The following is a 461,373-nucleotide window of genomic DNA, read 5'->3' as shown; positions in this document are numbered from 1 at the left end:
TGTCCGAGCAGTTCGGCGTCGGACGCTCCACGATGAGGGAAGCGCTGAGCGCCTTGAAGGCGATGGGCTATATCGAGATTCGCCAGGGCGGCGGCTGCCGCGTCATCAGCAGCGCGCCGTCTCCGGTGGAGCTGCAGACGCTGCGGATGAACCGCGCGACGCTGCTCGAGCTGCTGGAAGCGAGAGACGCGCTCGAGGTGTCGAACGCCTCCCGCGCCGCGGAGAAAGCGACCGAGGCCGACATCGCGGTCCTTCGGAACCTGGTTCGGGAGATGGAAGCGGGCATCGGCGACGATCGGGAAGGCGAGCGCACGGACGTGCTGTTCCATCTGACGCTGGCGAGAGCGACCCACAACACCGTCATGCTGCGGCTGTTCGAATCCATCGTCGGCCAGCTGGAGACGGCGATCCGCGACATCCGGCGGGTCGAGATCTACGCGAACCGCTCCGTGGCCGAGCGGCTCTACCGCGAGCATTTGGGGATCTTCGAGGCCGTTTCCGCCCGCGACGCGGCGCTTTCGGGCGAGCGGATGAAGGAGCATTTGGCGCATGTGGTCAGCAATCTGATGCGGGTGCTGTAAGCGACGATCCCGGCGTTTATTGCCGGACTCGCTTTTATTTTTATGCCGCTAAGTTTGCAATTGAATATCGTCCTGAAGCACAGGCTGTTCGTCCGGATCGTCATCGGGCGGGCAGCCTTGTTTTTGGGCAATAAACGCCTCCATTTTCCTCGGGTACCCCAAATGGGGTATACTGGAGCAAGCGCCAAGCGTGCGTGCTGACCAAACCAAGGAGCAATTATCATCATGACGGATTTCTTCCTATCGAATTTCATAACCATTATTACCATCATCAATGTTCCGCTGGCAATCGTCGTCATGTTCATGGAGCGCCGCAACGTCGGTGTGACTTGGGCGTGGCTGATGGTGCTGCTGTTCCTGCCTGCCGTCGGCTTCGTGGTGTACCTGATATTCGGGCAGAACCTGAGCAAGAAAAAGCTGTACAAGCTGAATAAGCGCACGAAAGAAACGCTGGCCGCGATGGTCGAACAGCAGCGCAGGGAGTTTCACGATCACCGGATCGTGTTTAATGATGATGCGGCAGAGCAGCATTCGGACCTGATCTGCATGAACCTGACCAGCGGTTTCGCGCTGTATACGCAGAACAACCACGTCGATATTTACACGAACGGCCCCGACAAATTCGAGGCGCTGTTCGCGGACATCGAGCGGGCGACGCATCATATTCATCTGATGTATTACATCGTTCACAACGACGGACTGGGTAACCGGCTCGTCGACGCGCTGACCGCGAAAGCGAAGCAGGGCGTCAAGGTGCGCTTCCTCGTGGACGACATCGGCAGCTCGATGCTGAAGCGGGAATTTTTTCACCGGCTGGTCGCCGCGGGCGGGGAAGTGGCGTACTTCTTCCCGTCCAAGATCCCGTACCTGAACATCCGGGTCAACTATCGCAATCACCGGAAGCTCGTCATCATCGACGGCCAGATCGGCTACATCGGAGGCTTCAACGTCGGGGACGAGTACATGGGCTTGAACAAGCGGTTCGGCTTCTGGCGCGATACGCATCTGCGGATCACCGGCTACGCCGTGCTGCAGATGCAGGCCCACTACATGTTCGACTGGAACCTGGCCAGCCACACCTCGTTCAGCCGCGAAGTGCTGGGATTGTTCCCGCCGGCGGCGAGCACGGGCACCACGGGCATTCAGATCGTCTCCAGCGGACCCGACCAGACGCTCGAGCAAATCAAGAACGCGTATATCAAAATGATCCATTCCGCCAAGAAATCGATTTATATGCAGACGCCGTATTTCATCCCGGACGAGAGCTTGCTGAACGCCTTGAAGATGGCCGTGCTGTCGGGCATCGACGTCCGCATCATGCTGCCGAGCAAGCCGGATCACAAGATGGTCTACTGGGCGACCTTCTCGTATCTCGGCGAATTGCTCGAGGAAGGCATGAAATGCTACCTGTACGAGAAAGGCTTCCTGCATGCGAAGGCGCTCGTCGTCGACGGCAGCATTGCTACCGTGGGAACGGCCAACGTGGACATCCGAAGCTTTAAATTGAATTTCGAGGTGAATGCGATCCTGTACGACACGGGAACGGCCATGCGCCTGAAACAAATATTCGAAGAAGACATGCTGGATTGCACGGAGCTGACGTACGAGCAGTACAAGCGCCGTTCCAAGCTGGAGCGGTTCAGGGAATCGTGCGTGCGGCTGCTGTCTCCGATCCTTTGACGATACCGAATTTGAAACTAGCAGCAGGGGTGAGAGCCAATGATGGACAAGCAAATGGTCATGGAATGGGCGAAAATGCTCATGAGCTATAAATTCGCGCTGGACGAAGTCAGCACGAAGCTGACGATCCTGAACGAAGAACTGCAATTCATTCAAAACTACAACCCGATCGAGCACGTCAAGACGCGCATCAAGTCGCCGGAAGGCATCGTGGAGAAGCTGCAGCGGAAAGGGCTTGAAGTATCGAAGGAAAACGCCGCCGAGCATATCCGCGACATTGCCGGCGTCCGGGTGATTTGTTCCTTCACGACGGACGTGTACCGCGTGTACGACATGATCCGCAGCCAGGGCGACGTCGAAGTGATCGAGGTGAAGGACTACATCAAGGATCCCAAGCCGAACGGCTACCAAAGCCTGCACCTGATCATCCGGATCCCGATCTTCCTCTCGGAACGGACGGAGCATGTGAAGGTCGAAATCCAGATCCGCACGATCGCGATGGATTTCTGGGCCAGCCTGGAGCATAAAATCTATTACCAGTTCCACGACGACATGCCGGCGTCCATCCGCGAGCAGCTCAAGGCGACGGCCGACATGATCGGCATGCTGGACCGACGGATGCTGGTGTTGAAGGACGAGGTGCAGAAGTTCAGCGACAGCGCCGAGACCGTCAAGCTGCAGCAGTTCCCGATGCTGCCCGCCTCCAAATAAAACAGATAAGAAAAATATGGAAGTTAATTGAAATATCACTAATATTGACATGAAAAAGGGAGAAATTATGCCCTAGTTTTTAAATGGTCATTTGTTTACAATGAACAATGACCATTTTTAATTTTGCTATTTTTGAAAACGCTTTCAAATAAATAAGGGAGGCATCCTGCTTGATCCACATCATGATCCGCGGCATCAACGATCTGAAGCTTCGCACGAAGCTGGTGCTTTCCTTTATTTTCGTCGCCTTCGTGCCCGTCCTCATCGTCGGCGCGTTCCTCACGGGCGAGCTGAAGAACATGGCGCTCAAGAACGCGCTCGAGCAGACGGCCAACAACGTCGAGCGGGTCAAGAAACGAACCGGCGAGGTCATCAACGTGTCGTACGACATCTCCTACCGGATGTCCAACGACAGCAGGCTGGAGACATTGGCGAACCGTCATTACGAGTCGGTGTACGAGGTCGTCAAGGCGTACAAGGAATACCCCGACATCAAGGACTACATCCGCCTGTACAAGGATATCTCCAACATCCGGCTGTACGTGAACAACCAGACCCTGCTGAACAACTGGGAGTTTCTGCAGCCGACGAAGAGCATCATTCAGTCCGATTGGTACCAATCGGCGCTGAACAGCAGCGGCCTTGCCGCCTGGTACTACATGCCGGACGAGCGGGACCAGCGATATTACCTCAGCCTCGTGCGCAAAATCGATTTCCTGACGCAGCATACGAGCGGCGTGCTCGTCATCAACGTCAGCTCCGACAAGCTGAGCGCGATTCTGAGCCAGGAAACGTTCGAGACGATGATCGTGGACGGGAACAACCGCATCGTAGCGGCCAACCGGCCGGGCCGGGTCGGCAGCACGCTGGCCAGCCTCAGCTACGATCCGAAGGTGATCGCGGCGAAGAACGGCAGCTTCCAGGCGAGCGTCAACGGCAAATCCTCGCAAATCCAAATCGAACCGCTCGTGCCCGAATCGAGCATGAACGCGCTCCGGATTATCTCGGTCTTCTCCATCGACGGCATTATGAAGGAACCGAACCGCATCATCAAGCTCGCCTTGACGGTCATCGTGATCAGCTTGGCGGTTGCCATCATGCTCATCTACGGTTTCTCCGCGGTGTTGTCCAAACGCATGATGCGCTTAAGCAAATATATCGCCAAGGTCGGAACGGGCAATCTGGACGTCGCGCTCGAGATCGACGGCAAGGACGAGATCGGACAGCTGTCCAGGCAGTTCAACGGCATGGTGAGCAGCATCAACGGGCTGATCGTCGAGCTGCAGGATTCCAACCGGCAGAAGGTCGAGCTGCAATCGCGGCAGAACGAGATCAAGTTCAAAATGATGGCGAGCCAGATCAACCCGCATTTCCTGTTCAACGCGCTGGAGTCGGTCCGCATGAAAGCCCATCTCAATGGCGAACGGGAAATCTCGAACGTCGTCAAGCTCATCGGCAAAATGATGCGCAAAAATCTCGAAGCCGGCAGCCGAACCGTCCTGCTTTGCCATGAAATCGATATGGTGCGGTGTTATTTGGACATTCAGAAATTCCGCTACGAGGACCGGCTGCAGTACGAGCTGCAGATCGATCCGGATGCCGAGCAGGTGCAGATTCTGCCGCTCATCATCCAGCCGATCGCCGAGAACGCGGTTATCCACGGCTTGGAGAACCGGGAGGCCGGCGGCCGCGTGCGCATCGCGGCGTTCGTGCGCAACGGGAAGGTTCATATCGAGGTCGCCGACAACGGCGAAGGCATGCCGAGGGCCAAGCTGACGGAGCTGTACCGGTCGATGGACGAGACCGAGGAACGCGAAGGCAACCGGATCGGGCTGCGCAACGTGCATATGCGCCTGAAGCTCATGTACGGGCCGGGCTGCGGCTTGCAGATCTGGAGCGAGCCGGGCGTCGGAACGACGGTCCAATTTACGATACCGATGGGGGAGATAAGCCATGTATAACGTGCTGATTACCGATGATGAACCGACGATCCGCGAAGGGCTGCGGACGCTGATCGATTGGGAAGCGCTGGGCTACGCGGTGGTCGATACGGCCGCGAACGGCAAGGACGCACTGGGCAAAATCGCCGTTTACCGCCCGGACCTGCTGATCGTGGACATTCGAATGCCGGGCATGACGGGACTTGAGCTCGTCGAGGCGGTCAGGCGGACGGGCGATGACGTGCACGTGCTTATCCTGAGCGGCTACGCGGACTTCGACTACGCCAAGAAGGCGATCGGCTTGGCTATCGACGGCTATCTGTTGAAGCCGGTCGACGAGGACGAGCTCGTCGACCATCTGGATAAGGTGAGAAACGTGCTGGACCGCGAGCGGAAGGAACAGGCGGACAGCGGATCGAGGAAAGCATGGAGCCGGCAGAAGCTGCTCCACGACCTGTTGTCCCCGGATGCCGCGGAGCGGACATTGCCGAAATCGAACGAGCTGAGGGCAATGGACCTTGACTGGGAGAGCTACGGCATCGTGCTGATTAAGCTGGAGGGCTCGGAGCGGGGGATGGAACCCGGACGGTTTGCCGCCGTTCGCGACCGTTTCGCGCAGGCGTACGACGTGAAGGACAGGGGCGTCGTCGTTGCGCTGGATGCGGAGCTTGTCCTGCTGCTGCCGGACGAGCTGTCCGCGGAACCGGTCAAACGCCGCGTCTACGCCGATCTGGCGGCGCTGATCGCGGAGCCGAGCGCGCGCATCGCGGCAGCGTGCGGCCCGCCCGTGTCGCGCATCGGCGACGTCCGGATGTCGTATTTGGCGGCGGCGGCGCTGCTGGACCGGCGGTTCTTCCACGCGGGCGGGCAATTGATCGACTCGGCCTCGCCGGCGCTTCATGCGGCTCCGGGCGGCATGGCGGAAGCGAATTGCGCCGTCGACGTTCCGGCGCTCGCGGAGAGGCTGTATTTCGCCATCGACGTCGGCAATGCCGCGGTTTTGTCGCAGTTGATCGCGGAGACGGGCCGCGAGCTGATTCGGTGCGGGAAATCGGAAGCGGACATCAAATCCGCGTTCGCCGGCATCGTGACGGCCTTGGCGGGCAAGCTGTCCCGGAGCGGCGACGAACGGAAGCTGGACAACGAGCGCTTGTCCGCGTGCATGTCGGCGATCTACGGCCATGTCCGCTACGACGAGCTGGAGCAAGAGCTGATCGCCGTCCTTCCGACGCTGCTGATAGGGAGCGGATCCTGCGGCGGCGACAAGCAGATCAAGAAGATGATCGACCTGATCCGGCGCAATTACGTCGAGAACCTGAAGCTGGAGACGCTGGCCGAGGTGTTCAATTACAACAGCGCCTATCTCGGCAAGCTGTTCAAGAGCGAGACGGGCGAATATTTCAACACGTACCTCGACAAGGTGCGGATCGAGAAGGCCAAGGAGCTGCTGGATCAAGGGCTGAAAGTATATCAGGTCGCGGAGAAGGTCGGCTACGCCAACGTGGACTATTTCCACGGCAAATTCCGCAAATACGTAGGCGTGTCCCCGACTTCTTACCGGAAGAAGTAGCAGGCTGGGTCTTAGGGCCAATGCAATTTTCACATGATTTTACCCGTAATTGTAGTGGTATTGGAAGCGCTTTATTTCCGATATCATGAAGGCATACAGCAAGGAGGTAACGCCAAATGAAAGCCGTTGCACCATTGAAGCCGCAAGCTGCCGCAAGGCGGAAATCCCGTTTCTGGCACACCTTCTTCCAGCAGAAATACTTGTACCTGATGTCGATTCCGTTCGTCTTGTGGGTGTTCGTATTCAGCTACTTGCCGCTCTGGGGCTGGACGATGGCGTTCCAGAAATTCAAACCGAAGAAATCGTTCCTGGACCAGGATTGGGCCGGCCTGCAATACTTCCGGGAGCTGTTCCACGACGACCAGTTCTTCCAGGCGCTGCGAAACACGCTGGCGATGAGCGTCATGGGGCTGGTCGCCGGGTTCATCATTCCGATCGTGTTCGCCATCCTGCTGAACGAGGTTCGGATCGGCTTCCTGAAACGGTTCGTGCAGACGATCTCCTATCTGCCGCATTTCGTGTCCTGGGTCGTCGCGGCGGGCATCGTCACGAAGATGCTGTCCACGGACAACGGCGCCGTCAACGACCTGCTCGTCGGGCTGCACCTGATCAGCGAGCCGATCCAGTTCTCGGGAAAAGGCAACCTGTTCTGGACCATCGTGACCGCTTCCGACGTGTGGAAGGAGACCGGCTGGAACACGATCATCTATTTGGCGGCCATTGCCGGCATCGGCCCGGAATTGTACGAGGCTGCCCGAGTGGACGGCGCGAGCCGCCTGCAGCAGGCATGGAACATCACGCTGCCGGGCATCCGCTCCACGATCATCGTCCTGGTCATCATCTCCATCGGACATCTCATCAGCATCGGATTCGAGAAGCAATTCCTGCTCGGCAACAATCTGGTGCGCGACTACTCGCAGACGCTCGACTTGTATGCGCTTAATTACGGGCTCGGCATGGGGCGGTATTCCTTCGGGACGGCGATCAACATCTTCAACTCCGTCGTCAGCGTCATCCTCTTGTTCACGGCCAACGGCATTTTCAAGAAAATCACCAAGGAAAGCATCATTTAAGGGGAGGGTGCCAGATGAAAGCAGGTTTGTTCTCCAGCGGCACGCCCTGGTCCGACCGCGTATTCGATTTCGTCGTCTATTTCGTCATCGCGCTCGTCACGATCATTACGCTGTATCCGTTCTTGAACGTGCTGGCGATCTCGCTGAACGATTCCACGGACAGCGTCCGGGGCGGCATCACGATCTTCCCACGGCAGCTTACGCTGAAGAATTACGAGACGATCTTCGCGTTCTCCGGCTTGATCACGGGACTGAAAATCTCGCTGCTGCGCACCGTCATCGGCACGGTGCTCGGCCTGATCAGCGCCTCGATGCTGGCGTTCACGCTCAGCCGGGTCGACTTCCAGGGCCGGCGGTTCGTCTCCACGTTCCTGGCGCTGACGATGTACGTGTCCGGCGGGCTGATTCCGACCTACATCCTGATCAAAGACCTGCACATGATCGGCACCTTCGCGGTCTACGTGCTGCCGGGACTGGTCAGCGCTTTCAACGTGTTCGTCATCCGTTCCTTCATCGACGGCATCCCGTACGCCCTGCAGGAATCCGCCAAACTGGACGGCGCGAACGACTTCACGATCTACTGGCGGGTCATCCTGCCGCTCACGAAGCCGGCGCTGGCGACGATCGCGCTCTTCCTGGCGGTCGGCCAATGGAATTCCTGGTTCGATACGTACCTGTACAACGGCTCGAAGGATCATCTGACGACGCTGCAGTACGAGCTGATGAAGGTCATCCAGAGCACGACGACGAACGCCGACAGCTTCCGCGGCCGCAACATGACGGAGGTCATGGCGCAAATCTCGCCGGAGTCGGTGAAGATGGCGATCACGATCATCGTGACGGTGCCGATATTGATCGTGTATCCGTTTTTGCAGCGGTATTTCGTGAAGGGCATGACGCTGGGGGCCGTTAAGAGCTGAGCCCGGTGGGTAAAAAGCGCCCTGCGGACGGTATGGGTCTCCAATCGCTGTTGTAGTTCGGAAATCCTCATTGTAGAAAGATTAGCGGTGGATTTCCGATTACAAAGGCGAACGCTATCGCTTATACGATCCATACCGCCTCTCCGGGCGCTTTTTACCGGGCTCTACAAGCAGAAAAACCTGGCCTAGGGGAAATATCCTAGGCAGCTAAAATTCTAATAGCCCTGCGCTCAACTGCAAAAGCAGAAAAGCAGAAAAGCAGAAAAGCAGATGCTTGAACTGCAAGACATCTAAGCAAACAACAATATCTGCAAACGCAGATCGCCAGTTCACAACGGTATCTACAGGTCCCCTGTTTATACGATATACAAAAACAGCATTCAAAATTGGGAGGGTTTGCAACATGCAACGACGGATTTCGAAGAAGGCATCGACGATTCTTTCCATTGTCCTGCTCTCCGGCGTGCTTGCCGCTTGCGGCGGGAACGACGGCAACAACGCGGGGAACAACGGCGCGGCCGCCGCGACGAACGAGACCAAAAACGCGGATGCGAACGAGGGCAAGGACGCGGCGGAGGATCTGTCTCCGATCACGTTCAGCTATTTCAGCGAAGACCCGAACCCGAATTGGAACAACATGCAGGACGACGTGTCCAAGGAAATCACGAAGAAAACCGGCGTGACGCTGGATGCCGAATTCGCGGTCGGCGATCCGACGCAGAAGGTGGCGCTCATCGCGACAAGCGGCGAATACCCGGATCTGATCGCGGCGAAGGGCGATATCGGCAAGCTGGTGGATGCCGACGCGGTCCTCGATCTCACGGACCTCATCGACAAATACGCGCCTAACATCAAGAAAGTGCTCGGCGATTACATGGTGCGCGCCAAGTATACGAACGCGGACCAAGCGATCTACGCCATCCCGACTTGGGCGGCGGCGGACGAGCAGCGCTTCGTGGCGGGCGGCGGCTTCGAGCTGCAGCACCGCGTCGTGAAGGAAGCCGGCTATCCGGAGATCCGCACGGTGCAGGATTACGAGAAGGTCATCCAAGACTACCTGCAGAAGCACCCTACCGACGAGAACGGCAACAAAAACATCGGCCTTTCCCTGAACGCCGACGACTGGCATATGTACATCTCGGTGACGAACCCCGCGTTCTTGACGACCGGCGGCTCGGATGACGGCGAGTACTACGTCGACCAAGAGACGAACGAGGTGACCTACCACTTCCGCCGTCCGGAAGAGAAGGAATATTTCCGCTGGCTGAACCACATGAACGACATCGGCCTGCTGGACAAAGAAAGCTTCGTGCAAAAATACGACCAATACAAAGCGAAAGTCGCGACGGGCCGCGTCCTCGGCTTGATCGACCAGGACTGGGATTATAACGACGCGCAGCAATCGCTGAAGACGGCCGGCAAGTTCGAGCAAACGTACGGGCATTATCCGGTCACGTTGTCCAAGGATTTCAAGGACACCTCCTTCTGGCCGACGGGCTTCATGGGCGGCTACGGCATCGCGATCTCCAGCACGTGCAAGGATCCGGTGCGCGCCATCAAGTTCCTGGATTACCTGGCCTCCGACGAAGGCCAAATCCTCAATAACTGGGGCATCGAGGGCAAGCACTACGTGATGGAGAACGGCAAGCGCGTCGTGCCGCAGGAAGTGCAGGATCGGATCAATAACGACAACACCGCGTTCACGAAAGAATCCGGTATCGGCTTCTACTGGAACATCATGGCTCACTATGGCGACGGCGCCAAGGATCCGTCCGGCAACTACTACACGAAGAACTTCCCCGAGCAGCTCGTGAACGGCTACAGCGACGTCGAGAAAGAGACGCTGGCCGCCTATAAAGCCACGACCTGGAAGGATCTGTTCCCGAAAGAAGACGAGTTCAAGGTCAAATCGTACGGCGCGGCTTGGAACATCTCCATCCCGGGCGAGGACGAAGTGTCCATTCTCGGCACGAAGATGAAAGATATCACGTGGAAGCGGGTTCCGGAAGCGATCCTCGCGAAACCGGCCGATTTCGACAAAGTCTGGGACGCCTACATGGCGGAACTCAAAAAAGCCGGCGTCGAGAAGATGGAAGACGGCTACGAGAAGTACGTGAAAGACCGCGTGGAATTGTGGAGCGCGCAATAAGCACGATCAGCCCGGACAGCCGTCCGGGCTTTTTTCGTTTAACGGAAGGCCATGCCAGGCAACCGCTCCGCAAATTCGGCGATCGTTGCGCGTTTGGGACATATGTCCTTCTCAACGCCGCTGCTTCTGTATTTAAATGAGGAGGAAGCATCGACGGGGGAGTGGAAATAATGAAGGGACTACTATTCGCGTGTTTGGGCGGTGCGTTCATCACGCTGCAGGGAGCGGCGAACGCGCGGATCAGCCAGGATATCGGAACCTGGCAGACGGCCGCGCTGACCCAGTTGACCGGCTTCGTCGCGGCGCTGTTGATCCTGAGTCTCGTAAGGGACGGGCAATGGCGGAAGCTTCCGCAAGCGAAGCCGCTTTATTTGACCGGGGGCGCTTTCGGCGCGGTCATTATTTTCGGGAACGTGACGGCCATCGGGCAGATCGGGGCGACGCTTACGATCTCCGCGCTCTTGATCGCCCAGCTCCTGCTGACCTTTCTCATCGACGGCAACGGCTGGTTCGGCATGTCGCGGCTGAGGATGAAGCCCTCGCAGTTCGCCGGCATCGGGATAATGATCATCGGCGTGGTGATACTAGAGCTCAAATAGAGTAGAGTATGGTGTGAACCGAGTAGAATGCGAGAGACTGGGGGAGACCGGGTCGTGATGGAATCGAAGGACCGCGGGCTGCTGGAAGGGTACCTGCGCAAATATTGCTTGTCGGACGTATTCAACGAACCGCTGCTGCCGCATTTAACGCTTTGCGTGTTTCAACGGGGCGAGCTCATCTGTTCCCAAGGGGAACCGTCGGAGACGCTGTATTTCCTCGTGAAAGGGAAGCTCAAGATCTATACCAATTCGGCGGAAGGCCGGACGCTGATCCTTTCCTTCCGCAAGCCGCCCGACACGATCGGGGATATCGAATACGTGCAAGACGCGGACATTCTCAATACGGTCGAGGCCGTCACGACCGTCCATATGATCGGCGTGCAGTACCGCTGGCTGCGCAAATACGCCGGCGATCACGCGCCCTTGCTGCGCTTTTTGCTGAACGTCATCGCCGCGAAGTTTTACGCCAAATCGATTTCGCTCAGCTTCAACCTGATGCATCCGGTGGAGGTGCGGCTCGCGAGCTACTTGTTGTCGGTCTCGTTCGACGAATCGGACGCGCAGCTCCAAGGGCAGCTGAGCACCGCCGGCCTCCGGGACGCGGCGAATCTGATCGGAACGAGCTACCGGCACCTGAACCGGGTGATTGGGCAATTTTGCGCGGAGGGCTTGCTCGAGCGCGGCAAAGGCGTCATTCGGGTCAAGGACAGAGCGGGACTGAGCGTGCGGGCGAAGCACAATATTTATGAATAAGCGGTAGAACGGGAGGGCGGGAAGCATGATTCAAGGCATCGTACTGGCAATGCTCGCGGGCGGTCTCGTCAGCCTGCAAAATATTTTCAACAGCAAGGTGAACGAGCGCGCGGGATCCTGGGCGACCACCGCGTTCGTGCTCGGGATGGGCTTCGCGGCTTCGCTCGCGCTTGGCCTGCTCATCGAAGGAAAGCGGATGTTCGCGCTCGGCGGCATGCAGACCTGGTATTGCTTCAGCGGCTTGATCGGCGTCGGAGTTGTCTCTTGCCTGGTGCAGGGAATCAAACGGCTCGGGCCGACGTACGCCATCTCCATCGCGCTGACCTCGCAGCTTGGGCTGGCCCTGCTGATGGATTCGCAGGGCTGGTTTGGTCTGACCAAGGTGCCGTTCACGCCGAAGCAGCTGATCGGCGTGCTCGTCATCGTCGCCGGCATCGCCGTGTTCAAGTTCGGAGGCGGACGCGCATTCGGCAAAGCCGCCGATCGAGAAGCGCCGGGAAAGACGCGCTTAACGGAATGATCGCTTTGTGATACAATCGTTCAAATTAGCCATGAACGGAGAGATTGCGATGGAAATCAAGCTTGATGACCTAACCGGACCCGAGATCGCGGACCTGCTCGAAGAGCATCTCCGGAGCATGGAGGAGCATTCGCCGCCCGAAAGCAGGCATGCCTTGGATCTCGAGGGACTGAAACGCCCGGAAATCACGTTCTGGAGCGCGTGGGAGCACGGCGAGCTGGTCGGCTGCGGCGCGCTCAAAGCGCTCGACGGCGAGCACGGCGAGCTGAAGTCCATGCGGACGGCGCGCGCGCACTTGAGAAAAGGCGTGGCGAGACGCATCCTCGCGCATGTCATCGAGGAAGCCGAGCGGCGCAGCTACCGCCGGCTTAGCCTGGAGACGGGCTCCATGGCCGCGTTCGAGCCGGCCAGACGGCTGTACGCGGGCTTCGGCTTTGAAGTCTGCGGACCGTTCGCGGCCTATGTCGAGGATCCGAACAGCGTGTTCATGACCAAGGAACTATGAATCGCGACAAAATTTCAAAAATCGTATTTACCTCGCATTCCGAATTTGATATCATTAACGTCAACCAAATGCGACGACGAGAAGAGTAAATAATGAATTCTTTCGCAGAGAGCTCCGTAAGCTGGGAAGGAGTAAAGAATTCGTTATTGAAAAAAGCCTCCGAGCAGCACGTCGGAACCTGAAGCAAGGGGATGGCATGACAGGAGCTCCTGTTATAGAGCTAAAGTATACGCGTTTCCGTTGAGACGCCGTACTTGAAGAGGCGAATGGGGCGACCTATTGGCGAATCTGGGGTGGTACCGCGAGCATGCAAATCTCGTCCCTAAGACTGAAGCGCAGTCTTGGGGGTGGGATTTTTTTGATTTTGCGGCGATTAGTCGGTTTGCTCCCGCGCGCCGCACACCGATTCGCCGGTTTTGAATAGTTAGATAGGGAAGCTTCACGCAAACGGGAAAAGGCACGGCCAGAATACGAATACGAAAGGATTGGAATACGCGATGACGGATAAATTGAAGGTTGGCATTGTTGGCGGAACGGGCATGGTGGGTCAACGCTTCGTTCAACTGCTGGAGGATCATCCTTGGTTTCGAGTGACGGCGATCGCGGCCAGCGCGGGCTCGGCCGGCAAGACCTACGAGGAAGCCGTGAAGGGCAGATGGAAGCTGTCCGGCACGATTCCGGATGCCGTGAAGAACATCGTCGTGCAGGACGGCTCGAACGTGGAAGAGGTTGCGGCGGGCGTCGATTTTATTTTTTGCGCCGTCGACATGAAGAAATCGGACATTCTGGCGTTGGAGGAAGCCTACGCCAAGACCGGCACGCCCGTGGTATCCAATAACTCGGCGCACCGCTGGACGCCGGACGTGCCGATGGTCATCCCGGAAATCAATCCGGGGCATCTGGAAGTCATCGCGGCGCAGCGCGAACGGCTCGGAACCTCGACCGGGTTCATTGCCGTCAAGCCCAATTGCTCCATTCAAAGCTATGTGCCGGCGCTTCATGCCTTGCTGGATTTCAAGCCGACGACCGTCGTGGCCTCGACGTATCAGGCGATCTCCGGAGCCGGCAAGAACTTTGCCGACTGGCCCGACATGCTGGACAACGTCATCCCCTTCATCGGGGGGGAGGAAGAGAAGAGCGAACAGGAGCCGCTGCGCATCTGGGGCAGCGTCGTCGACGGCGAGATCGTCAAAGCGGCCGCGCCGCTGATCACCACGCAATGCATCCGGGTACCGGTCACGGACGGCCATCTGGCCACGGTGTTCGTCTCGTTCGAGAACAAACCGTCGCGGGAAGAGATGCTCGCACGCTGGCAGCAATACCAGGGACGCCCGCAGGAGCTCGGCTTGCCGAGCGCGCCGAAGCAATTCATCACGTACTTCGAGGAGGAGAACCGGCCGCAGACGAAGCTGGACCGCGATATCGAAGGCGGCATGGGCGTCTCGGTCGGCAGGCTGCGGGAAGATTCCGTCTACGATTACAAATTCGTGGGCCTCTCGCATAACACGCTGCGCGGAGCGGCGGGCGGAGCCGTCCTCATCGCCGAGCTGCTGAAGGCGGAAGGTTATATTCAGGCGAAATAGCCGCCCTGCGCGAGGGCGTATGGCGGAGGCGACTGCGATCCAGCGTTTCGGCCGGGCACGCAGCGAGCGGCCGTGACACTGGCGACCGGCCACGGGACGAAATGAAGCGATGAGCGCAATAACATACGACGCGAAGGCCGCCGGCAGTGGGATGCAAGCGGCCTTCACGTTTACGATGGGCGCGGCGTGCGCGACCGGAATTCCCGCGGCGAGCAGCCGGTATGCTTGCGGAAGACGCGGTTGAAGAAGCTGATGTCGCCGAAGCCGGTCTCGTGCGCGATGTCCAGCACTTTTTTGTCGGTGGACCTCAGGAGGGTAGACGCGTGCCGAATCTGCACGGTATGCTTGTAATCGAGCAGGCTCATGCCGGCCGCTTCCTTGAACTTGGCCGTGAACGAGGAGACGCTCATGCCGCTTAGCCGGCTGAGCTGGCGCAGCGTCAGCGCCTGGTAGTAGTGCTGGTCGACGAAGTGGATGATGGATTCCATCCAGGCGCGGTCGCTGACGCTCGGCCGCTGCTCGGATTCGCGGTTATCCTGATGGAACCGGCTCAGCCAGACCAGGCATTCGATGAGGCGGGTCTTGATGACCAGCTGATAGCCGTCCCGCCGCTGCGCGAATTCCTCGTGGATCGTTTGCAAATGGGCTTGAACGTGGATCTTCTGCGCCGGCTGCAGGGGATGGTAGGGCACGAAGGAATGGCTTTTGCGCAGAAACGGCACGAGGTAGAAGAAGTTGATGAAGGACGGCATCTGCTGCAGCACGTTCATCTCCCGCTCGAGGAAAGCGGCGTCGAACAGCACGTTGTAGACGATCGTCTCCCTGTCCGGAGCGCAGGTGTAGCTGTGATAGACGTTCGGTTCCACCACGAACACGTCTCCCGCGGCAAGCCGGTAGGCATGTCCGGACATTTCGTGAACCGCGCTGCCTTCCACGACGAACACGAGCTCGATGAAGTCGTGGGTATGCGAAGGGATGTACTCGCTCTTCCGAATCGTGCACCGATCGATGAAGAACGGAAAATCATCCAGCTTGAAGTACGTATCGCCTTTGTAGATCGTCATGATCGGCATCCTTCCCCTCAGACCTCGAGATAGGATGATTATGTCACGGCATGACGGGCTTGTCCATGCGCCCCCGTAGGCGCGTCAGGAATTAGACGGAGAGGAGCGGCCGCGATGTCTTGGAGTGAAATCAAACCGGAAGTCGGCGCGTACTTGGAACGGATCGGATACGAAGGGCCGCTTGACGGCAGCGCCAAAGCGCTCGCCGGACTGCAGCATGCCCATCTGCTGGCGGTACCCTATGAGAATTTGGATATTTTGGCGGGCGTTCCGTTGTCGCTGGACACGGCGGCGCTATGGGATAAAATCGTCCGCAGGCGCCGCGGCGGGTACTGCTTCGAATTAAATGCGATGTTCGGCTGGCTGCTGCGGGAGCTCGGCTATCCGGTCACGGATCTCGTGGCGCGTTTCTGGCGCGACGAGACCGTACTGCCGCCTATGCGGCGGCATCACGTGCTGCGGGTGGAGGCGGAAGGCGCCGTCTACCTGTGCGACGTCGGCGTCGGCGGCGCCGTGCCGCGCGAACCGCTTGCCATCGCGGCCGGACTAGAGCAGCCGCAAGGGGCGGAATGCTACCGGCTCGACCCGGACGCGCAGTTCGGTTGGTTTCTCAGCGAACGGAAGAGGGGCGAATGGAACCGGGTCTACTCCTTCACGGAGGAGCCGCAGCTGCCGGACGATTACGTCTTCGCCAGTTATTGGTGCCAATACGCGCCGGAATCGCCGTTCCGTACGGAGGCGAAGCTGGCGATCTGTACCCCGGAAGGCCGAAATACCGGCGCCGGCGGCGAAATTCGCTTGTTCAGGAGCGGCGAAGTGCGCGTGCTCGCGCCTGCGACGAAGGCGGAATACGACGAGGCGCTGCAGGCGTACTTCGGCATTTCGATTCCGGAGCCGGATACCGGCCGCGCGTAATCGGTCGCAGCCTTCGGGCTTTGACACGGCACAAAGACCGCTTGCTTATCGCGAGCGGTCTTGTTTGATAGGGGCGCCTCATGATGGCCGTGGCCTCGGTCATCCGAAAGCGCGGGAGCCGCGGCAAGTCGTCCGAATTACGTCTTGACCTTGCGCGCCGCGATGATCATGCGGAAACAAAGCGCGAATAGCGCGAGCAGGCAGGCGATGAACAGAAGCGTGCGGAAATTGTGGTGGACGTAGGTTTTGACCGATTCCCAGCGCTCGCCGAGCAGGTAACCGATATAGACGAACAAGGTGCTCCAGACAAGCGCCCCCGCGTAGGCATACAGCAGGAAGGTCCGCAGCTTGAACCGGGACATGCCGGCCATGTACGCCGTCACGTGACGGAAGCCGGGAATGAAGAAGCCCGCGAACAGCAGCAGCTTGCCGAACCGGTTCATCCAATCCTGGGCGCGCTCGATTCGGGCGGAAGAGAGATGAATGCGCGGGCCGAATCGCAGCAGGAACGGCAGGCCGAAACGGATGCCGATGGCGTAGCTGGCGGTGATGCCGATCGCCGACCCGAGGAAGGCGCTCAGGACGACCAGCGGCCCGAGCAAGGTGCCGTTGCCGACGAGATAGCCCGAATACGTAAGCAGCGCTTCGTCGGGAACGGGAACGCCGACGATGCCGAGGGCCAACGCCAGCGTGAGTCCGATATAACCATAGCGCGATATAAGCAGCTCTAAGAGGTGTTCCACGGCGGAGACCTACTTTCTGCGGTAGCGATGATAGGAATGTACACGATTGAATGACGGAAGACAAGCGCGCGACACGAATGTTATATGAAAATGTTGTTGTTTTATATTTCTTCCCATATCGGAATCGACTATACTAGGGACGAATTCATTTTATCGACAAAGGTGGCTATCACATTGACACGAAAATTGCGATGGGGCGTCATCGGCAGTGCCAACATTGCCGTTCATTCCGTCATTCCGGGCATTAAGGCGTCCGAAACGGGAGAAATGACAGCGATTGCAAGCCGCGGAATCGCCAAGGCCGAAGAGACGGCCGCCAAGCTCGGGATTCCGAAAGCCTACGGAAGCTACGAAGAAATCCTGGCCGATCCGGACATCGATGCCATCTATGTGCCGCTGCCGAACCATCTGCACATGGAATGGTCGATCCGCGCGATGGAGGCGGGCAAGCATGTGCTCTGCGAGAAGCCGATCGCGATGAACGCCGAGGAAGCGCAGCGGATGGCGGACGCGGCGGCGAAGAACGGCGTGCATTTGGCCGAGGCGTTCATGTACCGGCACCACCCGCGGTACGGCGAGATCGCGGCGATCGTCGCGTCCGGCGAGATCGGCGACGTTCGCGGCATTCACAGCACGTTCACGTTCAATAACGCCGGCGACGCCAAGAACGTGCGTTACCGGAGAGAATGGGGCGGCGGCTCGCTGTACGACGTCGGCTGCTACCCGATCAGCGTAGCCCGCTTGATTCTCGGCGCCGAGCCCGAAGCGGCGACGGTGCACGCCTTGATCTCGCCGGAGCACGACAACGTCGACATGATGGCGTCCGGCATCCTGGAATTCCCGAGCGGCGTAGCGTTGACGTTCGACTGCGGCATGTGGACCGCGTTCCGCAACACGCTCGAGATCGTCGGCACGGACGGACGCATCGAGGTGCCTTCCGCGTTCGTCGGCGACGGGACCTACTACGTCTTCACGAAGGACGGCAAGCGCGAAGTGAAGCAGCCGGAACTGAACCAATACGCGCTGCAGGCGGACGCTTTCGCCCGGAACGTTTGGGGCGAGCGGGACGTGCGTTTCGCGCCTGCCGATGCGGTAGCCAACATGAAAGTCATCGATGCCTGCCTGGAATCCGCGTATTCCCGCAAGCGCGTACTCGTATAAAGGAGGAACAAGCCATGAAATCGATCCAACTTCCCGGTTTAAAGCAAGGCGTCTCGCAACTGATCATGGGGTCCGATTATTTCGCGCCGGAGGTGTACGAGCTGGTCAGCGCGAATCTCGATGCCTTCGTCGCCATCGGCGGCAACACGATCGATACGGCATACATCTATTACGGCGGCAAGAGCGAGCAGGCGATCGGCATGTGGATGGAGGAGCGGGGCAACCGCGAATCGATCAACGTCTGGACGAAGGGCGGTCATCCGCACAACGGCGTGCCGCAAGTGAACAAGAAAGCGATCCACGACGAGCTGATGGTCAGCCTGGAGCGGCTCCGCACGGATTATATCGATGTCTACGCGCTGCACCGCGACGACCCGAACGTTCCCGTCGGCGAGATCGTGGAAATCTTGAATTCTCATATCGAAGCCGGCCGCATCCGCGCGTTCGGCGGCTCCAACTGGACGTCCGCCAGACTGCAGGAAGCGAACGAATACGCGGCGGCCCATGGCCTGCGCGGCTTTGATTTCAGCAGCCCGAACCTCAGCCTCGCCAAAGCGCAGGAGCCGTATTGGGCGGACTGCATCAGCGTGGATGCCGAGACGCTGGCCTGGCACGAGCAGAGCGGATTGCCGATCTTCTCGTGGTCGTCGCAAGCGCGCGGCTTCTTCACCGGACGCTTCACGCCGGAGGACCGTTCGGACGCCGATCTCGTCCGCGTCTTCTACAACGACGACAATTGGGAGCGCTACCGCCGCGCCGAGGAGCTCGGCAAGCAGAAGGGCTATTCCACGATTCAAATCGCGCTCGCGTACGTGCTGAATCAGGCGTTTCCGACGGCGGCCATCATCGGCGCCCGCAATGAAGCGGAGATGAAATCCTGCCAGGAAGCAACGACCATCACGCTGACGCCGGAGGAGATCAGATGGCTGGATTTGAGAACGCGTTAATCGAGCTTTGGCCGGAAGGCGCGCCGAACGCGGCGGGCAAGACGGATGAGGACCGCCCCGCCCTGACGACCTACCTCGTCGAAGGCAGCAAAGGCGCCGTCATCGTATGCCCCGGCGGCGGCTACGGCGTGCGAGCCGAGCACGAGGGACGCCCCATCGCGGAGTGGCTGAACGGCATCGGCATCTCGGCCTTCGTCCTGCGGTACCGGGTCGCGCCGTATCGGCACCCGAATCCGCTGCTCGACGCGCAGCGGGCGATCCGTTACGTGCGGCTGCATGCGGCGGAATGGGGCCTCGACGAGCGGCGAATCGGCATTCTCGGCTTCTCCGCCGGCGGCCATCTGGCTTCGACGGCCGGCACGCAATACGACGCAGGGAACCCGAACGCGGCCGACCCGGTCGAACGGATGTCGAGCCGCCCGGATGCGATCATCCTCTGCTATGCGGTCATTTCGATGTCGACGCCGTTCGGACACGGCGGTTCGCGGGATAATTTGCTCGGCAAGGAAGCCGGCGAGGCGCTGGTCGCGCAGATGAGCAGCGAGCTTCGGGTAACGCCGGACACGCCGCCGGCCTTCCTGTGGCACACGGCCGACGATGCCGCCGTGCCGGTCGAGAACGCGCTGTTATTCGCTTCCGCGCTGCGCGGGGCAGGGGTGCCTTTCGATCTGCACGTGTACGAGCAGGGCCGGCACGGCCTGGGGCTTGCCGAAGGCGATCCGCATGTCGCGACCTGGACGACGGTATGCGGTCATTGGCTGAAGCGGCACGATTTCTAGAAGGCCGGCGCGTTCAAAGCGCGCCGCCTTGCGCCAAATCCTCTTCCGCCGCGGGCGGGAGAGGATTTTCCGCGATTTCGAAGGACGCGGATGTTCCTGCGCGCAGGCGAATAATGGTATTATAGTGTCGCGCCGTCATCCCGGTCACGGGCGGCCGACGGCCTAATGCCGTCCTGCGGCGTAGCCGCGATACCTTTTTCTTAACGTTCATGAATGCCAAAGGAGAGTCGACTACCCAATGAGCAGCAATCAAGCGTATAAAGACACGTACCAAGGCGAGCCGGCCGTATGGCTGAAGTTCGGCCGCTACGAAGCCGTCCTGCTTCCCGAAGTCGGCGGCAACCTGATCGCGTTCCGCGACGCGGAGAACGGCTATGCGTTCCTGCATGAGCCGACGGCGGACGAGATGCCGTCCTTCAAGGCCAGGCCGTTCATTCACGGCATCCCGGTGCTGTTCCCGCCGAACCGTTTCGAGGACGGCAAATTTCCGTGGAACGGCCGCACGTTGGCGTTTCCGGTCAACGAGCCGGAGACGGGCAACCATCTGCACGGCTTCGTCCACAGCGAGACTTTCGAGGTGGAGGACTTCGGCACGTCCGCGACCGAGAGCTATGTCGTCGCTGCCCTGAAAGTGGACGAGCGGAGCGACGTGTACAACTATTTGCCGTTCCGCTTCACGCTACGGTTGCGCTACGCGATCAGCGCCAACGGTCTCGAGCAGCAGTTCACGGTCATCAACGACGGCGAGGAAACGATGCCTTGCCTCTATGCGTTCCATACGTCGGTGAACGCGCCGTTCGTGCCCGGCAATTCCGCGAAGGACTATCGCCTCAAGCTGACGATCGGCGATCGCTGGGAAATGAGCGAGCGCATGCTGCCGACGGGAAGCTTCCAGCCGCTGACGGCTAACGAGGAAGCGATGAAGGGCGTGGGCGTTTATCCGTTCTTCGAATCGCTCGACAATCACTACACCGCCGTGCCGCAGAGCGGCCGCAACCGCATGGAGCTAACCGACACGACGGCGGGCTTGACGCTCGTCTACGATGCGGGCACGTCCTACAAGCAGTGGATGATCTGGAACAACGGCGCCACGGAAGGCTTCTTCTGTCCGGAGCCGCAGATCAGCCTCGTCAACGCGCCGAACGCGGATCTGCCGCCGGACGACATCGGCTTGTTCAGCCTCGCGCCGGGCGAGATCTGGCAGGAACGCGCGAGGATTTACGTGAAATAAGATCGGCGCTCATCGGCGCCGCCGCGTCTCTTACGCATGCCGCAGTACGCGATCTGCGCATGTTGAAGCGCGGAATCCTCGCCGCCAAAATATGCGATCCGCGCTCGCGCGATTCGCGCATGACAAAGCCCGCAGCCGCTCGCCCCGCCCCGTTACGGAGCCGGCGAAAGGCTGCGGGCTTTGTCGCGATACCCGCTAGCTCGAGAACGGCGCGCGGAGCCAGGCCGCCGCCGCTTCAAGGATCGCTTTGTCCCGCTGCAGCATGAAGGTCGTCGAATAATCGGTGCATGCCGCGAGCACGTCGCCGACGGCTTCGATCGCCTCGTCCAGCGTCATCCAATGCACGGACATGCCGAGCTTCTTCTCGTGCTCCGTCAGCTTGGCCTCGTGCTCCTGGACGGCCCGGGCGATATAGCAATAGGATACCTGCAGGAAAGCGTTGGCCTTCTTATGCTCCTCGATATAACCGAGGCCGTGCAGGATTTCGGCGTCGTAGCCGGTCTCTTCCCGGATCTCGCGCAGGAAAGCCTGCTCGGGCGTCTCCTTGGCCTCGATTCCTCCGCCGGGAAGCTTATAGAGCGCGGAACGGGCAACGTACATCATCGCCACGTCCGCCCTGTGGTCGAACAACACGCCTCTCGATGCATAACGGGACACATACGGCAGCAATTCCGGGTCGCCGCCGCGTACTTCACGATCCGTGATCCGACTCATCAGCTGCACGGGAAACTCCCCCTCTAACCTGGTTATCGTTGCGATCGGCTGCCGAGGACGGCGGCAACCGCTGGCCTTTCCGAATCGCGGAAGGCGCTTTGCTGCGCACTTTCTTGAACACGCGGCCAAAGTACGTCATGTTGGAGAAGCCGACGAGGCTCGCGATCTCGGTCACGGGATAATCGGTGTCGAGCAGCAGCCGCTCCGCCTCTTGGACGCGAAGCATGTGCATGTATTCGATCAGCGTTTTGCCGGTGACGCTTTTGAAAATTTTGCAGAAATGGCTCGGGCTCAGACTGACCAGCCGCGCCGCTTCGCCGACGCTGATCGTCTCCTGGTATCGTTCCCGCAGCGTTTGGAGCAGGCTGGAGAAGTCGTACGGCTTCTGCGCGCGGGACGGCGATTGGTTCGTGCCCTGCTCGGCGTAACGGAAGTATAAGCCGAAGATCCGCAGCAGCTCGGCCTTCACGAGCAGCTCGTAGCCGGACTGCTTGCCCGTGAACTCGGCGAGCAGGCGGGAGAAGGAAGCGTTCATCTCCTCAATGTACGGGTCGGCGTTCCGCATCCAGCTGGGCCATTTCGCCTGCCGGTTCAAATACGGGACGAAATAGTGATGCTCGGTAATGTCAAGGCCGCTCCCGCGCACGAGCGCTTCGTTGAAGACGATGCAGATCAGCTCCGTATCGGGCTCCAGCCTGACCGCGCTATGCAGCTGCTTGGCGTTGACGAAGGCGAGCTCGCCCTTGTCCAGCTGCTCGAACGAACCGTCGACCTGGATGCGGGCCTGTCCCTCCTTGACGTAGATCCACTCGATATGATCGTGCCAATGCGTGCCGATTTCGCCGGAAACCAGGAAGACGTTGATGGGAAACGTACGGTCGGGAATGAACGTATTTTCTTTCAGCGGGCTGACGGTCATGGCGTTCCTCCTCCGGCAAACGTACGATTTTACGACATTGGCTTTCATTTGGACGGATGGTACCGTTTTAATCGCGATAGAAACGTAAGATTGTACGAATATAACACAATTTCGATGCTAGTCTCAACGGGAATCTTTCAGTACGATTAGTTCAGTTCCCAATCGCGCTGAAAGGTGATGACAAGCACGCATGAAATCCATTCGCATCGGTACGCTCGTCGGCGGAGGCACCGCCGACAAAATCATTCCCCAAATCATTCCGCACGGCTTCGAGTCGTTTGCGCTCACCTTCTGGCAGTCGACCGGCAAGACGGATCTTTACGAGCTCGCCAAGCGGGTCAGGGCGCAGGTCGAAGAGCATGACATCGTCATTTCGGCGATCGGCGTCTTCGGCAATCCCTTGACGGGCGCAGGCGACAACGCCGATACGCTGGCCAGCTGGGAGCGGCTGATCGACGCGGCCGAGGCGTTCGGCACGAAGCTCGTGAACGGCTTCACGGGCCGGATGCCGGGCAGCATCGACCAGTCGATGACGCGGTTCGGCGAGGTGTTCGGCGAGCTCGCTCGGCGCGCGGAAGCGCGCGGCGTGCGCCTGGCGTTCGAGAACTGCGACATGGGCGGCACGTGGGGCGGCGGAGACTGGAACATCGCGCATAATCCAACGGCGTGGGAGATGATGTTCAACGCGGTGCCGAGCGAGAATATCGGCCTGCAGTGGGAGCCCTGCCACCAGATGGTCAGCCTGATCGATCCCATCCCGCAGCTGCGCAAGTGGGCCGCCACGGGGAAGATATTCAACGTGCACGGGAAGGACGCGACGATCGCCTGGGACGTCGTGAAGGAGTTCGGCATCCACGGGCCGCGCGAGTTCGTCTGGCACCGCACGCCGGGCTTCGGCGATTCCAATTGGACCGACATCATCACGATCTTGCGTCAGAACGGCTACACGGGCAGCATCGACATCGAAGGCTGGCACGATCCGGTGTACAAGAACGAGCTTGAGATGACGGGCCAAGTGCACGGCCTGAACTATCTGAAGCGCTGCCGCGGCGGCGATTACGTTCCGAATCCCGTGGAATAGCTCGCAGGCCCGCGCAATAGATTCATCGGAATCCTATGACCATTTTTAACCATAAAGGAGCTTATAATGATCATGACGCATAAAATCGTCGTCGCCGGCTGCGGCGGCATGTCCAACACTTGGCTGGATTACGCGGCCAAGCGGGAAAACGCCGAAATCGTCGGCCTGGTCGACATCTACGAGGAAAGCGCGAAAGCGATGGCGGCGAAGAAGGGACTGAACGTGCCGACCTTCACGAATCTGAGCGCGGCCCTCGCGGCAACGGACGCCAATCTCGTATTCGACGTCACGATCCCGGCGAGCCACAAGGAAATCGCCATCACGGCCATGCAGGCGGGCTGCAACGTGTTCGGCGAGAAGCCGATGGCCGAATCCTATCAGGACGCGAAGGATATCGTAGCCGTCAGCAACGCGACGGGCAAACGCTACTCCGTCATGCAGAACCGCCGCTACATGAGGCAGATCCGTTCTTTCCGCGATCTGGTCGGCTCCGGCGCGATCGGAACGCCCGGTTCCATTCACGCCGATTTCTTCCTCGGCGCGCATTTCGGCGGCTTCCGCGATGCGATGGACAACCCGCTCATCATCGATATGGCGATTCATACGTTTGATCAAGCGCGCTTCATTACGGGCACGGATCCCGTCTCCGTATACTGCCATGAATTCAACCCGCCGGGATCCTGGTACGCGGGCAATGCGTCCGCGATCTGCATCTTCGAGATGAGCGACGGTTCCGTCTTCTCTTACCGCGGCTCTTGGTGCGCGGACGGATTGAATACGTCGTGGGAGTCGGATTGGCGGGTGACCGGAAGCAAGGGCGGCGCCCGTTGGGACGGCTCGGCGATGCCGTACGGCGAAGCCGTGAACCCGGAGAAGCCGGAAGGCTTCATCCGCGAGATGCTGCGAGTCGAAGGCGAGCAGACGTGGGATGGGCAGGAAGGCCACTGGGGCTGCCTGGACGAGATGTTCGCGGCGCTCGAAGCGGGACGTCCGGCCGAAACCGACTGCCTGGACAACATCAAGAGCGTGGCGATGGTGTTCGGCGCCGTCGAGAGCGCGCGGACGGGGCAGAAGGTCATGCTGTAAAGTATTGCGTGCGTTCCTAAGCGAATGTCGCGCACAGGCATTGCGTGATGCAACCTGACAGAACCCGAGCAATTTTCCATCTTGAACGCAGGAGCTCGTCCCGACGGACGGGCTCCTTTTTGGCATGCCGCTTTACCGGGAACCGGAACAGGACGGACCGCGCATCTTAGACATCATTCAGGCCCTCTTCAGGAAACCTTCAGAATTTCGCAGAGGGGGCGTTAAGATTCGCGGGCTAAGATGAGAACAGTTCAGGAGACGCGCAAGGATAGCCCGGGAATAGCCCGCGAGACGACGAGGCAAAACGGCGGGCGGGCCGAATCCTTGGCGCATGAACAATTCATCGACAAAGGCGGAATCCCAATGAAACCGATCGCATTGCCCTCCGGCAGGACGCCAAAACGCAAGATCAGCGGCTGGCTGCCCGTGTTGTGGATGCTCCTGATCCCGTTCCTGAATATTTTCTACGTGCTTCTCAACCGTCCCGGCGCGCAGGTGCATCACCTCGCGACCGCATTCGACAAGGCGCTTCCCGTCGTGCCGGCGTTCGCGCTGCCCTACGTGCTGTGGTATCCGTTCATCGCCGCGACGCTGATCGGCATGTTATGGAAGAACGCCCGGCTGTATTACAGAACCTTGGGGGCGCTTTGTCTCGGACTGGTCGCCTGCTATCTGGTTTATTACGGCTTCCAGACGACCGTCGGGCGGCCGGAGGTTCACGGTACCGGGCTGTTCCCCTCGCTGATGAGATGGGTATACGCGAACGACGAGCCGTTCAACTGTTTTCCGAGCATTCACGTGCTGACGAGCTATCTCATGTTCCGCGGCGCGGTCGCGTTCCGCCGTCCGCTTCGAATCGGGATTCGCGTGATGGCCGTTCTCATTATGATGTCCACGTTATTCATGAAACAACATGTCATCGCGGATGTCGGCGCCGGAATCCTGACCGCGGAACTGATGTATCAGCTCGTCGGACGGCTCCAACTTCGCATGGGAATAAAACGCGGGAATCGGTCAACGCCAGCCGTTTCCGCGCCGGCACCGGCGCGCGGCAAGCGCAAGCGTCAGGCAGGATAATTTTGTTGTATACTAACTACCAGGGCATTGCGACGGCATCAGAGATCGGGAGTGGGACAGATGAATCAACGAACCGTATTGGTCGTCGACGACGATCCGGATATTCGCAAGATCATGCATATATATTTGCGCAACGAAGGTTACCGCGTACTCGAAGCGGAGGATGGCGTGACGGCCTTGGAGATTTTGAAAGCGGAGCGGGATACGGTGCATCTGATCGTGCTCGATTTGATGATGCCTCGCATGGACGGCATTACGGCCTGCATGAAAATTCGCGAGCACCACGATATCCCGATCATCATGCTGACGGCCAAAGGCGAGGATATGGATAAAATCACCGGGCTCACGACGGGAGCCGACGATTACGTCACGAAGCCGTTCAATCCGCTCGAGCTGCTCGCCAGGGTCAAGGCGCAATTGCGGCGGATGAACGTGCTCTCGGCCAAGCAGAACGCGCAGTCCGTCATTTCGATCGAGGACCTCACCGTCGAGATCGACCGGCACCGGGTGACGGTGGACGGCAGGGAGGTCGCGCTCACGCCGCTCGAATTCGCCATTCTCGGGCTTCTGGCAGGCAACCGGGGGCAGGTATTCAGCGCCGACCGCATTTACCAGACCGTCTGGAAAGAACAAACCGGCTATTCCGACAACACGGTGATGGTGCATATCCGCAACCTGCGGGAGAAGCTGGAGACCAATCCCCGGGAGCCGGCTTATATCAAGACGGTATGGGGAGTGGGGTACAAAATTGATTAAGTTCAAATTCAACATCCGCACGCAGCTGATCGCGACGATCATCGCGAGTCTGCTGGCCAGCATCGTCGTCATCGGCCTGCTCAACGTCGTGACGCGATCGGCGTACAGAGTCACCTTCACCAGCTATCAACCGAGCAAGGATCTGATCGAGGACCGTCTTGACTTCCTTAAGACCGAGCTTCCCGGACGCATCAATGCTTATTCGCTGCAGGCGGCCGTGGACGAGGCGAGCGACGGCAAGGTGGACGTCTACGTCGCGGACGAATCGGGCAAGGTGCTCTTCCGTTCCGCCGGAGCGGCCAAGCAGCAGCTCAGCATCATAGGGTATTATGCCGCCCATTCGGACGATACCGATGACTACGAAGGAAAGCCGTACGCGTTGATCCATGCAGGAGAATGGCAGGAGAAGACCGTGTTTCTCGTGGCGGAGGGCCGCCTGAAGGGGGAGCCGGGCTATTACATCAAGGAGCAGCCGCTTAAGAACGTCATGCTGTTTCTGCTCGTGTTCGTCGTCTGCTTCTATTGGTTCACCTCCCGCAAGACGCGGAAGATTCAGCAGATCAACCGGCAGCTCGGCGAGATCGCGAGCGGAGACCTGAACGTGCGGTTAAGAACGCAGGACAGGGACGAGCTCGGCATCGTGTCCAAGAACATCAACGCGATGGCGGAGAACCTGCAGCGCCAATTGACGAAGGAACGCAAGCTGGAGCAGTCCAAGATGGAGCTCATCACCGGCGTATCGCATGATTTGCGCACGCCGCTCACCAGCATCGTCGGCTACTTGGAACTGCTGCGGAGCAAGGCTTACATGGACGAAGCCGAGCATGACCAGTTCGTCAAGAACACGTACAGCAAGACGATGCAGCTCAAGAAGCTGATCGACGACCTGTTCGAATATACGCGATTGAGCTCCGGCGATATCGAGCTGAAACGCCAACCAATCGATATGACGGAACTGCTCCGCCAGCTCGCGTCCGAATACGAACCGATTGCGCTCGACCGCGGCATCGGCATCAAGAAAGAGCTGCCGGAAGCCGCCCTGCCCGTGCAGGTCGACAGCGAGAAGATCGTGCGGGCGCTCGACAACCTGCTCATGAACGCGATTAAATTTTCGGCCGTGCCGGGAGACATCGTCGTGCGCGCGGCGCGCGTCCGGCATGGCGAACGAATCGCCGTCGAGGTGGAAAATCAAGGACAGCCGATCACGCCGGAGCAGGAGGAGCAGCTGTTCGACCGGTTCTACAAGACCGACGCGGCGCGCGGCGCCGGCTCGCGTAACGACGGGTCCGGCCTCGGGCTGTCGATCGCGAAGCAGATCGCCGAGCTTCACGGCGGCACGATCAGCCTTCGTCACGATCGGGGACGGTATACGTTTCGCTTGGAGCTCCCGGGCGCGCAAGGGGTGGAGGGTTGAAGCGTCAAGCTGCCGTCCGCCCGATCGAGCGGCAGGTCATGCAAATCAAACCAATCAAGCAAGCAAGCAAGCAGGCGTCCTTCCACCGGAAGGGCGCTTTTCGTTCGATCGGCATAGCGGAACAAACAAATGGAAAAACGCAGCAATGTTCGCCGGACGAGGCCGGGCGATATACTTGATTTTGAGTGGAGCTCCTGCACAGAGAGAGAGAAGGCGGGCTGTTTTGGCATGCGCGAAAGGAGGGCGGTACGGAGCAGGCACGACAGGGAACCGAATGCATGCAGCCATTTTAGGAGGAAGAAAGGGAGTGCACGTAATGACCAACGCAATCCATGCCGGCTTCGGCAGAAGATCGGGAGTGGCGATGCTCGCGCTAGTCATGCTGCTCGCGGCGATCGTCATTCCGCAGCGGGCTTTCGCGGCGGATTATACGACGCAGAATTGGCAAACGGTCGAGATCTCGCTGACCAGCTCCAAAACGTACGCCGATCCGTTCGCGAACGTCGACGTCACCGCCACGTTCACGGGACCGGGCGGAACGGTGATCACGCGTCCCGCGTTCTGGAGCGGCGGCTCCGTCTGGAGGATCCGCTTCGCGCCGACCAAGACCGGCGCCTGGACGATGACGACGGCGGCGAACGATCCGACCGACACGGGCTTGAACGGGATCACCAAATCGATTCAAGTCAACGCGTACACGGGCAGTCTCGCGATTTATCAGAAGGGCTTCCTGAAGGTCAGCGGCAACGGCCGGTACTTGACGTACAACGACGGCACGCCGTTCTTCTATCTCGGCGACACGCACTGGATTCTGCCGCATGAACGGTTCGCGACCTCCAATGCGGCGGGCGTCGCCTCGCAGTTCAAGTACGTCGTGGATAAGCGCGTCGGTCAAGGCTTCACCGTGTACCAGTCGGAGCCGATCTGGCAGCCGCACGGCGGCGGCACGCATGCGGGCGCGGACGAGGAGGCGGTGGCCAACCTGAGCGACGGCTTCTCGAGCGCCGACCTGGCGGGCTTCGACAACCTCGACCGCAAATTCAAGTATATCGCCGACCAGGGTCTCGTCCATGCCAACGCGCAGGTGACTTGGGCGCTCGATCCGGCCAACTATGCCGTCTACACCGACGCCTACATGGCGCGCGTGGCGAAATATTGGGTCGCCCGCTTCGGCTCGTATCCGCTCATCTACACGATCGCGCAGGAGATCGACCGCAACATGTACAACGCGTACAATACGACGACACTGAGCAAATGGTACGCGGTCGGCCAAAGCATCAGCGACAACGACGCGTACAACCAGCCGATCATGCCGCATATGGAGAATACGGGCACGTCGGTGGCGTCCAATTCGCTCTGGGCGAGCAAGTCCTTCGACGACGGCTGGGCCGTGCAGTGGCAGGGCGACATGACCGGCATGAGCACGGCCAAGGATTTCTACGATTTCGGCACGGCGAAGCCTTCCGTCCTGTACGAGAGCGCCTACGACGGGTTCTGGACGGATTCCCGCGGCGCGCTTGGCGCGGGGTACAAGGCGTTTCAATACGGCATCTACGGTTACGGCTACGGCGCTTCCGGGGTTTGGAACGACGTCTATTCCAAGAGCGGCGATCCCGACGATTTCGGAACCGGCTACGAGCTGCCCGCGCGGTATACGTGGTGGTACGACGGAGCGAATTACGCGACCGGGAACCAATTGACGTATTTCAAAGCCTTCTACACCTCCCTGGAGTGGTGGAAGCTCGTGCCCCGCTTCGACGATACGGCTTGGAGCGCGTTCAGCGACGCGTCCAGGTCGCTGCTGTCCTCGGACGGCAACAGCACGTACGTGACGTTCTTCTTCAACGGGACGACGAGCACGGGCACGATCAAAGGCATGGATAACGGGTTCTATTACAACGCCCGCTGGTTCAATCCGCGGACCGGCGCTTACACGGGCATCGGCAGCGGCGTGCAGTCGACGTCGGGCCAATGGAATGTCCCGAACAAGCCGGACGGCAACGACTGGGTGCTGCTCCTGCAGAAGACGTCCGTGCCGGCGCCGGACGCGGCGAACTTGGCGCTCGGCAAAACGTATGCCAGCTCCTCTTCGTGGGATAGCGCGCAAACGGCGGACAAAGCGTTCGACGGCCTGCCGTCCACGAACTGGCAGGCATGCAACACCTGCTGGAACGGCCAAACGCTGGAGGTGAATTTCGGCGCCAACACGACGTTCAACCGCGTCGTGCTGTCGGAGTACGACGGCCGCACGACGGGCTACCGCATCGAATACTGGAACGGCTCGGCCTGGCAGACGGCCTACACCGGCACGAGCATCGGTCCGAGCGGAACGTCGAAGACGATCACGTTCCCGGCGGTGACGGGCAGCATGGCCCGGATTTATTTCACGTCCGGGACGGCGAACGCGCCGATCATCTACGAATTCGCCGTCTATCACGACGTCGTGAACCTGGCGCTCGGCAAGACCTATGCCGGCTCGTCGTCGTGGGACGGAAGCCAGACGGCGGACAAAGCGTTCGACGGCACCACCGCCACGAACTGGCAGGCTTGCAGCGGTTGCTGGAACGGCCAGACGCTGGAAGTGAATTTCGGCGCGAACACGACCTTCAACAAAGTCGTCCTGACGGAATACGACGGCCGCACGACGGGCTACCGGATCGAATACTGGAACGGCTCGAGCTGGCAGACGGCGTATACGGGCACGAGCATCGGCGCTTCGTACGTGCCGAAGACGATCGCCTTCGGCGCGGTGACGGGCAGCAAAGCGCGTATCTACTTTACGTCCGGCACGAGTTTCGCCCCGATCATTTACGAGTTCGAGGTTTATAATCAGTAGCGAGAATGATGCAGAATCCATCAGCCGGAACGAAAAACGCACCGCCTTGGCTCGCAAGCCAAGGCGGTGCGTTTTCGTTGAGTCGGGCGCGCGGCCGGCACGAAAGCCGATGTCGCTCAAGACGGATAATGAATCACCGTATAGTAGACGATTTTCTCGCTGCCCGAGTTTTCGTACGAATGCGGCTGATCGGCGTTGAAATGAAGCGCGTCGCCGGCCTCGAGCACGTAAACATCGTCCTGGACGGTCAGCTTCAGCGCCCCCCGTACCATCAGAATGTACTCCTCGACGCCCTCGTAGTGGGCTTCCGAGGCATGCATGATGCCCGGCTCCAATTCAACGGTGTAGATCTCGAATTTTTTGCCCTGCTCGAATGGAACGAGAGGGTACGAGCGGTAGCTGCCGTCTTCTTCCACGAAGGGCTCCAAATCCTCGAACCGGACGTGCGTGACGCTCGCTTTCGTATCTTCGATCAAGGACGTAAAGGAGATATGCAGGCCGTTGACGATTTTCCAGATGATCGAAATCGTCGGGTTGGAATCCCCGCGCTCGATCTGGCCGAGCATGGCCTTGCTGACGCCGGTCAATTCGGCGACCTGGTCCAGGCTGAGGGCTCTTGATTTGCGGATGGCCTGAAGGTTTTTGCCGATTTTCTTATGAATTTGTTCGTGTTCCATGGGGCCTCCTCGTGATCTGTTCCTGCCCTCATTATAACGAAAATCGCCATGCAGGACAGCCCGTTAGAAAAAAATGGTGTACAACATCGCATACGCATGTATAATATAGCATATACAGCATAACGCACAAAAGGATTATATCTTATACGGGTGGGATGAAGCATGGCGGCGACGATGATGGGATTGGTGAAGGAAGTGAGGGCGTCCGGAGCGGCATTGCGCGAGGTGCCGGTTCCCCGCTGCGGTCCGGACGAGGTGCTTGTCCGGATCAAGGCGTCTTCGATTTGCGGGACGGACGTTCATATCTATAAATGGGACGCATGGGCGGAAAGCGCCGTCGTGACGCCGAACGTGTTCGGCCACGAATTTGCCGGGATCGTCGAGGAGACGGGCAGCGAGGTCAAGGATGTCCGGATCGGCGATCATGTCTCGGCGGAAGGGCATGTCGTCTGCGGACGCTGCAAGGCCTGCCGGACCGGCAACGCCCATGTATGCCCCAATACGGTCAGCTTCGGCATATCGGCTCCCGGCTGCTTCGCGGACTATGCCATCGTCAAAGCGTCCAATGTCATCCCGAACCGCCCCGACATGCCGTTCGAGCTCGCCTGCTTGCAGGATCCGCTCGGCAATGCGGTGCAGACCGTATTATCGGGCGACATCGTGGGCAAATCCGTCGCCGTCATCGGGATGGGGCCGATCGGGCTCATGGCCGTCGCCGTTGCGAAAGCGAGCGGGGCCGGACCCGTCATCGCGCTCGACATCAACCCGTACCGGCTGGAGCTGGCCAAGCGGATGGGCGCGGACCACGCCGTCAACAACGGGGAGGTCCCCCTGGCGGACGCCGTCATGGAGCTTACCGGAGGCGAAGGCGCCGAAGTGGTGCTCGAGATGTCCGGCCACCCCGATGCGATACGAGGGGGATTCGAGGCGGCGGCTCCTGCGGGGCGCGTGTCCATGCTCGGGATTCCGACCCGGGAAGTGTCGCTCGATTTGTCCCGCCACGTGATCTTCAAAGGGCTCCGCATCGAAGGCATCACCGGGCGCCGGATGTACCAGTCCTGGTACCAGCTGAAAGGGTTTCTCGAGCACAAGCGGATCGACTTGAGCCCGCTGATCACGCATCGCTTTCGCTTGCACGACTACGAAGAAGCGTTCGAGCTGATGTCCTCGGGCCAATGCGGCAAGATCGTGTTCTCGCACGAAGCGAGTCCATCCCTGCAATCATCCATTCTAGCGATATAAGGAGCGTGCCGACCGTGGCGAAGTGGGAAACAACATTAGGCGAAGAACTGCAGCAATTGAAGCGGGAGGGGCGTTACCGCCCGCTTACCGTGTGGGCAAGCGGATCCAGCACGCGGATGGAGCTGGACGGCCGTTCCGTCCTGCAGATGTCCTCGAACAATTACCTGGGGCTCACGGATCATCCGGAGCTGATACAAGCGGCCATCGAGGCCACGCGGCAATACGGCGTCGGCAGCGGATCGGTGCGCACCATTACCGGAACGTTGGCGATCCACGAGCAACTGGAGCTGGAGCTGGCCCGGTTCAAGGGCACGGAAGCGGTGCTCGTCTTTCAATCCGGATTCACGACGAATCAAGGCGTGTTGGCCTCCATATTGGGACCCGACGATGTCGTCATCAGCGACGAATTGAACCATGCGAGCATCATCGACGGCATTCGGCTGACGAAGGCGCACCGCAAGATCTACGCGCATAAAGACATGAGCCAGCTTGAAACGGCATTGAAGGAGAGCGCCGCTTTCGGCAAACGGATCGTGGTGACGGACGGCGTGTTCAGCATGGACGGGGACATCGCGCCGCTGCCGGACATCGTGGAGCTCGCGGAACGCTACGATGCGTTCGTATACGTGGACGATGCCCACGCGAGCGGCGTGCTGGGCAAGAACGGCAAAGGCACGACGGATCATTTCGGCCTGCACGGCCGCGTTCATATTCAGGTGGGCACGTTATCGAAGGCCGTGGGCGTCGTCGGCGGCTACGTGGCCTGCGATCGGATCCTGAAGGATTATCTGATCCACAAAGCGCGGCCGTTTCTGTTCAGCACCTCGCAGACGCCGGCCGTCGCGGCTTCGTGCCTGGCGGCGATTCGCGTACTGGAGCAAAGCGGGGAGCTGATCGGGAAGCTGTGGGAGAACGCGGCTTACTTCCGCTCGCAGGTGCAAGCGCTCGGCTTCGACACGGGCGCGAGCGAGACGCCGATCGTGCCGGTCATCGTGGGCAATCCGGCCGAGACGATGCGGTTCTCCGATCTGCTGCTGCAGGAAGGGGTGTTCGCGCAAGGAATCGTGTATCCGACCGTCGCCATGGACAAGGGGCGCGTCCGGTTCATCGTCACCGCCCGCCATACGCGCGAGGAGCTCGATTACGCGGTGCAGGCGCTGGGCAAGTGCCGCGCGGCATTAAGCCAACAATAAGCTGCATAATGCCCATACGAAAGGCCGGATACCCTCGATGAGAGGGCATCCGGCCTTTTCGGTCTTAGTAGGCGTTCGGCACGTCCACCATCGGGTCGACGTCCGCTTCGTAATCCACGCCTTCGGTCTCGAAGCCGAACAGCTGGAAAAATTCTTTCCGATAGCCGGCGAGATCCGTCAGTTGCTCGATATTGTCGGTCGTCACGGCTGCCCACAGCTGCGCAACCTCGCGCTGCACGTCCTCGCGCAGCTCCCAGTCGTCGATCCGAATCCGTCCTTCTGCATCGACGGGCACTTCGCCGCCGGTATACAGGCGTTCCGAGAACAGGCGGTAGGTTTGCTCGATGCAGCCTTCGTGGATGCCTTTCTCCTTCATGACCTTATAGAGCGCGGAGATGTACAGCGGCACGACGGGAATGGCGGAGCTTGACTGCGTAACCAGCCCTTTGCTGACCGTCACGAATGCGCGCCCGCCGATTGCGCCGAGTTGGCTGCTCAGCTGCTTGGCCGTTGCTTCCAGATGATCCTTGGCTTGTCCGATCGTGCCCTCGCGGTAGATCGGCTGGGTGATCTTCGAGCCGATGTACGAGTAGGAGATGGTCGTTGCGCCGTCTGCCAGCGCGCCGCCCGCGCGAAGCGCGTCGATCCACAGCTGCCAGTCTTCGCCGCCCATGACGGCGACCGTTTCCTTCGTTTCCTGCTCGCTGCCGGGTTCGATGGAGATTTCGGTTACCTCGCCGGTATGGAAGTTAACGGTTTTGTTCGTATACGTGCCGCCAAGCGGCTTAAGCACGGAGTTGAAGGTTTCGCCCGTCGCCGGATCCGTTCTGCGCGCGGAAGCGACGCTGTAGACGACCAGGTCGACTTGACCGAGCTCTCTGCGGATCAGCTCGACGGCTTTTTCTTTCGTCTCGGGCATGAAGGCGTCGCCGGTGACGCTGAACGATTTCAGGCCGGCCTGCGCGGCCGCCTTCTCGAAGGCGGCGGAGTTGTACCAGCCCGCGGATGACGTGCGGCCTGGTTTGCTCTCGCTTGCGCGGTAGACGCCGACCGTGTTCGCGCCGGCGCCGAATGCCGCCACGATGCGCGCCGCCAGCCCGTAACCTGCGGAAGCGCCGATCACGAGCACGTTGCGCGGACCTTGGATGGCCGGGCGTTCCTTCACGTAATCGACTTGCTCCTGCACCTGCAGGGCGCAGCCCGCCGGGTGGGCGGTCGTGCAAATAAAACCGCGTGTTCTTGGTTTAATGATCATGGTTGTTCATTCAGTTCCTCTCGTACGGTTGTTAGGGGGCTTGCCCATGGTTCAATGTTACGATAGTACCCCGAATGCGGGCAAACCGCAACCTGGACGAGCAAAAAGCCCGCGAATGCGCGGGCTTAAGACCGTTGTGCCTATTATCGTATGAGTTCGGTCTGCGGTTCAGGGCCGTTCCAACTGAAAGACCTCGCCGAGCTTGGCGTAATTCATCCCCGCCAGCCGGCTGACCGGCTTGAGCGCGGCGGCGACGATATGGCCGTTGTCGTACACGTCTTCGCCGAAGTGATAGCGAACGATCCGTCCGATGAGGAGGTCGCAGGCCGGAGATCCGTCGGTTCCGCCCAGCGGGACGATGCGCTCGACCTTGCACTCCATACGGACGGCCGCCTCGGCGATGCCGGGTACGCGCACGACTTCGCTTGCGACGGGCGTCAGGCCGACCGCCTCGAGCTCGCTTTCTTCGGGACCGAGGTTGGCGGCGGTCCGGTTCATCCGCTCGACGTTGCGCTCGTCGGCGATATGGACGACGAACTCGCCGAGGCCGGCCGCGTTGCGCGCCGTGTCCTTCATCGCGCCATTCTTGCGCTGCACGGATACGGATAATATCGGCGGGTTCGACGTGACAATGTTGAAGTAACTGAACGGCGCGGCATTGACGGTTCCCGAAGCGGTCATCGTTGTGACCCAGGCAATAGGCCTCGGGATGATGCTGCCGATCATCAGCTTGTAATTGTCCCGCTCGCTGATGGAAGCCGGATCAAGGGTGATCATGATCTAAGCCTCCCGCTGCTCAAGCCTGATATTCGCTGCGAAACCACAAGGCGGCCTGCTGCACCTCGGAAGCCGTCAGCCGGTGGCCGTTGTTCTCCCAATGCACGGTCACCGCGGCGCCGGCGCCTTCCAGCAGACCCTTCAGCTCTTCGGTTTCCGTTGCGGAGCAGATGGGATCGTTCGTTCCGGCCGAGATGAAGACCGGCACGTTCGCGAGGGCAGGCAATGCCTGGTTGCGCAGCGGAACCATGGGATGATGAAGGATCGCGCCTTTTAACGCATCCGCATAATGGAAGAGCAGGCTTCCGGCGATATTGGCGCCGTTGGAATAACCGACGGCCACGACGTTATCGCGTCGGAATCCGTATTTCTCCGCAGCCTCGCCCAGGAATGCAGCGAGCTCCTTCGTTCTGAACCGGAGGTCTTCCTCGTCGAAGATGCCTTCGGCAAGGCGCCGGAAGAAACGGGGCATCCCATTCTCCAGCACGTTGCCTCTCACGCTGAGCACGGAAGAGGCGGGAGAGAGCTGCTGCGCGAGCGGCAGCAGATCTTGCTCCGTGCCTCCCGTTCCATGCAGCAGCAGCAGCGTCGGGGCATCGGGGTTCGTGCCGTTCTGGAAGAGATGCCTCATTGGTTGTTCCCCTCCAACGCCCGCACTTCGATCGGGAACAGGTTTTGCTCGATCAGATCGCGTTTCGGCTCGTACCACGAAGGCAGCATCAGTTTGCCGCCAAGGGTATCGAACGGTTCGTCGCGTTGGAATCCTGGCGCGTCGGTCGCAATTTCGAACAGAATCCCGCCGGCTTCGCGGAAGTAGATCGCGTTGAAGTATTGGCGATCGATGATATCGGTCGCGTGGAAGCCGTGCTCGATGACGTGATTGCGCCAATTGGCATGATCCTCGTAGGTGGCCGCGCGCCAAGCGATGTGATGCACCGTGCCGGCGCCGCCTTCGCCCCAAGGCATCGATTTCGCGTTGATGTCGATCACGTTGCCGATGTCGCCGGCAGCGCGGTAACGGACCAGTCCGTTTTCTTCCCCGACTTTCGAGAGGCCCATGACGCTCGCTAGCGTGTCTTGGGTTTTGGCGGAATTGATGCTGTACAGGATCGCGCCGCCGAAGCCCTTGATCGCTTTATCCGTCGACACGCCGCCGAACGACCATTGGCTGAGCGCGCCTTCCTCGCGTTCGACGATCTCGAGCTGCAAGCCGTCGCGGTCTTTGAACTGCAGGTACGTTTCGCCGAAACGCTCCGTGCGTTCGAAGGCGACGCCGAATTGCGCCAGTCGCGCTTCCCAGAAGGACAACGCTCCCGTCGGCACGGCGAACGTGGTGTAGCCGACTTGGCCGCCGCCTACTTTGCCGAGCCGGGCGCCGACCGACGGAAAGAACGTCATGATGGTGCCGGGGCCGCCGATCTCGTTGCCGAAGTACAGGTGATACACCTCGGGCGCATCGAAATTGATCGTTTTCTTGACCAAGCGCAAACCGAGTATGCCCGCGTAGAAATCGACATTATCCTGCGGGTGGCGTACGAAGGAAGTGATATGGTGGATACCGGCTGTTTGATAGGTCATTAGAATTCCCTCCTAGTGTGAGTATGGCCAAGTCAGGCCGTGGTTATTGATCAATGTTAGGCGCTTGCTTGCCGCGCCGTTGTCAGGCGGCGCGGCCGCAGATGAATCTTACCGCGCCGGTTTTGCTTGGCGCAACCGTTAATTTGGCGAAAGTTTCCTACGCAGTCTTCTTAACCCAACGAATAAGCACCGGCTCCGACCAAGGCTACGCCGCCGACGACGACGAGGACCACGAGCGGGTATTCGTATCCGTTGGCCGTCGACCAGACGCCGTTTTTGCCGTGGACCTTCACGATCGCGCCCAGCATGGTGAGGCCGATCAGCACCGCGCCGACGGTCGTGAGCAGGCCGGCTCCGAACAACAGGCCGCCGACCAATTCCATCAAGCCGGACAGGACGGCCATGGCGACGCCTGGCTTAATGCCGATGGAATCCATCCAACCGCCGGTTCCCTTCGGACCATAGCCGCCGAACCAACCGAATAATTTCTGAGCGCCGTGCCCCACGAACAACAACCCGATTACCACGCGAATCAATAACAAGCCCAAATCCATCATTTTCATCATCCTCCGATATTCATTTGAATTTAATAATCTTTAATTTAAGATAATTGACGAGCGACATGAACGACAACGACTTGCAGCGACAGTGAATGATTTCAGTCCCGCTCTGTGACAAGCTCAACGATCAGGCAGTTCTACATGCCGCTGCACCTCCATGCGAAATTCGTTCTCAGTGACCATCTCGAAATTAATAATCTTAAATTTAAGATAACTATAAGCCACGTTTCGATCTTTGTCAATACTCGCCGCGCATGAATTTTCTGAAATGCAAAAACGGCCGCCCGGCGAGTGGCGACCGCAATCATATGCGCATTTAAACGCGTGCCGGACGAAGGTTATTCCTTCTGGGCGACCGGCATCATCATGCCGTTGTCCATGCCCATCATGCTGACGCTGCCGTCCGTGTCGGCGCCTTCGTACAAATAGACTTCCGTGCCGAACGCCGGCTCCGCATAAGGATGATGCGTGCGGCCGCGGGCGAGGATTTGCCGGTAGTTGCCGGAATCGCCCTCGAAGCCGTCATGATCCCAAGGCACCCAGGAACGGGCATTGCAATAATGGCACACGTACGACCGGCGGAATCTGTCCGCGGTTTTGTTCGGGAACGAACGGTGGAAGAGATGGGAATGGAAGAACAGCACGTCGCCCGGCTGGAGCGGCACCGGGATCGGCGCCGGATATTTGGCGACCATGCGGGAGAGCGTGTTCACTTCGTCGTCCAGATGGCTAACGTTCTGCACGCCGTTCAGATCCGCGAACGCGTCGAGGGCGTGAACGTTGCCGCCGCCGATCTCCTTGGGCGGGTACACGGGCTCGTGGTTCGATCCCGGCACCACCCAGAGACAGCCGTTCTCCTCGTCGGCTTGCTCGAGCGCGATCCACGCCCCGACAAGCGTGTCGGGATGCGTCTTGATATAGCAGGAGTCCTGATGCCAGCCTTGGCCGCCGCGGCCGGGCGGATTCAGGAACATCATCGACTGCACGGCGTACACGTCCGGCCCGATGAGCGCTTCCGTGACGTCCAGCACGCGGGGATGCAGCATGCCGCGTTCGGCTGCCGCATCGAGGCGGGAGAGCATATGGATGCGCGTTGCCGCTTTGAATTCTTCCTTTAAGGGATCGTTGCTTCCCGGCTCGTACGATCTCGCTTTCTCGCTGCTCAGCCGCGTGCGCTCCGCCAGCTCGTACAGCTCGGCGATGTCTTCTTTTGACAGTAAACCTTTGACGATCAGGAATCCGTTTCGCTGGTAATGCACGTAATCTTCGACGCTGACCAAGTAGCGGTCTTCTCTTGGGCGGGACTTAGGCGTATAAAAGGTTGCCATCGTTTTCATGCCTCCAATGAAGTAGGGTTATACTTTTATTTTGCGTCATCGGAGGCAGCGGTTTCAATGGATGGAAAACGATAAACGATGTCTTTATTTGATTTCGGCGTTCACGAGGATGTGCCGGTTGGCGAAGGTTCGTCCGGGATCGACCTCAATGGCCGCATGGCGGAAGATCGGCTCCTTGCAGCGCTCCAGGTATTCGGTGGCCGTGATGCCGCGAATGCGCTTGTATATTTTTGAGAAATGATGTTCGTCCCCGAATCCGCATTGGTACGCGATCTGTTTCACGTTGCCGCTGCCCAGCATCATCAGTTCCTCCGCCAGGTTGATGCGCCGCTCCAGCAGCATCCGCTTGGGAGATATGCCGACGGCGGCGACGAACATCCGGGTGAAATGCTCGTGCGACCAGCCGGACTGCCTCGCGATCTGCTCGATCGTCACGGGCTCGGTCAGATGCGCTTCTATATAAGCGATCGCCTTCGAGATCTGAACGGGATAACCGGCGGAGGCGAATTCCGGCGTATTGTCGGCGAACGCGGCGATCTCCTCGAGCGCCGCCGCCACGAGCGCGGACAAGCGCCTTTTCCAATGATGCGACTGGTAACCGGCCACGACGATGATCTGCTGCATGATGCCGGCGACCAAGCTGCCGTGCTTTGCGGGCACGATATGGAAACTCTGCTGCAGCAGCGATGCGAACCGTTCGTCGCGTCCGCGCAGCGCGCCGTAATCGAAATGCACGAACAAGTGGCGGGTCGTCCGTTCCCTGTCGAAGAGATAACGGTGGGGCTCGCCCGGACGCGTAAAGACGAAGCAAGGAACGTTAAGCTCATGGGGCACGCCGCCATGCTCGTAGACGGTGCCCGTTCCCTCGGGGAAATAAACCAGCTCGTAATCGTCGATTGCGCGGACGCCGAGGATGGAGCCTCGGCTGACGATGATGTCGCCGACGTTATGGACGTACGGCCAACCGCCTGGATCTTGACTCATGGCGCATAACACGACCTTCCCGTTTCGCAGCCTTCGCAGTCCCGGCAGGCTGCGAGCGTTGGCTTTTGCGTTTATTATGCCGAAGGCCGGAGCAGGGTGCAATAGGAATGGGCCGCGCCGCGAAATCTTTCATAGGAAGCGCGATTTTTATATTGAAAATGCCGCGAGCGCGAGCTATAGTTAAACCGTGGAAGGTTTACTATATAGAAATCGGTTTTGCATAAAAAACCGAGGAGCGAGGCGATGGAGTGTCGGAGGAGCGCAAATACTGGGTCCCCGCATTGGAGAAGGCCGATAAAGTGGTTGCCGTGCTGGCGGCCGAACCGGCCAGGCACAAGCTGATCGACTTGTCCAGGCGGCTGGACATCAACAAGAGCTCAATGTTTTCCCTGTTGAACACGATGGAAGCGCTGCAGTGGGTGGCGCGGGGAGAGGGCGATACGTATTCGCTCGGCCGCGCGTTTGCCGCCTACGGTTCCTCGTACGCGCAGAACTATGACTTGAACCGGTCGTTCCAGCAGGAAGCCTCCGCCGCGCGGGACAGGCTCAAGGAGACGATTCAACTGGCCCGGCTGGAAGGCAACCAGGTGCTCTACCTGGGCAAGCTGGAAGCGCTCTCGCCGGTCCGGCTGCAGTCGGAACCCGGCATGCGGCTGCCCGCGCACGCGACCGCGCTCGGCAAAGCGATGCTCTCGCAGCTGGACGAAGTCGAATTCGAGCGGCTGTACCCGGAATCGGCGCTGCCGGCGTTGACGCCGCATACGATCCGGGACCGCGAAGCGCTGCTCCGGCAGCTGCGGGCCATACGGGAGCAAGGGTTCGCGGAAGACGACCAGGAGTCCGTCATGGGGTTCCGCTGCGTCGCGGCGGTCATCCGAAGCGGAAGCGGCCAGGCGCCCGCCGCGGTCAGCTGCTCCATGCTGCTGCATCAGTGGGAAACGAAGAACGGCGAAGCAAGGACGGAGATGCTGGCGCTCGCCGGCAGGCTGTCCGTGCCGCATTCACGATGAAGAGGAGATGATGACATGCGTTTGAAGGACAAAGTCATTTTGATTACGGGCTCGGGATCAGGCATCGGCAAGAGCACGGCGCTGTTGTTCGCGAGCGAAGGCGCGAAGCTGATCATCAACGATCTGTCCGAACCGAACGGGACCGCGACGGTAAATGAAATCGAGGCGGCCGGCGGCGAAGCGATCTTCATCCGCGCCGATGTGACGAACCCGGATGAAGTGTCCGCGATGGTCGATCGGATCATCGCCAAGTACGGCGTGATCGACGTGCTGTTCAACAATGCCGGCATCAGCGGCGTCGGCGTGCTGCACGAGATCGAGCCCGAAGCATGGGACCGCGTCATCAACGTCAACATCCGCGGCGTCTTTCTGCCGAGCAAGTACGTCATCCCGCACATGATGGAGCGCCGCCGCGGTTCTATCATTAATATGTCGTCCTGCATCGCGGAGGTGGGCCTTGCCCGCCGCGCTTCGTACGCCGCGACCAAAGGCGCCGTGCTGGCATTGACGAAGTCGATGCAGGTCGATTACGCGCCGTACCATATCCGCGTCAACGCGCTGCTGCCGGGAACCATCATGACGCCGTTCGTCGAAAATTACCTCAAGAACTCGTACGACAATCAAGAAGAAGCCATCGCGGGCTTGAAGAAACGCCAGCTGAGCGAAGAGCTCGGCCTGCCGGAGGACGTGGCGAAAGCCGCGCTGTTCCTGGCTTCCGACGAGTCGACGTTCGTTATGGGCTCGCCGCTATATGTCGACGGCGGCGTCGTGTTCGGCAAGAACGCATAACCGGTCTTATTCCGATATACCTACATTTATGATTCAGGAAGGGTGTAAACGAAGATGAAATTGATCAGCATCTCGAAACAAGGCCGCAACGCGCTTGGCATTGCGACCGAGAACGGCATTATCGACGTCGAGCTGGCATTGGCGGCAGAAGCGTCCCGCGCGGGCGCGGAGGTTCCTTCGGATATCATGGCGGTCATCGGCGGAGGCGAACAAGCATTGGCGTCGCTACGCGGTTTCATCGATTCGCTGCCCGCATCGGGCAACGAGGCTTACTTGCGCGCCGAGGACGAGATCGAATGGGGTCCGTGCGTCACGGCGCCGAACAAGATTATTTGCGTCGGGCTCAACTACCGCAAGCACGCGGAAGAAACGAATGCGCCGATTCCGCAATTTCCGATTCTGTTCAACAAATTCAATAACACGCTGACGGGTCATCTCAAGGAGATCGCCATTCCGAAAGTGACGCAGAAGCTCGATTACGAAGCGGAGCTCGTCATCGTCATCGGCAAGCAAGCCAAATACGTCTCCAAGGAAGACGCTCTCGGCCTTGTGTTCGGCTATTGCGCGGTCAACGATTTGTCGGCCCGCGATCTGCAGCTGCGCACGCATCAATGGCTGCTCGGCAAATCCTGCGACGATTTCAGCCCGCTCGGCCCGTATCTCGTGACGGCGGACGAAGTCGGCAACCCGAACGACCTGGCGATCAAAGCGACCGTCAACGGCGAGGTTCGCCAGAACTCCAATACGTCGGACATGATCTTCCATTGCGACGAGATCGTAAGCTATATCTCGCAGCATATGACGCTCGTGCCGGGAGACGTCATCCTGACCGGCACGCCGGAAGGCGTCGTGCTCGGCCTTCCGGAAGCGCAGCAGGTGTATCTGCGTCCCGGCGATGTAGTGTCGATCGAGATCGAAAAGCTCGGCAAGCTGACGAACCGCTTCGTCGCGGATCCGGCTTAAGCCATAACGCGAGGTGTTCGGAATGAATCGTACAATCGATGCGCATCAGCATTATTGGGAGCTTGAACGCGGCGACTACGGCTGGCTGACGCCGGAGGCCGGTCCGATCCTGTATCGGGACTACGTCCCCGCGGACTTGGAGCCTGAGCTGGCGCGCGCGGGCATTCGTCAGTCGATCGTGGTGCAGGCGGCGCAGACGCATGCGGAGACCGCTTATATGCTGGAACTGGCGGAACGTTCGGATTCCATTGCGGGCGTCGTCGGCTGGCTGAATTTTCAGGACCCGAATTGGGGCGACGTGCTGAAGATCTTCCGCGCGCATCCGAAATTCCTCGGCGTGCGCGTCATGCTGCAGGAGATGCGGGACGCCTCTGAAGTGCTCGAGCCGAACAGCCTGGAAGCGCTCCGGCATTTGGCCGAGATCGGCCTGCCCGTCGATCTGCTCATGCAGTCGAGCCAGCTTCCGGAGACGATCGCGCTGCTGAAGCAGGTGCCGAATCTGCACGCCGTAATCGATCATATCGGCAAGCCGCAGATCGGGGAAGGCCGATTCGAGCCGTGGGCAAGCCAGATGCAGGAAATCGCCGCGAACCATCCCGGCGTATACTGCAAATTGTCGGGCATGCTGACGGAAGCGGATCATGCTGCATGGAAGCCGGAACAGTTTACGGCCTACGTGCGCCATGTCGTCGCCTGCTTCGGCATCGGACGCGTCATGTTCGGCAGCGATTGGCCGGTGTGCCTGCTGGCGGGCACCTATGCGGACGTGCGCGAGGTGCTGAGCGCGGCGTTGCCGGAGGGATTGACGGAAGCGCAGCTTGCGGCCGTGTATGGCGACAATGCGGCGGCCTTTTATAAGCTGCCGGCGGAATAACGATCGAAAAAAGAAGCAGCAAACCGATTACGCGAAGACATCCAGAGAGGGCTTCCGCCGAAAGTGGCGGAAGCCTTTTCGGCGCGCACCGGCGTTTTGATGGATAACGCATGCATCCGACGAATACTTTCCGGGTTACGACCTAAGACCGTTGACATGGATCATTCTATTTCGTATAGTCGACATGGACTATACGATGACAATAACGTTTTCGAAGGAGTCGAGATTTTGATGGCCAATCGTAAGGTTTCCAACATGCTGGCTCTTGCCGTCTTATCGCTGCTCAATGAGAAACCGATGCATCCGTATGAGATGTCCGCCACGATGAAGCAGCGCGGCATTCCCGACGTCATCAAGCTGAATAACGGCTCGCTCTATTCCGTCGTGGAGGCGCTGCTGAAGCACGGTTGGGTCGTTCCGCTGGAGACGACGCGGGAAGGAAAACACCCGGAACGGACGATCTATGCGCCGACCGATGCGGGGACGGCGGAATTCCACGACTGGCTTCGGGAGCTGATCTACGAGCCGGTGAAAGAATTCCCCCATTTTCCGGCCGCATTGGCGTTCATCGGGCATATTTCGCCGCAGGAGACGGCCAGTCTGCTTGATCAGCGCATCGGCTTCATTCGGAAGAACGTCGCCGAACGGCGGGCGGGCATGGATCTCGCGGCATCCCAAGGCCTTGCCCGCATCTTCATGATGGAGGCGGAGTACATCGTGCACCAGCTGGAAGCCGAACTGGTCTGGCTGCTTGCATTTAAGGAAGACATCAGGAACGGCAGCCTCACCGAGCAGGTCGACGGGAAGACGGCATGGCATATGACCGTGCCGCCGGACGAAGAACTGCTGTTGTAGTAAAAAAGAAACGTGGAGGGAACAACAAACAATGAGCGCACAACGCAAAAACGTTGGCATCGTGGTCGCCGGTTTGCTGCTGGGCATTCTCATGGCGTCCATGGACAATACGATCGTCGCCACGGCGATGGGTACGATCGTAGGCGAGCTGGGCGGATTGGACAAATTCGTCTGGGTCACGTCCGCTTATATGGTCGCCGAGATGGCGGGCATGCCGATCTTCGGCAAGCTGTCCGATATGTACGGACGGAAGAAGTTTTTTATTTTCGGGATCTTAATGTTCATGCTGGGATCGATTCTTTGCGGAACGGCAGACTCCATCGTGCAGCTGAGCATCTATCGCGCGGTTCAAGGGATCGGGGGAGGCGCGCTCGTGCCGATCGCCTTCACGATCATGTTCGATGCCGTGCCGGCGGAGAGCCGCGGCAAGCTGGGCGGATTGTTCGGCGCCGTGTTCGGCTTGTCGAGCATCTTCGGACCGCTGCTCGGCGCGTACATCACGGACTACATCAAATGGGAATGGATTTTTTACATTAACCTGCCGCTTGGACTGATCGCTTTCGTCATGATCGCTTTCTTCTATAAAGAATCCGTCCAGCACAGCAAGCAGCGGATCGACTGGGGCGGAGCGGTTGCGCTTGTCGGCGCGGTCGTCTGCCTGATGTTCGCGCTTGAGCTCGGCGGCAAGAACTACGCGTGGGATTCCGGCGTGATTCTAAGCTTGTTCGGCGGGTTCGCGGTCCTCGTGATTGCCTTTATCCTCATAGAACGCGTCGTCAAGGAACCGATTATCAAGTTCAGCATGTTCCGCGATCGGCTGTATTCGACGAGCAACGCGATCGCGATGTTCAGCGGCGCCGCCTTCGTGACGGCTTCGGTTTACATTCCGATCTACATCCAAGGCGTGTTCGGCGGCAAATCCACGGACTCCGGTCTCGTGCTGCTTCCGATGATGGTCGGTTCCGTCGTGACGGCAACCATGGGCGGCGCGCTGATGATGAAGACATCGTTCCGTTCGCTCATGATTCCGACGCTGGCGCTGTTGACGGTCGGCAACATTATGCTTACGACGCTCGGCATCGAGTCGCCTCGGTACATGGTCGTGATCTTCATGGTGCTGATCGGACTCGGCATCGGCGCTTCGTTCTCGGTGCTCAGCAATGCCGCGATCTTCTCGTTCCCGCCGCAGGAGCGGGGAACGGCAAGCGCGACGCTGAACTTCCTTCGTTCGCTCGGCATGACGATCGGCATTACGGTATTCGGGATTATTCAAAGCCATTCCATGATGAACAAATTCGCGACGTCGTTTACGTCGGACGAGAAAGGCCAACTTCCGCAGGGCGTGAACCTGAGCGATCCTCGCGCGATTTTGGCACCCGAGCTGAGAAAAGCGATTCCGCAGCCGATTCTCGACAAAATCACAATGGGCCTTTCCTCCTCGATTACCCAAACGTTTGCTTGGGCTATCATCCCGTCCGCGCTCGCTTTGTTCTTCGCCTTCTTCATGGGCAAGCGCAAACTGAGCGAAATGGAGCATGCCGATTATACGCCTTCGTCCCATTAGCAACCAGGATATTTACGCTCGCATAAGTCCGGTGACCCAAGTCGAAACTTGGGCACCGGGCTTTTTTTGTCGTCTTTCGTCTGCCGAAACGCAGCTAATTGTCTGATTTTAAACGTGAAATAGGGGCTGACATTTAAAATCTAGCTTTTGGTTGATATTAACATTTTCTATACAATACATTAACGGCCACTTAACAATACCTGGCAACCGATTAATGACCGCTTAACAATGGATGCCTATAATCGGACTTGTACATATAAGACGAAGGAAAAACAAAACAATTTCAGAAGGGTGATCACAGTCAATGTCCATGAAAAAAACGATTTTGATTTCTGCGCTGGCAGCTGCGCTTAGCACGTCTGCAATCGGTGTTGCTTCGGCAGCCACCACATCGCAAGTAACGGCACCGGCTTCGTTTAACCTGATGGTAAACGACGCGTCCCTGCAAGTTCGTTCGGTGCAAGTGAACGGCTCGACGTTGGTATCGGTGCGCGACCTTGGTTCCGCGGCGGGCGCATTGTTCGTCGTGAACGTGAAGAACGGCGTAACGGGATACATCGATGGCCATTCCATCGAACTGCACGCAGGTTCGAAAGCGGCCTTGGTTGACGGCGCGCAAGTTGACCTGCAGCAGGCAATCGAGAACGTGGACGGATCTTACTATATTGCGGTTAACGACTTCGTCAGCATCTTCGACGTCGAAGCTACGACGGACGATGCCGGTCAAGTATGGATCGACACGGTAGCGAAAATCCATGCCGACAGCATCAGCTGGATCAACGCAAATCAATTGCTCGCTTCGTCGCTGACGGAAGAAGGACGTACGGACTACATCATCGATGCTAAAACGGGCGCAGCTACGAAAGTGCTCAGCTCCGAAACGGCTTCCGAGCTTTCCGTATCGCCGGACGGCTCTAAAGCGGCTTACACGGACGAAGACGGCGTAGTCAGCGTCATCGACCTGACAAGCCCGACGTTCGGAAGCAAACAAGTTTCTACCGACAACACGATCAAACCGGAACTGGTATGGTCGGCTGACGGCAGCGCGATTTACTTCCTCCAAGGCGACAAAGGTTCGGTTATCCAAAAACTGAACGTGGCTGACGGCACGCTGACGAAAGTGCTGGAAGACAAAGTCGACTACAAAGCCAACCTGAGCGTTTCCGCGGACGGCACGAAATTCTACTATACGGTTACGAAGCCAGGCGCGGTAACGGCTCCTGACGGCAAACCGGTCGATGCCGATGATGTCGCGATCGACAACACGGGCACTGAACCGCAAGTATACTTCTTCGATTCTTCCGTCAAGGACTCGGTTCCGGTGAAACTGTCGACGACAACGGACGATAAAATCTTCGTCGGCGCGGCAGCGGACGGCAGCAAAGCTTTCTACGTAAGCGTAGAAGACGGCAAGCCTTCTTCCCTGGTCGCAATCGCGAAAGACAAAACCGTTACGAAGCTGATCGGCGACAAAGACGTGCTGCAAGCAACGATCGCAGGCGACAAAATCTACGCGCTGACGGACGCAGGCGAGCAAACGGGTCTGTACGAAGTCGACACGGCAGCCGGCACGTCCAAGCTGGTTCGCAACCTCGATGGCAACGTAAGCGAAGTCGTAGCAGCCGCTAATGCTCCGGTTGCCGTTATCGTCGATGATCAAACGTTCGTCATCCAAGGCGATACGCTTAGCAAAATCACGAAATAATCGACTCATCCATAATACCCGTTAAAAACGAGAGGAGAACTACAAACAATGAAAACGAAATGGTTCAGAAATATCGGTCTTGCCGTAATGGCGCTTTCCCTTACGTTCGGCAGCGTATCCGCTGTCAGCGCAGCAAGCAAACTGAGCGGTCGCATCGTCATCAACGGATCTTCGGCACTTCTTCCGTTGACGCTGCAAGCAGCTAACGAATTCAAGAAGCTGAATCCGAAAGTGAAAATCTCCGCTTCCGCGGCAGGCTCCGTAACGGGCCCGCAATCCGTACGCAAAGGCATCGCCGATATCGGCGCTTGCGACTGGGATGCTTCCACTGACGTACCGGGCTTCAGCAAATTCACGGGTCAAGTCGCAAACAAAGTAGCCGTCATTCCTTTCGCGGCCGTAACGAACAGCAGCGCTGGCGTAACCAGCCTGACGAACGCCCAACTGTCCGGTATCTTCTCCGGTAAAATCACGAACTGGAAAGAAGTCGGCGGTAAAGACGCAGATATCGTAGTCGTTAACCGTGCATTCGGTTCCGGCACGCGCGTCAACTTCCAAATCAAAGCGCTGAACGGCACGGACTTCATGACGAAGGGTTCGAACTACAAAGAAGTTAAATCGAGCGGCGACATGAAAACGGCCATCGAAACGACGCCTAACTCGATCGGTTACATTGATCTTGTCTACGTTTCCGGCAGCAAAATGAAAGCCGTCAGCATCAACAACGTAGCTCCAACGGAAGCAAACGTCATCAACGGCACGTACAAAGTATGGTCGTACGGCTACTACATGACGAAAGGCCAACCTACCGGCGCCGTTAAAGCATTCATCGACTACGTTCAAAGCACGAAGTTCCAAAACGGTTCCCTGAAAAAGCTGAAATTCATTCCGCTTGCGGCAATGAAAAAATAAGCACCAAAGAACCTCATCCTCACCAATTAAATATGAAGAACGAGCGAAGCCAGCTTCTGCACCTTACACGAGAAGCTGGCTTCTCTTTATGACATGAGAGGAGCAGAGATGGTTATGAGTATGATGGAAGTGCCGAATTCCGGCACCGTTTACTCAAGCGAAGAACTCGGCCGGAGCTTGGAGAGTTCATCCGGCAAGAGATTTAGCCGCAGGGCGCGGCTCGCATTCTACAACCGCAGTTTCAAGATCGCATGTATCGCAAGCGCGGTGTTCGTTTGTTTGATTCTGTTTTCCATTTTGTTCTTGATGGGCCGGACCGGTATTCTGACCTTTGAAACCGTGTCCCTGAAAACCTTCTTTTTCTCCACGGACTGGGTACCGGAAAACGACCAGTTCGGCGCATTCGTGTTTATTTTCGGTACAATCGCGCTTACGCTTCTGACGATGGTGATCTCGGTGCCGTTGTCGCTCCTTATTGCAATCTTCCTATCGGAAATGACGCCTTCTTGGCTGAAAAACGCGTTGCGTCCCGTACTTGACCTGCTCGTCGGCATCCCTTCCGTCGTCTATGGCTTCCTTGGCTTGACGATTCTGATTCCGATGCTGCGTTCGCTGACGGGAACCAGCCTGGGCGATGGTATATTGGCCGCCGGGATCGTACTCACGATCATGGTCCTGCCGACGATCAGCCGCATTACGGACGACTCCATCGTCGCCGTGCCGAAGAAATTCCGCGACGCTTCCTACGCGCTAGGCTCGACCCGCTTCCAGACGATTGTTCGCGTCGTCATTCCGGCAGCCAAAAGCGGCATCATGTATGCAGTCATTCTCGGCATGGCCCGGGCGATCGGCGAAACGATGGCCGTCGTCATGGTTATCGGGAACACGCCGCAGTTGGCGGATGCGTTGTTTAAGCCGACCTCCGTACTGACGAGCAACATCGTGATGCAAATTCCGAACGTGCCGTTCGATTCCGCGTGGAACTACGCGCTCTACATGATGGGCTTCATCCTGCTCCTCATCTCGCTGATCATGATCATTGCGGTCAGGCTCATTCAAGGCAGAGGAGTGAAACAATGAGCACTGGCAAAACTACGGCGACTCATCCTTTTGCGGCGCGCAAAAGCATGAATCAATTCAACAACAAATTGTTTACGGGCCTCGTTTGGGTCGTCGGCATCTGCACGGTCATCTTCATTATCGCGCTGTTGTTCCTCATTCTCGAGAAGGGGCTTCCGAAGCTGGACTGGGGCTTCCTCTATGGGGAGCCGAGCGAGATCGAAGAAGGCGGCGGCATTGGCCCGCTGTTGTTCAACTCCTTCTACGTACTCATCATTTCGCTACTGATTTCCGTTCCGCTCGGCATGGCTTCGGGAATCTATCTGGCGGAGTTCGCGCCGGCCAATAAATTCATCGGCTTTATCCGCATTTGCGTCGAAGGACTGGCATCCGTGCCGTCCATCATCTTCGGCCTTTTCGGGATCGTCTTGTTCGTCGAGTCGCTCGATCTGGGCTTGACGATCCTCGGCGCCGCGGTCAGCTTGGCGTTCTTGAACCTGCCTGTACTGACTCGCGTAACCGAGGAAGCGATTCGCGCCGTGCCGCAGGAAATGAAGAGCGCTTCTTTCGCGCTCGGCAGCACGCATCTGCAGACGATCAGGAGAGTTCTGATTCCGGTCGCATTGAACGGGATCATTACGGGAATCTGTCTGGTCGCGGGCCGTGCGTTCGGCGAGAGCGCCGTCATCATTCTGACCGGCGGCGTAACGTCCTCGGGCGAAATGTGGGATTTCAATCCGCTTTCCCCTGGCGCAACGCTTGCCGTGCATCTCTGGTACGTGCAGTCCGAAGCGATCGTGCCCGACGCGCGGTTGATCGCCGAGAAATCCGCGGCCGTGCTCGTATTTATCGTGCTGCTCATTAACATCGTGTTCCGCGTGCCGCTCTGGATCAACGCGCGCAAAATGCGGTAGAAACGTGTCGATATCGTACGAAATACCCGGAATTTTAACACTCTTCTAACAATTTCAGGCACATCCGATAATGCTTAAGTCCTATAGTGAAGCTAGAAAAGATAGCTTGCGAGAGGGAGTGCTTGAGCATGAGCGTAGCTGTTGCGGATTCGAAGAAGATCGGGAATATTCCAGGAGGTGCGGCGGAACCGTCCAAGCGTGCGGCGGAGCACGACCTGATGATGCCTTTCGTTCGCCAAACGCCGATCGTCGCCACATCGCATACCTGCGAAGAAGTCATCGGACAATTCGCGGCAGCGCCGGATCATGAATGCATCGTCGTGTGCACGGCGGATAATCAGCCGCTTGGACTCGTGATGAAGAACCGGTTGACGATCATTCAGACCCATCGCTTCGGCAGGGAAATCTATTACGGACGTTCCATCGCCAGGCTGATGGATAAACAGCCGCTCGTCGTCGATCACAACGTTTCGCCGCAGGAATTGCTGGATCTATCGCTCGGCCGGGAAGAGAAGACGCTCTACGATTGCGTCATCGTAACGGAAGAAGGACGGTTCATCGGGGTGATCACGATGTCCGATCTGCTTAAGATGTCCCGATTGCTGCAGCAGCAAACCGTTCAGGCGCAAGTTGCGATGATTCAAGGCGCGCAGGGCATGATCCGCGACATCGACCGCTCGGTGCACGAAGTGCATGAAGCGTCCGTGAAGGGTGAAACGATGTCGCAGACGATGCTGGATCTGACGCTCAAGGGCAAGAACGAATTGGACAAAGTGTCCGCGGCCATCCACGGCATGTCGCAGCGCGCGAACATCCAAGAGCATCAGATCGGGGAACTGCAGGAGCGTGCCGGCTCGATCGGAAGCGTGTCGAAACTGATTCGCGAGCTCGCCGACCAATGCAATCTGCTCGCCGTCAACGCGACGATCGAGGCGGCGCGCGCGGGCGATCACGGCAGAGGCTTCGCGGTCGTCGCCAACGAAGTCAGGATGCTGGCCACGCAGACCAAATCGTCCGCGGACGACATCAACCGGCTGATCGGTTCCATCTTGGACGCCGTGAAGGAAACGGTGCATCAGGTCGGGCTTGGCCGCACCGAAGCCGATGCAAGCCAAACCTATGTCCAGGAAGCCGCCGACGTGTTCCAGTCGCTGTTCCATGCGGCCGCGAACAACAGCAGCAGTGCGGCGGATATCGGCCGGCTGTCGAACCAAGCCTACGATCAAGCGCAGCAGGTAACGGACAGCATTCAAGCGCTGATGGACGACATGCAGGGCAAAGCTTAAATTTTAATGCGGCGTTTACAAAACGAACATATGAGGTTTACATTTCGGGGCTACGATTAGGGTTGTAGCTCAGAAGAAATGCGGACGTCCGCCGTCTTGCCGGCGGCTTGGCGCTTTCTTCCCTCAAACGGACGTACGAACGTCCACCACCGATACGGAGGAGAACGGTATGCAAACCATCGCTTCGCAAACACTCATCGACATTCATAAATTGAATTTGTATTACGGTACTTTTCACGCGCTTAAGAACGTCACGATGGACATTCCGCAGAAAGCGATCACGGCGTTCATCGGCCCGTCCGGCTGCGGCAAGTCGACATTGCTGCGCACGCTCAACCGCATGAACGACATGATTCCGAACACGCGCATCGAAGGCAAGATCACGATCGGCGGAGCGGATATCTACTCCAAGGAAGTCGACGTGGAGACGCTGCGGAAGAAAGTCGGCATGGTGTTCCAACAGCCGAACCCGTTCCCGAAATCCATCTACGACAACGTCGCGTACGGTCCGCGCCTGCACGGCATCCGCAGCAAGCAGAAATTGGACGAAATCGTCGAGACGAGCCTTCGTTCCGCCGTTCTGTGGGATGAAGTGAAAGATTATCTGAAACGTTCCGCGCTCAGCCTCTCCGGCGGCCAGCAGCAGCGTTTGTGCATCGCCCGTGCGATTGCCGTGAACCCGGACGTGCTGCTGATGGACGAAGCAACGTCCGCGCTCGATCCGATCTCGACCTTGAAGATCGAAGAACTGGCGCAAGAGCTCAAAGACAAGTACACGATCGTCATGGTTACCCATAACATGCACCAAGCGGCGCGCGTATCCAACCAAACCGTTTTCTTCCTGAACGGCGAGGTAGTCGAATTCTCCGACACGGAAAAGCTGTTTTCGAACCCGCGCGACCAGCGCACGGAAGATTACATCAGCGGCCGTTTCGGCTAATATCGGTTATCCTTAATGAGAAGGGAAGAACAACAGAAGCCATGATGACGAAACGGAAAGAATTCGATCACGGTCTCGAAGAATTGAACGAGCTGATCGTGGAGATGGGAAGCCGCGTCGAGGCGGCTATCTCACAGGCGATGATCGCGCTTGAGACGATCGATGCGACGGAAGCGAGACGCATCGTGCAAGAAGACAAGGAGCTTAACAAGATCGAGGAGAGGATCTCCGAGATCGGCTCGACGCTGATCGCGACGCAGCAGCCGGTAGCGAAGGATTTGCGCCGCATCCTCGTCGCCTTCAAAATCGCCAGCGACCTGGAACGGATGGGCGATCTGGCCGTTGACGTCGCCAAGGTCGTCATTCGCTTGGAAGGACAGACGCTGATCAAGCCGCTGATCGACCTCCCGCGCATGTCGCAAATCGTGCAGATGATGACGCGCGAATCGATCCAATCGTTCGTCGAAGAGAACGTGAACATGGCTTACAAAATGGCCAAGGACGACGATCTCGTCGACGCGCTGTTTTCGCAAATCACCCGCGAGCTGTTCTCGCTGATGATGGAGAATCCGAAAACGATCTCCCAAGCGAATCTGCTCAGCTTCGTCGGCCGTTATATCGAGCGTTTCGCCGATCACGCGACCAACATCGGCGAATCCGTCGTGTATCTCGTCACCGGGGTAAGACCCGATCTGAATTCGTAACATAAAGAGCCGTTTACCGAAGCCGCGCAGCGCTTCCGTAAACGGCTCTTGTCGTTTTCTTGTCGTCTTTTAGTAAAAGCAGCTGCCCCAAGCAGCTGTAAAAACCAACTTCGGCGGCATAAAACAAGCCGCCTCTCAACAAGCCAGCCGTAGGTGCCGGCTTGTAAAAAAAGGCGGCAAATACGCGCCGCCCCCAAGCAAGCCAGCCAAAGGCGCCGGCTTGCGACTGGTCTCCAAAGGTAAAGCGTGTCCCGCCAGGTACGAAAGCGAGGACAAGCACGCACGGACACCAAGCGCGTCTCTGAAGCGGACCACGTTCCCATGGTCCCGCCAGGGACACCCGGCAGCACGCGAGCGCAGACGTAGAGTGTGTCCCGCCAGGGACGAAAACGAAGCCCAGCACAGTCGTAACTCGGGTGCGCTTCTCTGTAACGCCGACGTTATGCCATCCGGGTGTCCAGAGGGCCGGGGCCCTCGGGGTCCCCCTGGCGAGGGGGATTTAGGGGGTCGCCACCCGACTCAACAGTGAAACGACGCGCTCCATGAGCGATTGGTTCCAATAATCGCTCCGCCAAGCGGCGGTCAGCTTGACGGAGACCGGATAGCCGGGCATCGGAACATAGTGCACCCGCTCGCTCGCGCGGGCGGCGGCGGCGGCGGGAAGCACCGCAAGCATACCGTTTGCCGCTGCGGCGTCGAGAGCCATATCGACCCGATCGGTAGACCAATCGGAGGCGAGCGTTACTTTCTCGTGCTGCTCCCATCCGCGAAGCGCTTCCTGAAGCGCTTTGTCGGCCAGCTCGACAAAGCGGTGATTGGCGAGCTTGTAAGGCGGCAATACCGCGTTACCCGCGAGCGGATGCTTTTCGCCCATGAAGAGCAGCAACGGTTCTTCGACCAGCTCTTTGTACTGAAAGTGGGGGACGACGGCTCCTTTGGCAGCGAAGCTTCCGCTGATCAGCAGATCGATGGCACCGGCATGAAGCTGCTCCAGCAGCCCGTCATGGTGACCGGTGATCAGCTGGATGCGCATTTTGGCAGCATCCGCCGTCTCCGCATGCCAATCCTGTCCGAACAGCAGGGAGGAAGCGGCATCGGTGCTGCCGATGAAGAATCCGTTCTTGCCATGTTCGCGATACGATTGGAACCGCGTTTCCGCTTCTTTATAGAGCTTATTGATTTCGGCGGCGTAGCGAAGGAGCATGCGGCCGGGTTCCGTCAACAGCACCTTGCCGGTTTTGATTTCGAAGAGCGGGACGCCCCATTCTTCTTCAAGCTTCTTCATGTGGAAGCTGATCGTGGGCTGCTTGACCCCGATTTCCTCGGCGACGGCGGTCACTTTTTTCAGCTCGTCCAGCAGCACGAGGATTTGCAATCTTAATATACTCATGATTTATTAACTCCTCAACGGATGGTATATACAATAAGTTTATTATAACCGCATATTTTATTCAATTTTTCTATGAAGATTTAGCATTCCGTTAACACTAAGAAAATCTCAAATTAATAAGAGAACCGTACAATATGACTTGTAAACAAATAAACCGCGGAAATAGCGGAAGGAGAAAAAGGATTAAAATGAAAAAAGCATTATTCATTGTTGTGGCATTGATGTTGACGATCGGTCTTGCTGCTTGCGGCTCTAACAATGGGGGGAACGGCAACACTACAAATAACGGCACGGCAAACACGGGCAACGCCACGAACGCTGACGGCACGAACGCAGGCGGAAATAACGCTGGCGGCGACGCGGCACTGAGCGGTTCGATCCTGGCTTCCGGCTCCACGGCACTTCAACCGTTGGTTGACCAAGTTTCCAAGAAATTCATGGAAGATTCCAAATACAGCGGCATTACGGTTCAAGTGCAAGGCGGCGGCAGCGGCACCGGCTTGACGCAAGTCGAAGCTGGGCAAGCTAACATCGGCAACTCCGATATCTTCGCGGAAGAAAAATTCGTCGATGCAGACGCTGACAAAGCAAAAGAATTGGTTGACCATCAAGTCGCGGTCGTAGCTATGGCTGCAGTCGTTAACAAAAGCGTAACGGTCGACAACCTGACGAAAGCGCAATTGGTTGACATCTTCACGGGCAAAGTCACGAACTGGAAAGAAGTAGGCGGCCAAGACGAAAAGATTACGATCATCAACCGTCCAAGCAGCTCCGGTACGCGCAAAACGTTTGAAAAATACGCACTTGGCACGGCTTCGCAAGATATCGCAGGCTCCATTCAAGAAGATGCTTCCGGTACGGTTAAAAAATACGTAACGGATACGCCTGGAGCAATCGGTTACCTGGCCCTTTCTTACCTGGACGACACGGTTAAAACAGTGAAATACGAAGGCGTCGAGCCGAAAGAAGAAAACATCGTTGCCGGCACGTATCCGATCTGGGCTTACGAGCACATGTACACGAAAGGCGAGCCTGATGCCGTAACGAAAGCATTCCTGGACTACATGGTAAGCGACGAAGTACAAAACGCGGACGTTGTCGAACTGGGCTACATTCCAGTCGGCAAAATGCAAGTAAAACGCGATGCTGCGGGCAACATCACGAAGTAATCGCTAATCATAGACCCTAAGTCTAAAACGAAATATCGAGTCAGTCATAAGAGGTGGAGCTCTCCGCCTCTTATTGGCTGTCAACGAACATGTTGGAACGAGGAGAGATGAGACGAATGGAGCAGCCCGCTGTGAACGATCAGTCCCGCGTAAAACCGAAATCAGAACGAACCATGGCTAAACCTCATGTAATGGAAGAATGGGTCGGCAAGATATTCACGACATTATGCATCGTCGTGCTTGTCGTCACGATCGCTGCGATCGTCTACTTCGTAGCTTCCCGAGGTTTGGCTACGTTTATTACGAACGGCGTCAGCCTCAGCGGGCTGCTCAGCGGACTCAAATGGGATCCGGACGGCGAAATTCCGCTTTATGGCGCGCTGCCGTTTATTTTCGGCTCATTCAGCACATCGTTGCTTGCAGCCGTTATTGCCGCTCCGCTCGGCTGCTGCGCCGCGGTATTCATGACGCAAATCATGCCTGGACTCGGCAAACGCGTGCTTCAGCCGGTCATCGAGCTGTTGGCCGGGATTCCGTCCGTCGTATTCGGTTTCGTTGGCCTCAGCATCGTCGTACCGTTCCTGCGTTCCGTTTTCCCCGGCCAGGGGATCGGGCTCGCGGCCGGCGCGATCGTGCTGTCCTTTATGATTTTGCCGACGATCACGACGATCGCCACCGATGCGCTTTCCAATCTGCCGCGGGGATTGAAGGAAGGCTCGTTCGCGCTCGGCGCGACCCGGTGGCAAACCATTTACCGCCTCGTCATTCCGACGACGCTGCCGGCGCTGCTAACGGGCGTCGTGCTCGGCATGTCCCGCGCGTTCGGGGAAGCGCTGGCCGTCCAGATGGTCATCGGCAACGCGCCGCATATTCCGCACTCCCTGTTCGAATCGGCTTCGACGCTGACAAGCGTGATCACGCTCGACATGGGCAATACGGTCATGGGCTCCGCGCATAACAACGCGCTCTGGTCGCTTGCTTTGATCCTGCTTGCCATGACGTTCGTCTTCGTCTTCGTCGTCAGGTTTCTGGAAAGGAGAAATAACCGATGAGCGCCAAAACCGCAGATCGTATCGCAACAGCCGTCATCATTGCCGTATCCGGCATTATCGTCCTACTGCTCGCGGGGCTGCTCGGTTATATTCTCTTCCGGGGCTTGCCGCATATCAGCTTTCATTTTTTGACTTCGGGTCCGCAAACGATCAAAGCGGGCGGCGGCATCGGGCCGCAATTGTTCAATTCCTTGTTCTTGCTGGTATTGACCTTGATCATCACGATTCCGCTCGGCCTCGGCGCCGGGATTTACATGAGCGAATACGCGAAGCCGGGCAAGCTGACGGACTCGATTCGTCTCATCGTCGAAGTCTTGTCGTCGTTTCCATCCATCGTCGTCGGTTTGTTCGGCTTGCTCGTGATCGTAAACGTGTTCGGACTCGGCTTCTCGCTGTTCTCCGGCGCGCTGGCTTTGACGGTCTTCAATTTGCCGCTTATGGTACGGATTACGGAACAAGCAATGAAGGGCGTGCCGCGGGAACAGAAGGAAGCGAGTCTGGCGCTCGGCCTCTCGCGCTGGAAAACGATCACGTCCGTCATGCTTCCGATCGCCATGCCGGCGATCGTGACAGGTACGATTCTTGCCGCGGGCCGCGTTTTCGGCGAAGCGGCGGCGCTGCTCTTCACGGCGGGCATGAGCTCGCCAAGACTCGATTTCACCAACTGGAATCCGCTCAGCCCGTTCTCGCCGCTTAACCCGTTCCGACCGGCCGAGACGCTGGCGGTTCATATTTGGAAGATCAACAGCGAAGGCTTGGCGCCCGACGCCACGCAGATCGCCGCAGGAGCTTCGGCCGTTCTCATCATCATGGTGCTGATCTTCAACTTCGGCGCGAGATGGTTCGGCAGATACTTACACCGCAAATTTACGGCGACCAAATAAGGGGAGAGTGAGCAAGCATGCAAGCAACGGGAATGTCAGCCAACAACCTCAGCGTCTTTTACGGGGAGAAGGAAGCCATCAAGAGCGTATCGCTTGAATTCGCGCCCCGCGAGGTCACCGCGCTTATCGGGCCATCGGGTTGCGGCAAGTCGACGTTCCTGCGCAGCCTGAACCGGATGAACGATACAATTGGCGGCGTGCGAACGAAAGGAGAAATATGGATCGACGGCGAAAACATTAATGACCCCGGTGTCGATGTCGTTTTGCTTCGGCAGAAAATCGGCATGGTGTGGCAACGTCCGAATCCGTTCCATAAATCGATCTACGAAAATATCGCTTTCGGTCCGCGTTATCACGGCATCCGCAAGAAAAAGCAGCTGGATGTCATTGTCGAGGAATGCCTGCGCAAATCCGCCCTCTGGGAAGAAACGAAAGATCGCCTGCATTCGTCGGCCCTGGCTTTGTCCGGCGGCCAACAGCAGCGGCTATGCATTGCCCGCTCGATCGCGGTTCAACCGAAAGTGATACTTATGGACGAACCGGCTTCAGCGCTCGACCCCGTATCGACGGCGAAGGTCGAGGAGCTGATCGCGGATCTGAAGAAGGATTTCAGCATCATCATCGTGACCCATAACATGCATCAGGCAGCGCGCGTATCGGACAAAACCGCATTTTTCTATATGGGGAAAGTCGTCGAGTATGATAAAACCGATAAGATTTTTACGAATCCTTCCGAGAAGGCAACGGACGATTACATCTCCGGCCGCTTCGGTTAAGGCACACTAATTGGGGGCGCTGCGCGTGATTAGACGGAAAGAGCTTGACGATGGCCTGGAGCAATTGAAAGGCATGCTGATCGAAATGGGGACGCGGGTGGAGAAGGTGCTGGGCGACGCCATGCGCGCGCTCGAGAAATTGGATACGCTCGCGGCAAGACGGATCATCGCCGATGATATCAAGCTGAATCAGATCGAAGAAAACGTCGATCTGCTCGGCGCGCGGATGATCGCCACGCAGCAGCCGGTCGCGAAGGATCTGCGGCGCATCCTCGTCGCGTTCAAGATGGCCAGCGATCTCGAGCGCATGGGCGATCTGGCCGTCGACATCGCCAAGGTTGTCGTGCGCCTGGACGGTCAAACGCTCGTGAAGCCGTTGGTCGATCTGCCCCAGATGGCCGAAATTTCGCAGCAGATGATTCGGGAATCGATCCAATCCTACGTGCAGGAGAACGTCAATTTGGCCTGCAAGATGGCAAAGGACGACGACCAGGTCGATGCCTTGTTCAGTCAGGTGGTCCGCGATCTCTACAGCCTCATGATGGATAATCCGAGGACGATCACGCAGGCCGGTCTCATCAGCTTCGTCGGCAGGTATATCGAACGGATTGCCGACCATGCGACGAACATCGGCGAAAGCGTCGTCTATCTCGTAACCGGCAAGCGCCCCGATTTAAACGCGTAGTTCTCGAAGATCCAGACGGCTGGAAAGCGCTGGATCTTTTTTTTGCGTGCAGAATGATAAGTTTTTATTTACTTTATTTGTCTGTTTACGCGCGTGCCAAACGCCGTTTCCATGATTTATGAAATTTTTTACATATAATTAACAAAAGAACAATGCTCTCTTCACAAAATTCCCCTACAATAGCCCTATAAGATAGTCAATACGACTTATGCCTAAGAGGGATGATCCCCGTGGATGAAATCGGTTATGGACTTTTAGACCGTACGATGATACATCGGCTGACGGAGCAATGGCATTACGGAGGGGTCGGCGTCATCGTCGTGCATTTGCACGGCAATGCGTCCGCTTCCGTGCACGAGACGCTGACGGGTTGGATGAACGACCAGCGGCGACTCATCTGGCGGTACAGGATGGAGAACGATTTCTTCTATTTTCTTCAGCGCGGAAAGTCGGAGGAACAATTGGACAGGCTGATCCACCGGGCCGTTGACGGGCTGCAAGACCGGCTGAAACGCGCCTATGCCCGAGAGGTTAAGCCGGAAACCGGCGGCAAGGAAGCGAAGGTTGCCGATTTTGCGATCGGTCATGCTTTAGCGTATCCGTCGAGCATCGGCCGGTCCGCGGAGGCGACGATTTATTATGCCGTCAAGGAGGCGCTGTCCGCCGTCATGCGCTTGCGGATCCTGCAGGAAGATGCGGCGGCTGTGTTCGAGCAGTCCGCGGCGGATGAGGCGGATTACTTCAGCGGCCCGTCGTTCAAGGACATGCAGGAGCCGCGGGCGCAAGGGATGCCGGACAGGCGTTTAAGCCAGCCGTCTCCCCGCGTGCAGCACGGCGTGCCGACCTTTCCGATCGGCGAGCTTGCGAAGTCGATCCCGACGTTCCATCCGAACTCGCTCGTCTCCGACCTTGCGCGGATGTTCGAATCGAACCAGCAGGTGCAGGGAGCCGTCATCGCCAGCGAAGGACGCCCGCTCGGTCTCGTCATGAAGGAAAACATGAACCAGCTGCTCGCCGGACAATTCGGTCTTCCGCTCTACTGGAACCGCTCCATCGCCAAAATCATGGACGAAGAGGCGCTGGTGGTGGATGCGAACTGGCCGGTGGAGCAAGTGGCCCAAATGGCGATGGCCCGCGATATTTCGCGCCTGTATCACGTCGTCATCATTACGCGGGACGACCAGCTGATCGGCGCGGCTTCGGTCCGTTCCATATTGGAATGCATGACCCAGCTGCGGACGGAAGAAGCCCTTACCGCCAACCCGTTGACCGGATTGCCGGGCAACGCGGCTATCCAGCGGGAGCTGCAGCGCAGGATCGACGCCAATCGGCCGTTCGCCATCGTTTACGCGGATCTGGATTATTTTAAATGGTTCAACGATTGCTACGGATTCAGCCAAGGCGACGAACTCATCCGGTTTTTGGCGGCGGTTCTGCAGCATGTGACGGGATTGGCCGGCGGCAAGGACGATTTTATCGGACACATCGGCGGAGACGATTTCATTCTCTTATCGGAAGCGGCGGATGCGGAGAAGCTTTGCCGGCTGATGATCGCGCGGTTCAACGCCGGGGCCGAGGCGTACTACGGCGGCTCCGAAGTTCCCGTCGTGACGGACCGCGGCGGCAATCCGGTCGCGCAGCAAGGCGTCACCTTGTCCTTGTCGCTGCTGTTGTGGGACGGCGTGGAGCAGGTCACCACCGCCGTCATCTCGCAGGCGGCGGCGCGTTTGAAGAAGCAAGCCAAATCGATCAGCGGCAGCGCCTACGTGTCGGGCAGCGTATATGAGAAGCATCTAGGAGAGGGAAAACGTGAACGTTAGAAAAGACAGCGGCGGGATGGGCATCATCTACTTTGCCTGGCATGGCAAAGCGCAGGAGAGAGCGGAAATCAAAGGCCTGCTGAAAGCGAATTGGCGACGTTTCGCGGAGAAGGTATTGGACGAGAGCATAGCGGTCGGTTTAAACAGGGTATCCCGCATGTGGATGCGGGACGATCTGTTCGTTTGTTTCGCGCTCCCGCAAGAACGCAAAGACATGCAGGAGGAGCGGTTGCTCGAGATCGGCAACGACCTCCAGCTGGATTGGGAGCCCCGGTTCATGGACGCCGCATTCGGCGGGCGCGTCCCGGAGCTTAGCCTGCATGCAGGCGTGTCGTTCCTCGACGGGGCCATCGCCTCCGAGGAGGAACGGCTCTATGACGGCATCAAGCGGGCGATCGTTCACGGCCAATCGACCGGCGCGGCGGAACGGAGTCTGAAACGAAGGGCGCTCGAGCAAATATTGGAGGAGCGCCTCATCAAGCCGGTGTACCAGCCGATCCTGGCGCTGCAGCAAGACGGAGACACGCTTTACGGATATGAAGCGTTATCCCGGTTGCCCGGCAGCCGCTGGTTCGACGGGCCGCTCGGGATGTTTCAATTCGCGGATCAAGAAGGATTGACCTACGCGCTCGACCGGCTGGCGCGCGAGAAAGCGATCGAGGGCTGCACGGGACTATCGCACGGACGCAAGCTGTTCATCAACATCACGGCCAAAATCATGAACGACCCGTCGTTCTCGCCCGGCCAGACGCTGCTGCTGCTGCAGCGGTACGGCTTGTCGCCGCATCATGTGGTGTTCGAGATCACGGAACGGACTTCGATCGAGGATTTCGACGCGGCGAAGCGGATTCTGCAGCATTACCGCAACCAGGGTTATCAGATCGCCATCGACGACGCCGGCGCGGGTTATTCCTCGCTGCAGTCGATCGTCGAACTGAAGCCCGACTTCATCAAGATCGATCGTTCCCTAATCAGCGGCGTTCATCTGGACAAGATGAAGGCGCATCTCGTGCAAACGTTCTCGGACTTGGCGGCGAAGATGGATGTCAAGCTCATCGCCGAAGGCATCGAGGAGCACGAGGAGCTGCGCTATATCCGGGACTTGGGCGTTCAATATGCGCAGGGTTTTCTGCTGGGCCGGCCGGAGCCGTTCGGCGAGTAGCATTTCGGAGGGAGGGCGGACACTCCGCCTTCCCGGCACGATGAGGCTTTCCTAATATTCGCGGAGGCGGATATGTTGGGAAAGCTTGTTTGCTTTGTGCTATGATTAGTGTTAGGGAAAATAAAGGTGAGGTGTGCCTCTCGGATGGATAAATGGGTATTGATTGACGGAAACAGCATCATATACAGGGCATTCTTCGCATTGCCGCCGCTCACGAATTCGGCCGGGCTTCATACGAATGCGGTCTTCGGCTTCACGACGATGCTGCTGAGGCTGCTCGAGGAAGAAAAGCCGACGCATATGCTCGTCGCGTTCGATGCCGGCAAAGTGACGTTTCGCCACGAGGGTTACGAAGATTACAAGGGCGGCCGGGAGAAAACGCCGCCGGAGCTGTCGGAGCAGTTCCCCGTCTTGAAAGAGCTGCTTCGTTCCTTCGGCATCGCGCAATACGAGCTAGCCGGCTACGAGGCGGACGACATCATCGGCACGCTCAGCCGCCTCGCGGACGAGCGGGGCGTGGAGGCGCTCGTCGTGTCCGGCGACAAGGATATGCTTCAGCTCGCGTCCGATCATGTCACGATCGCGCTCACGCGCAAGGGCATCAGCGAAGTAGAGCGCTACGATCCCGCCGAGATCAACGAGAAATACGGCTTGAAGCCGTTGCAGATCATTGATCTGAAGGGGCTCATGGGCGATACCTCGGATAACATTCCCGGCATTCCGGGCGTCGGCGAGAAGACGGCGCTGAAGCTGCTGCATGAATACGGCTCCGTCGAGGCGGTGTTGGAGAACGCGGCCGAGCTTAAGGGCAAGATGCGCGAGAAAGTCGAGACGCACCAGGACAGCGCGATCATGAGCAAGAAGCTCGCGACGATCTTCCGCGAGGTACCGCTCGAGAAGCAGCCGGACGAGCTGACTTACGGCGGCTACGATGCGCAGACGCTGGCGGACATGTTCCGCAAGCTCGAGTTCAAGTCGCTCATCGAGCGGCTGGAGCTGCCGGGTGCGGCAGGCGTGGACGCCGCCGCGGTCGCTGCCGCCGCGACCTACGAGGTCGTCACGGCTGGATCGCTCGGCGCGTCAGAGCTAGCGGCGATGCTGGCGGCGTCGGACAGCGTCTACATCGAGGCCATCGGGGACAACCCGCACCAGGCAAGGCTGATCGGCCTGGCTGCCGCGAGCGGCGAACGCATCGTCGTGGCGACGTATGACGATCTCATGGACGAGAAGTTGTCCGGCCCTCTGCGCAGCTGGCTGGAGGACGAGAACGCGCCAAAACGCGGCTACGATCTGCACAAGGCGGAGCTTGCGCTCGGCTGGATCGGCATCGCGCTGCGCGGGATCGCGTTCGATGCGCTGCTCGCGGCCTATCTGCTCGATCCGACCGAATCGAGCCAGACGTTGGCGGCGCTCATTCAGCGTCACGGCCTCTCCGCCATTCAGACGGACGAAGCCGTTTACGGCAAAGGCGCCAGACTGGTCGTGCCGCAGGGCGACGTGCTCGCCAATCATCTGGCGGCCAAAGCCGACGCGGTACGCCGGCTCGTGCCGCTGTTAGCCGAGCAGCTGGAGCAGGGCCATATGACCAAGCTGAACGACGAACTGGAGCTGCCGCTCGCCGTCGTACTGGCCGGCATGGAGAAGCAGGGCATCCAAGTCAATCCGACCGTGCTGGAAGAGCTTGGCGCGGAGCTTGAGCGAGGCATCTCGCAATACATGAGCGATATCTATGCCCATGCCGGGATGGAGTTCAACATCAATTCGCCGAAGCAATTGGGCGAGGTGCTGTTCGAGAAGCTTGGCCTGCCGGTCATCAAGAAAACGAAGACGGGCCACTCCACGGATGCCGAGGTGCTGGAGAAGCTGGAGCCGTATTCCGAGATCGTGAAGCTCATCCTGCAATACCGGCAGCTCGCGAAGCTGCAATCCACGTACGTGGAGGGACTGCTCAAGGAGATACGCCGCGATACGGGCAAGGTGCATACGTACTACCGGCAGACGATCGCGGCCACGGGACGCTTGTCGAGTCAGTTCCCGAACCTGCAGAACATTCCGATCCGGCTGGAGGAAGGCCGCCGCATTCGCAAGGCGTTCGTGCCTTCAGAGCCCGGCTGGTCGATTCTGGCGGCGGACTATTCGCAGATCGAGCTTCGCGTCCTCGCGCATATCTCCGGCGACGAGAGGATGAAGGAAGCGTTCATCGCGGACACCGACATTCATACGAAGACGGCGATGGACGTCTTCGGCGTCTCGGCCGAAGAAGTGGACGCGAACATGCGGCGCCAAGCGAAAGCCGTCAACTTCGGCATCGTGTACGGCATCAGCGATTTCGGACTGTCGAATAACCTGGGCATCTCGCGAAAGGACGCGGCCCGCTTCATCGAGCAGTATTTTGCCGTATTCGAAGGCGTTCGGGCTTATATGGACAATATCGTGGCGCAGGCGCGCCGCGACGGCTACGTAACCACGCTGCTGGAGCGCCGCCGCTACCTGCCGGAGATCAAGGCGTCGAACTTCAACCTGCGTTCCTTCGCGGAACGGACGGCGATGAATACGCCGATTCAAGGCACGGCAGCGGATATCATCAAGCTCGCCATGGTCAAGATGGACGGCGTGCTCCGCGAACGCAAGCTGCGCAGCCGCATGCTGCTGCAGGTGCATGATGAGCTCGTCTTCGAGGTGCCGGCCGACGAGCTGGAGCTGATGAAGACGCTGCTGCCGGAAGTCATGGAAAGCGCGCTGAAGCTGGACGTTCCGCTGCGGGCGGATGTCAGCTTCGGCGATAATTGGTACGAAGCGAAATAGGACATTCGTCCGATCCTGTCGTATAATGGAGGTTGAACCATTGGCAGGGGAGGAATTGTAATGCCGGAATTACCTGAGGTCGAGACCGTTCGGCGAACGCTGAACGAGCTGGTAGGGGGAAAGCGGATCGAGCGGGTTACCGTCACGCTTCCGAGAATCATTCAGCGGCCGGCGGAGCCCGAGGCTTTCGCCGCGGCGCTTGCCGGACATACGATTCAGACGGTGGAGCGCAGAGGCAAATTCCTGCGCATTCTGCTTGACGGGCTCGTGCTCGTCTCGCATCTGCGCATGGAAGGACGCTACGGCGTATATAATCAGGATGAACCGGTGGAACTGCATACGCACGTGCGGTTTCACTTCGACGACGGCATGGAGCTTCGCTATAAGGATGTCCGTCAATTCGGGACGATGCATCTGTTCGCGCCGGGCGAGGATTTGACGCATGCGCCGCTGAACAAGCTGGGCATCGAGCCGCTGGCCGAGGCGTTTACGCTGCAGGCGTTCAAGCGCGAGGTCGCGCACCGCACGACGAAGATCAAGCCGCTGCTGCTGAACCAGGCGTACGTCGTCGGCTTAGGCAATATTTACGTCGACGAAGCGTTGTTTACGGCCGGCATTCATCCCGAGCGCACGGCAGATACGCTGAAAGCTCCGGAGTGGGTCCGATTATACGACGCGATTCGCGCAACGCTTGGCCGCGCGGTCGAGGCCGGCGGATCTTCGATCAAGTCTTACGTGAACGGGCAAGGCGAGATGGGGATGTTCCAGCATCAGCTGCTCGTATATGGGCGAGACGACGATGCCTGCACGCGGTGCGGCGCCACGATCGTCAAGACCGTGGTCGGCGGCCGGGGCACGCACACGTGTCCTGCCTGCCAGCCGCTTCCGGGAAAGATCGGCAGGCTGAAGGCCGGCCTGCGCGCCAAATAAGAAAGGCACGAGTGACGCTAACCCGCATATGATGTACCATTCATGTTTCTAGGCGAATGCACAGATTCGTCTTCATGGGAGGGACATCAGGGTGCTCATTCATGCTTTTTCCTTGGTTTTGCTTGCGTTTGCCGTCAGTTTGGATGGATTCGGCGTCGGCGTAACGTACGGATTAAGGCGTATCCGCATACCGTTGTTGTCGATCTTCATCATCGCTTTCTGCTCCGGCTTGGTCGTGTGGCTGTCCATGCAGCTCGGCGCATTGCTGACGGGGTACATGTCGCCGATGACGGCAAAATGGATCGGGGCCATCCTGTTGATGCTGATCGGCGGTTACGCCCTCGTCCAGTGGTGGCAGCGCAGGCGCGAAAATGCCGATGCGGCGGAAGACGAACGAATTCCCGACGCGGAGGCCAGCGTGAACGCGGCTTCGACGGAGGCCGCGACCGCCTCGACGATCGTGAATTTGGAGCTGAAGCGTCTTGGCATCGTCATTCAGATCCTGCGCACGCCGCAGATTGCCGACGTAGACCGTTCGGGCGTCATCTCGTCCTCGGAAGCGATCTTGCTTGGATTCGCGCTCTCGCTCGACAGCTTCGGAGCCGGACTCGGCGCCGCGATGGTCGGCTTTAATCCGCTGCTCACCGCGCTCGTGATCAGTACCGCAAGCGGTTTGTTCCTGCTGGCGGGCATGCGGCTCGGATTTCGGTTCGCGGCATGGCGCGGCATGCGCGCGATGTCGGTATTGCCGGGCATTATGCTGATCGTCATGGGCTTGATTCGACTGATGTAGATCGTTACCGGGCAGTGTGCCGCTGCAGCATACAGACGTCCGGAGCCGCGCCTGAAAATAAAGATATGTGTACTTACTTACGAGGTGAATGCGTTGAAACTGGGATTAACCGGCGGGATCGCCTGCGGCAAAAGCACCGTATCCGCGATGCTTGTTGCCCGTGGCGCGAAGCTTGTCGATGCCGACCAGGCAGCCCGGGAAGTCGTCCTTCCCGGCGAGCCTGCGCTGGCGGCGATCGCCGCCGAGTTCGGACAAGCCGTCCTGAACGAAGACGGCACGATGAACCGTGCGGAGGTCGGCAAGCTTGTTTTCAATGACCGCGATCGGCTGAACGTATTGGAGTCGATCCTGCATCCCGCGATTCGAAACCGGATGTGGGCGCAAATTCGCGCTTACGAGGCGGAGGATCCCGCACAGCTGATTATCGCGGATATTCCGCTGCTGTACGAGACGGGACAAGCCGATCTCTATGATGCCGTCATGGTCGTATATGCGCCGAAGCCCGTTCAAGCGGATCGCTTGATGGCCCGGAACGGGTTGACGCGCGAGCAGGCGGAACAGCGGATCGCCCTGCAAATGGACATCGAACAAAAACGAAGCCTGGCGGACTTCGTCATCGACAATAGCGGCACTCTGGACGATACGAAGCAGCAGGTGGAGCGGTTTTGGCAGGAGCAGGGATTGCCATGAAGAAACGCCGATTGCGCAAGCGCGTATTTCTCATCTTGATTTTGGCTATGCTTGCGCTGTTGTTCGTTCGCTCGGAATGGATGAGCCGATGGTTGTATCCCTTGCATTACCGCGAGGAAATCGCCGCAAGCGCGGATAGTTACAAGCTGGACGCGCATTTGGTCGCAGCCATCATACGCGTGGAGACGAATTTTAAACCGGAGGCCGTGTCCAAGAAAGGCGCGATCGGCATTATGCAGCTCATGCCCGATACCGCGAACTGGGCGATCCAGAAGGGCGGTTTTACGGATATCACGGCGGAGAAGGTATCGCAAGAACCTAGTGCCGGCATCGAGGTCGGATCCTGGTACCTCAATGAATTGAGCGCACAATTCAAGGGGAATATGTATAAGGTGATCGCGGCGTATAACGCCGGACCCGGGACCGTCAACCGCTGGCTGACCGACGGTACGTGGGACGGCGAGCCCGAGACGGTGGAGCAGGTCCCGTACGGGGAAACAAGACACTATATACAGCGGGTTATTTATTATTATAATAAGTACAAGAAGCTTTATCCCGATATGCTTGCCGAATAAAGCATGTCCGCGGGAAATGTCAAAAAACTTTGGCCGGCTGCCTTTATCGGCAGCCAGCCAAAGCTTGTTGTTTCGTTCATCTATTAGCCGCGACCTGCAAGAGATTGCTCTGCGATCTGAACCAATTTACGAGTGATGCTGCCCCCGATGGAACCGGCATCTTTCGTGGTGATGTTGCCATAGTATCCATCTTGAGGAAGAGAGATACCAAGCTCTTGGGCCACCTCGTATTTCATTTGGTCCAGTGCAGCGCCAGCTTGTGGAACTACGAGTTGATTGCTTCCGCTGTTGTTAGCCATTCGTTCGTTCACCTCCTTGCGGTTGGTAACTGTATTATGTGCGGTATTCCTTATTTCATTACAGGTAACGATTGGGAAATGAAAAGAACCATCTGTTCGGCGTAGAGCCGGAAAGAATTCGCATCGCGAGTAGACGGAGGATTAGACGATGAAATGCCCGTATTGCGACAATGCTGGAACGAAAGTGCTCGATTCCAGACCCGCTAACGAAAATAAATCGATACGCCGCCGCCGTGAATGCGAAAAGTGCACGCGGCGGTTTACCACCTTCGAGATGATCGAGGAAACCCCGTTGATCGTCATCAAGAAGGACGGGAGCCGGGAAGAGTTCAGCCGCGATAAAATATTGCGCGGATTGATCCGAGCTTGCGAGAAGCGCCCCGTATCCGTCGATCAGCTCGAAATCATCGTGTCCGAGGCGGAGAAAGAATTGCGCACCACCGCGCAGGCGGAAGTCGAGAGCCGCGAGATCGGCGAACTCGTCATGTCGCAGTTGTATCCCGTCGACGAAGTGGCCTACGTCCGATTTGCTTCGGTGTACCGCCAATTCAAGGATATCGACATGTTCATGAAGGAGCTCAACAGCTTGCTGTCGAAGGATCCGATGGCTTAGTTCGGAATATGAGCGGTTAGCTGTAGCGCGATGGTTGGTTTTGGTTGTTGATGGGGGAGCGCAGGTCCCAGGCTCCTCCGGTTTCAACCAAAGCAGCAAAATTAATGAAGAAAAAGCTTGTACAAACCATTACTGGCATGCTATAATATTTCTTGTCGCCACTTTAATACGGGGCCTTAGCTCAGCTGGGAGAGCGCATCGCTGGCAGCGATGAGGTCAGGGGTTCGATCCCCCTAGGCTCCATACGAGCATTAAAGCAAAAAACCTTGAGAAATCAAGGTTTTTTTGTTTTTTTATAAGATGATCTGCAACAATGTCACGACAAATTGTTAGCCTTGGGGACGGATTGGGGACGAAAAAAACGATGCATGATCATGCGTCGTTTGCAGAAGGGGATTTTCTTTTTTTGGGGACAAAAGAGCGTTAAACGTATTTGCTGCCAAATGATCAGCACTTAGCAATGAATGACCGTAGATATTCATCGTCGTTCGAATATCTGCATGTCCAAGCCTTCCGGCAATTGTCTTTGCATGGACACCTTGTTAATAAGCAAAGTTGCTGATGTATGTCTAAGGTCATGGAAACGAATCGGCTTCAGTTTTTTCGTTTTAGGAAGCGACGAAGCCATGTTCCAGGGACAGTATGGTAATAAGGTTTTCCATGCCTATGATGAGAAAACGAAGGAGCGTTCGCCGCCTTCCCAAAGATCATCAATTTGTTGTCTTTCATGGAGGGCTTTTGCATGGAATTGCATCAAATCTTGGATTGGTGCTTCTGGGATTGATACTTTCCTTATTGAGCTTTTGTTTTCGGAGTTTTAATAATGTGGTTTCCCTTGACGTAAGTCAAGGACTGTTTTACATCAATAACACCGTCTTGCAAATTAAGGTGTTTCCATTCAAGAGCCAATAATTCCCCCCCGTCTGAGTCCAGTTGTAAGTGCCAGTGTAATCATAAGCCTCCATTGAATAAGTTCATTTATAAAAGCTTGTAACAATGTCGATACTTCAGATTCGTTGTTACATCGATATTCGTTCTTGAGATTTTTGGTCTTTTAATTGCTTCAACAGGGTTCACCTTGATAATTCTCCATTCAACTGCACGGTCGAAGATATCCTTCACAATACGATGAATGAACCGGATCATGGTAGAAGATAGCCCTCCCGATTTACCGTCTTTCCGAGTTCCTTCCTGCTCCAATTTTCTTAGTAAACTCACAATATGCAATGGTTTGATTTCATCAAGTCTCTTATTACCGAATGAGGGAAGAATATTTTTTAGCATATGTGAGTAACCTTCTAACGTTTTGAGTTCTAAATGCTTGTTACCAGTATGAACAAGTAGTGGAAAGTAGGAACAGCCGGTCGCCAGGAGATTGAGATTCGGGCATACGGAAATATAGGCGAGAGCGTGGGCGGTTTAGCCATAGAAGAAAACATTAAAGGTCTATTCGATGTTAATGAAGGATGGCCCAATGAAAATTATGACTTAGCAAATCTTAATTTCAAAGACAATCTGCAAAGGTTTCTGGTCATTTTAATAAACAGTTCGTTAAAGGGCAACTTCCCTGATGAACTGTTTATGCTCAAAGATAACTCTTATTTACTTTACCAATCAGAATTACGCTAACGGGCGACGATAGTAATCGTTTTTGGCGGTGAGAATGCTGAATAACGGACAATACGAAGCAATTGACGGATATAATCACAGTAAAGCCATCGAGGAATTGCATTGGAAAGAAGTTAAAAGGGTTGTAAATGCTACGTTGTCACTTGCCTTTCATAATGATGATTGGAGACAGGTGCAGGATATTTGTATTCATCACAGTTCCGAGGAAAATACAAACGTCAGAGGGATAGCTATCCTTTGTTTTTGGACACCTTGCTAGAATTCATGGCAAATTAGAACTGGAAAAAGTTCTTTCCACCATTGATAAGGCATTAATTGATCCAAGTGAGTTTGTTAGGTCCCATGAAGCAAGTGCGTTGGACGACATTCAATTTTTCATGGTTACGATAAGTAATTAAGCTAACGGGTACGATAGTTGAATAGTCAAAAGTGAATGAAGCTGCCGGCCAAAAGCAATTGTAATACAAAGCACTCCAATACAAAATATTTTTTTGGGAGGGATTGACATCATAAAGGTCATCGGATATATTTATTACATACCAACCGAATGTATGTAAGGAGGAGACGAATGGCAAGGAATAAATATCCTGAAGAAACAATTAACCAAATCCTAAGCGTGGCGCTGAATCTGTTTATCCAAAAAGGATACGAGCAGACCTCCATTCAGGATATCATCAACGCGCTGGGGGGGCTAACGAAAGGGGCGATCTATCATCACTTCAAGTCGAAGGAGGAGATCATGCAGGCCGTTATCAATCATCTGTTCAAAGACGTTGACGAGATGCTGTCCGGCGTCCGGGACGACAAGGAACTGAACGGTCTGGAGAAGCTTCGTAAGATTTCCCGCGTCTCGCTAAGCAATCCCGCCCAAAACGAAATGGCGGCTGCGGCACCGAACCTGTTGCGCAATCCGAAGCTGCTTGCAGCACAGATCGAGCACATGCTCGAAAAAGCCATCCCCGTCTATATTCAACCCATCATCGAACAAGGCATGCGAGACGGCTCGATCCGAACCGACTATCCTCAGGAACTAAGCGAAGTGTTGTTGATTCTCACCAATCTGTGGTTAAACCCGGCGGTTATCCCGGCTTCGCCCGAGAAGATGTTGAACAAGGTAAAGATTTTCGATGAAATATTGAAAGGCCTGGGGCTTGACCTGTTCGACGAACAAATGTTTCAACGATATGAGGAACTGTTTCGCATGTCGGCTAGAGAAGTCAGCTTAGAGAAGTAAACTGTCGAAAGGCAGCTTATTTTTCACTTAATCATACCGCACGCTGGTATGATTAAGTGCTTCGGGCTCAAAACGCGTATTAAATACTTATTATGAGGAGACGTGAATGATTTGAATCCAAAAACGACAGTGACCTCCCGCTCGCAGGAACGGAATGCAGTGACCAACTTTAACGCAAGCAACCTGGCCAAAAGCGATTTTGCAGGCGTTACGGCTTATAAAGGACAGTTTAAAGCCAGCGCGCTCTCCGGTGCCGACTTTTCGGATGCGAATCTGACCGGTAGCACGTTCAAGGGCAGCGATGTACGCAAAGCCAATTTTGATGGCGCGAATCTGACGGACTGCAGACTAACCGCGCTTGACCTGACCAATGCAAGCTTCAATAAGACGATCCTTGTACGAACCGATTTCAGCAAGTCCGGGATCGAAGGAGTCAAATTCACGGGCATAAGATTGACCGACGTCACGTTTACGCTGACCGATCTTAGAAAAACGATGTTTGAACATTGTTTATTCGACGGCGTCGATTTCAAGGGCTCCGATTTAAGCGGGAAGCGTTTTGACGGACAGACGTTTATCGGCGTCAAGTTCGAGAAAGCTGCACTAACCGACGTTTCGTTCAAGGGCGCTGTGTTTAAGAATGTTTCTTTCCATCCGGGATTTACGTTGACTAAAAAGTACTATCGGATGATTAAAACCATCTGCTTCGAGGGCGCAACGATGGATAAACTGACATTTGCTGCTCTCAAAGGCATGGATGCCAATTTGTCAAAAGTCACAGTCATTTAAGGAAGGGGATCTGATGCAAACCAAGAGCATTCAAGTAAAAGGACACTGCAAAAATCCAACAAGCAGCTCGAAATGCTGAAAAGTGACGTTTCGGAGCCTTCTATAGTGAAAGAACACAAGCGGTATTCTTTGATAAAGGAAAACGCCAAGCCGGGAGAGAGTTTATAGTTTAAACCCATATGACTGATAACAAATTAAAGTGAGGGAAACTAAATGGAAAAGATAACAACAGAAGATATTAGTTCGACAGAAAACATGAAGGAAAAAAGATTCGCTGCCGGGCAGGATCGCCCGGAGCTGCAGAAGGCCATCCAGGAGATAGTCGATTCCGGTTTCCTCGGGGTGCAGCTGCGCGTGCACGATGAGCAGGGCGAGTGGGTCGGCAGCGCCGGGGTGAGCAGGCTGGGCGAGGCGGCGAAGCCGCCTACAAATGGGCACTTCCGGATAGGCAGCAACACCAAGACCTTCACCGCGACCGTGGTGCTGCAATTGGTTGCTGAAGGCAGGATCGGGCTGGACGACCCGGTGGTAGACTACCTGCCCGAGTTCGGGCTAGACCGGCGGATCACGGTGCGGATGCTGCTGCAACACACCAGCGGGGTGTTCAACTTCACCGGCGAGTACTACGAAGACGGGACGGTCGTGTCGGGGATCCCCTGGCAGGGCCAGGAGTGGGTAGACAACCGGTTCAAGACCTACCGGCCGGAGGAGCTAGTACGGCTGGCATTGTCCAAACCGGTGCGATTCGAGCCGGGAACGGACTGGAGCTATTCTAACACCAATTACGTGCTGACCAGGCTGCTGATCGAGAAGGTCACCGGCAGCTCGCTCGCCGAGGAGATGCAGCGACTGATTCTGGGGCCGCTTGGGCTGTCGGGTACCGTGGTACCAGACACCCAGCCGGAGATTCCCGGACCGCACGCCCACGCCTACTACCGGTACGAGGACGCCGGCGAGCAGAAGACGGTCGACGTCACCCGCCAGAACCCCTCCTGGATCTCCACCGGCGGTGACATGATCTCGACCACCCAGGATCTCCACACGTTCATCTCTGCGCTGATGGGCGGCAAGCTCCTCCCGGCCCCGCTGCTGGCCGAGATGTGCAAGCCACATCCCAAAATCGGCTATGGTTTGGGGGTGTTCGTGCAGGACGCCGGCCCGAACGGCGACGGTACCATCATCACCCATAACGGCGGCATTTCGGGTTACGCGGCACTGATGTACAGCACGTCAGACGGTAGCAAGACCCTGACCGCCTCCGTGAACTATGTGGACGACGTCGCAATATCCCTGGCAGTGGCGTTCCAGAAGGCGTTGCAGAGGCTCGTCGAGGAGGTCTTCGGCGGCGGGCAGGCCGGGTCGGCTGACGCGGCCGAGCCGGCCAGTAAACAGGGCTGAGCACCGTGTCCCCGTACGCTTTGAGGCTGGACTCCTTCCGGTTGTGCATGGGGTAGAGCGGTTGCCGGGCTGACCAAGTTGAGTAAAAAACCGCTAATCCAGTGAATGACTCGGATAGGCGGTACGGAGACTCTACAATTTTACTTTTCTTAGCAATATTTTTGATGTAGGAAAGGCTGTAATCGTCGGGGTATTTGTAATATAAAAATCATCGACGATGTTACGCTAACGGGTACGATGCTCAATAAACAACTATGACGAAGCTGCCGGCAAGATCGGCGGCTTCATTACGTTAACGGCAGGATAATTTAATAACTGGACAGAATCTCTTATCTTGATAGGCATACACTTCTACGATTTGATGTACTGGGGAGTCGGATTAAACAGCTCTTAAGAGGAAGGGGGAGGTTAATGAAATGTATAAGCAGCTCGTAGATAAATTAGAAACCTACATCGAAGGTCAAGTAGGTGTAGATGGATTCAGCGGAACAGTACTTGTAGAGAAATCAGGCAAATGCTTACTCAGTAAAGGATGGGGACTCGCAAATCGTGAACATTTAGCCCCGAATCTTTCTGAGACTAAATTTCGAATCGGATCAATTAGTAAGCAATTTACTGCCGCAGCGATCATATTACTTCAACAAAACGGCAAATTAACTGTCAATGATAAGCTAAATAGCTTTATTACTGACTATCCAAACGGTGACAAAATTACGATACATCATCTGCTTACACACACTTCGGGTATTCCGAATTTCACCAACTTTCCGGAATACAAATCAATGTTACGTAGGTATTCTCCACCTGAATTAACACTATTTCATTTTAAAGAATTACCTCTCGATTTTGAACCAGGGGACAGATTTTATTACAGTAATTCTGGATACATATTACTTGCACGAATTGTAGAACTCATAAGTGGAGAAGACTTTAGTACCTTTCTTGAAAAATCCTTTTTTCGGCCTTTAGAAATGTATAATACGGGAAGTGACAGTTACGATTCTGTGATTCCTCATCGTGCCTCCGGCTATAAAATATGGGGAGATTTCGTACATGCTGACTTTATCGATATGTCCATTATGACTGGGGCAGGGGGGCTTTATTCTACGGTTGAGGATCTATTTCTGTGGGATACTGCCTTTTATTCAGGTGCAATTCTGTCTGAATTATCGCGAACTTCCATGATGACATCACATGTACGTGTTAACGATACTACCAGCTATGGATATGGATTGAATATCACAAATAAAGTCCTATTAAAAAATTCACTCCAGACACATAAGTTAATCGGACTTAGCGGCGGAATTGATGGGTTTATGAGTGAATATCAGAGATTTGCGGATGAAGATTTTATGATCGTTGTAATGAGCAATGTCCATCCATCACAACCGGCAACTATCTTGTATGATCTAGCACGTATTGTACTAGGTGAGGATGTTCCTACGGCTCAGAAACAAAAATTCATTGCAGTGGATGATACGTTTTATTCTTTTTATTCGGGTAGATACTCAACGAGCAATAGAAAATTCGAACCTGTAATTACCGCAGAGAGTGGAAATTTATACATATCGTATGAACCTTGGTACAAATATGAACTTAAACCTATAAAACAATTGGAGAATGACGGGACTAGCTTATTCCGAACAGTAGGGGCAGCTGGGGAACTGTTGTTTTTCCATGACGAGGTTGGCAGAGTGATTAGAGGAGAATTTCATTTGTTTGGTAAAGTAGTAGCTTTAATGCCAATTGAATAGATAATCTCATTCGATCATGAATTAAGCTAACGAGTACGATAGCACAATGCTGAAGCGCTGCCACGTGGCAGCTGAGCTAACTGAAATGGAGGGATCATATGGACATTTTTATTTATTGTGTAGGTGTGGTTCTCGTTTTAGGTGTACTCAGAATCGATGGCACGCCTAGGGGAGAATTCCTGGATCCTGTTGAGGGCGATAAAGTGTTCCGCACTCCGGGCATGCGCTTAGATATCATCCGCCGTTGGACTCGGCCCGCCAAAATCTAAGAAAACGAGCGCATTTAAGAGAAAAGCGTTTCTATAGAGGGAGGTTAACGTGAAGCTTGAAAGTATAAGGACAAAGCTAAGACGTAATCGCGATGGGTCACATCTTTAAGGAAAACAGGCATCTGATGAAACTCAAAGGGACTATGACAGAACAGTCATATCGAAAAGAGTTAACAGCGTCAAATCTCATTTGTTCAATGATATATCCATGCGTAGGCTTTTAAACATTATTGGAGAGACATATCCCGCGATGAAGACAGCGCATGTTTATCCTGGACACCTGATCAAGGTGAGGATATCATTAGCTTTCTAGTGGATACTCACTCAGTTATTAAGATTGAACTGGACCGTTATGATAAAACAATTGCTTCGATAGTCGATGTGTATCTAATTGAGGATTGAATGAAGGGACAAAGTAAAACATTTCAGATTAAAATAGCAGTAGCTTTTGACTTATGAAGTGCGTAATCAATCAAATTCCTATGATTGAAGCTAGGTTGTAAGACTGGAAAGCTAACCGACCGCCTAGAACAACTTCATATACACAGAACAGAAAGCGGCACAGTTCGGTTCCGCTTTCTTATATTGCTAGTTATGGAATGCGGAGAAAGGAATGACGAACTCCGGCAAGCCCAAGCTAGATTCCTTAAAATACGCATCCAAACCGTTGTGCTTACGTATAGGATATTATTGGAATCCGGGTTTTCGAGGGCCGCAAAAACGAAAGGGAAATACTAAATGGCTGTAATTTCAATGAATACGCGTGGCAATAAGGTGTTGGTCTAGGTAATTTGGTAAAGTGAAAAACTCATAATTGGCGGTGAACTTATCTTGGCCTCATTGAAAAGACTATTGATTGGGCGACCTCTAAAATCCGCTGAATTAGGCGATCAAAAATTAAACAAGACGAAAGCCCTTGCGATTCTATCTTCTGATGCTTTATCCTCTGTGGCTTATGGCCCGGAGCAGATTTTGTTGGTTCTGATGACAGTTAGCGCTGCCGCGTTCTGGTACACGATCCCAATTGGGATTGGCGTGTTAATTTTATTGCTGGCCCTCATTTTATCTTATCGGCAAATCATATTTGCTTACCCCCACGGCGGGGGAGCGTATGTCGTGTCTAAGGAAAATTTGGGTTTGTACCCTGGTTTAATAGCCGGCGGATCTTTATTAGTCGATTATATTTTGACAGTGGCTGTAAGTGTCTCGGCGGGCACAGACGCAATCACTTCTGCTTTTCCGAGTTTACATGAATATACGGTCATCATTGCGGTAGCTTTTGTCATCTTGATTACGTTGCTTAATTTAAGGGGCGTAACGGAGTCAGCCTCCATTTTAGCTTATCCTGTGTATTTATTTGTTTTAGCGTTATTCATCCTTATCGGAGTTGGCATTTACGATATCATTACCGGTAAGGTTCCCCCGGATCTACATACTCCCATCGGTACGCCGATTGCCGGAATAAGTTTGTTTTTGCTGCTAAGGGCGTTCTCCTCGGGAAGTTCTGCTTTAACCGGGGTCGAAGCTATTTCGAATGCGATACCGAACTTCAAGGATCCAGCTCCTAAAAATGCAGCTAAAACTTTGTTGGCCATGGGTGCTTTATTGGCCCTATTATTTTCGGGAATTGTGTACCTAGCGTACGAATATGGAATTGCTCCCAGGGCTGACGTTACGGTACTCTCACAGATCGCGGAGTCCGCCTTTGGCCGGAACGTTTTGTATTTCTTCATCCAAGGAACCACGGCATTGATCTTAATCCTTGCCGCGAATACGGGATACTCTGCGTTTCCGCTGCTTGCCGTTAACCTTGCTAAGGATAAGTTTATCCCGCGAATGTTCACGATTAGAGGGGACCGATTGGGTTACTCGAATGGCATCCTTTTTCTTGGCTTCTTTTCCATCGTTTTGATTATTGCCTTTAAGGGGAAAACGGAGCATCTTATTCCGTTATATGCCGTCGGCGTATTCATCCCCTTCACCCTTTCCCAGACGGGGATGATCGTGCGTTGGGTTCGTGAGAAACCAAAAGGTTGGATACCCAAGCTCCTTATTAACGCAACAGGAGCCTTGATTAGCTTAATCGTCTCGTGCATATTCTTTTTAACGAAGTTCCCGCAGGTTTGGCCGGTGCTTGTTTTCTTGCCGCTGATCATTTATTTGTTTCATCGGATTCGAAAACACTATGATGCTGTCGGGGAACAACTGAAACTGTCGAGCAGTGAACAAACTGTAGCGATTGAAGGTAATGTATTCATTCTGCCCGTGTCCGGCATGACGCATGTCGTTGAAAATTCCATAAACTATGCGCGATCCCTGCATGCCGAACAAATTATCGCCGTTTACGTGCCTTTCGAAAGAGAAGAAGAAAGCCTGTTTGAAGAAAAATGGAAGGAGTGGCAACCTGACTTAAGATTGGTCACGCTGCATTCTCCGTACCGAAGCATTATTCAACCATTATCCAAATTTATTGATTCCGTGCAACACAAAGCGCGCCAATCCAATTACAAGGTAACCGTACTCATTCCGCAGTTCATTCCTAAGAAAGGCTGGCATAACTTCCTTCATAATCAAACAAGTTTATTGATGCGTGCGCATTTGCTGTATCGGAAGGATGTAATCGTGACGACGGTTCCTTATCATTTGAAGAAATAGGATCAAACAGCTTTTAATGTGAGGAGATTGAAGAAGTTTCGGTGCGGTATTGATCAAGTGCCTCGAGCCAGTACATCGCGTACTGGTTCTTTTTTTGATCTTGGATGCTCGGGAGAAAGAAGTCGTGGGCGGCCGGTTCGGCCTCATGACTTCGAGGACTGGTCACCGTGCCAGATTTCGAGCGCGCAATGCGCCTCAGCGATGAGTTGATGAAGACGGAGAAGGGGAGTTGGATCTTGTTTAGTAAAAAGAAAAATACAGAGATTGAGTACGACTCTCTCTATTCTTCTTGCACATTCCTGGAGGAACTGGATGACGTTAAGCGTTATATTCATCATCCCCGTTAAAATCCCTTATACGGTTTATACACAAGAAAACTAAGCAGCCTCAGTCCTAAATAATTCCGGACAAAGGCCGCTTAATTGCGTTTAATTATTTGTACTGGCTACTTGACGGGGGGCTGTTCAAATCGCCACAGCCTTTTCTTCTCCAAGTTCCGCGTAAAATGATAATTATCGACAATCCGTCAGTTGACAGGGGATTCTTCCGATTTGGAAACAACTGACGAACGAATTTTTAATTCCGTTGGGAGCATGCAGCTGACTTCAGGAGTTCCTTTCTTGATCATTGAAAACAGCTTAGTGGCAGACACAATCCCCAAATCATAAACGGGGACTTTCACCGACGTTAGGGGAGGCGTAAGCATTTTTGAGAATGTATAGTCATTGTAGCCGATGACGGAAAGCTGGTCGGGAATGTTGATCGAAAGCTGTTTAGCGGCTTGATATACGCCAAGCGCTTTAATATCGTCGGTAGCGAAGATCGCCGTCACGTCTTGCCTGACGCATAATAGCCGAAGAGCAGCATCGTAGGCGGATTCTACGGTATGCCCGCCGTCAACGAATAAATCCTCGTCGATCTTGATATCATACTCTTGAAGCGCGGTGGATATCCCCTCAATACGGTCCAGCGAGACATAGTGATTTTTAGGCGCATGAATGCAGCCGATTTTACTGTGCCCCATACGAATCAGATACCTGCAGGCATCCAGTGAATCCTTGAAGTTATCTGTATCCACGCTGAAGATATTGTCGTAATGACTTTGCTCTACATATTTGCCGACGACGGCTACGGGGATATCGGTGTTACCTAGTGCCTTGATCAAGATATCGTCCACGCGCGAACTCAGCAAAATTACGCCTTTGATCAGCTTGTCCGCAATCATGGAAAGCGTCTTGGCTACTTCTTGTTCTTGATTGGAGCAGGACTGAAGGATGAGGTCGTACCCATGCTCTTCGGCGACTTCGCCAATGGAATTCACGATGATATTGAAATAGGGATTGTCCACCGCGAACTTGGACGAGCGGGCATAACTGATTAATATCGCATCAAATCCGTCGGAAGACAGGCTTCTGGCCAATTTGTTGGGGCGATAATTCAGTGCTTCAATCACTTCCAATACCTGTTCGCGAGCCTTTTTGGAAACGGCAGGATGGTCATTGAGCACTCTGGAAACGGTTGATACGGAAACCTTCGCAAGTGCGGCGACATCCTGGATAGTAGGCTTTGGCATGACAAAATCCTTTCATGGGAATCAAATGTTTATGGTGTCATTTTAATACGAATGACAGATAAAGTCCACTTCAGTAACAGGAAATTCCCAGTAGTCACGGGAATTTTCGAGTTAGTGTTGCAAAAGCGAGCAGGTTTGATATAATCGTGGTACCGTTTCCACGAAAGCGTTTTGAAGTGACGACAAAACTCGAGCGAAATGAGCTTCGAATGGAGGATTTCGAATCTTATTTCATAATAATTCCTCCATTATTTAAAAATCGGGTTGAAATTCGTCAATTTTCGACAACGTTTTCCGAAAGGGTTTCATTTATTTTGGTATCGGTACCAAATTAATTAGACGAAGAGGTGTGTCGACAAATGAAAAAGGTGGCAGCAGTAACGTTAGGCGCAGCGCTAATTGTTGGCGGATTGACTGGTTGCGGGAGCAACAGCAGCAATAATAATCAGTCGGATGGAAACCAAGGTACGGCAGAAAACGTGAAAATTCAATTCATGCATTCCATGGTTGAGCAGGATCGCGTGGAAATTATTCAAAAAATGATCGACGAGTTCCATACGGCTAACCCTAACATTACGGTAGAGCAAGTACCGGTTGACGAAGATTCGTACCAAACGAAGATTACGGCGCTCGGTGGAAGCGGCAAACTTCCGGAGACGATGGAGTTAACGCAAGACATGGCGAAGCTGCTCGCCAAGAATGAGTTCTTGGACCTTGATACGACCAAAACCATTATCGACGGCATTGGCGAAGATAATATTTACAAAGGTGCGCTGGACGCATTGAAGACCGAAGACGGTGCCAGCTACACGGCGGTTCCTATGGCTGGATGGGTGCAAGGGATCTTTTACAACAAGAAATTGTTCGAAGCGAAAGGATTGAAGGCGCCATCATCGTGGGCTGATATTCTCGCGGCCGCGAAAGCGTTCAATGATCCGGCCAACAAGAAATACGGCATTGCGCTGCCTACCGCGAACACCGAGTTCACGGAACAAGCCTTCTCTCAGTTTGCGCTTTCCAATGGGGCGAACGTATTTGACGAGAACGGCAAAGCGAACTTCGATACGCCGGAAATGAAAGCCGCGTTGGACTATTACAAAGAGCTGTCGCAGTATACGATGCCCGGATCTAACGATGTTCCGGAAGTGAAAGATGCCTACATGAGCGGCGCGGCGCCAATGGCAATCTATTCGACATGGATTTTGGGTTCCGTATATGACGCAGGCAAGGCGGCCGATCTGGGCTTCGTCGTTCCTTCGAACAAGGAACAAGCTGCTTTCGGCAACATTACGGGCATCGGCGTAGCAGCCGATATTGACGATGCGAAGAAAGACGCGGCAATCAAGTTCACGACATTCATGCTGAATGAAGCGAACAATGTTAAGTGGCTGCACATGTCCCCAGGCGGCATGCAGCCGATCCTGAAGAGCGTCGCAAGCAACCAGGAATATTTGAATAACGACATTCTTAAGGCCTATGCTCCAATCTCTGAAGACATCAGCGGCGCGTTCGCGAATCTGAAGCTGTTCGGAACCGTGAACGGCAAGAACTTCGCGAACATGGGCGATGTTACAAGCAAGAAGATCGTCAGCAACGCGGTATACAACAGCATTATTCAGAAGACGGACGTTGCATCCGAGCTGAAGAAAGCACAAGCGGAAATCGAAGCAATCGACTAACAAGACGCTCATTCAAAAAATCAGTAAAAAGGGGCCATCGTTTACCGGTGGCACCTTTTATGCTCATACCTTATGAGGAATAAGGAGATCATGATGGGAAAAAACAAAAAAGATGCGTTGCTTGGCTATCTCTTCTTGCTGCCAAGCATTCTGCTGATCTTGTTGCTAATCGGCTATCCCATGATTAGAAACTTGATCATCAGCTTTCAGAAGGTGCCGCTCAATCCGAAGAAAGCCGGAGAATTTATCGGTTTCGACAACTACTCGAGTATTTTGACGGATTGGGAGTTCTATAAGTCGTTCCTGCTGACGGTTGGCTTTACGGCGTTGGTCGTAATTCTTAGCACGGCCTTAGGTCTGGCGGTAGCGATTTTTTTCAATCGCAAATTTGTCTTCAAACGGGTTGTCCTGGCGCTTGTGCTCTTGCCGTATATCGTACCGTCGATTTCGGTCATTTTCGCTTGGAAATACATGTTCAACAATGTGTATGGAATTATCAACTACATTTTGGTTGACATGCTGCACATTTTCAAAGTAGCGCCGCTTTGGTTCGACGATCCCAAGTATGCCTTCGTCATCGTCGTCCTGTTCAGCGTATGGAAGTTCTTCCCGTATGCTTACTTAACGTTCTATGCCATTCTTCAGACGGTAGATAAATCTTACTACGAGTCGGCGAGCTTGGACGGAGCCGGGTTCTGGAAGAAGTTCACGCACATTACGATACCGGAAATCATGCCCGTGTTGATTACGGTCGTCACGCTTCGTACTATCTGGGTATTCTACATGTTTACCGAGGTGTACTTGTTGACCAAGCGCGTGCCTATTCTCGGCGTTTACCTGTATGACTCAGCATTCGCCGTCAATGATTTTGGCAAAGCGGCAGCCATCTCGATCTCGCTGTTCGTCGTGATATTCGCCTTTATCATGTTGCTTAGGAAGAGTGCTTTTGCCAAACAGGCTTAGGAAAGGATCCTGACATGAAAAATAAGAAAAAGATTAACAGCATCGTGTTCTATACCGTGTTGATCTTGTTTATGGCGGCAATCCTGTTTCCGTTCTTCATTATGCTGATGGTTACCCTTAAACCGTCGGCCGAAGCGATCCAGTATCCGCCGACGATATTCCCGAAACACATCACGACCGATCACATACGGGATATTTTCAATCCGAAGATCTTCCCGTTCAGAAGCTACTTTAGCAACAGCATCATCATTGCGCTGATTTCCGCGGCCGTATCCGTGCTGGCCGGCATTTTCGGCGGCTACAGCTTATCCAAGCTGCGGTTCATGGGCAGGACGACGATCAATCAAAGTTTCTATTTCGTGTATATGTTCTCCGGCATTTTGCTTGTCGTGCCGTTGTTCAAAATCATCTCTTCGCTCGGCCTGACGAATACGAGAACGGCGCTGATCATTACGATGGTCGTTCAGACGCTGCCGACATGCGTGTTTATGTTGAAGAGCTACTTCGATACGATTCCGCCTGAAATCGAAGAGGCCGGAACGGTCGATGGGCTCAACAAGGTGCAGATCGTGTATAAAATTATCGTTCCGCTATCGATAACCGGAATCGTATCGGTATTCGTATATGCGTTCATGATCGCGTGGAACGACTATTTGTTCGCATCTACCTTATTAAGTTCTTCCGAATTGTTCACGTTGCCGATCGGTTTAAATACGTTGTTCAGCACGCCTGACTACGTATGGGGCAGAATGATGGCCGCATCGCTGTTCACTTCGTTGCCGATCATCGTCTTGTATGCACTGAGCGAACGTTTCATCCAGAGCGGAGCTACAGAAGGCGGAGTAAAAGGGTAAAAAATTTATCGATCAGGTGGGAAAAACATGAAAAAGTTAGTCGCGACAGCACCTAGAACGGCAGCGTTAGTGGAATATACCGATCCCGTCGTCAAAGAGAACGAGATCAAGGCCGAGGTTATTTTCGCCTCGCCTAAGCACGGTACCGAAATCGTCGACTTTCGAGGACTCAGTCCTTTTGCGGAGGAAGAGTACAACGCAGAATGGCAAGTATTCATGCCAAGAGAAGCAGGCGCCAAGAGCGGACTCGAGTTCGGAGATATGAATCTCGGCAATATGTGGGTCGGTAAAGTATCCGAATGCGGCAGCGCGGTCACGGAATTCGCGATCGGCGATATCGTCTGCAGCTACGGCTCGATTCGGCAAACCCAAATCATCAATGCGGTTGATAACTATAAGCTGCGCAAAGTTACGCCAGGCGCTTCGTACAAAAACGCGGTCTGTTACGATCCGGCTCAATTTGCGCTGGGCGGTGTCAGGGATGCCAACGTGCGCGCAGGCGATTATGTCGCGATTATCGGTCTTGGCGCCATCGGACAAATTGCCGTTCAACTCGCGAAGCGAGCAGGCGCATCGATCGTCATCGCCATCGATCCGATTCAGGATCGCTGCGACATAGCCAAGAAACATGGGGCAGACATTACGCTGGATCCTACGAAGTGCGATGTCGGCCTTGAGCTTAAGAAACTGACGGGCAAAAAAGGCGTGGACAGCGTCATCGAAACGAGCGGACATGTCAGCTCGCTCCAAGCTTCCCTGAAGGGGCTGGCTTATGGCGGCACGATCTCTTATATCGCGTTCGGCAAGCCGTTCCCGGAAGGACTCAATTTCGGCAGAGAGGCGCACTTCAACAACGCAAAGCTGATCTTCTCCAGGGCGTCGAGCGAACCGAATCCGGATTACCCGCGTTGGGACCGCAAGCGGATCGAAGAAACATGCTGGGAATTGTTGATGAACGGATACTTGAATTGCGAAGATATCATCTATCCGGTCGTGCCATTTGAGGAATCGGCAGCGGCTTTTGAAAAATACGTAGACAGAAACCCCGAGCTGGGCATCAAAATGGGCGTACAGTTTTAGGAGGTTATGGAGATGAGATTCGGAACGCAAGATAAAGATTTCTTTCCCGTCGCCTTCGTTGAGAAATTCAAGAAAATCAAAGAACTAGGGTTCGATGCATTCGAGATCGATGGCAAGGCGCTCGTTGAGAATCTCGATCAAGTGAAAGAAGCGATCGCGCAGACGGGCGTTCAAGTCGTCACGGCATGCGGCGGTTACAGAGGCTGGATCGGCGACTTCATCGAAGAGAAGCGTCTTAACGGCGTAGAGGATCTAAAGGCGATCATCCGCGCGCTGAAGGAAGTCGGCGGCACAGGCGTCGTCGTGCCTGCGGCATGGGGGATGTTCACATTCCGGCTCCCGCCGATGGTGTCCCCTAGAAGCAGAGAAGGGGATACGAAGGCGATCCTTCAATCCCTTGCGGCGCTCGATCCGGTAGCTGCCGAGAACGGCATTCAAATTTATCTAGAACCGCTCAATCGTTACCAGGACCATATGATAAATACGATTCAGGATGCGCGCGACATCATCGAGGCGGGCCGATTCGCGAACGTGAAGATCATCGGCGACTTTTATCACATGAATATTGAAGAAGACGATATTTCGGCATCGTTCCGGAAGCACCGGGACTTGATTCGGCATGTCCATATTGCGGATAACCATCGCTTCCAGCCGGGTTCGGGCTCCATTGATTTCAAGCATCATTTCGAAACGTTGAAAAGCCTCGATTATGATGGCGATATCGTGTATGAGTGCCGGGTGCGCGGCGACAATCATTTGGAGGAGTACGCGAGGTCGATCGCCCGGATGAAGCAGCTGTACCTGTAGCCGCGTGATGGGATAGGAGAGTAATAGGATGAAGACGATTGCCATTGTCGGGACAGGCAATATTTTCGAAACGGTTCATTATCCGCAGTTCAGCAAGTACAGCGAGTTTGAGATTACGGCTATTGTCACGACAAACGAAGAAACCGGAAGAAACAAAGCGAAGCAGTATTCCATTCCTTATGCCTATACTTCGATGGAAACGATGTTGACGGAACGCAAACCCGATATTGTGGTGGTTTGCGTTCCGAACAAGTTTCACTACGAGATGGTGATGCAGGCGCTTAGGCACGGCAGTCACGTGCTGTGCGAGAAGCCGCCGGCAATCAACAGCGAGCAAGCCCGCGAGATGATGGAATTGGCCGAGGCGAACAACTTGGTGCTGGCGTATAACCTGCATCACAGGCATTCGGTCAATGCGGATTTCTTGAAAAGACAAATCGACCAAGGCAAACTTGGTCGTATTTATAACGTCAAAGTGAGCGCGTTGCGCAGACGCGGAGTGCCTGGTTGGGGAAGCTTCACCAACAAGGACATGACAGGCGGCGGACCGCTCATTGACATTGGCGTTCATATGTTGGATACGGCGCTGTATTTGATGGGCTACCCCAAAGTGACTTCGATTATGGCAAGCTCGTATCGCGAAATCGCGACGAAGAAAAACAAGGGAACCCTCGGAAGCTGGAATCCCGATACGTTCGAAGTGGAAGATGCGGTATTCGCGTTCCTGAAATTCGAGAACGGCGTTTCGCTGACCTTGGAAACTTCGTTCGCTCTGAATATGCAAGAGAAGAACGTCATGAATGTGTGGCTAAGGGGCAGCGAGGCAGGGGCTTCGGTGTTTCCGCTCGCAATATTTGGGGATGCCGAAGGGGAACTGACGGATACCGAATTCCCGTTTCTCGAAGAACGCGACAATCACGAGAGCAGCATCAAGCGTTTCTTGGCACGCATCGAGGGCAAGAGTGCGATGGTCGCGACGGCCCGTGAAGGCTACGATTTACAACGCATATTGGACGGCATCTACCAATCGGCCGAGCGGGGAGAAGTTGTGACCTATGATTAGAAACGTACCTCATGTAGACCGATTGACGGAAACCGGCTTCGACCTCGGCCATATTGGCAGAGCCGAAACATTGATGACTCAGGGTAACGGTTACCTGGGGATTAGAGGCGCTTATGAAGAGGACTATACCGGCAGCATCCGGGGATGCTACGTAGCAGGAACTTATAACAAGGACAGCGCGTTCGAAGTCGCGGAGCTGCCGAATCTCGCGGATCTGCTTCACTTTGAAATTCAGCTGGACGGAGCGGTTTTCCGGATGGACCAAGGAAAACTGCTGGCATACAACCGGTCCCTTATTTTCGATACAGGCGAGCTAATCAGAGAGATCAGATGGGAGTCTGCCGGCGGCCGCGTCTATCGTATCCTGTTCCGACGGTTCGTATCGCAGCATGAGCTGCATGCCATCGTCAGCCAAGTGGAGATTACACCGGAGTCGGCAGATTGCAAGCTGCTCGTCCAAACCGGCATTAACGGCAGAATGACGAATTCGGGCACGCAAAACATGCACGAGACGGAGAAACGCGTATTCGAGAACCGCTACATGCAGGTCACGCAGCAAACGACGCAGTCCGGAATCGACGTGATCTACGCCAGCATGCTGGAAAGCAATACGGAAGGCGGCGAAAGCAAGTTTATATCCGAGCGCAGGAAGCTGACGGAAGCCTACAAGGCGGACATCGGGCGGAGTCGTACGATCGTCATCACCAAGAAGTCGGTCGTGACGACTTCCCTGGATCGGATCTACATCGATGCATACGTTGCGGCAGAGGCAAGAACGCATAATTTGGCTATGCTCCATCGTATGGCGGAGAAGAGCTATGCGGAGCTGCTGAAAGAGAGCACGGATGCTCGCCGACTGGGATCGGGCATTACGATCGATAGCGCGCATAATTTTGATCAACTGGCGATTAACTTCGCGGCCTACCACTTGAGTATCATGGCGCCGGCGCACGACAACCGATTCTCGATCGGAGCGAAGGGCTTGACCGGGGAAGGCTACAAAGCGCATGTATTCTGGGATACGGAAATTTTCATGCTGCCGTACTTCCTCTACAACCATCCGCAAACCGCCAAGAAGCTGCTTGAATATCGGTACGGCGTATTGGAGAAGGCGAAGGAAAAAGCGCTGCGCAATGGTTATGAAGGCACGTTGTACCCGTGGGAAAGCGCGCTGACGGGCGAAGAGGAAACGCCCGAGTTCGCAGCGATGAACATTAAGACGGGTACGAGAGAACGCGTGCATTCCGCTGACAAGGAGCATCACATTGTCGCGGATATCGCTTATAGCGTACTGGAATACGAGAAAGCGACAGAGGATCGGGCATTCATGCAGGCAATGGGCGTCGAGATGCTCATGGAAGCCTCGCGTTTCTGGGTGAGCAGGGCCGATAAAAGCAAGCGACCCTATTCGATTACGAATATTATCGGGCCCGACGAGTATACCGAGCATATCGACAACAATGCATATACCAACTATTTGGTACGCGAAGTGGTCTCGAAGACGCTCGAGAAGATGGCGGAATACGGAACGGACAAACGCGATGAAGCATCCTTTCGCGATTTCGTCGAACATCTGTATGTGCCGCAGCCGACGGAAGCCGGCGTTATCCCGCAAGATGACAGCTTCCTGTCGAAACCGATCATCGATTTGGAGAAGTACCGGGCGGCACCGGGCAAACAGCTCATTTTGCAAGATTATACGCGTGCCGAAGTGGTTGACATGCAAATTCTGAAGCAAGCCGATGCGGTGATGCTGCTCTACATCCTGCCGGAATTGTTCGACACGCAGGTAGCCGAAGCGACTTGGAATTATTATGAACCGAAGACGATTCATGATTCCTCGCTGAGCATGTGCATGCACAGCATCGTGGCGCTGCAGTTCGGCGAAGCGGACAAGTCGTATGCGTGTTTCGAGAAAGGCGCGCGCATCGATTTGGGGGAACATGCCCATTGTACGGACGGCATTCATGCCGCATCGCTTGGCGCCGTCTACTTATCCGTCGTTGCGGGATTCGGCGGCGTGTCGGTAACGGAGAACGGGCTGCGGATTCGCCCGCAGTTGCCGGCAGCGTGGAGCGGGCTTCGTTTCCCGTTCGTCTATCGGAATGAACGGATGTGGTTCGCAATCGACAAGAACCGTATTCATGTAGAGAGAAGCGGCGACTCCGAAACGCCTCTGTCCATCACGTGCAACGGGCGGACGTACGTATCGCGAGGCGCGGAGCATTCGCTGGAAATCGAATATAGTTAGGAGCACGGAGGGAAAACCATGCAGAACAAGATTAAACAGATCTATGGAGACAAAGCTCCTGAAGTCATGCAAGGCATCGAGCGGTTGCTCGCGAAGTACAAGGGCGGGAAGCCGAAGAAGTCATGGGTTACGGAAGACGAGGTCATGCTGATCACGTATGGCGACAGCGTGAGCAGCCCCGGCGAAATGCCGCTCCGGACGTTGGACGATTTTCTGACGAACGACGTGAATAGCGGCGTGACCGCCGTGCACATTTTACCTTGTTTTCCGTATACGTCCGACGACGGTTTCTCGGTCATCGACTATCGCGTTATCGATCCGAGCTTAGGCGACTGGGGCGATATCGAGAAACTCGGATCTCGCTTTGACCTGATGCTGGATGCCGTTGTCAACCATGCATCGGCAAGCAGCCCATGGTTCAAGGGCTTCCTGCAGGACGATGAGCGATATAAAGAATATTTCATCGTGGCGGACCCGGCGCTCGATTATTCGTCCGTGACCAGACCGAGAGCGCTGCCGCTGCTGACGGAAGTGGAGACGCCGTCAGGCAAGAAGCATGTTTGGACGACGTTCAGCGCGGATCAGATCGATTTGAACTTCGAATCGCCTCAGGTATTGCTCGAGATTCTTGATATCTTGGCGATGTACGCGCATAACGGTTCCAGATTCATTCGACTGGATGCGATCGGCTTCATGTATAAGAAGCTAGGCACGACGTGCATGCATCTGGACGAGACGCATATGCTCGTTCAAGTCATGCGGGAGTTCCTGGACATTGCGGCTCCGGGGACGATCCTCATTACCGAGACGAACGTTCCGCATAAGGATAACATCAGTTACTTTGGGGACGGCAACGAAGCGCATATGGTTTATCAATTCCCGCTGCCTCCGCTTACGTTGTTCTCGTTCTACAAACAGAATGCCCGCAAGTTGATGGACTGGGCGAACTCCTTGGAGCCGACGTCCGGACATACATCATTCTTTAATTTCTTGGCATCTCATGACGGCATTGGCATGAGACCAACGGAAGGGATTCTGACGTTGGAAGAGCGCGACATGATGGTTCAGAACGTGCTTGGACGCGGCGGATTCGTGAATTTCAGAGACAATGGGGACGGTACGAAGAGCCCTTACGAGCTCAACATTAACTACATGGATGCACTTACGGAACCTGGGGCTTCCGATGCGGAAAGAGCAAAGCGGTCGCTCGCTGCCCATGCGATTCTGCTCTCCCTCGCCGGCGTGCCTGCCGTTTATATCCATAGCTTGTTAGGGTCACGGAACGATCGCCAAGCCGCGCTCGATTCGGGTATCAACCGCCGGATTAACCGGGCGAAGCTGGACAAGCAAACCGTATGCGAAGAGCTCCAAGCGGATACGCTGCGCAAATCGGTATTCGAGCAAATGAGCGCATTGATCCGCACTCGCCGCGCCCAATCCGCATTCGCTCCGCAAGCCGCGCAGCAAGTCGTTTACTTGGATGATCGAATCTTCTCCATTCGCAGAACCAATGAAGAGACCGGACAACAAATTCTGGTGCTGGTCAACGTATCGGATGAAGAAGTGTCCGTAGATACGGGCATTAAAGGTACGGATCTCATTACGGGTCAAGCGGTTGACGGTGTCCTCGTCATGAAACCATGCGGCTACCACTGGGTGGGAGTTGCCTCCAAGTGAACGCGTTAAGAGTGCAAGCGCACCGGATTATCGAGGGTTCGATCAAGGCCGTTTTGCCGGAAGCCGCAGTCATCAAGGCGCTTCGCGACAGACCGATTACGAAGCAAGCCGTCGTGGTGGCGATCGGCAAAGCGGCGTGGAATATGGCGCATGCGGCAGAGCAAGTATTAGGCGACGGCATCCGGCAAGGAATCGTCATCACCAAATACGAGCATTCGAAGGGACCGATCGAACGCTTCGAAATTATCGAAGCGGGACATCCGATTCCGGACGAGAATTCGATACTCGGCACGACAAAGGTGCTGCAGCTCGTTGACGGCTTATCCCCCGAGGAGGAAGTTATTTTTCTGATCTCTGGCGGCGGCTCGGCTTTGTTCGAGAAACCGCTCGGGAACCTTACGTTGCAGGATATGATGGAGGTTACGGAGCGCTTGCTATTCTCGGGTGCCGATATCGCCCTGGTCAATGTCGTTCGCAAGCATTTATCGGCGGTGAAAGGAGGACGGTTCGCGAAATTATGCGAGCCGGCTTCTATCTTCGCCATCGTCTTGTCCGACGTGGTAGGCGACCGTCTGGACGCGATTGCTTCCGGACCGGCTTGCGCCGACCCCTCCACTTCGGAGGAAGCGCTCGAAATCGTCAAAACCTATAAGCTTGAATTCGGCCCGACTGTCCTTGAAGCATTGAAGCAAGAAACGCCCAAGCAGATCGATAATTGCAAGACGGTCGTTACGGGAAGCGTGAAGTATTTGTGCGAAGCGGCGGCTGCCGAGGCTGAACGGTCCGGCTACCGACCGTACATTCTTGCTTCAACCTTAACAGGCGAAGCCAGGGAGATCGGGAAGATGATGGCTGCGATCGGGAGAGAAATCGCGGGCGGTTCGGCATATGGATTCCAGAAGCCCTGCGCGATTATTGCCGGCGGCGAAACCGTTGTAAAAGTAACGGGCAGCGGCAAGGGCGGGCGCAACCAAGAGGTGGCTCTCGCGGCGGCTTTGGAGCTTGACGGGGTGGATGACATGGTGCTCTTTTCCCTTGGGTCGGACGGCACCGATGGCCCGACGGATGCTGCCGGAGGCATCATTGATGGCGGGACGATCGCAAGGATGAAAGCGAGCGGGGTCGATCCGCTTCGGCATCTGACGAACAATGACGCTTACCATGCGCTGCAAGCGAGCGGCGATTTAATTCGAATCGGTGCCACGGGCACGAACGTGAACGATGTCATCGTGCTACTTTGCAAATGAGAGGGTGTTTCGGATGAATGTCCAAGGCGTTATATTTGATCTGGATGGCGTAATCGTAAGCACGGATCATTTTCATTATAGGGGTTGGAAGAAAATCGCGGATGAAGAAGGCATTCCATTCAACGAAACGATCAATAACCGTCTTCGCGGCGTCAGCCGCATGGAAAGCTTGGCGATCATCTTGGAGCGAGCCGACAAGAGCTACTCCGAAGAGGAGAAAGTCGCATTAGCGAGCAAAAAGAATGGGTACTACGTAGAATATCTGTCCGATTTGAATGCCTCCTATATTATTGACGGCGTTCAAGAGGTGTTATCCGGCTTAAAGGATCGAAATATTAAGATCGCAATCGGCTCCTCAAGCAGAAACGCCAAGCTGATCCTGGAGAAAATCGGGCTGCTCCACGCGTTCGACGCGATTGCCGACGGCAGCGATATTAAGAATAGCAAGCCGGATCCGGAAGTCTTTTTGCTGGCTGCTAGGAAGCTTGGGCTGGAGCCTGCACAATGTGCGGTCGTAGAAGACGCGATTTCCGGCATTGATGCTGCCCATGCAGCCAACATGATCAGTATCGGGGTCAGTGATGCCAAGGAGTATGATAAAGCAGATTATCGGTTAGACGATGTAGGGGAACTCCTTTCTCTACTAAGTTAAGCCTCAAAACATGTCGTAAGTTTTACTTGCATGCAATTAATCCTGCTTGGCTATTCTCGGCCAGCAGGTTTTTTTGCTATACGGCTGTTTGATTACAAAAGACCCGGCTGGGACTACCGTATCGTACCGGAGGCGCTAGACAAACGGGTATGGGCGGTTTAATGGAAGAGCAGTCAACAGAAAGAACAGCCAGAGGAAAGAAAGCGTACAGCAAAAAACCAAACGGACGGCAGCGGCAATAAGAATACTGAAAGACGAGCGCCCCGGATATCGCATCCCGATATCCGGGGCGCTGGAGGAAAGATGGAGAGGTTATTTGTGTCTAGCGGAAGATTTAACGATTTTGGAAGCGAATCCTTGGTTGATCGACCTGCTTGCATACAACCTTAAAGGAATACTCGGTTGTCAATTTGAGTCGATTCTGACGCATTCCAGCGCCGTGTTTCTCCATATATATTTTCAAACGATTATGAAGCTTCAGGGAAAAGTCGAAAACTTGTGAAATCCGCCATTTGCGCGGATTTTTTATGTTATGAAAGACAATGCATCGCCTTATTGTACGGCGAGGTTTTCGAAATCATCGGACTCGAATTGAACGTGCTAAGAGAGGTCTATCTTCAATCTGGACAGCGTTTTTGCTAACGCATAAAAATACATTGATATCAGGGCTTAAATTGAATATGCACTTTATTCCGCCGGGTATAATACCCGTGGGGGTGACTTACAATGAAATGCGTTTACTGTGAAAACATCCAACAAATCAAAGGGATGAATCATAAATGCTACATCTGCTCGATAATCAAACGCAAGCAGTAAAGAGGTGCATTATTTAAATGTTAACGAAATTTACTACCAAAAAGCTTTCTAGTGTTCGATTCTCCCCACTCGCAACGTTATCAGTTAGACCATGTCGCAATGTATGAAGAAATGAGGCTATGGTAGCATGGTTAAACGATTCTGATGCTAATTCTAACTCGCCTAGCTGGAATCTGTAAGGCATACGAGTGAAAAAAGTCATTGAGCTAACGGGAAACGATAGTCCAACGAAAAAAGGAGGAGCAGATGCCGCGGCAGCTTGCTCCTCCTTGTCATTGAAGTAACGGGCAAGAAGCACAATATACGGGAAGTAGCTTAATAAATAGCGTAGTTTTAGTTTACAGAGTCGATATAAAAGAAAAGCTTTCAGGTAAAGTTATTAAACCCGATGCCAAGATAATTGTTTCAAAACTTAACCCTAACGAAAAGCTCACTTTTGCTGATTTGTCTCTTCCAATCAATACTCCGATACAAGTAGCTATAACATGGACCGAGGTAAATACCGTTTCTAACGAAGATGGTACTTTTCAGATATCATTGATTCCTGATGAAATAGCATCTTAATAAATAGATGTAGCGTAGCTGATACTCAACTAATGGATTACGATAGCTTAATTAACAACTATGACGAAGCTGCCGGCAAAATCGGCGGCTTCATTACGTTAACAGGGCAGGATAGTTCAAAGACTACGCGAATACCTTAAGTCAGAGTGAATTTATGAAGTACGCAAAGTATCACATGCCGCCAAAGATAATAAAGGAGATAAATCAATGAGAAGTTTTTATTTTTATCTTTTGGTAGTGTTCCTCATCTTTTTAACAGGCTGTTCATCGAAAGCGGATACTCAATTTAATGATAATGATATTAAGATTAGTTTGTTGAATCAGGAAACAAATGATCAATTTAGAGCTTATTCAATTGAAGTAAAGAATACAGGTGAATTGGAGATTAAATATTTGGATTTTTATTTGTACTATCCTGTAATCACGATGAACGGTTCTAAAGGGAATCCATTTAAAATTGAAGGTAAGACTGACGGTGGCAAACAAATAAATCTTAAATCAGGAGAGGAAATTACTTACGAAATATTTGCACCGATAAAAGAGGTGTTTGGAAATTCAAAGTTATTAGACTTTAATAGTCCACAAGTTCAACTAAAGGGGATGGTGCAACAAGGGAAAGCGGAGATACCTTTTTCAATGAGCGGGGGATATCTAGATATGAAGTAATTTTGTTTAATTATACAAAGAGGAGCCTCTAATGGAGCGATATTGGTGAGAGGAGAGGTTGTTCGTGAAAATTTCAATCCTTGGATTATTTGCCTCTATCAGCTGTATATTTTTATGTGCAATATTTTTGTACTGGAATCCCTATTCCGATACCCCGCCGAACGATAGAACGATAAAAATCTTTTATTCAATGTTGATACTTCCTGCATTTATAGGTATTATTGCTGCTTTCTTTAAAAGTCGAATCTTGATGTATATCGTGCTCATCTGGTCGCTTCCTTGTAGTCTTTACCTAGCAATAGCGAGCATTCCGAGTTTATGGAACTTCTTTGGAGTAGTTCTTATTTTATATCTCATTTCAGCAATCTTGATGAAGAAAACAGTTAGTATTTAAACCATTTTGTTAAGCTAACGGGTACGATAGCTATTGCAATACGCGAAGGCAGTCCGTCGGAAACGATCGGCTGCCTTCGCTTAGTGCTGAATAATATATCGATATCATCTAATAGGAGGGCGAAAACTCTATATAGAGGGCATTGAAATACTGCATTTTGGTGGATGAGCATGGAATAGTGCGTGAAATCGGAGGGCAATTGTCATATAAGACAGGAGAGAAATGGATAAAGCAATGGTCTGAACTATAATGAGCGAAGGCTAACCAATTAATTCGGTATGCGCGTCGTTAGAAAAGGAGGAGGTTACTTTAATGGAATTTTTTCTTTTTAGCGCAGTATACCTGGTGCCGTTATTTAGTTTTCTATTTGTAGTTACTTTACTGAAGGCCATTGAAAAAATAGTAAATAAAATACGTTACGGCACAGAGATGTTTTGGAGTGGCGTCTTTTTTTCCTTGGCAATGTGGTCAATTAGCGTATCATCATCGTTGAACTAACGGGTACGAGATAGCTCAATCAATGACACGACGGTAGCCGGCTTAAGAACAATCGGCTGCCTCGTTGCGCTAACGGGCAGTTCAGCGAAACTATCCAAGTATTGGAAGCGTAAAATGCGTAGTATGGTATTTCTGCGAAAGAGGGGGATTGAAGGTACCGCCCTTCGGGGGAGATCGTTAAGGGAGGCCGCGATGAACGAGACCGCATTTGACGAACCATTATTTGCAAGCGTGAAGCCGGGCTTAACCTCGTTCTGTTACCGAATGCTAGGCTCCATGGACGATGCGGACGATGCCGTTCAGGAGACGAGTATTCGGGTCTGGCAGAGCTGGAGCACGTTCAGACAGGATTCCTCGTTCAAAACATGGGTCTATCGGATTGCCTCCAACCTGTGCTTGGACAAGCTGAGACAATCCAAAGGCCGTGCGCTTCCCGTTGACCTGTTCGACCCGGCCGTCGCCATCGTCGAGCCGCGCGATACGCTGCCGGACTCTGCCTGGATCTGGCCGTCTCCCGACTTTGGGGGCAATCCGGAGGATCGGCTCGTCCGCAGAGATACCCTTCAACTGTGCTTCATCGCTCTCCTGCAGACCTTGCCTCCGCGGCAGCGCGCGGTATTCATTTTGAAGGATGTATTTGAATGGTCCTCCAAGCAGATCGCGGAAACGTTGGCGATGTCGCCGGTAGCGGTGAACAGCGCCTTGCAAAGAGCCAGAGAGACGATGGACCGGGCGCAGCTTCGCTCGGATGAGCTCAGCAGCATGGACGTTCAACCGGAGCAGCAGCTGCTGTCCCGGTATGTGGAGGCCTTCGAGAAATTCGATATTGCTGCGCTCGTCGCGTTGTTCCACGAGGAAGGCTGCATGTCGATGCCGCCCTTCGAGATGTGGATCCGCGGCAAGGAAGATTTGTCCGCCTTCTATTCGCTTACTCGCTGGCATTGCGAAGGTTCGCGATTTGTGCCCATTACGGTGAATGGCGGTTATCCGGCGTTGGCCCAGTATATGCCGGGCAAAGAGGGCTCTAGCCTGGTACCTTGGGGCATCCATGTCATCGAAATCAAAGAAAATCAAATCCTGCACGTTCAAAACTTCATTCATACGCCATTATTTTCGCGATTTGGGCTGCCTGAGCGAATTAACCAATGAATTTCGTCATTGGCTTACGTCTATATCATTGAGAATAACCAAACGATGAATATCAGAGAGGTGTCTATTTAAAATGGAAACGAGTCAACCGACGAATGTAACCGTGCAAGCCGTCATTCAAGCCCCTGTCGAGAAGGTATGGCGCTTTTGGACCGAGCCGGATCACATCATGAAGTGGAATCAAGCGTCCGAGGACTGGCATGCGCCGAAAGCCGAAAACGATCTGCGGGTCGGGGGCAAGTTTCTGACACGGATGGAAGCGAAGGATGGCAGCATGGGCTTTGATTTTGGCGGCGTCTACGATGTCGTGAATCGGCATGAGGCGATCGGCTACACCATGGAAGACGGAAGAAGAGTGGATATTGCTTTCGTCGATCAAGGGAATGAGACGAAGATCATTGAAACGTTCGACGCGGAAATCTCCAATCCCGTCGAGTTTCAGCAAGCAGGCTGGCAAGCGATCATGGACAATTTCAAAGCCTATACCGAACAAAACTAATCATCGCGAAGAAGACGCCGGGGAAGATGCCCGGCGTCTTTCTTTTTGAATCCAAGTACGAGCGTGCTCTCCGTTAGCCTTAATCTTGTGCCGCATCCATGTTCATGTAGTTAATGGCCCACAGATGGCCGTCCAAGTCCACGAAGCCCCAATGATACATGAACCCATGATATTCAGGTTCAGCGTGCAATTTCCCGCCCAAGGAGACCGCGGTATTCACGATTTCATCGACCTTTTCCCGGCTCTCGAAGGCCAATGCGATCGTCATCTGCGCATACTTGCTCGTATCGACGGATTCCTTCTCCGTGAGCGTATTAAAGAATGCTTGATTGATCAGCATGACCTGCAGGTTGTCGCCGATCACGATGGCTACCGAATTCTCGTTCTCGGGGAATTGCGGGTTGAGCTCGAATCCGAGTCCGGTGAAGAACGCTTTCGATTGTTCTACGTTTTTTACAGGCAGGTTGAAGCTCGTGAATGCGGACGTTAATGCCATTTTCAAAACACCTCTTCGTCAAATTAGTTTGTGTTCATTTATGCCTTCGTTTATATAGACGACAGTCGATCCCGGAATTCATCGGTCTCATGGATTCGGAAGCCTAAAATTTGAAAAATAACTTGGTATTGAGTTCGGAACCTGCCATTCCCGTAAGGTTGCACAAGCATGATCACGAAGGGCGTATCCATCCTGCCCATTCGCGGCAATATTTACGATTCGGCGGGAGAACAGATCGCATATTCGATCTCAACTCAGGCTTTAAGCAAGGCGGAGGCGCTGGCTGCAAAATTCGTGCAGCGACATGGTGTTGATTGATATTATAAGTAGGGAAAGATTTGAACAACTAATCGACCATTTGATCAAACACGATAATTTCCAATCAGTCTTTAATCGATACCCTGATGTAGATGCAGCAGACGACGAGAACTATCCTGTTGGATTTTTATATCCGAAGGAACGTTGAACTAACGGGTACGATAGTTGAATGGATAACGCAATAAATTTGTTGCATTTTCGTTAAATATCGGCGGGATATAATTGAACCGACCTCGAATGATAAGGAGTGAAAAATTTGGTTTATGCCTTTCTTGTTCTGTACCTGTTTGCTAATGTTCTTGTGATTTATAGGATGATAAGATATCGCTTTCTAAAGTTTAACAGAGAATCCATAGGTCTCGTTGGGATATTTGGCATATTTGCATTCGAAATTTCAGATTCACTCACATTAAATACAACATTAACGGTTTTTTCGGTCCTTTTATTGCTCGTATACGTTGCATTCATGATCACAACGAATTACAAAAAAAGTCACAGTAGCTAGATAAGAATGAAGCAATATCATTACGCTAACGGGTGAGCAATCATGGGGCATCGTCCATGCCAATGTCCAGCTTGGCAATGTGTTGTCGCGGACGGACGGCCATGCCTAATCGATTTTGGATTGAGTGGTTACAGCTATGCTGATCGGTCTGATGGTCGACGGCATCGTCTTTACGGCTCGTTTCGTGCCGGTCATGCGCCAGGTCATCTCGGTTCCCGCGGGAATCGCGCGCATGCCGTTCTGACGATGCCTCATTAAGCTGATATGAACGAGGCGGTCAATACCTCTTTTCAAAAATCATTTGTAAGGGGAATTGCTTTAAAATCTTGGCACGAAGGCAAAGCGTTGACGGTGGTTAACAGTCTGATATGCGCGGGCTGGGTACTTCATTTCAATCCTTCCGTCGCGGAGCTGCCTCGGACTAACGGCGCACGTTCGGCTGCCTTTTTGTTATCATCGGGCTAGCGGAATGGTAAAACAAAACGTTGTTAGAACATCGGGGATACTGTCAACTTGTATGCTGCCGCCTTGGTTTTCGACGATCTTTTTACAAATGGCGAGACCCAGTCCGGCGCCGCCATAATGTCGTGAGCGGGATTTTTCAGAACGGTAAAACTGTTCAAAGACGTGCGGCAAATCCGTTTGCGAGATGCCTGAACCATTGTCTGTGACGGAAATTTTTAAGTCATCGCCATCCACCTTTGCCTCAATGTTTATCGTCCCGTTTTGAGCTACATACCTTTTGGCATTGCTGATCAAGTTATCCAACACCTGTGCAATACCACTCTCATCGGCAATAAGGGGCGAAGAAGGATAAGGCTTTATTACCTTCAGCTCGATCGACTGATCGGCAAATTCGACTTCAATTGGCGTGATTACAGCTTCAAGGAGCTCTTTGGAGTCGCGTACGCTGAACCCGGCATCTTGGTCATTGATGTCCAGTTGGGTGTATTGAAAAAGGCGTTCGATCAAATGATCAAGGCTTTCTGTTTTCTTCTTGATGACCGTGATGTACCGGTTAAATTTCGCCTTGTCATGGATGATGCCATCCTGTAAACCTTCCACGTAACCTTTTATGGACGTCATGGGCGTACGGAGGTCATGTGAAATACTGGCGATTAGCTCTTTGCGGGAAGCTTCAAGAACGGCCTGTTTTTCCAATGACGTTTTTAATTGTTTTCTCATCAGATCAAAGGCAGTACATAGATCGCCCATTTCATTGTTTTTATGATATTGAAGACCAAACTCGAAATTTCCATCCATGATGTTTTTTGTTGCCGCATTTAATTCCTGCAGCGGTTTTAAAATGTGCGAAGCGATAATCCAGCCTAATATAAGCGCGCACATGCAAAATGGTATTAACAGTGCCAACAGGATTGGGACGACAGTCACAACGGTAGGCGTGTTTTGCGTATTAAATCCAGTAACCAACACTGCAAATATCGGGAGAAGGAGCAAGGAGAAGAAGGAGATGTTCAGCTTATTCCCAATTCCGATTCTCATTTTCCGCTGCCTCCAAACTTATAGCCAACCCCCCAAACGGTTTTAATGAATTGAGGGGAAGAGCTATCATCCTCTATTTTTTCCCTGATTTTCTTAATATGGATGGTGACCGTGTTTAAGTCCCCGTACTCATTGACGCCCCAAACATTTTCATAGATTTGCTGCCGGGTTAACACTTGGTTGGCATGTAAAGCTAAGAACCGCAAGACTTCAAATTCTTTGGTTGTAAAATCTACCTCGTTATCGTTCATTTCTACCGTGTAGGCTTTCAAGTTGATTTTTAAATGTTGAAATGACAGTACATCGCTCTTGTCGGCAGGTACGGAGAGTTGATGATATCTTCGTAATTGAGCTTTTACCCGTGCTACAACCTCACCTGGACTGAACGGCTTTACCACATAATCATCGGCACCCAACCCCAACCCCAAAATCTTGTCGACCTCTGCCTTCTTCGCACTTAGCAGGATAATAGGGATGGATGATTCAGCGCGTATGGTTCTGCATACTTCCATGCCGTCCAGCCCCGGAAGCATAATATCCAAAATCATCAGCTGGGGCTGGTATTCTCTAAAAAGCTTCATGCATTCTTGTCCATCGGTGCTAATAAGTACAGCATATTGTTCCTCTTCCAAGTAATCTTTTATTAATTCGGCGATTTCCAGCTCATCATCCACGACCATAATCTTAGAGTGCTGCATCCCACGATCTCCTTGGCTTAATAGATTACAGCAGCACATCCTTTCGTTTCATAAGAACTGCGCTGCCAATGAAAAACAATGTAATATATACGAAGATGATTCCGGTCTTAGCAGAGATTTGAGCCAACGTAGCGCGATGGATCGTCATTTCATGAAAGGTATTCATTAAAGAGATGATGGAATATTCGCCTATCGTTCCATACCGCTCAAGTAGAGGCGAGAACAAAAATAATGACATCGCGGCCCCAATGGTGATCCCTGCATGTTCGGTTAGCAGCGCAATAAATAGGATCACCATACCGAATCCGGCGCTTGGCAGCATGGAAGCCATTGCCGATGTTAAAGTGATCGTAATGCCATTCCCGGTTATCGGAACACCATGAAACAAAAGCCGATCACCCCAGTCCAATGTAATCGCCCCAACGATATACGAGGTGATAACCGTAAAGCCAACAATTCCAACGATGGATGCCATTAGGGCTGCAGCTTTCGCGCCGATGAACTGAATCCGATTGACCGGACGCAACAGCACCAATTTGAATGTACCATTTCGATATTCATCCGCAATCATGTCCGCCGCAAGTACAGCAATAAACAAAACCATGAATATCGAATGGCTGGCGATCATCTCTAGCGTAAAGGATTGGCCATTAAGCGAAAAGGCCGTTTTCCCTTCTGGCATGAATTTATAGTGGAAAATTTCGTACGCTTGAAATGCTAAACTAACGCCCATGAAGAGGCAGCCTTTTTTGAGCCGTACTGCTTTATAGATTTCATTCTTTATCAAGTTTAACATTTATCCGCCTCCCTAGGCTTTGCTTGTGCGATTAATACATGATTTCTTTTGTCTTAAATGTATAGAATGAGAACACGGCGCATCCGATCAGGTAGATTGCGATCATTCCGATGCTTTGAAGCGCAAGCTTCCAATCCCCCGTACGGATGAAATTTTCATGGAAATACACCATGTGATAAGCAAGGGAATAAGGTGCGATTTCATCAAAGGCGTTTAAACTAAGCCCGATCGTCATCACTACGAGAGAGCTGACCACGGTTAAACTCATGCTCCTGAACAATAGTGCAATTGCAGTCACGAACAGACCAAATGCCATAAAGGGGAAGATTAGCAACGCATAGGCTCCTAATGTAAGCCCTACGCCCTCGAACGGCATGTATAATTGTCCGCCATATTCCGTTGCATTGCCCCATCCCAAGTAATAGATTCCCACTGCATAAGAGGCGATGATGAAGAAAAGCACCATAATCGCAATAAAAATAAGCAACGAAGCGATCTTTGCGCCGAGAAGTTGATTTCGAGTGATAGGCCGCAGCAAAGATAGCTTTAATGCCCCTCGCCTGTACTCATTCGTTACGCTGTCACCGATGAAAATCGGAATGAAAATAACCATGAATTGAGAGAGTATATTAGTCATGATCAGCGGTGCAGATTGCCCATACGTAAATGTCCAGACGGTGTATTCTGAGCCGGGCTTGTAGCCATGCAGATTCAAAATAAGCACAACAAAAACGGTTGCCGCAAAAACATACAGCTTTTTCGTTCTAAAGAGCTTATAGAGTTCAATTCTTAACAGCTTCTTCATCATACACGCTCACTCTCCGGTAGCTTCAAAATAGAGCTTTTCCAAAGCATTTTCTGTGGAATTGCCGGCCCATTCATGTACATTGCCTTCAACAAGAAGCTTCCCGTCATGGATGATGCCTACACGATTGCAAAGCTGCTGCATTTCATGGAGCAAATGACTGGATATGAAGAAGGCGATGTTCTTTTCAGATGAAAGCCGTACAATCATTTCTTTAATCTCCTTCATCCCTTGCGGATCAAGTCCGTTGGTTGGTTCATCAAGGATGATCAGCTCGGGATCATTCAACAGCGCATTGGCAATCCCCAAACGCTGTTTCATGCCCAGAGAATACGTTTTGACCTTATCTTTCGCACGGCTTCGTAATCTGACGAGTTCCAGCACTTCATCAATTCGGCTTCTGTTAAGACCGGGTACAAGGTTCGCCATCAATGAGAGGTTCTCATATCCCGACAGATAATCATAAAAAGTCGGGGATTCTACGATCGCGCCAATTTGCGAGATAGCAGACTTGAAGTCCGTTTTCAAATTGTACCCATTAATCATCACGTCTCCAGAATCAGGGAAAATCAGACCGGTCATCAAACGTATGGCGGTAGTCTTTCCCTGTCCATTTCGCCCAAGAAAGCCGTATACATCGCCTTTCATTACTTTAAGATTCAGGTTGTCAACGATCTTTCTGCCGCGAAACGATTTGGTGAGATTGCGTGTTTCCAATAACGGAGTTGAATTCATCAGGCATTTTCCTTTCTTTTACGGAGAATCAGTTTGTTTTCTTCTTAATTGTCCTTCCGAAAAATAAAATAGCGCATTTGAGAAAATAAACTCGTGATCGGAATTTTATTAAAATCTGATAAACAAAAGTTCTGATAAAGACAACGCCAAAAACGCGGCTGCTTTAGGCTAGCCGCGTTTTATTTGTCGCAGAATCGGAGTAATTAACGATGTAATAAATTAGAAACAAGCATGGGGAGCTTTTGAATACTAGAGAGATGAACAGCTGCGAAAAGTCAAAAGAAGACAGCCAGATCTTCAGATTTGTTAGTATTCGAAAGGCGTACTATACGCTAATCTAAGGGGATAGATTGAATTCCTATCAATTTAAGGAGGTTGCACGGTTGAAACAACGCTGGACGTATCGATCTCTTACGATCTACCCCAAGCTAGTGATGTCTTTCTTGCTCGTCATCGTTCCGATTTATATATTAAGCTTTCGGATGAATCATTCCGGACAAAACTTGGTAGAGTCACAGCTATCCACGGCATTGCAATCCCAGGTTCATTTCTATTTATCCTCCTTCGATACTGAAATTACACGTTTAATTAAGCTGAAAGCCGAGTATGCGAATGACAACGATTTTCAGAGACTGGCGACATCCGCCAACCTTATGAATAACTTCGAACGGGTGCAAGCGATCCTCAGCGCCCAGAACAAACTGTATCTACTGAAAAGCTCAACCCCATTGGTGGAAGACGTGAAAGTATATATCCCCTTATTGGATCGCAGCATTATTGCGAGCAATCTTAATGACCAAATTCCCCGCAAGGAAATGAACGCGATTATCGATCCGAATAATATGAAATCCGTTATTTTTAACTTTGAGAATCGCCTGCTGATTAGCCAGCTCTATCCAGGGGTCGTGAGCCCGGGCAAACTGCCCGTTATTGCGCTCGAAATTGAATTGTCTGGAACCCGGGTGAAAAGCATGCTCTCCGGCATCGTCAAAACAACAGGCGGGACAGCCATCCTGATGAACACGAATCAGGATTGGCATGTATCGAGCGGAGAGCTCGGAAAATTTCAACCGGAGATCAGCAAGTTGATCAACGCGGCGAAGGCGGATAATAAACAGCTCGGGAACGGTAGGGTGCGCATCGAAGGCCAATCGTATTTCGCCATGTATGAATACTCTCCGGTCGTCGACGCCTATCTCGTTCTGTACGTGCCGATGGAGAAGGTGTTGGCGCCCTTGACCCGTTACCGGGATTGGCTGTGGCTGTTGTCCATTTGTTCCTTGGCTGTCGTTGCTTTGTTCTCGTTCTCGATCTTCCGCTTTATTCACAGGCCGCTGCGCCTTTTGGTCGGCGCGTTCCGCAAAGTGGAGAGAGGCGACCTGGGAGTTAAAGTGGAGCATCGCAACTTCGATGAGTTTCATTATTTGTACAGTCAGTTCAATCAAATGGTCGGGCGAATCCGAATTCTGATCGGGGAAGTGTACGAACAGCAGATTCTTTCCCAGCGCTCGGAGCTGAAGCAGCTGCAGTCCCAGATCAACCCTCACTTTTTGTATAATAGCTTTTTCATCGTGAAAGGGCTGGTCCGAAGAGGAGAAGAGGAACTGTCGATGCGGATGCTTGACAGCCTCGGCGAATATTTCAAATTCATTACCCGCAGCGGCTCAGAGGAAGTGACGCTGGAAGCCGAACTCGGCCATGCCTTATCCTATCTTGAAATCCAGAACATGCGATTCGCGGGTGCCATTGACGCATCTTGCGATCCACTGCCAGAGGCATGGCGAGTGGTTCTCGGTGTTGCCATGGTGTGTCTTAAACAATGCGACGTTATTTTAGTAATCTCAGCTTTAAGGCAGAGCTTTAATTCATTTAAAGTAAGTTGTTTGAATTTCTTTCCTTTCGTGCTAAAGAAGACCTGTGTATGTCCAGCATTTTGCCACTGCTTATACGTCGGGTGGTTTAAGTATCGTTGCAAGTTCAAGCTTAATATTTTTGGCATGTAAACCGTATTCGCCTTTGTTTTTTGACCGCGATCAACGTAAATCATGTGTCGTTGGAAGTCTAATTGCTCTATTGTCAATTCCCCAATTTCCGATCTTCGCAAGCCAGTGGTGAACATTAACAATAACAAAACGGCATTTTCTGAAAGAAGGGGTAGCCGAAAGCAGGGCGACGATATGACAAAACGGCGGGATTCTTTATAGAATCCTGCCAATTTGAATCAACCCTGCAATAGGCCAAAAAAATGAACTCCATCCCCGATTTCATCCGTATATCTATTACGGAATATAACTGGCTTGTTGGCTCATTATACTTATCATGGTCGTAAAGGGGAGCGTGCAAATTGGAATCATTGTGGTTGGAGTATGCGTGGGCGTTGCTGATTCTTATCGGCTTGGAAGGACTGCTGTCGGCAGACAATGCGCTCGTACTGGCTGTTATCGCGAAGCATTTACCGGCGGACCAGAAGAAGAAAGCCATCAACTATGGGATCATCATGGCATTTGTTTTCCGCTTCGCCGCGCTCTTCGCGATATCGTTTATTGCCAACGTCTGGCAGATACAGGCGATTGGAGCTGCTTATCTTCTCTACCTTGGGTTGAAGCACATCATCAAAGCGCGCTTGGGCAAGAAAGACGGGAGCGTTCGCGAGGACGACAAAAAAGATGCTGCGGGAAAAAGCTTCTGGCCAACCGTGGGGAAAATCGCGCTGGCAGACCTCGCTTTTGCGATCGATTCCATTCTTGCCGCGGTAGCGCTTGCCCTTGGTCTCCCGGATACCCCGCTTGCCCATTTCGGCGGCATGGACGGAGGCAAATTCCTGCTTGTCGTGCTTGGCGGGATTGCTGGACTTATCCTGATCAAATTCGCGGCCACATGGTTCGTAAAGCTGCTGGGCCAACGGCCGGCGCTCGAGACCACGGCTTATGCGATCGTGGCGTGGGTCGGCGTAAAGCTCGCCGTAATAACGCTGGCTCACGAAGATATCGCCGTGTTAGATCATCATTTTCCTCATAGCACGGCATGGACGCTTATCTTCTATGCGGTCTTGATTTTGGTGGCCCTGCTCGGTTGGTTTGCGCCGTCGAATAAAAAGCAGGTACAGACCGATCAGGTTTAGGTAAAAATCGCGAAGGGGATAAAGTTCTTGTGCTTCGGAATTGACAGGAACTTTATCCCCTAACACAAAAAAATCGCGTTATACGCGGTCCTCAAAGAGAGTATGACGCTATTTCCAACGCTTGAATTGCTGCCGCATGTTTTCTCGGGTCAGTTTCCACTTCTGCAACACCGGGCTTGGCACCATGCTGTTGTACTTGGTCGCTGACGGCTAAAATACTGAAGCACGGATACAGCGCCGAAAGCGCCGGCCAATGTCGCTGCAGCTCAAGGATGATCTGAAGGTCGTCATGCTCGAGAAGCGCGCGTCGTGTGCTGTCTGCGGGACCCGGATGCACGTCATGCTGTTGAAGGATTGGAACGGGAAGCACGTTCGAACGACATGGTACACGAAAACTAAGCGCTATCGTACTTTATTCCAACAATATGCGATACGGAGATGATTATCATTTTGTTGTTCTTCAACTTGAAATGAATATACGCATCTTCTGTATTGTAATGAGCAAGAATTGTACCTTTCATGCCGACAGACGGGCTATTGTTCCCATACCTATAGTTGATTTCACAATTCTTGTCCAGTTCTACTATGAATGGATTTATCGTTTTCACCTACCTTCAAATGTGAGATGGCCAAATGAAATAGTATATGCTTTGCAGAATGAAAAAGACTGGATAGCAAACGGTACCCGATCGACGCACCGCAGGCGAACGGGTAAACGCTTTGAAGAAGAGAAGCCGTCTATCGACGCTTCTCTCAATTATCTACGTATGTTCGGTTCAATGGCAGCAGTTGGCCGCCGGGCGCCGGAGACGATCTTTTTTCTACCTAAGTGTGAATTCCAACATTAAGCATCCTTAACATTGTCTTCGAAGTCCATGAGAGCTCTATTTCGTAACGTGGACTAGTACGAAACGCGAGAAGCTGTTGAAGATGAGTTCCAGAATTACGTTGTCTATAGAACGACCGCATTCGTTCGTCGGGAAGCAAGTGTCTCTGCATCGTCCGAAGAAAGATTTCATGGACCGACTAACTTGACCACGGATTCTACAGGAAATATCGCGACATACAATGTCGATGAGCCCGAAAGGCGTAGGTTGCATATCAAACGGATTGAGGAAGCGGTAGCGGAGTTACATTCGATCGAGAAAGAAATTATTCATGCACGCTACATGAAGGATCAGTACATCTTGGATTACGTGATTTATGGCACGATACTGGGAATAAGCGAGAGAACTCGTTAGCCTACAATAAGATTCGGACATCCCGTAATGGATCGGCAAGCCCTAGGCTCCGCCATAAAAAACGCCTTCATTATGGTCGCTGTGCTCGCACGCTTGGGCGTGACGACGATGTCAAACAGCACAAGGGCGCAGAGGGCGGCGGATGCGACGCAGTACGTTGAGTCAAAGTGGTCAACTCGTTCAAGCTGATTGGCGGCCGTACATATGTCGGCATCCGCTCTGCAGCGGAACTACTGGACGGCGTGTCTTCTGGGATGGCTTGACGCAAAAGGTGTACCTATACAAATAACCCGCCGGAATATGGGGGATTCGGCGGGTAGAGGGAAGTGAGCCTTTCGATAGCAGCGTATTTTATCGAATGACTAAGTCCTAGGTTATCCTATGAATAATTATTGAATTTGATTGGACAAAACCCCGCATGCCTAGTGGGATTTTGTCTTTTTTACAGGCTTTCCATAAGCCGGGGATAGCATATATAATAAAGCGCGCCAAAGGCTCCTTTTATTTGAATGGTAAAATCGTATATCTGTAATTTACATATATACGTATTTGCATTGCATGTTATAGGCGGGCAGCGCCGGCACATGCTAATAAACGCCGCATTAGCCTAAACGGGGAAAATGCCCCCTCAAGCCGGCAGAGAGAGCCGAGACTTGAGGGGGCTTCTTTTCGTATCAAAAAACTCAGTACGTTTTCACCGCGTCAATATTGATCGTGCTGCTTCCGGTGCTGCCGGAGCCTTGATTCATGTAGAAGTTTAGTTCGGCAATGGAGCCAAGATCGCGCGTGCCGTTACCGCCGCTGTACCAGCTTGGGCGGGTAAAGCCGCTGAATGGAACCTGAATCGTCGCAGCTGTCGTACCGGAGAGCACATACGTGGTCTCCCACGGCTCGCCGCCGGCTTCTTTGAACTGCACGGTAAGCGTACGGTTCGAGCCGTCCGGCTTCACCCATAGCGTAATCCCGGTCTTGCCGGTCCAGTTGGCGGAGATCGGGTGAACAACGCCGGAGTAATTGGCTGCCGCCGTAATGGCGTAGCTTAGCTTCATGCTGGTTGTTCCGTCGCTTTTCACGGACGTATCGAGCGTCGGGGCGATGGCACTGCCGGACGCATTCATCGTGTAGGCGGCCTGCAGCGCACTGTTCGAAGCGTAGCTGTCGAAGCTGTCGATGGCATCGCTTGGAGGCTGGGTACCGCCGCCGACCTGCCCGGCCGTTACGGCGTCCACATAGATGCTGCTGCTGCCGGTTGCTCCCGAGCCCTGATTGACGTAAAGACTGTATTCCTTAACCGTATTCAAGTCCTTCACGCCGTTGCCGCCGCTGTACCAGCCCGGATGGTTGAAGGAGCTGAACGGCAAATTGATGACGGCCGCGGTTGTGCCGGACAACGTATAGTACGTTTCCCAGAGCTCGCCGCTGTTCTCCTTAAACTGAATCGTCAAGGTCCGGTTCGATCCGTCCGGCTTGAGCCAGAGCGACAATCCGGTCGCGCCGGACCAGTCGGCCGTACCCAGCTGTTTGGTTGCGCCTGCAAAATTGGCAGGAGAAGCCGCGATGGTATAAGCAAACTTCATGCCGTAGGTGCCGTCGTACTTATTCGCGGTATCCCTCGTGATCGTTAAGGCGCCGCCGTCCGTGTTGCGGACATAGGCGCTTTGGAGCGCGCTGTCCGAGCCGTACGAGTCGAACGAATCAACCGTGGTCGCCGTTGCTTGAGCAGCGGTTGTAAAGGTTAGACCAGCATTGGATGCAACGGTGGAACCGGTACCGTTCACGGCGGTTACTTTCCAGTAATACGTTTTGTTATAGGCGAGCGCGGAACCCGGTGTATAGGAAGCAGAGGCAAGTCCGGCGGCATTAATAACCGGGCTCGTATAAGAGCTGTTGTCCGCGACGACAAGCGTATAGCTTGCGGCGTTGCCGGAAGCATTCCAGCTCAGCGTCGGCAGAACGCTTTGGCCCGTTGCGCCGCTTGCCGGGGAGGTCTGCGCGAAAGCGCCGGGAGCAGGCAGAGCCGTTCCGCCGGTGGCATAAACAGGCGAATAGCTGCCGGCGACCCCCGCCAGGTTATGGGCCTTTACTCGGTACCAATAAGCCGTACCCGATACGGAGGCCGGGTCGGTCCATGGCGTGCCGGTATCCGTCGCGCATTGATTGCACGTCACGGTCCAAGGCCCGCTTGCGCCGGCCGTTGCCCGTTCGACGGTATATTTGTCCGCTGCGGCCGCGCCTCGCCATTTCAACTGGACCTTGCCGCCGCTTGCCTGATGGCCCGTAATGAGCGGTGCGTCCGGAACGCCCGCGGCCGGGACGGCTATTCCGCGCATGGCGTAAGCGTGGTTGCGCAGCTGTTGGGCTTTGGTGCGCATGTCCGTTGTCGTGCCGGGGTAGTAAATGGTAAATCCGTCGTTATGGACTTTATAGCCGTAGTCGTCGTTCTGTCCGAATAACGCCCAATAGTTGCTGCCGGCAATCGCCGGATGGGCTTCAATGGCGGCGAGGAAGTTCGCAAGCGTGCCGTAGGTTTCCAGGTTCCACGCGAATTCGCCGACCACCATCGCTTTGCCCGCGGCTTGAACCTTGTTGGCCTGCGTATTCAGCTCGGTCACCGACAAGCCTTTGCAGCAGGCGCCGACGGCCGGCCATTGGTAGAAATGATCGCTGTAGATATCGACGCTCGAGATCGAGAGATGCGCGTCCTTCACGCCATAGGTCCCGTCCATGACCAGATGGTTGCCGTCGATGCTTTTCAGATAATCGGCAATGTCCTGCGTCCAGTTCTTCATCGCCGTCGGATTGTCGTACCAGCCCAGCTCGTTGCCGGTTTCCCATGCCATGATGGTGGGATCGTCTTTGTATTTAACACCCGTGTAGGTATTGGTGCGGTTGAGCAGCACGCTTAGATGCTGCTTGAAAGCGCTGATGATTTCCGGTTTGTTGTAGAACTCGTAGCCGGTGTAGCTGATGCCGTCATCGGGATAGCCGAACCAGCGCGTCCATGATTTTTTGCCGCCGTGGTAGTAATCGTATTGGTCGATGAGAGGGAGAACGAGGCGAAGTCCGGCATCGCCGGCCGCTTTAATCGCGTAGTCGAGCTTCTGGAAAGCGGTCTCGTTGTAGGCGCCAAGCGAGGGCATCACGCACTTGGAACAGCCAAAAGAGATGGCGGCATGGGAGCGGACGACGGTCGCGCCCATTTCTTTTGCCGTCTGCAGGGCGTTGTTCACGCGGAACGCAGTTGGATACTCGACGGGGTTCTCGTCAAGGGCAAGCCAGTAGAGGTTCGGACCGCTGTAACGGAACGGCTGGCCGTTCAGCATCAGCTGGCTGCCGGAGCGGGTGACGAAGCCGGACACGGCGGCGGAAGCTTTGTTCGCGGGAGAGCCTGCGAGAGCTAACAAAGACAGGAAAGCAAGAAGCAGGGCGAGAGCGCAGGAGAGCATACGGAATCTGGCAGTGATCACACGATAACCTCCTCAAATGGTAGGGTGAATTGCAAGAGAACGGCACGCGAGGCCCGAGACCAAATGAAACGCTTACCTCCTCTCCGCATCATATACGCAGGCCGCGTGCTATTAATCTAACGCCATCGGCAGCCCCCTGACTATTGGCTAATTTTTAGGTTTATTGCACTGCATCTAGGCAATTCCGGTTTACGCGAAGAAAAGGTTGCCTGTTCTTCGGCCTCTGTGTCAGAATCACAGTAAACGCTTACATAATTGAGTGACAGGAGCCGGCACAAATGAAGATCGGACGTGGCTTTTTCCATTTTAACGGGTTTAGCAGCATGACCATGCAAAAGAAGCTGATTATCGTATTCGTGGTTCTGATCATTATTCCTATCTCGGCGACGGGGTTTATTTCCTACCAGAATTACATTCAATCAATTAATAAGAATACAAAAAACTACGTCACCGAGCTGATCGGCAACATGCAGGCGAATCTGGACAGTCATCTGGAAGATATGATGACCGTCAGCAAAATCCCGCTCTACTCGGTTGACATGCAGCAATATATGAGCCATCGGGAGATGACGCTCGAGAAGCAGCGTCAGATGGACTTCTATATCGGCCTGCTCGACAGCATGAGGAAAAATCTTTATTCCGCCTACCTCTACGACAATTACGGCAACGTGTTCTACCGGATCAAGACGGATGCGATCCGCGAAGATATGATGAGCCATTATGAGGAGTGGAAGCAGCTTGCCATTCAAGGCAACGGAGATCCCGTCATTATTCCGACCCAGCGGGTGATATCCGCAAACGGCACGCCGCAATATCTGTTTACGGTGCTGCGGAGCATTCGGGATATCGGCACGCTGGAGATAATCGGCTACGTAGCCGTGGATGCCGATATTCGCGTCATTGAGGATGTCGTGCAGGAGCTGAACGCGGTAACGAATGGGAAGACGCTTATTATTGACGGCCAGAACAATGTAGCCTATGACAGCGATCATGTGCTGACGGCTACCAATATTACGGGTAACGAGGTTATTCGGAGAGCTGTTGGCGATGAAGGCAGCTTTAATGTCGTGGACGGCGGCATCTCCTACATCTGCAGCTACTCCGTATCCAAAGATACCGGGTGGAAAATATTCGCGTTCGTTCCGGTTAACTATCTCCATCATGATGCCCAGGTGACGCGGAACGTCACGCTTACGACAACCATCGCGATTATCGGCTTCGCGCTGCTTGTCTCGGTTATCTTGGCTTTTATGATGACCAGATCCCTCCGCCAGATGACGGACCTGATGCGCACGGTGCGCGGCGGCAACCTGGACGTCAGCTTTAACGTGAAGCAGAAGGACGAGGTGGGCATACTCGGCACGGAATTTAACCGCATGCTCAGGCGGATGAAGGAGCTGATCTCCGAAATTTATGTCATTCAGTCCCGCAAAAAAGAGGCCGATCTGGAGGCGCTGCAAAGCCAGATTAATCCGCATTTTATCTACAACACCTTAGAAACGATCCGGATGACCGCCGAAATAAACGATGACGAAGAAGTCGCGGAGATGACCTTTACGCTCGGCAAGCTGCTCAGGTACAGCATTAACCGGGGGCGGGAGACGGTCGAGCTGCGAGAGGAGCTGCAGCATCTGGAGCGGTATCTTCAGCTGCTTCGCTATCGCTTCAGCAACCGTTTTGTCGTGACCTTCGACATCCCGCAGGAGCTGATGACCTTCCCCGTCATGAAGCTGACCTTTCAGCCCATTGTCGAGAATGCCGTTCTCCATGGCATGGAGGGCAAGCCCAATGAGGTCACCATCCGCTTGTCAGCAGAGCTGAAAGAGCAGCTGCTTATCTTCTCGATTAAAGACGAAGGCGCGGGTATGGACGGCATGACGCTGGATCTGCTTCGTCAATCGATGAACGGTACCCGCGAGTCAGGAAGCTCCAAGACCGGCGTAGGCTTGCGCAATGTCAATGAACGGATCAAGCTGCATTACGGCGAGACGTACGGACTGGAGATCGAGAGCAAATGGCGAGAAGGAACAACCGTGTATCTAAAACTTCCGAGAAAGCATGGTGAATAGCAAATGCTGAGCATTATGATCATCGATGACGAGGATCCGATCCGCCGCGGGCTGGAGAAGATTATTTCCAAGCTGAATGAGGAGTATCTGGTCGTCGGCAGCTTCTCGAACGGCTTTGAGGCCTCTCAGGAACTTGACCGATTGACGCCGGACGTGGTCATTACCGATATCAAAATGCCCTACATGGACGGGCTGCGATTTATAGAGGAATTAAGACGCCGTCTTCCGGACACGCGGTGTCTGATCCTGAGCGGCTATAATGACTTCGACTATGCGCGTACCGCCATGCAATACGGCGTAAAAGATTATCTGATCAAGCCGGTTGATAAGGAGGAGCTGCTGGTCAACCTGTCTCATATTCATGACGAGCTGAAGGCGGCGAAGCAGGAAAAAGAAAAGGAGCAGCTGCTAAGCAAAAAAGCGCAAATGAGCGACCTATTGCTGCGGGAGCAGCAGCTGTGCCGGCTGCTGGGAGGCGATAGGGTTACTCCTGTATCCGCCGGCGAGGAGGAGCTATCCATACCGGTCTTATTTGAGCGGCCATACGCGGTGCTTGCCGTGCGGGCCTCGAATCAAGGCATGAAGGAGCAGCTGCTGGAATGGGGAAGAACGATGGCCGCTGAAGGCATAGAGAGCGCAGCGATGGAGGCTCAGCTTGTTGCCCTGTTGGTTCCTGTCCCAAAAGAGGAAGAGACGGACAGGCTTGCTCATAAAACGGCGCTTCGTCTCATGAACGACCTGCAGTTTGCCGCCAAAGGCAAGTTTGTCATCGGAATAAGCGGCGGATATCAAGGGAGCGATGCAGCGGTGTCTGCATATCAAGAGGCGCTCACGCTGTCCTATGCCGGCATTTACAAGCGCGATGCATTTGCAGTTGTCATGGGCAAGGAGGGAACCCATGCTCCTGCGGAGCCTGCCTTTTTGACGGCGCTGCTGACAGGCGGGTTTACGCAGGCGCTGGAACGGCTGGATGCCCAAGGCATCGGGGAGGCCGTGCAGCAGATGTTCCTGGACATCGAGCGGGTTCGGCCGCCTTATGAGGATCTTGTGCAGTTTATGGCGAATCTGCTCTACACCGCCGTGCAGAAGGTTGACGGTTTGCTGGATGAGCTGGTAAAGCTGTCGCCGCCGGGCGTGGGCGTTTACCAATCGGTTGCGGACTTTTTTAATCTGACCGAACTGAAGGAACGGATCCTGCATCTGCTGGAGCTGTCTTTGTACCGGCTTGCGTCGCTGCGCAAGGAAGGCGGCAACCGGGTTATCGGGACGGTCAAGCAGCTGATCCAGCAGGATTATGATAAAGATCTTGAGCTGTCGGAGCTGTCGGAGAAAGTTTTCCTTAATGCGAGCTATCTGAGTACGTTATTCAAGCAGGAGACGGGGCTGACCATCACGCAATACGTGCTGCAGCTGCGAATGATGAAAGCGAAGGAGCTGCTGAAGAAACGGCTGGACCTGAAGGTCTACGAGGTCGGCGAGCAGGTGGGTTACCCGGACTGTATTTATTTCAATAAAGTGTTCAAAAAAATGGTAGGCATTACGCCGAAGGAGTATCGGAATTTATAGGAGCCCCATGCTTCCGAATCGCTTTGCACAAACCAAGGCGGCTTACGCTTCGAAGTACTTTCATAGAAAAGTTGTAAAGACCCAAAAAGAAGACCATAAACAAAAAACCGCGACATTAACTTGCGAAGGCGCTTTCTCTATAATCGGTTTTGTAAGTAAGCGCATTCACCACATATTCGAGGGGGAGTCGGGTTTGAAGAAGAAGCAGTTCATTACCGCCATGGCCGTGTTAGGCTTAGCAATGACAATGGCAGCAGGATGCGGCTCAAGTAACGACGGTAACAACGAAGGGACGGCAGCAACCAGCAATAATGCGCCGGATAATACCGCTGCAACAGCCGCGGCTGATAACGCGGCATCAACAAACGCGGCGGCAAGCGAAGAGCCGGCTGCACCTAAGATTGCCGGCAAAGTCGTATTTACGACGAACCGGACGGACCTGGTCGACACGGAGCTCAAGAACTACGCGGCCAAATTCCACGAGAAATACCCCGACGCAACGGTTGAAATCGAAGCGATCAAGGATTATGACCAAACGACCAAAATCCGCATGGCTTCCAACGAACTTGCCGACATCAGCCTTATTCCGGGTACGGTGAAGAACTCGGACCTTCCGACCTTCTACCTGCCTCTTGATGATCTGGGCCTAAACGACCGTATCTACTTCAAAGACAACCGCAGCCAGGACGGCAAGCTGTACGGGATCTCCTCCGGCAGCGCCGCGATGGGCGTAACCTATAACAAAAAAGCTTTTGCGCAAGCCGGCATCACCGAGGCGCCAAAGACGCTCGACGCGTTTTATGCGGATGCGGAAAAGCTGAAAACGGCGGGCATCATTCCGCTCGCGACAAACTTCAAGGACAAATGGCCGCTGTACGGCTGGGACCAGGAGGCGTTTATTTTCGCCAATGACCCGACCCTGCATAACACGATGGCGACGCAGGATGAGCCGTTCGCGGTTGACGGTCCTCACTGGCAGGCATTCTCCATCCTGAAGAAAATGGTGGACGGCGGTTATGTCGAGAAGGACCTGATGTCAACGAACTGGGAAGGCTCCAAGAAGGATGTCGCTTCCGGCAAAATCGCGATGTTCCTGCTCGGCAACTGGGTTGTCCCGCAAGTCGTGGATAACGGCGCGGCAGCCGAGGACGTAGGCTTCTTCCCGCTGCCGCTGGATAACAGCGGGGAAGCGAAGGTCCTGCTTGCCTCCGATTACTACTATGGCATTGACAAGAACAGCGAAAATCCGGAGACGGCGAAAGCTTTCCTCAAATTCCTGATCGAAGAATCCGGCTATGACGATTACGCGGGTTTCATCCCCGTTCTGAAAGACAAGAAGCCTAAGCTCGCCCAGTTGAACGAATTCATGGCGACGAATCCGAAGGTGATCGAAATGTCCGCCGAGAACGACGATTACCTGGCCATTGCGAACAAAATGCAGTTCGACACTAGCGCCTTCGCCCAAGACGCGATTACGGGCAAAGACATGAAGGCCGTGTTCGAGTCCTACAACAAGAAGTGGAAAGATGCGAAGGCATCCCTAGGCAAATAAGGCGAATAGCAAACGAACGGGAAGAGAAGATGCTTATCGGCGGAATCGATAACGTTTTCTCTTCCTCCTTATCAAGACGTAAAGAAGGGCTGCCGATGTTTGCAATGAGTTACAAAATACAGCGCTATGTCATATTGATCGCCTTCCTTACGCTTCCGCTGCTGCTGCTTACGGTATTTTCCTTCTATCCGGCGCTTTATCTGGCATGGCTGAGCTTTACCTCATGGGATGGCTACAGTCCGGAGAAGGCTTGGATAGGCTTCAGCAACTATAAGGAGATCTTTACGAACGCGGATATGTTCAAGGTCCTCTCCCATAACTTCGTCTATTTCATGGGGGGAATCGTTCAAAACATTGCAGCCCTGTTCTTCGCCGTGCTGCTCAATTCCCGTTTAAGAGGGCGCAACGCGTTCCGGGTGCTGCTCTTCCTGCCTTACATTATGAACAGCGTGGCGGTCGCGTATATGTTCACTTATGTCTACGACGCCCAGAACGGCTCGCTGAATGCGCTGCTGACTTCCGTCGGGCTGGAATCCTGGATCAAAAGCTGGCTGGGAGATGCCGCTATCGTCAACTACTCGCTTGCCTTTATCTCGGCGTGGAAGTTTATGGGTTTCAATATGGTGATTTATTTAGGGGCTTTACAATCGATTCCCGGCGACCTGTATGAGGCGGCCAAAATCGACGGGGCAGGACCTTTCAAATCTTTCTTCTGCATTACCTGGCCGAGCATGATCAAAATCGTGGAGCTCAGCATGCTCCTTACGGTCAGCGGCGCGCTTGAAGTATTTGATCTGCCGTTCGTGATGACGAAGGGAGGACCGTCGGGTTCAAGCCAGACCTTTGTTACCCAGACCGTGGAGACGGCCTTTAACTTCAGCAATTACGGGCTTGCTTCGGCCATGGGGATGGTGCTGCTGTTTATCGTCGTGCTGGTTATTTTTGTACAGCGGAAGCTGATCTTGCGAGGGGAGGACTAGGTCATGGAAGCGCCATTGAAAAACCGTACTAACCGCGTAACCACGCGCCCGGTCATAGTCTCCTTCTCCCGCAAACTAGCCGCCGTCCTGAAATACGCCGTGCTGCTGGCAGCCGTATTCGTTATTTTGTTCCCGCCGTATGTCGTCCTGTTGAATGCGTTCAAAGGCAATGAGGAGTACGCCGCATCCGCCGTTTTTGATGTTCCGAATTCGTTCCTTCACTTCGATAACTTCTCCACGGTGTTCCGCCGCGGGGATATGCTGAACGCTTTTCTGAATACGGGCAAGATTCTCGTGCTGTCGGTTGCGGGCAACGTGCTGATGGGGACGATGGTGGCATTCGCGCTTGGTCGGTTTAATTTTAAGCTGAAATCCTGGATTCTCGGCGCCTATGTGGCGGCCACGCTGATTCCGTCCGTCACGACGCAGGTGGCAGTCTTCGGCATTATCAAAGAGCTTGGCCTGTTCAACTCCCTGTACGGCCCAGTGCTGCTGTACATCGGGACGGATGTGGTTCAGATTTACCTGTATCTGCAGTTTATCCGCCACATTCCCTACGATCTCGACGAAAATGCCATGATCGAAGGCGCGTCGCTCTTCCGTATCTACCGCTCGATTATTTTCCCCTTGCTCGCGCCGGCGACGGCAACGGCGATTATTCTGAAGAGCATCTCGATCTACAACGACATGTATATTCCGTATCTGTACATGCCATCGCAGAAGCTGCGGGTCGTCTCGACGGGCCTGATGAACTTCGTGGGCGTCAACAGCGCGCAGTGGAACGTGGTGTGCGCGGCGCTGCTTATTATTCTTATTCCGACGACGATCCTCTATCTCTTCATGCAGCGTTTCATCTTCTCCGGGATCGTCAGCGGTTCGGTCAAATAACGAAAGCCTCAGTTACCTTTAAAGGAGTGGACGTATGTTGATACGCAAGAAGATGCTGTCGCTTGGTCTCGCGATGCTCGTAGCGGCTTCCGTCATTATGCCCGGGATACAAGGCTCGAGCGTGTATGCGGAGGAACCCGGCGAGCCGATCGTTACGGAATCCGCGTCCCCATTCATTACGCGCAGCGGCGATCAGCTGATGGACGGCGATCGGGAGTTCCGGTTTATCTCGGCTAACGTGCCGACCCTGTCGATGGTAGAGGATATTTATTGGCGGACGCCAACCGCATGGGAGCAGGAGGATGCGTATAAGACGCTTGTCCAAATGGGCGGTACGGTGACCCGGCCGTACGTGCTGTCCGTGCGCAAGGCGGATGACCCCGCCGACATGGTGCGCCACATAATGGGCGTAGGCTCCGACGACAAATTGATTTTTAACGAAGAGGCGTTCGTGGCCTACGATAAGATGATTCAACTGGCCGGAGCGTACGGCATTCGCCTCATTCTCCCGTTCGTGGACCAATATCAATGGCAGGGCGGGATTGCCGAATATGCGGCTTTCCGCGGCAAAAGCAAGGATGCGTTCTGGACCGATCCGCAGCTGATCGCGGACTTTAAGTCGGTGATCGCGTATACGCTGAACCGGGTGAATACGTTCACCGGCGTTGCCTACAAGGATGATCCGACGATTCTCGCGTGGGAGACGGGCAACGAGCTGGTACCGCAGTCTTCGACCTGGACGCATGATATCGCGGCGTACATCAAAAGCCTCGACGGCCACCATCTCGTGCTGGACGGCAAATACGGCATCGACGACGCTTCCCTGACGGATGACGCGATCGATATCGTCTCCAACCACTACTATCCGGATCATTATCCGAGCTACGCCTCCCAAGTAAACATCGACAAGAATAAGGCAGCGGGCAAAAAACCGTTCATCGTGGGAGAATTCGGCTTCAAGCCAACGAACGAACTTGGCGCGTTTCTCGATAACGCGATCGAAAACGGCACCACCGGCGCGATGATCTGGAGCCTCCGTTACCATAGCCGGGACGGCGGCTTCTACCCGCACACCGAATCGACGTTTAACGGCGTTTTCTACGGGGCGTACCGCTGGCCGGGCTTCCCTTCGGGCGATGGCTTCGACGAGACCAATATGCTCAATACGCTGCGGGACAAAGCGTTCGAGATCCGCGGCATCGGCGAACCGCCGGCGTTGCAGAAGCCGGAAGCGCCCGTTATGCTGCCGGTTGATTCCGTATCCACGATCAGCTGGCTGGGCTCGGTTGGCGCTTCCGCTTACCGGGTCGAACGTTCGGACCAGCCGGACGGCGGCTGGACGGTCGTTGGGGAGAACGTGTATGACGCGGTACCCACGGAGTCCCAGTTGTTAGACGATACGACGGCAGTGACGGGCCAGTCCTATTACTACCGGGCAACGGCTAAGAATAGCGCCGGCGAATCCGTACCGTCGGCAATTGTTGGACCCGTTGCAGCGAAGCATGTCATTCAGGATGAAATGCGCAACTTCGGCAAGCTGTACAGCCATACTTCGGATCTGGAGATTGAAAGCCGCGATCCGGGCGCTTTCGGCGGGGATGTATCCCGGATCAAAGCGTTGGCAAGCGACAATCGGCAAAACGTGCAATATGCGATCCCGCTTCATGAAGACGGTACGCCGGTGAAGGTACTGTCCGTGAAGGTTGAAGGCTATGTCGCTTCGGGCAGCAGCGATCAAAACTTTCGCCTGTCTGCTTCGGCAGATGGCTCGGCGTTCGAGCCGGTCGATGCGGAAGCGTCCGAGTCGGGCAGCTCGTGGATACGGCGGGTGTACACGACCGGCGGGCTTGCGGACAGCGTGAAGGTGCTGAAGATCGACTACCCGGCTGCATCCGCCGCGGGGCAGCTGGGCAAGGTCGTTATTGAATACGAGCATGACGGCTCGGCGCTTACGTTCCCGGATTCCGTGCAGCAGGGCGGCATTACGGACGGGATACTGTCCGATGACTTGAACAACTTCCTCAAGATGGATTCGCATTCGGCTAATCTCGGTTTCTCGTCGGATACGCCGGAATATTTCGGCGGCGACGCGAAGCGGCTGTCCCGTACGTCCAATGAACACGAATGGTTTACGTACAAGGCGGACGGCGATATGAACTACTTCAAGTTCTACGAGTACGCCAGGCAGAACCCGGCCGATTACGTCCTGCCGGACTTCAAGTTCTACACGTCGGCAAACGGCACCGACTATACCGAATTCACGAAGGCGGTGAAGACGAGCAAGCTAGGCGAGGGCTACTGGGCCAAAACGGACTACATTGCCTATCAGCTGCCGGCAGGTACGCGGTACGTGAAGTTCGAATTTCCGGTCGTGCCGGAAAGCCATGGGGACCAGCGCTGGAATCCGCAAGTCGGCAGCCTGCAGATCGGCGTAGGCGGCGCCAAGCTGGATCCGCCGTCAGAAGTCGTAAAATCGGCGGTTATTGATGATTTCGAAGGCTATACGGGCTCGAACAACGCGCTGCGCACGGCTTACCAAGCGAATCCGGATGGCTCTCCGGTGACCTTGACGCTGGATACGGCAGGTAAGGTGAACGGAACCTATGCCATGAAGCTGGTTACCGATTTCAGCAAAGGCTGGGGCGGCATGGAGAAGGATTTGGCCGGCGCCGACTGGTCCGGTAATAGCGGCATTCAGCTGTGGGTAAACCCGGGGGGCAAGGAAATTGGACTCACGCTGCAGCTGACCGAAGGTATGGCTTCGCAAAATGAAGTGTGGAAGGCGGATACCCGCATAAGCGGCAATGAGCCGGTGCTGGTACAGCTGCCATTCCGCAATTTCTATATTCCGGACTGGTGGAAGAGCAGCCATGCCGGACAGGGCAACGGAACGGTCGATCTTAGCGGCGCTGCTTCGTTTGGCCTGTATTTTGACGGTCCGGCCGGCGATACGACTTTAGTCGTGGATGATATTAAGCTTTATCGTTCGCCGACCATCGATACGTTCGAAGGCTACGGCGGCGATAATGCGAAGCTGGCTGCGGGTTATGCGGTCAATTCGGACGGCGGTCCGATTACGTTGTCCCTGGATGCCGAGCATAAGAGCGAAGGCGAACAAGGGATGAAACTGGCCTACGATCTGACGAGCAAAGGATTCGGCGGCGTGACGAAGCCGCTTGGCGGCATCGATTGGACCGGCAACAACGGTATTCAGCTATGGCTGGAGCCGGACGGCCAGAAAAGAGGCCTGACGGTGCAAGTGAAGGAAACAAGCGGCGAGTATTGGGAGGCCAAGATCGCCACTTCCGGTTCGGCCGCGCAGACCGTCGGCGTTCCTTTCCATTTGTTCGCGATGCCAAGCTGGAGCGGCAAGGATAACGGGAAGCTCGATATCGGATCTATTGCGGAATTCTCCGTTTATGTGGACCGCGGAGCGGGAGAAGCCGGTACAGGCGCGATTTATCTGGACGATATCAAGGCCGCGAAGCTGAAGGATATCGATACGTTTGAATATTATCAAGGCAGCTCCTCGCTTGCCGCGGCGGCTTATGCGCGCAATACCAGCGGCGATATGATTGCGGCTTCCCTGGATTCGGCGTGGAAGAAGGACGGAAGCTATGCCTTGAAGCTGGACTATACCCTAACCGATGCCGTCGGCTATGCGGGCGTAAACAAAGCGCTTGGCGCCATGAATTGGTCGGAAGGCGGCAATGCCGTTCAATTTTGGATGCTTCCTGACGGCGCAAACCATGGATTGACCTTCCAATTCAAAGAGACCGACGGCGATATTTGGGAAGCGCAGGTAAGCATGGCAGGTACGGATGAACGGCTCGTGACCGTTCCGCTTGCCGGATTAACCCGTACCCCATGGTCTGCGGGGGATGGCGTCATGGACGTATCAAGCGTATCGGAATACTCGATTTACGTGAATAAAGGCGGCGGCTCCGCCGGATCGTATTCGGTTAGCCTGGATGACGTTGGGCTGACGACCATTCCGGTGATCGACAACTTCGATTATTATGACGGCCGGGAGTTAGTTGCCTTGCAGGCGTACGCTCGCAATCCTTGGGGCGGCAGCCTGACGATGACGCCGGATGCCGAGCATAAGGAAAGCGGACGTTTTGGCTTGAAGTATGAATACGCGTATCCGGATACGGCAACCAACTTTGCGGGAGCTACTAAGCTGCTGGGCCGATCCGATTGGAGCGGGGAGGACGGCATCCGGTTCTGGTATACGCCGGACGGTTCCGGCCGCAAGCTGGTCGTACAGTTCAAGGAGTCGGATGGCGAGACTTGGGAGTATTACGTGACGCTGTCCGGCACAGAGGCAGAAGTGCTGAAGATGCCGTTTGACCAATTTGTGCATGCGCCATGGAATACGGCAGGCAACGGCACGCTGGATCTGAACGCGATCTCGGAATTCTCGCTGTACGTGAATCAAGGGGACGGTGCGCTCGGCAGCGGTATCCTGTATTTTGACTCCATTGGTCTCTATCAGGGAGATACCGATCCTACTGATCCTGCGGATCCGACAGACCCGACCGGTCCAAGCGGGCCGACAAGTCCAGGTACGCCTCAAGATAAGACGGTTTGGGAAGTGACGGCCGACCAGCTCAAGCCTGCGGGGCAAGGTCCGGTTCAGTTGAACGCTCCGGCTGGCGTAACCACGTTGAAGCTGCCGCTTCAAGCGGGAGAGCTGTTGGGTAAAAACGGCCTGCAGATGAAGATTGGCGAGGCTGTTCTTACGGTAGGGGCAGATGCACTGAGCGCCGCTTCTCAATTGTTCGCCGCAAGCGGGCAGGGATCGGGAGGAAACCTGTATATCTCCTTGTCTGCAAGCGATCCCGCACAAACTCCCTCGACAACAAACGAGGAGTGGAAGACAGCTGGAACGGTTTACAATATCCAGGTTGGCGTATGGACGGCAGCCGGCAGCAAACAGCCTCTGACGAAGTGGGCATACCCTGTACTTCTGCAGCTCCCGGTAAACAAGGATCTGAATCCGAAACTTGCCGGCATTTATTTGGGCGGCACGGATGGTGAATGGACGTACGGCGGCGGCCGCACGGATAAGGAAGGAACGGTCATCCGGACGTTCATTACGCAGCTCGGCAGCTATGCGGTGCTGACCAGAGAGAAGCATTTTGCCGATGTTCCAGCCGGCTCGTGGGCAAGCGATGCCATTCAGCAGCTTGCAGCCCGGCAGCTTATTAACGGTACGGATGCGGAACATTTTACGCCGAACCGGGCGATTACGCGAGGAGAATTCGCTGTCATTTTGGCGAAGGCGCTGGAGCTTCCGACGGCGGATGATCAGCCATTTACGGATGTGCAGGCCGATGCTTATTATGCGGGGGCGGTTGCCGCAGCAGCGAAGGCCGGCTTGATTCATGGACGCGGCGCGAATACGTTTGCGCCTGACGACAAGATCAGCCGGGAAGAGATGGCGGCTCTGATCATCAGGGCGTACGAGTTGAAGCTTGGGAAAGTTGGCGCAGCCGGCGAACACCGCTATAACGACAACGCCGCGATTTCCGACTGGGCGCTGGAGGCGGTTAACAAAGCTTTTGCCTCCGGACTGATGAACGGTACCGGCAACGGCAGCTTCGCTCCGGATAAGGAAGGTACCCGTGCGGAAGCGGCTGTTGGCCTGGCTCGACTGCTCGATAGACTGCTGCAATGAAGAAGGATTAAAAGGCGCTGTTGGTATGGCGCTCAGATGGAAGAGAAGCCCAGCGGTTTTTTAAAGCGTTGGGTTTCTTTTTTTATTTTCCTGAGCGATTTGAAGAAAAGGCGATGGGAATTATTACCATATCGCAGACGTGAATCGTGACGTCTGAATTATGCAATTCTTCCACGACGAACATGATTAGCGGACGGGACGCCCGACGATGGTTCGTTATCGATCAAACGATCGCGAAATCGGCGCCGGCGTCGATTCACCGTGAAGGGATGGGTGGAGGTCACCGGCTCCACACGGGGGAGGGGACTGTGCGTCCTCTATTCGAATCGCTATCGGCTGCCCGCGGGTCTTTCGGTAACGCTGCACCTTCAATATGTGCCTGGCGCATATTTTTTTCCTAAGTAAGGGAACTTATGAAGAATAAGGAGGGGGCGCGATGGCGAGCAGATCACGTCAGAAAATGAACAATCCGCAAGCTGCCGTCGGCTTGAAGCCTGAATTCGATTATAACGGGCCGCTCAGCGCAGTGCTCTCCGACAGCGAGCCGAAGCTTCGGACCATATTTGATAAATGTGGGGACTGTAATTTCCATCGTTTTCAAATTGCCAAGACATGCGAGGCTTTGATCATAAGTTTGCCTGGACTGATCAATCATGAATATCTGGAGCAAGCTGTAATGAAACCGATGTTCGCCTTGGATGCGCTTGCGGAGAACGACCGCCTTGACATGGTGGCTTTTATGAGATATCGGGTACTTCATTCCCTTTCAATCGTTACTGCAGATACATACGAAGAGATAGTAAATGGGATTTTATCCGGCCGTACCGCCATTTTGTTCGAGGGCACCGCGCAGGCGCTCCTAATCGAGACAGGTTATCTTCATGATCGAACGATCGCGGAACCTACTTCTGAATTGACTCTGCGGGGCGCAAGAGAAGGATTTATCGAGAACATTCAAACCAATATGAGCATGATCAGACGAAAAGTCAAAAGCGAACGGCTGAAAATGGAATCCATCACGATTGGCGATATCACCAAAACGCAAGTCGAAATTGTTTATCTGTCCGGAATTGTAAATCCCAAGGTGCTTGATGACGTTAAACGCCGATTAACCGCCGTGAAGCTGGATAGCGTTCTGGAGAGCGGCTATCTTGAAGAATGGCTGGAGGATTCAGGGTGGTCTCCTTTTCCTCAAGTGCAGAATACGGAACGCCCCGACATATTCGTTGCTAATTTGCTCGAAGCGAAGGTCGGCATACTGGTCGACGGCACACCCTTTGCGCTGATCGTTCCTTTTGTATTCTGGGGCGGATTGCAGGCGGCAGAGGATTATTACGAGCGTTTCATCTATTCGACCTTAATACGCATTCTGCGTTTTGTACTGTTACTGCTTTCCTTGACCCTACCGTCCATCTACGTGGCGATTACGACCTTTCATCCGCAAATGATGCCGACGGATCTGCTTCTTAGCTTCGCATCGGCAGTCGAACCCAGCCCTTTTCCAGCGTTAATAGAGGCATTGCTCATGGAGTTTCTATTTGAAGTGCTGCGAGAAGCAGGCGTACGACTTCCGAAACAAGTCGGTTCCGCCATCAGCATCGTCGGAGCACTTGTTATTGGACAAGCTGCTGTTCAAGCGGGCATCATTTCCGCTCCGATGGTCATCGTCGTATCGCTTACCGGAATCGCCTCATTTGCGATTCCGCGTTACAGCTTTGGCATCGCGTTTCGAATTCTGCGCTTCCCGCTGTTGTTAGTATCCGGCATGTTTGGCCTCCTCGGTCTTTCCATTGGCTTAATGATCATTCTCATTCATTTGGTCAATTTGGAGTCCTTTGGCGTCCCATACCTCAGTCCGGTCGCGCCGGCAAGCATGCAAAATATGAATGATGTCGTCGTCCGTGTTCCGCGGCGTTTCCTGCGCGAGTTGCCTTCTTCCATCGCAGGACGGAGAATTTGGCGCTATCGCCAGTCCAAGAAATGAGCCGCGTACGAACTGATCGATTAAGGAGCGGCCTTATGATTCGATCATTAACGATTTTGCTGACATGCTTAGTCATGTTTCCGCTTGCGGGCTGCTGGAGCAAGCATGAACTGACGGAAGTCGGCCTTATTATGGGTTGGGGAATGGATTTGGACCAGAATGGAACCTATATCGGGTCGGCACAAATTGCGATTCCGTCTCAGATTAGTTTGGACCAAGCAGGAGGCGGGCAAGGATCACATTCCTTTGTAACCATCAGTGGGCAGGGTAGAGATGTTCTGGAATCCGTGGACGATATTCAGCGGAAAACGTCCCGCTTTCTGTTCGCCGGCCACAGGCAAAATATATTTATCGGCGAAAAGCTGGCTCGCAACGGGCTGAGTGAAGTTATCGACGAATATACTCGCAATCCCAACGTTCGGGTACGAACCGATATGTTCATCGTCAAAAATGGCACCGCCAAGGATATTCTAAGCGTAGATCAGCCCTTCGAACGCGAACCTGCGCAGGAGTTCAGCAGAATTTTTTGGGCAATCGGCGGGCCCAGGTTAAAAACCCTCCTCGAGCTGCTGCAGGATGCTGGCGAAGAGGGCAGCTGCGTTTCGATTCCGGCATTCACTTCTGATGACAAGTCGGAAAATTACCGGTTGTACAAATGGGTCGGCGAAGGCGTTTTCAATAATAATGTACAATTAATCGGCTATTTGAACGAGAAGGAGTCGCAGCTGCGGATGTGGATCCAGAATCAGCAGCAGGACAAATTCGCCTACACCATTCCTGTGAAGTCAGGAGGTGCAGTCGCCAGCATGGACATTCAACATTTGCGAGGCCACATTATAAGCACAGTCATCGATGGACAGCCTGACTTCCGCATTACACTGGCAGGCGAAGCCTTTCTTCGAGAGAATAACTCCAAGGTCAATCTCGGTGCCAATGACGAATTAGAGAAGCTGGAACGTACGCTGAATCTGAGCATCAAGAGCGATGCCGAAAAAATGATCAAGCGGGTCCAAGAAAATTTTCATTCGGATGTGCTTCATTTCGGCAGACAGCTTCATCGAGAACATCCCTACGTTTGGAAGCGAATGAAGAACAATTGGGACGCCACCTATTTCTCGCGTGCCAAGGTTAGGGTGGAGGCACACGTGGTCCTTTCTAAAATCGGTTTGACAGGCACCCCCGTACATCTCGAACGAAGGCAGGTCATTCCATGAAACCCGACTACTCCATGACGACCAATCAGGTAATCTGGCTGCTGGCTACAATGAATTTCGGGACGACTGTGCTGGCAAGCTTTACCGAGATTATTACATCGGCTAAGCAGGATGCCTGGATCTCGGTTATCTTATCGGGAGCGGGGGCGCTTCTTCCTGCATTCGTCGCTCTAAGCCTCGCCTATTTCTTCCCGGACAAGACGCTTGGTGAATTCAGCCAAATCCTTCTGGGAAAATGGGGCGGCAAACTAATCATACTCGTTTACATCATGATGCTGCTGCTGACGATTCCTCAAATTTTGAGGCAAAGCGTCGATTTTGTAACGATTGCTCTGCTTTCGGATACACCGGATTGGGTCGTGAGCGCATTGATCTGCCTTCCCTGCTTGTACTTGGCATTAAGCGGAATTAAGGCCATTGTCCGATGCAGTGAGATTATCGGGCCAATTGTATATGCACTCGTAATCCTTTTGCTCGTCGTGCTGATCAAGGACGTCAATTTTCACAACCTGCAGCCGATTTACGCCGATACAGGAGCATTGAAGATTATGAGGGGATCGCTCGGGATGATGAGTTATCTATGCGAATCCGTTCTGTTACTCTTGCTGCCGCCGTTTATGGGAGACTCCGCCAAGAAAAAGAGGCGTGGATTTATATCCGGCATTCTGATTTCCTGGCTGTTCCTCTCCTTGTTCTTACTTTTTGTGCTGCTGATATTCGGTCCCGACCTTTCCAGCAAAATGTGGTATCCAGCTTATGCAGCGATAAGGCATATAGCGATCGGAGGTTTTATCGAGCGTGTCGATCCGATTGGCGTACTAATCTGGATGTTTTGCATGGTCATTAAATTATCTTTCTTTGTTTTTTTGACTTCTTATAACCTGTCTAAATGGCTTCAAAGGAAAGAGTGGAAAGGCAATGTGTGGGTTATCATCGCGGTTGGCTTTGTAGGTTCGCTCGTTCCGCATAATATTATCAGCACGCTCAAACGCTTTTCTGAGGAGGTTTGGATACCGTGGTTCTTCCCAATTTATTTGGTTCTCATTCCCCTTATGCTGTGGATTGCGGCGATTGTTAAACGGCGCAGAATTCCGAACCCTGGGAAATGATGAAATGCAATTCTAGGGTGGGCGATAGAGACGCGCCGACCCTAAAATAAGTCTCTTTATACTCAATAAAGTCCGGATCGTACGGCCGTTACTCGATTTCAGTTTTAAGCATGATAATTAATCCGGCAAGTGTCGAGTTCCACCAGATCGCCGCCCTATTCGTTAAGCAGGGATCCATTAAGGAGTATCCTGATTGTTCTAATGAAGAGAATCAAAAGAACAATATTTAAAAAGACAAAAATAACGCCAGAAATGCCGATTAACAGCCAGGAATGGACGAACGCTGCATATTGTAGAGCGGCATTGCTGAGCGCAGACAGAGGAAAACTGATCCCCCACCAGGCAACGCCAAACGGAATGGATTTTTTGAATACTTTGAAATACAACACAATGAACAAGAACAATCCAAAGTAAAACAGGATAGAAGCGAATTGATCAATGCGGTGCTCGAATTTCGTATAGCCCAGAAAGCCAACCTCAAAAGGCGCGATCATGATAATCATGGAGGGCATTGATCCTACATGCAGTGGAGCATGATGAACTAATCTCGACAAGATCAAGGTAAGGAAAAACAAAGCAACGACACCGCCAATCGCTAAGGCCAACAGATTAATTTCATGAGCCCAAGCAAACGGCATAGTCCCGCCGGCTACCGCAATATCAATGGTCCCTACCCCAGGAATCAGCCAGACAGGAACGGCGTGACTCAGATCGTAATTTCCGTTCAATAAGCGAGTAACAATAATAATACTAAATATGAACGTCGCTACAGTTCCGATTATCCAAATAACCTGCCCCAATAATTGACTGTAGATTCCAAGCACGGACGATAACAAAAGAATAGCGATCGTGATTGTACCGAAAGAATTTGCTGTGATGGGATGTATAAATTCGTCTCTGACTTTATGGGGGTATCGAACCCATTTTGAAAGATAACTTATGCTTAAAACGACAAATATAAGGACTGCAAACATCCCAATGATATCAGCAATTACAAGGGAACTACCGAATAACATATTCGATTGGCGCCAAGCTAATGCCAGACCGGAAATTCCCATAACCACTGCAAACAGATTAACGGGTAAAAATTGAATTGAACCGATTCCTTTTTGTTTCTGTATGGGAGCCATATCGTGCATGAAATACGTCACTCTTTCTATCATGATTTTGACGTGCTCATATGGTGAAGCTGTTTTCAATTCTCCGTAATTGTTGATGGGTACTCTGTTGATAAACTCTGCTTTATTTGTACCGCTTCTTTTCTTTTTTTGAACTGATGGTATGCTGCGGAGATACACATCAAAGCGCCTGTTGTTACAAAAACGCCAATTGGAAACCACCAACTCGCCCAAGCCAAAGAAATAAGAGGCATCAACGAAACACCAAATGCAACAGGAACAGAAGTTTTAAACAAATTACAAAGAATGATTGTAAGCAGGACATTTATAACGCCAACCCAAATAATTGAACCTGCCAACAAGTGATAAATTCCCACTGAAAGGATTGCCGTTATCGTCAATACTGCTATACGGACAGGAATCAATTTCCAAGTGAATTTTCCATTATGAAAGATCTCGAAAATGAGGGCAAACAGAGGCGGGACTAACAAAACTTCTGCTTTTGTTGTTAAGGCCAGTCCAATCCAAAGGGCTAAAATAATGGTGACGATAATCGTATCCGTTTTTTTTCGAAAACTGCCCGTTCTTTCAGACCGCTTATCTTTATTTCTCAATTTGAAGGCGGCCAACATAATCACAAACGTAAAGATTCCTGTGGAAATTACGAAAACAAAGTTATGAAGGTCTAAATAGATCGGCAGTATTGTAGCCGGGATTGTCGGCGAAAAATTGACTCGAAATACATGCATGAGAATGACCACAATCACAAGAGCAAGCCACATTTTCATCAGAGGCGTTAGGGACAACTCGTTTAAAACAGTACCTAACAATGCACCCAAGGTTGATGAAAGCCAAAGATGAGAGGGCTTCTTAATCCAATTTTCTACCGAAAACACAACAATCCCCATTGCCATACCGGCTATTTCTGGAAATAAAATATCCCTTTGTTTTAGTACTACACTACCAACAAGCATAATAATGACCAACAAATAAGCTGAAAAAAAACGTTTGGATTTTAACATGCTCCACGACATATCAAGTTCTCCTTTTCGTGACCAAAATTGATCGGATTAGATACGGGTTTATTGGTTATCTTGGATCTTCATCTTGCCATCCTATCTTTGAACTTGCATAGTTTTCCTCCCCTTTTTCTTGGATATAACTATGAATGGTGATAGAAAATCTGAACGCCCTATGATCATGCTTACGTTGAAGGTTATGTTATCATAGGCGTATATATTTTAGTTATGATAAGATTCAATATCAGGTATTTCGATATTCGATAGCTGAAAAGCGGGCGGAATGACGGACACAGGAACAGTGCGCGCCCGGGGTTGCAGCCAGAAAGACTTGCGTCAATCGAGTGAAAGCTGCGGCGTTGTGTTTGACGGAGAGGGGGTGAATTTAGAGCGGGCACTGCGGTTCGACCAGCCTTTCCTTTTCGAGTCAATGAATCATGAGATATCCGGGGCAATTGGAAAGTCGAAATTGGGCAAACTAAAGCCGGAAGCATCGCTTCCGGCAGAATCGATATATTTATGAACATGCAGGTGCATCATGCCCGGCTTGTAATATCCCCTTCAATACGACTAGAAAAGAAATCTAGTACATGAGACTTAAATAACTCTGCTGGTACAGATAAAACTCTTCCTTTATTGATAATAAGTCCGTGAGATGAATACATCGCCGGACCAAGAGGTAATGTTTTAAGTTCGCCGGTTTGAATTTCTTTTTTTACCGCTACTTCCGGAATTAATGCAAATCCAATATCACATTTTACAGCTTGTTTTATCATTTCAATACTTGGAATCTCGATTGCATTACTGATACCGATTCCAGCTTCCTGTAAAACTTGGTGAGTGTGAGTATGATATAAACAATTGTTACCAAAACTGAGCACTGTTTCACCATTTAATACACGTAGACCATTAGATTCAACCTTCTCAGCCAATAAATTCGATGCAATAAAAATTAACTTTTCCTGTATTAATGGATAAAAGTCAATATCATTACGAAGCGGATTACGAGGAAGAAATCCAAAGTCAACAGCATGCTGCAAAACTTGATCGAGAATGTCCTGATCAAATCCCGGTTCTACTCTAAATTTCACTTTCGGAAAGTCATTATTGAATACTTGCAAAGTATGGGACATGCGTGTTACAAAAAAAGATTCATGCATACTTAGATGTACGGTTCCTTGCGGTTGATTCAATTCATTCATCGCTTCCTCCAGGGACAACCCTAAATGAATAAATTGGTAAGCGAACTTCGCGAGCTTCAATCCAGCCTCTGATGGCCTTACCCCTCTTGATAATCGATGAAATAGTGTTTGCCCACACCCTTGTTCAAGCTGCTGAATATGGGTGGTTACAGTTGATTGAACATAGCCTAGTTTTTCTGCGGCCTTACTAAAGCTCTTTTCTTCAATGACTGCAATGAATGTTTTAAAATATCGTCCTTCCATTACCTCCATCATAACTATGATGACCTCCAATGATATCGAAAATCGAAATGGCTATAATTGATTTTTTTCATAACTCGAATCTCTCGTTACATGATAACATAATTTCAGCTGTTGGAATGGAATTTCGAGTATTTAGTAACTGTCCAAATGTATTGAAATTCACTAATTATTTTGGGCCACCTGGCTTCGAAAGGATGACGTAAAATGGTGGATGAACATAAGGCAAAAGCAAATGCGTTTAAAAGAATGCACACGGGTTCGAATCTTCTGATTCTCCCTAATGCTTGGGATGTTGGATCGGCACAAGCGATGCAGAAATGCGGTTTTGAAGCGATTGGCACAACAAGTGCCGGCATTGCGTTTTCGAAGGGATTTCCCGATGGGGAGCGCATCCCATTCGAGGATATGCTGTCCTCGGTTCGAGCGATCGTACAATCCGTTAAAGTTCCTGTTACAGTTGACATGGAGAATGGATATTCGAACGAACCGGCCATCGTTGAAGAAAATATGAGGCGATTGCTTGGAACTGGCGCGGTAGGAATTAATTTGGAAGACGGCTGCCTCATATAGAGTTAGTAGATGTGTCTGAACAAGCAAAGAAGATCGAAGCGGTGAAACGCGCGGCGATTGCGGAAGACATTCCTTTGTTTATCAACGCAAGGATAGACACCTACTGGCTTAAGAATCTAGAAACAACAGATCGATTTAGCGAAACCGTCTCAAGGGCCAAAGTCTATATCGAAGCGGGTGCAGATGGTATATTTGTGCCTAGCATCAGCGACCCGTCCTTAATGGCTCAATTCGTTGCCGCGATCCGCGCACCGCTTAATGTACTAGCAGGGGATCAAACACCGACCGCACATGAAGTTGCTGCATTAGGTGTCTCAAGGCTCAGTATCGGATCGGGACTGTACCGTGCAATGATTTCTTATGTACAAAAGATTTGTCTGGAACTTAAACGCGAAGGGACTATTAGTGCAGATCTGAAAAACGCTATCGCTTATCAGGATGTAAACGACGAGCTTACTCGTTAAGTTCGTAAGAACGGGATAATTGGTCATGAACCGAGCGATTTGAAATAAAGGCGATAGCTTACACGACGAAATTGTCATAGCTCTCGGGACATTGGGAACTATTCGAAAGCCTGTCGCAGATGGCATTAAAGCAACCGATACAGCTTTCCTAATTAAATTGAGTCTGCTTCTGGCGGAGGAATGGAGTATGTTTCAGAACTGTGCTGTTATTGGCGAGTGGATCCTATTTTATCGATTCTTAGATCTTTTGGTCGAACGGATTCAACCCTTCCAGGGATGTCCAATAGAAGATGCTGCCAGCATCTTCTTTTTTTATGTCCAAAGAGGAGGCAATTCGAATGATGATAAAAAAGGTCTCGATCCAACTGAACCAAAAGCCGTTATGCGGCGGCTATGCCCTCATAGAGAAGGATGGCAAATTGGACACCATCTACTTTGATGTCGTAAAAACTTATCCGCTCAAGGTCATTGTTGAGGGTCGTGGAAAGCAGGTGGCGGAGAACGATGCGGATATGTACGAGGCGGAGCTGCTGGATCTCTTCCTGAAGCAAGCCGTTCCCGTGAAACCCGGTATTGCTGCGCCCCGTGACGACCAAGCAAAACAGAAATCGATCGGTGGCCATTTGAAAAAATCAACTGCGCAAAAAGAGGTCTGCTTGCTGCTGAATCTCGGCGGATTCGAATCCCGGATGGCCGAGAATCTCGAAATCGCCCAAAGGCTCGGACGAGTTCTCTACTCCTTGACCGGTGATGGTCTTGTTAAGGTGGAGAAGGGAGCCCACATCATTCCTGTCAATGTCCTGTCGCTTTCGCCGGCACAACTTCTCGTTTGGTCCTCCTTGGTCAACGAGCAGCTGCAAGCGGAAGATTTCGGGCCCGATGAAACAATTATTCTTTGCGCCGGAAAGAAGTATCGCGGCTCTCTTCCCATCGGCACCGCCATCGCCCATGGCATCAGCTTGGGGGCCTAACGATGTGGCATGCCTGGTTACCTGTCCCGCTTTTCGATTGTTAAATGCCTCCACGCAACTTTCCAACATATGTCAGCGTTTAACTTTACATGGAACGCATATCGGATTGAACCGCAAAATAAGCACTGGAGGTTATTAATGTGATGAAAATGAACATTTACCGTCTTATTTTGTTTCCAATACTTTTCCTTATGCTAGTTCCGTTTACTTCGGTAAAGGTAAGTGCTGCCCCAACGACTGTTTATGGAACAGTTGTAATTGACGGAGTATACATGGATTTTACGAACATGCCAGTTGTCGTAAATGGTAACATCATGCTTCCATTTCGGGATATTTTTAATGTTTTAGGTATGGAAGTAAGTTGGAATAACGATAAAAAAGTAGTCACGGGAAAAAAAGACCATTTGGTAATAACGCTGGGATTAAATCAGTACGGGACGGTTAATGGTATGCGTTTTCCATTGAATCAAGCCCCTTTTATAACTGGTAATGGCGTACTGTATGTGAATGTAAGGTTCATCAGTGAGGCTTCCGGGGCATCGGTAAACTGGGATAATAACAAAAAAGCAGCGATGATTACAACCTCGGGCACACAGCTCAAAGGGCTGACGGAGAAAGAGATTTCAGCTTTTGATTTGCTGCGTGCGGACTGGTCGAAAAAACAAATGGACAGCCTTGGTTTGAAAAAAGAAGTCTTCGATCAAGCCGGAGAAACCAAATATTCAAATGAAATTGTTACATATACCTATTTCGATTTTTATCATGCCGCCACTCCAGCTGCGATAGATATCCATGGAGACCATGAAGGACCTAGAGGTATTCGAATAGGCGATACTTTCGAACATGTCATGTCCTTATTTCCTCACTATAAAGATTGGCGAACAAACAATGAAGGACTATTTTATGGAAAGGTTAATCCGTATAAAGGATACTCTATCGGGCTGACCGGTTTCGTTAATACGTATGACGAGCTGAAGGAGATTACGTTATGTTCGGATAACAGCTATCCATTTTTAAGAATCTTTTTTAAAGACGATCTCGTGACGCACTATACTTTCTTTTTGATTAATGCTGATTAAATGATTGCTGAAGAAGGAGAGATTAAATATGTTTCTCAATGCCACGACAAAAAGATATTGACGCCATAGGGGCAACTTGTTAATATAAATCCATATAATTCTATCGGAATTATACACTATCTACTTATCATTGTTGACCGGCCAACCGGAGATTCGCTTATTTATTGGCAAAGTCCTATTTCTGAGCATCTGCATGGAATAGGAAATGATGCGTAGATAAAAATCGAACCGGTTCCATTATTGCATTTTTGTTTCAAGATGCTGCGAATTTTTTAACGGATACTCAAGAACCTATTCATAATCAACTTATATCGAACGGCTATTATGTTCATGTGGAGGAATTCGTAATGAAGAGATGGCTTCCGATTTCAATTGCAGCAGTACTCGCTATGGGGATGATCGCAGGTTGCGGGAATTCGAACGACAACACGGCAAATTCCGTTAATGCAGGAAACACGAGTAATACGGCGACATCGTCCGAACCGGCTTCCGATAAGACCGATCTATCAAAGAAACTGGACATCGATATTTTGACCATCAGCTATGGCGGCGCGAATTGGTCGAATGACAGCGCGATTGCCCAGTTTCTGAACGAGAAATTCAATGTCAACCTGAAATTCCAGGCGATTTCGCAGGACAATTACGAAGAGAAGCTGAACGTGCTGGCCGCCGCCGGCAACTTCCCCGACGCCTTCCTGGTACAGAAGGCGGACTTCTTGAAATGGCGGGACAAAGGCGTGTTCCTTGATTTGGCTCCCGTCATCGACCAGTACCCTAACTTGACGCAATATTTGGGCGGTAAAGAATCGCTGCAATTCATGAATCCGCCAGGAAAGATTTACGGTCTTCCCTATTATCAAATCGAGACGCAAACCTCCTTTGGCATCCGCAAAGACTGGCTGGATAAGCTCGGATTGCAGATGCCGACGACGATTGACGAGTTCTACGACGTAACCAAGGCCTTCGCCACGCAGGATCCGGACGGAGACGGCAAGGCCGATACGTATGGCTTCTCGGCTTCCCTGGTTCAGAATAAGACGGATTTCAAACATATCGATCCGATCAAAGCGGCCTTTGGCCTGGTTAACAACTGGGGCGTGAAGGACGGCCAGCTGATCAGTTGGCACGCGCAAACCCAAGAGCTCGAGGATTTCGCGGCCTTCTTAAATAAGGCGTACAAGGAAGGCGTGCTGGACAAGGACTTCGCAATCAACAAAGTAAAGGATCCGCAGGACAAGTACGAGTCGGCTGGCAAGGTCGGCATCGATGATGTCGTGCCGAACAGTTTCTATCAATCGATCGTCCCGAAGCTGAAGAAAGTCGATCCGAACGCGGAGACCGTACAGCTGCTGCCGCCGAAGGGACCGTCGGGCTTGCAGGGAACATCGACGAACTCCATTACGCAGAAGATTGTAATCAACGCCAAGATCGATAAGGAAAAGCAGGACCGTCTGCTCCAGATGTTTAATTACTTCTTATCCGACGAAGGCGACGTTCTGACAAAAAGCGGCGTCGAAGGGGCCGACTATAAGAAGGACGGCGACAAGTACGTTAAGCTGGATGCCTTCGACCAGGACGGTGCCAATCTAATCTCCACGCTGCTGCTTCGGCGATTCGATCTGCATACCCAAATCCATCTGTGGGACGATCCAACGACGGTTAGCAATGTCGATCAATGGTTCAAGAACAATGAACCGTTCAAATGGGCGGACGCGGCGGCGGGGCTGGAATCGCCGACGGCGACCAAAGTGGGGACGACCATCGACCAGAAGTTTATGGCAACGCTGATCAAAGTCATCATGGGCGATCAGCCGATCAACGACATCGAGCAGGCGGTGGCGCAGTGGAAAAAGGACGGCGGCGATCAAATGACGAAGGAATATAATGACGCTTACCAAGCATCGCGGAAATAACGCCTCAGAGGAGGAACGACATGAGGATGGAAACAAAGGGGGAAGCAGTCGAGCCGACTGCTTCTTCATATGTCGCAAGATCGAGAAGCTCCTCGGCTTGGATACGGGGGATCCCGATTTATGTGATGATTTTGCCGGGTTTTCTGTTTTTCGTCATCTTCCGGTACATTCCGATGGGCGGTCTTGTGATCGCCTTCCAAGAGTACGATCCGTTTCTAGGATTTCTGGATAGTCCATGGACCGGATTGGACAATTTCCATCGGCTGCTGACAGATCCGGACTTATGGATGTTGCTGCGCAACACGCTGATCTTGAGCGGGTTGAATTTAATTTTGTTCTTCCCCGCACCCATCCTGCTCGCCATCCTGTTAAGCGAGGTCAGCAGGGCATGGTTCCGCAAAAGCGTGCAAACGATCATCTATATGCCCCACTTCCTGTCCTGGGTCGTCGTCGTCAACATCACGGTCGTGCTGCTCGCCACGCAGGACGGCGGCATCAACAATTTGCTTGAGAGCATTGGCTACCACCGGATTGAATTTTTGACGGATTCGCACTATTTCCGCGCCTTGTACGTGCTGCAAAATATTTGGAAAGAATCCGGCTGGAGCGCGATCATCTTTCTGGCGGCGCTGGCCGGCGTCAATCCGATGCTGTACGAAGCTGCCGTGGTCGATGGCGCCAACCGCTGGAAACAGGTATGGCACATAACGCTGCCGGCGCTGAAATCGACCGTGATCGTCTTGTTTATTCTCCGGCTCGGCCAGGTGCTGGATCTCGGTTTCGAGCATATTCTGCTGATCCAGAATCCGGTCAATTTAGGCGTGGCCGACGTCTTCGATACGTATGTGTACCGCAATGGCGTGCTGCAAGGCAATTTCAGCTATTCGACGACCGTAGGCGTATTCAAGTCGGCCATCGGGCTTGTGTTGATCATCCTGGCGAATCGGTTGGCCAAGGTGTTCGGTCAAGAGGGGGTTTACTAGGATGAGAAGCTTCAATGCCCGCGGAAGCCAACCGGCCTTTACGGTACTGACGATCGGCATTCTGCTGATCAGCATGTTGGTCGTCCTGTTCCCCTTCCTATACGTGGTCACGACTTCGTTCGCTCCGAGAGAAGAGATTCTGTCACGGGGATTTTTCATCCTTCCCCATCGCTGGACGATCAATGCGTACGGCTATCTCATGAGCAATCGCCAATTCATGACCTCTTTCCTGAATGCCGTTCACATCACCGTCATTGGGACGATCGTCAACATGTCGTTCACCTCGCTGATGGCTTACGGCCTGTCCAAGAGGTGGCTGAAGGGCCGCAAAGCGCTTAATTTGATGGTGCTGTTCACGATGCTGTTCGGCGGCGGTATCATTCCGACCTATCTCGTCGTCAAGAGCCTGCATCTTATCGATAGCTACTGGTCGCTCTATCTGACCGGCGCGATCGCGCCGTTCCATCTGATCGTGATGCGCAGCTTCTTCCAGAACATACCGCTCGAGCTGGAAGAGGCGGCGCGCATGGACGGCTGCGGCGAATGGCGGTTGTTCGGGCGCATCGTTCTGCCTCTATCACTGCCGGCGGTCGCTACATTCACGTTGTTCTATGCCGTACAGAACTGGAATGCTTATTTTAACGCGGTATTGTATTTGAACGATTCCGACAAATGGCCTTTGCAGGTGTTCCTGCGTCAGATGATGAATGAAGCCAATGACAGCATGGAGAACGTATCGGGCGCGTTCGAATACAGTCCCAGCGTGAAAATGGCGGCGATCGTCATTGCAGCGCTGCCGTTGATCGCGGTGTATCCGTTTCTACAGAAATATTTCAACAAAGGGATGTTGATGGGATCGGTGAAGGGATAACGGCGAGAAGAGGAAACAGGCAGACGAAGCGGACGATTCTGAATTAAAGGAAGGTACCATTCTAATGGCCATTCAAGAAGATTATATCGAGCGGGTATACGCGGGCTGGCTTGCCAAGGTGATCGGCGTCAGACACGGCGGCAACATCGAGAATTGGACGTATGAGCGGATTGAACGCGCGTTCGGCGAGATCACCGGCTATTTGCACGATTTCAAAAATTTCGCCGCGGACGACGACACGAACGGGCCGCTTTTTTTCTTGCGGGCGCTCGAGGACTACGCGTGCAGTACGGCCATTACGGCGGAGCAGATCGGTCTGACCTGGCTAAACTACGCGCCGGACGGACATGGCTTCTATTGGTGGGGAGGCTATGGCAAGTCCACGGAGCACACGGCATACCTGAATTTGAAAAACGGTATCATGGCACCTCGCTCAGGCTCCATAGAGCAGAACGGCGTCGCCGTTGCCGAGCAGATCGGCGGCCAGATCTTCATTGATACGTGGGGGCTGATCGCCCCGGGACGGCCGGAGCTGGCTGCGCAGTTCGCGGACAAGAGCGCCTCCATATCGCATGATGGGAACGGCAAATTCGGCGGCATGTTTATCGCCGCGTGCATTGCCGCCGCCTTTGCCGAACAGGACATCGAGCGAATCATCGAGAGCGGTCTGTCGGTCATTCCCGAGGATTGCGAATATGCGCATGCGACGCGCGCGGTCATCGAATTCTACAAAGCGAATCCGGATAACTGGCGGGACGCGTTCCACTTCATCAAGGAAAAATACGGCTATGACAAGTATCCGGGGCACTGCCACATCATCCCGAACTCGGCCGTGATGATCTTGTCGCTGTTGTACGGCGAAGGCGACTTCTCGCGGACGATCAACATTTGCAACATGTGCGGCTGGGATACGGACTGCAATGTGGGCAACGTGGCGACGATCATGGGCGTGCGCGGAGGAATCGACGCGATCGGCGATGAGTGGAGGCGCCCGATCAACGACTTTCTTTGCTGCTCAAGCGTCATCGGTTCGCTGAACATTCTCGATATCCCATGGTGCGCTGCCTATATCGCTCGAATCGGCTACAGGCTTCAGGGCGAGCAGCCGCCGGGCAAATGGGCTGGCATTCTCGCGGATCAAGGGACCAGATTTCACTTCGAATATCCGGGTTCAACGCACGCGTTCCGGTTGGAGCATAATGACCCCCTGCCGGTAACGGGTTGGATCGAGAACACGACGGAGGCGTCGGCTTCCGGCGACAGGTCGCTGAAGGTCGCGTTCGACAGCGTGCAAGGCGGCTGCGCGTACCGGGTATTTCACCAAACTTACTATCGTCCGCACGACTTCAACGACAGCCGTTACGATCCGGGCTTCTCGCCGATTCTCTATCCCGGTCAGACAATGGATGCCCGGGTGCTGCTGCCGGGACCGACCGATCAGCGGGTTCAAGCCCGCCTCTATATCAAAGACGGCAACGAAAGCACCTATTATTACGGGGAAGCCGCGCAGTTGACCGCCGGTCGCTGGACGCCCCTGCGCTTCTCCATCCCGTTCCTGAACGGAGCCTGTCTGGAGCAAGCAGGCGTCGAGCTCATCCCGCTGGACGGCAAGGGAGCGCACGGACCGAGTCTTGTCGTCTACATCGACGATGTCGCGTTCGGCGGTAAGCCGGACTATGCGGTCGACTTCTCCAGAGAACGGCTGGAGAAGTGGAACGGGCTGCACATCGAGGTCAGCCAGATGACGTATCTGCGTGGGATCTGGACGCTGGAAGATGGCGAGCTCAGCGGAAGCTACTTCGGAGAATCGGCGGAATGTTATACCGGCCAGCTGTCGTGGGACGATTATTCGTTCGAAGCCGTCGTCGTGCCAAAGCTGGGCGGGCACCACCGGATCAATTTTCGCGTGCAGGGCGGCATCCGTTCTTACGCGGTCGGATTTGCGCCGGACGGCACGCTTGCGCTTTACAAGAATGACAACGGCTATCGCGTATTGAGCCAGTGCGCCTTTGAGTGGCAAACCGGGAAGGCCGCAACCGTCACGGTGCTTGCGAAGGGCAACCATTTTCAAATCGCGGTGGACGGCGCGATTCTCCTTGACTATATCGACGAAGATCGTCCCTACTTGTCCGGCATGGTCGGATTCTCGAATGCGGAAGGCAGCCGCACGCATTATCGGAGCTTCTCGGTCTCCGGTCAATAATTAGCCCAGAGGAGGTTTAGTAGTATGAGCCAGTCTAAACAGCCTAATATCGTTGTCATCTGCAGCGACCAGCATCATCCTCTCGTAAGCGGCTACCGCGAACATCCCTTTATCCAGACGCCGAATCTCGACGCGCTGGCCGCGGACGGCGCTCATTTCACGAGCGCGTACAGCAACTGTCCCGTCTGCACGCCGAGCCGGATGAGCTTCATCACGGGCAAATATCCGAATCAGATCGACAGCTGGTTCCTGGGCTGCCCGCTCGATCGCGAGGAGATGACTTGGTCGCGCAAGCTGGACGAGGCGGGCATAACGTCCGCCATGTTCGGCAAGATGGACTTTTGCGGCGACTACCAGGACGGCGGCTTTAGCGAATACAAGATTATCAAGAAGAGGCCTTCGTTCAAGCCGTACCCGCGCACGACGCCGCTTTATTCTCGGTTGGAAGGACATGTGCGGACGGACAAGCGGCAGAACATTCTGAACGCGGGCGTGCGCGAGGATATCATCACGGACGGAGATACGGGTTATAACCAGGATCTCGGCTTCTATGACCACGACCGGGTCGTCACCGATTGGGCGATCGACTTTATCGGGCGCAAGAGCAAGAGCGAAATAGACGATGGCGATCGGAAGCCGTGGGCCATGTATGTCGGTCTCATGTTTCCGCACTGGCCCTATAAAGTCCCGCAGCGGTATTACGATCTCTACTACCCGGACAAGGTGGTCATGCCGCATGACGCGCTGTTCCCGAACGACGGCCTGCATCCGCAAGTACGCAACATGCAAAACGCGCTCGGCCTCGGACAGCTGACTGAACCTGAACTGCGCAACGTCATCGCCGCCTACTACGGGATGATTACGGCGCTGGACGACAATATCGGGCGGATCATCGCCGAGCTGAAGAAGCAGGGCCTGTACGATGACACCTATATCATCTACATGTCGGATCACGGCGAAAATTTGGGTGAGCATGGTCTGTTCTACAAGCAGTGCAGTTACGACGGCTCGGTCGGCGTGCCGCTGATCGTTAAGGGGCCTGGTCTGCCCCGCGGTCAGCGCATCGATCAGCCTGTGACTTTGGTCGATCTCTATCCGACGATTATGGAGATCGCCGGGTTGGAGACGGAGGCGGACCGCCCGGGAAACAGCTGGCTTCCGCTTCTTCGGGGCGGCGAGCAGCCGGATCGTCCCGACTATGCCTTCTCCGAATATCACGGCAACTTCTTCAAACAGGATTGGTACATGCTGGTCAAGGACGGCTTCAAGTACACGTTCTACGTGAACGACCGCCCGTCGCTGTTTAACCTGAAGGAGGATCCCAAGGAGATGCGCGATCTGGCCGAGGACGAGCGGTACCGCGATCTGCTTCATCGGATGGAGGCCTTGCTGCGGGAGATCGTCGATCCGGAGGCGGTGTCGCTGCGGGCGAAGCGCGATTTGGGCTTGATCGGCCGGAACGGCGAGGATTATACGTTGACGATGACCGATCCCGAATGCAAGGAATTGATTAAGCAAGGCGCGTTCGAAGACGAGTTGGAATTCCCGCAATGGGAAGGCGCGCCCGGTATCTGGTCGAAGGAGGAACGATGAGCGATGAGCCGAAAACCGAATCTGCTCCTTATCATGTGCGATCAATTGCGCTACGACGTGCTGGGTTGCTACGGCAACGAGCTTGTAAAAACGCCGAATATCGACCGGCTGGCCCGGATGGGGGTCGTCTTCGACCAGGCTTATAGCCAGACGCCTGTTTGCGTGCCTGCGCGGCACGGGTTGATCTCCGGGCTGAATCCGTTCGAAATCGGTCTGCTCAAGAACGAAGGCTTGTCCAGGGAGATCGAAGCTCCGCTGCCGCAGCTGATCCGCCAGCAGGGCTACCACACGTGCGCGGTCGGGAAAATGCATTTTCACCCGGCGCGCCGACATTACGGCTTCAACCGTATGCTGCTGTCGGAGGAGGTCCCGTCCCACTTCGACGACGACGAATATCTGCAGTTTCTGCGGGCGCAAGGCTACGGCCATGTTATCGAACCGCACGGCAAACGAAGCGAGCTTTATTACGTTCCGCAAATCTCCGAGCTGCCTGAGCATCTGCATACGAGCGCTTGGACGGCGGATACGACATGCCGAGTCATCCGTCAGAACCGCAACCGGCCGTTTTTCCTGTTTTCCTCGTTCATCAAGCCGCATCCGCCGTTCGACCCGTGCGTTCCCTACGATACGATGTACGCGCCGGATCAGGTGCCTCCTCCCAAGCGCCGGGAGCATGAACGGATGTCCGACGACGCATGGGTCGACGTCATGAACGACTACAAAGTGAACGGTATCGATAGCCTCAGCCGCGAGGACGAGCTGAAGATGCGGGCTTATTATTACGGCTGCGTATCCCAAATGGACAAGCAGATCGGCAAAATTCTAGATACGCTGGAGTCATGCGGCCTGATCGACGACACGCTGATCGTGTTTACGGCGGATCACGGAGAGATGCTGGGCGACCATTATTCGTACGGCAAGCGCACCTATTACGAGATGTCCGCCAAAGTGCCGCTGATCATCAGTTGGCCGGGGGCGCTTCCCCAGGGAGAGCGGCGGGATCAGCTTGCTTTGCTGCAGGATATTTACGCCACCTTCATCAGCGCTGCCGGCGGAAAGGTGCCGGCTGCTTCCTCTGGCGTGGATTTGCTGCCTGCAGCCGGACGGCAGGAGCGGGGCACTCGCGAGAAAATATTTGCGGAGATCGGCAGAGGCCGGTTGTTCAAGACGATGCTGCGCTGGGATCGGTACAAATACATCTACCATGCCAACGGCGGCAAGGAGAACCTGTTCGATCTGCTGGCGGATCCGGACGAGTTCAACGACATCTCGGCGCAGCATGCGGAGCTCTGCCGCGACTGCCGGGAGCAGATGAAGGCGTATTATAGTGGTTACGGACTAGAGGAAGCGCTTGATGGCGACCGCCTGGTGCGCTACGACGAGACTGAACATGTACCCCGAGGCTATCTCAATCAATCGCCCAAATGGCCGTCGACGGTTATCGCGGAAATGAAATAGCGCCGGTAGCGACAGATTTGAGCCATGGTCCAGTCAATCGCAAGGCCATCGGTTTAATTATCCGTTGTAACCTGTTCAGCGAACTGTTATTCTTTCTGGTATGTAAATATTAGGATGGTTCAAGGCCGTCTGGCGTTATGAACATCCATTAGCAATAACGCCTATTAGCGATAAAGATTTCAACAAAGGGATGCCGATACTAACATGGAATCAAAGTTCGGAAGGGGGGCGGCGATTGGAGACGAAGCCTAAAGTAACCATCGATGACGTCGCCAGAGAAGCGGGGGTTTCCAAATCCACGGTTTCTCGGATCATCAATAATGTTTCCGGCGTTAAACCTTATACCAAATTAAAGGTGAACCGGGTGATTGAAGAGCTCGGCTTTACGCCGAATATTACGGCGAGAAGCTTGAAGACCAAGCTGAGCCGGCAAATTGCGTTAGCCATTGACGATATCCGCAACCCTTATTACCCGGAGCTCGCTTGGGCTGCCGAACAAGTGGCGAAGGAGAATAATTTTCGGTTAGTACTGATCAATCATTACGGCAATCCATCCGAGGAGCTGGCGGTCATTAAGGAAGCAAGCGATATGCGCGTGGACGGGATCGTCCTGCTTTCGATCAGCCATCCGAAAACGTTAACCAAGGTTATTAAAGAAGCGGCTGTCCCCGTTGCTTTAATTGGAAATTACCCGGAAGATATGCCGGCGGATTGGGTCGGGCTTCGAGAGAACGAAGGATACTTGGCGATGGATCATCTGATCCGCATCGGCAGAAGGCGAATTGCGTTTGCCGGAAATACGACGCTGCATCGCGGAGACCGCTATACGGCTTACGTGCAGTCGCTGGCCTCTCACTTTATGGCGTTCAATGACGCTTTGGTGTATACCGGCGAACGGCTGGCCATTGATACCGGCCTTGAAGCGGCCCGTTATTTCTACCAGTTAAACGAAAAACCGGATGCGGTGTTCGCAGCCAATGATCTCGTGGCCATCGGAGTCGCTCAAGGTCTGATCAGTCTTGGTTTGCGCGTGCCGGAGGATGTGGCCGTCGTTGGAATCGACAATATTCCATGGTGTACGTTGACCACCCCTAAACTGAGTTCGGTTTCAAATTTAGTGGCGGAAATGGGTCGCATTGCAGTGGAGAAGCTGATACTTCGTATCGGCGAGGAGTCAAGAGCCTTTGAAAGAATCATATTGGAGCCTCGGTTGATCGTGAGAGAATCCACAGTCAAACAGTTGTAGGGGCTTTCAACGGGGCAGCCTAAGCAATGCCAATTGGACGCGATGACCGAAAAAGCTGGAGACATTCGGCGTAAACCAGCGTTGTCAGTTTGTGTAATCGTCTTACCTCTAAACTTGTGACCGCATAATACGATGAACGCGATTGCGTGATATTGAAATAAGAGGCCAATATTAAAAAACTCGCGAGCTGAAGCTCGCGAGTTTTTTGCCTGTCGAGACAAGTTACACACACGACGTGAACGCCGGCGCGACCATGCTGGCGTCTGCAGGACTTCAAGCCATCGACGGGCTGAATTACGTGCTCGGCGAGTATGATAACGCGTCCGCGAACTTGAAGTCCGTCATCCGGAAGTTCAAGTCGCGGACGATGGGACGACGCTCAAAGTACGGCTACGATGCAACCGGATAAGAGGAGATATTCCTCCTTATCCGGCGTGCATCCAGAAAGCAGGCGAAAAATATGAAGGTAGAGATAAAGAAAAACAACGATCGCCACCCTGCCCAGTCCGTCAGCAGACCGCCGATCTTCGAACCCGCCGCGAACGGACAGAAACCGTCGTTACTTGATTGTAGCCGTTTCGTTACCGTTCTGTCATTCCTGTCGAGGCTGGACTAGGTAATATGAGGTTGTAAATGTACCGCGCTTGTCTCGATGAAAATAAGAGGTGAAATTCTATGTGATGATGAACAAATCGAAACACGCGTATAAATTAGCCGCAAAGCTGGCCTCGACCGGATTGATCGCGGTAAGCTCCATGAAGGCATCGCGGCATACGCTCACGGCAGTGAATGAAGGTCAAAATAAAACGAAAAGCTCTTGAGGAGGAAATGAACATGAAAAAGAAAAACAAGGGAGCCGCAGCGCTGCTGCTGCTGCTGGCTGTTGTCGCCGTATCCGTACCGGCCGTAGTGTCCGCAAACAGGGCGAATCATGCTGAACAGGCAGTACCCGTCGTTGCACAAGCGAATCAAGCTGACCAAACCGTCTATGAGAATACCCAATATGGCTTCCGTTTCACGCTGCCGGACAGTTGGAAAGGGTACACGATCGTAACGGACAAATGGAATGGTCAGGATGCGACTGACGGTAAGGTCGTAGAAAGCGGCGCGTCCATCGGCATCCGCCATCCCGAATGGACAGCCGACAAGCCTAGGCAGGATATCCCTATATATGTCTTTACGATCGATCAATGGAACGCGCTTCAGCAGGAGAAGTTTTTCATCGGCGCAGCGCCTATGGGACCAAGCGAACTAACTCGCAATGACAAATACGTGTTCGCGCTTCCGGCGCGTTATAACTTTGCCTACCTTGATGGCTACCAAGAAGTGGAAGACATCTTGAAGGGCAATCCCATTCAACCGATGTAAACGAACATACTATATGTCTTAGCAGCCTTAATGCGATTTAACGGCGGTTGCTGTCTGATTCAGGTTCAACAATCGCCATAAAAAAGAAGGATCGCCGAACTTCGCGGTCCTTCTTTTTTATAGTGGGAGAGCTCGATTTTAGAACGTATGCAGCTTGAACTAACGATCAGTCGATCCGTTTCGCGGCTTGAAGCAGTTGATACAATACCTTGGCGGCTGCTTCGCGCGTCGTCGCTTCGGCAGGGCGGAAGAAGTGGCCGCTTTGAGCCGCGATACCGTTCATCAGGCCGGCTTCGGTGACGGCTTGAATGTCCTTGATCGCATAAGCGCCGAACGTTCCCGCATCGTTGTAGACGATGGCGCCGCTTGACGCAGGATTGGCATGCAGCAGCTTAAGCGAGCGATTCAGCATGACGGCCAAGTCTTGGCGGCTGATGGCCGCGTTCGGCTGGAAGCGGCCATGGTCGCCGGTCACCAAACCTGCCGCATACGCAGCGGCAACCTCGCCGGCGAACCAATCGTCCGAGCTCACGTCCGTGAACGGAGCCGCTGCTTCCTGCACCTTCAAGCCGAGCGCTCTGACCAGCATGGAGGCAAATTCAGCTCGCGTTACGTTGCGCTTCGGCGCGAACGTGACGGAGTTGACGCCGTTCATGACGAAATCGGCGGCGAGCTTTCGAATCTCGTCTTTGGCCCACGAAGCCCCGATGTCCGAGAACGCGACGTCTCGTTTCGCCGCGGCATAGGTCGAGAAGCCGGGCCGCGCCACGGTCACGATCGTGCCGCCTTCCTTGCCGGACGCAAAGGTTGCGGGCGCCGGACGGACGTCGCCGTTATCTTCATACAGGGCGCCGGTCGCCGCGGCTTGGCCGTCTCCGTCGATCCGGAAGGCGCGTATTACCGTATCGTTGACGGAGAGCGAAATCGGCGTTTCGCGGTCATCCTTGACGCTGCTCGCTTCGAAGGCGATCGGCGTTCCGATGACAGTGGCATCCGGATACGCGGTTTCAAAGCGCTTGACGCTGTCTGCTTGCGGCTTTATTCGGATGACAAGGCCTGCGTCCTCCGAGATGCTGCCCAGCGCGGACGTCGGAAGCGCGACGGACGCGCCGTTCCAGGCGAACACGACCGAGCTGCCCGCAGGCGCGGCTTTCAAACGCTGCGCTTGCGCCGATGTGAAGCGCAGCGCCGCTTCGGCGGCTTCGGCGGAAGATACGTCGACGACGATCGCGGCCGAACCCTTAGCTCCTTCAAGCGCCCGGTCAAGGTCAGCGTCGTCAACGGTTACGGTTAAGACTCCGCCGGCCGAGCTAGTCTGAGCCTTCAGCGAAATCGGCGTCTGAGGGGCTGTAATGACCGACGCCGTAACGTCCGCAACATTATCCGCCGGCGCCGGGTCCGACGTTTGCGGCGTACCTGGATACGCGTTGCCGCCGCCCGGATTTCCGCCCCCGGGATTTTCGCCGCCCGGGTTTCCGCCGCCCGGCTGCTCTCCTCCGCCGGCATAATCGTTGTCTACGTTAATCGTCATATTCGAGAAATGAACCTCCGACGTAAAGCCGAAGACGGAATACGCCGTAACGGCGGATAACACGTATTGTCCGTCGGGCAGCGAAGGGAGCTCAAAACTGCCGTTAGCGCCGCTATCCTGTTCGGCGGACATGTAACTGCCGTTAAAGTCTTCGATGACATAGTCGCCTTTCGGCATATATTGATCCACGCCGTTCTTGGCGCTCTTCCAGTCGGCGAGCAGCCCGTAATAACGGCCGTCGTTGTCCAGCAGGGCGAGCTGGAGGATATTATACCCTCCGCCGTTGTAATGCAACGTGATGTCGATTGGCGATTGCGGAGATACGACCCTGTTCGTGACGTCGATACCCCCGAACGCGTTCTCGTTATCGAGCGATTTCTTCCCGATGTGGAAGACGAACGGCAGGTGGAGGGTCGGGACGCCTTCGCTTTCCAACACCACGGTTCCTTCGTAAACGCCTGGTTTGGCGTCCGGATTTGCTTCGACGGACAGGCCGAAGGTACGGGCTTTTCCTGCGCCAAGGGCGATCTTGCCGTCCGCATCCAGACCGGTCAGCTTGACGGAGACGCCGTCCCAGACCGGGGTGCTGACGTATCCGGGCTTATTGGTGAACTCCTGGTGAAGCTCCGTCTTGGCGGCGTAAGTCACGGTCTTGTCGGTCACGCTCTTCAGCTGAAGCGTGCTCGCGGCCGCGGCATCGCCTGCCGGATCCACGACGCCGAAAGCGACGCTGCTGGCTTCGCTCGGAAGCGTGATCGGCTTCATGTCCTTGTCCATGATCGTAATCTCGTCCAACGATTTCAACAATGCTGCCGTATGCAGGGCATTGGTCAGATCGGCGCGCCCGGCGCCTTGCGAATAAGCATCGTACGGCGTGCCGTTCTCGTCCGCCAAGGGATCGGACGTATTCGCGAGCGCCGCCCGGACGTCCGAAGGCGTCCAATCCGGAAATTTATCCTTCAGCAGCAACGCGAGGCCGGCGATATGCGGCGTCGCCATGCTGGTTCCGCTGTAACGGTCGTATGCCTCGGCGTAATCGGCATCCGGGTGCGCCGCGCCGTAGGCGGGAACCGACGACCGGATACGGTGGCCGGGCGCGACGACGTCCGGTTTGATGCCCAATCTTCCGTCTTGGTTCGGCCCGCGCGAGCTGAATTCCGCCATGGTATCGCCGGGCAGGGAGACGCTCTTGAAGGGCTTGTCGAACGTCAGGGTAACCGGTGCGTCCGGCTGTTGCAGCATGGCCCGAACCAAGGCGCGGCCTTCCTTGCCCGCGAGGTCGAAGGCGGGGATGAAGTCGTCGTATTCGCCTTGGAAGCCCATGTACCCGATCGGGCCGTCCCGTCCGGGGATCGATTCCGAGAGATCGACGGTATTCGGCTGCCAGACGTCACGGGTATCGTTGGTCGTGCCGTTGAAGATGACGACCGCCTTGGCGCCGTGCTGCTTGGCGAGGACGATTTGCTTTCCGAACGGAAGGATCTGGCTGCTGTGCGTCCGCGTGACGATGACGATTTTGCCCGTTACGTCCTTCCCGAAGTAATCATTATCCGACCCGAAGCCGAGATAAACGGCTTCGATCGGATCGGTTCCCAACTTGCTGGCGAAATCCGTGCCGGACGCCCAGGCCATCGCGCGAAGCGCGTACGATTGGCCGGTCAGGGAGCTGGAGGCGAGCGTCTCGTAGGTGTCGATCTCGCTGGTGGCGGCGCCGACCGTAATGCCGAGCTCTGCCGTCGACGGGGAGCCGAGCGAATAATAGTAAGGCGCGTCCATGGCGGCGTTGCCCGCCGCGATGACGGGGACGACGCCGGCGAGCGCGGCGTTGTTGATGGCAACCGCCTCCGCGGAATACGGATCCTTGGTCGCATCGTCGCCGAGAGACAGGTTGATCACGTCCATGCCGTCCTTGACGGCGTGTTCGATGCCGTCGACGATCATGGCCGAGGTGCCGGTGCCCAGCACGCCGCCCAATACTTTATAAGCGTATAAGTCCGCTTCGTAGGCGACGCCCTTCTGCAGGAAATGGCCGTCGGCGTTCGCCGCGCGTCCCGCGATCGTGCCGGAGACGTGGGTGCCATGGGCCGTACCCGCGACCAACTCTTCGGGAATGGCGATGTCTTCATAGGGGTCGTCGTCGTTGTAGAAGGAATCGTGCCCGCCTTTGAACGCGTCCTTCAGGTCGGGATGCAAGTAATCGATGCCGGTATCGATGACGCCCACTTTGAGCCCTTTGCCGGTGTAGCCCTCCGCCCAGGCTTCGTCAACGCCCAATTGCTGCAGGGGCGTCATATCGATCCGCGAATCCTCCGCTTTCGCCTCGTAGGATGGCACCGGCTTCGACGTATAGGTCAAGTTCGGATAGATCGCGCTCACGCCCGGTAGCTTCGCCAGTTGGGCGATGCGGGTGCCCGGCAGCGTGACCGCCATCCCGTTCAGCACCTGACTGTACCGGTAGCCGATGTCAAGGGACAAACCGCTGGCCTTGGCGGATTTCAAGAAAGCGGCTTGCTCGGTCTGCACCGCTTTCGCGGTCGCTTCGGCCGCCAGCGCTTTATTGCCCTTGCCCGCGGCGTATTTGCCGACGGCGGCAGGCGGAGCGCTCAATTGCACGATGACGCTGACCGCTCCCGTAGAAGACGTATCGATTTCCGGCGATATGAAGCGGCTGGCCGAAGCGCTCGGAGCGGAAGCCAAGCTGCGCTTCCAATCGTCCGCGAAGGTCTCGAACAGGTTCAATTCCGGATCCGCCGAGGCGGCTGCCGGAAGCAGGCCGTTCGGCGAAGCGCCGGCGGACACGGAGTAGGCGGGCTGGAACAGGGAAGCCGTCAAGACGGTCGTGGCGATAATGATGGACGATACCTTAGGAATTCGTTTCTGCATGCTCTTCAAATCCAGGTCCCCATTTCATAAAAGTTGTCGCTCTCGCATGGAAAAATTACGATTCGATATCGAAGGCGTCGATCGACACGGCAGTGCCGGCGGAGCGCTCATGCTTCTTGCCGCTGTTCACGACGCGTACGGTATGCGTGCCCTCGGCGAGCGTCTCCGACTCGAAGACGACTGCTTCGTACTGACGATCTGTCCGATACAGGTCCACCGATGTCGCCAGTTGTCCGTCGATATAGATATCCGCGATGCCGCGGCTGCCGCCGACGGGCGCGAGGAGGCGAATCTTCGTTCCGGCGAAGACAAGCTCGGCGAAATCGTCTTTTGCAATGGAAGTCGTGACGGAATGGCCGGAGTATACCGTGCTGAAGCTCGTCGCCCACGTGCCGTCATAGCGCACCTCGGAGAGTTCGGCGTCTTGAACGAGATGTTTGACGATGAACGCATCGACATTCACGAACGCGGGATCGTCCTTTCTGGCTCTCGGATCGGTCTTGCCCGTCCATTCGACTCGGATCGTATGTTTGTCGTAGGAAACGGTCTTCTTGAAGAGCGCTTGCCGATTCGATTCGGCCTCGCCGTACAAGGACACGGATGCGGCCAGCTTGCCGTCGAGATAGACGTTGGCGATGCCTTGCTGCGGATTCTTGGTTCCGATCCATTCGACGTAGCTGCCTTCGAAGGCGAGCTCGGCATGGCCCGGGGCGTCGATGCGCTTCGCGCTTCCGCCGGAGAGGGCTTCGTCAGCTGCGGTCTCCCAATCGCCGGCGTACGTCACGGTTTCCGAATCGTCCTCGTAGGTGCCGGAGGCGTTGGCGTGCTGCAGGCGCAGCGTGAAGCCGCCCGATCCCGCGAACGCGTAGACGTTCACGTAATAGGTGCCGGTTTGCTTCGCGAAATAGGTGAAGCCTTCGCCGGACGTTCCCGGATGTTCGGAAGCGGCGACGATGCCGGCTTTGCCGTGGACGGTAACGGCGGAAGGCGAGTAAAGGTAGAGATCGAAGTCGGTGCCTTCGTCCCCGGTCAGCTCCGCCTGAATCGTTTCGCCGGCGTGCAATTCGACGGCGTACACGCGGTCTGGATCGGACGCTTCGTCGAGACGCTCGCTCACTTCCGGCACCTGGAGCGGCGTGCCGGGGATATCCTTGTCGGATACGGCCCGATAGGCGTCGATCAATTTGCCGGACATGTTCGTGTCCGCCAGGGAGCTTACTTTCTTCCCGCTGTTCATCAAGCGCTGGATCGTCAGCTTCGCGTCGTAGGACGGATTGACGCCAAGCACCAAAGCAGCCGCGCCGGCGGCGTGCGCGATGGCCGGCGAGCCGTAGTTTCCAGGAATATCGTAGTCCGGCTTATCCAGGATCAAGGTGGTTTGAGCGAAGGGATCCCGGGCAACGATAACGTCGCCGTGCGATGCATCCGGCATCGGAACGGATTGTCCGGCATATATGGTCCCGTCGGCGCCCTGCAAATCGTAATAGCCGAAATAGCCTTCGGTCATATAATCCAAGTGGAGCACGTCCTTCACGAAAGGCGACGCTTCGCTTCCGAAGAGCGCGTCCCTGCCCGTAAGGAGCAGTCTCCCGCCCGCTTGCAGGTAATTCGTTACATTCGCCTTGTCGGACTCGGTCAGCACCGAAGGCGCATTCGGATCCGGATTCATGCTCGCGTTGGCGTAACCGGTGAACCATACGACGATGTCGTAGGCTTGCATGGCTTCGAGAGCAGGACCATTCTCGTTTTTCGGCACGGTCACGACGTCGAAGGTGCCGCGCGCATCGTCGATCGGAATGCCGTCCGTCTCGTAGCCGGCGGTCAGCAGGAAGCTCTTGTACAGTTCGAGGAAGCTCCGTTCCTCCTCATTGCCTCCGACCGAGTTGTCGTCCTGGACGAGCAGGACCGACGGTTTGTCCGCGCCTTCGCCCAAATATTCGAGCGCCGCACGGAAGGAATCGGTCTGGAACGGCGGAGCGAAATCCTCGAAGCCAAGTCCGTTATAGATCGCTCGGTATGCGCCGGTGTCGATTTGGGCCGCGTAAGCCGGGTTATCCGAAGGCATGGTCGTTAACGTGTCATGGGCCGGCGCGGCGATCTGAACGGTCTTCTTGCCGTAGCTTGTCGGCGAATTGCCCGCGCGCCCGATGCCGTTGACGGTCAGCACGTTCGGGAGCTTGTAGGAAGCCGGGTAGCTCGGGATGCGGTCCAGGTCGTCGCCGAAGTCGCCGGGCTGCGCGACGAACAGCATGTCGGAGCGCTGGAGCGCGTCCAGGATCAGCTCGCTCGGTTCCCAGGTCACGAAGTCCAAGACGGCGATGTCGGCACCCATCTGCTCGGCGTAGGCGATGCCCGCCGCGATTTGCGAGAACGTTCCGCTCCCCGACGTCGAAGAAAACGTCTTGATCGGGAGGATCTTCGCGTTCGGGGCCACGCCCGCGATCCCGACGGCGTTGTTGACGGAGGCGGCTACGATGCCCGCGATCGTCGTCCCGTTCTTGGCCGGGTCTTTCAAGCCGTCGTCGGCATCGTTGTCGTCATGATTGAAGTCCCAGCCGTGAACGTCGTCGACAAAGCCGTTGCCGTCGTCGTCGATGCCGTTATCCGCGAGCTCCTTTGGATTGGTCCAGATGCTGTTCGCCAGATCCGGATGATCGCCATCCACGCCGTCGCTGATTACCGCCACGACGACATCCTTGCCGGCGTCCTGCAGAAACGGCCAGGCTTCCGGCGCGTTGATGTCGATATCCAGGCCGTCGGCGTTATTCAAGGCCCACTGATTGGGAAATAAAGGGTCGTTCGGGATGAGGGGAAGTAACTCGGATGATACGGATGCCGGCTCGTTCGCGGAGGTCATGCCGGTCGATGCGATGGATTGCGATTGCGGCGCCTGAGATGCCGGGCCGACTTGCGATGCGCTGGCCCCGGTTGCCGCCGGCCGGGACAGGAATACCCGGTCGTCCGGCTCCGCGAACAAGACGTTCGCGTCGGCCTTTAATCGGGCGAGGACGGCGTCGATATCCGTGCCTTCGGGCAGTTTCAGAACCTCGGTGCCGAGGCTCGGCAGCGTTCGTGCCGGCGTCAAGCCGTAATTCGCGGCGAGCGCCGCCGCGTTCGTTCCGTCTTTATACTTAACGACGATGCTGTCGGCTTTGGTGACCGCGCCGGAAGGTCGCGGTATCGGCTCCAAGCGGGGGGCAGCCGGAACCTGGATTTCCGGCTCCGCGTCGTTACCGCGTTCCGGCAGCAGCGTCTTTCGGAGTTTATCGGGGGATGCGGTTCCTTGCGCCGACGCGACCCCTTGACTACGCGAATCGAGGTCAGAGGCGAGGGTGCCGGAAACCAAAACGGAAGTGACCAATAAGGATAAGCACAAGGATTTCTTCAATTGACGCTTCAAGTCGGTATCTCCTCCTGGTGAATCGTTCTGAACGAAATTGCCTCGCATCGGCTGCGATAACGTTGCTCGCTCTGAATCGTATGCAGTTGCGTTTAAGAGAAAATAGGACCGGAACTTCCGAATCCGCGCAAGGAAGGATGATACAAATGCAGGTTGTCTTTAGGGAATAAAATCTCCTCCTTACATGAACTAGGCAGAATTCGAATTTGGTGTAAAGTAATGTGACGTATACTGTCCGAAATTCTGAGAGAATTATATAATTCGCGAATCCCTAGCGTCAATAAGTTTATTTTTTTAAACTAATATGAAAAAAACCTGAAAATATATGTGAGATTTAATTACATCCAGTAGGGACGGTGGAACGCCTTCATAGGTGTTTGAGAATCGACCGTGACTCCGCTCGCGATGAAATTCCCTATCGAAACGGGCACGCGGTTAAAGGGAGGCATGAATGCGTGGAATGTCGTGAACGAAACGGTATCTACCGACTCTCGCAAATATATAACGCTTACAATTACGTAAACGATCGTTAAGCAAGTAAAAAGATGCGCGTTGTTCGGAGCTTTTTCGGATGCCTATAATGAAAGCGTAACCAATTAAAAGGATCGCCACGTGAAAGGGGATGGCTATGAAGAAAGGAAAAGCCAATCGATTCGGAGCTAGAGTCGGCACATTCGACAGGAAATGACATGCCGCCGAACATCCGGAGAAGATGTGCGTAATCCCATTGTAGAAGAAGAGGAGAGACACGGTGCGCATGCAAAAATACAGCATCAGAAGCATGTCGGTAAGAAAATTTCTTTATATATTGCCTTTTATGATTCTTCTATTCATCTTCGCTTACTACCCGCTATACGGGTGGATATATGCCTTCTTTGACTACACGCCGCCAATTCCGCTGTCGGAATCGCCTTTTGTCGGGCTCAAGTGGTTTCGGTCGTTAGTCGAAAACCAGGTTAAGATCGATCAGCTGCTGCAGGTCATCAAGAACACGTTCGGCCTGAGCGGTCTGAATTTGCTCTTCTCGTGGCTTCCCATGGTGTTCGCCATCTTTCTGACCGAGATCAAGGCCGTTCGTTTTCGGAAGTTCATCCAGACGGTCACGACCCTTCCGAACTTTATCAGCTGGGTATTGGTCTATTCGCTGGGCTTCTCCATGTTCTCCAGCGAAGGGATCGTCAACGGCATGCTTCATCAGCTCGGAATAACCGATTCCCCGATCTTGTTCCTCCAGAGCTCCAACCATGTGTGGTTGACGATGTGGATGTGGACGACCTGGAAAGCATTGGGATGGTCCGCCATCCTGTACATCGCCGCGATTATGGGAATCGACGATTCGCTTTACGAGGCGGCCGAAGTAGACGGCGCGACCAGGATGCAGGTGATCCGGCATGTCGTGCTCCCGAGCATGCTGCCGACGTATTTCGTGTTGCTGATGCTGCAAATCGCGAGCTTCCTGAACAACGGCCTGGAGCAATACTTCGTCTTTCAGAACGCGTTCAACAAGGACAGCATTCAGGTTCTGGACTTGTACGTATACAACCTGGCCATGGGGGGCGGCAGCTATTCCGTATCCGTCGCGATCAGCATGCTGAAGAGCTTGATCAGCGTCGTGCTTCTCTTTTCGGTGAACAAGCTGTCCAAAATCTTAAGAGGGGAGAGTATCGTATGAGCGACAATCTGGCCGAGCTGGAACAGAATGCGGCGCATCCAATCCGATTGGATAAAAAGACTCGCTTTCAAGTCAGCGCGACGGACAAATTCATATCGGTCGTGATCTATACGCTGTTTTCCCTGTTCGCGCTTCTCTGCGTATATCCCTTTTACTCGATCATTATCAACACCATCAGCGCGAACGATATCAGCGCCAAAGGCGAAGTCGTGTTTTTCCCGAAGCATATTCACTTCCAGAACTACGTGGACGTGTTCAAAATCCCGGGGCTGGGCGCCGCGGCGCTCGTCTCATTGGGAAGAACGGTGATCGGAACGACGTTGACGGTCGGCGCTTCGGCTTTCCTAGGATTCATGTTTTCCCAGGAGGATATGTGGGGGCGGAAGTTCTGGTATCGATTCACGGTGGTCACGATGTTCTTCAATGCAGGGATTATTCCATGGTATTTGACGATGCGCTCGCTGCACCTGACCAATAACTTTCTGGCTTATATTTTGCCGACGATCGTCGCTCCTTTTTTTATCATCCTGGTCAAGACGTTCGTGGAATCGCTGCCAAAGGAATTGCAGCAGGCGGCCAGCATCGACGGGGCCGGGATCATGACCCTTTTCTTCAGGATCATCCTGCCGATAAGCAAGCCCATATTGGCGACGGTCGCGATATTCGCGGCGGTGGATCAATGGAACTCCTTCCAGGATACGCTGTTGCTCGTGACGGAAAGCAAGCTCTATAGCTTGCAGTTTATTCTGTACAACTACATCAATCAGGCGAGTTCATTATCGACCATGGTCAACCTGCAGAACGCCGGCTCGACGACAATGGCAAGCCTGGCGACCAAGCAGACGACGACCTCGATCCGAATGACGGTGACTATCATCGTCGTGGCGCCTATCTTGCTGATTTATCCGATTTTCCAAAGGTTTTTCGTGAAAGGAATTATGATCGGTGCGGTGAAAGGCTAACTTGCGCATGCACGATTATAATAATTTGATCAAGCGGGGGTTGCATATGAGCAGAAATAGGAAAGTCGTCAAGAAATCGATGGTCGCCTCGGTGGCCGGTTTGTTCCTGGTGTCGGCCGCATTGACAGGCTGCAGCAACGGAACCGATAATACGTCGGCATCGGGCGAGCCGTCCGGATCCGGCACGAACGCAGGCGCAACGCAGACCGCCGGCGCGATCGATCACAGCAAGCCGCTTACCATTACCGTGTTCGACAATGCCGCCAATTATCAAGGCGAACAGACGGGATGGTACGGCAAGCTGCTCAAAGACAAGTTCAATATCACCTTAAACATTCTCGCTCCGCAGGTGGCCGGCGATCAGCTGTACAAGACCCGTACGGCGGCGGGAGACCTGGGGGATCTGCTGATCGTCGATAACAGCCAGTTGGAAGAACTGATTCCGGCGGGTCTCGTCATGGATATGACGGATAAAATCAAGACTACGAAGTATCTGTCCCAGTACGTGGACAACCATTTCAAACCGTTCAACGCCGGCTTCGACAAAGTGAACCCGGAAGGCAAGATCTATGGTTTGCCGACGTTCGAAGCCGACACGTCGCCGACGACCTTCTCGGAAGAGATGCCTTACTCCAGCCCGATCTTGCCCTGGAATTATTACAAGGGCGTCGGAGCCCCCAAGCTTAACAATCTGGACGATTTGTTGAAAGTCCTGAAGCAAATGCACGATAAATATCCGAAGAGTCCGGACGGCAAGCCGATCGTGCCGATCACCCTATGGAAGGACTGGGACGGCGGCAGCATGGAGAACGTCCGCTGGCTCAGCAACTGGTACGGCTTTGAACAGCCGGACGGCACGACGACGATCCAGTTGAACGCAAAGGGCGATATCGTTCCGCTCGTCGACGATAACAGCATGTACAAAAAGATTTTGCAGTTTTATTTTAACGCCAATCAGATGGGACTGGTCGACCCCGACTCGCCGACCCAGGATTGGAATAAAGTATCCGAGAAGTTGACCAACAATCAGGTTCTTCTCACCTGGTATTCGTGGCAACGGGGCTTCTACAATTCCATCGAGAGAGGCAAAAACGGGGACGGCATCGTAGGGGTTCCGATTGCCGACACGCACCTGATTCAAAGCAGCGACGCCTATTACGGCAACGGAATGGTATTCGCTATCGGCGCGAAGGCGAAAAATCCCGATCGCATCCTGGAATTCATGGATTGGCTCTCCTCCCCGGAAGGGCTGCGTTACTACACGAACGGCTTTGAAGGCTTTAACTACGAGAAGACGGAGGATGGCAAGTCCAAGCTGACCGAAGTCGGACAAAGCGCTTTCCAGAAAAACACGCCCGTTCCGGACCAGTACGGCGGCGGCGGCTACCAGGACGGACAGAGCAAAATCAACAGCATGATCATGAGCGACTTCGTCGTCGATCCGGATACGGGAGAATTCTATAACAGCACGTATTGGAAATCGACGATCGAAGCGAATAAGACGGCGCTGACGACGGATTGGCAGAGCACGTATAACGCCGAGAACCCGACGGATTATTATCTGAAGAACAAGATGATCGACGTCGTGCCCAATATTAACACGAGTCTTGGATCCGATTCGTCGGATATCAAGAACGAGCGCAGCCAGATCTCGGACTACGTGAAGAACACGTCCTGGAAGATGGTATTCGCGAAAAACCAAGCGGAATTCGACCAGCTATGGACCAAGATGCAGAAGGACGTGGATGGCCTGGGTTGGAAGGATGTCTTGGCAGCGGATACGGTCAAGGCTCAGAAGATCGTGAAAATGCGCGCCGACGCGTTAGCCAACAAGTAAGGTTCGACGAAATGAATCCCTGGGGGATGTGTATTTAACCATAAATATATATCCCTCTTTTTATTGCAATCAAAGGGGGACGTTCCATGATACTGGCATGCGGCAATTACATCCTGCTCTTCAAAGAGGGCGGCATCGAGGTGCGGAAAAACGACCGAATCCTCTATTTCAACAAGAGACCGATGTTCGTGACGGTAAAGACCGCGTTTGCCGTCAACGAGTTTTACGACGGCGCTTACGCCGATATCGCCGCTTCCGGCGGAAAGATCGTGGCCCGGGGCACGATGACCGTGCCGTCCGGTTCGGCATTCTTCTTCACTGACGTATACGAAGCCGCAGGCGCCGGGTTCAAAGTAAGCCGGACCGTGGAGGTGCTGGAGGCAGGAGACGACCTTGGCTTCTCCACCAAGGTTTCTTTGATGATGGAAGAATCGGATAACGTCCGCGACTACAACTGCTTCGCGCCCGGCGTCTGGTACAAGCAAAACGAATTCGCGCCCGACTCCGCGATAGGCAAAGATTTGGATAACGAATATTTTTGGCGAATGGAGACCCGTTACGCCCTGCCGCTGTTCGCCATGCAGCATATCGCTTCGGGAGAAGCGGCGGCGCTGTCGCGCTGGGCGGCGGACGCAACCCTGCCGTCTACGGATATCGTAAGGTCGGAAAACATAGCGGACCCGAAGTGCACAGTCGGAGCCATCGGGATGAGCAAGCCGGAGAACAAGACGCTGAACTATATGTACTACGGCTATGGCATACGCAAGGAAGTCGAGACGGAGGCAGCCGGCCTGTCGATCGACTATGTGTATCCGGGCGGCGACGGGGAGTTGCCTGTGAACAGATCCTATGCCGGCCTGGATTTCCGCCAGAAACCGAAAACGTTCCAACGCGTGAATCATCCCGTAGCGGCCGGCTTTACGCAAAGTTACGCTGTCGCCGTCCATTTCGGCCATTACGGCGGTTTTCAGCCGATGATGAAGGAGCTCTGGCGGGTTACCTATGACCGCCTGCGCGACAAGCTTTTCGAAGTGGATAACGAACAGCATTTCCGCAACGGCATGAACATCTTGACCCGGTACACGCGGCAGTACGGAGATTCGTACGGGTTGCCTTTTGCCTGCCAATTGCCCGATATGGATATCTCGAGCGTTTCCTTTCAGTTCGGCTTCGTGGGTCAGCAGCCGGGCATCGGCTATCAGCTGCTTCGATACGGCGACAAGGAGAACGTACCCGAAGCCTATGCTAAAGGCGTGGGCGTGATCGATTTTTGGGCGCATGCGGCCATGACCGAATCCGGCCTGCCGCGGATGTGCTACAATCCGACCCTCCGGGGGTTCGAGCCGTACCCGCACTATATCCGCATGCTGGCCGACGGGATCGAGGCTGTCTTGGACGCGTATCTCTATATGAGGGAGAAGGGCGACGAGCGGCCGGCTTGGTTGGAATTTTGCAAAAGGACCGCCGATTGGCTGTTGTATATTCAGAATGAAGACGGAAGCTTCTATCGCGCGTATTACGCCGACAGCTCCATCCGCATGGACTCGAAGTCCAATACGCCAAGCGCGATTCGTTTCCTTGTGCAGTTTTACCTGGTGTCCGGCGACGACAGCTATCGAACCGCCGCGATCAAAGCCGGCGAATGGTCTTACGATAACAATTATCGGACCATGGAATACCGGGGCGGCACCTGCGACAACTCGGATATCCAGGATAAAGAGGCCGGCATCTACGCGTTATTCGGCTTCCTTGCCCTCTATGATCTGACCGGCGAGGAGCGTTGGCTCGAAGCTGCGATCGGAGCCGCCGACTATACCGAGACGTGGACCTATGCCTGGACGTTCCCCGTGCATACGATATGGCCGAAACATCCGTTTAATCGCTATTCGATCAGCGGTCAGAGCATCATTACGATCGGCGGCGGTGCCGACGTGTACATGGCCGCCTGCTCGTATACGTACTACAGGCTGTATGTCATCACGGGCGACGAGCACTATCTCGATTTCGCCGAGTTTACTCATAAGAACACCCGGCAGTCGACCGATGTCGATGGCAGCATCGGATACGCCATGCCCGGCCTGGGACACGAAAGCGGCAACTTTGCGACCCAAACGCTGCAGAGCCACTACCATTGGCTGCCGTGGTGCACCTTCGTGGAGGTCGATCCTTCATCGAGGCTGCGCGACACCTTCGGCGGTTACGAGATCGCGGATGCGCAAAAGCTCCTTCCGGAGGAGAGAGCGAAGAGAAACCGCATTTACGATACGTTCGGAAGGGGAGCCAGGATATGAAGAAACAAGGATTCAACCCTTATCTGCCGTCATGGGAGTACATTCCCGACGGCGAACCGTACGCTTTTAACGGCAGAGTCTATGTCTACGGTTCGCACGACCGATTTAACGGACATGCGTATTGCTTGAACGAATATGCCTGCTGGTCGGCTCCCGTGGCGGATCTGGCGGATTGGAGCTACGAAGGCTTGATTTACGAGAAAACGGACGACCCGCTGAATCCGGACGGCAGCATGTGCCTGTACGCGCCGGACGTCACGGTCGGCCCCGACGGGAGATATTATCTCTATTACGTGCTCGATAAGGTGTCCGTCGTATCGGTGGCGGTCTGCGATACGCCGGCCGGAAGGTATGAATTCTACGGGTACGTCCAGCATGCCGACGGCACGCGGCTGGGAGAGAAGGACGGCGATGAACCTTCTTTCGACCCGGGCGTGCTGACGGAGGGAGAGAAGACGTATTTGTACACCGGCTTCTGCGCGGAAGGCGACCGGTCAAGACGCGGCGCCATGGCGACGGTGCTTGGTTCGGACATGCTCACCATTCTGGAAGAGCCGGTATGCGCCTTGCCAAGCGAACCGTATAGCGACGGGAGCGGCTTCGAGGGACATGCCTTTTTCGAGGCGCCTTCCATAAGGAAGAAAGGCGATACGTATTATTTGATCTATTCTTCTATCGTCATGCATGAGCTGTGCTGCGCGACCAGCAAATCCCCGACCCGGGACTTCGTCTATCAAGGCGTCGTCATAAGCAATAACGATCTTCATATCGATTCGTACAAGCCGGCGAAAATGCCCATGTACTATGGAGGCAACAACCATGGCAGCATTGTGGAATTGAACGGGAAATGGTACATTTTCTATCATCGGCATACGAACGGAACGAATTTCAGCCGGCAGGGATGCATCGAACAGATCGCATTCCGGGAGGACGGCACGATTGTCCAGGCGGAGATGACCTCCTGCGGTCCGAACGGTGGACCGCTCGAAGGCCAAGGGAAGTATCCCGCGTACCTGGCCTGCAATCTGTTCTGCCGAGACGAAGCGCCGTATACGGGTGCTCCCGGGGAATGGATGGACAGCCGATTTCCGAAAATCACGCAGGATGGCAAAGACGGGGATGAAGAAGTCGGCTATATCGCCAACATGAGGGACTCCGCGACGGCAGGCTTCAAGTATTTCCGCTGCGAGGGAATTCGGACAGTCCGTATTACCATACGCGGCTATTGCCGCGGCGCATTCGAAGTCAAGACATCGTGGGACGGACCTGCTCTCGGAAGGATTCCGGTCGACTTTACGAACGTATGGCAAGCCTATTCGGCGGATGTCATCATTCCGGACGGCATTCAAGCGCTGTACTTTACGTATAGGGGCACAGGGGGTGCAAGCTTGGCTTCGTTCGCGTTGGAATAACGCAACATCATAGATGAACGTTGTTCGGACCGTTCGCGCTAGCCTATAATGAGAGCGCAACCATGGCAGAGGCAAAGCCGATGATGAGGGGATGGCTATGAACAAGGGTAGGACTCGTTCGATGTTGGCTCTGGTTTCGGTCATGATGCTCATGGCGGCGCTAGCGGCCTGCTACGGCAACGATAATACGGACGGCAGCGGCGGCAATGCGTCTCCGAGCACGGAAGCGACGGCGGGGCCTTACGGCAAATACGACCCGCCGATCGAGATCACGACCGTCCGCAACCTGAGCGACATCGTCGAAAACAACGTCCTGGGCGTGCTGAAGGACGAGAAGTTCGAGGATAACCGTTGGAGCCGGCTTTACTATGACCAGCTCGGCGTCAAGATCAAATATAACTGGGTTGTCAAAGGCAACGACACGTCGGATCCGTATTTGCAGAAGGTGAACGTGATGCTGGCCTCGGGCGACCTTCCGGACGTCATACCGGTCAACGCCACGCAGCTCAAGCAGCTCGCCGACTCGGGTCAGATCGAGGACATGACGGATTTGTACAACGCGTATGCTTCCCCCGAGCTCAAGGCGATCCTCTCCGAGGAGGGTTCGGGACCGTTCGACGCCGCGACGTTCGACGGCAAGCTAATGGCGATTCCGCAGACGGGGTCATCGATCGAGCAAGCTCAGTTCGTCTGGATTCGCACGGACTGGCTGGATAAATTGGGCCTGCAGCCGCCGAAAACGACGGACGACGTCCTGGCGATTTCGAAGGCTTTCGCCGAGCGCGACCCGGACGGGAATCACCTGAAAGACACGTTCGGTCTCGCCATTACGAAGGAGCTGTTTGGAGGATCGATGGGGCTTGAAGGTTTCATGGCCGGCTACGGCGCTTTTCCGAATATCTGGCTGGAGGGCCCGGAAGGCAAGCTGGTGTTCGGCAGCATTCAACCGGCGATGAAAAAGGCGCTTCAAGCCCTGCAAAACATGTACAAAAACGACGAGTTGGACGAAGAGTTCGGCGTCAAGGAGGGCACCAAGGTATCGGAAGTCATCTCGAACGGCAAAATCGGGATGGAGTACGGCCAGCAATGGAATTCCATCTGGCCCCTGCAATTGAATAAAAACCACGATCCGAACGCGCAGTGGCGCGCTTTCCCGATCGTCTCGGAATCCGGCGAACCGGCGAAGGTTCCTCTCAAGTTCAGCACGACGAAGTTTTTCGCCGTCCGCAAAGGCGCTGCGCATCCCGAGGCCATCATCAAGCTGTTCAATATGCACGTGGAGAAGAACTGGGGCAAAACCCAGGAGAACGATTATTACTATGCTCCGCCGGATGCGGAGAGCGTATGGCAGCTGTCGCTGGTCCAGCCCGCGCCGACGAAAAAAAATCTGGAGCTGTTCCGAACGTTGGACGACGTGCGCAGGACGGGCGACAAGTTGAAGCTGACGGGAGAAGCAAAGGTCATTCAGCAGAAGCTCGACGCATACGCGTCCGGTTCCAAGGAGGGATTCGCGCTATGGGGCTGGGAACGCATCTACGGATCCGAGGGAGCGGAGGGCATCGTCGATCAGTACGACAAAAACAAGCAATTTCTCTTGGATAAATTCGAAGGCGCTCCGACCGCTACGATGGTGGAACGGCAAACGACGCTGGAGAAAATGCAAAACGAAGTATTCGTCAGGATCATCCTCGGCGCGCCGATAGAGGAATTCGACAAGTTCGTGCAGGATTGGAACAAGCTTGGCGGCTCGCGGATTACGAAGGAAGTCAACGATTATTACGCATCCATGAAGAAGTAGCCTCATGCAAGTTGGGAAATGCGAAGGAATAGGATTGAATCGATTAGACAGGATTAGGGGTTGAAGGAGCGCCATGTTCAAAACACCGATGTTTTCGATTCGCAACACCCTGTTTCTTCGGTTGATTTTTACGTTTCTGCTCATTTTAATGCCCCTGATCATTCTAGGCGTCTATCTGTACCAATGGTCCATTCACACGGCAAGAGAGGATATCGCCAAGACGGCGGCCTCCCAGACGACCTTCTATCTGACCGATCTCGAGAACGAGATCGAGCGGATCAAGCTGCTGCAATTCGGGCTGCTCGAGGACGAAGACCTGAACAAACTGACGCTGCTCTGGGATCGGATGGGGGTTATAGAGAAAACCGACAAGATCAATTCGCTGCGCAATCGGCTCTATCTCGTTCAGAACAGCAGCAAGTATATCAAAGAGGTAAGCGTTTACATTAAACCTATCGGTCGCGTCATCTCGTCAGTCGACGGCGTAAGTCCGCTCGTTAAGACGCTATACGACTCCGTTCTTTCCGTTTACGGCAATCGGAATACCCGCATCATCGAATGGAAGAACGGGCTGTACCTTAGCGCGGCGAAGCCGAGCGGCAGCCCGAAGGGACAGCCGTTATTCATCGTTGAAATCGAATTGGACCAACAGACGCTGACGGAGGCGTTGGCCCAGTTCAACACCTATTCCGGAAGCGGAACCCTGCTGCTCTCGGCGAACGGCGGCATCCAGCTGGCGAGCGGTTCCGTCGCGTCCTTCATGAAGGAAGCTTCCTTGTACGTGGCGCAGAAGAAAAACTCCGGCGACTATGGCGAAGCCAGGTCGTTCGGGGGACATTTGTATTACACCATCTACGCTGGATCTGACAAGCTGGACATGGCGATCTATCGGTTCATTCCGTCCGAGGTTATCCGAAAGCCGTTGGACAAGTTCTATACGTGGGCATGGCTTTTTGCCGCGGCGGCTCTCGTTATCGTCGCCATCTATGCCATGTCGACGTATAAATTCATTCATAAACCGCTGCTGCGTCTCGTGAAGAGCTTCCGCCGCGTCGAGAACGGCGATCTGGAGCAGGTCATCACGCACGAATCGAAGGATGAATTCGGTTATTTGTACAGCCGATTCAATCAAATGGTCGCAAATCTTCGGTCGCTGATCGATCAGGCCTATCGGCAGAAGCTGATGGTGCAGCGTTCCGAGCTGAAGCAGCTTCAATCGCAGATCAATCCTCATTTTCTGTTCAACAGTTTGTTTATTTTGAATACGATGGCCCGAACGGGAGATATGGATCGGGTCGAGCAATTCACGATCCAGCTCGGCGAATACTTTCGTTTCGTGACGCGCAGCGCTTCCGACGAAATTTCGCTCGCGCAGGAGATCCATCATGCGCGCACGTATACGGACATTCAACTCCTTCGTTTCTCCAGGCGTATCCGGGCGCGGTTCGAGGATCTCCCGATGGAAGCCGCGCAGGCGAAAGTGCCGCGGCTGATCGTGCAGCCGATTATCGAGAACGCTTTCGAGCACAGCCTGGAACGCAAGGAGGAGAACGGGTTGATCGTCGTTCGCTTCGGGAACGAGGGCGATGAATTCCGCATCATCGTCGAAGATAACGGCGATGATCTGTCCGATGAGAAGCTGATCGAATTATCGAAGGCGTTGGCGAACCGGGACGAATATGCAGAGACGACGGGGATGGTCAATATCCATCGGCGATTGACGATCACGTACGGCGATCGAGGCGGCGTCCGAGTCGCCCGAAGCGAGCTGGGGGGACTTCAAGTAACGCTTCACTTTCCATGGGAGGGACAAGCCGATGTACCGTTTGCTGATCGTTGACGACGAAGAGATGATAACCGACGGCTTGTACGAGACGTTGGCCGGATGCGAGCTGGATCTGGATCTGTGCAAGGCCTACTCCGGCAGGGAGGCCTTGAATTGGCTTCATCAAACCCGTGTGGACATCGTGTTGTCCGATATCCGGATGCCCGGAATCGACGGGATGCAGCTCATGTCCATCATTAAACGGAATTGGCCGCATTGTCGCGTGATCTTCCTCACCGGCTACAGCGACTTCGATTCCGTGTATCGGGCGATTCAGACGCCCGGCGTTCAATACCTGCTCAAGAGCGAAGGGTACCCGAAGGTCATTCAGGCGGTCGTCCAAGCCGTGGCGGAGCTGGACGACAGCCTGCGCGTGAACGATCTCGTTCAGCGGGCGCAGGAGAGTTTGAAGACCTTGGAAGTGCTTGCGCGCGGCGAGTACTTCCGCCATCTGCTGCACGGCGCGAATCCGGCGCCGAATCTGGTCGCGGACTTCGGTAAGCTGAGGATCTCGCTCGATGCCGACAGACCGGTCTACGTGGCGCTGGGAGATCTTTCCCATGTCTCATCCCGCGTGTCGTCTTATGCCAATCGGCATGAATCGGCTATGGCCGTTATGCTGCTGGCCGAGAGCTTGCTGAACGGCCAGGTACGGGTTCTCGGCACGATCGACCGCTTCGGAGATCCGGTCTGGTTCATTCAGCCGCCGGCTGATCGGGCCGACGGGAACGAAGCGGAGGAAGGCGCGTCCGTCCTCCCCTATCTGGTCGGTCAATTCGAATTGATCCAACAAGCGTGCATGAAGAACCTCGACCTCACCGTCGCCGTCACGCTGGGGAATTGCCCGTCCGAATGGATCAAGCTCTCTTCGGCCTATGACAAAATGAGGCGGCAGCGGCAGACCAGAACCGGCGACGGCGCTCAAATGGTGCAGACGGTGAACCTGCTGGCTACGAGCTGCACGAAGGAGCGTTCGCCGCGGGACAAATCGGACGCGTTGTCCGTGCATCTGGATGCCGGCAGACGCGACGAATTTCTCCTGCTGTTCGACGAGCTGACGGAATCGGAACGAGACAACGGCGCGCCGTATCTGCTGGAGCTGTATTATACGATTTCGCTTGTCTTATTGTCGTACATCAACAAATGGGAGCTGGAGAATCAGGTGCCCGGCGTGTCCGCCCTCATGCGCCGCGACGAATTCGCGTCATGGAAGGAAGCGTTCGGATTCCTGCGAACGGTCGCGACGACGCTTTTCGAGCTAAGAAGCTCCGGCGAAAGCAACCGGGCCGCCGAAGCGATCCTGAAGGTTCGCGCTTATATCGAGGAGCATCTGGACGAAGATCTGTCGCTGGTCCGTCTCGCCGGTTACATCCATTTTAATCCGTCGTACGTATCGCGTCTGTTCAAGCAGGAATGCGGCGTCAACTTGTCCGAGTATATTGAATCCGCCCGAATCGACCGGGCCAAGGAATTGCTGAAGAACGACAAATTGAAGGTGCTCGAGATCGGGGTTCAGGTCGGCTACGAGGCTTCCCAGTCGTTCACCCGGTTTTTCAAAAAAGCAATGGGCGTAACGCCTCAGGAATATCGGGAAGCGTCCTTCAATCATTCAAGAAGTATGCGCGATTAGCGCCTGAACGCCCACCGCGGAGACGAAGAGGATACCTGCAGCTGACGACGATTAAGGAGTGAGAAGATGACAACCCACGCATTGTTATTCGAAGACCCGGCGAAAGCTTGGGATGAAGCGCTGCCGGTCGGCAATGGCAGATTAGGCGCGATGATGTACGGCCAGCCTGGGCACGAGCGGCTGCAGTTGAACGAGGACTCCGTCTGGCATGGCGGACCAAGGGATCGCAATAACCCCGATGCACGGGCGAATCTGCCGGAAATCCGCCGGTTGATATTCGAAGGGAAGCTGAAGGAGGCCGAGCGCCTTGCCCTGCTGTCGTTGTCCGGCTTGCCGGAAACCCAGCGGCATTATCTGCCGCTCGGTCACCTGCTGCTTGATTTCACGCTGCCCAGCGGTACGATGGAGCACTATTCGCGGGCGCTGGATATGGACGGCGGCATCGCTTCGGTTACGTTCAGGCAGGGCGGTGTTTCATTCAAGCGGGAGTTGTTTGCAAGTCATCCCGACCAGGCGATCGTCATGAGACTGACCGCCGATCGACCGGGCGCAATCGGCTTTACCGCGAGACTGGAACGAGGTCGCTGGCGTTATGCCGATCGGACCGGCCGAACGGGGGACTGCGCGATTTGGATGGCGGGCAACTGCGGCGGCGAAGGCGGAAGCGAGTTCGCTGCGGTGCTGAAGGTGTCGGCGGAAGGCGGAACGGTAAAGGCAATCGGCGATCACCTCCTTGTCGAAGATGCCGATAGCGTGACGCTTATCCTTGCCGCCGCCACGACGTTCCGTGTTCCGGACCCGCTTGCGGAAGCGCAGGCGAGAACAGCAGCTGCCCTCAGACATGGCTATGCCGAGCTATACAAGCGCCATATCGACGACCACCGTGCGTTGTTTGGCCGCGTATCCCTGTCGCTCGGTCCGACAGACGCCGAACTAGAGCGATTGAGCCTGGCGCGGCGAATGGATCGGCTTCGCGGCGGCGAAGCAGACCCTGGCCTGTTCGCGCTTTATTTCCAGTTCGGCCGCTACCTGCTGATTGCCTCCAGCCGACCCGGCTCGTTGCCCGCCAATTTGCAGGGCATTTGGAACGAGCATTTTCTGCCGCCATGGGACAGCAAATACACGATCAACATCAATGCGCAGATGAACTACTGGCCGGCGGAAACATGCGGTCTTCCCGAATGTCATGAGCCGCTGTTCGAGTTGTTGGAACGGATGCGCGAACCAGGTCGGCATACGGCGGCGGTTATGTACGGCTGCAGGGGCTTCACCGCTCACCATAACACCGATATGTGGGCGGATACAGCCCCTCAGGACACCTATCTGCCCGCAACCTATTGGCCGATGGGGGCCGCCTGGCTTTCCTTGCATCTGTGGGAGCATTACCGGTTTTCGATGGATGCGCCATTTCTTGGGCGGGTATACCCTACCTTGCGCGAAGCGGCGCTGTTCCTGGTGGATTACGTAACGGAGACGCCGGGCGGCGAGCTTGTGACCTGCCCGTCGGTATCGCCGGAGAACACTTATATGCTGCCGAGCGGCGAATCGGGGGTGCTGTGCGCGGGACCGTCGATGGACACCCAGATTATCCGCGAGCTGTTCGCGGCGGTTCTCGATGCTGAACGGACGCTGGAAATTCCGGAGGGCGAGAGACTGGGGAGCGAGCTGCGGCTGGTGCTGGAGAAGCTGCCGGAGCCGAAGATCGGCCGCCACGGCCAGCTTCAGGAATGGTACGAGGATTATGAAGAGGCGGAACCGGGACATCGCCATATCTCCCATTTGTTTGCCCTTCATCCCGGCAGCCAGATCACTCCGAACGGCACGCCCGAGCTAGCGGCAGCGGCCCGGCGCACCCTGGAGCGGCGTCTCGAGAACGGAGGCGGCCATACCGGCTGGAGCCGGGCGTGGATCGTCAATTTCTGGGCGCGTCTGGGGGATGGGGAGGAGGCTGCAGCCAATCTCGCCGCGCTTCTGACGCACTCGACGCTGCCGAACTTTCTGGATAATCACCCGCCGTTCCAGATCGACGGCAATTTCGGCGGCGCCTCCGCGATCGCCGAGATGCTGCTGCAGAGCCATGCGGGCGAACTTCATCTGCTCCCGGCGCTTCCGGCAGCTTGGTCAACGGGCTCCGTTCATGGGCTGCGCGCAAGAGGCGGCTTTACGGTCGACTTGGAATGGAAGGACGGCAGGCTGACGAAGGCCGTAATTGCCTCTGCTGCCAGTGGACCATGCTTTATCCGAAGCGCGATCAGTTGTTCGATTACAGTGGAGGGGAAACCGGCCGAATCCGAGAGGCCGGCCGACCTTCTCCGCTTTTATGCGGATGCCGGCGCCGTCTATACCGTGCTTCCGGATTGAAACGATTTCTTTGTGTCAATGCTTATGCCAAGCAGGGAAGAGTGAAATAAAACCGCATATCGCTGCGGTTTAATCCGTGATCAAAGCAGAACTAGGCCGCACTAGCATTAGCCGGCAGATGACCCTCGGAATTCGTCCATTCGTCGGGGGTCATCTTTTTTTTGTCCGGAAGCGGAACCGTACGAGGGATGGTACCGCCGCGGCCCATGCGGATCGCCATCGGATCTGAACGGCGGCAACGGGATGCTGTTGCCTTGGCTCCGGGCCATCCTATCTTCAAAAATGACAACGCTTTCTTAAGAATGTTGGCTTTCGACGGCGTTGTCCCGGAAGGTACACTTAAACCAAAGGAGGAGCAGATATGGAGTTGGATACTCGGGTAACGGGAATTACGGGAAAAACAAAAACGCGAACGCAGTTTTGGAAGCGGTTTAAAAAGCAAAAAACGCTGCACCTGTTCGTCGGGCTCGGCATGATTTTTCTATTGATCTTCGCCTATACGCCCATGTTCGGCATTCTCATGGCATTCAAGCAGTATTCCATCTCTTCCGGGATCAAGGGCATTTTCACGAGCGAGTGGGTCGGCTTGAAGCATTTCAAGGAATTCATTCATGATTACCAGTTCGGAACGATCGTTCGAAATACGCTGGTATTGAGTCTTCTTAAAGTCTTTTTCGCTTTTCCGGCTCCCATATTGCTGGCGATTCTTCTAAGCGAAGTAAAAAACCTGAAATTCAAGCGTTTGGTCCAAACGATCAGCTATATGCCGCATTTCATCTCGTGGGTTGTCGTCGCGGGCATCGCTTTCGCCTTCCTGTCGACGGATGTCGGCATGGTCAACAAGGCGCTTCTGGGACTTGGCTTGATCGACAAGCCGCTTGACGTATTGACGAACCCCAACTACTTCTGGGGACTGGCGACGGGAAGCGCCGTTTGGAAAGAGATGGGCTGGTGGACGATTATCTTCCTGGCCGCCATAGCGGGCATCAACCCGTCATTGTACGAAGCCGCGCAGATCGACGGAGCGGGCCGCTTGGCTCGCATTCGCCATATTACGTTCCCCGGCATGAAAGGAACGATCGTAGTCGTGCTTATTCTGACGATCGGAAGCATTCTGGGCGGAGGACTGGTGGGCTCCAACTTCGAGCAGTCGTTCCTGTTCGGCAACAGCATCAACAATCCGACATCGGAGATCGTGCAAACCTACGCGTTTAAAGTCGGATTAAGAGACGGAAGATTCTCCTATGCGGCAGCGATCGATCTGATCCAGTCCGTCATTTCCGTTATCCTGATTTTCTCCAGCAACTTCATTGCCAGACGTACTTCGGGATCAAGTCTATTCTAGGAAAGGGGAACAGGCATGCAGCTCAGCCAGAAACAAAAAGACCGTATCATGGATACCCTGATTTATGCCGTACTGGCCGTTCTGACGTTATCGATGCTTTATCCGTTCTATTACGTCCTGATTCTTTCCTTCAATAAAGGAACCGATTCGCTTCTCGGGGGCGTCTATCTATGGCCCAGAACCTTCACATTTGAAAATTACGCGCGATTTTTGGATGATCCTCTTTGGTACCGTGCTTTTTTGGTCACGATTATGAGAACGCTTGCAGGAGCCGCCCTCGGCGTCCTTTTCACTTGTTTGGTCGCGTACGGGCTGTCGCACCGCGATCTGCAGTTCCGTAAAAGTTACTTTACGGTCATCATCTTCGCGATGTACTTCTCCGGCGGATTAATTCCGTATTACGTGGTTTTGCGCTCCGTGGGATTGCTGAACACGTTCGGCGTCTACGTGATCCCTTCCATGCTGAGCACGTTTTTTCTGCTGATCGCGATTTCGTTCTTTCAGGTAATTCCGGGTGAATTAAAGGAGTCGGCTTACATGGACGGGGCAGGCGAGCTCGTTATTTTTTACCGCATCATCCTTCCCGTCTCGATGCCGCTGATCGCAACGATGTCGCTATTCTTGGGCGTCGGTCAATGGAACTCGTGGCTGGATTCCGCTTATTTCGTGCAGTCGGAAGGGCTGCGGACGCTTGCCTTCCGGATGATGGAGGTGATCAACAAGAGCAACTCGCCGATGGACGCCATAGCCGTCGCCAACAGCGCCTCGGCCGGGGTCACCGGCTATTCCCTTCAGGTAGCGGCCATGGTGATCTCCATCGCGCCCATCGTATGCGTCTATCCGTTTCTCCAACGATTTTTCATTCAAGGCATCATGCTGGGTTCGGTGAAGGGCTGATTTTCGTCGGTACGCTATTAAAGCGTTTGCTTTAATATAAATATCACTTGTTGGAGGGGTTACTTTGAACAGAAGCAAAGGGAAGAAGTCTCTGCTCCTATCGTTGGTCCTTATCATGACGATGGCGCTGATGTCCGCATGCGGCGGCAGCAACGGCAATAATGGCAATAACACTGCCGGTCAGAAGGAAAACGAGGGCGTCTCGAACTCGTCTGAAACCACCTCCGAACAGCCGGCAAAAAGCGGCGAGGCGGAGGAGCTGTCCTTGTTCATCGATGCCTCCTGGTATCCGGTGAAGGAATGGAAGGGGCCGGTTGCAGAGAAAATTACCGAAAAGACGGGAATCAAGCTGAAAGTGACGGTCGCCACGGACGACAAGCAGCTTCCGCTCATGATCGCGTCCGGCGATCTCCCGGATCTGGTTTTTACGAACGCGAACATCGACCGGATGTCCGATTCGAAGCTTTCTTATCCTTGGAACGAGCTGATCGAGAAATACGCGCCTGACTTTAAGATCGATCCGATACGAATTGCGATCCACACGATGGATGACGGCAATTTCTATACGGTGCGCAACTCCTTCGCGACGCAGGAGGAAATGGCGCAGAATAAATACTCGGTCGGCAGCGACGGCAACCCGGGTATCGCGGTGCGCGAGGATATTCTGCAAGAGCTCGGCAATCCGCCAATAGACACCATGGACGACTTTATGAAGGTTTTGGATCTGGTCAAAGCGAAATATCCGGACATGATCCCTCTGATCATGGACAAAGACTGGATCGAGCAATACTTCCTGACGCAGTTCGGCGTCGAAGGCCTTCTGGACGGCTGGTACGAGCGGGACGGAAAAGTGGACTATGCGATCAGGCAGCCGGAAATGCTGGAATTCTTCAAGTTCATGAACCGTCTGTACCGCGAAGGGGACATTCTGGCGGAGAACTTCGCCTACACGAACGATCAGATCGACGATCAGTATGCGACCAGCGGGAAGGCATTCGCGCATATGCATACGGTCAGCGTTGCCGACTCGGACAATGTCAAAGTCAAAAACGCCGGCGGTTCGTATACGTTCCGCATGCTGCCTAGCTCCATTTCGACAAACGCGAAAGCGGTCAGCTCCGGACTGGGTTTTGCAGGCACGTTTATCACGAAGAAAAACAAGGATCCGGAGGCGTCGATCAAGTTCCTTCAATATCTGGCGAGCGACGAAGGCAAAAAGTTAACGATGTTCGGCGTCGAGGGCGAGCATTGGACCTGGAACGACGAAGGTTATCCAAATCTGAAATACGATCCGTCCGACGCCGATTTCGTCAACAGCAACGGAATCAAATGGTGGTACCTGTACAACGACGGCGTTACGGAAGGCATGCTCAGCTACGTGCCGGGGGCGCAGAAGACGAAAGCGCTGATGGAGAGAAAGGCGTTCACGGTTTACAAGCCGGAGCTCGGATTGATTCAGCTGCAGCCGGATTCGGACGAGAAGACGATCAAAACGAAGATCGACGAGATGATCAAAAACGAGAAGGTTAAAATCTACTTGGCGAAGTCGGAAGAAGAAGCCGTTGCAAACTACGAGAGCATGGTGAAGAACGCCGAGAAGATCGGTCTGGATCGCTTGGTGGATTGGGCTAACCAAACCTATCAGAAGAAGAAGGATTTGTTTAAAAAATAAGACTGAGTCCGTCAGGAGCGCCGCGCGTTCCTGACGGACTTTGCACGCTAAATCGCAGGTGAAGCCAAATGGGAGAACGGAAAGGCGGGAAAACGATGAAGCTGGAGTATGATTCGCCAGGTAAGGCATGGAAAGAGGCGCTTCCGCTTGGCAACGGACGACTGGGAGCCATGGTGTTCGGAGGAGCGGAGACGGAAAGAATCCAGATCAACGAGGAGACGTTGTGGTCGGGGGCGCCGCACGATTATAACCGGCCGGACGCGGGGCGCTATTTGCAAGAAGTCCGGAGCCTGATCTTCGGCGATCGGATCGAGGAGGCGGAGCGGCTATTTCTGGAGCGCATGATGGGCGACCCGATCCATCTGCAAGCCTATCTGCCTTTTTGCGAGCTGAATCTGGCCTTCCCCGGGCATCGCGAGGTGACGCGATATCGGCGTGAATTGGATCTGCGGCGAGCGGTGGCGACCGTATCCTATGAAGCCGACGGATGCGAATACACGCGCGAAATCTTCTGTTCACGCCCGAACGGCTGCCTCGTGATTCGGCTTTCGTGCGGCGAGCGGGGCAATATCGCCGTAGACGCGTCTTTGTCCAGCGTCCATCCCGATGCGTCCGTTCAATCGGACGGCAGCCGCGCGATTCGGCTGATGGGAAGGACAGGAACGCGCAAGGGTCCAAGAAACTGGAGCGGCTCTTGGGAAGGTCCGGGACTCCGATTCGAAGGGAAGCTCGCGGCTTTTTGCGAAGGCGGTTCGTGCGTTGCTCTCGACGGCGTCCTGCGCATAGCGGAAGCGAGTGCCGTAACCCTCGTTTTTTCCGGAGCGACAAGCTTCGTGAATTACCGGGACATCGGGGGCGATCCTTCGGAATCGAACAACCGGTATATGGCGCGCGTCTCCGAACGTCCTTATCGCGAGTTGCTGGACGAACACGTCGAAGACTATACTGCCTTGTATGAACGAGTCTCGATAAGGCTGGGGAGAGCCGGGGCGGAGGAGGGAACCGGCGGCAAGCGGCGTCCGACGGATCGGCGCGTACTCGCCATTCGGGAGACGGAGGACCCGTCGCTCGCCGCGTTATATTTTCAATTCGGCCGGTACTTGCTTATTGCGTCTTCCAGGCCGGGCGATCAGCCTGCCAACTTGCAAGGCATATGGAATGAAGAAGAATGGCCGGAATGGGGAAGCAAATGGACGACCAACATCAACGTCCAGATGAATTACTGGCCGGCGGAGGTCGGAAACTTGCCGGAATGCCACCTGCCGCTGTTCGATCTGATCGACGATCTTCGCGTCACCGGCGCGCGCACGGCGGAACTCTATTACGGCGCGAGGGGCTTCGTCGTCCACCACAATACCGATTTATGGCGCGCCGCGGCCCCGGTCGACATCCATGCCGGCATCTGGCCGATGGGCGGAGCATGGCTGGTCCAGCACTTATGGGATCACTTCGAATACAATCCCGACCTTGACTTTCTGAGGGAACGGGCCTACCCTGCCATGAAAGAAGCCGCCCGATTCGTGATGGACTTCCTGGTGGAGGCTCCCGAAGGCGTCAAATTCGCCGGTCTGCTGGTTACCAACCCTTCCTATTCGCCGGAGAACGCCTATCGGGACGGACGCGCTCGAAGAAGGCATCTTACGATCTCGTCCACGATGGACCTGCAGTTGATCCGGGACTTGCTCGAACGTTGTTTGATCGCAAGCGAGCTGCTGGGCGAAAATTCGGCGTTCGAACACGAAATCCGAAAGGTTCTGGGCCGGATCCCTCCCATGCAAATCGGACGATTCGGCCAATTGCAGGAATGGCCGGAGGATTGGGATCGACCGGAAGATTCGAACGGCCACGTGTCTCACCTTTACGGCTTATATCCCGGCAATCAGATAGCCGAGGATACGCCCGAAACGTTCGAGGGGGCGCGCAAAAGCCTCGAGCTTCGCCATCGCAGCAAGGACCGAAGCGTGGCTTGGCCGGCCGCTTGGCGGATTGCGCTGCACGCCAGATTGCGGGACGGGGAGCGCGCGCGCAAGCGGCTCGTCGATCTCTTGGCGGGATCGACCAATCCGAATCTGCTCAATCAGCATGCGCCGTTTCCGATGCAGATCGACGCCAATTTCGGCGGAACCGCGGGCATTGCGGAAATGCTGCTGCAAAGCCGATCACGCTATCGGAACGGAAAAGCCGAATATGAAATCGAATTGCTTCCTGCCTTGCCGGAATCTTGGCCGGAAGGCTCCGTCGCGGGCCTTCGCGCCAGAGGGGGATTCGAAGTCGGCATGACTTGGGCGGAAGGAAGCTTAATCGGCGCCGAGATCCGTTCCCTTTGCGGAATGCCTTGTACGCTGCGCTATGGGAAGCGATCGATCCGATGCGCCGTGAAGGCTGGCGAATCGTTTCAATTTGATCCGTTCTCACGGTAACCGGGGGTTTGCGGAATCGCAAATCCGGAAGGAAGCGCCTCTATCGGAATTCTTTGGTACGTGATACGTTAACGATATACGGATTCCGCATCGGAGGGAAGCGCCGCCTTGAGCATCATGCGCAAAATCGTGCTTGGTTACGTGATTATGATCTTTATCCCGGTTCTGGCATTCGGTTATCACTATTACGCGCAAATCTACGGCAACCTGACGCAACAATTCGTGGAGAGCAGGCAGAAAATCCTGGAGCAGGCTTACGCCAATCTGAAAACGGATTTCGCCCGAATTCAGTCGGTCCACCGGGTGCTGCAATACAATCCTTACTTGACCGATTATCTGGACGGCGTATACGAATCCGACGCGGACAGCATCTACGCGCTGACCCGATATATTCTCCCGCTGAACACGCAATCCATGTTTGCTAACCCGGAGATTGAATCCATCGTCATTTATAAGATGAAGGATCGGGTATTGCCCATCACCAATCTGTTTCGCGACCGGTCTATGCTGGATCCGCAAACGGAACAAACCGTCTCGTCCCTGAAAGCGGGACAGGGGAAATGGCTGCGCGCCGATCCCGAGGCGTCGGATCCGGATCTGATCTATTACCAGTACATCTACAATACGCAAATTACGGAGCGAATCGGCCTTCTTGAAATTCGGGTACGCAAAAGTTTAATCCATAACTTCTATGCGGCCGCGGGCGTGGAAGGCAGTTGGAGAGCATTGCTGTTGTCCGGGCAGGGCGATCCGCTGACGAACGAAGCGCCGACGTTGGACAAGAAGACGTTGCGTCTGCTGCGGGCGGATGACCGGAAATTTTTTATCGACCGGCACACGATCGTCAATCAGCTGAAGCTCGAGCCGCTGGACGTTCGCGTCATCGTCACCGGTCAGGTGGGAGACGTATTCCGTTCCGTGAAGAAGAAGGAAATCGTCTTGGTGACGATGATCGTGCTGCTGTTGATCGCGCTATCCATCGCCTATTACCTGCTGGCTTCGACCATTACCAAACGGATTTTTCGGTTAGCCCGGCATATGCGCACGCTGGACGACAATAACCTCAGGCAGCTGACCATTAAAAGCGGCAAGTTCGAAAAGGATGAGATCGGATTCCTGATCGTCGCCTATAACGCGATGGTCCGGCGAATGGACGAACTCATCAACAACGTCCACCGAGCTGAAATGCGCAACAAAGAAGCGGCATACCAGGTGCTGCAGGCGCAGATCAAGCCTCATTTCCTCTATAACACGCTCGAGACGATCCGAATGGTCGCCGAAGCCAACGACGACAAGGAAGTCGCCGATATTTCCTTCTGGTTCGGGAAACTGATGCGGTACAGCTTGTCGTCCGCGCGGGAAGAAACGGTTCTTGCGAAGGAAATCGAGATGGTTTCCTTTTATATGAACATCCACAAAATGAGGCTCCAAAGCAGGCTGACATTTGAAATTCGAGTCGCGCTGGATGCCGAGCGGCTGACTTGTCCGCGCTTCCTTTTGCAGCCGATTATCGAAAATGCAATCGTGCATGGAGCTTCCGCCGTCCTTCGACCCGTCCATATCTCGCTGCAGGCGACGGAAACGGAAAGCGACATTACGATCGACGTTACCGACAGCGGCAACGGGATGACGCCGGAGAAGCTTCTCGCGCTTCGCGAACGGTTGTCCAGGCACGATGAGCCTAGAAAGGCAGAGGAGCCGGTCGGCGTAGGTTTGAAAAACGTCAACGAACGAGTCAAAAGCTTCTTCGGAGGAGAATCCCGACTGGAAATCCTCAGCGAGTCGGGCAAAGGAGCCTGCTTGCGCATTATCATCGTGAAAAGGAAGGTGGCGGACGTTGAAGATCTTGATCGTAGACGACGAACCTTTGATTCTGAAAGGGTTAGTTAAAATCGTCGAGGAAGTCGCGCCTGTCGGTTCCGACATTTGCTGGGCCTTCAATGCCCCGGAGGCATTAGAGACGATGAAGCGCTTTATGCCCGACGTGACGATAACGGATATCCATATGCCGGAGAAGAACGGATTCGAATTGATTCGGGAGGCCCGCCTTGAGGGGATATGCGATCGATTCATTATCCTGACCGGCTATGACGAGTTCGACTATGTCCGTCAGGCCCTTCGCTCGGGCGTCGTGGATTACTTGCTCAAGCCCTTGGACAAAAAGGAAATCGCGGCCTTGCTGAGCCGCGTCGGGGAGGAGCTTCCCGCCGCATCGGATTCGGAGTACAGTCGGCACGCCGAACGGATACTGGCTTATTTGCAAATGAACTATATGAACGATCTGTCCCTCGACCATCTTGCGGATCGCATGAGTCTGCATCCGAATTATATTAGCAGCTTGTTCAAGAAGGAGACGGGAGACACCCTCGTCAATTACTTGAATGCGTTACGAATCCGGGAAGCGCAAAAGCTGCTGAAAACGCAGCCTCATTCGACCGTTTGCGCGATCAGCCGACAGGTCGGGTTCGACACCAAGCACTACTTCGCGAAGGTTTTCAAAAAATACACGGGAACGACTCCCGGCGCCTACCGCGAAAATTAAGAAGAAATCGAACGTCATGAATCACCTAACGGAAAGGATTGAAAGACGAGGACTCTTATGGTACAAGGGCTGTAGAGAGCGTTAGATAGTGCGTTTTCAGAGTATCCGATTCCTTTGTGGTGGAGGTCGAACGGGGTACATCTTTACTCCTCCTTGTAAAGATGTCGATATCGCATCATAATGCTGGCCAATCTTTGGCAGTGTGTTATAATATTATAGAACACTGTTCTATATTATAAAACAAAAGGGTGTGCAAAGCGTTACATGCCAATCATCCAAGCCGTCGACCGCGCGCTGGCGATTCTGGAACTCTTCGACGAGAATAACCGCGAGCTTAAGATAACGGAGATCAGCGCACGCATCGGTCTGCACAAGAGTACCGTGCATTCCCTATTGAAAACGCTTCAAAAGCACCGCTATATCGAGCAGGACGAGAATGGATTGTATCGCCTCGGCATGCGATTGCTGGAGAAGGGGCAGCTCCTTCTGCAAGGCTTCGATCTGCGCGGCATTGCTGCGGGACCGCTGCAACAATTGTCCGGCGAGACCGGACAGACCGTTCATCTTGTCATACGGGATGGCGCAGAGGGCGTATATATCGATAAGGTCGAGGGCAGCAAAGCCGCAATCCGATACTCCCGCATCGGACGCCGCGTCCCGCTTCACAGCAGCGCGGTCGGGAAAGTACTGGCGGCGTTTATACCGGAGTCGGAGGCGGAGCCGCTCTTGAAGGGGTACGTATACGTCATTCATACGCCGCAGACGATCGCCGGCGAAGAAGCCTTCCGCCAAGAACTGAAGAACGTGCGGGAAACGGGCGTCGCTTACGACCGCGAAGAGAATGAGCCGGGTGTACGGTGCGCAGCCGCTCCGGTATACGACCATACCGGGCACCTTGCCGCCGCGATCAGCATATCGACAATGGCCGCGACGGCCGGCGATATGCAGTTGGCGGATTTTGCCGATAGGCTCAGTGGCACGGCGGCGCGTATTTCACAAGGTCTCGGGTTTAGGCCGCGGTGATCGGATGAATCCGGCGACCGCTCTTGCCGGTGTTCTTGTCCGCTTGAATGAGAACGACGTTTTATAATATAAAACACTAGTTGGAGGCGAAGCGAATGCGCATTTTTCGTTACCGGGATGATTCACGCACGTATCTGGGCGCTTTGACGGAGGACGGAACGGCTTACCGGTTGGAGGAACCGGATCTTATGACGCTTGTCGGGAACGCGCGGAAGGCCGGTTCGTCGACCGCGGATTATGTAGGCGGGTTACTGCAAAGCCGGCCGTCGCTTGGATCGCCGCCGGAAACGCTTGACCTCGTGACCCCGCTTGAAGCGCCGGAGGTATGGGCAGCGGGCGTAACCTATCAGCGCAGCCGGGAAGCGCGCAATTACGAAGCGACGGCGGGGCGGCAGGGCGCCGATACGTTCTATGATAAGGTGTACGACGCCGAGCGGCCGGAGCTGTTCATGAAATCGACCGCTGCGCGTACCGTCGGGCCCGGCGAGCACGTATGCATTCGCGGCGATTCGTCGTGGCAGGTGCCGGAAGCGGAGCTGGGGCTGGTGTTGGACCGGAGCGGCGGAATTGTCGGCTACACGGCGGGCAACGACATGAGCTGCCGCGATATCGAGGGCGAGAATCCGCTCTACCTGCCTCAAGCGAAAATATGGAAGCGTTCTTGTGCGATCGGTCCCTTCGTCCGGTTGGCGGAGACGGTGAAGGATCCGTATGCGCTCGCCATTTCCTGCCGTATTTATCGCGGCGGCGAGAAGGTCGTCGATGAATCGGCCAATACCGGGCAGTTGAAACGCCGGCTGGAGGAGCTCGTCGGGTTCTTGAAGCGGGACAATGAGCTGTATGACGGCACCGTGCTGCTGACCGGCACATGCCTTGTACCGCCGGACCAGTTCACGCTTGCGTCCGGCGATCGGATCGAGATTGAAATCGAAGGCATTGGCACGCTTGTAAATACGGCGGTGTATACCCACGAGCTGGAACCTGCACGCATTGAGGGATAATACGCAAGGAGGAAGAGACAAATGGCAGTTCGCGACGAAATGACGATTCAAGGTACAGTTACAATCGACAATTATATAGGCGGCGAATGGCAGACGCCGGCCGCAGGGCAGCGGATGCCCAGTATCAACCCTGCTCATAGAAACGAGATTGTCGGGCAGGTTCCCGATTCGGACTTGAACGATCTGAACGATGCGGTAGCTTCGGCCGAAGCGGCCAGAAAAGCTTGGCGCAAGCTGAGCGGCGCCCAGCGCGGCGCGCTGCTGTACAAGGCGGCGGACCTGCTGGAAAGCCGCGTGGACGAAATCGGACGGATGATGACCCGCGAGATGGGCAAGACGCTCGCCGAGGCGAAGGGCGAGACGGCACGAGGAGCGGCTATCCTGCGTTATTACGCAGGAGAAGGCATGCGGCCGGTCGGCGACGTCATTCCATCTACGGACGCGGAAGCGCTGATGTTTACGACGCGCGTGCCGCTCGGCGTCGTAGGCGTCATCTCGCCTTGGAATTTCCCGGTGGCGATCCCGGTGTGGAAGATGGCCCCGGCCCTGATCTACGGCAATACCGTGGTCTGGAAGCCGGCGGCCGAGACAGCCGTAACCGCGGCGCTGATCATGGCATGCTTCCACGACGCGGGCTTCCCGGGGGGCGTCGTCAATATGGTGATCGGCGACGGTGCCGTTATCGGGCAGGGAATCGCCGAGCATTCGGGCATTCATGGCGTCACGTTCACCGGGTCCAATGCCGTCGGCAAGCGCGTCGGTCAAATCGCGCTGGCGCGAGGCGCGAAATACCAGCTTGAGATGGGCGGCAAAAATCCGATCATCGTAGCCGCAGACGCCGACTTGGACCTCGCCGTCGACGCCACGATCAGCGGCGGTCTCCGTTCCACGGGGCAGAAGTGCACGGCGACAAGCCGCGTCATCGTCGTGCGCGACGTATACGAGACGTTCAAGGCGAAGCTGCTCGAGAAAGTAAACGGGCTGCGCATCGGTGACGGCCTGGCGGCGGATACGTGGCTCGGCCCCTGCGCGAGCGAGAAACAATACGAGACCGTCAAGCGGTATATCCGCACGGGGGTCGAAGAAGGCGCCGTGCTGTTGACCGGCGGGGAGACGCCGGCAAGTCCGGAGCTGGAGAACGGTTTCTACGTGACGCCTGCCGTATTCGACCGGGTGACGCCATCGATGACGATCGCGCGGGAGGAAATATTCGGCCCTGTGCTGGCATTGATCGAAGCCAAGGACATGGATGAAGCGATCGAACTCGCGAACGAAACGGAATACGGGCTCAGCGCTTCGCTGTATACCCGCGATCTCGGCAGCGTGTTGACGTTCGTGCAGGATATGGATGCGGGGCTTGTCCGCGTCAACGCCGAGACGGCGGGCGTGGAGCTGCAGGCGCCGTTCGGCGGGATGAAAGGCTCGAGCTCGCATTCGCGGGAACAAGGGCAGGCGGCAATCGAGTTCTATACGGCAATCAAAACCGTGTTCTTGAAGTCTTGATCGGGAGGAAGCGCGTAATGAACGAACAGCTGCGGGCGATCATGGGACCGGAAGACGACTCGTATTTCGAGGTGGAGACTCACGCGGCGGGACCGTCCGGTTCGCTGCCGCTGACGCCGGAGCTGCTGCTGAACGCGCCGAGCGGCGACTTGTTCGGCTGGAGCCAGAACGTAGGCATGGGCTGGAAGGCGGATCGCCTGCGGGGCCGGGAGGTGCTGATTCTCGGTACGATGGGCGGCATCCGTAACGAGGACGGCACGCCGGCGGCGCTCGGCTACCACACCGGCCACTGGGAGATCGGCCTGCTGATGAAGGCGGCGGCAGAAGAAGTAACGGGGGCAGGCGGCATTCCGTTCGCCGGTTACGTCAGCGACCCGTGCGACGGCCGCTCGCAGGGAACGACCGGCATGTTCGATTCGCTCCCGTACCGCAACGATGCGGCCATGGTGATGCGGCGGCTCGTCCGCTCGCTGCCGACGCGCTCGGCGGTAATCGGCGTCGCTACGTGCGACAAAGGGCTGCCCGCCATGATGGTGGCGCTTGCCGGTATGAGGAATTTGCCCGGCGTCATCGTGCCCGGCGGGGTGACGCTGCCTCCGACGCGCGGCGAGGATGCCGGCAAAATACAAACGATCGGAGCCCGGTATGCGAACGGCGAGTTGTCGTTGGAGGAGGCCGCCGACCTCGGCTGCCGCGCCTGCGCGACGCCGGGCGGGGGATGCCAGTTTCTTGGCACGGCCGGCACCGCCCAGGTGGTGGCGGAAGCAATGGGGCTCACGGTGCCGCATGCCGCTCTTGCTCCTTCGGGACAGCCGGTCTGGAGCGCGATGGCCCGGCAGTCCGCCCGTGCGGCCATGTCGCTGGCAGCGCAGGGATTAACCATGGAACGGGTGTTGACAGACGCATCCATTCGTAACGCCATGGCGGTACATGCCGCTTTCGGCGGCTCGACCAACCTGCTCCTGCATATACCGGCAATCGCGCATGCAGCGGGACTAGCCGTCCCGGATGCAAGCGATTGGGCGGAAGTGAACCGCGCCGTCCCGAGGATCGTCAGCGTTCTCCCGAACGGACCGGTACCGCATCCGACCGTACATGTGTTCCTCGCGGGAGGGGTACCGGAGGTTATGCTCCATCTGCGGCGGATCGGCGTATTGGACGACACGGTCCTTACGGCTGCCGGCGTTACGCTGGGCGAGACGCTCGATTGGTGGGAGACTTCCGAGCGCCGGCGGCGCATGCGCGCCTACCTTGCGGAGCGCGAGGGGATCGACCCCGACACGGTCATATACAGTCCGGAGTCGGCGCGAGCGGCCGGACTCGCGCCGACCGTTACGTTCCCGAAGGGTAATCTGGCGCCCGAAGGTTCCGTCATCAAATCCACGGCGATCGACCCTTCCGTTCTGGATGAAAATGGCGTGTACCGGCATACCGGCCGCGTGAAAGTGTTTGTCACGGAACGGGACGCGATCCGGGCGATCAAGACGGGCGGCATTGCCGCCGGCGACATTCTTGCGCTTATCGGACGCGGGCCGTCCGGTACCGGGATGGAGGAGACGTACCAGCTGACGTCGGCGTTGAAGCATTTATCCTTCGGACGTCAGGTATCGCTCCTGACCGACGCCCGGTTCTCCGGCGTATCGACAGGCGCATGCATCGGGCACATCGGGCCCGAAGCGCTCGCCGATGGGCCGGTCGGACGGCTTAGGGACGGCGATTGGGTCGACATCTCAATCGATACGCGCAGGCTGGAAGGCAGCATCCACATGGTGGGCTGCGGAGCGCAGCCTGAATCGCCGGAAGCCGGCACGGCCATTCTGGCCGCCAGAACGTCTCATCCGGGTCTGGCGGAGGACCCGTCGCTGCCGGACGATACCCGGTTATGGGCAGCCCTTCAAGCGGCAAGCGGCGGCACTTGGAAAGGCTGCGTCTACGACACGGACCGCATCATCCGGACGCTGAAGGCCGGCATGCAAGCGCTTGCAAGAAATGGCGATTAATCGCTGTGCTGCAGTGCTGGAGTCAATAAGAGAACAAGAAAAGGAGATTGCGAATATGAGTAAAGCGCCAGAACCGAATCAGCCGCTCGTGACGCATATTTACACTGCGGACCCGTCCGCCCATGTGTTTGAAGGCAAGATCTATATCTATCCGTCGCATGATCTGGATCTTGACGGACCCAGCAACGACAACGGCGACCAATACGCCATGGAAGATTACCGCGTGCTGTCGATGGACGGCTTCGATTCGCCTGTCGTCGAACATGGCGAAGCGCTGCACCTGAAGGACATTCCGTGGGCTTCGAAACAGCTGTGGGCGCCGGATGCGGCATACAAGAACCGCATGTACTATTTGTTTTTCCCGGCAAGGGACCTAGAAGGGAATTTCCGCATCGGCGTAGCGACGTCGCAATTACCGGCAGGCCCGTTTGCTCCGCAGGAACGCTATATCGCCGGCAGCTTCAGCATCGATCCTGCCGTGCTGGTAGACGACGACGATCAAGCGTACATCTATTTTGGCGGCTTATGGGGAGGCCAGCTGGAGAAATGGCAGACCGGCGAGTTCGACCCCGCTGCAACGGGACCCGCGCCGGACGAGCCTGCCCTGGGGCCGCGCGCGGCGCTGCTGAGCGAAGATATGCTGAGCTTCAAGGACAAGCCGCAGGAAATTTCGATCGTGGACGAAATGGGTCATCCGATCCTGGCGGGAAACGAGGAGCACCGATTCTTCGAGGGTCCCTGGGTACATAAGTACAATGGCTTGTATTACTTGAGCTACTCGACAGGCACGACTCACAAGCTGGTCTACGCGGTCAGCCCTAATCCGATGGGCCCTTATACCTTTAAGGGGACGATCCTTACGCCCGTTATCGGCTGGACAACGCACCACTCCATCGTGCAGTTCGGAGAGAAATGGTATCTGTTCTACCACGACTGCTCGCTGTCGGAAGGCGTGAACCACAAGCGCTGCGTCAAGTATACGGAGCTGCGGTATAACGAGGACGGTACGATTCGGACGATCGATCCTTATCAATAGAAAATAGGCGATCTCCAGCTCATTGCGAGAGGCCAATTAAAGATCCGGCTATATTGCTTGCCAGGACAATTCACCATCAGTTCATACTCCCAGGTCTTAAGACATGCGTATTACCAGCACCTTGCCACTTCTTATGCGCGGGGTGGTTTAAATATCGTCGCAAGAGTTGTTTTCCTCACATCTGCATGTTTGAGCCATTGCTTATAGTATTGTGACGCCATCCCCTAAGCTCCATTAAGAAACAGCCTTTAAACACAAGGTTTTCCATGTGTTTAAAGGTTTTTTGTATGTTGAAATAATGCTCGCATTAGGTCAAACGGAGCATTTGTTCATGAGCATTTGACTAAACCCTTGTTCGTGCCTCTTATTCACCGCCACTACCTCAACAACGAATGGCAGAGATGCCGTTTTTTTATGTTAGCGTGCCGAGCTTAGCACGGATCTTCTAGCCGGCGAAAGTCCGGTCGCGGAAGGACCAAGCAACCTTCGTAGCCAGGAGGCCTGCGTATGGCGAAATCTTTGCGTGGCAAGCAACAATATTTCGTCCTTTACTCTAGATCAACACAAATCCTCTCTGAAATTTACAATTTAATGATCTGAATATAACAATAAAGCTGTAAGATACAATTTGTGACGTTTGGCAGGGGACTTCATAATGTGTTGAAAATAGTCGATTTTAATCAGCGATTGCTATCCCTCTGTTGAAAACAATTAATTTAACGTATGTAATGATGCGTGTTCACTGAAGAAAGGATAAAAGTAAAATGAAAAAAAAGATAAAAATTTACGCGCTCTTCATAATTGTATTTGTGATGGCGGCGGTAATCATAGGTATTCTAACAGAAAAAAAGAAGAATGATGCCGAAACATTATTATATCCTGTGCAAGTCGATGGGAAATGGGGCTATGTAAATAAAAAGGGGACTATTGAAATCAAACCGATTTATGCTTGGGCCGATGACTTTCATGATGGTATCGCCGTCGTTGAGTTAAGTTCGGATGGCAGCCAAGATGCAAGGGAAGATGATAGCGTAAAATACGGCGCGATCGATATGACCGGGAAAATGGTAGTAAAGCCGGATTTTTCATATATAACCAAGTATAACGAAGAGGTAGCCGGTGCGATTAAAATCGATCAGGACACGTATGACCTTACATATTTCATCCTGGATAAAAGAGGTAAGATTTTATACACGTTGCCTACTGATATGCAGATCGTTTCGATGCTGTTCAATGGAAGCGGTACGCCTACGCAAAGCGAAGGCGCGATCTTGGTACAAGACGATAAAACCGAAATGTATGGGTATATTAATCGTTTTGGGAAAATTATTATTCCCTATCAATATTATGAAGCGAATAGCTTTTCTAATGGCTTGGCTTTAGTAAAGAACGATAAGAGACAATACGAGTATATCGACAAAACAGGAAAAGTAATGATCGACGCTAGTAAATATAGTTCCGGCAGCAGCTTCTCGGAAGGATTAGCAGCGGTAGCCGTGCAGGATAAGGAAACCTCCGTTACTAAATACGGATATATCGATAAAAAGGGCAATATGAAGATCGAACCTCAATTCGCGAAGGCATACGGTTTTTCAGAAGGGCTTGCAAAGGTTTGCGTGGGCGACAGCATCAATGCATACTCAATCGGATACATCGATGAATCCGGAGCGTATAAAGTGGTCCCCAATTTAAATGATCACTATGATGAGACGCTGTTTACGGAAGGTTTAGCTCCGATTGCCGACGGTGCTGGCGGGTATGTCAATAAGGACGGGCAACTTATGGTTAATCCGGTTATTCCGAAAGATCAGGACAATTATATTAAGCACGATATGGCCGGAGAGTTTAGAAACGGCATTGCCAAAGTAAGCTTTACCGATGGCAGGATTGGCTATATCGATAAAACCGGGAAGTATGTCTGGGACCCTAGAAACTAAACGAGGTTGAGTTATGCATGTACTGGATCGTTATCAATCTGTTTTGCCGGGCCTTTGTTTCCTTACAGACGATCCCTACAGAGTGAAGATGATCGCGGCGCACTACTTGGACAGCGTAGATATTTTTACGGAAACGAGAGGACAAGTTGGTCTAACGGGAACGTTTAATAATGTCCCCATCATCGTTTTATCGGCTGGGATCGGCAAGACATCAACGATGGCTTATTTAACGGAGCTATGCTTGAAAAATCAAATCAAGCGCGTTGTTTATTATGGGGATTGCATTACCGATGATCCTAGCTTATCGGTTGGTTCGGCAATGTACATAAATAAAGCGTATGAAAATGGAAAATGCTATGAGGCCTCTGAAAAACTGCTTCAATATACGGAAGCTATTTTGAGAGAAACCGGTATAAACGTAGACAGCTGTACAACTACGACCGACGATAATTATTTAATGGATAGCACATATACGATCAGCCCGGAATCCAAGATTTTAGACTTTACGACAGCTCCAATCTATAAGCTGAACGAAACCTCTATCGGTATAGAGGTTTTATCAATCCTTCATGTTTGTGAAAATAGGAGCACGAATGAAACAATCGGGGAGGCAGCAAGACAAAGCGGGGGGCATACCGCCATTCTTCTGGCGCTTCGGATCCTTTCATTTCATGCGAATATTTTGCAATAAATAATTCTACAAGGAGCGAGGACATGAAAGCATTAAAAAAAGTGCTGTGGAGTATAGGCCTGTCAAGCCTATTATTAGTGAACAGCGTATTGCCGTCATTTCCGGCAACAACGGCATTCGCTGCTACTACGGTTAATGATACCGTCAATCCGCCGCAAGCAACAACAGGGAAGTCTGAAATCACGAGCTGGAATTTAGGCGCTTTACCTGGAACTGCAAACACTACCGGGGATATCGCCGCCACAAGCGGTTATTACAATGACGCCACTACGTTGCTGCAATTGTACCAAGGAGTATCTCCAACGAAAGTGACTGCTTTTACTTATTCTACATCCTCGTTAAAAAGCATGGGTTTCAATAGTCCAAGTTATTGGATGGTCAGTACATCAACAAAAGGATTTAATAACCTAGTACTTAATTTTATGATGTATTCCGCAGCAACAGGTCCGAGAGATTTTAATTCGGAGTGGAGTACAAATGGTAGTACATGGAATAGTTTCGGGAACTTGAATACTACGGGCTTTTCAGTAAAGAATCAAAACGCGACACCGGTCAATTACGGAATGGTATTACCGGCTTCTGCCGAAAATCAAGACAAACTCTACATCAGGGTCGTCAAAAGTTCTGAAACCCAAACGAATGGTTCTCAGATAGCTACCAACGTTGGTAATAATATCAACAATATTCAGCTTTATGGAACTAAAGATCCAGCATCTACAACGCCGTCAGTTGCCGCAACGCCTGACGCAACGAACGCGATATTAGATGTAACGCCGATCACGTTATCGAATACGGATCCAACCGCGCAAATTTATTACACCACAGACGGTACGAACCCGTCGACAACAGTGGGCGGCTCCACGAAATTGTATGCAGCGCCGATCACGGCTCTATCCGAAGGCGGCTTTGCGGGAACTAACCCGTTTGTCGTCAAGGCCGTAGCGAAATCGCCGACGCTTATGCCGTCCGATGTCGTTACCCTATCTTACAATCAGCAGACCATTACATCGAATGCGGACGCGAAAAAGCTTGCTGCCGGGACTGATGTCTGGGTTAAAGGCATTGGTACGTACTTAAACGGAAACACGACCTTATACATGCAAGACGGCATGAACGCCGGCAGCGGGATCACGATTTATAAATCCGGCGGAGACTTCTCTTCCTATCTGGGCAAAGAAATCTACGTCCATGGGAAAACGTCGCCGTATAACGGCTTGATGGAAATTGTTCCAGATGCCGTAGATGCGGCGCATGTCGTTGTACGTAACGATGCTCCGACTCTCCCGACTCCGACCAAAATCATGTTCAGTCAGCTTGCAGACAGAACGTATGAGGGAATGCTGGTCGCTGTCGACACGGTGAAACTCGTCACGATCGCCGGAACGGGAACGAGCTATTATAATCACACCGTCAGCCAGGCAGGCGTTTCGGCTACATTGCGTACCAAAGGTATTACTCTAGCAGCTGGAACTTATGCGAACATCACAATGGCCGTCGCGATTTATAACAACGGCGTGCAGTTGTTTTCCTCCAATACGGCCGATCTTACCGCTGTTTCAGCGCCGACGGTGGAGTTTATGACTTCCAGCGTAACGCCAGGAACGGCAGTGCCGCTTAACGCCAAGGTGACGCTTGCGACCGCAACTACGGGCGCGACCATTACCTATAGCGTAAATGGAGGCGCTCCTGTTACGAGTACGGGCAATTCGGTCGACGTTACGGTCGATGCATTCCAAAACGGAACTGCAACGATTACGGCAACGGCGACAGACGGCACCTATACAACGGCGACGCAAACATTTACCTATAAGCAAAGCAAGGTCGCTAATGTATTAGCAACCCCAGGGAGTTCTGCAATTACCGCCGCTACGCCCATCGCATTAACATCGGCTACGGCGGGTTCAACGATTCTATATTCGATCTATAAAAATTCTTATTCTGCAACGGATGGTACGCTCGTGGGCACGGTCGACCAAGCTTATACGGATCCGATCACATTGGATGCCACGTACTTCCCGGTAAGAATCGTTGCAAAAGCAACGCTTGCAAATTATGTGGACAGCGATCCTGTAACCTACGCCTATACGGCCAAGAAAGCTACCGGCGGGGAAAAGAACTATTACGGATCGCTTCACGCGCATACGATTAACTCGGACGGTCAAGGCACCTTGGCGGAGGCGTATACTTATGCAAGAGATCAGGGCAAATTCGATTTCTTTATCGTAACCGACCACTCCAACTCATACGATTCGGCAACCTACGACGTGAACGCGGATAAGAATATTAATGATTACAACACGGCCAACGCTGCTTGGCTTAACGGCAAAAAGGCGGCAACGGACGCAGCCACTCCTAATTTCGTGACCGATTACGGTTATGAGATGACATGGTCCGGCGGCCCGGGACACATGAATACCTTTAACACAACGGGTTTTGTCAGCCGCAACAACGCGACTTTGAATAACAAAACGAACGATGCGGGACTGCAAACCTATTATCAAATGCTTAAAAGCACGCCGGGCTCCATTTCCATGTTGAACCATCCCGGAGCTACATTCGGTAACTTTGCGAACTTTGGCTATCATGACAACGCGATCGACGATAAAGTTACGCTTGTCGAAGCAGGCAACGGCGAAGGAGCCATCGGCTCCGGCGGATACTTCCGTTCCGTCGATCAATTTATTTTGGCGCTGGATAAAGGCTGGCACGTGGCCCCTACTAATAACGGCGATAATCATAAAAAGGGCTGGGGCACTTCGAATACCGCCGCGACGGTCGTGTATACGAACGATTTTACATTGACCGGCATTTATACGGCATTGCATGACCGTTCGGTATGGTCGACGGAAAACCGGGATTTGGATGTTACCTATCATCTGTCCGACGGAACGAACACCTACAGCATGGGCGCTATCTTGGATAATCCCCCTGCGACCGCAGACATCACGGTAACAGCAGCCAATAAGAACCCAGGCGTGGAGACCAGCAATATCGCATCCGTCAAGCTGATCAGCTACGGCGGTAAAATCGTAGATCAGCAGACCTACCCTGTCGGAACGAGCAACGTCAATTACACCTATTCGATGACGGCGCCTTCTGCCGGTTATTACTTTGCAATCATCACGGACAACCAAGGTTTTATCGCCGTCACCGCGCCGATATGGCTCGGCTCAGCGCCGAAGGTCGGCATTAACTCGGTCACCAACAGCGCGGTCATGCCGGTTACGACAGAGGCATTGAACGTAACGACAAACTTCTTCAATGATGAAAGTACGCCTGTCACGCTGAAATCTATTTCTTATGCCGTAGACGGAGATTCCGGCGCCGACAAAACGGTGACGCTCGGCACAAGCATCGCGCCCTCCGGTGTCGCTGCGGATGTATTCAGTTATACGCCGACGACTCCCGGAACCAAAACCGTTACGATCAGCGCCGTGCTTACGTTGAACGGCGTCGATAAGACGTATACGGCGACCAGCACGATGAAGGTTGTTGATATCAACGCCGTATCGTATGTCGGACTTGATGCCTCGCACGGCAATGAATACGTCAGCGGAGGAAGCTATCCGAATACGATGGCCAATATGATGACTCTCGCAGGGGCAAACAGCGTGAGAGTCGTACAGCTGAACACGTCGGCGGATCTAATCGCCGCTACCGGCAATCCGAAATACAAAATGATCATTTTGAATGCTCCTTCAAGAAAAAGCGTTCCGGCATGGGGGACTCCGGCCAACTACACGGCGGCGGAAACCGCGGCGTTGAAGGCATTCGCGGAAAACGGAAACACGCTTGTCTTCGGAGATATCGCGGACTACTCGGAATCCACGAACGCGGATCCGGCTTCACCGAAGAAGCATATGTCCGAGCTGCAGAACGAGATCCTGGCAGCCATCGGTTCCACGCTGCGCGAAGGCGACGATGAGGTGTTGGACGACGATAAGAACGGCGGACAAGCGTATCGCTTGTATCCGACGGAGTTCAACATGGCGAATCCGTTGCTGCAAGGCGTCGTCGACGGACAAACTTACAGCCAATACTCGGGTTCAACCATTTACGCTGTCGACCCGGATACCGGAGAAAGAACCTCCACGCTGCCGGCGACGGTAAGCCCGCTCGTGTTTGGCTTCCCAACCACGTATTCGGCTGAAACCGACAATGACAACTTTGGATACGGCACGACCAAGCCTGCTTTCCCTTACGTCACCGTAGGAACGAATAAAACGGATAAAGGAAAGAGCAATTCGGATGGGCTTTATATCCCGAAATATGTCAATCCGAACAGCGAGGTTGCAACGAACCCGGAAGAGAAACTTATCGCGGCATCCGAAACGGTCACGCATGCGAACGGTAAAACGTCCCTTGTCGTCGTTGCCGGCGGATCGTTCATGAGTAACTTTGAAATCCAGGTTACGCAAGAAAACGCCGGGACATTGCCATATGTCAATTACAATTTGATGGATAACCTGTATAAAACGGCTAATCCGCAGACGATCACAAGCATTGCCGATGCCAAGAATCTGCCGGATGAAACGGAAGTTATCATTGAAGCGACAGCAACGAGCGAGGTAAATACGCAAAGCACAAATCCGGATACGAACAAAGGTTTCTTCGATGCGATATATGCGCAGGACGCATCGGGCGGGATCAATCTATTCCCGGTTGCCTCGGGCATTCAAGAAGGACAAAAAGCAAGGTTCGAAGGCAAGATCACGCATTATCAAGGCGAAGTCGAATTGACGGTCAGCAAAATCACGGTTTTGAATCCAAGCATCCAGAAAATCGCGCCTTCCGCGCTCTCGACGACGGCTTCCATGTCGCCCGAAAACACCGGACTTTTGGTGAAAACGGAGGGCATCGTATCGGATATTAACAAAGACGAAGACGGAACGGTCAATCAATTCACGATCGATGACGGGTCCGGCCCGGCAATCGTATTCATTAACGGATACATCACGAAAGGAACGACGCTTCCGTTCGTTACGGTCGGAGCAAAAGTGTCCGTAGTCGGTTTGGCTTCGATCGGCGAGGTTGTCAGCGATTCGGACATGCATCCTAGAATCCGGGTCAGAGACCGTTCCGAGATCGTGAACGTCCCGGTAACGACGCAGCCCCCTGTAACGACGCCGCCGGCGATTATCGCCGTAACGGGCGTGACGGTTGACGCGAGCAGCTTGAACCTGAAAGTAGGCGGCACAGGTACGGTGACGGCGACGGTCGCTCCGTCGAACGCGACGAACAAAGCCGTTACATGGAGCACGAGCAACAATGCGGTCGCAACGGTCGCCAACGGCGTCGTGACGGCGGTAGCTGCCGGCACGGCAACCATTACGGTAACGACGGTAGACGGCAGCCTGACGAAGACGGTGGCGGTAACGGTAACGGCTGCTACGACTTCGACACCTCCAACGGGCCCGACGGACCCGAACACGCAGCCGGAAGTGGCATTCACGGATCTGCCGAAGAGTCATTGGGCATACAAAGTGATACAAGAATTGGTAGCGAAGGACATTATCGTGGGTACGTCCAGTACGACCTTCGAGCCGGGTCGCCAAGTGACCCGTGCCGAGTTCATCACCATGATCGTGCGGGCATTGGGGCTGAAGCAAACATCGGATGTGCGCTTCAACGACGTGGCGGCGAACGCATGGTACGCGCAATCGGTCTCGGCTGCTTACGCTGCGGGGATTGCCAAAGGAAAGAGCGCCTCGACGTTTGATCCGAATGGCGCGATTACGCGAGAAGAAATGGTCATTATGGCTGCACGTGCGTATGAATTGCTCAAAGGAACGAAACTGGACAACTATTCGGGAAGCTTCTTCAAGGATTCGGATCAGGTGTCAGATTGGGCGAAATCATATGTACAAGCTGCTGGGGAAATGAAATGGATCAAGGGTAGAGCAGAAGGCAAGTTTGAGCCGAAAGGAATTTCGACTCGTGCCGAAGCAGCGCAATTGCTCTACAATATCATTCAGTAATGTCTCGAGCCCTCTAGGATCCATATGAATAAGAAGAAAACCCTTGAGAAATCAAGGGTTTTCTTTATTTACCACATCTAATGGATGTGGTTTTTTGTTTAATTGTGGAAGCTCATTGAGTGCAAACCCGGTTTTTGCATCGCATCCCTCGGACTGGCCGGGACTACTTTTTGCCGTCAGTGATGTTCTGGTAATATCGTTCGCCGGTGCGCGGGTTGTACCACACCCGCTGCTTGATGCCGGTCGTCGGATCGATCGCGATTTCATCCGTTTGCTGGAAATCATATGGCGGTTCGTTGACGTCCTGCTTTAATCGCTTGCGCCGATAGACGAAGGTGGCAATGACGGAGATGACGACGATTACGGGACCAACGATAAAATAGAGGCCAACGAAGAGAGTCATCGTTAGAGCTTCTCCGCCACGACCGCGGTTCCATAAGCGACGATTTCCGACATGGACTGGCCGATCTCGCCCGAGTCGAAGCGCATCATCACGATGGCGTTCGCACCCATGGCATGGGCATTCTGAATCATGCGGTCGATGGCGGCTTTGCGCGCGTCCTCGATCATTTCGGTATATTCCTTGATTTCGCCTCCGAACAGGCTGCGGACGGAAGCGGAGATGTTTCCGCCAATCCCGCGGCTTCGGACGGTGACGCCAAAGGTGTGGCCCAGTACGCGTTCAATTCGGTGGCCCGCGATGTTTTCGGTGGTGACAACGAGCATGATGTTGGCTCCTTTGCGCTTTTCTTCAACTGTAACATGCTGGAAGTCGATGCGCAAAGCATCAATTGAGGTACTTACCAATGTCTGACATTGGAGAAATGACCGCTCGTCTGAAAGGTGACACTTGTCATGCCCTTTCTATGATAGTTGATACTAATCCGTACACAAGCGCTGCGGTATCCTGAGTACGTATTCAACTCTATAATCGCAAGGGAGGGCTTCATCCATGTCGCAAAAAAACATTCCCAGAGCGGCTGTCACGGGCGCGGCCACCTGTGTTCTCTTTATGGCATTCTTCGGGATGTTGTGGGCGGGGATCGGAATCGGCGGACTGCAAGGTTGGAGAGGCTCCTGGCTATGGATCCCGTCTTTGTTGATCAGCTGCTTCGGCCTCGAAGGCGCGCTGATCGGGATTGCAAGCGGGATCTGCGGCGCAACCGATCACTTTGATGTCTTCTTTCCCGTCATGGCGCTTATCGTCGGCGCGCATTTCTTTCCGTTGGCACGTCTCTTCCGGATCCGGATTCATTATTTGGCGGGAGCGACCCTTTTGCCGGAACTACTTTACTGGCGATGCCTGCGAGAGTTACATGGGGAGAGCATGAAATCGTGGCATGGCGGGTATCCGTCGGTTTTGGTTCAGCACTGATATTATGGGGTACCGGCGCGGCGGTTTGGCTCGCGGGTCGCGGGATGCTTCATCGAGCTCGGAGGGGACGATCGTGATCTAGCAGCCGGCCGGCGCCGGGTGACAAGCGCATAGTAACGCACAAAGCCGCGCCATTTGCGGCTTTTTGTATGTTGTTGACTAGTTCGGATTCTAGCGGGAAGTCGTATTTTGCATCCTAAGGGAATACGGCAACAGAAAGCGACATTATTTTTAAAAGACCCATGCTAGAATTATGAGCGGGCTCCAATTCGCCATCGTATTAATAACTAATTGATGCTTCTCTCAATTAAGCAACATATATTTTTCAAGGGTGGAGAATATATTGGCACAATGCTTACAGAGCATCATGGGAAATTTTATGTTTATTTGCATGCCATCGATTTTATATTTCGTTTTCTGGACGAAATACGCGGAGAAAACCGGCAAAGTGCAGAACATCGTATTGTTCCTGTTTTTAAGCACGGCCATTATCTTATGCTTGTCTTTTCCATACCATTACGAAGGCGACTATCTGTTCGATTTTAGGATGATTCCGCTTGTGCTGGGCATTTTATACGGTGGTCCAAGAGTGGGAGCGGCACTTCTAGTTCTATTGATGGCATACCGCTGCATGCTCGGCGGCGATGGCGTCTTTATCGCTTTGTTGGTTGCAGGAGGAACATACTCGAGCCTTGTGGCCATCTCGATCAAAACCCGATTAAACACCCGCGCGAAACGGTTTCAAGCCCTTTTGCTATCTACCGGTCTGGTACCGATATCATTGAAGATTTTCTGGTGTATGATGACTCATGCGACCTACAATAGCCTAATGCTTCACGTGTCATTCAGGGTGATCGAGTTCCTCGGGATCTGCATAACCGTGTACCTGGTGGAATTCGTCAGCAGTTATTTCAGAATGCAAAAGGAACTTCTGGAGATTGAAAAAATGAGGGTCATGAGTCAAATTGCCGCTAGCGTATCGCATGAGATCAGAAATCCATTGACGACCGTAAAGGGGTTATTGCAGCTGTTCAACGAGAGGGAACTTTCTGCGGCGAAGCGCGAGAATTTGACCGAAGTGGCCTTGAGTGAACTGAATACGGCGATTAACATCATATCGGATTATCTAACCTTCGCCAAACCTCAAATGAAGAAGATGGCCTTTCTTGACTTGTCGGCGGAGCTTCAGCAAGTCGTTAGCGTATTAACGCCATATGCAAACATGCAACAAGTAACGTTAACGGTGGTCACGGATACCGATCATTCGATTCTCGGGGACAGTCAGCAGCTCCGGCAAAGTTTAATCAACCTGATCAAAAACGGCATTGAAGCTTCCTCGAACGGAAGGGTGGATATCGCCGTTAAAATAACGCGGGAAACGGTGTTGATCCGGATCCAGGATACGGGCTGCGGCATGACGGCAGAACAGATCCAAAGGCTCGGTACGCCTTATTATTCAACGAAAGAAAAGGGCACGGGTCTCGGTACCATGGTAGCCTTTAGCATTATCAAGGCCATGAACGGTTCCATACATGTGGAGAGTCAAATTAATAAGGGGAGTCTATTCGAAATTTCATTTCCGATCGCCGCGCGATTGTAGAAACGAGCGTTAAGTTAGCGGCAGCAAAGGGCCGGGACATCACTGCAATCGGAACGACGGTGCCGAGCAGTTCTATTCTTATTCATGCAAACAAAGGAGCCAAGCAGGCAAAGCCGCTTAGCTCCTTTTCCATTTCGCGCGTGAACTCTCCCATTGCATGATTCGATTAACAATCGTTTACGCGCGGGACAACCTCAACGACCTACTCCCTAAAGTCTACGCTGCCCGTAATGCCCGGGCTCACCGCTACCGGCCGATCGATGTGTTCAAAACGATTATGGCTGATCACGACATCATCCGCATCGATCGCCTGCACGCCGATCGCCGCATGCTTGAACAGATTCCCCGTAATCGTGATATGGCGATTATGTTTTCCTTCGAAGCCCGCGGATTTGATGCCGATGCATCCCTCGGCCCCATAGCGCGGGTAGAACCCGCAATGATCGAACTCGCAATCCTCGATGCGAATGTTCGTGGCGTGTCCGCCTTCCGCATGCGTCGGGAGCTCGGCGCCGAGCAGTATCCCCGGATTCATCGTGTGGCGATACGTGCAGTTCGCGATACGCACATTGTCGTTGCGGATCAGATGCCCCGCGCCGGCAATGTTGACGAATGCGGAGTCTACGCACGTGTAGCTGTCGGCCTCCCAATAATCGGCCGCGCATAAGGTTCCCTCTGCCGCAAAGCCGGGAATCGCCTCCGTGAACCGCACGCGATAGACGTGACCGCGATCCTGCTTCTCCGCATGCGACCAACTCTCGATCGTCCTTCTTTCCATATGCTCGCCCGCGTAAAATTCGATATGCGTGCCGGCCTGCAAGGCCGCGAAGGTATACCTGCCGAAGAACAGCGCCTCGCGGGAGGAAAGCTTGTTCTCCAATAAAAGCCAGTTGCTTTGGATATTCTGACCGTCCATTCGGACGCCTTCCACGTACATCCTCCTGATGTCGATGCGTCCGCCGCACTTGAACAGCTTCCAGGCATCTCTCGGTCCGGTAAATAAACGGTTCCCGTCCGGTTTGAATACGACGCGGTCCGCGGTAATATGACGGCAGTTCTCCGCCAACATGGCAAATCCGTTGGCATTCATGACGCGCAAATTAGCTAGCGTCAGATGGTCGCATCGGGCGAAATACGTTTGGAAATCCGTTTGAGCGCCTTGATGCCAAGACAGATGCTCGCCCAGCCGAACCTTGGCGGCTACGGCCGCGCTGTCAAGGCGAAGCTGCCGATTGCCTGCCTGCCGCCATCCCGCATCGGCGCCGCCCCCATACGTGACGCTTTCCCCGATCAATGCCCCTGTCGCCGGGTCCAACCGATTCATGCAGTAGGTACCCATCCCCTCGTAGCATGGATTGCCTTCAAAGACCTCGACCGTGATCGAACTATCCGTGCGGGCGACGACTACGCCAGCGGATGCGAATTCGGGCTCCCGCGTAAAGGCCAGGTTCTCAAGCGACAGCTGCTCATTGTTCTCGCACCACAGAATAGACGGCAGAAATCCGTGCACGGCCCCGTCATTATAGCCGACAAGCACGGTTGCGGGCTCGCCGCGTTCGTCGACCGCTCCTTGAAGCGTCAACCCTTGCGTATTCAAAACCGTGATATGGCACGCTTTCGTTCGTTGATTCCCGCTTCCCGCATCGTGGATCATGCCCTCGGTTTCCAACTGCACGACGGAATCCAACCGGTACCTCCCCGGTTCAAATACAACCCGCTTGGCTCCCCGGGCGATCGCCGCTCGAATCGCTTCCCGAATGCCTGCCGAGCTGTCCGCATCGGATGGCGCGGTAAAATCCTTCACATAGATGCATGCTTCCGAAACCATACCCAATCTCTCCTTTATCCACGCTAAATATGCCAATCGTCGTCAGCTTCTCCTCATTATAAAATCTCCTTTGATCCCCGAATATGAAGGATCTGACGAAAACATTTGCAATCTCACTTTTATCCGATCTCGCCGAAGGCCGTTGCCGGCTCTTAAATCGTAAACCGCGAAAGCGAAGCTTCCAGCCGCTTCGACACTTCCTCGAGCTGATTGGAGAGTTCGACCAGCCGCTTGCTGACCTCCAGCTGTCCGCCGCTGATCGCGGAAACCTGCTGCGTCGCGGCCATCGCTTCCTCGGATACCGCGCCCACTTGGCTGATAGTCATCGACAGCTGCTCCTGCTTTGAAATACTTATGATTGTATCGATGATATCGATATGGATTGCAAACGGATAGGCTCGGCCATCCGACTGCCAATATACGAGAAAAGTGATAGTGAACAACCAAAGAAATTGAATTCAGTCCGCTGCGCCTTGCGCGTATGATGAAGCTACTATCATCCGAAGTCCGGCAGCATCTCCATTCCCGTGGCGTCTGCAGACTTTGGCAAAGGAGGCGTCAATCGTTTGCGGCCGACATTAGCTTGCCAGACGCATAGCGTTTGAGCGAGAGGCTTTAAGGCATTTTGGAAGCGATTACATATTGTGTTGGCTGTTATTTGGCCAGGTTCCGACGTTCTCGGCTGCGATGTCGTCCAGGGTGAATCGTTTCCGAATCTCGAAAGGCATTGCAAAGGAGGGCAAAGGTTAAGATCCAGCATGACGTGGGGGGTCAGCCGTCGGAAGAGGGGATACCCGGAGCGCGGTCAAGGGCCCATCCATAGATGAGGGGAGCTCTCCGGAAAGTCAAAAGAGAAATCGTTATGCACGCGTACGAAATTGCGAGAAAACACGAATCGATAACGGGAGGATACACTATGCAATCGCGAAAAAGAATGCGCAGCGCCTTTACGGCGATGCTGGCCTTGACGACGTCGTTCGGCCTCGTCGCGCCGGCGGCCTTTGCCGCGTCGGACGACCAATACGGGTACGACCGGCGGGACGACAAGAACTTCGTGAGCAATACCTCCGTCTTGGAACGGTATTCGCCTGAAGGCCTCAACAACATGAGCTACAAGATCACCACGCCTCGGGCACAGGCAAACGCTCAGTTCACGACCGATCCGATCGTCGTGGACGGCGTCAAGGACGCAGCCTGGGACAAGGCCGCGGCTTACCCGATCGGCAATAAGTTCAACACGGCCATGACGGCCGGCGCTCCCGAGGCCACGACCGAAGGCACCTTGCGGCTGATGTGGGACGGTCCGGTCCTCTACGCTTTGGTGGAAGTCACCGGCGACGCCGTGGAAGCCGACACCGGAACGCCGAACTGGAATACCGCCAGCTACACGCCGGCGATGGACGGCCTGTTCGTCTCGATGGACGTCTACAATGATAAGTGGGGCCTCGAGACCGATACCCAAGGCATCTTCTTCTTGGGCGCGAACCCGGACGCAACAGCGGCGGGCTCGTTCAATAACCCCACGATTCCCTCCCTGGGATCGTTCTTCAACCCGAACAATCAGGACTATTCGACGCGCCTCAAGGCGTTCAAATCATCCGGCTATAATGCCGCGACCAACAGCCCCGGCGTCAACTACACCTACGAGGTCGCGCTGCAGGTCGAAGGATGGGGCGACGACTGGGACCGCGAGCTGACCAACGGCACGCAGGTCGGCCTGGACGTGGGCATTTACGACCAAAGCCGTTCCTTCACCTACTGGAGCCGCTCCGACTTCAACGCGGGACGCGAAGGCAATTCCAACCTGCCGAACTCCGAACGCGTCCGAAACCGCGACTGGGGCGAGGTCACGCTGGCCGGCTGGGACAAGCAGTCTCCGCTCGCTTACAGCGGATGGCGCGCCGACGAAGACATTCGCTTCTGGAATTCCAAGAACAATCCCGGCGGCTCGGGCAACGGCACGGACGCGGCCAACGACGGAGACGGCAGCAACGTATGGACCCCTGCGTCCAAGGATCGCATGGTGAAAGCCAAGGCGGCCTATATTGCGATCAAGGGCGACGCCGCGGCCACGCGCGAAGAGAAAGAGGCCGCCGTACTGGAGGTCAGTCAAGCGTTCGCTGGACTGCGCTGGGCGGATACGAAGTACCCGGACCCGCATGACCTGCCCGCGGTCAATACGCTGCCCAACGTCTGGGAGTTCTTCGACAAGACCAAGGGCACGAACGGCATGGTCACCAACGAAGCGGAGTGGGCCGAGCGCAAGCAGGAGATTCTGGATTTGGCCCAGTTCTACGAGTATGGCTACAAGCCGAAGCTGGGCGTGGATTACAACGTATCCCTCGTCACGAACGCGTACGCGGGAACCGGCGACGCCACCGTGACCGCCAAGGTGACGCCGACGAACGTTAACTTCACCGGCGGAACCGAGCAGACCGTGACCGTCACCGTCAAGATGCCGACAGCGGGCGTCGTTGAAGGCCAAGCGGCGCCGATATCATTCGCCGGCAGTTGGACCGCGAACGGCATCGCCAATATCGCCTTCCCCAATTGGGCGGCGGACGGCATGCGCTCCGATAACGCGGCGTGGCCCGCGCTTAACCGCGCAGGCATCTTCTATAATCTGTTTCCGTATTCGCGCAACAGCGCCGCCGGCGACGTGAGCATAGAGATGGCGAACGCCACGGCCGTGTCGGCTTACTTGGACATCTTGGAGCTGGCCGTCGCCGACAACCAGGCCTTGGCGGCCAAGATCGATCCGAACCGCGCGGTCACCAAAGGCTTCTCCATCAACGGCAAGCTCGCCTTCGTGGCCGGCGTGTTCGACGACCGGATCAAAGCGATCGTGGCCGGCGGCGCCGGCGCAACCGGCCCGGCCAACTGGCGCTATAACGCGCAGGGCCAGGAGTTTAATTTCAAAGACACGCCGTTCAGCAACGACAATCCCGGTGCCGAGAAAATCGTCGCCCACGGCACGGAAGGCGGCGGCAACAGCTACCGGCACAACCGTACCCGCGAGACCGAGATGTTCCGCCATTTCCTGCCGTACGGCCATATGTACAAGCATGAGGAAGGTTCGTACTCGTACGGCGAATACAGCCGGTTGCCGTTCGACCAAACGTCGCTCGTGGCCACCCTTGCGCCGGATCGCGCGATCATCATCGATACGAATCTCAACGACTATAACGACGGCTCCGCGACCGACAACATGAGCCTGAGCACGGCGAAGGCCGTGTACAAGGCGCTCGGCGTCAACGGCGACGATTTCGTCAAATTCAACACGGGCAACTACGTGTCCAGCGGGGATCCGCATGGCGCGGCCAATCCCGCCGTGGAAGGCAAGTACCTGTCCGACCTGTTCTACGGCACCCATACGCTGTCCGGCGAGGAAGCGGCGCGGCTGAACACGGACCCTTATTCGCTGAAGGTCGCGAACGGTCAGACCCAAAGCCCGTACGATTATTATTGGGGCGGATTCAACACGATTACCGGCGGCACGGACGGCATTGACGGCACGGATGGCTGGTATAGCTACAAGCTGCCCGAGGTGGTCGATCCCGCGGCGATCAACGCGTCGCTGACTTCCGCGGACGGATATGCCGGAAGCCAGGCAGCGATCGCGCTCAAATTCGCCAACGTCAAAGACCTGGGGGGCGCCAACCTCGTCGTGTCCTACGACAGCACCAAGCTGGCCTTCCAATCGATCAGCTTCGCGGACGGCTTCACGCAGCATGAATACAACACCGATACGCCGGGACAGCTGAAGATGGCGATGCTCAGTCCGGACGGCATGACGAAGGATGAGCTCGACGCGGCGACGATTACCTTCACCGTCGATCCGTCCGCGGCCGAGGGTACCGAGATTCCCGTCACGCTGACCGCGGCGGAGGCCGTCGACAACACGGCCGACAAGACGGATATTCCGGTCCATGTCGCGGCTGGCGGGGTCATCACCGTCAAGACGATGCAGGTCCCGGTCGTCGCGAACGTCGGATTCAGCGGGGAAGCCGTCGTCGGCAAAACGCTGACCGCGACGTACGCGTACAGCGATCCGCAGGGTCTGCCGGAGCAAGGAACGGCGTTCAAGTGGCTCATCTCGGATGACGGCACGAACTTCGTCCCGATCGCGGACGAAACCAATGCCAGCTTGACCGTGAAACCGGCGTATGCAGGCAAATACCTGCGCGTCGAAGTCACCGGCAAGAACAATTCTGGCGTGTCGAGCGCTCCGGTCGCCGGCGATAACGGCCGAAACAAAGTCCTCGCTCTTGGCGATGCGATGCAGGACGGCGACGTGAGCTATAAGGATGCGCTGCACGTCCTGCAGTATACGGTGAGCAAGGTGCAGCTCGACGCGCAGCAATTGGCGGCTTCGGACATGAACGGCGACGGCGCGGTCGATGTGACGGATGTCGTGGCGATTCTCCGCCTGTCGCTTGTCGTATAACTCATTTCAGGCAAGAAACCTAGGTTCATGGATTGGTTGGCCTTTGCATGACAGGGGAGCTTGATCCTATCGATTGCAAAGGCCGTCTAGCCGTAGTGACGACAAGAAGTTTGGAACAGGAGGGAACGTTTTGAAAATAGTCGGAAAGATTCATCCGGTTGCCATCCTGGCGCTATGCATGCTGGTTGCGTGGACGGTACTCCCGCTGCCGCAAGCCATGGGCGCCGGCGCGAGAACCGCTTCGCTCACGAGCGGCGAAGGACATAGGAGAGACATGGTGCGCGTAAGCCTCAGCATCAGCGACGTCAAGGATATCGCGGGGATCGAAACCACGATTGCCTACGATGCGACCCGGCTGACGACGGCGAGCGAGAGCATCAACCGCGCAGCGATTTTGAAGGATTTCCTCTCGGATCGAAACGTACTCGCGGACGCGGCTTCATTGAAATTTTCCGCGGCCAGCAGCGGGAAGATCGCGCAAACGGGCGACGCCGTGCTGCTCACCGTGGATTTCGTCATCAAGGCCGACGCCCCGCCGGGCAAGGCATTCGTCAACCTGTCGCACCTCCTTGTGACCGACGGCGACGGCAGCCTGGAGACCGTCCCGGCGGACGGCGGCATCACGGTGCTGGATTCCGCCGGCAGCGGGACGGGATCTGGCGGAGGCTCCGGCACGACGCCGGTCACGACGAGCGAGGACATCGCCGCCGTCGTCGATACGGGCGACGGCACGAACGTGTCCGCGGTTACGATTCGCCGTACGACGAGCGCCGACGGCACCAAGAAGGACGCGGTCGCCTTTACGCTGGATCGAGCCGAAGAAACCGTGACCAAGGCCAAGGCTTCCGGGAAATCCGCCGCGCGGATCGTCATTCCGGACGCGAAGGATGAAGTATCCCAGCTGGATCTGATCATCCCGAAAGCGGCTGCGGACGAGCTGGCACGCGGCGGGTTGAGCCTTGAGATCGATACGGTTAACGGCAAGCTCGTCATTCCGAGCGACGCGTTCAAGGATGTCGCGGAGGACCTGTATTTCCGCTTCGTTCCGATCAGGAACGAAGCGCAGCGCGCCGAGGTCGCGGAACGGGCGGCAGGCGCCCAAATTGTCAAAGCAGCCGCGGCCGGCAACGCGATCAAGCTCGTTGCCCGCCCGTTGACCATCGAGACGAATCTGGCGAATAGGGCCGTCAGCATCGTGCTGCCGCTGCCGAATGCCGATCTCCCGACCGACGCGCTGGCGCGCGAGGATTACCTGGCGAACCTGGCCGTCTTCGTCGAGCACGGCGACGGCGACCTGGAGCTGGCCAAGCCCCAGGTCGTCGCGTACAAGGACGGTCAATCAGGGCTGCGATTCGAGGTTACCAAATTCAGTACCTTCTCGATTCTGGACATTGGGGCGAGCGGAGCCGCGCATCGTCATGATGCTTATATGCAGGGCTACCCCGATGGCAATTTTATGCCGGACAAGGCCATCAGCCGGGCGGAAATGGCCGTTATTCTCTCCCGCGTCGGAGCCGGCGCGCCGGTTGCGGACGGCCCGGAGCTTGCATTCGCAGACGTGGCTTCCGGCCACTGGGCAGCGACGGCCATCCGGTATGCCAGCGCCAACGGTCTGATGACCGGGTTCCCGGACGGAACCTTCAAGCCCGAGCAATTGATGACCCGCGCGGAGATGGCAGCCGTCGCAAGCCACTGGCTGGACCTGAAAGGCGAGGAAACCTCGACCTTCCGGGATACCGCCGGCCACTGGGCACGGCAGGATATCGCGCTCGTGCGGCAGGCGGGAATCATCAACGGATTCCCGGACGGGAATTTCAAGCCCGAGCAATCGCTGACCCGCGCCGAGACGGTAGCCATGATCAACCGCATCCTCAAGCGCGACTCGCAGGGCTGGACAACCTCGAGCTGGAAGGATGTGCCGACGACGCACTGGGCGTTCCAGGATATCGAGGAAGCTTCCGTATCGCATACGTTCATGACGGACGGGAAAGGGTCCGAGGTCATTACGCAACCTTGAATGGAATAAGAATCGGAATCGGTTGCGCGTAAAATCCCGTAAGCAGTAGCTTACCAAGCAACTACATGCACAAAGACGCCTCCACCCCGCATAAGCAGCGGGGCAGGAAGCGTCTTTTTGATTCCGTGAAGCCGGTATCTTATTTCTCCTTCAGGCCTTTCAGCAGCGATTGCCCTTCAATGTCGAGCTGCGGCAGCGCGCGGTCCAGCCATTTGGGAAGATACCACGCGGACCTGCCGAGCAGCGCCATCGCGGCCGGCACGAGCGTCATGCGCACGACGAAAGCGTCGACCACCACGCCGAAGGCCAGGGCGAGGCCCATCGCTTTGGTGATCGGGTCTTCCGTGAAGATGAAGCTCGCGAAGACGGCGGTCATGATCAGGCCTGCCGCGGTGATGACCCGGCCGCTATGGCCGAGTCCCGAGACGACGGACTCCTTGGCTTGTCCGGTATGCATGTAATCCTCGCGGATCCGGCTGACGAGGAAGACCTCGTAATCCATCGCAAGCCCGAACAATACCCCCGTCACGAGAACCGGCAGGAAGCTGAGGATCGGCGAAGCCTGCGACAGGCCGAGGAGATGCAGGAAATGTCCGTCCTGGAAAATAAAGACGACTACCCCGAGCGACGAGGCCAAGCTGAGCAGAAACCCGATGATCGATTTGAGCGGCACGAGCAAGGAACGGAAGACGACGGCGAGCAGGACGAGCGCCAAGCCCACGATGACCAGCGCGAATATCGGCAGGGCGCCGTTGAGCTTGTCCGACACGTCGATATTCACTGCGGTGACGCCCGTTATCAGCAGCTTGACTTCTTCTTGCTTCTGCAGCTCGTCCGTACCGTTGCGGATATAATTGACCAGGTCCTTCGTTTCCGCGGTATTCGGGCCCGTCTTCGGAATCACGCTGACGAGCGCGATCTTTTTGGACGGACTCCAGTTCGGCGGCGAGACATACGCGACGTCCGGTGCGGCGGACAGCGCTTTGATTACGTTTTGCGCCGCCGCTTGAGGTTCTTGCTTGCCCACTTCGTCGATGACGACGAGCAGCGGTCCGTTGAATCCCGGGCCAAATCCCTTGGAGAGCAAATCATAGCCCTTATGCTCGGTGGATTCCTTGGCCTTCGCCCCGTTATCCGGCAGACCGAGCCGCATATGCAGGGCCGGCAGGCTGATGATCACCAGCGCGACGATGCCGACGAGGAGAATGATGACGGGATATCGCGTCACGAACCGTCCCCAGCGAAGCGAGAGGGTGTGCTTGTTCGTCTCGGTCGGCGGCGTTCGAAACGCTCTGGATTTCTTGGCGGGGCTGATGCGATGGCCGGCCATGCCGATAAAAGCCGGGATCAAATTAATGGCGATCAGCACGGCGATCAACACGGTAAACGAAGCCGCCAGACCCATGATCGTAAGGAACGGAACGCCGGTGACGGACAAGCCGGCCAGCGCGATAATGACCGTAAGGCCGGCGAAGACGACCGCGCTTCCCGCCGTTGCGACGGAGCGGCCGATCGATTCCTCGAGCTCCATCCCGTCGGCAAGCTGCTGGCGATGCCGCGATACGATGAACAAGGCGTAGTCGATTCCGACCGCGAGTCCGAGCATGATCGCCAATATGGTGGCGGTAGAGGTCATCGGCACGAATCTGGACACGAAAAAGACGCACATGATGCCGATTCCGACGCCGACGATGGCAGTCAGGATCGGCAGTCCGGCCGCCAGCAGCGAGGCGAACGTGAACGCGAGAATCGCGAACGCGACGAATACGCCGATCGCCTCGGGCACGGGACTGGTCTCGAAGTCCGTCAGCTGCACGGAGCCTCCGAACTCGGTCTGAACGCCGGCATCGCGAGCCGCTTGCGCGCTCTCGACGACGTGCGCCTTGGATTCTTTCGTGACTTTCTGCGCGTCGGCTTGATAGATGACGTCCGCATAGCCGATCGTCCCGTCTTGACTGATCGTTTTCGTGGAGAAGGGATCGACGACGGCGAGGACCGCCTTGTCTGCGGCCGCCTCCTTAAGCGTTGCTTGAATCGCTTGCTGCACTTCGGGCGTCTGCAAGGTTTTCCCTTCCGGCGCGGCGAAGATCAATCGTACGCTCCCGCCGTTCGCGCTGGGAAATTCCTTGCTCAACAAATCGATGGCAACCTGCGCTTTCGTCCCCGGAATCGAGAATTCGCTGCTTGTTGCCCCTTTAAAGGCAAGACCGATGACAACGGCCGCGATCAAGATGACGATCCATCCGATCACGACCCCGCGACGACTGCGGTAAGACCACTTTCCTAAGCGATAAAGATACCTGGCCATGCGCTGCTCCTTTGAACTTCGAGATGGATTAACGAACACAAGGCCGCGTGGCCTTATATGCTTCATTATACGCGAATTGTTGCCGCAAACCGAATCAGCGCGCGGGCGCGTCGTTTCCTGTGCTTCGAATTTTATAAACAAGTGGATTATGGAGACTTTCAATTGCTCTGCGCCCATGATTTCCGGAAAACGGGAGATACGCCTGCGGCGCTGGATGGAGAGATGGACTATCATTTAGAGACCTGAAAGAGTAGTAGTAAAAACTTGTAGTTGGACTAAAACGGAGTAGTTGGCTGACGGCAACTGCTCCGTTTTTGTTTATCTCGAGGGGTGGATAAGTTCCAATTATGTTAATATGAGGTTAATTTAAATTTCTTATCATAATTGTAAGCGTTGGCTTCGTTTTGCTAATTAGGGATCGGAGATGAAATTATGCAAGAGATGAAAGATAGAAAGTTTCAGTTCTGGTTTTACCGGGTGAATCATGGTGAACTCCTTATTCGAAGTCCAAGAAACAAAGAAAACATGAAGAATGTTGATATCGTGTTTTTTAATATTAGATACGTTGAATTACCACGTTTTCTTAATGAGATTATGCTTGATAAAGCAACAGACGAAGAGTTCCTTTACTTAAAGAACAGACTAGATTTTTCTTTTATAGAGACAGAAGTAACAGTAATTGTCTCAAGAGGTATACGATATTTCATTGTAGCCACCTCTTCAAAAATAATTGAGAACGGATTAGATATATTTGAACTTCCTTTTGAAAAGTTAGGATTATTAATGGAGTAACTTACAGGAAAGAGATTTGGATACTGGCGAACGTACATGAGAATCCAACGAAAGTTGGATTATGATTAATCCTAGCTAACGGGCAGGTGAATAGTTTGAATAATAACAATCATGACCATAGGCTCTGTGGTGCAGTAGCAGAAGGGGATGTCCGGTACGTGAAAATATTACTGTCAAACGGACTTAACCCTAATTTCGTTTGTGAAAACAGTAAATACTCTTTATTAAATATAGCTGTGGAAAATGAAGAGTTGGAAATCATTGAACTGTTGCTTCATAGTGGAGCAGATATTAATTTTAGAAGCTATGCTGGGTGGACGCCTCTGCATGTAGCTGTAGATAATTCCATTGATGGGACAATTCAAACAGATGGCAGCCTAGGTGACGAACCAACGGATATAATTCAGTATCTGTTGAAACATGGCGCAGATAAAAATATCTTAGAATGTAACGGTAAAACCCCATTGGATATTGCAAAAGATTGTCAATCACAAAAAATAATTAAATTTTAAACGAAAAACTAAACGCTCAATCATTTACATTCAAAATTAAAAACAATTAAATCGAGGTGAGGTTATAGTGAGTTTAGATGAGGATATAACGATTTGTAATTATAATTCGGAGTGGTCTAATTGGTATGCGGATGAAGCCTCTTTGTTGCTTTCGGTTTTTGGTCCTGATGTTTTCATTGAACACTTTGGCAGCACATCTGTCCCTGGTTTAGCTGCAAAGCCAATAGTAGACATACTCGTTGGCATTTCTAATTTCCCGCACATCCCCACATCACAATCCGAACAACTTGCAAAATTGTGCTATGAGTGTCTCGGGACAGCAGGCGTTCCAGACCGAATATATCTACGCAAGCGCGGCGTGCGCTCATTTAACTTAGCGATCACGCAATTTAAATCGGACTTGTGGAATGACAATCTGATTTTCAGGGATTACTTGCGGGAAAATCCTATTGAAGCTAGTCATTATGCCGAACGCAAGTTAAGCGCTTACGAAAAAGGTTTTCGTACATTGTTGGCCTATTCAGATTACAAATCAGCATTCATTTTGAAACTTCTTAATCGTGCAAAGGACACGACCGGCAATTAAAGCGATTACGTCGTGTAATCTCTTGCGTCGGTCAGTGTGCATGTGATAAAGTAAATCTCAAGAAAATATTGGAAACATTAATGAACGGGACAGTACGCGATGCCGCGCAGTCCAAGCGAGCCGGGTTGGTGAAAGCCGGTACGCGCGGATCGGGGAAACGGACCCGGGAAATGATTGGCCGAACCGCGCGTCGCCGGACGACGCAGTAGGCCCATCCGGTCACTGACCGTTATCAGCAACGAGTGACCGGGCAATTTGTCCGGTACTTAGAGTGGCACCACGGGAAGCTGCAGGCTCTCGTCTCTTTGGAGACGGGGGTCTTTTTTGTATTCTCGGGTACGAGTAAACGAACATGGACCATGAAAGGAAGGATGAGCCTTATGCAAACGTATAAGAACAAGATCGCCGTCAAACTTTCCGCGTTGTTGCCCCAGGTGAAAGAGACAGAAATACTCGCACTGATGGAATATCCAAGCAACAAGGAGCAGGGCGATCTATCGCTGCCTTGTTTTAAATTAAGCCGTCAACTCCGCCGGGCGCCTCAGGTGATCGCCGAGGACCTGAAACAGCGTTTCCACCTTGCAGGCGTCGGAAGAGTCGAAGCCGTGTCCGGCTATCTTAATTTCCATTTGGATATCGCGCATGTCGCCGCAACGGTCATCGGTGAAATTATAGCGCAGGGCGACAGATACGGTACGCGCCCCATAGGCAACGGGAAAACCGTACTCATCGATTTCTCCTCGCCTAATATCGCCAAACCATTCCATATCGCCCATCTGAGATCCACGGTAATTGGGAACGCGCTGTATCGGATTCATGAATTTATGGGGTATGCCTGCGTCGGCATCAATCATCTCGGCGATTGGGGGACTCAATTCGGCAAGCTTATCGTCGCTTATCGATTGTGGGGGAATGAGCAGACGGTGGAGGAGGGCGGAATCGACGAGCTTTTCCGTCTGTACGTTCGGTTTCACGAAGAAGCCGATCTTGACCCTTCGCTGAATGATGAAGCCCGCGCCTGGTTCGCCAAGATGGAGCAGGGCGACTTGGAAGCTTTGGCGCTGTGGCAGTCGTTCGTTGACATCAGTTTGCAGGCGTTTAAGCGCATCTATGACTTATTGGGCATTTCTTTCGATTCCTATGCAGGTGAAAGTTTCTACAACGATAAGATGGCTGCCGTCGTAGACGAACTGAAGGCGAAAGGGCTCCTCGAAGAAGACAACGGTGCATCGCTTGTCAGGCTGGAAGAATTCGGTATGGCGCCAGCGCTTATCCTGAAGCAGGACGGCAGCTCGTTGTACCATACGCGGGATATCGCCGCAGCTTTTTACAGGAAACGCACATATGATTTCGCAAAAGCGATTTACGTGACGGATTATGCGCAAAATTTGCATTTTCAACAGTGGTTTAAAGTTATCGAACTGATGGGCTATACATGGGCTGCGGATTTGGTCCATGTCGCCTTCGGCCGCGTCAGCCTGGAAGGAATGAGCCTTTCGACGCGAAAAGGCAACATCGTGAAACTGGAGGATGTACTGAATCAGGCTATCGAGAAAACGAAAGCCATCATGGTACAGCGGAATCCTGACCTTGCACAGCTTGATGAAACCGCGAGACAGGTCGGCGTCGGTGCCGTTGTCTTCAGTGATTTGAGCGCGAACCGCATCAAAGATATCGCGTTCTCTTGGGATGACATGCTCAACTTCGAAGGTGAAACCGGACCGTACATGCAATACGCATATGCCCGCGCGTCCAGCATTCTGGCGAAAGCTGACGGAGCAAAGAAGAATTCGTGGATGGGGACGATGAATAGAGGTGATTTGGCGGAACCCGCGTCAACGATGCAAGTAAATGAGTATGCCAATCACCTCGCTGACAACGCTTCACACGCACTCTTGATCGAACTCTCGCTGTTCAGCGAACGTATCGAGCTTGCGATGAACAAGCTGGAACCGTCAATCGTGACCCGTTATCTCCTCGACGTTGCACAAGCGTTCAACCGGTTCTATCACGATTGTCCGATCCTTTCCGATAAGGTGACCGCAGCGCAGCGCGAAGCCCGCCTTGCTTTGGTGCACTGCGTCCGTATCGTGCTTAAGAGAGGCTTATATCTGATCGGTATCGAGGCGCCGGAGCAAATGTAGCGCACTATAGCCAGCTACAAGTAAGGAGTAATACAGCAGCGGCAGCCTAGGAGTTTCTCGTCCCAGGCTGCTGCTGTTCCACCTTTAATTTCAGGTCATCGCTTATTTTCCGGAGCGCGCTGCGATTCGACAAACCGCGCGGATCCCATCCATCCGGCGAATGCTCCTGAAGCGGCGAGTACCCCCAAGATAACGAAAGCCGCGCCCAGGATTTGAATGACGGATACGGGAGTCCCGGTAAAGAATGACACCAGCATGGTCACGACAGGGACAAGATTGAAAAATAGCGAGGTTTTGCTGGCTCCGATTTCTTTGATGCCTTTGTTCCACCACAGATAGCCGAATACGCTGGTGAACAAGCCCATAAATACGATTGCTCCCCAAGCCAAGACCGGAATGCTCGGCAGAGCGACAGGGTTGGGAGCGAAAAGAGAGACGGCCGTTAAACCGATTGCCCCCACGACCATGGTATACGCGGTTGTAGACAATGGACTTCCATCCGGTATGAACCGTCGTCCGCATATCCCGTAAAAGGTCCAACACAGGTTTCCGCCAAAGACGAGGACATCCCCGATGGAAAACGATGCCAGGCTATCGCTTGAACCGTGGATAACGACGATGAATACGCCGATTAAACCCAGTCCGATACCGGCTGCTTGCGGTTTGGTTATGCGATCCTTTAAGAGCAAACGAGCCATAACCGTGGTCAGTAAAGGGTTCAGCGCCATGATCAACGCCCCGTTTACGGATGACGTAGACTGGAGACCCGCAAAGAATAACGTACTGAACCCCAAAATGCCTACCAGGCCTAGCGCGATATACCAGATGGCGCTGCGCTTGATTCGATCGCGCTGAATCCCTTCCGTCACTGCTAATATAATCAGCAGGACTGCCGCAGCCAACCCAAAACGCCATGCCGCGGCAGCGAATGGAGAAAAGTAACCGACGGTATATTTCGCCAGATTAAAAGAAGCTCCCGTGAAGACAGCAAAACCGGTCAACCTCGCGTATGTTTGTAGCTGATCCTTGCCTCTTCGCATCTTTTCTCCCTTTTCCCCGACTTACCGTTGCGTGAAGATTTGGAACGTAACCCCGAATTTATCGGTAACCATGCCGTAGGCCGGACTAAAATGGACTTTCTGCAGCGGCATGCCGACTTGACCGTCTTGCTTCAATGCGTCGAAGAATCGTACCGAATGTTCAATCGTGGGCGTCGTGATGCAAATTTGAACGCGATTGCCAAGCCGATTGGCTTGACCGGGAAAACAATCGGCCACGAACAGATCCGCATCGCCGATTTTAAGCACGGCATGCGCCAAGCGAGCTTTGGCTTCTTCCGGCAAAGGATGATCCGGGTTTTCCGGACCCTCGCCGAACGTTTGCCTGAAGACGACGTTTGCGTCTAATGCGCCTTCGTAAAACCCGATCGCCTCCTGCGCGTTTCCGTCGAGCATGATAAAGGGGGTCACTTGCCAGGTCATGATGCAGCATCTCCTTCAATTTTTATTAGCCGCCAGCCGAGCCGGGTTCGGCCGGGCTTGATTCCATTATTCATCGCAATAGTGACAGGTATTGTCATAAATACAAAATAAAAAAGACCGCTCCCCCGGTAGAATACCGAGAAGCAGCCGCTGCGTATAAACGCTATTGTTGTCGACATGGCGGCGGAATGACCGACAGCCGGGCCCGCTCCATGAGCGGGTCTTTCTTGATGAAGAGCCCATATGCAGGCGCTGTAATGGGGGAGGCGTTATCGGCCGCCGCGCGGCTTTGCAGTCGATTCCCGGATGATTAATTTCGGCGGGAAGAACAGTTTTCGCGAATCCTGCTCCGGGTTCTCCATGATGGAGACGAGCAGCTTCGCGGCTTCCTTGCCAAGCACGTTCTCCTCCTGGCTGATGTATGTCGGCCTTACGCTATAAAATTCGGAGAGCTCGAAATCATCGAAGAAAATAAGGGACAGGTCTTCCGGCACGCGAATGCCCATCTCCGAAGCGACTTTTACGACCTGCAGACCTAAGCCCGGGTTAATGGCGAAAATCGCCGTCAACTCGGGATTCTGCCGCAGAAAGTCGCGGATTTTCTCCTTGATGGGCTTAGGCTCGCCGAGCTCGATATCGACATACCGGTAGCGGCGGTCGATCGGGATGCCGTGCTCCGCCAGCGCTTTCTCATAGCCGGCCAAGCGGTCCTCTATGCTGCTGGTGTCGGTAACGACCGTGGACAGAAACCCGATATGGCGGTGCCCGAGAGCGATCAGATGGTTGACGCCTTCCCGGGCGCCTCCGAGGTTATCCGGACAAACGCAATTCGTGTCGATTCCGCGCAAATAGCGATCCATGACGACAAGCGGGAACGAATCGAGCGTAAGCTGAAGAATTTCGCGGTTATACGACTCGCCGTCGACAGGATAGACGATCATGCCCGCCACATCGCGTTCGACCATTTCCCGGATGACGCGCCGCTCTTTCTCGATCGAGTTCTCGGTGTTGCAGAAGAGCAGCGAATAGCCGGCTTCCGAGAGAATGCTCTCGACGCCATTGAGCAGCAGGGCGTTATGCTGGTTGTTGATGAAAGGGAGCAGCAGGGCGACGGACTTGGTTTTCCGCGGAGGTGCGGGGGGGACCGCTGGTCCCGTTTGAGGCGCGGATACATAAGAGCCTTTTCCTTGGCGGCGGTAAATGATGCCTTGCTCGACCAGATCGGACAATGCCTTCTTGACGGTAATCCGGCTGACGGAGAATTGCTTGGTCAGCTCGTTTTCCGATGGCAGCTTGTCATGGGGCTTCCAATGTTCGAGCTCGATCTCCGACAGGAGATGACGTTTGATTTGCTCATAGAGGGAGAGATTCTGAACGTTTTTGGCCATCTTTGCAACCCCATGTCTTCATTATTCTTGTTATCTAACATCTTATGGAGCGCTCTGAGAAATGTAAAGGTAAACCTGGAGGCGCAGCCGGAACCGGCGCAGATCGCCAGAAAATGGTGCATTTGATACGAAAACGCGCAAAAAGGACGGGTTTTCTGCTTAAATGCCGTCAAAATGAATGGAAATCGTCATTTACAACCTTTACCTCCGATGCTATTATTCATGCCAAGTACATAATAAGTTCCGGAATTGAATAATACAGGTATAGAACAAGCGTGACGACACACGGAACGCCCTGCCTCTCCGCCCGGTTTCGCATCCTGATCTTACGTTGATTCCATTCCGCCTTGTAAGCGCAAACATCGCGCTATCTCTCTGGAAGCGATAGAGAGGCCAGCCGACGCATTCATCCATGAAAGCGCATACCCGAACCTGTTGAAACATTCCGCAATCCGGAATCTTTCATAAATCGAACCGATTTCGAATAAGGGGGGCTATCGTTCGTCGAATTGGGAAGCGCTGCGGCTTGGCGGGACGGTACGTGCGCATTCGCTTCAAGCCGGCCGCGATTAGAAAGATCGTTGAACTCAAGCGAAGGAGGATGAACATGGAGCAAAACAAGGCGGGAAAGAAACGATTGAGGATGGTCGGATTGTTTTCTCTCGTTGCGGTCATGTTGCTTAGTCTAATCGTCGGTTGCAGTACGAACAACAACTCAGGATCATCGGCAGAGGGCGACACAAACGGGGGAACGACGGACGAGAACGCCGGAACGAGCGAAGGCGATACGGGACCGCTTAAATTCAGCTATTCCAGACCTACCTGGGGACCTGCCACGTACACCAAGGGCGGCGCATACGAGAAGGAATTATTCAAACAGGGCAATGTGGACATCGATGTCCGGATCATTCCGGTCGTCGATTATGACGCCACCATCAAGACGACGGCGGCAGGCGGCAATATGCCGGACGTCATCTGGGGCTGGGGACCGGTCGATCCGTTCTGGAAGGATCTGCAGGATCAAGGCGCTTTCCTCAAGATCAACGAATACCTGGACCAATACCCGGCCGTAAAAGACGCGGTGCCGGCAGGGATCTGGGACAAGATGGCCGACGATAAAGGCGACATCTACTTTTTTCCGAATCTGATTTATCCGGTCGTGCCGTTCTTTATCAATTACCGTGCCGACATCTTCGAAGAGCTCGGCATCGCCGAACCGACCTCGATCGCGGAGCTTGTAGACGCCTTGGAGAAGATCAAGGCCAGCGGCAAGGACATCGTGCCGATGACGCACGGCAATACGGTTCCTTTCTGGGCGGCGAAGGATCTGGGTACGTCGTTCGGAACCGGCTCCGGATGGGCGCCTTCCAAATCGGATCCGAATACGATCGTGCCCCCGGAAATGCAGGATGAGCATATCGACTTCAAATTCTGGCTGCAGGACTTGAAGAAGCGCGGACTGTTCGATGAAGAAGCGGGCGTAAATCCCGATCTTGCGTTCGGAGAGACCAAATTCAAAGCCGGCCGCGCCGCCGTCATTCTTGGCGGGAATCTGCAATCCCTTTACCCCGAGCTGAGGAAGAACGTGCCGACCGCCGACATCAAGACCATGTCTCCGCTGACCGGTCCTGAAGGCCAGAAGGGCGGCACCCGCGTCGTGTTCCCGCAGGACAGAGGCTTCTATGTCAACGCGAAGGCAAAGGATAAAGCCGCTCAATTCTTCAAGTTCCTGAACTGGACGTTAACCGAGGGCACCGAACTAAGAAGATACGGCATCGAAGGCAAGACGTATACGGTGGACCCGGAAGGAAGAAAGGTGCCGATTCCGGACGATGAACGGGAAGAGGACTATAAAGGCGCACAGATCGAGCCGCTCAAATTCGTCGATCCGATGAGCGAGAAGCTGGACTGGGACGCGCAGAAGCTGAATTTCATCGGGGCGGGGATCGAAGACAAATTCGAGTATTACAAGAGCATGTTCGAGAAATACGCCGCAACGCCGTTTAACGATTACAAGGACCCGACCGTGACCTCTCCGACCCAAGCGGAAATGGGGGCGCAGCTCTGGGAGGATTACATGGCGAAGGTGGACGGAAGCGTGCTGACGGACATGAAGCTCACGAAAGAAGCTTATAAAGCCGCCTATCAAAAATACTTGGATGCGGGCGGACAGAAGATTATCGACGAGGTCAACGAGATGCAGAAGGATAAATCGGAGCCTAACTATGTCGATTAATTAGCCGGCTTCCGGAATAGGGCGGTCACCGCGACGTCCCCGTTCCGGCGCTTGGGCGGCCCGTCCCGAGAGAACGAAAGGATTGATGCAATGAGTGCGAAATCCGGCTATGCTCCCCCAGGCTATGCAGGGACGCCGACCCGTCGCGGCAAGCCAAACAAAAGCCGCAGATTGGGCACGCGGATCTGGAAATATCGCTTCATTTACCTGCTGATTCTGCCGACCATCCTGTATTTTGCCGTGTTTACGTACGCTCCCTTCTACGGCATCACGATCGCGTTCAAGGACTACAAGATCATCGCCGGCATCATGGACAGCCCTTGGGTCGGCTTTGAGCATTTCGAATCGATGTTCACCTCGGAGAAATTTCCGGCGCTGCTGAAGAACACGGTCATCATCAGCTTGTACCGCTTGGCGTTCGGATTCCCGATTCCGATCTTGTTCGCTTTGCTGCTGAACGAAGTGAGGCATATCTGGTTCAAGCGCTTCGTGCAAACGATTACGTATTTCCCCCATTTCCTGTCGTGGGTCGTATTCGCGGGGATCATCTACAACTTTATCGGGCCGAGCGGAATCATCAATCTGGTGCTGACGAATACGGGACTGGATAAATTCAATTTCACGACGAACCCCGACGTGTTCCGTACGCTGATCGTCATTACGGCGATCCTCAAAGAATTCGGCTGGGGAGCGATCATCTATTTGGCGGCTTTGTCGGGCATCGATTCGCAGCTATACGAGGCGGCCAAAATCGACGGGGCCGGGAAGCTGAGGCAAATTTGGCATGTTACGCTGCCCGGGATCAGGCCGATCATCGCCCTGCTGTTCTGCTTGCAGCTCGCGGGCATCCTGGATGCCGGCTTCGACCAGATCTTCATGTTCCTGAATCCCGCGGTCTACGATGTCGGGGACATCATCGATACGTATGTCTATCGATTGGGGATTCTGCAATCGCAGTTCGAGCTCGCGACGGCCGTCGGCTTGTTCAAAGGCGTCATCGGCATGATCCTCATCATCACGGCGAATACGCTCATACGCAGGATGGGGGAGAAATCGCTATGGTAGAACCAACCGCCGAAACGAACCGCGCGGTCATGCAGCCGGGTGCCGCCATCCCGAGCCGAAGAGGCTTGGACGCGAATCCATGGTGGGCGCAGAGCCTCATCTACCTTATTCTGATCGTAGCGGGCCTGGTTACCTTATTGCCTATGGTGAACGTATGGGCGATCTCTCTCAGCGAGGCGCACGAGATCTACAAGAATCCGATGATGCTCTGGCCCAAGTCGTTCACCCTCGAAGCGTATAAATACATCTTCAATACGCAGGTCTTGTTAAAAGCCTTCGGCATCACGGTATTCGTGACGGTCGTCGGCACGTTCCTCAATCTCGCGTTCACGGCGACGGGCGCATACGGCTTGTCCAAGACGCATATCCCGGGCCATCGGTTCTTGCTATGGCTCGTGATCATTCCGATGCTCTTCGGCGCCGGACTCATCCCGATGTACATCCTGCTCAAAAACATCGGGCTCCTTAACAGCATTTGGGTATTGATCATCCCGCAGCTGGTCGCTCCCTTCAACCTGATCCTGATGCGCAATTTCTTCTGGAGCATACCGGAGAGTCTGGAGGAATCGGCCCGGATCGACGGGGCTTCGGACATGCGCGTGCTGCGCAGCGTGATCCTGCCGCTGTCCAAACCGGTCATCGCGACGGTCGGCTTGTTCTATGCGGTCGGGCATTGGAACGATTTCTTCTCCGGGCTGTTCTTCATCAGCGATAACAGCAAGTGGCCGCTGCAAATGGTGCTGCGATCGATCATCATCGATTTCAACATGCTGAACATGGGGACGCAGAACACGAATACGTTGAACGATTCGAGCAGATTGGTCGTCCAGCCGGAAAATATCAAAGCCGCGACCATCATCTTCGCGATCGTGCCGATTCTCGTCGTGTATCCTTTCCTGCAGAAGTATTTCGTCAAAGGCATCATGCTCGGTTCCGTCAAAGGTTAATTATCCCGCCATGCGAAAGAGAGGCTGACGATTATGACCACAAACGCTGTGCAAACGACGAAAGAGGAAGTGCTGTCGCATTACAAGGCGAACGGCTTCGCCGTCATTCCGAATGCGCTGTCGCAGGAGGAGCTGGATTATCTGAACAACCTGGTAGAGGCATCGTTGAAAGAATCCCCGGAGCTCTGGCATAAGCCGATCGAAGGCGCGGTCGGCACGGGCAGCTTCCTCGAGAAACACCCGCTTGCGATGGATAAGTTCATCCGTCATCCCAAGATATTCCCGCTCATTCAAGAAGTGCTGCTCGGAGAGGCGCGCTTTGCCCAGTTCGATTTTCGGGACGTTTCCGCGGATCGGGCGAGCAGCAGCGAGATGAATTTTCACCGCGACATCAGCTATTACGGCACGATCGGCGGGAAGATCTACGACTCCGAGAATCCGTATATCAGCACGTATGCCTGCGTCATCTATTACTTGTCGGACGTCCACGATTGCTGCCCCGCCTTCTGCTTGGTGCCGAACAGCCACATGTACGGTACGCTCGACGAAGCGAAGGAGCAGCAAGGGGAAGCTTACCGGGAGATCCCGATCCGGGGCAAAGCCGGCACCGCGGTGCTGTACAATATCACGACATACCACACGCGCAAGGGCGGAAGCGCGGCATGCACGCACGGGCGGCGGACGATGCATAACTACCACTCCCGGGCATCCAGCTATCCGTTGACCAACTGGGCGACGGTGCCCGAGGTGCTCGCGCTCAGCGACGATCCAGATACCCGCTTGTTCTACTCGCAATGGACGCCGAACCAAATCAAATTCGCGCGGGATCATTATACGAAGCCGGTGCCTCCGTATTACCCGGTCAAGATGGTCAAGTAGCTCTATGACTGCGATTGCGGCCGCAAAAACAGCGGCCTTTTCTCGTTAAGGAGGCGCGGAAGATGACCAAGATTAAGCGGATCAGGCTGATTCGCACGCGGCAGGATGCCAGCTGGACGATCGTGAAGGTGGAGACGGATCAGGATGGGCTGCACGGCATCGGGTCGGCGAACGATTATTTCAATCCAAGCGCGATCGCCGCCGTGATCGAGGAGCTGCTCGCCCCGACGCTGATCGGACGCGATGCCGGAGCGATCGAGGACATCTGGCAGTCCATGTACCAGAGCGGATACTGGCGCAACGGTTCCGCGCTGATGACCGCCATCGGCGCGATCGATATGGCGTTGTGGGACATCAAGGGCAAGGAAGCCGGCATGCCGGTGCATCGGCTGCTCGGCGGCCCGAGCCGCGCGGCGGTGCCTTGTTACGCGCATGCAAGCGGACGGGATATCGAGGAGCTGTCGGAAGATATCGCCCGCTATCGGGAAGAGGGCTATTCCGTGGTCCGCTGCCAGCTCGGAAGCTATGGCGGCGGTGGGTTCCTTCCCGCCGACAAGGCGAAGCGGCCGGCCAACGCATGGCCGGCCAAGGCGGTGTTTGACGAGGAGTCCTACTTGGAAGCGATACCGAACCTGTTCGAAGCGCTTCGCGCGCGATTCGGAGCGGATGCCAAATTCACGCATGACGTCCACGAGCATCTCAGCCCGCAGGGGGCGGTTATCTTAGCCAAGCGGCTGGAGGCTTACCGTTTGTTCTTCCTGGAGGACGTGCTTCCGCCGGAACAGATCGCCTGGTTCCGTTCGATCCGGCAGCAGAGCGCAACGCCGCAAGCGATGGGAGAGCTGTTCACGAGCCCGCACGAATGGATGCCGCTTATCCAGGAACGGCTGATCGATTATATCCGGGTGCGCGTGTCCAAGGCGGGCGGCATCACCGCTTGCCGCAAGATCGCGGCCTTCGCGGAGGCCTACGGCGTGCGCACGGCGTGGCAGGAAGGCGGGGACAACGACCCGGTCAACCAGGCCGCGGCCATGCATCTCGACATGGCCGTCTGGAACTTCGGCATTCAGGAAGAAAATACGTTTCGGGCAGAGGAGCTGGAAGCTTTTCCGGGGCACGCGGTGCTCAAGGACGGTCATCTCTATGCGAACGAACGGCCCGGGTTAGGGATCGATATCGACGAGGAGAAGGCAGCGAAGCTCGTGAATCCGGGGGTTACCATACGGGGATATCACAAGCCGTATCCAATCGACCGGAAAGCGGACGGCACGATCGTGCGCCCGTAACCGTTGGCGGATGGAACGAAAAGCAGCACGATTGCAAAAAAGCGGCAGTCCAGGACGTAATTCCGTCCAGGGCCGCCGTTTTTTCCGTCGCCGTGCATTCCCGATTCGGCGTCGGCAAGACGGCGCAGCGGGAAAAACGGATATCCGGATCGGGCATGCCTCGCGGAGCGTCAATTCAGGCTGCTGCGCTAAAAAAGCCCGCCTCGGCCATAAGGCGAGACGGGCGCGTACGATATAGAATTAATTAAGCGTTAGAAGCAGTCGACTGCGAATGCGATTACTTAACCGTCTTGTTCACGAGGTTGATGTGGTCAAGACCCGTTCCGCTCGTGCCGTTAAAGATGAATTCCAGTTGGAATTTGCCGCGAACGTAGGTGATTTTCTTTTGTACGGTTTTGCCTGCCTTGATCAAGACCGACTCGTTCGGAGCGCCCCAGTGTTGAACCAGCATGCGGACTGAGATGCCGCCGAGGTTGGTCTGGCGCTCGACGTTCGTGCCGAAGTAGCGCATTTCGCGAATTTTATCCAGCTTGTAATTGATCGCGTAGCCGGGATGTCCCATTTCCGCATGATAGACGTCGAAGTCGTCGGCATCCTTGGCCGGGGACTCCGCTTTGCCGATCGTCTTGATGACCGTCCCGTGCGAGGTCGAGCCGAGCGCGAAGCCATGAAAATTCGGGAATTGACCTTGGAGAGCGGGCTTGTAGAAGCTCATCAGCGTTTCGAAAGCCTTCATATGCGCATCAACGGGAGCAGCGGTAGCGGTTGCTGCGTAAGACGGAACGGCTCCGAAGGCGGACAAGGCCAGCGTTCCCGCTGCCACTGCGGCAAACGTTGTTTTTTTCATGGATGTATAGAAGTTCATATCATTTTCCTCCTCATGGTTTAAACGAATATATCCAACCATCGAAAGCGATTCCGCTAACTCGACGTAGACATGGCGCAAATAGGTTGCAGTGAAATTCATTCACGGCGGCGACAAAGGGTTACGGTCAAGTTTGCATGCATGCATCATTTCTTCGCCGTAATCGTGACAGAGGCTCTGTTGCTTACATGCTTATATTACCCGGGAAATGGACGGAGTTCGTTACAAATGAGTTACGAAAAAGTAACAACAAAGTAACGATGGTACGGGAGATCGCTTGGGCCGCGCGCAGACGGTCCGGCATGAAAAACGGCGAAAGAGGAACAGAATCGTTCAACGTTTCGCGAGTAATGCGGTATAATTAAGGCAAGATTGTGGAAAAATCAACTATTGCGGCATCCGCGGAGCATGAAGGAGATTGGGCATGACGGAAATTTGGGAGTCGAGCTTTATCGAAAATCAAAGGATGTGGGGATTCGAGCCTGCGGATTCGGCAATTCGGACGAAGGACTTTTTCCTCGCGCAAGGACTGCGGGATATCTTGATTCCCGGCATCGGCTATGGCAGAAACGCAAAGGTCTTCATGGACAACGGCATTCATGTCAAAGGTATCGAGATCTCGCAAACGGCGATTGATCTGGCAAGGCAAGAAGGGCTGGATCTTAGCATTCATCATGGCTCGGTGACTGATATGCCGTTCGACGACAAGCTTTATGACGGTATTTTTTGTTATGCGCTCATTCATTTATTGAATCAACAAGAGAGAGAGAAGTTTATTCGCGATTGCTATCATCAGTTGAAGCCGAACGGCTATATGGTTTTTACGACGATCTCGAAAAAAGCCCCGATGTTCGGAAAAGGAAAACGATTGGATACCGATTATTTCGAGATCATGGACGGCATGAAAATGTACTTCTATGATGCAGACTCGATACGGCAAGAATTCGGGGATTATGGACTGTTCGAATGTTCGGAAATCGATGAGCCGCATAAAAATGCGGAAAACAAACCGCCGTTTACGTTTCTCATGGTTACATGCCGTAAAGCGGAATGATTGCCTAAACAGCGAATCGCGATGTTATTATCGACCAGGCGGTTTTACCGCATACGAGGAGAGGGTGGCACGAAAGTGAAGTTGCGATTCTATTTCATCGGCTTTCTCGCGGTAGCGACCGTTGTCCTGCTTTGGATGTCGGGGTTATTCGGCTTATGGTCCGACGGAATGGCCTTTTTGGCGAACGATACGAAGAGATTCACCGATAAGAACGGACATTTAATAGAAGGCTCGTATTCAATGAAAGTGAATTTGTCGGATTTAGATACGAATGTCGGTAAAGAGATTTATAATGATGAAGACCGCAGGATATACGTATCTTCGCTGCAGCGATCACGTAATGGGGGGTATGAAATCGGATTTAGATCCAGTGGACCTTATTCTCTGTCCGGCGCTTCGCTTGTATCGGGCATCCATCATGAGGCGATCGATGATAACGCCTTCACGATGATTCCGACTGCCAAAATGAGTGTCGGATACAATGGTAAAACCTATCATGCCGATCAAACGGGACAATGCGGATTGAATTACAAGAATGGAGACTGTTTTTATTTTTCTTTCTTCTTGGGCGACGAACCGGATAGAGAGCCGGTCGATCATACTGGCGAAGTCGAACTAACGATGACTGATCTTTATGATAATATTTGGATGAGGCGCGATTAGAAATGTACGAAGGAGGTTAACCGCATGGACGTATTTGCCGAATATCTGGCGAGCTTGGATCATCCGAAGCATCGGGCCCGTATGGAAGAGGTTTTGAGTTGGGTCCCGCGGAGATTTTCGGATTTAATGCCGAAAATCGCTTGGAATCAGCCGATGTATACCGATCACGGGACGTTTATCATCGGATTCAGCGCAGCGAAGGAGCATTTTGCGGTTTCGCCCGAACGAGCGGGGATGATCCGCTTCTCCGATGAAATCGTGCAAGCCGGCTATGATTATACCAAACAGTTGATTCGTATCCGGTGGGATCAACCGGTGGATTACGCATTGCTGGAGCAGATGATCGCGTTCAATAGACTGGACAAGGCGGACTGCGCTACTTTTTGGAGGAAATAGACAGGGAATTAGAAAGCGTCATAGAAAGGTTCAAGTCGGACATGAAACCGCCGGATCGGCGAAGGAGGATCCTATGAACATTTCAGGCATACGATCGGATTGGAAAGTGGAAAAAATCGAATTCGCCTCGTTGACGGGCGAACGCGCCAGAAGCGCGGGAGCCAATGGCAGAATCGGCGTTCATGGCAAAGGATGCAGGGTGGACATCGCCAGAATCACGATCGACGGGCAAACGGGTTACGGCAGCTCGATTCATATGACGCCGGAATGGGCCGAAGGGCTCGTCGGCCGCCGATTGCTCGACCTATTCGACGAGCGGGGCAGACTTCGCGAAGCGTATCGCCTGCAATTGGAATACCCCGTGCTCGATTGGCTCGGACAGCGGCAGGGCAAGCCCGTGTATGAATTGGTGGCGGGCGCGCACGCGGAGAAAGGGGTTCCGCCGGCGGTTCCCTGCTACGATACCTCGCTCTACTTCGACGATTTGCATCTGCTAGACGAGAGCGCCGCGGTCGCGCTGATGCAAGAAGAAGCAAGGCAGGGCTATGCGAACGGCCATCGGCATTTTAAGATCAAAGTCGGACGAGGCGGGCGTCACATGCCGCTTCTGGAAGGCACGAAACGCGATATCGCGATCGTGCGCGGGATCGCGGAAGTCGCCGGTCCGGCAGGCAAGATCATGATCGATGCCAACAATGCCTATAATTTGAATTTGACCAAAGAAGTCCTGGCGGCGCTCACGGACGTCAATCTGTATTGGCTCGAAGAAGCGTTCCATGAGGACGATGCCTTGTACGAAGACCTGAAGGCTTGGCTCCGGCAGCGCGGGCAGCATGTGCTTATCGCGGACGGGGAAGGGCTTGCCGCGCCGCATCTGGTCGAGTGGGCGATCCGCGGCCGCGTCGACGTACTGCAGTACGATATCATCTGGCCCGGCTTTACGCATTGGCTCGAATTAGGCGAGAAGTTGGATGCGCACGGCTTGCGGTCCGCGCCGCATTGTTACGGGAATGCGTACGGCATCTATGCGTCGGGCCATTTGTCGACTGCGGTGCGCAACTTCGAGTTCGTGGAATACGACGACATTGCCATCGAAGGCATGGACGTATCCGGCTATCGCGTCGACGACGGGGCGATTCACGTACCGGCCGCGCCGGGCTTCGGCATCGTTTTCGACGATGAGCGCGTATCGAACCTGGTGAAGCAAGCCGGCTGGTCCCGGGGAAGCCGATAATCGGCCCGCGATGAGTTGCGATGATGATTGCGCATCGAGATGAAAACGCTTCAACGATGATTGCTGAACTTATCATAAAGGAGTATGAACCCGATGAACGCAGCGTACGAATTGAACGAAGTAGCCAGACTGCCCTTGCCGGGGGATAACTGCGCCATTGCGACCCGCCTGCTTGGCGCCGGCACCGTCATTCATCATGACGGCGGTACGTTTACCTTGGATTACGCGGTGATGGAAGGCCACCGTTTTGCGGTGAAGGCGATTGCGGCCGGCGACAGCCTGCTATCTTGGGACATGCCTTTCGGCGTGGCGCTGCAGGCGATCCCGCCCGGCCATTACGTGATCAACGCGTCGGTCTTGGACGCGCTGCGCGCGCGCCATGTGACGTTCGCGCTTCCGGCGGAGCCGAATTTTGCGGATCAAGTGCCGCCGTACGTGCTGGACGAGGCTAATTTCCAACCTGCTCCGGCAGCACCCGCATATGCGCAGACGCGGACGTTCATGGGGTATCGCCGAAGCGAATCGCGCGGGGTGGGCACCCGCAACCACGTGGTGCTGCTCGGCGCCACTTCCCGCACCGGCAGCTACGTGAAGCAGTTGGCCGGCCGTCTGCAGGATGAACTGAAGAACTATCCGAATATCGACGGGATCGTCCCCGCGGCGCACACGGAAGGAGGCGCGGAAACGCCGAATAACCTGGAGCTGCTCCTGCGCACGCTCGCCGGATTCATGGTGAATCCCAACGTCGGCGCGGTCCTGGTCGCGGACTACGGCCTTGAACCGGTAACCAATGGGATGGTGGAGGCGTACGCGCGCGACAACGGCTATCCGATCGATGACGTGCTGCACAAATTCGTCTCGCTCCAAGGCGGATTCGAAGAGAATCTGGTCCAAGGCGAAGCGATCGTGCGCGGGTGGCTGCCTGCGGTCAACGCGATGGGGAGGACGCCGGAATCCATCAGCCACCTGAAGATCGGCTTGCAGTGCGGCGGCTCCGATGCGTTCTCCGGCATTTCCGCGAACCCGCTGCTCGGCTGGATCTCGGAGGAATTGGTGCGGTACGGCGGCGCTGCCAGCATCGCCGAAACCGACGAATTAATCGGCGCGGAGCCCTATGTGCTGTCCAAGGTACGCAACGTCGAAACCGCCCGCAAATTCCTGGCCCTCGTGAATCGCTTCAAGGAGCGCACGTCCTGGCACGGGGCGAGCGCGGAAGGCAATCCATCCGGCGGCAACATGTATCGCGGCCTCTATAACATCTATCTCAAATCCATCGGCGCCGCCCGCAAGAAGGATCCCGTCACGCGCCTTGATTATGCCACCGAGTACGGGGAACGCATGATGGACGGCGGCTATTACTTCATGGATAGCCCCGGCAACGACCTCGAGAGCATCGCCGGGCAGGTCGCAGCGGGCTGCAACCTGATTTTCTTCACGACGGGCAACGGCTCGATCACCAATTTCCCGTATGTGCCGACGGTCAAGGTCGTGACGACGACCAACCGCTTCCAATTGTTGTCCAATGATATGGATGTCAACGCGGGTCAGTATCTCGAAGGCAAGTCCATGGACGAGCTCGGCAAAGAGGTTTTCGGCCTGACCGTCGAGATCGCAACCGGAAAGCGCAGCGTCGGCGAAAAAGCGGGCCATGCCCAGGTGCAGATCTGGCGCAACTGGAAGCAGAACGACGCGAGCCAACTGGAGACTTTGCTCCATGCTCCGGTACCGGCCGGAGAGCCGATTGACATTCAAACGGATGCCGAAGCATCCGTCAATCCGATTCGCTTCAGCATGATCCGTCGTCCGGATAACCGGGCCAGCGACAGGATCGGCCTGATCCTGCCGACCAGCCTTTGCGCCGGACAGGTCGCCAATATGATTACGAAGCGGTTGAACGAGCAAGCGCCGGGGTATCCCGAGCTCTCGCGTTTCGTGGCTTTGGCGCACACGGAAGGCTGCGGGAATTCGGGGGGCCAAGCAGAACAGCTGTATGCCCGAACGATGATCGGCTATATCATGCATCCGATGGTGAGCCATTGCCTGCTGCTCGAGCACGGCTGCGAGAAGACCCATAACGATTACATGCGGAATCGGATGGAAGAGATGGGCGTGGACGCGAGCCGGCTTGGTTTTGCCAGCATTCAGCTTGACGGCGGGATCACGAAAGTGTCGCAGAAGGTGGAAGCCTGGTTCGCCGATCGGTTGGCGGCAGACAGCGCGGCCGAGATGGAGACGGTCGGCCTGGAAGGACTGCGAATCGGCATCGTAACCGATGGCCCGATATCGGCCGAAGCCGGGGAACAGCTGGCGAAGCTGACCAAGATGGTTGCCGGCGCGGGCGGAACGGTGGTCGTGCCGCAGAACAGCGGTTTGCTTTCCACGGCGGCGTACCGCAATCGTACATTCACGTCAACCGACGCGCGGCCGTCGATCGCTTACGGCGAGCATGTTCGCCGCAGCGGCTTCCACGTCATGGAAACTCCGACCGAGCACTGGGTGGAGACGGTGACGGGCCTTGCCGCCACGGGGATCGAAATCATCGTCGCGCTCGTCGGCAACCGTCCGATGCAGGTGCATCCGTTCGTGCCGATGCTGCAGATCGCTTCGGAACCGGCGATGCTGCAAAACGATGCCAAAGACCTGGATCTGCTGCTTACGGATGATCCGGTTGCATGGACGGAGCGGATTCTGGAGCGGTGCAAGCAAACGATCGAGCATGAGTATGCGCCGCGTCTCTATCAGCAGGGCAACGTCGATTTCCAATTCACGCGCGGATTCTTGGGCGTATCGTTGTGAGTTAAGAAGCTGCTGTGCAATCGCAGCCGCAGGGCAGGCGCGAACGCTCCAAGCGTTCGCGGCCTGCCTTTTTTGCCGTGCAACTTGCAACCAGTTCCGCATGGAGAGGATCCCGTTTCCGTGCGCCGCGCACCTGAAATTTTGCGCCTCCAGGCAAAAAATGAGACCTTATGCGCGCGGCTCCACGCGGTTTACAATACATGCATAGAAATAAAAGCGCTTACAATCGAACTGCTTCAGGAGGTCTATCCGCATGAGCGTCAATCCGGGCTACGAGCTGTCCGTCCACCGGCAGCCGGCAAGCCGCAAAGCCAAATTCGCGAAGGTGGTCCGGAAATTAATCGGTCAACGGTATCTGCAGGTCATGGCGCTGCTCGGCGTGGCATGGATGGCAATCTTCAACTACATCCCGATGTACAGCGTCATCATCGCCTTCAAGGAGTTCAATATCATCCACTCCGTCGGCGAGGCGCCATGGGTCGGGCTCGACCATTTCCGCGAGTTTCTCGACGACGACGAGTTGCCCGGCGTGATCTGGAATACGGTCGGGATGAGCCTTATCAAGCTGGCGATCGGGTTTCCGCTGCCGATTATTTTCGCGCTCTTCCTGAACGAGCTTCGCTCGCTGCGGCTGAAGAAGGCCGTGCAAACGATCTCGTACCTGCCGCATTTCCTCTCGTGGGTCATCCTCGGCGGGATCTTGACCACCTGGCTCGCCGACATCGGCATCATCAACAAACTGCTGATGGCCCTCGGCTTCATTCACGAGCCGATCAGCTACCTGGCGGAGCCGAGCTATTTCTGGTCCATCGTGGTCAGCTCGGATATCTGGAAGGAGCTGGGCTGGTCCGCGATCATTTACCTCGCCGCCATTGCGGGGGTATCGCCGGAGATGTACGAGGCCGCCACGATCGACGGGGCCGGACGGTTTCAGAAGATGTGGTTCGTCACGCTTCCGAGCATCCGGGGCACGATCACCATCCTGTTCATTCTCGCGGTCAGCGGCCTGCTCAATTCGAACTTCGATCAAATTCTCGTGCTCCGCAATTCGCTCAATGAAAGCGCCAGCAACGTCATCGACGTGTACGTTTACCAGACGGGCATCATCAGCAGCCGCTATTCCTACTCGGCCGCGGTCGGCCTCATCAAGTCGATCATCGCGCTGCTCCTGCTCCTGATGGCGAATTCGGTGTCGAAGAAGCTGAACGATACGTCGTTATTTTAACCTTAAAGGTGGTAAGCCCGATGTTCACACTCCGAAGGAAAACCGCCGGCGAAGCGATATTCGACGCGGCCAACGTTGCCGGCATGCTCCTGATCTGCTTCATCACGATCTATCCCATCTGGTACGTGCTCGTGAATGCGTTCAACGAAGGGCAGGACGCGATGCGAGGCGGCATATACTGGTGGCCGCGCGTGCCGAGCCTGGACAGCTTTCAGGCCGTCTTCGACAATCCCGGCATCATGACGGCGATGGGCATCACCGTCTCGAAGACGCTCGCCGGCACCGCCGCGCACGTCTTCTTCACGGCCATGGTCGCCTACGCGTTCTCGAGGCGCGATCTCATCGGCCGGAAGGGTTATATGCTGATCGGAACGGTGACGATGTTCTTCAGCGGCGGGCTCATCCCGTCCTATCTGCTCATCCGCGATCTGCATCTGCTGGATAACTTCCTGGTGTATATCATTCCGGCGATGTTCAACTTCTTCGATCTCATCATCTTCCTGGCCTTCTTTCGCGAGATTCCCGCAGGGCTGGAGGAAGCCGCGAAGATCGACGGAGCGGGCGACTTCTCGATCTTCGTCCGCGTCGTCATTCCGGTCTCGATGCCGGTCATCGCGACGATCGCCCTGTTCCACGGGGTGTATCAATGGAACGATTACTTTACCGGGATGATCTACATCAACGATATGGATTTGCAGCCGATCCAGACGTTCCTGTACCGGGTCATCGCGCAGTCGAGCTCCAATTTGATGATGGCGGCGATGCCCGGCGGCATCACGAAGAGCGTAACCTCGCAGTCCATCAAGCTGGCGACGATGGTCGTCACGACGCTGCCGATCGTGCTGGCCTATCCGTTCCTGCAGAAGTATTTCGTCAAAGGCTTAATGATCGGCTCCATCAAAGGCTAGGCGGTACGTCCTTATCTGGCGCCATCGCCGGAGAGGACTTATAATAAGCGAAGCAAAGGGGTAGAAGACATGAGACAAGGCAAGATGAAGCGCGCGCTGTCGCTTACGGCGGCGGCGGCGCTGGCATTCACGCTGACGGCTTGCGGCGGCAACGACAACGGGAACAACGGCGGCACGGCAAGCAATACGGGGACCGTTAAGAACGATGCGGCAGGCGACGCGGGCGGCGACAAAGCCGGGAACAACCAGACGCCGGAAGCCAAGCCCGTATCCGCGGACGAACCCGGCTGGAAAGCCGATACGTCGCCGATCACGTTCGATTGGTACCTTAATTTCTCCTGGTTCCCGAACAAATGGGGCGTGGACGCCACTTCGCAGTACATCACGAAGAAGACGGGCGTGAACGTCAACTTCATCGTGCCGGCCGGCAACGAGAACGAGAAGCTGAACACGATGATCGCGTCCGGCTCGCTGCCCGATTTCATCACGCTCGGCTGGAGCGAGGACGGCGTGAAGAAGATGATCGAAGGCGGCATGGTCGAACCGCTCAACAAGCTGGCGGACCAATACGATCCGTATTTCTTCAAGGTCGCGGATCCGGCCAAGACATCCTGGTACACGCAGGCGGACGGCAATGTATACGGCTATCCGAACGCCTCTTCCTCGCCGAAGGACTTCGAGAAATATTCCCGCGAGTATACGTCGAACCAGACATTCGTCGTGCGCAAGGACATGTACGAAGCGCTCGGCAAGCCGGATATGCGCACCAAGGAGGGGTTCTTGAACGCGCTCAAGCTGGCGAAGGAAAAATTCCCGGACGTGAACGGCCAGCCGCTCATTCCGCTCGGCCTGCACGAGTTCACGGAGACCGGCAACTACTCCTTGGAAGGCTATCTGCAGAATTTCCTGGCCGTCCCGTACGAGAAAGACGGCAAGCTGTACGACCGCGCGACGGATCCGGAGTACGTGAGCTGGCTCAAAACGTTCCGCAAAGCGAATGAAATGGGCTTGCTCGCGAAGGATATCTTCATCGACAAGCGCCCGCAGATGGAAGAGAAGATCGCGCAAGGCCGCTACTTCGCGATGCTCTATCAGCGCAGCGATTTCACTGCGCCGCAGAACGCGCTCTTCGCCAAGGATCCGAATTCGGTGTATATCGCCGTGGACGGACCGGGCAACGAAGCGCTGGATCCGCCGACGTTGTCGGGTCCCGGCATCTCCGGCTGGACGGTTACGCTCATCTCCAAGAACGTGAAGGACAAAGCCAGGGCGATCCGTTTCCTCAGCTACCTGATCAGCGAGGAAGGCAACAAGGATCTGTTCATGGGCGAGCCCGGCGTGACGTACGACACGACGGACGGCAAGGACGTCTTCAAACCGGAAGTGCTGGATCTGCTGAACAAAGACCGCTCCTCTTTCGACAAGAAATACGGAGCCTCGTATACGTTCTGGATGCTGATGGACACGAACATGAACCTGAAATGGGCGCCGCCGAGCGTCGAGCCCGCCAAGCAAATGGAGGATTGGACGAAGGGCAAGACGACCAGCTTCTCGCAGTTCGACCAGATCAATCCGACGGGCAACTCCGAGGAAGGCATCGCCAACACGAAGATCGGCCAAACCTGGGGCAAGACGCTGCCGAAGCTGCTGCTCAGCAAGTCGGACGAAGAATTCGACAAGCTGTTCGGCGACTACCTCGACAAGCGCGCGAGCGCCGGCCTCGACAAGGTGCAGGCTTACCAGCAGCAGAAATACGAAGAGAACGTAACGAAGCTCGCGGAGTTTCTGAAATAATCGGCAAGCGTTCCTAGACGAATCATCGCAATTTCGGGCATAACGGGCAGCCGGCGGTCTACCGCCTTCGGCCAAGCGACGCGGCACTGCCGCCGGGGCTTGGTTTCGAGGGAGAGGCCGACGGCTGTTCATGCCCGTTTCGGGGATCGTTTCGCGTGGGCCGCTGCTTCGTTTTGTATTATAATAGAGGTTCCGGCGAATTCGGAACGAGCGGTTGCGGCCGCTGCTTCCTTCGCTTATCCCAACATGGCGGACGGTGATGGCAATGGCCCGCTGGCTTCGTATGCTGGCTCGCGAAGGCCTCTTCAAACTCGAGCGGCTGTCCTTGCAGAAGCGGCTGATCATCGCGTATATCCTTATTCTGCTGCTGCCGAGCCTCTTGATTTCGTTCTATATTTTCAACGAGTTGAACGACAATTACATGAAAGACATCGTGAAGAAGAACGAGAATCAGCTGGAGATCGAGCGGATCAACCTGAACAATAACATCGAGACGATGGAGCGGGCCGCGCAGCTGTCTATCTCCGATAAAGAGGTGCTCTATTATTTGGAGCGGACGAGCGAACCGGACGCGGCGGAGCTGATCGCGTTCGACACGACCGTCGTCTCGAACATCCTGCGCCTGCAGTTCAACAATCCGAATATCGAGCATATCCGGCTCTTCTCCAATAACAAGCGGATCAACGAGATTTGGCCGGTGATTCTGCTGGAGAAGCGCATGCAAGCCGAGCCCTGGTACAAGAAGGTCAACGAGCTGAACGGCACCGAATGGTGGTATTTCGACCGCATGGACCGCGAGCCCATTCGCCCCATCGTGGCGGATGCGAAGGAATACCGGCCGAAGCTCTCGCTGCTGCGCGAGATCGAGTACCCGGCCGGCCGGCATGTCGGCATCATGCAGGTGGATATGCTGCTGACGAACGCCTTTCCGAACGTATACCGGGGCGCGAACGACGAGGGCGGATCGCAGATGGTCATATTCGACCGGGAAGGCAAAATGTTCAGCGGGCCGAACGAAACGCTGCTGGCGGATAACGGATTGACGGAGACCGACGTTCGCGGCGAACTGAACGCCCATCTGAACGGCGCGCAGGGCCATTATTTGTTCACGCGGAACAAAAAGCCGTTTTTGAGCAATTACATCTATGCCGAGAAGATCGACGCTTACGTGCTGAACATCGTGTCGCTCAAGCATGTATTCGCGGATATCAACCGGACGCGCAACAAGATCGTTTACGCGAATATCGGCTTGTTGGTCATTCTGTCGATCGCCACGTATTTTCTGAACGCGCTGATTCTGAAGAAGCTGCATATGCTCGCGCATTTCATGAAGAAGGTGCGCCAAGGCGACTTCGATTTCGACTTCACGATTCGGGGCGGGGGCGAGGTAGGCGAGCTTGCCCATCATTTTCGGAAGATGCTCAAGAAAATCAACGAGCTGATCGCGGAAGCCGTCACGAAGCAGGCAGCCTCCAAAGAAACGGAGCTGCGTTCGCTGCGCAATCAGATCGATTCGCATTTCCTGTACAATACGCTCGAGAATATCAAAATGCTGGCGGAAATCGAGAATCAACCGGTCATCTCGGATGCGCTTACATCGCTTGGCGGCATGATGCGCTACAACCTCCGGTGGATGAGCGAATACGTGCGCCTGAAGGATGAGCTGGGCCATATTGCCAACTATATCGCCGTGATGAATCTCCGGTTCGATCATGCGATCACCCTGAATATCGACGTGCCGGCCGAATATATGAATCAGGAGCTGTTGAAGATGTCGCTGCAGCCGGTCGTGGAGAACGCCGTCAAGCACGGCATGAAATTCAAGCCCTCCGAGGCGCGCGGCATGGTCGTCTGCATCTCGGCGGCGCTGGACGATCACGCCATCGTGATCGACATTGCCGACAACGGCGTCGGCATGACGGCCGAGGCGGCAGGGAGGCTGAACCGCAAAATCGCCGGCGACGAATCGGCGTTTGCCGCGTCCGGCGACCGCTTGGCGCTGCCGCACGAGAAGCAGAGCGAGGGAAGCGGCATCGGGCTTCGCAACGTGCATCAGCGGATTCAGCTGTTTTACGGCAAGGAGTATGGCTTGTTCGTCGAAAGCCGAGAGGGGGAATACACGCGCGTGCGTCTGCGCATTCCCTACTATATCGTGAGCGGAGGGTGATCCGGCATGCGGACATTGCTCATCGTCGATGACGAGAAGAACATCAGGCTGGGTCTGAAAGCGATCATCGAGCGCGGACATCCGGGCCGTTTCGAGTTGCTGTTCGCCGCCGACGGCGAGGAAGCGCTCGGCGTGATCCGGGCACGCGCGGTCGAGATCGTCATTACCGATATCCGGATGCCGGGCATGGACGGATTGGCGCTGATCGGCGAGCTCGCGCGCTGCGAGGCGGGACCGATCGTGATGATCCTGAGCGGCCATGACGATTTCCACTATGCCAAGGAAGCGATGCGGCACGAGGTCAAGGAGTACCTGCTCAAGCCGATCGTGCGCGACGAGCTGTTCGCCGCGCTGCAGCGGGCGGAGCGGGACCTGGAGCGCAAGACGGCGCTGACCGCGCGGCTCGGGGAGATGCGCCTTTATCGCGAGGAGCTGCTCTCGAGCCAGCTGAACTATATCTTTCTCCATCCGACCATGGAGGAAGCGGAGATCGCGGAGCGCTGCGGGAAGGCGGGTTGGGAGCTGCTGTTTGCCGCGCGCGGCGCGAACGGCGATCCGGAGCCGGAGATTGACACGTCCGGCGCGGCGATTGCGGGTTCCGGTGCTCCGGTCGGCGATCCGGGCAAGGCGAATGGCAGCCCGGGCGCATCCTCTTCGGCAGCGGAAGCGTACTATCTGGCGCTGCTGCAAGCGCAGGGCGGTTTGACGAGCGGGAAAGCGGAAATGCTGATCGCCCGGTTGGCATCCGAGTCCGGAGGGGAGCGGTTTTATTTTAAGGATAAGGACGACCGGCTCGTCATCCTGTGCCGCAGGCTCGAGCCGCTGAACCGGCTGCTCGCCTTCATGAACCAGAGCGGCCTCGCGGGCGCGATCGGCCTCAGCGAACGGATGACGGCGTCCCGTCAGGTCAAGCGCGCTTACGCGCAGGCCCGGGAAGCGCTCAAGTACGGATTTTTGCAGCCGAGCGGGGAGCCCGCCCTGCTGGTCTTCGACGGCAAGAAGGCGTGCTTGAAGGAGACGCCGGTTCCCTTGGAGGACATCCGCAAGCTGGCGAACATGCTCGGCACGGGCCGCGACAAGGAAATGAAGCAGCTCTTGGCCGAGCTCCTGGAGCCGAAGCGGCTGGCCGCCTTCGATATCGCGTACATGGAGGAGATCGGCAGGCAGCTGAACGAGCTCGTCTTCGATGCCGTATTCCATCAGTACGGGGAAGAGTCGGTGGAGATTTTGCGGATCTACAAGAAGGTCGGCTGCATCTACGGCTTCGAGTCGATCCACGACTATTACCATGCCGCGGAAGAATTGCTGGTTCGGCTCAGCGACTACGTGAGAAGCCTGCGGTCCGTGCACGCCGAGCATAAAGAGATGAAGAAAGCGGTCAGCTACATTCAAGAGAATTATCATCGCGACCTCAATATGGCGACCGTATCTAACCATGTATCGCTGAATTATTCGTACTTCAGCCAAACGTTCAAGGAGTTCACCGGCGAAAGCTTCGTCGTGTACCTGAAGCGGGTGCGAATTCGGAAAGCGAAGGCGCTGCTGGAGGAAACGGATGTCCGCATCTACGAGATCGGCGAGCTGGTCGGCTTCGAGAACGCGAAGCAGTTCAACCGCGTCTTCCGCGAGCTGGAAGGGATCTCCGCGATGGAATACCGCATGAAGCATGCGACGGTTCGCCGATAGCGCATAGCCAAAGGAGCGATGATGAAAGCGATGAACGAGAACGAAAGATTGCGCGCGTCATTTGAGCAGGCTGCCTCTATCTATCAGCAGGCGCGGCCGGATTACCCGGAAGCCTTGTTCGATCTTCTGATCCGGACGACGCAGTTAAAGCCCGGAGCCCGTTTGTTGGAAGTGGGGTGCGCGACGGGAAAGGCCACGCTCCCGCTGGCGAAGCGCGGATATGCGATCACCTGCGTCGAGCTTGGCGCCGAGCTTGCCGCCGCTGCCCGGCAAAACCTGATCGGAACGGACGTTGACGTCATTAATGCGAACTTCGAGGACTGGCAGCCGGAGGAGGGAGCGGGGTTCGATCTGGTCTACGCCGCGACCGCTTGGAATTGGGTGGATTTCAAGGTTCGGTACCGGAAGGCCTGGCAGGTCCTTCGCCCCGATGGCCACTTGGCATTTTGGAATGCCACGCATGTGTTTCCGGATGGCGGGGATCCGTTCTTCCGCGACATTCAAACCGTTTACCATGAGATCGGCGAAGGAAGCCGGGCCGCCGACAACGATTGGCCGCGGCCGGGCGAGCTGCTCGAGCAAAGCGCGGAGATCGAGGAAAGCGGCCTGTTCGAGGTTGTCGAGATCCGGCACTTCGATTGGGAGCGCGTTTATCGCGCCGAGGCGTACATTCGACTCCTCGAAACCTTCTCCGGGCACATCCTGATGGAGCAATGGAAACGCGACAAGCTCTTCGACGAGATCCGGCTGCGCCTGAATCGGCGTCCGGATCAATCGGTTCGCCGTCACTGGGGCGCCGTTCTCCATATTGCCCGCAGGAGGAACTGACCAGGCGCGCGCCAGCCCGCGTACCGGCCCAATCATGCGGCAGCATGGAGCGATGCCGCGCGGCATTGCGTTTATTGCGAGAGGGGATCGAGCGCTTGTCGAATGACAAGCACGCGATCCCCTCTGCTGCGTTTAGCGGAAGCATGTTTTCATGCCCGATGGCGGATCTTGCACGGCGGTTCTTCGCCGCCCCGTTAGATGCGAACGGCGTACAACGAACCGTTGGACAACATGTACCACGCGCCGATTCGGATTTGCGAAGCGCCGGGCGCGCCGAATACTTGCTCGCGGTATTGGAACTTCGCCGGGCTTCGATTAATGCTTACCGGCTTGTCCTCTTTCATGTACTGGAGATACGTTTTGTCGTTGAACGTGAACGCTACCGTGCCATCCGGCCCCAGCTCGTCGATCGCCAGAGGGGCCCTTGTCCAGGACCACCAATGCGGGCTAACGAAAACCCGTTTGACGATGCCTTCCGGCGACCGGACGTTGACGACTTTGCTGCTTACGGCCTGATCGTATTCGATATAAGCAATCCATCCGTTGTTGATGCGGTAGGAAACGCCGGGCTGGTAGCTGACGAACGGATTCACCGACAAGGTGGCGACCGTATGATCTTCGTTGCGCAAGCGAAGCGCCCATACATGCTTGGCGTAATTATTGCTCTCGACGAGTTCCCGGTAGAGGATGCGCTTTCCATCCGTTAGCGGTCCATAATAACCATAGGACCACCCGTGCGCAAGCGGTACCACTTTGTTGGAAGGCTCGGCCAGCTGCGTTACCGTGCCGTCGGGACGTGCCTGATAGAGCGCAAACGCGTTAACGGGCGGAACCGGGGCCGAGTAAATCATGGTGCCGTCGGCCGAGAACTCGATTCTGTCGTCCCCGAGATCGCGGACTTGTCCCGTCGTGAGATCCACGTTATGTCGGCTCAGCAGCGCATACTTACCGTCTCCGCGAATGTCGAACAATTCCTCGCCGGTCGCAATTCGCGTCGCCTGTCCGTTTTTCCAATTGTATACCGAGATTACCCGCGGCCAGACGTCGCTTTTCGGGTCGCTGTTCAGGTTGTACACGACGCCTTGCGCCGACAGCTTCGCTTCATGGACAATGTCCGTCGAACCGGTCCCGTCGTAGACTTTGACCTGCGTGCCGTTCGTGCGGCTATACAGCCAAAGCACTTTATCGTTCGCCGTCCATACGATGCGGCTTGCGTCGAAATCGAGAATGGTGCCGTCGAACGCGTTCAGGAGCGATTTCGTTGCTTTGTCGTTCACATCGGCGAACGTCTTCAACGGGAGCATAACGAGCATCGGCAACATGAATGCCAAAACGAATGGTATCAATCGTCGTTTCATCGGATTACCCCTAACCGTTAGTTTGTTATCAATCGGCAACCTGTCCATACATAAAAGAAACGGCTTGCACATCCTCCTTTGATCCGGCATGGTCAATAAAAGCCGAAATCACGACAAAGAGATAATAATTCCAGAATCATCCATAGTATAGCTAATCTTACATTCGTATTGCTTGCTACAAATATCCTATTTATGGGATATTTTCCTGAGGTTGAGGAACTAAAAACGGGTATTCGTTTTGTAAGATAAATGTAATGAGAATGAAATCCAATCTTTAACTTGTCTTAAGGCTGCAAGGCTATACTAGAACTCGACCCCCCTTTTAGTATATATACCTTAGACTCGCGGCCCGTTGCTGCGAGTCTCTTTTTTTGCCGCAGGCGACTTGATGCTGCTGCGATCGACGTTATACTAGAAGAGTCTCCTGAATATGGGAAATGGGGGTGTTCGGAAATGGCCTGAACGTCCCGAACAACGCGGAGGGAGAAAGCACATGATTGCCGGTTACTGGAACAGGATTCGCCTGCTGCAAAAATTAATATTGATCGTGACTTTATTTCTGATCTTTCCGGTTCTCGTCATCGGTTATGTCTTGTTTTCCGCCAGCCTCTCGCTCGCGCAAAAGGAAGGCCGCGATATGCTGGAGAAAGTGGCTTATCAGCTGAACGAGAACATCGAGTACCGGATCATCGGATATCAAAATACGTTGATGCAGCTTTCGCTCGATTCCGGAATTACGACAACGCTTACACAATCCTATCAATCGCTTGGAGAAGAAGTCATGGGCCTGCAGCAAATTAATTCCGCGGTCAGTCGCATCCGATCTTACTTTCCCATGAAAGCCATTCAATTTTATAAAAGCAATCCCACCTTGCATGAGGACGGCGGCACCGTCCTCAATATGGAGAGGGCCGGCACGCAAGCGTGGTACGCGGATATGAAGGACGAGAACCGCTCCTTTTATTGGTATTTTAATTGGAAGATTGACCATTCCGAGCCTTCGCTTTATCTAAGCAAATGGCTCGTGGATTATTTGTCGAACGAGAAATACGGGATCATCCATGTCGAAGTAACGAACCGAGCCTTGTTTGATCAGATTACCAACCCGCTCGCGCAGAAGAAGGGCGGGTTCGTCGTACTGGATAATCAGGGCAAGGTGCTTGCCAACGAAATGGATCCTCAGGGAGCGAGCGAAGGGGGCAGCGATGTCGCGCAATTTCCCTATTTGAAGAAAGTCTATGAGGCCAAGCAAGGTTGGTACTCGACGAAAATCGACGGTTTGCAGAGTTTGGTCGTCTACGAGACGAACCGGCTCGATTGGAAGGTCGTGACGATCGTCAGCCAGGAGGAATTGTGGCAGAAGCTGCAGCTCGTCAAAAAAGCGGCCATCGCGGTCAGCATCCTGTTCGTGGTACTGACGGTTACCGTGCTCGCCGGCTTCGGATTACGCACGACCAAACGCCTCAATTTCCTCATCCGAAGCATGCGAAGGGTGCGCAGCGGGGACATGGGACTTACCATCAAGGTACACAGCAAGGATGAACTCGCCGATCTCGAAGAGGAATTCAACGCCATGTCCATTCGCCTGGATCAATCCCTGCGCGAGATGTCCGAAGCGAGGAGCCGGGCCGAGACGGAGAAGCTGAACTTGCTGCAGGCGCAGATCAATCCTCACTTCCTCTATAACACGCTGGCGCTGGTCAAGAGCATGGCCATGGACGTCGGATCGTCCGAAATTAGCGGCACCGTGGACGCGTTGGCCAAATTTTTCAGGCTGGCCTTGAACCGCGGAGTCGATATCTTGACCTTCAAAGAGGAATTGGAGCATGTCAAGGCGTATCTGGACATACACGAATCGCGGTATCCCGGCAGGCTCACCGTTGAATTCGATGTGGAGGAAGCGACGTTAGGCTACGATATCGTGAAAATCACGCTTCAGCCGATTGTCGAAAACGCCTTGCTTCATGCGTTCGTGCATACCGGAGGAAGGGGACGTCTCCGGATAACCGCATCCATGCGGCAGGATACACTGTGCATCATGATTGTCGATAATGGCTCCGGCATGTCGCAGGAGCAGCTGCGGCGCTTGCTTGAGAACGCTTACGGCGCCAGCGAGCACGGAGGGTTCGGGGTATATAACGTGAATGAGCGCTTGAAGCGCCATTATGGACAATCGTATCAATTGCTCATTCAGAGCGCGCCGGGAGAAGGGACCACGGTTCACTTGTTCATTCCGCAAAAAAAAGGACTGACCGCAACAGCCGGTTGAAAGGGGAGGCACCTTGGAAATTAACGTATTCGTCGTGGATGACGAGGAGCGACAGCGTCATTCCATCGTCAGGCATATTGCATGGGAGCGATACCGCATGCGCGTGACCGGAGAATGGGAGGCTGCCGAGGAAGCGTTGGAAGGCGCGCGGAGAATGCCTCCCGATCTGCTGATCACGGATATTCGTTTATTGGGAACGGATGGCCTGGAGCTGTCCGCCCGGATGAGAAGGATGAATCCCCGCATGCGCATCATTATGGTAACGGGGTACGAGGAGTTCCAATATGCCAAGACCGCGCTCGATATCGGGGTCGACGCTTTTCTGGTCAAGCCGATTATTTTCGAAGAACTGAATGCCATCTTGGAGCGGGTGTATCAAGAGGAGCAGTCGAACTTGCTCAGAAGCAATGCAGCGATGAGGATGCAGGAGCAGATTGACGTGTGCAAGCCGATCGCGCAGGAGCAATTGATGCAGGAACTCATACACGGCCTTATCGTCGGCGAAGAGGTCATCCGGGCGCGTGCGGATGCGCTGGACATGCTCAAAGGAACGGGAGCGCGGCTTGTCCTGACGATCGTTATCCAATCGGACCGCTCTCCATCCCTTGCGATGGCGGAGCCGGCCCGTCTCGACGGCAGCGAAATCGAAGAAGCGGCGGAAGCCGCATGCGGCTCGCTGCTGGAGGCGAAGACGACGTCGCAGCGCGGAAATATCGTGCTCATCCTCCATGACCGCTTCAAAGACGACTTCGAGACGGCGACCGAACAGTGCGTCCGGCGTCTCTGCGCAGCGCTAGAGTTGATGAAGGCCGGCAATGCGCGGATCGGCGTCGGGCCGCCCGTCGCCAAACTGAGTCAACTCAGCGATAGTTTTCGCTTGGCGCAGAAGGCGGTCAATCAAGGACTGCTTGGCGGCGGCGAACGGATGTACAGCTGGAAGATGCTGAAGGAGCAAGGCGTCGAGGCGGAGAAGAGTCTCGAGGAATTGACTGCCGATTTTTTCGCGGTGCTCGGGGCAGGAGACGGGCAGAACAGTTTAAGTTTGTTGGGAGAAATTCTTAACGGCTTCGCCGGAAATCGCCGCAAGCAAGGGGCCGAATTGCGAAGCTTATGCATGCACCTGATAAGCGGCGCTTACCGCTCGGCTTCGGAAATCGGCGACGCGAACCGGCAATTCGGTTCGGAACAAAAGCTGTGGGAGCAGCTTCTCGAATGTCGGGAGGAGCCGGAGCTGTTGCAGGAGACCGTTCATATGGTCAGCAGTCTCAGTCATTTCATAGCGGAACGCAAAAAGAGTCACGCCCAGATCGTCGTTCAAAAAGCGCTCGCATACATGGACGAGCATTTCAAAGACAATTTGTCGCTGCGCTCGGTGGCGGAGTCGGTCTATTTGAGCCCGAATTATTTAGGCGCCTTATTCCGGGCGGAGCTCGGCATTTCCTTTACCGATCAATTAATCCGAATACGCATTCAGAAGGCAAAGGAACTGCTGCAGCATCCGGAGTTGAAGTTGTACGAGGTCGCGGAGAGCGTAGGCTACCAGAATATCGGTTATTTTACCGGGTTGTTCAAACGCATGACGGGCTTGAGCCCCAAGGAATACCGGGACTTTCAAGACGATTCCAATCGTTAATACGCAGATGAAGGGCGATGCGCATGCGGCATCGCTCTTTTTGTTTGCATGAAAGCATGATCATGCGAGAGCAGCATTAATCATGCCATGCGATAATTGTAAACGCTTTAGCCGTCGCTTATATTCAAGTAAGCGTTGCAATAGGAAGAGAAAGGAGATTCGCGCATGAACCGCTTGCGGATGATCAAACAGAAGGGTTTCCTGCCGTTATACGGGTTTTTGCTGCCGGGCATCGCGTTGGTCGTCCTGTTCAATTACATCCCGATGTTGGGCCTGCAGATGGCTTTCCGAGATTACAATTTCAGCGATGGCATATGGAAGAGTCCGTGGATCGGCCTGCAAAATTTCAAGGAGTTCGCGGCGAGCCACGATTTTTGGAAGGCAACGGGAAACACGCTGTTGTTGACGTTTCTCCGGCTGTTGTTCGTTTTTCCGACCACGATCGTCGTCGCCCTGCTGATCAATGAAATTCGGGCCTTCCGCTTCAAGCGTATCGTGCAATCGCTGAGCTACCTGCCGCATTTCGTGTCCTGGATCGTGGTCGTCGGCTTCCTCGACGCGTTCTTGTCGATCGACGGAGGCGGCATGAACTCGCTGCTTCACAGCTTCGGCATGCAGCCGATCGCCTTTATGGGGTCGGAGACGTGGTTTCGTCCGATTTTCGTCCTAAGCAGCATGTGGAAGGAAGTCGGCTGGGGTACCATTTTGTATTTGGCTGCCATCTCCGGCATCAATCCGGTGCTGTACGAAGCCGCGGTTATGGACGGGGCAGGACGTTTCGCGCAGATGCGCTACATCACGTTGCCCAGCATCGTGCCGATTATCTCGATCGTGCTCATTCTTACCGTTCCCGGACTGCTCAGCGTCGGTATCGATCAGATCTATACCATGATCAATCCGGCCAATATCGGCGTGGCAGAGGTCGTGGATACCTATGTGCTGCGGCTCGGCATCGGTCAAGCCCAATACTCGCAGACAACCGCGATCGGGCTTGTGATGAGCGTGATCGCGACGGTTTTGCTCGTGCTCAGCAACATGATTTCCAAGCGTATCGGCGGCGACAGCTTATGGTAGGGGGGGAGGTGAACGCATGGGACGTCTTACGCTTGGAGAACGGACCTTTACGGCAGGCAACGCCATACTACTGACGATCTTTGCTTTTCTGTGCTTTTATCCATTCTGGTATATCCTCATTCTCTCGCTTAATGAAGGGAGGGATGCGAGTCTTGGCGGCATTTATTGGTGGCCGCGCATGCTTACGTTCGATAATTATCGCGTCATGCTGTCCGACGATACGATTCTCAATGCCTTCTGGGTCACGGCGAAACGTACCGTCATCGGTACATTCGGCTCTCTGCTGGTGACTTCTCTCGTGGCCTTTGCCTTGTCCCGCAAAGAACTGCCCGGCAGGCAATCGTTTTTGTTCGTCTTTCTGTTCGTCATGCTGTTCAGCGGCGGGCTCATTCCCTTCTACATGCAGTTGATTCATCTGGGACTGATCAATAACTTCTGGGTGTACGTCGTTCCGTCCCTGTTCAGCGTGTGGAACATGTTCGTCATGAAAACTTCTTTCCAGAACACCATCCCGGAAAGCGTGGTAGAGTCGGTTAAGCTGGATGGCGGAGGTTACCTGCGAATCTATGTTCATATCGTGCTGCCCTTCTCCATGCCGTTATTCGCGGCGTTAGGCTTATTCACGGCGGTCGGCCAATGGAACGACTGGTTTACCGGCGCCTTTTTCGTCAACGACATTCATTTGCAGCCGCTGCCCACGTATCTGCAGCGCATGCTCAGTACGATCGAAGCGAGCCAAATGATCAGTTCGAGTCAGATGACGACGATGAATGCGACCCGCTTATACAACCCGGACGCGATTACGCCGAAGTCGGTTCGGATGGCGACCATCATGATTACCGTCCTGCCGATCCTGATCGTTTATCCGTTCGTGCAGCGTTTCTTCGTGAAAGGCGTGCTGATCGGTTCGGTCAAAGAGTAAGGATGCTCGTATTTGCAGCCATGCGTTAGACGACAGAGAGGTTAACGTATCACGCAATTCATTCCGAAAAGGGGGATACTCTTCATGAATCAAGGATGGAAATTCGGCGCCAAATGGATCCTGGGCGCAGCGCTGATCGCGACGATGTTGGCGGGTTGTGCGAACGATGGCGGCGAAAACCAAGGCGGAAACCAAAGCGGAAACCAAAGCGGACAAGCAGGCCAGGACGGGAATGCGGCAACCTCGGCCGAGCAGACGAATTACAACCTGTATGCGCCGGCGATGACGACGCCGATTAATCTGGACGGCCCGATCACGCAAGAGGTCATGAAGCAATCGGGCATTCATTGGGATAAAGTCGAGATCGGCAATGGAGGGGATCTATCCCAACAGATCAATCTGAAGCTCGCTGCCGGCACTTTCCCGGACGCCATTATTCTGCCTTCCGACAGTCTCGTATGGTCGCGCCTGATCAACGAAAAAAAACTGCTTCCTCTGGATGACTATTTTAATGATCCGGAGCAATACCCGAATCTGGCCAAAATCGATAAGCGCATCATCGATTATTGGCGGGCAAGCGACGGACACATTTACTTCGTGCCTTCCGCATACGAACCGGTCATCGAGAATCCGTCCGCTTGGCAGGGCAACGCGCAGGGCTTATGGATTCAGAGTACGGTGCTGAAGAAAGCGGGGATGACGGACGAAGACTTGCGGACGATCGAAGGATTCGAAAAATACCTGAACGCCATCAAAGGCTACAAAGACGATCAAGGGCGCAGCATCATTCCATTGTCGCTCGGCGGGGAGAATTTCGCCGGACTCGAGATCGTCATGTCCATGTTCGGCGTTCGAAGCACGGACAACGGCTTTAACGAGCAGCCTGACGGTACGGTCGTGCCGGACTACAAGCTGCCCGGCTTCAAGAATGCGTTCCAATGGCTGAATCATCTCAATCTGGACGGGCTGCTCGACCCGGAAACCGCGTTTCAGAAAAAAGATTTATTCAAGGAGAAAGTAAACAATTTGCGCTTTGGCGCGATGCTGTTCGGCGGATGGGACAATCCCAACGTAACGACGCTGAAGAACCATGGCATTCCCGAGGCGATCACCTATAACGAGCTCGAGAAGAAAGGGTTCCCCGACGGATGGTTCTACCCGACGGCGCTCCCGGCCGTGAAGGACGTAAAACTGGCCCAATACGCCAACTATAATCCGTTCGGCACCAATGGCGCCGGAATTAGCGCAAAGATCAAAAACCCGGATCAGATCATGAAAGGCATCGATTGGATGCAGACCAATGAAGCGTTCATCTTGATGGAGTACGGCCCGGAGAGCATGGGTGCCTATAAAATGGAGAATGGCGCCGCCGTCGAAACCTACGATGTTTTTCGGGGACCCAAGTTCTGGGGCGGAGACAACGGAGGCATGGCGAGCGTGACGCAGTACGGATTCTGGTGGTGGAAGAACTTGGCGAGCGTCGGCAGCTCGCATATCAAGACGATGGAATCGCCATGGCCCGCGTATAACGCCATGCTGTACGAGGCGGAAGAGATCAACCACAAACAAGGCACGTTCGGGCTGACGCCGAAAGAAGCGCGCATCAAACCGGTGATCGGCGGCACGGTAGAAAAATACGGTCCCGTACAGAACGATATCCGACTGAAGTATTATGCGAAAATGCTGCTTGCCAAAAACGATAAAGACTTTGAAGCCGCCTATGATCAATTCTTGAACGAAATGAAGGTTCGCGGTCACGACGAGGAAACCGTCGCCGAATTCAATAAAGAGTACCAAGCGTACAGCGATACGCCGGCCGGCAAAATCACGGTCGATATTCAGAAGACGCTCCCCCGCAACGTCTACAGCGACAAACCGGCCATTATCGGGGAATAAACTGATGGAGAGTGACGCAATGAATCAGGCAGCGGCGGTCTATCCCAATCGTGTCCATATTATTAATTTCATCCGAGGCTTCGAGCCGCGGGAACCGATCGACTTGGTCGAGCCGGTCAAGGAACAGCTGGCGCTCGTGCGGAAGCATGGATTGCCGGCGACTTGGCTGCTGCAGTACGATGCGCTGATCAACCCGGAATTCACGGATCTGCTCCTTCGCGAGGCGGACGATTCGCAAGAAATCGGCGTTTGGCTGGAAGTCGTGCAGCCGCTGGCGGAAAAAGCCGGTATTCCGTGGAGGGGACGCTACGCCTGGGATTGGCACGCGCATATCGCCTTCACGGTAGGCTATACGCCGCGGGAGCGGGAAAGGCTCGCGGATGTATTAATGGAGGACTTCCGCGATCGATTCGGCGATTACCCCAAATCGGTCGGATCGTGGTTCCTCGATGCGCATGTGCTTGGTTACTTGTCCGACAAGTACGGCATTATCGCCTCCTGCAACTGCAAAGATCAGTGGGGGACCGACGGCTACACGCTGTGGGGCGGTTATTACAACCAAGCCTACTATCCGAGCCGGCTCAACGGCTTCATGCCTGCTCAGACCGAAGCCTGTCAAATCCCGGTTCCCGTATTCCGCATGCTGGGAAGCGATCCGATCTATCAATACGATGCGCGGCTTGGCGGAAACGGGCAGAGCGTGATTACCTTGGAGCCGGTGTATGCGGGAGAAGAAGGCGGAGGCGGCATTCCGGAGTGGGTCAGATGGTTCTTCGACGTCAATTTTCGCCCGGAACAGGTTTCCTTCGGTTATACGCAGGTCGGGCAGGAAAATTCCTTCGGATGGGCTTTAATGAAGGATGGTTTGACCGATCAGGTGGAGCTTCTTGCGGCAGCTCAAGCGGCAGGCAAACTGCGCGTCGAAACGCTGGCGGACTCCGGCCGCTGGTTCAAACGGGAATATCCCGTCACGCCCGCTTCCTCGTTATGCGCGCTAACGGATTGGAGGGCGGAAGGCCGTCAGTCCGTCTGGTATTACAACCGCTATTATCGGTTTAACTTGTTGAATAACGACGGCGAGCTCTGGATTCGCGATATTCACCTTTTTGACGAGCGTTATGAGGAGCGGTATTTGCGAGAGACGTGTCCGGACAAATATAGTCATTACGATACGCTGCCCGTCGTGGACAGCGCCCGCTGGAGCGATGAGCACGCATCGGCCGGTCTTCGTCCAGTCGTGTACGACAAGGAAGGACATCCCGAGCCGCTCGTTGTCCGCTCGCTGGAAGTGGATGAATCCGTGCCAGGCGAGCTTGAGATCCTGATCCGGCTGGATACGGAGGATACGTTCCGCATTCGTTGTTCGGAACGGGGGATCGGCTTTATCGCAAGCCGTTCTGACTGGGGACTTCAACTTTTATGGAGCGATGCGGCGGAGCTTCCGGAGACGAAGCTTGAATCGAATGCGATCAGCTATGTTTTTCATGGTCATCCGTATCAGGTTCAATTGATCGGCGCGCTGCCGCCGTCGCCAATCCCGCGCGTGTCGTCCGCGCTTTCTCCCGATCCTGATCGGGAGGGGCTGCCTGCGCTCGCGGGCGGTATTTCACTCCGGGCTGCCGAGCGCGAAATTAGCTTGCGTTTTTAATGTCAGGCTTTCTGTTTCATAATTCGCAAACGGCTTAACGGATTACCCGATTTTTGGCACGCTCCCCTTTCGGTAGACAGTGAATTCGTCCATGCCAGATGGATAAACGCTGTTGACCGAAAGGGGATTTTTTGTTTGCCGCCTAATTCATTTCGATACCGTTCATGAAATTGCCAAAGACGGCAAGCACGCGATAAAGCTGTAAGGGGTATAATATTACTGTAAAGTTTTACCTGTCTTCTAACCTGAAGAGGCGGTGAATGCGATGGCGTTTTGGTTCAGAAAGAACAAAGAACGAATCCATTCGGAAGGCGTACAAGCATCGTCCGATACAAGCGAGGCAGTTTCCGGCACGGTGGCGGAAGAGCAGACGGCTAACGACGCTGCCATACCATCCAGGCAGTATTGGCACTCCGGCATGTCCGCGCAGGACTGGATGAGCGAGATGTATCGGGAGCAGGAACGGAAAGGGGCTTTCGAGCATTTGGCGGGCAAAGGCAAGCCGCTCGATGTCCCGTCGGGCGATGTGACCGGCAGCATACTAAAGGAAGCGAACTTCTTGCCGGCCTGGGTTACGCTGCAGCATGAAATTCGGGATCAACTGCAACGGCTGCTCGAAACCGAACCTTCCGTTCTTCCGGAGTCCGCGCTCGATGAGATCAACGCGAAGATTACGAAGTACAACGGCATGGTGCCTGGCCCGATCCTGCAGAAATGGAAGCTGACCCGGGAAAACATGCGGCAGCAATACGAGCGTTGGAAATAAGGCAGAGGATAACGGCCGGTCATTGGACCCCGTTTTTTTGTTGACGATCCGCTTAGTCCCGTCGCCGGAAACGATCGGTTTCACGGACGCCGGTATTCGTTCGGGCTCATGCCCGCGATTTTCTTAAACGTATTCGAAAAATAAGAATCGTGCTGAAATCCGACCCTTTCGGCCAATTCGTTGCCTGCGGAACTTTCCCTCCGACAACTATTGCTTCGCCAGCTCGATGCGGCGCGATAATTCAACGCGTCTTGGAGCATCGCTAAATATTGGGAATAAGGCGGCCTCGGTTTATCCGGGAGCCGCTTTTTCTTATAGACGAAACTCCAGGGATTCCGCCCGGACCTTTGTCTAGCGGAGTATGGGGCCGGGGCCCGGTTTCATGAGCTTCCGAGCTTGTTATGATGCATTTATCAACTTATTTCACTGACATTTCAGCGGTTACGGCATTCTAAGGAGGATGAAGAGTGAAGAAGAAAATACGTAAGCGAATAGGGTACTGTCTGGGAGGCATTGCAGGTCTTATCCTAGCAGCTGGTTTAGTTGTGTTCATCAATCACAAAGTCCATTTGAGCCGGGAAGAGGCCTTAGTTAAGCCCCTGGGGCAAATGGTTTCGGTAGATGGACACAAAATGAGTATCTATACGGAAGGTCAGGGAAATACCACCTTGGTATTTCTGGCAGGAGGCGGCACGGCCTCGCCAATATTGGATTTTAAAAGCTTGTATTCCCGTTTAAGCGATGAATATAAAATCGCAGTACCAGAAAGAATCGGGTATGGTTACAGTGATGTTGCGGACGTTCCAAGAGATCTTGATACCGTATTGGAGGAGGACCGACAAGCGTTATTATTAGCCGGGCTGCAACCTCCCTATGTATTGGTGCCTCATTCTATTACGGGATTGGAATCGGTTTATTGGGCTCAAAAATATCCAAAAGAAGTATCTGCCATCGTAGGAATAGATGTGGGTACCGTAAATGCGTATTTCGACCCCAGCACGCCGAAAGCATCTGATTTCGTAACTAAAATAAAGGTACTGGCATTCGCGGAACATATGGGTGTAACGCGTTTTATCCCTTCCATGGTTAATCGCGAAGCGGCAATATCGGCAGGGGACTTGACCGATCATGAAAAAGATATCTATAAAGCCATCTATTATAGGAGAACGAATACGCCGCCGATGGTGGAAGAGCTGGTGGATCTATTGGATAATGCGCATAAAGTAGATGCGTTGCCGCCGCCGCAGGTACCGGTCTTGTTTTTCATATCGAATGGCGACGGGATTGGTCTTGGTTATACGAAAGAACAGTGGCAAGGGTTCCAACTAGCTTACCTTTCCAAAATAGCGAATAGCAAGTACGTATTGATGGACGACTATGGACATTATCTTCAAGATTTTGCGCCAGATGCGCTTGCACGGGAAATCAAAGCATTTATACCGGCTGACTAACGAAATCATCATCATATACGGCAATGGCGAACGCGTAGACTTCTTAATCGACTTACATCGGGATATCGCGAATAATTCGGGTTTTGCCATCGTATCAATAGGGAACAGCTACCATTGGAAAAAAGGAGTTTGCCGATGAAAGACAAAACCGCCGTTCGACCGTTTCGACCCGGACTCGCTCCGGAGTCGGCGCTTACGGACCTGCGCCGGCGCGTCGCCGCGACGAGATGGCCCGACAAGGAAACCGCTCCGGCTCAGTCGCAAGGCGTGCCGCTTGAGACGATACAAACCATCGCGCGCTATTGGGCAACGGTATACGATTGGCGCAAATTCGAAGCATGGCTGAACGCCATCCCGCAATTCGTGACGGAAATCGACGGTTTGGACATTCAATTCATTCACGTGCGGTCGAGTCACGAGGGAGCGATCCCGATGATTCTGACGCACGGATGGTCGGGCTCGATCGTCGAACTGCTGAAAGTCATCGATCCGCTGACCCGGCCGACGGCTTACGGAGCGCCGGCCTCGGACGCGTTCCACGTCGTCATTCCTTCGCTGCCGGGTTACGGATTCTCCGGCAAGCCGACCGAGCCCGGTTGGGATATTCCTCGAATCGCACGGGCCTGGGCAGTGCTGATGAACCGGTTAGGCTATACGAAATACGCGGCCCAAGGGGGAGATTGGGGCGCGCTCGTCTCGGACATGATGGGAGTGCAACAGGTCCCGGGATTGTTCGCCATTCACAGCAACATGCCCGGCACGGTACCCCCCGCCTACGAAACAGCGATCATTAACGGGGATCCGATGCCCCCCGATTTAACGCAAGAACAGAAGGAAGCCTGGATGCAGCTGGATTTCTTCTATCGGCATGTCGGCTACGCCCAGATCATGGGGAGGCGCCCGCAAACGCTGACCGGTCTGGCGGATTCGCCTGCGGGTCTCGCGGCATTCAATCTCGACCATGACGCGAAAAGCCTGGATCTCATTTCGGGAGCTTTCTTCGGTCACCCCGGGGGCATTTCGCGAGACGATTTCCTTGATAACGTCACGCTCTATTGGCTGACGAACACGCCTGTCTCTGCGGCACGCCTCTATTGGGAAAACAAGCTCCCGTTCTTCTCGGTCAAAGGCGTCCATAATATCCCGGTCGCCATAAGCGTCTTTCCCGACGAGCTGTATCAGGCTCCTCTTAGTTGGGCGAAGGAAGCGTACCCGAAGCTGTTCTATTACAACCGGGTTGCCAGAGGGGGACACTTCGCCGCGTGGCAGGTGCCGACGCTGTTCTCCGAGGAGCTTCGCATGGCGTTCCGGCCATTTCGTTAAATAGTTGAATGATAATTGAAACAGCGGCCGGTCTAGGACAATATCTCCGCGTCCTAGTCCGCCGCTGCTTTCATCGGGTCCGTCTATCACTTATTTTTTGCGAACGCTTAGAAAAACTTTACGCGATCCGATTGCGGCATGAATTCCTTCTCGCCCGGTACGAAGGTCGGTTTGCCGAACGGCATTTGCGCGATCAGCTTCCACTCGCCGGGAAGTTGCCACGTTTGCGCGACTTCCGCGTCGATAAGCGGATTATAGTGCTGCAAGGAAGCACCGAGACCTTCCGCGACAAGCGCCGTCCAAATGACGTGCTGCAGCATGCCCGAGGACTGGTCCGACCAGATCGGGAAATTATCGGCATAAGAAGCATATTGCTCTTGCAGGCCTTTCACGACAGCTTGGTCTTCAAAAAACAAAATCGTACCGTAGCCGTTCGCAAAACCGTTGATTCTTTCTTCGGTCGCCGCGAAATTTTCGGCGGGAACGATTTTTCTGAGCGTTTGTGCCGTAATGCTCCACAGTTTGTCCGATTGTTCGCCAAGAATAACGACCACGCGCGAGCTTTGCGAGTTGAATGCGGACGGCGTATGATTGACGGCTTCGCCTACGATTTCTTTGATCCGGTCTGCGGGGACAACGATTTCCTTGCTCAGCCCGTAGAAGGTACGTCTAGCTTTGACAGCTTCCCAAAACAATTGGCTCATGGTGACTCTCCTCTAATATCATGAATTAAGTTTTAAGGTTAAGATACATTGTTTTAAGATACATGCCAACTGATAACGGCGCCAGTTATTATGCTTCATAGTGCAGGTTCCACTTTATGCCGTTGCGATCCGTTACGGCCGCAAATAATCCGCCGATGGGGGACTCCATTAATGGATTGACGATCTTGCCGCCAGCCGCCAAGGCCTCGTAAGCACTCCGAATTTCTTCTTCGGAAGCGAATCGAATGACCGGCTCTCCGCGGAAGATGCTTTGATAAAACGCGATTTCGTTTTTGTTATTGTCTTGGGCAGCCCATTTGATATTCGTATGCCCTGTTCCAAAGTCACCGTTAAAATATAAGGGAGCGTTGTCCGTATGTTCGCTCATGTTTTTCACCTCCTTTCAAGCATGTCTCAAAACATCGTCCATTTGCTAACAGTCATGATATTGACTCATCCACCGTTCGAATGCGTCGACCATGGGCCGCAGCGCTTCCCCTTTAACCGTCAATGCATATTCCACGCGCATCGGGATTTCGGGGTACATATGGCGCAAGATCAAGTTCTCGGCTTCAAACATGCGCAGCCGATCGGTCAATGTCGTGCTGGTTATAGGCAAGGTTTTCTTGATATCCGAATATCGTTTCGGACCGCTCATTAATTCCTTCACGATGTCGTAATTCCATTTTCCGAATAGCAGCTGGTTATCCGCTTTGAATTTGTTTTTATCCATGGTGGTTCTCCTCTCGCAGGAACCGCTTTATTAATAAAGATGCTGACAGTCAATATATTGACTAATTGTTAAAAAATTTTTCGTTATTTTTTTGTTTTCATAATTCTTTCAAATTTCCGATCATTCTTTCGAGAAAGCTGACGAACGATGCCACCTCATGCGCGGAAAATCCGACAAAGGTGCGTTCCAACTTCTCCACGGAATATGCATTGACGTTGGCCAGCGCCTTTTTTCCTTCTTCGGTGATGCTGACTTTGGTGACGCGCCTGTCAAGCGGGGACTCGCAAGTCGCGACGAATCCGTTTTGTTTCAGCCGCTGCACCATGCCTGTCATATTCTGTTTGGTCACGAGCATGTTGTTCCCCAACTCTTTGAAGGATTGCTCGCCGGATTCCGAAAGAGCGCGAAGAATAAACCATTGGTGCTGGCTGGTCAATCCGGCTTGCGAGGACAAATTATGGCCGATACGTTCCAATAGCACATTCGCCCGGAAAACGTTGTCGATAATGTCCAGCCGTTCATTTTTTCTCTCTTTCATCGAATCAACCTCAATAGTCAATTAGTTGACTTTAGTATAGGAGTCAGGAACGATACTGTCAATTGGGTATTCTTCCCCGAAACAAAAGGCAATAAAACCATTCGCCGGTTGCATACGCGAGGATGAACGTTGTCATTGCATACGGTATACTGCGCACTAAAGGCATGTCCAATACCGTGCAACACGCAAACGGAGCAGTTCGCCCGAAAGCAGCTGCTCCATTTTGCGTGTTATAAGCGAGGAAGTCAAGGATGCGACTATCGGAAGTCAATCATTTCGGATTGGCGATATCGAATATTTTTCCGATCATCCCGGCCGAGCCCAGCGCATTGACGGCTTCCGTCGGAATAAAGATCGTCGTTGCTTTGCCCTCCGCCATTTGACCGAGCGCTTCGAAGGATTTGTAGGCCAGTATTTGCGCATCCAGACCGGCTAGCTTGATCGCTTCGATTCGCGCCCGTTCCGCGTTCGCGACATGCTTGATGCCTTCCGCCTTTCCGATCGCCTCCAGCTCCTGCGCTTTTTGCTTCGCTTCGGCATCGAGAATCTGCCGCTGCTTCTCGGCTTCGGCAGCCAAAACGACGGCGGCTTGCTGCGCTTCCGCGCGCAATACCGTCGATTGCTTCTCGCCTTCCGCCTGCAGGATGATGGCGCGCTTCTCGCGCTCGGCTCTCATTTGCTTCTCCATCGAATTCTGAATATCCGCGGGAATGGCCAATTGCAGCACTTCGACGCGGTCGATGCGAACGCCCCAATTTTCCGATGCCTGATCGAGGACCAGCCGGAGATCCGTCTGGATGCGGTCGCGGTTGGAGAGGATTTCGTCCAGTTCCATCTTGCCGATCGTCGCCCGCAACGCGGAGGCCACGATATTGTGAATGCCCCCGACATAGTTGGCGATGCCGTACGTGGCGAGCTTGGGATCCACGACGCTGAAGAATGTCGCGAGCTCGATGCCGATCGCGACATTGTCCTTCGTAATGACGGATTGCGAAGGCACCGTCTCCTGATGGATGCGAAGATCGTGGCGCAGCCGGATTTTGTCGATGACCGGTATGATCAGATTCACCCCGGCATGAAGCGTTTTATTGTATTTCCCCAGTCTTTCCACGATGGCTACGGTTTGCTGCGGGATGATCCGCACGCCTTTGATGACAATGGCAACGACCACGGCAAGAATAACGATCACGACGATAATGCCAACCACTCGGCCTCTACTCCTTCGTTACGAATAATTTGGTGACCCGTACCTCTGCAACGACGACTTTAGCTCCTTCCGCGATCTTCTCGCTTGCGACGGCCGACCATATCTCGCCATGCAGCTTGACAAGCCCGGCCTCATCGGGTGAAATGGCCTGCACGACGTACGCTTCTTGTCCCACCAAATAATCCGCGATGCGCGGGATCGGCGTCTTCGAGGTCGAGGGGATGACTTTGCGAAGAAGCGGCAGCAAGAAGATATACATGGCGGCAGTCGCGATGACAAACGTAAAGCATTGCGCCAATACCGGGAATCCGACGAGCGCGGCGACGATGGAGATGACGGCGGCTGCGGACAGGAGCAGAAAATAGAACGTTCCCGTGAACAGCTCGATCAGCACGAGCACGGCAGCCAAGACCAGCCAGGCCAAAGCGAACATGAATCTCCCCCCTCATGAAGCGTCCATTTTAATACCTATGTGGCTCCGTCGCAATCAGACCTTCCACGAGGGGGCTTAAATAAGAAAAAGCGGAGGTCGGGAGCCTCCGCTTGCGATGAACCGATCGATTTGCATGGCGGATGCACGCGACCGCCGTTGATGAATGCCATTCGCTTAAGAATCCCCTCGAAGCGTATGGCGAAAGCCTTCTCGCCATGAAGCGAACCGCGGCCGCCAGCCGTTTCGAAGCGCTTTGGCATTCAAAGCCCCGCGTTCGCCTCTCGCGCTTCCCGGCTCCGTCCTTGGCACCGAAGCGCCAAGGAAGTTCGCGTAGACGCGCAGCCATTCGGTGCCGGGGGCAGGCTCGTCGTCCACGATGTTGTACGCTCCCGACTGCCAACCCAGCGCCAGCACGGCTGCGGCCGCGGCATCTTCCGTATGAACGAAGGAGCTGACGCCGTCCGTTGCGGCAAGCCTGCCGCGGCGTACTTGTTCCGCGAACATGCCGTCCGTTGCATACAAGGTTCCGTCGCCGTACAGCAAGCCGTACCGAAGCACGACATGCTCCGGCATTTCCGCCGCGGCGGTCTCCAGCGCATGAACGCCGAGGACCGTGGATGAGCGCGGCGCGGGCGCCTCCAGATCGAGCGGACAATCCTCCGCCGCCGGACCCTCCCCGGGCGCGTAGGACCAAGAAATGCTTTGCGCGATCATTCGGCGCACGCCTGCAGCGAGCGAAGCGTCGACGAGGTTTCTCGTTCCCTCTCTGCGGATGCGCGCATTGTCCTCCATGTTCAAGCCTTGCAAGGCGGTTAACTGGTGAATGACCACCTCCGGACAAGCCTCGGCCACCGCGCCGAATAAGGCATCGCGATCATAGACGTCCGCCTGTACGAACGAAGCCCCGGCTTCCCGCATGCGCGCAGCCTGTTCCGGACGGCGTATTAATCCGGTTACGTCGTGTCCCGCATGCGCCAGCATCGGCACGAGCGACCTCCCGATGACGCCGCTCGCTCCCGCCACTAGAATTTTCATTTGCATCTACCTCCGATTTTTTTTGCCGGGAATCCCGACGACCGTGCTTCTCGGTTGATTGCGTTCCCGTCAGACGTATCTACGACGATACAGCCCTCTCAAACGTGACAGGGCCGCAAGCGGACGATCGGTCAGCCCGATGCCGCAATAAGACGCACAACGTGTTGGCGTCCGCCGACAACGAGGCGGTCGGAATCGCGAGAAAATTGATAAGTCTGCGGATGCATGTCACAGACGTCGGTTCTGCCTCGTCTTAGTCCGCGAATAACCGGAAACGCGCGGTTGCTTCCCGGTCATTCAAATCGAACGCCCGGGGAGTGAAGCGGATGAGACAACGGATATATAGGGCGATTGCATGCCGAACGCCTTCCTGATCGTGCATCCGTTCGGCTTGCGCTATTCGCGATGGTCCGGCTGCCAGGTACGTTTCCATGCGGAACGGGAATCGCATCCAGAGATAGGAGGACGACGAATGAACGGGATGAATGCATTATTTCGCGACAGAATCGGATTGCCGGCGGAAGAAACGCTCGATTTCGACGGGCTGGCTCGCATGCTGGAGAAGACGGCAAGAACGATCCCTTTTGAAAATTTGCGCGTGCTGAACGGCCGGGCATATCCGATTACGAAGACGTATTTGACGAGCAAGATGCTGCTTGCGAAGGAAGGCGGACTCTGCTACGAGCTGAATTCGCTGTTATACCTGTTCCTGATCGAAAACGGATTTAACGCCGTGCTGACGAGCGGGGTCAACTTTGACCGGGAAGCCGGACATTACTTGACGATCGGAAGAAGCCATATCGCCATTTTGGTTGCGCACTTGGGACGGGTCTATCTCGTCGATACGGGATTCGGGGCGAATTTGCCGCTGATGCCCGTACCGTTGACGGGGGAAACCGTCGTCTCCGCCAACGGTTCGTTTCGGATCCGGCCGGAGGACGGCGATCTCGGCGATTATCGGCTCGAAGTGATGATCAAGCACAAGGATTCGGATTGGCATTTCGGTTATGCCTTCGATTCCGGCAACCCAATCCACGACCTGTCGGCAAGCGAAGACATTCGCAAGCTGGTCGCGGAGCATCCTTCATCGAAATTCAACCGGCGTCCGCTCGCCACGAGATTGACGGACTGCGGCAACATTACGCTGACGGATGATTCGTTCACGGAGTGGAAGGACGGCATGGTCACGAAGGAACGCATCGACGGCATGCGCCATAAGGAGCTGCTTCATTCGCGCTTTGGTTTGTAATACGCCGGCAATATGGCTGGCTCAAGGAGGATAACAACATGGCACAAGTATTATATATTACCGCAAATCCGAAATCACGGGAGCATTCGGTCGGCCTTCAAGTCGGCGATTCCTTTATTCAAGCGTACCGAGAGGCGCATCCGGGCGATGAGGTGAAGCTATTCGATGTCATGCGCGAATCGTTTCAAACGGTCGACGGCGATGTGATCCGGGCCTGGGAGAAGTTGAAAAAAGAACATCGGGACTTCTCCGAGCTCAGTCCGGTCGAACGGCAAAAGCTGCTCGCCCTGAACGAAACGACCGAAATGGCGATGCGTGCCGACAAATACGTGTTTGTCTCTCCCATGTGGAATTGGGGGCTCCCGCCGCGATTGAAGGCTTTCATCGACGCGTTCGTCATTGTCGGAAAAACGTTTCATTATACGGATAAGGGGCCGGTCGGCTTCTTGAAGGATAAAAAAGCGATTCATATTCAAGTAAGCGGCGGCGTCTTCTCCGAAGGACCTTTTACCGCGATGGATCACAGCCATCCCTATCTCAAAATGGTCCTCGGCATCGTCGGGATCAGCGACGTGCAGGCGCTGTACGTGGAGGGACATGAACATCGGCCCGAACATAAAGAAGCCATCGTCGGCGCGGCCATGGCAAAAGGTTCGCAGCTCGCCGCGGCCTGGTAATGCGGAGAAATCACGACGAATCCCCTCTTCAGAGGGGATTTTTTGCGTGCTGTTCCTCATCGTGTCACGGCAGAGGCTTCTGTTTCGTTCTAGATGCATCAAACAGAAGGAGTGGTCATATGAAAGCATTGACTTGCGTCGTCATCGGTGCCGGATATGCGGGTATTCACGCGATGAAGGAAATCCGCAAGCTGTTCCAAGAGCAGGCCGGCAAGCATCCGCTGCGGCTCGTCATGATCGACAAAAATCCGTATCATCTGCGCAAGGTGCTGATGTTCAGGCCGGCCGTCACCGACGAGGAGATTCGCATCCCGCTGCTTAAACTGTTTCCGGGCGGGGTTGAATTAGTGCAGGCGGACGTAACGAAAATCGAAACGAGCATCGAAGCGGAGAATAAACGGATCGTTCTGAACGCCGCGGGAGCGGAGCAAGCGATGAGCTACGATCTGCTTGTCGTTGCCGCAGGGAGCGTCGTCCGGCAGCCCGGCCCGGAACAAGGCGGGATTGCCCTCGCGTCGCCGGAGCATGCGCAGAGGATTAGGCACGCGTGGCTTGCCAATCTGGAGCGGGCAGCGGTCGAAGACGACCCGATCGAACGCGAACGGCTGCTGCGTATCGCGATTGCCGGAGCGGGCATCAGCGGGATGGAGACCGCCGCGGAGTTGGCGCATTACGCGCGCAAGGACGCAGCGCGGTTGGGACTTGACCCGCAAGCCGTGAGTATCGATTTGTACAATGCGCATCGGCGGCTTTTTCTGGACGGTCCCGCCAAGGTCGGGCTCAAATTGGAGCAATACCTCCGGGAAAGCGGCGTCAACGTCCTGCACGAGATGCGCGTCATCCGGGAGAAGGACGGCGAATTAACGTTATCGAACGGAGAAACGCGCCATGTCGGCCTTTGCATATGGACGCTCGGACTGCAGCCGAATCCGCGGCTTCGCGCGATCGGCTTGCCGGTAACGCCGGACGGATACGCGATCGTAGATGCCAGTTACCGGGTAAAGGACATGCCCGGCGTATACAGCATCGGCGATTGCGCCAGAATCGTAGACCCGGGAAACGGGCAAGCTGATGGCATGACATGCAAGGAAGCGATTCCTCAAGCGGCAAGGCTGGCCAAAATCATGCTGGCGGATCTGGAAGGACGGCAGCCGCCGGCGCATGAAAGCTTCATGAAATCGTTCAGCATCGGGCTCGGTCCCGACAAAGGTTTAACCTGGGTGAACAAATGGGGACTCGATATCGTCATCACGGGTAAATTGGGCTGGAAGATCAAAACATATACGTGGGATACGGCAAGCATGCTGACCAAATGAACCATGGCCGAAACGGACGAAGGAAGTGAACAACCGATGGAGGAGTTGTACAAGCATTACAAGGGGCTGCTGCTTACGCTTGCGTATCAGATGACGGGCACGTGGTCGGATGCGGAAGACATCGTGCAGGACGTGTTCTTGAAGGCGTGCGACGTACATCCGTCAGGTCTCGAAGAGGAACCTAAGGCCTATTTGTGCAAAATGGTCGTCAATCGCTGCCGCGACCTGTATAAGTCGGCTCGCAAACGGCGGGAGCGGTATTTCGGAGAATGGCTCCCGGAGCCCGTCCCGACGTCGGATGACGAAACGCTTGATTTTATTGTGCGTGACGAGATGCTGTCTTATGCGACGCTGGTCCTGTTGGAAAAGCTGTCCCCCGCGGAGCGGGCGGTGTTCGTCTTGCGCGAGGCATTCGGTTACGATTATGCCGGCATAGCCGAGATCATCGGGAAAAGCGAGGTGAATTGCCGCAAGCTGTTCAGCCGCGCGAAGGGGAAGATGGAAGCCGGCGACCGGGATCCGGTCAATCCCGAGGTCGATCGGGAAGACTGGATCCGCCGCTTCGTGGCCGCGCTTGAAGCGGATAACACGAAGCAGGTCATCTCCATGCTCGCCGACGACGTCGTGCTCGTCTCGGACGGGGGAGGGAAAGTATTCGCGGCCGTGCGTCCGATCGCATACCGCGACGCCGTTACCAAATTCCTGATCGGTTATTTCCGAAAGTCGCTCCATCATGAGGGCGGCATTCAATTGGAGACCAGCGAGATCAACGGTCAGATCGGCGTCGTTGTCCGCGTAGGCGGGCAGATCGAATCCGTCGTGTCGATCCAAGCCGAAGGTCAGGCGATTCGCCGCATTTATATCGTTCGCAATCCGGATAAGCTGGCTTTATTTCGCGCATGACCGGCAGGTTCGAAGACTCGTCGACGAGACGGGTCTTTTTGTTTTCCGCCGAACCTCGCGATCCATAGAGAAGAAGATCGTGGATAATCTCACAAAAATTTCTAGCTATGCATGGAATTCGCGTGCGCTGTCAGTTATGATAAAGGGGTGTTTCAGAAGACTACTAGGCGTAGGTGATGGTGATTGTTCCTATTCGATTATATAGTCAATCTCTCCATTTTCTCCCTCTTCGTTAGTACGCCTCTCGTAATTCGTTCGTTTATGAATCTGAAGCCGTTGAAGCAGCAGAACCTGTGGGTAGGTCTTTATGCGGGCGTCGTTTCCGTCATCCTCGTATTGATGTCCGTCAAGCAACAAGGCTACGCGTACGACATTCGGTATGCGCCCGTCATCTTGATGTTTGCTTATCTAGGGCCGGTCGGCGGGCTGATCACCGGTTTTTTTGCCCTGTCCGTGCGGCTGCTCTCCAGCGGAAATTGGTTGCCGGCTATCGGCGGTTGGGTCTTGATCATGCTTGTATTTTGCTTGTTGCATTTGTTTTTTTCCCGTAGGCAGTTTACTCCTCTTCGAAGAAGCATCGCGTTTTCCGGTGCGTATATCATCCTTTATCTCATCACGGTCGTTTGTTTTCATATTCTCGTGAACAAGCCCTTCTTCCATTTGCAATACCTCTTGTTTGTCATCCTGGGCGTGATCCTGGGAAGCCTGCTGATCGAATCCAACGAACGGCTCCGCAGAATCATCACGGACCGCAATTATATGGAAAAAACATTGGAAGCGCGCGAGTCCCAATACCGGCTCATTGCCGATCATACTTCCGATCTGATCCTGTTGATGGATAAAACGTATGCGATCCGTTATTTCTCCCCGTCCCATGAGTTCGTGCTGGGGTATCCGAGCTTGGCCTTGTACGATTGCACGGCGCTGTTCAAGATCATTTGCACGGACGATGTGGGCCTATTCAAATCGACGATGGAACGCATCTTCGCGGATAACCGTTCGCACTCCATGGAGATTCGGTTCCGGCACAAGCAAGGGCATCTGATCGCATTCGATACGTTGTCCAAGCCGGTCGAAGGCGACGATGGAGCCATCGAATACATCGTGATGATCAGCCGCGATATCTCCGAGCGGAAGAAAGCGGAAGACATCCTGCTGCAATCCGAGAAACTGGCGATTATCGGGGAATTGGCGGCAGGCGTAGCGCATGAAATCCGTAATCCGCTTACGACGATCAAAGGGTTTCTGCAATTGTATAAAGCGGAGAATCCTTCGATTAAATACAGCGATTTGCTCATCGACGAGTTGGAGCGCATCGAAATGATTACGTGCGAGCTGCTTACGATGGCCAAGCCGCAGGCCGTCATGCAAGTCCGTACGGACGTAAAGGATTTGATCGAAAACACGCTCGAGTTCCTGACGCCTCAAACCTTGCTGAACAATATTGAATTTCGGCGCGATTATGCGGGAAGCGCCTTTCCGATTACTTGCGTGAAAGATCAAATGAAGCAGGTCTTTCTCAATATTCTCAAGAACGCGATCGAATCCATGCCGGGCGGAGGAGAGATTCGGATCAGCCTGCATCGGGATTCCGATAACGCATGCCTCATTTCGATTCGGGATCAAGGCTGCGGCATTCCGAACGAGCTGATCCATCGTTTGGGGCAGCCGTTTTACAGTCTGAAAGAAAAGGGAACGGGACTCGGTCTGATGATCAGCCATAAAATCATTAAACAATACCACGGCAGCATCGCGTTTGAAAGCAAGCTGGATGAAGGGACCTTGGTCGAGATTAGACTGCCGCTGGCCGATCAATAAGAGCCATCGTGAGTAGGCGTAGCGGGCCAAGGCGACGGCCTCTTGATTTTATGCGCTTTCATAGAAGGGATTCGACATTTTTTTTAGAACCTAATAGAGATGCCTTTTACCGCGTCCATACTATTTTTGCGAGGGACAGAAGAAGCTGCCGACATCCAGCTCCCTCGGAAGGAGTGCACGAATGAAACGTCCAAATTTGATCGTCGTTTATTGCGACGATCTCGGTTACGGAGATCTGGGCTGTTACGGATCCGAAGAGATCCGCACCCCTCATCTTGACCGGTTGGCGAGCGATGGCGTCCGGTTCACGAATTGGTATTCGAACTCGCCGGTATGTTCGCCGTCGCGGGCTTCGCTGCTCACCGGCAATTATCCGGCCCGTACCGGGGTCGAAAGCATCTTGGGCGGCAAACGGGGAACGGCCGGATTGTCGAACGAGCAGAAGACGATCGCGACCGTCCTGAAGCCGGAGGGCTACCGGACCGGGCTGTTCGGCAAGTGGCATCTGGGCGTAACGCCGGAGCAAAGTCCCAACGCGCACGGCTTCGACGAGTTCTTCGGCTTTATGGCCGGCTGCGTCGATTATTATTCGCACATCTTCTATTGGCAGCAGGCGGGAGGCGTTGATCCGGTCCATGATCTATGGCATAACGGACGGGAGGTCTGGAGCAACGGCGATTACCTAACCGAGCTGATCACGTCGAAGACCGTCGCGTTCATCGAGGCGGAACAAGAGCAGGAGCGCGAGCAGCCTTTCTTCGCGTACGTGGCCTATAACGCGCCGCATTATCCGATGCATGCGCCGCAGAAGTACCTGGATCGCTTCCCCGATCTGCCGCCGGATAAAAGGATCATGGCCGCGATGATCTCGGCGGTGGACGACGGCGTCGGGGAGATCGTCGAGACGCTCAGAAGAACCGGCCAATACGAGAATACGGTCATTTTCTTCTCCAGCGATAATGGACCTTCGACCGAATCGCGCAATTATTTGGACGGTACGGAGGATCTCTATTACGGCGGCTCGGCGGGAATCTTCCGGGGGCATAAAGGAAGCTTGTTCGAGGGCGGCATTCGCGAGCCCGCGATCTTAGCCTATCCGTCGACGTTGGACGCCGGCCGCGTGGAGCATCGACCGCAGGCGATGATGGACCTGCTTCCGACGTTCCTGGAGCTGGCCGGCATCGCGCAGCCGTCGCACCCGCTCGACGGGCGAAGCGCAGCGCCGCTGCTTCTGCAGGGAAGCAGCCGGGAAGAGGGCCGGCACGAGCGATTGTTCTGGGCTTACGAAGGACAACTGGCCGTCCGCGAAGGAAACTGGAAGCTCGTTCTGAACGGAAAGCTGGACTTCGGCCGGGCGGTGCCGGATGCCGTGCATTTGTCCGATCTGGAGACGGACCCGGGCGAACGGATCAACGTGAGCGGGCAATTCCCGGACAAAGCGCGCGAGCTTCAAGAAGCGGTCACCCGCTGGTACGCGCAATTTCGGCCGGAGACGCCGGTTGCCGAGACGGAAGGATTATAGGGACATGAGTTGAAGTTTACTCAGAGCAGACCCCGACGGGCTGCTCTTATTTTCATTGCTTTAATTGACGAGCGCGAATATCTTTTACCACAAATCCGGTATACACATGACTTTGTTAATGATATATTTTCCTGTATATGGAATCTGAGTTTAGAAGGACGTGTAGGCAACGATTCAAAGTTAAGGACGACAGTTTGACTTGACGGAGGTAGCACAATGCGATTAATGGCGTGCCTATTGATCCTACTATTCATCGTAACCGGATGTTCCGCGGGAAGTCAGGCTACCGCGCCTGGCGGCAAGCCGGAACCTGCCCAGATGAAGCTGACGCCTGTTGATCTGTTCAAAGGGGACGCGGCGAAGTTTAAGCTCTTCCTCGGTCCGATGACCGGCGCCTTTCAATTAGCGTATGAAGGCGATAAACCCAATGCCAGCTTGGATATCGACATTTGGAAAAACGGACGGAAAGTAAGTGCCGCAGGTTCGATGGGGGATTTATTTTATAATCCGGAAGAACAGAAAGGGAGTCACGAAGTCGAGCTCGTGATCTCCATCGATACGGTAACCATTGAGGGAAAGAACCGGTTCAGTATGATTAAAGTGGGCACCGTGGGTCAATCGGGATCCAGCCTTTCTACGTTTACCATCCCGTGGGATGAAAAGCTGACCGCAAGAGGTTTGATCCAGGATGCGGAACCGCGTTCCTTTACGGCCGATCGGCCTGTTTATGTGTTTGGCATGCAGGCCACAAGTTCCAATGGCATCCAGACGGCCGACCTTTCGCCGGAATCGCTTGGCCAAACGGAGTGGGCGCTCGTGTTCACTTTGCGGTTCGAGTAAGAAGCGAGTAGGAGCGTCCGTTCGGTGAGGAAATCTCATCTAGTTTGAAGGAGTTGGATGCTCTTGGATGCTCCTAGATAAAAACAAAGGAGGCACGGATGAAAAAGCCTTTTCTTCGATCATTCATCGTAGGACTTCTATTCGTTTTGGTTTTTTATGCTTTTCAGATGATTTATGGGGTGATGCTTACCATGAACTATGTTCCGGACATCGTGGAGAGTTATGAGTCCGTTGATGCTTTACAACCTAAAGTCGCACTAGGACAGGAAGCTAACGGCGTGTGGAGCACGGCGCTAGAAGTAGCTGGTCCGATGCTGCTGGGCATCGTGGTTTATTATTCAAGTAGGTTCTTGCGAAGTAGAAAGAAATGAAAAGGGTAAAAGCGGGCGGATTATCAAAGAGTCAGCTGCGGTACTACAAAACATAGACCTGACGCCGCGCCCGCCATTTACATTTACGGAACCGAACCTGTCGAGAAACAGTCGCAAGCAACGGTTCCTAACTTATTCTCCCGCGTGTTCGAAAGATTTTTACTATAAGTTAACAGCTTAAAGTATTGACGTTAAACATGTAAAGTCCGTATCATATTTCTATCGAAAAAAGCGAACCGGTTTGCAAATCGATTCTTCCACGTGGATAGTTTCAAGCATGACGACCACCACAGACTAAACAGCAAAAGAGGACAATGCCCTGAACCTTAAAACGACGATCGTATTGAAACCACTACGTCCCGAGTTGATTGAAGATATACATGTAACAAACGAGCCGTTTACGCTCATCGGACGTGTCGTTCCTCAACTGCAGAACGGCAAATGGTCCTATGAAGAACAGCTGTTCGACGAACCGAAGGAGATACGCTTTCCCGACGATCAGTTGAACTGGAACGATTACATCGACAAAGAGAACAAGGCTTTGTTTTTGGCCTATGTCGGAACGACGTGTATCGGACAAATCCGGGTCGTTCGTGATTGGACCCGTTTCGGTTATATCGAGAACATCGCGACAACCCGGGCATACCGGCGAACCGGAGTCGGCAAGTTGCTGCTGGAACGAGCGGAAGCTTGGGCCAAGGACAAGCAACTAGCGGGCTTATCCCTGGAGGCCCAGGATGACAATCTCGTGGCGTGCCGATTTTATGAGAAGCACGGCTTCGTTCTCGGCGGAGCGGACTTGCTCAAGCATACGGGCACGGTCATTAATACAGCGCTATACTGGTACAAAATACTCGATGAGATAAGCTAACAGCGTTTGCCGGTGTTTGAAAAATTCATCGTATCGTACTTATTCCTAGGAGCGTCCATTGCGGGCGCTCTTTTCGTATACATCCGCACCTGTAGTTATTGATAAAATCCAAACCAAAATTCAATCGGATGAATAGACTGTTCTACTTCGTTCCTGCCGACATCACACTCCTTTGGCATCCGTGACTGCAGCGGATTAAGGTTCGGATCGCAGGCGCAAGCGACGAGCGTCAATAATCGTCGCACCTTAATCGATGCTGCCGATCGCCTTTCCTGAAGTGGTAGCGCTTGAGGAGGCCGCTAGGTGTCGTGCGGCAGCATCGATTAGTGTCCAGTCCATTGCCTGTAGATTTGCATAGATTATTCCTGATGCATTTATACGGGAAAGGGCGGAATTACTATGAAACAAAATCGCAAGCGCAGAGTCGTACCTGTGAGGAAAAGAACGATGGTCGAGAATGACCGAGCTCAGCAACGGATCGATTCAAACTTCAATGAGCTCGAATGGTTGGATGAGAAAAGGCCAATGAATCAAAAGGGGCGCAAGCCTAAGCATTAATTTCCCTCTTGCATGCCGAGCCGAACGCATATTCAAGTTATAAGAAGATCGTACGTTCGCATCGGAGGGGTTGCGCATGACAATCGATCGGTATATTAGGCGGTCACATGCATGACATCGGCAATCCGGATACGCATTTAGTCTACGTCTGCTGGATGATGCCGGCTATGCGTACGACGCGTAGACGGTGCCGACGGCCCGTATTGCCGGGTGGGCTTCGATTTCGAAAACATCCGCAGAAAAGCAAAAAGATCGAGCAGACTCGCGTTCTGCCGATCTTTTTGCTGTTTTCAGCCGATAATTTCAGCAAAACGCAAGTATAGCTGATCAATCAAAGACCCGCAAGCGCGGGCATTTCAAAATTGTCCTGCTTACGGGTCAATGTTTTTCGGCTTTGGAACCAAAGTCGGAAATGCTAGATCAGCTTGCCGGCCTGCAGCAGCTTGTAAAGAACGGTAGCAGCCGCTTCACGCGTCGTTGGAGCGGATGGACTGAACAACTTGGAACCGTTCAATTCCGCCCCTTCCATCAGACCCGCCGATGTAACGTAATCGATACTGTCTTTGGCGAAAGAACCAAAACTGCTTTCGTCTTCGTAAGCATTACGCGAACCGCCATTGTCGGCTTTAAGGCTCAAAAGCTTGCTTGCCTTCGTCAGCATAACTGCGAGCTCTTGGCGGCTAATAATGCCATCCGGGCGGAATGTACCGTCCGTGTAGCCCGTGATCAGGCCGGCAGCATAAGCAGAGCCGATCGAATCAGAATACCAAGCGGAGGCATCTACGTCCTTGAACGGCACTGGAGCAGCTGCGCTTAGACCCAAGCCTCGGGTAAGCATGGCAGCGAATTCAGCACGCGTTACTGATTTCTTAGGTGAGAAGGTCGTGTCGGTTATGCCATTAATAAGGAACTTCTCAGCGAGTGCTTGAATTCGAGATTGTGCCCAAGAAGTCGATATGTCGCTAAAGGCAACCACGTGCTTAGCAACGGCATATACCGAGAATCCAGGACGGTTCACAATAACCGTGGTGGTGCCGTCTGCATTCGCAGCGAACACGGCCGGAGCGGGAGCAACCTTTCCATTCTCGATGAACAGGACGCCTGATTTGTCAGTCTGGATACCTTTATCCAGCGTAAACGAGCGCTTAACGAACATGTTTGCAGGTACGTCAAGAGGTTTCACGGACGTACCGTTCACCACGTTGACTTCGAAGGAAACTGGAACGCCAACGACGGAGGTTCCTTTTCCTTCAGCCTCGAACTGGCCTGCTTGGTCTGAAGCGGAGCTAATGACAAGCTCAATGCCGCTGTCCGCAGGCACTGACTTCAGAAGGGAGAGCGGAAGCTCCACAGCAGAAGCCCCCGTGTTCAGGTACAACGTGCTGCCTTGCGGTGCTGCAGCCAATAGGGCAATTTGCGCAGCCGTCAGACTCAGCTTGGAAGCTTTGCCTTCCGCGGCATCCGCGTTAACGACGATCGCAAGCGGTGCAGTGCCCGTGCCAATGGCAGACTTCAGATCCGCATCCGTGACAGTCGCCACATCGGCTGCCGTTGTCGACTTCACCGTGACCGACTGAAGCCCTTGTCCAGTGATTGCCGTCAGCGCGTAAGCAGGAGCTGGTGCCGGTGCTGTTGGCGGCGTTGGCGTCGTTATCGGCGGCGGCGTTGTCGGCGGCGTCGACTTGTGCTGAACCGAGAACGTTGCGATGGCTACAGCCTCGCGAACGATGACGTTTTTGGAGAGATCGATCTTATCGGCTACTACGGCCAGTGAATAGGTTCCGTCTTTGAGTGTACCAGGATTTTCATTGCCATCCGCATCAAGCGGATAGGTTCCGTCAAAGCCTTTATACGAATAGCGACCAGGTTCAAACGGTTTGTTAAACGGTCCCTCCGCCTGCAGGTAGCCTACGGCTTGATCATTCAGATCGTCGATTTCCATATAATAAAAGTTGATGTCATCTGCGGCTAACTTGAAGGACACGTCGATCGAATCGTTCACTCCGTCGCCGTCGGGAGAGACAACCCGGCTAGACAGCTGAATATCCTGAACAGTGAATCCGCTATCCGGAACCTCTGTTCCTACGTGGACGACAAATGGAATGTGGAGGGTTGGCTTTCCTTCGGCCTTGAGGACGACATCCCCTTCGTACACGCCGTCAACTGCATCTGCAGCAGGCGCGACTTCCAGTGCGAACGTCTTTTTCTCGGAGGCAGCTGCAGTTACTGTCCCGTCTGTCAAACCAGTCAAACTGGCGTTGATCTTACTTACGTCCGGCGTTTCGATTGGATTGTAAGGATCTGAGGTTACTTCATCATGCAAGACCACCTCGGCCGTATACGTTACTTCCTCTGCAGATGTATTGTTAACTTGCAGGGTAATCGATTTGGCTGGATCGCCGGCCTTCATGATTCCGAAGCTGGCATTGTCGCCATAGTTCGTAACCTCATGCGGGTTCATGTTGATATCGAGCATTTGCAAACTTTCGACTGTCTCCAGAACAGCAGGGGTATCGATCGCTTTGGCAACATTTACGCGTCCTGCACCTTGCGAGTACACATCATATTGAATGCCTTCCTCATCGCTAATTTCATCCGCTGTATTCGCGAGAGCAGCACGGATCTCGAACGGAGTCCACTCCGGATGCTCCTGCTTCAGCAGAAGAGCCAGTCCGGCTACATGAGGAGTAGCCATACTTGTGCCGCTTATGCGCTCATAGGCTTCATCATAAGAGATAGTAGGGTCGTTCTTGCCATAAGCCGGCCAAGTGGACAATATATTAACACCTGGTGCAGCCAAATCCGGCTTGATTCCAAGCGTGCCGTCAGAGTTTGGTCCACGCGAGCTGAAAGTGGCCATATGATCACCAGCGAAGGTTTCAGAAGGATAATCAGCGCCTAATGAGAGCTTGATCGTCGAGCCCGGGGTCGCTTTAGCCAACCTGGCAATCGCTCGTCCGGTCGTTCCTTCCATATCGAAGGTAGGGAGGAAACTCAAGCTGTCTCCCAAGGAGGGGGTGTCAATCCACGAATCACGATCTTCGATCGATTCGCTTAAAATGGCTTCCGCGGTGTTGGGGTCAGTAGTAGTTGCATTGCCATTGAAGATAACAACAGCTTTTGCACCGTTCTCTTTCGCTATCGCAATCTTATCCACGAAAGCAAGTAAGCCGCGCGAAACGAAAGCGATTTTGCCTGTGACGTCTTTGTTGGCATAATCTTTATCGGCGCCAAGTCCGACATATACGGCTTCCTGTTCGTCGGTTCCTAAGATGGAAGCGAAGTCTTCCTGGCCTGTCCGCCAGCCTATTACATTTAAGCCTTGGTCTTGATAGACCGTGCCCGCTGCCGTCCCATCTTCATTGTAAACTGCACCAGTTACGGTAGCTGTATACTGCTTGCTCGGGCTGTCCACGGCGCCGACCGAAATGGCCAGTTGGCTCGATGCCGGAGAACCCATCGAATAGTAATAAGACTCGGGATTTTCGCCTGCGTTACCATTAGCCACAACTGCAGTGACTCCAGCCAGCACGGCATTATTAATCGCAATCGCATCCGGAGAGAAGTTATCCTTGGCAGCATCAGAGCCTAGCGACAGATTGATAACATCCATGTGATCTTTAACCGCATGTTCGATCCCGTCGATGACTTGTGCAGTGGAACCAGAGGATCTACCGGATTCAGCGTCATAGCCAAGTACTTTATACACATGTAGTTCGGATTCGTATGCCACGCCTTTTTGTACGATGTCGGATGCAGGATTCACGCCTCGGCCAGCGATGGTCCCAGATACGTGAGTACCATGTTGAGTTCCTGCGTTGCCTGTAGTTTCATCAGGAATCTCTTCGTAAGGATCCTCCGTATTGAAGTAGGAATCATGACCGCCTACGTATGCATCCACCAGATCCGGGTGAACGTAATCAACGCCCGTATCAATGACGCCGATTTTAATGCCTTTTCCGGTAAGTCCCTTCTCCCAAGCCGCCGGTACGCCGATCTGATTCAACGGATCGATATCGCATTTGCAGTCAGGGGAAGTTGCAGAAGGCGTCGCTTTCGCATCGGGGATCGCGTAATATGTACGGTTTTCGTAAATGGATTTTACCCCGGGCAGCTTCGCCAGGTTCGGAATCTGATTGGCCGGCAATTCTACTTCCATCCCGTTAAGCACCGTGTCGTACTGATAGGTTACTTGAATCGGGATGCCGCTATTCCTGGCGCTCGCGATGAAACTAGTATGCTGACGCTGAATAACGCTTGTTGTCGCTTCTGAATCGAAAGAATTAACGCCCATCCTGGAGGCATAATTCCCTTCGGCGATGGAGGCTCCTTTCATTTGAACGATTACTTTCACCTTATCGGCGGACGTAGTGTTTAAACGAGGAGAGATGAGCGGGCCCGTGTTGGGCTGAAGCTCTGCTGCAGACGGCTTGCTTTGGAGCAGCTTGCTGATCAGCTCGGGTGAAAGCGTTGATTGCTGGCCTCCAGCTGCATGCGCAGCGAACGGCTGGAACAGAAGAAGCGTGGACATAGTTGCGGTGAGAAGAGCTTTGTTAAGAGATTTCTGCAATCGGATACCTTCTTTCTAAAATAGTGAGATTGACTACCGTCTGGGAATAAATGGACATGATGGTTTGTTTAAATATTTCGCTAAACATCCTTAAAATCCTTTTCACAATCTTAATAGTCTAAAAATTCTAATATAAATATAGCGTAAATGTTAAAAGCAGAAATAGACCTGCAGCAACATAGCCGCCGGTCTACCTTAATGATCGTCTGTCATGACTAGTAATGCTTTTATTAGCCTTTGGGTTGCTTCTTTTAATAGCATGGAAAGCCGTCAGGTTCTTTGAATCGTTACCTTGCTGGATAAAAGCACTTATTGGGTGCCCGTTCGTTTATCGATCTTGCCGCGACAGTTGGTTCTTGCCGATCAAAATCTTGAAGTCCACCGTGACTCGCGGCAAAGGCATTTCTCGAACTTTGTCCAAGCGTTCCCTCGATGTGCCCCAGGATAATGGCGTCATGCCAAGCAAAGGTTCGATTAACGGTTCACTCAGGGTTACTTGATAGCGAATGCTTTCCACGTCCGTGATCTCAAAATGTGCGTTAAAATGGTCCAGCGTGCGCGCATTCGAATACACCTGTTTGTTCGATCCCTCGTAAAAAACTTCTCTAAGTTCCTTTAGATAATCCCGTTCGGGAATGACCTTAATCACTATGCCGTCATCCATGATCAGTCTCTGGAATTCCGAATAGTTAGCTGGCGATAGAATGTTAAGGATGAATCGGAATTGCCGATTTGCAAATGGACAGTTCGCAATATCCGCAACGCACCAAGTTGCATTCGAATATTCGGCCGCAGCGAAACTGATACCCTCCTTAGAAATATCGATTCCAATACCCAATGGAGGGATGATTTTGTTTCGCTTTATTTCTTCTTGAATGTGAAATAAGTGAGAGCCTTCTCCGCACCCTGCATCCAGCAAGCTTGCAGGATCATTGGCTGGAAGGTGATTGCGTATTATTTTGCTTACCGCTGCATGCAAGGGACCGAAAAAACCGCTTCTGCCGACTATTCTTCTGTATGCGAAGATTTTTTTCGCATAGTTCGTTTTATTGGCGCGAGACAATAAGTTGATATATCCCTGCCTGGCTATATCAAAACAATGCCCGTTGCCGCAACATAAACTTTGCAGATTCATGATTTGCATCTGCTCTTTACAAATCGGACATCTAAATATCTTCTGAAATCGTTCAATAGCAGCTGCGCGCATCAGCTTTTTACTTTTCGTATTCACAAAAAAGCACCCCGTTCATTCGTAATAGGTGAATGAAAAAAGGCGCAGTCAAATACACCCGGGCAGATTTCGAAAAAAGCCGGGTTACGTGATCTGCACCTTACATTACCTGTAACGAATGAATTGGATGATCATCGTAAAACTCTCCCTCATCGGTAACGCATTTAAAGCGATCTCATTATAACATATTCCGCAATCCAAGCTTGCAATCGCGAGCGGGTTACCAAGCGACTCAACAGCGAAGCGAATCAGACCCGTCGGTGGATAAATATTGTCTTCGCCATCTGCCTGCGGTCTACCGAACGACGCAATGTTGAAAACAAAATGTAAGCAAGTGCCGCAAGAGATTCGCACTACGATCAATAGAAACGTTTCGATCAAGTAGAAACAACCTCTTGAATACGCTTTATTTATCGGATATAATCAAATCGAAACGTTTCTCCTCATGATTTCGATTGCAATAATGACCTAAAATGTGGATATTATGCGCCTGATCGAAACGTTTCACCGAATTTTTCGAGGTTCGGCAAACCGTAATAATGGTAAAAAATACAGGACATAATGAGGGGAGGAAAACGCTTCTGGGGCCTGACCGCCCTAACGAAGTGAAAGCGCAAGCAAGGATCGTGTCCATTATAACTGAGCTTATCGAGAGGGGTTTTCTTGTATGAAAAAAACGATGACATTGATAACGGCCGGCGTGCTGACCGTAGGTATGCTCGCAGGGTGCGGAGCGAAAGACGACAATTCAGCGGGCGGCACGAACGAGGGAGGCGGCGCTTCGAACGAGAAAGTCACCCTGACCGTATGGGGCATGGGCGAAGAAGCGAAAACCTTGCCGAAGTTCGCGGACGAATTCACGAAAGAAAACCCGAACATCAAGGTGAACGTGCAGGCGCTGCCTTGGGATCAAGGCCACGACAAGCTGCTGACTGCAGTCGCGTCCAAGAAAGGTCCGGACGTCGTCCAAATGGGCTCGTCCTGGGTGGCGGAATTCGCGGATGCCGGCGTGCTGGCCGATCTGTCTCCGTACGTTACGCAATATCCCGAGCTGAATCCAGACAACTTCTATCCGGGCGCGGTCGAAGCCGGCAAGTACAACGACAAGTACGTCAGCTCGCCGTGGTACGTCGAGACCCGCGTATTGTTCTACCGCACGGACATGCTGAAGAGCGTCGGCTTCGACAAGGCTCCCGCAACCTGGGACGAGCTGTCCGACGCCGCTCAGAAGCTCACGAAAGCCGGCGGAAGCGGCAAGTACGGCATGAGCATCGATCCGAAGGAGCAATCCCTGGGCTTCATGTTCGCCCGCCAGAACGGCGCGAACTGGTTCACGTCGGACGGCAAGCCGAATTTCAACGATCCGAAATTCGTTGAAGCGGTCTCGTACGTCAACAGCTTCTATCAAAACGGATCCGCGCCGAAGGATCTCGGTCTCGACATTGTTCCGGCCTTCAAAGAAGGCATCCTGCCGATGTTCATCAGCGGTCCATGGATGATCAAATTGATCCAGGATCAAGCGCCTGAGATCAACGGCAAATGGGCGCTCGCCGTGCTGCCGAAGAAAGAAAACAACATGTCGGTGCTTGGCGGCTCGAACCTGTCCATCTTCGAGTATTCGAAGAACAAGGATGCCGCGGCCAAATTCGTCGCCTACATGAGCAAAGCGGAAACCCAGCTGAAATGGATGGATTCCACGAGCTCGCTGCCGGCCGTCACGTCCGCTTGGGACGACGACAAGCTGAAGAACGATCCGAACTATCAAGTGATCGGCGAACAATTGAAGACGGCGCAGCCGATGCCGGTTCTGAGTTCTTGGGCGCAGGTCGGCGACAGCTACCTGAAGCACTTCGAAGTCATTTACCGCAGCAACGCGGACGTGAAGAAGGAAATGGACAGCTTCAACGCGGACGCGGCCAAACTAATGAAGTAACGCGATAAGCTTTCCAGGTGCGGGAATCGTCTTCCCCTCCCGTTGAAGCAGACCGGCCGCATGCGGCCGGCCTGCTCTATATATGCCCCAGGCATGAAGAAGGAAGTGAGATTTCCGGATGAAAGGTTTCCTGAATAGACAAGCCCCTTATGTGTTCATCGCGCCAACTTTGATCCTGCTTACCTTGTTCTCTCTCGTCCCCATCGTGGTGGCCCTTGTGATCAGCCTCACCGACATGGACCTTGGAGGACTCGCGAATTTCGATTCGATCAGCTTCATCGGGTTTGACAACTATGCCGAGGTGTTGACGGATCCCGTCTTCATGAAGTCCATTCTCAACACGCTGTTCTACGTCGTGATCGGCGTGCCGCTGGTCATCTTGTTCTCGCTTGCCGTCGCGCTGTTGATCAACCTGGGCACGTCCCGGATTTTCAAGGCCTTTCGCGTTGTCTACTATCTCCCGTCCGTGACGAACATCGTAGCCGTCGCGGTCGTCTGGAGTTATCTCTATAATCCGTCTCTCGGCCTATTCAACTACCTGCTCAACGCGGTCGGTCTGCCGGACGTGCAATGGCTCACGCAGCCGACGACTGCCAAGCTGTCGCTGATCCTGCTGGCGCTGTGGAAAGCGGTCGGCTTGAACATGATTATTTTCATCGCGGCGCTGCAGGGAATACCGAAATCTTACTACGAAGCCGCCCAACTGGACGGCGCCAGCCTGTGGCAGCAAGTGACGAAGATCACGATTCCGATGCTGCGATTCGCCATCTTCTTCGTGTCCATCACGACGATGATCGGCTGGCTGCAGTTCTTCGAGGAACCGTTCGTCATGACGAACGGCGGGCCGCTGGACGGCACGCTGTCCGTGTCGCTGTTCATTTACCAGAACGGCTTCAAGTTCAACAACTTCGGGTATGCGGCGGCCGGTTCGTTCGTGCTGTTCGTCTTTATCATTGCCATTACGCTCATTCAGCTCAGGCTGCAAAAAAACGAGTCCGACATGACTTAACGATGCGGGGAGATCATTATGAGTAAATCAATTGCCGTGAAGAAAGGTAGCCCGGACGCGCAGCAGGGCGGCCGGCTCTTCCAATGGATTTCCGTCGTCGTGCTGAGCATCGGCGGCCTCTTCTTCCTGCTGCCTTTCTTTTGGATGATCATGTCGTCGTTCAAGCCGGAGAGCGAGATCGTGCAGATTCCGCCTACGCTGTGGCCGTCCCACTTTACGATGAAAAGCTTCAAGGATTTGTTCGAAAACATGAATTTCGGCGTGTACCTGAAAAACACGCTGATCATCGTCCTGTTCTCGTTCGTCGGCCTGCTGCTTAACGCCGTGGCGGGCTTCGGCTTCGCCAAGTACGACTTCAAGGGCCGGAACGGACTGTTCCTCCTGGTGCTCGCGACGATGATGATCCCTAGCCAGGTCACGATGATTCCGGTCTACCTCATCCTGAACTCGATGGGGTTGACGAATACGATGACGGGGATCGTGCTGCCGGGGTTCGTCGGGGCGTTCGCGATCTTCTTGTTCCGCCAGTTCATGTCGACGATTCCGACGGAGCTGCTGGAAGCGACGCGGCTGGACGGCGCGAGCGAATACCGGATCTTCCTGCAAATCGCGCTGCCGATCTCGAAGCCGATCCTCGCGGTACAGGCGATCCTGACGTTCATCGCCGGCTGGAACAGCTTCCTCTGGCCGCTGATCATCGCGAACGACGAGAGCCTGTATACGTTGTCCGTCGGCTTGTCGCTGCTCAAGGGGCAGTACGCGTCGAACTTCGGCCTGCAGATGGCGGGCGCCACGTTCATGGTTGCTCCGGTCATCGTGCTGTTCACGTATTTCCAGAAGCATATTATCGAGAACTTCAGCATTTCCGGCATGAAATAAACCCTTACGCGGTTGGAAAGCAGGTGCTATGACGATGTCCGCTGCTGCTCCGAAACGACCTAATATTTTGTTTATCATGTCGGACGACCACGCTTCGCATGCGATCGGCGCCTATGGCAGCCGCATCAACAAGACGCCTCATTTGGACCGGCTGGCGGACGAAGGGATGCGCTTCGACAATTGCTTTTGCACGAATTCGATCTGCGCGCCGAGCCGCGCGACGATATTGACCGGGACGTACAATCATATCAACGGCGTCAAGACGCTCGGCGACGACCTGGACGGACGGCAAGTCACGTTTCCGAAGCTGCTGCAGGCAAGCGGCTATCAGACGGCGATCGTCGGCAAATGGCATCTGGGCCACGGCGGGCATTACGATCCGACGGGCTTCGATTATTGGAGCGTGCTGCCGGATCAAGGCGAATACCGCAATCCCGATTTTATCGAGATGGGCACGGCGAAGAAGTTCGAAGGCTATGTCACCGATATCATTACGGACAAGTCGCTGGATTGGATCGCGAACCGCGACCCGGAGCGACCGTTCATGCTGATGTGCCATCACAAAGCGCCGCATCGCCACTGGGAACCGGACGAGAAGCATAAGCATCTCTACGAGGAGACCGAGATTCCGGAGCCGGAGACGTTCAACGACGATTATGCGACGCGCGCGCAGGCGGCCGTGCGGGCGAAGATGCGCATCGACGATCTGAACGAGCTCGATACGAAAGGCCCGCCTCCGGAAGGGCTGACGCCGGAACAGGTTCGCAAGTGGAAGTACCAGCGGTACATCAAGGACTATCTCCGTTGCATCGCCTCTATCGACGACAACGTCGGCCGCATGCTCGATTACCTCGACGAGCAGGGGCTGGCGGAGGACACGATCGTCATTTATACGTCCGACCAAGGCTTCTTCCTGGGCGATCACGGCTGGTTCGACAAGCGGTTCATGTACGAAGAATCGCTGCGGATGCCGTTCCTGATCCGGTACCCGCGGGAGATTCGGGCCGGCAGCGCGAGCGGCGCGATGATTCTGAACACGGACTTCGCACCGACCTTCCTTGAGTACGCGGGTCTGCCGGTACACGAGCGGATGCAAGGCTTCAGCATTCGGCAGCTCCTGCGCGGCGTCGTGCCGGACGGCTGGCGGACGTCGATGGTCTACCGCTATTGGATGCACCTGGACGGCAGCCACGAAGTCTATGCGCACTATGGCATCCGGACGCATCGTTACAAGCTGATCTATTATTACGCAGAGGCGCTGGGCACCACGGATTCGCGGGACGAACCCCGGCCGCCGGAATGGGAGTGCTTCGATCTGGAACAGGATCCGTACGAGCTGAACAACGTCTACGGCCAGCCGGATTACGCGGGCACGATCGCGGCCTTGAAGCGGGAGCTGGAGCGGCTGATGGACGACGTGCAGGACGAGTACGTTCACGATTAGCATGAAGACGCCGGCGATAGATGCGGCGATTCGTTGCATAGAGATACAAGCGGATAGGAATCAAGAACATGGGAGGGAGCCCGGAGATGAATACTGAGCAGCGAACGACAACGTTTCCCGTGCAAACGGATGGGCTGGTCTTTACGTTCCTGGAGAGCGGCGACCTGCGGGACATGCAATACGAAGGCATCATGGTTAACCAAATCATGTCGAACCCGCTGGACGGATCGATGAATAATATTTATTTGCGCGTGCGCGAGAAGGGGCGGATCGTCTCCGCGCCGCTGCTTGGCGTGCGCTCGGGCAGCCGGGTCAGCGCGTCGGACCGGCGCGTCGTCTGGAGCGGGGAAGCGCTCGGCGTGGGGTATCAAGTGACGTTGACGCTCATGCCCGGCTTGATCTGGTTCTGGGACGTCCGGCTGACCGGCGACGGCGTCGAGGCGGACGTCGTCTACGGCCAAGATCTCGGACTGGCCGACGTCGGCGCGGTCCGCGCGAACGAAGCGTACATGTCCCAGTATATCGGCCATACGGTATTTCATGCGGAGGATACGGGGTACGCGGTGTGCTCGCGGCAAAACCAGCCGATGTCGTCCGGCTTCCCGTACATCCAGCAAGGATCGTTGACCCGCGCCGTCGGATATTCGACGGACGGCTTCCAATTCTTCGGCCTCTCGTACAAGGAGACGAACGTACCGGAAGCGCTTGGCCGCGACCGCTTGGACAATGCCGTCTATCAGTATGAATTCGCGTATACCGGGCTCCAGTCGGAGACGGCACGGCTAAGCGGCGAATCCGCGTTCGTGTTCTACGGCTTGCTGCGGCCGAATCACGCGGAAGCGGTCGGAGAGCTTGAATACCGGGATGAAGTGCGGGCCGCTTGGGTGCTGGCGCAAGCCGAATTCGACGAAGACGCGGCGAAGGAACTCCGTCCGATCGGGCCGCGCGTGTCGTGGAGCGATACGATCGGCGAGCCGCTGCGAAGCCAGTCGCTCTCGATGGACGAGATCGACGCGCTCTTCCCGGTCCGTCTGCAGGAAGAGCGCGACGGGGAAGAGCTGCTCTCCTTCTTCACGGGGACGTACGAGCATATCGTGCTGAAGTCGAAGGAGCTGCGCATGGAGCGTCCGCACGGGCATATCCTGATGAGCGGCGACAATGCGCGGATGAACGAGCATGTGTTGTCCTCGACGAACTACATGTACGGCATCTTCCACTCGCAGGTGACGGCAGGCAACACCTCGTTCAATAAATTGATGACGAACGCGCGCAACGCGCTCAACGTGCCGAAGACGTCGGGACAGCGGATCTACGCGGAGGTAGACGGCAAGTACCGTTTGCTCGCGATGCCGTCCTTGTACGAGATCGGCTTTAACTACGCGCGCTGGCATTACGTATTGGCGGACGATACGCTGGTCGTGACGGCATGGACCAAATCCGATTCGCCGGAGCTGGCGCTCGAGGCCGTCTCGAAGACGAACAAGGCGTATCGCTTCCTCGTGACCAGCCAAATGACGATGAACGACAAGGAGTACGAGCTGCCTTGCCTGCTCGAGCGCGACGGAGACGAACTCGTCTTCCGCGCCCATCCCCAATCGCTGAGCGCAAGCGCGTATCCGGAGCTGAATTTCCGCCTTCGCGTGACGGGAACGGACATGCAGGTTCTGGACGAACGGGCGCTCGCGCCGGAAGCGGCGGCGGGCTCCGCTTCGCTGACGGTGCTGGCGCTCGACGCGACCCGCGGCTGGAGACTGACGATCGCGGGCAATCTGGAGGCGGCCGCCGCCAAGGCGGGAGCCGTAGACGAACGGCAGCCGGCGGAGACGGATATCGAGCAATATCGTTCGTTCCTGTCGTCGGTCATGAACGACTTCCGATTGTCGCATGAATCGGAGGCAAAGGCGCGGGAGCTGGAGAAGTTCAACGTGCTGGCGTGGTGGTACACGCATAACATGCTCGTCCATTACTCCGTTCCGCACGGCCTCGAACAATACAGCGGCGCCGCTTGGGGCACGCGCGACGTCTGTCAGGGGCCGGCGGAATATTTCATGGCGACGGGCAAGTACGAACAGGTCAAGGAAATCCTGAAGACGGTCTATGCGCACCAGTACAAGGAAGACGGCAATTGGCCGCAGTGGTTCATGTTCGACCGGTATTACCGGATCCAGCAGGAAGAGAGCCACGGCGACATTATCGTCTGGCCGCTGAAGGTGCTGGGCGATTATTTGCGGGTGACGGGCGATTTCTCGATCTTGGAGGAACGCGTGCCGTATTCCGCCCATACGGGCGAGCTGACGGAAGAGACCTTCACCGTTCTCGACCATGCGCGCAAGGAACTGCAGTATATCAAGGATCGCTTCCTGCACGGCACGCGCCTGTCCGCCTACGGGGACGGCGATTGGGACGATACGCTGCAGCCGGCGAACGCCAAACTGAAGCAGTATATGATCAGCAGCTGGACCGTGTCGCTGACGTTCCAGACGTTATCCCAGCTCTCCGGCGCGTTGTCGGGCCAAAGCGGAGCGCTTGCCGAGCTGGCGGCTGAGCTGAAGGAGCTGGCCGAAGGCATCAAGACGGACTTTCACCGTTACTTGGTGAAGGACGGCGTCATCTCCGGCTTCGCCTATATGGAAGAGCCGGGCCGCATCGAACTGATGCTGCATCCGAGCGACGGCAAGACCGGCATCGCGTACCGCTTGCTGCCGATGACGCGCAGCATGATCGGCGAGCTGCTGGACGCCGACGAGGCGGAATCGCATTACCGCCTCATCAAGCGAGAGCTGTACTGCCCGGACGGCGTACGCCTGATGAACCGCCCCGCGGACTACGCGGGCGGCGTCAGCACGCGGTTCAAGCGCGCCGAGCAGGCGGCGAACTTCGGCCGCGAGATCGGCCTGCAGTACGTGCACGCGCATATTCGCTTCGTCGAAGCGATGGCCAAGCTCGGCAAGCGCGACGAAGTGTGGAAGGGCCTCGCGATGATCAATCCGGTCGGATTGCGCGACGTCGTGCCGAATGCGGACTGGCGCCAGAGCAACGCGTACTTCAGCAGCTCGGACGGCAAGTTCCCGGACCGCTATGCGGCGCAGGAAGGCTTCGGCAAGCTGCGCACGGGCGAGGTGCAAGTGAAGGGCGGCTGGCGCATCTACTCCAGCGGCCCCGGGATCTACATGAACCAGTTGATCTCGAACGGCCTCGGCATCCGTCAAGAAGGCGGGGATTTGGTACTTGATCCCGTGCTGCCGGCGGATATGAACGGGCTCCGTTTCCGCTTCCGATGGAACGGCAGGCTGATCGCGTTCCGCTACGACATCGGCGGCGAGACGGTGACGGCCGTTACCGTGAACGGCAAGCCCGTGCACGCGGCCGAACACGCGAACCGGTACCGCCACGGCGGCGTGCGGATCGGCCGCGAGGCGTTCGAAAGTTTGCTGGCCGACGGCCTGAACGAAGTCGTCATCCGGCTGTCATAAAAATTATTCGGCGGCGATGGGGGGAGTTCGTTCCCCATCGCCGAATTTATTCCATGAAGCGATCGAGACAAGAGAGCGAGCAGTGAAGATAGGAGCGATAGCTGTGGTCAGCATTAAAGACATTGCCAAGCAATTGGGGGTATCAATCTCGACCGTATCTTACGCGCTGAACGGAAATCCCAAAGTCACGGAAGAAACGAGGGAAAAGATCCTGACCGTGGCCAAGGAGCTGAATTACGTGCCGAACGCGGCCGCGAGGACGCTGAAGAAGCGGGAGACGCGCATCATCGGCGCGTTCCTGACGACCTTCGAGGGGGCTTTCTACGGCCAGCTTCTTCAGGGCATGAAGGAAGAGATGAACAAACGGGGGTACGATCTCGTCATCTGCAGCGGGGTGCAGTCGCACCGGATGCTATCGGAAGGCACGCTGGACGGCGCGATCGTCCTGGACAGCCTGTTCACGGATCAGGAGCTGCTGCTTCACGCGGGGCGGAACCATAAGCTGGTCGTGCTGGACCGGGAGCTGAGCCATCCGAACATCGTGCAGGTGCTTCTGGACAACAAGGCGGGCGCCACCTTCGCGACGGAGTACCTGATCCGGAAAGGGCATAAGAAGCTGTATGCCGTGACCGGTCCCGAGGGCTCGTTCGACTCCGAGCAGCGGCTTGCGGCCGTCCGCCAAACGGTGGAACGCAACGCTCCGCTGCAGTATGCCGAGATTCCCGGCAACTTCGACAAGGAGAGCGGGGCGGCCGCGGTGGCGCGCATCCTCGGCGAATACGACGGGCCGGCCGCCGTATTCTGCCTGAACGACGAGATGGCGATCGGGGTATATCAAGCACTGAAGAATACGCCGTATCGCATCGGGGAGCATCTCCACGTGGTCGGCTTCGACCACATCGACATCTCCGACTACATGCAGCCGCGTCTCGCGACCGTCGACTATTCGGAGCGGCGCTGGGGCGCGGTGGCCGCCGAGCAGCTCATCAAGCTGATCGCGGGCGAAGGCGCGGAGCATGAGCGCATCTACGTCTCGCTGATCGAAGGCGAATCGGTGCAGCAGGCATAAATAAGTTCGAAAGCGCGAAGCGCGCAGGACCTTTGGGGTCTTGCGCGCTTTTTTTGCTTTCTATCACAACTTCCAACGCATCAAGCAGCAAAACGAGCGCGATAGCCCGCCCGCGCGCGAGATTGGTCGGCAAAGTAGCCGATTTGGTCGTATTGTTCGCTTGAGGAGCTTGGACGGGAGCATTAAAATGATACTGATTCGAGGCGGAGCCCGCTTGAAGCCGGGCAAAGCCGACTATTCCGCGCTTAGGACGATCGGGCGTTCGGGGAGGTAGCCGTGAAAGCATCGTCGGGTTGGAAGGAAGCGGAATCGTGATGCCTTTGCGCGGATGAAGCCGCGGACGGCAAGCATGCGCCATTATGTAAACGGTAACAAAACAGTCGGAAGCGAATCTGAGGAGGTTTCTTACCATGACAGGCACGGAACACCGAGCAACGAGATTCAGCAGGCCGCCCGCCGGGCCGAAAAAATACATGGCCCTGCTGGCGCTGACGGCGCTCCTGCTCTCGCTGCTCGCGCCGGCGTTCGGCCGGACCGCGCACGCGGCAGCGGACACGACGCTTTACGCGCAGGACTTCGAAGGCGTCGACGCCGGACAATTGCCGGACGGCTGGACGGTAACCGGCAACGCGAACGGCAGCTCCGCCGGGGTTGACGCGGACGCGGACGGCAATAAAAGCCTGACGATGGTACAAGGCAGCGGCAACGTCGCGCTCGATCAGACGGCCAAGCTCGTCTTGGCGTCGCCGATCACGGGCACGGCATCCATCGAGCTGAAGGTAATGGCCGGGCAACTGGAGAAATCCGACGATTTCCTCACGCTCAAGGACAGCCAAGGCCATACGATAGTCGGTCTGCTGTTCGACAGCAAATGGAATGACGACACCGGCAAGTATTTGGCGGTGCGCGCCGGCAGCGGCTGGAATAACCTGGCTCCTTATGCGGCCGGCCAATGGTACGACATCCGGATCGATGTCGACCTGGCGGCGCAGACCTCGAACATCCGGATCGACGGCGCTGCGGTCGAGAAGGGGACGAACGTTGCTTTCGAGCAAGCGGCGGCCGATATCGCGTCGCTGGAGTCGACGACGCATCAATACCAAGCGGGCGTTTTCCATGTCGACGACATCCTCGTGACGAAGCCGTCCGGCGCGGCGCCGACGGCCAGTGCCGTAACGGTCACCGGCTCGCGCGCCGTCGGTCAGACGCTGACCGGCAGCTACGCGTACTCGGATCCCGAAGGAGATGCCGAAGCGGGAACGACGTTCAAGTGGTACGCCGGCACGGCGGCCGACGGCTTCGACAAGACGGCGATTGACGGCGCGACGGCCGTCACGCGCATGGTGGCGGCGGAAGACGTCGGGAAGTTCCTGTTCTTCGAGGTGACGCCGGCCAACGCGGGCGGAGCCGGAACCCCGGCGCTCAGCCCCGCGGTCCAAATCGCGGCGGCGGATAACGAGTCGCTGCTGAGCGGCGGCGCGATCGAGGCGGAAGTGTCCGCCGGCAAGTTTGCGCCCGCGGCGTACGCGGACGGACTGGAGAGCGGTTTCGACGGCGACTTCGGCAAATGGCAGACGTTACCCGGCATGACCGCGCCGAGCAATGCCGCGCAGAATAAAGTGTCGGGCTGGAGCGGGATGGACGATACGTCCTTCGAGGCGCGCTTCGCCTATAACGCTTCTACCTTCTATCTGGGCGTCAAAGTAAAGGACGACGTACACGACCCGCTGCCCGGAGGCTCGAACTGGTCCGCGGACGGCATTCAATTCGCCTTCGCCGAGGGCTCGTCCCGTACCGAATTCGGCATCGCGGCCGGCAATAACGGCAGCGCGGATATCCAGCGCTACGCGGACGGCAGCGCGATCTTGCCGGCGAGCGCCGTCCAAGCCCATGTCGCGCGATCGGAGCAGAATAAGGAGACGATCTACGAGCTGGCCATTCCATGGGGCGCCGTCCGCTCCGGCGCGCCGTCGGCGGGGCAGGCGATTCCGTTCACTCTGCTCGTGAACGACAGCGACGGCGGCGGCCGCAAGGGCTACGTCGAGTGGACGCCGGGCATCGGCAGCTCCAAGGACGTGACGGGTCTCGGGAAAGTGGAGCTGCTCAAGCAGGATCAGACCTGGACTTCTTGGCTGAAGGGCATCGCTTCGGTCAACGCCGGCGACAGCGCGCAATACACGCTCGATATCCTGAACGTCGGCGACGATGCGGCGAGCTTGAAGCTGGATATCCCGGCCGCGGGCATCGCGTCGGAGGAAGTTTCCATTCCGGCGGGCCAGCTGTTCAAGAAGAGCTTCTCCGTACAGGTGGACAATACGATGGACATCGCGGCGACGATTACCGAACCGTCCGCCGGCAAGTCGCGCACGGAAACCTTCCACGTGGACGCGGTCAAGAACAAGGACCAGCTCACGGCCGAATTCGTTAACATCCGGGACGTGCTGATTCCGAATCTGCAGGCGAAGATGGAGCAAGCGGCGCAGGCCGGGATCGCGACCGACTACGAGAAAGTCAACCAGACGGTCATCGAGGATATGTACGCGTACGGCATGGAGGATATCGATCACGATGACCTGCCGAGAGCCGAATATATCGCGAACGCGCTGAAGCAGCTCTATCAGCAGGCAATGGACGATCTGGATGCCTACTTGGCCGGAACGGCCGATTCCAAGGGACCCGTAGCCCGCTACCAGACGGGCCGCACGGCGATCGACGGCTACACGATCAAAGGCAACACGACGGCAGGCGAGAATAAGCCGCTCATCTTCAGCGGCTACGGCATGTTCGAGCAGGCGACGAAGGATATTCCGTTGTTCCGGGACTTGGGCAACAACATCATCGATTTCAACATTTATCCGTCGGAAACGATCAAGAAAGCCGGCCTGGCCGGCTGGTCCACCTATTCGCAGAAGTCCGCGAAGTTCGCCTTGGACCGCGCCGCGGCCCATACGGGGAACGCATCGCTCCAGGTATCGAGCACGGATGCCGGTCACTCCAGCATCCTCTATCAGCTGCTGACGCTGAAGCCGAATACCAACTACAATCTGTCCGCCTGGGTCAAGACCGACGGCTCGCCGCAAGCGTACATGTTCTCCAATCATAACGGTTGGACGACGTCTCCGATCGCGGATACGGACGATTGGCAGCAGCAGCAGTTCAGCTTCACCACCGGCGCGAACGAGAACAGCCTGCAGGTCGGCGTGTTCGTCAACGAGCCCGGCTCGGTATGGGTGGACGATTACGTCATCACGGAAGAAGGCGCCTCCGATAACCTCATGGCGAACCCGGGATTCGAGGAAGGCTCGGGCAACGACAGCTTCTTCGTCGTGGACGATTCGTACGTGGTGAACAATGTCGTTCCCGCGCTGGAGAGCGCCGAACGGCATAATATCGGGGTCAACATCGAGATGGCGCCGCAAGGCTTCCCGGACTGGATCTTCCAAGAGTACCCGGACACCAAGATCCCCGACAACTACGGCTTCCTCAAGATCGATATCGAGAATCCGCGCGTCCAGGAGGTCATGAAGGCCCATATCGACGCCATCATGGAGAAGGTGAAAGATTCGCCGGCGCTTCAGGCGGTCAATCTGTCCAACGAATCCGAATACATCACCAACGAAGGCACGTACAACACGGCCAAATGGCGGGAATACGAAGAGACGCTGTACGGCACGATCGATGCCTTGAACGCGATGTACGGCACGTCGTATGCGGATTTCGGCGAGATTTCCGTGCCCGATATGACGAACGTCGCCGGCTCTGCCTTATACTTCGATTATTTGACCTTCAAGAACGAGCGCTTGACCGCGTTCCATAAAATGATGGCCGACGAGGTGCACAAGTACGCGCCGGATCTTCCGGTGCACGTGAAGCTGATGGGCTTCGGCGTGACGAACAACGACCTGATGCTCCGAGGCGGCAAGGACTTCGAGCAAATGGCCGCGGCTACCGAGATGACGGGCCTCGACGGCGGACCCGAGTACGGCAGCGGACCCGACCGGTTCGCCGAGTACGTCGGCATGCTCGACATGGCGACGTCCATGAAGGAACAGCCGACCTTCAATTCGGAGAACCACATCATTTCCGACGGCGAAACCAAGTATTCGCCGGACATCGCCAAATGGGTGTCCAACTGGATCTGGGACGGCGCGCTTCACGGCACGGGAGCGTCCGTGATCTGGGTATGGCAGCGCGACTATGCCACGGATTACTTGCAGGGCAGCATCCTGAACCGTCCGGATGCCGTCGCGGATGTCGGTCATGCGTCGCTTGACCTGAACCGCCTGGTCGACGAAGTGTCGGCCTTCCAGAACGACGACGCCAAGGTCGGCGTATTGTTCTCGATGACGCCGCGGCTGTACGCGCCGGATTATTACAGCACGCTGACCAAGGCATACACGGCGCTCAGCTACAACGGCAACAAGGTCGGCTACGTGACCGAAGATCAAATCAACGACGCGGTGAACGGCAAGCTCGGCCAATACAAGCTATTGGTTCTGCCGGAGGTCAGCAATCTGTCCGCCGCGACGCTCGCCAATATCCGGCAATGGGAAGAGCAGGGCGGACGCGTCGTCCTGATCGGCGACCAGACCAAGCTGATCAAGGCGGACGAACATAATTTGCCGCTGTCCGCGGAAGATCGCGATGCGGTCTTGAACAGCGCGAACACGACCCGGATCGATTCCAATCCGAAGATCGACGATATGCGCACCGATTTCTTCGGGTTAATGCATCAGCTCGGTCTCGATAAGGTGATCGTCTACGACGCCGGCACGAATCAGCCTGCATCCCAGGTGGAATGGCGCACGGCCGTGAACGGGAACGACAGCCTGCTCAGCCTGGTGAATTACGGCAATACGGACAGATCGCTGTACGTGAAGGTGAACGGCGAACAAGTCACGCCGGTCAAAGAACTGATCGCGAACAAGGATAACGCATCGGCGACGCTGGCGCTCGGCGGCTTCGCGCATGCTTTGTACGTGCTGCCCGGGAACGCGGATAACCCGGATACGGGCAACCCCGGAAGCGGGCCGACGGTCATCGTCAATCCCGGCAGCGCCGACGGGACGGTCGCGGTGAATGCAGACGAGTTGAAGCCGGACGCGGACGGAACCGTCGGCATTCAAATTCCGGACGGCACCAAGGAAGTGCGGCTTCCGTCCAATGCGGGGGATCTCCTCGGCAGCGCATCGCTCCAGCTGACCGCAAGCAAGCTGGCCATGACCATCGATCCGTCCGTGCTGAAAGCATTGGCGGCGCTTGTCCCGGCCGACCAACTGCCGGATGCGCGCATCTCGCTCGTCATTCAGGCGCTGACCGACGGGGAAGCGAAAGCCTTGACGAACGATCCGTCCGGATCGAACGCCGTCATGAAGGCGGCGGGCAACGCATACCGATTCGAGCTCGCGATCGTCGCGAAGGACGGCAAGTCGAGCAAGCTTGACCGCTTCGGGAAGCCGGTGAAGGTCACGCTGCCTTATGCCGACGGAGCCGACGAGAACCTGCTCGGCGTCTATGCCTACGATGAAGCAACGAAGACGTGGGACTATATCGGCGGCACGGTGAACAGCGCCAGCCATGAAGTGACGGCAGAGCTGTCTCACTTCAGCAGCTACGCGGTGTTCGAATACAAGAAGACGTTCCTCGACGTGCCCGCTTCCCATTGGGCTTACGACGCCATCGGCAAGCTCGCGGCGAAGCACATCGTGAACGGCGTGTCCGAGACGAGTTACGCGCCGCTGAAGCAGGTGACCCGCGCGGAATTCGCCGCGCTGCTCGTCCGGACGCTGGGACTCTCGTCCTCCGGCGCGTCGCCGTTCGGCGACGTGGCCGGCGGCGCCTGGTACGCCGGCGATGTGGCCGCGGCGTACGAAGCGAAGCTGATCAACGGCAGAACGGCCGTCGTTTTCGCGCCGAACGACTTCATTTCCCGCGAGGAAATGGCGGCGATGCTCGTGCGCGTCCATGAATTCAAGACGGGCAAGCAGGCGACGGAAGGCGACGCGGGCCTGACGGACATGGCGCAGGTATCCGTTTGGGCGCTCGACGATGTCAACGCGGCCGTCAAGACGGGCTTGATGAACGGAACCGGCGCCGGGGCCTTCGCTCCTGCCGCCGCGACGAGCCGCGCGGAAGCCGCGCAGGCGATCGTCAATCTGCTGGCATTGATCCCGTAATATTCATTGCGATCGGAGCAGCCGCTCATTCCCGGCCGGGGATGGGCGGCTGCTTCTATTCTGTTTCTGTTAAGGAAGCCGGTTCGCGTTCCTTCAGTCGGAGGGGGCTGCGGAGGCTCTGCCTGACCGCAGCCTTACGTTTAGACAGCGCATATGAATTTCTATATAATGGAACAAAGAGTATTGTAAGCGCTTTAATTGCGAGGGGCCGGACTTCTTGCCGTAGAACGAGATAAAGGTGGGGCGAAATGAAGCGAATACCAATGATGCTGCAGCTGATGCTGATCTTGTTCTGCGTCATGGCCATCCCGACGGCCGTTCTGACTTGGTACAGCGGGAAGCAGATTCTGCAAAATTCGGAGAACGCGATCGCGGAATCGTCGCTCGCGGGACTGAACGCGAACCGGAAATTGAACGAGAACGCGCTTAACCATTTGGCCCAGGACGCGGTGCGATTGGCCGCCACGAACATCTTCGACCGCATCCGCGGCTTTCGCACTTACAACCAGCTGAACGCGAATTACGATGACGTCGCCTACGCGCAGGCGATACTCAAGGAACTCGTGAATTTGAACCATCGGGTCGACGGCGTCTATTCCTCTTATTTCTTGCTCGAGGGAGCGAATTACGTCGTCTCGACCGACAAAGGGATCACGACGCTGGATCAATACGAGCAGACCGGTTGGATGAAGGAGGCGCTGGTTGGACGGCGGGGAATCAGCGGGGTGTGGTATCCGCGCGAATTGTACGCGGGCGTAAACGTCGTCTCGTACGTGCTGCCGCTGAACCGGCTGTCGACCACGACGCGCGGGACGCTCGTCGTCAATCTGCGCGAGAGCCAGATCGGGGAGTATTTGCGATCGTCGGAACCGGGCAACGACGGCTATATGCTCATGGCGGCCGACGGCACGATCATCTCCCACAACGACAAGACGCTGCTGCTTACTCCGGGCGGCAAGCAGCCTTTCATGCAAGAGCTTCTGGCTGACGGCAGCCGGGAAGGCTATGCGTTCCGCGAGCTGGAGGGCGTGCATCTGCTGTACACGTGGTCCCGCTCGGAATCGTACGGTTGGTGGAACGTCAACACGTTCTCGGTCGACGAGCTGATGACCAAGACGCGCGTCCTGCAGCGCAGCATCCTGTTGATCACGGTGGTGATTATTTTCGCGGGGACCGTCTTGTCCGTCTTCCTCGCGACATGGCTGTCGAGGCCGGTGCGGAAGCTTGTCAGAGCCGTGCGCGCCCGCCGTAATCTCGAAGATTCGGACAAGCGCAACGAGCTTGTTTTCCTGGATGCCGCGTTCAAACGCATGCAGGAGGAAGAGGAGGGGCTGTACAACTTGCTGCGCGAGCGCGAGCAGGATACCCGAAGCTTGGCGCTTCATAATTTGCTGCGGGGGGAAGTGGGCAGCCAGGTCGCGGAGATGTTCCCGGCGCCGTACTTTCTCGTGGCCGCGGTGTCCGTCGATAGGTACAGGCGCTACGTGAGCAAGCACAATTCGGAGACGCGGAACTACCATCGCTACCTGCTGATCGCCGAATGCGAGAAGCTGTTCACGGATGGCGTGCATGCGCGATGCGGCTATCGGGGGGATGGCTGCTTCGCCGTCGTGGTTAATTACGGACAAGCGGAGTCGGCCGGCGGCCTGGAAGGCATTCAATTCGCGCTCCATGCGCTTCGGGACAGAGCGGCCGAGCTGCTTGGCCACACCGTCACGATCGGCGTCAGCAGCCGGGCGGAGACGAGCGCCGAGGTATCGGACCGGCTGGCGGAAGCGGCGGAGGTGATCAAGCTCCGCATGATCAACGGGAGCAACGGCATCAACTTCTGGCGGGAGAACGCCGAGCGCAGCATGAAATACGTCTATCCGGCCAACAGCGAGCGGAGGATCCTTAATTTCCTGGAGCTCGGCAGCCTCGACAGCATCGTCGAGGAGCTGAGAATCATCCGCGAAGAGATTCTGGCGGTCGACTATATCGCTTACGACAACATCATGTTCATTTACAATCAACTGGTCGGCGTCACCATCAAGCACCTGCGGGAAAATAACATCAGCACCGCGCGCATCTTCGCGGGGCGAGGGAATATCTATTCCGCCATCGCTTCCGCCGACACGCTCGACGAGCTCGAAGACTACCTGTGCGCGTTCTTCAGCGAGATCATTCAGTACCTTGCCCGCAGCAAGAGCGAGGTCAATCACGGCGAGCGGATCATTCATTACCTGGAGCAGCGGTACTGCGGGGAGATCGTGTTCGAGGATATGGCGAAGGAGATCGGCATCAGCTATTCGTATATGCGCAAGATCGTGTACGAGCTGACGGGGAAGAGCTTGATGGATTACATCAACCTGCTGCGAATCGAGAAGGCGAAGCGGCTGCTGCTCGAGTCCAATCTGACCATGACGCAGATCGCCTCGGAGGTCGGCTACTTCAACGCGCAGAGCTTCAACCGGTTCTTCCGCAAATTCGAGGGCATGGCCCCGAGCAGCTATAAAGCGTCCAAGTCTCGGACCTCGTAAATGCGCGCGCCGCACAAGCGCCGATCGCCGTGCAGCATCCCAATGGAGTTGTCTTGCCGGCCGCATCGGGCCGCCGCGAGCAGCTCCATTTTTGCTAACGCCGATCAAAATTGATTCTTTGGCGGCACGCCATTCGCGCCAATCCGAAGCGATAATCAAAAATGACATGCGGGATCAATAGTAACGATTTACCGGGCTTTGGCCGGAACGCTATGATGCAGTCATAACCGAGCCGGAGCCTGGAAGCCATCCGGCGAGGAAGCCATCAGGAGAAGGAGGTGAAACCATGCGACTTGAAAACGCTCCACCTCAAAATGAAACCGCTTTAAAGCGCGTCCGGGGCGATCGGCGGATGACGCATTATCTCCGGCGCGACTGGCAGCTGTACGCGCTGCTGCTGATCCCGCTGGCATTCGTGGGGGTGTTCAAGTACGCGCCGATGTCCGGGCTCGTCCTGGCGTTCAAGAACTATAAGATCGCAAGGGGATTCTGGGGCAGCGAATGGGCCGGCTTCGACGTGTTCCGGGAAATCTTCGCCAAGCCGGACTTTGCCCGGGCGGTTCGCAACACGCTGCTGCTCAACGGCCTGGACCTGCTGTTCAGCTTCACGATGCCGATCGTGCTCGCCCTGCTGCTGAACGAGATCAAGAGCGTCCGCTTCAAGCGAATCAACCAGACGCTCTTGTATCTGCCGCACTTTCTCTCCTGGATCATTATCGGAGCGGTCGCCTACCAATTGCTCAGCGAGGGCAACGGCATGATCAATAATCTCGTCGCGCAGCTGGGCGGCACGCGCATTCCTTTCCTGCAGGAGGATCATCACTGGCTGATCAGTTACTTGGCGATCGGCGTCTGGCAGAGCATGGGGTGGGGCACGATCATCTACTTGGCTTCCATCAGCGGCATTAATCCGGAGATGTACGAAGCGGCCATCGTCGACGGCGCCGGGCGATGGCGGAAGATGTGGAACGTCACGCTGCCCTCGATTCGCGTCACCATCGTGACCCTGCTGATCCTGAATTTGGGCAAGGTGATGGAGGGATCGTTCGAGCGGGTGTTCGCCCTGCAGAACAAGGCGACCACGGAGTTCACGACGACCATCCCGGTGCTCGTCTACCGCTGGGGGATCGAGAGCGGGAACTTCAGCCGAGCGACCGCTTTAGGCTTGTTCCAAGCCATGATCGGCCTCGTGCTGGTCTTGGCGGCCGATCGCATCGCCAAGCGGCTCGGCGAAGACGGATTGTTATAGAAAGGAGGCGAACCATGAAAACAGGAAGCGGCACCCTTGCCGCGCATCGCCGAAAACGCATGGACGTCTGGGATGTGCTGATCCGCCTCATTCTGATCATCGCTTCCTTGGCTTGCCTGCTGCCGTTCGTTCATGTCGCTTCGAAATCGCTCAGCGAAGATGCCTATGTCATCGCGAACAAGGTGTATCTATGGCCCGCGGGGTTTACGATGACGGCTTACGATAAGATCTTCGCCGACGACAGCATTTTGCGGTCCTTGTACGTGTCGGTCGTCGTGACGGCGTTGTTTACCGTATTGGGGATGCTCCTTACGGTCTGCGCCGCCTATCCGTTGTCCCGGAAGCAGCTCAAGGGGCGCACGGCGCTGACCTTCGTCTTCATGTTCACCATGTATTTCAGCGGCGGGATCATTCCCGATTACATGCTGGTCAACAACCTTGGCATGCTGGATACGATATGGTCGCTGATTTTGCCGCTTTCGTTCAGCGCGTTCAATCTATTGATCATGAAGAGCTCGATCTCCTCGGGCATACCGGCAAGCCTGGAAGAATCGGCGCGGATCGACGGCGCGGGACATTTCCGCATTTTGCTGAGCATCGTCATCCCGCTGTCCAAACCGATCATCGCGACGATCGCGCTTTTCTACGCGGTCGGCCGCTGGAACGCTTATCAGGACGCCTTGTTCTACATCAAGCAAAACGTAGAGCTGCGGCCGCTGCAATTGAAGCTGTATTACCTGGTCATCCAGGCGAGCGAGAGCTTCCAGCTCGAGGCCGCCCAGGTGTCGCTGAGCAATCCCGAGGTGCTGAAAGCATCGTGCATCGTATTCGCGACGCTTCCGATTCTGTGCATCTATCCGTTCATCCAGAAGTATTTCGTTCAGGGCGTCATGCTCGGCGCCGTCAAAGAATAATTTCGTGCCTGCATGGAATCGCCCGATGCGCATTGAAAATTCATTTGTGGGGGAAAAACCGATGAACATGAAGAGAATCGCAACGCTGCTAGTGACCGTATCCGTGGCGGGCGGTCTGCTGGCGGGCTGTTCGGAGAACAACGGCAACGGCAATAACGCGGGTGCCGACAACAGCCCCAACGAGCCGGCTCCATCCGCGAGCAATACCGGAAATACCGGCGAAAAGGGCAGCTACCCCGATTATTCCAAGGGCTTCCCGGAGAAGGTCAATCTGGAGATTCCGGTCTACGAGCGCGCCTTCGAAGGCTGGAACGTCACCGACAACTACTATACGCGCTTGATTCAGAAGGAATTCGGCGACAAATACAACGTCAACGTCAAGTTCGTGCCGATCACGCGGAGCAGCGAGGTCACGGATTACGAGCAGCTGCTGGCTTCGCATAAAGCGCCGGACATCATTTTCCATTACGACATGCCGCAAGCGCTGGCGTATTACGGCGAGGACGTCATGCAGCCGCTCGACTGGAACGAGATCGCCAACTACGCGCCGACGTATTGGAAGAGCATGGGCGAGACCGATCGGAAATTCGGCATCGTGGACGGCAAAAACGCCTTCTTCTTCGCCGCGCGCCCGAATGCGGACAACAACGTGACGCTGATTCGCAAAGACTGGGTCGAGCAGGTCGGCATGAAGGTAGAGGATCTGACCTCCCTCGAGAAATTCAACGAAATGCTCCTGAAATGGAAGCAAGCGGGACTCGGCGTCGCCGGCGAAAACCTGAAGAAGAACAACTATACCTATAACTATCCCTTCCGCGATTGGCCGGTCGATGCGAAGGAACGCGCGCTCTACTCCGACCTCGGCGTTGCGGATCTGACGACCAAAGCGACCGAGAGCTACCTGCGCAACCTGAATTACGAGTACAACAACGGTTTGGTCGACAAAGAGTTCTACCTGCGCGACGACGATAACAAGACCAAGGCCGAGTTCGTCGCGGGCAAGACGGGCAACTACGCGTTCTATCTCGCCAATAATACCGATGTGCTCTCCGCCACGCTGAAGAACGATCCGAAGGCGCAATTCGCCGTGCTGCCTCCGGAAGCCATCGTCCCGGAAGGTCTTAAACCGCAAGGACGCGCTTACTGGCCGTTCGGCCTGATCATGGGCATCAATTACGAATCGACCGACATGGAACGCGCCGCGGTATGGATGTACCTGGAATGGATGAGCCAGCCGGATAACCTGTTCCTGCTGCAGAACGGGATCGAAGGCCAGAACTATACGCTCGATGCAGACGGGATTGCCGTGCAGACCGCGGGTTTCGCCGGCGAATCCAAGACGTCCAACAACAATAACAAGGACTATTGGGCGCTGGTCACCGAGGTGGCGCAGTATTCCACGCCGGAGGTGACCCGGAAGGCTTATCTCCGCAACTGGTCGCCCAAGGGCTTCGAGTATCTGGCGGAGGATATTCTGAAAAATTACGACAAGGTTGCCGAATACCGCACGCCGGACGCGTTGTTCAACGTCGTGCTCGAGAAGGTGAACGAGTACAAGGCCGATCTGAATTCGCTCTTCCAGGAGTTGTACGTGAAGTGCGTCATCGCGCCGGAAGCCGAGTTCGACGCGACCTACGAGGATGCCAAGAAGACCTACCTCGACGCGGGCTACCAGGAGATCCTCGACGAGAAGCAAGCCGCGATCGACGCGGGTAAATTCAACTAAGGCGGCCGGTATTTATTCCCGGCAATGGAGGTAAGGAGATGTTGAAGCTAGACGCGAATCCATCGGAGCTGAAGGAAGTTATCGGACGCGTGGCGGACTATACCCTCGGGATGGATCTAACGTGGGATTGGCCTTGCGGCGTCGCCTATTACGGCGTCAGCCGGGCGTTCGAAGCGACGGGCGATCAGGCGTATCTCGAACGGATGGCGGCATGGTGCGACGAGTACGTCGAGGTCGGCCTTCCGTCATGGAACGTGAATACGTGCGCGATGGGGCATATGCTGCTGACTCTGTACGAACGCGCGAAGGAGCAGAAGTACCTCGACCTCATCCTGAGCAAGATCGATTATCTCGAGAACAAGGCGCTCCGATTCGAGGACCGGGTGCTGCAGCATACGGTCTCGAGCAACAACGATTTTCCGGAGCAGTGCTGGGCGGATACGCTGTTCATGGCCGCGTATTTCCTGCTGCGCGCGGGCGTCATGCTCGGCGAGAAGCCGCTGATCGAGGATGCGCTGCACCAGTATTACTGGCATGTCAATTATTTGCAGGACGAGGAGAAGGGGCTCTGGTACCACGGTTACGATAACCTGACGAAGGGCCATATGTCCGGCATGTATTGGGGGCGAGCCAACGCTTGGGCGGCCTATACGATGTCCCGCGTGGGCGCCGTGCTGCCGCAGGGCTACCTGTATCCGAACTTTATGCATGTGGGCGGTTCCCTGCGGGACCAGCTTGCCGCGATCAAAGTCCTGCAGAGGGAAGACGGCTTATGGGGCACGGTGCTGGATTACCCGGGATCCTACGGCGAGGTGTCGGCGACGGCGGGCATCGCGGCCGCGATGGTGAACATGGGCAACCCCCTGCACTCGAAATACGTGCAGCGCGCGCTGGACGGCACGCTTGCGAATATCGCGGCCAACGGCAGGGTCATGAACGTATCCGGAGGCACGGCGGTGATGAACGACTTGGCGGGCTACCTTGCCGTGCCGAAGCGATGGGCGCAGGGCTGGGGCCAAGGACTCGCGCTCGCGCTGCTGGCGGCCGTGCTGGAAAATCAAGCCTGACCTAGCCGTTCCACTTGCGATAGCGGGTCGGATTCGTCCCGATCAACCGCTTGAACGTCCGGTTGAAATGCGCGAATTGCTCGAAGCCGACCTGTTCGGAAATATCCGCGACCTTCAGGCTCGACTTGGCGAGCAAGGCCTGCGCTTCGCGGATGCGGGCCAGATTCAGGTAGCCGATGACGGTGAAGCCCGTCACGCTCCGGAACATCCGGCTGAAATACGAGGGACTCATCCCGAATCGGTCGGCGAGCGAAGGAAGCGACAGCTTCTCCCGGTAATGGGCGTTCATGAATTTCACGACCTCGGCCATCAGCCGATGCGACGGGCTCAGCGGATCTTCGGTCGCCGGCACCTCGGCATCCTTCAGGCGCGAGGCGAATAATAAGAGTTGAGACAAGAGAAGGCGGAGCGATAATTCGAATCCGTCTTCTTGCTGTTTGATCTCGTCCGTCATTTTGCGGAAGAGCTCTTCCGCATGCCACTGCTCCTGCGGCTTTAACCGGTATTGATGACGATCCCGTTCGAACAGCCGAAGCAGCTCGGGACGGAACATCGGATGCCCGTCGCCGAGAAAGGCATCGCTGAAGTTGATGACGATCCGCTCGTGCTGCGGGGACCCGAGCACCGAGGTTTTATGGACGTCATGCTTGTTAATGAAGATCAGATCGCCCGCGGCAACGGAATACATGCTGTCCTTGATGAAATATTGACGCCGTCCGGACAGCAGATAATAGACCTCGTACGTGCTGTGGTAATGATTGTAGGCTTCGAAGGGCGTCGTGCGGTTGACCTGCTGCAGAAAAAAGTCCCCTTCTTCCTCGCCGTAATGGACGGTTATCGTTTCTTTGGGCTGCATGGCATCACCTCATGGCAAAAAAGATCATAATACCTGCGATTATAACAAAAAAGGACAATACTTAAAACTTATATTGTCCTATCATAAGGGTGTAGGTTGAACAAGCGAGGGAGGAATTCGGTTGAAAGCCTTTATGGATGAACGATTTCTGCTCGGCAGCGAAACGGCGTGCCGGCTTTATTACGATTATGCGGCCAAGATGCCGATCATCGACTATCATTGCCACCTGGATCCCCGCGAGATCGCCGAGAACAGAAGGTTCGGCAACCTGACGGAAGCGTGGCTGTACGGCGATCACTACAAATGGCGGGCCATGCGGGCGAACGGCGTGACGGAGCCCTACGTGACCGGCGGCGAGGGAATATCCGACTATGACCGATTCCTGGCTTACGCGCGCACGGTCCCGCAGGCGATCGGCAACCCGCTCTACCATTGGTCGCATCTGGAGCTTCGCCGTACGTTCGGCGTGGACGACATCATCCACGAGGGCAATGCGGCAGCGATCTGGAACAAGGCGCAGGCGGTCTTCGACGGAAAGGGCATCACCGTGCGCGATTTGATCCAAGCGAGCGACGTGAGGGTCATTTGCACGACGGACGACCCGGCGGATTCGCTCGAGCATCATGCCTTCATCCGCCAAGACCCGACGATCGATGCGCAGGTGCTGCCTTCGTTCCGCCCGGATAAAGCATTGAACATCCGCGCCGCCGCCTTCCTGCCTTGGATCGGCCGATTGGAAGCGGCATGCGGAACGAAGATCGGTGATTACGCCGCGTTCTTGGAAGCGCTTAAGTCGAGAGTCGGCTATTTCGACCGGATGGGCTGCCGGTTGTCGGATCATGCCCTTGACGAGGTGCCGTTCGCGCCGTGCTCGGAAGCGGAAGCAGGCGCGATATTCGCGAAAGCGATCCGGGGCGAAACGGTCGGCGAGCTAGAGGAGCAGCGCTACAAAACCTTCACGCTGCTGCAGCTCGGCAGATGGTATGCCGAGAAAAACTGGGCGATGCAGCTGCATCTCCATGCCCATCGCAACAACAACGGACGCATGTTATCCCGTCTCGGTCCGGATACCGGCTATGATTCGATCGGCGACGGACGGCTGGCCGGCGCGCTCGTGGGACTGCTCGACGCCTGGGAAAACGAAGGCGCGCTGCCCCGTACGATCTTGTATTCCTTGAATCCGAAGGACAACGACGTGCTGGCTTCGATCATCGGCTCCTTCCAAGGCGGAGGCATTCCGGGCAAGATCCAGTTCGGCTCCGCATGGTGGTTCAACGATACGAAGGACGGCATGCTCGCGCAGCTGTCGGCGCTCTCGAACATGGGGCTGCTCGGCCGGTTCATCGGCATGCTGACCGATTCGCGCAGCTTCCTGTCCTTTACGCGGCACGAGTATTTCCGACGGATCGTATGCCATATGCTCGGCGATTGGGTCGAACGGGGCGAAGCTCCGCATGACATGGCTTGGCTTGGCGGCATCGTGCAGGATATCGCCTACCGCAACGCGGAGCGTTATTTCCGGTTCGGTTCGCCGGCGGGCGCGGAAAGCGGGGGGTTGGCCCATGTCCAAGCTTGATCCGGCAAGCTCCGGTCCGCGGCGGATCGGGCAGGCCGCGCTGGCTGCGGCCGAGCGGGAAGAGTGGCAGCGCCAGCGGGAGCTGCCGATTAAAGTGCTGCAGATCGGGGAAGGCAATTTTCTGCGCGGGTTCGCCGATTGGATGCTGCAGGCGTGCAATCGCCGCGGGCTTCTGAACGGAAGCGTCGCGGTTACCCAGCCGCGTCCGACGGGCAAGCCGCATCTGGATAAGCTGAAGGAGCAGGAGGGCGCCTATACGCTGCTCGTGCGGGGTTTGCGCGACGGCAGGCCTGTCGAGGAGAAGGAGACGATCACGGTCTTCTCCCGCATGATCGACCCGTACGAGGAGTGGGAAGCCTTCCTGGAGCTGGCCGAGCTTCCGGAGCTGGAATTCGTCATCTCCAATACGACGGAAGCGGGGCTCGTATATCAGCCGTGCGAATGGTTGGAGACGGTCCCGGTGCTGTCGTACCCGGGGAAGCTGACCGCGTTCCTGTACAGACGCTTTACCCGATTCGGCGGCGATCCGGCGCGCGGGCTGATCCATCTGCCGTGCGAGCTGCTGGACCGCAACGGCGAACGGCTGTCGGCCGCCGTGCTGCGCCATGCCGAGGATTGGGGCTTGCCCGAAGCATTCAAGGCGTGGGTCCGGGATGCCAACCGGTTCCTGAACACGCTGGTCGACCGCATCGTCACCGGTTATCCGGAGGACGCGGATGCGCTATTCGGCCGCTGGGGGTACGCGGATCCGCTGCTTACGACCGCCGAGCCTTATTATTTCTGGGCGATTCAAGGGGAACGCGAGCTGGAAGCGAGACTGCCGCTCGCGCAGGCCGGCTTGAACGTGAAGTGGGTCGATGACCTGACGCCGTATCAGCTGCGCAAAGTGCGCCTGCTGAACGGAGCGCATACGATCTTGGCCACGATCGGACTCGTGAAGGGGCTTCGTGAAGTCCGCGAAGCGCTGGAGCATCCGGAGCTGGGACCGCGATTGATGCAGGGGCTGTTCGAGGAGATCGTGCAGGCGGTGCCGCTAGATCGCGGCGAATTGGCGGCCTACGCGAACGAGACGCTGGACCGGTTCCGCAATCCGTATATGAAGCACCGATTGGCCGATATCGCCTTGAACAGCCTGTCGAAATGGAAAACGAGGCTGCTTCCGACCTTGAAGGCGCATTGGCAGCGCACCGGAGAAATCCCGGACGTGCTGGCGGAGTCGCTTGCCGGCTTGCTTCGGTTGTACCGCCCCGCGGAAAGGGCCGGTCCGTACACCTCGCGCCTGCCGGACGGTTCAAGCTTTGCGATCCGCGACGATCAGGCATTGCTGGAGCTGATCCGGGAGGCGTGGGAGCCTTATCATGCCGGCGGGGGAGCTGCCGACGGCTTGGCGATCAGCGTCCATCAACTGCTTGCGCTGACCGCGCTCTGGGACGAGGATTTGACGCGTTATCCCGGTCTTGCGGACGAGGTTGCGCGGCATCTGGCAGGCTGGGAGGCGGATGCCCGATGAACGCTGCCGTGAGCCTGCATCCCGATGACGACGTCGTCGTCGCGCTCCGGGATTTGAAGGACGGCGAGACGATCGGGCTGCCGGACGCGGAAGGCGGACCGGCCGTGAAGGTGATCGGCGAGGTGCCGAGAGGGCATAAGCTGGCGATTCGCCCGATTCCGGCCGGCCGGCATGTCCGCAAATTCGGGTATTCGATCGGGCTTGCCCAATCGGATATTCAGGCCGGCGGCTGGGTGCACACGCATAACGTCCGCACGGGGCTGGGCGCGCTGCTCGATTACCGTTACGAGCCCGTCGCGCTGGCCGATCCCGCAAGCGCGCGCGGGGCTTCGTTTCTCGGTTACGAGCGGGACAACGGCGACGTTGGCATCCGCAACGAGATTTGGATTATCAATACGGTCGGCTGCATCAACAAAACATGCGAGTTGCTGGCGAAGAATGGAACGCAACGCTTCGCGGGGCGGGGCATCGACGGGGTGTTTCATTTCGCGCATCCGTTCGGCTGCTCGCAACTGGGCGACGACTTGACCCATACCCGCCGGCTGCTCGCGGCGCTTGCCGGTCACGGCAACGCGGCGGGCGTGCTGATCGTCGGCCTCGGCTGCGAGAACAATCAGATCGACGGGATGAAGGAGCTGCTCGGGGAACAGGGCGGGCGCATCCGGTATCTCCGCGCGCAGGACGAAGACGACGAGCTGGAGGCCGGCATGCGGCTGCTGGAAGAACTGGCGGCATTCGCGGAGCGGTTCGAACGCAAGCCCGTTCCGCTCGCCAAGCTGAAGATGGGTCTGAAATGCGGCGGCTCGGACGGTTTCTCCGGCATGACGGCCAATCCGCTCGTCGGCCGTGTCGCGGATATCGTGACGGCGGAAGGCGGGATGGCGCTGCTGACGGAGGTGCCCGAGATGTTCGGGGCGGAGACGATCCTGATGAACCGCGCGGCCGACGAAGGGGTGTTCGACAAGATCGTGGACCTGGTCAACGATTTCAAGCACTATTTTATCCGGCACGGGCAAGAGATCTACGAGAACCCGTCTCCCGGCAACAAAGCCGGCGGCATCACGACGCTCGAGGAGAAATCGCTCGGCTGCACGCAGAAAGGCGGCACGGCCCGCGTGACGGACGTGCTGCCGTACGGCGTCCGCGCAGCGAAGCCAGGGCTGAACCTGATTCAAGGCCCAGGCAACGATCTGGTGTCGGTCACGGCGCTCGCGGCGGCCGGCGCGCATATCGTCCTGTTCACGACGGGGCGGGGCACGCCGTTCGGCGGTCCGGTGCCGACGGTGAAACTCTCCACGAACAGCGAGCTTGCGATGAAGAAGCGGAACTGGATCGACTTCGACGCGGGGCGCCTCCTAAGCGGAACAAGCATGCAGGCGTTGACGGAAGAGCTGTTCGAGTATGTGCTCGGGCTCGCTTCGGGCGAGATCCGCACGAACGGCGAGCGGAACGGCTACAAGGAAATCGGGATTTTCAAGGACGGCGTTATTTTATAATCAGGGAGGAAGTTCGACATGAACAAAAAAAGATACGTGCTCGTCGGCACGGGAGGCAGGGCCGAGTTCTTCTACGGCGCGATCGCCTCGCAATACAAGGAGACCTCCGAGCTTGCCGCTTTCTGCGACACCAACCAGACGCGGATGAATTACGCGAACAAATTGCTGCGGGATAGCTATGCTTATCCGCCGGTCGCGACGTACAAGACGCAGGATTTCGACCGCATGATCGAGGAACAGAAGCCGGATGCCGTGATCGTCACCAGCGTCGACCGCACGCATCATACGTATATCATTCGCGCCATGGAGCTCGGCTGCGACGTCATTACCGAGAAGCCGATGACGGTGGACGAGCGCAAATGCCAGGACATTCTGGACGCCGTCGAGCGTACGGGCCGCAATGTGCGCGTCACGTTCAATTACCGTTATGCCCCGCATCATACCAAAGCCAGAGAACTGATCATGGACGGCGCGATCGGCCAAGTCACGTCGGTTCATTTCGAATGGCTGCTGAACACGATGCACGGGGCGGATTACTTCCGCAGATGGCATCGGGACAAGCGCAACAGCGGCGGCTTGCTCGTGCATAAGTCGACCCATCATTTCGATCTGGTCAACTTTTGGATCGGCTCGCAGCCGGAGGAAGTGTTCGCTTACGGCGACCTGCTCTACTACGGCAAGGAAAATGCCGAACGGCGCGGGGTAACGGAATTCTACGAGCGCGCGACGGGCAATCCGAACGCCACCGGGGATCCGTTCGCCCTCCATCTCGACGAGAACGCGCATCTGAAGGGCATGTACCTGGACGCCGAGCACGAGGACGGCTACCGCCGAGATCAGAGCGTCTTCGGCGACGGCATCAGCATCGAGGATACGATGGGCGTCATGGTCCGCTACAAGAATAACGCGATCCTCACCTACTCGCTCAATGCTTATATGCCTTGGGAAGGTTACCGGATCGCGTTCAACGGCACGAAGGGTCGTCTGGAGATGACGATCGTCGAGCAATCGTACGTCAATTCCGGCGGCGACAAATCGCTCGAAGGCGCATTGAAAGACAAGCGCATCATTCTGTTCCCGATGTGGGAGCCTCCCGTGGAGATCGAACTGGAGGAAGAAAGCGAAGGCGGACACGGCGGCGGCGATCCGGTGCTGCTCAACGACATCTTCGGCACGCCGGTGGAAGACCGGTTCCGCCGCGCGGCCAACCATGTCGACGGCGCGCGCTCGATCTTGACCGGCATCGCGGCGAACAAGTCGATCCGCACCGGTCAGCCGGTGAAAGTGTCCGAGCTCGTGAAATTCCGCGGGTAGCCTCGACGCGTGCGGAGCGGATCGCATGGTTGGCATTTAGATGGTTGAAGAGACGCGCAGTTATTCCGTGTGAGCGGAGTAGCTGCGTGTCTTTGAATTTGACAAAAGTGTGGGACATTCGCTGACGGAATCGTTATGATAACGGTATGGCGCGGCAAGCAGGGCACATGTCGTGCAGGGCGTAATTCAAAGCTCGATCACGATAGCATAGGAGGGAATTAAGGTGTCCGAGGCACGACGAGATACGGCCGAGTACCCAATGGCGAACATTCCCGCCGGCGTGATTCAATTGCGGGACGATCGCATCCATAAGAGTTGGACGGTCGAAGTGGATGCTTTCCTGCTTGCTCCCGTCCCGGTCACGCAAGCGTTATACGCCTCGCTCGCGCACGGAACGAGCGGACTACTTGACCAGCCGAAAGCGCCGGTCACGGAGGTCTCCTGGCAGGACGCGGTACAATTTTGCAATCTGCTCTCCCGACAGTCCGGGCTGGACGACTATTATTCGGTCAGCGATGGCGGCGAGAAGGTCGTCCGCAACCGGGGAGCGAACGGGTACCGCCTGCCGACGGAAGCGGAATGGCAGTATGCGTGCAGAGCCGGTACGACGGGATACCGGTACGGCGAGCTGGACGAGATCGCGTGGTATCGCGGGAACGCCGAAGGCAGGGTCCGGGACGTGGGCGGCAAGGCACCGAACGCGTGGGGACTTTACGATATGCTGGGAAACGTGTGGGAGTGGTGCTGGGATCAATACGACGCGGACGTATACGGCCCCTATCGGGTCTTTCGCGGAGGAAGCTGGGCGGAAGAAGCAAGAGGGTGCGGAGCGACTTGCCGTCGACGCAGCCACCCGACGTTTCGCATCGACGATCTCGGCTTTCGGCTGGCCGGATCGCTGCAGCCGTCGAACTGAATACGCACCCGCGCGAGGCGGCCGGCGTCATGAACGGGCTGCCTCTTTCCCGTACGCCGGAACGCTCAACGGGACGTTTGCAAGACATTAAATCTTTCGCGCCCGCGAATTGTGTTAAAATCCATAGTACATGTTCGGGCGGCGAGGCGCTGACGCGGCAATAGGACGCGGCGATAGTCGATTCCGCTTCATAAGACGACGAGCCAAGAATCAAATGAGAGCGCTTACGAAAGGCGTTTCCGGCTCGGCATCGGGGAGTGGCAACACCGGCTGACGATCATCCTAAGCGCCTTGACCGTCTAAATCGCCCCGCTGCTTTAATAAATGAACGGCAACGGCTGGCCAAGGCCTATCTGGGAATCAGCCGCTTGCGGAAAGGAGAGCGCCCATGTTCTATTCCCTGCGAAATCGCCTGATCGTGGCCTTCGTGCTGCTGTTCGTGCTGGCCTTCGGCGCGCTGTCGATTCTGCTGTTCAATCAATCCCGTTCCATTATCCGCTCCTATATCGAATCGTCGGCGCTGGAGAAAATGGACGAATACGGCTCCTATATCGACATGGTCCAGACGCAAACCTACGACCTGGCCTCGTTGGTGTTCAACAGCTCCACGACGGACGAATGGGACGATGCCGTGTCCGATCCGGCGCTCACGGACGGCGAGAAGATGCTGGCCCATTTGAAGATGAGCAAATTCCTGACGCAGACGACGACCAGCTACTCCAGCGTGTCTTCCGTCTCGCTGTACCGGCGGGAGGGCATGTGGGTCAGCATGAACAACCAGGTCGTCAAGGACGGCGCCTTCCTTGGGCAGGAATGGTACAAGAACTTCACGACGCAGAGCGTCCGCTGGCTCGCCGCCCATACCGACGACGTCGAGATCCGGGTCAACAACAACACTCACCCGGTGGTCAGCATGCTGATGCCGATCGGGACGTTCGAGCCCGCGCAGGCTAAGGTTTCGCTGAAGGTCAACGTAAGCGCGGATTATTTCCTCGAGCCGCTGAACCGGATTCATCTCGGGGGCAGCGGAACGATCTACCTGCTGGACCAGAACGGCAGCCCGTTATTGTCCCAGGCCGATTACGACACCCGCGTGGAGACGCAGAGCGAGGTGAAGGCCGTCCAGGACGGCTGGCGCAAGCAGGGCGTCATTTATTTCACGAACGCCAAGGGGCAGGATCAGATCATGGTCTACAAAAAGCTGTCGTTGAACGGCTGGATGCTGGTCGGTTTCGTCTCCGAGCGCGATCTGTACGCGCAGCTCTTCAACCTGCGCAACAGCATCGTCCTGCTGGCGGCGCTGCTGCTGCTGCTGTCCTTGTTCATCGCTTTCTGGCTGTCCCACGGCATCACGAAGCCGCTCTCGCGGCTCGTCTCTTCCATGCGCCACGTTCAGCGGGGCGACTTCGACAGCGCCGAGAGCCGGCTGCCTCCCGCGGGGGACGTGCGCAACGAAGTCGGGTTCGCGACCGCGACGTTCCGCAACATGGTCGGGCGGCTCCGGCATCACATCCGCAACGAATTCGAGCTGAAGCTGCTGCGGCAGCAGGCCGAGTACAAGGCCTTGCTCATGCAGATCAATCCGCATTTCATGTTCAACACGCTGGAGCTGCTCAGCAGCCTCGCGATGCAGAAGCGCACCGACGATACGGTCGCGGTCATCGAATCGCTGGGCAAGATGCTCCGGTTCTCGCTCAAAATCAACGACGACTTGATCGGATTGCGCGAAGAGCTCAAGTACGTGCGCGATTACGCGATGATTCTGCAAATCCGCTTCGGCGACCGGCTGCGGCTGACGATCGAGGAAGAAGGCGACCTGGAGCATGTGACGGTCGTCAAGTTCATCCTGCAGCCGCTGATCGAAAACGCCGTCAAATTCGCCTATGCGCGGCAGGCGGAAGCGCGCGTGGCCGTAGGGGCGCGGCGCGCGGACGGACGCATCGTGCTTACCGTGGCCGACAACGGAGCGGGGATGGACGAGCTGCAGCGGCGGAGACTGCTGGAGCTGGCCGATGCCGCGCGTCCCCATCAGGCGTTGACCGGCGGCGACCGCCAGATCGGTCTCGGCAACGTGCTTGCCCGCTGCCGGTTGTATTACGGTTCGCTCTTCGAGGTCCGCATCGCTTCCTCCGAAGGCGAAGGGACCCGGATCGAGCTGATTTTACCCGTACAGGAGGCGTTAAGGCATGTACAGATTGCTGATCGTGGATGACGAGCCGGAAATTCGGCTGGGCTTGAAATTGAAAATCGATGCGGACCGGCTCGGTCTCGAGCTGGCGGGCGAGGCGTCCAACGGGCTCGAAGCGCTCGAGCTGCTGGAGAACGAAGAGATCGACATCGTGCTGACCGATATGAACATGCCCCTCATGGACGGCGTGTCGTTCCTCGAGGCCTGCCGGGAGCGGCATCCGGACGCGCGGCTTGTCGTCATTACCGGCTATGAGGATTTCAACTACGCGCGGGCGGCCCATCGTCACCATGCGAGCGATTATCTGCTCAAGCCGGTCGCCCGGGACGAGCTGGACGCGGTGCTGGCGAAGATCGCGGCGGAGCTCGACGGGGAACGCGACGAGCTGAAGCGTGAGGAGCTTGCCCGCTGGGAGCTGTCCCAATATTACAAGGAAATGAGAGAGCATTTCATCGTGCGGCTGGTCAAAGGCGAATCGGACCGCGAGAGCGCCGTGCTGGACCGGGCCGCCAGATTCGGGCTCGAAACCTGGGCGCGGCGGGAGGCGCGGTTCCTGACCGTGGGCCTTCGCCATCGGGATGCTGCGGCTGCCGAGCCCGCGCTTGAACGAACGCCGGACCGGTTCCTGCTGCCGCTCGAGCTGATTTGCCGGGAGAAGGAAGAGACCTCCGGCGCTTCCTGCGCGGCTTTCCGGGATGCCAACTATCCGGGGCTGATTCATTTCGTCACGGTGGAAAGCGAAGACTGGCTGCGGGCGTTCGCCGCGGAGCTGGACGCGCTGGTGCGCGAGCTGCTCGGCTTCGAGCTGGCGGCCGGAATCGGACAGAACGCCGCCGGCTTCGGCCAGTGGAAGGAAGGCTATCTCTCCGCGCTGCTGGCCTGGAATCTGTCGGACGGCGGGACGGACAACGACGGGGACGTCTCCGGCGAACAAGCGGCGCTGTCCGGGGAAGAAATCAACGTGATCGAGCGCTATCTGGAGCGAGGCGAGCTCGCGGCGCTGGAACGGGCGGTGAGCCAGTCGCTTCGCAAGGCGATGGCGTCCTCCCGCTCGCGCTTCGTCAAGGCGATCTTCCAGCTCTATCTCGTGTTCGAACCGCATGCGCACGAGGCGCGCGTACGGCTGGACAGCTCGGAACAGCTATGGATCCGGCCCGAGCTGGCGCTTGCCCTCGACACGGTCGACCGGGCCGTCCGCTTCCTCGCCGGCATCGCGGCCAAGATCGACCGCCGGCGCAGAAGCGAGGCGGGCGAAGGGGAAGCTTCGCTAATGGACGCCGTGCTTCGGTACATCGGCGAGAATTACATGTCGGAGCTGAACCTGACCCAGATCGCCGAGCGATTCAATTACAATCCGTCTTATTTCTCGGAGATGTTCAAGAACAAGATCGGCAAGACGTTCATCCAGTACCTGACCGATGCCCGCATGGCCCAGGCGGTACGGCTGCTCGAGGGAACGGAGCTCGGCTTGTGGGACATCGCCGAGCTGACGGGCTTCTCCAATGCCAGTTATTTCAGCTCCAAATTCAAGCGGATGTTCGGCATGTCTCCCTCGGATTACCGGCAGCGGGCATCCGGGAAGAAAGGACCGGATGGCTCGTAGACATGCCGGACGATCTGCTCTGACGGTACGGGCGGTCCGCTCGTAACGGTATGGCGGTCAACCCGTAACGCGCCGCGCCGCCTCCGCCCGGACCGCAACTGAAAAAATCGCAAGCCAACTGCCGAAGAAATAGAATTCAGCGGATGCGGCGGTCCGCTTATCATGGGAGTATATCCACACATGATAAGAGGAGGACTCCCCATGCGAACCGTCCGCAAGCCGCTTGCCCGCACCCACAACCGCACGGCTTATCTGTTTCTGCTGCCGTGGCTTGTCGGGTTTTTTTGCCTTACGCTGGGCCCGATGATCGGCTCGCTGTATCTGTCGTTCACGAAGTACAACCTGCTGGATTCGCCCCGTTGGACCGGATGGTCCAATTATAAGGAGATCTTTTCGAACGATCCCACGTTCTCCAATTCGCTCGTGCTGACGTTCAAGTACGTCCTGCTGTCCGTGCCGCTGCGCCTCGTCTTCGCCTTGCTCGTCGCCATGGCGCTGAACAAAGGCATTCGGGCGCTCGGCATCTATCGAACCGTCTATTACGTTCCGTCGCTGCTCGGAGGCAGCGTCGCCATCTCGATCGTCTGGCGGCAGATCTTCGACAGCGAGGGCGTCGTCAATACGTTTCTCGGCTGGTTCGGCATATCGGGCCCGTCCTGGATCGCCCATCCCGACTATCTGATCTACCCGATCGTCGCGCTGTCGGTGTGGCAGTTCGGTTCGGCGATGGTCATCTTCCTGGCGGGGCTCAAGCAGATTCCCGCCGACCTGTACGAGGCGTCCCAGGTGGACGGCGCGGGCAAGGCCCGCCAGTTCTTCAGCATATCGCTGCCGATGCTGACGCCGGTGCTCTTCTTCAACCTGATCATGAGCATCATCAACTCCTTCCAGGCGTTCACGCCCGCTTACGTCATCGGCGACGGACGGGGCGGTCCGCTCGACGCGTCGATGTTCTATACGCTCTATCTCTACCTGAAGGGCTTCGCGTATTTCGACATGGGCTATGCTTCCGCGCTCGCTTGGATCATGCTGCTCATCATCGCCGCGTTCACCGGGATCGTCTTCGCGACGTCGAGGTACTGGGTCTTCTACGGCGACGGCAAGGAGGGGAGATAAGCGCATGGTGACCATGAAATCGACGTATTCGGCGTTCGTCCGCCACGGAATCATCATCCTGCTGGGGCTGGCGATGCTGTACCCGGTCCTGTGGCTGCTCGCCAGCTCTTTCAAGCCCAACGCGGACATTTTCTCGGGCAGCGGCGGCTTATGGCCACATACGTTCACGCTCGATAATTACCGTCATGGCTGGAAAGGGTTCCAGGGGATCACCTTCGCGCGTTTCTTCGGCAACTCCGCGCTGATCTCGGTGCTCAGCGTGCTCGGCAACGTCCTGACCTGCTCGCTTGCCGCCTTCGCCTTCGCCCGTCTGGAGTTCAAGATGAAGAAGCTCTGGTTCGCGCTGATGCTCGTCACGATCATGCTGCCGTACCACGTGACGCTCGTGCCGCAATACATCATCTACAGCCAGCTGCACTGGATCAATACGTACCTGCCGCTGTTCCTGCCGAAATGGCTCGCGCATGATTCGTTCTTCATCCTGCTGATGGTGCAGTTCATCCGCGGCATTCCGCGGGAGCTCGACGAAAGCGCGACGATCGACGGCTGCAGCCAGCCGATGCTGTACGCCCGCATCATCTGGCCGCTGCTGCTTCCGGCGCTGATCACGACGGCGATCTTCACGTTTATCTGGTCGTGGGACGACTTCTTCAGCCAGATGATCTATATCAGCGACATCAAACTGTTCACGGTCCAGCTCGGCATCCGCGCGCTGTTCGACCCGTCGGGTTCGTCGGACTGGGGAGCGCTGCTCGCGATCTCGGTGCTGTCGCTGCTGCCGATCACCTTGATTTTCTTGATTTTCCAGCGTTACTTCCTGGACGGCATCGCCACGACGGGCCTGAAATAATCGCGTTCTTCGTCCGCGGTTCCGAAAAAAGTGATGACCAACAGCCGAAGGAATCACATTCAAGCCGGAGGCGATTCCAAGTAGGATGGGACTTGTAAGCGCTCTGCAAATTAACGGTTAAGGGGAGAAAGCATCATGAAGAAAAAAATGCTTATGCTCGGATTGGCGGCATTGACGGCCGTATCGCTTACCGCTTGCGGCAACTCGGGGGGCAATAACGGGAACGGCGCGAACAGCGCGAACGGCGGCGCGGGCAATGCGCCCGCGGCAACCCCGGACAACGGCGGAGAACAGCAGCAAGTCGAGCTGCGGATGATGTGGTGGGGCGACCAGAGCCGGGCGGACCTGACGAACAAAGCGATCGATCTGTTCGAGCAGAAGAACCCGAACATCAAGATCACCGGCGAATTCGGTCCGTCGGACGGCTACTTCGACAAGCTGAACACGCAGCTCGCGTCGGGCACGGCGCCGGATATCTTCTTCCTCGGCGGCAACGTCGTCGACTACGCGAACAAGGGCGTGCTGCTCGACCTCGGACCGTACGTCGGCAAGGATCTGAAGCTCGACGACATGGATCCGTCGATGAAAGAATACGGCACGCTGGACGGCAAGCTCGTCCATATCTCGGCCGGGGCGAACGCGCGCGGCATCGTCGTCAACAAGACGATGTTCGACAAAGCCGGCATCCCGGTGCCGCAGGACGGCTGGAGCTGGGACGATTACACCCGCATCAGCAAGGAAATCTCCGACAAGCTGGGCAAAGGCTACTACGGCACGTACAACTTCACGACGGACGGCCACGACATTTACCTGAAGCAGAACGGCAAACAGCTGTACGACATGGCGAACGGCAAGCTCGGCTTCGAGGAAGCGGACATCCTGCCATGGTTCCAATATTGGGATAAGACGGCCAAGGCCGGCGGAGTCGTAACGCCGGAGCTGCAAGTGTCCAACCCGCCGGCGGACGCGAGCAAATCGCTGATCGTCACGGGCAAAGCGGCGATGACGCTGCTGCCGTCCAACCTGCTCGGCTCGTTCCAAAGCGCGACGAAGGACGAACTGATCATGCTGCAGGTGCCGCGCGGCTCCAAGGGCACGGGCGTCGTGTTCGAATCGAGCCAAGGCCTCTCCGGCTACGCGAAGACCAAATACCCGAACGAAGTCGCCAAGCTGATGGACTTCTGGATCAACGATCCGGACGCGGCGCAAATTCTCGGCAACAACCGCGGCGTGCCCGTCACGTCGGCCAACCGCGAAGTGCTCGAAGCCAGCGCCGGCCCGACGGACAAGATCGTCTACGACTTCACGAGCCGCGTCTCCGAAGCGACGACGAAGGAGCCGTTCGCGGTCAGCTACAACCCTCCGGGCAACGCGGAGTTCATCAAGCTGTCGGACAATACGGTGCAGCTGATCGGCTTCGGCAAAGAAAGCGTGGATAAGGCGGCCGCCGATTTCTATGCCGGCACGGTGAAAATATTCGAGAGCAACAATCAATAATCGCAAGTGAGATAATCGGAATAAAGAAGTGAAAACCAACAAATCAAAGTGGCTGGAAAGCGGGGCGTTGCCGGTGAACGAACACGGATTGCTGAACAGGCTCAGGGAGCTTCGGACCGAGGAGAGAGTCGGGGAGCTCGGCAAAAGCTCCGATCGGGCCGTGCTGGACGAATGGCTCGGCTCCGGCGTCCGGTTCGCGGCTTCCGAAGGCAGGCTCGAAGCGGTCTACTATCGGGCGCTGCGACGGCTGCTCGATTGCATCGTGCCGACTCGCGGGGATGACCCGATCCTGCAGGAGGGCGGCGTCTACCACGGCTGCTGGCTGGAAAGCACGGGCACGATCAACGCGGAGCTGCTCTCTCGCTTCATGCCCGGCGTATCGGAGTCGACGTACCGTTCGTTCGCGGCGCATCAGCGCGAGGACGGCATGCTGCCGTACAAGATCACCGCGCAGGGCGCGGCGTTCCGTCAAATCCAACTGGTGACGCCGCTTGCCCGCAGCGTCTGGAACCATTACGCGCTGCACGGGCGGAACCGTGCGTTCCTGGAACCGATGTACCGGGCGATGGCACGGTACGATCAATGGCTCGCCGACAACCGCAATACGCGCGGCACCGGCTGCGTCGAAGCCTTCAGCGCGTTCGACACCGGGCACGACCTGTCGCCGCGTTTCTGGCATGTGCCCGACACGCCGCATCAAGACGACGCGTCCCGGTTCGATCCGGACTCGCCGGTGCTGCCGTTTCTGGCTCCCGACCTGACGGCCAACGTCTACTGCCAGCGTCTCTATCTGGGCAAGATGGCGGACGAATTGGGCGAGAACGGCGACGTCTGGCGCGGCAAGGCGCGGCAAAGCCTGGACAGCCTGATGCGCCATTGCTTCGACGAATCGGATCAGTTCTTCTACGATCGGGACCGGCATGACCGGTTCGTGCGCATCCAGTCGGACGTCCTCCTGCGCGTGATGGCGTGCGAGGTCGGCGACGGGGAGCTGTTCGATACGGCGCTGCGCAGGTACCTGCTCAATACGCGGAAGTTTTTCGCGAAGTATCCGTTCACGTCGATCGCCATGGACGATCCCAGGTATGATCCGCATTCTACCTACAACAGCTGGGCGGGGCCGTCGAATTTTCTCAGCCTGATCCGCACGCCGCATGCGTTCGAGCATCATCACCGCCATGTCGAGCTGACATGGGCGATGCAGCCGATCCTCTCGTCGTTCGCCAAGGCGGAGCGCTTCGCGCAGACGGTCAGCCCGTGGACCGGGGACGAAGGCTACACGGAGGCGTATTCGCCATCGATCCTATGCCTGCTCGACTTCGTGGAGCGGCTCTGCGGCATCCTGCCGACGACGGAAGGCGAGCTTTGGTTCACCGGGCTTGTCCCGGATGCGCGGGATCACGGCGAAGAGGTCGCGGGGGAGACGGCCTACGGCCGAACGGTGGACGGCGTCGCGTTCGAGCTGCTCAACCTGCGCGGCGTCTCCGAGCTCTATCGCGGCGGCAAGCTGCATATGACGTTCCCGTCCGGCGTCCGCATGATTACCGACCGGCAAGGACAGCTGCGCGGATTGCTCGGCATGAGCGCGCGGACGGTGGAGGGGTCGCTGAGCTGGGAAGGGCGCGAGCTGCCGTTCGCCGTGAAGGGCAATCAACTGCTGCGCTACGCCGACGGGCATTGGGAGAGCGGGCGCGATATCGGTTTGATCTATCCGACTTACGAGTAGAGGAGCGTACCGTCTTGAAGAGCGACGACATTCAAATCCGGGATCCGTTCGTGCTGCCGATCCCGGAAGAAGGCAAGTATTACCTGTTCGGCAGCACGGACAGCAACATCTGGGGACCGGGCACGGGGTTCGACGCTTACGTCAGCGCGGATCTCGCCGAGTGGGAAGGGCCGTTCCCCGTATTCCGGCCGCCGGCGGATTTCTTCGCGGACGCCAACTTCTGGGCGCCGGAGGTCTATGCCGGGAGCGGCCGGTATTATATGTTCGCGACGTTCCGGCGCAAGGACAACGGCCTGCTCGGCACGGCGGTGCTGGCCGCGGATCGCCCGCTCGGTCCGTTCCTGCCGCACAGCGCGGGGCCGGTCACCCCGGAGAGCTGGAGCTCGCTCGACGGCAGCCTGTTCGAGGACGAGGCAGGCGAGCCATGGATGGCGTTCTGCCATGAGTGGCAGCAGACCGGAGACGGCGAAGTATGCGCGGTTCGGCTCGGCGCCGACCTGCGGGAGGCAACGGGCGAGCCCGTCACGCTGTTCCGCGCGTCGGAAGCGCCATGGGCGACGCCTTACGTCTCCCCGCGTTATCCGGACACGGCGAATTATGTCACGGACGGCCCGTTTTTGTTTCGGGGCGATTCCGGGGCATTGTATATGCTGTGGGCAAGCTTCATCGACAATACGTATGCGCTTGGCGTCGCCCGATCGGAATCCGGCGGCATCGCAGGTCCTTGGATTCATCAGCCGGAGGCGCTTTACCGCAACGACGGCGGGCACGGCATGGTGTTCCGCGCGTTCGACGGCCGGCTGCTGCTGACCATTCACGCGCCGAACCGGACGCCGGACGAGCGGCCGCTGTTTCTGGAGATCGAAGAAAGCGGCGGACGAATCAGGCTTGCCGGGCGGACGCCGGAGTAAATAGCCGGTGCGTTACCCTCAATAAGGTGTCTGTATAGTTGCGTTTAAAGGTTGGCTGGACCGGTTGGCCGGTCATGCACGCAAAACGGGATTGTCCCCGAGGGTCCGTTACCGGATCGCTCGGGGGTATATCCCGTTTTTTTGCATGGCTGGAATTAATGCTTTGCATGGCCGCTTCGAAGGCGGCAGCGCCAAGCAGCGAGCTCGTCCTCGCCGCCGGAGGCAGGGAGGAGATCGCTTTTCCTTTGCCGAAACAGTACAATTGAATCCATAAACGCAGAACGGATCGCATGCCATAGATGAAGAAAGGTGATTTTGAATGACCGCAAGCAGCTTGAATCCGAAGGTCGATGCCTTCGTAAGCAGGTCGAAAAAGTGGAAGAACGAATACGAGAAACTGAGAGCGATCGTCCTTGATTGCGACCTCGCCGAAGAATTCAAATGGATGCATCCTTGTTATACGTATCAGGACAAAAACATCGTGCTGATCCACGGGTTCAAAGAATACGTCGCGCTGCTGTTCCACAAAGGCGCCTTGCTGAAAGACGCCCACGGCATCCTCGTCCAACAAACGGAGAACGTGCAGGCGGCGCGCCAGATCCGGTTCACGGACGTTCGGGAGATCATCGGCATGGAAGCGACCTTGCGCGCCTATATTTACGAAGCCATCGACGTGGAGAAAGCCGGTTTGGAAGTGGTGATGAAAACGAACGCCGAATACGCCGTTCCCGATGAATTTCAAGCGAAGCTCGACGAAGAGCCCGCCTTGAAAACGGCCTTCGAAGCGTTGACGCCCGGCCGGCAACGCGCCTATCTGCTGCATTTCTCCGAAGCCAAGCAAGCCAAAACCCGGGCATCGAGAGTTGAAAAATGGCTGCCGCATATTCTCTCCGGCAAGGGATTGAATGATCAATAATCATGGAACCATGCGAAAAGGCAACCGGGCGTCCGGTTGCCTTTATTATCGTCCTTCTGCCTCATCCGTTCCTCTTCGCTCACGGAACCTGAGGGGAGGTTCGTTGCGACAAGGAAGCCGTGGAGCTTCGCTCGACCAACGTGACCGGAACGACGACGCGGCCGGCAGGCTTCGTCCCTTTTTCCAGCCATTCCAGGATAAGCTCGGCCGCCTTCCGGCCGATTTCGTAAAAATTCTGGTCGATCGTGGAGATCGGCGTGCTCAGATGCTGCGTGATAGGGTTATTGTCGAATCCAAAGATAGACAGGTCCTCCGGAACGCGAATCCCAAGCTCCAGCGCGTATTTGAGCATGGAGGCGGCGATTAGGTCGTTCTCGACCTGGACCGCGGTGACTTCGGAAGCCCGGTAGAATGCGAGCAAGTTATGAAAAAACGGCTCGGAGCCGATCGCCAATGAATCCGTCCTCGCTCCAAGCTTCACCAGATCGTCTTGAAGGGGTTTACCATGATCCTTCAAGGCCCGGCAGTACCCGAAGTACCGCTCCCGTACGGTAGAAGCGGATTCAATGCTGACCCCGGACAAAAAGGCGATATTCCGATGCCCCCATCCAATCAGCTTGGAGACCGAACGGTAAACGCCTCCAAAATTATCCGAGACGACGCCGCAGATCGGCATGCCCTCGATGTATTTGTCGATCGTGACGATCGGGTAATCGCTCAAGCAAAACTGGTTCAGGATCTCGAAGTTGGAACGGTCATCGAAGGGATACAGAATAATCGCCGAGCTTCCCCTGTCTCTGATCGATTCCATCAGCGTCCGTTCGTGTTGAACGTCATACCCGCTATGGTGAATGCTCAAATAATATCCGTGCGCGTTAAGCAGATCGGAAGCTCCCCGGATATAACGAATCATGCCGCTTTCTTCGTCGTGGGGCAGAATCATCGAAACCACCTTGCCGGATTCCACCGTACGGGTTTCGCTCGAACCCCGATGATAACCTCTTACGAAGGTGCCTCTGCCTTGAATGCGGTAGATGTCTCCGGCGCGTTCCAATTCTTCCAGCGCTCTTCGCGTCGTAATTCGGCTAACGCCGTACAAGGTCGAGAGCTCGTATTCGGTAGGTATTTGATCGTCGGGCTTATAATCGCCGCGTTCGATTTTCTCTTTCAGCTCGTCCATGATGACGGAATAGAGCGGCTTTTGCTGCTTGGACAATCAATATCACATCCCATTTCAGTAAACCTGGCCGGGGTAGCAGGCCGTATTTTCCATGCCGCGTTCATCGTACGGTTATTTATAGTTTACCTCAAATCGGATGACCGCACAGCATAAATACGTTCGCGCACGGCATAAACGCGTTCAGGACAAGCGCGAGGACTTGTCCTGAACAAAAATGCGTTTAGATTGCGTTGTTATAGCGGTCGTATTGCTGTTTCTTGATCTCCAGGTACTTCTGCGCGCCCATCTTGTCGAGCGTCTTCACGTACGTCTCCCAATCGCCGTCGAAATTCGCTTGACCCGTCACGAACTTCACGCGCATTTCTTTGATGTATTTATTAATGTCCGTGAGGATGGCGGCCTGGTCCTTGCTTTCCTCCGTCGTCGGGATAAAGTCCGGCCAAATGTCCTGCGGCAGAAACGCGGCCAATTCCTTCGTATCCGTTTTGAAATCGTCCGCCACGGTTTTGCCCTTCACTTCGGAACGAAGATCGGCCGACGGTTCCACGTACGGATATCCGCCCCCGTACACGTTGTCGACGTATTGGAAGGCGCCCAGCTGAATGCCGCCCTTGTAGTCGAGGATCTCGTCGATATACTGCGGCTTGCCGTTCACCGTCTTGTACGTCTCGCCTTCGAGCCCCAGATAACCGAATTTCGAGCCTTCCTCCCCGTAGAAGTAATCGACCCATTCCAGCGTTTCCTCCGGGTGCTTGTTGGATTTCGTGATGGTAAACGAAGAAGTGCCGCGCGTCATCGGGTCCATCCAGTTGACGACTTTATCGCCGCTTGGCCCTTCCAATACGTTGATGCCGATAAAGTTCTTCGGGCCTTCCGAGCCGATATATGCCGGATCCGCCCAAGAGAAGGCGCCTACCTTATCCTTCGCCGCATCGGCCGCCCATTGCGCGTATTCGTAGCCGGAATAATTCAGCTTCGGCAGTATTCCTTCATTATATAGCTTATTCATGTATTTCCAGACTTCCTTGTATTTCGGATCGTTGAACACGAGCTTCAATTGATCGTCTTTGTCCTTGTAGATCCAGCTTTGCGCGGCCTTCAAACCGCCGTTGCCCAGTCCGAAGCTGCCGAGAAGCTGGCGTTCGAACATGGAATTGACGAAGTTGGACGGCATGACCCAGCCCATCTCGTCGGTTGCGTCTCCGTTGCCGTTCGCGTCTTCGTCGATGAACGCCTTCAGCACGTCGTTCAGTTCGTCCGTCGTCTTCGGTACTTGAAGACCGAGGCGGTCGAGCCAGGTTTGATTGATATAAAGCCGAATCGACCGGTAGGGGAGCGCTTCGTCGATATACGGGAGCGAATAGATGTGTCCGTCGGGCATGGTCAACGTTTTTTTGATGTCGGGGTGATCGTCGAACAGCTTTTTCAGGTTCGGCGCATGGGTCTCGATCATATCCTCGAGCGGAACGAACAGGCCTTGCCCGCCGTACTTGATCAATTCGTCGTTGCTGAAGCCGGTTTGATAGAACGCATCCGGCAGCTTGCCCGATCCGAGGATAATATTCTTGCGCTCGACCGCGCTTTCCCCGGGCAGCTCCTCCCATTCGACGTGGATGCCCGTCTTTTCCTCGTACTTTTTCCACATCCATAAATCCTTGGAGGCCGGGTGGACATCGGTAAAGCTGTCGCGTACCATGGCGAGCGTAATGTTGCCCGATGTCTCGGCGTTCTCCCCGGAATTGGCAGGCGCTTCATTCTTGCTGCATCCGGATAAGCAGGTCGCTGCAACGAGGCAGCCGGCAGTCGCGATCTTCAGACGATTGTTCATGTGGTGGAACCTTCCTCTCATATCGATTGATAAGATCTATGTGGACCAGGGGCCGAAGGAATCAGCCTTTAATGGCGCCGACCATAATGCCTTTCTCGAAAAACTTGGACAGCATCGGATAGAATACCAGCAGCGGCAGCGAGGAGACCACGACAATGGCGTATTTGATTCCTTCCCGGGCGATCATGCGATCGCCGTATTGGTCGTCGACCGCGACCGTCAGCATTTCCTTAAGGCTGTTTTGGATCAGAATCTCCCGCAAGATGAGCTGCAGGGGATACTTCTCGCGATCGGATATGTAAATAAGCGCATCGAAATAGGAATTCCAATGCCCGACCCCGTAAAACAAGATCATCACGGCGATGATCGGCGTAGACAGCGGCAGCACGATCTTATAGAGGAGTCGCAGATCGCCGCAGCCGTCCGCATAAGCGCTTTCTTCCAGCTCATGCGGAATCTGCGTCTGGAAGTAGGTCCGCATGATGATCAGGTTGAACGCGCTGATGGCCCCGGGCAGGACCAAAGCCCAGATGGTATTCACGATTCCGAGGGACTGGTTAACCAGATAGCCGGGAATAAGCCCTCCGCTGAAAAACATGGTGAACGTGAAGAGAAAGGTGAACGCGTGCTTGCCGAAAAATCGGCGGCGGGACAGCGGATAAGCGCCGAGTATGGTCATGATCACATTGATGCTCGTCCCCACGCAGGTGTACAGGATCGTGTTCCTGTAGCCGACCCAGATATCGCGGTTCTCGAATATCGCGGAATAGCTTTGCATCGTAAATCCTTTCGGCCAGAGCAGAAGCGGGTTGTCGAACATTTGCCTGGGGTCCGACATGGACGCGAACAGCACGAACAAGAGCGGATACAGGATAAGGCCGGATATGCACAGGACGAGAAGCAGATTGACGGCGTCGAACAGCTTCTCGCCCGGCGTTCGTTTAATATTGCTCAGCATGGGCTTGCACCTCCCGTTACCATAGACTTGTCTGACCGGCCCGCTTGGCGATGGCGTTAAACGTCAGAAGCAGCACGAAATTGATGACATTGTTGAACAAACCGACGGCTGCGGAGAAGCTGTACTGGGCATCGAGAATACCGCTTTTGTACATATAGGTCGAGATCACCTCCGACGTGCTCAAGTTCATATCGGTCTGCATCAGCAGCACCTTCTCGAAGCCGACATTCATGATCCCGCCGATGCTGAGTATCGAGAGGATGACGATGGTCGGAAGAATGCTAGGCAGCGTCACATGCCAGATGCGCCGGAATTTATTCGCTCCGTCGATGTATGCCGCCTCGTATTGGTCGGGCGATATGCCGGACATGGCTGCCGTGTAGATCAAGGACGCCCAGCCGATGCCCTGCCACAGGCCGGACCATACGAACAAGTGCCAGAAGTAACCGGGTTCGGCGAGAAAATCGATCTTGCTGCCGTTGAACGATCCGAGCAATGCATTGATGACGCCGTTGGTGGGAGAGATGAAGAAGAACAGGATGCCTACCGCAACGATGACCGAGATGAAGTGCGGCGCATAGGAAATGGTTTGTACGAGGGTTTGAAAACGTTTATTGCGAAATTCATTGAACATAAGGGCGAGAATAATGGGCGCCGGGATTCCGACGAGCAGACCGTACAGGCTGATGCCAAGCGTGTTTTTGAGGATGGTCCAGAAATAGTAAGCATTGAAGAAGCGATTAAAATGCTCGAGCCCCACCCAGGGGCTGCCCCCGATTCCGAGCGCCGGCATGTAATCCTTGAAAGCGATCTGAATGCCGTACAACGGCCAGTAGTGCCAAATCACGAAATAAAAGAAGGCCGGCGAAATGATGAGATAGAGTCCGAGATTTCGTTTCAATCGTTTGGATACATCATTCAGCTTGGACTTGTACGCCGGTGGTCGCCGCATAGCCAGTTCATGATTCGCTTCCATATGTCAGGTTATCTCCCATCTTTTAAATGTTATGACAATAATAGCACTTGAATATCTAGTTGTATATAACAAATTAGTCGCTACCTGACGCTACCAAAGTGCCATATCGATCGCAAATAGCGTCGGCAACGCCTGGCAGGAGAACGATTGAAAGCGGCGAGAGATAGCTAGTTTGGAAGGACTGAATTTCGATCTCCTTTCAAGACGAATTTCCCAATTTTATGTTGTTATAGGCCGAAGATCCTGTAGGGACCTGTTGAAAAATCTTGTTTTTTGTCTTATTTGTTAATACTTGACAGTATTTTAATCTAGCATTAAGATATGGCATATGATTAAGGGAGTGGAAACGGAAGTTTTATGTTCTCTTATCTATGAAACAAATGTTAGGTTTGCGTCATTGTGAGCATTATCGATATATCTCTATACCGTCAGGGGGATTCCGGTGAACGAGGAATTATTGCGCATTGAACATCTGACAACGTCTTTCCGCATCGGAGACGATTACTATGCGGCCGTAGACGACGTATCGTTGACGGTAAGAAAAAACGAAATTCTGGCGATCGTAGGCGAGTCCGGTTCGGGCAAGAGCGCGCTGGCCTTTTCGATCATGGGCCTGCATACGAGGGCGAGGATCGAGGGGAGCATTCATTACAACGGACAAGATATCGCCCATCTTCCGCCGTCCAACCTGAACCGGCTGCGGGGCAATGAACTGGGCATGATCTTTCAGGATCCTTTATCGGCCTTGAACCCGCTTATGGCTGTCGGCTCCCAGATCGACGAGGTCATCTTCCTCCATCATCCGAAGCGATCGGCGAAGGAAAGAAAACGGAGCGTCATCGACCTGCTCGAGAAAGTAGGCATTCCTCGCCCGGAGCATACCTACGGCCTGTTTCCCCACGAGCTGTCCGGCGGGATGCGGCAGCGGATCGTCATCGCCATCGCCATCGCGAACGAACCGAAGCTGCTGATCGCCGACGAGCCGACGACGGCGCTCGACGTCACCATCCAATTGCAGATCCTTGAGCTCATCAAACGGTTAAAGGAGGACAGCGAGGCGGGCGTGGTTCTGATTACCCACGATTTGGGCGTGGTCGCCGAGATGGCGGACCGCGTCGCGGTCATGTATGCCGGACAAATCGTCGAAATCGCCGACATCTACACCCTGCTCTCCGATGCCCGGCATCCGTATACCAGATCGCTGCTGCAGTCCATACCGTCCGCGGGAGAAGCGAAATCGAAGCTCCACGTGATTCAAGGGATCGTTCCGTCCCTGCAGCATCTTCCCCGTCAAGGCTGCCGCTTTCGCGGGCGCATTCCCTGGATCGACGAGTCCGCGCACGAGGAGCAGCCGAGCATGCACGAGATCGCGCCCGGCCACATTGTCAGATGCACCTGCCATAAGAACTTCCGCTTCCCCAATCGCAAAGAGGAGAGTGCTCGTCTTGCCATTACTTGAGGTCCAGGATTTAAAAGTCCATTTTCCGGTACGCGGCGGAATATTCAACCGGAAGCTCCGCTCGATCAAGGCGGTAGACGGCATTCGGCTCTCCATCGAGCAGGGCAGAACCTACGGCCTCGTGGGCGAGTCCGGCTCCGGGAAAACAACGACCGGCCGCGCGATTATCGGGCTGCATCCGATCACCTCGGGCACGGTCCTCTTCGAAGGGCAGCCGATCTTCGGCGACGGGCTGCGCGGCCATACCGGCTTCCGCAAGGACATTCAAATGATTTTCCAAGATCCGTACTCTTCGCTGAACCCCAAGAAGCGCGTCCTCGACATTGTCGCCGAGCCGCTGCGCAATTTCGAGAAGCTGTCCGCGCGGGAAGAGAAGCGCCGGGTGGAGCAGCTGCTGGAGCAGGTCGGTTTAAGCCCGGAAACGATTCATAAATACCCGCATCAATTCTCGGGCGGCCAGCGGCAGCGGATCGGCATCGCGAGGGCGATCGCGCTCAAGCCGAAGCTCATTATCGCCGATGAGCCGGTCTCGGCGCTGGACGTATCCGTACAAGCCCAAGTGCTGAATTTCCTGCAAGAGATACAGGAGCGGCTGCAGCTTACCTATCTCTTCATAAGCCATGACCTTGGGATCATCCGGCATATGTGCGATCACATCGGCATCATGTACAAGGGCCGTTACGTCGAGCAAGGCACGACGGCGGATATTTTCGACAATCCGCAGCACATCTATACCAAGCGGCTCATCACGGCCATACCGGACATGGATCCCTCGAAGCGGGAGCGGCTGCGCAAGTTCCGCCAGGCCGTGAAGACGGAGTACGAGCAGGCGTATGACCGTTATTTCGATGCGGACGGCTTGGCGTACCCGCTGCGCCCCGTGTCGGAGACGCATCTTGCGGCTTTGCCCGAGAAGGGGTGACGGCGATGTGGAAGACTACGGCGCGAAGAATGACCATCATGGTACCTCAAATCGTATTGTTAAGCATTCTCGTCTTCCTGCTTGCCAAGGCGATGCCGGGAGACGCCTTGACGGGTCTGCTGGATCCGAGCATCGATCCGGCGGCGCTGGATGAGCAGCGGGAGCGGCTTGGGCTCAATAATCCCTGGTACGTGCAGTACTGGGATTGGGCCGTGAAGGCGCTGCAAGGCGATTTCGGCCAGTCCTTCCGCTTCAAAATGCCGGTTTCCGACTTGATCGGGCAGCGGATGATGAACACGATTTGGTTATCGCTCCTCACCCTTGCGCTTACCTATCTGATCGCGATTCCGCTCGGCATTATCAGCGGCCGTTATCATGATACCTGGGCCGACCGCGCGATCACGGGCTATACCTATCTAGGCTTCGCGGCGCCGCTGTTTATTTTCGCGCTGATCATGCTGTGGGTGTTCGGCTTTCATTTCGGCTGGTTCCCGACCGAAGGAAGCGTCGCGCCGGGCACGGCTTCGGGCTCTTTGGCCTATGTCATGAGCAAAATCTATCATATCCTGCTGCCGGCCTTATCCATGGCGCTCATCACGACGGTGACGACCGTGCAGTATTTGCGGAGCGAAATCATCGATACGAAACAGAAGGATTTCATCATTACCGCGAGAGCGAAAGGGGCCTCGGAGACCCGCGTCTACAACCGGCATATTTTACGCAACTCGTTATTGCCGATCGCCGCTTTTTTCGGCTATGAGATTACCGGCCTGATCGGGGGTACGGTGTTCATCGAGAGCATTTTCAGCTATCCGGGAATGGGGCAGCTGTTCCTAAGCTCGATTTCCCTGCGGGATTTCAGCGTCGTCACGGCGCTGGTGCTCTTATACGGCGCGGCTTCCATTCTCGGCGCATTGCTTTCGGATACGATCTTAAGTTTCGTCGATCCGCGGATTCGAATCAAATAAGAACTCGGGACCATGAGGTGAAATGGAATGGAACAGGCATATGCGAACAATCCGGCACCGCCCGCGGCACCCGTGACGCCGCCGCAGGATGCGGAGAAAAGCCCGTCCGGCTGGAAAATTCTTTGGCGGGAGATCGTTCGGGATAAGATCGCGCTGGCTTCGTTGATTTTTCTGGGCGCCGTCATCTTGCTCGTCTATGGGGTCTCGATCGTATTGGATCAAGAACAAATCGTGACCGTGGACCTATTCGCGCTGAATAAGCCGCCTTCCGCGAAATTCTGGCTGGGCACCGATTACGGAGGACGGGACGTATTCGGCCAGCTTATTATCGGGACTCGCAACTCCTTGTCGATCGGCATTCTCGTCACGCTGCTTACCGGATTGATCGGCATTCTGATCGGGCTGGTATCCGGTTATTTCGGCGGACTCATCGATAACGTTTTCATGCGCTTCGTCGATTTCTTCATGATCCTGCCCACCTTGATGGTCGTCATTGCCTTCGTGACGGCGGTCCCGAATTACGGCATCGTCTCGTTCTCCCTGATCATGACCGCCTTCCTCTGGATGGGGATCGCCAGGTTAATCCGTTCCAAAGCGCTGCAGGAGAGGGAGCTGGAGTACGTGCAGGCTTCGCGAACGGTAGGTTCCTCGCATCTGAAGATCATGTTCGCGCAGGTGCTGCCGAACCTGAGCTCGATCATTATCGTGACGATGACCTTGAATTTGGCGGCGAATATCGGCTTGGAGTCCGGCTTGTCCTTCCTCGGGTTCGGTTTCCCCGAAAGCACGCCCAGCCTGGGCACGTTGGTCAGCTATGCCACGAACCCGCAAACGCTGGAATTCAGATGGTGGATATGGTTACCCGCATCGATACTGATTCTGGTATTGATGCTGTGCATAAATAACGTCGGTCAAGCGTTGAAGCGCGCGACGGACGCCAGACAGCGGAAAGGGTAAAGAAGCAACCAATCTGTTAGGAGGAGTTTGATTGAAGATGAAACCAGGATTGACAAGGTCGTTTTTCATGCCGCTGCTGCTTGTATTTGCGCTCATGCTCGCCGCCTGCTCCAACAACGGGAACACGAACGCGACGAACGCTCCGGCGGAGACGGAGGAGGAGGCCGGCACGACTCCGGCAGAGGGGGAGGAAAGCACGACGCCCGCGGAGAACGAAAAGCCGGCCCCGGACGACGGTCTATATTCGATCGACGATTTCAGCAACGTGAAGAAAAACGAAGGCGAACCGATCAAAGGCGGCTCGATCACCTTCGGTCTCGTATCCGATACCCCGTTCGAAGGCACGCTGAACTGGAACTTCTATTCCGGCGACCCGGACGCGCAGGTACTCAGCTGGTTCGACGAAGGGCTGCTCACTTGGGATAAGAGCTACGTGTATACGAATGACGGCGCGGCTACATACGAAGCGTCGGAGGACGGACGCACGTTCACGTTCACCATCAAGGACAACGTCAATTGGCAGGACGGCAAGCCGGTGACCGCCGAGGACTGGCTGTTCGCGCACGAGGTGATCGGCAATCCCAAATACGACGGTCCGCGTTACGACTCCAACTTCATCAATATCGTCGGGATGAAGGAATACCATGAAGGCAAGGCGAAAACGATCTCCGGCATCGAAGTGCTGGGCGAGAAGAAGCTGAAGATCACGTACGTGCAATCCACGCCTTCCTTATTGACCGGGGGCATCTGGACGTATCCGCTCGCGAAACATATTTTCGGCAATATGCCGGTCGAGAAAATCTCCTCGTCTCCCGAAGTGCGCGAAAAGCCGATCGGCTTCGGACCGTACAAGGTCGAGAGCATCGTGCCGGGCGAGTCGGTCGTTTTCGTCAAAAACCCGGATTACTGGCGCGGCGAACCCAGCTTGGATAAAGTCGTCCTCAAGGTCATTAATCCGACCACGGTCATTCAGCAGCTGGAAAGCGGCGGCGTCGATCTCGTCGATTCCTTCCCGGTCAACCAGTATCCGGACAATGCGGATATGTCGAACGTCGAATATCTGGGTACCATTGACCGTGCCTATACGTACATCGGCTTTAAGCTGGGGACATGGGATGCGAAGGCCGGAAAGGTCGTTCCGAATGAAAAAGCCAAAATGGCCGACGTGAACTTGCGGAAAGCGATGTGGCAGGCCGTAGACAACGACCAAGTCGGCAAGCAGTTCTATCACGGCTTGCGCTGGAACGCGACGACGCTGATTCCGCCTTCTCATCCGGATTATCACGATTCCGCGAATCCGGGCGTCAAATTCGATCCCGAAGCGGCAAAAAAATTATTGGACGACGCCGGGTACAAAATGAACGGCGAATACCGTACCAAGCCGGACGGCAGCGAGCTGGTCATTAACTTCATCTCGATGACCGGCGACGATATCGCCGAACCGCTGGCCCAATATTACGTGCAGTCGTGGAAAGCGATCGGATTGAACGTTCAGCTGGAAATGGTCGAATTCAACACCTTCTACGACCGCGTCGGCGCGAACGGCGAAGACGATCCGAAGGTCGACGTGTACCAAGGCGCGTGGGGCGTCGGCATCGATGTCGATCCCGCGGGCTTGTACGGACCCGACGCCATCTACAACTTCCCGCGGTATCAAAGCGACGAACAGGATAAATTGCTTGCCGAAGGCATCTCGAAGGAAGCGTTCGACGTGAAGGTTCGCCAAGGGATTTACAAGGAGTGGCAGCAGTTGATGGTGAATGAAATTCCGGTGTTCCCGACGCTCTATCGCGCCGTGCTCGTACCGGTGAATAAGCGGATTCTCAACTACGCGATCGGGGACGGAACCGGCATCTATCTCTACCAGCTTGCGGTCTCGCAGGATAAACCGGTCGTAGCGGAAAAATAAAGGAGCAGGAATCGAAACAGCCTTAGGCCGGCACTTTGCCGAACTAAGGCTGTTTCGCTTTCACTTAATCCACGATATTGCGGGTATAATATTCGATGATATCTTTGCGGCGAATGATGCCGAGGAAGACGCGGTCGGCGTCCACGACGGGAACGAAGTTCTGATCGGCCGCCAGCGCCAGCATATCGTCGAGATCGGCGCCGATCTCGACGCACTCGACCTTCAATCGTTTCTTGATGGAAACGACCGGAATTTCATGTATCGTATCAAAACCGAGGCCGGGCGTCGATTTCAGCTTCCACAACAAATCTCCTTCGGACAGCGTGCCGAAGTATAAGCCGTTTTCGTCCAAGATCGGAATAGCCGTATAATGGCTCGCTTCCAATTTATCCATCGCGTCTTTCATATTGGAAGTCGTTATGAGGTAAGAGACCTGGTTCTTGGGAAATAGAAACGATTGGATGTCCATTGAATCACGCTCCTTATGTATATTAAAACATATTTCGTCGCGGAGCGCATGCGAAAGCGGCATGGACATGTCTGGGAACGACGAAATGAACAACGATGCAACTTTTCTCGCGAGCCCGTCGTTGTAATGGTCGTGCACGCAATCGAAACAGACGGGCTAACCGCCCCACACGAGAGAGGTTGTTGATCATCATGAAAAAAACGAATAAACCCGGGAAGCTGCTGGCGCTAAGCCTTGCGGCAGCCATCCTGTCGTCGCCCATGGCGTTGTCTCACGCCAATCCTGCTTCAGCCGCAGCCTCCGCTTCCAAATTCACGATCATCGCGCAGCCGTTCAGCATAGAAGGCAAGCAGCAAAGCATCGGCACGATCAATAAAGACGGCTCGACCTACATTGCTTTGCGGAACTTGAATACGGCCTTGGGCCTGGTCACGAATTTCGATAAAGCTTCCCAAAAGATCGGGATTTCAGGGCATAATCGGCTGCTGGAGATCAATCTGGCCAACGACGCCATGACCCTGAACGGCCAACCGGTCGCCGGACCCCAACCGATCGTCCAAGAAAATACGACATATCTGCCGCTTCGCTTCCTGCTCGAGCGCATGGGGTATGACGTTGCCTACGAGAACGGCTCCAAATTGATCGGCCTTCACGCCATTCAAGAGAACGGGCTGCACGTGCAATCCGGCGTCATCGGCGCGGATGGGGACGGCAAGTCGTTGTCGGTATATTACCCCGTGATCTCGGGTTACGCGAATAAGGAGATCGAGCAGAAGATCAATGCGTTCTTGAAACAAGAGGCAGACAAGCATGCGGCGGCAGGATCGAAGGAAATGGACCCGGTCGTGCAAGGCAACAAACAGCTGCTGGCCGACAACCCCAAGGCGGAGGTTCGGCAGCCGAGCTTCGACGGCCGCTATACGGTAACGTATAACGAGAAGGGAAAATTGAGCCTTTACGCGGATTACGAGATATATACCGGGGGAGCGCACGGCATCACCGCGCGCGTTCCGTATACGTTCGATTTGACGACGGGCGATCTTCTCCCGCTCAAGGACGCCGTCGCAGGCAATTCGAACTATGTAGCGATCATTAACGGCGAGATCCAAAAGCAGGTCAAAAACCGGCATCTGACGCTGAATGCGCCGTTCAAGACGATCGAGGCGGACCGCGATTATTTCCTTAACCGGAACGGGCTGGTGATTTACTTCTCGCAATACGAATACACCGCGTTCGCGGACGGCATGCCGGAGTTCGTCATTCCCTATGCCGCGTTTTAAATGAATGGCACTGCATCCTTACTGAAACAAAACGAGGCTGCCGGAATACGAATCCGGCGGCCTTTTTCCGTTCATGGCGCCGGACGGCAGGCTTTGCCGGAAAAGCCGCCGGCGCGGGACCAAGCAGGCCCGGGCATGGCATAAAAACGCAAAAGGCCCATGGCGTGGGCCCTTTGCGGAAGGTCTATTGGAATGACATGCGCATGGCATGAGCTTCAAAAGATGAATTAATATCCTTTACCGTAGCCGCCGACGCCTACGCCGCCTACAGCAGGACCGTATCCGCCAGCGCCGACGCCGCCTACGCCAGGACCGTAGCCGCCGTATCCGCCGCCGTACCCGCCGCCCCAACTACCGCAGATGATGATCGCGAGCAGAATGAAGAGCACCAATATGATTCCGATATGGTTGTGTCCTCCAACAAATCCAGACATTCTATCCAGCACCTCCTTCGTTGTGAGTACTCTGTAGGTTATGTAACGGGCGGATAAAGTGCTTGGGCCTCTGCCTGGGGGGACGATTATCATTCCCGCCCGTTTGCCGGATCGGGGCATTCGCCTCGTTTTTCGTCGGAGGCCGCCGCTTTTGTTCATGTTCCGTTCATAGAAGTGCTTTACCATCCTAGGTATCAGAGAAATAGGAGGCAAAGCAATGGAACGGGAATACAAACAAGGAAACAGGCCGGGCAGCGGCGATTGGGCCGTCGAAGCGCGCGGGCTCGTCAAAACGTTCGGCGCCAACCGCGCCGTGGACGGCGTGGACCTGAACGTGCGGGCGGGCACGATCTACGGCGTCCTCGGTCCGAACGGGGCCGGCAAGACCACCACGATCCGCATGCTGGCGACGTTGCTTCGGCCGGATGCCGGTTCGGCGCGAATCTTCGGGCACGATGTCGCGAAGGAGTCGCAGATCGTGCGCCAATTGATCGGCGTCACCGGTCAGTACGCGTCGGTCGACGAGTCGCTGAGCGCTACCGAGAATTTGATCATCTTCTCGCGGCTGCTCGGGCTCGGGCGCGCGGAAGCGAGGCGAAAGTCCGCGGAGCTGCTGGAGGAATTCGGCCTGACGGAAGCGGCCAAGCGGCCGCTCAAAAACTTCTCCGGCGGCATGCGGCGCCGGCTGGATCTGGCGGCGAGCCTGATCGCGCAGCCGCCGCTCATCTTCCTCGATGAACCGACGACGGGGCTTGATCCGCGCACGCGCTCCCAGATGTGGGATACGATCCGCCGATTGGTGAACACGGGATCGACCGTCGTGCTCACGACGCAGTATCTCGAGGAGGCGGATCAGCTGGCGGACCGGATCGCGGTCATCGACCGGGGGCATGTCGTCGCCGAGGGCACGGTGGATGAACTGAAGGCATCCATCGGCACCTCGTCGCTGCATCTGACGGTGCAGCATGAAGCGGATATCGAGCGTGCTCGGCATACGATCGAAACGGTCCTGAAGGTCCAGTCCAACGTGTCGCCCGAGATCGGGAAGATTACCGCGCCGATGGCGGATGCCGATCTGGTCACCGACCTTCTGATCGCATTGCGCGAAGGCGGCGTTCGTCTGGCCGAGGTCAGCGTGCAGAAGCCGACTCTCGACGAGGTATTTCTGACGATTACCGGCCATGGCGTGGACGAGGAAGCGAAGCCGGCCTCCGCTGAAGCTGCAAGAGTAAAGGGGGAAATGGCATGAACGGCACTTCCATCAAACCGGTCGCCGAACGCGCGCTCCGCAACCGCACGAGCCTCGGCCAGACGCTGCGCAATTCGCTCACGATGGCCTATCGGGGCCTGCTGAAGATTCGGCGGACGCCCGAGCAATTGTTCGACGTGACGCTCCAGCCGATTATTTTCACCTTGATGTTCACGTACATCTTCGGCGGGGCGATCTCCGGCGACGTGCAGAGCTATCTGCCCGTCATTATCCCGGGCATACTCGTGCAGACCGTGATCACGACTTCGATCGTCACGGGCGTCCAACTGCGCGAGGACATGGACAAAGGCGTGTTCGACCGGTTCAAATCGCTGCCGATCGCGCGCATCGCGCCGCTCGCGGGCGCCTTGTTGGCGGACACCGTCCGATATACCATCGCGACCGTGCTCACGTTCTCGATGGGCTTTATCATGGGTTACCGGCCGGAGGGCGGGCTCGGGCATGTCGCGCTTGCCGCGGTGCTCGTGATTGCCTGCTCATGGGCGATCAGCTGGATCTTCGCGTTCTTCGGCGTCATCGCCCGCACGGCCTCGAGCGTGCAGGGGATCTCGATGCTCGTCCTGTTCCCGCTCACGTTCCTGTCCAACGCGTTCGTGCCGGTCGATACCATGCCCAATTGGCTGCAGTGGTTCGTGAAAATCAATCCGGTCTCGCATCTCGTCACGGCCGTTCGGGATTTGACCAACGCCGGAACGGTGGGCTGGGATCTCGGCATCTCGCTCATCGGCGCCGCCGCTATCGTGGCGATCTTCGCGCCGATCACGGTTCGGGCCTACATGCGCCGGACATAATCTCCTCGCCGCCCGAAGCCCGTTTAATCGAAATTTGGCATGCGGCAGTGATGGAACGGCTTCCCGATCATATAGTGGTAAGAGCGCGCTATAGGAATGGGAGGTCGTTTTTTCCTGAAACGGAATCGTTGGAAGATCATCGTGCTTGCGCTGGTTCTATTATTGCCATGGATGGTGCTTTCCCCCGCGGCAACGCACGCGCAGGCAAGCAAAAACGAGCTTATTATCGTCAACAAGCAAACGAACGAATTGGCGTTCTTCGCGAACGGGGAGCTGATCAAGACGTTCTCCGTCGCGACCGGCAAGACGAGCGATCTAACGCCCGAGGGCAGCTTCAAAATCGTCAATAAGATCAAAAATCGCCCGTACTACAAGGACCATATTCCGGGCGGCGATCCCAAGAATCCGCTGGGCGACCGGTGGCTGGGATTGGAAGTGAACGGGACGGAAGGCACGACGTACGCGATCCACGGCAACAACAACAGCCGTTCCATCGGCAAGTACGTCAGCGCGGGCTGCATTCGCATGAAGAACGACGAGATTCACTGGCTCTTCCCGCAGATCGAGCTCGGAACGACCGTCATCATTACGACGTCGTCGCTCGCGTTCACCGAAATCGCGGAACAGCATGCGTATCCGGTCTTGAAGACGTACGAAGGCAAGCTGCTCCTGAACGGCGAATCGATGAAGCTGGATCACGAGCTGATCGTCGCCGGCTCCAGCGTGTTTATTCCGATGCGGGACGTGTTCGAGATATTAGGGGCAGAGGTGAAGTGGGATCAAGCGACGCAGACCGTCACGGCGGTCATCGGGGACAGGACGATCAAGCACCGGCCGTTGACGGACACGGTGGAGGTCAACGGCGTGTCCGTGGACATCGCGGCCTCCAAAATCGTCGACAATACCGTCCTGCTGCCGCTGCGGAACATCTCCGAGCTGATCGGCTACCGCGTGGAATGGAACGGCAAGGCCAAGGAAATCCGAATCACGGCTTAAGCGAGAAACGACCCCGGCGCGGGTCGTTTTTTTGTTCGCCGCGAGGTGTTTGACCGCTGGCATCTTCGCCGAAGCTGTGTTAAAGTTTACTTATCAGGAAAGGAGGTGCGTCAACATTAGTATTCACATGTTGAACGCGTCCCTTACCCGGTCTGCCGTCATCTAATCAATCGTTTTCGGCAGAGGCGCGGGATGCGGATCAATGCAACAAATTAGCGCCACGGGTACCCACGTCTTCGGACGGCATAGAAGATCGCCTCGTTCGGCCCACGGCCGGACGGTCGGCGGTCTTCTTGCCGTTCGGGGGAAGTCTGCCCGTCATTCCAAACGACGTCGCCAACCAGCCCGAGCATAGCGGCAGCGCAAAACGACGCCCCCGAGCTTTCCTGGCTCAGGGGCGTCGTGCTGAGTGCGTTTCAATGAAGGATCAAGCGGGCGCTATTCGCGCTCCTTTACGTAATGGAGGCTGCGTAGATGTCCTGAATGGACTTGCCCAGCATCGCGTTGAAATCTTCGTCCGATTGCCCGGCCGTCAGTCCTTGCGATAAAGCGCGGGAGAAGCTGGCGATCAAGCCGCGGTTATGCGTCAGCTTGTCATTGGCTTCGGCTTGCGAATAGCCGCCCGACAACGCGACGACCCGCACGACATGCGGATCTTCCATCAGCTCGCGGTAAAAATCGTTTTCCGTCGGGATGGACAGCTTCAGCATGATTTTGACGTCCTTATCCAAGGCGGACAGGCGGGCGAGAATTTCGTCTTTCAACAGCTTCTCCGATGCTTCTTTATCGGCGCTATGGATATCGACCTCAGGTTCGATGATCGGCACCAGGCCTCTGGCGGCGATTTGCTTGCCAAGGGAAAACTGCTGCTCGACGACCTTTTTGATCCCGGCCGGATTGGCTTCTTTGATGACCGAGCGCATCTTCGTCCCGAAAATATGCCGGTCGACGGCCCGCGTCAGAAGCTCGTCCAATCCGGGAATGGGCTTCATGAGCTGAACGCCGTTCTCCGCGTCGGCAAGGCCTTGATCGACCTTCAGGAAAGGCACGATGCCTTTCTTGTCCCACAGATAGTCGGCGGTGTATTGACCGTCAATGGAACGATCCATCGTATTCTCGAATAAGATCGCCCCCAGGATGTGCCGGGAATCGAACGCGGGACTCTTGATGATGCGCGTTCTCATCTCGTGCACCAAGGCGTACATCTCTTCTTCGTTCGCGTAGCTGTTTTCTTGAACGCCGTACTGCAGCAGCGCTTTCGGCGTGCTTCCGCCGCTTTGGTCCAAGGCCGCTATGAAGCCTTCTCCCGTGTGGACGCGTTCCAATTGCTTCGTATTCATGGGTGTTTCTCCTTCCGATTGGTGGGCTGAATGACATCATGAATCCTTTTCATTATAGCACTTCCGTTCCGCCCGGCGCCAAGCGAACGGATATGCTATACTGCTCGCGTAGGCATGGCAAGACGAGGCAAGGATGAAATTTTGAGCTAAGGGGGCGAAGCCCGTGATAAGCGGCGCCGCGCACACGAGGGCGATCCGAGCTCCGCGGGAGCTCGCGGAATCCCCGAATCAAAGCGAGCTGAAGCTGAAAGGCCTGTCCGTGATCGAGACGTGCACGCATACCGAAGGCAAGCAGGGCTCGTTGTTCCTCGAGGACCATCTGATCCTGTGCGTGCTTCGCGGCAACTACGCCGTCCGGCACGGCAATCGGACGTATACGGTGCGCCGCAACGAGATGGTGCTGCTCAAGAAAGCCATCGTGATCGAATACGAGAAGACGGGCGAACCGGACGACGGGTATATGCTCGAATATATGATGTTTTTCTTGAAGGACGAGCTGTTGAACGATTTCGTGAAAATGGCCAAGATCCCGTCCGCCCAGCCGGCCGAGCCTGAACCGGTCTCGATTTTGCCGATGAATCGGCGTCTGCTCGCTTACGTGGAGTCGCTCCGGCCGTATTTTCACGATCGGGACGGCATCGAGGACGGTCTGGTCAGACTGAAGCTGCTGGAATTGTTGTTCGATCTGGCGCATGCCGACGAAAGCGCGATGAAGCAGCTGCTCCAGATGAAGCAGCAGACGCGCTCCACGATTGCCGCCGTCGTCGAAGAGAACGTGATGAATCCCGTCTCGTTGAACGACCTGGCGTATTTGTCCGGCCGCAGCCTGTCGAGCTTCAAACGGGAATTCCAAACGATCTACAATCTCCCGCCGTCCCAGTGGATCCGCGGCAAACGGCTGGATAAAGCGAGAGAGATGCTGCTGTTCTCCTCGTTATCGGTGACCGATGTCTGTTATGCCACGGGCTTCGAGAACGTGGCGCATTTCTCGCGCGTATTCAAGGAACGGTTCGGCGAATCCCCATCCTCGTACCGGAAGCAATTAAGCTGATTCCATCCAAAGTCTTCGTTCGGCCGGCGGCCGGGCGAAGGCTTTTTTACTTTGAGCCAAATGATCAAATTCGGTGAGCCGGGCAGCAAAGAAGCGTTTCGCGGACGATGGTATTCTTAATCCCGTAAGCCGCGTCACACCTCATACGAAGAAAGGGAGATCAGAAAATGAGCAATCCGAAAACATGGTTCATCACCGGCGTATCCAGAGGAATCGGACTTGAAATCACGAAAGCCGCCTTGGCGGCAGGCGATAAAGTCGTCGGCACGGTCCGGAGCAATCCGGAACGGCTGGCGGCGCAATTGAATCATCCGCATGCATCCATCGTCGTGCTCGACGTCACGCACGAGCAACAAGCACATGAAGCCGCCCGGCAGGCGATCGACCGCTTCGGCGGCATCGACGTGCTCGTCAACAATGCGGGCTACGGCTTGTTGAGCGCAGTGGAGGAAGCGTCGAACGAAGAAGTGAAGCGCAATTTCGACGCGAACGTGTTCGGATTGCTGAACGTGACCCGCGCGGTGCTGCCTTACATGCGGGAACGGCGTTCCGGCCACGTCATCAATCTCTCGTCGGTCGGCGGACTGTCGGGGCTCGCGGGCTGGGGCATATACGGCGCCACCAAATTCGCGGTGGAAGGCTTGACCGAAGCGATGGCGATGGAGCTCGCGCCGCTCGGCATCTTCGCGACGGCGGTCGAGCCGGGATTTTTCCGGACGGAATTTCTCGATACGTCGTCGCTCGTGCGGACCGGCAACGTCATCGCGGACTATGCGGATACGGTCGGCGAGATGAGAGGCTACGCCACGCTGGTCAATCGGAAGCAGCCCGGCGATCCGGCGAAGCTCGCGCAGGCCGTCGTCCGATTGGCGCATGCCGGGAAGCCGCCGGTGCATCTGCCGCTGGGCAACGACACGCTGGCCAGATACAGGGAGAAGACGGCCATGTTCGAGCAGGACATCGCGCAGTGGCTTGACGTTATTACCGGCACCGACCATGACGACGTGAAGCATTGACCGCGGCCGAAAATGCCTCATGAATCGGCCGCCTCCCGATAAGCAAATAATAAATAGGCATGAGACGACTTCTGATGCATCTGGGGATCAGGGGTCGTCATTTTTGTGCAGCATTTTGCTGCATGTGCTTCAGATGCGCGCCGCTCCAATCATTAATCAAGCTCAGCACCGGCTCCAGGGTGAGGCCGTGTTCGGTAAGCGAGTATTCGACCTTGGGAGGAACGACCGGGTAGATGACCCGGCTGAGGATGTCTTGCTCCTCCAACTCCCGCAGCTGCGAGGCCAGCACCTTCTTCGTGATGTTGGGGATGCCGCGCTGCATTTCGCTGAAGCGTCTGGTGCCTTGGAAGAGATGGTACAAAATGGCGAGCTTCCATTTGCCCGTGATCACTTCGAACGCCTCATTGCGCGTGCAGGACTTATAGTCGCGTTCCATCTGCGGCGCCAATCCTCTCCTGGTTACTTCATCAATACCGGGCTACATGAAAGTGCCTTCTTCCCAATTTGCGAGCCTGGGGACATAATGGACGTACGCTGCAGCGAGGGTAGAGCATATCATTACTATTCACGGGGACAGGATGGCGCATTCCTGCTTCTTGAACGGATACAACGGCATCGGATGGAATTCAGGCGAGTACAGGCTGCACTAATATATAGAAGGAAGGCGCAGATAATGGGAGATATTACACAAAACGAAAATCGTTCCGAAGCATCGGCGTTCGAGTTTGGTCTCTATACGTTCGGGGATTTGATTCCCGATCCCGGGAACGGCACGCGGATCGGCGCACAGCAGCGACTTCGGGAGATCGTGGACGCCGCCGTGCTGGCGGACGAGGCCGGGTTTGATCTGTTCGGCGTCGGGGAGCATCATACGCTGGATTTCGCCGCGATCTCGACGCCTGTCGTGTTGGCCGCGATTGCCCAAGCGACGAAGCGAATCCGGTTGACCAGCGCGACGACGGTCCTGAGCACGGTCGACCCCGTGCGTTTGTTCGAAGATTTCGCGACGGTGGACCTGCTGTCGGACGGACGCGCGGAAATCATCGCCGGCCGCGGCGCGTTCGTCGATTCGTACCCGTTGTTCGGCTACGATCTCGCCGATTACGGCCAGCTGTTCGCGGAGAAGCTCGGACTGTTCCTGAAGCTCGGCGAACGGGAACGAGTCAGCTGGAGCGGCCGCTTCCGCAGCGCGATTCATGACCTGGAGATTGCTCCGCGGCCGGTCCAGGAGCGGCTGCCGGTATGGATAGGGGTAGGCGGGACGCCCGAGAGCGCAAGGAATGCAGGCCGGCTCGGCCTTGGCATGGCGCTGGCTTTGCTAGGCGGAACGCCGGAGCGGGCAAAGCCGCTCGTCGACCTGTACCGACAAGCGGGCATGGAAGCAGGCCATGATCCGTCCGTGCTCAAAGTCGCCGTTTCCAGTCACGGGTACGTGGCGGAGACGAGCCGTCAGGCGAGCGAGGAATTTTATCCGTATTACAGCAGCTACATGAACAAGTTTCTGGGTCAGCGGACGGGAAGAAGCGCCATATCGCGCCTGGAATTCGAACATGCGGTCGGGCCCGAAACCGCGCTTGCGGTCGGCAGTCCTCAGCAGGTAATCGAGAAAATACTGCATCAGCATGAATTGTTCAGCAATACGAGGTATATCGCCCAGCTGGACGTCGGCGGCATGCCCTACGCCAAGGTCGCGAAAGCGATCGAGATGCTGGCCGTTCACGTTGCGCCGGTCGTGCGGCGCGAGTTGGCGCGTTCATAAATTTCAGTTGCAATGCGATAGATCAAGCCAAGCAGGGAAGGCTGCTTGGCTTTTTCGACGATTGACTTGCGCAAATCATAGCTTTATAATAAAAATGAACGATCGGTCTTTTTTTGTCGAGTCATCGGATTCGAGCCGCAAATCGAATCGCAAATCGAGTCAAAATTTGAAGGAGCTGAGGGACTTGAAAATCACCGAAGTATTCGCAACCGTACATATCAACGATATGGATGAGACCCTGCCATTCTATGAGCGCTTAACGGGCGCAGCCCATACCAAACGCTGGGAATCCCCCGAGCTTCGGCTTGAATTCAGCACGGTAGGCTCTTTCGTGCTTGTTGCGGGAACCGACGAAGCCTTGGCGTCCGTAACGGATATTCACAGCATTCTGTTCGTGGATTCCCTTCGGGAATTCGAGGATTTCTTCGCCGCTAACGAGGTGCCGATCCTTCGCGGCCCGCTTGCCAACCCGATCGGCACGTTGATCATCGTCAAGCATCCGGACGGGCAAACGGTGGAATATTTGCAGCCGCACGCCTGAATGACTGGCGCGTGACGAAGGACCGACACGAAACGACCGACGAGAAATAATTGTCGAACGTTGACGTTATCCGCGCAAAAAAACGGTTTTCTCCGAAGAAGGAGAAAACCGTTTTTTGCTTTGTCCGGCCGTTCGTTGGGCAATCAAGCCAGCTGGAACTGCTTGGCATACAGCCGGGCATACGAGCCGTCGCGCGCGAGCAGCTCCTCGTGCGCCCCTTGCTCGGCGATGCCGTCCTTCGTCAACACGATGATTCGCCCGGCATTTCGGATCGTGGACAGGCGATGGGCGACCACGATGGTCGTGCGTCCTTGAGCCAATGCATCCAGCGATGCCTTGACGATGCTCTCGCTTTCGTTGTCGAGGGCGCTCGTCGCTTCGTCGAAGATGAGCACGGGCGGGTTCTTCAGAAAGACGCGCGCGATGCTCAGCCGCTGCTTCTGGCCGCCCGACAGCTTGACGCCGCGCTGACCGATCTCGGACAGATAGCCGTTCGGCAGGCTCATGATGAATTCATGGGCATGGGCGCGCTTGGCCGCCGCGACGATCGCTTCGTCGCTGGCCGAGGGGTCCCCGTAACGGATATTGTCCATCACCGTTCCCGCGAACAGATACACGTCCTGCTGCACCACCCCGACGCTGCCGCGCAGCGATTGGAGCTCGAGGTGCCGGACGTTGACGCCATCGAGCAGCACCTCGCCCGACGAGGCTTCGTAGAAGCGGGGAATCAGCGAGCACAGCGTCGTTTTCCCGACGCCGGAGGGACCGACGAGCGCCACGTACTCGCCGGGCCGGACCCGCAGCGATAGATCGCGGAAGACGGGGCTTAGATGCTCCTCGTACCGGAAGGTTACGCGCCGGAATTCGATATCCCCGCGTATGTCCGTCAGCGTCCCGGCATCCGGCTCGTTCGCGATGGCCGGCCGAATGGACATGATTTCGTGAAAACGCTGAAAACCGGTGATGTCTTCCTGCAGCTGCGTGCTCATGTGCGTCAAGCGTTGAATGGGCTCGATCATATAGCCGATGTACAGCAGAAACGTGATCAGATCCGCGAGATCCAACGTTTGGCGCACGATGCCGGCGCTGCCGAACACGATCACCGTGACGGAGATGAGCTGGATGATCGTTTCGAAGCTGTTGTAAAATAACGCCTCGGCCTTGTACGTGTTCCTGCGGCTGTCGAGAAAACGGTTGTTTTCCCGATTGAACTTCTCGATCTCGACGCGTTCGCCCGCGAACGATTGGACGGTCCGGATGCCCGCGAGGCTGTCCTCGACCTGCGCGTTCACGTCGGCGATCCGTTCTTTGTTCGTCCTCATCGCCCGGTTCAGCCGTTTATTGAAATACAAGGATAACGCCCCCATCACGGGCAGAAAGCAGAACACCGCGATCGTGAGCGGCGCGTTGATCGTGAACAAGATGATGAACGCGCCGGCGAACCGGACGAAATACTTGACGTAATCCTCCGGCCCGTGATGGTACAGCTCGGATACCAGCAGCAGATCGTTCGTGATGCGGGACATGAGCTGGCCGGTCTTCTCTTTATCGTAGAAACCGAAGCTCAGCTGCTGCATATGCGCGAACAGCTCGCCGCGCAGATCGCGCTCCATGCGGGCGCCGACCAGATGCCCCTTGTAATCCACGAAGTAATTGCCGGCATTCTGAACCGCGATCAGGACGAGCATCAGCCCTCCGATCCAATAGACGCCGTGCAGCGCGACGGACAAGTCGCCGGTCAGGATGTCCTTCGTGATATGCCGGACGAGCAGCGGGAAGACGAGAGCTGCGGCGGATACGACGAAGGCGCAGGCCAAGATCGACAGAAACAAGGCCAGATAAGGTTTGTAATAAGACAGAAACTTTCTGATCGGAAAACGCATGCGCATGTGTTGCCCCTTTTCGTGTTTTTTGGACACCTGCAAGGGGGTGCGGCGTTGGATTGCTACGTTCGCGGTCCACCCTCGTATGGCTGAATGGCTGGAATCGTCGCGTTTCTCATGTTATGGCCTCCTCGTTCTTAATACCTTGTATTATAAGGGAAATCAGGCGCGGATGGGCGAAAACGGAGTCGGTTTTTCATGGGAAAGTTAAAGTTTTTCTTAAATCTGAGAAAATGTTAATCCAACTCTTGCATTTTGCCGTGTTATAATTTTGCCCAGAACGAACGTTGGAAGCATCATCCAACCAACTTGCTCTGCCGGGAGGTACGCATGACTAGAGACGGTAAGCCAGTGAGAAGATTGATGATGGCCTTGATAGTGGGATTGGTCCTGCTTTGCATCGCGCCGTTGTCCAGCGTCTCCGCGAAGGACGCTTCGGCGGCAAACGGCATCGCGATCAAAGTGAACGGGACGACGGCGAAGAAAATCGGACTTTTATTCGTATCCGAAGGCAGGCTGTACGTGCCTGTGGCCCGCATCGCCGAATTATTGGGCGCGGCGGCCAAATGGGATAAGGTCAACGAGGAATTAACCATACATACGGCGGCAAACGATACGATCGTGCTCGGAAACGGCGTTCCGGTCGTCTATTTCAACGAAGGGCGTTACCGCATGGACGCGTATCCGTTCTTGAAATCCGGCAGGCTGTATATGCCGCTGCGCCAATTGGCGGAGCTGCTGCATGCCGACATGAAGGCGAACGCGAGCCAAGACGCGATCGAGCTGACGACGGTGAAACCGGCAGTCGTCACGGCAGCCGAAGGCGTGGATGAGATCAGCAAGACCGCGGGCGGCAGCAAGACCGCTTTGCTGCAGCGGAACGATCTGGACGCCAATTCCCAGGTCAAGGCGGGAACGAAGCTCAAGGTAATCATGCCGTCGTTCATGAATAAGCCCGCCAAGCCGTTCACGGAATCGGATCTGATGCTGCTCGCGAAGATTACGATGGTGGAGGCCGGCCATGAACCGTTCGAGGGCCAGCTTGCGTTGGCGAACGTGATCTTGAACCGGGTCAAGGACCCGAAATTCCCGGATACGATTCATGACGTGATCTATTCCGGCAGGCAGTTTCCGCCGGCCTATAACGGGCTGCTCGACAAGAGCAAGCCCAATGCGTCCTCGCTGCGCGCCGCCAAGGATGCGCTGAACGGACGCAACAATATCAAGGACGCGGTGTACTTCTTTAATCCCGAGGTTTCCCGAGGTCCGTACTGGTCCAGCCTGGACGCGATCGCGACGATCGGACATCATCGGTTTGCAAGGTAAGGGAAAGACAGGGCCGGCAGGCATATAGGAAGGTCAAGGGTCAAGCGCGATAAGTGCGCTTGGCTCTTTTTTGATTTTCCATTAGAGAACGATCGGTATTATAAAAACGGCATGTATCGGCGTCATGTTTATCCGAAATGAGATACATCAGAAGGCCGTACGAAGGAATCCGGCAACCATCCAAATATTATAGTTGACTGGACGTTCTTAAATAGCGTATAGTGTGATACAGGATAAGAAGCACACGCGAATACATCGTCTGCTAGTTTAAGAACGGTTATTCTTAAACGAATAACATCGTTGGGGCATGAGAAACTAATGAAACGAATCGGGGGAGTTGAAATGACGGGCAATGCGGCAAAAGACGCCTCGAGCATGCTGACCGACGGGCTCGTTCTGTTATAGCGATCAAATTCTTTCTTGGTAAACGCAGGCGTCGAAGACCTGACATCATTCTTTTATAAAAAGGTGGGGAAACCAATGATAAAAAGCAAGCAAGCATCGATCGATGCCGGTCAAGGAACCATGAAGGAAGGTCCGGTTACCCTTCTGCTGGGATTCACGATCGTGCTCGTCATTATGAATACGATGATGTTCAATCTGGCTTTGCCGGATGTCGCCAAGGATTATCACCTGTCCGGCGCATCGACGTCCTGGATCGTCACGGGCTATTCGATCGTGTTCGCGATGGCTTCCATTACGTACAGCCGGTTATCCGACTTTATTCCGATCCGCAAGCTGTTCATCATCGGCATCTTGTCGCTTAGCCTGGCGGCGATCGCAGGCCTGTTCACCAACAGCTTCCTCATGCTGATCATCGTGCGCATTCTGCAAGCATCCGGCGCAGGCTCCATCGCGGCCCTGTCCCTGAACTTGATCTCCCGTTACGTCCCCATCGAGCGCCGCGGCAAAGCCATGGCCCTCACGATGTCTTCCATCTCGCTCGGCCTCGGCTTGGGTCCCGTCGTCGGCGGCGCGATCGTCGAATATATGGGCTGGCATTATTTATTCGGGGTAACGGCGTTGACGCTGCTGCTTATTCCGCTCTACGTGGTGCTCATACCGAAGGAAAATCCGCGCAGCGGCAACTTCGATGCCTTGGGCGCATTGTTCATCGGCGCAGGTACGACCGGATTGCTGCTCTTCCTGACGAATCATTCCTGGATCGCGCTGATTGCAGGTCTGCTGGGGCTCGTGCTGTTCAGCTTCCGCATCCGTTCGGCCAAGGATCCCTTCGTGCTCCCGGCGCTGTTCCGCAATCGTTCGTTTCTCATTCTGAGCGCGGTCGGCATCGCCGGTTATCTCAGCAGCTTCGCGACGTTGTTCCTGATGCCGCAAATCCTGGTCAAACAATACGGACTCAGCGCGATCGAAGCGGGCTTCGTGATCTTCCCGGGCTCCTTCCTGGCGATATTCGTATCCAGGCGGGCGGGCCGCATCATCGACCTGCGCGGCAACAGTACCATCATCCGCTTCGTCCCCATAGCGCTGCTCTTGTCGGTCCTGTTGTTCGCCTTGTTCCAAGGAAGCTCGTACATCGCGATTTTGCTGATCTACATTCTGATGAGCATCAGCTTCACCATCATATCGAGCAGCGTGTCGAATGAAATTTCGCGGATCCTGATCCCTGCGCAGATCGGCTCGGGTCTCGGCCTGTTCCAGCTGCTGCAATTTTTCAGCGGGGCGTTCGCCGTGGCCATGTCCGCAAGCGCGTTGACCTGGCAGAAGAATCTGCCGATCAAGCAAGCTTACACCAACATCTACTGGGGATTGGCGGTTATTGTTATTTTAGCCATCGGATGCGCGTTTATGTATCTCCGGTCTCACGTCAGAAGACAAAAAGCGCTGGCTTCCTCGCAACCGAATTGATCATTCCTGAAAGAATTCAAACAAACGCCCGGGTTTCCGGGCGTTTTTCGCGTTCACGGGGACGGATGGGCACGAGAGGCATTTATGGGCTTGACATGCAATCATACGGTTACCTATAATTCGACCATGGACAATGTATTCAAGGCGCTGGCCGATACCAGCCGCAGGTTATTGCTCGATCAGCTTTATCTGAAGAACGGTCAAACGTTAAACGAGCTATGCGGGCATCTCAGCATGTCGCGGCAAGCGGTGACCAAGCATCTGACGATATTGGAAGAAGCGGATCTGGTCGTCGTCTCATGGCGCGGGCGGGAGAAGCTGCACTACTTGAATCCCGTGCCGATCGACGAGATCTCCCGCCGATGGATTCGCAAGTACGAGCAGCATAGGCTGGATGCGATCCACGAGCTCCGAAGAAAGCTGGAGGATGATTCCCGCAGCTGATTCCGTACCTCGTTACCGGACCTGCCGCTGCCTTCCAACCCGTGAAACGGCTCGCACGCAGCCGGTTTCCGTACGCAGTCGAACGACCGCAACGCAAAAAACACGCCGGTTCGGCGTGTTTTTTGCGTTTGCTCGCGCTAAGCGGCGACGTCGCGCTTCGTGAACAGCAGCCAAGCCACGAATTGGAAGACGACGTAATACCCGGCGAGCATCAGGATGGAGAATGACAGCGTCATTTCCGGCCGAAGCGGCGAAGCTCCCGCCAAGTACTGCGTCAGGTCGATATTGGAGAAGAGCAGGTATTTCACCCAGCCGTAGCCGCTCAGCAGGGCGGAGAGCGAATTGCCGACCAGCATGAACAGCAGCGAGAAGGCGATCGCCATCGAGGAGCTGCGGAACGCGGCCGAGATCATGAAGGCCATCGTGACGTACATCAACAGCGAGATCACGGCGAAGCCGTATTTCTGGAGCGCGTCCGCGATCATCGAGCTCTCGTGGATGGCGCCGTTCGCGGCGATCGACAGCTCGGGACGGGTCAAGCCGCCGAAGCCCTCGAGAATGCCGCCCGCGCCGAAGGCGGCCGCGAAGGACAGCAGGAGCAGCAGCAGCGCGAAGCCCATCGTGGCGATATATTTGCTCAGCATGATTTTCGATCGCGAAGCGGGCCCGACGAGTAGCAGCTTGATCGTGCCCCAGGAGAATTCCGCGGCGATCATGTCCGCGGCGATGATGACCGTCAGGATGGTGACGAGAATGATCAAGGACGCCGAGGTATTCACGTAATTCCACAGCGACAGCTCGTTTGGATCGATGTCATGGTCCAGGTAATACGCGTTGAGCTTGATGCGGTTGCCGATATCCGTTTTCTCGTCCGCGTCGAGCTTTTTGTTGTCTTGGAGTTCTTGCTGCAGCTGGCCGTTCTGCTGCGAGAGGCTCTGCTGCCAATCGGTATGGTCGTCGTTGCCCGTATCCCATTTCATCAAGCCGCTCATCAGCCCGATCGCGAGGATGAGGAAGGCGATCATGAGCCAGGTGCGGGGGCGCCGATAGATTTTCATGTTTTCGTTGCGGATCAATTTTCCGAGACTAGACAACCATCTCACCTCCCGTGATTTCGAGGAATTGCTCTTCCAGCGATTTCTGCACCGCATGAATGCCGAGCACGTCGATCTCGGCGCTGACGAGCAGCCGCGCGATATGGGGAACGGCGGATTTGTCCGCCGTCAGTTCGAGCTGGCCGATGCCGGATATGGTCAGCAAAGACGGATCGAACGCGGAAGCGAGCAGGCGCTGGGCCGCGGGCAGGTCGCCGGCCTCGATCACGATCTTGGACTGCGCCGAGTCGCGCGTTTCCTGCAAGGAACGGATATCCACGAGCTTGCCGGCTTGGATGATGGCGACGCGATCGCACATCAGCTCCATCTCGGACAGCAGATGCGAAGAGACGATGACGGAGATGCCTTCTTCCTTCGTAAGCTTGCGCAGATAGTCGCGCAGCTCGCGGATGCCCGCGGGATCGAGGCCGTTGGTCGGCTCGTCGAGGATGAGCAGGGAAGGGCGATGCAGGATCGCCTGGGCGACGCCGAGCCGTTGGCGCATGCCGAGCGAGTAGCGTTTGACTTTCTCGTGAATCCGGTTCTGCAGCCCCAGCAGCGCGACGACCTCGTTGATCCGCGCTTTCGTGACGCCTTCGTGCCGGCGCGCGAAGTGGACCAGGTTCTGGTAGCCGGTGAGGAATTTGTACATCTCCGGATTCTCGACGATCGCCCCGACATGGGTCATCGCGAGCTCGAAGTGATGGCGGACGGAGACGCCCTTGATGAGCGCTTCGCCTCTCGACATCGAGATCAACCCGACGATCATCCGGATCGTCGTCGTTTTGCCCGCGCCGTTCGGTCCGAGGAATCCGAACACTTCCCCGGCGGGAATATCAAAGGTCAGGTCATCGACGATATTGCGCCTGCCGATGGTTTTGGTTAAGTTGCGCAGCTGAAGGACCGGGTCTGACATGACGGATAAAACCTCCTGAATTCGTTCTCTCGTTGAACTATACCGGATGTGTTCCCATGGAAAAACCGTCCTGCGTTGTGGTTTCTTCCCCGGCTTTGGTCGGGGATGCGCCGCCCGAGTCCCCGCTGCACGACCAAAAAGTCCGCGAACCGGTTCGCGGACTTTTCGGTATGCATGACCCTCCCTGCGCGCGTCATAGCGCTTGGCGCCGTGCGCCTGGACGCTGCGCGAAAGCTACTTGATCAGCTCGATGAACTTGCTCGCCGCGCTCGACAGCGGCATGTTGCGCATGATCATGAATCCCACCTGGGACGGCGGCATGTTGACGTCCAGCTGGATTTCGAAGAGGGAGCCCTCTTCGAGCTCTTTGGAGACGAATTCCCGGGTGACATAAGAGATGCCGAGCCCTTTCCGCGCGAATTCGATCAGCAGGTCGACGCTGCCGACCTCGATTTCCGGCTTGATCTCGTAGCCGTAGCTTTGGAACAATTCCGTGATCGCCACCCGGACCCGGCTGTTGCGCGAGAACAGGATGATGGGGTATTCGAGCAGCAGCTCCATCGACATCACCACGCCCTTCAGCTCGGCATAACGGCTTCCGGCCACGAAGCAATCCTGCAGCTGAATGCCCTTCATCACTTCCAGCTGGTCGTCGACGATCGGCATGCGCACGACGCCGATGTCGATGCGGCCTTCCTTGAGGAACGAGATGGTTTCCGGCGTCGTGCCGTGGTTCAGATGCAGCTTGATGCCGGGATGCTTCTCGTGATAATCCTCCAGAAACGGCAGCAGGTAATGCTTGAACAGCGAATCGCTGCCGCCGATGCGCAGCTCGCCGCTGGCGAGGTTTTTGAGCGCGGCCATTTTCTCTTCCGCGATCGAGATCAAGATCTGGGACTTTTCGATGTAAGAATAGAGGATCGCGCCTTCCTGGGTCAGCGACACGCCTTTGGAATTCCGGTAAAACAACGTCAGCCCGAAGCTGTCCTCCAACTGCTTGATGGCATGGCTGACGCTCGGCTGGGTCAAGTACAGCGCCTTGGCGGCCTGCGTCAAGCTGCCGGTCTTCCCGGCCCAATAAAAAACCTTGTACAACTCGAAATTGTTGGTCATAGACGTGGTCTATAGCTCCTGTGAAATATATGTATTACTTGTATAGGTCATATTCGTATTATAGTTGAACCAAGAAAGAGATGCCAGAGCTGAACAATAGCCCTGTCGGAAGGAGAAACGAAAATGGAAGCAACCACGTTTATCTTGTTCGGAGCCACGGGAGATTTGGCGAAACGCAAAATCTACCCTGCCTTGTATAATTTGTACCTCGACGGAAAGCTGCCGCAAGCCTTCTCCGTGTTCGGTCTCGGAAGAAGAGAACTGACGGGCGAGACTTTCCGCGCGAACGTCGAGCAATCCCTCCGTAACTTCTCCAGACGCGAAGCGAACGATACCGCGTCCGTTCAGAAATTTTTGGACGCGTTCCGCTACAGCGTGCTGGACATCGGCCGCACGGAAGATTATCTCAAGCTGCTGCGGCTCGTCGAACAGCGCGAGCAAGAACTCGGCGCCGCGCCGAACCGGATGTTCTACTTGTCCGTCGGACCGGAATTCTTCGAGACGATCGCGGACAACATCAAAGCCAGCGGGCTTGGTTCCGCGGACGGCTGGAAACGCCTGATGATCGAGAAACCGTTCGGCCACGATTTGCAATCCGCCCGCGATTTGAACCGGAATTTGAGCAGAGCGTTCGAGGAGGATGAAGTGTTCCGCATCGATCATTACCTCGGCAAGCCGATGGTGCAGAAGCTCGAGATTTTGCAATCGTCCAATCCGGTTCTTCAAACGCTGTGGACCAACCGCCACATCGCCAACGTGCAGATTACGGCGAACGAAACGGTCGGCGTCGAAGAACGGGCCGGGTACTACGATCACGTGGGCGCCGTCAGGGACATGTTCCAGAACCATATGCTGCAGCTGCTCATGATGCTGGCAATCCACCTGCCGAACAATCACAGCACCTCAGACGAGGTGCGCACGAAGAAGAGAAAGGTCATGGAAGCCCTCATGCCGCTGCTGAAAGAAGACGTCGCGCGCAGCATCATCCGCGGACAGTACGCGGAAGGCGAGATCAACGGCCAACCGGTCGTCGGCTACACGTCCGAGCCGGGCATCGCCGAGAACTCGGCGAACGATACGTTCATCGCCGCCAAGCTGGAGATCGACGACTACTTCTGGCGCGGCGTGCCGTTCTACATTCGGACCGGCAAACGGATGAAGGAAAAATCGACGCGCATCGTCATCGAATTCAAGGAACCGCTGAACCAGCACGCGTTGACGGACGAGGAGAGCCGGGTGCCGAACCTGCTCGTGTTCGAGATCAGTCCGAACGAAGGCATCACGCTGCAGCTGAACACGCGGGACCCGCTGCATAAAGGCGAGTTCAAACCGATGCACATCGACTTCCACACGAGCCAGGAAGACGTGCCGGAAGCGTACGAGAATTTGATCTACGATGCCTTGAACGGCGATCCGACGTTCTTCGCGCATTGGGACGAAGTCGAGCTCGCCTGGAAATGGGTGCAGCCGGTCCTGGACGCGTTCCAAGAAAATCTCGTGCCGCTTCGCACGTATGCGGCAGGCTCCTACGGTCCCGTCGAATCCGACGAGCTGCTGGAGAGAGACGGATTCCGTTGGCGCTTCGATTCCAAGCACGAACAACAAGAAAAGAAAGAAGGAACCCACTATGCCTATCACGTCAACCATTGATCAACTCGCGATCGATACGATCCGCACCTTGTCCATCGATGCCATCAACAGCGCCAATTCAGGCCATCCGGGCCTGCCGATGGGAGCGGCGCCGATGGCGTACGCGCTCTGGTCCGGCCAGCTGAACCACAATCCCGGCCATGCCAAATGGTTCAACCGCGACCGCTTCGTCCTCTCCGCGGGCCACGGCTCGGCATTGCTTTACAGCCTGCTGCATCTGTCGGGCTACCAAGTATCGCTTGACGATCTCAAGCAATTCCGCAAGCTGAACAGCAAGACGCCGGGACATCCGGAATACGGACACACGGACGGCGTCGACGCCACGACCGGACCGCTGGGCCAAGGCATCGCGATGGCGGTCGGCATGGCCATGGCGGAAGCGCATCTGGCTTCCAAGTACAATCAAGAGAACTTTCCGGTCGTCGATCACTTCACTTACGCGCTCGTCGGCGACGGCTGCTTGATGGAAGGGATCTCGTACGAGGCGATGTCGATGGCGGGCCATATGAAGCTCGGCAAGCTGGTCGTCCTGTACGATTCCAACGATATCTCCTTGGACGGCGAGCTGAACCTCAGCTTCGGGGAAAATATCCAGAAACGCGCGGAATCGGCGCACTGGCAGTATCTGCGGGTAGAGGACGGCAACGACATCGCCCAGATCGGCCAAGCGATCGCGGCGGCGAAGCAAAACGCCGACCAGCCGACGCTGATCGAAGTCCGGACGATCATCGGCTACGGCAGCAAAGTGGCCGGCTCGAACAAAGCGCACGGCGCTCCGCTCGGCAAAGAAGAAGCCAAGGCGACCAAAGCCGTATACGGCTGGCAATATGAAGAAGAGTTCACCGTGCCGGCGGAAGTCAGAGCGCATTTCGAGCAATTGAAGCAACAAGGCGCGGCCAAAGAAGCGGAATGGAACGACCTTCTGGTCGCCTATTATGCGAAGCATCCTTCGCTCGGCAAGGAATTGGCGCAGGTCATCGACGGCAAGGTCGCGATCGAAGCCAAGGACGTACTGACCTTCGACCCGGCCAAAACCGTATCGACGCGCATCGCGAGCGGCAACGCCATCAACCATTACGTGAAGCTCGTGCCTTCGATCTTCGGAGGCAGCGCGGATCTGTCGCATTCGACGATGACGGAGATCAACGGCGAGCAGACGTTTGCCGTCGAATCCTACGCAGGCCGCAACGTTTACTTCGGCGTCCGCGAGCATGCGATGGGCGCGGCCGGCAACGGCATGGCCCTGCACGGCGGCGTGAAGCCGTTCGTCAGCACCTTCTTCGTATTCAGCGATTACCTGCGCCCGTCGATTCGCCTCGCCGCGCTGCAGAAGCTGCCCGTCACGTACGTGTTCACCCATGATTCCATCGCGGTCGGCGAAGACGGACCGACGCATGAGCCGGTCGAGCATCTGGCTGCGCTGCGTACGATTCCGGGCCTGACGGTCATCCGGCCGACGGACGCCAACGAGACGGCAAGCGCATGGGCATACGCCCTGCAGCAAAACGACGGTCCGGTCGCCCTGGTGCTGAGCCGCCAGAACCTGCCGGTATACGACACGACGGCGGGCAACGTCGCCGACGTGGCGAAAGGCGCATACGTACTGGCGGAAACGAACGACAAGCCGGATGTCATCCTGATCGCGACGGGCTCCGAAGTGTCGCTCGCAACGGGCGCCAAAGCGGAACTGGAAAAGGATAATCTGTCCGTGCGCGTGGTGGCCATGCCGAGCAGAGAGTTGTTCAACCGTCAATCCGCGGCATATCAGGAATCGGTGCTTCCGGCTTCCGTAACGAAGCGTCTGGCGATCGAAGCCGGCATCTCGCTTGGCTGGGAGCGATTCACGGGACCAAGCGGCAGCATCCTGTCGATCGATACGTTCGGCGCGTCGGGACCTGGCGGCGAAGTGCTCGAGTACTTCGGCTTCTCGGTGAACAACGTGGTTCGTTTGGCGAAGGAATTGCTGAACTAAACCGCCTTCCAGATCGTACGGGCACGGCAGCGCGGGCGGGACGTGTCATCTAGGGACGATTGGACTTGCGTTCGCCGGCGGGGGGCCGGGAGCGCGGCGTTCCTCCCGCTCTGCCGGATCTCGTGCGACTCTGGAGCGCGTTTCATATAGCAAGTTAACAAAATCAATGCAACCCAAAAAACGGAGGTAATGAACATGAAATTTTTCATCGATACCGCAAACTTGGAAGACATCAAAAAGGCGTATAAAGTAGGCGTTCTGTCCGGCGTCACGACGAACCCGTCCCTGGTGGCCAAAGAAGGCGTGAAATTCGAAGACCGCATCGCCGAGATTCTCCGCGAAGTGCCTGAAGTCGAATCCGTATCGGCCGAAGTGACGCCGGATGCGGTGACGGCCGACGAGATGATCGCGCAAGCCGACGAGCTCATTAAGATCAATAATTACGACAAGAACATCACCATCAAGCTGCCGATGACGCTGGCCGGCCTGGAAGCCTGCCGCTACCTGACCAAGAAAGGCGTCAAAACGAACGTGACGCTGATCTTCACGGTCAACCAGGCGCTGCTCGCCGCCCGTGCCGGCGCGACTTACGTCTCGCCGTTCCTTGGCCGCTTGGACGACATCTCGGAGGACGGCGTGCAGCTCGTCGCGAAAGTCGCCGAATTGTTCCGCACGCATAACCTGAACGCCCAAATCATCGCGGCATCGGTTCGCCACCCCGACCACGTGACGCGCGTGGCGATGGCCGGCGCGCATATCGCCACGATTCCGTTCTCGGTCATCGAGCAGATCTCCAAGCATCCGCTCACGGATCAAGGCATGGAGAAATTCGCCGCCGACTGGAAGAAAACCGCGCTTTAATACCGCATCACGCTTTCATACAGAGAGACAAACGGATAGAAGGAGAGATTCCATATGGCAATCAAATTCGATTATTCCAACGCGTTGTCGTTCCTCGGGCAGCATGAGGTGGATAACCTCGGCGAGTTCGTGGGCGTTGCCCACCGCATGCTTCACGAGAAGCAAGGCCCGGGATCCGATTATCTGGGCTGGGTGAACCTGCCGCTCGCCTACGATCGGGAGGAATTCGCTAGAATCAAGCAGGCGGCGGAGCGCATCCGCTCCAATTCCGAAGCTCTGGTCGTCATCGGCATCGGAGGATCGTACCTGGGCGCCAGATCGGCGATCGAAGCGTTGTCCCATACCTTCCATAACCAAATGAAGGGCAACACCCAAGTGTATTTTGCCGGACAAAACATCAGCTCGACTTATATCTCGCATCTGCTGGAGCTGCTCGAGGGCAAGGACATTTCCCTGAACGTCATTTCCAAATCGGGCACGACGACGGAACCGGCGATCGCCTTCCGCATCCTGCGCGACTACATGGAGAAGAAATACGGCAAAGAAGAAGCGCGCAAACGCATCTTCGCGACGACCGATGCGTCGAAGGGCGCCCTGAAGAAGCTTGCCGACGAAGAAGGCTACGAGACGTTCGTCATTCCGGACGATGTCGGCGGACGTTATTCCGTGCTGACGGCCGTGGGACTTCTGCCGATCGCGGCAGCCGGTCTCGACATCGATCGCATGATGGAAGGCGCGGCAGCCGCCGCGCGCAAATACGACAATCCCGATCTTGCGACCAATGAGAGCTATCAATACGCGGCCGTTCGGAACGCGCTGTACCGCAAAGGCAAATCGATCGAGCTGCTGGCGAACTTCGAGCCGGCGCTGCATTTCGTATCCGAGTGGTGGAAGCAGTTGTTCGGCGAAAGCGAAGGGAAGGACCAGAAGGGGCTGTACCCGGCATCCGTCGATTTCACGACCGACCTGCATTCCATGGGCCAATACGTCCAGGAAGGCCGGCGCGACCTGATCGAGACCGTGCTTGCGGTTAAGAAGGCGCGGGTCGAATGGACGATCGAAGCGGACGCGGGCAATCTCGACGGACTGAATTTCCTCGCCGGCATGACGATGGACGAAGTGAACAAGCAAGCGGCGATCGGCACGCGGCTGGCGCATGTCGACGGCAACGTACCGAACCTGATCGTCGAGCTCGACGAGCTGAACGAATACACGTACGGCGAGATGGTGTATTTCTTCGAGAAAGCCTGCGGCATCAGCGGCCTGCTGCTCGGCGTGAACCCGTTCGACCAACCGGGCGTGGAAGCGTACAAGGTCAATATGTTCGCCCTGCTGGGCAAGCCCGGCTTCGAAGCGCAACGAGCCGAACTCGAAAAACGTTTATCCGCAACAGGACAGGAATGACAAGGGGGAAGTTACGATGAAAAAACAACAAATCGGCGTGGTCGGGTTGGCCGTCATGGGCAAAAATTTGGCTCTCAATATTGAAAGCAAAGGCTTCTCGGTGTCGGTGTACAACCGTTCGCCGGAGAAAACGAACGAGGTCCTCGAGGAAGCGAAAGGCAAGGATTTCGTAGGCACGTACAGCGTCGAGGAATTCGTGCAATCGCTCGAGACGCCGCGCAAGATCCTGATCATGGTCAAAGCCGGTCAACCGACCGACGATACCATCAACCAGCTCATTCCTTACTTAAGCCAAGGCGATATCCTAATCGACGGCGGCAACGCCTACTTCCCGGACACGCAGCGCCGCAACAAAGACCTGCAGGCGCAAGGCTTCCGCTTCATCGGAGCCGGCGTCTCGGGCGGCGAAGAGGGCGCGCTGAACGGCCCTTCCATCATGCCGGGCGGCCAACGCAGCGCGTATGAGCTCGTGGAGCCGATTCTGACGGCCATCGCGGCCAAAGTCAACGGCGAGCCGTGCACGACCTACATCGGCGAAGACGGCGCCGGCCACTACGTCAAAATGGTCCACAACGGCATCGAGTACGGCGACATGCAGCTGATCGGCGAAGCGTACCACCTGCTGAAGGACGTGCTGGGTCTCAGCACGAGCGAGCTGCACGACATCTTCACGGAATGGAACAACGGCGAGCTGGACAGCTACCTGATCGAGATCACGGCCGACATCTTCGGCAAGACCGATCCGGAGACGGGCAAACCGATGGTCGACGTCATCCTCGACTCGGCCGGACAGAAGGGTACGGGCAAATGGACGAGCCAAAGCGCGCTCGACCTCGGCGTGCCGCTGTCGATCATCACGGAATCCGTGTTCGCGCGGTTCATCTCCGCGATGAAGGAAGAGCGCGTGGCCGCCAGCAAGCTGCTGCACGGTCCGGCCGGTTCGAGCTACCAAGGCGATCGCGGCGCGTTCATCGAAGCCGTCCGCAAAGCGCTGTTCGCGAGCAAAATCGCGTCGTACGCCCAAGGCTTCGCGCAAATGCGGGCGGCCTCCGAGGCGTATAACTGGAACCTGAACTACGGCGCCATCGCGATGATCTTCCGCGGCGGCTGCATCATCCGCGCAGGCTTCCTGCAAAATATCAAGGACGCGTACGACCGCGATCCGTCGCTGAAGAACCTGTTCCTCGACGACTACTTCAAGAACGTCGTCGAGAGCTACCAAGGCGCATGGCGCGAAGTGATCTCCGTCGCCGTCACCAGCGGGATTCCGGTTCCGGCATTCTCCTCCGCGCTGGCGTATTACGACAGCTATCGCTCGGAGCGCTTGCCGGCGAACCTGCTGCAAGCGCAGCGCGATTACTTCGGCGCGCACACGTTCCAACGCGTCGACCGCGAAGGCACGTTCCATCACCAATGGATGGAGCAATAAGTCAAAAGCATGCTCGACCGTTACGCATCCGTCTTCTATCGGATGCGTAACGCCATCGAAGTCCGCGGCCACCGGTCGCGGGCTTTTTGATTTCTTCACGGGATTCGCTCCGATCGACAAGTTCGACGGCGAATACCCGCAGGAATCGCGGATGAATTCGGGGCGGGCAGCCGCGGTCCCGGCTTGCCGGCGGCCTGCTTCCCGCGTCTGGGGGCGATCGCGGATTGCCAACGGACCGCCCGCTGTGGTATGGTGAAGGTATCGAACGAAAAGGAGGTGAGGTAGGTGAATCACGATTTGGTCAATTCCCGTATTAGCCAGCTGCCGATTGCCATGGCTGGCCTTGTGCATGCATTTTCCGCGAACGGGATCCGTCTGTCCATGTACGACGATACGATTGACCATTCGCGAGAAGACGCCTGCCTCCACCACAACGGATTGCATATGAACGGGTGATTGCTTTCGCTTCCGGCCGACGCCGGGAGCCGATCATCCGGCATCTGTCCAGAGGGCCGCGGCTTGTTGCCGCGGCTCTTTTTGTGCTTTCGAGCGCGTGTCTTCCGACCATACGAGGAGACTTGACCATGATGATCGTAAACATGCAGGATTTAAAAAAATACCACGCGGCCCGGCTCGTGCTGGACGGGGCGACGCTTCAGCTGCTGGAGGGCGAGAAGGCAGGCCTGATCGGCCGCAACGGCAGCGGAAAATCGACGCTGCTTCGGCTGATCGCGGGATACGAGCAGCCCGACGAGGGCCTGCTCGCCATCCGGAAAGATCTGAAGATCGGCTATTTGCCGCAGATTCCGGCGGAGTTCGAGGCGCTCGCCGTCTACGACGTGCTGGCTTACGGCTTCCGTGAGCTCATCGCGGTCCGAGCGGAGATGTCGGCGCTCGAGGAACGGATGTCCGGCGCGGACGCGCTCGGCGACGCCGGCGTTATGGAGCGGCTGCTCAAGAGCTATGCGCTGGCGCAGGAACGGTTCGAGCAAGGCGGCGGCTACGAGCTGGATACGGCCATCGATCAGGTGGCGAGCGGGCTGCAGATCGACCGGTCATGGGACCGGCGAGCTTTCGGCAGCTTGTCCGGGGGCGAGAAGACGCGCGTCGTGCTGGCGTCGCAGCTGGTCGTTCGCCCGGAGCTGCTGCTGCTGGACGAACCTACGAACCATCTCGACCTGCGCGGCATCGAGTGGCTCGAGACGTTCCTGCGAAGATACGAGGGCGCCTGCGTCATCGTGTCGCATGACCGGTACTTCCTCGATGCCGTCGCCACGAAGATGATCGAACTCGAGGACGGCGAAGCGTCCGTCTACCTGTCCGATTACAGCGGCTATATGAAGGAGAAGGAAGAGCGCCTGCTGCTGCAGTTCGCGCAATACCAGGAGCAGCAGAAGGCGGTCAAGAAGATGAAGGAAACGATCCGTCAGCTCGAGGAATGGGGACGCATTGGCGGGAACGAGAAGTTTTTCAAGCGGGCGGCCTCGATTCGCAAGGCGCTGGAGCGGATGGAGCTCGTCAAGCGTCCGGTCATGGAGCAGCGGACCGCGGATTTCGCGTTGACCATGCAGGACCGTTCCGGCCGCAGGGTCGTCGCCTTCGAAGGCGTGACGAAGCGGTTCGGGGACCGCGTGATTCTGGATAGCGCCGAAGGCAGCCTGTTATATGGGGAGAAGGTCGTGCTGCTCGGTGACAACGGCTCGGGGAAAACGACGCTGTTCAAGCTGCTGCTCGGCGCAAGCGGCCCGGACGCCGGGATCATCGAGCACGGCTCGCGCGTGGAGGTCGGTTTCTTGGCGCAGCAGGAGCCGGCAAGCGATAACAAGCGGACGGTGCTGGACTATTTCCGCACCGAGTGCGGCTTGGAGGAAGGCGAAGCGCGCAGCGTGCTGGCGCAATATTTGTTCTTCGGCAACGAGGTCTTCAGCCCGCTGTCGACGCTCTCCGGCGGGGAATGGTCGCGGCTGCGGCTGGCGCTGCTCGTCAGGCGCAAGCCCAACCTGCTGCTGCTGGACGAACCGACGAACCATCTCGATATCGCTTCCCGCGAAGCGCTGGAGGAGGCGCTGGAAGTTTTCCCGGGAACGGTGCTGGCGATTTCCCATGACCGCTACTTCATCAATCGCCTGGCGAAGCGCGTATGGGAGCTGAGTAACGGGCGAATTGCGGCGTATCATGGCAACTACGACGATTACAAGGAGAAGCGGGACGAACGCTCGGCACGGGAAGAGGCGCCGCCGGGCGACTCGCCGCGTAGCGTCAAGCCGAAGCCGGTCGAGCGGCCGCAATCGGTTCGCGAGCCGGCCGTAAGCAGCGGTCATGCGCGCAAGCACGAGAAACGCGCGGAGCGGCTCGAGCGCGAGATCGCGGGCTTGGAAGCGAAGCTGGCTCGGACGGACGAACAGCTGCTTCGGCTCGATCCTTCAACCGATGCGGATCGGCTTGCGGCGGACTGGAACGAGCGGGAAGCGCTGCAGGCGAAGCTCGAGCTGCTGCTGGAGGAATGGATGGAAATCGGGGAATGAGGAGCGCCTTCAAGATCGAAAGAAAGGGATTTTAAGGAAATATTAGGATACTATAGCTAATATCCATGCTATAATAGGTTGAATTTGGAAGAAATATCGATTTAGAATGGGAGTGGGGAAGTTGAAAGGGTTGCGTTACAAACATCTGGCGCCGATCGCCGTCTTCGGTACGGCATTGATCATGTCCGGATGCAGCTTGACCGGCGGAGGTGCCGATGCAAGCGACGAGAAGTCCGCGTTGAAGGTGATGTACTATGACGAACGGTCCTTTTATGACCAGTATGGTACGTTGTATTCCGCGCTTCATCCCAATGTCGAGCTTACCGTCGTCTCCAACCAGAACTATACGAACGAACCGGTCAAGGATCCCGACGCGGAGCTGCAAAAGTTTATCGACAAGGAAAATCCCGACGTGCTCATCCTGAGCAGCGATCAGTTGACGAAGTTCGCCAAGGACGGCAAGCTTCTGGAGCTGGACGCGTTGATCGCGGAGAAGGACTACCATCAGGAGACGCTCATTCCGGGACTCATCGATTACATGAAGCAGTTCGGCGACGGCAAAGTGTACGGGTTGTCCCCGAGCTTCTATAGCCAGGCGATTTTCTACAACAAGGATTTATTCGCGAAATACGGCATTCCGCTGCCGCAAGACAAGATGAGCTGGGAGCAGCTGTTCCAACTGGCGCAGCGTTTTCCGACGGACGGAGCCAAGGACAAGCGCGTCTACGGGCTGAACTTGGGCTATAACACCGACGCGTATCAGTTGGGCTCCACGATCGGCGCTTCCCAGAACCTGGCGATGTTCAACGCGGCCAGCGGGCAGGTCACGATCAATACCGCTTCGTGGAAGAAGGTTTTCCAAACGGCAGTAGACGCGTTGAAATCCGGTTCCTTATATGTCGAAGATCCCAATGGCAACAGCGGTTCCACCACCTATGAAGATTACATGCTTCGCGATCCGTTCCTCGCGGGCAGGCTGGCCATGAAATTCGAAAGCACGTACATGCTGGATCAGATCAAGGAAGCGCAGACGAGGCTGAAGGATAAGGTCGTCCAAAACTGGGACCTTGTCACCGTTCCCGTCGACCCGCAGAACCCGGACGGCAGCACGAATATGAACTTCGGGCAAATCTTCGCCATCAATGCCAAGTCGGTGAACGCCGACGCCGCCAAGGAATTCATCCGTTACATTACGGGCGAAGACTACGCGAGGGTGACATCCAAAGTCAACTCGAACGGCTTCTCCGTGCGGACGACGTACTTGAAGGACGACGCCAATCACAACATGCAGGCCTTCTATATGCTGAAGCCGGTGCAGTCCAATATGTACAAGGACTACGATAAGCTGCCGCCGAACTTCTTCAATACGTTCGGGAGCCTGATCCAGCAAGAGCTGAAGAGCGCCGCCGACGGGAAAAAGTCGGTCGAGGCCGCGCTCGACAAGGTGCAGGCCGAGGGGCAGCTGTCGATGACGCAAGAGTTGGCGAAGGCGAAGAACCAGCCGGACGCTGGAGCTTCGCCCTCGACCGAAGGCGATGCGTCGTCGAACACGGGAACCGCGACAACGAACGCTTCGAAATAGCGTGACCCATCGTCAAAAAGCCTATGCGGCTGCTTTCCGATTCGGAAAGCAGCCGTTTTTTTTTATCCGCGGGCATGATTGACTATTTACAAACCGTTGGTCGGTATATATAATGGAGACATCCAATAATTAACAGTGAGAAGGAGAGATGATTCATTCATGTATACGCTGCTGCTCCTGCATCTGATAGGCGTCGTGGTTTTCGTCGGCAATATCGTTACGGCGGCTTTCTGGAAGGTCCGCGCGGACATCGGGAAGAATCCGGCGGCGATTCATGCCGCGGTAAAGTCCGTCATGCTTGCCGACTATGCGTTTACGCTTCCCGGCCTCATCCTCATCGTCGTATCCGGAATATTGATGGCAAAGCAGGCGCATTGGCCGATGCACGGGATGAATTGGCTGACGGCGTCGCTCCTGTTGTTCGCCGTCACGGGACTGATCTGGCTTGCGGTGCTGATTCCCCTGCAGCGCGCGATGATCCGGCATAGCGCCGCCTCCGTGGAGAGCGGGCGCGTCACCGTGGCGTACAAACGGGCTTCGCTGCAATGGGCCGTATTCGGCATCGCCGCGACGCTGCTGCCGATCGTCATCATGTACCTGATGGTGTCGAAAAGCTTCTGAGCCTTTTGCGGATTGCCTGCGGATCGACTATGATAGGCTTGAGATTAAGAGCCCACATAGCAAAGGAGACTATCATGATGAGATCGATCGTCCTGCAAGCGCCAGGCGAGCCCCAAACGTTATCCCTAAGGGAGCTACCGGTTCCCGAACCCGGACCGGGAGATATCAGGGTCCGTATCAAGGCAGCCAGCCTGAATCCGGCGGATTACAAAATGGCCAAGAACGGGCATCCCGATTGGATCTACCCGTTCATCCCCGGCTTGGACGGGGCCGGCGTCGTGGATAAAGTCGGCGAAGGGGTCACGCAGTGGAACGAAGGCGACCGCGTCGTCTACCACGGCAGCTTCGTAAGGCCGGGCAGCTTCGCGGAGTACGGCTTGGCGAAAGCGAACGGGGCAGCCCGCATCGCGGACGGCCTCTCGTTCGAGGAGGCGGCAGCGTTTCCGTGCGCCGGACTGACGGCCTATCAAGCGCTGAACCGCAAGATTATGCTTGGAGCGGGCAGCTCCATCCTGGTCCATGCGGGCGCCGGCGGCGTGGGCGGATATGCCATCCAGCTGGCGAAAGCGTTCGGAGCCGCGCAGGTCATCACGACGGCATCGCCCGCTAATTTCGATTATGTGCGGTCGCTCGGCGCCGATGCCGTCATCGATTACAACACGGAGAACGTGCATGATCGCGTGATGGCCCTCACGGGGGGACGCGGCGTCGATTACGCGCTGAATTCCATCAACCGCCAGTCGGCGCAAGCCGATCTGGCGATGCTGGCCTTCGGCGGACAGCTGGCCTGCATCGCGGGCGCGCCGGAGACGGTGGCGGATTTCCAGCCCTCGCACAAATCGTTCACCGTGCACAAGCTCATGCTCTCCGGAGCGTACTTGGCGGGCGATGACCGCGCGGAGCGCGAATTGAGCGCCATGGCGGAGGAATTCATGACGCTCATGACGGCGGGGAATGTCCTCCCGACGATCGGCAGACGCATCTCGCTGGAGGACGTGCCGCAGGAGTTGACGCGGTTGTCGCAGCGGCATGTCCAAGGGAAAATCGTCGTCGTGTTGTAGAGCCGCCGTGGAATGGGCCGGATTAATCGGCAGGAACGGTAATTATCGTCGGAGCTTTATCCGATAAAGAAGGAGAATGGCCGAATACCGCAATCGGAAGGAGGTAACAAGCATGGATATTGCCGCGATGTCGATATCGATGGCTCAGGGAAGTTTGGCGCAAGCCGTCGGAATCCGCGTGCTCAAGATGGCAACCGATCAATCTACGGCGCAATCCCAACAATTGATCCAAATGATGCAGCAAAGCGTGCAGCCGAATTTGGGCGGCAATCTCGATCTTCGCGTTTGACCCGGACTATGCTAGAATGAGAGCAAGGTACGGGAATCAAGGAGGAATCGATCATACTCGCCGCTATTTTCGTAGGATTAGTCGCTTTGGAGCATGTTTATATTTTGGTGCTGGAAATGTTTTTGTGGACGACCCCGCGCGCGAGGAAAGCCTTCGGCACGACGAAGGAAGAGGCGGAGGCGACCAAGTCGCTCGCCGCGAACCAAGGACTGTACAACGGCTTTCTCGCGGCTGGACTCATTTGGGGACTGTTTCATCCCAATGACCGGACCGGACAGTCGATCGAATTGTTTTTCTTGATCTGCGTGCTCGTCGCGGCGTTGTTCGGCGGAGCGACGGCGAAACGTTCGATCTGGCTCGTTCAAGGCTTGCCGGCTTTGATCGCGCTCATTCTCGTACTGGTTCAGTAGAGATCATCGGGCATAAGCTCGCAACGAGACCTGCGAAACGCATGAAACCCACGATGGAGATCGTGGGTTTTTCGCATGCGGAGGTTCCGCCGGATAATCGTGTACGACTTCCATTTCGGAAGATGTTATCATAGGAAAGCAGGAAATTGTCGAACCCGCTCGAATGGCGGTTCGCGCATGCAAGCACACGGGAGGGCAGCAGCCATGGACGCAAGGCAATTGATGTCGATCCTGCTTTTTCTCGCGGCGGCGCTGATGGCGTTCATCGCGTATCTCTCTTATCTGAAGCGCCACCTGCCCGCGGCCAAAACGCTGATTCTGATCATGTTGGCCGCGTCCTTCTATGCGACGGGCTATGGATTCGAGATCTTGAGCGACAGCCTGAGCGAAGTCAAGCTGTCGCTTCAAATCGAATACGTGGGCATTCCGTTCGTATCGGCGCTTTGGCTGTATCAAATTATCCAATTCACGGGGACGGCCGCTGCTTACCGGAAGCGTCTCGCGCTGGCGCTGTTCGTCATTCCCGCGTCGGTCTTCCTCGTCCAATTGACCAACGACTGGCATCATCTCATGTACGAACGGTTTATCCCGACGACGGACGACTCGATCGTGAAGTACGTGACGGTCAAGGGACTCTGGTATAAGGTACATACGGTATACAGCTATATCGTCATGACGGCCGGGCTGTCGCTTTGCATCCGGATGTATTGGCGGGCGCTGCCGATCGTGCGGAAACAAATCGCCGTTCTGCTGCTCGGCGCGATCGCGCCGATGCTGTTCAATCTATGCCTATGGTTCGGCATCGACGTCGATTTGACGCCTTTCGGCTTCGCCGTCTCGGGCGTCGCGTACATATGGGGGATATTCAAATTCAATCTGCTTCGCCTGATGCCGCTGGCGCAGGCGCAGGTATTCGACACGATCGGCGACGGCGTCGTCCTGCTCGATTACGAGGATCAGATCGTCAGCTTCAACCGCGCGGCGGAGGAGGTCCTGCCCGAGCTGTCCCTGACGAAGCGCTATCCCGCATCCGTCGGCCGGGTGCTGTCCGGCAGTCCGGAACTGCTCGAACGGATCGGAAGCACGGCCGCCGAGGACGAACGCTTTCCGTACCAGGCGCTCCTTGGCGGCCGGAACAGGCATTATGCCTGCAGGCTCTCGTATATATACGACGCCAGCAAGATTCCGATCGGCAAAATGCTGATGTTCAACGATATCACGGAATTGAAGGAGAACGAGGACCGCCTTCGCGAGAACGCACGGCAATTGTCGGAACTGAACGCGTTCAAGGACAAGCTGTTCACCGTCATGGCGCATGATATCCGCGATCCGATCGCGCTTCTGGTGAGCTTGACGGAGCTGCTCGGCGACGAGCTGGCGGACCGGGACGCCGAACATGCCGAATTGTTCCGGGAGCTGAGGGGCCAGGTGCAGAGCACGTTCCTGCTCGTCGATAATCTGCTGGATTGGTACCGGAGCCAGAAAGGCAAGATCGCCTTCCGCCCGGCGGGCTGGAATGTGCGGCAGGTCGTCCGGCAAGCCCTGACGCTGGCGGGATCGAAGGCGGGGATGAAGCAGATCCGCATGACGGAACGGGTCGATAGAGAGCTGACGATCAGTGCCGATAAGGAAATGCTGGACCTGATTCTGCGCAACCTGCTCTCGAACGCGATCAAGTATACCGGGATCGGCGGATCGATCGAGGTGAATGCCGCGCTGGACGGCGACTGGGTCGTCGTGCGCGTAACCGACGACGGCGCGGGCATCGACGAAGGAACGGCGGAGCTGCTGCGCCGCGAGGAGCCTTTCTTCAAAATGCCGGCGATGGGCGGCGACGACTCGGGCGATGCCCGATTCGGTCTGGTGCTGACCCGCGAATTCGTCCGCATCCATGGGGGCAAGCTTTGGTTCGAGAGCGCGGCAGGGGAAGGGACGAGCTTTTTCTTCACGCTGCCCGGCTCGGCCGGCGGACAGCGCGCATTCGAGGACGACGGGGACACGGCCGGCCCGGCGCAGCCGCAACGAACGTCGGAATCGGCATGATCGTCGAACGTGGAACCGGAACCAAGACAAAACTAAAACCAAACCGAAAAGGAAACCGGAGGCCCGCGAACGCCTCGCGGCGATGAGACTGCGCGGCGTCTTGCTGCCTGCTTCGTCAGCCGCGCGGGTCAGCCGGCCTGATTCCGTTTCGGACGACGACAAAAAGGCCGCCGAGATGATCTCGGCGGCCTTTGGTTCGCGGTTAAAGCTTATTTTTGCGTGAATTTATCAAGCGCCGTGACGGCGTTGCTCACTTGCTCCGATGCCGCGGCTTGGGTCAGCTCGGTTTTCGGATCGAATTTGCCGTCGGCATTCAGCTTGACGATACCGAGGTTCAGCGCGGTTTGAACGGAACCGGAATACAGCACGTTCAGTTGGTCCTCGTCCTTGATCTCGACAGGTGCGACCTTGATCATCGGCAGCTTGCCGCTCGTTTGCAGGCTTTTCACGAGCACATGCGTGAACTCTTCGCGGGTAATCTTGTGGTCCGGCGCGATGTCGAAGCTTTTCAGATCGACCGTGATGCCGAATTGCTTGGTAATCAGCGCGGCTGCTTGTTCGCCGGTGACGATCGCGTTCTCGTCGACCGGAGCGGCGTGATCCTTCAGGTAGGCCGCTGCTTTATCGATGGCGGCGGAGGCTTCCGCGCGGGTGATGTCCGCGGTCGGATTGAAGCTGCCGTCTTCGTTCAATTGCGCGATGCCGTATTTCAGGGCGCGTTGGATCGAGCCGGAGTAGACGACGTTGATTTGGTCTTGGTCCTTGATCTCGACGACGACCGGGTTGATCAGCGGCAGCTTGCCGGCCGTCTCGGTCGCGTGAACGAGCAGGTCGGTGAACGCTTCGCGCGTCAGCGGCGCGTCCGGAGCGATCGCGGCATCGAGTTCAGGCGTGACGCCGAGCGCGGCTGCGATCAGATCTACGCCTTGCTTGGCCGGCAATACGCCGTTTACTGCCTCGGACGGATGAGCTTTCAAGTATTCCAGAGCGTTGTAGATTTCTTCCGCCGCGCTCGAACGGGTGATGGCGGTTTTCGGGCTCAAGCTGCCGTCGGCGTTCAGCTTGATGACGCCGTAGTTGATCGCGCGTTGGATGGCGCCGGAATAGTCCACGGTGATTTGGTCTTCGTCCTTGATGTCGACGACGACCGGCTTGATCATCGGCAGCTTGCCGGTGACTTCGATCGCGTGGATGAGCTGGTACGTGAATTCCTCGCGGGTCAGTTGCTTGTTCGGATCCAGGTCGGCCGGCAGGTCGAGGCCGTTGACGGACGCGATGATGAGCGCTTCGGAATACCAAGCGTCGTCTTTCGCGTTTTTGAAATAATCGCTGGCTTTCGGTTCCTTGAAGAAGCGGACCAGATCCAGGTTGAGGTCAAGCGCCTTTACGATCAACTGCACGCCTTGGGCGGCCGTCATCGTGGCGTTGGGGGCGAACAGCTCGGACGTCATGCCTTTTACCAGGCCTCTTTCCTGCAGGGAGATGATTTTATCTTTTGCCGTATCGTTACCGAGATCCGAAAAGCCGGATGCCGCGAAGGCTTGGCCGACAAACGTTAGCGACAGTGCGGCAGTGGCGGTAAGAGTAAGCATTTTGAATGATTTTTTCAATTTCGTTCACCTCGAGGATGTATTTTTGTCTTTTCAAATATGGAAGACGAGCCTATCCGTGGAAAGGTTGCAGCCCATTTCGAAAAATGTCGAATAAGTTTTCAAACCGTATCCTGACTGGCGGTTTCGATGCCGGCATAACGAACAAGCGGCAAGGCCGCCGTATTCATGGCATACTGTATGTATCGCAAACCAGCAGCGTCGTCATATGAAGGGAGACTGCCACCTATGATCGTTTCGGTTGTGCTCGGTTATTTGGCAGGCGTATTCGGCGCCAATGCCATCTTACATTTCGTGAAGGGCAGACGAAGGTGCCGATGGTCCTGTTTCATGCTTCAGCCGGCGTGTCCGGGAGGCGTGCTTACATGAAGCGGGCGTATCGGCCCTTGCAGCCGCCCGTCGTGCAGGCGAATCGGCTGGATGCCGATTACCGCTACCGGGAGTTCGAGCCGGGAGAGCTGCTGCGGCCGTACGTAGCTTGCTATTGGACCGTCGATATACGCGCCTCTTCCGCACCGGACAGGCATCGCGTGATTCCGGACGGCTGCGTCGACATTATTATCGACCTGAACGCATCGTCCTCAAACGCGTTTGCCGTAGGGATCATGACCGGCTGCGAAACCCCGGCGCTCGCGTCGGACCGTTCCTTGCTCGGCATTCGGTTCTTTGCGGAGGCTGCGCACCGGTTTATCCGTTACCCGGTGTCCGAACTGGCCGGGCGGCAAGTCCCGCTTGAAGCGCTGTGGGGAAGCGAGGCTGCCTCTTTCCTGGACGAGGCAAGGGAACCCGGAGCGACCGTTGACCGGATCAAACGGATCGAATCCCGTTTCGTTCAAGCCTTGTTCCGCTCGGAATCGGACGTTCGGTCCGAATCCTGGTCCGAACGGCTGCTGCTGTCCGGCATGCGCTGCATGCATGCAAGCCAAGGCAGACTGTTCGTCAGGGAGCTGGCGGAGGAGCTCGGTTACAGCGAACGCAACGTCAGAAGGCTCTTCTTGAAGGAGCTTGGCGTCGGCCCGAAGAAGCTGCTGGACATCGTGCGGTTCCAGTATGTTCTGCAGCGGCTGCATGAGGGGCCGGCCATACGCTTAACGGATCTTGCCCTGGCGCACGGCTATTATGACCAGCCGCATTTTTCGGCGGATTTCAAACGCTTCTACGGATTGCCGCCCAAGCAGGTGTTTCAATCCGATTGATTGTCCGTTAATTACAAGCCGAAAGGACCGCGATCTGCGATGATGGTCCTTGTACGAACATAACGAAGCGCAATGGAGGCTGGTTACGATGATGAAACCGCGCATAACCGTACTTACCCTCGGGGTGGACGATTTGGACAAGTCGCTGGCGTTCTATCGCGACGGGCTTGGACTGCCGACGGAAGGGATCATCGGCACCGAGTTCGAGCACGGGGCCGTCGCGTTCTTCGACCTGCAGGCGGGAGTGAAGCTGGCGATCTGGAAGCGCGCCGATCTCTCCCACGAGGCCAAGGTCCCGCTGTCGCCGCGAAGCTCGACCGAGATGACGATCGGCCATAACGCTGGCAGCAAAGCGGAGGTGGACCGGATCATGGCGCTCGCCGAGAAAGCCGGGGCGGTCATCACGGATCGCGCGCATGACGCGTTCTGGGGCGGATATTCCGGCCACTTCATGGACCCGGACGGACATCTGTGGGAGATCGTTTGGAACCCGGCGTGGGAGCTGGACGAAGAGCAGGATTAGGCCAGGAGAAGTACACTTGCAGCGAATGCGAAAAGGCCGCCCGGCGTTGGTAAGCGCTCGGGCGGCCTTTTTGGCGATGCTTCTTGCGATCAGTCTTCCAGCGATCATCCGTTTGGCGGATGGAGGTTCGTTCGCTCGACAGGGGCGGGAGGCGGCGCAATGCCTCGCCGGTTCTAGGCGGTAATTTCCGCGAAGCGAACGCACACCGGCTTCGACGCGGAGAACTCGCTTCCCGTCGGCAGCAGCTTTCCGGTTGCGGCATCGCGGCTGAAGGTAACGACGTTGTTTCCGTCGCGGTTGGCCACGAGCACGAACCGGCCGTCCGGCGACACCGCGAAGTTGCGCGGATGGCCGCCGAGCGTAGGCGCGTATTCCACCGGCTCGATCAGGCCGCTCTCCGGGTCGATGGCATAGACCGCGAGGCTGTCATGCCCGCGATTGGAGCCGTACAGGAATTTGCCGTCCGGCGACAGGTGGATGTCCGCGGTGGCATTGTCGCCTTCGAACGATTCCGGCAGCGTGGAGATCGTCTGCGCGACGTTCAGGCGTCCTGCTTCCGCGTCGTACGCGTACACGGTAATCGTGCTGTTCAGTTCGTTGATGCCGTAGCCCATGGACAGCTTCGGATGGAACGCGAAGTGGCGCGGTCCCGAGCCCGGGGCGATGCTCGTCTCGCTCTGAAGCGTCAACTTGGCGTTCGCCGGATCCAGCTTGTACACGAACAATTTGTCGAGTCCGAGGTCGGACACGACGGCGTAGCGGTTGTCGCGGTCGACGATGGCCGAATGGGCCCGCGCTTGCGTTTGGGCCGGATGCACGCTCGATCCCTCATGACGATGAATGTCGGCGGTCGGTCCGATGCGTCCGTCTTCCTGGATCGGGGAGAGGCCGACCATACCGCCATGGTAGCTCGCCGTCAGCGCGAACCGGCGGGTATGATCGAGCGAGATGTGGCAGGTCGTCGCCGGCAGCATGATTTCCTCGTTCAACCGTTCCAGCTTCCCGGCAGCGGGATCGAACCGGTAGGAGGCTGCTCCGCCGCAGCGCCGGCCTTCGGCATCCTTGCTCTCCATGATGGCGTACAGCGTGCGCGCCTTCTCGTTCGGGACGAGGAACGTCGGGTTCTGCAAGCCGTCCCTTTGGTCCAGCAGCGTCAAGGCGCCTGTCCGTTCGTCGAACGCGCAGGCATATAATCCAGGTCCTTCCGCATCCGCGTAAGAGCCGATAAAAGCAAAGGTTTGCGTTGTCGCCATTGTCATCGTACCTCCAATTCGCATTGTCTTCCTAAGGTTGCATTTTACCATTAATCGGCCGAAAAGGCATCTTGGACGCAAAAAAGTCCCGCCATTCGCAAGGAATGAAAGGGACGCTGCGTCAATGTCGTATGCGGTTTTTTGGACCCACGATAATTACATGTTAACGGAGCGGAAACTATAAGTCTATTCTTTTTTTATTTTCCTTCTATACTTAGGGTTACTTTCGCGAAGAATAGAGGGATACGATGATCGTGAACGAGACGGAAAAGGATGAGAGAAGCTATTTGGCGACGACGGCAGCACGGATTCGACAGGCGCTGGGTGACGCGGAGGCGCAAATTCGCGCCGCCCGCAGCGAGATTATCGAGGCGAAGAAATACGTCTGGTCGAACCGGGATCAGCTCGATCCGGCGGAACGGGCCGCTAACGTCGTCGACATCTCGCTCTCCATCGATCATGGCGAGAAGGCCGTGCTCAAGCGAGACAGGCTCGAGAAGTTGGCTTTGTCTCCTTACTTCGGCCGGGTCGATTTCGCCACCGGCGAGCAAACGGAGGCACAACCGTACTACATTGGCGTGCATGCCTTCAGCGATGGTCCGGGCCATGACAACATCGTCTACGACTGGCGTTCTCCCGTAGCGAGTTTGTTCTACGATTTCAATGTCGGCTCGGCCTGTTATGATTCGGTCGACGGCATCGTCGAAGGGACCATAAGCTTGAAGCGGCAGTACCGTATACAGCACGGGATCATGGAGTATATGCTCGAAAGCGCCATGCGCATCAACGACGACGTCCTGCAGCGGGAACTCAGCCGCACGTCCGACGAGAAGATGAAGCATATCGCGGCCACGATTCAGAAGGAGCAGAACGCGATCATCCGCAACGAGCATGCGCAGACGTTGATCATTCAAGGCGTTGCGGGATCGGGCAAAACGTCCGTGGCGCTGCACCGGGTCGCCTTTCTCCTGTACAAGCACAAGGGAACGCTGACTTCCGAGAACATGCTGATTCTCTCGCCGAACAAAGTGTTCGCCGATTTTATCGCGAACGTCTTGCCGGAGCTCGGGGAAGAGAAGATCGCCGAGACCGGCATCGAAGCGATCGCCGCGGCCGAGCTGGCCGGGATATGCGAGTTCCAGACGTTCGGCGAACAGGTCTCGGTGCTGGCGGCTTCCCCGGACGTCGCCTTGATCGAGCGAATCCGGTACAAGGCCGATACGGCATTCGTGCGGCGCCTGGAAGAATTCGTCCGGCATGCGGCCGAGCATTATTTTGACGCGTCGGATATTTCCTTCCCGGACGTTCATATCGGCCGCGCGCCGATAGCAGCCGCGTATCAAGCATCCGCCGGCCTTCCGGTGAAGCTCAGATTGGCGAAGACGGCGGCGGTGATCGCGGCGCGAACCAGAACGGTCCACGGCGACAAACTGAGTACCGCTGCCGCGAACCGCATCAAAACGGCGATCCGCCGGATGTTCAAAGCGCATAACCTGATGGTTCTCTACAAGGAGTTCTACGCGCATGCCGGGCGTCCGGACCTGTTCACACCGGGAGCGAAGAAGCGGCTGGAGTGTTCCGATGCGTATCCGCTCGTTTATTTGAAGCTCCTCCTCGAGGGCACCGACGGCTATGGCGAGGTCAAGCATCTGCTGGTGGATGAAATGCAGGATTACACGGCTGTCCAGTATGCCGTATTGGCCCGGCTGTTCCCGTGCAGGAAGACGATCCTCGGGGACGGCAGCCAGGCCGTCAATCCGTACTCCTCCTCCACCGCGGACAGGATCAAGGAGATATTTCCAGACGCGGAAACGGTGGAATTGTTGAAGAGCTACCGCTCAACCATGGAAATCATCGCTTTCGCGCGGCTCATCGACCCCCATAGCCGGATCGTCCCGATCGAACGGCATGGCGAGCGCCCGCGAATTCTCCGCGCCGAGGACGAAGCGGACGAACGGATGCGCATCGGCGTCTTGATCGCGGCCTTCCGGGCATCCGGGCATCGTTCGTTCGGCATCATTTGCCGGACCCAGGAGCAGGCGGAGAAGCTGTACGAGGCGCTGATCGAGCGGCACGGGCCGATTCACCGGTTGGATTTCAGCAGCGAGGCGTTCCGCGAAGGCGTCGTCGTGACGTCGGTTCACATGGCCAAGGGCTTGGAGTTCGATGAGGTCGTCGTGCCGTTCGCGAATGCGGCGAATTACCGGACGGAGATGGACAGAAGCCTGCTGTATATCGCCTGCACGAGGGCCCTGCATGCGCTCGCGTTGACGTTCAATGGATCGCCGTCGCCGTATATGCCGGAGCCGGGACAGTACTAGAGCCGCCATCATGATTCCGCTCGGCGGCGCAGGTCCGGACTGTTCGTTCGCCAACGCTGAACCGGCCCGTATAACAAGTTGTCAAGCCGCGGCGTTCGTATTATGATGAATCCTGCCCGGTCTCTGCGGAGGCCGGAAAGCGGAGCGGCGGCGAAACGGAGGGGGAAGGCGGATGAAAGTCATCTTGGTGGACGACGAGCCCGCCATGCATTTGATCTTGCGGAAGATGCTCGGCAAGATTCCCGAAGTCGAAGTCGCCGGCGTGTTCACGGAACCGGCGGCCGCGGCCGCGTACCTGCGCGAGCATTCCGATATCGGAATCGCGTTCGTGGACATCTCGATGCCGGGCGAGGACGGCGTGGCCTTCGCGGCGCGGGCGGAGGAAGAGAACTTTGCGGCACATATCGTCTTCGTCACGTCGCATAAGGATTTCGCGCTGCAGGCGTACGAGCTGTCCGTGCTGGATTACTTGGTCAAGCCGGTGTCCCAGGAGCGGCTGGAACGAACGGTCAACCGCGTGCTGGCGGGGCAAAAAGCGCCTGCGGCCGCGCCTCCGTCGGGCCGGAATCCGGCGGAAACCGTCGTTACGGCGCTCGGGGACGTCTTCGTGCGCAATGACGCGGGGCGCGTGAAATGGATCTCGCGCAAAAGCGCGGAGCTGTTCGCCTACCTGCTGCTGCACCGGGGCAAGCGAATTCCGCGCTCCCGCCTGCTGGCGGAAATCTTCGGCGGCATGTCCCAAGCCAACGCGGAAAATTATTTGAACACGACCGTCTACCAGCTGCGCAAATCGCTCCAGCCGCTGCGCCTGCGCGAGTCCATCCGGTCGGAGAACGACGGCTATGCGCTGGAGCTGGAGCACGCGGTCATCGATTACGAGGCGTTCATGGAGCGAGCGCAACGGCTGGAGCGGATCGATGCCGGGAACGCGGAGGAAGCGCTGCGCGCCGAGCAGCTGTATACGGGCGATCTATTCGGGGATAAGGCGTACGTATGGGCAATTCACGAGGCGGAGCGCGTCGCCGCGCTGTACGCTTCGCTCGTTCTCCGGCTGTCGGCCGCGCTCCTGGAAGCGCGGGATACCGCCGGCGCGGCAAAACTCCTGCACAAGCTGCTCGAACGCAATCCGCTCGACGAATCGGCCGTCCGCCTGCTGATGCGCGCCCATGCGTCGACCGGAGACAAGAAGGCGCTGACGGCCCGATACACCGATTATGTCCGCCTGCTCGGCAGGGAGCTCGGCATTCGTCCGCCCCGGGAGCTTGTATTCGAATACGACGCGCTCGTGAGCGGCATGGGGGACAAGAAACAAAAATCCGGCGGCGGTACATGAACAACGACGAATCCGGGCATGCTTGATCAATTCATGACGATGGAGGTGAAGGCCGTTACGTTCTCCGTAACGGCTTCAGAATGAGCATACATATCAACGCCAAACCGGGCGATATCGCGGAAACGATCCTGCTGCCCGGCGATCCGCTGCGCGCGCGGTATATCGCCGAAACCTTTCTGCAGGACGCGCATTGCTACAACCAAGTCAGGGGAATGCTGGGCTTTACCGGGATGTATAAAGGAAAACGGATATCCGTGCAAGGAACCGGCATGGGCGTTCCCTCGATTTCCATCTACGTAAACGAGCTGCTGCGGGAGTATGGCGCGAAGCAGCTGATCCGCGTCGGCACCTGCGGCGGGATGCGGGAGGACGTCAAGGTCCGCGACGTGATCATCGCGATGACGGCGACCACGGATTCCAGCGCCAACCAGCTGTTGTTTCCCGGGTTCAGCTTCGCGCCGGCCGCGGATTTCGGTCTGCTCCGCAGGGCGTACCAGGCTTGCCTGGACCGCGGCTTGTCCGTCAAGGTGGGCCATATTCTGACGGCCGATACGTTTTACCGGGAGAGCATGGAGCCGGTCAAGAAGCTGGCCGACTACGGCGTGCTGGCGGTGGAGATGGAGTCTTCGGCGCTGTACACGCTGGCGGCCCGCCATCACGCGAAAGCCCTGTCCGTTCTCACGGTGAGCGACCATCTGTTCAGCGGCGAGACGGATACGACGGCGGAAGAGCGTCAGACGACCTTCAACGACATGATCGTCGTGGCGCTCGAGGCGGCGATTCTCGGCGAGTAATTACGCTTCATTGCAGCAGCCCTCAGGCGGATAGCCTGAGGGCTGTTTGCCGTTATCGCAAGGGGAACTAACAATTCTTGCATAAAAGGGAATAATGCGAAGCGGAATGCCGCAACTTATACAGCATGATAAGATCCATATTTTTCATTTTAAGGGGAATGAGGCGGGATGAGGTTTCGGTCTGGCAGGATGAAGACTAGGGCAGCGAACCGAATGGCGGACCAAGCCAGGAGCCGACTCGCCGGTCTGGGCGATCAGCTGCCGGCGAATCTGGACAACCGTTTGAACGCCAATTTGCGGGAGCTGCGATCCGTCTATGCGGATTGCCCCGATATCGTGATACGCTCGTTTGCCGTCGGCGGCAAATCGGAGGCGGCGCTCGTTTATTTCGAAGGCCTCTCGGATACGGAAGAACTGAACGAGAACGTGCTGAAGCCGCTCATGGCGGAGCACCGGACGGATGCGCAGGATTTGAAAAGCCTGGTGGAACAACGGGTGACGGTGTCGAACGTGCAGCGCGCGACGCGGTTTCAGGACTGCGTCGAAGCGATAGCCGGGGGCAGCGCGCTGCTTCTGCTCGATCGGATAAATGAAGGCCTCCTGTTATCGTTGGCCAAATTCGATAAACGGAGCATCCAGGAGCCGACGGCCGAATCGGTCGTCCGCGGCCCGCGCGAAGGCTTCACGGAAACGTTGAAGGTCAATCTATCCATACTCAGGCGCAAAATTCATTCTCCGCGAATGAAATTCCAAGCGATGAAAATCGGCCGGTATACCCGGACCGACGTCTCCGTCGTGTATGTCAGCGGAATCGCGGACGAGAAGTTGATCGAAGAAGTGAAGAGCCGCTTGCGGCGCATCGACATCGACGGGGTGCTCGATAGCGGAAATATCGAAGAGTTCATCGAGGACGCGACGTTCTCGCCTTTCCCGCAAATCATCTCGACGGAACGGCCCGACGTGGCCGCTTCCGGATTATTGGAGGGCAGAGTCGTCGTTTTGGCGGAGGGCTCCCCGTTTGCCTTGATCGCGCCGGTGACCTTGTTCTCGATGATTCAAGCTTCGGAGGACTATTACGAACGGTTCATGCTGGGAACGATGATTCGTTGGATGCGCTTTTTTTTGCTGGGCATCTCGCTCATGCTTCCTTCGATCTACGTCGCCTTATTATCGTACCATCAGGAAATGATTCCGACCCGGCTGCTCGTCAGCATTGCGGCCTCGCGGGAACAAATCCCCTTCCCCGCGCTGGTGGAAGCGCTCCTGATGGAGCTGACGTTCGAGGCGCTGCGCGAAGCCGGGATCAGGCTGCCGAAGCAGATCGGTTCGGCGGTCAGCATCGTGGGCGCGCTGATTATCGGCGATGCCGCCGTGTCGGCCGGCTTGGTCTCTCCGCCGATGGTCATGGTCGTGGCCTTTACGGGCATCGCCTCGTTTACGAGCGGACGCTATAACGTCGCGGGGGCGTTTCGCATTTTGCGGTTCCCGCTCATACTGTTGGCCGGGACGTTAGGGCTGCTCGGCGTGATCTGGGGGCTGATTCTCATCGTCATTCATTTATGCACGCTCCGTTCGTTCGGCGTTCCGTATCTGAGCGGCGTCGCCCCGGGCATGCGAAGCGAATGGAAAGATATTTTTGTTCGCGCCCCGATATGGTCATTGAAGCATAGACCCAAATTCAACGACGGGCATAATCCGTTCCGGCAGTCCCAAGGAACGGAGCCTGGACCCTCCGAAGGGGAGACTGATCGTTCGTGACGAACGCCAAAGGCAAGACGAGCAAGGCCGCTTTCTGCGTCGTCCTCCCGGCATTGCTGTTGCTGACCGGCTGCTGGGATAGGAAGGAGCTGAATGATTTGGCCATTATCATGGGCTCCGGCTTGGACAAGGCGCAGGGGAAAAACACGATCGAAGTGTCCGCGCAATTCATCTCTCCCAAGCAAGCGGGAAGCGGGAAAGACAAAGGCAATCCGGGAAGCGGAGGGGACGATCCTACGCTGGCACGCAGCTCCAAAGGCAAGACGATCGCCGACGCGCTGAGCAAGATGCAGGAAAACCTCCCTCGCAAATTATTTTGGGGGCACAGCAAGGTTTTGGTCATCGGCGAGGAGCTCGCGAAGGAAGGCGATATGCGGGATTATTTGGATTTCATGGCCAGGCATCCGAAGACGCGTTTGAATTCGTTTATTTTCATCAAGAAAGGAAAGGCCTCCGAATTGATGACGACGGTGCCTCCGTTGGAATTGACGAGCTCGGAGGTCGTCCGGGAATTGGCGGGCAGCTATGTCGGGGTCAGGAAGAATATTAAAGACGTCCTGGAAGATCTGAGCGGCGAAAGCGAAGCCACGTTGATTCCATGGATCGAAAATTCGCCCTGGTTAAGCAAAGGGCCGGAGGAGAAGCACGGCTTCCGCTTGAAGGGGGCGGCCATCATCAAGAAAGGCCGGATGGTCGATTACCTCGACGATGACCTGGTGCGGGGGACGCTGTGGCTGCGCAACGAAATTCACCATCCTACCATTACCGTCTCCCTGAAACAATCCAAGGGCTACGTATCCATGCTGCAGCTGAAGGCGAGGTCGGAGCTGATCCCGGAAATCGAGAACGGGCAATGGAAGATGAAAGTGAGGGTCTGGACGGAAGACGATATTCTGGAAAATACCACGCGGCTCGTCGTGGGAACGCCGCGCTTCCTTCGGGAATTGGAACAAACGGCCGCATTGGAGATCAAACACCGAATCGAGAGCTCGCTTCAGGTCGTTCAACAAGAAGCGAAAGCGGACGTTATCGGATTCGCCGAAGCCTATAATCGCAAATATCCGTCGGTCTGGGCCAAGTCGAAGGCCAGATGGGACGAAATTTTCCCCGGCATCAAAGTGACCGTCGACGTCATCGCGAAGGTGCGAAGACCGGGGTTATCCACGGCTCCCCAAGGGAAGCCGGAGGAAGAACGCATCGAGTAACGCGCGCATCCGAGCGCCGGCCCGACCGGGTAGCGGAAAGAGAGGAGTGTCTGACATGCCCGAAAAAGGCAGGATCTCGTCGGTTCAAATGGCGCTGCTGCTGTATCCGCTGATCGTGGCCACGGCGGATCTCACCGTGCCCGCCACGACCTACAAGTTTGCGCAGCGCGATTTGTGGATCTCCCCGTTCTGGGATGCCTTGGTGGGGCTGCTCACGGTATGGCTGGCCGTCCGGCTGGAGAAATTCTATCCGGGCGAAACCCTCATTCAGTATCTTGTACGAATCTTCGGCACGGTGCTCGGAAAAGCGGTCGGGCTCGTATTTTTGTTTTATTACTTGCATATCAACGGCAATATCGTTAAATTCTCGCAGGAATTGGTAACGTCGAATTTCCTGAATTACACGCCGATCATCGTGGTTGCCGGCGGCTTTATCTTCATCAGCGGCTGCGCCGTGCGCGGAGGGCTTGAAGTCATCGCGCGAACGGCGCAAATCCTGGTGCCGCTCATCGTCTTCTTTACGCTGCTCGTGTTCGTGCTGCTTACCCCGGATTTGAATGTGCATAAGATTTTTCCCGTCATGGGCAACGGCATCCTGCCTTCCTTGAAAGGAGCCATCGTGCCGACGGCTTGGTTTTCCCACTTCACGATGATCGATCGCGTTCATGATTCCGTTTTTGCGGGATCGCGAGCGGGGGCGGAAATGGGGGAACATCGCCGTCATCGTGACGATGCTCGCGCTTTCGCTGTGCAACCTCTACACGCTGATGCTGTTCGGCAACCTCACGGGTAGCTTTACGTATCCGGTGATTCAAGCGGCCCGCTTCATCAGCATCGCGGATTTCCTGGAGCATTTGGAGGCGCTGGTGGTCGTGATTTGGGTGGCCGGCGTGTATTTGAAAATCGCGATTTTTTATTATGTGCTGGCACTCGGCACTGCGCAATGGTTGAACCTGCGCTCCTATAAGCCGATCGTTTTTCCGCTTGGCGTGCTGCTGCTTGCCTTCTCGCTTTGGTCGGGTCCTTCCCTGCAGGACCTGGTTGAATTCATCAGCAAAGCGACGCCGTTTTACTCCTGCACGGTGCATATTCTTATCCCCGTCTTGCTGGTGTTGACGGCATTCATCCGCAAGAAAGCTTTATCCAGGAAGGCAATGGCCGAATAAGCCGCCCGCTCCGGTCGCGGACATGCGGTCGGGAATGGAGGAGAAGAATCGACATGAACGTTATGAAGGGCTTAGGCGTTGCATTGCTGCTGATATTGATCGTGCTGTACGAGTGGCCGAAGCTCGATTCCCGGCAAGGGAAAGAGAAAACCGCATTCGTGCTGCTATCCATCATCGGCGGCGGCATGCTGGCCGTTATCTTGTTCTTCCCGGAGCTGCCGGGGCCGAATAAATGGATGATCAAGCTATTCAAGCCGATGAGCGGGATCATGGGTAAATAATGCATGGCGAAGCTTGACTGGCGCAACCGGGAGGGCGAAGTTGACATGCGTGTACAATATAAAAGGATGCTCGCTCCGGCAATAGGGGAGAGCATCCTTTTGGGTTTATTCGCCGTACCGTTCATGAAATAGCGGTCACGCCGATGCCGGCGGATATGATCCTTTCGCGTGCGGTCGTTACGGGCGCATCACGGGCGCCGGCGGAGCGAAATTCGTTGCATTCGCATGCTTGCCTGCCTTCTCGTTTACTCCCCTTGCAGCAGCCGCTCCACCCGCAGCCGCGTCTCCTCGCCGTCCGGCAGGTTGATCGTGACCGTCAAATGGGCGGCATCGGACATGTGCAGCGAGATCTGCTCGAAGACGAGCTTGCCGGCCGTCGGGTGATAGTTGATTTTATTCCCCTCCGGCCCGCTGAGCACGTCGTGCCGCGGCCACCAGGCGCCGAATTCCGGGCTGATCTGGTTCAGCTCCCCGATGAACGCCAGCCACCAAGGGTCGCCGGCGAATTTGGCATAGCTGGCACGAAACAAGGCCAGACGGTGTCTCGCGTGACTTTCCCAATTCTCCCGCAGCACTTCTTTGACGTATGGGGATGTAAACGTCCGCCAGACGGAGTTGCGTTCGCGTTCCGACATCCCCTCGTAATCCCCGTAAATCAAACTCGCGGCCCGATTCCAAGCTACGATCGTCAAACGCTGGTCCAGCACGTAGGCGGGACTCGTCCCTTGGCTGTCCAGGAAACCTTGCAGCGCGCGGGCGCTGCCGCTGCCGGCCGGCTGTTGATGAGCAGGAAGCTGCTGCAGCGCGAGCAAATAGAGGTGCTTGCGCTCGTTGGCGTCCAGCTGCAGCGCCTGCGCGAGGCTGTCCAATACCTGCGCGGACGTTTGGATGTTTCTCGCTTGTTCGAGCCAGGTGTACCAATCCACGCTGACGCCGGCGAGCTGGGCTACTTCCCCGCGCCGAAGTCCCGGCGTTCGGCGCCGTCCGCCGGCGGGAAGGCCGGCTTGCTCCGGCGATATCCGGGCGCGTCTCGTCCGCAGAAACTGCGCCAGCTCCCGGAGCCGCTCGTCGTTCCTTGTTTCCATGATCCGTTCGCCTTCTTTCCCGGCCGCATGCCATCGTAGGAGCCTTGCTCCTAGGATAAACCGTCATCTTATTCTAGTATAGGATCCATTATACACTTTGGTCGGGAAGCGGATGACAACTTCGAGGCAAACGGAAAGAGGGAATGCAATTTGGAACAATGCGTACGACTTGGGACGGCAGGCAAGAGGACGAAGCCGCTGCTGCTCTTCGGGCTTTCGCTCGGCTATTTCATGGTCCTGCTGGATACGACCGTCGTCAGCGTCGCTTTGCCGGCGATCGGCGCGGATTTGGGCGGGGGGCTGCAAGGACTGCAATGGGTCGTCAACGCGTACACGATCGTATTCGCCGGCTTGCTGCTGTCGATGGGTGCGTTATCGGACAAACTGGGGGCCAAGCGCGTATATGCGGGCGGACTCGTGCTCTTCCTTGCCGGGTCCGCGTTGTCGGCCGTCATGCCGACGATGGGCGGGCTGATCGGACTGCGCGCCGTGCTCGGGATCGGCGGAGCGGCCTTGATGCCGGCGTCGCTTACGCTGCTCGCGCATGCGTATCCCGATGCCAAAGCGCGCGCAAGGGCGCTCGGCGCGTGGGCGGCCGTCACCGGCACGGCGATGGCGGCGGGGCCGGTCGTCGGCGGACTGTTGGTCGATACCGCCGGCTGGCGCAGCATTTTTCTGCTCAACGTGCCGCTTGCGCTGATCAGTCTGGCGCTGACGTTGCCTTTAGCGGGCGAGACCCGACGCAGCCCGCGGCGAAGCTTCGATCGGGCGGGTCAATTGACGGCGATCGCCGCGATCGCCGCTTTATCCTTCGCGCTTATGCAGGGAGAGGCGTATGGTTGGGACGCCCCGATCATCGTGGCTTCATTCGGCGTCTCCCTCGCAAGCGGAATCCTGTTCGCGGTCGTGGAATCGCGAGGTGCGTCGCCGCTGCTGCCGCTGCGATTGTTCCGCAGCAGGACGGTATCCGGCGGGCTGGCTGCCGGCATGATGATCAATGTCGCGTTGTCCGGCTTGTTGTTCATGCTCCCGTTGTTCTTTCAGCAGACGCGTCTCTTGTCCGCGCATGCCGCCGGACTGTCGCTGCTGCCGATGATGCTCCCGCTCGCGTTCAATCCCATCGTTGCGGGGCGCATCGTAGGCCGCTTCGGACCGAAAATCCCGATGACGGCCGGATTCGGCCTGACGGCGGCCGGCACGCTGGCGCTGATCGGGATGGACGCGCATTCGGGATACGGTCCCGCTTTGGCGGGCTTGCTGCTGATCGGTTTCGGCGTATCCTTCACGATCCCATCGCTCATGACGGCGGTGATTTCGTCTGTTCCGCGGGAGCAGACCGGCACCGTGACCGGCGCGCTGAACGCAAGCCGGCAGCTTGGCGCGACGCTGGGCGTCGCCGCGATCGGCCTGACGATGGGCGGCGGCGAATCGTTCATGACGGGCATGCATGCATCGCTGCTGCTGCTGACGGCCGTCTTGATCGGCGGAAGCTTGCTCTCGTATTGGTTCATGGGCATCGACAAACGTACCGGATAACGGCGGTTCATCGCGTCGCGGCAGGAGCGGGATCATTCGTTAGCGCCTGCACATTCATGAATAATAGTAATCGGTTTCATTCGTACTATAAATTGGACGAGATCAGGCTGGCGGTTTTACACTATGGTTGCGCATGCGGCAGCGACAGCCGCGTTCCGCGGAAAGCAGCTGCACGGCAATACGATTGCGAAGGAGATGAGACGGACGATGGCAGCCTACGTCATTTTCATCCGCGAGCGGACGGTCGATCCGAAAGCGCTGCGCTTGTATGCGGACAAAGCGCCGGCGGGCTTGGCCGGGCATCAGGTAACGCCGCTGGCGATGTACGGAAAACACGAAGTGATCGAAGGTCCCGAAGCCGAAGGAGCCGCGATATTGCGATTCCCCTCGCTGGAGGAAGCCAAGCGCTGGTACTATGGCCCTGCTTATCAAGAGGCCGTCCGGCACCGGTTGAAAGGCGCGCATTACCGCGGCATCATCGTCGAAGGATTAACCGGCGAAGGAACGATGGAGGATAAATGAACAGCGGAAAGACCGGGCGCATCGATCCGTACGATCGAAGGCTACTAGGGTCCAACCGGCGTAGACGGAGTTCGATATCCGGACAACCCTCCTCGTAATGGCTAGTTCGAGTTTGCGCAATGGACGGACAAAAAACACGCCGAAAGCGGGGCGTGTTTTTTATCATGCTCTCGTGTTGCAGGCAGTCCGCTTCTGCATGCGATCGGGACTGCTCCCGGATTCGTCGATCCGCTGCGGCCAGCATCGTTCTCGCCAAGGCGATCTGGTAGTCGGCATAGTAGCTTGATTCGTAAAACCGCTTCAAAATGTGAAGTGGTTTTTGCGATTTTCCTTCACGCGTAACATTAGCTTGGTTTTTCGCTTTTTCATACATCTTCGAAATATTCTGATCGTCCGATAACGCTTACGGCTTTATATCCAAGCCGACCGGCACCAATCATCAGCTGCAAAGCAAAGATCCCCGAGCTATCTCGGGGATCTTTGCTTTGCATGCCTCGTTGCGTTGAATGCCGCATAAGCGGCCGCATCCATTACGTTTCCGTCATGACCCCGCCGTTCACGTGAAGCACCTGCCCCGTCACGAAGGAGGAATCGTCGGAGGCCAGATAGACGTAAGTCGGCGCGAGCTCGAACGGCTGACCGGCCCGTTTCATCGGCGTTTCCAGCCCGAAGGTCTTGACGTACTCGGCCGAGTAACTGGATACGATGAGCGGCGTCCAGATCGGACCCGGCGCCACGGCGTTGACGCGGATTCCGCATTTGACGAGCTGCAGCGATAAGGAGCGGGTAAAGGAGACGATCGCGCCCTTCGTCGAGGAGTAGTCGACGAGCAGCGGAGCTCCTGCATAGGCGGTGACGGAGGCGGTGCTGATGATTGTACTGCCTGGACGGAGATGGGGAAGCGCGGCTTTGGTCAGATAGAAATGCGGAAAAATATTCGTGCGGTACGTATCCTCCAACTGCTCGTTGGAGATGTTCAATATGCTTTCCTGCGGGAATTGAACGCCTTGATTCAGCACGAGAACGTCCAGCTTCCCGTAGCATTCCAGCGTACGGCGAATGATTTCGGCCGAGAAAGCCGGCTGCCTCAGGTCGCCTTCGATCAGCAGGCACTTCCTTCCATACTGTTCGACCATCTTTTGCGTCGCGACCGCATCCTCGCGTTCGTACAGATATACAATCGCGACGTCTGCGCCTTCCTTGGCAAAGGCGATAGCAACAGCACGGCCGATGCCGCTGTCGCCGCCCGTGATGATCGCGATTTTGCCGGCCAGCTTTCCGCTGCCCTTATAGTGCGGGTTATCCGATATCGGAACGGGCACCATTATATATTCGAGGCCAGGCTGCCGGTCCTGATGCTGCGGCGGAAACGTCACCGGAACCTGCTTGCATTGCGTTTCTTGGCTGTAGTAGGGATATCCCGGAATCATCGAAGTACCTCCGTTTAGGTGAGTTGATTCAGGGTATTCACCTATGGGCGGGAAGGTGAAGTTCCGAAGCACCGGGAACCGGCGCAAGCGCAGGCTTAAACCGCCAAGTAACGCACGAGCCCCAGCACCGCGAAGCCGAAAAGCACCGTTCCTGCGCCGATGCCGGTTATCGCGCTATTGGCAACCTTCAGCCTCGGAGCCACGAATGGAGCCGCGACCGCGACCGCGACAAGCAGCGCTGCCAGCACATATAAGCCTGGATCGTCGAACACACTCTTCAGTCCGATAAAATGGACGCCGACCACGAAAGCGATCCAAGGCGCGACGTAATGGCTTCGTTTCCTGCGGATAAGCCAGTAAGCACCGATGCCGGCTAAGACGAACTCGCCGTAGAAGAATAGCAAATAATTGCGGTACGATCCATTTTCCGACAGGGCGGAGGGCGCATCCCAATTCGTGATGCTCAAGTAGACGCCGAACAAGCAAAGCAGAAGTGCGGCGCCAGAAGCAATGCCGAGATATTTGCGCCAATGCTTCCGTGGATTCTCCTGGGCCCAGCCAAACCAGACGAAGCTGAACAAGCCGAAGATCGAAACGTACATCACGTAATCGCGAATATAGTCCAAGCTGCTCCCCCCTTCCATGATTGGAGAAAATATGCATTCGACGCCATTAATATACCATGAAAGGGGAAATTGTTGGACCGTCTCGGGACCGATATGGTACTATTATCGTGAATGATAATCATTATCATAGCGGGGGTGATGATATGACGACGGCTTACGATTTTTCGTTGGTGAAAACCTACTTACATATTTCTCCCGAAGGCGCCCGGCATGTGTTGGACGAAATGCCCGCGGTCGATTTCTTTCGGGCAGCGCGCCTGGAGGAGATGATGAGCAAGACGGGGGAGACCGTGCAGGCGATCGGCTATAAGCTGCCGGGATCGTACTTCGGCACTTCGCTCTGCCTTCTCTGCATCACGAAGCTGATCTTTCTCGCGATGTACGGCAAAGCGCTGGACCTGCGACTCGAGAATCTCACGTTCCAGATCGATTACGAGGAAGGCCACGGCCATCCTCATCTCGGCTATAAAATCAATGAAGTGATCGCGCGGGACCTCCCGGCCGAGAATCAAGACGAGTTCGTGACGGAGGATTGGCGGACATTTATGTCCGCCGCCGTTACGCCGGCCGTGCAGGCGATCGCGAAGGCGGCGCGCATGAACGCGGAGATGATTTGGCGGCAATTCGGCGGAATCGCGGGCATGGCGAAGGATTTCGTGGGACAAATGCAGCTGCCTGCGGAGGTTTCGGAGCGGTTCGATCATCACTTCCGGCTGTTGTCCGAGGCCATTCCGCCGGAAGCGTTCGGTCGCAAACGGAATCCGTTCCAGTGGGAACCGAGCTATGTCGACAATCCGTATCAGCCGGGCGAACGCTGGATCATGCGATCGGCCTGCTGCCAATACGACCGCCGCGAAGGCGGTACCAAATGCTTTACTTGTCCGCGCATGACGCCGGACGAGCGGGCCTGCGAAGTGCAGCGGATCAAGGAAGCGTCCGCCGTATCGTGATCGCGGGCGAACCGTATCAAAAGCCGTTCCGGCAGCCAGCTCTTTGGCGCCGGAACGGCTTTTGCGCGACCGCAGCCTACTCGCCGTTAGCTCCGGCTCCCCGTTAGCTTGCCCCCAGCTCCCCGCCAGCTAACTGCCACCTCACGGCCGCTCGCCCGCACCCGCATGCAGGTCAGGACTCGTCGCGAATCAACTGAACGAGGTTGGCCGCCGCGGCCGACAGCGGCTCGTTCCTTCGCGTCCAGATCCCGATCGTATTTCGCAGCGAGATGCCTTCCACGAATACGCGGCATAGTTCCCCGCGCTGCACGTATTCGCGCACGACCAAGGAAGAGACGAAATTGGCGCCGTAGCCCGCAATGACGGCCGTGATCGCCTCGTGCAGGCCGTTGAACTGCAGGGCGATCCGCGGCATGGACGCGTTGTACGTTCGGCACAGCGCCAAGAGCCGCTCGCGCGTCGAGCTGCCTTCCTCGCGCATGACGAATGGCTCCTTCATCATCTCATGCAAAGATACGCGCCCGTTCGCGTAGTGGTGACCCGGCGCAACGACGAACCATAGCTCGTCTTGAAACAGCTGCTCGGATTGGATCTCGTCCGAATGTTCCTCCTCCGAGCGTCCGCCGTAAACGGCGACATCGACCTCCATGTTCAGCAGCAGCTTGAGCGCATCGCCGGAATTGGTCGTCGTGATCGTCATCTCGACCTGCTCGTAGCGCTGCTTGAACTTGGCGATCCAAGCAGGGATCAGGAATTGGGCCGGGAGGTACGTCGCGGCGATGCGGATATGCCCGTTCGCGCCGCTGCGGCATTCCTCGCAGAACTGTTCGATTTGCTGCTCCATCGCGAACAGCCGTTTGGCGAGCAGCGCCATTTGCCGGCCGGCATTCGTCAGTTCGATGCCCCTTCCGCTCGGCTGCAGGAGCGCGATGGACTGCTCCTTCTCGAACTTCTTGATCTGGGCGGTTATCGCGGGCTGGCTGATGTTGAGCAGCTCCGAGGCGCGGGTAACGCTGCCCGCGGAAGCGACGGCGTGAAACAAGCGAAGCGCATGCAGGTTCATCGGTTGACTCCTTGCTTTCGGCTCATATATTTAATGTATGGGATGAACATAAAGATATATTATATTTATGAGTATACATCCCCTACAATGAAATTGTAACCGAAACGATTTCAAATCGAGGAGATGGGTAACGATGAACGATAACCGTGCTTGGAGCCTGGTCGACGATTATATTACGGAACGTCTCATCCCGCACGACGCCGTGCTGGCGCAGGTCTTGGCCGCGAATTGGCTTGCCGGGCTGCCGGCGATCGACGTATCCCCAAGCCAAGGAAAGCTGCTGCAGCTGCTCGCGCGCATGAACGGCTCCGTCCGGATATTGGAAATCGGAACGTTGGGCGGGTACAGCACGATATGGATGGCCAGGGCGCTGCCTCCCGAGGGACGGCTGATCAGCCTCGAGCTCGACCCGCATCACGCGAAGACCGCCCAATCGAACCTCGCGCTAGCCGGGCTGGACGGCATGGTCGAGATCCGGGTCGGAATCGCGCTGGAACAGTTGGCTAAGCTGGAGGAAGAGGGAACGGAGCCGTTCGACCTGATCTTCATCGACGCGGATAAGCCGAACAACCCCGCGTACCTGCAGTGGGCGCTGCGTTTCTCCCGTCCCGGTACGGTCATCGTCGGCGATAACGTCGTCCGCGAAGGCGAAATCATCGACTATCACAGCACGGATTCCCGCGTTCAGGGCGTCCGCGCGTTCTACGATCTGATCGCGGGCGAGCCGCGGCTGTCGGCAACCGCCATCCAGACCGTGGGCAGCAAAGGCTATGACGGATTTTTGATCGGCATCGTGAACGGTTGACGGTATGACGGCAGCACGAAAACGCCTCGTCGCGCGCGCCGGTGCGCCGCTGCGGGGCGTTTTTCGCCATTCGGCCGGCTTTGCGCGAAAATAATTCGGACAACTTGCGATTTAGCGCTTGCTCCTTACGCAACGTCATGTTTTATAGTAAAGGTACCGGTAATCAGAGGGCGCGAACAAAGGGGATGATTATGAAACGCACCTGGAAGGTAGGCGAGCTTGCGAAGCTGACCGGACTGACGGTTCGGACCTTGCGGTTCTACGACGGCATCGGGCTGTTCTCGCCGTCGGCGTTAACCGAGGCCGGACACCGGCAATACGACGAAGCGGACATCGCGCGGCTGCATCAGATATTGGCGCTCAAGGAGCTGAACCTGTCGCTTGACGAAGTGAAAGCCGTCTTGTCCGGCGGCATGTACAGTCCCGCCGATATCGTTTCCCGGCAGATGGTCCGCGTCAAGGAAACGATTCGCACGCAGCAGAAGCTGCTCGGCGAGCTGGAGCATGTCGCGAGCTTGATGCAGGAGCAGGACTCGGTGTCCGTGGACGATTTCCTCGGTCTGCTGCAGACGATGAAGAAGAGCCACGAGAAATATTTCTTCGAACGGAAGAGGAGCTGGGAGAACAGCCTGGATCGCTTGGGCGGGTTTCTGGACGGCGATCTTCCGGAAGAACCCATTTAGAGGAGGAGAAACAACATGACCAAACGTTCGGCCGAACATGCCGTCTTTGTCATCGAACGCGTCTATGGCGCGAAGCCGGAGCGGGTATTCGCCGCCTGGTCGGATCCGGACCAGAAAGCCCGGTGGTTCACCAAATCAGACGTATTCGAATTCCGCGTCGGCGGTCGGGAGAGCAGCGCCAACCGGATACCGGACGGACCGATGGCGAATTTCGAAGCGTATTATCAGGAGATCGTTCCGGGCGAACGGATCGTCTACTCGTACTCGCTCGATCTGGACGGAATTCGCGTGTCGGTCTCGATTACGACGGTGGAATTCAAGCCGGAGGACGGCGGGACGCGGCTGGTCTTTACCGAGCAGGGAACGTTCCTTGACGGGCACGATACGCCGGCCATGCGCGAGCACGGCTCGGGCATCATGTTGGATATGCTCGGGAAGCTGCTGTCGGAGTAAGCTTCGTGCTACCGGACAGGGTTAGGATTGTGCCGCGACGACAACGACAGCCGTTAACACCGAACGCAATTTCACGGAAAGGAGGGAATGGACATGGCTGATCAGGCAAGCAGCGCGGCAGCAATGGCAGGCGAGAACGAATTGGTGGCGACGCGCGTCATCGATGCGCCGAGGGAAACGGTGTTCGACGCATGGACGGACCCGGAACTGCTGGCGCAATGGTGGGGGCCGAAGGGATTCACGAATACGTTCAGCGAATTCGATCCGAGGCCGGGGGGCACGTGGAAATTCGTCATGCACGGTCCGAACGGCGCCGATTATCCGAATACGAACGTATTCGTGGAGATCGCCCGTCCCGAGCGGATCGTCCTGAAGCATGTCGTGGCGCCGGTATTCGAGCTCACGGCGACATTCGAGGAAGCGGACGGCGGTACGCGCATCGTGTTCCGCCAGCGCTTCGAGGAAGCCGCGGTGTACGAGCAAGTGAAGAGGGTTGCCGCGAGCGGCAACGAAGAGAATTTGGACAAATTGTCGGCGCTCGTCATGGGCTTGCCTTCCTAGCTAGCGTTCCAGCGTCTCCGATCGAAAAGCTTTCCGGCCAGCCATCCCGCGTGCAGGGCTTCGCGCCTGCGGGACGGCTTTTTTCGTTTGGACGGATCCGGTATGCGGGGGCTCGGCCTTCTCCCACTTGCGAACGCGATTCGTTTGCGCTATAACTTGGAGAATAGCTTGTCCAATGCCGGAGGTGATAAAATGCCATTTTCCATCAAAGAAGCTTCGCAACGGCTGGGATGCCCCGCGCATACGATCCGTTATTACGAGAAGGAAGGCCTGCTGCCCTTCATCGAGCGGGACGAGCAGGGCAATCGCGTCTTCGAGGAGCGGGACCTGGATTGGATGCGGCTGATGACCTGCTTCCGCGCGACGGGCATGAAGGTGGCGGACTTGAAGCAGATCGTCGATTTGGCGCTGCTTGGCGAATCCACCATTCCGCAGCGTCAGGCGATCCTGGAGGCGCACAAGGAGGAGCTCCAGCGCAGGCAGGCGGATCTGGACGTGGCTTTCGAAGCCGTCAACCGCAAGCTGACGGTCTATGACGAGATCGCCAGCGGAAAGATCAAGCCTGGCCGCGAAATGCGAATGGACGGAGAGGAAGGATAAGATGACGCGACCGATGATGCAAGCGATGCGTTACCATCAATTCGGCGATGCCGATGTCATGCGGCTGGAAGAGGTTCCCCGGCCCGAACCGCAAGCAGGCGAGGCACTCGTTCGCATCGTCGCGGCAGGCGTGCTGCCGGCGGATTGGAAGCTTCGCAAAGGGCTGTTCCCGATGCCGGTGCAGTTCCCGGTTATACCCGGTACCGCTTTCGCGGGAATCGTGGAGGAGACGGCGCCTGGCGTGACGGATTTCCGCCCGGGGCAGGCGGTCTTCGGACGGAGCCCGAACGGAACGTATGCGGAGTTTGCGGCGGTCCCCGCGGAAGCGATCGCCGCCAAACCGCCCGGGCTCGGCTTCGAAGAAGCGGCGGCCGTGTCCGGCGGCGCGACGACCGCCTGGCGGGCCATCATGGACGGGGAAGTCAACCAGGGCGACCGGGTGCTGATCCACGGAGCGGCGGGCGGCGTCGGCCTATTCGCCGTGCAGTTCGCCAAGTGGAAGGGCGCGCATGTCATCGGCACGGCCGGTCCGGCCAATATCGACTTCATCCGGTCGCTCGGCGCGGACGCGGCCGTCGACTATACGGCCGAGCCGTTCGAGAACGCGGCGCGGGACGTTGATTTCGTGCTGGATACGATCGGCGGGAAGACGCTGGAGCGGTCCTGGACCGTCGTGAAGCGAGGCGGCGCCTTGATCACGATTACCGGACGGCCGCCGATCGAGAAAGGGCTGGAGACCGGCGTCCGCATCGTCAAGCCGTCGCTCGCCTCAAGCGAGGACTTGGCGGCGATTGCCGGCCTGCTCGAGCAAGGCATCGTGAAGGCGATCGTGCAAAGAACCTATCCGCTCGGCGAGGCGCGCCTGGCGCAGCAGCAGAGCGAAAGCGGCCACGGCCGCGGACGGATCGTGCTGCGGATAAGCGAAGCCTGAGGCGGCGGTTGGTTAAAATCCTGCAAAAGCTGTCCCCCCGCCGATCGCGGAGGGGACAGCTTTTTTTGCATGCCGCGCGTCGGCTTCGGCCGCGCCGTCGTTGCCGGCGAAGGGAGTGCAAGGACGAAGCGTGCCCACGTTCGAGGCGACACTTCAATCGAGGCGGCGGTTCAATCGGACGCGGGGCAAGCGGGTCGGGGCTACAGCGCGGGCGCGTCGTCCGGCCGGTCGACGATATGCAAGCTTTCCAGGCAGTTCATCGTGATCCGCCGCGCATTGGCGCCGCTGCTGTCCACGTTGGTCGCGAATACCCACGTTGCTCCTCGCGTCTCCACGAAACCTGCATACCAGCCGAGGCCCATGTCCGACAGCCGCGTTCCCGTCTTGCCGTGGACCGTATAGTCGTCCATGTCCTCGTCGATCATGATCCGTTTGACGGTCTTCATGTTCTGCTCCCCGAACGGGAGCGTTTCTTCGACCAGCCGTTCCATGAAGTCGGCTTGCTCCGCCGCGGAGATCCGAAGACTGCTGTTCAGCCAGAACTGGTCGATGCCGCCGGAGATGTCGCGATTGCCGTAGCCGAGCTTGTCCAAATCCCGCTGCATCCGTTCGCTGCCGATGTCCCGGGCCATGTCCTGGTAGTACCAGATCGCGGAATTGCGCATCGCGGAGGCGAGGGAATGATCCCGGTTCCAGACGTCGAACGGGCGGACGATGCCGTCCCAGCGCTTCACCTCGTATTCGTCGGCGACCGCTTTCTCTTCCAGTCCGATCAGGGCGTTCGGGACTTTGAACGACGATTCGGGGGTGAAGCGTTCCGTGCTTCGGGCGCGATCGTAAATATAAGTGGCCTCGGTCTTCAAGTTCCGTATGACTATGGTCCCTTCGATGCCGCCAAACTGCGCGCTCGCTTCGAGCGCATGCGTCTTGTCGCGCGCCGCCTGCGCCGACAACGGATGCAGCGCGGCCGCCGACAAGGCGAGGACAAGGACTGTCAACAGCAAGGCGAGCAGACTTTTACTCCATCGCCATTCGTTCGGGAATCGTTTCATCGGTTATTCAACCATCCTTTCAAGCCTCCGAAAGTCGGACTTTCGAAAGCGCGTCGATTGTGCCGGCGGCCATGCGGACGATCCTCCCTTCTCTTGGCTCGACCCCCGGGCAACCTCATTATAAACAGGCCGAGCCGCAACCTGCAGACGCTTTTTCGCGTCTTGTACCCATACAGAGGAGGCGAATCGCAGCATGCGCAAGTACGAAGAGGTCGTCGGCCGGATCAAGAAGGCTATGGCAAGCGGACGGCTGCGAAGGGGAGCGCGGCTTCCTTCCATCCGCGCGTTGACGCTCGAACTGGCGTGCAGTCCGAACACGGTCATCAAGGCATACCAGCAGCTGGAACAGGAGCATCTGATCTATTCGGTGCCGCGAAACGGGCATTTCGTCGTCGATGGCTCGGCCGCAACCGGGCCCGGGGAGAACGAAGCCGGAGGCGCGATCGATTTCCTCGAGGCGGGACCGGACAAGGAGACGATGCCGTACCGGGATTTTCAGCACAGCCTGAACAAGGCGATCGAGCAGTATCGCGAGGAGTTGTTCGTCTACTCCGACCATCAGGGCTTGCTTTCGCTGAGAATCCAATTGGCCCGGCAGCTCAGGGATGTGCAGGTGTTCACCGTACCGGAACGGATCTACGTGACGACCGGGTCGCAGCAGGCGATCCATTTGCTCGCCGGACTTCCGTTTCCGAACGGCAAAAGAAAGCTGGTCGTGGAACAGCCGACCCATGCCGGCATGCTGGAGTCCATCCGGCAGCTTGGCTTGGAGGCCGAAGGCATCGCGGTCGGGAAGGAAGGCATCGACCTGGAGGCGCTCGAGCGTTTGTTCGCGGCAGGGGACGTGAAACTGTTCTACGCGGTCTCCCGATTCCATAACCCGACCGGGTACAGCCATACCAACGAGCAGCGCAGAAGGATCGTGGAGCTTGCGCGCCGGTATGACGTCTACGTCCTTGAAGACGACTATTTGGGCGACCTCGACGACGACAAGAAACAGGATCCGATGTTTGCTTACGATCCCTCGGGCCGGGTGATTTACGTCAAGAGCTTCTCGAAGATCATGTTGCCGGGGCTGAGGCTGGGGCTGGCCGTGCTGCCGGACGAGCTCCGGGAGCCGTTCCTGCGGGCGAAATCCGCGGCGGACGTGCATACGCCGGTGCTCATGCAGGGCGCGCTCGAAATCTACTTGGCGAGCGGGATGTTCGACGCTCATGCGGCTCGCTTGCAGGCGATTTATCGGCGGAAAGCCGAGCTGCTCGTCCAGGCGTGCCGGCGCCTGCTTCCGGACGGCGTCCTGCAGCATGAGCCGCGTTCGGGATTTTATGCGCTGCTCGTACTGCCGGACCGGCTGCAAGCGGAGCGGTTCAAACGGCATATGGAAGGAAAGGGCGTCCTCGTCGGCGATGCGTCGGGGATGTTCCTGCCCGCGTTCGCGCGAAACGATGCGGTGCGGCTGAGTCTCTCCCGGACGAGAGGGGAAGCGATCGAAGAAGGGATTCGCCTGATCGGCGAAGGACTAAGCGAGCTGCGGTTCGCGGATCGGAGAAGCGTGGCGTTCAGAGCGTGAAGGTCGACCGGACGGAAGCGGACGATTAAACCTACGCAAACAAGCCGGAATCCCGCATGGCGGGGATTCCGGCTTGTTCGTGATTCGGCAGCGACAATGTCGCCGGCGCGCGCCGCGGCGCAATGAACCGCGCGTGATGGAGTATTAAACCTCGAACTCGTCGCCCGGCGCCACGGCTTTGCCTCTCAGACCGCGTTCTTCCAGCTGCCGCACGAAAGCTTCCGCGTCCTGCACGATGCCGGGGAACGTGCTGTGGTGAATCGGCACCGTCAGCTTGGCGTTGTACCATTCCGCCGCTTGAAGCGCATCCTCGGGTCCCATCGTGTAGTGGTCGCCGATCGGGAGGAAGGCGACGTCGATCGGATAACGTTCGCCGATCATTTTCATGTCGCCGTACAACGACGTGTCGCCCGCATGCAGAATCGTCAAGCCTTCGGCAAACACGAGGAAGCCGGCAGGCATGCCCGCATACAGGATTTGCTTCGTTTCTTCGACGACGATGCCCGAGCTGTGGAAGGCTTGGACCATTTTGGCTTTCGCGAATCCGAGATCGAACGTGCCGCCCATGTTCATGCCGACCGCATTTTTCACTCCCTGCCAGGACATGTAAGCGGCGAGCTCGACGATGGCTACGACAGGCGCATCGTTGTTCGCTTGCGCGATCGGCGCCGCGTCGAGGATATGGTCCATGTGGGCGTGCGTCAGCAGCACGGCGTCGGCCTTCACGTCCTCCGGCTTGATTTTGGCTGCGGGGTTGCCGCTAAGAAAAGGATCGATGATTAGCGATTTGCCGCCCGTGTGGATTTGAATGCAGGCATGACCATGATAATTGATTTTCACTAGATCGCGCTCCTTTGTTTCGTTACTCACTATTTGTCCTACACTGCTAATAGTGACATAACCAGGAGGCGATTTCAACGTCCCTGCCGCTGCAGGCGCTCGCGGCGGAGCAGATAGACGAAGTACGGCGCCCCGATGACGGCGGTCATGATGCCGACGGGCACCTCGCGCGGCACGATAAGCACGCGTCCGAGGCAGTCGCCGAGCAGCATCAGGTCGGCTCCGATGAGCGCCGCGAGCGGGATCAGCCGCTGATGCTTGGAGCCGACGAGGCTCCGGGCGATATGCGGCGCGATCAGGCCGACGAAGCCGACCGAGCCGGCCGCGGCTACCGAGACGCCGGCGAGCGCCACGGCCAGGAGCAGCAGCCAGAACCGTTCCCGCACGATGCGCAGGCCGAGCGATGCGCCCGTCTCGTCCCCGAGCTGGAAGATGTTCAGCTTCGCGTAGCCGAGCCACGCGGCCGGCAGGAGGAAGGCGATCCACGGCAGCATCGCGCGCGCATCGTCCCAGCCTTTGCTCCAGAGGCTGCCGGCCAGCCAGGTCAGCGCCAGGTTGATGTCGCTGGGATGCCGCACGATGAGGTATTGGATGCCGGACTGGAATATCGCGCCGATGGCGACGCCGACGAGGGCAAGCGCGGCCGGGGACAGCGATAAGCGGCGGCTCAAGGCAAGCAGCAGCAGGAAGGCGGCGAACGCGCCCGCGAACGCAGCGACGGGCAGCGCGTATACGGGCGATTTCGGGAAGAGGAACAGGACGGCCGCGGCCGTAAAGTCGGCTCCTTTGGTCAAGCCGATCACGTCCGGGCTGGCCAGCGGATTCCGCAGCACCCCTTGCAGGATGACCCCGGATACGGCTAGCCCGAAGCCGGCCAATATGCCTACCGCGACCCGCGGAAGACGGATCCGCTCGATGATAAAGGCGGACGGGTTGGCTTGGTGCAGCATCGTCGACCACATGTCCCCGAACGACACGGACACGGCGCCGACGCGCACGGACAGGACGGCGAGCAGCAGCATCGCGAGGAATGCCGCGACGATGGCCGAACGATGTCTCATGCGGCCGCACCGCCTTTCCTGCGGGCCAGATAAATAAAGAACGGCGCGCCGATCGCGGACGTGACGATGCCGACGGGCGACTCGAACGGGAACGCGATGAACCGGCTGGCGAAATCGGCGTAGACGAGCAGCGTGCCGCCGAGCAGGCCCGTCAGCGGCACGAGCACGCCCAGCTTGCCGCCGCCGAGCATGCGCGCGATATGCGGCACGATCAGGCAGACGAAGCCGATCGGTCCGCACAGCGCGACCGCCGACCCGGCCAGCAGGATGACGAGCGCCATGCCGACCGCGCGAATGACCGCGATTCTCCCGCCGATGCCGACGGCGATATCGTCTCCGAGCAGCAGCAGGCGGAAGGAAGGGAGCATGAGCGCGAGCAGGAGCAGTCCGCCGCCGAGGAAGGGCAGCAGCATGCGCACGTCCAGCCAGGAGGCTTGGCTGAGCGAGCCGACGAGCCAGAAGATCATGCTGTCCGTGGAATGCTGGTTCATGATGATGAAGCCTTCCGTCAAGGACGCGAGCAGAAAGTGGATCGCGATGCCAGCGAGCGCGATCCGGACATGGCTTTCCCTGCCGCTCCCCGCCAGCGCCCAGACGAGCAGCGCGCCGCCCGCCGCGCCGAGGAAGGCGAACCAGATCGAATCCATCATCGAGAAATCGGCAACGAAGACGAGTCCTGCCACGACCGCGAGCGACGCGCCCGCATTGATGCCGAGAATATGGGGCGAGGCGAGCGGGTTCTTGACCGTCAGCTGCGTAAGCAGCCCTGCCAGGGCGAGTTGAACGCCCACGATGCAGGCGGTCAAGGCGCGCGGGAGGCGCAGCGTCTGGATATAGAGCTCGGCTTTGCCGTGGCCCCGGTAAGTAACGGCCTGCCACAAGGTCGACCAGGATACCGGCGCTTGACCCCATTTCAAGCTGCAGATCAAGCCGGAGACGAGCAGCGCGCAAACAACGGGAAAAAGGAAGAGCAAGGGCCGGGAACGGCCCTGCTTTTCCTTTGTAATCGGCGTACGCATGCGGTTACTTGCCGAGGTCCGTCAGGATATCCTGGACCATCTTCTCCGAACCGATCAATCCGCGGGCAAGCGACCAGTCGCGGCGCTCGACGGTGAATACCTTGCCGTTCTTCACGGCGTCGATTTGATTCCAGAGCGGGTTGGATTTCCATTGGTCGACGATCGTGACCTTCTCGGTCGGCATCAGGAACATCGTCTGCGGATTCGTCTCGACCAGCTGCTCGAGCGTCAGCTGCGGATACGAATTCTCGTCCTTCACGGGATCGGTGAAGCCAAGCATCGCGAGGAAGGAGCCCGTGTACGCATGATCCGAGTGGGCGAAGAAGCCCTTCGGGTTGACGACCGCGGGCAAGGCGTTCAGGTTCACGCCCTGCAGCTTCGCCTTGGCGTCCGCGATGAGCGCCTGATGCTGCTCCAACCGCTGCTGGCCTTCCGTTTCCTTGCCGACCGCTTTGGCGACGGTCATGTAATTTTTCAGCATTTGGTCGTAATCCGCTTGATAGTCGTCCAACACGAGGAGCGGGGCGATGCCTTTCAGCTGATCGAACGCTTCCTTGTGCTTGTTCAGATCCACGATGATGAGATCGGGCTGCAGCGAGCTGATCAGCTCGATATTGGGCTCGTAGCGCGAACCGACCGAGGTGTAATCTTTCAGCTGGCTCTTGACCGCGTCCATGAACAGCGTCGCATCGTCGTCGTCGGCCACGCCGACCGGCTGAACGCCGAGCGTCGCGAGCGCGTCGGTAAAGCTGAATTCCATCGTGACGATGCGTTCGGGCGCCGCCGGCAGCGTAACGGTGCCGAGCGCGTCTTGGACGGTGATCGCGCCGCCGGCCGTCGCCTCGGAACCGGCAGTGGCGTTCTCTCCGTTCTGCTCCGCGTTAGCGGCATTCGCGCCGTTAGCGGCGTCTGTGGCATTCGCGGCATTTGCCGCCGGAGCAGGATCGTTTTGCTTATCGGCGGATTGTCCGCAAGCCGCCAGACCGACGGCAAATAAGCTGATAAGGGCAAGAAAGAGCGTGCGTTTGAACCAGTGAGCCATGATTTCGTTCCCCCTGCAAATGATTATTATTATCAATTAGAATTGTAGCCGAGGGCCCGGAATTAGGCCATGTCCAAATGCTAGATTGGGGATGTCGTATGATTAGATTTTGGATAAGCCCTGCTGATAGGCGGCCGGCGAGCAGCCGACTTCCTTCTTGAATACCCGGCTGAAATGGAAGTAATCGGGGAATCCGGCCTTCTGGGCGATCTCTTTGGCGGTGAGCCGCGTCTGCTCGAACATCTGCTTCGCTTTGTCGATGCGGAGGCCGCGCAGGTAGCCCGTCATCGTCGTCCCGGTATGACGCTTGAACAATACGGTAAAATGCCCTTCGCTCATCTCGGCGCGGCGCGCGAGCATGGGCAGGGTGAGTTTCAGCATATAATGCTCGTTCATGTAGGCCAGCGTTTCTTCGATCGTGCGGGCCGTGGATTTGTCCTTTAACCGCGCTTGCGTCTCGAACAGGAAGATGAACAGGATGCGCTCCAGCATCAACCGGGTCCTGCTCTGCACGATCCACTCCTCTTCCTTCGCAAACGAATCGCGGCCCTCGGTCTTCAAGTACATATCGTCGAGCATGTAATGGATTTTGACCTCGCTGATCGTGCCGAGCGGTCCGTGCAGGTCCCATTCGGCGTTGTCCGGCAGCACGCGGTAACGCAGGAGGTCGTATTCGGCTTCTTTCGTTCGCGGGGTTTCGATCTCATGGGAGCCCTGCGCGGGATGAATGGCGAAGCCCTGCGTGCAGACGACGGCCTCCTGCCCGGAGCCGGCTCCCCGGATCGTCACGTGCCCGCGGCGCACGACGATGAGGACATGCTGTCCGTCGGAAGGATGGATCACCTGCGGGGCATTGTGGGCGGAGATCCGTTCGAGCATGGGAATCATGGCATTGAATTGGCGGAAATGCATGGGCATAAGTCCTTTCGGCGACAGGCGGGCAGCGGATCGGCAACGCGGCATTCGCTTGCGGACACGCTTGCGCCGCAGTTCGGGCAGGCGCATGCCGCGCTGCTGCAATCGCATAATAAAATGCCCCCCGCGCGGCCGGTCGGCCATGCGGAGGGCGTCAGTGATATCGCAATCGATGAAGATCGATAGAGACGATAGGCCATGCTTTCATTATTACCGCTAACGCTTGCAGCGTCCAGTCGTTTTCCGGCGCAGCCAAAAGTTACCGCGTCCCGTTACACCGAGCCGTACATTTTCGCGCCGCGCGGCTGGCTGCCGTGCTCATCCGGCTCGAGCGTGATGCCGATCGCGTCGAAGTCGAGCTTGCCGCCTTGGATCGGCATGGCCAGCAGGCCGATGCCGCGGCTGTCCCTCCCGACCTGGAACGTACCGGCACTGGTGCGCTTGCCGTCCTTGACGAGCCATACCTGGTAGGCTTCTTCGCCCTGCGTCGCGGCGGCGCCGAACAGATAGACGACGAATTGCCTGCTTCGCCCGTTGTCGATAATGCACGCGACGCCGGAGGAACCGGCCGATTCGGGCGCCTGCGACTTTAGCGAGACCACCTGATCGATGTTGGAAGCGGAGACGGACAAGGCTTTTTCTATGGGCAGCGGAGCGGCGCCCTGTTCGCGGCGCAGCTGGATATTCCAAAGCGATAACAGCAGGATGACGGACGCCGCGGCCGAGAGAATCGCGATCATCGGCTTTCTTCCCCACGGGAGCCGGCTTGCCCGGCGTTCGACCGGCAGGACGAGTTCGCCTCTGCTCATGCCGCCGTCCGCGGTGTCCATATCCGCCGCGCGAACGGCATCCATCACTTGCTGCTTCAAATCTGCAGGCGGTTCCATCATATCCATAGCGGCCGGCAGTGCCTCCCAAACGATTTGCAAATCTTCAAGCTCTTGCCGGCAGCTCTCGCAGGAAGGGAGATGACGTTCGAAAACGCGCTTTTCTTCATCGCTGCATAAACCGGCCGCATAGCTTAGGCAATCCTCGCAAACCGGCGTTCGTCCCCGTTCCGTCATCCCGTTCCTACTCCTTCCGCAGACAGATGTCTTCGCAATATTTTCAGCGTTTGATGCAATCGGTTCTTGACCGTGCCGAGCGGCTGGCCGTACAGCGCCGCCAGCTCGCTCAGCGTGTAGCCCTGCCAGTAGAAATGCTCCAGCAGCGCGATCTGCTGCTTGCTCAGGTGGCGGTACGCGCTTCGGATCTGCTCTCTCACGAATTGATGCTCCGCCCGTTCTTCCGGCGATAGGGTACGCTTGTCGGGAATGCGCTCGAGGTCTTCCCGCAAATAATGCACGATGCCCGTGTTTTCCCTTCGCCGTTTGCGCAGCATATCGGCCGCGATGTTGCGCACGATCGTGAGCAGCCAGTTCGTAAACTTGCCCTTGTCGGGGTCGTACTCCGATTCGGTCGTCCACAGCCGGAGGAAGACGGCTTGCACGGCATCCTTCGCGGCCGCTTCCTCCTTCAGCGCTTTCCAGGCAAAGGAATAGACAAGCCCCGCATACCGGTCGTACAGCGCGGAGAGCGCGGCGTGCTGTTTTCCTTTTATAAGTAGCATCAATTCGTAATCGGACAGGTTCTGCATGGCAGCCTCCAGGACAGGCAGGTTATGGTCTTCATTGTAACGGCAATCCGCGCGGAGCGACAGTCTTGCGGCGCGAATTTATTTGACGGTAATGACGCCCAGCATCCCGGGATGCGGGGTGCAGTTGTAGCTGAACGAGCCCGCGTCCTTGAACGTGACGGTCTTGGACGCATCCTTGGCCAGCAGATCCGTGTCGAAGACGTCGTCGACCGACGTGGCGGTGTGCTTGATTTCGTCGCGGTTGATGAATTTGACGCTGTCCCCGGCTTTGATCTCCAGCTTGTCGGGGGAGAAAGCGAAATCCTTGATCTCCACGGTGTAGGTCTTGGGCTTGGCGGCATCCTCGGTCGTTGCCGGCTTGGCATCGTCCTTGCCCGCGTTCGCTGGAGGCTTCGGCTTATCCTCGGTTGCGCCTTTGGAAGCATCCGTCGCTGCGGGTTTGTCGTCGCCGCCCTTGGAAGACCCGGCAGCCTTGTCGTCGTTTTTGTCCGACGCGGAAGGATGGTCGTCGGTGCCAGCGGGCTTGTCGTCGCCGCCCTTGGAGGACCCGGCGGCTTTGCCGTCGTTTTTGTCCGATGCGGAAGGATGGTCGTCGGTGCCGCTCTTATCCGGCGCGGCCGGCGTCGCCGGCTTGTCGTCCGAGTAGGATGGCGCCGAATCGGCGGGAGCAGCCGGCGTTTGACCGCCGGCGGCATTTCCCGAACCCGTCGACGCGTTCGTGCCGCCGGCTGCGCCGCCGTTGTCCGCGGTTTGGCCGCTGCCGTCGTTCGAGCCGGATTGGACGGCGGTATCGCCTCCGGTATCGCTGCCCTCGGCGGCGGTCGCGTCATTGCCCGCATTGTTCATGCCGCTCATATTGTCCGCATTGTTCATGGTGTCCGCGTTGCCGGTGTTGCTTGTGTTGCTCGTGTTGCCGGAGCTGCCCGAATTGCCGCAGGCGGCGAGCATCAGGCAGCAAATCATAAGCATGAGGCCGATAATGGCTGGCGTCGAACGGCGTTTTCCTGGATGCAGCTGCAATTTCATCGCGTTCGTACCTCCTTGCCCGTGTTATTTGACGATGATTTGACCCGTCATGAACGCCTTATGGGGTTGGCAGTAGTAGTCGTAAGTACCCGGTTTATCCAACGTGATGGTAGAAGATTCGCCTTTCGCGAGCAGCGGCAGCGAGAAGGCGCCGTTAACCGCGACGGCGTTGTGCTTCATGTCGTCGAAATTCGTGAAGACGATGCTGGAGCCGGCTTCCACCGTCAGCGGGCCCGAGCCGAACGAATAATCCTTGATGTCGATGCGGTACGTCTTCGCCGCCGGTACCGCAGGCGCCGTCGTTCCCGTGAACTTGGCGGGGTCGACGACGAACCAGACGCTTCCGACGTTTTGGCCGAGCGTGTCGCCGGGTTTGGCGTCCTTGATAAAGTAATAGAGCGGGTAGCCCTTGAACGTGGATTGCTTGCTGCCGTCCGCGCGCGTAATCGTGCCCCAATCGGCCGCGTTCACGCCGGTCGGAACGCCGGTGCCGCCTGCCGTATAGGCCGGCCAGTTGACGAGGCAGTCGCCCGTGCAGTTGCTCTTGCCGGCCGTATCCTTATCGAAGTAATACAGCGTGCGTCCCGAAGCGTCCGTCAAGTAGTTGCCCAGCGTCGGGGACGTGCCGAGCATCGCGGCATAATCGGCCTTGGCGACGAACCATACGCCTCCGACCGCTTCGCCGAGCGTGTCGCCGGCTTTTTGGTCTTTCGCGAAATAATAGAGCGGCCAGCCTTTGTACGTCGTTTGCTCCGTGCCGTCCGCGCGTTTCAGCACGGCGAAATCGGCGGCGTTCAGCGTCGAAGGAATCTGCAGGCTAGGCGCGTCGTAGATCGGCCACGATTTCAGGCAATCGCCGACGCAGCTGTTGGGATCGGCGGCATCCTTCGAGAAGAAATACAGCGTCCGTCCTTGCTTGTCGGTGAACAGCGTGCCGAGCTTCGCGTCGTGGCGGAGGCGGATCCGTTCGCCGGAAGGCAGCGCTGAGGTTGCGGGCAGGACGCCGCTCGCTTGGAGCATGGTCATGTACGGCATGCCGTCCGACGCGTTCGCGGCCAGCGCTTCGATCAGCGCCGTGGCGATATGGGCGTTCGTGATCGCGGGCGTGCCGGCGATTTCGCCGAGGCCTTTGCCCGCGGCGAACATTTCGGTATCGGCATAGTCAAAATCCGTGCCGGAGCGGTAGCCGAGCGATTCCAGCAGCACTTTGTACAGCTGTTGGGAGCTGATCTTCTCGAGCGGCATGAATTTGCCGCCGCCCGTGCCGTTCCAGCCGAGCTCGGGATGCGCTTTCAGGTAGGCGAGCACGGCTTGGTTGCTCGTGCCGACGGAGGAAGCATCGGCAAAACTGGCTGTCCCTTTAAACGCTTCCGCCTCTGCCAGATGGCCTTGCAGGCGAAGCGAGATAATCGCGGCTTGAATGCGCGTCGCGGATTTATTCAGGTAGTCCGCGGTCACGCCGCTGCCGTCGCCGAGCAGGAGGCCCAGCTTGCCGGCGGTGTCGCCGTCCGTCGTAACCGTTGCCGGAGCCGATTCGGCGGCGGAGACGCCCGCGGGAACCAGCATGGCGAAGCATAACATGAACAGCAGGCTTAACAGCCCATAACGTTGACCTTTCATTTTTCATTCCTCCTTGGCATGGTTACATCAATGAGAGAAACGAACGAAAGGCGGAAGCGGTTTGAGCCCGGCGGAAATTATTTTGCGGGCCGTTGTTCGGAGGGGGCGGCCTTTGCTATAGTGGTGACACGCGAATCGACAGGAACGGGGAGGGACGGCCGGTGAAGACGCAGGCGTATTACAAGCCCGTCGAGATCGCGAGGCAGCTCGGCATCAGCACGAGCGCCTTGCGGCATTACGAAGCCTGGGGCGTCGTGCCGGCACCGGAGCGCGGCGAGAACGGCTACCGGCTCTACACGGACGTGCATGCCGCTTATTTCCGCTGCCTTCGCGCCTTGTTCGCCGGCTTCGGCGTCGGGATCGGCTGCGAGGCGCTCCGCCTCGTGCAAGCCGGCGACATGGACGGCGCGCTCTGGCTGCTCAACCGGGAGCAAGCCATTTTGCAGCAGGACAAGGCCGCCGCGGACCGTACGCTAGAGCTGCTGGACGATCCCGCGCTGCCGATCATGCCGGCCAAGAAGCCGAAAAGCCGCGTTACGATCGGCGAAGCGGCCGAGCTGACAGGCGTGCAGCCGTCCGCGATCCGGCATTGGGAACGGGAGGGATTGCTCGCTCCGGAAAGGGACGCCGAGAGCGGCTACCGCTTGTTCACGACGACGCATATCCGGCAAATCCTGCTCATCCGCACGCTGCGCCGGACGGTGTATTTTCTGGATAAAATGAAGGAGATCGTGCAGGCGGTGGAGCATCAAAGCGTGGAAAAAGCGAAGAGCGTGACCGCGGACGCGCTGCAGACGATACACGAGCGCAACCGCAGGCAATATTACGGGGTCCATCAGCTGGTCGTGCTGTGCCAGGAGGTCGGGCTGATGGCTGCCGACGGGCAATAATCGAAAATGTGCGGCCGCCAGTTCGCGCAGGCGACCGCTCATGCGCGGTCGGGCTCCCGCCATTGCGACAGGCGGATGGCGCGTATCCGATTCTGGGCCAGCTCCAGGCCGCCGCTGCAGTCGACGGAGGTTTGCACGCCGCTGTAGCTCTGTTTCATGAAGCCGCGAACGGCATCCTCGAACGCGGCCGCCCTCGCGCCATGAATGCCGAGGGCGTCTTGCCAGCTTGCGGCGGCATAAGCGTCGTCGAGCCGCCGCAACTCGTCCGCCGCGCCGGGCACATAGCCGGGCATATAGTAGAAATGATGCCTCGCGCCGGCCCGTTCGAACTCCAGCAGGCTGGCGCCGTTCATGCCGGTAATGCCGGTCAGCTTTGCCGTATTCGTCAGCCGGACGGTTGCGGCTTCTTCGAAGCCGGCGGCGAGCATGAACGCGCGCCACTGGCGGTTGAGGGTATTCAAATACATCGCGGGCGCTCCAATCCTTCTTCTTCTCCGGGCGCGCCGGCTTCAAGCGCGCAGCGGGCAAACTTTCTTTTTTAGTATAGCCGTTTCAACGGAAGCGAATCTCTCGAAACCCGCAAATGCTGCTCAAGACGAATCGGTTGATAATGTTCTCCGTTTACCGATGCTTTGAAGATTGACAGAACGGCTTGATTGCCTTATTTTAGTAATAGTTAAACATTTAACTAGTTGGAGGCGGCGCGGTTGACGGATATTCGGAATTATGTACGCGAGCAGCCGCTGGAAGTCCGGACTTTCTTCGCGCTCGTGGAAACGACGGCCGGGCTTGTCGGCGCTTCGGAGCGATACTGGTCCGCGCAAGGAACGAACGGGGCGCGCATCCGCATTCTCGTCGAGATCGCCAAGGCGGGCGGCGCGATTCTGCCGTCGGAGCTTGCCGGCCGGATCGGCGTGACGAAGGCGAACATCAGCGTGCTGCTGACCCCGCTGGAGGAGCTCGGTTATATTCATAGCTCGAGCCATCCCGAGGACGGCCGGAAGCGCAGGGTCGTCTTGTCTCCGGAAGGAGAACGTATCCTGTCGGACCTCCTGCCGGGGAATCGGGAGACGATCGTCGGACGCATGAGAGGATTGAAAGAAGCGGAGATGAAGCAGCTCCTCGCGCTCCTGAACAAGCTGGAAAGGAACGAAGCATGAAACCGGCGCGCATGCGCAATGGGCAAAAGAGGTGCGGAAAACGGCCGTTGAACGATGGCGTTCAACGAAGCCGTTTTTGTTCGCGCAACTAGTTAAATGGTTAACTAAATAGAGATTGAAAGGATGAAACCAATCATGAAAATCGTGCTCGCGGGAGCGACCGGCAATTTGGGCGGACTTGTACTGCGGCAACTGAGGTATCGGGTACCTGCGTCAAGCTTGGCCGTCAGCGTACGTAAACCGGAGGCGGTTGCCGAATGGCAGAGCCAAGGCATCGAGATCAGGTACGGCGACTACGACATTCCCGATTCCTTGGAAGCCGCGTTTCGAGGCGCGACGAGGCTGTTGTTGATCTCGTCCCCTCATCCGGACGACGCCGTCCGCCTTCGTCAGCATGCGGGAGCCATCGAAGCCGCCAAGCAGGCCGGCGTCCGGCATCTCGTCTACACGAGCATCGTCCGGCCGGAGCAGGGCCGGCTGCCGCTGCATCGGCTGCATCTGCAAACCGAGCGGTTGATCCGGGAGTCGGGGATTCCGAGCACAATCCTGCGGAATGCCTATTATATGGACGTCGTAAAGTTACTCGGCGTCCGAGAGGCGGCGGCGAGCGGAGAATTATGGAGTCCGCCGGGAGAGTGGTCGTTCAACACGGCCGCCCGGGAAGACTTGGCCGCGGCCGCCGCGGCGGTGCTGACGGAGGATGGACATGACGGCCGGACGTACGAGCTGGCCGCGCCGCGCGCCTGGAAACCGGAGGATCTGGCGCGGGCCGTCGCGGCGTCGACCGGTCGCCGCGTCGTGCACCGGACAAATCCGGATATGGCGCATCCGGTCTACCGCATGCTGGCGCTCGCGGATATGCGGTACACGTCGGAGGACCTGGCGCGCCTTGCCGGACGGCCGCTCCGCACGATGCGGGACGAGGTGCGGGCGATGTTCGGTCCGAACCCCCAGCCGCAAGCGAGATGAACGATGACGCTCCGCATTTCCCTGCAAACAAATCAAAATATTCCAGCCAACAAGTTGAAATATTCGCTACCGCCGGTTTGCCCGCGGATCTATCCTGATAAGAAAGGCGATACGAAGCTGCGCAGCAGCAAGGGGGAGGATTCATGACGGCAAAAGCGATTCAAAAGCTGCGGGTCAGCGACAACCGGCGATTTCTGGTACGGGAGGACGGCTCGCCGTTCTTCTGGCTGGGGGATACGGCTTGGGAGCTGTTTCACAAGCTGAACAGGGATCAGGCAAGGCGGTATTTGGAACAGCGGGCCGAAATGCGGTTTAACGTCATTCAAGCCGTCGCGCTGGCGGAATTCGAAGGCGTCACGGCGCCGAACGCGCATGGAAGGCTGCCGTTCAAGCCGGGGAAAGACGGCCGGCCCGACCCGTTGCTGCCGGACACGGACGGGCTTTATTCGTTTTGGGATCATGTTGATTATATCGTGGATGCCGCCGCGGAGCTGGGCCTTTACATCGCGATGCTGCCGACATGGGGCGACAAGTTCCATCAGGCATTCGGCATCGGGCCGGAAATCATTGATTCTGCGAACGCGCGGGCTTACGGGGAATGGATCGGGAGGCGTTACCGGGACAAGACCAACATCGTCTGGGTGCTCGGCGGCGACCGTTGGCTGACGACCCGCGTGCATTTCGACGTTGTGAACAGCATGGCGGAGGGGTTGGCCGACGGCGACCTCGGCAACCATCTCATGACTTTCCACCCCCCGGGCGGCCGGACCTCGGCCATCTTCATGCATGACGAGGAATGGCTGGACTTCAATATGATCCAATCCGGTCACCGTTATCTCGGCGAACGGCAATCCGACAGGCTGGTCGCCGCGGATTACGAGAGAAGGCCCGCAAAGCCCGTGCTTGACGGCGAGCCCTGCTACGAAGACCATCCGCGCGACCACGACGCGGAGAAGAACGGCTATTTCGACGCGGCGGACGTTCGGACCGCCGCTTACTACGCCGTCCTGTCGGGGGCATTCGGCCATACGTACGGCCATAATTCCGTCTGGTCGATGGCGACGGAGGCCGGCGATCGGTTTATCATGACCTGGGCGCAGGCGCTGGGCAGGCCGGGAGCGGCCCAAATGCGCCATCTGCGGGCTTTGATCGAGACTCGCGCGGGCTTGGACCGGATTCCCGATCCGGCGATGATCGTCGGCAATCCGCCCGGCGCGAACCGCATGGCGGCGGCGCGCGGCGATGGTTACGCGCTGCTGTACTCGCCGAACGGCGTGCCATTCGAAGCGGCGGTCGACCGGCTGCAGGCCGATGTCGTCCGCGCTTCCTGGTTCGACCCCCGCAGCGGCGAACTGAACGAAGCAGGCGAGTATCGCGATTCGGGGATACGGCGGTTCTTCCCGCCTTCGAGCGGAAGAGGCGACGATTGGGTGCTGGTGCTCGAAGCGGCAGCGCCGAAATAACGCGAGGCCGGCGGCCGGCGCAGATGAGAGAGGGAATCCATGGACCATTATCCATATACCAAGGAGCAGCTGCTGCACAGGGGGCCGCAGCGCTCGTATACGCATGAAGCGAGGGAAGCGAAATTTTTGCTCGGCGGCATCGGCACGGGCAACGTCTCGATCGGCTCGCGCGGGCAGTTCTGCGACTGGGAGCTGTTCAACAGCCAAGGCAAGGGCAATGCCCTGCCGTATTCGTTCTTCGCCATCCGGACGCAAGCCGGGGAGGACGCGGCCGTGGCCAAGGTGCTCGAGGCGAAGCTGACGCCGCCGTTTGCCCATTCGCACGGCTTCTTCGCCGACGAAACGGCCGGTCTGCCGAGGCTTGCGGCGTCGAGCCTGCGCGGGGAGTATCCGTTCGCTGAGGTGGCGTTTACGGACCGCGACCTGCCGGTTGAGGTGACGCTGGAGGCGTTCACGCCGTTTATTCCTCTGAATCCCGACGATTCCGGCATCCCGGGCGCGATGATCCGCTATCGCGTGACGAACGCGTCCGAGCGGCCCGTGGACGTGTCCATCGCCGGTTCGTTGGCCAACGCGGCCGGCTACGAGGGACGGGAATTGTTCCACAACATGCGGCTCGCCGGCGAGGTCCGCAACGAATACCGTTCGGAGCAGGGGAGGCAGGGCATCTATTTTTATTCGCCCGACCTTCCGTCCGGCCATCTCCGCAACGGCACCTTGGCGCTCATGACCCGCGACGCGAACGCGTCCGTGAAGGAAGAATGGCTGCCCGGCGCCTGGTGGGACGGCATCCAGGAGTTCTGGAACGATTTCGCCGAGGACGGACGGCTGGAACCCTGGCAGGATACGCAAGCGGGGACGGGCAAGCTGAACGCGGGCGGGAAGGAACGCTACGGCTCGGTCTGCATCCGCCACGCGCTGCGGCCAGGCGAGGAGCGGGTATTCGAGTTCGCGCTTACCTGGCATTTTCCGAACCGGCCGAAGAACTGGCAGGGGCATATCCTGCCGGTAAGCAGCAAGGAAGGCCAAGAGCGCAACTACTACGCGAAGCTGTTCGAGGACGCGTGGCATGCCGGCGCTTATCTGCTGGATAACATCGACCGGCTCGAGGGCCGCTCCCGGGATTTCCGCCGCGCGCTGTTCGGCAGCACGCTGCCGGATTATGTCCTCGACGCGCTGGCGGCCAATATTACGGTCATTCGCAGCACGACCTGCTTCCGCATCGGGGACGGCACGCTGCTCGGCTGGGAGGGCGGCTTCGATCATCGCGGCAGCTGCGAGGGCTCATGCACGCATGTATGGAATTACGCGCAGACGATGGCGTTTCTGTTCCCTTCGCTCGAACGCTCCATGCGGCGCGTGGAATTTCTGCTGGAGACGGACGAACGGGGCAGCATGTCGTTTCGCACCAACCGGGTCTTCGGCGGCGAACGGTGGGACATGGTGCCGGCCGCCGACGGGCAATTGGGCACGATCGTCCGGCTGTACCGGGAGTGGAAGCTAAGCGGCGACGACGGGTTTATGCTCGAGCTGTGGCCCAAGGCCCGGCTGGCGCTGGACTTCGCGTTCGGCTACTGGGATTCCGACGGCGATTGCGTGCTCGACAGCGAGCAGCACAACACGTACGACGTGGAATTTTTCGGGCCGAACTCGCTTACGAACGCGATGTTCTACGCCGCGCTGAGGGCCGGAGCGGAAATGGCCGCCTACGCGGGCGACGGGGAACGCGCCGGCCTCTATGCCGCGGCGTGCGCGCGGGGAAGCGCCGCGATGGACGCGATGCTCTGGGGCGGGGAGTATTACGTGCAGCGGCTCGACGACGCCGATGCCTATCGGTACCAGCAAGGGACGGGCTGCCTGTCCGACCAATTGATCGGGCAGTTCATGGCCCATGTCGCCGGGCTGGGCTACGTCCTGCCGGAGCCGCACGTGAAGCAAGCGCTGCGTTCCGTATACCGCTATAACTTCCGCACGGACTTCTCGAACCATGCGAACGTTCAGCGGACGTACGCGCTCGGCGACGAGCGGGGGCTGCTGCTCTGCTCCTGGCCCCACGGCGGCCGGCCGAAGTTTCCGTTCATCTATTCGGACGAGGTATGGACCGGCGTCGAGTATCAGGTGGCGGCTCATCTGATCTACGAGGACTGCCTCGAGGAAGGGCTGACGATCGTGAAGGCGCTGCGCGAACGCCATGACGGGTTCCGCCGGAATCCGTGGAACGAGGTGGAATGCGGCAACCATTACGCCCGTTCGATGGCGAGTTGGGCGCTGCTTCCCGCGCTCAGCGGTTACCGGTGCGACATGGTCGGCAGGACGATGTCCTTCGAGCCCAAGCTGTTCCGCGAGGCGTTCTCCTGTTTCTGGAGCACCGGGACGGCATGGGGCGTCTACAAGCAAACGATCGACATAAGCACCGGGGAACCGGACTGGGAGCTCGAGGTGCTGTACGGCGAATTGCGCGACGTGACGGTGAACGGCAGGACGATGACGCGGACCGCCGAGGCGTAGGACGATTCAGCCATAGCGGCATTAGGGACAGCGAACGCGCTGTCTCTTTTTTTATCACAATAATATCCAAATTTAACGAATAGTTGCTAATGGTTACTCCGGTTCTTCCCGCCTAGCAAAAAAATTCAATATTTTCATACCCGATCGTAAAATATTTAATGAAATAAAACGGTCGCCCGCTCTATAATTTACTCATAGCTAGCTTCGGACCGATTACGATCACATGGCGAGACGAGGGAATAGAGCGGATGACGACGACCAAGCGCTTAACGAGAATGACCCGCATGCTGCTTTTCCCCTATCGCTTCATTGCCAAATCCTTGTACCGGAAAATATGGTTCTGCTTCTTCGTCACGATCTCGATCACGGTCGTCACGCTGGGGCTCGACTATTACGTGCAGACGTCGTCGGACATCAAGCGGCAGGCGATCGGGAATATGGAGCAGATCAGCAACCAGTCCGCCGCGACGCTGGAATCGTACATGTCGAACATCAAGAATTTCGCGTGGGAGTACTTCGGGGACAAGGACTTCCAGCAGTTCGTCAAACATCTCGGGGCGGATCCGGGAACGTACAGCCATTACTCCACGAAATTCAATCAGTTTCTCTCGCGCAATCCCGTCGCGGACCTGATCATGGTCAGCCAAATGAACGGCAACCGGCTCACCTCCGGAGGCATCAGCAAGGTGAACAGCCTGGACCAGGACTTCGAGCAATTGAAAACGATTGCAATCCGCAACGACGGCAAAGGCGCATGGCTGCCCACGGTCGTCATCGATCCGCGAACGAAGAAAGGCGTCCGGACGCTGATCTTCACGCAGGCGATCAAGACGATCGATTTCAATTCCGATAACCCCGTCGTCGGCGTGCTGTTCATCCGGCTCTCGTCCGACTTTCTGAAGGATTGGCTGGGCGAGATCGGCAGCGAAGAACAGGGGCAGTACGCGCTGGTCGACTCCGAGGACAGCAAGGTCATGTTCACGCTGAACGAGAAATCGCTCGGCGAACGGCTCACGGGACTTGACCGGTTGTTCGCATTCAGTTATCACGTCACCTCCAGGTATCTCTACGCCGACCATCTAGGCGAGAAGACGCTGTTCGTGTCCAACAAGCTCGACAATACGTCGTGGGTGCTGGTCGGGCAGATCCCGCTCGGCATCCTGCTCCGGCAGGTCAACGAGCTGGCGCTGCGCACCTTGATGATCGGCGCGGTCTGCCTGCTCGGGGCAATGATCATCGCCAGCGTTCTGTCTTCCAAGATCATCACCCCGCTCAAGCAGCTCAAGAAGGGAATCGTCGCCATCGAGAAGGGCGATTACGGCGTTGCGGTTCCGGTAACCTCGACCGACGAGATCGGCTATTTCGTCCGGCGCTTCAATCAGATGGCCAAGGAAATCAACGAGCTGATCGTCAAGGTGTACGAGGCGGACCTGGTCAAGAAGGATGCGGAGATCAAATCGCTGCAATCCCAGATCAATCCTCATTTTCTGTACAACACGCTTGGCATGATCGACAGCCTGGCCGCCCTGCACGAGGATGACCGGATCAGCATCATCAGCTCCTCGCTCGCGAAGATGTTCCGGTATAATATCAGCGCCGGGCATATGTCCACGCTGCACGCGGAAATCCGCCAGCTGGAGATCTACCTGTCCATCCAGCAGATCCGGTTCGCGGACCGGCTGACGTATACGATCGACATGGAAGAAGGACTGCAGACGATCCTGACCCCGAAGCTGCTGCTCCAGCCGCTCGTGGAGAACAGCTTCATACACGGCATCGACCATCTGTCCGCGGGCGGGGAGATTCGTATCCGGGCATACAGCCTGTCCGATACCGACGCCGTCATCACCGTCTGGAACAACGGGCCGTCCATCGAGCCGCAGCGGCTGCAAGCGCTGCAGGTCATGCTGGAGCAGTGCCAGCAGCAAAATTACGCGGGCAATTCGGCGTCGTCGATCGGGCTGTTCAACGTGCAGTACCGGATCAAGTTCGTCTTCGGCAATCATTACGGCTTAACCCTGCACAGCAGGGAGGAGCAGGGGACGACGGCCACGGTATTGGTCAAAAAAATGCGGGTGGAGGAAGCGCACGATGAAATTGATGATCGTCGATGACGAACAGCTGATGCGGCAAGGCATCCGCAAGAAGATTCAGATGACCGGGCTGCCGGTGACGGTCATCGCGGAAGCGGGCGACGGGATGGAAGCGCTCGCCAAGCTGCGCGAGGAGCGGCCGGACATCGTCATCACGGATATCCGAATGCCGCGGATGGACGGCTTGACCTTCCTGCAGGAAGCGCTGCGGGCGATGCCGGAGCTGCAGTTCATCGTCGTCAGCGGCTACGGCGAGTTCGAATACGCGCGGAAGGCGATCCAATACGGCGTGACGGACTACCTGCTGAAGCCGGTGGACAGGGACGAGCTCAAGGAAAGCCTGGCGCGGATCATCCACAAAATCGAATGGCGCGTCCAGCAGCAAGCCTTGGGCGAGCAGGTCAAGCATTTGCAAAGCCGCTCCGAGGAGTCGCTTCGCGATCAAATGCTCAGCAAGCTCATCCAATACGGCGAGGACGCCGGGCAAAGAGCGGCCGACCGGGACGACCGGGTGCTCGCGATGAAGGCGAAGTGCAGCCGCTTCGCGGCGGTCGTCTTCCAGCTGGAGCCGGTCGCCTTGCCGCATCTCTCCTTCCGCCCGGAAGACGGGAGGCTGCTCTGGTTCGCCGTGCAGAACATCATCTCCACCGTGCTCGACGCCAACGGACGCGACGGCGTGCTCTTCAAGCATGTCATGCACGAGAACGAGCTCGTCTACGTGCTGGGCGGCCAATCCCCCGTCGATGCCGAGACGTTCAACCGGGAGCTCGAGGAGATATTGGCGGGCATCCGCCGCCATCTGAAGCTGGAGGCGACGATCGGCTGCGGCACCGCGGTCCGTCAGATGGAGGTCATCCAACAGTCCTACCAGCAAGCCAAGCAGGCGCTGCGCAACCGGATCATCCACGGTACCGGGCGCATCTACGCGGCGGACGCCGAATACGTCAAGGCGGCCCCGCATTCCGTCATCTCGCGCGAAGACGAAGCCTTCCTGCTCAGCTGCCTGAACGAGTGCAACGCCGCGGCGCTGAATGCGTGGATCGGGCAGCGGGTCGAGACGATCGCGACCGACGGGCGGGTCTATTTCGCGCATCTGGAGAGCTTCTGCGTGGAGTTCCATCTGCTGCTGCGCAAATATTTGCTCACGCAGACGAGCATCCCCGAGTGGATCATCGGCGAGTTGGACGATCTGCTGCATTGGCTGCAGGGGCTGGCGAATTGGCGCCAGATCCCGGAGCACCTGATCGAGATGGTGCATAACATCGTCGGCCATCTCTATAAGCTGCGGCATTCCTCGGAGTACAGCGCGATCGACGAGGTGAAGCTGTTCATCGACCAGTCCTTGCACGAGCCGCTCAACCTGCAGATGATCGCCGAGCGCTTTTACTTTCATCCGAGCTATTTCTCGCGCCGCTTCAAGGAGCGCTTCGGCGAGAACTTCGTCAACTACCTGACGAACGCCAGAATCCGCAAGTCGGAGCTGCTGCTCCGCGACCCGAGCCTGAAAATCCAGCAGGTCGCCGAGCTGGTCGGCTTCAAGGACGCCGCCTACTTCAGCAGCGTGTTCCGCAAGACGACGGGCATGACGCCGAATCAGTACCGGTCCAGCTGAACGATGCGTGCGACAGGTTGACGTCGCGGCACGCTTTCGCTGTCTTGACCGCCATAGTGGAATCGTCTTCCGGCAGGCTCTTGCCGGCGCTGGCGCAAGACCGACCGACTGAACATGCGAAAGCCGCCGGAGAAGGTTCCGGCGGCTTTCGCGCTCGCGGAGGTACCGCCGCTTCGTCAAAATATTCATAGCGCACAAGTACGTTATTTCCATTAACGGCCTTGGCCTTTCCCGCTATGATTAGCTTGTAACCGAAACCAATCGGACATATCACTAGGAGGTAAGGCATCGCATGAAAAAGCATGGGGGAATCAACAAATCGGCTTCCGTCCTGGTTGCCGCCACGATCGTAGCCGGTCTGCTGTCGGCTTGCGGTTCGGAGAAAGAAGATAACGCGGCGGGCGCGAACAACGCGGCGACGCAGACGAACGACGCTGCGGCGAACGCCGACGCCGGCACGGACGCTTCGACGAACGCCTCGACGAACGCTGCGGCGAACGCGGGGGACAACGCGGCCGACCCGGTCGTCGAGATCACGGTATGGGACCAGCCTTCCCCGGATGATCCGGGCAAGTCGTTCATCGAAGAGCAATTCGCCAAATTCGATGCGGATCACCCGAACATCAAGGTCAAGCACGTCGAGGCGTGGCAGCCGGACGTCCGCGAGAAGTTCCTGACGGCGGTCGCCGGCGGCGAAGGCCCGGACCTTTCCTCGGCGGCATTTCCGGATATGCAGGTTTATATTCCGAAGGGCATCGCAGCCGATATCACGGATATGGTCAACAATTCGCCGGATAAGGATCGTTTCATCGACGGCGCGTTCAACCTCGCTTCCAAAGACGGCAAAATCTACGGGATTCCGAACGATATGTATACGAGCGGCCTGATCTATAACAAGAAGCTGTTCGCCAACGCGGGCATCGCGGCGCCGCCGAAGACGTGGGAAGAATTCGCGGCGGACGCGCAGGCCGTTCAAGCCAAGAACCCCGGCGTCACCGGCTTCGATATTCTCGGCATGGACTGGGCGGATTGGCATTTCGAATATTACGTCTGGCAGGCGGGCGGCGATCTGACGGAGCAATTGCCGGATGGCACGGCGAAGTTGGATTTCACGTCGGACGCGGCGGTTAAAGCGCTTCAATACTACAAAGACCTGAAATGGAAATACAAAGTGACGCAGAAAAACGTCGTGCAGGATATCGGAGAGAACGAGAAGGACTTCTACAGCGGCCGTTCCGCGATGATCATCGGCACGTCCGACAGCTTCACGAACTTCGTGGGCAGAGGCATGGACCCGGCAGACATCGGCTTCGCTCCATTCCCTGCAGGTCCTTCGGGCAAGGCGCCGGCGCAGGTGGGCGGCAGCTTCTCGATGCTGAATCCCAAATCGTCCCCGGAACAGCAGAAGGCGGCGTTCGAATACGCGATGTACTTCATGTCCAAGGACTATAACGACGCCCTCGGCCAGTTCAAAGTCGACAACGGTCTCGGCGTGCGCCCGTTCACGGTGCTGAAGGACTTCGACGTCACCCAGTACATCAAGGACGTTCCGCAGGATTACCTGGATGCCGTCAACGAATCCGCGAAAGACCAGCATCTGGAGTACTTTTTGAAGAGCAGCCTCAGCAGCTACCTCGTCAAGCCGATCCAGAAAGTATTGCTCGACCAGAACGCGGATCCGGCGACGGAGCTGAAGAAAGCGCAAGAGCTTGCGCAGAAAGAAGTCATCGACAAATACAATGCCGATCTGAAATCGGGAGCCAATAAATAGCATTGAACTCATAAGTCGGGATTTCCGAACCGGAAATCCCGATGGTTTTCATAAGGTGGTGGTGCGGACATGGGCAATCAATTGGAGCTGAAACAAGATACTGTGATACGCAAGCAGACGCAAACGCGTACGCGCGCGACGTTTAAAATTCGTTGGACGCCGATCCTTTTCTTGCTGCCGTCCCTTATCGTTTTTTTCGTTTTCAAATATTATCTGATTTTCGATGCGATCTATATCAGTCTGTTCAACTACGATATCGTCAACCCGCCAGGAAACTTCGTCGGACTCGGCAACTATTTTGAATTTCTGAAATCCGCGACGTTCTGGGTGGCCATGAAAAATACATTGATTTTCTTCGTCCTGTCCGTCTTGATCGTATTCTGGGTACCGATCGCACAGGCGCTGTTCCTTAGCCAGGTCAAGCGCTGGAATGCATTCTACCGCGTACTGTACCAAATCCCGGGCGTACTTCCGGTCGTGGCCGGCGTCCTGCTATGGAAATGGATGTACAATCCCGACCGCGGGCTGTTCAACTATTTGCTGGCCAAGATCGGGCTTGGACCGTACGGTTGGCTGAACGATCTGCACATGACCAAGCTCGCGATCGTGCTTCCTGGATTTTTTACCGGAGGCGGTATCAGCGTGCTGCTTTACTACGCGGCAATCAAATCGATTTCCGCCGAATTATTCGAAGCGGCGAAGATCGACGGCTGCGGGCCTTGGCGCCGGATGGGCATCATTATTTTGCCGAACATCACGTTCGTCATCCTGATTCAATTCGTCGGCTTCATGTCAGGCGTCCTGCTGTCGTTCGATAATATCTTCGTGATGACGCAAGGGGGGCCGGCCGACGCTTCGCTCGTCGTCGCGCTCATGATTCAGCGAACGGCTTTCGTGCAGTCCAGATTCGGGATATCGGCAGCGCTCTCGTTCTTCATGTTCATCGTCATCGCCGTACTGACGATCATTCAATTCCGATTGCAGAAGGAGGATGACTAAGCGACATGAACAGCCGCATCAAAGAGAAAGGCGAACGCAAGCTCGCGGTCACCTCGTATATCGTGACGATCGTGTTCATTATCCTCGGCATCCTGCCGCTCGTTTGGATGCTGCTTACGTCCTTGATGGACAACGATTCCATTGACGCGACGACGCCGAAGTTCATTCCCGACGTTCCCAAATCGATCTCGATTACGCTCGATTATTCGGGCCAGCCGGATCAGAACGAGGATTTCTATCTGAAGGATGCCATGAAAGCAACCTGGTTCCCGTGGATGGCCAATATCCGAGAAAATATCGGGGAAATCAAAATCAAGGGCGTGAAGGACGGGCATGAGCTGTACAGTTCGAAGACGACGTCCGCGAGCTTCTCCGTCGGGCAGCCGTTTATCGTGCCGACGCAGGTATTCAACGACACCGTCATGAAAGCCAAGCTGCCGAGAATCAAGGAAAGCGGACTGTCGGACTTTAATTGGTACGGTCAAGGCAAGCAAGCGAAAACCGGGGATGGGACGCTGTCGGATAAACCGCTTAGCAAGAATCTTCAATCCTTCTTCAGCGACCGCAAGCTGCTCGACGGCAAACTAACGTCCTTGGAGCAGTCCCGCAACTGGGTCCGCTTATTCGACAGTTACCGCAGTCTGAATATTCTTGCCTCGGAAGCCAAAGTCAGCTTGGGGTTCTATCATTATTTTCTGAACAGCTTGCTTGTCTGCGCCGTGGTCATTGTCTGGCAGCTGGTCTTCGGGGCGATGGCGAGCTATGCGCTCTCGCAGCTTGTGCGCAATAAGAAGACCAAGTTCATCGTACTGATGTACTTTCTGATGACGATCATGATTCCGGGCGTATCCGTGCTGATTCCGCAGTACTTGCTTATGCAGAAGCTGAACCTCGTGGACAACATATGGGCGATTATCCTGCCGCATTTTGCTTGGGGCTTCGTGATCTTCTTGTTCAAAGGCTTCTTCGACCAGCTCCCGAAGGAATTGCTGCAAGCGGCGCGTGTAGATGGCGCTACAGAATTCAGGACGTTCATACGCATCGTTATTCCAATGTCTATACCGGTCTTTACGATCGTGGCGGTCATGACGTTCATACCGGTTTGGAATGATTTCTTATGGCCGTACGTTGTCACGAAATCGCCGCATAACTGGACCTTCACGGTTGCGATGAACGATTTGCAGGGCGGCGCGAATCCGCGTGCGAACTGGATCAGCGCAAGCGGCGTCGTCTCCATGATCCCGCTGCTGCTCGTCTTCATGGGCACGCAGGGCGCGATCGAGAAAGGCATTAATTTTACGGGCATTAAAGGCTAAGCGAAGAAGAAAAGGGGGTGACCTCATCGAAGCAGGTTTCAACGCGCCCGAGTCCGCAGCGTAATGGCAGCGCGGCTCGACCGCCCCCGCTTTCGGGAGGAGACATTTCATAATCGAACGTTTATGAAAGCGCTTCAAAATATTCTGGGAAGCGTTGCGATTGGGCGGTTCAGCCGTACAACGAAGTGCGAAAGGTGGGGAGTTTAATTGGCGGAGATCAACAGAAACAGGATGCCGCCGCTGCGCATCAGCGATAACGGACGCCACTTGATCCAAGCGGACGGAACGCCGTTCTTCTGGCTGGCCGATACGGCCTGGCAGCTGTTCCGAAAGCTGGACCGGGCGGAAGCGGACCTCTATCTCCGCAGTCGGGCGGAGCAGGGCTTCACCGTTATCTTGGCCGTCGTGCTGGCGGAATTGGACGGCGCCGGCGCCGGCAATGCCTATAACCGGCACCCGCTTCGCAAGAACGGCGACGGCGAATACGATCCCTTGCAGCCGGATTTGGCCGCGGAAGGCGATTACGGCTATTGGGAGCATGTCGATTATATCGTCGACAAAGCGGCGGAATACGGGTTGTACGTTGCGCTGCTGCCGGCTTGGGGCGACAAGATCAATCAGGCCTGGGGCAAAGGTCCGGAAATATTCCGTCCGGATAACGCAGCGGCGTTCGGCGATTGGATCGGGCGCCGATACGGGGCAAGATCCAATATCGTCTGGGTGCTGGGCGGCGACCGGGAGCTGACGAACCGGCGGCATTTCACCGTCATCCAAGCGATGGCGGAAGCCATTCGCGAAGCTGCCCGCGGCAAGCAGCTGATGACCTTTCACCCGAACGGCAAGCAAAGCTCGTCCTTGTACATGCATGAAGAGGATTGGCTCGACTTCAACATGATCCAATCCAGCCATTACGAATTGAACTATCCGAACGAAGCACTGATCACGAAGGATTACGGGTTGAGTCCGGCAAAACCGGTTGTGGACGCAGAGCCCTGTTACGAGGACCATCCGGTCGGCTTCCGGATCGAGAACGGCTTCTTCGATGCGAAGGATGTCCGGCAGGCCGCTTACTTCGCCTTGTTCGCCGGCGCCTTCGGCCATACCTACGGCCATCATTGCGTCTGGTCCATGACTAAGGAGACGACGGATACGTTCATCATGCTTTGGTCGGAAGCGCTTTCGCGGCCGGGGGCGAATCAGATGGCCCATGTCAAACGGCTCGCGGCTTCGCGGCCGATGCTCGATCGCGTGCCGGATCAGAGCCTGCTCGTCTCCAACTATCCCGGCGCTTGCCGACTGCAAGCCTGCCGCGGCAAGGATTACGCCTTCATCTACAGCCCGAACGGACTGCCGGTCGTATGCCGGCTTGGCGGTTTGTCGGGCAGCGAGCTGGCCGTCCGCTGGTTCAACCCGCGGACAGGAGAAACGTTTGCTGCCGGCACGGTAATCAATTCGGGGGAAGAACGGTTCGCGCCGCCTTCTTCCGGCAGAACGGATGACTGGGTATTGGTGCTCGACGACGCTTCCAAAGGGTATCCAGCCCCTTAAGAAAGCGATCCATCTATTATAACGGAGGTTGCCTCATGTTGAAAAAAGCAAGTTCCATCGCCCTCGCAGCCAGTTTGCTGCTCGGCGCAAGCGGACTCGGCGTACTGCCGGCCAGCCGCGTTTTCGCGGATACGGTTCCTTCCGAGACGCAGGAAGTCGCGATCGACGGCTTCGAGAATGCAAGCGACTGGGCAGCGAACGACGGCGGCATCGTCAAAACCGGCGATACGGCCGACAAAACGCAAGGCTTGCAATCGCTGGATGTCACGTATCCCGTCCCGCAAGGGGATAATGCCTGGAGAGAGCTTTCCTGGGATACCTCGGCCAGCCCGCTGGATCTATCGGCGGCGACCAGTTTGAAATTGGATATGAAGCCCGTTGGATCGCAATCGACAGGAGCGGAGCCGATTCACTTCAAGCTCGTGGATGCCTCGCAGCAACAAGCGGTTTACGAGGATAACATTCCGGCGCAAACCTCCGGCGAGTGGAATACGTTCGAGCTGGATTTAGGCAGTATTCCGGCAGCCAAACGCGCTGCGATCACCTACATCGTATTTTATGCGTTCAATAACGATGGCAATATGAACCACCGGACGTCGCTTGAATACAAATTCGACAATTTGCGCGCGGTTGAGCCGATGCCGCCATTGGTCGAGAAGCTCGTCAACGGATTCGATAAGGCAAGCGACTGGGCGCCTACCAGCGACGTCGCCGCTGCCGCCGACCTGTCCGACAAGACCGAGGGCTCGCAATCGCTAAGCATGACGGTTCCGATCGCTGATCCGAAAGGCATTCCCGTATGGAAAGAAATCCATTGGGATATGACGGCGAATCCGCTGGATCTCTCGAACGCTTCCACGCTGAATTTCGATCTTAAGCCTATGGGAGACGCGAATGGCACCCAAACGACGGGCGATATGGAAGCGATCCGCTTCAAGCTCGTGAACGGGGCGGATGCCGCGATCTACGAGGATGCCATCCCGACCCAAACGCTGCAAGATTCGCAAAGCCCGTGGACCGTCACGACGGGATCGGACAACTGGAAAACGTACTCGCTGGACCTTTCCAAGGTTCCGGGGGATCGTTCATCCATCACGTATATTGTATTTTATGTATACAACAAAGACGGCTCGATTCAAAACAGAACCTCTTTGCAGTACAAGTTCGACAATTTGCGCGTACTTACCCACGAAATGCAAGGCGTATCGGCTTCGCCTGAATCTTCGGCGGTGACTCCCGGAACGCCGGTAACGTTGTCCACGCCGGCCGCCGGCGCGCAAATCTACTATACGCTGGACGGCTCGGATCCGAGAACCTCGGGAACGAAGAAGACTTATACGACGCCGGTTATCGTTCAAGACACCACGGTGATCAAAGCTTATGCGGAGATCGGCGGCTCGAAGAGCGCGATTTCCACGTATCAATACACCATCGGAACGGGCACGCCGGGCGAAGAGCTGTTCAATTTGAACGGAAACGTTGCGGATACGCTGGACCGCATGGTTGCGGGGATCAACAAGCCGGCAAGCATCGGCCAGGATGGCTTCGTCAGCGATTGGAGCGGCCAAACAACCTTCAAGCTGCCGTCCAATGCGAGCAAGCAGGTGAAAATGTCCGGATGGACCGGCGATGAGGACCTGTCCGCAGACGTCTCGCTTGCCCATGACGATGCGAATCTGTATCTGCATGTGAAGGTCAAGGACAATGTTCAATCCGACAAATCGGGCGGCGATATTTGGCTGGGCGACGGGATTCAGATGGCTTTCTCCCAAGACGGCTATGCCTACGGTCCGGAATACGGATTCTCGTATAACGGAGGCGCGCTCAGCAAGTTCAGATGGAGCAGCGGCAGCGCCAAGCTCGATGTCGATTCCGTCAAACTGAAAGCATCGCGCGATGAGAATACGAAAGAAACGACTTATGATATCACGATGCCATGGCTGGCTGCGTTGTCCCCGGCTCCAACGGGCAACGTTCCGTTCACGCTCCTGATCAACGATAACGACGGCGGGGGCCGGGACGGCTACATCGAATGGACGCCGGGCATCGGCGTTACGCCGAAGGATGCCACGAGCATGGGCTCGCTGGCGCTGCTGGACGCGGACACGACGTGGTCGCCTGCGCTGCATGGCCCGCAAGACGGGATCTCGAACACCCCGTACGATTATGTATTGACATTGCCTAACTTCGGTACGGAAGCCGCGAATTTCGCAGTGAAAGTACCGGCTGGGGATGTGGATACGGTAGTCGCCGTACCGGCTGGCAAAGTCGTGAAGAAGACCATCCCCGTCACCTTCGATGCTCCCGGCGAGCAAGCGGTCGCGGCAACGGTCAGCAAAGGCGACGTAACGAAGGAAACAAGCATCCAAGTCTCGATACTGAGAGATGCCGACAAATTAACGGCCGCACTGGATGAGCTGAACGCGAAGCTTCCGGCGCTCGAGGACTTGTTTGCCCAAGCGAAAGCGCAGCATATTGCCACGGATTACGAAACGGTGAATCTGACGGTCATCAAGAACTTCATCCAATACGGCAAGGACGACATCAGCCATTCGCTGCTCAGCCGCGCGGATTACGTGGAGAACGAGTTGGAATCGCTGTACCTAGAAGCGGAAACGAATTTGAAGGCTTACCTGGACGGTTCGAAAACAGCCCTGGTCGTGCCGAAATACGTGTCCGGACAACCGACGATCGAAGGCGGGTCGTTCATCGGCGATACGAAAACATCGGCGTCGGATCCGGCGACGAAGCGTCCGATATTCTTCACGGGCTATGGGCATTTTAGCCAAGCGCAGAAGGACATCCCGCAATTCAATGATCTCGGCGCGAATATTATCCAGATGGAGATCGGCCCGGACAGCACCGTTATGGCGCCGGTAGCGGGAAGCGGCAAGGAGTTCAGCATTTCTACCGCTGCTATCGAATCCAGCGTCCTTCCGGTCCTGCAATCGGCGGAAGACCATAACGTGGCCGTGAGCCTGCTGCTGTCGCCGCATTATTTCCCGGGTTGGGCGCTTGAGAAGTGGACGGATCTCAAGAACGGCAACGGCGGCTTCCTGCACTATAACGTCAACGATCCAAGAGCGAGGGATATCGTCGAAGCATTCCTGGATACGATCATTCCGATGGTCCAGGATTATAAATCGCTGCAAAGCATCGTCATCAGCAACGAGCCGACGTACGATTCACGCACCGATTCCTACGCCGTAGCGCCATGGCATCAATTCTTGACCGATAAATACGGCGATATCGCTAGTTTGAATACGCTATACGGCACGACGTACGACTCGTTTGACGACGTCGCGATGCCGGCAAGCAAGACGGCGACGGTGCAATTCTACGATTGGACCGTATTCAACAACAAGTATTTCTCCGACTGGCATGCATGGATGGCCGGCATCATTCAAGAGCTTGCACCGAAATTGCATACCAGCACCAAAATCATGGCAAAGCTGGACGACGCGGTGTCCTTCGGGGTCGACCCGGAAGATTTCAGCAAGTTCGGCGACCTGAACGGCGACGACAATTGGAATTACCTGGGCAGCGGCATTACGGGATATACGAAGGAAAACCAGTTCTACGATTTGCAAAATTCGATGCGGCTGGCGCCGATCTTCAACTCGGAGACCCACGTGATCGGCGACAGGGATACCGTGTACTCGCCCGAGCAGGCCAAACACGTGGAAACCTCCTTGTTCCAATCGGCGGTACACGGCAAATCGGCATCGGCGATCTGGGTATGGGAAAGATCCTACGATCCGAACAGCGATTTCTACGGCAGCGTGCTGGAGCGCCCGGACGTCGTGAAAACGATCGGCAAATTGAATCTCGATCTCAACCGTCTGGCCTATGAAGTGACGGCCCTGCAGAACGTGAAGCCGCAGGCGGCGATCCTGTATTCCTTGCCGTCCCTGGTCTATTCCGGCAGCTACCAGGACGCGATCGACAAAGCCCACACCGCGCTGACGCTGAGCGGCCAGAAAGCCGGCTTCGTATCGGAGCAGCAGGTGAAGGACGGCGGCTTGAGCGCGTATAAGCTGCTGATCGTGCCGCAAGCGACCAACGTCGGCGCGTCTACGCTGGAGGCAATCAAAGCCTTCATCGAGGGCGGGGGTAAAGTCGTCATCGTCGGCAGCGATTCGCTGAGCAAGGACGAGAACAACCGGCCGCTGAACGCGGACGACCGCGACGCGGTATTCGCCGGGTCGGAGGTGCTCGCGGATTCCGGGGCGATCCTGCAGTCCGTCAGAGCGCGGCTCTCCGGTCTCGGCTTGACGAGCGTCGTGCTGAAGGACAAAGCCACGGGCGCCATCGTCGACGGCGTCGAATGGCAGAGCGCCGCCTATAACGGCAAGCTGCTGATCGATATCGCGAATTACGATACGTCCGTCGCGTCCAAGACGGTCAGCATCGAGGTGAACGGCCGGCCTGCCGGCACGGCAAGCGAGCTGATCAACGGCGGCACGGTGGACACGGGGAACTTCACCCTCGAGCAGGAGAAACCGTACCTGCTGAGCGTGGATGCAAGCACGGGCGGCGGAGGTCCGATCATCGCCGATCCGGGCAGCCCGAACACGGTCAAAGACGCCGTCATCGGCGTGACGCCGAAGCTGGCGGACGGCCAAGCGACGGGGGCGATTACGGCCGACGAATTCGCGAAGGCCATCGAGAAGTCGGGAGACGCGCGGTCCGCGACCGTCGAGCTCCAAGCGGTGAACGGCGCGAAGGCTTACGCGCTGCAGCTGCCGGCATCGTTGTTTGCGGCGGATTACGCCGATCGCCGAATCGTCATCCATACCGCCGCGGGCGATCTGACGCTTCCGCTCCATCTGTTCGACGCGAAGGACATCGAAGGCGCGACGACCGTCGAATGGACGATAGGCGCAGCGGAGTTGACCGGGCTTGGCGACAACGCGAAGCAGGCGGTCGAAGTGACCGTCAAGGTAGACGGCAAGGTCGTGCATTGGAACAACGCGGACGCGCCGGTGACGGTGTCGATCCCGTACGCGCCAACCGCGGACGAACAAGCGAACCCGGATCGCCTCGCGATCTTGTATATCGACGAATCCGGCCATGCGGTACCGGTGCCGAACGGCCGATACGACGAAGCTTCGAAGTCCATGGTTTTCACGGCCACGCACTTCAGCCGGTATGCCGTTGCTTACGTCGCGACGAACTTCACCGACATCGCCGCCTTGAAGTGGGCGAAGCAGGCGATCGAGACGATGACGGCGAAAGGCGTCCTGACGGGTGCTGGCGATACCCTGTTCAAACCCGGCGCAAGCATCTCCAGAGCGGAATTCGTAGATGCCTTGGTCAAGGCGCTCGGCTTGTCCGCGCGCTTCGAATCGAATTTCGGCGACGTGCCTTCGACATCGGCTTACTACGATTCGATCGGCGCGGCGCGCAAGCTGGGCATTACGAACGGCATCGGCAACAACGCCTTCAAGCCGAATGCGCCGATTACGCGCCAGGAAATGGCCGCGCTCGTCGTCAGAGGCTTGAAAGCGGCAGGCAAGCCGGCGGCCGCCGGATCGGCCGCCGATCTCCATGCGTTCGCCGACGCTTCGAAGATCGCCCCTTATGCGGTCGAGAACATGGCGGCGCTCGTGAAAGGCGGCATTCTGCAAGGCGACGGCAAGAACCTGCTGCCCGGAGGCGAAGTCACGCGGGCGCAGACCGCCGTGCTGATGGACCGTCTCTATAACGGGCATTGATCTAACCGTCATCCAGAGATCGATAAAGCCGGCCCCCAAGTCTCCGCGACTTGGGGGCCGGCTCCGTTTGCTCCTTCTTCCACGCGAGCTTCCGATACGAGATGGTTCCTGCATTCCGCGGGAATCATCTTTTTTATGTCCTAAGCTTGCCTATTGATTTTTTCGGTATGCCTTCGGAGACATGCCGTAGGCTTTGGTAAACTGGCGAGTAAAATAGTTGCTGTCGTTGAAGCCGCTGTTATAGGAGATTTCCGATATGGGGAGGTTGGTCTTCTTAAGCAATGCGCATGCGTGTTCCAGACGAAGCCGGTGCAAGTAAGCGAAGGGCGTCGTTTGGTAATAGAACTGGAAAATCCGGTTCAAGTGCCGGACCGAAATGTTGGATTCGGCCGCGATTTGCTCGCGGGAGAGCTGATCCAGATAATGGTCTTCTATAAAGGAAATGGCATTGGCCAAATGCATCAGATTGCTTTGAATCCCCTCGCGCTCCTGATTCTCGTACTGCCGCGACAAATAGACGACGAGCTCCATGAACCTGGCGCGCAGCATCGTCTGATAGCCCTGCAGCTTGTTCTCGAATTCCTCGATCATGACGGCGACGAGGGACGACACGTATTCCAGATTCGATAACGGCAAGCTCAGTTTGCTGGTGAAATGCTGAATATTGCGGTAAAACGGCTCCAGCACGAAGAGCGCCTGGTAACCGTTGGACGTTCTCAGGTCGGGACCCGCCGACGTTAATAGTTCCGGGCGGTACATGATGTTGCAGATCCGAAAATCATGCGGATTCTTGTACGCATGGGAGGCCAGGCCGTCGATGACGAAGACATCGCCTTTCTTGATGAACGATTCTTCCGTATTCACGAGATGCGTGGCGTTGCCGTGCAATACGATGACGAGCTCGGAGAAATCGGCATGTTGATGCAGGTACATGTCTTCGTCATGTCCGCCGTACTGAATGTAGAACTGGAACTGCTCGTCCGTCGTAAACCAATTCAAATGGACGCTTCGCATTCGGACTCCCCCTCTTTCACAGCTGCTTGCGATAGGCGCTTGTCCTTATCATGCTATTTTAAGACCCTAAAATCAAGGATCGGGCGAATGGCTTGGACTATAATGCTAGATGGAAGTGAACATGCAGAGGAGTGGTACGGATTTGTCTGTTATCCCGTTAGAACGCGACAGGCCTTCGAAGACGACAACGCGCGGGTTTTGGCATCGCCTGGTTCAACAGAAATACCTTTATTTCATGTCCGTCCCTTTCGTCGTTTGGGTGTTCGTATTCAGTTATTTGCCGCTGTGGGGTTGGACCATGGCGTTCCAGAAGTTTCGGGTCGGCCGCTCGTTTTTCGATCAGCAATGGGTGGGATTCGATAATTTTCGCACGCTGTTTCAGGACGACCAGTTCTTCAACGCGCTGCGCAATACGCTTGCGATGAGCTTCATGGGGCTGGTCGGGGGCTTTACGATCCCGATCGTCTTCGCCGTTCTCTTGAATGAAGTAAGGCTTTCTTTCCTGAAACGGTTCGTGCAAACCGTCTCTTATCTGCCGCACTTCGTGTCTTGGGTCGTCGTGGCAGGCATCGTGACGAAGATGCTTTCAACGGACAACGGCATCGTTAACCAGCTTCTGGTCGGCTTGCACGTCATCCATGAGCCCATCCAGTTCATGGCGAAGGAGAATCTGTTCTGGTCGCTCGTCACCGGCGCGGACATGTGGAAGGAAACCGGCTGGAACGCGATCATCTACCTGGCGGCGATCGCCGGCATCGGTCCCGAGCTGTACGAAGCGGCGCGGGTGGACGGCGCAAGCCGTTTAAGGCAGATTTGGCATATCACGCTGCCGGGGATTCGTTCCACGATCATCATTTTGCTGATTATGTCCGTCGGTCACCTGATCAGCATCGGATTCGAGAAGCAGTTCCTCCTCGGGAACAACCTCGTGAAGGACAAGTCGGAGGTGCTGGATCTGTATGCGCTTAATTACGGCCTCGGCATGGGACGGTATTCGTTCGGTACCGCGATCAATATCTTCAACTCGGTCGTCAGCTTGATTCTGCTCTTCGCCGCCAACGGCATCTTCAAACGGGTCACCAAAGAGAGCATCATGTAAGGAGGGTTCGGTTTGGAAAAACATACACGCATGCAGGCATCGCTGCCGGATCGCGTCTTCGATGTCGTCGTCTATCTGGTCGTCTTGTCGGTTGCCGTTTGCACGCTCTACCCGTTCCTGAACGTGCTGGCCATTTCGCTGAACGATTCGACCGACACGGTGAGGGGAGGCATCACGCTTATTCCCCGTCATTTCACGCTGGAGAACTATTCGCTGATCTTCTCGTTCGACGGGCTTCTGACCGGCTTCAAAATATCGGTGCTGCGGACGTTGGTCGGAACGCTGCTGGGACTCGTCAGTTCGTCCATGCTGGCCTACGTGCTCAGCCGCGTGGATTTTCAGGGCCGCAAATTCATCTCGGTCTTCCTTGCGCTGACGATGTACGTCTCGGGAGGACTCATTCCGTTCTATATCCTGATGCGGGACATGCATCTGCTGGGCACGTTCGCGGTCTATGTGCTGCCGGGACTTGTTAGCGCATTCAACGTATTCGTCATCCGTTCGTTCATCGACGGGCTTCCCTATGCGCTGCAGGAATCGGCGAAGATCGACGGGGCCAACGATTTCACGATTTATTGGCGCGTCATCCTGCCGCTGATGACGCCGGCGCTCGCCACGATCGCGCTGTTCCTGGCGGTCGGCCAATGGAATTCCTGGTTCGACACGTACTTGTACAACGGCTCGAAGGAGAACCTGACCACGCTGCAATACGAGCTGATGAAGGTGCTGCAGAGCACGCAGGTCGGCAGCAACGGCAACGTGAACGGCATGAACATGAACCAGGTCATGAACCGGATCTCGCCCGAATCCGTCAAGATGGCCATCACGATCATCGTGACGGTACCGATACTGGTCGTCTATCCGTTCGTGCAGCGGTATTTCGTCACCGGCATGACGCTTGGCGCGGTGAAAAGCTAGCCGGACGCAGCCGTCGTTATCGACAAGGCTGCCCGATCGGATAGTCACGCCTATCCAGAAACTTAAACAGGGGGTATTACAATGGGAAACAACTTGAAACGCATGGCAGGATTAAGCATGGCAGTGACGCTCTCGCTCGGCCTGCTGGCGGGATGCGGCGGAAACGACGGCGCGGGAAATGAAAGCGCGGCTGGCGGGAACGCCGCGGCCGGCGCCGACGGAGCAGCCGACACGTCTCCGATTACCTTCTCGTTCTTCAGCAGCGATCCGAACCCGAACTGGCAGAACATGCAGGACGAGGTCAGCCAAGCGATCACGAAGGAGACGGGCGTAACGCTCGATGCCGAATTCGCGGTGGGCGATCCGTCGCAGAAGGTGGCGCTGATCGCGACCAGCGGCGATTACCCGGATCTGATCAGCCCCAAGGGAGACCTGAACAAGCTGGTCGACGCGGGAGCCATGCTCGATCTGACCGATCTGATCGACAAATACGCGCCCAACCTCAAAAAGCTCTTCGGCGATCAAATAAAACGCCTGCGCTACAGCAACGACGACGAATCGATCTACGTCATCCCGACCTACTCGGCCGTGGACGGGGTCAATTTCGTCGCGGGAAGCGGATTCGAGCTGCAGCACGCCGCGGTGAAGGAAGCGGGCTACCCGCAGGTCAAGACGCTGCAGGATTACGAGAACGTCATTCAATCCTACATCGACAAGCATCCGACCGATAAAGACGGCAACAAGAACATCGGCCTCGCCCTCAGCGCGGACGATTGGCGGATGTCCATCTCCGTGACGAACCCGGCCGCCGAAACGACCGGCAAATCGGGCGACGGCGAATATTATATCGATCCGGAAACGAACGAAGCGACGTATCACTACCGCACCGAAGGGGAGAAGGAGTATTTCCAGTGGCTGAACCATATGTACAACGTCGGTCTGCTCGATAAGGAAAGCTTCGTGCAGAAATACGATCAATATTTGTCCAAGATCGCATCGGGGCGGGTGGTCGGACTGATCGACGTGGATTGGGATTACGCGGACGGCGAGAAAGCGCTGAAGACCGCGGGCAAGCTCGACCAAACCTACGGGCATTATTCGGTCATGCTGAACGACGGCGACAAGGACAACCGTTTTCAATCGACGGGCTTCATGGCCGGTTGGGGCGTGGGCATCTCCACGGATTGCAAGGACCCGGTCCGCGCCATCAAATTCCTGGACTTCCTGGCCTCCGAGCAGGGGCAGCTTCTCAACAACTGGGGCATCGAGGGCAAGGAATATACCATGCAGGACGGCAAGCGCGTCGTGCCGCAGGACGTTCAGCAGCGGATCACGAACGACAACACGGCGTTCAGCAAGGAAACCGGCATCGGCTTCTATACCAATCTGGGCGCGCATTACGGCGACGGCGTGAAAGATTCGACGGGCAACTATTACACGAAGAATTTCCCCGAACAGATTGCCGACGCCTACACGGCGGCCGACAAAGAAACGCTGAAAGCCTACGGCGCGACGACCTGGATGGACTTGTTCCCGAACGAGAAGGATTTCCCGGTCAAAGCATGGGGAGCAGCATGGAATATCGCGGTTCCCGGCGACGACGACGTGACGATTTTGGCGAGCAAGATGCAGGACATCACGTGGAAGAAAATCCCGCAAGCCATTATGGCGAAGCCGGAGGACTTCGACAAGATCTGGGACGCTTATCAGCAGGAGCTGATCGATGCCGGCGTCGAGAAAATGGAAAAAGGCTTTACGAAATACGTCCAGGATCGCGTCAAGCTTTGGAACGAGTAGCAGGCCCGGTACGCCATCGGACCCTAAATAAACGCAAGATAAGGAGAGCCCACGCATGAATTATCGCAACCCCGTCATCAGCGGCTTTCATCCGGACCCCAGCGTCTGCAGAGTCGGCGAGGACTATTATTTGGTAACCAGCTCGTTCGAATATTTTCCGGGGGTCCCGTTGTTTCACAGCAAGGACTTAGTGAACTGGGAGCAGATCGGCCATGTCCTGACGCGGCCGGAGCAATTGGATCTGCGCAAGGCTTGGAGCTCGGGCGGGATCTACGCGCCGACGATCCGTTATCGCGACGGGGTATTCTACATGACCACGACGAACGTTTCGAAGGGCGGCAATTTCTATGTATACGCCGACGATCCGCGCGGCTCATGGTCCGATCCTATCTACGTGGATCAACAGGGAATCGACCCGGATATGTTCTTCGACGAGGACGGCACGGTCTACTACACGACTTCCCATGACGCAAACGGGCAAGGCGCTTACCAAAGCCGTATCGACCCGAGAACCGGGGAGCGGCTGTCGGATGTTGCCTGCGTCTGGAACGGGACGGGCGGCCAATATCCCGAAGCGCCGCATATCTATCGGGTCGGCGACTGGTATTATCTCCTGATGTCCGAGGGGGGCACGGAGTACGGCCACATGGTCACGATTGCGCGAAGCAGGAGACCGGACGGTCCGTACGAGAGCTGTCCCTATAATCCGATCCTATCCCATCGCAGCCTGCTCAAACCGATTCATGCGACGGGACATGCCGACTTGATTCAGACGCAGGACGGCAGCTGGTGGGCGCTATTCCTTGGCGTGCGGCCGATCGGCTATCCCATGCAGCATAATCTCGGCCGCGAAACGTTCCTGGCGCCGGTCGCATGGACGGAAGACGGCTGGCCGATCATCGGGGACAACGGCACCGTCTCCGAAACCATGCCGACGGGCGGTCTTCCGCTGCAGCCGGTTCGCGTTCCCGCGGCGAGAGACGATTTCGACGGTGCCGCGCTTGCGCCATGCTGGAACTTCCTGCGTTCGCCGGACCCGGAGAATTGGTCGCTCTCGGCGCAGAGCGGCAGCTTAACGCTGCACGGATCTCCAGTCACGCTGAACGAAGTCGGCGCAGTGGCCTTCGTCGGCAGAAGGCAGCAGCATTTCGCATGCCGCGCGGATGCGCACCTGGCGTTCGCGCCGCAGCGCGACGGCGAAGAAGCGGGCATTACCGTATATATGAATGAACGATTTCATTACGAGCTTGCGGTAACGCGGATCGCGGGCGAGCGCAAGCTTATCTTCCGCAGAAGGCTGGGGACGCTGTGGAAGGTCGAGAACGAAGTGCCATGGTCGGCGGATTCGGTCGTGCTGACCGTTCGAGCGGACAAAAAACACTACGAGTTCGGTTATTCCGGCGGCGGGGAAGAGCCTGCCCGGATGGGTCTCGGGGAATGCGGGCTGCTTGCCACGGAAGTGGCAGGCGGGTTTACGGGCGTATTCATCGCCATGTACGCGACGGGCAACGGCGCGCGCTCCGCCTCGCCCGCGCATTTCGACTGGTTCGAGTATCGGGTCTCCGAGTAGATCTCGGATGATGGCAGACGTAATTTTCTGTATGATTGGTGCGAGGAGCGTGATACGATGACAACCGACAAGAGCTTCCCGTATTGGAATCCCGACCTGCCGCTCGAGGACCGCGTGAACGATCTGATCGCCCGGCTGACGACGGAGGAGAAGATCGGACTCATGCCGCAGTACCAGATCGCGGTAGAACGGCTTGGCGTGCAGGCGTACAAGCACGGCACGGAAGCGGCTCACGGCATGGCTTGGCTGGGGGAGGCGACGAGCTATCCGCAGCCGATCGGCCTGGCCTGCACATGGGACAAGGAATTGCTCGAGCGAATCGGGAGCGCGATCGGCGACGAGGCACGCGGTTTCTATAGGAAGAATCCGTCGCATAACGGCCTGACGTTATGGGCGCCTACGGTCGACATGGAGCGCGACCCGCGATGGGGCCGGACGGAGGAAGCGTACGGCGAGGATCCGGTGTTGGCCGGCAAACTGGCCGCGGCGCTCGCGAAAGGCATCCAGGGCGACCATCCGTTTTACTTGAAGGCCGTTGCCACGCTGAAGCATTTTATCGGCAACAATAACGAGGCGGGGAGAGGCGATGCATCCGTCAGCCTCGATCCGCGCAATCTGCGCGAGTATTATTTGAAGGCGTTCGAGATCCCCTTCAAGGAAGGCGGAGCCCAGTCGATGATGACGGCTTACAACGCCATCAACGGCGTGCCGGCGAATCTGAGCCGGGACGTGGTCGACATCGTCAAGCGCGAGTGGGGGATGAACGGTTTCGTCGTCAGCGACGCGTTCGACGTGACGGGGACCGTGCGGGATCATCATTACGTGGAGACGCTGAAGGAAGCGGTGGCCCGCTCGGTGCGGGATGGCGGCATCGACAGCATCACGGACGAAGCAGCCGTGGTCACGGAAGCGATTCGCGAAGCGATCGCGGACGGTCTGCTTACGGAAAACGATCTGGATACCGCGCTTCGGAACACGTTCCGCGTTCGGTTCAGGCTCGGGGAATTCGATCCGGCGGAACGAAATCCGTATGCCGGTCTCGACGAGTCGGCGATCCTGCGTCCGGCGCATGCGGAGCTGGCGCGTGAGGCTGCTCAGAAAGCCATCGTGCTGCTGAAGAATGAAGGACGGACGCTGCCGCTGCATGCGGATAAGCTTAGCAAGGTTGCCGTCATCGGCCCGCTCGCCGATATCGTCTACGCCGATTGGTACAGCGGTACGCTGCCCTATGCGGTTACGCCGCTGGACGGCATCCGCGAACGGTTGGCAGCCGCCGGGACCGGAGCCGTCACTGCGCACGCGGGCGGCACCGATCGCGTGCGGCTGAAGTCGGTGCGCACGGGACGGTATGTCCGGTTCGGCGATGACGAGAAAGCCATGCTCGCCGCGGACGCGCCGCGTGCGGAAGAAGGCGACGTATTCGAGGTCACGGACTGGGGCTGGGGCAGCCATACGCTGATCGCGGAGCGGAACGGCCGGTATCTGACGACGGACGACAAGACCGTGCAGGCGTCTGCCGACCGGATCTGGGAGTGGTTTACGAAGGAAGTGTTCCAGATTCGTCGGGCTGCGCATAATGGCGCGATCGCGACCGTCTCGACCTGGAACGGGATGCCCGTGACGATCGACGAGGAGACGGGTGCGCTGCTCGTCGGCGACGGTCGCGCGGCGGAGACCGCCAACGCCATCAACGTAGGCGGAGCGGCGGATGCCGGCGGTTCGGAGACCGGCCTGCAGGCCGAAACGTTCGAGCTCGAATGCGTATCCAGCGGCATCGATGCGGCCGTCGAAGCGGCGCGCGGCGCCGACGCGGCGATCGTGTTCGTCGGCAATCATCCCTTGATCAACGGCAAGGAGACGATGGACCGGCCCGACATTACGCTGGCGGAGTCGCAGGAGAAGCTCGCGCTTGCGGTCCTTGCGGCGAATCCGAATACGATCGTGGCGGTCGTCGGCAGCTATCCCTTTGCCCTGAATGCTTTGCAGGAGAAGGTACCGGCGATTCTGTACACTTCTCATGCGGGCCAGGAGCTCGGCCATGCCGTGGCGGACGTGCTGTTCGGCGACGCCAATCCGGCGGGACGGGTAAACATGACCTGGTACGAATCCGTCGACCAGCTGCCGCCTCTCATGGATTACGACATCATCCAGGGCGGCCGCACGTACCAGTATTTCGAAGGCGAGCCGCTTTATCCGTTCGGACACGGTCTCTCGTACAGCGAGTTCCGTTATGAATCGCTGCGGCTGTCCGCGAGCCGGGTCGAGACCGGAACGAGCGCGGATATCGAAGTTGCCTGCCGAGTGACGAACGCGAGCGGCAGCGCGGGCGAAGAGGTCGTGCAGCTGTATGTACGGGCTGGGGCTTCCCGCGTCAAACGACCGAAACTTCAACTGGCGGACTTTAGGCGAATCGCGCTGACCCCGGGCGAGACGGCGGAGGTGACTTTCCGTCTGCCGCTTGAATCGCTGGCGATCTGGGACGTCACGCGCGAGCGGTTCTGCATCGAGAGCGGAGCGTATACGATCCTGATCGGCGCTTCCTCCGGCGATCTGCGCTTGGAAGGACGTCTGACGGTCGCAAGCGAGACGATCCCGCCGCGCGATTTGAAGCAAGTAACCCGGGCCGCGAACTACGATGCGTACCGCGGCATTCATCTCGGCGAATGCGCCGAGGGCGGCAGCGCCGCCGTCGTAAGCGGCGGGACGGGCTGGCTCGCGTTCCGCGACGTTGAGCTCGGCGCGGGCGTCTCCGCGATCGAGATACGGGCGGCGGCCCCTGAGGATGCGATCGTCGAAGTCCGGTTGGATGGGCCGGACGGACCGCTCGCCGGCAAGTGCATGCTTCCGGCCGGCGGCGGGAAGGACTGGCGAAGCGTCTCGTGCGGGCTGACGGGCGCGTCGGGGCGGCGCGACGTATACCTCGTCATGATTGGTGCGGTTTCGCTTGGCTGGTTCCGAATGCTGGCCGGCTGATCGTGCTAAATGAAACCTATATTTTCGAAGCGCTCGAAGGCTGCCGGAGACTCTGCCGGCTTTTCCTTCGGGCGTTTTGCTTTGAATGGGCGAAATCGTTCGTCGGCCGTTCCGATCAAATCCGGCGCAAGGCAAAATGGACAAATCTATGGACAAATCCATTGACAGAATCGTTTGTTTCACATATAGTTGTCTTAACAACTAATATTCATGAAGGATGAACGCAGATGTCTACAATAGGACAGAACGTCAATCGTCCCTTGCCGATCGGTTTTTTGATGGGCGTCACGCACCGGAAGCTGACAGCCTTGTTTCAACAAGGTCTCCATGCCTACGGAATCACGGTGGAGCAATGGTCCGCGCTGAACCAAATCGATTGCGCGCAGGGCTTGATTCAGAAGGAAATCGCCGATCGGACGGGCAAGGACAAGCCGACCGTGACGCGCATTCTGGATCATCTGGAGAAGAAGGGCTTGATCTACAAAAAGCCCGGCGAGCGGGACCGGCGATCGTTTCTCGTGTACTGCACGGACCTCGGGAGACAGGTGATCGCCGAAACGACGCCGATCGAGGACGCCGTAACGGCGGAAGTGAAGCGCTGCATATCGGAAGCGGAATACGACGCGATGATGGAGCTGCTCGTTCGCATACAGCGGCATATCGGCGGCAAGCTCGAATACTCGGAAGAAACGGAAGACTAACTAACTATTGGAGCGGTGAACATGCAGCAGGACCAACAACGAACCCCTTTATGGACAAGGCCGTTTATTGCGCTTACGACCTGTTTCTTTTTGTTATTCCTCAGTTTGCAAATGCTCTTGTCGTCCTTTCCGGCCTACGTGAAGGACGAGTTCCATGCGGGCAACGTGCAGGCCAGCCTGGTCACGACGGTATTCGCGCTGGCGGCCATCGTTTCCCGTTTCGCCACGGCCGCGCTCATGAGGCGCGTGCCGCGCATGACGCTGCTGCTTGCGGGACTTGCCATCGCCGCCGCGACGACGGCGCTTTATACCGCTGCCGGATCGTTCGGCGCGTTGTTGGCGCTTCGGATCGGCTACGGCATCGGCTTCGGGATGGCGAGCACGATTCTGCCGACGCTCGTGTCCCGCATTATTCCGTTGGGAAGAATGGGAGAGGGCATCGGATACTTCGGGCTGTCGACGAGCCTGGCCATGTCCGTCGGACCTTCTATTGGGTTGAATGTCATGAAACATTCCGGTTTCGCGCAGCTGACGATGCTTGGCTGGGTCGCGGCGGTGCTGATTTTCCCCGTATTGTGGTTGGCGCGTTCGAAGCGGCGGGCGTCAGACGGCGGTCAGCCTCAAGCCTCCGCCAAGCCGGCGGCGGCAAAGCCCGGATTCAACCGCAAGCTGCTGTTTCCCGTGCTGCTGAACGTCCTGCTGTCGATCACGTACAGCGGTCTGCTTAGTTTTCTCGCGTTGTTCGGCGATTATGTGCATATCGAACAAGTCGGACTGTTCTTCCTGTTCAATGCGATCACGATCATTCTTGTTCGCCCGTTCTCCGGGCGGATCTTCGATAAACGGGGGCATGCGGCCGTGCTCCTACCCGCCGGCCTGTCCGTGATGCTCAGCATGGTGCTGCTCTCGAACGCGCATGCCATACCGCTATTCGGCGGCCTGCATGGTGGTGTTCGTGATCCTCGGCGCCTGGCAGTACCTCGCGTCCGCGAAGCGGCGCAAACGGGCCGCGGCAGGCGCGGCTGTCGGCATGTAAAACGGTTTGGTTTGCCCTCATGTTCGTACGAAATACGACGCAAAAAGACCCTTCGGAACTGAAGGGCTTTTTGGCGTTTCGGGCGAGATGCGGGGGACATTCGCTCCTGTTAGCGTGCTGGATATTTCACGACCGGCCATTTGACTTTGCGCAGCGAATTCATCAGCTCCGGCGAAGCGTTCAGGTTGTCTTTCACGAGCTGATGCGGCGTCAAGGCCATCCACTGATTCAGGGAAATGTCCTCGAACCGCGGCGCTTTGAACATTTCCAGGAACCAGAGCGTGTCCTTGCCCGTGTTCTGCACGTAATGGCCCATCGCGAACGGTACGTAGCCGACGTCGCCGGCGCGGTAATCGAACGTTCTGGCGATTCCGTTCCCGGCGAATACCGTCATGCGGCCCTGGCCGGACAAATAATACTGCCACTCGTCGTTATTGGGATGCCAGTGCAGCTCGCGCATCGCGCCGGGCTTGATCTCGACGAGCGCCGCGGCGATCGTCTTGGCGATGGGGAAGTTGCTGGAATCCGTGATCCGAACGGATCCGCCGGGCGTGACAATCGGCTCTTGGGCAAGCATGGAATGCTTGAACGACAGCGGTACGGTGCCGTATGGCGATTGCACTTCTTGGCTCTCCAGCGAGCCCGGCACCTTATCCTGAAAAATATAAACCTGCCCCGAAGGGATGCCGTTAAAGGCACTGACGGGGACGCCGAAATTGGCGGCGAGCACGTCCTTCGGGGTATGAGCGAACCAGTCCGAGATCGTGAGCGTGTTCAGGTCCGAGAAATTACCGTCGTCGAACACGAGCAGAAATTCGCAGCCGCCTTCCAGCGCCTGGATCGAATGCGGAAGGCCCGCCGGAAAATACCATAAATCGCCCTGCTCGATGTCGGCGATAAAGTTGCGGCCCTGCCAATCCACGGACGTGACGCGGGCGCAGCCCCAAATCATGAAGGCCCATTCGGCCTGTTGATGCCAATGCAGCTCGCGCACGCCGCCGGGAAGGAGGCTCATGTTGACGCCCGCAAGCGTCGTGGCGATCGGCAAGTCGCGTGCGGTGATTTCTCTGGACCAGCCGCCTCTATTCAGCTGCATATGCGTGTCGGAGAACGCGAACTTCATATTCGGCAGCAGTCCGTTATCCGTGACGGGGGGGACGAGCATGTTCGGATTTTCCTTGTCGCGCATTATGTCGCGCGGACCGAAGTCGGGACCGCCGAAGCCGTCGCTGATCCGGATCGGCTGCGGGATGAATTCCGGCTTCGCGCCGTTAGGTTGATCAAGTGCCATGCGCATAGCCTCCTTTATCCGTTGAAGTTGCCGTAATCCCAGCCGTTGCCGATGACCGGCGCGGGGAACTGCGGATAGCCGTAGGCAGGCTGTTCCCGCTGTCCGTATGGCTTCTGCGGATAATGGGCGCCGTGATGCTGTACGTGGGGAGGTACCGTCGCGGCTCCCGCGACTTGGCCGGGCTTGCAGCCGACCGGCGGGCCGATGACGACCGTTTGGGTAATGGGGGCAACGGCCGCTTTCCAAGTGGCTTCATCGAGGCAGTAGGTATGGGCGTACACGCTGGCCGGCGTCAAACGGAGCACATCCGAACCCGGGATGAATTCCGGCACCGGCGCGTCGAATATCGCGAGCAGGTGGGTATTGTCGACCGTAGCGATCTCGTAATGCCACCAGCCTTGAGGCACGTTCGCCACTTGGCCCGGCTGGATCGGGAAGTTCAACAATTTTTTCGTGAACGGGTTGATCAGCGAGACGACGGCCGCGCCGGCGATGCAGAAGACGAGTTCGGAAGCGTTCTGATGATAATGCGGTTCGACGACGTTGCCGGTACTGAGGTAGATGTCGAGCAGCGACACGTTGCCGAGCGTATTCAGCTGACCGATGCCGAGCGCGTTGATATAATTGCGCGAATCCTTCGTGTAGAAGTTGTTGTTTTTGAGGTCGTAGGTGAACTGCACGTTCGGAGCGGTGTAGTCCATATAGGAAACTGCCATTTTTTTCTCCTGCCCTTCTATCCATATAGGCTCTTGCCTGACGCCATAGTGTATGTTGCTGGGCGGTAGCGGGTGCAGCATCGGCCGGCGATAAAATGGCGCGATTTGGCACAAGCTAAATTGCCGGGTTTCGCGATGCTGCAAGACTACGTTCCGGCGGAAAGAGGTTACGCAATGAATAAAGGCCCAACAGTACGCGGCATGATGCGGCAATGGCTTTGGATCGCGATCGTTGCGAGCGGCTTGTGTTTGCTTTCCCTTCCCGCTTTGGCCGAAGGAGGGGGAAAGTCGGCCGGAGCAGCCAGTCAAGCGATGCCGTCTCGTCATATATCGGAACAGGCGGCCTTCGTCCGCGGAGGCGCGTTATGGGTGAAGGAGCGAGGGAGCGAGCGCCGATTGACGGAAGCCGGCGATCATGCGCGCAACCCGGCTTGGTCGCCGGACGGCAGGTGGATCGCCTACAATGCAGGGGAAGAGGAACGGCAGCTGTGGGTGGTCGAAGCCGCAACCGGGAAGAGCCATCTGGCCGCTCCCGAAGGCGGAAATCGGTTTCTATGGTCACCCGCTCGTGACAGATTGGCGTACCTGAGCGACGAGAAGCTTCGCACGGTCGGGCCGGAGGAAGGCGACGAGCCTGCGGATATCGCGGCCGATATCGGGAATTTCGGTTGGCTCCCCGACGGAAGCGGCTTCATCGTCTCGTCGGCCGCGCAGCTGCTGCCGGAGGGCTGGACGCCCGTGCGGATCAGCCGCATCCTGCTGCCGAACGGAAGCTCGGATCCCGTTCAGGAGGAGCCGCTGCATGTCCTGCCGAAACAAATCGGCGACCAAATCGTCGTGGGCACGACCGGGTTTAAATGGTCCGGAAGCGGGGAATGGGTTGCTTTTCTCGCGATTCCGACCGCCTCGTTGTCGGCGGACGCCAACACGTTGTGCGTCTTATCGGCGGACGGGCGAACGTTTCTCCCGTTCGATTCCATGGCGCACAACGAACAATGGTTCGAGTGGTCGCCGAAGTCGTCCGGGCCCGCCGGAGACCGGTTGGCGTACATCTCGGGCATCGGCAGGGAAGCGACCTCGAATAAACGACTCAAAGTAACGCCGGTTCCTTCGCTGCAGCCGGTCGCCTATACGCCGGACGGCTTCGTCGATCAGAACTTGGCTTGGTACGGCGAGCAATCGATCGTCGTCTCCCGCGCCAAGGAAGGTGCCTGGACGGGAGATCCCGGCAAGCGTCCGATGCCGTTTCTCGTGCGGGCGGACATGTCCGGCGGGAAACAAGCGGCGATCGCGAAAGCGGGCAGGGGACGGGGAGATTTTAGCCCGGTGCGATTGACGGGCGCGGCGCTCGGCTGGGTCCGATCCGATCGGACGGTTTCCGATGTATTTGTCGCGGAATCCGCGGCCGAAGCCAAGAACGCGCGTGCGTGGATCAAGGGAATCGATGCCGGCGATAATTTCTACGAGCAGTGGAATTGGCAGCCGGTGCTGCGCTTCTACTCTCCTGAGCGTGCTGTCCCGCCGCGATAAAAGTCGTTGCGCTGGTCCCGGTCATGCGCGCATGCGCTGTGGAATACAAAGAAGGCTGCCAAGGGATTCCCTTGGCAGCCTTCTTGCCGAGAAACGAACCTGATTTACGAGAGCTTGACGATTGTCAGCGCGGCGCCTGCCGCCCCGCTGATCAAGGTTGCGGCCCCGAGCAGTCCGAAGAATTGGAGCGTGATCGTGGATCCCGCCGTCAGCGTCAGAATAACCATATTGTTGAATTCGGAGAGCGAGAGGACCGGCGCGACGATGGACGGGGTGGACGGCGTCCCATTAATCAGCAATCGCGTACTGAGCAGCAAGGCTGCCGTCAGATTCGCCTGGTACGAGATCATATAGCTCCCGGCCGAAGGCACGGTAAACGTATCGTTGGCTCCGTTGACGGTTATGCCGCCGTTCAGCACCTGGTTGTTCGGCAGCGGGACATTCGTGCCGCCGAGAAGGACCGCGATAATGCCGCCGCCCGTGTTGGCGGCGAAGCTGTTGATGTTCGTGAAGACCGTGCCGGTCGCCCCGGTAGCGCCAGTGGTGCCAGTGGCCCCGGTTGCGCCGGTGGCTCCGGTCGTGCCAGTAGCACCCGTAGCGCCGGTTGCTCCGGTGGATCCGGTGGCACCCGAAGTGCCTATTGTGCCCGTTTCTCCAGTAGCACCAGTGGATCCGGTTGCGCCAGTAGCGCCAGTGGCTCCAGTGGCTCCAGTGGCACCAGTAGCTCCCGTAACCCCCGTAATACCCGTTTCGCCGGTCACGCCGGTCGCGCCGGTTTCGCCCGTGGTACCTGTAGCCCCGGTTACACCGGTCACACCTGTCGTTCCAGCGAGTCCAGTCGCTCCCGTAGTGCCGGTTTCGCCGGTCACGCCGGTCGATCCGGTTTCGCCAGTGGCGCCTGTAGCCCCGGTCACGCCGGTCACTCCCGTAGCTCCAGCGAGTCCAGTAGCGCCGGTTTCGCCGGTCACGCCGGTCGATCCGGTTTCGCCAGTGGCGCCTGTAGCCCCGGTCACGCCGGTCACACCCGTAGTTCCAGCGAGTCCAGTAGCCCCCGTAGCGCCGGTTTCGCCGGTCGCCCCGGCTGCACCAGTTCCGCCCGTGGCGCCGGCAGCCCCCGTAACACCGGTCACACCCGTAGTTCCAGCGAGTCCAGTCGCCCCCGTAGCGCCGGTTTCGCCGGTCGCGCCGGCTGCACCAGTTAAGCCCGTGGCGCCCGTAGCCCCCGTAACACCGGTCACACCCGTAGTTCCAGCGAGTCCAGTCGCCCCCGTAGCACCGGTTTCGCCGGTCGCGCCGGCTGCACCGGTTCCGCCCGTCGCGCCCGTAGCCCCGGTAACACCGGTCACACCCGTAGTTCCAGCGAGTCCAGTCGTCCCCGTAGCACCGGTTTCGCCGGTCGCGCCGGCTGCACCAGTTCCGCCCGTGACGCCCGTAGCCCCGGTAATACCGGTCACACCCGTAGTTCCAGCGAGTCCAGTCGCCCCCGTAGCACCGGTTTCGCCGGTCGCGCCGGCTGCACCAGTTCCGCCCGTGGCGCCCGTAGCCCCGGTAACACCGGTCACACCCGTAGTTCCAGCGAGTCCAGTCGCCCCCGTAGCGCCGGTACCGCCAATACTGCCAGTAGTTCCAGTGTTACCGGTAGCTCCAGTCGTGCCGGTTGAACCCGTTGATCCAGCGGTACCGGTAGTCCCCGCTGCTCCGGTGTCGCCGGTCGCGCCCGCAGCGCCGGTACCGCCTGTGGCGCCAGTAGCCCCGGTGATGCCTGTAACTCCAGTAGATCCGGCAGTCCCGGTCGCGCCGGTATCCCCAGTCACACCTGCGGTTCCGGTCGCTCCAGTACCGCCCGTCGCGCCCGTAGATCCGGTGGCTCCGTTACTTCCCGTTACGCCAGTCGCGCCGGTTGCCCCGGTCGTTCCCGCGCCAGTCGCGCCGGTCGCCCCTGTATTGCCCGTGCTGCCGGCCGCGGCAATCAGCAGATAATCCGGCGAAGATCCCGGCGTGCCGCTCGGTCCGGCCACCGTCGCGATATAAGTGCTGCCGTTGAAGGTGACGACCTGCCCGGCAGGGTAAATCGGCGCGTTGACGGGATTGAACGCCGTGATGCCTTCGAAGCCGATGCCGGTCGACCCGGTAGATCCGGTCGCACCCGTAGCCCCTGTAGTACCCGTCGCGCCGGTTGCGCCAGTGGAGCCTGCAGTACCTGTTGTTCCGGTTTCGCCCATAGCTCCGGTATTGCCGGTTGCACCGGTCGTACCCGCGCCAGTCGCGCCGGTCGCTCCCGTGCTGCCCGTGCTGCCGGCCGCGGCGATCAGCAGATAATCCGGCGAAGATCCCGGGGTCCCGCTCGGTCCGGCCACCGTTGCGATATAAGTGCTGCCGTCGAAGGTGACAACCTGCCCGGCCGGATAAGTCGGCGCATTAACGGGATTGAAGGCGGTGATGCCTTCGAAGCCGACGCCGGTCGACCCGGTAGCTCCAGTCGCACCCGTCGCGCCCGCAGCCCCGGTCGTACCCGTCGCGCCGCTTGCTCCCGTGGAACCGGAAGCACCGGGCGTTCCGGGTGTACCCGTCGCCCCGGTACCGCCTGTCGCCCCGGTAATTCCCGCGCCGGTTGCGCCGGTTGCCCCTGTACTGCCCGTAGAGCCGGCCGCGGCGATCAGCAGATAATCCGGCGAAGACCCCGGCGTCCCGCTCGGCCCGGCTACAGCCGTGATGTAGGTGCTGCCGTTGAAAGTCACGACCTGCCCGGCAGGGTAAGACGGCGCATTGACGGGATTGAAGGCCGTGATGCCTTCGAAGCCGACGCCGGTCGAGCCGGCAGATCCGGTCGCACCCGTCGCGCCCGCAGCCCCGGTCGTACCCGTCGCGCCGCTTGCTCCCGTGGAGCCGGAAGCACCGGTCGTTCCGGGTGTACCCGTCGCCCCGGTACCGCCCGTCGCCCCGGTTGTTCCCGCGCCGGTCGCGCCGGTCGCTCCCGTACTGCCCGTGCTGCCGGCTGCGGCGATCAGCAGATAATCCGGCGAAGATCCCGGCGTCCCGCTCGGCCCGGGTACTGCCGTGATATAGGTGCTGCCGTTGAAAGTCACGACCTGCCCGGCCGGGTAAGACGGCGCATTGACGGGATTGAAGGCCGTGATGCCTTCGAAGCCGACGCCGGTCGAGCCGGTAGATCCGGTCGCACCCGTAGCGCCGACGGCGCCCGGCCCGCCGGTCGCGCCAGTCGAGCCGGTTCCGCCGGTCTGACCGGCGGTTCCCGTCGCTCCGGTGCCTCCCGTGGCTCCGGTTGCGCCTGCGCCCGTGGAACCTGTTCCTCCGGTCGTCCCGGTGCTGCCGGTCGCCCCGGCCGCGGCCGCCAGCAAATAATCCGGCGAAGACCCCGGCGTGCCGGATGGTGCGGCGACCAGCGCAATATAAGTGCTGCCGCCGAAGGTGACGACTTGACCTTCGGGATAACCCGTCGCGTTCAACGGATTGAACGCCGTGATGCCGTCCAAGCCGGCTCCGGTCGGCCCGATCGGTCCAGGATTACCGGTCGCGCCCGTAGCCCCGGTCGCCCCGGTGGTTCCGCCGGCCGCGATCAACAGATAGTCGCTGGAATTATCCGGCGAACCGGAAGGGCTTGCGACCAATGACATGAAGGTGCTGCCATTGAAGGTGACCAATTGACCTGCCGGATAGAACGGCTCATTGAGCGGGTTGAAGACCGTAACGCCATCCATGCCGACGCCGGTCGGACCGACCTGGCCTTGCGTCCCGACCGGGCCTGCAGCTCCTGCCGGGCCAGCAGGTCCGGGAGGTCCCGGCGGTCCGGGAGGTCCAGGCGGCCCAGGAATTCCGTGCGGTATTCCCAACTGCGAGAAGATCGACGCCAGCTGCTGTTCATTCGCCCGGACGAGGGACACCAGCGCGTCTTTGTCCGACGGAGGAATCGCGAACAGCAGGATAAGGCCGCCGAGGAGGTTCAGCAGCTCGCTGCCGATGACCGCCGCGCCAAGCGGGGAAAAGGGCACGGCTTCCACCAGGGTGATGAAATTCTCGAGCAAGGCCAGCAGTTCGGCCTGTTCCGGCCGCGCGAAATCGATTTCGAGCGCGAGCGCGCGCAGCTCGCGAAGCAGGGCATTTAACTGGGCGATGCCGCTCGGCGACGGCGAAGCGAGGACGGAAGAAAGCAGCCCTGCCATTTGGCCCAGCAGCTGCTTCAGCCTGTTCAACTGCGACTGCGTTAAAGGAATCGAATAGTTCGGTTTTCGGATGGGATGTTCGTGATGGCGCTCATGATGCGGATGTTCATGATGCAGGTGCTGCCCCTGCGGATCGTGCAGCGGCGGCTTGGGCTGCTGGCCGTGCAGCGGCGGTCTGAGCGTCGGGTCCAGTTCGTTGTGGTTGCCGTTGTTCGCATCGTCGTTTGCCATTCGGTTCACTCCTCTATTTCATAGCTGCCGGAACGGGAGATGTCGTCAAGAAAGCTTCGTTCTCCTGCCAGTCGATCAACCGGGGAACGGAGAGAATGGAGTCGTACTGCTCTTTCCAGCCGTAACGCGAGTCGGGGTCCAGCTCGGCGTAACGCGCCGCCTTCAAGCGTCTGTCGGCTTCCCTCGCCCAGCCGAAATGCTTCAGCCGCAAATCCGACAGCATCGGGGCGGGGTCGAACAGGTTTCGCGGGAAACGCCCGCAATGCTGCTGCGATTCCTGCCATAGGTAAGGGAAACCGGCGACGTACCTGGCCAGAAAAGGACGATATGTCAAATGCGCCTGCCAGTGTGCGTCTTCCCGGTACTGCCGATCGTTCCAAAAATCGTACAACCGGAACAGGTAAGCATGCGCATGGGGATTAGCCAGCAAGGAAGCGATCTCGCCGGAGAACCGGTCTTCGAAATATTCGTCCGCGTCCAGGTTCAAGATCCATTCCGGCCGAAGCCGGGCCGTCGCGTCCCACTGCTGTTTTCTTAAATCCACCTCGTTCGCGAATCGGGACTCTTCGTTGCGCACGTAATAGAGCGGGATGCCTTCCAGCCGCTCATGGATGATATCCGCGGTCGCGTCCGTGCTGCCGTCGTCGATGATGACGGCAGCATCGATATATTCGCGGTGCCGGCGCAGCGCCTCGGTCAGGTAACGCCCTTCCTCGTTCCGCGCGACCATGGAGAGGACGAGCTTCGGACCCGCGTATTTCAGGAAGAAATAAGGCGGCGTCCGCCGTTCCTTGTCTTCCGGCGCCGTCACGCGGTAGTACTGCCGCGCCCGCAGCAGATCCGTATCCCGGTATATATGGAAAGCCGGGTAACGGGTATCGACGGACAATCCGAGACCGAGCGCGGCGGCGCGCACGCAAAAATGCCGATCCTCGCCCCAGAGGGACAAGTTCGGTATCCGTTGAAAAGATATCGGCTGTTCCAGCGCCGTTCGCGCGATCAGCGTGCAAGCTCCCAGTCCGCCGACATCGTATACGCCGGGCATGCGGAGCTTCATGAGCAGCTTTGCCTGTTCAGCTCTGGCCGCGTCGGGATCGCCGTCCGTCTGCCAGGGCCAATAATGGTCTTTCAGCCAAACCTGGGGCAATTCCATGCTTTCCGGATACCACTGCGTCCAAAATATCGCGGATACGAGCGGTTTTTCCGTTTCCAGCAGCGATTCCATGGTTTCGGGATGGAGCAGCAGATCGGAGTCGACGAGAAACAGGGCGTCGTACCGCTCTTCGCGGGCGATCTGGATGAAACGGTCTTTCCAGCCGGCTACTCTGCCGATCAGCTCATCGTTCCAATAATGGGTCACTTCGTCCCGTTTATAAGCGCATGATGCCGGACTGCGCTCGAGAAGCCTGGCCGTGGACAATCCCTGGGCATTGACGACGTCCGCAAACTGGACAAGCAGCGTGCTGGCAGCGGCATCCTCGTTGTCATCGACGAACACATAATCGCATTTCCAGGTCGTACGGCGCAGCCTTCCCAGCGATTGAAGAAACAAAGCGAGAATCTCTTCTTTCTGACGGACGGGGCTGCCGATGAGAATGCGCCGCTCGGTCATTTCACCACTCCCCTCAAATCATGGAATATTGAAAGTTATGAGCCATAAAGTAGTAATATTCTTGCATTCAGGAGGGAAAGGCATGCCTTGTCCGCTTTGCGACGCCGCTGATTCCCGCCTGTTCGCGGTCTACGAGCGACATAAGCTGGAGACTTGCCCGAGCTGCGGACTAGTCTATCAAGACCCCGGCAAGCTGCGTGGCGCGGCTTCCGTTATTGAAGAGATTTACGATACGGCTTGGGTAGCCATGCGCGAGCAATTCGGTCATTTAACCTTCATGGATCACGCCGTCTTTAATTCGCTTCTGCTCGAGATGGTTGCGCCCGCGAAAGGGAAGCTCCTGGAAATCGGATCCGGCACGGGCGAGTTCTTTTATATGGCGCGATGCGGGGGGTGGGACGTCGTCGGCTTCGTGCGCGTATGCGTCCGCCAAATACGGCCTGCCGCTGAACCGGTCGCTGTGGAACCGGGAGCTTGCCGCGAGCGGCGGCCCGTATCAGGCCACGCGGCCTGGCATGTGCTTGAACATCTCGATCGGCCGGTCGCGTTTTTGCGCGAAGCGGCAATGCTGCTGGCGCCGGACGGCGTGATCGCGTTCAGCGTGCCGAACCGGCGGTCGCTCATGAACCTCATTCACGGCATTCGCTCTCCGCTGTATACCGAGGTGGATCATCTCTGCCATTTCGATCTCGCGAACGTCCAGCAATTGGCGGCGGCGGCCGGTCTCGGCATCCGCATGCTGTTCACCCGTCAATACGTGCACGGCTTCGAGGACTTGCTGGCGGCGCATCCCGCCTTCGCCGGCTTGTCCGCAGAACAAAGAATGGGCCTGATCGCGCGCCTTCAAGGCGAAGGCGCCGGCCATGAAATCGTATGCGTGGCGTATCCGACGCCGGAAGGGAGCGCGTTATCTTGATCGGCATCAGCTTATGTTTGATCGTGAAGAACGAGGAGGAGGTTCTCGCCCGGTGCTTGGATTCCGTGAAGGCTGCCGTCGACGAGATCGTCATCGTGGATACGGGCTCGACGGATGCGACCAAGACCATCGCCGCGAAGTACACGAATTGCGTGTATGACTTTGCCTGGATCGACGATTTCGCGGCCGCGCGCAATTTTGCCTTCAGCAAAGCGACGTCTTCGCACATCCTGTGGATGGACGCCGACGACGTGTTCCTGGAAGACGACCTGAAGAAGCTGCTGGCGCTCAAAACCACGCTGCCGCCGGACACGGACGCGGTCTCCATGCACTATCATTTGGCCAAGGACGAATACGGCAACGTCACCAGCTCGCTGCGCCGCAACCGGCTGGTCAAGCGGACGAGGGGATTTCGCTGGATCGGCGCCGTGCATGAGTATTTGGAGGTGATCGGCACGCCGATCGCGGCGGATATCGCCGTCACGCATGCCAGCCTGCGGCACGACAGCGACCGGAATCTGCGCATATACGAACATCGGCTCGGGCAGGGCGAAGCATTCGGTCCGCGGGACCTGTATTATTACGCCAACGAGTTGAACGACCATGCCCGCTACGAGCAGGCGATCGCCTATTACAGCCGGTTCCTGCAGTCCGGCGAGGGTTGGGTGGAGGACAATATCGCCGCCTGCGGGAAAATATCCGATTGCTACGCCGCGCTCGGCGTGAAGGATCTGACGCTGGAATACGCGCTGCGGTCCTTCAAATACGGAAGCCCGAGGCCGGATGCTTGCTGCCGCATCGGATATTGGCATCTGCAGCAGGGCAATTACGCGGCGGCGGCCTATTGGTACGAAGCGGCGGCGAACGCGCCGAAGCTCGATGAAGCCTGGTCGCTGCAAAACATGTCCTGCGCGACATGGCTGCCTCAACTGCAGCTGTGCGTCTGCTACGACAAGCTCGGCGATTACGCGAAAGCGTACGAGCACAACGAGCGGGCGCGGGCTTATCGTCCCGACGACGCCTCGGTACAGCATAACAAATCGTATTTGGAAGCCGTCTTGAAGCTGCCTGGCGCATCGGCGGCGTCCTCCGAATCGGTCCAAGAGGAGGTATCGTTATGAGTCGGGGGGAAAGCGGCGCGGCAGGGCCGGGGGATCCGCTCGCGGCCCGGTTCTTCACGGATTCCGACGAGCGGGCGGATACGTTCGTATTTCCGCTGCCTGCTCCGTGGTGGAGCAGGCCCTACGAATACGCGTGGTGCGCCGGCTTCGCGCAGCCGAACGACGTTGCGCTCGACGCGGCATGCGGCATCTCGCATCCGTTCAAGTTTTATTTGGCCGACCGGTGCAGGAAGGCGCATGCCTGCGATTGGGACGCGCGCATCGAGTCGGAGACGGAGATCCTGCTCGACGTGGTCCGCGATTTCGGCAAGGGGGCCGCGGAAAGCCTGATGCGCTCCTCGAGCTTGAGCCGTTTGCGGCGGGCGCATGCCAGCATCGCGTCGCTGCCGTACCCGGCAGATCAATTCGACACGATCTTCTGCATCTCGGTGCTGGAGCATCTATCCGCCGAGGACTTGGCCGCGTCGCTCGGGGAATTCAACCGGACCTTGAAGAAGGACGGGAAGCTCGTGCTGACCTTCGATTATCCGACGGTCGATCTGACGCGCTTTCGCGAGTTGGCCTTGGGGAATGGCTTCGATTTTGCGGGCGCCTTCGACGAGTCGCTCCCTTCCGACGCCGTGTCGTCCGATCTATGGGGGCGCTTGTACTGCTATCGGGCCGTCCTGCGCAAACGTTAGGCGCTCGATCGAAGGGGGAGAAGGAGGAACCGATGGGATTCGATTACATTGCATACTGGGAGAACAATTATAAGGGCGGCGGTACGTCCGGCAGCGGCTCGTTCGGGGAGTTGGCCGCGTTCAAAGCGGACGTGGTCAACAAGCTCGTCGCGCAGTACGGCATCCGGCGGGTCATGGAATTCGGCTGCGGGGACGGCCATCAGCTGTCCCTCATGCAGTATCCGCAGTATCTCGGATTGGACATCTCGCCGTCCGCGGTCCGGCTGTGCGCGGAGAAATACGCGCGTGACGGCTCGAAAAGCTTCATGCTGTACCGGCCGGGGATGTTCGTCAACCGCGGCTTCGTGGAAGCGGATCTGACCGTCTGCCTGGACGTTCTCTACCATATTACGGACGAGGACGATTACCGGGCGACGCTCCGGGATCTGTTCAGTCCGCGCCCGCGCGTCGTCGTGCTGTACACGCGGCTCACCCGGGACAACGCGCCGCAAGTGATCGAGACGATCAAGGACCGCGACGTCTTTCACTACTTGGCGGAGTTTCAGGATTATTACGTGCAGGAACTCATCCCGCAGCGGCATAAGGAGCTGTCCTCCGCGGATTTCATTATTCTGCGGCGGGCTTCGGACAGCTAGGGGGCCGTTAGCAACAGCGATAGAATAAGAAAGCAACGGCAACATAAAAAGCCCAAACAGCATCGCGCAGATATCCCGCGCGATGCTGTTTGACTTGCGCATATCCGGCGCCTGCCCACGATCGATGCCGCTTACACCACGCTAGGCGGCCCTGCCGCATGGCGGGCGGGAAATCATGTTGAAGCGCGGACAATATTTGGCAGCGACAAAGAAAATAAGATTGACATCGCGGCAAGAACTGAATAAGATAGGTTCATAAGATGAATGAATGAATTATTCACTCATAATAGAAAACGGAGGAAAACGACGCATGACCATCGATTCGGAACAGATTCGCGACGATCGCAGGGAACAGATCAAGAAGGCGGCGCTGAAGGTGTTTGCCCAGCATGGCTTGATCGGCACGAAGATGAGCATGATCGCCAAGGAAGCCAAGATCAGCGACGGGCTGTCCTACCGCTATTTCAAGTCCAAGGACGAGATACTGACGGAGCTCGTCAAATCTTCCATCCGCGGCGCGAACGAAGCCTTCGCCCTCGTCGGATCGATGCCGGGCACGCCGACCGACCGGATCCGGATGATCGCCCAGGAGATTCTGCAGGAAGACAACCATGCCTTTATCCTGATGCAGCAGGTGATGGCTGCCCGTGACGTGCCGGACGAAGTGGCGAGGCTGATGAAGGATTACGATCCGATCGCGATGCTCGGGGCGCTGACGTCCATTATCGAGGAGGGGCAGAAGGCCGGGGAATTCATCGCCGGCGACGCGCGCGAGCTGAGCGCTTGGTATTTGACGACGCTGGTCGGGGTTATGAATTTGCAGGCCTCCGGGATGGAGGATTACCGGCGACCCAGTCCGGATTTCATGATCCGCTTGCTCGTGAAGCAAACCTAATTTCGAAGAGAGAGCTGGTGGAAACGCAATGACGAATGCATCCACGAACAAAACCTTTATCATGATCGGGCTGCTGCTCGGTCTCGTCTTCTCGGAGCTGGACCAGACGGCCGTATCGACCGCTTTGCCGACGATCATCCGGGAACTCCACGGTTTGTCGCTGTTCGGCTGGGTAGCGGGTATCTACATGCTCTCCATTACGGTCTTCATGCCGATCTTCGGCAAGCTCGCCGACCTGTACGGGCGCAAGCGGATTTATCTGATGTGCGTCGCCATGTTCATGGTCGGCTCGATCGTCTGCGGCTTGTCCCACTCGATGACGATGCTGCTGGCCGGCAGATGCGTGCAGGGGATCGGCGCCGGCGGCCTGATGCCGCTCGCGATGATCATCATCGGCGATTCCTTTCCGCTGGAGCAGCGCGCGAAGGTGCAGAGCCTCGTCGGTCCGATGTTGATCCTGCCGCAGCTGATCGGTCCCACGATCGGCGGGTACTTCGTCAGTCATATCGATTGGCACTGGATCTTCCTGATCAACATTCCGGTCGGACTCGTCGCGGCGTTCTTCGTGGCCAAGGGGCTGCGCGAATCGGTCAGTCCCGAGAAGAAGCAGATCGACTGGGCGGGCGCGTCGACGCTCGTGCTCGCCATATTGTCGCTGCTGTTCGCTCCGGTTCTGATCGACGTCAAGGGTTATGCATGGTCGTCCCCGGTCGTAATTGGACTGCTGGTCTTGTCCCTGCTGTTCATCGTATTGTTCGTCCGCATCGAAGCGAGGGCGGCCGAGCCGATCATTCCGCTGCAGCTGTTCCGCAACCGTTCGGTCGTCGTGCTGTCCTTGATCGTGTTCGTGACGATGCTCGGCGTCATGGGCGGCATGTCGGGTTTCCCGTTCTTCGCGCAAAACGTCATGGGCTTGACCCCGACGGCCTCCGGTTATCTGTCGCTGGCGTTCATGGCCGGCGCGATTCCGATGAGCGTCCTGTGCGGATTTCTCATTACCCGGGTCGCGTACAAATATTTGTTCGTCGCTTCGTTCGTATTGCCGATCGTCGGCTATCTGATTCTCTCGCGCATCGACGTCGAAACGACCGTGCTTTATATTCTCGTCGCGTTCTTCGTGCTTGGACTCGGCATCGGCGTCCTGTTCGGCAGCGATAATCTGATCGTGCAGGAAAGCGTCGACAAGGAGCATACCGGCGTCGGCGTCGCGACGGTCCAGCTGTTCCAATCGCTCGGCGCGACACTCGGCTTCAGCATCTTCGGCAGTCTGCTGTCCCGCCATATTCACGACGGCATCGCCGGCATGTCGGATCGCTTCCCGGCCGATTCGGCGGCATCGATCATGAACGGCGGCATACCGGAAGATCTCCCTGCTGATCTGGTTCTCGGCATCAAGACCGTGTTCGCGGACGCGTTCCAAGAGATGTTTCTGATCGGCGCGGCATTCGCCGCCGTGGCTTTCGCGATCTGCTGGTTCATGAAGCGCGAGGTGCTGACGCCGCAGACCGAAACGGAACAGCAGACGGCTGCCGTTCAGGCGTAAGGCGGTCATAAGCCGACAAGATGCTCGCTATTCTCATGCTGCTTCGATCGGGGATCGCCGGAGGGAAGCGGATAACGACGGCGGTTCAAGGTGCGTAAGTGACAAAAACGTCACACGGCGGCATCCTCCTTCGATGGATATGGCGATTCGTTCCAGTCTATAGTAGAGGTACGAAGGGGAGGGAGCGCCATGAACGCAGCCACGATTATCCGCACCGAAAACATTTCGAAAACCTACGGCAAGACGACGGTTCTCAAAAATATCGATTTGACCGTCGCTTCCGGCGAATTTACCGCTGTCATGGGACCTTCCGGTTCCGGCAAATCCACGCTCATGAACGTCCTGTCGACGATCGACCGCTTCTCCGGCGGCGACGTCTGGCTGGAGGGGCAGTCGCTGCTCGCGCTGGGCAAGAAGGACCTGCGCCGGTTCCGGCAGGATCGGATGGGCTTCATCTTCCAGGATTATAATCTGCTGGATACGTTGACGGTAAAGGAGAATATCCTGCTTCCGCTGTCGCTGCGCAAGGTCGATCCGCGGGAGATGGAAGGCCGTTTGATGCCGATCGTGCAAGCCTTGAACATCGCCGAGCTGCTCGGCCAATACCCGAGCGAGCTGTCCGGCGGCCAGAAGCAGCGCACGGCCTGCGCCCGCGCGATCATCACGAAGCCGGCGATCGTGTTCGCGGACGAGCCGACGGGAGCGCTGGACTCGAGATCGGCCACGCAGCTGCTCGAGGAGCTGTCCGAGCTGAACCGCAAATTCGGAACGACGATCTTGATGGTCACGCATGACGTGTACGCGGCGAGCTATTGCAAGCGGGTCATCTTCCTGCGCGACGGGGCGATCGTGAACGAGCTGTACGCCGGCGATCAGCAGCAGCGGGCCTTTTACGACCGCATCCTGGAAACGCAAAGCCTGCTGGGAGGAAAGCCGCGATGAGCCTGCTCGGATTAACGCTGAAGAACGTCCGCCGCAATTTCGGCCTGTATACGATCTACGCCGTCTCGATGATCATCGGCATGATGATTTTCTTCTCCTTCGCGTCCGTCATGTACAACGGCGATATTCTGGATGCGCTGGAGAACCGGCAAAATTTCCAAACGGGCTTCGCCATCGCTTCGTTCGTCATCGTGCTGTTCATCGTGCTGTTCATCCTGTACGCGAACTCGTTCTTCATCCGACAGCGGAAGAAGGAGCTCGGGCTCTATATGCTCTACGGCATGAACGAGCGGCATATTCTGCTGATGCTCATGTACGAGACGCTGATGATCGGCGTCGTCTCGCTGGCGATCGGCGGCCTGTTCGGCGGCCTGCTCTCCAAAATCTTCGGGTCGCTGCTCATGAATCTGATGGAGTACGACCAGGTTATCTCGTTGTCGTACCCGCTGCAGGCGATCCTCGCAACGGTCGCGGTATTCGTGATCGTCACCGCCGCGGCGTGCGTCCAGAGCTACCTGCTGCTTACGCGCGTCCAGCTCATCGACCTGTTCCGGGCGAGGGAGAAGACGGAGAAGCCGATATCGCCGTCCACGCCGCTGGCGATTCTGGCCGTCGCGCTGCTCGGATCGGCGATCGCGATCATCGGCGGCGGCATGCACGCGGTATTCTGGACCGATTACGCGGCGGCCTCGATGATCTATTGCACGATCGGCATCATCGGCGGCACGTACTTGTTCTTCCGCCAATTCGCGGGATGGGTGCTGCAGAGGCTGAGCCGCGGCAAAGGGTATTTCGAAGGGAATACGGTGCTGTGGACGTCGTCGATCCGGTTCCAAATTCGCGGCAATACGATGAATTTATCGTTTATCTCGCTGTTCAGCACCGTCCTCATCCTGCTCATGTGCTTCGTATCGATCAACTATGCCGTCCAGTTCGAAGCCGTCGGCCGCAATCTGCCGAACGACGTCGCGTACGAATCGAAGAGCGGCGCCGTCGATGCCGAGGTGAAAGCGGAGATCGAGGCATCCGGGCACGCCATCACGGGCCGACATGCGCTTGAACTGCTGCATGCCGAAGCGGTGTCGGATGTCGGCGCCGCTTTCGAAAATCCCGAGTACTTCTTCCCCGGTCTGCTGCTCGTATCGGCTGCGGAGTACAATGCCATCGTCAAGGATCGGGAGGACGGCGGGCAACAGGTCCGATTGGAGGGGAATCAAGCCGTCTCGTTGTCGCAGGGCATGGACTTTCCCGAAGCGCTGCCGGGCGGCGGGATCGATTTTACCGTTCGCGCGAAGCCGGATAAGACGTTCAAGCTGATCGAGAAGAAGGATTACGCGCTGCTTGGCTGGGCTTCCGACCCCGTGCTGTCCATGGTGAAGAAGCCGGCGGTGCTTATCATATCGGATGCGGCGTTCGGCGAGCTGCGGGGAAACGCGGCCGCCGCGAATTTCCTCGTGTACGATATCGCGGACGCGGGAAATGCCGAAGCGCTGTCGAAGCGGCTGCACGCGATCGTGACGAAGGATCCGGAAGCGTATTACTCGTCGTTCGCGGACGTGTACTCGAAGCAGATCGAAGGCTCCTCGCTGCTCCTGTTCGCCAGCGCGTTCCTTGCGCTGATCGCGCTCTTCGCCCTCGCGAGCGTCATCTACTTCAAGCAGCTTCGCGAAGCGACGGAAGCGCGGCAGCAGTACGCGATCCTTCGCCAGCTGGGCGTCGGCAAGCGGGAGATGATGAGCGTCATCCGCAAGCAGCTGCTGTTCGTCTTCGCGCTCCCGCTCCTGCCCGGCTTGGTGAACAGCTGGCTCATCATCAAGACGTATATCCTCGATTCCGTGCAGGATTTCCCGAATTTGAAAGGCATGGTCTGGGGCATCATCGCGGTCTATTTCCTGATCTATGCCGGTTTCTATCTCGCCTCCACGACGATTTATTACCGCATCGCCAACCGGGCGGCGTAACGAACGAACCGCCTCGGCGACTGTATCCAGTCGCCGGGGCGGTTCGTTTGCGTCAGGCTTATTCGTTCCCGTCACCGGCTTGCTGCAGCACCGCCCGGTAAGGATCGTGATGACGCGGAAAATGCACGGTCATCTCCGTGAACCGGCCAGGTTCCGAGACGCAGGTAATGTAATGCCCCAGCTTCTTGGACAGCTCCTGCGCCAGGTACAGGCCCATGCCGGTCGATTTCATATGGATGCGGCCGTTCGTGCCGGTGAAGCCGCGGTTGAAGATGCGCGGCAGGTCGCGGGGCTCGATGCCGATGCCGCTGTCGCGGATGACAAGCTGCTTCTCCTTGTCGTCCGCGCGCACCGCGATGACGACCTCGCCGTTCGCGGGCGTATACTTCAGGCTGTTCGTGAGCAGCTGGCTGACGATGTAATGCAGCCATTTGGTATCGCTTTGCACGACGGTGGGGCCGACGTCCAGCGCCAGGCGGATTTTCTTCGCGATGAACGCTTTGGAGCAGCTTTTGACGGCGTCCTTGACGAGCGGCTCGAGGTCGCAATTGACGAGCTCGTAGTCTTGGTTGAAGCTGTCGAGCTTGGCGTAGTAGAGCGCTTGGTCGACGTATTGTTCGATCCGGGTGACCTGCTCCTCGAGGCTTCTCGGCTCCACCTCGGTCTGCTGCATCAGCCGGATGACGGAGATCGGCGTCTTCACTTCGTGGAACCAGGACACGATAAAATCATAATATTCCTTCTGCTTGACATGGACTTCGTTCAGCGCCAGCATATGCGTGCGCTCCATATCCTGCAGCGCCTGCTGGTAGGCCTCGGCTTCGAGCGACAGCGGCTCGACGTCTTCATCCCGCATCATGCGGATCGCCCGCACGTTGCGCGCATAACGGTAACCGAAGAAGGCGCCCATGAGCAGCAGCTGCAGCACGATGGCATACGCCAGACTGTCGGCATGAAGCCGGCTCCCGGGCTCCGCGTACCAGATCAGCATGACCAGACAGAAGGTGGCGACGCAGAGCAGGATGTACGGCCCTTCGTATTTGAGGAATCGCCACGGCTTCATTCCACGATATACCCCATTCCTTTGCGGGTCGCGATGAACATGTCCAAGCCGAGCTCGGCGATCTTTCGCCGAAGGCGGTTGACGTTCACGGTCAGCGTATTGTCGTCGATGAACTGCTCGTCATGCCACAGCGCCTGCATCAGATCGTCGCGGGACACGATGGTGCCGACCTTTCGCAGGAATACCTGCAAAATGATGAATTCGTTGCGCGAGAGCTCGGACGTCCGGCCGTTGTATTCGGCCGAGGAGTTCGAGAGATTGAGCAGCAGGCCGCGGTGGCGAAGCTGCAGGCTTTCTTCCTGGTACGTATAATTGCGGCGCAGCAGCGCGTTGACTTTGGCGACGAGAATTTCCAGATCGAACGGTTTCTGGACAAAGTCGTCGCCGCCCATATTGATGGCCATGACGATGTCCATGTTCTGGGTGCGGGAAGAGAGGAAGATGATCGGCACGTTAGAGACCGCGCGGATTTGCCGGCACCAGTAAAATCCGTCGAATACCGGCAAGTTGATATCGAGCAGGATCAGATGGGGATAATCGGCCTCGAACGCGCGCAGCACATCGCCGAAATCATCCAGTTCGACGACGTCGTACTGCCATTTGCGCAGCGTGCCGGCGACGATGCCGCGGATATCCGCGTCGTCCTCCACGAGCATGATTCGGAACAAAAGGGAACGCCTCCTTCAGCGGGCTGCCGGGTTGTCTATGCCAGTATACCAGATGAAGGAAGACGAGTCGCGAGGCGGGACGGCGCAGCCGATCCTTCCGTCGACCCGAGCGGCGTCAGCGGCTCCGGACGGTCCGCATGCCGCGCCCTTTCGCGAAGCCGAACAGTCCCGCGGTCAGCCCGAGCAGCAGAACGCCCGCCGCCAGCCAAGGGTGATAACGCAGCGTCGAGGCGCCGGTCAGCATCGCGCCTCCCGCTCCGGCGCCTGCCGCCAGCCCGAGATGGATGACCGACGTGTTCAAGCTTAGAATCAGATTGGCCGACTGCGGCGCCTGCTGGAGGAAGAAGCTCTGCATGGCCGGCCCGACGGCAAACATGGCAAACACGACGACGCCCAGCAGCAAGGTTCCCGCGAATACGGAGCCCGCTAACAACGGAAGCAGCGCCAGCGCCGCGATATGGAGCAGGACGCCTGCGGCGATGACGCGCGCCGCGCCCCAGCGGTCGACGCCGTAGCCGCCTATCCGAGAGCCGACCGCTCCGACGACGCCGAGCGCGAGCATCATGACGCTGACGCCGGATATGCTGTATCGGAGCACCTGCTGCAGGAAGGGGGTCATGTAGGTGAACAGGACGGAATTGCCGGATTCCCGGAAAAACGTCAGCACGAGCGCGCCGATGATGACCGCGCTTCCGATGGCCTTGAACTGGGCGCGAAACGGAACCGGCGCATCGCCCGCGATATTGGGCAGCAGGCGGTAGAGCAGGAACGCGAACGCGGCGCTCACGATGCCGAGCAGCAGGAAGATCGCCTGCCAGCTCAGGCTTTCCGCGATGGCGATGCCGATCGGAACGCCGAGAATCATCGCGCTGCTGAAGCCGAGCACGATCGTGCCGATGGCGCTGCCGAGCTTTTCCGGCGGCACGATCCGGGCGGCTGCGCCGAACGCGACGACCAGATAGACGCCGGAACTGACGCCGAGCAGGATCCGGGACAGCATGAGCATCTCGATCGTCGTGCTCGCGCTAGCGGCGAAGCTGCCGAGGTTGAAGGAGCCGAGCGCGCCGAGCAGTACCTTGCGCCGTTCCGCGCGGGCGGCGAGCGATACGACGAGAGGCGTGCCGACTGCGAACGCGACGGAATAAGCCGTAATCAGCAAGCCTGCCGTCGCCAAGGATACATGCAGATCGGAAGCGATAAAATTCAATATTCCGGAGACGACCAGTTCGGAGGTCGCCGTGAAGAATGCCCCGAACGCGAGGGCGTACACCGTAAATCGTGCTTTGTTTGACATGCTAATCCATCCCTTCATTATCGCTGGCAAGATTTCTCTTGGCTGTAGTATAATGAAGGAACTAACAATTTGTAAGAAGGCAATTGATTTTGATCTAATCCAACTATTTTGACTTGCTAATAATAAGTAAGTTGATGGAGGTGTCGGCATGGTAAACAGTTTGAACGAACCGGAGCGCTCCAGATTCACGAATATATGCTCCGTCCTGGAAATCCTTGGCGCCAAATGGGCGTTTCTCGTGATCGCCGAGCTTACCTCGGGACCGAAGCGCTTCAATCAGCTGAACCGGGATTTGAAGGTCGTCAAGACGCAGTCGCTCACTGACGTGCTGCGCCAGCTCGAACGCAGCGGCATCGTGCGCAGGGAGGTGTTTCCGACCGTGCCCGTGACGGTGGAATACGCCTTGACGGAGAAGGGCGAGGATTTTCAGGACGCGTTGAAGGAAATGGAGAAATGGGCGGTCAAATGGGGCGACGGGACGAACAACGACCCGCGCGCGCAGGGCGAGTAAACCCTAGGCATCCCAACCCATGCGCGACTTCAAAGAAGCGATCTGCGCGATATGGTGGCGGCCGTGCCAAGCGAAGCGCTCCGCGGCGTGATCAAGCGTCATCACGCCATGCGTCGGGCTCGTGAACGAAAGCGCGAACTGCTCCGGCGTCATGCTGAGCAGCAGCGAGACGAATCTGCGGTGCAGCGCCGACAAGAGCGATACGGACGTGCCGGCCGGCGTATCCCGGTAATCGTCCAGGGTCGCGAAGGCGTCCTCGCGGAAGGTCGCGGCGAGCGGCGATGCCTCGGTCAAGGCCCGTTTGAACCGGATATAGGCGTTCATATCGCTGTCGGCCAGATGATGAACGACCTGCAGCACGGTCCAGCCTTCGGGCCTGTACGGCTCGCGGAGCAGGTCCGGACTCCAATTCGCGATCAAGGCCCGCAGAGTTCCGGCAATGCCGGCGATATCCGCGATCCACGCGCGGCGGTCCTCCGGTCCGGGATCGAGGGTCGGTTGAAACCGGCCAAGCGGAAAACGCATCTGTTCAAGCTCCGTATGCAATAGTCGCACCTCCAGGGAATGTCGACGCGCTTGTCGCGCTAATCTGGGATTCGCCGGTGCGAGCGCCGATTCCTCCCGCCCGGCAGGCGGCCGAAAACTTTTGACAAGCGTCGGACGCGGGAGGTATCATTCAACACAAGGCAGTACCGAGTGAAGGAATGGAATCCCAGGAACAACAGGCGTATGCGGCCCTATATCGAGCGACCATGCGGCAAGAACGACGGTTCTTGGGCGGCGCTCTTCGATGGGGCCGGCCGGCGAAAGGAGCTGTACGAGATGTCAACCGAACAACAACCGTCCTGCTGCTGCGCGGCGTCAAGATCGGCCGAACGCGAATCGGCGGCGGCCAATGAAGCAGGCAGGGTACGCGAGACGGCGTTCCCGGTCCAAGCTGACGCGGCGGGATCCGGGCCGATGGATGGCCGGGAACAGCGGAAAGGGATGGTTTTATTGCCCGGCGGAACGTTCCTGATGGGCACGAACGACGAGGAAGGTTTCCCCAAGGACGGCGAAGGTCCGATTCGGGAAGTAGCCCTGGCTCCGTTCTATATCGACGCCTGCGCCGTGACGAACAGGGAATTCGGCGCGTTCGTCGAAGCGACCGCCTACATGACGGAAGCGGAACGGTTCGGCTGGTCGTTCGTGTTTCATTTATTCGTACCGGAGGCGGTGAAGACCTCCGGCGGCACCAAGCCCGTGCCGGGCACACCCTGGTGGCTGGCCGTCGACGGCGCCAGCTGGCATCGGCCGGAGGGGCCGGGCTCTCATGTCGAAGACCGGTTGGATCATCCCGTCGTGCACGTATCGTGGCACGATGCGGCCGCCTTCGCGAATTGGGCCGGCAAACGGCTGCCGACGGAGGCGGAATGGGAATATGCCGCCCGCGGCGGCCTTATTCAGAAACGGTACCCGTGGGGCGATCTCCTCAAGCCGGACGGCGAACATCGCTGCAACATCTGGCAGGGCAAATTTCCGGACAAGAACAACGCCTCCGACGGCTATGCCGGCACCGCGCCCGCGCAATCGTTTCCTCCGAACGGATACGGCCTGTACAATATGGTCGGCAATGTATGGGAATGGTGCGGCGACTGGTTCACCGACCGTCCCGTCCGGAACGGCGCCTCGAATCCGCGAGGTCCGGCCAAAGGAACGAGCAAGGTCATGCGCGGCGGTTCGTACCTCTGCCACAAATCGTATTGCAACCGGTACCGGGTCGCCGCGCGCAGCGCGAACACGCCGGACAGCTCGACGGGGAATATGGGTTTTCGCTGCGCGGCGGATGCATGACCGCCGGCCGCGCAGCCATGCGGGGCCCGGATAGGCATGGCAGGTTGAAATTCGGCATTATCTGTGCTAAAATCAGCACAATAAGAGAGAGCGGAAAGGCGTTAACGATAAACGATGGCTCAATTGAAACGGTTCGGCTTAGGCCTTCAAGCGTTGATCGTGCTTGCCGCGAACGACGACCTGCGCTCCAGCGCGGAAATCGCGGAGCAGATTCAATGCGAGCCGACGGCTCTTCGCAAAATATTGGCGCAGCTCGGCGACGCCGGCATCGTCGAGGTACGCCAGGGGCGCGCGGGCGGCTATGAGCTGACGCGCTCGCCGGACGAGATCACTTTATTCGAGGTGTACACCTCCCTGCATGATGAGCAGCCCGTATGGGACCGCATGCTGGATACAACGGGCAACCACGGCTTCGGCCAGCAGGCCAACGAGTCGTTCCGGAAAATCATGACCGATATCAATACGCAGGTGTCGAAGGTGCTTGGCGACTACACCGTGGCAGATCTGATAAAACGCTAAATTTTTTTTGTGTAAATTGTGCAAATTATTGCTCATATTTGCTTCGGCCTGTTGCCTTTTCATCGCCTTTTTTCATAGAAATCGGCATGATATGGCACTCTGAAAAGAAAGCGAGGAGAACAACATGAGCAACCGAAGCCCGATTCGAATCGGCGCCGTCGCGATGACGCTCATCTTGGGGATCGCGGGCGGCCTGCTGTTCGAGCTGATCCGAATTCCGATCCCTTGGATGCTCGGTCCGATGTTCGCGATGCTGGTCGTGAACAACCTGGTTCCGAACCGGATGGTATGGCCGCAGCCGCTGCGCAACACGGCGCTTATCATCGTGGGGTATACGATCGGCCTCTCCCTGACCGCGGCGGCCCTGAAGCAGATCGCGCTGCAGCTGCCCGTCATGCTGTTAATGGCGGTGCTGCTGCTGGCCTATTGCGGGGGCATCGCCTACGTCGTGTCGAAATTTTCCGGCATGGGCTTTAAAACGGCGCTGATGGGCAGCATCCCGGGCGGCCTGTCGCAGGTCATTATACTGGCGGAGGAGACGGAAGGCATCAATATCACGGCCGTGACGTTCACGCAGGTCACGCGTCTCATGATGATCGTGATCTGCGTGCCGATTATCGTTTTCAGCCCGATCCTGGGACAAACGAAAGACGCGGCGGCCTCCGCGGCCGCTGCGGCATCTGCCGCCGTCGCGAGCTGGGGAGGCTTGTTCCCGAACCTGATCTTCTTCGCGATCGTCAGCGTGGCCTGCGCATTCCTCGGCAATCGCGTCAAGCTGCCGACCGCGTACATGCTGGGACCGGTTATCGGGACCGCGGCGCTGCAGTTGGCCGGGGTACAGGGTCCGGCGCTGCCCGGCACCATTACCGGCATCGCGCAGCTGATGATCGGGATATACGTCGGCTTGATGCTGCGTCCGGCGCAATTGCCGAACAAGGTCCGCAATTTGACGCTGGCGCTCGGCAGCAGCGTGCTGCTCATCGTCGGCGCGCTAGGCATGGCGCTGCTGCTGGCCGCGATCCAACCGGTTTCGGATGCGACCGGACTGCTCAGCCTTGCGCCTGGCGGGATGGACCAGATGGGCATCATTGCCCACGAGATTCATGCGGATCTGTCCATCGTCGCCGGTTACCAGCTATTCCGCATGTTGTTCATCTATTTCATCGTGCCGCCGTTTATCCGGATGCTGTTCCGGATACAACCTCGCGGCGAGAAGCGGCGGGGCGCCGCCTAATCTATTATTCGGAGGTTATCGATCATGGAAGCATTGCAATTGGATTTCGCCAAGACCGCGCTCGTTATTATCGATTTGCAGAAAGGCGTCATCGGGATGTCGCCGAAAGGACCGGAGATCGTCGGGCATGCCGCCAAACTGGTCGAGCTGTTCCGCGCGCGGAACGGGTTCATCTCGTTCGTGAAGGTCGATTTTCTGGACGGCAAGGATGCGCTCAAGCCGGCAACGGATCAGGAGTCGCGGGCTGGCGGCTATCCCGAAGGATGGGCGGAGTTTGCGCCGGAGCTTGGCGTCGGGGCGCGCGACCACGTCGTGATCAAACGGAACTGGGGCGCGTTCTTCGGAACGGATCTCGATCTGCAGCTCCGCCGGCGCGGCATCGATACGATCGTGCTGCTGGGCATATCGACGAATATCGGCGTGGAGACAACGGCGAGGGAAGCGTTCCAGCTGGGCTACAATCAGATCTTCATCACGGACGCCATGGCGGCCATGAGCCAGGAAGAGCATGACGCGACATGCAAATTCATTTTCCCCCGGATCGGAAAGCTGCGCACGACGGCGGCGTTCTTGGACGGCGTCGGCGGGCATTAATCGTTGTAGGAGGCAGGCAGCCTATCCTTCGGGATCGGCTGCTTTTTCTTTTTGGACCGGCCGCCGGCGGCTTTCTTGCCCGGCTTATCGGGCGCGATGAAATCGCCGCGGCGTTGGCGTCTGTCCCATTCCGCTTCGCGGTGGCGCCACAATTGCTCGGCAACGTACGTCGGAATCATCATGGTGAACATCCTCCTTGACGGGTGCTGTGCAGGCTGTCTGGCTTGCTCCTTTATTATGCTGTCGCGAAAAGGGGATAAAAAGTGTAGAATCAAAGCAATTACTTTCCCCTTTTCATTCGGGCGGGCGGAACGGAGGTTTGGCCGATGTTGGCTTACGAAAGGTACTTGACGTTATATGCAGACTTTGCCGGCGAGGCGGGAGCGGGCCATCCCGTCGAGGTCTCGCTGGAACAGCTCGCAGAGGCACTCTTTTGCTCCTCTCGCAATGTGAAGCTCGTTCTCCGTAAGCTGATCGACGACGGATTCATCGAATGGCATGCCGGGCGCGGCCGGGGCAACCGATCGCAAATCACGTTCCTGTTCGACAAGGCGGCGAAACTGCTCGAGATCGCGAGGGAGCTCGCCCGGAAAGGCGAGTACAAGCGGGCTTTCGAGCTGATCGATGTCTACGGTGCGCGGACGGACGCGCGCGAAATGTTCGTGTCGTGGTTGAACGGGCATTTCGGCTACCGCCGGATGCAGACGAACGACGCCGAAGCTTCCGATATCCTTTGCCTGCCGGTGTATAAGCCGATTTTGACGCTCGATCCGAAGGAGCTGTACTATTCCTTCAGCGCGCATATGGTGAAACAGTTGTTCGATACGCTCGTGGAGTACGACCGCGAGACCGGCAAGCTCGTGCCGTCGCTCGCGCATGCCTGGACGCATGACGAGAACGGCACGGAGTGGGTGTTTCACCTCCGCAAAGGCATCCGGTTTCATCATGGCCGAGAGCTGAGCGCCGCCGACGTCGTATATACGCTGGACCGCCTGAGGGGAAGCCGCGCCTCCGAATGGTTCGTCCGTTCGGTCGTACGTGCGGAAGCCGTAGGCCAGCGCACCGTCCGGATCACGCTCGCGAAGCCGAACTGGCTGTTCCCGCGGTTCTTGGGCTCGCCCGCGCTGTCGATCGTGCCGCATGATCTAGCGGAGCAGGACGGGTTTTGGAGCCGTCCCGTGGGAACGGGACCGTTTCGATTCGAGGCTTGGACGGAGGATCGGTTCATGATGCGCGCGAATGCCGGGTATTTCAAGGGCCGCGCCCATCTGGACGGGGTCGTGATCGTCATCATGCCGGGAGACACGATCGCCTACTCCAAGAGCTGGGAACAGCTGCTCGTGCAGGAGGAGCCGGGGGAGATGCTGCCCGACGACGACTGGGAGCAAAAGGAATTCATCTGCAACGGGTGCGCAATGCTGACGTGGAATATGCGCAAGGACGGGCCGCAGCTGAGCGCCGCCTTCCGCAAAGCCGTGGATCTGCTCGTGGATCGCGGCCGGATGGTGGAGGAGCTGGGCGAAGACCGGATCTACGCGGCGTCCGGGTTTCATCCGGAGGAACGGTCGGACCGCGTGCCGGACCGCTCCGACCACGGGCGGGCGGCAGGTCTGCTGCTGGAGTCGGGATACGATGGAAGCGAGATTACGATCGGCACTTACGGCATGCACGAGATGGATGCGCTTTGGCTCCAGCGGACATTGGCCGATTACGGCGTAGCGGTCGCCGTGCGCATGGAGACGTTCGAGTCGATCCGGGAACCGGGCGTGCTGGAAAAGGTCGATTGCCTGCTGTACTGCGTCGTTTTCGACGAGGAGGATGTTTCCCTGATCGAGCTTTACGAGCAGACCGGCAATTTTCTGAGGGAGCACATGGACGAAGCGCTGCTGGCGTGGACGAGCGAACAGGTCGAAGCGGCGCTGGGCTGCAAGCGGGCGGAGGACCGGTCAAGGTATTTATCCGCCATCGAGAACAGGCTGAGGGACGAGACGCATGTCTTGTTCCTGCTGCACAAGAAGCAAAACACGTTCTACAATCCGAATATCAAAGGCGTGGGCTTGAATTCGCTGGGATGGATCGATTTCAAGGATATTTGGCTGGGCGAAGACGAACCGCTTGCGGGGAATGCCGGCTGACGCTGCATACAGCCAAGGGACGCTTTGCGAAGCGTCTCTTGTTTTTGTCGCGGATGGCGATCAGGCTGCGGCGTGCTTGCTTGCAGCCGGCCGTGACTAGACGGGGAATTTCATTATTTAAGTATTTACTTTATAAATAAATTAGTTTAATATAAGGTCATGGATACATTCACAGCGATAGCAGACCCCACGCGAAGATCGATCATGGAGCTGTTGGCCCGGAACGGCCAGCTGTCCGCCACGGAAATTTCCGAACGGTTCACCGTCAGCCCGCAGGCGATCTCGCAGCATCTCAAGATTCTTCGCGAGACGCATGTCGTGGAAGTGGAGAAGCGTGCGCAGCAGCGGATTTACCGGATGAATCCGGATGCGCTTCAGGAAGTGGAAGAATGGGCAAAGCAGTACCGGAACATGTGGAGCAAGCGGTTCGAGGCATTGGACAACGTATTGAAGCGTCAGCAGGAACGACTCCAAACCAATCCAATCGAGGGGAAGGAACAAAACGATGACTAACGGGTACGAGACGACGATCAAGGCGGAACCGGGCAAGCAAACCATCGAGATCTTGAGGGAGTTCGACGCGCCGCGGGAGCTTGTCTTCCGGGCGTTCACGGATCCCGAGTTGTACGCGGAATGGCTGGGTCCGCGCGAATTGACCATGACGCTGGAGACGTTCGAACCGCGCGACGGAGGCGCCTACCGTTACGTGCATACCGATTCGGCAGGCAACGCGTACGGTTTTCACGGCATCTTCCATGAAGTGACCGCGCCGGAGCGCATTATCCAAACCTTCGAGTTCGAAGGCCTTCCGGAGAGAGGGCATGTCACGCTGGAAACCGCGCTGTTCGAGGAGCTGCCCGGCGGCCGCACCCGCATCGCGATGGAATCCGTGTTCCGCTCGGTCGCGGACAGGGACGGCATGCTGCAATCCGACATGGAGCGGGGCGTCAACGATTCGTACGCGCGCCTTGCGGATCTCCTGGCGCGGTTGAAGTAAGCGAAGCCTTACGCGAAAACCCGGCTGCGAGCGGCAGCCGGGTTTTCGCGATTCCGGGCGAGCTCGGAATTCCGGCATTTCTTCGCCTGCGTCAAACCATTCTTCAATGCGATCGCGGAGATGAAGCATTACGGCGTGATCGACGTTTTGAGATGACGAAGACTCGGCTCGAAGCGCTGAGCGACGGTCTTATCGCGATCGTTGTGACCATACTGATTCTCGAATTCAAGGTCCCAAAGCTCGAAGCAGCGGAAGGGGATTGGGAGCTCTTGCACGATTTTATTCGGCATTTCCCCGTCGTGCTTGGCCTTCTTCTTCCCTTGGAGAAAAATTCCTTTTTTAGCCGCGAAGGCTGCAACCTGCGCCGATCCGCTGCGTCTATTGGGAAAAGGGGAGTTCGCGATGCGAAAATGGCGGATGCTCGTTCTGACCGCCGCGCTGGTCCTGTCCGGCTGCGGCGAGAGCGCGTACTTGAAGGACAAGGTCGAGACGACCGCGGTGAACGAAACCAAGATGCCGGCGGACATGCCGGCCGATTTCGACTTCGACGTCCGATACGGCTACGGCGAGGTCAACAAGAACGAGGTCAATACGTACGACGATACGGTTACGAAGGATCTGATTGCCAAAGGAACGGCGAAGACCGGCTTGAAGTTAGCCGACGACGAGATGAGAGAGATCTATGCGAAGATGAGCGAGATTGATATGATGGGGAAGAAGCAGCTGGCTTCGGCAGCTGCATCGGCGGTCGGTTGCAGTCAGACGCCGTACAGCGAGGACAGCTGGACCGTGACCATAAACGGCAAAACCGCGTCCATGAGCTGGTCGTCGGAAACCTGCGAAATTACGGACGACGCACGGCAGCTGATGGAGCTTCGGCAGTATATTCACAAGCTCGCAGCAAGCAAGGACGCATACAAAGCATTGCCTGAAGCGGAGGGCGGCTATGATTAACGGAGTCACGCGGGAAGCATTGGCATGGGCGTCGAAAGCGGTGCACGCCGAGGCGCGAATCATCGCCGCGAAACAATTGAAAGGCGGCGTTTCGTCGCTCGTGCATGAGCTGCTGGTGCGAACGGGCGATTCGGAGCGGCGCGTCGTGCTGCGCTTGTTCCATGACGAGGAATGGCTGCGGCACGAACCGGATCTGGCGCGCCACGAAGCCGAGAGCCTGCGGTTGGCCTCCAGATCTGCGGACGTGCCGGTTCCCGAGGTCATCGCCTTCGACGAAAGCGGAGCGGACTGCGGCATGCCGGCCGTATTAATGTCGCGCTTGGACGGGGAGACGGTGCTTGCGCCGCCGGATTTCGGGCGGTGGATCGATGGCATGGCGAAGGCGCTTGCGGCGCTGCATGCCGTGGAAGCGAGCGATTTTCCATGGAAGCACTTCCGGTACGGCGATGCCTCGAGTCTGGATACTTCCGCATGGTCGCGGGTTCCGCGCGAGTGGCAGACCGCGGCCGGGATTATTTTAGGTCCGCCGCCGCCGGTCGAGCCGCGCTTCATCCACCGCGACTACCACCCGACGAACATCCTTTGGTCCGGAGGGGAAGTGAGCGGCATCGTCGATTGGGTGAACGGCTGCATCGGCCCGGCGGGAATCGATGTCGGCCACTGCCGCGTGAATCTGGCGGAGCTCTACGGCGTGCGGGCGGCCGAGCAGTTTCTGGACGCGTATTGCCGGCATGCGGGCGAGACGTTTACATACGATCCGTACTGGGATCTCGTTTCCC

The 461,373-nt window shown here is 56.5% G+C and carries 362 protein-coding genes, 1 tRNA gene, 4 pseudogenes and 1 other annotated feature (2 of these 368 running past the window's edge); of the genes and pseudogenes, 277 read left to right on the top strand and 90 right to left on the bottom strand.

The window, feature by feature from the left end; translation table 11 throughout:
* From AC50YL_RS23295 to asd, 13 genes are all read left to right on the top strand, one after another.
* A protein-coding gene (locus AC50YL_RS23295) for a FadR/GntR family transcriptional regulator (protein ID WP_494835058.1) crosses the window boundary here: on the top strand, nucleotides 1–581 show its 3' portion. 118 nt of this gene lie to the left of the window's left edge; only the last 581 of its 699 coding nucleotides appear in the window; its start codon lies off the left edge, out of view; the stop codon is at nucleotides 579–581.
* 225 nt (nucleotides 582–806) lie between these two features.
* Complete coding sequence (cls, locus tag AC50YL_RS23290; RefSeq protein WP_494835057.1) at nucleotides 807–2,261, top strand: cardiolipin synthase; 1,455 nt, start codon at nucleotides 807–809, stop codon at nucleotides 2,259–2,261.
* Nucleotides 2,262–2,300: 39 nt separating this feature from the next.
* Entirely contained in the window at nucleotides 2,301–2,972 is a 672-nt protein-coding gene (locus AC50YL_RS23285; RefSeq protein ID WP_494835055.1) for a GTP pyrophosphokinase, read from the top strand.
* Between the two features lie 170 nt (nucleotides 2,973–3,142).
* A complete protein-coding gene (locus tag AC50YL_RS23280; RefSeq protein ID WP_494835053.1) occupies nucleotides 3,143–4,933 on the top strand; it encodes a sensor histidine kinase in 1,791 nt (596 codons plus the stop codon).
* The gene (locus tag AC50YL_RS23275) at nucleotides 4,926–6,482 is read left to right on the top strand and encodes a response regulator (protein WP_494835051.1); all 1,557 of its coding nucleotides are present in this window, start codon (nucleotides 4,926–4,928) and stop codon (nucleotides 6,480–6,482) included. The genes AC50YL_RS23280 and AC50YL_RS23275 overlap by 8 nt, the downstream gene beginning before the upstream one ends.
* 116 nt (nucleotides 6,483–6,598) lie before the next feature.
* Nucleotides 6,599–7,555 carry an ABC transporter permease gene (locus AC50YL_RS23270; protein ID WP_494835050.1) on the top strand — a complete coding sequence of 319 codons (957 nt, stop codon included), beginning with the start codon at nucleotides 6,599–6,601 and terminating at the stop codon, nucleotides 7,553–7,555.
* 14 nt (nucleotides 7,556–7,569) lie between these two features.
* Nucleotides 7,570–8,475, top strand: coding sequence for a carbohydrate ABC transporter permease (locus AC50YL_RS23265; protein WP_494835049.1), 906 nt, complete (start codon nucleotides 7,570–7,572; stop codon nucleotides 8,473–8,475).
* Between the two features lie 403 nt (nucleotides 8,476–8,878).
* Entirely contained in the window at nucleotides 8,879–10,624 is a 1,746-nt protein-coding gene (locus AC50YL_RS23260; protein WP_494835048.1) for an ABC transporter substrate-binding protein, read from the top strand.
* A 170-nt stretch (nucleotides 10,625–10,794) separates the two neighbouring features.
* On the top strand, nucleotides 10,795–11,223 hold the full coding sequence (locus AC50YL_RS23255) for a DMT family transporter (protein ID WP_494835047.1): 429 nt from the start codon (nucleotides 10,795–10,797) through the stop codon (nucleotides 11,221–11,223).
* 54 nt (nucleotides 11,224–11,277) lie between these two features.
* Entirely contained in the window at nucleotides 11,278–11,976 is a 699-nt protein-coding gene (locus AC50YL_RS23250; RefSeq protein ID WP_494835046.1) for a Crp/Fnr family transcriptional regulator, read from the top strand.
* Between the two features lie 25 nt (nucleotides 11,977–12,001).
* On the top strand, nucleotides 12,002–12,496 hold the full coding sequence (locus AC50YL_RS23245) for a DMT family transporter (protein ID WP_494835044.1): 495 nt from the start codon (nucleotides 12,002–12,004) through the stop codon (nucleotides 12,494–12,496).
* Nucleotides 12,497–12,545: 49 nt separating this feature from the next.
* The gene (locus tag AC50YL_RS23240; RefSeq protein WP_494835043.1) at nucleotides 12,546–13,001 is read left to right on the top strand and encodes a GNAT family N-acetyltransferase; all 456 of its coding nucleotides are present in this window, start codon (nucleotides 12,546–12,548) and stop codon (nucleotides 12,999–13,001) included.
* Nucleotides 13,002–13,498: 497 nt separating this feature from the next.
* Nucleotides 13,499–14,584, top strand: coding sequence for an aspartate-semialdehyde dehydrogenase (asd, locus tag AC50YL_RS23235; RefSeq protein ID WP_494835042.1), 1,086 nt, complete (start codon nucleotides 13,499–13,501; stop codon nucleotides 14,582–14,584).
* Between the two features lie 170 nt (nucleotides 14,585–14,754).
* Here asd and AC50YL_RS23230 read toward each other — a convergent pair whose 3' ends face one another.
* Nucleotides 14,755–15,648 (bottom strand): AraC family transcriptional regulator, encoded by an 894-nt coding sequence (locus AC50YL_RS23230; RefSeq protein WP_494835041.1) that lies wholly within the window; start codon nucleotides 15,646–15,648, stop codon nucleotides 14,755–14,757.
* A 114-nt stretch (nucleotides 15,649–15,762) separates the two neighbouring features.
* Here AC50YL_RS23230 and AC50YL_RS23225 point away from each other — a divergent pair, with 114 nt between their 5' ends.
* Nucleotides 15,763–16,563 (top strand): arylamine N-acetyltransferase family protein, encoded by an 801-nt coding sequence (locus AC50YL_RS23225; RefSeq protein ID WP_494835040.1) that lies wholly within the window; start codon nucleotides 15,763–15,765, stop codon nucleotides 16,561–16,563.
* A 137-nt stretch (nucleotides 16,564–16,700) separates the two neighbouring features.
* On the opposite strand, the gene AC50YL_RS23220 is transcribed toward AC50YL_RS23225, so the two are convergent.
* Nucleotides 16,701–17,306: a DedA family protein gene (locus tag AC50YL_RS23220; RefSeq protein ID WP_494835039.1), complete on the bottom strand. Its 606-nt coding sequence runs from the start codon at nucleotides 17,304–17,306 to the stop codon at nucleotides 16,701–16,703.
* Between the two features lie 174 nt (nucleotides 17,307–17,480).
* Between AC50YL_RS23220 and AC50YL_RS23215 the strand changes: the two genes are divergently transcribed.
* The 4 genes from AC50YL_RS23215 to AC50YL_RS23200 all read left to right on the top strand — a co-directional run bounded on the left by AC50YL_RS23215 (nucleotide 17,481) and on the right by AC50YL_RS23200 (nucleotide 21,424).
* Entirely contained in the window at nucleotides 17,481–18,467 is a 987-nt protein-coding gene (locus tag AC50YL_RS23215; protein WP_494835037.1) for a Gfo/Idh/MocA family protein, read from the top strand.
* Nucleotides 18,468–18,481: 14 nt separating this feature from the next.
* Entirely contained in the window at nucleotides 18,482–19,414 is a 933-nt protein-coding gene (locus AC50YL_RS23210) for an aldo/keto reductase (protein WP_494835036.1), read from the top strand.
* The gene (locus AC50YL_RS23205) at nucleotides 19,390–20,193 is read left to right on the top strand and encodes an alpha/beta hydrolase (protein WP_494835035.1); all 804 of its coding nucleotides are present in this window, start codon (nucleotides 19,390–19,392) and stop codon (nucleotides 20,191–20,193) included. The genes AC50YL_RS23210 and AC50YL_RS23205 overlap by 25 nt, the downstream gene beginning before the upstream one ends.
* Before the next feature lie 238 nt (nucleotides 20,194–20,431).
* Nucleotides 20,432–21,424 (top strand): aldose 1-epimerase, encoded by a 993-nt coding sequence (locus tag AC50YL_RS23200; RefSeq protein WP_494835033.1) that lies wholly within the window; start codon nucleotides 20,432–20,434, stop codon nucleotides 21,422–21,424.
* A gap of 195 nt (nucleotides 21,425–21,619) precedes the next feature.
* Here the strand turns inward: AC50YL_RS23200 and AC50YL_RS23195 are convergent, their stop codons facing one another.
* On the bottom strand, nucleotides 21,620–22,138 hold the full coding sequence (locus AC50YL_RS23195) for an NUDIX hydrolase (protein ID WP_494835297.1): 519 nt from the start codon (nucleotides 22,136–22,138) through the stop codon (nucleotides 21,620–21,622).
* A complete protein-coding gene (locus AC50YL_RS23190) occupies nucleotides 22,116–23,057 on the bottom strand; it encodes a helix-turn-helix domain-containing protein (protein ID WP_494835032.1) in 942 nt (313 codons plus the stop codon). The genes AC50YL_RS23195 and AC50YL_RS23190 overlap by 23 nt, the downstream gene beginning before the upstream one ends.
* Nucleotides 23,058–23,247: 190 nt before the next feature.
* On the opposite strand from AC50YL_RS23190, the gene AC50YL_RS23185 reads away from it, so the two are divergent.
* The 6 genes from AC50YL_RS23185 to AC50YL_RS23160 all read left to right on the top strand — a co-directional run bounded on the left by AC50YL_RS23185 (nucleotide 23,248) and on the right by AC50YL_RS23160 (nucleotide 31,307).
* A complete protein-coding gene (locus tag AC50YL_RS23185) occupies nucleotides 23,248–24,138 on the top strand; it encodes a sugar phosphate isomerase/epimerase family protein (protein WP_494835030.1) in 891 nt (296 codons plus the stop codon).
* 66 nt (nucleotides 24,139–24,204) lie between these two features.
* The gene (locus AC50YL_RS23180; protein ID WP_494835029.1) at nucleotides 24,205–25,224 is read left to right on the top strand and encodes a Gfo/Idh/MocA family protein; all 1,020 of its coding nucleotides are present in this window, start codon (nucleotides 24,205–24,207) and stop codon (nucleotides 25,222–25,224) included.
* Nucleotides 25,225–25,587: 363 nt separating this feature from the next.
* The gene (locus AC50YL_RS23175; protein WP_494835028.1) at nucleotides 25,588–26,301 is read left to right on the top strand and encodes a phosphatase PAP2 family protein; all 714 of its coding nucleotides are present in this window, start codon (nucleotides 25,588–25,590) and stop codon (nucleotides 26,299–26,301) included.
* A 60-nt stretch (nucleotides 26,302–26,361) separates the two neighbouring features.
* Entirely contained in the window at nucleotides 26,362–27,057 is a 696-nt protein-coding gene (locus AC50YL_RS23170; RefSeq protein ID WP_494835027.1) for a response regulator transcription factor, read from the top strand.
* Nucleotides 27,050–28,471: a HAMP domain-containing sensor histidine kinase gene (locus AC50YL_RS23165; protein ID WP_494835026.1), complete on the top strand. Its 1,422-nt coding sequence runs from the start codon at nucleotides 27,050–27,052 to the stop codon at nucleotides 28,469–28,471. Before AC50YL_RS23170 ends, AC50YL_RS23165 begins: the two co-directional genes overlap by 8 nt.
* A gap of 316 nt (nucleotides 28,472–28,787) precedes the next feature.
* The gene (locus tag AC50YL_RS23160; protein ID WP_494835025.1) at nucleotides 28,788–31,307 is read left to right on the top strand and encodes a discoidin domain-containing protein; all 2,520 of its coding nucleotides are present in this window, start codon (nucleotides 28,788–28,790) and stop codon (nucleotides 31,305–31,307) included.
* Between the two features lie 116 nt (nucleotides 31,308–31,423).
* Here AC50YL_RS23160 and AC50YL_RS23155 read toward each other — a convergent pair whose 3' ends face one another.
* Nucleotides 31,424–31,984 (bottom strand): helix-turn-helix domain-containing protein, encoded by a 561-nt coding sequence (locus AC50YL_RS23155; protein ID WP_494835024.1) that lies wholly within the window; start codon nucleotides 31,982–31,984, stop codon nucleotides 31,424–31,426.
* Nucleotides 31,985–32,146: 162 nt separating this feature from the next.
* Here AC50YL_RS23155 and tdh point away from each other — a divergent pair, with 162 nt between their 5' ends.
* Together tdh and AC50YL_RS23145 are read left to right on the top strand one after the other, a co-directional pair.
* The gene (gene tdh / locus AC50YL_RS23150; RefSeq protein ID WP_494835022.1) at nucleotides 32,147–33,226 is read left to right on the top strand and encodes an L-threonine 3-dehydrogenase; all 1,080 of its coding nucleotides are present in this window, start codon (nucleotides 32,147–32,149) and stop codon (nucleotides 33,224–33,226) included.
* A 14-nt stretch (nucleotides 33,227–33,240) separates the two neighbouring features.
* The gene (locus tag AC50YL_RS23145; protein WP_494835020.1) at nucleotides 33,241–34,419 is read left to right on the top strand and encodes a glycine C-acetyltransferase; all 1,179 of its coding nucleotides are present in this window, start codon (nucleotides 33,241–33,243) and stop codon (nucleotides 34,417–34,419) included.
* A 64-nt stretch (nucleotides 34,420–34,483) separates the two neighbouring features.
* Here AC50YL_RS23145 and fabV read toward each other — a convergent pair whose 3' ends face one another.
* From fabV to AC50YL_RS23110, 7 genes are all read right to left on the bottom strand, one after another.
* The gene (fabV, locus tag AC50YL_RS23140) at nucleotides 34,484–35,674 is read right to left on the bottom strand and encodes an enoyl-ACP reductase FabV (RefSeq protein WP_494835019.1); all 1,191 of its coding nucleotides are present in this window, start codon (nucleotides 35,672–35,674) and stop codon (nucleotides 34,484–34,486) included.
* 168 nt (nucleotides 35,675–35,842) lie between these two features.
* Nucleotides 35,843–36,451 (bottom strand): flavin reductase family protein, encoded by a 609-nt coding sequence (locus AC50YL_RS23135; protein WP_494835017.1) that lies wholly within the window; start codon nucleotides 36,449–36,451, stop codon nucleotides 35,843–35,845.
* A 19-nt stretch (nucleotides 36,452–36,470) separates the two neighbouring features.
* Nucleotides 36,471–37,082 (bottom strand): alpha/beta hydrolase, encoded by a 612-nt coding sequence (locus AC50YL_RS23130; RefSeq protein ID WP_494835015.1) that lies wholly within the window; start codon nucleotides 37,080–37,082, stop codon nucleotides 36,471–36,473.
* Nucleotides 37,079–38,029, bottom strand: a complete 951-nt coding sequence (locus AC50YL_RS23125) for a ring-cleaving dioxygenase (protein WP_494835013.1) — start codon at nucleotides 38,027–38,029, stop codon at nucleotides 37,079–37,081. Before AC50YL_RS23125 ends, AC50YL_RS23130 begins: the two co-directional genes overlap by 4 nt.
* Nucleotides 38,030–38,199: 170 nt before the next feature.
* Entirely contained in the window at nucleotides 38,200–38,586 is a 387-nt protein-coding gene (locus AC50YL_RS23120) for a DoxX family protein (protein WP_494835012.1), read from the bottom strand.
* Between the two features lie 341 nt (nucleotides 38,587–38,927).
* Nucleotides 38,928–39,917, bottom strand: coding sequence for a phytanoyl-CoA dioxygenase family protein (locus tag AC50YL_RS23115; RefSeq protein ID WP_494835010.1), 990 nt, complete (start codon nucleotides 39,915–39,917; stop codon nucleotides 38,928–38,930).
* Nucleotides 39,918–40,010: 93 nt separating this feature from the next.
* Nucleotides 40,011–40,910: a helix-turn-helix domain-containing protein gene (locus AC50YL_RS23110; protein WP_494835009.1), complete on the bottom strand. Its 900-nt coding sequence runs from the start codon at nucleotides 40,908–40,910 to the stop codon at nucleotides 40,011–40,013.
* A 248-nt stretch (nucleotides 40,911–41,158) separates the two neighbouring features.
* On the opposite strand from AC50YL_RS23110, the gene AC50YL_RS23105 reads away from it, so the two are divergent.
* From AC50YL_RS23105 to phoU (AC50YL_RS23045), 13 genes are all read left to right on the top strand, one after another.
* Nucleotides 41,159–41,920 carry an IclR family transcriptional regulator gene (locus AC50YL_RS23105; protein ID WP_494835007.1) on the top strand — a complete coding sequence of 254 codons (762 nt, stop codon included), beginning with the start codon at nucleotides 41,159–41,161 and terminating at the stop codon, nucleotides 41,918–41,920.
* Nucleotides 41,921–41,935: 15 nt separating this feature from the next.
* Nucleotides 41,936–42,709 (top strand): SDR family NAD(P)-dependent oxidoreductase, encoded by a 774-nt coding sequence (locus AC50YL_RS23100; RefSeq protein ID WP_494835006.1) that lies wholly within the window; start codon nucleotides 41,936–41,938, stop codon nucleotides 42,707–42,709.
* 54 nt (nucleotides 42,710–42,763) lie between these two features.
* Nucleotides 42,764–43,672: a fumarylacetoacetate hydrolase family protein gene (locus tag AC50YL_RS23095; protein ID WP_494835004.1), complete on the top strand. Its 909-nt coding sequence runs from the start codon at nucleotides 42,764–42,766 to the stop codon at nucleotides 43,670–43,672.
* Nucleotides 43,673–43,694: 22 nt separating this feature from the next.
* On the top strand, nucleotides 43,695–44,546 hold the full coding sequence (locus AC50YL_RS23090; protein WP_494835002.1) for an amidohydrolase family protein: 852 nt from the start codon (nucleotides 43,695–43,697) through the stop codon (nucleotides 44,544–44,546).
* A 231-nt stretch (nucleotides 44,547–44,777) separates the two neighbouring features.
* Complete coding sequence (locus tag AC50YL_RS23085; RefSeq protein WP_494835000.1) at nucleotides 44,778–45,401, top strand: PadR family transcriptional regulator; 624 nt, start codon at nucleotides 44,778–44,780, stop codon at nucleotides 45,399–45,401.
* A gap of 31 nt (nucleotides 45,402–45,432) precedes the next feature.
* On the top strand, nucleotides 45,433–46,965 hold the full coding sequence (locus tag AC50YL_RS23080) for an MDR family MFS transporter (protein WP_494834998.1): 1,533 nt from the start codon (nucleotides 45,433–45,435) through the stop codon (nucleotides 46,963–46,965).
* Nucleotides 46,966–47,269: 304 nt separating this feature from the next.
* A complete protein-coding gene (locus AC50YL_RS23075) occupies nucleotides 47,270–48,670 on the top strand; it encodes a stalk domain-containing protein (RefSeq protein WP_494834996.1) in 1,401 nt (466 codons plus the stop codon).
* A 48-nt stretch (nucleotides 48,671–48,718) separates the two neighbouring features.
* Nucleotides 48,719–49,582: a phosphate ABC transporter substrate-binding protein gene (locus AC50YL_RS23070; RefSeq protein ID WP_494834995.1), complete on the top strand. Its 864-nt coding sequence runs from the start codon at nucleotides 48,719–48,721 to the stop codon at nucleotides 49,580–49,582.
* Between the two features lie 120 nt (nucleotides 49,583–49,702).
* Entirely contained in the window at nucleotides 49,703–50,662 is a 960-nt protein-coding gene (pstC, locus tag AC50YL_RS23065; RefSeq protein ID WP_494835296.1) for a phosphate ABC transporter permease subunit PstC, read from the top strand.
* Entirely contained in the window at nucleotides 50,659–51,555 is an 897-nt protein-coding gene (pstA, locus tag AC50YL_RS23060; protein WP_494834994.1) for a phosphate ABC transporter permease PstA, read from the top strand. The genes pstC (AC50YL_RS23065) and pstA (AC50YL_RS23060) overlap by 4 nt, the downstream gene beginning before the upstream one ends.
* A gap of 128 nt (nucleotides 51,556–51,683) precedes the next feature.
* Entirely contained in the window at nucleotides 51,684–52,841 is a 1,158-nt protein-coding gene (locus AC50YL_RS23055) for a methyl-accepting chemotaxis protein (RefSeq protein WP_494834993.1), read from the top strand.
* Nucleotides 52,842–53,010: 169 nt separating this feature from the next.
* Nucleotides 53,011–53,781: a phosphate ABC transporter ATP-binding protein PstB gene (gene pstB, locus AC50YL_RS23050; RefSeq protein ID WP_161746002.1), complete on the top strand. Its 771-nt coding sequence runs from the start codon at nucleotides 53,011–53,013 to the stop codon at nucleotides 53,779–53,781.
* 44 nt (nucleotides 53,782–53,825) lie between these two features.
* On the top strand, nucleotides 53,826–54,485 hold the full coding sequence (phoU, locus tag AC50YL_RS23045; protein ID WP_494835294.1) for a phosphate signaling complex protein PhoU: 660 nt from the start codon (nucleotides 53,826–53,828) through the stop codon (nucleotides 54,483–54,485).
* 499 nt (nucleotides 54,486–54,984) lie between these two features.
* Here the strand turns inward: phoU (AC50YL_RS23045) and AC50YL_RS23040 are convergent, their stop codons facing one another.
* Nucleotides 54,985–55,875: a LysR family transcriptional regulator gene (locus AC50YL_RS23040; RefSeq protein ID WP_494834992.1), complete on the bottom strand. Its 891-nt coding sequence runs from the start codon at nucleotides 55,873–55,875 to the stop codon at nucleotides 54,985–54,987.
* Between the two features lie 188 nt (nucleotides 55,876–56,063).
* Here AC50YL_RS23040 and AC50YL_RS23035 point away from each other — a divergent pair, with 188 nt between their 5' ends.
* From AC50YL_RS23035 to AC50YL_RS22980, 12 genes are all read left to right on the top strand, one after another.
* A complete protein-coding gene (locus tag AC50YL_RS23035) occupies nucleotides 56,064–57,044 on the top strand; it encodes a phosphate ABC transporter substrate-binding protein PstS family protein (RefSeq protein WP_494834991.1) in 981 nt (326 codons plus the stop codon).
* 116 nt (nucleotides 57,045–57,160) lie between these two features.
* Nucleotides 57,161–58,096 (top strand): phosphate ABC transporter permease subunit PstC, encoded by a 936-nt coding sequence (gene pstC, locus AC50YL_RS23030; RefSeq protein WP_494834990.1) that lies wholly within the window; start codon nucleotides 57,161–57,163, stop codon nucleotides 58,094–58,096.
* Entirely contained in the window at nucleotides 58,093–58,980 is an 888-nt protein-coding gene (gene pstA / locus AC50YL_RS23025; protein ID WP_494834989.1) for a phosphate ABC transporter permease PstA, read from the top strand. Before pstC (AC50YL_RS23030) ends, pstA (AC50YL_RS23025) begins: the two co-directional genes overlap by 4 nt.
* Nucleotides 58,981–58,997: 17 nt before the next feature.
* Nucleotides 58,998–59,756 carry a phosphate ABC transporter ATP-binding protein PstB gene (gene pstB / locus AC50YL_RS23020; protein WP_494834988.1) on the top strand — a complete coding sequence of 253 codons (759 nt, stop codon included), beginning with the start codon at nucleotides 58,998–59,000 and terminating at the stop codon, nucleotides 59,754–59,756.
* A 25-nt stretch (nucleotides 59,757–59,781) separates the two neighbouring features.
* Nucleotides 59,782–60,441, top strand: coding sequence for a phosphate signaling complex protein PhoU (phoU, locus tag AC50YL_RS23015; RefSeq protein ID WP_494834987.1), 660 nt, complete (start codon nucleotides 59,782–59,784; stop codon nucleotides 60,439–60,441).
* A gap of 230 nt (nucleotides 60,442–60,671) precedes the next feature.
* A complete protein-coding gene (locus AC50YL_RS23010; RefSeq protein WP_494834986.1) occupies nucleotides 60,672–62,261 on the top strand; it encodes a GGDEF domain-containing protein in 1,590 nt (529 codons plus the stop codon).
* The gene (locus AC50YL_RS23005; RefSeq protein ID WP_494834985.1) at nucleotides 62,251–63,423 is read left to right on the top strand and encodes an EAL domain-containing protein; all 1,173 of its coding nucleotides are present in this window, start codon (nucleotides 62,251–62,253) and stop codon (nucleotides 63,421–63,423) included. Before AC50YL_RS23010 ends, AC50YL_RS23005 begins: the two co-directional genes overlap by 11 nt.
* A gap of 144 nt (nucleotides 63,424–63,567) precedes the next feature.
* Entirely contained in the window at nucleotides 63,568–66,228 is a 2,661-nt protein-coding gene (gene polA, locus AC50YL_RS23000) for a DNA polymerase I (protein WP_494834984.1), read from the top strand.
* Between the two features lie 60 nt (nucleotides 66,229–66,288).
* A complete protein-coding gene (gene mutM, locus AC50YL_RS22995; protein ID WP_494834983.1) occupies nucleotides 66,289–67,158 on the top strand; it encodes a DNA-formamidopyrimidine glycosylase in 870 nt (289 codons plus the stop codon).
* A 91-nt stretch (nucleotides 67,159–67,249) separates the two neighbouring features.
* Entirely contained in the window at nucleotides 67,250–67,951 is a 702-nt protein-coding gene (gene ytaF / locus AC50YL_RS22990; protein ID WP_494834981.1) for a sporulation membrane protein YtaF, read from the top strand.
* A gap of 93 nt (nucleotides 67,952–68,044) precedes the next feature.
* Entirely contained in the window at nucleotides 68,045–68,641 is a 597-nt protein-coding gene (coaE, locus tag AC50YL_RS22985; protein ID WP_494834979.1) for a dephospho-CoA kinase, read from the top strand.
* Entirely contained in the window at nucleotides 68,638–69,216 is a 579-nt protein-coding gene (locus AC50YL_RS22980) for a lytic transglycosylase domain-containing protein (protein WP_494834977.1), read from the top strand. The genes coaE and AC50YL_RS22980 overlap by 4 nt, the downstream gene beginning before the upstream one ends.
* Nucleotides 69,217–69,299: 83 nt before the next feature.
* Here the strand turns inward: AC50YL_RS22980 and AC50YL_RS22975 are convergent, their stop codons facing one another.
* Nucleotides 69,300–69,515, bottom strand: a complete 216-nt coding sequence (locus AC50YL_RS22975) for an alpha/beta-type small acid-soluble spore protein (RefSeq protein WP_161746014.1) — start codon at nucleotides 69,513–69,515, stop codon at nucleotides 69,300–69,302.
* A 148-nt stretch (nucleotides 69,516–69,663) separates the two neighbouring features.
* On the opposite strand from AC50YL_RS22975, the gene nrdR reads away from it, so the two are divergent.
* Both nrdR and AC50YL_RS22965 read left to right on the top strand, forming a co-directional pair.
* The gene (nrdR, locus tag AC50YL_RS22970; protein WP_161746015.1) at nucleotides 69,664–70,128 is read left to right on the top strand and encodes a transcriptional regulator NrdR; all 465 of its coding nucleotides are present in this window, start codon (nucleotides 69,664–69,666) and stop codon (nucleotides 70,126–70,128) included.
* A 170-nt stretch (nucleotides 70,129–70,298) separates the two neighbouring features.
* Nucleotides 70,299–70,371, top strand: a tRNA-Ala gene (locus AC50YL_RS22965).
* A 735-nt stretch (nucleotides 70,372–71,106) separates the two neighbouring features.
* Here the strand turns inward: AC50YL_RS22965 and AC50YL_RS22960 are convergent.
* A complete protein-coding gene (locus AC50YL_RS22960; protein ID WP_494835293.1) occupies nucleotides 71,107–71,499 on the bottom strand; it encodes a tyrosine-type recombinase/integrase in 393 nt (130 codons plus the stop codon).
* An 826-nt stretch (nucleotides 71,500–72,325) separates the two neighbouring features.
* On the opposite strand from AC50YL_RS22960, the gene AC50YL_RS22955 reads away from it, so the two are divergent.
* From AC50YL_RS22955 to AC50YL_RS22930, 6 genes are all read left to right on the top strand, one after another.
* Nucleotides 72,326–72,991, top strand: a complete 666-nt coding sequence (locus AC50YL_RS22955; RefSeq protein WP_494834976.1) for a TetR/AcrR family transcriptional regulator — start codon at nucleotides 72,326–72,328, stop codon at nucleotides 72,989–72,991.
* Nucleotides 72,992–73,102: 111 nt separating this feature from the next.
* Nucleotides 73,103–73,780 carry a pentapeptide repeat-containing protein gene (locus AC50YL_RS22950; protein ID WP_494834974.1) on the top strand — a complete coding sequence of 226 codons (678 nt, stop codon included), beginning with the start codon at nucleotides 73,103–73,105 and terminating at the stop codon, nucleotides 73,778–73,780.
* 213 nt (nucleotides 73,781–73,993) lie between these two features.
* Nucleotides 73,994–75,178 carry a serine hydrolase domain-containing protein gene (locus AC50YL_RS22945; protein ID WP_494834972.1) on the top strand — a complete coding sequence of 395 codons (1,185 nt, stop codon included), beginning with the start codon at nucleotides 73,994–73,996 and terminating at the stop codon, nucleotides 75,176–75,178.
* A 416-nt stretch (nucleotides 75,179–75,594) separates the two neighbouring features.
* Nucleotides 75,595–76,932, top strand: coding sequence for a serine hydrolase domain-containing protein (locus AC50YL_RS22940; protein WP_494834971.1), 1,338 nt, complete (start codon nucleotides 75,595–75,597; stop codon nucleotides 76,930–76,932).
* A 98-nt stretch (nucleotides 76,933–77,030) separates the two neighbouring features.
* A complete protein-coding gene (locus tag AC50YL_RS22935; protein WP_494834970.1) occupies nucleotides 77,031–77,201 on the top strand; it encodes a hypothetical protein in 171 nt (56 codons plus the stop codon).
* Nucleotides 77,202–78,029: 828 nt separating this feature from the next.
* Entirely contained in the window at nucleotides 78,030–79,856 is a 1,827-nt protein-coding gene (locus tag AC50YL_RS22930) for an APC family permease (protein WP_494835291.1), read from the top strand.
* Between the two features lie 526 nt (nucleotides 79,857–80,382).
* On the opposite strand, the gene AC50YL_RS22925 is transcribed toward AC50YL_RS22930, so the two are convergent.
* Nucleotides 80,383–81,429 (bottom strand): LacI family DNA-binding transcriptional regulator, encoded by a 1,047-nt coding sequence (locus AC50YL_RS22925; RefSeq protein ID WP_494834969.1) that lies wholly within the window; start codon nucleotides 81,427–81,429, stop codon nucleotides 80,383–80,385.
* Nucleotides 81,430–81,950: 521 nt separating this feature from the next.
* Here AC50YL_RS22925 and AC50YL_RS22920 point away from each other — a divergent pair.
* The 13 genes from AC50YL_RS22920 to AC50YL_RS22860 all read left to right on the top strand — a co-directional run bounded on the left by AC50YL_RS22920 (nucleotide 81,951) and on the right by AC50YL_RS22860 (nucleotide 98,288).
* Nucleotides 81,951–83,108 (top strand): ABC transporter substrate-binding protein, encoded by a 1,158-nt coding sequence (locus AC50YL_RS22920; protein ID WP_494834968.1) that lies wholly within the window; start codon nucleotides 81,951–81,953, stop codon nucleotides 83,106–83,108.
* Between the two features lie 93 nt (nucleotides 83,109–83,201).
* Nucleotides 83,202–84,071 (top strand): carbohydrate ABC transporter permease, encoded by an 870-nt coding sequence (locus AC50YL_RS22915; protein ID WP_494835289.1) that lies wholly within the window; start codon nucleotides 83,202–83,204, stop codon nucleotides 84,069–84,071.
* 14 nt (nucleotides 84,072–84,085) lie between these two features.
* Nucleotides 84,086–84,925, top strand: a complete 840-nt coding sequence (locus AC50YL_RS22910) for a carbohydrate ABC transporter permease (RefSeq protein ID WP_494834967.1) — start codon at nucleotides 84,086–84,088, stop codon at nucleotides 84,923–84,925.
* Between the two features lie 27 nt (nucleotides 84,926–84,952).
* Nucleotides 84,953–86,005, top strand: a complete 1,053-nt coding sequence (locus AC50YL_RS22905) for a zinc-dependent alcohol dehydrogenase (protein WP_494834965.1) — start codon at nucleotides 84,953–84,955, stop codon at nucleotides 86,003–86,005.
* A gap of 12 nt (nucleotides 86,006–86,017) precedes the next feature.
* Entirely contained in the window at nucleotides 86,018–86,812 is a 795-nt protein-coding gene (locus AC50YL_RS22900; protein WP_494834964.1) for a sugar phosphate isomerase/epimerase family protein, read from the top strand.
* 28 nt (nucleotides 86,813–86,840) lie between these two features.
* Entirely contained in the window at nucleotides 86,841–87,875 is a 1,035-nt protein-coding gene (locus tag AC50YL_RS22895) for a Gfo/Idh/MocA family protein (protein WP_494834963.1), read from the top strand.
* Entirely contained in the window at nucleotides 87,868–90,126 is a 2,259-nt protein-coding gene (locus tag AC50YL_RS22890) for a glycoside hydrolase family 65 protein (protein WP_494834961.1), read from the top strand. The genes AC50YL_RS22895 and AC50YL_RS22890 overlap by 8 nt, the downstream gene beginning before the upstream one ends.
* A gap of 18 nt (nucleotides 90,127–90,144) precedes the next feature.
* Complete coding sequence (locus AC50YL_RS22885) at nucleotides 90,145–91,803, top strand: alpha-amylase family glycosyl hydrolase (protein WP_494834960.1); 1,659 nt, start codon at nucleotides 90,145–90,147, stop codon at nucleotides 91,801–91,803.
* A complete protein-coding gene (locus AC50YL_RS22880) occupies nucleotides 91,800–93,050 on the top strand; it encodes a glycerate kinase type-2 family protein (RefSeq protein ID WP_494834958.1) in 1,251 nt (416 codons plus the stop codon). Before AC50YL_RS22885 ends, AC50YL_RS22880 begins: the two co-directional genes overlap by 4 nt.
* Nucleotides 93,051–93,063: 13 nt before the next feature.
* The gene (gene pgmB / locus AC50YL_RS22875) at nucleotides 93,064–93,702 is read left to right on the top strand and encodes a beta-phosphoglucomutase (RefSeq protein WP_494834957.1); all 639 of its coding nucleotides are present in this window, start codon (nucleotides 93,064–93,066) and stop codon (nucleotides 93,700–93,702) included.
* Between the two features lie 1,587 nt (nucleotides 93,703–95,289).
* Complete coding sequence (locus tag AC50YL_RS22870; RefSeq protein ID WP_494834955.1) at nucleotides 95,290–95,748, top strand: hypothetical protein; 459 nt, start codon at nucleotides 95,290–95,292, stop codon at nucleotides 95,746–95,748.
* A gap of 1,084 nt (nucleotides 95,749–96,832) precedes the next feature.
* Nucleotides 96,833–97,789 carry a sigma-70 family RNA polymerase sigma factor gene (locus AC50YL_RS22865; RefSeq protein WP_494834954.1) on the top strand — a complete coding sequence of 319 codons (957 nt, stop codon included), beginning with the start codon at nucleotides 96,833–96,835 and terminating at the stop codon, nucleotides 97,787–97,789.
* 73 nt (nucleotides 97,790–97,862) lie between these two features.
* Nucleotides 97,863–98,288 carry an SRPBCC family protein gene (locus AC50YL_RS22860; RefSeq protein ID WP_494834952.1) on the top strand — a complete coding sequence of 142 codons (426 nt, stop codon included), beginning with the start codon at nucleotides 97,863–97,865 and terminating at the stop codon, nucleotides 98,286–98,288.
* Nucleotides 98,289–98,367: 79 nt separating this feature from the next.
* Here the strand turns inward: AC50YL_RS22860 and AC50YL_RS22855 are convergent, their stop codons facing one another.
* Nucleotides 98,368–98,784, bottom strand: coding sequence for a VOC family protein (locus AC50YL_RS22855; RefSeq protein WP_494834951.1), 417 nt, complete (start codon nucleotides 98,782–98,784; stop codon nucleotides 98,368–98,370).
* A gap of 168 nt (nucleotides 98,785–98,952) precedes the next feature.
* On the opposite strand from AC50YL_RS22855, the gene AC50YL_RS22850 reads away from it, so the two are divergent.
* Nucleotides 98,953–99,102: a hypothetical protein gene (locus AC50YL_RS22850; RefSeq protein WP_494834949.1), complete on the top strand. Its 150-nt coding sequence runs from the start codon at nucleotides 98,953–98,955 to the stop codon at nucleotides 99,100–99,102.
* Between the two features lie 665 nt (nucleotides 99,103–99,767).
* A pseudogene (locus AC50YL_RS22845) lies at nucleotides 99,768–99,848 on the top strand (undecaprenyl phosphate transporter UptA); the annotation flags it as partial.
* Nucleotides 99,849–100,060: 212 nt separating this feature from the next.
* On the opposite strand, the gene AC50YL_RS22840 reads toward AC50YL_RS22845, so the two are convergent.
* From AC50YL_RS22840 to AC50YL_RS22820, 5 genes are read right to left on the bottom strand one after another with little or no spacing between them, the layout of a single operon-like run.
* Nucleotides 100,061–101,110, bottom strand: coding sequence for a sensor histidine kinase (locus tag AC50YL_RS22840; RefSeq protein WP_494834947.1), 1,050 nt, complete (start codon nucleotides 101,108–101,110; stop codon nucleotides 100,061–100,063).
* On the bottom strand, nucleotides 101,107–101,808 hold the full coding sequence (locus AC50YL_RS22835) for a response regulator transcription factor (protein WP_494834946.1): 702 nt from the start codon (nucleotides 101,806–101,808) through the stop codon (nucleotides 101,107–101,109). The genes AC50YL_RS22840 and AC50YL_RS22835 overlap by 4 nt, the downstream gene beginning before the upstream one ends.
* 25 nt (nucleotides 101,809–101,833) lie before the next feature.
* Entirely contained in the window at nucleotides 101,834–102,604 is a 771-nt protein-coding gene (locus tag AC50YL_RS22830) for an ABC transporter permease (RefSeq protein WP_494834944.1), read from the bottom strand.
* 31 nt (nucleotides 102,605–102,635) lie between these two features.
* Nucleotides 102,636–103,412, bottom strand: coding sequence for an ABC transporter permease (locus tag AC50YL_RS22825; protein ID WP_494834943.1), 777 nt, complete (start codon nucleotides 103,410–103,412; stop codon nucleotides 102,636–102,638).
* A 6-nt stretch (nucleotides 103,413–103,418) separates the two neighbouring features.
* Complete coding sequence (locus AC50YL_RS22820) at nucleotides 103,419–104,144, bottom strand: ABC transporter ATP-binding protein (RefSeq protein WP_494834942.1); 726 nt, start codon at nucleotides 104,142–104,144, stop codon at nucleotides 103,419–103,421.
* Between the two features lie 434 nt (nucleotides 104,145–104,578).
* On the opposite strand from AC50YL_RS22820, the pseudogene AC50YL_RS22815 reads away from it, so the two are divergent.
* Nucleotides 104,579–105,871 (top strand): annotated as a pseudogene (locus AC50YL_RS22815) (sensor histidine kinase); the annotation flags it as partial.
* Here the strand turns inward: AC50YL_RS22815 and AC50YL_RS22810 are convergent.
* Nucleotides 105,853–106,263 (bottom strand): tyrosine-type recombinase/integrase, encoded by a 411-nt coding sequence (locus AC50YL_RS22810; protein WP_494835287.1) that lies wholly within the window; start codon nucleotides 106,261–106,263, stop codon nucleotides 105,853–105,855. The pseudogene AC50YL_RS22815 and the gene AC50YL_RS22810 overlap by 19 nt on opposite strands.
* 225 nt (nucleotides 106,264–106,488) lie before the next feature.
* On the opposite strand from AC50YL_RS22810, the gene AC50YL_RS22805 reads away from it, so the two are divergent.
* Nucleotides 106,489–107,265 carry a TerC family protein gene (locus AC50YL_RS22805; protein WP_494834941.1) on the top strand — a complete coding sequence of 259 codons (777 nt, stop codon included), beginning with the start codon at nucleotides 106,489–106,491 and terminating at the stop codon, nucleotides 107,263–107,265.
* A 1,924-nt stretch (nucleotides 107,266–109,189) separates the two neighbouring features.
* On the opposite strand, the gene AC50YL_RS22800 is transcribed toward AC50YL_RS22805, so the two are convergent.
* Complete coding sequence (locus AC50YL_RS22800; protein ID WP_494834940.1) at nucleotides 109,190–111,973, bottom strand: carbohydrate binding domain-containing protein; 2,784 nt, start codon at nucleotides 111,971–111,973, stop codon at nucleotides 109,190–109,192.
* Between the two features lie 278 nt (nucleotides 111,974–112,251).
* On the opposite strand from AC50YL_RS22800, the gene AC50YL_RS22795 reads away from it, so the two are divergent.
* The 9 genes from AC50YL_RS22795 to AC50YL_RS22755 all read left to right on the top strand — a co-directional run bounded on the left by AC50YL_RS22795 (nucleotide 112,252) and on the right by AC50YL_RS22755 (nucleotide 129,018).
* Complete coding sequence (locus AC50YL_RS22795; RefSeq protein ID WP_494834939.1) at nucleotides 112,252–114,042, top strand: cache domain-containing sensor histidine kinase; 1,791 nt, start codon at nucleotides 112,252–112,254, stop codon at nucleotides 114,040–114,042.
* 3 nt (nucleotides 114,043–114,045) lie between these two features.
* Nucleotides 114,046–115,608, top strand: a complete 1,563-nt coding sequence (locus AC50YL_RS22790) for a response regulator (RefSeq protein WP_494834938.1) — start codon at nucleotides 114,046–114,048, stop codon at nucleotides 115,606–115,608.
* Between the two features lie 193 nt (nucleotides 115,609–115,801).
* Entirely contained in the window at nucleotides 115,802–117,160 is a 1,359-nt protein-coding gene (locus AC50YL_RS22785) for an ABC transporter substrate-binding protein (RefSeq protein ID WP_494834937.1), read from the top strand.
* Nucleotides 117,161–117,255: 95 nt separating this feature from the next.
* Nucleotides 117,256–118,140 (top strand): carbohydrate ABC transporter permease, encoded by an 885-nt coding sequence (locus AC50YL_RS22780; RefSeq protein WP_494834936.1) that lies wholly within the window; start codon nucleotides 117,256–117,258, stop codon nucleotides 118,138–118,140.
* A 3-nt stretch (nucleotides 118,141–118,143) separates the two neighbouring features.
* Entirely contained in the window at nucleotides 118,144–119,028 is an 885-nt protein-coding gene (locus tag AC50YL_RS22775) for a carbohydrate ABC transporter permease (protein WP_494834935.1), read from the top strand.
* Between the two features lie 34 nt (nucleotides 119,029–119,062).
* A complete protein-coding gene (locus AC50YL_RS22770) occupies nucleotides 119,063–124,711 on the top strand; it encodes an S-layer homology domain-containing protein (RefSeq protein ID WP_494834934.1) in 5,649 nt (1,882 codons plus the stop codon).
* A gap of 436 nt (nucleotides 124,712–125,147) precedes the next feature.
* On the top strand, nucleotides 125,148–126,695 hold the full coding sequence (locus AC50YL_RS22765; protein WP_494834933.1) for a spore germination protein: 1,548 nt from the start codon (nucleotides 125,148–125,150) through the stop codon (nucleotides 126,693–126,695).
* Nucleotides 126,696–126,730: 35 nt separating this feature from the next.
* Nucleotides 126,731–127,909 carry a Ger(x)C family spore germination protein gene (locus AC50YL_RS22760; RefSeq protein ID WP_494834932.1) on the top strand — a complete coding sequence of 393 codons (1,179 nt, stop codon included), beginning with the start codon at nucleotides 126,731–126,733 and terminating at the stop codon, nucleotides 127,907–127,909.
* Nucleotides 127,906–129,018 carry a GerAB/ArcD/ProY family transporter gene (locus AC50YL_RS22755; RefSeq protein ID WP_494834931.1) on the top strand — a complete coding sequence of 371 codons (1,113 nt, stop codon included), beginning with the start codon at nucleotides 127,906–127,908 and terminating at the stop codon, nucleotides 129,016–129,018. Before AC50YL_RS22760 ends, AC50YL_RS22755 begins: the two co-directional genes overlap by 4 nt.
* A 155-nt stretch (nucleotides 129,019–129,173) precedes the next feature.
* Here the strand turns inward: AC50YL_RS22755 and AC50YL_RS22750 are convergent, their stop codons facing one another.
* From AC50YL_RS22750 to AC50YL_RS22740, 3 genes are all read right to left on the bottom strand, one after another.
* Nucleotides 129,174–130,181, bottom strand: coding sequence for an SLAC1 anion channel family protein (locus AC50YL_RS22750; protein ID WP_494834930.1), 1,008 nt, complete (start codon nucleotides 130,179–130,181; stop codon nucleotides 129,174–129,176).
* A gap of 32 nt (nucleotides 130,182–130,213) precedes the next feature.
* Complete coding sequence (locus tag AC50YL_RS22745; protein WP_494834929.1) at nucleotides 130,214–131,170, bottom strand: hypothetical protein; 957 nt, start codon at nucleotides 131,168–131,170, stop codon at nucleotides 130,214–130,216.
* A 521-nt stretch (nucleotides 131,171–131,691) separates the two neighbouring features.
* Nucleotides 131,692–132,612 carry a LysR family transcriptional regulator gene (locus AC50YL_RS22740; protein WP_494834928.1) on the bottom strand — a complete coding sequence of 307 codons (921 nt, stop codon included), beginning with the start codon at nucleotides 132,610–132,612 and terminating at the stop codon, nucleotides 131,692–131,694.
* Nucleotides 132,613–132,804: 192 nt separating this feature from the next.
* On the opposite strand from AC50YL_RS22740, the gene AC50YL_RS22735 reads away from it, so the two are divergent.
* The 13 genes from AC50YL_RS22735 to AC50YL_RS22675 all read left to right on the top strand — a co-directional run bounded on the left by AC50YL_RS22735 (nucleotide 132,805) and on the right by AC50YL_RS22675 (nucleotide 147,319).
* Nucleotides 132,805–133,170 carry an isocitrate lyase/PEP mutase family protein gene (locus AC50YL_RS22735; protein ID WP_494834927.1) on the top strand — a complete coding sequence of 122 codons (366 nt, stop codon included), beginning with the start codon at nucleotides 132,805–132,807 and terminating at the stop codon, nucleotides 133,168–133,170.
* Nucleotides 133,171–133,181: 11 nt separating this feature from the next.
* Complete coding sequence (locus AC50YL_RS22730; protein WP_494834925.1) at nucleotides 133,182–133,634, top strand: isocitrate lyase/phosphoenolpyruvate mutase family protein; 453 nt, start codon at nucleotides 133,182–133,184, stop codon at nucleotides 133,632–133,634.
* 338 nt (nucleotides 133,635–133,972) lie between these two features.
* The gene (locus AC50YL_RS22725; RefSeq protein ID WP_494834924.1) at nucleotides 133,973–134,605 is read left to right on the top strand and encodes a hypothetical protein; all 633 of its coding nucleotides are present in this window, start codon (nucleotides 133,973–133,975) and stop codon (nucleotides 134,603–134,605) included.
* Nucleotides 134,606–134,748: 143 nt separating this feature from the next.
* Nucleotides 134,749–135,684, top strand: coding sequence for a copper amine oxidase N-terminal domain-containing protein (locus AC50YL_RS22720; protein ID WP_494834923.1), 936 nt, complete (start codon nucleotides 134,749–134,751; stop codon nucleotides 135,682–135,684).
* 347 nt (nucleotides 135,685–136,031) lie between these two features.
* Nucleotides 136,032–137,597: an extracellular solute-binding protein gene (locus AC50YL_RS22715; protein ID WP_494834922.1), complete on the top strand. Its 1,566-nt coding sequence runs from the start codon at nucleotides 136,032–136,034 to the stop codon at nucleotides 137,595–137,597.
* Between the two features lie 20 nt (nucleotides 137,598–137,617).
* Nucleotides 137,618–138,580 (top strand): ABC transporter permease, encoded by a 963-nt coding sequence (locus AC50YL_RS22710; protein ID WP_494834921.1) that lies wholly within the window; start codon nucleotides 137,618–137,620, stop codon nucleotides 138,578–138,580.
* Nucleotide 138,581: 1 nt separating this feature from the next.
* On the top strand, nucleotides 138,582–139,451 hold the full coding sequence (locus AC50YL_RS22705; RefSeq protein WP_494834920.1) for a carbohydrate ABC transporter permease: 870 nt from the start codon (nucleotides 138,582–138,584) through the stop codon (nucleotides 139,449–139,451).
* A 64-nt stretch (nucleotides 139,452–139,515) separates the two neighbouring features.
* A complete protein-coding gene (locus AC50YL_RS22700; protein WP_494834919.1) occupies nucleotides 139,516–141,654 on the top strand; it encodes an ADP-ribosylglycohydrolase family protein in 2,139 nt (712 codons plus the stop codon).
* A 24-nt stretch (nucleotides 141,655–141,678) separates the two neighbouring features.
* Nucleotides 141,679–143,247 (top strand): sulfatase-like hydrolase/transferase, encoded by a 1,569-nt coding sequence (locus tag AC50YL_RS22695; RefSeq protein ID WP_494834918.1) that lies wholly within the window; start codon nucleotides 141,679–141,681, stop codon nucleotides 143,245–143,247.
* A 3-nt stretch (nucleotides 143,248–143,250) separates the two neighbouring features.
* The gene (locus AC50YL_RS22690; RefSeq protein ID WP_494834917.1) at nucleotides 143,251–144,705 is read left to right on the top strand and encodes a sulfatase family protein; all 1,455 of its coding nucleotides are present in this window, start codon (nucleotides 143,251–143,253) and stop codon (nucleotides 144,703–144,705) included.
* A gap of 235 nt (nucleotides 144,706–144,940) precedes the next feature.
* Entirely contained in the window at nucleotides 144,941–145,951 is a 1,011-nt protein-coding gene (locus AC50YL_RS22685) for a LacI family DNA-binding transcriptional regulator (protein WP_494834916.1), read from the top strand.
* Between the two features lie 205 nt (nucleotides 145,952–146,156).
* Nucleotides 146,157–146,360, top strand: coding sequence for a hypothetical protein (locus AC50YL_RS22680; RefSeq protein WP_494834915.1), 204 nt, complete (start codon nucleotides 146,157–146,159; stop codon nucleotides 146,358–146,360).
* Nucleotides 146,361–146,785: 425 nt separating this feature from the next.
* Nucleotides 146,786–147,319: a hypothetical protein gene (locus tag AC50YL_RS22675; protein WP_494834914.1), complete on the top strand. Its 534-nt coding sequence runs from the start codon at nucleotides 146,786–146,788 to the stop codon at nucleotides 147,317–147,319.
* 166 nt (nucleotides 147,320–147,485) lie between these two features.
* Here the strand turns inward: AC50YL_RS22675 and AC50YL_RS22670 are convergent, their stop codons facing one another.
* Complete coding sequence (locus AC50YL_RS22670) at nucleotides 147,486–151,733, bottom strand: S8 family serine peptidase (RefSeq protein ID WP_494834913.1); 4,248 nt, start codon at nucleotides 151,731–151,733, stop codon at nucleotides 147,486–147,488.
* Between the two features lie 55 nt (nucleotides 151,734–151,788).
* Complete coding sequence (locus tag AC50YL_RS22665) at nucleotides 151,789–155,133, bottom strand: S8 family serine peptidase (RefSeq protein WP_494834912.1); 3,345 nt, start codon at nucleotides 155,131–155,133, stop codon at nucleotides 151,789–151,791.
* A 757-nt stretch (nucleotides 155,134–155,890) separates the two neighbouring features.
* On the opposite strand from AC50YL_RS22665, the gene AC50YL_RS22660 reads away from it, so the two are divergent.
* The 23 genes from AC50YL_RS22660 to AC50YL_RS22550 all read left to right on the top strand — a co-directional run bounded on the left by AC50YL_RS22660 (nucleotide 155,891) and on the right by AC50YL_RS22550 (nucleotide 194,966).
* Entirely contained in the window at nucleotides 155,891–156,805 is a 915-nt protein-coding gene (locus AC50YL_RS22660; protein WP_494835286.1) for an ABC transporter permease subunit, read from the top strand.
* A complete protein-coding gene (locus AC50YL_RS22655) occupies nucleotides 156,802–157,767 on the top strand; it encodes a carbohydrate ABC transporter permease (protein ID WP_494834910.1) in 966 nt (321 codons plus the stop codon). Before AC50YL_RS22660 ends, AC50YL_RS22655 begins: the two co-directional genes overlap by 4 nt.
* A 46-nt stretch (nucleotides 157,768–157,813) precedes the next feature.
* On the top strand, nucleotides 157,814–159,604 hold the full coding sequence (locus AC50YL_RS22650) for a type 2 periplasmic-binding domain-containing protein (protein ID WP_494834909.1): 1,791 nt from the start codon (nucleotides 157,814–157,816) through the stop codon (nucleotides 159,602–159,604).
* An 86-nt stretch (nucleotides 159,605–159,690) separates the two neighbouring features.
* Nucleotides 159,691–161,895 carry a hypothetical protein gene (locus tag AC50YL_RS22645; RefSeq protein WP_494834907.1) on the top strand — a complete coding sequence of 735 codons (2,205 nt, stop codon included), beginning with the start codon at nucleotides 159,691–159,693 and terminating at the stop codon, nucleotides 161,893–161,895.
* Nucleotides 161,892–163,307, top strand: coding sequence for a family 43 glycosylhydrolase (locus AC50YL_RS22640; RefSeq protein WP_494834906.1), 1,416 nt, complete (start codon nucleotides 161,892–161,894; stop codon nucleotides 163,305–163,307). The genes AC50YL_RS22645 and AC50YL_RS22640 overlap by 4 nt, the downstream gene beginning before the upstream one ends.
* A 121-nt stretch (nucleotides 163,308–163,428) precedes the next feature.
* A complete protein-coding gene (locus AC50YL_RS22635) occupies nucleotides 163,429–165,105 on the top strand; it encodes an extracellular solute-binding protein (RefSeq protein ID WP_494834905.1) in 1,677 nt (558 codons plus the stop codon).
* A 73-nt stretch (nucleotides 165,106–165,178) separates the two neighbouring features.
* Nucleotides 165,179–166,945 (top strand): sensor histidine kinase, encoded by a 1,767-nt coding sequence (locus AC50YL_RS22630; RefSeq protein ID WP_494834904.1) that lies wholly within the window; start codon nucleotides 165,179–165,181, stop codon nucleotides 166,943–166,945.
* Entirely contained in the window at nucleotides 166,923–168,560 is a 1,638-nt protein-coding gene (locus tag AC50YL_RS22625) for a response regulator transcription factor (RefSeq protein ID WP_494834902.1), read from the top strand. The genes AC50YL_RS22630 and AC50YL_RS22625 overlap by 23 nt, the downstream gene beginning before the upstream one ends.
* A gap of 66 nt (nucleotides 168,561–168,626) precedes the next feature.
* Nucleotides 168,627–170,921 (top strand): glycoside hydrolase family 95 protein, encoded by a 2,295-nt coding sequence (locus AC50YL_RS22620; RefSeq protein ID WP_494834901.1) that lies wholly within the window; start codon nucleotides 168,627–168,629, stop codon nucleotides 170,919–170,921.
* Nucleotides 170,922–171,282: 361 nt separating this feature from the next.
* Complete coding sequence (locus tag AC50YL_RS22615) at nucleotides 171,283–172,266, top strand: ABC transporter permease (protein ID WP_494834900.1); 984 nt, start codon at nucleotides 171,283–171,285, stop codon at nucleotides 172,264–172,266.
* A 15-nt stretch (nucleotides 172,267–172,281) separates the two neighbouring features.
* On the top strand, nucleotides 172,282–173,163 hold the full coding sequence (locus AC50YL_RS22610) for a carbohydrate ABC transporter permease (protein ID WP_494834898.1): 882 nt from the start codon (nucleotides 172,282–172,284) through the stop codon (nucleotides 173,161–173,163).
* A 64-nt stretch (nucleotides 173,164–173,227) separates the two neighbouring features.
* On the top strand, nucleotides 173,228–174,835 hold the full coding sequence (locus tag AC50YL_RS22605) for an extracellular solute-binding protein (RefSeq protein WP_494834897.1): 1,608 nt from the start codon (nucleotides 173,228–173,230) through the stop codon (nucleotides 174,833–174,835).
* 68 nt (nucleotides 174,836–174,903) lie between these two features.
* On the top strand, nucleotides 174,904–177,255 hold the full coding sequence (locus tag AC50YL_RS22600) for a glycoside hydrolase family 95 protein (RefSeq protein WP_494834896.1): 2,352 nt from the start codon (nucleotides 174,904–174,906) through the stop codon (nucleotides 177,253–177,255).
* A 117-nt stretch (nucleotides 177,256–177,372) separates the two neighbouring features.
* A complete protein-coding gene (locus AC50YL_RS22595) occupies nucleotides 177,373–179,145 on the top strand; it encodes a sensor histidine kinase (RefSeq protein WP_494835285.1) in 1,773 nt (590 codons plus the stop codon).
* Complete coding sequence (locus AC50YL_RS22590) at nucleotides 179,093–179,797, top strand: response regulator transcription factor (RefSeq protein WP_494834895.1); 705 nt, start codon at nucleotides 179,093–179,095, stop codon at nucleotides 179,795–179,797. Before AC50YL_RS22595 ends, AC50YL_RS22590 begins: the two co-directional genes overlap by 53 nt.
* A gap of 264 nt (nucleotides 179,798–180,061) precedes the next feature.
* Nucleotides 180,062–180,820, top strand: a complete 759-nt coding sequence (locus AC50YL_RS22585; RefSeq protein WP_494834894.1) for an IclR family transcriptional regulator — start codon at nucleotides 180,062–180,064, stop codon at nucleotides 180,818–180,820.
* A 95-nt stretch (nucleotides 180,821–180,915) separates the two neighbouring features.
* Complete coding sequence (locus AC50YL_RS22580) at nucleotides 180,916–181,821, top strand: fumarylacetoacetate hydrolase family protein (RefSeq protein WP_494834893.1); 906 nt, start codon at nucleotides 180,916–180,918, stop codon at nucleotides 181,819–181,821.
* A 39-nt stretch (nucleotides 181,822–181,860) separates the two neighbouring features.
* Nucleotides 181,861–183,324 carry an alpha-ketoglutaric semialdehyde dehydrogenase GucD gene (gucD, locus tag AC50YL_RS22575; RefSeq protein WP_494835284.1) on the top strand — a complete coding sequence of 488 codons (1,464 nt, stop codon included), beginning with the start codon at nucleotides 181,861–181,863 and terminating at the stop codon, nucleotides 183,322–183,324.
* Between the two features lie 17 nt (nucleotides 183,325–183,341).
* On the top strand, nucleotides 183,342–185,324 hold the full coding sequence (locus AC50YL_RS22570; protein WP_494834891.1) for a YjhG/YagF family D-xylonate dehydratase: 1,983 nt from the start codon (nucleotides 183,342–183,344) through the stop codon (nucleotides 185,322–185,324).
* A gap of 55 nt (nucleotides 185,325–185,379) precedes the next feature.
* Nucleotides 185,380–186,360: a glycoside hydrolase family 43 protein gene (locus AC50YL_RS22565; RefSeq protein WP_494834889.1), complete on the top strand. Its 981-nt coding sequence runs from the start codon at nucleotides 185,380–185,382 to the stop codon at nucleotides 186,358–186,360.
* A gap of 764 nt (nucleotides 186,361–187,124) precedes the next feature.
* Nucleotides 187,125–188,297: a WG repeat-containing protein gene (locus AC50YL_RS22560; RefSeq protein WP_494834888.1), complete on the top strand. Its 1,173-nt coding sequence runs from the start codon at nucleotides 187,125–187,127 to the stop codon at nucleotides 188,295–188,297.
* Between the two features lie 13 nt (nucleotides 188,298–188,310).
* Entirely contained in the window at nucleotides 188,311–188,988 is a 678-nt protein-coding gene (locus tag AC50YL_RS22555; protein ID WP_494834886.1) for a phosphorylase family protein, read from the top strand.
* A gap of 23 nt (nucleotides 188,989–189,011) precedes the next feature.
* On the top strand, nucleotides 189,012–194,966 hold the full coding sequence (locus tag AC50YL_RS22550) for an S-layer homology domain-containing protein (RefSeq protein WP_494834884.1): 5,955 nt from the start codon (nucleotides 189,012–189,014) through the stop codon (nucleotides 194,964–194,966).
* 163 nt (nucleotides 194,967–195,129) lie between these two features.
* On the opposite strand, the gene AC50YL_RS22545 is transcribed toward AC50YL_RS22550, so the two are convergent.
* Both AC50YL_RS22545 and AC50YL_RS22540 read right to left on the bottom strand, forming a co-directional pair.
* Nucleotides 195,130–195,369: a hypothetical protein gene (locus tag AC50YL_RS22545; protein ID WP_494834883.1), complete on the bottom strand. Its 240-nt coding sequence runs from the start codon at nucleotides 195,367–195,369 to the stop codon at nucleotides 195,130–195,132.
* 2 nt (nucleotides 195,370–195,371) lie between these two features.
* On the bottom strand, nucleotides 195,372–195,692 hold the full coding sequence (locus AC50YL_RS22540; RefSeq protein ID WP_494834881.1) for a YbjQ family protein: 321 nt from the start codon (nucleotides 195,690–195,692) through the stop codon (nucleotides 195,372–195,374).
* Between the two features lie 226 nt (nucleotides 195,693–195,918).
* Here AC50YL_RS22540 and AC50YL_RS22535 point away from each other — a divergent pair, with 226 nt between their 5' ends.
* Together AC50YL_RS22535 and AC50YL_RS22530 are read left to right on the top strand one after the other, a co-directional pair.
* Nucleotides 195,919–196,341, top strand: coding sequence for a hypothetical protein (locus tag AC50YL_RS22535; protein WP_494834880.1), 423 nt, complete (start codon nucleotides 195,919–195,921; stop codon nucleotides 196,339–196,341).
* Nucleotides 196,342–196,684: 343 nt separating this feature from the next.
* Nucleotides 196,685–197,941, top strand: a complete 1,257-nt coding sequence (locus tag AC50YL_RS22530) for an ATP-binding protein (RefSeq protein ID WP_494834878.1) — start codon at nucleotides 196,685–196,687, stop codon at nucleotides 197,939–197,941.
* Between the two features lie 202 nt (nucleotides 197,942–198,143).
* On the opposite strand, the gene AC50YL_RS22525 is transcribed toward AC50YL_RS22530, so the two are convergent.
* Nucleotides 198,144–199,769: a right-handed parallel beta-helix repeat-containing protein gene (locus AC50YL_RS22525; protein ID WP_494834877.1), complete on the bottom strand. Its 1,626-nt coding sequence runs from the start codon at nucleotides 199,767–199,769 to the stop codon at nucleotides 198,144–198,146.
* Between the two features lie 152 nt (nucleotides 199,770–199,921).
* The gene (locus tag AC50YL_RS22520) at nucleotides 199,922–200,095 is read right to left on the bottom strand and encodes a hypothetical protein (RefSeq protein ID WP_494834875.1); all 174 of its coding nucleotides are present in this window, start codon (nucleotides 200,093–200,095) and stop codon (nucleotides 199,922–199,924) included.
* Between the two features lie 590 nt (nucleotides 200,096–200,685).
* Between AC50YL_RS22520 and AC50YL_RS22515 the strand changes: the two genes are divergently transcribed.
* Both AC50YL_RS22515 and AC50YL_RS22510 read left to right on the top strand, forming a co-directional pair.
* Nucleotides 200,686–204,216: a glucuronyl esterase domain-containing protein gene (locus tag AC50YL_RS22515; protein ID WP_494834873.1), complete on the top strand. Its 3,531-nt coding sequence runs from the start codon at nucleotides 200,686–200,688 to the stop codon at nucleotides 204,214–204,216.
* A 130-nt stretch (nucleotides 204,217–204,346) separates the two neighbouring features.
* Nucleotides 204,347–206,233 carry an S-layer homology domain-containing protein gene (locus tag AC50YL_RS22510; protein ID WP_494834871.1) on the top strand — a complete coding sequence of 629 codons (1,887 nt, stop codon included), beginning with the start codon at nucleotides 204,347–204,349 and terminating at the stop codon, nucleotides 206,231–206,233.
* 139 nt (nucleotides 206,234–206,372) lie between these two features.
* Here the strand turns inward: AC50YL_RS22510 and AC50YL_RS22505 are convergent, their stop codons facing one another.
* On the bottom strand, nucleotides 206,373–208,541 hold the full coding sequence (locus tag AC50YL_RS22505) for an MMPL family transporter (protein ID WP_494834870.1): 2,169 nt from the start codon (nucleotides 208,539–208,541) through the stop codon (nucleotides 206,373–206,375).
* Nucleotides 208,542–208,568: 27 nt separating this feature from the next.
* Between AC50YL_RS22505 and AC50YL_RS22500 the strand changes: the two genes are divergently transcribed.
* The 5 genes from AC50YL_RS22500 to argS all read left to right on the top strand — a co-directional run bounded on the left by AC50YL_RS22500 (nucleotide 208,569) and on the right by argS (nucleotide 212,575).
* On the top strand, nucleotides 208,569–208,787 hold the full coding sequence (locus AC50YL_RS22500; RefSeq protein ID WP_494835282.1) for a DUF3238 domain-containing protein: 219 nt from the start codon (nucleotides 208,569–208,571) through the stop codon (nucleotides 208,785–208,787).
* A gap of 186 nt (nucleotides 208,788–208,973) precedes the next feature.
* Nucleotides 208,974–209,333 carry a hypothetical protein gene (locus tag AC50YL_RS22495; protein WP_494834869.1) on the top strand — a complete coding sequence of 120 codons (360 nt, stop codon included), beginning with the start codon at nucleotides 208,974–208,976 and terminating at the stop codon, nucleotides 209,331–209,333.
* Between the two features lie 86 nt (nucleotides 209,334–209,419).
* Complete coding sequence (locus AC50YL_RS22490; RefSeq protein WP_494834868.1) at nucleotides 209,420–209,845, top strand: ankyrin repeat domain-containing protein; 426 nt, start codon at nucleotides 209,420–209,422, stop codon at nucleotides 209,843–209,845.
* A gap of 67 nt (nucleotides 209,846–209,912) precedes the next feature.
* Nucleotides 209,913–210,431, top strand: a complete 519-nt coding sequence (locus AC50YL_RS22485; protein ID WP_494834867.1) for a GrpB family protein — start codon at nucleotides 209,913–209,915, stop codon at nucleotides 210,429–210,431.
* A 71-nt stretch (nucleotides 210,432–210,502) separates the two neighbouring features.
* Nucleotides 210,503–210,739 (top strand) — a binding site (T-box leader).
* Between the two features lie 72 nt (nucleotides 210,740–210,811).
* Nucleotides 210,812–212,575 carry an arginine--tRNA ligase gene (gene argS / locus AC50YL_RS22480; protein ID WP_494834865.1) on the top strand — a complete coding sequence of 588 codons (1,764 nt, stop codon included), beginning with the start codon at nucleotides 210,812–210,814 and terminating at the stop codon, nucleotides 212,573–212,575.
* Between the two features lie 95 nt (nucleotides 212,576–212,670).
* Here argS and AC50YL_RS22475 read toward each other — a convergent pair whose 3' ends face one another.
* The 3 genes from AC50YL_RS22475 to AC50YL_RS22465 all read right to left on the bottom strand — a co-directional run bounded on the left by AC50YL_RS22475 (nucleotide 212,671) and on the right by AC50YL_RS22465 (nucleotide 215,444).
* Nucleotides 212,671–213,615, bottom strand: a complete 945-nt coding sequence (locus tag AC50YL_RS22475) for a DMT family transporter (RefSeq protein ID WP_494834863.1) — start codon at nucleotides 213,613–213,615, stop codon at nucleotides 212,671–212,673.
* Between the two features lie 21 nt (nucleotides 213,616–213,636).
* Complete coding sequence (locus tag AC50YL_RS22470) at nucleotides 213,637–214,056, bottom strand: VOC family protein (RefSeq protein ID WP_494834861.1); 420 nt, start codon at nucleotides 214,054–214,056, stop codon at nucleotides 213,637–213,639.
* Nucleotides 214,057–214,325: 269 nt separating this feature from the next.
* Nucleotides 214,326–215,444: a GntR family transcriptional regulator gene (locus AC50YL_RS22465; protein ID WP_494834859.1), complete on the bottom strand. Its 1,119-nt coding sequence runs from the start codon at nucleotides 215,442–215,444 to the stop codon at nucleotides 214,326–214,328.
* Between the two features lie 607 nt (nucleotides 215,445–216,051).
* Here AC50YL_RS22465 and AC50YL_RS22460 point away from each other — a divergent pair.
* The 5 genes from AC50YL_RS22460 to AC50YL_RS22440 all read left to right on the top strand — a co-directional run bounded on the left by AC50YL_RS22460 (nucleotide 216,052) and on the right by AC50YL_RS22440 (nucleotide 221,857).
* Entirely contained in the window at nucleotides 216,052–217,680 is a 1,629-nt protein-coding gene (locus AC50YL_RS22460; RefSeq protein WP_494834858.1) for a type 2 periplasmic-binding domain-containing protein, read from the top strand.
* Nucleotides 217,681–217,770: 90 nt separating this feature from the next.
* Complete coding sequence (locus tag AC50YL_RS22455; protein ID WP_494834856.1) at nucleotides 217,771–218,745, top strand: ABC transporter permease; 975 nt, start codon at nucleotides 217,771–217,773, stop codon at nucleotides 218,743–218,745.
* A complete protein-coding gene (locus AC50YL_RS22450) occupies nucleotides 218,739–219,692 on the top strand; it encodes a carbohydrate ABC transporter permease (RefSeq protein WP_494834855.1) in 954 nt (317 codons plus the stop codon). The genes AC50YL_RS22455 and AC50YL_RS22450 overlap by 7 nt, the downstream gene beginning before the upstream one ends.
* 33 nt (nucleotides 219,693–219,725) lie before the next feature.
* Nucleotides 219,726–220,571 carry a phytanoyl-CoA dioxygenase family protein gene (locus AC50YL_RS22445; protein WP_494834854.1) on the top strand — a complete coding sequence of 282 codons (846 nt, stop codon included), beginning with the start codon at nucleotides 219,726–219,728 and terminating at the stop codon, nucleotides 220,569–220,571.
* 62 nt (nucleotides 220,572–220,633) lie between these two features.
* Nucleotides 220,634–221,857, top strand: coding sequence for an enolase C-terminal domain-like protein (locus tag AC50YL_RS22440; protein ID WP_494834853.1), 1,224 nt, complete (start codon nucleotides 220,634–220,636; stop codon nucleotides 221,855–221,857).
* A gap of 277 nt (nucleotides 221,858–222,134) precedes the next feature.
* On the opposite strand, the gene AC50YL_RS22435 is transcribed toward AC50YL_RS22440, so the two are convergent.
* Nucleotides 222,135–222,722: a YjgB family protein gene (locus AC50YL_RS22435; protein WP_494834852.1), complete on the bottom strand. Its 588-nt coding sequence runs from the start codon at nucleotides 222,720–222,722 to the stop codon at nucleotides 222,135–222,137.
* Nucleotides 222,723–223,146: 424 nt separating this feature from the next.
* Here AC50YL_RS22435 and AC50YL_RS22430 point away from each other — a divergent pair, with 424 nt between their 5' ends.
* The 11 genes from AC50YL_RS22430 (at nucleotide 223,147) to AC50YL_RS22380 (ending at nucleotide 237,473) form a co-directional block, all read left to right on the top strand.
* Entirely contained in the window at nucleotides 223,147–223,776 is a 630-nt protein-coding gene (locus AC50YL_RS22430; protein ID WP_494835280.1) for a class I SAM-dependent methyltransferase, read from the top strand.
* A 240-nt stretch (nucleotides 223,777–224,016) separates the two neighbouring features.
* Complete coding sequence (locus tag AC50YL_RS22425; protein ID WP_494834851.1) at nucleotides 224,017–224,439, top strand: hypothetical protein; 423 nt, start codon at nucleotides 224,017–224,019, stop codon at nucleotides 224,437–224,439.
* A 24-nt stretch (nucleotides 224,440–224,463) separates the two neighbouring features.
* Nucleotides 224,464–224,835, top strand: a complete 372-nt coding sequence (locus AC50YL_RS22420; RefSeq protein ID WP_494834850.1) for an iron chaperone — start codon at nucleotides 224,464–224,466, stop codon at nucleotides 224,833–224,835.
* A 73-nt stretch (nucleotides 224,836–224,908) separates the two neighbouring features.
* Nucleotides 224,909–226,069 carry an enolase C-terminal domain-like protein gene (locus AC50YL_RS22415; protein WP_494834849.1) on the top strand — a complete coding sequence of 387 codons (1,161 nt, stop codon included), beginning with the start codon at nucleotides 224,909–224,911 and terminating at the stop codon, nucleotides 226,067–226,069.
* Nucleotides 226,070–226,162: 93 nt separating this feature from the next.
* Nucleotides 226,163–228,865, top strand: coding sequence for a UxaA family hydrolase (locus AC50YL_RS22410; RefSeq protein WP_494834848.1), 2,703 nt, complete (start codon nucleotides 226,163–226,165; stop codon nucleotides 228,863–228,865).
* Nucleotides 228,866–229,118: 253 nt separating this feature from the next.
* Nucleotides 229,119–230,090: an ABC transporter permease gene (locus AC50YL_RS22405; RefSeq protein WP_494834847.1), complete on the top strand. Its 972-nt coding sequence runs from the start codon at nucleotides 229,119–229,121 to the stop codon at nucleotides 230,088–230,090.
* A gap of 20 nt (nucleotides 230,091–230,110) precedes the next feature.
* On the top strand, nucleotides 230,111–230,998 hold the full coding sequence (locus AC50YL_RS22400) for a carbohydrate ABC transporter permease (RefSeq protein ID WP_494834846.1): 888 nt from the start codon (nucleotides 230,111–230,113) through the stop codon (nucleotides 230,996–230,998).
* 69 nt (nucleotides 230,999–231,067) lie between these two features.
* Entirely contained in the window at nucleotides 231,068–232,792 is a 1,725-nt protein-coding gene (locus AC50YL_RS22395) for a type 2 periplasmic-binding domain-containing protein (RefSeq protein ID WP_494834845.1), read from the top strand.
* Between the two features lie 259 nt (nucleotides 232,793–233,051).
* Nucleotides 233,052–234,959, top strand: a complete 1,908-nt coding sequence (locus tag AC50YL_RS22390; RefSeq protein ID WP_494834844.1) for a cache domain-containing sensor histidine kinase — start codon at nucleotides 233,052–233,054, stop codon at nucleotides 234,957–234,959.
* A 6-nt stretch (nucleotides 234,960–234,965) separates the two neighbouring features.
* Nucleotides 234,966–236,645 carry a response regulator gene (locus tag AC50YL_RS22385; RefSeq protein ID WP_494834842.1) on the top strand — a complete coding sequence of 560 codons (1,680 nt, stop codon included), beginning with the start codon at nucleotides 234,966–234,968 and terminating at the stop codon, nucleotides 236,643–236,645.
* A 30-nt stretch (nucleotides 236,646–236,675) separates the two neighbouring features.
* On the top strand, nucleotides 236,676–237,473 hold the full coding sequence (locus AC50YL_RS22380) for a methyltransferase domain-containing protein (protein WP_494834840.1): 798 nt from the start codon (nucleotides 236,676–236,678) through the stop codon (nucleotides 237,471–237,473).
* Between the two features lie 194 nt (nucleotides 237,474–237,667).
* Here AC50YL_RS22380 and AC50YL_RS22375 read toward each other — a convergent pair whose 3' ends face one another.
* Complete coding sequence (locus AC50YL_RS22375) at nucleotides 237,668–238,831, bottom strand: TolB-like translocation protein (protein WP_494834838.1); 1,164 nt, start codon at nucleotides 238,829–238,831, stop codon at nucleotides 237,668–237,670.
* Nucleotides 238,832–239,324: 493 nt separating this feature from the next.
* On the opposite strand from AC50YL_RS22375, the gene AC50YL_RS22370 reads away from it, so the two are divergent.
* The 7 genes from AC50YL_RS22370 to AC50YL_RS22340 all read left to right on the top strand — a co-directional run bounded on the left by AC50YL_RS22370 (nucleotide 239,325) and on the right by AC50YL_RS22340 (nucleotide 249,039).
* The gene (locus tag AC50YL_RS22370; protein ID WP_494834837.1) at nucleotides 239,325–241,100 is read left to right on the top strand and encodes a sensor histidine kinase; all 1,776 of its coding nucleotides are present in this window, start codon (nucleotides 239,325–239,327) and stop codon (nucleotides 241,098–241,100) included.
* A gap of 13 nt (nucleotides 241,101–241,113) precedes the next feature.
* Nucleotides 241,114–242,733, top strand: a complete 1,620-nt coding sequence (locus AC50YL_RS22365; RefSeq protein WP_494834836.1) for a response regulator transcription factor — start codon at nucleotides 241,114–241,116, stop codon at nucleotides 242,731–242,733.
* A 165-nt stretch (nucleotides 242,734–242,898) separates the two neighbouring features.
* Nucleotides 242,899–243,807 (top strand): ABC transporter permease, encoded by a 909-nt coding sequence (locus AC50YL_RS22360; protein WP_494834835.1) that lies wholly within the window; start codon nucleotides 242,899–242,901, stop codon nucleotides 243,805–243,807.
* Nucleotides 243,808–243,823: 16 nt separating this feature from the next.
* Nucleotides 243,824–244,729, top strand: coding sequence for a carbohydrate ABC transporter permease (locus AC50YL_RS22355; protein WP_494834834.1), 906 nt, complete (start codon nucleotides 243,824–243,826; stop codon nucleotides 244,727–244,729).
* 84 nt (nucleotides 244,730–244,813) lie between these two features.
* Nucleotides 244,814–246,625: a type 2 periplasmic-binding domain-containing protein gene (locus AC50YL_RS22350; RefSeq protein ID WP_494834832.1), complete on the top strand. Its 1,812-nt coding sequence runs from the start codon at nucleotides 244,814–244,816 to the stop codon at nucleotides 246,623–246,625.
* A gap of 19 nt (nucleotides 246,626–246,644) precedes the next feature.
* Nucleotides 246,645–248,273, top strand: a complete 1,629-nt coding sequence (locus tag AC50YL_RS22345; RefSeq protein WP_494834831.1) for a hypothetical protein — start codon at nucleotides 246,645–246,647, stop codon at nucleotides 248,271–248,273.
* Between the two features lie 265 nt (nucleotides 248,274–248,538).
* Nucleotides 248,539–249,039, top strand: a complete 501-nt coding sequence (locus AC50YL_RS22340) for a DnaJ family domain-containing protein (RefSeq protein WP_494834830.1) — start codon at nucleotides 248,539–248,541, stop codon at nucleotides 249,037–249,039.
* A gap of 80 nt (nucleotides 249,040–249,119) precedes the next feature.
* Here AC50YL_RS22340 and AC50YL_RS22335 read toward each other — a convergent pair whose 3' ends face one another.
* Entirely contained in the window at nucleotides 249,120–249,299 is a 180-nt protein-coding gene (locus AC50YL_RS22335) for a helix-turn-helix domain-containing protein (RefSeq protein ID WP_494834829.1), read from the bottom strand.
* 207 nt (nucleotides 249,300–249,506) lie between these two features.
* Here AC50YL_RS22335 and AC50YL_RS22330 point away from each other — a divergent pair, with 207 nt between their 5' ends.
* Nucleotides 249,507–250,490 carry an alpha/beta fold hydrolase gene (locus AC50YL_RS22330; protein ID WP_494834828.1) on the top strand — a complete coding sequence of 328 codons (984 nt, stop codon included), beginning with the start codon at nucleotides 249,507–249,509 and terminating at the stop codon, nucleotides 250,488–250,490.
* 135 nt (nucleotides 250,491–250,625) lie between these two features.
* Nucleotides 250,626–251,813, top strand: coding sequence for an epoxide hydrolase family protein (locus AC50YL_RS22325; protein ID WP_494834827.1), 1,188 nt, complete (start codon nucleotides 250,626–250,628; stop codon nucleotides 251,811–251,813).
* A 107-nt stretch (nucleotides 251,814–251,920) separates the two neighbouring features.
* Here the strand turns inward: AC50YL_RS22325 and AC50YL_RS22320 are convergent, their stop codons facing one another.
* The 7 genes from AC50YL_RS22320 to AC50YL_RS22290 all read right to left on the bottom strand — a co-directional run bounded on the left by AC50YL_RS22320 (nucleotide 251,921) and on the right by AC50YL_RS22290 (nucleotide 256,463).
* Nucleotides 251,921–252,517, bottom strand: coding sequence for a nitroreductase family protein (locus AC50YL_RS22320; RefSeq protein WP_494834826.1), 597 nt, complete (start codon nucleotides 252,515–252,517; stop codon nucleotides 251,921–251,923).
* Between the two features lie 88 nt (nucleotides 252,518–252,605).
* On the bottom strand, nucleotides 252,606–252,905 hold the full coding sequence (locus tag AC50YL_RS22315) for a VOC family protein (RefSeq protein WP_494834825.1): 300 nt from the start codon (nucleotides 252,903–252,905) through the stop codon (nucleotides 252,606–252,608).
* 45 nt (nucleotides 252,906–252,950) lie between these two features.
* Complete coding sequence (locus AC50YL_RS22310; RefSeq protein ID WP_494834824.1) at nucleotides 252,951–253,250, bottom strand: winged helix-turn-helix transcriptional regulator; 300 nt, start codon at nucleotides 253,248–253,250, stop codon at nucleotides 252,951–252,953.
* A gap of 97 nt (nucleotides 253,251–253,347) precedes the next feature.
* Nucleotides 253,348–253,725, bottom strand: a complete 378-nt coding sequence (locus AC50YL_RS22305; protein WP_494834823.1) for a MarR family winged helix-turn-helix transcriptional regulator — start codon at nucleotides 253,723–253,725, stop codon at nucleotides 253,348–253,350.
* Nucleotides 253,726–254,059: 334 nt separating this feature from the next.
* Nucleotides 254,060–254,995, bottom strand: a complete 936-nt coding sequence (locus AC50YL_RS22300) for an SPFH domain-containing protein (protein ID WP_494834822.1) — start codon at nucleotides 254,993–254,995, stop codon at nucleotides 254,060–254,062.
* 7 nt (nucleotides 254,996–255,002) lie between these two features.
* A complete protein-coding gene (locus AC50YL_RS22295; RefSeq protein WP_494834821.1) occupies nucleotides 255,003–255,428 on the bottom strand; it encodes an NfeD family protein in 426 nt (141 codons plus the stop codon).
* Between the two features lie 174 nt (nucleotides 255,429–255,602).
* Entirely contained in the window at nucleotides 255,603–256,463 is an 861-nt protein-coding gene (locus AC50YL_RS22290) for an NAD-dependent epimerase/dehydratase family protein (RefSeq protein ID WP_494834820.1), read from the bottom strand.
* 472 nt (nucleotides 256,464–256,935) lie between these two features.
* On the opposite strand from AC50YL_RS22290, the gene AC50YL_RS22285 reads away from it, so the two are divergent.
* The 9 genes from AC50YL_RS22285 (at nucleotide 256,936) to AC50YL_RS22245 (ending at nucleotide 266,030) form a co-directional block, all read left to right on the top strand.
* Nucleotides 256,936–257,712: an arylamine N-acetyltransferase family protein gene (locus AC50YL_RS22285; RefSeq protein WP_494834819.1), complete on the top strand. Its 777-nt coding sequence runs from the start codon at nucleotides 256,936–256,938 to the stop codon at nucleotides 257,710–257,712.
* A 38-nt stretch (nucleotides 257,713–257,750) separates the two neighbouring features.
* Nucleotides 257,751–258,389 carry an FMN-dependent NADH-azoreductase gene (locus AC50YL_RS22280; RefSeq protein ID WP_494834818.1) on the top strand — a complete coding sequence of 213 codons (639 nt, stop codon included), beginning with the start codon at nucleotides 257,751–257,753 and terminating at the stop codon, nucleotides 258,387–258,389.
* Nucleotides 258,390–258,508: 119 nt separating this feature from the next.
* Nucleotides 258,509–259,705, top strand: a complete 1,197-nt coding sequence (locus tag AC50YL_RS22275) for an NAD(P)/FAD-dependent oxidoreductase (protein ID WP_494834817.1) — start codon at nucleotides 258,509–258,511, stop codon at nucleotides 259,703–259,705.
* 36 nt (nucleotides 259,706–259,741) lie between these two features.
* Entirely contained in the window at nucleotides 259,742–260,608 is an 867-nt protein-coding gene (sigJ, locus tag AC50YL_RS22270) for an RNA polymerase sigma factor SigJ (protein ID WP_494834815.1), read from the top strand.
* Between the two features lie 276 nt (nucleotides 260,609–260,884).
* Nucleotides 260,885–262,426, top strand: a complete 1,542-nt coding sequence (locus tag AC50YL_RS22265; RefSeq protein WP_494834814.1) for an ATP-binding protein — start codon at nucleotides 260,885–260,887, stop codon at nucleotides 262,424–262,426.
* A 181-nt stretch (nucleotides 262,427–262,607) separates the two neighbouring features.
* The gene (locus AC50YL_RS22260) at nucleotides 262,608–263,948 is read left to right on the top strand and encodes a sulfatase-like hydrolase/transferase (protein ID WP_494834813.1); all 1,341 of its coding nucleotides are present in this window, start codon (nucleotides 262,608–262,610) and stop codon (nucleotides 263,946–263,948) included.
* A 216-nt stretch (nucleotides 263,949–264,164) separates the two neighbouring features.
* On the top strand, nucleotides 264,165–264,788 hold the full coding sequence (locus tag AC50YL_RS22255) for a hypothetical protein (protein WP_494834812.1): 624 nt from the start codon (nucleotides 264,165–264,167) through the stop codon (nucleotides 264,786–264,788).
* Nucleotides 264,789–264,886: 98 nt separating this feature from the next.
* Nucleotides 264,887–265,159, top strand: a complete 273-nt coding sequence (locus tag AC50YL_RS22250) for a hypothetical protein (RefSeq protein ID WP_494834811.1) — start codon at nucleotides 264,887–264,889, stop codon at nucleotides 265,157–265,159.
* Between the two features lie 343 nt (nucleotides 265,160–265,502).
* Entirely contained in the window at nucleotides 265,503–266,030 is a 528-nt protein-coding gene (locus AC50YL_RS22245; RefSeq protein WP_494834810.1) for a GNAT family N-acetyltransferase, read from the top strand.
* A gap of 973 nt (nucleotides 266,031–267,003) precedes the next feature.
* Here the strand turns inward: AC50YL_RS22245 and AC50YL_RS22240 are convergent.
* Together AC50YL_RS22240 and AC50YL_RS22235 are read right to left on the bottom strand one after the other, a co-directional pair.
* Nucleotides 267,004–271,158, bottom strand: a complete 4,155-nt coding sequence (locus AC50YL_RS22240) for a S8 family serine peptidase (RefSeq protein WP_494834809.1) — start codon at nucleotides 271,156–271,158, stop codon at nucleotides 267,004–267,006.
* A 328-nt stretch (nucleotides 271,159–271,486) separates the two neighbouring features.
* Nucleotides 271,487–272,389 carry a putative RNA methyltransferase gene (locus tag AC50YL_RS22235; protein ID WP_494834808.1) on the bottom strand — a complete coding sequence of 301 codons (903 nt, stop codon included), beginning with the start codon at nucleotides 272,387–272,389 and terminating at the stop codon, nucleotides 271,487–271,489.
* A gap of 667 nt (nucleotides 272,390–273,056) precedes the next feature.
* Here AC50YL_RS22235 and AC50YL_RS22230 point away from each other — a divergent pair.
* The 12 genes from AC50YL_RS22230 to AC50YL_RS22175 all read left to right on the top strand — a co-directional run bounded on the left by AC50YL_RS22230 (nucleotide 273,057) and on the right by AC50YL_RS22175 (nucleotide 295,847).
* A complete protein-coding gene (locus tag AC50YL_RS22230) occupies nucleotides 273,057–274,322 on the top strand; it encodes a sugar ABC transporter substrate-binding protein (protein ID WP_494834807.1) in 1,266 nt (421 codons plus the stop codon).
* Between the two features lie 118 nt (nucleotides 274,323–274,440).
* Nucleotides 274,441–275,331 (top strand): carbohydrate ABC transporter permease, encoded by an 891-nt coding sequence (locus AC50YL_RS22225; protein WP_494834805.1) that lies wholly within the window; start codon nucleotides 274,441–274,443, stop codon nucleotides 275,329–275,331.
* Nucleotides 275,332–275,349: 18 nt separating this feature from the next.
* Complete coding sequence (locus AC50YL_RS22220) at nucleotides 275,350–276,210, top strand: carbohydrate ABC transporter permease (protein ID WP_494834804.1); 861 nt, start codon at nucleotides 275,350–275,352, stop codon at nucleotides 276,208–276,210.
* A gap of 34 nt (nucleotides 276,211–276,244) precedes the next feature.
* Nucleotides 276,245–277,654 (top strand): sulfatase family protein, encoded by a 1,410-nt coding sequence (locus tag AC50YL_RS22215; protein ID WP_494834802.1) that lies wholly within the window; start codon nucleotides 276,245–276,247, stop codon nucleotides 277,652–277,654.
* 86 nt (nucleotides 277,655–277,740) lie between these two features.
* The gene (locus AC50YL_RS22210; RefSeq protein ID WP_494834801.1) at nucleotides 277,741–281,127 is read left to right on the top strand and encodes a GH36-type glycosyl hydrolase domain-containing protein; all 3,387 of its coding nucleotides are present in this window, start codon (nucleotides 277,741–277,743) and stop codon (nucleotides 281,125–281,127) included.
* A 103-nt stretch (nucleotides 281,128–281,230) separates the two neighbouring features.
* Nucleotides 281,231–282,196 carry a LacI family DNA-binding transcriptional regulator gene (locus AC50YL_RS22205; protein WP_494834800.1) on the top strand — a complete coding sequence of 322 codons (966 nt, stop codon included), beginning with the start codon at nucleotides 281,231–281,233 and terminating at the stop codon, nucleotides 282,194–282,196.
* Nucleotides 282,197–282,606: 410 nt separating this feature from the next.
* A complete protein-coding gene (locus tag AC50YL_RS22200; RefSeq protein ID WP_494834799.1) occupies nucleotides 282,607–288,372 on the top strand; it encodes an S-layer homology domain-containing protein in 5,766 nt (1,921 codons plus the stop codon).
* Nucleotides 288,373–288,620: 248 nt separating this feature from the next.
* A complete protein-coding gene (locus AC50YL_RS22195) occupies nucleotides 288,621–290,891 on the top strand; it encodes a helix-turn-helix domain-containing protein (RefSeq protein ID WP_494834798.1) in 2,271 nt (756 codons plus the stop codon).
* Nucleotides 290,892–291,243: 352 nt separating this feature from the next.
* Nucleotides 291,244–292,140 (top strand): ABC transporter permease, encoded by an 897-nt coding sequence (locus AC50YL_RS22190; protein ID WP_494834797.1) that lies wholly within the window; start codon nucleotides 291,244–291,246, stop codon nucleotides 292,138–292,140.
* Between the two features lie 14 nt (nucleotides 292,141–292,154).
* The gene (locus AC50YL_RS22185; RefSeq protein ID WP_494834796.1) at nucleotides 292,155–293,054 is read left to right on the top strand and encodes a carbohydrate ABC transporter permease; all 900 of its coding nucleotides are present in this window, start codon (nucleotides 292,155–292,157) and stop codon (nucleotides 293,052–293,054) included.
* Nucleotides 293,055–293,115: 61 nt separating this feature from the next.
* Nucleotides 293,116–294,780 (top strand): type 2 periplasmic-binding domain-containing protein, encoded by a 1,665-nt coding sequence (locus tag AC50YL_RS22180; protein WP_494834795.1) that lies wholly within the window; start codon nucleotides 293,116–293,118, stop codon nucleotides 294,778–294,780.
* A gap of 38 nt (nucleotides 294,781–294,818) precedes the next feature.
* Nucleotides 294,819–295,847, top strand: a complete 1,029-nt coding sequence (locus AC50YL_RS22175; protein ID WP_494834794.1) for a glycoside hydrolase family 88/105 protein — start codon at nucleotides 294,819–294,821, stop codon at nucleotides 295,845–295,847.
* A 1-nt stretch (nucleotide 295,848) separates the two neighbouring features.
* On the opposite strand, the gene AC50YL_RS22170 is transcribed toward AC50YL_RS22175, so the two are convergent.
* A complete protein-coding gene (locus tag AC50YL_RS22170; protein WP_494834793.1) occupies nucleotides 295,849–296,703 on the bottom strand; it encodes a helix-turn-helix domain-containing protein in 855 nt (284 codons plus the stop codon).
* A gap of 121 nt (nucleotides 296,704–296,824) precedes the next feature.
* Here AC50YL_RS22170 and uxaC point away from each other — a divergent pair, with 121 nt between their 5' ends.
* From uxaC to AC50YL_RS22105, 13 genes are all read left to right on the top strand, one after another.
* On the top strand, nucleotides 296,825–298,279 hold the full coding sequence (uxaC, locus tag AC50YL_RS22165; protein ID WP_494834792.1) for a glucuronate isomerase: 1,455 nt from the start codon (nucleotides 296,825–296,827) through the stop codon (nucleotides 298,277–298,279).
* On the top strand, nucleotides 298,266–299,789 hold the full coding sequence (locus AC50YL_RS22160) for a tagaturonate reductase (protein ID WP_494834791.1): 1,524 nt from the start codon (nucleotides 298,266–298,268) through the stop codon (nucleotides 299,787–299,789). The genes uxaC and AC50YL_RS22160 overlap by 14 nt, the downstream gene beginning before the upstream one ends.
* Entirely contained in the window at nucleotides 299,786–301,285 is a 1,500-nt protein-coding gene (locus tag AC50YL_RS22155; RefSeq protein ID WP_494834789.1) for a UxaA family hydrolase, read from the top strand. The genes AC50YL_RS22160 and AC50YL_RS22155 overlap by 4 nt, the downstream gene beginning before the upstream one ends.
* Nucleotides 301,286–301,303: 18 nt before the next feature.
* Nucleotides 301,304–302,599 (top strand): Gfo/Idh/MocA family protein, encoded by a 1,296-nt coding sequence (locus AC50YL_RS22150; protein WP_494834787.1) that lies wholly within the window; start codon nucleotides 301,304–301,306, stop codon nucleotides 302,597–302,599.
* Nucleotides 302,600–302,858: 259 nt separating this feature from the next.
* The gene (locus AC50YL_RS22145; protein ID WP_494835278.1) at nucleotides 302,859–303,515 is read left to right on the top strand and encodes a formylglycine-generating enzyme family protein; all 657 of its coding nucleotides are present in this window, start codon (nucleotides 302,859–302,861) and stop codon (nucleotides 303,513–303,515) included.
* 388 nt (nucleotides 303,516–303,903) lie between these two features.
* The gene (locus AC50YL_RS22140; protein ID WP_494834786.1) at nucleotides 303,904–305,727 is read left to right on the top strand and encodes a cache domain-containing sensor histidine kinase; all 1,824 of its coding nucleotides are present in this window, start codon (nucleotides 303,904–303,906) and stop codon (nucleotides 305,725–305,727) included.
* Complete coding sequence (locus AC50YL_RS22135; protein ID WP_494834785.1) at nucleotides 305,702–307,306, top strand: response regulator; 1,605 nt, start codon at nucleotides 305,702–305,704, stop codon at nucleotides 307,304–307,306. Before AC50YL_RS22140 ends, AC50YL_RS22135 begins: the two co-directional genes overlap by 26 nt.
* Before the next feature lie 201 nt (nucleotides 307,307–307,507).
* Nucleotides 307,508–308,422: a carbohydrate ABC transporter permease gene (locus AC50YL_RS22130; RefSeq protein ID WP_494834784.1), complete on the top strand. Its 915-nt coding sequence runs from the start codon at nucleotides 307,508–307,510 to the stop codon at nucleotides 308,420–308,422.
* Nucleotides 308,423–308,426: 4 nt separating this feature from the next.
* On the top strand, nucleotides 308,427–309,272 hold the full coding sequence (locus AC50YL_RS22125; RefSeq protein WP_494834783.1) for a carbohydrate ABC transporter permease: 846 nt from the start codon (nucleotides 308,427–308,429) through the stop codon (nucleotides 309,270–309,272).
* Nucleotides 309,273–309,407: 135 nt separating this feature from the next.
* Complete coding sequence (locus AC50YL_RS22120; RefSeq protein ID WP_494834781.1) at nucleotides 309,408–310,769, top strand: ABC transporter substrate-binding protein; 1,362 nt, start codon at nucleotides 309,408–309,410, stop codon at nucleotides 310,767–310,769.
* A 28-nt stretch (nucleotides 310,770–310,797) separates the two neighbouring features.
* Nucleotides 310,798–312,495, top strand: coding sequence for an MGH1-like glycoside hydrolase domain-containing protein (locus tag AC50YL_RS22115; RefSeq protein WP_494834779.1), 1,698 nt, complete (start codon nucleotides 310,798–310,800; stop codon nucleotides 312,493–312,495).
* A 14-nt stretch (nucleotides 312,496–312,509) separates the two neighbouring features.
* Nucleotides 312,510–313,406: a glycoside hydrolase family 43 protein gene (locus AC50YL_RS22110; RefSeq protein WP_494834778.1), complete on the top strand. Its 897-nt coding sequence runs from the start codon at nucleotides 312,510–312,512 to the stop codon at nucleotides 313,404–313,406.
* Between the two features lie 319 nt (nucleotides 313,407–313,725).
* Nucleotides 313,726–314,322 carry a YdeI/OmpD-associated family protein gene (locus tag AC50YL_RS22105; protein ID WP_494834777.1) on the top strand — a complete coding sequence of 199 codons (597 nt, stop codon included), beginning with the start codon at nucleotides 313,726–313,728 and terminating at the stop codon, nucleotides 314,320–314,322.
* A 79-nt stretch (nucleotides 314,323–314,401) separates the two neighbouring features.
* Here the strand turns inward: AC50YL_RS22105 and AC50YL_RS22100 are convergent, their stop codons facing one another.
* From AC50YL_RS22100 to AC50YL_RS22085, 4 genes are all read right to left on the bottom strand, one after another.
* Nucleotides 314,402–315,538: a GntR family transcriptional regulator gene (locus AC50YL_RS22100; protein WP_494834775.1), complete on the bottom strand. Its 1,137-nt coding sequence runs from the start codon at nucleotides 315,536–315,538 to the stop codon at nucleotides 314,402–314,404.
* A gap of 184 nt (nucleotides 315,539–315,722) precedes the next feature.
* Nucleotides 315,723–317,330: an extracellular solute-binding protein gene (locus AC50YL_RS22095; protein WP_494834774.1), complete on the bottom strand. Its 1,608-nt coding sequence runs from the start codon at nucleotides 317,328–317,330 to the stop codon at nucleotides 315,723–315,725.
* Nucleotides 317,331–317,391: 61 nt separating this feature from the next.
* On the bottom strand, nucleotides 317,392–318,288 hold the full coding sequence (locus tag AC50YL_RS22090) for a carbohydrate ABC transporter permease (RefSeq protein WP_494834772.1): 897 nt from the start codon (nucleotides 318,286–318,288) through the stop codon (nucleotides 317,392–317,394).
* A 16-nt stretch (nucleotides 318,289–318,304) separates the two neighbouring features.
* Nucleotides 318,305–319,240, bottom strand: coding sequence for an ABC transporter permease (locus AC50YL_RS22085; RefSeq protein ID WP_494835276.1), 936 nt, complete (start codon nucleotides 319,238–319,240; stop codon nucleotides 318,305–318,307).
* A 466-nt stretch (nucleotides 319,241–319,706) separates the two neighbouring features.
* Here AC50YL_RS22085 and AC50YL_RS22080 point away from each other — a divergent pair, with 466 nt between their 5' ends.
* Genes AC50YL_RS22080 through AC50YL_RS22060 form a run of 5 tightly spaced genes read left to right on the top strand, consistent with a single transcriptional unit; the run spans nucleotide 319,707 to nucleotide 325,479 of the window.
* The gene (locus AC50YL_RS22080) at nucleotides 319,707–320,723 is read left to right on the top strand and encodes an ABC transporter ATP-binding protein (protein WP_494834770.1); all 1,017 of its coding nucleotides are present in this window, start codon (nucleotides 319,707–319,709) and stop codon (nucleotides 320,721–320,723) included.
* Entirely contained in the window at nucleotides 320,710–321,645 is a 936-nt protein-coding gene (locus AC50YL_RS22075) for an ABC transporter ATP-binding protein (protein WP_494834768.1), read from the top strand. Before AC50YL_RS22080 ends, AC50YL_RS22075 begins: the two co-directional genes overlap by 14 nt.
* Before the next feature lie 5 nt (nucleotides 321,646–321,650).
* Nucleotides 321,651–322,613 (top strand): oligopeptide ABC transporter permease, encoded by a 963-nt coding sequence (opp4B, locus tag AC50YL_RS22070; protein WP_494834767.1) that lies wholly within the window; start codon nucleotides 321,651–321,653, stop codon nucleotides 322,611–322,613.
* Between the two features lie 27 nt (nucleotides 322,614–322,640).
* Nucleotides 322,641–323,570 (top strand): ABC transporter permease, encoded by a 930-nt coding sequence (locus tag AC50YL_RS22065; RefSeq protein ID WP_494834766.1) that lies wholly within the window; start codon nucleotides 322,641–322,643, stop codon nucleotides 323,568–323,570.
* 37 nt (nucleotides 323,571–323,607) lie between these two features.
* Nucleotides 323,608–325,479: an oligopeptide ABC transporter substrate-binding protein gene (locus AC50YL_RS22060; protein WP_494835274.1), complete on the top strand. Its 1,872-nt coding sequence runs from the start codon at nucleotides 323,608–323,610 to the stop codon at nucleotides 325,477–325,479.
* Between the two features lie 64 nt (nucleotides 325,480–325,543).
* Here the strand turns inward: AC50YL_RS22060 and AC50YL_RS22055 are convergent, their stop codons facing one another.
* The gene (locus AC50YL_RS22055; protein ID WP_494834764.1) at nucleotides 325,544–325,948 is read right to left on the bottom strand and encodes a CBS domain-containing protein; all 405 of its coding nucleotides are present in this window, start codon (nucleotides 325,946–325,948) and stop codon (nucleotides 325,544–325,546) included.
* A gap of 191 nt (nucleotides 325,949–326,139) precedes the next feature.
* Between AC50YL_RS22055 and AC50YL_RS22050 the strand changes: the two genes are divergently transcribed.
* Nucleotides 326,140–327,228, top strand: coding sequence for a PdaC/SigV domain-containing protein (locus tag AC50YL_RS22050; protein WP_494834763.1), 1,089 nt, complete (start codon nucleotides 326,140–326,142; stop codon nucleotides 327,226–327,228).
* A gap of 227 nt (nucleotides 327,229–327,455) precedes the next feature.
* Here the strand turns inward: AC50YL_RS22050 and AC50YL_RS22045 are convergent, their stop codons facing one another.
* Entirely contained in the window at nucleotides 327,456–327,662 is a 207-nt protein-coding gene (locus AC50YL_RS22045) for a hypothetical protein (protein ID WP_494834762.1), read from the bottom strand.
* Between the two features lie 217 nt (nucleotides 327,663–327,879).
* Between AC50YL_RS22045 and AC50YL_RS22040 the strand changes: the two genes are divergently transcribed.
* The 3 genes from AC50YL_RS22040 to AC50YL_RS22030 all read left to right on the top strand — a co-directional run bounded on the left by AC50YL_RS22040 (nucleotide 327,880) and on the right by AC50YL_RS22030 (nucleotide 330,719).
* Nucleotides 327,880–328,911, top strand: a complete 1,032-nt coding sequence (locus AC50YL_RS22040) for an ATP-binding cassette domain-containing protein (RefSeq protein WP_494834761.1) — start codon at nucleotides 327,880–327,882, stop codon at nucleotides 328,909–328,911.
* Nucleotides 328,908–329,723, top strand: coding sequence for an ABC transporter permease (locus AC50YL_RS22035; protein WP_494834759.1), 816 nt, complete (start codon nucleotides 328,908–328,910; stop codon nucleotides 329,721–329,723). The genes AC50YL_RS22040 and AC50YL_RS22035 overlap by 4 nt, the downstream gene beginning before the upstream one ends.
* Nucleotides 329,724–329,819: 96 nt before the next feature.
* On the top strand, nucleotides 329,820–330,719 hold the full coding sequence (locus AC50YL_RS22030) for a L,D-transpeptidase family protein (RefSeq protein ID WP_494834758.1): 900 nt from the start codon (nucleotides 329,820–329,822) through the stop codon (nucleotides 330,717–330,719).
* A 452-nt stretch (nucleotides 330,720–331,171) separates the two neighbouring features.
* Here the strand turns inward: AC50YL_RS22030 and AC50YL_RS22025 are convergent, their stop codons facing one another.
* Entirely contained in the window at nucleotides 331,172–332,059 is an 888-nt protein-coding gene (locus tag AC50YL_RS22025; protein WP_494834757.1) for a fructose bisphosphate aldolase, read from the bottom strand.
* Nucleotides 332,060–332,222: 163 nt separating this feature from the next.
* On the opposite strand from AC50YL_RS22025, the gene AC50YL_RS22020 reads away from it, so the two are divergent.
* Together AC50YL_RS22020 and AC50YL_RS22015 are read left to right on the top strand one after the other, a co-directional pair.
* Entirely contained in the window at nucleotides 332,223–333,110 is an 888-nt protein-coding gene (locus AC50YL_RS22020; RefSeq protein ID WP_494834756.1) for a helix-turn-helix domain-containing protein, read from the top strand.
* A 167-nt stretch (nucleotides 333,111–333,277) separates the two neighbouring features.
* Nucleotides 333,278–334,126 carry an oxidoreductase gene (locus AC50YL_RS22015; protein ID WP_494834755.1) on the top strand — a complete coding sequence of 283 codons (849 nt, stop codon included), beginning with the start codon at nucleotides 333,278–333,280 and terminating at the stop codon, nucleotides 334,124–334,126.
* A gap of 97 nt (nucleotides 334,127–334,223) precedes the next feature.
* Here AC50YL_RS22015 and AC50YL_RS22010 read toward each other — a convergent pair whose 3' ends face one another.
* Nucleotides 334,224–334,562 (bottom strand): winged helix-turn-helix transcriptional regulator, encoded by a 339-nt coding sequence (locus AC50YL_RS22010; RefSeq protein ID WP_494834753.1) that lies wholly within the window; start codon nucleotides 334,560–334,562, stop codon nucleotides 334,224–334,226.
* 237 nt (nucleotides 334,563–334,799) lie between these two features.
* On the opposite strand from AC50YL_RS22010, the gene AC50YL_RS22005 reads away from it, so the two are divergent.
* Together AC50YL_RS22005 and AC50YL_RS22000 are read left to right on the top strand one after the other, a co-directional pair.
* Complete coding sequence (locus tag AC50YL_RS22005) at nucleotides 334,800–335,885, top strand: LLM class flavin-dependent oxidoreductase (RefSeq protein ID WP_494834752.1); 1,086 nt, start codon at nucleotides 334,800–334,802, stop codon at nucleotides 335,883–335,885.
* Nucleotides 335,886–336,069: 184 nt separating this feature from the next.
* The gene (locus AC50YL_RS22000) at nucleotides 336,070–336,426 is read left to right on the top strand and encodes a VOC family protein (RefSeq protein WP_494834750.1); all 357 of its coding nucleotides are present in this window, start codon (nucleotides 336,070–336,072) and stop codon (nucleotides 336,424–336,426) included.
* A 143-nt stretch (nucleotides 336,427–336,569) separates the two neighbouring features.
* Here the strand turns inward: AC50YL_RS22000 and AC50YL_RS21995 are convergent, their stop codons facing one another.
* Nucleotides 336,570–338,309, bottom strand: a complete 1,740-nt coding sequence (locus AC50YL_RS21995) for an ABC transporter ATP-binding protein (RefSeq protein ID WP_494834749.1) — start codon at nucleotides 338,307–338,309, stop codon at nucleotides 336,570–336,572.
* 330 nt (nucleotides 338,310–338,639) lie between these two features.
* Here AC50YL_RS21995 and AC50YL_RS21990 point away from each other — a divergent pair, with 330 nt between their 5' ends.
* From AC50YL_RS21990 to AC50YL_RS21980, 3 genes are all read left to right on the top strand, one after another.
* The gene (locus AC50YL_RS21990) at nucleotides 338,640–339,635 is read left to right on the top strand and encodes a cell wall hydrolase (protein WP_494834748.1); all 996 of its coding nucleotides are present in this window, start codon (nucleotides 338,640–338,642) and stop codon (nucleotides 339,633–339,635) included.
* A 480-nt stretch (nucleotides 339,636–340,115) separates the two neighbouring features.
* A complete protein-coding gene (locus tag AC50YL_RS21985) occupies nucleotides 340,116–341,504 on the top strand; it encodes an MFS transporter (protein WP_494834746.1) in 1,389 nt (462 codons plus the stop codon).
* Between the two features lie 84 nt (nucleotides 341,505–341,588).
* Complete coding sequence (locus tag AC50YL_RS21980) at nucleotides 341,589–341,948, top strand: ArsR/SmtB family transcription factor (RefSeq protein ID WP_494834744.1); 360 nt, start codon at nucleotides 341,589–341,591, stop codon at nucleotides 341,946–341,948.
* Between the two features lie 137 nt (nucleotides 341,949–342,085).
* On the opposite strand, the gene AC50YL_RS21975 is transcribed toward AC50YL_RS21980, so the two are convergent.
* From AC50YL_RS21975 to AC50YL_RS21965, 3 genes are all read right to left on the bottom strand, one after another.
* The gene (locus tag AC50YL_RS21975; protein WP_494834743.1) at nucleotides 342,086–343,042 is read right to left on the bottom strand and encodes an ABC transporter permease; all 957 of its coding nucleotides are present in this window, start codon (nucleotides 343,040–343,042) and stop codon (nucleotides 342,086–342,088) included.
* On the bottom strand, nucleotides 343,035–343,958 hold the full coding sequence (locus tag AC50YL_RS21970; RefSeq protein ID WP_494834742.1) for an ABC transporter ATP-binding protein: 924 nt from the start codon (nucleotides 343,956–343,958) through the stop codon (nucleotides 343,035–343,037). Before AC50YL_RS21970 ends, AC50YL_RS21975 begins: the two co-directional genes overlap by 8 nt.
* 234 nt (nucleotides 343,959–344,192) lie before the next feature.
* On the bottom strand, nucleotides 344,193–345,071 hold the full coding sequence (locus tag AC50YL_RS21965) for a LysR family transcriptional regulator (protein ID WP_494834740.1): 879 nt from the start codon (nucleotides 345,069–345,071) through the stop codon (nucleotides 344,193–344,195).
* Between the two features lie 123 nt (nucleotides 345,072–345,194).
* Here AC50YL_RS21965 and zwf point away from each other — a divergent pair, with 123 nt between their 5' ends.
* The 13 genes from zwf (at nucleotide 345,195) to AC50YL_RS21900 (ending at nucleotide 360,918) form a co-directional block, all read left to right on the top strand.
* On the top strand, nucleotides 345,195–346,721 hold the full coding sequence (zwf, locus tag AC50YL_RS21960; RefSeq protein WP_494834738.1) for a glucose-6-phosphate dehydrogenase: 1,527 nt from the start codon (nucleotides 345,195–345,197) through the stop codon (nucleotides 346,719–346,721).
* The gene (tkt, locus tag AC50YL_RS21955) at nucleotides 346,705–348,693 is read left to right on the top strand and encodes a transketolase (RefSeq protein ID WP_494835272.1); all 1,989 of its coding nucleotides are present in this window, start codon (nucleotides 346,705–346,707) and stop codon (nucleotides 348,691–348,693) included. The genes zwf and tkt overlap by 17 nt, the downstream gene beginning before the upstream one ends.
* 195 nt (nucleotides 348,694–348,888) lie before the next feature.
* Nucleotides 348,889–349,554, top strand: coding sequence for a fructose-6-phosphate aldolase (gene fsa / locus AC50YL_RS21950; RefSeq protein WP_494834736.1), 666 nt, complete (start codon nucleotides 348,889–348,891; stop codon nucleotides 349,552–349,554).
* Between the two features lie 54 nt (nucleotides 349,555–349,608).
* Nucleotides 349,609–350,958 (top strand): glucose-6-phosphate isomerase, encoded by a 1,350-nt coding sequence (locus AC50YL_RS21945; protein WP_494834735.1) that lies wholly within the window; start codon nucleotides 349,609–349,611, stop codon nucleotides 350,956–350,958.
* A 16-nt stretch (nucleotides 350,959–350,974) separates the two neighbouring features.
* Nucleotides 350,975–352,387 (top strand): NADP-dependent phosphogluconate dehydrogenase, encoded by a 1,413-nt coding sequence (gene gnd / locus AC50YL_RS21940; protein ID WP_494834734.1) that lies wholly within the window; start codon nucleotides 350,975–350,977, stop codon nucleotides 352,385–352,387.
* A 285-nt stretch (nucleotides 352,388–352,672) separates the two neighbouring features.
* On the top strand, nucleotides 352,673–352,843 hold the full coding sequence (locus tag AC50YL_RS21935; RefSeq protein WP_494834733.1) for a hypothetical protein: 171 nt from the start codon (nucleotides 352,673–352,675) through the stop codon (nucleotides 352,841–352,843).
* Nucleotides 352,844–352,971: 128 nt separating this feature from the next.
* On the top strand, nucleotides 352,972–354,912 hold the full coding sequence (abc-f, locus tag AC50YL_RS21930) for a ribosomal protection-like ABC-F family protein (protein WP_494834731.1): 1,941 nt from the start codon (nucleotides 352,972–352,974) through the stop codon (nucleotides 354,910–354,912).
* A gap of 121 nt (nucleotides 354,913–355,033) precedes the next feature.
* Nucleotides 355,034–356,494: an ABC transporter substrate-binding protein gene (locus tag AC50YL_RS21925; RefSeq protein ID WP_494834729.1), complete on the top strand. Its 1,461-nt coding sequence runs from the start codon at nucleotides 355,034–355,036 to the stop codon at nucleotides 356,492–356,494.
* Between the two features lie 159 nt (nucleotides 356,495–356,653).
* Nucleotides 356,654–357,115 carry a DUF2269 family protein gene (locus AC50YL_RS21920; protein WP_494834728.1) on the top strand — a complete coding sequence of 154 codons (462 nt, stop codon included), beginning with the start codon at nucleotides 356,654–356,656 and terminating at the stop codon, nucleotides 357,113–357,115.
* A 74-nt stretch (nucleotides 357,116–357,189) separates the two neighbouring features.
* Nucleotides 357,190–358,176 (top strand): zinc-binding dehydrogenase, encoded by a 987-nt coding sequence (locus AC50YL_RS21915; RefSeq protein WP_494834727.1) that lies wholly within the window; start codon nucleotides 357,190–357,192, stop codon nucleotides 358,174–358,176.
* Between the two features lie 112 nt (nucleotides 358,177–358,288).
* Nucleotides 358,289–358,465 (top strand): YjfB family protein, encoded by a 177-nt coding sequence (locus AC50YL_RS21910; protein WP_161746479.1) that lies wholly within the window; start codon nucleotides 358,289–358,291, stop codon nucleotides 358,463–358,465.
* 53 nt (nucleotides 358,466–358,518) lie between these two features.
* Nucleotides 358,519–358,875: a DUF1304 domain-containing protein gene (locus AC50YL_RS21905; RefSeq protein WP_494835270.1), complete on the top strand. Its 357-nt coding sequence runs from the start codon at nucleotides 358,519–358,521 to the stop codon at nucleotides 358,873–358,875.
* Between the two features lie 204 nt (nucleotides 358,876–359,079).
* On the top strand, nucleotides 359,080–360,918 hold the full coding sequence (locus AC50YL_RS21900; protein WP_494834726.1) for a sensor histidine kinase: 1,839 nt from the start codon (nucleotides 359,080–359,082) through the stop codon (nucleotides 360,916–360,918).
* A gap of 209 nt (nucleotides 360,919–361,127) precedes the next feature.
* Here the strand turns inward: AC50YL_RS21900 and AC50YL_RS21895 are convergent, their stop codons facing one another.
* Complete coding sequence (locus AC50YL_RS21895; protein ID WP_494834725.1) at nucleotides 361,128–362,528, bottom strand: S-layer homology domain-containing protein; 1,401 nt, start codon at nucleotides 362,526–362,528, stop codon at nucleotides 361,128–361,130.
* A gap of 365 nt (nucleotides 362,529–362,893) precedes the next feature.
* Between AC50YL_RS21895 and AC50YL_RS21890 the strand changes: the two genes are divergently transcribed.
* Together AC50YL_RS21890 and AC50YL_RS21885 are read left to right on the top strand one after the other, a co-directional pair.
* Nucleotides 362,894–363,724, top strand: a complete 831-nt coding sequence (locus AC50YL_RS21890; protein ID WP_494834724.1) for an AraC family transcriptional regulator — start codon at nucleotides 362,894–362,896, stop codon at nucleotides 363,722–363,724.
* Between the two features lie 91 nt (nucleotides 363,725–363,815).
* Nucleotides 363,816–364,247 (top strand): VOC family protein, encoded by a 432-nt coding sequence (locus AC50YL_RS21885; protein ID WP_494835268.1) that lies wholly within the window; start codon nucleotides 363,816–363,818, stop codon nucleotides 364,245–364,247.
* 173 nt (nucleotides 364,248–364,420) lie between these two features.
* On the opposite strand, the gene AC50YL_RS21880 is transcribed toward AC50YL_RS21885, so the two are convergent.
* Entirely contained in the window at nucleotides 364,421–365,500 is a 1,080-nt protein-coding gene (locus tag AC50YL_RS21880) for a lactonase family protein (RefSeq protein ID WP_494834723.1), read from the bottom strand.
* Nucleotides 365,501–365,748: 248 nt separating this feature from the next.
* Here AC50YL_RS21880 and AC50YL_RS21875 point away from each other — a divergent pair, with 248 nt between their 5' ends.
* The 8 genes from AC50YL_RS21875 (at nucleotide 365,749) to AC50YL_RS21840 (ending at nucleotide 374,358) form a co-directional block, all read left to right on the top strand.
* Entirely contained in the window at nucleotides 365,749–367,821 is a 2,073-nt protein-coding gene (locus tag AC50YL_RS21875; RefSeq protein ID WP_494834722.1) for a HelD family protein, read from the top strand.
* 172 nt (nucleotides 367,822–367,993) lie between these two features.
* The gene (locus tag AC50YL_RS21870; RefSeq protein WP_494834721.1) at nucleotides 367,994–369,154 is read left to right on the top strand and encodes a response regulator; all 1,161 of its coding nucleotides are present in this window, start codon (nucleotides 367,994–367,996) and stop codon (nucleotides 369,152–369,154) included.
* An 80-nt stretch (nucleotides 369,155–369,234) separates the two neighbouring features.
* Nucleotides 369,235–369,948, top strand: coding sequence for a purine-nucleoside phosphorylase (deoD, locus tag AC50YL_RS21865; protein ID WP_494834720.1), 714 nt, complete (start codon nucleotides 369,235–369,237; stop codon nucleotides 369,946–369,948).
* Nucleotides 369,949–370,137: 189 nt separating this feature from the next.
* Entirely contained in the window at nucleotides 370,138–371,706 is a 1,569-nt protein-coding gene (locus AC50YL_RS21860) for a spore germination protein (protein WP_494834719.1), read from the top strand.
* Nucleotides 371,703–372,911 carry a Ger(x)C family spore germination protein gene (locus AC50YL_RS21855; RefSeq protein ID WP_494834718.1) on the top strand — a complete coding sequence of 403 codons (1,209 nt, stop codon included), beginning with the start codon at nucleotides 371,703–371,705 and terminating at the stop codon, nucleotides 372,909–372,911. The genes AC50YL_RS21860 and AC50YL_RS21855 overlap by 4 nt, the downstream gene beginning before the upstream one ends.
* Nucleotides 372,912–372,966: 55 nt before the next feature.
* Nucleotides 372,967–373,704 carry a GerAB/ArcD/ProY family transporter gene (locus tag AC50YL_RS21850; RefSeq protein WP_494834717.1) on the top strand — a complete coding sequence of 246 codons (738 nt, stop codon included), beginning with the start codon at nucleotides 372,967–372,969 and terminating at the stop codon, nucleotides 373,702–373,704.
* Complete coding sequence (locus AC50YL_RS21845; RefSeq protein ID WP_494835267.1) at nucleotides 373,589–374,077, top strand: GerAB/ArcD/ProY family transporter; 489 nt, start codon at nucleotides 373,589–373,591, stop codon at nucleotides 374,075–374,077. Before AC50YL_RS21850 ends, AC50YL_RS21845 begins: the two co-directional genes overlap by 116 nt.
* A 53-nt stretch (nucleotides 374,078–374,130) precedes the next feature.
* Nucleotides 374,131–374,358, top strand: a complete 228-nt coding sequence (locus AC50YL_RS21840; RefSeq protein ID WP_494834716.1) for a hypothetical protein — start codon at nucleotides 374,131–374,133, stop codon at nucleotides 374,356–374,358.
* Between the two features lie 245 nt (nucleotides 374,359–374,603).
* On the opposite strand, the gene AC50YL_RS21835 is transcribed toward AC50YL_RS21840, so the two are convergent.
* On the bottom strand, nucleotides 374,604–375,443 hold the full coding sequence (locus AC50YL_RS21835; protein WP_494834715.1) for a helix-turn-helix transcriptional regulator: 840 nt from the start codon (nucleotides 375,441–375,443) through the stop codon (nucleotides 374,604–374,606).
* A gap of 150 nt (nucleotides 375,444–375,593) precedes the next feature.
* On the opposite strand from AC50YL_RS21835, the gene AC50YL_RS21830 reads away from it, so the two are divergent.
* Entirely contained in the window at nucleotides 375,594–376,979 is a 1,386-nt protein-coding gene (locus tag AC50YL_RS21830; protein WP_494834713.1) for an MFS transporter, read from the top strand.
* 123 nt (nucleotides 376,980–377,102) lie between these two features.
* Nucleotides 377,103–377,501, top strand: coding sequence for a DUF1330 domain-containing protein (locus tag AC50YL_RS21825; protein WP_494834712.1), 399 nt, complete (start codon nucleotides 377,103–377,105; stop codon nucleotides 377,499–377,501).
* A 530-nt stretch (nucleotides 377,502–378,031) separates the two neighbouring features.
* Here the strand turns inward: AC50YL_RS21825 and AC50YL_RS21820 are convergent.
* Both AC50YL_RS21820 and AC50YL_RS21815 read right to left on the bottom strand, forming a co-directional pair.
* Nucleotides 378,032–378,931 (bottom strand): SDR family oxidoreductase, encoded by a 900-nt coding sequence (locus AC50YL_RS21820; protein ID WP_494834711.1) that lies wholly within the window; start codon nucleotides 378,929–378,931, stop codon nucleotides 378,032–378,034.
* Nucleotides 378,932–379,026: 95 nt separating this feature from the next.
* On the bottom strand, nucleotides 379,027–379,557 hold the full coding sequence (locus AC50YL_RS21815) for a hypothetical protein (protein ID WP_494834710.1): 531 nt from the start codon (nucleotides 379,555–379,557) through the stop codon (nucleotides 379,027–379,029).
* A gap of 143 nt (nucleotides 379,558–379,700) precedes the next feature.
* Between AC50YL_RS21815 and AC50YL_RS21810 the strand changes: the two genes are divergently transcribed.
* The gene (locus tag AC50YL_RS21810; protein WP_494834709.1) at nucleotides 379,701–380,507 is read left to right on the top strand and encodes a hypothetical protein; all 807 of its coding nucleotides are present in this window, start codon (nucleotides 379,701–379,703) and stop codon (nucleotides 380,505–380,507) included.
* Nucleotides 380,508–380,679: 172 nt separating this feature from the next.
* Here the strand turns inward: AC50YL_RS21810 and AC50YL_RS21805 are convergent, their stop codons facing one another.
* Nucleotides 380,680–381,570, bottom strand: coding sequence for a LysR family transcriptional regulator (locus tag AC50YL_RS21805; RefSeq protein WP_494834707.1), 891 nt, complete (start codon nucleotides 381,568–381,570; stop codon nucleotides 380,680–380,682).
* Nucleotides 381,571–381,703: 133 nt separating this feature from the next.
* Between AC50YL_RS21805 and AC50YL_RS21800 the strand changes: the two genes are divergently transcribed.
* The 6 genes from AC50YL_RS21800 to AC50YL_RS21775 all read left to right on the top strand — a co-directional run bounded on the left by AC50YL_RS21800 (nucleotide 381,704) and on the right by AC50YL_RS21775 (nucleotide 385,603).
* Nucleotides 381,704–382,375, top strand: a complete 672-nt coding sequence (locus AC50YL_RS21800; RefSeq protein ID WP_494834706.1) for an O-methyltransferase — start codon at nucleotides 381,704–381,706, stop codon at nucleotides 382,373–382,375.
* A gap of 191 nt (nucleotides 382,376–382,566) precedes the next feature.
* On the top strand, nucleotides 382,567–383,058 hold the full coding sequence (locus AC50YL_RS21795; RefSeq protein ID WP_494834705.1) for a MerR family transcriptional regulator: 492 nt from the start codon (nucleotides 382,567–382,569) through the stop codon (nucleotides 383,056–383,058).
* 15 nt (nucleotides 383,059–383,073) lie between these two features.
* Complete coding sequence (locus AC50YL_RS21790; RefSeq protein ID WP_494834704.1) at nucleotides 383,074–383,511, top strand: SRPBCC family protein; 438 nt, start codon at nucleotides 383,074–383,076, stop codon at nucleotides 383,509–383,511.
* A gap of 93 nt (nucleotides 383,512–383,604) precedes the next feature.
* A complete protein-coding gene (locus tag AC50YL_RS21785) occupies nucleotides 383,605–384,072 on the top strand; it encodes an SRPBCC family protein (RefSeq protein ID WP_494834703.1) in 468 nt (155 codons plus the stop codon).
* A gap of 192 nt (nucleotides 384,073–384,264) precedes the next feature.
* Nucleotides 384,265–384,672, top strand: a complete 408-nt coding sequence (locus tag AC50YL_RS21780) for a MerR family transcriptional regulator (protein WP_494834702.1) — start codon at nucleotides 384,265–384,267, stop codon at nucleotides 384,670–384,672.
* A 1-nt stretch (nucleotide 384,673) separates the two neighbouring features.
* Nucleotides 384,674–385,603: an NADP-dependent oxidoreductase gene (locus tag AC50YL_RS21775; RefSeq protein ID WP_494834700.1), complete on the top strand. Its 930-nt coding sequence runs from the start codon at nucleotides 384,674–384,676 to the stop codon at nucleotides 385,601–385,603.
* Nucleotides 385,604–385,803: 200 nt separating this feature from the next.
* On the opposite strand, the gene blaOXA is transcribed toward AC50YL_RS21775, so the two are convergent.
* Nucleotides 385,804–386,655, bottom strand: a complete 852-nt coding sequence (gene blaOXA / locus AC50YL_RS21770) for a class D beta-lactamase (protein WP_494834699.1) — start codon at nucleotides 386,653–386,655, stop codon at nucleotides 385,804–385,806.
* Nucleotides 386,656–386,848: 193 nt separating this feature from the next.
* On the opposite strand from blaOXA, the gene AC50YL_RS21765 reads away from it, so the two are divergent.
* Nucleotides 386,849–388,225 (top strand): aminotransferase-like domain-containing protein, encoded by a 1,377-nt coding sequence (locus tag AC50YL_RS21765; protein ID WP_494834698.1) that lies wholly within the window; start codon nucleotides 386,849–386,851, stop codon nucleotides 388,223–388,225.
* 144 nt (nucleotides 388,226–388,369) lie between these two features.
* Here AC50YL_RS21765 and AC50YL_RS21760 read toward each other — a convergent pair whose 3' ends face one another.
* The 10 genes and pseudogenes from AC50YL_RS21760 to AC50YL_RS21715 form a co-directional block, all read right to left on the bottom strand.
* Entirely contained in the window at nucleotides 388,370–389,065 is a 696-nt protein-coding gene (locus tag AC50YL_RS21760; RefSeq protein ID WP_494834697.1) for a metal-dependent hydrolase, read from the bottom strand.
* A gap of 74 nt (nucleotides 389,066–389,139) precedes the next feature.
* Nucleotides 389,140–390,126, bottom strand: coding sequence for a FecCD family ABC transporter permease (locus tag AC50YL_RS21755; RefSeq protein ID WP_494834696.1), 987 nt, complete (start codon nucleotides 390,124–390,126; stop codon nucleotides 389,140–389,142).
* Entirely contained in the window at nucleotides 390,123–391,145 is a 1,023-nt protein-coding gene (locus AC50YL_RS21750) for a FecCD family ABC transporter permease (protein WP_494834695.1), read from the bottom strand. Before AC50YL_RS21750 ends, AC50YL_RS21755 begins: the two co-directional genes overlap by 4 nt.
* Nucleotides 391,146–391,149: 4 nt before the next feature.
* Nucleotides 391,150–392,187, bottom strand: coding sequence for an ABC transporter substrate-binding protein (locus AC50YL_RS21745; protein ID WP_494834694.1), 1,038 nt, complete (start codon nucleotides 392,185–392,187; stop codon nucleotides 391,150–391,152).
* 102 nt (nucleotides 392,188–392,289) lie between these two features.
* Entirely contained in the window at nucleotides 392,290–393,213 is a 924-nt protein-coding gene (locus tag AC50YL_RS21740; protein ID WP_494834693.1) for a helix-turn-helix domain-containing protein, read from the bottom strand.
* 161 nt (nucleotides 393,214–393,374) lie between these two features.
* The gene (locus tag AC50YL_RS21735; RefSeq protein ID WP_494835265.1) at nucleotides 393,375–393,998 is read right to left on the bottom strand and encodes an anti-sigma factor; all 624 of its coding nucleotides are present in this window, start codon (nucleotides 393,996–393,998) and stop codon (nucleotides 393,375–393,377) included.
* 57 nt (nucleotides 393,999–394,055) lie between these two features.
* Nucleotides 394,056–394,166 (bottom strand): annotated as a pseudogene (locus tag AC50YL_RS21730) (hypothetical protein); the annotation flags it as partial.
* Nucleotides 394,163–394,738, bottom strand: a complete 576-nt coding sequence (locus tag AC50YL_RS21725; RefSeq protein ID WP_494834691.1) for an RNA polymerase sigma factor — start codon at nucleotides 394,736–394,738, stop codon at nucleotides 394,163–394,165. The pseudogene AC50YL_RS21730 and the gene AC50YL_RS21725, both read right to left, overlap by 4 nt.
* A gap of 78 nt (nucleotides 394,739–394,816) precedes the next feature.
* The gene (locus AC50YL_RS21720; RefSeq protein ID WP_494834689.1) at nucleotides 394,817–395,764 is read right to left on the bottom strand and encodes a plastocyanin/azurin family copper-binding protein; all 948 of its coding nucleotides are present in this window, start codon (nucleotides 395,762–395,764) and stop codon (nucleotides 394,817–394,819) included.
* A 24-nt stretch (nucleotides 395,765–395,788) separates the two neighbouring features.
* Nucleotides 395,789–397,384 (bottom strand): plastocyanin/azurin family copper-binding protein, encoded by a 1,596-nt coding sequence (locus AC50YL_RS21715; protein WP_494834688.1) that lies wholly within the window; start codon nucleotides 397,382–397,384, stop codon nucleotides 395,789–395,791.
* 161 nt (nucleotides 397,385–397,545) lie between these two features.
* On the opposite strand from AC50YL_RS21715, the gene AC50YL_RS21710 reads away from it, so the two are divergent.
* Nucleotides 397,546–398,274, top strand: coding sequence for a TioE family transcriptional regulator (locus AC50YL_RS21710; protein WP_494834686.1), 729 nt, complete (start codon nucleotides 397,546–397,548; stop codon nucleotides 398,272–398,274).
* Nucleotides 398,275–398,312: 38 nt separating this feature from the next.
* Here AC50YL_RS21710 and AC50YL_RS21705 read toward each other — a convergent pair whose 3' ends face one another.
* Complete coding sequence (locus AC50YL_RS21705; protein ID WP_494834685.1) at nucleotides 398,313–398,741, bottom strand: hypothetical protein; 429 nt, start codon at nucleotides 398,739–398,741, stop codon at nucleotides 398,313–398,315.
* Between the two features lie 240 nt (nucleotides 398,742–398,981).
* Here AC50YL_RS21705 and AC50YL_RS21700 point away from each other — a divergent pair, with 240 nt between their 5' ends.
* From AC50YL_RS21700 to AC50YL_RS21650, 11 genes are all read left to right on the top strand, one after another.
* Nucleotides 398,982–399,434: a MarR family winged helix-turn-helix transcriptional regulator gene (locus AC50YL_RS21700; protein ID WP_494834683.1), complete on the top strand. Its 453-nt coding sequence runs from the start codon at nucleotides 398,982–398,984 to the stop codon at nucleotides 399,432–399,434.
* A gap of 135 nt (nucleotides 399,435–399,569) precedes the next feature.
* On the top strand, nucleotides 399,570–400,403 hold the full coding sequence (locus tag AC50YL_RS21695) for an NmrA family NAD(P)-binding protein (RefSeq protein ID WP_494834682.1): 834 nt from the start codon (nucleotides 399,570–399,572) through the stop codon (nucleotides 400,401–400,403).
* A 143-nt stretch (nucleotides 400,404–400,546) separates the two neighbouring features.
* Nucleotides 400,547–401,866, top strand: a complete 1,320-nt coding sequence (locus AC50YL_RS21690; protein ID WP_494834680.1) for a glycoside hydrolase family 140 protein — start codon at nucleotides 400,547–400,549, stop codon at nucleotides 401,864–401,866.
* Nucleotides 401,867–401,905: 39 nt separating this feature from the next.
* Nucleotides 401,906–404,374, top strand: coding sequence for a GH116 family glycosyl-hydrolase (locus tag AC50YL_RS21685; RefSeq protein WP_494834678.1), 2,469 nt, complete (start codon nucleotides 401,906–401,908; stop codon nucleotides 404,372–404,374).
* Between the two features lie 248 nt (nucleotides 404,375–404,622).
* Nucleotides 404,623–406,488 (top strand): cache domain-containing sensor histidine kinase, encoded by a 1,866-nt coding sequence (locus tag AC50YL_RS21680; protein WP_494834677.1) that lies wholly within the window; start codon nucleotides 404,623–404,625, stop codon nucleotides 406,486–406,488.
* A complete protein-coding gene (locus AC50YL_RS21675; protein ID WP_494834676.1) occupies nucleotides 406,466–408,079 on the top strand; it encodes a response regulator in 1,614 nt (537 codons plus the stop codon). The genes AC50YL_RS21680 and AC50YL_RS21675 overlap by 23 nt, the downstream gene beginning before the upstream one ends.
* A gap of 292 nt (nucleotides 408,080–408,371) precedes the next feature.
* A complete protein-coding gene (locus AC50YL_RS21670; protein ID WP_494834674.1) occupies nucleotides 408,372–409,850 on the top strand; it encodes an extracellular solute-binding protein in 1,479 nt (492 codons plus the stop codon).
* 69 nt (nucleotides 409,851–409,919) lie between these two features.
* Entirely contained in the window at nucleotides 409,920–410,849 is a 930-nt protein-coding gene (locus AC50YL_RS21665; protein WP_494834672.1) for a carbohydrate ABC transporter permease, read from the top strand.
* A 5-nt stretch (nucleotides 410,850–410,854) separates the two neighbouring features.
* Complete coding sequence (locus tag AC50YL_RS21660) at nucleotides 410,855–412,165, top strand: carbohydrate ABC transporter permease (RefSeq protein ID WP_494834670.1); 1,311 nt, start codon at nucleotides 410,855–410,857, stop codon at nucleotides 412,163–412,165.
* Nucleotides 412,166–412,372: 207 nt separating this feature from the next.
* A complete protein-coding gene (locus tag AC50YL_RS21655) occupies nucleotides 412,373–413,713 on the top strand; it encodes a glycoside hydrolase family 140 protein (protein ID WP_494834669.1) in 1,341 nt (446 codons plus the stop codon).
* A gap of 35 nt (nucleotides 413,714–413,748) precedes the next feature.
* The gene (locus tag AC50YL_RS21650; protein ID WP_494834668.1) at nucleotides 413,749–419,430 is read left to right on the top strand and encodes an S-layer homology domain-containing protein; all 5,682 of its coding nucleotides are present in this window, start codon (nucleotides 413,749–413,751) and stop codon (nucleotides 419,428–419,430) included.
* Between the two features lie 150 nt (nucleotides 419,431–419,580).
* Here the strand turns inward: AC50YL_RS21650 and AC50YL_RS21645 are convergent, their stop codons facing one another.
* Nucleotides 419,581–420,444 (bottom strand): helix-turn-helix domain-containing protein, encoded by an 864-nt coding sequence (locus tag AC50YL_RS21645; protein ID WP_494834666.1) that lies wholly within the window; start codon nucleotides 420,442–420,444, stop codon nucleotides 419,581–419,583.
* Between the two features lie 235 nt (nucleotides 420,445–420,679).
* Here AC50YL_RS21645 and AC50YL_RS21640 point away from each other — a divergent pair, with 235 nt between their 5' ends.
* The 7 genes from AC50YL_RS21640 (at nucleotide 420,680) to AC50YL_RS21610 (ending at nucleotide 430,600) form a co-directional block, all read left to right on the top strand.
* Nucleotides 420,680–421,543, top strand: coding sequence for an ABC transporter permease (locus AC50YL_RS21640; protein ID WP_494834664.1), 864 nt, complete (start codon nucleotides 420,680–420,682; stop codon nucleotides 421,541–421,543).
* Nucleotides 421,544–421,573: 30 nt separating this feature from the next.
* Nucleotides 421,574–422,461, top strand: a complete 888-nt coding sequence (locus AC50YL_RS21635; protein ID WP_494835263.1) for a carbohydrate ABC transporter permease — start codon at nucleotides 421,574–421,576, stop codon at nucleotides 422,459–422,461.
* 81 nt (nucleotides 422,462–422,542) lie between these two features.
* Entirely contained in the window at nucleotides 422,543–424,258 is a 1,716-nt protein-coding gene (locus AC50YL_RS21630; RefSeq protein WP_494834662.1) for an ABC transporter substrate-binding protein, read from the top strand.
* 55 nt (nucleotides 424,259–424,313) lie between these two features.
* On the top strand, nucleotides 424,314–425,828 hold the full coding sequence (locus AC50YL_RS21625; protein WP_494834660.1) for a glycoside hydrolase family 43 protein: 1,515 nt from the start codon (nucleotides 424,314–424,316) through the stop codon (nucleotides 425,826–425,828).
* Between the two features lie 57 nt (nucleotides 425,829–425,885).
* Complete coding sequence (locus AC50YL_RS21620; RefSeq protein WP_494834658.1) at nucleotides 425,886–428,801, top strand: glycoside hydrolase family 3 protein; 2,916 nt, start codon at nucleotides 425,886–425,888, stop codon at nucleotides 428,799–428,801.
* 227 nt (nucleotides 428,802–429,028) lie between these two features.
* Nucleotides 429,029–429,502 (top strand): MarR family winged helix-turn-helix transcriptional regulator, encoded by a 474-nt coding sequence (locus tag AC50YL_RS21615; protein ID WP_494834656.1) that lies wholly within the window; start codon nucleotides 429,029–429,031, stop codon nucleotides 429,500–429,502.
* 21 nt (nucleotides 429,503–429,523) lie between these two features.
* Nucleotides 429,524–430,600, top strand: a complete 1,077-nt coding sequence (locus tag AC50YL_RS21610) for an MFS transporter (RefSeq protein ID WP_494834654.1) — start codon at nucleotides 429,524–429,526, stop codon at nucleotides 430,598–430,600.
* Between the two features lie 47 nt (nucleotides 430,601–430,647).
* Here AC50YL_RS21610 and AC50YL_RS21605 read toward each other — a convergent pair whose 3' ends face one another.
* Nucleotides 430,648–431,829 (bottom strand): oxalate decarboxylase family bicupin, encoded by a 1,182-nt coding sequence (locus AC50YL_RS21605; protein WP_494834652.1) that lies wholly within the window; start codon nucleotides 431,827–431,829, stop codon nucleotides 430,648–430,650.
* A 14-nt stretch (nucleotides 431,830–431,843) separates the two neighbouring features.
* Nucleotides 431,844–432,545, bottom strand: coding sequence for a cupin domain-containing protein (locus AC50YL_RS21600; protein ID WP_494834650.1), 702 nt, complete (start codon nucleotides 432,543–432,545; stop codon nucleotides 431,844–431,846).
* Nucleotides 432,546–432,719: 174 nt separating this feature from the next.
* On the opposite strand from AC50YL_RS21600, the gene AC50YL_RS21595 reads away from it, so the two are divergent.
* The gene (locus tag AC50YL_RS21595; protein ID WP_494834649.1) at nucleotides 432,720–434,075 is read left to right on the top strand and encodes a TolB family protein; all 1,356 of its coding nucleotides are present in this window, start codon (nucleotides 432,720–432,722) and stop codon (nucleotides 434,073–434,075) included.
* Nucleotides 434,076–434,179: 104 nt separating this feature from the next.
* Here the strand turns inward: AC50YL_RS21595 and AC50YL_RS21590 are convergent, their stop codons facing one another.
* Together AC50YL_RS21590 and AC50YL_RS21585 are read right to left on the bottom strand one after the other, a co-directional pair.
* On the bottom strand, nucleotides 434,180–438,487 hold the full coding sequence (locus AC50YL_RS21590) for a BclA C-terminal domain-containing protein (protein WP_494834648.1): 4,308 nt from the start codon (nucleotides 438,485–438,487) through the stop codon (nucleotides 434,180–434,182).
* Nucleotides 438,488–438,500: 13 nt separating this feature from the next.
* The gene (locus AC50YL_RS21585; RefSeq protein WP_494834647.1) at nucleotides 438,501–440,099 is read right to left on the bottom strand and encodes a glycosyltransferase; all 1,599 of its coding nucleotides are present in this window, start codon (nucleotides 440,097–440,099) and stop codon (nucleotides 438,501–438,503) included.
* 82 nt (nucleotides 440,100–440,181) lie between these two features.
* Between AC50YL_RS21585 and AC50YL_RS21580 the strand changes: the two genes are divergently transcribed.
* From AC50YL_RS21580 to AC50YL_RS21545, 8 genes are all read left to right on the top strand, one after another.
* Nucleotides 440,182–441,015, top strand: coding sequence for a class I SAM-dependent methyltransferase (locus AC50YL_RS21580; protein WP_494834645.1), 834 nt, complete (start codon nucleotides 440,182–440,184; stop codon nucleotides 441,013–441,015).
* The gene (locus AC50YL_RS21575) at nucleotides 441,012–442,136 is read left to right on the top strand and encodes a glycosyltransferase (RefSeq protein WP_494834643.1); all 1,125 of its coding nucleotides are present in this window, start codon (nucleotides 441,012–441,014) and stop codon (nucleotides 442,134–442,136) included. Before AC50YL_RS21580 ends, AC50YL_RS21575 begins: the two co-directional genes overlap by 4 nt.
* Nucleotides 442,133–442,816, top strand: coding sequence for a class I SAM-dependent methyltransferase (locus tag AC50YL_RS21570; protein ID WP_494834641.1), 684 nt, complete (start codon nucleotides 442,133–442,135; stop codon nucleotides 442,814–442,816). The genes AC50YL_RS21575 and AC50YL_RS21570 overlap by 4 nt, the downstream gene beginning before the upstream one ends.
* A gap of 32 nt (nucleotides 442,817–442,848) precedes the next feature.
* A complete protein-coding gene (locus AC50YL_RS21565; RefSeq protein ID WP_494834639.1) occupies nucleotides 442,849–443,451 on the top strand; it encodes a class I SAM-dependent methyltransferase in 603 nt (200 codons plus the stop codon).
* A 310-nt stretch (nucleotides 443,452–443,761) separates the two neighbouring features.
* Nucleotides 443,762–444,346 (top strand): TetR/AcrR family transcriptional regulator, encoded by a 585-nt coding sequence (locus AC50YL_RS21560; protein ID WP_494834637.1) that lies wholly within the window; start codon nucleotides 443,762–443,764, stop codon nucleotides 444,344–444,346.
* Between the two features lie 28 nt (nucleotides 444,347–444,374).
* On the top strand, nucleotides 444,375–445,889 hold the full coding sequence (locus AC50YL_RS21555; protein ID WP_494834636.1) for an MDR family MFS transporter: 1,515 nt from the start codon (nucleotides 444,375–444,377) through the stop codon (nucleotides 445,887–445,889).
* A gap of 189 nt (nucleotides 445,890–446,078) precedes the next feature.
* Nucleotides 446,079–446,831, top strand: coding sequence for an ABC transporter ATP-binding protein (locus tag AC50YL_RS21550; protein WP_494834635.1), 753 nt, complete (start codon nucleotides 446,079–446,081; stop codon nucleotides 446,829–446,831).
* Nucleotides 446,828–448,792 carry an ABC transporter permease gene (locus AC50YL_RS21545; RefSeq protein WP_494834633.1) on the top strand — a complete coding sequence of 655 codons (1,965 nt, stop codon included), beginning with the start codon at nucleotides 446,828–446,830 and terminating at the stop codon, nucleotides 448,790–448,792. Before AC50YL_RS21550 ends, AC50YL_RS21545 begins: the two co-directional genes overlap by 4 nt.
* A gap of 58 nt (nucleotides 448,793–448,850) precedes the next feature.
* Here the strand turns inward: AC50YL_RS21545 and AC50YL_RS21540 are convergent, their stop codons facing one another.
* The 3 genes from AC50YL_RS21540 to AC50YL_RS21530 all read right to left on the bottom strand — a co-directional run bounded on the left by AC50YL_RS21540 (nucleotide 448,851) and on the right by AC50YL_RS21530 (nucleotide 451,817).
* Complete coding sequence (locus AC50YL_RS21540) at nucleotides 448,851–449,855, bottom strand: sensor histidine kinase (RefSeq protein WP_494834631.1); 1,005 nt, start codon at nucleotides 449,853–449,855, stop codon at nucleotides 448,851–448,853.
* Nucleotides 449,852–450,511, bottom strand: coding sequence for a response regulator transcription factor (locus AC50YL_RS21535; protein ID WP_494835261.1), 660 nt, complete (start codon nucleotides 450,509–450,511; stop codon nucleotides 449,852–449,854). Before AC50YL_RS21535 ends, AC50YL_RS21540 begins: the two co-directional genes overlap by 4 nt.
* Nucleotides 450,512–450,638: 127 nt before the next feature.
* Nucleotides 450,639–451,817, bottom strand: a complete 1,179-nt coding sequence (locus AC50YL_RS21530; RefSeq protein ID WP_494834630.1) for an MFS transporter — start codon at nucleotides 451,815–451,817, stop codon at nucleotides 450,639–450,641.
* Nucleotides 451,818–451,965: 148 nt separating this feature from the next.
* Here AC50YL_RS21530 and AC50YL_RS21525 point away from each other — a divergent pair, with 148 nt between their 5' ends.
* Nucleotides 451,966–452,328, top strand: coding sequence for a winged helix-turn-helix transcriptional regulator (locus tag AC50YL_RS21525; RefSeq protein ID WP_494834628.1), 363 nt, complete (start codon nucleotides 451,966–451,968; stop codon nucleotides 452,326–452,328).
* 3 nt (nucleotides 452,329–452,331) lie between these two features.
* Here AC50YL_RS21525 and AC50YL_RS21520 read toward each other — a convergent pair whose 3' ends face one another.
* Complete coding sequence (locus AC50YL_RS21520) at nucleotides 452,332–452,874, bottom strand: YfiT family bacillithiol transferase (RefSeq protein WP_494834627.1); 543 nt, start codon at nucleotides 452,872–452,874, stop codon at nucleotides 452,332–452,334.
* A 276-nt stretch (nucleotides 452,875–453,150) separates the two neighbouring features.
* Between AC50YL_RS21520 and AC50YL_RS21515 the strand changes: the two genes are divergently transcribed.
* The 4 genes from AC50YL_RS21515 to AC50YL_RS21500 all read left to right on the top strand — a co-directional run bounded on the left by AC50YL_RS21515 (nucleotide 453,151) and on the right by AC50YL_RS21500 (nucleotide 456,508).
* Nucleotides 453,151–454,161: a formylglycine-generating enzyme family protein gene (locus AC50YL_RS21515; RefSeq protein ID WP_494834625.1), complete on the top strand. Its 1,011-nt coding sequence runs from the start codon at nucleotides 453,151–453,153 to the stop codon at nucleotides 454,159–454,161.
* 114 nt (nucleotides 454,162–454,275) lie between these two features.
* Nucleotides 454,276–454,680 carry an RrF2 family transcriptional regulator gene (locus AC50YL_RS21510; protein ID WP_494834624.1) on the top strand — a complete coding sequence of 135 codons (405 nt, stop codon included), beginning with the start codon at nucleotides 454,276–454,278 and terminating at the stop codon, nucleotides 454,678–454,680.
* Nucleotides 454,681–454,804: 124 nt separating this feature from the next.
* Nucleotides 454,805–455,914, top strand: coding sequence for an AbrB family transcriptional regulator (locus AC50YL_RS21505; protein ID WP_494834623.1), 1,110 nt, complete (start codon nucleotides 454,805–454,807; stop codon nucleotides 455,912–455,914).
* Between the two features lie 21 nt (nucleotides 455,915–455,935).
* Nucleotides 455,936–456,508 (top strand): isochorismatase family protein, encoded by a 573-nt coding sequence (locus tag AC50YL_RS21500; RefSeq protein ID WP_494835259.1) that lies wholly within the window; start codon nucleotides 455,936–455,938, stop codon nucleotides 456,506–456,508.
* On the opposite strand, the gene AC50YL_RS21495 is transcribed toward AC50YL_RS21500, so the two are convergent.
* Nucleotides 456,505–456,690 (bottom strand): hypothetical protein, encoded by a 186-nt coding sequence (locus AC50YL_RS21495; RefSeq protein ID WP_494834621.1) that lies wholly within the window; start codon nucleotides 456,688–456,690, stop codon nucleotides 456,505–456,507. The genes AC50YL_RS21500 and AC50YL_RS21495 overlap by 4 nt on opposite strands.
* A gap of 144 nt (nucleotides 456,691–456,834) precedes the next feature.
* Between AC50YL_RS21495 and AC50YL_RS21490 the strand changes: the two genes are divergently transcribed.
* The 6 genes and pseudogenes from AC50YL_RS21490 to AC50YL_RS21465 form a co-directional block, all read left to right on the top strand.
* The gene (locus AC50YL_RS21490) at nucleotides 456,835–458,643 is read left to right on the top strand and encodes an SgrR family transcriptional regulator (protein ID WP_494834619.1); all 1,809 of its coding nucleotides are present in this window, start codon (nucleotides 456,835–456,837) and stop codon (nucleotides 458,641–458,643) included.
* A gap of 159 nt (nucleotides 458,644–458,802) precedes the next feature.
* A complete protein-coding gene (locus tag AC50YL_RS21485) occupies nucleotides 458,803–459,156 on the top strand; it encodes an ArsR/SmtB family transcription factor (RefSeq protein ID WP_494834618.1) in 354 nt (117 codons plus the stop codon).
* Complete coding sequence (locus tag AC50YL_RS21480; RefSeq protein WP_494834616.1) at nucleotides 459,149–459,640, top strand: SRPBCC family protein; 492 nt, start codon at nucleotides 459,149–459,151, stop codon at nucleotides 459,638–459,640. Before AC50YL_RS21485 ends, AC50YL_RS21480 begins: the two co-directional genes overlap by 8 nt.
* A 152-nt stretch (nucleotides 459,641–459,792) precedes the next feature.
* Nucleotides 459,793–459,921 (top strand): annotated as a pseudogene (locus AC50YL_RS21475) (TMEM175 family protein); the annotation flags it as partial.
* Between the two features lie 121 nt (nucleotides 459,922–460,042).
* Nucleotides 460,043–460,594 carry a hypothetical protein gene (locus AC50YL_RS21470; protein WP_494835257.1) on the top strand — a complete coding sequence of 184 codons (552 nt, stop codon included), beginning with the start codon at nucleotides 460,043–460,045 and terminating at the stop codon, nucleotides 460,592–460,594.
* Nucleotides 460,587–461,373: the 5' portion of a phosphotransferase family protein gene (locus AC50YL_RS21465; RefSeq protein ID WP_494834615.1), read on the top strand. Its footprint extends 326 nt past the window's final position; the window shows 787 of its 1,113 coding nt (coding positions 1–787); the start codon lies at nucleotides 460,587–460,589; its stop codon lies beyond the right edge, outside the window. Before AC50YL_RS21470 ends, AC50YL_RS21465 begins: the two co-directional genes overlap by 8 nt.

This window comes from Paenibacillus sp. J22P277 (genome assembly GCF_059383675.1).
The sequence above is the reverse complement of the archived record's forward strand: the minus strand, read 5'-3'. Positions and strand labels throughout refer to the sequence as shown.

Excerpts from the sequence above, each read along its gene's own strand:
- cls (WP_494835057.1), top strand. The coding sequence starts at position 807 with ATGACGGATTTCTTCCTATCGAATTTCATAACCATTATTACCATCATC.
- AC50YL_RS23285 (WP_494835055.1), top strand. The coding sequence starts at position 2,301 with ATGATGGACAAGCAAATGGTCATGGAATGGGCGAAAATGCTCATGAGC.
- AC50YL_RS23275 (WP_494835051.1), top strand. The coding sequence starts at position 4,926 with ATGTATAACGTGCTGATTACCGATGATGAACCGACGATCCGCGAAGGG.
- AC50YL_RS23270 (WP_494835050.1), top strand. The coding sequence starts at position 6,599 with ATGAAAGCCGTTGCACCATTGAAGCCGCAAGCTGCCGCAAGGCGGAAA.
- AC50YL_RS23265 (WP_494835049.1), top strand. The coding sequence starts at position 7,570 with ATGAAAGCAGGTTTGTTCTCCAGCGGCACGCCCTGGTCCGACCGCGTA.
- AC50YL_RS23260 (WP_494835048.1), top strand. The coding sequence starts at position 8,879 with ATGCAACGACGGATTTCGAAGAAGGCATCGACGATTCTTTCCATTGTC.
- AC50YL_RS23255 (WP_494835047.1), top strand. The coding sequence starts at position 10,795 with ATGAAGGGACTACTATTCGCGTGTTTGGGCGGTGCGTTCATCACGCTG.
- AC50YL_RS23245 (WP_494835044.1), top strand. The coding sequence starts at position 12,002 with ATGATTCAAGGCATCGTACTGGCAATGCTCGCGGGCGGTCTCGTCAGC.
- AC50YL_RS23240 (WP_494835043.1), top strand. The coding sequence starts at position 12,546 with ATGGAAATCAAGCTTGATGACCTAACCGGACCCGAGATCGCGGACCTG.
- asd (WP_494835042.1), top strand. The coding sequence starts at position 13,499 with ATGACGGATAAATTGAAGGTTGGCATTGTTGGCGGAACGGGCATGGTG.
- AC50YL_RS23230 (WP_494835041.1), bottom strand. The coding sequence starts at position 15,648 with ATGACGATCTACAAAGGCGATACGTACTTCAAGCTGGATGATTTTCCG.
- AC50YL_RS23225 (WP_494835040.1), top strand. The coding sequence starts at position 15,763 with ATGTCTTGGAGTGAAATCAAACCGGAAGTCGGCGCGTACTTGGAACGG.
- AC50YL_RS23210 (WP_494835036.1), top strand. The coding sequence starts at position 18,482 with ATGAAATCGATCCAACTTCCCGGTTTAAAGCAAGGCGTCTCGCAACTG.
- AC50YL_RS23205 (WP_494835035.1), top strand. The coding sequence starts at position 19,390 with ATGGCTGGATTTGAGAACGCGTTAATCGAGCTTTGGCCGGAAGGCGCG.
- AC50YL_RS23200 (WP_494835033.1), top strand. The coding sequence starts at position 20,432 with ATGAGCAGCAATCAAGCGTATAAAGACACGTACCAAGGCGAGCCGGCC.
- AC50YL_RS23195 (WP_494835297.1), bottom strand. The coding sequence starts at position 22,138 with ATGAGTCGGATCACGGATCGTGAAGTACGCGGCGGCGACCCGGAATTG.
- AC50YL_RS23190 (WP_494835032.1), bottom strand. The coding sequence starts at position 23,057 with ATGACCGTCAGCCCGCTGAAAGAAAATACGTTCATTCCCGACCGTACG.
- AC50YL_RS23185 (WP_494835030.1), top strand. The coding sequence starts at position 23,248 with ATGAAATCCATTCGCATCGGTACGCTCGTCGGCGGAGGCACCGCCGAC.
- AC50YL_RS23180 (WP_494835029.1), top strand. The coding sequence starts at position 24,205 with ATGATCATGACGCATAAAATCGTCGTCGCCGGCTGCGGCGGCATGTCC.
- AC50YL_RS23175 (WP_494835028.1), top strand. The coding sequence starts at position 25,588 with ATGAAACCGATCGCATTGCCCTCCGGCAGGACGCCAAAACGCAAGATC.
- AC50YL_RS23170 (WP_494835027.1), top strand. The coding sequence starts at position 26,362 with ATGAATCAACGAACCGTATTGGTCGTCGACGACGATCCGGATATTCGC.
- AC50YL_RS23160 (WP_494835025.1), top strand. The coding sequence starts at position 28,788 with ATGACCAACGCAATCCATGCCGGCTTCGGCAGAAGATCGGGAGTGGCG.
- AC50YL_RS23155 (WP_494835024.1), bottom strand. The coding sequence starts at position 31,984 with ATGGAACACGAACAAATTCATAAGAAAATCGGCAAAAACCTTCAGGCC.
- tdh (WP_494835022.1), top strand. The coding sequence starts at position 32,147 with ATGGCGGCGACGATGATGGGATTGGTGAAGGAAGTGAGGGCGTCCGGA.
- fabV (WP_494835019.1), bottom strand. The coding sequence starts at position 35,674 with ATGATCATTAAACCAAGAACACGCGGTTTTATTTGCACGACCGCCCAC.
- AC50YL_RS23135 (WP_494835017.1), bottom strand. The coding sequence starts at position 36,451 with ATGATCACCCTTGATCCGGCTTCCATCAGCGAGCGGGACAATTACAAG.
- AC50YL_RS23130 (WP_494835015.1), bottom strand. The coding sequence starts at position 37,082 with ATGAGGCATCTCTTCCAGAACGGCACGAACCCCGATGCCCCGACGCTG.
- AC50YL_RS23125 (WP_494835013.1), bottom strand. The coding sequence starts at position 38,029 with ATGACCTATCAAACAGCCGGTATCCACCATATCACTTCCTTCGTACGC.
- AC50YL_RS23120 (WP_494835012.1), bottom strand. The coding sequence starts at position 38,586 with ATGATGGATTTGGGCTTGTTATTGATTCGCGTGGTAATCGGGTTGTTG.
- AC50YL_RS23115 (WP_494835010.1), bottom strand. The coding sequence starts at position 39,917 with ATGGCAACCTTTTATACGCCTAAGTCCCGCCCAAGAGAAGACCGCTAC.
- AC50YL_RS23110 (WP_494835009.1), bottom strand. The coding sequence starts at position 40,910 with ATGAGTCAAGATCCAGGCGGTTGGCCGTACGTCCATAACGTCGGCGAC.
- AC50YL_RS23100 (WP_494835006.1), top strand. The coding sequence starts at position 41,936 with ATGCGTTTGAAGGACAAAGTCATTTTGATTACGGGCTCGGGATCAGGC.
- AC50YL_RS23095 (WP_494835004.1), top strand. The coding sequence starts at position 42,764 with ATGAAATTGATCAGCATCTCGAAACAAGGCCGCAACGCGCTTGGCATT.
- AC50YL_RS23090 (WP_494835002.1), top strand. The coding sequence starts at position 43,695 with ATGAATCGTACAATCGATGCGCATCAGCATTATTGGGAGCTTGAACGC.
- AC50YL_RS23085 (WP_494835000.1), top strand. The coding sequence starts at position 44,778 with ATGGCCAATCGTAAGGTTTCCAACATGCTGGCTCTTGCCGTCTTATCG.
- AC50YL_RS23080 (WP_494834998.1), top strand. The coding sequence starts at position 45,433 with ATGAGCGCACAACGCAAAAACGTTGGCATCGTGGTCGCCGGTTTGCTG.
- AC50YL_RS23075 (WP_494834996.1), top strand. The coding sequence starts at position 47,270 with ATGTCCATGAAAAAAACGATTTTGATTTCTGCGCTGGCAGCTGCGCTT.
- AC50YL_RS23070 (WP_494834995.1), top strand. The coding sequence starts at position 48,719 with ATGAAAACGAAATGGTTCAGAAATATCGGTCTTGCCGTAATGGCGCTT.
- pstC (WP_494835296.1), top strand. The coding sequence starts at position 49,703 with ATGATGGAAGTGCCGAATTCCGGCACCGTTTACTCAAGCGAAGAACTC.
- pstA (WP_494834994.1), top strand. The coding sequence starts at position 50,659 with ATGAGCACTGGCAAAACTACGGCGACTCATCCTTTTGCGGCGCGCAAA.
- AC50YL_RS23055 (WP_494834993.1), top strand. The coding sequence starts at position 51,684 with ATGAGCGTAGCTGTTGCGGATTCGAAGAAGATCGGGAATATTCCAGGA.
- pstB (WP_161746002.1), top strand. The coding sequence starts at position 53,011 with ATGCAAACCATCGCTTCGCAAACACTCATCGACATTCATAAATTGAAT.
- phoU (WP_494835294.1), top strand. The coding sequence starts at position 53,826 with ATGACGAAACGGAAAGAATTCGATCACGGTCTCGAAGAATTGAACGAG.
- AC50YL_RS23040 (WP_494834992.1), bottom strand. The coding sequence starts at position 55,875 with ATGAGTATATTAAGATTGCAAATCCTCGTGCTGCTGGACGAGCTGAAA.
- AC50YL_RS23035 (WP_494834991.1), top strand. The coding sequence starts at position 56,064 with ATGAAAAAAGCATTATTCATTGTTGTGGCATTGATGTTGACGATCGGT.
- pstC (WP_494834990.1), top strand. The coding sequence starts at position 57,161 with ATGGAGCAGCCCGCTGTGAACGATCAGTCCCGCGTAAAACCGAAATCA.
- pstA (WP_494834989.1), top strand. The coding sequence starts at position 58,093 with ATGAGCGCCAAAACCGCAGATCGTATCGCAACAGCCGTCATCATTGCC.
- pstB (WP_494834988.1), top strand. The coding sequence starts at position 58,998 with ATGCAAGCAACGGGAATGTCAGCCAACAACCTCAGCGTCTTTTACGGG.
- polA (WP_494834984.1), top strand. The coding sequence starts at position 63,568 with ATGGATAAATGGGTATTGATTGACGGAAACAGCATCATATACAGGGCA.
- mutM (WP_494834983.1), top strand. The coding sequence starts at position 66,289 with ATGCCGGAATTACCTGAGGTCGAGACCGTTCGGCGAACGCTGAACGAG.
- AC50YL_RS22980 (WP_494834977.1), top strand. The coding sequence starts at position 68,638 with ATGAAGAAACGCCGATTGCGCAAGCGCGTATTTCTCATCTTGATTTTG.
- AC50YL_RS22975 (WP_161746014.1), bottom strand. The coding sequence starts at position 69,515 with ATGGCTAACAACAGCGGAAGCAATCAACTCGTAGTTCCACAAGCTGGC.
- nrdR (WP_161746015.1), top strand. The coding sequence starts at position 69,664 with ATGAAATGCCCGTATTGCGACAATGCTGGAACGAAAGTGCTCGATTCC.
- AC50YL_RS22955 (WP_494834976.1), top strand. The coding sequence starts at position 72,326 with ATGGCAAGGAATAAATATCCTGAAGAAACAATTAACCAAATCCTAAGC.
- AC50YL_RS22945 (WP_494834972.1), top strand. The coding sequence starts at position 73,994 with ATGGAAAAGATAACAACAGAAGATATTAGTTCGACAGAAAACATGAAG.
- AC50YL_RS22940 (WP_494834971.1), top strand. The coding sequence starts at position 75,595 with ATGTATAAGCAGCTCGTAGATAAATTAGAAACCTACATCGAAGGTCAA.
- AC50YL_RS22935 (WP_494834970.1), top strand. The coding sequence starts at position 77,031 with ATGGACATTTTTATTTATTGTGTAGGTGTGGTTCTCGTTTTAGGTGTA.
- AC50YL_RS22925 (WP_494834969.1), bottom strand. The coding sequence starts at position 81,429 with ATGCCAAAGCCTACTATCCAGGATGTCGCCGCACTTGCGAAGGTTTCC.
- AC50YL_RS22915 (WP_494835289.1), top strand. The coding sequence starts at position 83,202 with ATGGGAAAAAACAAAAAAGATGCGTTGCTTGGCTATCTCTTCTTGCTG.
- AC50YL_RS22910 (WP_494834967.1), top strand. The coding sequence starts at position 84,086 with ATGAAAAATAAGAAAAAGATTAACAGCATCGTGTTCTATACCGTGTTG.
- AC50YL_RS22905 (WP_494834965.1), top strand. The coding sequence starts at position 84,953 with ATGAAAAAGTTAGTCGCGACAGCACCTAGAACGGCAGCGTTAGTGGAA.
- AC50YL_RS22900 (WP_494834964.1), top strand. The coding sequence starts at position 86,018 with ATGAGATTCGGAACGCAAGATAAAGATTTCTTTCCCGTCGCCTTCGTT.
- AC50YL_RS22895 (WP_494834963.1), top strand. The coding sequence starts at position 86,841 with ATGAAGACGATTGCCATTGTCGGGACAGGCAATATTTTCGAAACGGTT.
- AC50YL_RS22890 (WP_494834961.1), top strand. The coding sequence starts at position 87,868 with ATGATTAGAAACGTACCTCATGTAGACCGATTGACGGAAACCGGCTTC.
- AC50YL_RS22885 (WP_494834960.1), top strand. The coding sequence starts at position 90,145 with ATGCAGAACAAGATTAAACAGATCTATGGAGACAAAGCTCCTGAAGTC.
- pgmB (WP_494834957.1), top strand. The coding sequence starts at position 93,064 with ATGAATGTCCAAGGCGTTATATTTGATCTGGATGGCGTAATCGTAAGC.
- AC50YL_RS22870 (WP_494834955.1), top strand. The coding sequence starts at position 95,290 with ATGAGAAGTTTTTATTTTTATCTTTTGGTAGTGTTCCTCATCTTTTTA.
- AC50YL_RS22865 (WP_494834954.1), top strand. The coding sequence starts at position 96,833 with ATGAACGAGACCGCATTTGACGAACCATTATTTGCAAGCGTGAAGCCG.
- AC50YL_RS22860 (WP_494834952.1), top strand. The coding sequence starts at position 97,863 with ATGGAAACGAGTCAACCGACGAATGTAACCGTGCAAGCCGTCATTCAA.
- AC50YL_RS22855 (WP_494834951.1), bottom strand. The coding sequence starts at position 98,784 with ATGGCATTAACGTCCGCATTCACGAGCTTCAACCTGCCTGTAAAAAAC.
- AC50YL_RS22850 (WP_494834949.1), top strand. The coding sequence starts at position 98,953 with ATGATCACGAAGGGCGTATCCATCCTGCCCATTCGCGGCAATATTTAC.
- AC50YL_RS22840 (WP_494834947.1), bottom strand. The coding sequence starts at position 101,110 with ATGAGAATCGGAATTGGGAATAAGCTGAACATCTCCTTCTTCTCCTTG.
- AC50YL_RS22835 (WP_494834946.1), bottom strand. The coding sequence starts at position 101,808 with ATGCAGCACTCTAAGATTATGGTCGTGGATGATGAGCTGGAAATCGCC.
- AC50YL_RS22830 (WP_494834944.1), bottom strand. The coding sequence starts at position 102,604 with ATGTTAAACTTGATAAAGAATGAAATCTATAAAGCAGTACGGCTCAAA.
- AC50YL_RS22825 (WP_494834943.1), bottom strand. The coding sequence starts at position 103,412 with ATGATGAAGAAGCTGTTAAGAATTGAACTCTATAAGCTCTTTAGAACG.
- AC50YL_RS22820 (WP_494834942.1), bottom strand. The coding sequence starts at position 104,144 with ATGAATTCAACTCCGTTATTGGAAACACGCAATCTCACCAAATCGTTT.
- AC50YL_RS22810 (WP_494835287.1), bottom strand. The coding sequence starts at position 106,263 with ATGTTCACCACTGGCTTGCGAAGATCGGAAATTGGGGAATTGACAATA.
- AC50YL_RS22795 (WP_494834939.1), top strand. The coding sequence starts at position 112,252 with ATGAAGATCGGACGTGGCTTTTTCCATTTTAACGGGTTTAGCAGCATG.
- AC50YL_RS22790 (WP_494834938.1), top strand. The coding sequence starts at position 114,046 with ATGCTGAGCATTATGATCATCGATGACGAGGATCCGATCCGCCGCGGG.
- AC50YL_RS22780 (WP_494834936.1), top strand. The coding sequence starts at position 117,256 with ATGTTTGCAATGAGTTACAAAATACAGCGCTATGTCATATTGATCGCC.
- AC50YL_RS22775 (WP_494834935.1), top strand. The coding sequence starts at position 118,144 with ATGGAAGCGCCATTGAAAAACCGTACTAACCGCGTAACCACGCGCCCG.
- AC50YL_RS22770 (WP_494834934.1), top strand. The coding sequence starts at position 119,063 with ATGTTGATACGCAAGAAGATGCTGTCGCTTGGTCTCGCGATGCTCGTA.
- AC50YL_RS22765 (WP_494834933.1), top strand. The coding sequence starts at position 125,148 with ATGGCGAGCAGATCACGTCAGAAAATGAACAATCCGCAAGCTGCCGTC.
- AC50YL_RS22760 (WP_494834932.1), top strand. The coding sequence starts at position 126,731 with ATGATTCGATCATTAACGATTTTGCTGACATGCTTAGTCATGTTTCCG.
- AC50YL_RS22755 (WP_494834931.1), top strand. The coding sequence starts at position 127,906 with ATGAAACCCGACTACTCCATGACGACCAATCAGGTAATCTGGCTGCTG.
- AC50YL_RS22750 (WP_494834930.1), bottom strand. The coding sequence starts at position 130,181 with ATGATAGAAAGAGTGACGTATTTCATGCACGATATGGCTCCCATACAG.
- AC50YL_RS22745 (WP_494834929.1), bottom strand. The coding sequence starts at position 131,170 with ATGTCGTGGAGCATGTTAAAATCCAAACGTTTTTTTTCAGCTTATTTG.
- AC50YL_RS22740 (WP_494834928.1), bottom strand. The coding sequence starts at position 132,612 with ATGATGGAGGTAATGGAAGGACGATATTTTAAAACATTCATTGCAGTC.
- AC50YL_RS22735 (WP_494834927.1), top strand. The coding sequence starts at position 132,805 with ATGGTGGATGAACATAAGGCAAAAGCAAATGCGTTTAAAAGAATGCAC.
- AC50YL_RS22725 (WP_494834924.1), top strand. The coding sequence starts at position 133,973 with ATGATGATAAAAAAGGTCTCGATCCAACTGAACCAAAAGCCGTTATGC.
- AC50YL_RS22720 (WP_494834923.1), top strand. The coding sequence starts at position 134,749 with ATGAAAATGAACATTTACCGTCTTATTTTGTTTCCAATACTTTTCCTT.
- AC50YL_RS22715 (WP_494834922.1), top strand. The coding sequence starts at position 136,032 with ATGAAGAGATGGCTTCCGATTTCAATTGCAGCAGTACTCGCTATGGGG.
- AC50YL_RS22710 (WP_494834921.1), top strand. The coding sequence starts at position 137,618 with ATGAGGATGGAAACAAAGGGGGAAGCAGTCGAGCCGACTGCTTCTTCA.
- AC50YL_RS22705 (WP_494834920.1), top strand. The coding sequence starts at position 138,582 with ATGAGAAGCTTCAATGCCCGCGGAAGCCAACCGGCCTTTACGGTACTG.
- AC50YL_RS22700 (WP_494834919.1), top strand. The coding sequence starts at position 139,516 with ATGGCCATTCAAGAAGATTATATCGAGCGGGTATACGCGGGCTGGCTT.
- AC50YL_RS22695 (WP_494834918.1), top strand. The coding sequence starts at position 141,679 with ATGAGCCAGTCTAAACAGCCTAATATCGTTGTCATCTGCAGCGACCAG.
- AC50YL_RS22690 (WP_494834917.1), top strand. The coding sequence starts at position 143,251 with ATGAGCCGAAAACCGAATCTGCTCCTTATCATGTGCGATCAATTGCGC.
- AC50YL_RS22675 (WP_494834914.1), top strand. The coding sequence starts at position 146,786 with ATGAAAAAGAAAAACAAGGGAGCCGCAGCGCTGCTGCTGCTGCTGGCT.
- AC50YL_RS22670 (WP_494834913.1), bottom strand. The coding sequence starts at position 151,733 with ATGCAGAAACGAATTCCTAAGGTATCGTCCATCATTATCGCCACGACC.
- AC50YL_RS22660 (WP_494835286.1), top strand. The coding sequence starts at position 155,891 with ATGCAAAAATACAGCATCAGAAGCATGTCGGTAAGAAAATTTCTTTAT.
- AC50YL_RS22655 (WP_494834910.1), top strand. The coding sequence starts at position 156,802 with ATGAGCGACAATCTGGCCGAGCTGGAACAGAATGCGGCGCATCCAATC.
- AC50YL_RS22650 (WP_494834909.1), top strand. The coding sequence starts at position 157,814 with ATGAGCAGAAATAGGAAAGTCGTCAAGAAATCGATGGTCGCCTCGGTG.
- AC50YL_RS22645 (WP_494834907.1), top strand. The coding sequence starts at position 159,691 with ATGATACTGGCATGCGGCAATTACATCCTGCTCTTCAAAGAGGGCGGC.
- AC50YL_RS22640 (WP_494834906.1), top strand. The coding sequence starts at position 161,892 with ATGAAGAAACAAGGATTCAACCCTTATCTGCCGTCATGGGAGTACATT.
- AC50YL_RS22635 (WP_494834905.1), top strand. The coding sequence starts at position 163,429 with ATGTTGGCTCTGGTTTCGGTCATGATGCTCATGGCGGCGCTAGCGGCC.
- AC50YL_RS22630 (WP_494834904.1), top strand. The coding sequence starts at position 165,179 with ATGTTCAAAACACCGATGTTTTCGATTCGCAACACCCTGTTTCTTCGG.
- AC50YL_RS22625 (WP_494834902.1), top strand. The coding sequence starts at position 166,923 with ATGTACCGTTTGCTGATCGTTGACGACGAAGAGATGATAACCGACGGC.
- AC50YL_RS22620 (WP_494834901.1), top strand. The coding sequence starts at position 168,627 with ATGACAACCCACGCATTGTTATTCGAAGACCCGGCGAAAGCTTGGGAT.
- AC50YL_RS22615 (WP_494834900.1), top strand. The coding sequence starts at position 171,283 with ATGGAGTTGGATACTCGGGTAACGGGAATTACGGGAAAAACAAAAACG.
- AC50YL_RS22610 (WP_494834898.1), top strand. The coding sequence starts at position 172,282 with ATGCAGCTCAGCCAGAAACAAAAAGACCGTATCATGGATACCCTGATT.
- AC50YL_RS22600 (WP_494834896.1), top strand. The coding sequence starts at position 174,904 with ATGGGAGAACGGAAAGGCGGGAAAACGATGAAGCTGGAGTATGATTCG.
- AC50YL_RS22595 (WP_494835285.1), top strand. The coding sequence starts at position 177,373 with ATGCGCAAAATCGTGCTTGGTTACGTGATTATGATCTTTATCCCGGTT.
- AC50YL_RS22585 (WP_494834894.1), top strand. The coding sequence starts at position 180,062 with ATGCCAATCATCCAAGCCGTCGACCGCGCGCTGGCGATTCTGGAACTC.
- AC50YL_RS22580 (WP_494834893.1), top strand. The coding sequence starts at position 180,916 with ATGCGCATTTTTCGTTACCGGGATGATTCACGCACGTATCTGGGCGCT.
- gucD (WP_494835284.1), top strand. The coding sequence starts at position 181,861 with ATGACGATTCAAGGTACAGTTACAATCGACAATTATATAGGCGGCGAA.
- AC50YL_RS22570 (WP_494834891.1), top strand. The coding sequence starts at position 183,342 with ATGAACGAACAGCTGCGGGCGATCATGGGACCGGAAGACGACTCGTAT.
- AC50YL_RS22565 (WP_494834889.1), top strand. The coding sequence starts at position 185,380 with ATGAGTAAAGCGCCAGAACCGAATCAGCCGCTCGTGACGCATATTTAC.
- AC50YL_RS22560 (WP_494834888.1), top strand. The coding sequence starts at position 187,125 with ATGAAAAAAAAGATAAAAATTTACGCGCTCTTCATAATTGTATTTGTG.
- AC50YL_RS22555 (WP_494834886.1), top strand. The coding sequence starts at position 188,311 with ATGCATGTACTGGATCGTTATCAATCTGTTTTGCCGGGCCTTTGTTTC.
- AC50YL_RS22550 (WP_494834884.1), top strand. The coding sequence starts at position 189,012 with ATGAAAGCATTAAAAAAAGTGCTGTGGAGTATAGGCCTGTCAAGCCTA.
- AC50YL_RS22545 (WP_494834883.1), bottom strand. The coding sequence starts at position 195,369 with ATGACTCTCTTCGTTGGCCTCTATTTTATCGTTGGTCCCGTAATCGTC.
- AC50YL_RS22540 (WP_494834881.1), bottom strand. The coding sequence starts at position 195,692 with ATGCTCGTTGTCACCACCGAAAACATCGCGGGCCACCGAATTGAACGC.
- AC50YL_RS22535 (WP_494834880.1), top strand. The coding sequence starts at position 195,919 with ATGTCGCAAAAAAACATTCCCAGAGCGGCTGTCACGGGCGCGGCCACC.
- AC50YL_RS22525 (WP_494834877.1), bottom strand. The coding sequence starts at position 199,769 with ATGGTTTCGGAAGCATGCATCTATGTGAAGGATTTTACCGCGCCATCC.
- AC50YL_RS22520 (WP_494834875.1), bottom strand. The coding sequence starts at position 200,095 with ATGACTATCAGCCAAGTGGGCGCGGTATCCGAGGAAGCGATGGCCGCG.
- AC50YL_RS22515 (WP_494834873.1), top strand. The coding sequence starts at position 200,686 with ATGCAATCGCGAAAAAGAATGCGCAGCGCCTTTACGGCGATGCTGGCC.
- AC50YL_RS22505 (WP_494834870.1), bottom strand. The coding sequence starts at position 208,541 with ATGGCCAGGTATCTTTATCGCTTAGGAAAGTGGTCTTACCGCAGTCGT.
- AC50YL_RS22495 (WP_494834869.1), top strand. The coding sequence starts at position 208,974 with ATGCAAGAGATGAAAGATAGAAAGTTTCAGTTCTGGTTTTACCGGGTG.
- argS (WP_494834865.1), top strand. The coding sequence starts at position 210,812 with ATGCAAACGTATAAGAACAAGATCGCCGTCAAACTTTCCGCGTTGTTG.
- AC50YL_RS22475 (WP_494834863.1), bottom strand. The coding sequence starts at position 213,615 with ATGCGAAGAGGCAAGGATCAGCTACAAACATACGCGAGGTTGACCGGT.
- AC50YL_RS22470 (WP_494834861.1), bottom strand. The coding sequence starts at position 214,056 with ATGACCTGGCAAGTGACCCCCTTTATCATGCTCGACGGAAACGCGCAG.
- AC50YL_RS22465 (WP_494834859.1), bottom strand. The coding sequence starts at position 215,444 with ATGGCCAAAAACGTTCAGAATCTCTCCCTCTATGAGCAAATCAAACGT.
- AC50YL_RS22460 (WP_494834858.1), top strand. The coding sequence starts at position 216,052 with ATGGAGCAAAACAAGGCGGGAAAGAAACGATTGAGGATGGTCGGATTG.
- AC50YL_RS22455 (WP_494834856.1), top strand. The coding sequence starts at position 217,771 with ATGAGTGCGAAATCCGGCTATGCTCCCCCAGGCTATGCAGGGACGCCG.
- AC50YL_RS22450 (WP_494834855.1), top strand. The coding sequence starts at position 218,739 with ATGGTAGAACCAACCGCCGAAACGAACCGCGCGGTCATGCAGCCGGGT.
- AC50YL_RS22445 (WP_494834854.1), top strand. The coding sequence starts at position 219,726 with ATGACCACAAACGCTGTGCAAACGACGAAAGAGGAAGTGCTGTCGCAT.
- AC50YL_RS22440 (WP_494834853.1), top strand. The coding sequence starts at position 220,634 with ATGACCAAGATTAAGCGGATCAGGCTGATTCGCACGCGGCAGGATGCC.
- AC50YL_RS22435 (WP_494834852.1), bottom strand. The coding sequence starts at position 222,722 with ATGAACTTCTATACATCCATGAAAAAAACAACGTTTGCCGCAGTGGCA.
- AC50YL_RS22430 (WP_494835280.1), top strand. The coding sequence starts at position 223,147 with ATGACGGAAATTTGGGAGTCGAGCTTTATCGAAAATCAAAGGATGTGG.
- AC50YL_RS22425 (WP_494834851.1), top strand. The coding sequence starts at position 224,017 with ATGAAAGTGAATTTGTCGGATTTAGATACGAATGTCGGTAAAGAGATT.
- AC50YL_RS22420 (WP_494834850.1), top strand. The coding sequence starts at position 224,464 with ATGGACGTATTTGCCGAATATCTGGCGAGCTTGGATCATCCGAAGCAT.
- AC50YL_RS22415 (WP_494834849.1), top strand. The coding sequence starts at position 224,909 with ATGAACATTTCAGGCATACGATCGGATTGGAAAGTGGAAAAAATCGAA.
- AC50YL_RS22410 (WP_494834848.1), top strand. The coding sequence starts at position 226,163 with ATGAACGCAGCGTACGAATTGAACGAAGTAGCCAGACTGCCCTTGCCG.
- AC50YL_RS22405 (WP_494834847.1), top strand. The coding sequence starts at position 229,119 with ATGAGCGTCAATCCGGGCTACGAGCTGTCCGTCCACCGGCAGCCGGCA.
- AC50YL_RS22400 (WP_494834846.1), top strand. The coding sequence starts at position 230,111 with ATGTTCACACTCCGAAGGAAAACCGCCGGCGAAGCGATATTCGACGCG.
- AC50YL_RS22395 (WP_494834845.1), top strand. The coding sequence starts at position 231,068 with ATGAGACAAGGCAAGATGAAGCGCGCGCTGTCGCTTACGGCGGCGGCG.
- AC50YL_RS22390 (WP_494834844.1), top strand. The coding sequence starts at position 233,052 with ATGGCAATGGCCCGCTGGCTTCGTATGCTGGCTCGCGAAGGCCTCTTC.
- AC50YL_RS22385 (WP_494834842.1), top strand. The coding sequence starts at position 234,966 with ATGCGGACATTGCTCATCGTCGATGACGAGAAGAACATCAGGCTGGGT.
- AC50YL_RS22380 (WP_494834840.1), top strand. The coding sequence starts at position 236,676 with ATGAACGAGAACGAAAGATTGCGCGCGTCATTTGAGCAGGCTGCCTCT.
- AC50YL_RS22375 (WP_494834838.1), bottom strand. The coding sequence starts at position 238,831 with ATGAAACGACGATTGATACCATTCGTTTTGGCATTCATGTTGCCGATG.
- AC50YL_RS22370 (WP_494834837.1), top strand. The coding sequence starts at position 239,325 with ATGATTGCCGGTTACTGGAACAGGATTCGCCTGCTGCAAAAATTAATA.
- AC50YL_RS22360 (WP_494834835.1), top strand. The coding sequence starts at position 242,899 with ATGAACCGCTTGCGGATGATCAAACAGAAGGGTTTCCTGCCGTTATAC.
- AC50YL_RS22355 (WP_494834834.1), top strand. The coding sequence starts at position 243,824 with ATGGGACGTCTTACGCTTGGAGAACGGACCTTTACGGCAGGCAACGCC.
- AC50YL_RS22350 (WP_494834832.1), top strand. The coding sequence starts at position 244,814 with ATGAATCAAGGATGGAAATTCGGCGCCAAATGGATCCTGGGCGCAGCG.
- AC50YL_RS22345 (WP_494834831.1), top strand. The coding sequence starts at position 246,645 with ATGAATCAGGCAGCGGCGGTCTATCCCAATCGTGTCCATATTATTAAT.
- AC50YL_RS22340 (WP_494834830.1), top strand. The coding sequence starts at position 248,539 with ATGGCGTTTTGGTTCAGAAAGAACAAAGAACGAATCCATTCGGAAGGC.
- AC50YL_RS22335 (WP_494834829.1), bottom strand. The coding sequence starts at position 249,299 with ATGCTCCAAGACGCGTTGAATTATCGCGCCGCATCGAGCTGGCGAAGC.
- AC50YL_RS22325 (WP_494834827.1), top strand. The coding sequence starts at position 250,626 with ATGAAAGACAAAACCGCCGTTCGACCGTTTCGACCCGGACTCGCTCCG.
- AC50YL_RS22320 (WP_494834826.1), bottom strand. The coding sequence starts at position 252,517 with ATGAGCCAATTGTTTTGGGAAGCTGTCAAAGCTAGACGTACCTTCTAC.
- AC50YL_RS22315 (WP_494834825.1), bottom strand. The coding sequence starts at position 252,905 with ATGAGCGAACATACGGACAACGCTCCCTTATATTTTAACGGTGACTTT.
- AC50YL_RS22310 (WP_494834824.1), bottom strand. The coding sequence starts at position 253,250 with ATGGATAAAAACAAATTCAAAGCGGATAACCAGCTGCTATTCGGAAAA.
- AC50YL_RS22295 (WP_494834821.1), bottom strand. The coding sequence starts at position 255,428 with ATGTTCGCTTTGGCCTGGCTGGTCTTGGCTGCCGTGCTCGTGCTGATC.
- AC50YL_RS22290 (WP_494834820.1), bottom strand. The coding sequence starts at position 256,463 with ATGAAAATTCTAGTGGCGGGAGCGAGCGGCGTCATCGGGAGGTCGCTC.
- AC50YL_RS22285 (WP_494834819.1), top strand. The coding sequence starts at position 256,936 with ATGAACGGGATGAATGCATTATTTCGCGACAGAATCGGATTGCCGGCG.
- AC50YL_RS22280 (WP_494834818.1), top strand. The coding sequence starts at position 257,751 with ATGGCACAAGTATTATATATTACCGCAAATCCGAAATCACGGGAGCAT.
- AC50YL_RS22275 (WP_494834817.1), top strand. The coding sequence starts at position 258,509 with ATGAAAGCATTGACTTGCGTCGTCATCGGTGCCGGATATGCGGGTATT.
- sigJ (WP_494834815.1), top strand. The coding sequence starts at position 259,742 with ATGGAGGAGTTGTACAAGCATTACAAGGGGCTGCTGCTTACGCTTGCG.
- AC50YL_RS22260 (WP_494834813.1), top strand. The coding sequence starts at position 262,608 with ATGAAACGTCCAAATTTGATCGTCGTTTATTGCGACGATCTCGGTTAC.
- AC50YL_RS22255 (WP_494834812.1), top strand. The coding sequence starts at position 264,165 with ATGCGATTAATGGCGTGCCTATTGATCCTACTATTCATCGTAACCGGA.
- AC50YL_RS22250 (WP_494834811.1), top strand. The coding sequence starts at position 264,887 with ATGAAAAAGCCTTTTCTTCGATCATTCATCGTAGGACTTCTATTCGTT.
- AC50YL_RS22230 (WP_494834807.1), top strand. The coding sequence starts at position 273,057 with ATGAAAAAAACGATGACATTGATAACGGCCGGCGTGCTGACCGTAGGT.
- AC50YL_RS22225 (WP_494834805.1), top strand. The coding sequence starts at position 274,441 with ATGAAAGGTTTCCTGAATAGACAAGCCCCTTATGTGTTCATCGCGCCA.
- AC50YL_RS22220 (WP_494834804.1), top strand. The coding sequence starts at position 275,350 with ATGAGTAAATCAATTGCCGTGAAGAAAGGTAGCCCGGACGCGCAGCAG.
- AC50YL_RS22215 (WP_494834802.1), top strand. The coding sequence starts at position 276,245 with ATGTCCGCTGCTGCTCCGAAACGACCTAATATTTTGTTTATCATGTCG.
- AC50YL_RS22210 (WP_494834801.1), top strand. The coding sequence starts at position 277,741 with ATGAATACTGAGCAGCGAACGACAACGTTTCCCGTGCAAACGGATGGG.
- AC50YL_RS22200 (WP_494834799.1), top strand. The coding sequence starts at position 282,607 with ATGACAGGCACGGAACACCGAGCAACGAGATTCAGCAGGCCGCCCGCC.
- AC50YL_RS22195 (WP_494834798.1), top strand. The coding sequence starts at position 288,621 with ATGAAGCGAATACCAATGATGCTGCAGCTGATGCTGATCTTGTTCTGC.
- AC50YL_RS22190 (WP_494834797.1), top strand. The coding sequence starts at position 291,244 with ATGACGCATTATCTCCGGCGCGACTGGCAGCTGTACGCGCTGCTGCTG.
- AC50YL_RS22185 (WP_494834796.1), top strand. The coding sequence starts at position 292,155 with ATGAAAACAGGAAGCGGCACCCTTGCCGCGCATCGCCGAAAACGCATG.
- AC50YL_RS22180 (WP_494834795.1), top strand. The coding sequence starts at position 293,116 with ATGAACATGAAGAGAATCGCAACGCTGCTAGTGACCGTATCCGTGGCG.
- AC50YL_RS22175 (WP_494834794.1), top strand. The coding sequence starts at position 294,819 with ATGTTGAAGCTAGACGCGAATCCATCGGAGCTGAAGGAAGTTATCGGA.
- AC50YL_RS22170 (WP_494834793.1), bottom strand. The coding sequence starts at position 296,703 with ATGCAGCCCAAAGAAACGATAACCGTCCATTACGGCGAGGAAGAAGGG.
- AC50YL_RS22160 (WP_494834791.1), top strand. The coding sequence starts at position 298,266 with ATGTCCAAGCTTGATCCGGCAAGCTCCGGTCCGCGGCGGATCGGGCAG.
- AC50YL_RS22155 (WP_494834789.1), top strand. The coding sequence starts at position 299,786 with ATGAACGCTGCCGTGAGCCTGCATCCCGATGACGACGTCGTCGTCGCG.
- AC50YL_RS22150 (WP_494834787.1), top strand. The coding sequence starts at position 301,304 with ATGAACAAAAAAAGATACGTGCTCGTCGGCACGGGAGGCAGGGCCGAG.
- AC50YL_RS22145 (WP_494835278.1), top strand. The coding sequence starts at position 302,859 with ATGGCGAACATTCCCGCCGGCGTGATTCAATTGCGGGACGATCGCATC.
- AC50YL_RS22140 (WP_494834786.1), top strand. The coding sequence starts at position 303,904 with ATGTTCTATTCCCTGCGAAATCGCCTGATCGTGGCCTTCGTGCTGCTG.
- AC50YL_RS22135 (WP_494834785.1), top strand. The coding sequence starts at position 305,702 with ATGTACAGATTGCTGATCGTGGATGACGAGCCGGAAATTCGGCTGGGC.
- AC50YL_RS22130 (WP_494834784.1), top strand. The coding sequence starts at position 307,508 with ATGCGAACCGTCCGCAAGCCGCTTGCCCGCACCCACAACCGCACGGCT.
- AC50YL_RS22125 (WP_494834783.1), top strand. The coding sequence starts at position 308,427 with ATGGTGACCATGAAATCGACGTATTCGGCGTTCGTCCGCCACGGAATC.
- AC50YL_RS22120 (WP_494834781.1), top strand. The coding sequence starts at position 309,408 with ATGAAGAAAAAAATGCTTATGCTCGGATTGGCGGCATTGACGGCCGTA.
- AC50YL_RS22105 (WP_494834777.1), top strand. The coding sequence starts at position 313,726 with ATGACCGCAAGCAGCTTGAATCCGAAGGTCGATGCCTTCGTAAGCAGG.
- AC50YL_RS22095 (WP_494834774.1), bottom strand. The coding sequence starts at position 317,330 with ATGAACAATCGTCTGAAGATCGCGACTGCCGGCTGCCTCGTTGCAGCG.
- AC50YL_RS22090 (WP_494834772.1), bottom strand. The coding sequence starts at position 318,288 with ATGCTGAGCAATATTAAACGAACGCCGGGCGAGAAGCTGTTCGACGCC.
- AC50YL_RS22085 (WP_494835276.1), bottom strand. The coding sequence starts at position 319,240 with ATGCGGCGACCACCGGCGTACAAGTCCAAGCTGAATGATGTATCCAAA.
- opp4B (WP_494834767.1), top strand. The coding sequence starts at position 321,651 with ATGTGGAAGACTACGGCGCGAAGAATGACCATCATGGTACCTCAAATC.
- AC50YL_RS22065 (WP_494834766.1), top strand. The coding sequence starts at position 322,641 with ATGGAACAGGCATATGCGAACAATCCGGCACCGCCCGCGGCACCCGTG.
- AC50YL_RS22060 (WP_494835274.1), top strand. The coding sequence starts at position 323,608 with ATGAAACCAGGATTGACAAGGTCGTTTTTCATGCCGCTGCTGCTTGTA.
- AC50YL_RS22055 (WP_494834764.1), bottom strand. The coding sequence starts at position 325,948 with ATGGACATCCAATCGTTTCTATTTCCCAAGAACCAGGTCTCTTACCTC.
- AC50YL_RS22050 (WP_494834763.1), top strand. The coding sequence starts at position 326,140 with ATGAAAAAAACGAATAAACCCGGGAAGCTGCTGGCGCTAAGCCTTGCG.
- AC50YL_RS22045 (WP_494834762.1), bottom strand. The coding sequence starts at position 327,662 with ATGTCTGGATTTGTTGGAGGACACAACCATATCGGAATCATATTGGTG.
- AC50YL_RS22040 (WP_494834761.1), top strand. The coding sequence starts at position 327,880 with ATGGAACGGGAATACAAACAAGGAAACAGGCCGGGCAGCGGCGATTGG.
- AC50YL_RS22035 (WP_494834759.1), top strand. The coding sequence starts at position 328,908 with ATGAACGGCACTTCCATCAAACCGGTCGCCGAACGCGCGCTCCGCAAC.
- AC50YL_RS22030 (WP_494834758.1), top strand. The coding sequence starts at position 329,820 with ATGGGAGGTCGTTTTTTCCTGAAACGGAATCGTTGGAAGATCATCGTG.
- AC50YL_RS22025 (WP_494834757.1), bottom strand. The coding sequence starts at position 332,059 with ATGAATACGAAGCAATTGGAACGCGTCCACACGGGAGAAGGCTTCATA.
- AC50YL_RS22015 (WP_494834755.1), top strand. The coding sequence starts at position 333,278 with ATGAGCAATCCGAAAACATGGTTCATCACCGGCGTATCCAGAGGAATC.
- AC50YL_RS22010 (WP_494834753.1), bottom strand. The coding sequence starts at position 334,562 with ATGGAACGCGACTATAAGTCCTGCACGCGCAATGAGGCGTTCGAAGTG.
- AC50YL_RS22005 (WP_494834752.1), top strand. The coding sequence starts at position 334,800 with ATGGGAGATATTACACAAAACGAAAATCGTTCCGAAGCATCGGCGTTC.
- AC50YL_RS21995 (WP_494834749.1), bottom strand. The coding sequence starts at position 338,309 with ATGCGTTTTCCGATCAGAAAGTTTCTGTCTTATTACAAACCTTATCTG.
- AC50YL_RS21990 (WP_494834748.1), top strand. The coding sequence starts at position 338,640 with ATGACTAGAGACGGTAAGCCAGTGAGAAGATTGATGATGGCCTTGATA.
- AC50YL_RS21985 (WP_494834746.1), top strand. The coding sequence starts at position 340,116 with ATGATAAAAAGCAAGCAAGCATCGATCGATGCCGGTCAAGGAACCATG.
- AC50YL_RS21980 (WP_494834744.1), top strand. The coding sequence starts at position 341,589 with ATGGGCTTGACATGCAATCATACGGTTACCTATAATTCGACCATGGAC.
- AC50YL_RS21970 (WP_494834742.1), bottom strand. The coding sequence starts at position 343,958 with ATGTCAGACCCGGTCCTTCAGCTGCGCAACTTAACCAAAACCATCGGC.
- AC50YL_RS21965 (WP_494834740.1), bottom strand. The coding sequence starts at position 345,071 with ATGACCAACAATTTCGAGTTGTACAAGGTTTTTTATTGGGCCGGGAAG.
- zwf (WP_494834738.1), top strand. The coding sequence starts at position 345,195 with ATGGAAGCAACCACGTTTATCTTGTTCGGAGCCACGGGAGATTTGGCG.
- fsa (WP_494834736.1), top strand. The coding sequence starts at position 348,889 with ATGAAATTTTTCATCGATACCGCAAACTTGGAAGACATCAAAAAGGCG.
- AC50YL_RS21945 (WP_494834735.1), top strand. The coding sequence starts at position 349,609 with ATGGCAATCAAATTCGATTATTCCAACGCGTTGTCGTTCCTCGGGCAG.
- gnd (WP_494834734.1), top strand. The coding sequence starts at position 350,975 with ATGAAAAAACAACAAATCGGCGTGGTCGGGTTGGCCGTCATGGGCAAA.
- abc-f (WP_494834731.1), top strand. The coding sequence starts at position 352,972 with ATGATGATCGTAAACATGCAGGATTTAAAAAAATACCACGCGGCCCGG.
- AC50YL_RS21920 (WP_494834728.1), top strand. The coding sequence starts at position 356,654 with ATGTATACGCTGCTGCTCCTGCATCTGATAGGCGTCGTGGTTTTCGTC.
- AC50YL_RS21915 (WP_494834727.1), top strand. The coding sequence starts at position 357,190 with ATGATGAGATCGATCGTCCTGCAAGCGCCAGGCGAGCCCCAAACGTTA.
- AC50YL_RS21910 (WP_161746479.1), top strand. The coding sequence starts at position 358,289 with ATGGATATTGCCGCGATGTCGATATCGATGGCTCAGGGAAGTTTGGCG.
- AC50YL_RS21900 (WP_494834726.1), top strand. The coding sequence starts at position 359,080 with ATGGACGCAAGGCAATTGATGTCGATCCTGCTTTTTCTCGCGGCGGCG.
- AC50YL_RS21890 (WP_494834724.1), top strand. The coding sequence starts at position 362,894 with ATGAAGCGGGCGTATCGGCCCTTGCAGCCGCCCGTCGTGCAGGCGAAT.
- AC50YL_RS21885 (WP_494835268.1), top strand. The coding sequence starts at position 363,816 with ATGAAACCGCGCATAACCGTACTTACCCTCGGGGTGGACGATTTGGAC.
- AC50YL_RS21880 (WP_494834723.1), bottom strand. The coding sequence starts at position 365,500 with ATGGCGACAACGCAAACCTTTGCTTTTATCGGCTCTTACGCGGATGCG.
- AC50YL_RS21875 (WP_494834722.1), top strand. The coding sequence starts at position 365,749 with ATGATCGTGAACGAGACGGAAAAGGATGAGAGAAGCTATTTGGCGACG.
- AC50YL_RS21870 (WP_494834721.1), top strand. The coding sequence starts at position 367,994 with ATGAAAGTCATCTTGGTGGACGACGAGCCCGCCATGCATTTGATCTTG.
- deoD (WP_494834720.1), top strand. The coding sequence starts at position 369,235 with ATGAGCATACATATCAACGCCAAACCGGGCGATATCGCGGAAACGATC.
- AC50YL_RS21860 (WP_494834719.1), top strand. The coding sequence starts at position 370,138 with ATGAAGACTAGGGCAGCGAACCGAATGGCGGACCAAGCCAGGAGCCGA.
- AC50YL_RS21850 (WP_494834717.1), top strand. The coding sequence starts at position 372,967 with ATGCCCGAAAAAGGCAGGATCTCGTCGGTTCAAATGGCGCTGCTGCTG.
- AC50YL_RS21840 (WP_494834716.1), top strand. The coding sequence starts at position 374,131 with ATGAACGTTATGAAGGGCTTAGGCGTTGCATTGCTGCTGATATTGATC.
- AC50YL_RS21835 (WP_494834715.1), bottom strand. The coding sequence starts at position 375,443 with ATGGAAACAAGGAACGACGAGCGGCTCCGGGAGCTGGCGCAGTTTCTG.
- AC50YL_RS21825 (WP_494834712.1), top strand. The coding sequence starts at position 377,103 with ATGGTTGCGCATGCGGCAGCGACAGCCGCGTTCCGCGGAAAGCAGCTG.
- AC50YL_RS21820 (WP_494834711.1), bottom strand. The coding sequence starts at position 378,931 with ATGATTCCGGGATATCCCTACTACAGCCAAGAAACGCAATGCAAGCAG.
- AC50YL_RS21810 (WP_494834709.1), top strand. The coding sequence starts at position 379,701 with ATGACGACGGCTTACGATTTTTCGTTGGTGAAAACCTACTTACATATT.
- AC50YL_RS21805 (WP_494834707.1), bottom strand. The coding sequence starts at position 381,570 with ATGAACCTGCATGCGCTTCGCTTGTTTCACGCCGTCGCTTCCGCGGGC.
- AC50YL_RS21800 (WP_494834706.1), top strand. The coding sequence starts at position 381,704 with ATGAACGATAACCGTGCTTGGAGCCTGGTCGACGATTATATTACGGAA.
- AC50YL_RS21795 (WP_494834705.1), top strand. The coding sequence starts at position 382,567 with ATGAAACGCACCTGGAAGGTAGGCGAGCTTGCGAAGCTGACCGGACTG.
- AC50YL_RS21790 (WP_494834704.1), top strand. The coding sequence starts at position 383,074 with ATGACCAAACGTTCGGCCGAACATGCCGTCTTTGTCATCGAACGCGTC.
- AC50YL_RS21785 (WP_494834703.1), top strand. The coding sequence starts at position 383,605 with ATGGCTGATCAGGCAAGCAGCGCGGCAGCAATGGCAGGCGAGAACGAA.
- AC50YL_RS21780 (WP_494834702.1), top strand. The coding sequence starts at position 384,265 with ATGCCATTTTCCATCAAAGAAGCTTCGCAACGGCTGGGATGCCCCGCG.
- AC50YL_RS21775 (WP_494834700.1), top strand. The coding sequence starts at position 384,674 with ATGACGCGACCGATGATGCAAGCGATGCGTTACCATCAATTCGGCGAT.
- blaOXA (WP_494834699.1), bottom strand. The coding sequence starts at position 386,655 with ATGAAACGATTCCCGAACGAATGGCGATGGAGTAAAAGTCTGCTCGCC.
- AC50YL_RS21765 (WP_494834698.1), top strand. The coding sequence starts at position 386,849 with ATGCGCAAGTACGAAGAGGTCGTCGGCCGGATCAAGAAGGCTATGGCA.
- AC50YL_RS21755 (WP_494834696.1), bottom strand. The coding sequence starts at position 390,126 with ATGAGACATCGTTCGGCCATCGTCGCGGCATTCCTCGCGATGCTGCTG.
- AC50YL_RS21750 (WP_494834695.1), bottom strand. The coding sequence starts at position 391,145 with ATGCGTACGCCGATTACAAAGGAAAAGCAGGGCCGTTCCCGGCCCTTG.
- AC50YL_RS21745 (WP_494834694.1), bottom strand. The coding sequence starts at position 392,187 with ATGGCTCACTGGTTCAAACGCACGCTCTTTCTTGCCCTTATCAGCTTA.
- AC50YL_RS21740 (WP_494834693.1), bottom strand. The coding sequence starts at position 393,213 with ATGCGATTGCAGCAGCGCGGCATGCGCCTGCCCGAACTGCGGCGCAAG.
- AC50YL_RS21735 (WP_494835265.1), bottom strand. The coding sequence starts at position 393,998 with ATGGATATGATGGAACCGCCTGCAGATTTGAAGCAGCAAGTGATGGAT.
- AC50YL_RS21725 (WP_494834691.1), bottom strand. The coding sequence starts at position 394,738 with ATGCAGAACCTGTCCGATTACGAATTGATGCTACTTATAAAAGGAAAA.
- AC50YL_RS21720 (WP_494834689.1), bottom strand. The coding sequence starts at position 395,764 with ATGAAATTGCAGCTGCATCCAGGAAAACGCCGTTCGACGCCAGCCATT.
- AC50YL_RS21715 (WP_494834688.1), bottom strand. The coding sequence starts at position 397,384 with ATGAAAGGTCAACGTTATGGGCTGTTAAGCCTGCTGTTCATGTTATGC.
- AC50YL_RS21705 (WP_494834685.1), bottom strand. The coding sequence starts at position 398,741 with ATGTATTTGAATACCCTCAACCGCCAGTGGCGCGCGTTCATGCTCGCC.
- AC50YL_RS21695 (WP_494834682.1), top strand. The coding sequence starts at position 399,570 with ATGAAAATCGTGCTCGCGGGAGCGACCGGCAATTTGGGCGGACTTGTA.
- AC50YL_RS21690 (WP_494834680.1), top strand. The coding sequence starts at position 400,547 with ATGACGGCAAAAGCGATTCAAAAGCTGCGGGTCAGCGACAACCGGCGA.
- AC50YL_RS21685 (WP_494834678.1), top strand. The coding sequence starts at position 401,906 with ATGGACCATTATCCATATACCAAGGAGCAGCTGCTGCACAGGGGGCCG.
- AC50YL_RS21680 (WP_494834677.1), top strand. The coding sequence starts at position 404,623 with ATGACGACGACCAAGCGCTTAACGAGAATGACCCGCATGCTGCTTTTC.
- AC50YL_RS21675 (WP_494834676.1), top strand. The coding sequence starts at position 406,466 with ATGAAATTGATGATCGTCGATGACGAACAGCTGATGCGGCAAGGCATC.
- AC50YL_RS21670 (WP_494834674.1), top strand. The coding sequence starts at position 408,372 with ATGAAAAAGCATGGGGGAATCAACAAATCGGCTTCCGTCCTGGTTGCC.
- AC50YL_RS21665 (WP_494834672.1), top strand. The coding sequence starts at position 409,920 with ATGGGCAATCAATTGGAGCTGAAACAAGATACTGTGATACGCAAGCAG.
- AC50YL_RS21660 (WP_494834670.1), top strand. The coding sequence starts at position 410,855 with ATGAACAGCCGCATCAAAGAGAAAGGCGAACGCAAGCTCGCGGTCACC.
- AC50YL_RS21650 (WP_494834668.1), top strand. The coding sequence starts at position 413,749 with ATGTTGAAAAAAGCAAGTTCCATCGCCCTCGCAGCCAGTTTGCTGCTC.
- AC50YL_RS21645 (WP_494834666.1), bottom strand. The coding sequence starts at position 420,444 with ATGCGAAGCGTCCATTTGAATTGGTTTACGACGGACGAGCAGTTCCAG.
- AC50YL_RS21640 (WP_494834664.1), top strand. The coding sequence starts at position 420,680 with ATGTCCGTCCCTTTCGTCGTTTGGGTGTTCGTATTCAGTTATTTGCCG.
- AC50YL_RS21635 (WP_494835263.1), top strand. The coding sequence starts at position 421,574 with ATGCAGGCATCGCTGCCGGATCGCGTCTTCGATGTCGTCGTCTATCTG.
- AC50YL_RS21630 (WP_494834662.1), top strand. The coding sequence starts at position 422,543 with ATGGGAAACAACTTGAAACGCATGGCAGGATTAAGCATGGCAGTGACG.
- AC50YL_RS21625 (WP_494834660.1), top strand. The coding sequence starts at position 424,314 with ATGAATTATCGCAACCCCGTCATCAGCGGCTTTCATCCGGACCCCAGC.
- AC50YL_RS21620 (WP_494834658.1), top strand. The coding sequence starts at position 425,886 with ATGACAACCGACAAGAGCTTCCCGTATTGGAATCCCGACCTGCCGCTC.
- AC50YL_RS21615 (WP_494834656.1), top strand. The coding sequence starts at position 429,029 with ATGTCTACAATAGGACAGAACGTCAATCGTCCCTTGCCGATCGGTTTT.
- AC50YL_RS21610 (WP_494834654.1), top strand. The coding sequence starts at position 429,524 with ATGCAGCAGGACCAACAACGAACCCCTTTATGGACAAGGCCGTTTATT.
- AC50YL_RS21605 (WP_494834652.1), bottom strand. The coding sequence starts at position 431,829 with ATGGCACTTGATCAACCTAACGGCGCGAAGCCGGAATTCATCCCGCAG.
- AC50YL_RS21600 (WP_494834650.1), bottom strand. The coding sequence starts at position 432,545 with ATGGCAGTTTCCTATATGGACTACACCGCTCCGAACGTGCAGTTCACC.
- AC50YL_RS21595 (WP_494834649.1), top strand. The coding sequence starts at position 432,720 with ATGAATAAAGGCCCAACAGTACGCGGCATGATGCGGCAATGGCTTTGG.
- AC50YL_RS21590 (WP_494834648.1), bottom strand. The coding sequence starts at position 438,487 with ATGGCAAACGACGATGCGAACAACGGCAACCACAACGAACTGGACCCG.
- AC50YL_RS21585 (WP_494834647.1), bottom strand. The coding sequence starts at position 440,099 with ATGACCGAGCGGCGCATTCTCATCGGCAGCCCCGTCCGTCAGAAAGAA.
- AC50YL_RS21580 (WP_494834645.1), top strand. The coding sequence starts at position 440,182 with ATGCCTTGTCCGCTTTGCGACGCCGCTGATTCCCGCCTGTTCGCGGTC.
- AC50YL_RS21570 (WP_494834641.1), top strand. The coding sequence starts at position 442,133 with ATGAGTCGGGGGGAAAGCGGCGCGGCAGGGCCGGGGGATCCGCTCGCG.
- AC50YL_RS21565 (WP_494834639.1), top strand. The coding sequence starts at position 442,849 with ATGGGATTCGATTACATTGCATACTGGGAGAACAATTATAAGGGCGGC.
- AC50YL_RS21560 (WP_494834637.1), top strand. The coding sequence starts at position 443,762 with ATGACCATCGATTCGGAACAGATTCGCGACGATCGCAGGGAACAGATC.
- AC50YL_RS21555 (WP_494834636.1), top strand. The coding sequence starts at position 444,375 with ATGACGAATGCATCCACGAACAAAACCTTTATCATGATCGGGCTGCTG.
- AC50YL_RS21550 (WP_494834635.1), top strand. The coding sequence starts at position 446,079 with ATGAACGCAGCCACGATTATCCGCACCGAAAACATTTCGAAAACCTAC.
- AC50YL_RS21545 (WP_494834633.1), top strand. The coding sequence starts at position 446,828 with ATGAGCCTGCTCGGATTAACGCTGAAGAACGTCCGCCGCAATTTCGGC.
- AC50YL_RS21540 (WP_494834631.1), bottom strand. The coding sequence starts at position 449,855 with ATGAAGCCGTGGCGATTCCTCAAATACGAAGGGCCGTACATCCTGCTC.
- AC50YL_RS21535 (WP_494835261.1), bottom strand. The coding sequence starts at position 450,511 with ATGCTCGTGGAGGACGACGCGGATATCCGCGGCATCGTCGCCGGCACG.
- AC50YL_RS21530 (WP_494834630.1), bottom strand. The coding sequence starts at position 451,817 with ATGTCAAACAAAGCACGATTTACGGTGTACGCCCTCGCGTTCGGGGCA.
- AC50YL_RS21525 (WP_494834628.1), top strand. The coding sequence starts at position 451,966 with ATGGTAAACAGTTTGAACGAACCGGAGCGCTCCAGATTCACGAATATA.
- AC50YL_RS21515 (WP_494834625.1), top strand. The coding sequence starts at position 453,151 with ATGTCAACCGAACAACAACCGTCCTGCTGCTGCGCGGCGTCAAGATCG.
- AC50YL_RS21510 (WP_494834624.1), top strand. The coding sequence starts at position 454,276 with ATGGCTCAATTGAAACGGTTCGGCTTAGGCCTTCAAGCGTTGATCGTG.
- AC50YL_RS21505 (WP_494834623.1), top strand. The coding sequence starts at position 454,805 with ATGAGCAACCGAAGCCCGATTCGAATCGGCGCCGTCGCGATGACGCTC.
- AC50YL_RS21495 (WP_494834621.1), bottom strand. The coding sequence starts at position 456,690 with ATGATGATTCCGACGTACGTTGCCGAGCAATTGTGGCGCCACCGCGAA.
- AC50YL_RS21490 (WP_494834619.1), top strand. The coding sequence starts at position 456,835 with ATGTTGGCTTACGAAAGGTACTTGACGTTATATGCAGACTTTGCCGGC.
- AC50YL_RS21485 (WP_494834618.1), top strand. The coding sequence starts at position 458,803 with ATGGATACATTCACAGCGATAGCAGACCCCACGCGAAGATCGATCATG.
- AC50YL_RS21480 (WP_494834616.1), top strand. The coding sequence starts at position 459,149 with ATGACTAACGGGTACGAGACGACGATCAAGGCGGAACCGGGCAAGCAA.
- AC50YL_RS21470 (WP_494835257.1), top strand. The coding sequence starts at position 460,043 with ATGCGAAAATGGCGGATGCTCGTTCTGACCGCCGCGCTGGTCCTGTCC.